443 protein-coding genes, 7 tRNA genes, 1 other RNA gene and 2 pseudogenes (2 of these 453 only partly in view) are annotated in these 461,373 nt (G+C 49.7%); 204 read left to right on the forward strand and 249 right to left on the reverse strand.

Translation table 11 applies throughout. The annotated features are described in order from the left end of the window. Both ACZ45B_RS00265 and ACZ45B_RS00270 read right to left on the reverse strand, forming a co-directional pair. On the reverse strand, positions 1-1,484 hold the 5' portion of the coding sequence (locus tag ACZ45B_RS00265; protein ID WP_024546888.1) for a putative bifunctional diguanylate cyclase/phosphodiesterase. It extends 700 nt beyond the left edge of the window; only the first 1,484 of its 2,184 coding nucleotides appear in the window; the start codon lies at positions 1,482-1,484; its stop codon lies off the left edge, out of view. A 138-nt stretch (positions 1,485-1,622) separates the two neighbouring features. Then, positions 1,623-2,060 (reverse strand): NfeD family protein, encoded by a 438-nt coding sequence (locus tag ACZ45B_RS00270; protein ID WP_024546887.1) that lies wholly within the window; start codon positions 2,058-2,060, stop codon positions 1,623-1,625. Positions 2,061-2,205: 145 nt separating this feature from the next. Here ACZ45B_RS00270 and ACZ45B_RS00275 point away from each other — a divergent pair, with 145 nt between their 5' ends. Further along, positions 2,206-4,038, forward strand: a complete 1,833-nt coding sequence (locus ACZ45B_RS00275; RefSeq protein WP_024546886.1) for a protein phosphatase 2C domain-containing protein — start codon at positions 2,206-2,208, stop codon at positions 4,036-4,038. On the opposite strand, the gene murG is transcribed toward ACZ45B_RS00275, so the two are convergent. Further along, positions 4,022-5,083, reverse strand: coding sequence for an undecaprenyldiphospho-muramoylpentapeptide beta-N-acetylglucosaminyltransferase (murG, locus tag ACZ45B_RS00280; protein ID WP_024546885.1), 1,062 nt, complete (start codon positions 5,081-5,083; stop codon positions 4,022-4,024). The two genes, ACZ45B_RS00275 and murG, sit on opposite strands and share 17 nt — an antisense overlap. Positions 5,084-5,188: 105 nt before the next feature. On the opposite strand from murG, the gene ACZ45B_RS00285 reads away from it, so the two are divergent. Next, positions 5,189-5,974 (forward strand): hypothetical protein, encoded by a 786-nt coding sequence (locus ACZ45B_RS00285; RefSeq protein WP_096415692.1) that lies wholly within the window; start codon positions 5,189-5,191, stop codon positions 5,972-5,974. 116 nt (positions 5,975-6,090) lie between these two features. Here ACZ45B_RS00285 and ACZ45B_RS00290 read toward each other — a convergent pair whose 3' ends face one another. The 3 genes from ACZ45B_RS00290 to ACZ45B_RS00300 form a co-directional block, all read right to left on the reverse strand. Continuing rightward, entirely contained in the window at positions 6,091-6,564 is a 474-nt protein-coding gene (locus tag ACZ45B_RS00290; protein ID WP_024546883.1) for a phosphate-starvation-inducible PsiE family protein, read from the reverse strand. A 63-nt stretch (positions 6,565-6,627) separates the two neighbouring features. Next, entirely contained in the window at positions 6,628-9,072 is a 2,445-nt protein-coding gene (locus ACZ45B_RS00295; RefSeq protein WP_051352970.1) for an endonuclease MutS2, read from the reverse strand. A gap of 21 nt (positions 9,073-9,093) precedes the next feature. Next, a complete protein-coding gene (locus tag ACZ45B_RS00300; protein WP_024546881.1) occupies positions 9,094-10,248 on the reverse strand; it encodes a TonB family protein in 1,155 nt (384 codons plus the stop codon). Positions 10,249-10,387: 139 nt separating this feature from the next. Between ACZ45B_RS00300 and ACZ45B_RS00305 the strand changes: the two genes are divergently transcribed. Continuing rightward, entirely contained in the window at positions 10,388-12,433 is a 2,046-nt protein-coding gene (locus ACZ45B_RS00305) for a thioredoxin domain-containing protein (RefSeq protein ID WP_024546880.1), read from the forward strand. Between the two features lie 55 nt (positions 12,434-12,488). After that, on the forward strand, positions 12,489-13,442 hold the full coding sequence (gene cdf31 / locus ACZ45B_RS00310) for a CDF family zinc efflux transporter Cdf31 (RefSeq protein ID WP_029681987.1): 954 nt from the start codon (positions 12,489-12,491) through the stop codon (positions 13,440-13,442). An 84-nt stretch (positions 13,443-13,526) separates the two neighbouring features. Here the strand turns inward: cdf31 and mscL are convergent, their stop codons facing one another. Then, positions 13,527-13,964 (reverse strand): large conductance mechanosensitive channel protein MscL, encoded by a 438-nt coding sequence (mscL, locus tag ACZ45B_RS00315; protein WP_024546878.1) that lies wholly within the window; start codon positions 13,962-13,964, stop codon positions 13,527-13,529. Positions 13,965-14,154: 190 nt separating this feature from the next. Here mscL and ACZ45B_RS00320 point away from each other — a divergent pair. The 3 genes from ACZ45B_RS00320 to ACZ45B_RS00330 all read left to right on the forward strand — a co-directional run bounded on the left by ACZ45B_RS00320 (position 14,155) and on the right by ACZ45B_RS00330 (position 19,596). Beyond that, positions 14,155-15,112 (forward strand): IS630 family transposase gene (locus ACZ45B_RS00320; protein WP_236612557.1). Its coding sequence is split into 2 segments (ribosomal slippage): positions 14,155-14,501 and positions 14,500-15,112, totalling 960 coding nucleotides; the frame shifts between segments, so codons are not numbered across the junction. Positions 15,113-15,411: 299 nt separating this feature from the next. After that, positions 15,412-18,003: an EAL domain-containing protein gene (locus ACZ45B_RS00325; protein ID WP_029681745.1), complete on the forward strand. Its 2,592-nt coding sequence runs from the start codon at positions 15,412-15,414 to the stop codon at positions 18,001-18,003. Between the two features lie 117 nt (positions 18,004-18,120). Next, positions 18,121-19,596 (forward strand): leucyl aminopeptidase, encoded by a 1,476-nt coding sequence (locus ACZ45B_RS00330; protein WP_024545494.1) that lies wholly within the window; start codon positions 18,121-18,123, stop codon positions 19,594-19,596. A gap of 58 nt (positions 19,597-19,654) precedes the next feature. On the opposite strand, the gene ACZ45B_RS00335 is transcribed toward ACZ45B_RS00330, so the two are convergent. After that, positions 19,655-20,119, reverse strand: a complete 465-nt coding sequence (locus tag ACZ45B_RS00335) for a DUF4870 domain-containing protein (RefSeq protein ID WP_029681744.1) — start codon at positions 20,117-20,119, stop codon at positions 19,655-19,657. Positions 20,120-20,331: 212 nt separating this feature from the next. Between ACZ45B_RS00335 and ACZ45B_RS00340 the strand changes: the two genes are divergently transcribed. Genes ACZ45B_RS00340 through argS form a run of 3 tightly spaced genes read left to right on the forward strand, consistent with a single transcriptional unit; the run spans position 20,332 to position 23,246 of the window. Then, positions 20,332-20,715, forward strand: a complete 384-nt coding sequence (locus ACZ45B_RS00340; protein WP_024545492.1) for a DUF4346 domain-containing protein — start codon at positions 20,332-20,334, stop codon at positions 20,713-20,715. Positions 20,716-20,724: 9 nt separating this feature from the next. Continuing rightward, positions 20,725-21,438, forward strand: a complete 714-nt coding sequence (locus ACZ45B_RS00345; protein WP_024545491.1) for a phospholipase D family protein — start codon at positions 20,725-20,727, stop codon at positions 21,436-21,438. Positions 21,439-21,488: 50 nt separating this feature from the next. Beyond that, complete coding sequence (gene argS / locus ACZ45B_RS00350; RefSeq protein WP_024545490.1) at positions 21,489-23,246, forward strand: arginine--tRNA ligase; 1,758 nt, start codon at positions 21,489-21,491, stop codon at positions 23,244-23,246. Positions 23,247-23,663: 417 nt separating this feature from the next. Here argS and ACZ45B_RS00355 read toward each other — a convergent pair whose 3' ends face one another. From ACZ45B_RS00355 to ACZ45B_RS00365, 3 genes are all read right to left on the reverse strand, one after another. Next, positions 23,664-24,467: a M48 family metallopeptidase gene (locus ACZ45B_RS00355; protein WP_024545489.1), complete on the reverse strand. Its 804-nt coding sequence runs from the start codon at positions 24,465-24,467 to the stop codon at positions 23,664-23,666. A gap of 2 nt (positions 24,468-24,469) precedes the next feature. Continuing rightward, a complete protein-coding gene (gene rdgB, locus ACZ45B_RS00360) occupies positions 24,470-25,045 on the reverse strand; it encodes an RdgB/HAM1 family non-canonical purine NTP pyrophosphatase (protein WP_024545488.1) in 576 nt (191 codons plus the stop codon). Positions 25,046-25,196: 151 nt separating this feature from the next. After that, entirely contained in the window at positions 25,197-25,409 is a 213-nt protein-coding gene (locus ACZ45B_RS00365; RefSeq protein ID WP_024545487.1) for a high light inducible protein, read from the reverse strand. Between the two features lie 251 nt (positions 25,410-25,660). Here ACZ45B_RS00365 and ACZ45B_RS00370 point away from each other — a divergent pair, with 251 nt between their 5' ends. After that, positions 25,661-26,650 (forward strand): phosphotransferase, encoded by a 990-nt coding sequence (locus ACZ45B_RS00370; RefSeq protein WP_024545486.1) that lies wholly within the window; start codon positions 25,661-25,663, stop codon positions 26,648-26,650. A gap of 408 nt (positions 26,651-27,058) precedes the next feature. Here ACZ45B_RS00370 and ACZ45B_RS00375 read toward each other — a convergent pair. The 6 genes from ACZ45B_RS00375 to ACZ45B_RS00400 form a co-directional block, all read right to left on the reverse strand. Next, positions 27,059-27,130, reverse strand: a tRNA-Thr gene (locus tag ACZ45B_RS00375). 6 nt (positions 27,131-27,136) lie between these two features. Further along, a tRNA-Tyr gene (locus ACZ45B_RS00380) sits at positions 27,137-27,221 on the reverse strand. A 95-nt stretch (positions 27,222-27,316) separates the two neighbouring features. Continuing rightward, the gene (locus tag ACZ45B_RS00385; protein WP_315862128.1) at positions 27,317-28,342 is read right to left on the reverse strand and encodes a hemolysin family protein; all 1,026 of its coding nucleotides are present in this window, start codon (positions 28,340-28,342) and stop codon (positions 27,317-27,319) included. A 131-nt stretch (positions 28,343-28,473) separates the two neighbouring features. Continuing rightward, entirely contained in the window at positions 28,474-28,611 is a 138-nt protein-coding gene (locus ACZ45B_RS00390) for a hypothetical protein (RefSeq protein WP_024545484.1), read from the reverse strand. Between the two features lie 102 nt (positions 28,612-28,713). Continuing rightward, a complete protein-coding gene (locus ACZ45B_RS00395; RefSeq protein ID WP_024545483.1) occupies positions 28,714-29,787 on the reverse strand; it encodes a Gfo/Idh/MocA family protein in 1,074 nt (357 codons plus the stop codon). A gap of 197 nt (positions 29,788-29,984) precedes the next feature. Continuing rightward, positions 29,985-32,576: a M1 family metallopeptidase gene (locus tag ACZ45B_RS00400; RefSeq protein WP_029681742.1), complete on the reverse strand. Its 2,592-nt coding sequence runs from the start codon at positions 32,574-32,576 to the stop codon at positions 29,985-29,987. Positions 32,577-32,741: 165 nt separating this feature from the next. On the opposite strand from ACZ45B_RS00400, the gene ACZ45B_RS00405 reads away from it, so the two are divergent. Further along, positions 32,742-34,811, forward strand: a complete 2,070-nt coding sequence (locus ACZ45B_RS00405) for a M3 family metallopeptidase (RefSeq protein ID WP_024545481.1) — start codon at positions 32,742-32,744, stop codon at positions 34,809-34,811. A 65-nt stretch (positions 34,812-34,876) separates the two neighbouring features. Here the strand turns inward: ACZ45B_RS00405 and ACZ45B_RS00410 are convergent, their stop codons facing one another. From ACZ45B_RS00410 to clpB (ACZ45B_RS00425), 4 genes are all read right to left on the reverse strand, one after another. Beyond that, a complete protein-coding gene (locus ACZ45B_RS00410; RefSeq protein WP_024545480.1) occupies positions 34,877-35,341 on the reverse strand; it encodes an HNH endonuclease signature motif containing protein in 465 nt (154 codons plus the stop codon). A 3-nt stretch (positions 35,342-35,344) separates the two neighbouring features. Beyond that, a complete protein-coding gene (locus ACZ45B_RS00415) occupies positions 35,345-35,740 on the reverse strand; it encodes a hypothetical protein (protein WP_148293414.1) in 396 nt (131 codons plus the stop codon). Further along, complete coding sequence (locus tag ACZ45B_RS00420) at positions 35,733-36,344, reverse strand: hypothetical protein (RefSeq protein ID WP_024545478.1); 612 nt, start codon at positions 36,342-36,344, stop codon at positions 35,733-35,735. The genes ACZ45B_RS00415 and ACZ45B_RS00420 overlap by 8 nt, the downstream gene beginning before the upstream one ends. A gap of 216 nt (positions 36,345-36,560) precedes the next feature. Further along, positions 36,561-39,569 carry an ATP-dependent chaperone ClpB gene (gene clpB / locus ACZ45B_RS00425; protein WP_024545477.1) on the reverse strand — a complete coding sequence of 1,003 codons (3,009 nt, stop codon included), beginning with the start codon at positions 39,567-39,569 and terminating at the stop codon, positions 36,561-36,563. 263 nt (positions 39,570-39,832) lie between these two features. Here clpB (ACZ45B_RS00425) and speD point away from each other — a divergent pair, with 263 nt between their 5' ends. The 11 genes from speD to ACZ45B_RS00480 all read left to right on the forward strand — a co-directional run bounded on the left by speD (position 39,833) and on the right by ACZ45B_RS00480 (position 50,982). Beyond that, complete coding sequence (gene speD / locus ACZ45B_RS00430) at positions 39,833-40,213, forward strand: adenosylmethionine decarboxylase (protein WP_024545476.1); 381 nt, start codon at positions 39,833-39,835, stop codon at positions 40,211-40,213. A gap of 306 nt (positions 40,214-40,519) precedes the next feature. Further along, positions 40,520-40,750 (forward strand): hypothetical protein, encoded by a 231-nt coding sequence (locus tag ACZ45B_RS00435; RefSeq protein ID WP_024545475.1) that lies wholly within the window; start codon positions 40,520-40,522, stop codon positions 40,748-40,750. A 366-nt stretch (positions 40,751-41,116) separates the two neighbouring features. Next, entirely contained in the window at positions 41,117-42,379 is a 1,263-nt protein-coding gene (locus tag ACZ45B_RS00440; protein WP_024545474.1) for a bifunctional folylpolyglutamate synthase/dihydrofolate synthase, read from the forward strand. Continuing rightward, on the forward strand, positions 42,369-42,746 hold the full coding sequence (locus ACZ45B_RS00445; protein WP_024545473.1) for a hypothetical protein: 378 nt from the start codon (positions 42,369-42,371) through the stop codon (positions 42,744-42,746). Before ACZ45B_RS00440 ends, ACZ45B_RS00445 begins: the two co-directional genes overlap by 11 nt. A gap of 102 nt (positions 42,747-42,848) precedes the next feature. After that, positions 42,849-43,463, forward strand: coding sequence for a hypothetical protein (locus ACZ45B_RS00450; RefSeq protein ID WP_051352912.1), 615 nt, complete (start codon positions 42,849-42,851; stop codon positions 43,461-43,463). 243 nt (positions 43,464-43,706) lie between these two features. Continuing rightward, positions 43,707-45,023 carry an urea ABC transporter substrate-binding protein gene (gene urtA, locus ACZ45B_RS00455; protein ID WP_024545471.1) on the forward strand — a complete coding sequence of 439 codons (1,317 nt, stop codon included), beginning with the start codon at positions 43,707-43,709 and terminating at the stop codon, positions 45,021-45,023. Between the two features lie 102 nt (positions 45,024-45,125). Next, entirely contained in the window at positions 45,126-46,304 is a 1,179-nt protein-coding gene (locus tag ACZ45B_RS00460) for an ABC transporter permease (RefSeq protein ID WP_024545470.1), read from the forward strand. 90 nt (positions 46,305-46,394) lie between these two features. After that, the gene (gene urtC, locus ACZ45B_RS00465) at positions 46,395-47,570 is read left to right on the forward strand and encodes an urea ABC transporter permease subunit UrtC (protein ID WP_096415742.1); all 1,176 of its coding nucleotides are present in this window, start codon (positions 46,395-46,397) and stop codon (positions 47,568-47,570) included. Between the two features lie 17 nt (positions 47,571-47,587). Next, complete coding sequence (gene urtD / locus ACZ45B_RS00470) at positions 47,588-48,346, forward strand: urea ABC transporter ATP-binding protein UrtD (protein WP_024545469.1); 759 nt, start codon at positions 47,588-47,590, stop codon at positions 48,344-48,346. 101 nt (positions 48,347-48,447) lie between these two features. Continuing rightward, positions 48,448-49,314, forward strand: a complete 867-nt coding sequence (larE, locus tag ACZ45B_RS00475; RefSeq protein ID WP_024545468.1) for an ATP-dependent sacrificial sulfur transferase LarE — start codon at positions 48,448-48,450, stop codon at positions 49,312-49,314. A gap of 30 nt (positions 49,315-49,344) precedes the next feature. Next, positions 49,345-50,982, forward strand: a complete 1,638-nt coding sequence (locus ACZ45B_RS00480) for an ABC transporter substrate-binding protein (RefSeq protein ID WP_024545467.1) — start codon at positions 49,345-49,347, stop codon at positions 50,980-50,982. A gap of 25 nt (positions 50,983-51,007) precedes the next feature. Here the strand turns inward: ACZ45B_RS00480 and ACZ45B_RS00485 are convergent, their stop codons facing one another. Together ACZ45B_RS00485 and rpsN are read right to left on the reverse strand one after the other, a co-directional pair. Then, on the reverse strand, positions 51,008-51,256 hold the full coding sequence (locus ACZ45B_RS00485; RefSeq protein WP_029681738.1) for a DUF7219 family protein: 249 nt from the start codon (positions 51,254-51,256) through the stop codon (positions 51,008-51,010). Positions 51,257-51,486: 230 nt separating this feature from the next. Continuing rightward, positions 51,487-51,789 (reverse strand): 30S ribosomal protein S14, encoded by a 303-nt coding sequence (gene rpsN / locus ACZ45B_RS00490; protein ID WP_024545465.1) that lies wholly within the window; start codon positions 51,787-51,789, stop codon positions 51,487-51,489. A gap of 141 nt (positions 51,790-51,930) precedes the next feature. Between rpsN and tsaB the strand changes: the two genes are divergently transcribed. Together tsaB and ACZ45B_RS00500 are read left to right on the forward strand one after the other, a co-directional pair. After that, positions 51,931-52,566 (forward strand): tRNA (adenosine(37)-N6)-threonylcarbamoyltransferase complex dimerization subunit type 1 TsaB, encoded by a 636-nt coding sequence (gene tsaB, locus ACZ45B_RS00495; RefSeq protein WP_024545464.1) that lies wholly within the window; start codon positions 51,931-51,933, stop codon positions 52,564-52,566. Next, positions 52,566-53,177: a TIGR04282 family arsenosugar biosynthesis glycosyltransferase gene (locus ACZ45B_RS00500; protein WP_024545463.1), complete on the forward strand. Its 612-nt coding sequence runs from the start codon at positions 52,566-52,568 to the stop codon at positions 53,175-53,177. Before tsaB ends, ACZ45B_RS00500 begins: the two co-directional genes overlap by 1 nt. Here the strand turns inward: ACZ45B_RS00500 and ACZ45B_RS00505 are convergent. The 21 genes and pseudogenes from ACZ45B_RS00505 to dnaJ all read right to left on the reverse strand — a co-directional run bounded on the left by ACZ45B_RS00505 (position 53,158) and on the right by dnaJ (position 71,945). Then, on the reverse strand, positions 53,158-54,027 hold the full coding sequence (locus ACZ45B_RS00505; protein ID WP_024545462.1) for a fructosamine kinase family protein: 870 nt from the start codon (positions 54,025-54,027) through the stop codon (positions 53,158-53,160). The two genes, ACZ45B_RS00500 and ACZ45B_RS00505, sit on opposite strands and share 20 nt — an antisense overlap. 45 nt (positions 54,028-54,072) lie before the next feature. Continuing rightward, positions 54,073-54,954 carry a glycine--tRNA ligase subunit alpha gene (glyQ, locus tag ACZ45B_RS00510; protein ID WP_024545461.1) on the reverse strand — a complete coding sequence of 294 codons (882 nt, stop codon included), beginning with the start codon at positions 54,952-54,954 and terminating at the stop codon, positions 54,073-54,075. A gap of 159 nt (positions 54,955-55,113) precedes the next feature. Then, positions 55,114-55,392: a DUF1816 domain-containing protein gene (locus tag ACZ45B_RS00515; protein WP_024545460.1), complete on the reverse strand. Its 279-nt coding sequence runs from the start codon at positions 55,390-55,392 to the stop codon at positions 55,114-55,116. Positions 55,393-55,521: 129 nt separating this feature from the next. Continuing rightward, positions 55,522-56,298, reverse strand: a pseudogene (gene rlmB, locus ACZ45B_RS00520) (23S rRNA (guanosine(2251)-2'-O)-methyltransferase RlmB); the annotation flags it as partial. Positions 56,299-57,048: 750 nt separating this feature from the next. Further along, positions 57,049-57,444 (reverse strand): Mini-ribonuclease 3, encoded by a 396-nt coding sequence (locus ACZ45B_RS00525; protein ID WP_024545458.1) that lies wholly within the window; start codon positions 57,442-57,444, stop codon positions 57,049-57,051. A 15-nt stretch (positions 57,445-57,459) separates the two neighbouring features. Then, entirely contained in the window at positions 57,460-57,816 is a 357-nt protein-coding gene (locus ACZ45B_RS00530) for an STAS domain-containing protein (protein ID WP_315862127.1), read from the reverse strand. A gap of 142 nt (positions 57,817-57,958) precedes the next feature. Beyond that, a complete protein-coding gene (locus tag ACZ45B_RS00535; protein WP_038027826.1) occupies positions 57,959-58,993 on the reverse strand; it encodes a ribonucleotide-diphosphate reductase subunit beta in 1,035 nt (344 codons plus the stop codon). Between the two features lie 295 nt (positions 58,994-59,288). Continuing rightward, a complete protein-coding gene (locus ACZ45B_RS00540; protein ID WP_024545455.1) occupies positions 59,289-60,101 on the reverse strand; it encodes a TPM domain-containing protein in 813 nt (270 codons plus the stop codon). Positions 60,102-60,234: 133 nt separating this feature from the next. Beyond that, entirely contained in the window at positions 60,235-61,041 is an 807-nt protein-coding gene (locus ACZ45B_RS00545; RefSeq protein ID WP_024545454.1) for an aminotransferase class IV, read from the reverse strand. A gap of 32 nt (positions 61,042-61,073) precedes the next feature. Further along, positions 61,074-61,637, reverse strand: coding sequence for a cyclic nucleotide-binding domain-containing protein (locus ACZ45B_RS00550; RefSeq protein ID WP_024545453.1), 564 nt, complete (start codon positions 61,635-61,637; stop codon positions 61,074-61,076). 138 nt (positions 61,638-61,775) lie between these two features. After that, positions 61,776-62,027 carry a DUF3146 family protein gene (locus ACZ45B_RS00555; protein ID WP_038027825.1) on the reverse strand — a complete coding sequence of 84 codons (252 nt, stop codon included), beginning with the start codon at positions 62,025-62,027 and terminating at the stop codon, positions 61,776-61,778. Positions 62,028-62,320: 293 nt separating this feature from the next. Continuing rightward, positions 62,321-63,226 (reverse strand): 30S ribosomal protein S6--L-glutamate ligase, encoded by a 906-nt coding sequence (gene rimK, locus ACZ45B_RS00560; protein ID WP_024545451.1) that lies wholly within the window; start codon positions 63,224-63,226, stop codon positions 62,321-62,323. Next, positions 63,223-63,681, reverse strand: a complete 459-nt coding sequence (locus tag ACZ45B_RS00565; protein WP_024545450.1) for an ATP-dependent zinc protease family protein — start codon at positions 63,679-63,681, stop codon at positions 63,223-63,225. Before ACZ45B_RS00565 ends, rimK begins: the two co-directional genes overlap by 4 nt. 44 nt (positions 63,682-63,725) lie before the next feature. Further along, complete coding sequence (locus ACZ45B_RS00570) at positions 63,726-64,508, reverse strand: ABC transporter permease (protein WP_024545449.1); 783 nt, start codon at positions 64,506-64,508, stop codon at positions 63,726-63,728. Between the two features lie 10 nt (positions 64,509-64,518). Next, entirely contained in the window at positions 64,519-65,052 is a 534-nt protein-coding gene (locus ACZ45B_RS00575) for a DUF4330 domain-containing protein (protein ID WP_024545448.1), read from the reverse strand. An 80-nt stretch (positions 65,053-65,132) separates the two neighbouring features. Further along, a complete protein-coding gene (locus tag ACZ45B_RS00580) occupies positions 65,133-65,636 on the reverse strand; it encodes a hypothetical protein (RefSeq protein ID WP_024545447.1) in 504 nt (167 codons plus the stop codon). Between the two features lie 92 nt (positions 65,637-65,728). Further along, positions 65,729-67,930 (reverse strand): ATP-binding protein, encoded by a 2,202-nt coding sequence (locus ACZ45B_RS00585; protein WP_024545446.1) that lies wholly within the window; start codon positions 67,928-67,930, stop codon positions 65,729-65,731. A 140-nt stretch (positions 67,931-68,070) separates the two neighbouring features. Next, complete coding sequence (locus ACZ45B_RS00590) at positions 68,071-69,438, reverse strand: IctB family putative bicarbonate transporter (RefSeq protein ID WP_024545445.1); 1,368 nt, start codon at positions 69,436-69,438, stop codon at positions 68,071-68,073. 46 nt (positions 69,439-69,484) lie between these two features. Then, positions 69,485-70,558 (reverse strand): small ribosomal subunit biogenesis GTPase RsgA, encoded by a 1,074-nt coding sequence (gene rsgA, locus ACZ45B_RS00595; RefSeq protein WP_029681734.1) that lies wholly within the window; start codon positions 70,556-70,558, stop codon positions 69,485-69,487. Next, positions 70,555-70,809: a sulfurtransferase TusA family protein gene (locus ACZ45B_RS00600; protein WP_024545443.1), complete on the reverse strand. Its 255-nt coding sequence runs from the start codon at positions 70,807-70,809 to the stop codon at positions 70,555-70,557. Before ACZ45B_RS00600 ends, rsgA begins: the two co-directional genes overlap by 4 nt. Next, positions 70,806-71,945 (reverse strand): molecular chaperone DnaJ, encoded by a 1,140-nt coding sequence (dnaJ, locus tag ACZ45B_RS00605; protein WP_096415771.1) that lies wholly within the window; start codon positions 71,943-71,945, stop codon positions 70,806-70,808. Before dnaJ ends, ACZ45B_RS00600 begins: the two co-directional genes overlap by 4 nt. Before the next feature lie 149 nt (positions 71,946-72,094). Between dnaJ and ACZ45B_RS00610 the strand changes: the two genes are divergently transcribed. Next, positions 72,095-73,438: a 16S rRNA (cytosine(967)-C(5))-methyltransferase gene (locus ACZ45B_RS00610; RefSeq protein ID WP_024545442.1), complete on the forward strand. Its 1,344-nt coding sequence runs from the start codon at positions 72,095-72,097 to the stop codon at positions 73,436-73,438. A 117-nt stretch (positions 73,439-73,555) separates the two neighbouring features. Here ACZ45B_RS00610 and ACZ45B_RS00615 read toward each other — a convergent pair whose 3' ends face one another. Beyond that, positions 73,556-74,035, reverse strand: coding sequence for a DUF4079 domain-containing protein (locus ACZ45B_RS00615; protein WP_024545441.1), 480 nt, complete (start codon positions 74,033-74,035; stop codon positions 73,556-73,558). A 106-nt stretch (positions 74,036-74,141) separates the two neighbouring features. Then, complete coding sequence (locus ACZ45B_RS00620) at positions 74,142-74,771, reverse strand: DUF3120 domain-containing protein (protein ID WP_315862126.1); 630 nt, start codon at positions 74,769-74,771, stop codon at positions 74,142-74,144. A 338-nt stretch (positions 74,772-75,109) separates the two neighbouring features. Here ACZ45B_RS00620 and ACZ45B_RS00625 point away from each other — a divergent pair, with 338 nt between their 5' ends. The 4 genes from ACZ45B_RS00625 (at position 75,110) to ACZ45B_RS00640 (ending at position 80,529) form a co-directional block, all read left to right on the forward strand. Continuing rightward, positions 75,110-76,075 carry an undecaprenyl-diphosphate phosphatase gene (locus ACZ45B_RS00625; RefSeq protein WP_024545439.1) on the forward strand — a complete coding sequence of 322 codons (966 nt, stop codon included), beginning with the start codon at positions 75,110-75,112 and terminating at the stop codon, positions 76,073-76,075. Positions 76,076-76,078: 3 nt separating this feature from the next. Then, positions 76,079-77,440, forward strand: a complete 1,362-nt coding sequence (locus tag ACZ45B_RS00630; RefSeq protein ID WP_024545438.1) for a TIGR03279 family radical SAM protein — start codon at positions 76,079-76,081, stop codon at positions 77,438-77,440. Between the two features lie 122 nt (positions 77,441-77,562). Next, positions 77,563-78,549: a pentapeptide repeat-containing protein gene (locus tag ACZ45B_RS00635; protein ID WP_051352911.1), complete on the forward strand. Its 987-nt coding sequence runs from the start codon at positions 77,563-77,565 to the stop codon at positions 78,547-78,549. A 210-nt stretch (positions 78,550-78,759) separates the two neighbouring features. Beyond that, the gene (locus ACZ45B_RS00640; protein WP_024545436.1) at positions 78,760-80,529 is read left to right on the forward strand and encodes a TolC family protein; all 1,770 of its coding nucleotides are present in this window, start codon (positions 78,760-78,762) and stop codon (positions 80,527-80,529) included. A 23-nt stretch (positions 80,530-80,552) separates the two neighbouring features. Here ACZ45B_RS00640 and ACZ45B_RS00645 read toward each other — a convergent pair whose 3' ends face one another. Beyond that, the gene (locus tag ACZ45B_RS00645) at positions 80,553-82,319 is read right to left on the reverse strand and encodes an N-acetylmuramoyl-L-alanine amidase (RefSeq protein ID WP_024545435.1); all 1,767 of its coding nucleotides are present in this window, start codon (positions 82,317-82,319) and stop codon (positions 80,553-80,555) included. Positions 82,320-82,369: 50 nt separating this feature from the next. Then, positions 82,370-83,641, reverse strand: coding sequence for a glutamate-5-semialdehyde dehydrogenase (locus ACZ45B_RS00650; RefSeq protein WP_024545434.1), 1,272 nt, complete (start codon positions 83,639-83,641; stop codon positions 82,370-82,372). A gap of 256 nt (positions 83,642-83,897) precedes the next feature. Between ACZ45B_RS00650 and gifA the strand changes: the two genes are divergently transcribed. Continuing rightward, a complete protein-coding gene (gene gifA, locus ACZ45B_RS00655) occupies positions 83,898-84,095 on the forward strand; it encodes a glutamine synthetase inactivation factor IF7A (protein ID WP_024545433.1) in 198 nt (65 codons plus the stop codon). A gap of 48 nt (positions 84,096-84,143) precedes the next feature. Here the strand turns inward: gifA and ACZ45B_RS00660 are convergent, their stop codons facing one another. The 6 genes from ACZ45B_RS00660 to ACZ45B_RS00685 form a co-directional block, all read right to left on the reverse strand. Beyond that, the gene (locus tag ACZ45B_RS00660; RefSeq protein WP_024545432.1) at positions 84,144-85,337 is read right to left on the reverse strand and encodes a homocysteine biosynthesis protein; all 1,194 of its coding nucleotides are present in this window, start codon (positions 85,335-85,337) and stop codon (positions 84,144-84,146) included. A 41-nt stretch (positions 85,338-85,378) separates the two neighbouring features. After that, positions 85,379-85,528: a DUF2256 domain-containing protein gene (locus tag ACZ45B_RS00665; protein WP_071990929.1), complete on the reverse strand. Its 150-nt coding sequence runs from the start codon at positions 85,526-85,528 to the stop codon at positions 85,379-85,381. Positions 85,529-85,543: 15 nt separating this feature from the next. Next, positions 85,544-86,515 carry a solanesyl diphosphate synthase gene (sds, locus tag ACZ45B_RS00670; RefSeq protein WP_024545431.1) on the reverse strand — a complete coding sequence of 324 codons (972 nt, stop codon included), beginning with the start codon at positions 86,513-86,515 and terminating at the stop codon, positions 85,544-85,546. 150 nt (positions 86,516-86,665) lie between these two features. Then, a complete protein-coding gene (gene murI / locus ACZ45B_RS00675) occupies positions 86,666-87,505 on the reverse strand; it encodes a glutamate racemase (protein ID WP_024545430.1) in 840 nt (279 codons plus the stop codon). A 104-nt stretch (positions 87,506-87,609) separates the two neighbouring features. After that, on the reverse strand, positions 87,610-89,448 hold the full coding sequence (locus ACZ45B_RS00680; protein WP_024545429.1) for an N-acetylmuramoyl-L-alanine amidase: 1,839 nt from the start codon (positions 89,446-89,448) through the stop codon (positions 87,610-87,612). 143 nt (positions 89,449-89,591) lie between these two features. Continuing rightward, positions 89,592-90,962 carry a cation:proton antiporter gene (locus ACZ45B_RS00685; protein ID WP_024545428.1) on the reverse strand — a complete coding sequence of 457 codons (1,371 nt, stop codon included), beginning with the start codon at positions 90,960-90,962 and terminating at the stop codon, positions 89,592-89,594. Positions 90,963-91,193: 231 nt separating this feature from the next. On the opposite strand from ACZ45B_RS00685, the gene ACZ45B_RS00690 reads away from it, so the two are divergent. Continuing rightward, on the forward strand, positions 91,194-92,069 hold the full coding sequence (locus ACZ45B_RS00690; protein ID WP_051352910.1) for a GDSL-type esterase/lipase family protein: 876 nt from the start codon (positions 91,194-91,196) through the stop codon (positions 92,067-92,069). A gap of 67 nt (positions 92,070-92,136) precedes the next feature. On the opposite strand, the gene ACZ45B_RS00695 is transcribed toward ACZ45B_RS00690, so the two are convergent. The 6 genes from ACZ45B_RS00695 to ACZ45B_RS00720 all read right to left on the reverse strand — a co-directional run bounded on the left by ACZ45B_RS00695 (position 92,137) and on the right by ACZ45B_RS00720 (position 96,275). Then, entirely contained in the window at positions 92,137-92,334 is a 198-nt protein-coding gene (locus tag ACZ45B_RS00695) for a hypothetical protein (RefSeq protein WP_051352909.1), read from the reverse strand. Positions 92,335-92,499: 165 nt separating this feature from the next. Then, positions 92,500-94,512 carry a ribonuclease catalytic domain-containing protein gene (locus ACZ45B_RS00700; protein ID WP_024545425.1) on the reverse strand — a complete coding sequence of 671 codons (2,013 nt, stop codon included), beginning with the start codon at positions 94,510-94,512 and terminating at the stop codon, positions 92,500-92,502. Between the two features lie 71 nt (positions 94,513-94,583). Continuing rightward, positions 94,584-94,799, reverse strand: a complete 216-nt coding sequence (gene rpsR / locus ACZ45B_RS00705; protein ID WP_024545424.1) for a 30S ribosomal protein S18 — start codon at positions 94,797-94,799, stop codon at positions 94,584-94,586. Between the two features lie 102 nt (positions 94,800-94,901). Next, positions 94,902-95,096, reverse strand: a complete 195-nt coding sequence (gene rpmG, locus ACZ45B_RS00710; RefSeq protein WP_071990928.1) for a 50S ribosomal protein L33 — start codon at positions 95,094-95,096, stop codon at positions 94,902-94,904. 51 nt (positions 95,097-95,147) lie between these two features. Next, on the reverse strand, positions 95,148-95,690 hold the full coding sequence (locus ACZ45B_RS00715) for an RDD family protein (RefSeq protein ID WP_024545422.1): 543 nt from the start codon (positions 95,688-95,690) through the stop codon (positions 95,148-95,150). Positions 95,691-95,771: 81 nt separating this feature from the next. Then, positions 95,772-96,275: a hypothetical protein gene (locus ACZ45B_RS00720; protein WP_024545421.1), complete on the reverse strand. Its 504-nt coding sequence runs from the start codon at positions 96,273-96,275 to the stop codon at positions 95,772-95,774. Between the two features lie 46 nt (positions 96,276-96,321). On the opposite strand from ACZ45B_RS00720, the gene ndhM reads away from it, so the two are divergent. Continuing rightward, positions 96,322-96,684, forward strand: a complete 363-nt coding sequence (ndhM, locus tag ACZ45B_RS00725; RefSeq protein WP_024545420.1) for an NAD(P)H-quinone oxidoreductase subunit M — start codon at positions 96,322-96,324, stop codon at positions 96,682-96,684. 124 nt (positions 96,685-96,808) lie between these two features. Here the strand turns inward: ndhM and ACZ45B_RS00730 are convergent, their stop codons facing one another. Continuing rightward, complete coding sequence (locus ACZ45B_RS00730) at positions 96,809-97,402, reverse strand: CHRD domain-containing protein (protein WP_051352908.1); 594 nt, start codon at positions 97,400-97,402, stop codon at positions 96,809-96,811. A 262-nt stretch (positions 97,403-97,664) separates the two neighbouring features. Between ACZ45B_RS00730 and ACZ45B_RS00735 the strand changes: the two genes are divergently transcribed. The 6 genes from ACZ45B_RS00735 (at position 97,665) to ACZ45B_RS00760 (ending at position 102,607) form a co-directional block, all read left to right on the forward strand. Further along, positions 97,665-98,033: a hypothetical protein gene (locus ACZ45B_RS00735; RefSeq protein ID WP_024545417.1), complete on the forward strand. Its 369-nt coding sequence runs from the start codon at positions 97,665-97,667 to the stop codon at positions 98,031-98,033. Positions 98,034-98,096: 63 nt separating this feature from the next. Then, a complete protein-coding gene (locus ACZ45B_RS00740) occupies positions 98,097-98,339 on the forward strand; it encodes a ribosomal L7/L12 family protein (RefSeq protein WP_038027823.1) in 243 nt (80 codons plus the stop codon). Positions 98,340-98,574: 235 nt separating this feature from the next. After that, positions 98,575-99,654 (forward strand): magnesium-protoporphyrin IX monomethyl ester (oxidative) cyclase, encoded by a 1,080-nt coding sequence (gene acsF / locus ACZ45B_RS00745; protein WP_024545415.1) that lies wholly within the window; start codon positions 98,575-98,577, stop codon positions 99,652-99,654. A gap of 181 nt (positions 99,655-99,835) precedes the next feature. Beyond that, positions 99,836-100,678: an inositol monophosphatase family protein gene (locus tag ACZ45B_RS00750; protein ID WP_024545414.1), complete on the forward strand. Its 843-nt coding sequence runs from the start codon at positions 99,836-99,838 to the stop codon at positions 100,676-100,678. Positions 100,679-100,740: 62 nt separating this feature from the next. Then, positions 100,741-101,763 carry a daunorubicin resistance protein DrrA family ABC transporter ATP-binding protein gene (locus ACZ45B_RS00755; protein ID WP_024545413.1) on the forward strand — a complete coding sequence of 341 codons (1,023 nt, stop codon included), beginning with the start codon at positions 100,741-100,743 and terminating at the stop codon, positions 101,761-101,763. Between the two features lie 67 nt (positions 101,764-101,830). Continuing rightward, on the forward strand, positions 101,831-102,607 hold the full coding sequence (locus ACZ45B_RS00760) for an alpha/beta fold hydrolase (protein ID WP_024545412.1): 777 nt from the start codon (positions 101,831-101,833) through the stop codon (positions 102,605-102,607). Here ACZ45B_RS00760 and ACZ45B_RS00765 read toward each other — a convergent pair. Then, entirely contained in the window at positions 102,604-103,530 is a 927-nt protein-coding gene (locus ACZ45B_RS00765; protein ID WP_024545411.1) for a homogentisate phytyltransferase, read from the reverse strand. The genes ACZ45B_RS00760 and ACZ45B_RS00765 overlap by 4 nt on opposite strands. A gap of 68 nt (positions 103,531-103,598) precedes the next feature. Between ACZ45B_RS00765 and ACZ45B_RS00770 the strand changes: the two genes are divergently transcribed. Together ACZ45B_RS00770 and ACZ45B_RS00775 are read left to right on the forward strand one after the other, a co-directional pair. Continuing rightward, positions 103,599-104,762 carry a class I SAM-dependent methyltransferase gene (locus ACZ45B_RS00770; RefSeq protein ID WP_024545410.1) on the forward strand — a complete coding sequence of 388 codons (1,164 nt, stop codon included), beginning with the start codon at positions 103,599-103,601 and terminating at the stop codon, positions 104,760-104,762. Positions 104,763-104,789: 27 nt separating this feature from the next. Further along, complete coding sequence (locus ACZ45B_RS00775; protein WP_024545409.1) at positions 104,790-105,866, forward strand: hypothetical protein; 1,077 nt, start codon at positions 104,790-104,792, stop codon at positions 105,864-105,866. A gap of 12 nt (positions 105,867-105,878) precedes the next feature. On the opposite strand, the gene ACZ45B_RS00780 is transcribed toward ACZ45B_RS00775, so the two are convergent. The 4 genes from ACZ45B_RS00780 to ACZ45B_RS00795 all read right to left on the reverse strand — a co-directional run bounded on the left by ACZ45B_RS00780 (position 105,879) and on the right by ACZ45B_RS00795 (position 110,990). After that, on the reverse strand, positions 105,879-106,424 hold the full coding sequence (locus ACZ45B_RS00780; RefSeq protein ID WP_024545408.1) for a hypothetical protein: 546 nt from the start codon (positions 106,422-106,424) through the stop codon (positions 105,879-105,881). A gap of 9 nt (positions 106,425-106,433) precedes the next feature. Further along, entirely contained in the window at positions 106,434-107,672 is a 1,239-nt protein-coding gene (locus ACZ45B_RS00785; protein WP_024545407.1) for a type II secretion system F family protein, read from the reverse strand. Positions 107,673-107,732: 60 nt separating this feature from the next. Then, on the reverse strand, positions 107,733-108,839 hold the full coding sequence (locus ACZ45B_RS00790; RefSeq protein WP_024545406.1) for a type IV pilus twitching motility protein PilT: 1,107 nt from the start codon (positions 108,837-108,839) through the stop codon (positions 107,733-107,735). A 129-nt stretch (positions 108,840-108,968) separates the two neighbouring features. Then, positions 108,969-110,990, reverse strand: coding sequence for a GspE/PulE family protein (locus ACZ45B_RS00795; RefSeq protein ID WP_024545405.1), 2,022 nt, complete (start codon positions 110,988-110,990; stop codon positions 108,969-108,971). 390 nt (positions 110,991-111,380) lie between these two features. Here ACZ45B_RS00795 and grpE point away from each other — a divergent pair, with 390 nt between their 5' ends. The 3 genes from grpE to ACZ45B_RS00810 all read left to right on the forward strand — a co-directional run bounded on the left by grpE (position 111,381) and on the right by ACZ45B_RS00810 (position 114,991). Next, positions 111,381-112,121: a nucleotide exchange factor GrpE gene (grpE, locus tag ACZ45B_RS00800; RefSeq protein WP_024545403.1), complete on the forward strand. Its 741-nt coding sequence runs from the start codon at positions 111,381-111,383 to the stop codon at positions 112,119-112,121. A gap of 129 nt (positions 112,122-112,250) precedes the next feature. After that, positions 112,251-114,203, forward strand: coding sequence for a molecular chaperone DnaK (gene dnaK / locus ACZ45B_RS00805; RefSeq protein WP_024545402.1), 1,953 nt, complete (start codon positions 112,251-112,253; stop codon positions 114,201-114,203). 95 nt (positions 114,204-114,298) lie between these two features. Further along, positions 114,299-114,991 (forward strand): HAD family hydrolase, encoded by a 693-nt coding sequence (locus tag ACZ45B_RS00810; protein ID WP_024545401.1) that lies wholly within the window; start codon positions 114,299-114,301, stop codon positions 114,989-114,991. A 602-nt stretch (positions 114,992-115,593) separates the two neighbouring features. On the opposite strand, the gene ACZ45B_RS00815 is transcribed toward ACZ45B_RS00810, so the two are convergent. Further along, a complete protein-coding gene (locus ACZ45B_RS00815; RefSeq protein ID WP_024545399.1) occupies positions 115,594-116,883 on the reverse strand; it encodes a glucose-1-phosphate adenylyltransferase in 1,290 nt (429 codons plus the stop codon). Positions 116,884-117,185: 302 nt separating this feature from the next. Here ACZ45B_RS00815 and ACZ45B_RS00820 point away from each other — a divergent pair, with 302 nt between their 5' ends. The 4 genes from ACZ45B_RS00820 to thrB are packed head-to-tail and all read left to right on the forward strand — an operon-like array spanning position 117,186 to position 120,005. Next, entirely contained in the window at positions 117,186-117,926 is a 741-nt protein-coding gene (locus ACZ45B_RS00820) for a pyridoxine 5'-phosphate synthase (RefSeq protein WP_024545397.1), read from the forward strand. A gap of 58 nt (positions 117,927-117,984) precedes the next feature. Further along, entirely contained in the window at positions 117,985-118,308 is a 324-nt protein-coding gene (locus ACZ45B_RS00825; RefSeq protein ID WP_024545396.1) for an MgPME-cyclase complex family protein, read from the forward strand. Positions 118,309-118,340: 32 nt separating this feature from the next. Continuing rightward, the gene (locus ACZ45B_RS00830) at positions 118,341-119,060 is read left to right on the forward strand and encodes a hypothetical protein (protein WP_024545395.1); all 720 of its coding nucleotides are present in this window, start codon (positions 118,341-118,343) and stop codon (positions 119,058-119,060) included. Positions 119,061-119,087: 27 nt separating this feature from the next. Further along, complete coding sequence (gene thrB / locus ACZ45B_RS00835) at positions 119,088-120,005, forward strand: homoserine kinase (RefSeq protein WP_024545394.1); 918 nt, start codon at positions 119,088-119,090, stop codon at positions 120,003-120,005. Positions 120,006-120,047: 42 nt separating this feature from the next. Here thrB and ACZ45B_RS00840 read toward each other — a convergent pair whose 3' ends face one another. From ACZ45B_RS00840 to ACZ45B_RS00855, 4 genes are read right to left on the reverse strand one after another with little or no spacing between them, the layout of a single operon-like run. Beyond that, a complete protein-coding gene (locus ACZ45B_RS00840; RefSeq protein WP_024545393.1) occupies positions 120,048-120,587 on the reverse strand; it encodes a Uma2 family endonuclease in 540 nt (179 codons plus the stop codon). Positions 120,588-120,628: 41 nt separating this feature from the next. Beyond that, complete coding sequence (locus ACZ45B_RS00845; protein ID WP_024545392.1) at positions 120,629-121,126, reverse strand: 2TM domain-containing protein; 498 nt, start codon at positions 121,124-121,126, stop codon at positions 120,629-120,631. A gap of 31 nt (positions 121,127-121,157) precedes the next feature. After that, the gene (locus ACZ45B_RS00850) at positions 121,158-121,460 is read right to left on the reverse strand and encodes a hypothetical protein (RefSeq protein WP_024545391.1); all 303 of its coding nucleotides are present in this window, start codon (positions 121,458-121,460) and stop codon (positions 121,158-121,160) included. 27 nt (positions 121,461-121,487) lie between these two features. After that, complete coding sequence (locus ACZ45B_RS00855) at positions 121,488-122,741, reverse strand: MFS transporter (protein WP_024545390.1); 1,254 nt, start codon at positions 122,739-122,741, stop codon at positions 121,488-121,490. A 128-nt stretch (positions 122,742-122,869) separates the two neighbouring features. Here ACZ45B_RS00855 and msrP point away from each other — a divergent pair, with 128 nt between their 5' ends. Then, positions 122,870-123,847 carry a protein-methionine-sulfoxide reductase catalytic subunit MsrP gene (msrP, locus tag ACZ45B_RS00860; protein ID WP_024545389.1) on the forward strand — a complete coding sequence of 326 codons (978 nt, stop codon included), beginning with the start codon at positions 122,870-122,872 and terminating at the stop codon, positions 123,845-123,847. Positions 123,848-123,859: 12 nt separating this feature from the next. Here msrP and ACZ45B_RS00865 read toward each other — a convergent pair whose 3' ends face one another. Both ACZ45B_RS00865 and ACZ45B_RS00870 read right to left on the reverse strand, forming a co-directional pair. Further along, the gene (locus ACZ45B_RS00865; RefSeq protein ID WP_024545388.1) at positions 123,860-124,525 is read right to left on the reverse strand and encodes an SDR family oxidoreductase; all 666 of its coding nucleotides are present in this window, start codon (positions 124,523-124,525) and stop codon (positions 123,860-123,862) included. A gap of 76 nt (positions 124,526-124,601) precedes the next feature. Further along, on the reverse strand, positions 124,602-125,375 hold the full coding sequence (locus ACZ45B_RS00870) for a biotin--[acetyl-CoA-carboxylase] ligase (protein ID WP_051352907.1): 774 nt from the start codon (positions 125,373-125,375) through the stop codon (positions 124,602-124,604). A 117-nt stretch (positions 125,376-125,492) separates the two neighbouring features. Between ACZ45B_RS00870 and ACZ45B_RS00875 the strand changes: the two genes are divergently transcribed. From ACZ45B_RS00875 to ACZ45B_RS00900, 6 genes are all read left to right on the forward strand, one after another. Further along, the gene (locus tag ACZ45B_RS00875; protein WP_024545386.1) at positions 125,493-126,782 is read left to right on the forward strand and encodes a M16 family metallopeptidase; all 1,290 of its coding nucleotides are present in this window, start codon (positions 125,493-125,495) and stop codon (positions 126,780-126,782) included. A 48-nt stretch (positions 126,783-126,830) separates the two neighbouring features. Then, positions 126,831-127,520: a peptidoglycan-binding domain-containing protein gene (locus ACZ45B_RS00880; RefSeq protein WP_024545385.1), complete on the forward strand. Its 690-nt coding sequence runs from the start codon at positions 126,831-126,833 to the stop codon at positions 127,518-127,520. Between the two features lie 212 nt (positions 127,521-127,732). Further along, positions 127,733-127,927 (forward strand): heavy-metal-associated domain-containing protein, encoded by a 195-nt coding sequence (locus ACZ45B_RS00885; protein WP_024545384.1) that lies wholly within the window; start codon positions 127,733-127,735, stop codon positions 127,925-127,927. A 12-nt stretch (positions 127,928-127,939) separates the two neighbouring features. Then, the gene (locus ACZ45B_RS00890) at positions 127,940-128,740 is read left to right on the forward strand and encodes an ion transporter (RefSeq protein ID WP_024545383.1); all 801 of its coding nucleotides are present in this window, start codon (positions 127,940-127,942) and stop codon (positions 128,738-128,740) included. A 95-nt stretch (positions 128,741-128,835) separates the two neighbouring features. Beyond that, positions 128,836-129,192 (forward strand): hypothetical protein, encoded by a 357-nt coding sequence (locus tag ACZ45B_RS00895; protein WP_024545382.1) that lies wholly within the window; start codon positions 128,836-128,838, stop codon positions 129,190-129,192. Between the two features lie 89 nt (positions 129,193-129,281). Further along, the gene (locus ACZ45B_RS00900; RefSeq protein ID WP_024545381.1) at positions 129,282-129,665 is read left to right on the forward strand and encodes a hypothetical protein; all 384 of its coding nucleotides are present in this window, start codon (positions 129,282-129,284) and stop codon (positions 129,663-129,665) included. A gap of 142 nt (positions 129,666-129,807) precedes the next feature. Here ACZ45B_RS00900 and ACZ45B_RS00905 read toward each other — a convergent pair whose 3' ends face one another. The 4 genes from ACZ45B_RS00905 to rbfA form a co-directional block, all read right to left on the reverse strand. After that, complete coding sequence (locus ACZ45B_RS00905) at positions 129,808-130,050, reverse strand: DUF4327 family protein (RefSeq protein ID WP_024545380.1); 243 nt, start codon at positions 130,048-130,050, stop codon at positions 129,808-129,810. Between the two features lie 88 nt (positions 130,051-130,138). Beyond that, the gene (locus ACZ45B_RS00910; protein ID WP_024545379.1) at positions 130,139-130,387 is read right to left on the reverse strand and encodes a DUF4327 family protein; all 249 of its coding nucleotides are present in this window, start codon (positions 130,385-130,387) and stop codon (positions 130,139-130,141) included. A gap of 185 nt (positions 130,388-130,572) precedes the next feature. Further along, on the reverse strand, positions 130,573-132,171 hold the full coding sequence (locus tag ACZ45B_RS00915; RefSeq protein WP_024545378.1) for a glycoside hydrolase family 3 N-terminal domain-containing protein: 1,599 nt from the start codon (positions 132,169-132,171) through the stop codon (positions 130,573-130,575). Positions 132,172-132,176: 5 nt separating this feature from the next. After that, positions 132,177-132,638 carry a 30S ribosome-binding factor RbfA gene (gene rbfA, locus ACZ45B_RS00920; protein ID WP_024545377.1) on the reverse strand — a complete coding sequence of 154 codons (462 nt, stop codon included), beginning with the start codon at positions 132,636-132,638 and terminating at the stop codon, positions 132,177-132,179. A gap of 374 nt (positions 132,639-133,012) precedes the next feature. Between rbfA and eno the strand changes: the two genes are divergently transcribed. The 5 genes from eno (at position 133,013) to ACZ45B_RS00945 (ending at position 139,113) form a co-directional block, all read left to right on the forward strand. Beyond that, positions 133,013-134,305, forward strand: a complete 1,293-nt coding sequence (eno, locus tag ACZ45B_RS00925) for a phosphopyruvate hydratase (RefSeq protein WP_024545376.1) — start codon at positions 133,013-133,015, stop codon at positions 134,303-134,305. A gap of 158 nt (positions 134,306-134,463) precedes the next feature. Beyond that, entirely contained in the window at positions 134,464-135,300 is an 837-nt protein-coding gene (ylqF, locus tag ACZ45B_RS00930; RefSeq protein ID WP_024545375.1) for a ribosome biogenesis GTPase YlqF, read from the forward strand. Between the two features lie 338 nt (positions 135,301-135,638). Beyond that, positions 135,639-136,700, forward strand: a complete 1,062-nt coding sequence (recA, locus tag ACZ45B_RS00935) for a recombinase RecA (RefSeq protein WP_024545374.1) — start codon at positions 135,639-135,641, stop codon at positions 136,698-136,700. Between the two features lie 191 nt (positions 136,701-136,891). Then, positions 136,892-137,962 (forward strand): tetratricopeptide repeat protein, encoded by a 1,071-nt coding sequence (locus ACZ45B_RS00940; RefSeq protein ID WP_081699630.1) that lies wholly within the window; start codon positions 136,892-136,894, stop codon positions 137,960-137,962. A 26-nt stretch (positions 137,963-137,988) separates the two neighbouring features. Then, complete coding sequence (locus tag ACZ45B_RS00945; protein ID WP_024545373.1) at positions 137,989-139,113, forward strand: aldo/keto reductase; 1,125 nt, start codon at positions 137,989-137,991, stop codon at positions 139,111-139,113. A 23-nt stretch (positions 139,114-139,136) separates the two neighbouring features. Here the strand turns inward: ACZ45B_RS00945 and ACZ45B_RS00950 are convergent, their stop codons facing one another. The 7 genes from ACZ45B_RS00950 to ACZ45B_RS00980 all read right to left on the reverse strand — a co-directional run bounded on the left by ACZ45B_RS00950 (position 139,137) and on the right by ACZ45B_RS00980 (position 144,147). Further along, complete coding sequence (locus ACZ45B_RS00950) at positions 139,137-139,457, reverse strand: putative toxin-antitoxin system toxin component, PIN family (RefSeq protein WP_051352906.1); 321 nt, start codon at positions 139,455-139,457, stop codon at positions 139,137-139,139. A 497-nt stretch (positions 139,458-139,954) separates the two neighbouring features. Continuing rightward, positions 139,955-140,587, reverse strand: a complete 633-nt coding sequence (locus ACZ45B_RS00955) for a class I SAM-dependent methyltransferase (protein ID WP_024545372.1) — start codon at positions 140,585-140,587, stop codon at positions 139,955-139,957. A 104-nt stretch (positions 140,588-140,691) separates the two neighbouring features. Further along, positions 140,692-140,979: an addiction module antidote protein gene (locus tag ACZ45B_RS00960; RefSeq protein ID WP_024545371.1), complete on the reverse strand. Its 288-nt coding sequence runs from the start codon at positions 140,977-140,979 to the stop codon at positions 140,692-140,694. 8 nt (positions 140,980-140,987) lie between these two features. Continuing rightward, complete coding sequence (locus ACZ45B_RS00965) at positions 140,988-141,278, reverse strand: type II toxin-antitoxin system RelE/ParE family toxin (protein WP_024545370.1); 291 nt, start codon at positions 141,276-141,278, stop codon at positions 140,988-140,990. 179 nt (positions 141,279-141,457) lie between these two features. Next, on the reverse strand, positions 141,458-143,248 hold the full coding sequence (gene aspS, locus ACZ45B_RS00970) for an aspartate--tRNA ligase (protein WP_024545369.1): 1,791 nt from the start codon (positions 143,246-143,248) through the stop codon (positions 141,458-141,460). A 53-nt stretch (positions 143,249-143,301) separates the two neighbouring features. Beyond that, positions 143,302-143,481 carry a hypothetical protein gene (locus ACZ45B_RS00975; RefSeq protein WP_024545368.1) on the reverse strand — a complete coding sequence of 60 codons (180 nt, stop codon included), beginning with the start codon at positions 143,479-143,481 and terminating at the stop codon, positions 143,302-143,304. A 30-nt stretch (positions 143,482-143,511) separates the two neighbouring features. Further along, the gene (locus ACZ45B_RS00980; RefSeq protein ID WP_024545367.1) at positions 143,512-144,147 is read right to left on the reverse strand and encodes a peroxiredoxin; all 636 of its coding nucleotides are present in this window, start codon (positions 144,145-144,147) and stop codon (positions 143,512-143,514) included. 301 nt (positions 144,148-144,448) lie between these two features. On the opposite strand from ACZ45B_RS00980, the gene psbU reads away from it, so the two are divergent. After that, a complete protein-coding gene (gene psbU / locus ACZ45B_RS00985; protein WP_024545366.1) occupies positions 144,449-144,865 on the forward strand; it encodes a photosystem II complex extrinsic protein PsbU in 417 nt (138 codons plus the stop codon). Between the two features lie 93 nt (positions 144,866-144,958). On the opposite strand, the gene ACZ45B_RS00990 is transcribed toward psbU, so the two are convergent. The 3 genes from ACZ45B_RS00990 to ACZ45B_RS01000 all read right to left on the reverse strand — a co-directional run bounded on the left by ACZ45B_RS00990 (position 144,959) and on the right by ACZ45B_RS01000 (position 148,401). Continuing rightward, positions 144,959-146,362, reverse strand: coding sequence for a hypothetical protein (locus tag ACZ45B_RS00990; protein ID WP_024545365.1), 1,404 nt, complete (start codon positions 146,360-146,362; stop codon positions 144,959-144,961). A 175-nt stretch (positions 146,363-146,537) separates the two neighbouring features. After that, the gene (rpe, locus tag ACZ45B_RS00995; protein WP_024545364.1) at positions 146,538-147,227 is read right to left on the reverse strand and encodes a ribulose-phosphate 3-epimerase; all 690 of its coding nucleotides are present in this window, start codon (positions 147,225-147,227) and stop codon (positions 146,538-146,540) included. A gap of 112 nt (positions 147,228-147,339) precedes the next feature. Continuing rightward, entirely contained in the window at positions 147,340-148,401 is a 1,062-nt protein-coding gene (locus tag ACZ45B_RS01000) for a potassium channel family protein (protein WP_024545363.1), read from the reverse strand. A 187-nt stretch (positions 148,402-148,588) separates the two neighbouring features. On the opposite strand from ACZ45B_RS01000, the gene ACZ45B_RS01005 reads away from it, so the two are divergent. After that, positions 148,589-149,845, forward strand: coding sequence for an aspartate aminotransferase family protein (locus ACZ45B_RS01005; protein ID WP_024545362.1), 1,257 nt, complete (start codon positions 148,589-148,591; stop codon positions 149,843-149,845). A 104-nt stretch (positions 149,846-149,949) separates the two neighbouring features. Here the strand turns inward: ACZ45B_RS01005 and ACZ45B_RS01010 are convergent, their stop codons facing one another. Beyond that, entirely contained in the window at positions 149,950-151,584 is a 1,635-nt protein-coding gene (locus ACZ45B_RS01010) for a B12-binding domain-containing radical SAM protein (RefSeq protein ID WP_024545361.1), read from the reverse strand. A gap of 208 nt (positions 151,585-151,792) precedes the next feature. Continuing rightward, positions 151,793-152,830 carry a class 1 fructose-bisphosphatase gene (gene fbp / locus ACZ45B_RS01015; protein ID WP_024545360.1) on the reverse strand — a complete coding sequence of 346 codons (1,038 nt, stop codon included), beginning with the start codon at positions 152,828-152,830 and terminating at the stop codon, positions 151,793-151,795. Between the two features lie 236 nt (positions 152,831-153,066). Between fbp and malQ the strand changes: the two genes are divergently transcribed. The 5 genes from malQ to ACZ45B_RS01040 all read left to right on the forward strand — a co-directional run bounded on the left by malQ (position 153,067) and on the right by ACZ45B_RS01040 (position 157,842). Further along, positions 153,067-154,584: a 4-alpha-glucanotransferase gene (gene malQ / locus ACZ45B_RS01020; RefSeq protein ID WP_024545359.1), complete on the forward strand. Its 1,518-nt coding sequence runs from the start codon at positions 153,067-153,069 to the stop codon at positions 154,582-154,584. Beyond that, positions 154,585-154,968, forward strand: a complete 384-nt coding sequence (locus tag ACZ45B_RS01025) for a DUF1818 family protein (RefSeq protein WP_024545358.1) — start codon at positions 154,585-154,587, stop codon at positions 154,966-154,968. A gap of 91 nt (positions 154,969-155,059) precedes the next feature. Then, complete coding sequence (locus tag ACZ45B_RS01030; protein WP_464674887.1) at positions 155,060-156,421, forward strand: ParA family protein; 1,362 nt, start codon at positions 155,060-155,062, stop codon at positions 156,419-156,421. Then, positions 156,421-157,119, forward strand: a complete 699-nt coding sequence (locus ACZ45B_RS01035) for a ParB N-terminal domain-containing protein (protein WP_024545354.1) — start codon at positions 156,421-156,423, stop codon at positions 157,117-157,119. Before ACZ45B_RS01030 ends, ACZ45B_RS01035 begins: the two co-directional genes overlap by 1 nt. A 60-nt stretch (positions 157,120-157,179) precedes the next feature. Next, positions 157,180-157,842, forward strand: coding sequence for an HAD-IB family phosphatase (locus ACZ45B_RS01040; protein WP_024545353.1), 663 nt, complete (start codon positions 157,180-157,182; stop codon positions 157,840-157,842). Here ACZ45B_RS01040 and ACZ45B_RS01045 read toward each other — a convergent pair. Together ACZ45B_RS01045 and ACZ45B_RS01050 are read right to left on the reverse strand one after the other, a co-directional pair. Then, positions 157,839-159,275, reverse strand: coding sequence for a sugar transferase (locus ACZ45B_RS01045; RefSeq protein WP_024545352.1), 1,437 nt, complete (start codon positions 159,273-159,275; stop codon positions 157,839-157,841). The two genes, ACZ45B_RS01040 and ACZ45B_RS01045, sit on opposite strands and share 4 nt — an antisense overlap. A 72-nt stretch (positions 159,276-159,347) precedes the next feature. Then, on the reverse strand, positions 159,348-160,127 hold the full coding sequence (locus ACZ45B_RS01050; RefSeq protein ID WP_024545351.1) for a WecB/TagA/CpsF family glycosyltransferase: 780 nt from the start codon (positions 160,125-160,127) through the stop codon (positions 159,348-159,350). A 105-nt stretch (positions 160,128-160,232) separates the two neighbouring features. On the opposite strand from ACZ45B_RS01050, the gene ACZ45B_RS01055 reads away from it, so the two are divergent. The 5 genes from ACZ45B_RS01055 to ppsA all read left to right on the forward strand — a co-directional run bounded on the left by ACZ45B_RS01055 (position 160,233) and on the right by ppsA (position 164,889). Continuing rightward, the gene (locus ACZ45B_RS01055; RefSeq protein ID WP_024545350.1) at positions 160,233-160,952 is read left to right on the forward strand and encodes an HAD family hydrolase; all 720 of its coding nucleotides are present in this window, start codon (positions 160,233-160,235) and stop codon (positions 160,950-160,952) included. Between the two features lie 11 nt (positions 160,953-160,963). Next, positions 160,964-161,036 (forward strand) — tRNA-Ala (locus tag ACZ45B_RS01060). Between the two features lie 53 nt (positions 161,037-161,089). Further along, complete coding sequence (locus ACZ45B_RS01065) at positions 161,090-161,674, forward strand: Uma2 family endonuclease (RefSeq protein WP_024545349.1); 585 nt, start codon at positions 161,090-161,092, stop codon at positions 161,672-161,674. 97 nt (positions 161,675-161,771) lie between these two features. Further along, positions 161,772-162,101, forward strand: coding sequence for a 2Fe-2S iron-sulfur cluster-binding protein (locus ACZ45B_RS01070; RefSeq protein WP_024545348.1), 330 nt, complete (start codon positions 161,772-161,774; stop codon positions 162,099-162,101). A gap of 286 nt (positions 162,102-162,387) precedes the next feature. Next, the gene (gene ppsA, locus ACZ45B_RS01075; protein WP_024545347.1) at positions 162,388-164,889 is read left to right on the forward strand and encodes a phosphoenolpyruvate synthase; all 2,502 of its coding nucleotides are present in this window, start codon (positions 162,388-162,390) and stop codon (positions 164,887-164,889) included. Positions 164,890-165,284: 395 nt separating this feature from the next. Here ppsA and ACZ45B_RS01080 read toward each other — a convergent pair whose 3' ends face one another. The 6 genes from ACZ45B_RS01080 to glyS form a co-directional block, all read right to left on the reverse strand. Beyond that, entirely contained in the window at positions 165,285-165,596 is a 312-nt protein-coding gene (locus ACZ45B_RS01080; protein WP_201766576.1) for a DUF5615 family PIN-like protein, read from the reverse strand. 47 nt (positions 165,597-165,643) lie between these two features. After that, positions 165,644-165,889, reverse strand: a complete 246-nt coding sequence (locus ACZ45B_RS01085; RefSeq protein WP_024545346.1) for a DUF433 domain-containing protein — start codon at positions 165,887-165,889, stop codon at positions 165,644-165,646. Positions 165,890-165,938: 49 nt separating this feature from the next. Continuing rightward, complete coding sequence (locus ACZ45B_RS01090) at positions 165,939-166,727, reverse strand: HEPN domain-containing protein (protein WP_024545345.1); 789 nt, start codon at positions 166,725-166,727, stop codon at positions 165,939-165,941. Between the two features lie 175 nt (positions 166,728-166,902). Beyond that, positions 166,903-168,528 (reverse strand): chaperonin GroEL, encoded by a 1,626-nt coding sequence (gene groL / locus ACZ45B_RS01095; RefSeq protein WP_024545344.1) that lies wholly within the window; start codon positions 168,526-168,528, stop codon positions 166,903-166,905. Positions 168,529-168,613: 85 nt separating this feature from the next. Further along, positions 168,614-168,925 (reverse strand): co-chaperone GroES, encoded by a 312-nt coding sequence (groES, locus tag ACZ45B_RS01100; RefSeq protein ID WP_024545343.1) that lies wholly within the window; start codon positions 168,923-168,925, stop codon positions 168,614-168,616. 228 nt (positions 168,926-169,153) lie between these two features. Further along, on the reverse strand, positions 169,154-171,295 hold the full coding sequence (gene glyS, locus ACZ45B_RS01105) for a glycine--tRNA ligase subunit beta (RefSeq protein ID WP_024545342.1): 2,142 nt from the start codon (positions 171,293-171,295) through the stop codon (positions 169,154-169,156). A 69-nt stretch (positions 171,296-171,364) separates the two neighbouring features. On the opposite strand from glyS, the gene nth reads away from it, so the two are divergent. Continuing rightward, complete coding sequence (gene nth / locus ACZ45B_RS01110) at positions 171,365-172,018, forward strand: endonuclease III (protein ID WP_024545341.1); 654 nt, start codon at positions 171,365-171,367, stop codon at positions 172,016-172,018. 13 nt (positions 172,019-172,031) lie between these two features. On the opposite strand, the gene ACZ45B_RS01115 is transcribed toward nth, so the two are convergent. Then, complete coding sequence (locus tag ACZ45B_RS01115) at positions 172,032-172,235, reverse strand: hypothetical protein (RefSeq protein WP_024545340.1); 204 nt, start codon at positions 172,233-172,235, stop codon at positions 172,032-172,034. 451 nt (positions 172,236-172,686) lie between these two features. On the opposite strand from ACZ45B_RS01115, the gene ACZ45B_RS01120 reads away from it, so the two are divergent. Then, positions 172,687-173,031 carry an STAS domain-containing protein gene (locus ACZ45B_RS01120; RefSeq protein WP_024545339.1) on the forward strand — a complete coding sequence of 115 codons (345 nt, stop codon included), beginning with the start codon at positions 172,687-172,689 and terminating at the stop codon, positions 173,029-173,031. Between the two features lie 77 nt (positions 173,032-173,108). Beyond that, a complete protein-coding gene (locus ACZ45B_RS01125; protein ID WP_029681724.1) occupies positions 173,109-175,727 on the forward strand; it encodes a TIGR03960 family B12-binding radical SAM protein in 2,619 nt (872 codons plus the stop codon). 9 nt (positions 175,728-175,736) lie between these two features. Here ACZ45B_RS01125 and sbcD read toward each other — a convergent pair whose 3' ends face one another. Continuing rightward, the gene (gene sbcD / locus ACZ45B_RS01130; RefSeq protein WP_024545337.1) at positions 175,737-176,969 is read right to left on the reverse strand and encodes an exonuclease subunit SbcD; all 1,233 of its coding nucleotides are present in this window, start codon (positions 176,967-176,969) and stop codon (positions 175,737-175,739) included. A gap of 62 nt (positions 176,970-177,031) precedes the next feature. Here sbcD and ACZ45B_RS01135 point away from each other — a divergent pair, with 62 nt between their 5' ends. From ACZ45B_RS01135 to ACZ45B_RS01145, 3 genes are read left to right on the forward strand one after another with little or no spacing between them, the layout of a single operon-like run. Next, a complete protein-coding gene (locus ACZ45B_RS01135; RefSeq protein ID WP_158505978.1) occupies positions 177,032-178,546 on the forward strand; it encodes a peptidoglycan-binding protein in 1,515 nt (504 codons plus the stop codon). Beyond that, positions 178,543-179,385, forward strand: a complete 843-nt coding sequence (gene map / locus ACZ45B_RS01140; RefSeq protein ID WP_024545335.1) for a type I methionyl aminopeptidase — start codon at positions 178,543-178,545, stop codon at positions 179,383-179,385. Before ACZ45B_RS01135 ends, map begins: the two co-directional genes overlap by 4 nt. Before the next feature lie 60 nt (positions 179,386-179,445). Beyond that, positions 179,446-180,777, forward strand: a complete 1,332-nt coding sequence (locus ACZ45B_RS01145) for a DUF3370 domain-containing protein (RefSeq protein WP_024545334.1) — start codon at positions 179,446-179,448, stop codon at positions 180,775-180,777. 1 nt (position 180,778) lies between these two features. On the opposite strand, the gene ACZ45B_RS01150 is transcribed toward ACZ45B_RS01145, so the two are convergent. The 6 genes from ACZ45B_RS01150 to ACZ45B_RS01175 form a co-directional block, all read right to left on the reverse strand. After that, the gene (locus ACZ45B_RS01150) at positions 180,779-181,273 is read right to left on the reverse strand and encodes an SLOG cluster 4 domain-containing protein (protein ID WP_024545333.1); all 495 of its coding nucleotides are present in this window, start codon (positions 181,271-181,273) and stop codon (positions 180,779-180,781) included. Beyond that, on the reverse strand, positions 181,273-181,866 hold the full coding sequence (gene recR, locus ACZ45B_RS01155; protein WP_051352905.1) for a recombination mediator RecR: 594 nt from the start codon (positions 181,864-181,866) through the stop codon (positions 181,273-181,275). The genes ACZ45B_RS01150 and recR overlap by 1 nt, the downstream gene beginning before the upstream one ends. 66 nt (positions 181,867-181,932) lie before the next feature. Further along, complete coding sequence (locus tag ACZ45B_RS01160) at positions 181,933-183,663, reverse strand: diflavin flavoprotein (RefSeq protein WP_024545331.1); 1,731 nt, start codon at positions 183,661-183,663, stop codon at positions 181,933-181,935. 107 nt (positions 183,664-183,770) lie between these two features. Then, complete coding sequence (cobT, locus tag ACZ45B_RS01165; protein WP_024545330.1) at positions 183,771-184,892, reverse strand: nicotinate mononucleotide-dependent phosphoribosyltransferase CobT; 1,122 nt, start codon at positions 184,890-184,892, stop codon at positions 183,771-183,773. 144 nt (positions 184,893-185,036) lie between these two features. Further along, a complete protein-coding gene (rpsU, locus tag ACZ45B_RS01170; protein WP_012307353.1) occupies positions 185,037-185,213 on the reverse strand; it encodes a 30S ribosomal protein S21 in 177 nt (58 codons plus the stop codon). Positions 185,214-185,557: 344 nt separating this feature from the next. Then, a complete protein-coding gene (locus ACZ45B_RS01175; RefSeq protein ID WP_024545329.1) occupies positions 185,558-186,814 on the reverse strand; it encodes an MgtC/SapB family protein in 1,257 nt (418 codons plus the stop codon). 72 nt (positions 186,815-186,886) lie between these two features. Between ACZ45B_RS01175 and ACZ45B_RS01180 the strand changes: the two genes are divergently transcribed. The 4 genes from ACZ45B_RS01180 (at position 186,887) to ACZ45B_RS01195 (ending at position 191,925) form a co-directional block, all read left to right on the forward strand. Next, positions 186,887-187,603, forward strand: coding sequence for a J domain-containing protein (locus ACZ45B_RS01180; protein ID WP_236612421.1), 717 nt, complete (start codon positions 186,887-186,889; stop codon positions 187,601-187,603). 33 nt (positions 187,604-187,636) lie between these two features. Continuing rightward, positions 187,637-189,940 (forward strand): single-stranded-DNA-specific exonuclease RecJ, encoded by a 2,304-nt coding sequence (gene recJ, locus ACZ45B_RS01185; RefSeq protein ID WP_024545327.1) that lies wholly within the window; start codon positions 187,637-187,639, stop codon positions 189,938-189,940. A gap of 100 nt (positions 189,941-190,040) precedes the next feature. Then, a complete protein-coding gene (locus ACZ45B_RS01190) occupies positions 190,041-190,679 on the forward strand; it encodes a cofactor assembly of complex C subunit B (RefSeq protein ID WP_024545326.1) in 639 nt (212 codons plus the stop codon). 586 nt (positions 190,680-191,265) lie between these two features. Then, positions 191,266-191,925, forward strand: coding sequence for an ABC transporter ATP-binding protein (locus ACZ45B_RS01195; protein WP_024545325.1), 660 nt, complete (start codon positions 191,266-191,268; stop codon positions 191,923-191,925). Here the strand turns inward: ACZ45B_RS01195 and bioD are convergent. Then, the gene (bioD, locus tag ACZ45B_RS01200) at positions 191,879-192,592 is read right to left on the reverse strand and encodes a dethiobiotin synthase (protein WP_029681722.1); all 714 of its coding nucleotides are present in this window, start codon (positions 192,590-192,592) and stop codon (positions 191,879-191,881) included. The two genes, ACZ45B_RS01195 and bioD, sit on opposite strands and share 47 nt — an antisense overlap. Positions 192,593-192,874: 282 nt before the next feature. On the opposite strand from bioD, the gene ACZ45B_RS01205 reads away from it, so the two are divergent. The 10 genes from ACZ45B_RS01205 (at position 192,875) to ACZ45B_RS01250 (ending at position 202,066) form a co-directional block, all read left to right on the forward strand. Further along, positions 192,875-193,867 (forward strand): ribose-phosphate pyrophosphokinase, encoded by a 993-nt coding sequence (locus tag ACZ45B_RS01205; protein WP_024545323.1) that lies wholly within the window; start codon positions 192,875-192,877, stop codon positions 193,865-193,867. 95 nt (positions 193,868-193,962) lie between these two features. Next, complete coding sequence (locus ACZ45B_RS01210) at positions 193,963-195,351, forward strand: TldD/PmbA family protein (RefSeq protein WP_464674891.1); 1,389 nt, start codon at positions 193,963-193,965, stop codon at positions 195,349-195,351. 31 nt (positions 195,352-195,382) lie between these two features. After that, positions 195,383-196,120 carry a DUF3153 domain-containing protein gene (locus tag ACZ45B_RS01215; RefSeq protein WP_024545322.1) on the forward strand — a complete coding sequence of 246 codons (738 nt, stop codon included), beginning with the start codon at positions 195,383-195,385 and terminating at the stop codon, positions 196,118-196,120. A gap of 51 nt (positions 196,121-196,171) precedes the next feature. Continuing rightward, on the forward strand, positions 196,172-196,966 hold the full coding sequence (locus tag ACZ45B_RS01220) for an ABC transporter ATP-binding protein (RefSeq protein ID WP_024545321.1): 795 nt from the start codon (positions 196,172-196,174) through the stop codon (positions 196,964-196,966). Positions 196,967-197,023: 57 nt separating this feature from the next. Then, the gene (locus ACZ45B_RS01225; protein ID WP_024545320.1) at positions 197,024-198,259 is read left to right on the forward strand and encodes an MlaD family protein; all 1,236 of its coding nucleotides are present in this window, start codon (positions 197,024-197,026) and stop codon (positions 198,257-198,259) included. A gap of 96 nt (positions 198,260-198,355) precedes the next feature. Then, positions 198,356-198,437: transfer RNA gene (locus ACZ45B_RS01230), tRNA-Leu, on the forward strand. 157 nt (positions 198,438-198,594) lie between these two features. After that, positions 198,595-199,587 (forward strand): metal ABC transporter substrate-binding protein, encoded by a 993-nt coding sequence (locus tag ACZ45B_RS01235; protein WP_024545319.1) that lies wholly within the window; start codon positions 198,595-198,597, stop codon positions 199,585-199,587. Positions 199,588-199,607: 20 nt separating this feature from the next. After that, on the forward strand, positions 199,608-200,426 hold the full coding sequence (locus tag ACZ45B_RS01240; RefSeq protein WP_024545318.1) for a metal ABC transporter ATP-binding protein: 819 nt from the start codon (positions 199,608-199,610) through the stop codon (positions 200,424-200,426). Next, positions 200,423-201,286, forward strand: a complete 864-nt coding sequence (locus ACZ45B_RS01245; protein ID WP_024545317.1) for a metal ABC transporter permease — start codon at positions 200,423-200,425, stop codon at positions 201,284-201,286. The genes ACZ45B_RS01240 and ACZ45B_RS01245 overlap by 4 nt, the downstream gene beginning before the upstream one ends. A 144-nt stretch (positions 201,287-201,430) precedes the next feature. After that, positions 201,431-202,066 carry an L-threonylcarbamoyladenylate synthase gene (locus ACZ45B_RS01250; RefSeq protein WP_024545316.1) on the forward strand — a complete coding sequence of 212 codons (636 nt, stop codon included), beginning with the start codon at positions 201,431-201,433 and terminating at the stop codon, positions 202,064-202,066. Between the two features lie 18 nt (positions 202,067-202,084). Here ACZ45B_RS01250 and ACZ45B_RS01255 read toward each other — a convergent pair whose 3' ends face one another. From ACZ45B_RS01255 to ACZ45B_RS01285, 7 genes are all read right to left on the reverse strand, one after another. Further along, positions 202,085-202,681 (reverse strand): hypothetical protein, encoded by a 597-nt coding sequence (locus ACZ45B_RS01255; protein WP_148293411.1) that lies wholly within the window; start codon positions 202,679-202,681, stop codon positions 202,085-202,087. A gap of 149 nt (positions 202,682-202,830) precedes the next feature. Further along, a complete protein-coding gene (locus ACZ45B_RS01260; protein ID WP_024545314.1) occupies positions 202,831-203,709 on the reverse strand; it encodes a shikimate dehydrogenase in 879 nt (292 codons plus the stop codon). A 45-nt stretch (positions 203,710-203,754) separates the two neighbouring features. Next, positions 203,755-204,549, reverse strand: a complete 795-nt coding sequence (locus ACZ45B_RS01265) for a DUF6816 family protein (RefSeq protein WP_029681719.1) — start codon at positions 204,547-204,549, stop codon at positions 203,755-203,757. A gap of 4 nt (positions 204,550-204,553) precedes the next feature. Then, entirely contained in the window at positions 204,554-205,648 is a 1,095-nt protein-coding gene (gene ychF, locus ACZ45B_RS01270) for a redox-regulated ATPase YchF (protein ID WP_024545312.1), read from the reverse strand. Positions 205,649-205,684: 36 nt separating this feature from the next. Further along, complete coding sequence (locus tag ACZ45B_RS01275) at positions 205,685-207,532, reverse strand: WD40 repeat domain-containing serine/threonine-protein kinase (protein ID WP_024545311.1); 1,848 nt, start codon at positions 207,530-207,532, stop codon at positions 205,685-205,687. Between the two features lie 51 nt (positions 207,533-207,583). Next, positions 207,584-208,432: an alpha/beta fold hydrolase gene (locus tag ACZ45B_RS01280; RefSeq protein ID WP_024545310.1), complete on the reverse strand. Its 849-nt coding sequence runs from the start codon at positions 208,430-208,432 to the stop codon at positions 207,584-207,586. A gap of 16 nt (positions 208,433-208,448) precedes the next feature. Next, positions 208,449-208,688 carry a hypothetical protein gene (locus ACZ45B_RS01285; protein WP_024545309.1) on the reverse strand — a complete coding sequence of 80 codons (240 nt, stop codon included), beginning with the start codon at positions 208,686-208,688 and terminating at the stop codon, positions 208,449-208,451. Positions 208,689-208,848: 160 nt separating this feature from the next. Here ACZ45B_RS01285 and ACZ45B_RS01290 point away from each other — a divergent pair, with 160 nt between their 5' ends. From ACZ45B_RS01290 to ACZ45B_RS01335, 10 genes are all read left to right on the forward strand, one after another. Next, the gene (locus ACZ45B_RS01290; protein ID WP_024545308.1) at positions 208,849-209,448 is read left to right on the forward strand and encodes a MiaE family protein; all 600 of its coding nucleotides are present in this window, start codon (positions 208,849-208,851) and stop codon (positions 209,446-209,448) included. A 41-nt stretch (positions 209,449-209,489) separates the two neighbouring features. After that, on the forward strand, positions 209,490-209,696 hold the full coding sequence (locus ACZ45B_RS01295) for a hypothetical protein (RefSeq protein WP_024545307.1): 207 nt from the start codon (positions 209,490-209,492) through the stop codon (positions 209,694-209,696). Between the two features lie 8 nt (positions 209,697-209,704). Beyond that, positions 209,705-210,739 (forward strand): mannose-1-phosphate guanylyltransferase, encoded by a 1,035-nt coding sequence (locus ACZ45B_RS01300; protein ID WP_315862125.1) that lies wholly within the window; start codon positions 209,705-209,707, stop codon positions 210,737-210,739. Further along, positions 210,739-211,431 carry a lipoate--protein ligase family protein gene (locus ACZ45B_RS01305; RefSeq protein WP_024545305.1) on the forward strand — a complete coding sequence of 231 codons (693 nt, stop codon included), beginning with the start codon at positions 210,739-210,741 and terminating at the stop codon, positions 211,429-211,431. Before ACZ45B_RS01300 ends, ACZ45B_RS01305 begins: the two co-directional genes overlap by 1 nt. A 453-nt stretch (positions 211,432-211,884) precedes the next feature. Continuing rightward, on the forward strand, positions 211,885-213,075 hold the full coding sequence (locus tag ACZ45B_RS01310; RefSeq protein WP_024545304.1) for a glycosyltransferase family 4 protein: 1,191 nt from the start codon (positions 211,885-211,887) through the stop codon (positions 213,073-213,075). A gap of 54 nt (positions 213,076-213,129) precedes the next feature. Continuing rightward, a complete protein-coding gene (locus ACZ45B_RS01315) occupies positions 213,130-215,004 on the forward strand; it encodes an ABC transporter ATP-binding protein (protein ID WP_024545303.1) in 1,875 nt (624 codons plus the stop codon). Then, on the forward strand, positions 214,988-216,310 hold the full coding sequence (locus ACZ45B_RS01320) for a phosphotransferase family protein (RefSeq protein ID WP_024545302.1): 1,323 nt from the start codon (positions 214,988-214,990) through the stop codon (positions 216,308-216,310). Before ACZ45B_RS01315 ends, ACZ45B_RS01320 begins: the two co-directional genes overlap by 17 nt. 94 nt (positions 216,311-216,404) lie before the next feature. Then, on the forward strand, positions 216,405-217,109 hold the full coding sequence (locus ACZ45B_RS01325) for a class I SAM-dependent methyltransferase (protein WP_464674894.1): 705 nt from the start codon (positions 216,405-216,407) through the stop codon (positions 217,107-217,109). A 55-nt stretch (positions 217,110-217,164) separates the two neighbouring features. Continuing rightward, the gene (locus ACZ45B_RS01330) at positions 217,165-218,586 is read left to right on the forward strand and encodes a hypothetical protein (RefSeq protein WP_024545301.1); all 1,422 of its coding nucleotides are present in this window, start codon (positions 217,165-217,167) and stop codon (positions 218,584-218,586) included. Between the two features lie 27 nt (positions 218,587-218,613). Continuing rightward, positions 218,614-219,510, forward strand: coding sequence for an NAD(P)-dependent oxidoreductase (locus ACZ45B_RS01335; RefSeq protein WP_024545300.1), 897 nt, complete (start codon positions 218,614-218,616; stop codon positions 219,508-219,510). A 29-nt stretch (positions 219,511-219,539) separates the two neighbouring features. On the opposite strand, the gene ACZ45B_RS01340 is transcribed toward ACZ45B_RS01335, so the two are convergent. The 8 genes from ACZ45B_RS01340 to ACZ45B_RS01375 form a co-directional block, all read right to left on the reverse strand. Then, on the reverse strand, positions 219,540-220,460 hold the full coding sequence (locus ACZ45B_RS01340; protein WP_024545299.1) for a bestrophin family protein: 921 nt from the start codon (positions 220,458-220,460) through the stop codon (positions 219,540-219,542). A gap of 136 nt (positions 220,461-220,596) precedes the next feature. Beyond that, positions 220,597-221,979: a photosystem II reaction center protein CP43 gene (psbC, locus tag ACZ45B_RS01345; protein WP_024545298.1), complete on the reverse strand. Its 1,383-nt coding sequence runs from the start codon at positions 221,977-221,979 to the stop codon at positions 220,597-220,599. Continuing rightward, entirely contained in the window at positions 221,963-223,021 is a 1,059-nt protein-coding gene (psbD, locus tag ACZ45B_RS01350) for a photosystem II D2 protein (photosystem q(a) protein) (protein WP_096416042.1), read from the reverse strand. Before psbD ends, psbC begins: the two co-directional genes overlap by 17 nt. A gap of 313 nt (positions 223,022-223,334) precedes the next feature. After that, the gene (gene cobU, locus ACZ45B_RS01355; protein ID WP_024546739.1) at positions 223,335-223,892 is read right to left on the reverse strand and encodes a bifunctional adenosylcobinamide kinase/adenosylcobinamide-phosphate guanylyltransferase; all 558 of its coding nucleotides are present in this window, start codon (positions 223,890-223,892) and stop codon (positions 223,335-223,337) included. Positions 223,893-223,926: 34 nt separating this feature from the next. Next, complete coding sequence (lgt, locus tag ACZ45B_RS01360) at positions 223,927-224,799, reverse strand: prolipoprotein diacylglyceryl transferase (protein ID WP_024546740.1); 873 nt, start codon at positions 224,797-224,799, stop codon at positions 223,927-223,929. Next, positions 224,799-225,200 (reverse strand): preQ(1) synthase, encoded by a 402-nt coding sequence (gene queF / locus ACZ45B_RS01365; RefSeq protein WP_024546741.1) that lies wholly within the window; start codon positions 225,198-225,200, stop codon positions 224,799-224,801. The genes lgt and queF overlap by 1 nt, the downstream gene beginning before the upstream one ends. 149 nt (positions 225,201-225,349) lie before the next feature. Then, on the reverse strand, positions 225,350-225,643 hold the full coding sequence (gene gatC, locus ACZ45B_RS01370) for an Asp-tRNA(Asn)/Glu-tRNA(Gln) amidotransferase subunit GatC (protein WP_024546742.1): 294 nt from the start codon (positions 225,641-225,643) through the stop codon (positions 225,350-225,352). 94 nt (positions 225,644-225,737) lie between these two features. Beyond that, complete coding sequence (locus tag ACZ45B_RS01375; RefSeq protein ID WP_024546743.1) at positions 225,738-226,259, reverse strand: photosystem I assembly protein Ycf3; 522 nt, start codon at positions 226,257-226,259, stop codon at positions 225,738-225,740. A gap of 68 nt (positions 226,260-226,327) precedes the next feature. Here ACZ45B_RS01375 and holA point away from each other — a divergent pair, with 68 nt between their 5' ends. Together holA and ACZ45B_RS01385 are read left to right on the forward strand one after the other, a co-directional pair. Continuing rightward, on the forward strand, positions 226,328-227,308 hold the full coding sequence (holA, locus tag ACZ45B_RS01380) for a DNA polymerase III subunit delta (protein WP_024546744.1): 981 nt from the start codon (positions 226,328-226,330) through the stop codon (positions 227,306-227,308). Positions 227,309-227,426: 118 nt separating this feature from the next. Next, the gene (locus tag ACZ45B_RS01385) at positions 227,427-227,909 is read left to right on the forward strand and encodes a DUF4168 domain-containing protein (RefSeq protein WP_038027981.1); all 483 of its coding nucleotides are present in this window, start codon (positions 227,427-227,429) and stop codon (positions 227,907-227,909) included. Between the two features lie 133 nt (positions 227,910-228,042). Here ACZ45B_RS01385 and ACZ45B_RS01390 read toward each other — a convergent pair whose 3' ends face one another. The 5 genes from ACZ45B_RS01390 to glyA form a co-directional block, all read right to left on the reverse strand. Further along, the gene (locus ACZ45B_RS01390; RefSeq protein ID WP_148293446.1) at positions 228,043-228,177 is read right to left on the reverse strand and encodes a zinc ribbon domain-containing protein; all 135 of its coding nucleotides are present in this window, start codon (positions 228,175-228,177) and stop codon (positions 228,043-228,045) included. A gap of 242 nt (positions 228,178-228,419) precedes the next feature. Continuing rightward, positions 228,420-229,286, reverse strand: a complete 867-nt coding sequence (locus tag ACZ45B_RS01395) for a M48 family metallopeptidase (RefSeq protein ID WP_236612507.1) — start codon at positions 229,284-229,286, stop codon at positions 228,420-228,422. A 134-nt stretch (positions 229,287-229,420) separates the two neighbouring features. Continuing rightward, positions 229,421-229,702: a hypothetical protein gene (locus ACZ45B_RS01400; RefSeq protein ID WP_024546747.1), complete on the reverse strand. Its 282-nt coding sequence runs from the start codon at positions 229,700-229,702 to the stop codon at positions 229,421-229,423. Positions 229,703-229,923: 221 nt separating this feature from the next. Continuing rightward, the gene (locus ACZ45B_RS01405; protein ID WP_024546748.1) at positions 229,924-230,970 is read right to left on the reverse strand and encodes an MraY family glycosyltransferase; all 1,047 of its coding nucleotides are present in this window, start codon (positions 230,968-230,970) and stop codon (positions 229,924-229,926) included. 112 nt (positions 230,971-231,082) lie between these two features. After that, positions 231,083-232,366 carry a serine hydroxymethyltransferase gene (gene glyA / locus ACZ45B_RS01410; RefSeq protein WP_024546749.1) on the reverse strand — a complete coding sequence of 428 codons (1,284 nt, stop codon included), beginning with the start codon at positions 232,364-232,366 and terminating at the stop codon, positions 231,083-231,085. Positions 232,367-232,603: 237 nt separating this feature from the next. Between glyA and ACZ45B_RS01415 the strand changes: the two genes are divergently transcribed. Further along, positions 232,604-232,804, forward strand: a complete 201-nt coding sequence (locus tag ACZ45B_RS01415; RefSeq protein WP_024546750.1) for a hypothetical protein — start codon at positions 232,604-232,606, stop codon at positions 232,802-232,804. Between the two features lie 38 nt (positions 232,805-232,842). Here ACZ45B_RS01415 and ACZ45B_RS01420 read toward each other — a convergent pair whose 3' ends face one another. Further along, positions 232,843-233,964, reverse strand: a complete 1,122-nt coding sequence (locus ACZ45B_RS01420) for an LptF/LptG family permease (protein WP_024546751.1) — start codon at positions 233,962-233,964, stop codon at positions 232,843-232,845. Continuing rightward, positions 233,961-235,091, reverse strand: a complete 1,131-nt coding sequence (locus ACZ45B_RS01425) for a tetratricopeptide repeat protein (RefSeq protein WP_148293447.1) — start codon at positions 235,089-235,091, stop codon at positions 233,961-233,963. The genes ACZ45B_RS01420 and ACZ45B_RS01425 overlap by 4 nt, the downstream gene beginning before the upstream one ends. Positions 235,092-235,160: 69 nt before the next feature. Here ACZ45B_RS01425 and ppk1 point away from each other — a divergent pair, with 69 nt between their 5' ends. Next, positions 235,161-237,314 (forward strand): polyphosphate kinase 1, encoded by a 2,154-nt coding sequence (ppk1, locus tag ACZ45B_RS01430; protein WP_024546753.1) that lies wholly within the window; start codon positions 235,161-235,163, stop codon positions 237,312-237,314. Positions 237,315-237,513: 199 nt separating this feature from the next. Then, entirely contained in the window at positions 237,514-240,108 is a 2,595-nt protein-coding gene (clpB, locus tag ACZ45B_RS01435; RefSeq protein ID WP_024546754.1) for an ATP-dependent chaperone ClpB, read from the forward strand. Positions 240,109-240,227: 119 nt separating this feature from the next. On the opposite strand, the gene ACZ45B_RS01440 is transcribed toward clpB (ACZ45B_RS01435), so the two are convergent. After that, positions 240,228-241,664, reverse strand: a complete 1,437-nt coding sequence (locus ACZ45B_RS01440; RefSeq protein WP_024546755.1) for a hypothetical protein — start codon at positions 241,662-241,664, stop codon at positions 240,228-240,230. Between the two features lie 362 nt (positions 241,665-242,026). Here ACZ45B_RS01440 and ACZ45B_RS01445 point away from each other — a divergent pair, with 362 nt between their 5' ends. Continuing rightward, entirely contained in the window at positions 242,027-242,860 is an 834-nt protein-coding gene (locus ACZ45B_RS01445) for a DUF3598 family protein (protein ID WP_024546756.1), read from the forward strand. On the opposite strand, the gene ACZ45B_RS01450 is transcribed toward ACZ45B_RS01445, so the two are convergent. Together ACZ45B_RS01450 and ACZ45B_RS01455 are read right to left on the reverse strand one after the other, a co-directional pair. Next, complete coding sequence (locus ACZ45B_RS01450; protein WP_024546757.1) at positions 242,823-243,800, reverse strand: CHAD domain-containing protein; 978 nt, start codon at positions 243,798-243,800, stop codon at positions 242,823-242,825. The two genes, ACZ45B_RS01445 and ACZ45B_RS01450, sit on opposite strands and share 38 nt — an antisense overlap. A gap of 105 nt (positions 243,801-243,905) precedes the next feature. Further along, complete coding sequence (locus ACZ45B_RS01455) at positions 243,906-244,310, reverse strand: DUF4332 domain-containing protein (RefSeq protein ID WP_024546758.1); 405 nt, start codon at positions 244,308-244,310, stop codon at positions 243,906-243,908. Positions 244,311-244,382: 72 nt separating this feature from the next. Here ACZ45B_RS01455 and def point away from each other — a divergent pair, with 72 nt between their 5' ends. Further along, a complete protein-coding gene (gene def / locus ACZ45B_RS01460; protein ID WP_024546759.1) occupies positions 244,383-244,946 on the forward strand; it encodes a peptide deformylase in 564 nt (187 codons plus the stop codon). Positions 244,947-245,527: 581 nt separating this feature from the next. Beyond that, entirely contained in the window at positions 245,528-246,394 is an 867-nt protein-coding gene (gene bchL, locus ACZ45B_RS01465) for a ferredoxin:protochlorophyllide reductase (ATP-dependent) iron-sulfur ATP-binding protein (RefSeq protein ID WP_397427698.1), read from the forward strand. 3 nt (positions 246,395-246,397) lie between these two features. Here the strand turns inward: bchL and ACZ45B_RS01470 are convergent, their stop codons facing one another. After that, on the reverse strand, positions 246,398-246,571 hold the full coding sequence (locus tag ACZ45B_RS01470; protein ID WP_158505996.1) for a hypothetical protein: 174 nt from the start codon (positions 246,569-246,571) through the stop codon (positions 246,398-246,400). On the opposite strand from ACZ45B_RS01470, the gene ACZ45B_RS01475 reads away from it, so the two are divergent. The 3 genes from ACZ45B_RS01475 (at position 246,570) to corA (ending at position 249,708) form a co-directional block, all read left to right on the forward strand. Then, the gene (locus ACZ45B_RS01475) at positions 246,570-246,923 is read left to right on the forward strand and encodes a DUF5331 domain-containing protein (protein WP_024546762.1); all 354 of its coding nucleotides are present in this window, start codon (positions 246,570-246,572) and stop codon (positions 246,921-246,923) included. The two genes, ACZ45B_RS01470 and ACZ45B_RS01475, sit on opposite strands and share 2 nt — an antisense overlap. Before the next feature lie 124 nt (positions 246,924-247,047). After that, positions 247,048-248,460, forward strand: coding sequence for a ferredoxin:protochlorophyllide reductase (ATP-dependent) subunit N (locus ACZ45B_RS01480; RefSeq protein WP_024546763.1), 1,413 nt, complete (start codon positions 247,048-247,050; stop codon positions 248,458-248,460). Between the two features lie 96 nt (positions 248,461-248,556). Then, positions 248,557-249,708 (forward strand): magnesium/cobalt transporter CorA, encoded by a 1,152-nt coding sequence (corA, locus tag ACZ45B_RS01485; protein WP_464674900.1) that lies wholly within the window; start codon positions 248,557-248,559, stop codon positions 249,706-249,708. Positions 249,709-249,839: 131 nt separating this feature from the next. On the opposite strand, the gene ACZ45B_RS01490 is transcribed toward corA, so the two are convergent. From ACZ45B_RS01490 to ACZ45B_RS01510, 5 genes are all read right to left on the reverse strand, one after another. Beyond that, positions 249,840-250,502, reverse strand: a complete 663-nt coding sequence (locus ACZ45B_RS01490; protein WP_029681967.1) for a DUF305 domain-containing protein — start codon at positions 250,500-250,502, stop codon at positions 249,840-249,842. A 161-nt stretch (positions 250,503-250,663) separates the two neighbouring features. Beyond that, positions 250,664-251,647, reverse strand: coding sequence for a porphobilinogen synthase (hemB, locus tag ACZ45B_RS01495; RefSeq protein ID WP_024546766.1), 984 nt, complete (start codon positions 251,645-251,647; stop codon positions 250,664-250,666). Between the two features lie 361 nt (positions 251,648-252,008). Then, on the reverse strand, positions 252,009-253,676 hold the full coding sequence (locus tag ACZ45B_RS01500; RefSeq protein ID WP_024546767.1) for a DUF262 domain-containing protein: 1,668 nt from the start codon (positions 253,674-253,676) through the stop codon (positions 252,009-252,011). 409 nt (positions 253,677-254,085) lie between these two features. Beyond that, positions 254,086-254,337, reverse strand: a complete 252-nt coding sequence (locus tag ACZ45B_RS01505; RefSeq protein ID WP_307680466.1) for a PDDEXK family nuclease — start codon at positions 254,335-254,337, stop codon at positions 254,086-254,088. 8 nt (positions 254,338-254,345) lie between these two features. Beyond that, entirely contained in the window at positions 254,346-254,705 is a 360-nt protein-coding gene (locus ACZ45B_RS01510) for a Uma2 family endonuclease (protein WP_255326088.1), read from the reverse strand. 154 nt (positions 254,706-254,859) lie between these two features. Here ACZ45B_RS01510 and ileS point away from each other — a divergent pair, with 154 nt between their 5' ends. Both ileS and ACZ45B_RS01520 read left to right on the forward strand, forming a co-directional pair. Next, entirely contained in the window at positions 254,860-257,751 is a 2,892-nt protein-coding gene (gene ileS, locus ACZ45B_RS01515) for an isoleucine--tRNA ligase (RefSeq protein WP_024546768.1), read from the forward strand. A gap of 42 nt (positions 257,752-257,793) precedes the next feature. Further along, entirely contained in the window at positions 257,794-258,498 is a 705-nt protein-coding gene (locus tag ACZ45B_RS01520) for a diacylglycerol/polyprenol kinase family protein (RefSeq protein ID WP_024546769.1), read from the forward strand. Here ACZ45B_RS01520 and ACZ45B_RS01525 read toward each other — a convergent pair. Continuing rightward, the gene (locus ACZ45B_RS01525) at positions 258,495-258,803 is read right to left on the reverse strand and encodes a YkvA family protein (protein WP_024546770.1); all 309 of its coding nucleotides are present in this window, start codon (positions 258,801-258,803) and stop codon (positions 258,495-258,497) included. The genes ACZ45B_RS01520 and ACZ45B_RS01525 overlap by 4 nt on opposite strands. A gap of 219 nt (positions 258,804-259,022) precedes the next feature. Further along, positions 259,023-260,552 carry a photosystem II chlorophyll-binding protein CP47 gene (psbB, locus tag ACZ45B_RS01530; RefSeq protein WP_024546771.1) on the reverse strand — a complete coding sequence of 510 codons (1,530 nt, stop codon included), beginning with the start codon at positions 260,550-260,552 and terminating at the stop codon, positions 259,023-259,025. A 24-nt stretch (positions 260,553-260,576) separates the two neighbouring features. Here psbB and ACZ45B_RS01535 point away from each other — a divergent pair, with 24 nt between their 5' ends. After that, entirely contained in the window at positions 260,577-260,822 is a 246-nt protein-coding gene (locus ACZ45B_RS01535) for a hypothetical protein (RefSeq protein WP_464674902.1), read from the forward strand. 105 nt (positions 260,823-260,927) lie between these two features. On the opposite strand, the gene ACZ45B_RS01540 is transcribed toward ACZ45B_RS01535, so the two are convergent. From ACZ45B_RS01540 to ACZ45B_RS01565, 6 genes are all read right to left on the reverse strand, one after another. Continuing rightward, entirely contained in the window at positions 260,928-261,251 is a 324-nt protein-coding gene (locus ACZ45B_RS01540) for a hypothetical protein (RefSeq protein WP_236612510.1), read from the reverse strand. 172 nt (positions 261,252-261,423) lie between these two features. Further along, positions 261,424-262,248, reverse strand: a complete 825-nt coding sequence (locus tag ACZ45B_RS01545) for an MBL fold metallo-hydrolase (protein WP_024546774.1) — start codon at positions 262,246-262,248, stop codon at positions 261,424-261,426. Between the two features lie 19 nt (positions 262,249-262,267). After that, entirely contained in the window at positions 262,268-262,885 is a 618-nt protein-coding gene (locus tag ACZ45B_RS01550) for an anthranilate synthase component II (protein ID WP_024546775.1), read from the reverse strand. Positions 262,886-262,964: 79 nt separating this feature from the next. After that, positions 262,965-263,411, reverse strand: a complete 447-nt coding sequence (locus ACZ45B_RS01555) for a diacylglycerol kinase family protein (RefSeq protein WP_024546776.1) — start codon at positions 263,409-263,411, stop codon at positions 262,965-262,967. A gap of 24 nt (positions 263,412-263,435) precedes the next feature. After that, entirely contained in the window at positions 263,436-263,915 is a 480-nt protein-coding gene (ybeY, locus tag ACZ45B_RS01560; protein WP_024546777.1) for an rRNA maturation RNase YbeY, read from the reverse strand. 11 nt (positions 263,916-263,926) lie between these two features. Beyond that, a complete protein-coding gene (locus ACZ45B_RS01565; RefSeq protein ID WP_024546778.1) occupies positions 263,927-264,106 on the reverse strand; it encodes a DUF3285 domain-containing protein in 180 nt (59 codons plus the stop codon). Between the two features lie 394 nt (positions 264,107-264,500). On the opposite strand from ACZ45B_RS01565, the gene ACZ45B_RS01570 reads away from it, so the two are divergent. The 4 genes from ACZ45B_RS01570 (at position 264,501) to ACZ45B_RS01585 (ending at position 268,640) form a co-directional block, all read left to right on the forward strand. Next, on the forward strand, positions 264,501-265,580 hold the full coding sequence (locus tag ACZ45B_RS01570) for a fatty acid desaturase (protein WP_024546779.1): 1,080 nt from the start codon (positions 264,501-264,503) through the stop codon (positions 265,578-265,580). Between the two features lie 87 nt (positions 265,581-265,667). Beyond that, on the forward strand, positions 265,668-266,600 hold the full coding sequence (locus tag ACZ45B_RS01575; protein ID WP_024546780.1) for an NAD-dependent epimerase/dehydratase family protein: 933 nt from the start codon (positions 265,668-265,670) through the stop codon (positions 266,598-266,600). A gap of 8 nt (positions 266,601-266,608) precedes the next feature. Continuing rightward, entirely contained in the window at positions 266,609-267,052 is a 444-nt protein-coding gene (locus tag ACZ45B_RS01580; RefSeq protein ID WP_024546781.1) for a DUF1493 family protein, read from the forward strand. A gap of 46 nt (positions 267,053-267,098) precedes the next feature. Next, complete coding sequence (locus tag ACZ45B_RS01585) at positions 267,099-268,640, forward strand: phytoene desaturase family protein (RefSeq protein ID WP_024546782.1); 1,542 nt, start codon at positions 267,099-267,101, stop codon at positions 268,638-268,640. A gap of 10 nt (positions 268,641-268,650) precedes the next feature. On the opposite strand, the gene ACZ45B_RS01590 is transcribed toward ACZ45B_RS01585, so the two are convergent. The 6 genes and pseudogenes from ACZ45B_RS01590 to carB all read right to left on the reverse strand — a co-directional run bounded on the left by ACZ45B_RS01590 (position 268,651) and on the right by carB (position 273,930). Next, positions 268,651-269,529 (reverse strand): alpha/beta hydrolase, encoded by an 879-nt coding sequence (locus ACZ45B_RS01590; RefSeq protein WP_024546783.1) that lies wholly within the window; start codon positions 269,527-269,529, stop codon positions 268,651-268,653. A 94-nt stretch (positions 269,530-269,623) separates the two neighbouring features. Next, on the reverse strand, positions 269,624-269,848 hold the full coding sequence (locus ACZ45B_RS01595) for a type II toxin-antitoxin system HicB family antitoxin (protein ID WP_236612511.1): 225 nt from the start codon (positions 269,846-269,848) through the stop codon (positions 269,624-269,626). A gap of 2 nt (positions 269,849-269,850) precedes the next feature. Further along, positions 269,851-270,066: a type II toxin-antitoxin system HicA family toxin gene (locus tag ACZ45B_RS01600; RefSeq protein WP_029681968.1), complete on the reverse strand. Its 216-nt coding sequence runs from the start codon at positions 270,064-270,066 to the stop codon at positions 269,851-269,853. A gap of 81 nt (positions 270,067-270,147) precedes the next feature. Continuing rightward, positions 270,148-270,354: pseudogene (locus ACZ45B_RS01605) on the reverse strand (type II toxin-antitoxin system HicA family toxin). After that, positions 270,351-270,551, reverse strand: coding sequence for a type II toxin-antitoxin system HicB family antitoxin (locus ACZ45B_RS01610; protein ID WP_024546785.1), 201 nt, complete (start codon positions 270,549-270,551; stop codon positions 270,351-270,353). The pseudogene ACZ45B_RS01605 and the gene ACZ45B_RS01610 overlap by 4 nt, the downstream one beginning before the upstream one ends. 130 nt (positions 270,552-270,681) lie before the next feature. Next, entirely contained in the window at positions 270,682-273,930 is a 3,249-nt protein-coding gene (gene carB, locus ACZ45B_RS01615; RefSeq protein ID WP_024546786.1) for a carbamoyl-phosphate synthase large subunit, read from the reverse strand. A 112-nt stretch (positions 273,931-274,042) separates the two neighbouring features. Between carB and ACZ45B_RS01620 the strand changes: the two genes are divergently transcribed. Together ACZ45B_RS01620 and argH are read left to right on the forward strand one after the other, a co-directional pair. Then, a complete protein-coding gene (locus ACZ45B_RS01620; RefSeq protein WP_236612513.1) occupies positions 274,043-274,657 on the forward strand; it encodes a GNAT family N-acetyltransferase in 615 nt (204 codons plus the stop codon). Positions 274,658-274,776: 119 nt separating this feature from the next. Beyond that, positions 274,777-276,162 carry an argininosuccinate lyase gene (argH, locus tag ACZ45B_RS01625; protein WP_024546788.1) on the forward strand — a complete coding sequence of 462 codons (1,386 nt, stop codon included), beginning with the start codon at positions 274,777-274,779 and terminating at the stop codon, positions 276,160-276,162. 72 nt (positions 276,163-276,234) lie between these two features. Here the strand turns inward: argH and ACZ45B_RS01630 are convergent, their stop codons facing one another. Both ACZ45B_RS01630 and ACZ45B_RS01635 read right to left on the reverse strand, forming a co-directional pair. Then, the gene (locus ACZ45B_RS01630) at positions 276,235-276,906 is read right to left on the reverse strand and encodes a GNAT family N-acetyltransferase (RefSeq protein ID WP_236612514.1); all 672 of its coding nucleotides are present in this window, start codon (positions 276,904-276,906) and stop codon (positions 276,235-276,237) included. Between the two features lie 124 nt (positions 276,907-277,030). Next, positions 277,031-278,239, reverse strand: coding sequence for a tachylectin-related carbohydrate-binding protein (locus ACZ45B_RS01635; protein WP_464674906.1), 1,209 nt, complete (start codon positions 278,237-278,239; stop codon positions 277,031-277,033). Between the two features lie 239 nt (positions 278,240-278,478). On the opposite strand from ACZ45B_RS01635, the gene ACZ45B_RS01640 reads away from it, so the two are divergent. Beyond that, the gene (locus ACZ45B_RS01640; RefSeq protein ID WP_024544721.1) at positions 278,479-279,447 is read left to right on the forward strand and encodes an integron integrase; all 969 of its coding nucleotides are present in this window, start codon (positions 278,479-278,481) and stop codon (positions 279,445-279,447) included. Positions 279,448-279,636: 189 nt separating this feature from the next. Here the strand turns inward: ACZ45B_RS01640 and ACZ45B_RS01645 are convergent, their stop codons facing one another. From ACZ45B_RS01645 to ACZ45B_RS01665, 5 genes are all read right to left on the reverse strand, one after another. Beyond that, positions 279,637-280,020 carry a type II toxin-antitoxin system death-on-curing family toxin gene (locus ACZ45B_RS01645; protein ID WP_071990914.1) on the reverse strand — a complete coding sequence of 128 codons (384 nt, stop codon included), beginning with the start codon at positions 280,018-280,020 and terminating at the stop codon, positions 279,637-279,639. After that, positions 280,020-280,217, reverse strand: a complete 198-nt coding sequence (locus tag ACZ45B_RS01650; RefSeq protein WP_024544723.1) for a hypothetical protein — start codon at positions 280,215-280,217, stop codon at positions 280,020-280,022. The genes ACZ45B_RS01645 and ACZ45B_RS01650 overlap by 1 nt, the downstream gene beginning before the upstream one ends. Before the next feature lie 264 nt (positions 280,218-280,481). After that, positions 280,482-280,970, reverse strand: coding sequence for a GNAT family N-acetyltransferase (locus ACZ45B_RS01655; protein WP_024544724.1), 489 nt, complete (start codon positions 280,968-280,970; stop codon positions 280,482-280,484). Positions 280,971-281,082: 112 nt separating this feature from the next. Continuing rightward, the gene (locus tag ACZ45B_RS01660) at positions 281,083-281,787 is read right to left on the reverse strand and encodes a hypothetical protein (protein WP_236612373.1); all 705 of its coding nucleotides are present in this window, start codon (positions 281,785-281,787) and stop codon (positions 281,083-281,085) included. A 610-nt stretch (positions 281,788-282,397) separates the two neighbouring features. Beyond that, on the reverse strand, positions 282,398-283,150 hold the full coding sequence (locus ACZ45B_RS01665; RefSeq protein ID WP_024544726.1) for a class I SAM-dependent methyltransferase: 753 nt from the start codon (positions 283,148-283,150) through the stop codon (positions 282,398-282,400). Between the two features lie 229 nt (positions 283,151-283,379). Here ACZ45B_RS01665 and ACZ45B_RS01670 point away from each other — a divergent pair, with 229 nt between their 5' ends. Continuing rightward, the gene (locus ACZ45B_RS01670; protein ID WP_148293401.1) at positions 283,380-283,490 is read left to right on the forward strand and encodes a phage integrase N-terminal SAM-like domain-containing protein; all 111 of its coding nucleotides are present in this window, start codon (positions 283,380-283,382) and stop codon (positions 283,488-283,490) included. Between the two features lie 91 nt (positions 283,491-283,581). Here the strand turns inward: ACZ45B_RS01670 and ACZ45B_RS01675 are convergent, their stop codons facing one another. The 5 genes from ACZ45B_RS01675 to leuB form a co-directional block, all read right to left on the reverse strand. Next, the gene (locus ACZ45B_RS01675) at positions 283,582-284,196 is read right to left on the reverse strand and encodes a cupin domain-containing protein (protein ID WP_236612374.1); all 615 of its coding nucleotides are present in this window, start codon (positions 284,194-284,196) and stop codon (positions 283,582-283,584) included. After that, entirely contained in the window at positions 284,189-285,583 is a 1,395-nt protein-coding gene (locus ACZ45B_RS01680) for a hypothetical protein (RefSeq protein ID WP_024544728.1), read from the reverse strand. Before ACZ45B_RS01680 ends, ACZ45B_RS01675 begins: the two co-directional genes overlap by 8 nt. Before the next feature lie 14 nt (positions 285,584-285,597). Next, positions 285,598-286,476 carry a hypothetical protein gene (locus tag ACZ45B_RS01685; protein WP_024544729.1) on the reverse strand — a complete coding sequence of 293 codons (879 nt, stop codon included), beginning with the start codon at positions 286,474-286,476 and terminating at the stop codon, positions 285,598-285,600. A gap of 170 nt (positions 286,477-286,646) precedes the next feature. Beyond that, positions 286,647-287,276 carry a CatB-related O-acetyltransferase gene (locus tag ACZ45B_RS01690; protein WP_024544730.1) on the reverse strand — a complete coding sequence of 210 codons (630 nt, stop codon included), beginning with the start codon at positions 287,274-287,276 and terminating at the stop codon, positions 286,647-286,649. A 178-nt stretch (positions 287,277-287,454) separates the two neighbouring features. Next, positions 287,455-288,552 (reverse strand): 3-isopropylmalate dehydrogenase, encoded by a 1,098-nt coding sequence (gene leuB / locus ACZ45B_RS01695; RefSeq protein ID WP_024544731.1) that lies wholly within the window; start codon positions 288,550-288,552, stop codon positions 287,455-287,457. A gap of 112 nt (positions 288,553-288,664) precedes the next feature. Here leuB and ACZ45B_RS01700 point away from each other — a divergent pair, with 112 nt between their 5' ends. The 5 genes from ACZ45B_RS01700 (at position 288,665) to ACZ45B_RS01720 (ending at position 293,414) form a co-directional block, all read left to right on the forward strand. After that, positions 288,665-288,859: a hypothetical protein gene (locus ACZ45B_RS01700; protein WP_071990915.1), complete on the forward strand. Its 195-nt coding sequence runs from the start codon at positions 288,665-288,667 to the stop codon at positions 288,857-288,859. 14 nt (positions 288,860-288,873) lie between these two features. Further along, the gene (locus ACZ45B_RS01705; protein ID WP_024544733.1) at positions 288,874-290,106 is read left to right on the forward strand and encodes a BaiN/RdsA family NAD(P)/FAD-dependent oxidoreductase; all 1,233 of its coding nucleotides are present in this window, start codon (positions 288,874-288,876) and stop codon (positions 290,104-290,106) included. 29 nt (positions 290,107-290,135) lie between these two features. Then, complete coding sequence (locus ACZ45B_RS01710) at positions 290,136-291,620, forward strand: TldD/PmbA family protein (protein ID WP_024544734.1); 1,485 nt, start codon at positions 290,136-290,138, stop codon at positions 291,618-291,620. Positions 291,621-291,798: 178 nt separating this feature from the next. Continuing rightward, positions 291,799-292,584, forward strand: a complete 786-nt coding sequence (locus ACZ45B_RS01715; RefSeq protein ID WP_024544735.1) for a pseudouridine synthase — start codon at positions 291,799-291,801, stop codon at positions 292,582-292,584. Next, on the forward strand, positions 292,581-293,414 hold the full coding sequence (locus ACZ45B_RS01720; protein ID WP_024544736.1) for a helix-turn-helix domain-containing protein: 834 nt from the start codon (positions 292,581-292,583) through the stop codon (positions 293,412-293,414). Before ACZ45B_RS01715 ends, ACZ45B_RS01720 begins: the two co-directional genes overlap by 4 nt. On the opposite strand, the gene rsmI is transcribed toward ACZ45B_RS01720, so the two are convergent. Continuing rightward, entirely contained in the window at positions 293,411-294,256 is an 846-nt protein-coding gene (rsmI, locus tag ACZ45B_RS01725; protein WP_024544737.1) for a 16S rRNA (cytidine(1402)-2'-O)-methyltransferase, read from the reverse strand. The two genes, ACZ45B_RS01720 and rsmI, sit on opposite strands and share 4 nt — an antisense overlap. 29 nt (positions 294,257-294,285) lie before the next feature. Here rsmI and ACZ45B_RS01730 point away from each other — a divergent pair, with 29 nt between their 5' ends. Beyond that, positions 294,286-295,176: a PfkB family carbohydrate kinase gene (locus ACZ45B_RS01730; protein WP_024544738.1), complete on the forward strand. Its 891-nt coding sequence runs from the start codon at positions 294,286-294,288 to the stop codon at positions 295,174-295,176. Here the strand turns inward: ACZ45B_RS01730 and ACZ45B_RS01735 are convergent. Next, the gene (locus ACZ45B_RS01735; RefSeq protein ID WP_024544739.1) at positions 295,129-296,232 is read right to left on the reverse strand and encodes an NAD(P)/FAD-dependent oxidoreductase; all 1,104 of its coding nucleotides are present in this window, start codon (positions 296,230-296,232) and stop codon (positions 295,129-295,131) included. The two genes, ACZ45B_RS01730 and ACZ45B_RS01735, sit on opposite strands and share 48 nt — an antisense overlap. A gap of 3 nt (positions 296,233-296,235) precedes the next feature. Further along, positions 296,236-297,159 (reverse strand): class I SAM-dependent methyltransferase, encoded by a 924-nt coding sequence (locus ACZ45B_RS01740; RefSeq protein WP_024544740.1) that lies wholly within the window; start codon positions 297,157-297,159, stop codon positions 296,236-296,238. Positions 297,160-297,298: 139 nt separating this feature from the next. On the opposite strand from ACZ45B_RS01740, the gene ACZ45B_RS01745 reads away from it, so the two are divergent. Next, positions 297,299-297,643 carry a DUF760 domain-containing protein gene (locus ACZ45B_RS01745; RefSeq protein ID WP_024544741.1) on the forward strand — a complete coding sequence of 115 codons (345 nt, stop codon included), beginning with the start codon at positions 297,299-297,301 and terminating at the stop codon, positions 297,641-297,643. Positions 297,644-297,738: 95 nt separating this feature from the next. Here the strand turns inward: ACZ45B_RS01745 and ACZ45B_RS01750 are convergent, their stop codons facing one another. From ACZ45B_RS01750 to ACZ45B_RS01760, 3 genes are all read right to left on the reverse strand, one after another. Next, positions 297,739-298,632, reverse strand: coding sequence for a S1 RNA-binding domain-containing protein (locus ACZ45B_RS01750; RefSeq protein ID WP_024544742.1), 894 nt, complete (start codon positions 298,630-298,632; stop codon positions 297,739-297,741). 80 nt (positions 298,633-298,712) lie between these two features. Then, entirely contained in the window at positions 298,713-300,512 is a 1,800-nt protein-coding gene (locus tag ACZ45B_RS01755) for a putative bifunctional diguanylate cyclase/phosphodiesterase (protein ID WP_024544743.1), read from the reverse strand. Between the two features lie 15 nt (positions 300,513-300,527). Continuing rightward, positions 300,528-301,643: a PAS domain-containing sensor histidine kinase gene (locus tag ACZ45B_RS01760; protein WP_024544744.1), complete on the reverse strand. Its 1,116-nt coding sequence runs from the start codon at positions 301,641-301,643 to the stop codon at positions 300,528-300,530. A 159-nt stretch (positions 301,644-301,802) separates the two neighbouring features. Between ACZ45B_RS01760 and ACZ45B_RS01765 the strand changes: the two genes are divergently transcribed. Further along, on the forward strand, positions 301,803-302,396 hold the full coding sequence (locus ACZ45B_RS01765; protein ID WP_096416155.1) for a methyltransferase domain-containing protein: 594 nt from the start codon (positions 301,803-301,805) through the stop codon (positions 302,394-302,396). A gap of 21 nt (positions 302,397-302,417) precedes the next feature. Here the strand turns inward: ACZ45B_RS01765 and fabG are convergent, their stop codons facing one another. Next, positions 302,418-303,182, reverse strand: coding sequence for a 3-oxoacyl-[acyl-carrier-protein] reductase (gene fabG, locus ACZ45B_RS01770; protein WP_024544746.1), 765 nt, complete (start codon positions 303,180-303,182; stop codon positions 302,418-302,420). Between the two features lie 111 nt (positions 303,183-303,293). Between fabG and trxA the strand changes: the two genes are divergently transcribed. Both trxA and ACZ45B_RS01780 read left to right on the forward strand, forming a co-directional pair. Beyond that, positions 303,294-303,617 (forward strand): thioredoxin, encoded by a 324-nt coding sequence (gene trxA / locus ACZ45B_RS01775; RefSeq protein WP_024544747.1) that lies wholly within the window; start codon positions 303,294-303,296, stop codon positions 303,615-303,617. A 307-nt stretch (positions 303,618-303,924) separates the two neighbouring features. Beyond that, positions 303,925-304,488, forward strand: coding sequence for a hypothetical protein (locus ACZ45B_RS01780; protein ID WP_024544748.1), 564 nt, complete (start codon positions 303,925-303,927; stop codon positions 304,486-304,488). 268 nt (positions 304,489-304,756) lie between these two features. Here the strand turns inward: ACZ45B_RS01780 and ACZ45B_RS01785 are convergent, their stop codons facing one another. Next, positions 304,757-305,215, reverse strand: coding sequence for an ABA4-like family protein (locus tag ACZ45B_RS01785; RefSeq protein ID WP_096416162.1), 459 nt, complete (start codon positions 305,213-305,215; stop codon positions 304,757-304,759). Positions 305,216-305,367: 152 nt separating this feature from the next. On the opposite strand from ACZ45B_RS01785, the gene ACZ45B_RS01790 reads away from it, so the two are divergent. Continuing rightward, positions 305,368-305,730 carry a DUF1815 family protein gene (locus tag ACZ45B_RS01790; RefSeq protein WP_024544749.1) on the forward strand — a complete coding sequence of 121 codons (363 nt, stop codon included), beginning with the start codon at positions 305,368-305,370 and terminating at the stop codon, positions 305,728-305,730. 108 nt (positions 305,731-305,838) lie between these two features. Here ACZ45B_RS01790 and ACZ45B_RS01795 read toward each other — a convergent pair whose 3' ends face one another. The 9 genes from ACZ45B_RS01795 to ACZ45B_RS01835 form a co-directional block, all read right to left on the reverse strand. Then, a complete protein-coding gene (locus tag ACZ45B_RS01795; RefSeq protein WP_024544750.1) occupies positions 305,839-306,717 on the reverse strand; it encodes a phosphatidate cytidylyltransferase in 879 nt (292 codons plus the stop codon). A gap of 224 nt (positions 306,718-306,941) precedes the next feature. Further along, positions 306,942-307,265: a divalent-cation tolerance protein CutA gene (gene cutA, locus ACZ45B_RS01800; protein ID WP_024544751.1), complete on the reverse strand. Its 324-nt coding sequence runs from the start codon at positions 307,263-307,265 to the stop codon at positions 306,942-306,944. Continuing rightward, positions 307,262-308,893, reverse strand: coding sequence for a sensor domain-containing diguanylate cyclase (locus ACZ45B_RS01805; RefSeq protein WP_024544752.1), 1,632 nt, complete (start codon positions 308,891-308,893; stop codon positions 307,262-307,264). Before ACZ45B_RS01805 ends, cutA begins: the two co-directional genes overlap by 4 nt. Positions 308,894-309,238: 345 nt before the next feature. Further along, positions 309,239-310,462, reverse strand: a complete 1,224-nt coding sequence (gene chlP / locus ACZ45B_RS01810; protein ID WP_024544753.1) for a geranylgeranyl reductase — start codon at positions 310,460-310,462, stop codon at positions 309,239-309,241. A gap of 245 nt (positions 310,463-310,707) precedes the next feature. Beyond that, complete coding sequence (locus ACZ45B_RS01815) at positions 310,708-311,439, reverse strand: hypothetical protein (protein WP_024544754.1); 732 nt, start codon at positions 311,437-311,439, stop codon at positions 310,708-310,710. 109 nt (positions 311,440-311,548) lie between these two features. After that, positions 311,549-312,688 (reverse strand): glycosyltransferase, encoded by a 1,140-nt coding sequence (locus ACZ45B_RS01820; protein WP_024544755.1) that lies wholly within the window; start codon positions 312,686-312,688, stop codon positions 311,549-311,551. Between the two features lie 88 nt (positions 312,689-312,776). Beyond that, a complete protein-coding gene (gene scpB / locus ACZ45B_RS01825; protein ID WP_024544756.1) occupies positions 312,777-313,268 on the reverse strand; it encodes an SMC-Scp complex subunit ScpB in 492 nt (163 codons plus the stop codon). Between the two features lie 43 nt (positions 313,269-313,311). Beyond that, positions 313,312-313,914 (reverse strand): ribonuclease HII, encoded by a 603-nt coding sequence (locus ACZ45B_RS01830; protein ID WP_024544757.1) that lies wholly within the window; start codon positions 313,912-313,914, stop codon positions 313,312-313,314. Positions 313,915-313,917: 3 nt separating this feature from the next. Next, positions 313,918-314,796 (reverse strand): tetratricopeptide repeat protein, encoded by an 879-nt coding sequence (locus tag ACZ45B_RS01835; protein WP_024544758.1) that lies wholly within the window; start codon positions 314,794-314,796, stop codon positions 313,918-313,920. Positions 314,797-314,977: 181 nt separating this feature from the next. On the opposite strand from ACZ45B_RS01835, the gene ACZ45B_RS01840 reads away from it, so the two are divergent. After that, positions 314,978-316,195 (forward strand): DUF790 family protein, encoded by a 1,218-nt coding sequence (locus tag ACZ45B_RS01840; protein ID WP_024544759.1) that lies wholly within the window; start codon positions 314,978-314,980, stop codon positions 316,193-316,195. Between the two features lie 144 nt (positions 316,196-316,339). Beyond that, a complete protein-coding gene (locus tag ACZ45B_RS01845; RefSeq protein ID WP_024544760.1) occupies positions 316,340-316,684 on the forward strand; it encodes a hypothetical protein in 345 nt (114 codons plus the stop codon). A 135-nt stretch (positions 316,685-316,819) separates the two neighbouring features. Here ACZ45B_RS01845 and asnS read toward each other — a convergent pair whose 3' ends face one another. Beyond that, on the reverse strand, positions 316,820-318,202 hold the full coding sequence (asnS, locus tag ACZ45B_RS01850) for an asparagine--tRNA ligase (protein WP_024544761.1): 1,383 nt from the start codon (positions 318,200-318,202) through the stop codon (positions 316,820-316,822). 71 nt (positions 318,203-318,273) lie between these two features. Further along, the gene (locus ACZ45B_RS01855) at positions 318,274-318,678 is read right to left on the reverse strand and encodes a thiol-disulfide oxidoreductase DCC family protein (protein ID WP_024544762.1); all 405 of its coding nucleotides are present in this window, start codon (positions 318,676-318,678) and stop codon (positions 318,274-318,276) included. A gap of 55 nt (positions 318,679-318,733) precedes the next feature. On the opposite strand from ACZ45B_RS01855, the gene ACZ45B_RS01860 reads away from it, so the two are divergent. Further along, positions 318,734-319,312, forward strand: a complete 579-nt coding sequence (locus ACZ45B_RS01860) for a pyridoxamine 5'-phosphate oxidase family protein (RefSeq protein ID WP_236612375.1) — start codon at positions 318,734-318,736, stop codon at positions 319,310-319,312. Here ACZ45B_RS01860 and ACZ45B_RS01865 read toward each other — a convergent pair. Further along, complete coding sequence (locus ACZ45B_RS01865; protein ID WP_024544764.1) at positions 319,297-319,719, reverse strand: secondary thiamine-phosphate synthase enzyme YjbQ; 423 nt, start codon at positions 319,717-319,719, stop codon at positions 319,297-319,299. The two genes, ACZ45B_RS01860 and ACZ45B_RS01865, sit on opposite strands and share 16 nt — an antisense overlap. A 76-nt stretch (positions 319,720-319,795) precedes the next feature. On the opposite strand from ACZ45B_RS01865, the gene ACZ45B_RS01870 reads away from it, so the two are divergent. Then, on the forward strand, positions 319,796-320,308 hold the full coding sequence (locus ACZ45B_RS01870) for a gamma carbonic anhydrase family protein (RefSeq protein WP_038027738.1): 513 nt from the start codon (positions 319,796-319,798) through the stop codon (positions 320,306-320,308). Here the strand turns inward: ACZ45B_RS01870 and ACZ45B_RS01875 are convergent. From ACZ45B_RS01875 to ACZ45B_RS01895, 5 genes are all read right to left on the reverse strand, one after another. Further along, entirely contained in the window at positions 320,272-320,694 is a 423-nt protein-coding gene (locus ACZ45B_RS01875) for a Fur family transcriptional regulator (RefSeq protein WP_024544766.1), read from the reverse strand. The two genes, ACZ45B_RS01870 and ACZ45B_RS01875, sit on opposite strands and share 37 nt — an antisense overlap. Continuing rightward, on the reverse strand, positions 320,694-321,521 hold the full coding sequence (locus ACZ45B_RS01880; RefSeq protein WP_096416199.1) for a metal ABC transporter permease: 828 nt from the start codon (positions 321,519-321,521) through the stop codon (positions 320,694-320,696). The genes ACZ45B_RS01875 and ACZ45B_RS01880 overlap by 1 nt, the downstream gene beginning before the upstream one ends. Continuing rightward, complete coding sequence (locus ACZ45B_RS01885) at positions 321,514-322,317, reverse strand: metal ABC transporter ATP-binding protein (protein WP_024544767.1); 804 nt, start codon at positions 322,315-322,317, stop codon at positions 321,514-321,516. The genes ACZ45B_RS01880 and ACZ45B_RS01885 overlap by 8 nt, the downstream gene beginning before the upstream one ends. Before the next feature lie 6 nt (positions 322,318-322,323). Further along, complete coding sequence (locus ACZ45B_RS01890; RefSeq protein ID WP_071990916.1) at positions 322,324-323,280, reverse strand: metal ABC transporter solute-binding protein, Zn/Mn family; 957 nt, start codon at positions 323,278-323,280, stop codon at positions 322,324-322,326. Positions 323,281-323,372: 92 nt separating this feature from the next. Continuing rightward, a complete protein-coding gene (locus tag ACZ45B_RS01895) occupies positions 323,373-323,987 on the reverse strand; it encodes a class I SAM-dependent methyltransferase (RefSeq protein WP_024544769.1) in 615 nt (204 codons plus the stop codon). A 450-nt stretch (positions 323,988-324,437) separates the two neighbouring features. On the opposite strand from ACZ45B_RS01895, the gene ACZ45B_RS01900 reads away from it, so the two are divergent. After that, complete coding sequence (locus ACZ45B_RS01900; RefSeq protein WP_024544770.1) at positions 324,438-325,112, forward strand: hypothetical protein; 675 nt, start codon at positions 324,438-324,440, stop codon at positions 325,110-325,112. A 9-nt stretch (positions 325,113-325,121) separates the two neighbouring features. Here ACZ45B_RS01900 and ACZ45B_RS01905 read toward each other — a convergent pair whose 3' ends face one another. Continuing rightward, the gene (locus tag ACZ45B_RS01905) at positions 325,122-325,883 is read right to left on the reverse strand and encodes a pentapeptide repeat-containing protein (protein WP_024544771.1); all 762 of its coding nucleotides are present in this window, start codon (positions 325,881-325,883) and stop codon (positions 325,122-325,124) included. A 201-nt stretch (positions 325,884-326,084) separates the two neighbouring features. On the opposite strand from ACZ45B_RS01905, the gene sbcC reads away from it, so the two are divergent. The 5 genes from sbcC (at position 326,085) to ssrS (ending at position 335,628) form a co-directional block, all read left to right on the forward strand. After that, positions 326,085-329,108, forward strand: a complete 3,024-nt coding sequence (sbcC, locus tag ACZ45B_RS01910) for an exonuclease subunit SbcC (RefSeq protein ID WP_024544772.1) — start codon at positions 326,085-326,087, stop codon at positions 329,106-329,108. 67 nt (positions 329,109-329,175) lie between these two features. Further along, the gene (locus tag ACZ45B_RS01915) at positions 329,176-332,214 is read left to right on the forward strand and encodes an efflux RND transporter permease subunit (protein WP_464675027.1); all 3,039 of its coding nucleotides are present in this window, start codon (positions 329,176-329,178) and stop codon (positions 332,212-332,214) included. Positions 332,215-332,401: 187 nt separating this feature from the next. After that, a complete protein-coding gene (locus ACZ45B_RS01920) occupies positions 332,402-334,726 on the forward strand; it encodes a nitrite/sulfite reductase (protein WP_024544773.1) in 2,325 nt (774 codons plus the stop codon). A 112-nt stretch (positions 334,727-334,838) separates the two neighbouring features. Then, a complete protein-coding gene (locus tag ACZ45B_RS01925; RefSeq protein WP_024544774.1) occupies positions 334,839-335,405 on the forward strand; it encodes a hypothetical protein in 567 nt (188 codons plus the stop codon). Positions 335,406-335,442: 37 nt separating this feature from the next. Further along, positions 335,443-335,628, forward strand: a non-coding RNA gene (gene ssrS, locus ACZ45B_RS01930) — 6S RNA. A gap of 38 nt (positions 335,629-335,666) precedes the next feature. Here ssrS and ACZ45B_RS01935 read toward each other — a convergent pair. After that, complete coding sequence (locus ACZ45B_RS01935; protein WP_024544775.1) at positions 335,667-336,248, reverse strand: CPBP family intramembrane glutamic endopeptidase; 582 nt, start codon at positions 336,246-336,248, stop codon at positions 335,667-335,669. A gap of 13 nt (positions 336,249-336,261) precedes the next feature. Further along, positions 336,262-337,335 (reverse strand): DUF3326 domain-containing protein, encoded by a 1,074-nt coding sequence (locus ACZ45B_RS01940; protein ID WP_024544776.1) that lies wholly within the window; start codon positions 337,333-337,335, stop codon positions 336,262-336,264. 177 nt (positions 337,336-337,512) lie between these two features. Between ACZ45B_RS01940 and glmU the strand changes: the two genes are divergently transcribed. After that, entirely contained in the window at positions 337,513-338,862 is a 1,350-nt protein-coding gene (gene glmU, locus ACZ45B_RS01945; RefSeq protein WP_464674917.1) for a bifunctional UDP-N-acetylglucosamine diphosphorylase/glucosamine-1-phosphate N-acetyltransferase GlmU, read from the forward strand. 353 nt (positions 338,863-339,215) lie between these two features. Further along, entirely contained in the window at positions 339,216-339,467 is a 252-nt protein-coding gene (locus ACZ45B_RS01950) for a DUF4926 domain-containing protein (protein ID WP_464674919.1), read from the forward strand. A 17-nt stretch (positions 339,468-339,484) separates the two neighbouring features. Here ACZ45B_RS01950 and ACZ45B_RS01955 read toward each other — a convergent pair whose 3' ends face one another. Continuing rightward, positions 339,485-342,358, reverse strand: a complete 2,874-nt coding sequence (locus ACZ45B_RS01955; protein WP_464674920.1) for a DEAD/DEAH box helicase — start codon at positions 342,356-342,358, stop codon at positions 339,485-339,487. Between the two features lie 117 nt (positions 342,359-342,475). After that, positions 342,476-342,613: a hypothetical protein gene (locus tag ACZ45B_RS01960; protein ID WP_158505969.1), complete on the reverse strand. Its 138-nt coding sequence runs from the start codon at positions 342,611-342,613 to the stop codon at positions 342,476-342,478. A gap of 49 nt (positions 342,614-342,662) precedes the next feature. On the opposite strand from ACZ45B_RS01960, the gene ACZ45B_RS01965 reads away from it, so the two are divergent. Then, the gene (locus ACZ45B_RS01965) at positions 342,663-344,150 is read left to right on the forward strand and encodes a diguanylate cyclase domain-containing protein (protein ID WP_024544778.1); all 1,488 of its coding nucleotides are present in this window, start codon (positions 342,663-342,665) and stop codon (positions 344,148-344,150) included. Here the strand turns inward: ACZ45B_RS01965 and ACZ45B_RS01970 are convergent. Genes ACZ45B_RS01970 through ACZ45B_RS01985 form a run of 4 tightly spaced genes read right to left on the reverse strand, consistent with a single transcriptional unit; the run spans position 344,128 to position 346,254 of the window. Beyond that, the gene (locus ACZ45B_RS01970) at positions 344,128-344,361 is read right to left on the reverse strand and encodes a DUF5340 domain-containing protein (protein WP_024544779.1); all 234 of its coding nucleotides are present in this window, start codon (positions 344,359-344,361) and stop codon (positions 344,128-344,130) included. The genes ACZ45B_RS01965 and ACZ45B_RS01970 overlap by 23 nt on opposite strands. A gap of 38 nt (positions 344,362-344,399) precedes the next feature. Next, entirely contained in the window at positions 344,400-345,359 is a 960-nt protein-coding gene (locus tag ACZ45B_RS01975; RefSeq protein ID WP_464674921.1) for a hypothetical protein, read from the reverse strand. A 22-nt stretch (positions 345,360-345,381) separates the two neighbouring features. Further along, positions 345,382-346,005: an aminoacyl-tRNA hydrolase gene (pth, locus tag ACZ45B_RS01980; protein ID WP_024544780.1), complete on the reverse strand. Its 624-nt coding sequence runs from the start codon at positions 346,003-346,005 to the stop codon at positions 345,382-345,384. Between the two features lie 15 nt (positions 346,006-346,020). Continuing rightward, positions 346,021-346,254, reverse strand: a complete 234-nt coding sequence (locus ACZ45B_RS01985) for a DUF2811 domain-containing protein (protein ID WP_024544781.1) — start codon at positions 346,252-346,254, stop codon at positions 346,021-346,023. Between the two features lie 531 nt (positions 346,255-346,785). On the opposite strand from ACZ45B_RS01985, the gene ACZ45B_RS01990 reads away from it, so the two are divergent. Beyond that, positions 346,786-347,886, forward strand: a complete 1,101-nt coding sequence (locus ACZ45B_RS01990; protein ID WP_029681634.1) for an aromatic ring-hydroxylating dioxygenase subunit alpha — start codon at positions 346,786-346,788, stop codon at positions 347,884-347,886. On the opposite strand, the gene ACZ45B_RS01995 is transcribed toward ACZ45B_RS01990, so the two are convergent. Continuing rightward, positions 347,883-348,275, reverse strand: coding sequence for an SHOCT domain-containing protein (locus ACZ45B_RS01995; protein ID WP_024544783.1), 393 nt, complete (start codon positions 348,273-348,275; stop codon positions 347,883-347,885). The two genes, ACZ45B_RS01990 and ACZ45B_RS01995, sit on opposite strands and share 4 nt — an antisense overlap. Positions 348,276-348,399: 124 nt before the next feature. Between ACZ45B_RS01995 and ACZ45B_RS02000 the strand changes: the two genes are divergently transcribed. Both ACZ45B_RS02000 and ACZ45B_RS02005 read left to right on the forward strand, forming a co-directional pair. Then, a complete protein-coding gene (locus ACZ45B_RS02000; protein WP_024544784.1) occupies positions 348,400-348,720 on the forward strand; it encodes a DUF1825 family protein in 321 nt (106 codons plus the stop codon). After that, positions 348,720-349,490: an HAD family hydrolase gene (locus tag ACZ45B_RS02005; RefSeq protein WP_464674924.1), complete on the forward strand. Its 771-nt coding sequence runs from the start codon at positions 348,720-348,722 to the stop codon at positions 349,488-349,490. Before ACZ45B_RS02000 ends, ACZ45B_RS02005 begins: the two co-directional genes overlap by 1 nt. Before the next feature lie 3 nt (positions 349,491-349,493). Here ACZ45B_RS02005 and ACZ45B_RS02010 read toward each other — a convergent pair whose 3' ends face one another. The 3 genes from ACZ45B_RS02010 to ACZ45B_RS02020 all read right to left on the reverse strand — a co-directional run bounded on the left by ACZ45B_RS02010 (position 349,494) and on the right by ACZ45B_RS02020 (position 351,479). Continuing rightward, the gene (locus ACZ45B_RS02010; protein WP_464674925.1) at positions 349,494-350,267 is read right to left on the reverse strand and encodes an ABC transporter permease; all 774 of its coding nucleotides are present in this window, start codon (positions 350,265-350,267) and stop codon (positions 349,494-349,496) included. 11 nt (positions 350,268-350,278) lie between these two features. Continuing rightward, positions 350,279-350,446, reverse strand: a complete 168-nt coding sequence (locus ACZ45B_RS02015; RefSeq protein WP_158505970.1) for a hypothetical protein — start codon at positions 350,444-350,446, stop codon at positions 350,279-350,281. Positions 350,447-350,522: 76 nt separating this feature from the next. After that, on the reverse strand, positions 350,523-351,479 hold the full coding sequence (locus ACZ45B_RS02020; RefSeq protein ID WP_024544786.1) for a ParA family protein: 957 nt from the start codon (positions 351,477-351,479) through the stop codon (positions 350,523-350,525). A 171-nt stretch (positions 351,480-351,650) separates the two neighbouring features. Here ACZ45B_RS02020 and ACZ45B_RS02025 point away from each other — a divergent pair, with 171 nt between their 5' ends. Then, positions 351,651-352,127, forward strand: coding sequence for a GNAT family N-acetyltransferase (locus tag ACZ45B_RS02025; protein ID WP_464674927.1), 477 nt, complete (start codon positions 351,651-351,653; stop codon positions 352,125-352,127). 67 nt (positions 352,128-352,194) lie between these two features. Here ACZ45B_RS02025 and ACZ45B_RS02030 read toward each other — a convergent pair whose 3' ends face one another. Next, positions 352,195-352,572 (reverse strand): hypothetical protein, encoded by a 378-nt coding sequence (locus ACZ45B_RS02030; protein WP_024544787.1) that lies wholly within the window; start codon positions 352,570-352,572, stop codon positions 352,195-352,197. Positions 352,573-352,760: 188 nt separating this feature from the next. On the opposite strand from ACZ45B_RS02030, the gene uvrB reads away from it, so the two are divergent. Next, complete coding sequence (gene uvrB / locus ACZ45B_RS02035; protein WP_024544788.1) at positions 352,761-354,782, forward strand: excinuclease ABC subunit UvrB; 2,022 nt, start codon at positions 352,761-352,763, stop codon at positions 354,780-354,782. Between the two features lie 182 nt (positions 354,783-354,964). Here the strand turns inward: uvrB and bchI are convergent, their stop codons facing one another. The 7 genes from bchI to ACZ45B_RS02070 form a co-directional block, all read right to left on the reverse strand. After that, entirely contained in the window at positions 354,965-356,047 is a 1,083-nt protein-coding gene (bchI, locus tag ACZ45B_RS02040) for a magnesium chelatase ATPase subunit I (RefSeq protein WP_024544789.1), read from the reverse strand. Between the two features lie 54 nt (positions 356,048-356,101). Further along, positions 356,102-356,860 (reverse strand): DUF429 domain-containing protein, encoded by a 759-nt coding sequence (locus tag ACZ45B_RS02045; RefSeq protein ID WP_024544790.1) that lies wholly within the window; start codon positions 356,858-356,860, stop codon positions 356,102-356,104. Beyond that, positions 356,861-357,700, reverse strand: coding sequence for a pentapeptide repeat-containing protein (locus ACZ45B_RS02050; protein WP_024544791.1), 840 nt, complete (start codon positions 357,698-357,700; stop codon positions 356,861-356,863). A 162-nt stretch (positions 357,701-357,862) separates the two neighbouring features. After that, positions 357,863-358,246: a (2Fe-2S) ferredoxin domain-containing protein gene (locus ACZ45B_RS02055; protein ID WP_024544792.1), complete on the reverse strand. Its 384-nt coding sequence runs from the start codon at positions 358,244-358,246 to the stop codon at positions 357,863-357,865. A 23-nt stretch (positions 358,247-358,269) separates the two neighbouring features. Then, positions 358,270-359,007, reverse strand: a complete 738-nt coding sequence (locus ACZ45B_RS02060; protein ID WP_024544793.1) for a LemA family protein — start codon at positions 359,005-359,007, stop codon at positions 358,270-358,272. 56 nt (positions 359,008-359,063) lie between these two features. Beyond that, entirely contained in the window at positions 359,064-360,158 is a 1,095-nt protein-coding gene (locus ACZ45B_RS02065) for a TPM domain-containing protein (RefSeq protein WP_464674929.1), read from the reverse strand. Between the two features lie 170 nt (positions 360,159-360,328). Continuing rightward, positions 360,329-361,906, reverse strand: coding sequence for an NAD(P)H-quinone oxidoreductase subunit N (locus tag ACZ45B_RS02070; protein WP_024544795.1), 1,578 nt, complete (start codon positions 361,904-361,906; stop codon positions 360,329-360,331). Positions 361,907-362,104: 198 nt separating this feature from the next. Between ACZ45B_RS02070 and topA the strand changes: the two genes are divergently transcribed. After that, positions 362,105-364,729 carry a type I DNA topoisomerase gene (gene topA, locus ACZ45B_RS02075; RefSeq protein WP_464674931.1) on the forward strand — a complete coding sequence of 875 codons (2,625 nt, stop codon included), beginning with the start codon at positions 362,105-362,107 and terminating at the stop codon, positions 364,727-364,729. 177 nt (positions 364,730-364,906) lie between these two features. Here the strand turns inward: topA and ACZ45B_RS02080 are convergent, their stop codons facing one another. The 3 genes from ACZ45B_RS02080 to rnc form a co-directional block, all read right to left on the reverse strand. Further along, positions 364,907-365,293 carry a hypothetical protein gene (locus tag ACZ45B_RS02080; protein ID WP_024544796.1) on the reverse strand — a complete coding sequence of 129 codons (387 nt, stop codon included), beginning with the start codon at positions 365,291-365,293 and terminating at the stop codon, positions 364,907-364,909. Positions 365,294-365,327: 34 nt separating this feature from the next. Next, on the reverse strand, positions 365,328-367,049 hold the full coding sequence (locus ACZ45B_RS02085; protein WP_024544797.1) for an ABC1 kinase family protein: 1,722 nt from the start codon (positions 367,047-367,049) through the stop codon (positions 365,328-365,330). 128 nt (positions 367,050-367,177) lie between these two features. Beyond that, positions 367,178-367,942: a ribonuclease III gene (gene rnc, locus ACZ45B_RS02090; protein ID WP_024544798.1), complete on the reverse strand. Its 765-nt coding sequence runs from the start codon at positions 367,940-367,942 to the stop codon at positions 367,178-367,180. A 179-nt stretch (positions 367,943-368,121) separates the two neighbouring features. On the opposite strand from rnc, the gene ACZ45B_RS02095 reads away from it, so the two are divergent. Both ACZ45B_RS02095 and ACZ45B_RS02100 read left to right on the forward strand, forming a co-directional pair. Further along, positions 368,122-369,306, forward strand: a complete 1,185-nt coding sequence (locus ACZ45B_RS02095) for an NAD(P)H-quinone oxidoreductase subunit H (protein ID WP_024544799.1) — start codon at positions 368,122-368,124, stop codon at positions 369,304-369,306. An 82-nt stretch (positions 369,307-369,388) separates the two neighbouring features. Next, positions 369,389-370,027 (forward strand): alpha/beta hydrolase, encoded by a 639-nt coding sequence (locus ACZ45B_RS02100; RefSeq protein WP_071990917.1) that lies wholly within the window; start codon positions 369,389-369,391, stop codon positions 370,025-370,027. On the opposite strand, the gene ACZ45B_RS02105 is transcribed toward ACZ45B_RS02100, so the two are convergent. Beyond that, positions 370,024-371,043 carry a DMT family transporter gene (locus ACZ45B_RS02105; protein ID WP_024544801.1) on the reverse strand — a complete coding sequence of 340 codons (1,020 nt, stop codon included), beginning with the start codon at positions 371,041-371,043 and terminating at the stop codon, positions 370,024-370,026. The genes ACZ45B_RS02100 and ACZ45B_RS02105 overlap by 4 nt on opposite strands. Positions 371,044-371,294: 251 nt before the next feature. Here ACZ45B_RS02105 and sppA point away from each other — a divergent pair, with 251 nt between their 5' ends. The 4 genes from sppA to ACZ45B_RS02125 all read left to right on the forward strand — a co-directional run bounded on the left by sppA (position 371,295) and on the right by ACZ45B_RS02125 (position 374,003). Beyond that, positions 371,295-372,113, forward strand: a complete 819-nt coding sequence (gene sppA / locus ACZ45B_RS02110) for a signal peptide peptidase SppA (protein WP_024544802.1) — start codon at positions 371,295-371,297, stop codon at positions 372,111-372,113. 20 nt (positions 372,114-372,133) lie between these two features. Further along, the gene (aroH, locus tag ACZ45B_RS02115; RefSeq protein WP_029681637.1) at positions 372,134-372,547 is read left to right on the forward strand and encodes a chorismate mutase; all 414 of its coding nucleotides are present in this window, start codon (positions 372,134-372,136) and stop codon (positions 372,545-372,547) included. A 332-nt stretch (positions 372,548-372,879) separates the two neighbouring features. Next, complete coding sequence (locus tag ACZ45B_RS02120) at positions 372,880-373,668, forward strand: CsgG/HfaB family protein (RefSeq protein ID WP_024544804.1); 789 nt, start codon at positions 372,880-372,882, stop codon at positions 373,666-373,668. Positions 373,669-373,856: 188 nt separating this feature from the next. Beyond that, positions 373,857-374,003, forward strand: a complete 147-nt coding sequence (locus ACZ45B_RS02125; RefSeq protein ID WP_158505971.1) for a hypothetical protein — start codon at positions 373,857-373,859, stop codon at positions 374,001-374,003. 60 nt (positions 374,004-374,063) lie between these two features. Here the strand turns inward: ACZ45B_RS02125 and ACZ45B_RS02130 are convergent, their stop codons facing one another. Next, positions 374,064-374,912, reverse strand: coding sequence for a GNAT family N-acetyltransferase (locus ACZ45B_RS02130; RefSeq protein WP_024544805.1), 849 nt, complete (start codon positions 374,910-374,912; stop codon positions 374,064-374,066). Positions 374,913-375,028: 116 nt separating this feature from the next. On the opposite strand from ACZ45B_RS02130, the gene ACZ45B_RS02135 reads away from it, so the two are divergent. The 3 genes from ACZ45B_RS02135 (at position 375,029) to ACZ45B_RS02145 (ending at position 376,939) form a co-directional block, all read left to right on the forward strand. Beyond that, positions 375,029-375,337: an urease subunit beta gene (locus ACZ45B_RS02135; RefSeq protein ID WP_024544806.1), complete on the forward strand. Its 309-nt coding sequence runs from the start codon at positions 375,029-375,031 to the stop codon at positions 375,335-375,337. Next, entirely contained in the window at positions 375,338-376,228 is an 891-nt protein-coding gene (locus ACZ45B_RS02140) for an ROK family protein (RefSeq protein ID WP_096416320.1), read from the forward strand. 123 nt (positions 376,229-376,351) lie between these two features. Further along, the gene (locus tag ACZ45B_RS02145) at positions 376,352-376,939 is read left to right on the forward strand and encodes a TetR/AcrR family transcriptional regulator (RefSeq protein WP_024544807.1); all 588 of its coding nucleotides are present in this window, start codon (positions 376,352-376,354) and stop codon (positions 376,937-376,939) included. Positions 376,940-377,055: 116 nt separating this feature from the next. Here ACZ45B_RS02145 and ACZ45B_RS02150 read toward each other — a convergent pair whose 3' ends face one another. Beyond that, on the reverse strand, positions 377,056-377,784 hold the full coding sequence (locus tag ACZ45B_RS02150; protein WP_024544808.1) for a Bax inhibitor-1/YccA family protein: 729 nt from the start codon (positions 377,782-377,784) through the stop codon (positions 377,056-377,058). Positions 377,785-377,940: 156 nt separating this feature from the next. On the opposite strand from ACZ45B_RS02150, the gene accA reads away from it, so the two are divergent. Next, a complete protein-coding gene (accA, locus tag ACZ45B_RS02155) occupies positions 377,941-378,924 on the forward strand; it encodes an acetyl-CoA carboxylase carboxyl transferase subunit alpha (protein ID WP_024544809.1) in 984 nt (327 codons plus the stop codon). Positions 378,925-379,471: 547 nt separating this feature from the next. Beyond that, positions 379,472-380,191, forward strand: coding sequence for a GTP cyclohydrolase I FolE (folE, locus tag ACZ45B_RS02160; RefSeq protein WP_024544810.1), 720 nt, complete (start codon positions 379,472-379,474; stop codon positions 380,189-380,191). A gap of 128 nt (positions 380,192-380,319) precedes the next feature. Here folE and ACZ45B_RS02165 read toward each other — a convergent pair whose 3' ends face one another. The 3 genes from ACZ45B_RS02165 to ACZ45B_RS02175 form a co-directional block, all read right to left on the reverse strand. Continuing rightward, positions 380,320-381,417 carry an alkene reductase gene (locus ACZ45B_RS02165; protein WP_024544811.1) on the reverse strand — a complete coding sequence of 366 codons (1,098 nt, stop codon included), beginning with the start codon at positions 381,415-381,417 and terminating at the stop codon, positions 380,320-380,322. A gap of 82 nt (positions 381,418-381,499) precedes the next feature. Further along, complete coding sequence (locus ACZ45B_RS02170) at positions 381,500-383,161, reverse strand: helicase HerA domain-containing protein (RefSeq protein WP_024544812.1); 1,662 nt, start codon at positions 383,159-383,161, stop codon at positions 381,500-381,502. A gap of 32 nt (positions 383,162-383,193) precedes the next feature. After that, positions 383,194-385,209: a hypothetical protein gene (locus tag ACZ45B_RS02175; protein ID WP_096416343.1), complete on the reverse strand. Its 2,016-nt coding sequence runs from the start codon at positions 385,207-385,209 to the stop codon at positions 383,194-383,196. A 379-nt stretch (positions 385,210-385,588) separates the two neighbouring features. On the opposite strand from ACZ45B_RS02175, the gene ACZ45B_RS02180 reads away from it, so the two are divergent. Continuing rightward, positions 385,589-385,996 (forward strand): CAAD domain-containing protein, encoded by a 408-nt coding sequence (locus ACZ45B_RS02180; protein WP_024544813.1) that lies wholly within the window; start codon positions 385,589-385,591, stop codon positions 385,994-385,996. Between the two features lie 78 nt (positions 385,997-386,074). Here ACZ45B_RS02180 and ACZ45B_RS02185 read toward each other — a convergent pair whose 3' ends face one another. The 4 genes from ACZ45B_RS02185 to ACZ45B_RS02200 all read right to left on the reverse strand — a co-directional run bounded on the left by ACZ45B_RS02185 (position 386,075) and on the right by ACZ45B_RS02200 (position 389,260). Then, entirely contained in the window at positions 386,075-386,977 is a 903-nt protein-coding gene (locus tag ACZ45B_RS02185; protein WP_024544814.1) for an amino acid ABC transporter substrate-binding protein, read from the reverse strand. 306 nt (positions 386,978-387,283) lie between these two features. Continuing rightward, positions 387,284-387,355 (reverse strand) — tRNA-Gly (locus ACZ45B_RS02190). Further along, positions 387,335-388,435 carry an acyl-CoA dehydrogenase family protein gene (locus ACZ45B_RS02195; protein ID WP_024544815.1) on the reverse strand — a complete coding sequence of 367 codons (1,101 nt, stop codon included), beginning with the start codon at positions 388,433-388,435 and terminating at the stop codon, positions 387,335-387,337. Before ACZ45B_RS02195 ends, ACZ45B_RS02190 begins: the two co-directional genes overlap by 21 nt. Positions 388,436-388,459: 24 nt before the next feature. Beyond that, on the reverse strand, positions 388,460-389,260 hold the full coding sequence (locus ACZ45B_RS02200; RefSeq protein ID WP_024544816.1) for an ABC transporter permease: 801 nt from the start codon (positions 389,258-389,260) through the stop codon (positions 388,460-388,462). Positions 389,261-389,452: 192 nt separating this feature from the next. Between ACZ45B_RS02200 and ACZ45B_RS02205 the strand changes: the two genes are divergently transcribed. Continuing rightward, the gene (locus ACZ45B_RS02205) at positions 389,453-390,328 is read left to right on the forward strand and encodes a nucleotide exchange factor GrpE (RefSeq protein ID WP_024544817.1); all 876 of its coding nucleotides are present in this window, start codon (positions 389,453-389,455) and stop codon (positions 390,326-390,328) included. 10 nt (positions 390,329-390,338) lie between these two features. On the opposite strand, the gene ACZ45B_RS02210 is transcribed toward ACZ45B_RS02205, so the two are convergent. From ACZ45B_RS02210 to ACZ45B_RS02225, 4 genes are all read right to left on the reverse strand, one after another. Then, positions 390,339-390,797, reverse strand: a complete 459-nt coding sequence (locus ACZ45B_RS02210; RefSeq protein WP_024544818.1) for an SRPBCC family protein — start codon at positions 390,795-390,797, stop codon at positions 390,339-390,341. 84 nt (positions 390,798-390,881) lie between these two features. After that, a complete protein-coding gene (locus tag ACZ45B_RS02215; protein WP_024544819.1) occupies positions 390,882-392,081 on the reverse strand; it encodes a Coenzyme F420 hydrogenase/dehydrogenase, beta subunit C-terminal domain in 1,200 nt (399 codons plus the stop codon). Positions 392,082-392,210: 129 nt separating this feature from the next. Next, the gene (locus tag ACZ45B_RS02220) at positions 392,211-393,140 is read right to left on the reverse strand and encodes an o-succinylbenzoate synthase (RefSeq protein WP_024544820.1); all 930 of its coding nucleotides are present in this window, start codon (positions 393,138-393,140) and stop codon (positions 392,211-392,213) included. 3 nt (positions 393,141-393,143) lie between these two features. Beyond that, positions 393,144-393,926: a peroxiredoxin-like family protein gene (locus ACZ45B_RS02225; protein WP_024544821.1), complete on the reverse strand. Its 783-nt coding sequence runs from the start codon at positions 393,924-393,926 to the stop codon at positions 393,144-393,146. A 111-nt stretch (positions 393,927-394,037) separates the two neighbouring features. Here ACZ45B_RS02225 and ACZ45B_RS02230 point away from each other — a divergent pair, with 111 nt between their 5' ends. After that, positions 394,038-398,714, forward strand: coding sequence for a PAS domain-containing protein (locus ACZ45B_RS02230; protein ID WP_024544822.1), 4,677 nt, complete (start codon positions 394,038-394,040; stop codon positions 398,712-398,714). Positions 398,715-398,734: 20 nt separating this feature from the next. Here the strand turns inward: ACZ45B_RS02230 and ACZ45B_RS02235 are convergent, their stop codons facing one another. After that, a complete protein-coding gene (locus ACZ45B_RS02235; protein ID WP_236612379.1) occupies positions 398,735-399,541 on the reverse strand; it encodes a hypothetical protein in 807 nt (268 codons plus the stop codon). Positions 399,542-399,827: 286 nt separating this feature from the next. Here ACZ45B_RS02235 and ACZ45B_RS02240 point away from each other — a divergent pair, with 286 nt between their 5' ends. Then, positions 399,828-400,733, forward strand: a complete 906-nt coding sequence (locus ACZ45B_RS02240) for a tetratricopeptide repeat protein (protein WP_071990918.1) — start codon at positions 399,828-399,830, stop codon at positions 400,731-400,733. A 61-nt stretch (positions 400,734-400,794) separates the two neighbouring features. Then, positions 400,795-402,816 (forward strand): NAD-dependent DNA ligase LigA, encoded by a 2,022-nt coding sequence (ligA, locus tag ACZ45B_RS02245; RefSeq protein ID WP_024544825.1) that lies wholly within the window; start codon positions 400,795-400,797, stop codon positions 402,814-402,816. A gap of 81 nt (positions 402,817-402,897) precedes the next feature. Here ligA and msrA read toward each other — a convergent pair whose 3' ends face one another. Then, positions 402,898-403,557 (reverse strand): peptide-methionine (S)-S-oxide reductase MsrA, encoded by a 660-nt coding sequence (gene msrA, locus ACZ45B_RS02250; protein ID WP_024544826.1) that lies wholly within the window; start codon positions 403,555-403,557, stop codon positions 402,898-402,900. A gap of 155 nt (positions 403,558-403,712) precedes the next feature. On the opposite strand from msrA, the gene ACZ45B_RS02255 reads away from it, so the two are divergent. The 7 genes from ACZ45B_RS02255 (at position 403,713) to ACZ45B_RS02285 (ending at position 411,371) form a co-directional block, all read left to right on the forward strand. Beyond that, positions 403,713-404,702, forward strand: coding sequence for an SDR family oxidoreductase (locus tag ACZ45B_RS02255; protein ID WP_024544827.1), 990 nt, complete (start codon positions 403,713-403,715; stop codon positions 404,700-404,702). Positions 404,703-404,871: 169 nt separating this feature from the next. Continuing rightward, the gene (locus ACZ45B_RS02260; protein ID WP_024544828.1) at positions 404,872-405,813 is read left to right on the forward strand and encodes an NAD(+) kinase; all 942 of its coding nucleotides are present in this window, start codon (positions 404,872-404,874) and stop codon (positions 405,811-405,813) included. Positions 405,814-405,955: 142 nt separating this feature from the next. Beyond that, positions 405,956-406,681: a response regulator transcription factor NblR gene (nblR, locus tag ACZ45B_RS02265; protein WP_024544829.1), complete on the forward strand. Its 726-nt coding sequence runs from the start codon at positions 405,956-405,958 to the stop codon at positions 406,679-406,681. A 67-nt stretch (positions 406,682-406,748) separates the two neighbouring features. Then, positions 406,749-407,303 (forward strand): DUF192 domain-containing protein, encoded by a 555-nt coding sequence (locus ACZ45B_RS02270; protein ID WP_024544830.1) that lies wholly within the window; start codon positions 406,749-406,751, stop codon positions 407,301-407,303. Positions 407,304-407,373: 70 nt separating this feature from the next. Further along, positions 407,374-408,105: a RadC family protein gene (gene radC, locus ACZ45B_RS02275; RefSeq protein ID WP_024544831.1), complete on the forward strand. Its 732-nt coding sequence runs from the start codon at positions 407,374-407,376 to the stop codon at positions 408,103-408,105. A 398-nt stretch (positions 408,106-408,503) separates the two neighbouring features. Beyond that, positions 408,504-409,922 carry a decarboxylating NADP(+)-dependent phosphogluconate dehydrogenase gene (gene gnd, locus ACZ45B_RS02280; protein ID WP_024544832.1) on the forward strand — a complete coding sequence of 473 codons (1,419 nt, stop codon included), beginning with the start codon at positions 408,504-408,506 and terminating at the stop codon, positions 409,920-409,922. A 132-nt stretch (positions 409,923-410,054) separates the two neighbouring features. Continuing rightward, positions 410,055-411,371 carry a TldD/PmbA family protein gene (locus ACZ45B_RS02285; protein WP_024544833.1) on the forward strand — a complete coding sequence of 439 codons (1,317 nt, stop codon included), beginning with the start codon at positions 410,055-410,057 and terminating at the stop codon, positions 411,369-411,371. A gap of 26 nt (positions 411,372-411,397) precedes the next feature. On the opposite strand, the gene ACZ45B_RS02290 is transcribed toward ACZ45B_RS02285, so the two are convergent. From ACZ45B_RS02290 to ACZ45B_RS02310, 5 genes are all read right to left on the reverse strand, one after another. Then, positions 411,398-411,479 (reverse strand) — tRNA-Leu (locus ACZ45B_RS02290). After that, a complete protein-coding gene (locus ACZ45B_RS02295; RefSeq protein WP_029681643.1) occupies positions 411,458-412,330 on the reverse strand; it encodes a M48 family metallopeptidase in 873 nt (290 codons plus the stop codon). The genes ACZ45B_RS02290 and ACZ45B_RS02295 overlap by 22 nt, the downstream gene beginning before the upstream one ends. Before the next feature lie 29 nt (positions 412,331-412,359). Next, complete coding sequence (locus ACZ45B_RS02300) at positions 412,360-412,782, reverse strand: tetratricopeptide repeat protein (RefSeq protein ID WP_024544835.1); 423 nt, start codon at positions 412,780-412,782, stop codon at positions 412,360-412,362. Between the two features lie 71 nt (positions 412,783-412,853). Continuing rightward, positions 412,854-413,207 carry a HesB/IscA family protein gene (locus ACZ45B_RS02305; protein WP_024544836.1) on the reverse strand — a complete coding sequence of 118 codons (354 nt, stop codon included), beginning with the start codon at positions 413,205-413,207 and terminating at the stop codon, positions 412,854-412,856. A gap of 68 nt (positions 413,208-413,275) precedes the next feature. Continuing rightward, entirely contained in the window at positions 413,276-415,186 is a 1,911-nt protein-coding gene (locus tag ACZ45B_RS02310) for a cation:proton antiporter (RefSeq protein WP_464674939.1), read from the reverse strand. Between the two features lie 255 nt (positions 415,187-415,441). Here ACZ45B_RS02310 and ACZ45B_RS02315 point away from each other — a divergent pair, with 255 nt between their 5' ends. From ACZ45B_RS02315 to ACZ45B_RS02350, 8 genes are all read left to right on the forward strand, one after another. Continuing rightward, positions 415,442-415,789, forward strand: coding sequence for a rubredoxin (locus ACZ45B_RS02315; protein WP_024544837.1), 348 nt, complete (start codon positions 415,442-415,444; stop codon positions 415,787-415,789). Positions 415,790-415,848: 59 nt separating this feature from the next. Beyond that, positions 415,849-416,871: a photosynthesis system II assembly factor Ycf48 gene (locus tag ACZ45B_RS02320; protein ID WP_024544838.1), complete on the forward strand. Its 1,023-nt coding sequence runs from the start codon at positions 415,849-415,851 to the stop codon at positions 416,869-416,871. 101 nt (positions 416,872-416,972) lie between these two features. Further along, positions 416,973-417,218, forward strand: a complete 246-nt coding sequence (psbE, locus tag ACZ45B_RS02325) for a cytochrome b559 subunit alpha (RefSeq protein ID WP_024544839.1) — start codon at positions 416,973-416,975, stop codon at positions 417,216-417,218. Positions 417,219-417,261: 43 nt separating this feature from the next. After that, positions 417,262-417,396, forward strand: coding sequence for a cytochrome b559 subunit beta (psbF, locus tag ACZ45B_RS02330; RefSeq protein WP_071990919.1), 135 nt, complete (start codon positions 417,262-417,264; stop codon positions 417,394-417,396). A 9-nt stretch (positions 417,397-417,405) separates the two neighbouring features. Next, positions 417,406-417,525, forward strand: coding sequence for a photosystem II reaction center protein L (locus tag ACZ45B_RS02335; protein ID WP_071990920.1), 120 nt, complete (start codon positions 417,406-417,408; stop codon positions 417,523-417,525). A 42-nt stretch (positions 417,526-417,567) separates the two neighbouring features. Beyond that, positions 417,568-417,687, forward strand: a complete 120-nt coding sequence (locus tag ACZ45B_RS02340; RefSeq protein WP_012305869.1) for a photosystem II reaction center protein J — start codon at positions 417,568-417,570, stop codon at positions 417,685-417,687. Positions 417,688-417,868: 181 nt separating this feature from the next. Then, on the forward strand, positions 417,869-419,677 hold the full coding sequence (locus ACZ45B_RS02345) for an alpha/beta hydrolase (protein WP_024544840.1): 1,809 nt from the start codon (positions 417,869-417,871) through the stop codon (positions 419,675-419,677). Between the two features lie 96 nt (positions 419,678-419,773). Next, positions 419,774-421,021 carry a valine--pyruvate transaminase gene (locus ACZ45B_RS02350; protein WP_315862112.1) on the forward strand — a complete coding sequence of 416 codons (1,248 nt, stop codon included), beginning with the start codon at positions 419,774-419,776 and terminating at the stop codon, positions 421,019-421,021. Here ACZ45B_RS02350 and uvrC read toward each other — a convergent pair. Continuing rightward, positions 420,997-422,874, reverse strand: coding sequence for an excinuclease ABC subunit UvrC (gene uvrC / locus ACZ45B_RS02355; protein WP_024544842.1), 1,878 nt, complete (start codon positions 422,872-422,874; stop codon positions 420,997-420,999). The two genes, ACZ45B_RS02350 and uvrC, sit on opposite strands and share 25 nt — an antisense overlap. 110 nt (positions 422,875-422,984) lie before the next feature. Beyond that, positions 422,985-424,067 carry a hypothetical protein gene (locus ACZ45B_RS02360; protein ID WP_024544843.1) on the reverse strand — a complete coding sequence of 361 codons (1,083 nt, stop codon included), beginning with the start codon at positions 424,065-424,067 and terminating at the stop codon, positions 422,985-422,987. Between the two features lie 136 nt (positions 424,068-424,203). Here ACZ45B_RS02360 and ACZ45B_RS02365 point away from each other — a divergent pair, with 136 nt between their 5' ends. The 4 genes from ACZ45B_RS02365 (at position 424,204) to ACZ45B_RS02380 (ending at position 427,716) form a co-directional block, all read left to right on the forward strand. Continuing rightward, positions 424,204-425,721 (forward strand): SagB/ThcOx family dehydrogenase, encoded by a 1,518-nt coding sequence (locus tag ACZ45B_RS02365; protein WP_024544844.1) that lies wholly within the window; start codon positions 424,204-424,206, stop codon positions 425,719-425,721. Between the two features lie 35 nt (positions 425,722-425,756). Continuing rightward, complete coding sequence (locus ACZ45B_RS02370; RefSeq protein WP_024544845.1) at positions 425,757-426,680, forward strand: ABC transporter ATP-binding protein; 924 nt, start codon at positions 425,757-425,759, stop codon at positions 426,678-426,680. Between the two features lie 72 nt (positions 426,681-426,752). Continuing rightward, positions 426,753-426,825, forward strand: a tRNA-Ala gene (locus ACZ45B_RS02375). A gap of 291 nt (positions 426,826-427,116) precedes the next feature. Next, the gene (locus ACZ45B_RS02380; protein ID WP_024544846.1) at positions 427,117-427,716 is read left to right on the forward strand and encodes a superoxide dismutase; all 600 of its coding nucleotides are present in this window, start codon (positions 427,117-427,119) and stop codon (positions 427,714-427,716) included. Positions 427,717-427,825: 109 nt separating this feature from the next. On the opposite strand, the gene ACZ45B_RS02385 is transcribed toward ACZ45B_RS02380, so the two are convergent. Then, complete coding sequence (locus tag ACZ45B_RS02385) at positions 427,826-429,550, reverse strand: glycosyltransferase family 39 protein (protein ID WP_158505972.1); 1,725 nt, start codon at positions 429,548-429,550, stop codon at positions 427,826-427,828. Between the two features lie 40 nt (positions 429,551-429,590). After that, complete coding sequence (locus ACZ45B_RS02390) at positions 429,591-430,049, reverse strand: pentapeptide repeat-containing protein (protein WP_024544848.1); 459 nt, start codon at positions 430,047-430,049, stop codon at positions 429,591-429,593. Between the two features lie 372 nt (positions 430,050-430,421). Here ACZ45B_RS02390 and ACZ45B_RS02395 point away from each other — a divergent pair, with 372 nt between their 5' ends. Then, positions 430,422-433,244 (forward strand): cation-translocating P-type ATPase, encoded by a 2,823-nt coding sequence (locus ACZ45B_RS02395; protein WP_024544849.1) that lies wholly within the window; start codon positions 430,422-430,424, stop codon positions 433,242-433,244. A gap of 97 nt (positions 433,245-433,341) precedes the next feature. Then, a complete protein-coding gene (locus ACZ45B_RS02400) occupies positions 433,342-435,516 on the forward strand; it encodes a glutamine synthetase III family protein (RefSeq protein ID WP_024544850.1) in 2,175 nt (724 codons plus the stop codon). Positions 435,517-435,720: 204 nt separating this feature from the next. Here the strand turns inward: ACZ45B_RS02400 and cysK are convergent, their stop codons facing one another. The 8 genes from cysK to rseP all read right to left on the reverse strand — a co-directional run bounded on the left by cysK (position 435,721) and on the right by rseP (position 444,243). Then, positions 435,721-436,680, reverse strand: a complete 960-nt coding sequence (gene cysK, locus ACZ45B_RS02405; RefSeq protein ID WP_024544851.1) for a cysteine synthase A — start codon at positions 436,678-436,680, stop codon at positions 435,721-435,723. 126 nt (positions 436,681-436,806) lie between these two features. After that, positions 436,807-437,178, reverse strand: a complete 372-nt coding sequence (locus ACZ45B_RS02410) for a DUF2237 family protein (RefSeq protein ID WP_024544852.1) — start codon at positions 437,176-437,178, stop codon at positions 436,807-436,809. Between the two features lie 47 nt (positions 437,179-437,225). Next, entirely contained in the window at positions 437,226-438,695 is a 1,470-nt protein-coding gene (locus tag ACZ45B_RS02415) for a glycosyltransferase family 2 protein (RefSeq protein WP_096416426.1), read from the reverse strand. Between the two features lie 208 nt (positions 438,696-438,903). Then, positions 438,904-440,952, reverse strand: a complete 2,049-nt coding sequence (gene bchD, locus ACZ45B_RS02420) for a magnesium chelatase ATPase subunit D (RefSeq protein ID WP_464674946.1) — start codon at positions 440,950-440,952, stop codon at positions 438,904-438,906. Between the two features lie 143 nt (positions 440,953-441,095). Then, the gene (gene tpiA / locus ACZ45B_RS02425) at positions 441,096-441,821 is read right to left on the reverse strand and encodes a triose-phosphate isomerase (protein WP_024544855.1); all 726 of its coding nucleotides are present in this window, start codon (positions 441,819-441,821) and stop codon (positions 441,096-441,098) included. 83 nt (positions 441,822-441,904) lie between these two features. Further along, complete coding sequence (locus ACZ45B_RS02430; RefSeq protein WP_038027769.1) at positions 441,905-442,792, reverse strand: S66 peptidase family protein; 888 nt, start codon at positions 442,790-442,792, stop codon at positions 441,905-441,907. 44 nt (positions 442,793-442,836) lie between these two features. Further along, positions 442,837-443,103 (reverse strand): DUF3493 domain-containing protein, encoded by a 267-nt coding sequence (locus ACZ45B_RS02435; protein WP_096416432.1) that lies wholly within the window; start codon positions 443,101-443,103, stop codon positions 442,837-442,839. A 48-nt stretch (positions 443,104-443,151) separates the two neighbouring features. After that, entirely contained in the window at positions 443,152-444,243 is a 1,092-nt protein-coding gene (gene rseP / locus ACZ45B_RS02440; RefSeq protein ID WP_024544858.1) for an RIP metalloprotease RseP, read from the reverse strand. A 165-nt stretch (positions 444,244-444,408) separates the two neighbouring features. On the opposite strand from rseP, the gene ACZ45B_RS02445 reads away from it, so the two are divergent. The 10 genes from ACZ45B_RS02445 to ACZ45B_RS02490 all read left to right on the forward strand — a co-directional run bounded on the left by ACZ45B_RS02445 (position 444,409) and on the right by ACZ45B_RS02490 (position 452,989). Beyond that, positions 444,409-445,671, forward strand: a complete 1,263-nt coding sequence (locus tag ACZ45B_RS02445; RefSeq protein ID WP_029681646.1) for an efflux RND transporter periplasmic adaptor subunit — start codon at positions 444,409-444,411, stop codon at positions 445,669-445,671. Positions 445,672-445,721: 50 nt separating this feature from the next. After that, positions 445,722-446,048, forward strand: a complete 327-nt coding sequence (locus ACZ45B_RS02450; protein WP_024544859.1) for an ArsR/SmtB family transcription factor — start codon at positions 445,722-445,724, stop codon at positions 446,046-446,048. A 74-nt stretch (positions 446,049-446,122) separates the two neighbouring features. Continuing rightward, on the forward strand, positions 446,123-447,259 hold the full coding sequence (gene arsB / locus ACZ45B_RS02455) for an ACR3 family arsenite efflux transporter (RefSeq protein ID WP_024544860.1): 1,137 nt from the start codon (positions 446,123-446,125) through the stop codon (positions 447,257-447,259). Between the two features lie 26 nt (positions 447,260-447,285). Further along, positions 447,286-447,906, forward strand: coding sequence for an arsenical resistance protein ArsH (gene arsH, locus ACZ45B_RS02460; RefSeq protein WP_024544861.1), 621 nt, complete (start codon positions 447,286-447,288; stop codon positions 447,904-447,906). 47 nt (positions 447,907-447,953) lie between these two features. Beyond that, positions 447,954-448,352, forward strand: a complete 399-nt coding sequence (gene arsC / locus ACZ45B_RS02465; RefSeq protein WP_024544862.1) for an arsenate reductase, glutathione/glutaredoxin type — start codon at positions 447,954-447,956, stop codon at positions 448,350-448,352. A gap of 139 nt (positions 448,353-448,491) precedes the next feature. Continuing rightward, a complete protein-coding gene (locus tag ACZ45B_RS02470) occupies positions 448,492-451,689 on the forward strand; it encodes an efflux RND transporter permease subunit (protein ID WP_024544863.1) in 3,198 nt (1,065 codons plus the stop codon). A 78-nt stretch (positions 451,690-451,767) separates the two neighbouring features. Next, positions 451,768-452,211, forward strand: coding sequence for a VOC family protein (locus ACZ45B_RS02475; protein ID WP_024544864.1), 444 nt, complete (start codon positions 451,768-451,770; stop codon positions 452,209-452,211). 56 nt (positions 452,212-452,267) lie between these two features. Then, positions 452,268-452,486 carry a hypothetical protein gene (locus ACZ45B_RS02480; RefSeq protein ID WP_024544865.1) on the forward strand — a complete coding sequence of 73 codons (219 nt, stop codon included), beginning with the start codon at positions 452,268-452,270 and terminating at the stop codon, positions 452,484-452,486. Positions 452,487-452,539: 53 nt separating this feature from the next. Further along, entirely contained in the window at positions 452,540-452,752 is a 213-nt protein-coding gene (locus ACZ45B_RS02485; RefSeq protein ID WP_464675022.1) for a ParE family toxin-like protein, read from the forward strand. A 30-nt stretch (positions 452,753-452,782) separates the two neighbouring features. Further along, complete coding sequence (locus tag ACZ45B_RS02490; RefSeq protein ID WP_038027743.1) at positions 452,783-452,989, forward strand: hypothetical protein; 207 nt, start codon at positions 452,783-452,785, stop codon at positions 452,987-452,989. A gap of 53 nt (positions 452,990-453,042) precedes the next feature. On the opposite strand, the gene ACZ45B_RS02495 is transcribed toward ACZ45B_RS02490, so the two are convergent. Next, the gene (locus tag ACZ45B_RS02495) at positions 453,043-454,677 is read right to left on the reverse strand and encodes a rhomboid family protein (protein ID WP_024544866.1); all 1,635 of its coding nucleotides are present in this window, start codon (positions 454,675-454,677) and stop codon (positions 453,043-453,045) included. Between the two features lie 77 nt (positions 454,678-454,754). Between ACZ45B_RS02495 and ACZ45B_RS02500 the strand changes: the two genes are divergently transcribed. Then, positions 454,755-455,684, forward strand: a complete 930-nt coding sequence (locus ACZ45B_RS02500) for a putative selenate ABC transporter substrate-binding protein (RefSeq protein ID WP_024544867.1) — start codon at positions 454,755-454,757, stop codon at positions 455,682-455,684. Between the two features lie 107 nt (positions 455,685-455,791). Here the strand turns inward: ACZ45B_RS02500 and gloA are convergent, their stop codons facing one another. Further along, positions 455,792-456,187: a lactoylglutathione lyase gene (gloA, locus tag ACZ45B_RS02505; RefSeq protein ID WP_024544868.1), complete on the reverse strand. Its 396-nt coding sequence runs from the start codon at positions 456,185-456,187 to the stop codon at positions 455,792-455,794. A gap of 162 nt (positions 456,188-456,349) precedes the next feature. On the opposite strand from gloA, the gene ACZ45B_RS02510 reads away from it, so the two are divergent. Further along, positions 456,350-456,958 carry a HupE/UreJ family protein gene (locus ACZ45B_RS02510; protein ID WP_024544869.1) on the forward strand — a complete coding sequence of 203 codons (609 nt, stop codon included), beginning with the start codon at positions 456,350-456,352 and terminating at the stop codon, positions 456,956-456,958. Between the two features lie 205 nt (positions 456,959-457,163). Here ACZ45B_RS02510 and fusA read toward each other — a convergent pair whose 3' ends face one another. Continuing rightward, on the reverse strand, positions 457,164-459,248 hold the full coding sequence (gene fusA / locus ACZ45B_RS02515) for an elongation factor G (RefSeq protein WP_024544870.1): 2,085 nt from the start codon (positions 459,246-459,248) through the stop codon (positions 457,164-457,166). Positions 459,249-459,732: 484 nt separating this feature from the next. Between fusA and ACZ45B_RS02520 the strand changes: the two genes are divergently transcribed. Beyond that, the gene (locus ACZ45B_RS02520; RefSeq protein WP_029681647.1) at positions 459,733-460,503 is read left to right on the forward strand and encodes an RNA methyltransferase; all 771 of its coding nucleotides are present in this window, start codon (positions 459,733-459,735) and stop codon (positions 460,501-460,503) included. On the opposite strand, the gene ACZ45B_RS02525 is transcribed toward ACZ45B_RS02520, so the two are convergent. Beyond that, positions 460,500-461,373, reverse strand: the 3' portion of a protein-coding gene (locus ACZ45B_RS02525; RefSeq protein ID WP_024544872.1) for a bifunctional pantoate--beta-alanine ligase/(d)CMP kinase. It continues 653 nt past the right edge of the window; the window shows 874 of its 1,527 coding nt (coding positions 654-1,527); its start codon lies off the right edge, out of view — the gene reads right to left on this strand; it ends in the stop codon at positions 460,500-460,502. The two genes, ACZ45B_RS02520 and ACZ45B_RS02525, sit on opposite strands and share 4 nt — an antisense overlap.

The raw sequence follows: 461,373 nt of genomic DNA on the forward strand, positions 1-461,373 counted from the left end.
TCACACTTGGGTTGGTAGCACAAGAAGAACTGTTTCCGGGCGCTGGGTTTGCCCAAGCTTGAGAGAATAGCCAAGCGCCGGGGGGTGTAATGGTCGATATCTTCGTGATAAATCTCATAGGTGGTGCGCTTTTGTTTTGCGGCATACATGGCAACTTCAGCACTCCGGAGAGCAGCATGGCTATCAGTACCATGCTCGGGAAACATTGCAATCCCGAGACTTGCTGTGATGTGAATGACATTCCCCCCAGTGACGAAGGGTTGCTGAATCGCTGCCTGGAGTACACCCGCTAATTCTATGGCGTGTTTACAGGCTTGTTCTCGCTCACTCTGAACCATCGGGCAAGCTACGGCAAATTCGTCTCCCCCTAAACGACAGACAATGCCTTGGTAGGGGCTGAGGGCTGAAAGTAGCCGTAGGGCGATCTGTTGTAAAAATGTATTTCCGAGTTTGTGACCTAGGGTATCGTTCAGATCTTTGAAGCGATCAAGGTCAATGAGCATGATGATAATTAATTCATACCCGAGGGCCGGGGTATGCAGCCATTCTTGGATTGTGTCATGGAAAAGGTTGCGGTTGCCGATGGTGGTGAGGCTGTCGTAGCGGGCCTGGTAGCGGAGTTCTTTAAAATGATGGGCGTTGGCGATCGCCACCGAAATCGATTGTCCCAAAGCCCGGAGGGTATCGATTTCGTAGGATTCCAAAAACCGATCCTCCTGGAAGAGCATCAAAACTAAACCAAAGGTTTGTCGATGAAAAACCAAAGGCATTGCCAAAACCTTAAACCCTTCCCGGAGAAAAGCCGTTTGAGGATTTTCTTCTCCCCAACAATGTGCCCATTGTTCGGTGTCTAGAATCTGGAGTACGCCTTCCTTAAGAATGTGACGAAAGAGCCGATTTTCTACGGTAACTTGCCTAAGGACAGCACAATGTTCTGGGGAAAAACCATAGTGATCTTGAAGCTTAAGGGGGCCATCGTGAAAGCTTTCCCCTTCCAATAGATAAAAACCAATGCAGATTTCTGGATAATGTTGTCCTAGGGTTGCAACGGTCTCCCGCACGATATCCCGAACTTCTAGGGAACCATGTAATCGCTGGGTCAGGGCATGGGCCAGGGCCAAAAAACGATTGTGTAACTGCAGGGAATTTTGAGAATAGCGCAGTTCTCCTTCTACCTGTTTGAGGGTCACAAGCATTGGTAGCCATCGCAAAATTCCAAGACTCACCAAAAATGTACCTAGACCTTGGCCGACCCATAATTCGCCCAGACGCCAGACTTCTGCCAGGGGCTGCCACCGGAGGTCGAGATACTGTGGAATCTGCAAAAAAGCAGACCAGCGCCCTAGGGCTAATAAAATGCAGCCCACCGTGATCCAACGGTAATCCCAATCTCGTAGGGGCACTTGCTTGTCATAGCGGATTAGGACATAGATAATGCCCGTTAAAGCGAGAGCAGTATACAACGCGACAAGCGACTGAAACATAGGGGAGGAGGGAGGAGGAGAAAAATATGCCGAAAACTGCTAGCAACTTCCTAGAGAACAATCATTGAAATATTTATTCAAGGATTGTCTTGAATTATAGTGCTGGTTTCAAAGGGAAGAATGGGATTTCTTGTCCACTTAGGGTTCGAGGCAGTGACGGGGCATCACAATGAGGGTCGTACCTTCTCGGCGTACGACATAAACAGTTTCTTGGGCGTCGATCGCCATAGTTTCATCGGCGCAGCGGGCGCGCCAGGAGCTGCCTTCATAGAGAATACGACCTGGTTGGCCGGGGGCGATCGCCGTGATTGTTTCAGCTTCGGCGGCATCACTCAGGGTACGGACGGTTGTTTTTGGCGTAAAAAAGCGACGGGAGACGAGAATGGCGACACTCGAAAAAATCAGCCACAGTAGAATTTGGAAGTTCGGATCGAGGCTCGGGATGAAATAGATAATCACAGCCACAGCCATCGCACCCATCCCGAGCATAAATTCCATGAAGGCCGTGGGAAAAATAAACTCGAGGGAGCAAAGTAACGCCCCAATGATCAGCCAAATAAGTAGAGGATTGACCATGTACCGAAACTCAAATGGGGGGATTTTTCACAATATAATTCAAGCGAGGATAGCCGCCTTTGGGTTGTGATGGTAACCGCTGCCCTCATCATAACTTGACGACTGGGTCTGGGTTGTCTGCATGCTGTAGTGTTTTGTTAAGCTTATGACTATTTCTCTTCCTTATCTCCGAGCATCAGGTTCCCTCGCGCTCACGTTTCAGGGGGCAGACCTCGTGGGCGATCGCTATTGGGTCGTCGCCCCGCAAATTTGGCAAGATACTAAGCCTGAAGCGCCGCCTGCCTGCACTGAGCTCACCAATATCCTGGCCCAAAAATATGGCAAACTCTATCCGCGTCAACTCCATTTACCCCGGGTGTATGATGTGCTTTCCTTGCCAGAGGGGGATATTTTATTACTAGATAATCTGCCAATCAATGACCACGGGGAGCTACTCCCGGCCCTCGGGGCGCTGTGGGAAAAGGCTTCTCCCTTACAACAGTTGAGCTGGCTGTGGCAAATGACTGAGCTGTGGGAAGATTTGGCAGCGGTGGCCCTGGGGACGAGCCTTTTACCATTGGAGAATATCCGGGTAGATGGTTGGCGAATCCGGCTCATGGAACTTGTGGAAGATCCTGCAGATAAGCCTGCGACTTTGGCAGCGGTGGTAACCCAGTGGCGATCGCTTTTACCCCAGAGCCATCCCAGTATCCAGGAGCCTTTAGGGGCTATTTTTGAAGATCTTGGGCAGCCCGATGGAGACCGGGAAACGATTTTAGGGCGCCTTAATGAGCTACTTTTGGCGCAGTCGAGCCAACATCAACTCCAAATGGCGATCGCCTCTGCCACAGACCGGGGAAAAAATCCTCCCCTCAATCAGGATTCCCACTACCCAACAACCCAAGATCTTGCGGCGCCACCCAGTGCTCTGCTCGATTTGAGCGATCATTTACTCATTGTCTGTGATGGGGTTGAAGGCCATGCCCAGGGGGAAGTGGCGAGTCAATTGGCGGTTCAATCGCTGAAATTACAACTGACAGGGTTTTTCCAAGGAATATTTGATGCAGATACGATCCTTGAGCCAGCAGTGATTGCGCAGCAGTTAGCCGCCTATATCCGCATCACTAACAACATGATCGCCGATCGTAATGATCGCGAAGGACGCACCGGGGGCGATCGCCTCGCCACAACCCTCACTTTGGCTCTGCAACTTCCCCAAAGGCTCAGTCAGGGAGAAAGGCAAGACCGCCATAGCCATGAACTTTATATTGCCCAGGTGGGGGATAGTCGCGCCTATTGGCTAACTCAAAGTCAATGTATCTGTTTAACGGTGGATGATGATGTGGTGGCCCGGGAAGTCCAGGCTGGCCGCGCGGTATATCGCCAAGCCCGCCTACGCCCAGACCACATGGCCCTCACCGAAGCTCTGGGAACAAAGACAGGCGATCGCCTCCACCCGGTCATTCGTCGTTTTGTCTTCGCCGAAGATGGGGTTCTGGTGGTTTGCTCTGATGGTCTCAGTGACCAGCGTTTTTTAGAGCGTCACTGGCAAACCTTTGCGCCGGTGATTATCCAGGGTCACTTGCCCCCTGGCACCATGCTCCAGACTTTGATGAACCAGGCGATCGCCCAGCAGCAAGATGACAATATTACGGCAGTGGTTGCCTTTTATCGCTTTACGATGGATGCCCTAGATGAGGTCCCAGAAATAGCAGATCTCCCTGCCCTCAGTGAGTTCGCCCCGGAGTTATTGCCCCCTGATTTTGCGCCAGAAGAGCCAGAAACAAATCCAGACATAGATCCAGTGGATCAAGAAGTAGAGCTCAGCCCAACATCTAGTGAAAAGCAAAACGGCCCCTCCCAACTCACCTTGGTTATTGGGGGTTTGGTGATCGCGCTCGTCTTCTTCGTTTTAGTGGCCCTTGGCTTGAGCTGGCTGTTAAATCGCGAGACCCCGCCGCCAGAAACAACCCCGGGACAACCTACAAGCTCAACGTAGTGCGCAGAAAATCAGCAATTTGTTTGGCACTTTGGGGGATCCCCAAGGTCGCGGCATTGGCGGCGATCGCCTCCCGTTTTGCTGGATGGCGCAGCAGGTCTAAAACCATCTCTGACAGTCGTTCTGGTGTTAGGTCTTTTTGGGGGGCTAAGAGCCCTGCCTGGTGTTTGACAAAAACCTGGGCATTGATCGTTTGGTGATCTTCCGCTGCGTAGGGGTAGGGAATCAAAATAGCAGCGGTTTTTGTAATCGTTAATTCTGTTAAGGCACTGGCACCGGAGCGACTAACGACCACACTTGCCCGCTGGAGTAGGGCCGCAATTTTGTCGGTAAAGGGCAAAGGGAAGTAATGGGGATCTTGGAACTGCGCTACATCAGGGTCATTTTTCCCCGTGATATGCACAATGACCGCCCCTGCCGCAATCCAATCAACGGCACATTGGCGCACCAACTGATTGATGCCTACGGCCCCCTGGGAGCCCCCCATCACCAAAATTAAAGGGCGATCGCCAGGTAAATTTAGGTCAAGGGCTTGGGGGGTCAGAAATTCTGGTCGGACAGGGGTCCCGAGGTGAAGGGTTCTAGCTTTGGGGAGGTACTGGGCCGATTCTTGGAAGCCAATCACCACCGCCGTTGCGTATTTCCCCAGAAAACGGGTTACTTTACCGGGGAGGACGTTGGACTCGTGAAGAATGACCGGAATCCGGCGCCAACGGGCCGCCAGGATTGCTGGTGCCGCAATGTAGCCCCCAGTGGTAAAAACAAGATCAATGCGGCGATCGCCCAAAATTTTGTGGGTCTGGAACACGGAGGCTAGCAGTTGCAGGCCATTTTTTAGTTTTTGTAAAGGTTTACCTTGGAGCCCCTTCGCCGTCACTGTATGGCGATGATATTCCCCTGGGACAAGATCAGTTTCGAGGCGATCGGGGGTTCCCAGCCACTCGATGTCACAGTCAGTTAATTGTTTAGCCACCGCCAGGGCCGGAAAGAGATGCCCTCCAGTGCCACTGGCGGCCATGAGAATTCGGGTTACTGCCTTTGCCACAATTTCAGTTGTTTTTCGTCTCAGGTTCTAGAATAGATTACATGGTCTGCTTAACGGAAGGAAACGGGGCCGATTCTGCCGATTCTTAAGGAGTAAAGAGAATTTATGGGTTATGGGCACTTTTTAAAACGGTTTTTTAGTTTGGCGATCGCCACAGGAATGTTCACCCTCGGTTATGGTCTACGCACCGAAGCCCGTCCGCCAACAACAGCTCCGGCAGATCTGACGACTCTCCTGGCCGAGATTGACCAGGCGGCCAACGGCCAGCAACTCGATCAGCTCATGACCTTCTACAGTGAAAACTTTAGCCATAGTGATGGTTTGGCGAAGGGCGAATTTCAGACCCTGGTGACACAGCTTTGGGAAGATTATCCACGGCTCACCTACAACACAAGACTCCTCAGTTGGGATCAAACGGACGATCGCCTCACCGCTGAAACTGAAACCCAAATCCAAGGGGTCAAGCGCGAAGCAGGTCGCTGGATCGATTACAACAGCACCATCCGTGCCCAACAAACCTTCCAAGGGGGCCAAATGATCAGCCAAGAGATCCTCTCAGAAGCTTCAACCCTGACCAGTGGTGATAATCCCCCAGTTGTGCAGGTCGTGATCCCAGAAACCGTGGCCCCAGAAGCAGACTTTGGCTTCGATGTGATTGTTCAAGATCCTCTAGGCGATGAAATTTTACTTGGTGGTGCCCTTGAAGAAACGATTACTGGCACAACCTACAGCGATCCGGGCGCCTTTGAATTAGATCTTCTCCCTGCTGGGGGAATCTTTAAACGGGTGGTCGCCCCCGCAGACCCTGGTGATATGTGGTACTCCGCCATTGTTGTGCGCAGTGATGGCATGGTCTTGACGACTAACCGGGTCAAGGTTCAGGGCAACTAATTTGAGCCAGCTATGATTATTTGCCTCGCTGCAATCTCCCTTATTGGGAGATTTTTTACTTTTAGGGCTTATGGAGGTCTTCGGCCAGTTATTCACAACCCATGGCAAATGATCTGTCATCGGTGTTTTTGTTGTCTAGGGGGTAAAGGGGCCACATCGCGGTCTGGTTCGGATGGGGGGGCGTCGTCGGGATGACTTTGCTTCATGAAGTAATAGCCCACTGTCAGGGATAAAATAATGGCTGCAATGCCAAATAAACTCAAACTATCGGTGGTTTTGATATCCAGAATAATTACCTTGCGGGCGATCGCAATAATCGCCACCGAGAGTACCACTTCAAAATGGGGGCGCCCCTTGGTGAGGTAGGTATTAATAATGCTTTCTAGTAGCTCGATGCCGATGATGATCAGCATAAAGAGGCTAAAGATTTCTAGCAGCTGTTCTCCCTCGATAAGTAATCGTGGTGGTGCCAAAATACTTTGAAAAAGCACCCAACCGAAGTCCAGGGTTGCCAACCCAATGGCGATCGCCATCATCGTCAGGAGCACCTGAATCATCAACCTTTCGTAGCGCTTAAATAGATTGTGCATGGGTTCCCTGGGGCCGGAATGATTGGGCGGTCTGTTCCCCAGCAAACATTCTAGTACGAGGGGTTAATGGGAAAAATAGGCGAGGGTAACGCCAGCTCCGCCTTCCTTCTGATCAGCAAGGGTGAATTTTTGGATTTGGGGATGGTATTTCAGAAATTCATGGACTCCTTCCCGAAGCTTTCCGGTCCCTTTGCCATGGATAATCCAAAGCACATGGGCGCCGGCGGCGGTGGCTGTGGCGATCGCCTGTTCGAGTTGACTTTCGGCCTGGTGAATCCGTTGACCCCGAATATCAACGGTATTGTTGGCGGTGCGCACAGTAACTGTTTCTGGGGTTTTTGCTGGGGGTGGCGCTTGTTTTTTAGGTACTTTGGCCTTGGGTTCTACTTCTACTTTTTGCCCCTGGAGCGATTCGATTTCCGTCCAGTCCAAGGACATTTTCATAATGCCAAAGCGGGCGACGAGGGTTTTGCTGTCTGCATCGAGTTCGATCACTTCGGCAGTTTGTCCCAGGCGCGAGATGCGAATTTTTTCCCCTAATTGTGGTTGGTAGCCTGGTTTTTTTGGGGTGGTTTTGGCGAGTTTGGTTTCGGCAATATCCCCCAGGGCTTGGGTGGCGGCTTGGGCTTTTTGAGCGGTGGGCTTGCCTTTTTGGAGGGTGCGGATCACCTGGGCGATTTCAGATTTTGCCTCGGCGATCGCCGCCTGCACCTGTTGATCCTGGGCGAGTTTCAATTCTGCTTCCCGGCGTTGGAGATCGGCGGCTTTCGCAGAAACTTCTGTGTAAAAACGTTCGGTCTGCTTGAGGAGGGCTTCTGCTTCCTTGGCTTTTTGCTCTTGGTCTCGCCGTTGGGCTTCTAGGGCGGCAATTACATCGTTGACATTGGTATTTGCATTCCCCAGCAGATTTTGGGCACTCTCGACAATTGCAGGATCTAGCCCCAACCGTTGGGCGATCGCCAGGGCATTAGAGCGGCCCGGAATACCCCAGAGGAGCTTATAGGTGGGCCGCAGGGAATATTCATCAAATTCGACGGAGGCATTTTCAAAGCGCTCATCCTCATATTTGAGGGCTTTGAGTTCCCCATAGTGGGTGGTGGCGATCGTCAGCTGGGTATGATCGGCGAGGTATTTCAACAGGGCGATCGCCAGGGCACTGCCTTCGGTAGGGTCGGTACCGGCCCCCACTTCATCGAGGAGAACGAGATTGGTTTGATCTTCTGGTTGCAAAGCCTCGATAATGCGTCCAACCCGGCGAATATGTCCAGAAAAAGTCGATAAACTTTGCTGCAGAGATTGTTCGTCACCGATATCGGCTAAAACTTGGTCAAACCAGGGGATTTCTACCGGGGCGATCGCCGGAATAAATAGGCCCACTTTTGCCATCAAAGCGGCCATGCCGAGGGTTTTGAGGGTGACAGTTTTTCCCCCTGTATTCGGCCCGGTGATCGCCACCACCCGGATATCAGGACGAATTTGTACATTGATCGGCACCACCTCTAAGCTTTCTTCTTGTTTTTCCTGCCAAATCAGCAGGGGATGGCGCAAGTTACGCAGAATGGTTGGTTGCTCGGGGCTGACAAACTTTGGGGGATGGCCGTTAAGCCAGACACCATAGCGCATCCGGGCCAAGGCTAGGTCAAGGGTGGTGGCGATCGCCAAAAGTTTTTCTAAATCTTCCCCCACAGCCGCCACTTTCTCTGTTAACTGGCGCAGGACAATTTCAACCTCTCGTCCTTCCTGTTTGAGCGCTTGACGGAGGCGATTACCTACTTCGACGATCGCCTTGGGTTCAATGTAGAGGGTCGAGCCAGTACTAGAGATATCGTGAACAACGCCAGGAATTTGTTCCTTTTGGCCCGCTTTAACGGGCAAAACAAAGCGATCGCCCCGTTGGGTAATCACTGCCTCCTGGATCGAACTGCTGTGGCGCTGCATAATCCGCTGGAGGGTTTGATAGATTTGCTCCCTGGCCCCTTTGATCTTGACGCGAATCCCTTCCAGTTTCGGACTGGCCCGGTCAGTCACATCACCCCGATCATCGATGCAGTGGTGGATTTCTTGCTCCAGTTCTGGGTAGGTGCGCAGCTGTTCCACCAGATGAGTCAATTGGGGTAGATCTAATTCTGTATTTTCCACCAGGCGACGCAGGCGTCTTACCCCGGCCAGAGTGGTTGCAATAAGCAATAAATCTTTCCCCGCGATCAGCCCACCCACCGCTGCTCGTTCTAAAGATTCGCTAATATCGCCAATGCCCTCAAAGGAAACCCCATTGTCCACCGCCCCATCCAAGGCTTGCATCTCCACCGTTTGGGCCAAAAGCACTTCACTTTCTGCTTGGCTCTGGGGAAATACAAGTTGCTGGGCGGCGATCGCCCCTAATTTTGTGGCAGCAAAGGTCGATAGATGCTGACAAAGGCGCGACCATTCGAGGAGCTTGAGGGTTTCGGCTTGGATCTGGGTCAAGGGCAATTCGTGGGAAATACTGCGAGAGTTACATTTTGACATTCCCTTTACACAAATTAAAGATCAATCCTCCGATGCATCAGGATTGGCAGGCTCGATGGCGGGTGGTGCTGGCGGTGCGGGCGGATTAGCAGGGGAAGCTGGGGGAGGGCTAAAAGCCGCACAAAAAGCAGGCTCATAGCGATAATTAACGCTGACTCGATAGTTAATGTTGTTCCCATCGAAGCGGGCGTTACGGATATCCTGGGCCGCTTGGCCGTCGAGGACATTACTGCCAGAACTCTGGGCTAAATTCACCTGGGAGGGAGCACCGTTACTGTTCACTACAACGGTGTAGGTGGCGGTGCCACTGGCTTGACTACTACAGGCATTCCGGGGATAGTTCCCCGATAAGGTGCGGCTTACCGTTGCACTATTGCGCGCCATCTGGGGTGGGGTCGGAGCCGTGTCACTGTCTCCACGGAGTTCTTGGGAGCGGAGTAACTCGGCATCAAAACGCACGTCATTGCCATTTTCTGGGGCATTATTACGGGGGCGGGTGGCGATCGCCGCTTCTGCTTCTAGCTGTCGTTGCCGTTGGATCAAGTCAGCGTTATTTGACCGGGGCGTAATGGTTAACTGCTGCTGACTACCATTGCTTTCTGTCGAAGCTGGTGGTGCACCATTTACCTCGCCTGGAATCGAGAGGCTGGGCAAAGACTCACTGGGACGCACCGCTTCTAAAGGGGGGGGCGGCGGTAAAAAGCTCATATTCCGGGGGGGCGGTGGGGGCGTAAACCCGGAATAGCTGCTGGCAATGGGGGGAGGACTAATCGGCACAAAAGAAAAATTACTTTGGCCGAAATTAGGACTCATGGGGGTGGGCAGCAGACTGAGGCTATTGGGGTCAGGGGCGATCGCCTGGCCATTGAGAGCCGACATATTCAAATCAAACCCCGGATTTGTCTCAAAAATTGACAAATCCAGAGGGGGAGCCATGGTCGGTAGGCGATTTTGTACCTCCGGGGAAAGTTCCATCACAGGGACAACCGCTTGGACCTCGGTGCTTTCTTCGGTGGGGTCAGAGGTAGCCCAAAAGGGAATCGTCAGGGCCGCTAATCCATGCAAGGCGATCGACCCCAACACCGCGATTCCCTGGGGACGACGTCCATAGTTGCCCAATTTCTGAAATGTCTGGAGAAACTGCTCTGTGGGATTGTAGAGGCTTTTGTCTAGCATGGATCTGGGGTTAACCTAGAAAAAAGGCTAAATATTAAAAAACATTGCTGTTCGATTCTAGCGGATCCCCCCATAAAATTTGGGTCGGGATGCGTCCGCTAGAATGCCCTTAACGACCTTTTCCCTGGTAGAAAGTTTCATGGCAAATCGTTTGGCCCAAACCAAAAGTCTCTATCTCCGTAAGCATGCAGAGAACCCGATCAATTGGTGGTATTGGTGTGATGAGGCCCTAGCCCAGGCCAAAGCTGAAAATAAGCCGATTTTTTTGTCCATTGGTTATTCCTCTTGTCACTGGTGCACGGTGATGGAAGGGGAAGCTTTTTCGAATCCGGAAATTGCTGCCTATCTCAATCAATATTTTTTACCGATTAAAGTAGACCGGGAAGAAAGACCAGACATTGACAGTATCTATATGCAGGCTTTGCAGTTGATGACTGGCCAGGGAGGATGGCCGCTGAATATTTTCCTGACGCCGGATGATTTACAGCCTTTCTATGGGGGCACTTATTTTCCGCTGCAACCCCGGTATAATCGTCCGGGTTTTCTTGATGTGCTAACGTCAATTCGGCGCTTTTTTGATGAGGAACCAGAGAAACTTCAGGAGATCAAATCAGAAATTTTTACGGTACTCAGTCGTTCTGCTCAGTTGCCTCCAGGAGCAGTGACACTCGATGGCGGTCTACTACAACAAGGGTTGGAGCGTTGTACAGCGGTGGTGGCACGGCAGGATGCTGGCCCTAGTTTTCCGATGATTCCCTACGGGGCGATCGCCTTACAGGGTAGTCGCCTCACTGCCCAAGATAAGCACCATGGTTTAGACGTAAGCACCAAGCGGGGCCTAGATTTAGCCCTGGGGGGCATCTATGACCATGTAGGCGGTGGCTTCCATCGCTACACCGTTGATCCCCATTGGACAGTGCCCCACTTTGAAAAAATGCTCTATGACAATGGGCAAATCACAGAATTTCTCGCCAACCTCTGGGCCCAGGGGGTCACAGAACCCGCTTTCAAGACAGCTTTAGAAGGAACTGTAGCTTGGTTAGCCAGGGAAATGACAGCTCCCGCAGGCTATTTTTACGCCGCCCAGGATGCAGACAGCTTTTTAGAGTTGACCCATCCAGAGCCGGAAGAGGGGGCTTTTTATGTTTGGGACTATGATGAGTTGCAAGCCCAGCTGACCGCCGATCAATTCACAGAGCTCAGTGAGACTTTTTTTATTGCCCCAGACGGCAATTTTGAAGGAAAGATTGTTCTAAAACGCCGACATTCCGAAGAACTCTCAGAAAATATCCGAGCCATTCTCGATCGCCTATTTTTAGCACGCTATGGCAGTCCCAGAGATCAACTGACAAATTTTCCCCCGGCCCAGAACAACCAAGAGGTCAAGTCGGTTCCCTGGCCGGGACGTATTCCTGCGGTGACCGATACAAAAATGATCGTTGCTTGGAACAGTCTGATGATTTCAGGTCTGGCGCGAATCTATGGGGTGCTGAAGATGGAAAAAGCCTGGGATTTGGCGGTTAATGGCGCTAATTTCATCTTAGAAAATCAATGGCAAAATAACCAACTCTATCGACTTAACTTCGGTGATGCTCCAGATGGTGCAGCCCAGGCGGAAGATTATGCTTTTTTGATTAAAGCACTCCTAGATCTGCAAACGAATCGCTCCTCAGAAATGATTTGGGTAGAAAAGGCGATCGCCCTCCAGACAGCCTTTGATGAAAACTTTTGGGCAACGGAGACGAAAGGCTATTTCAATAATCCCCATAGCCCAGAATTACTCATCCAAGAGCGGAGCTACCAAGACAACGCTACCCCTGCCGCCAATGGGGCCGCTGCCTGTAATTTAATGCGTCTTTTTTTGCTGACTGAAAATACAATTTACTTAGAAAAAGCAACGCAAATCCTAAAGGCCTTTGGTGCGATTTTGGAGACCTCTCCCCAACAAGTGCCGACCCTGGTATCCGCCCTCGATTGGTATCTCCATGGCACCGTGGTAAAAGCTCCCCATGAAAGACTCTTACCCCTGACCCAAATGTCGTTAAATACAGTTGTCCTGAAACCCACATTGGCATTACCAGCCGGGAGTATTGCCCTAGTTTGTCAAGGATTGAATTGTCTAGAACCCTGCCAAACTGAAGCTCAATTAATGACTCAAATACAGACGAGTCTCAATCGATTGTAAGCATCATGTAAATTCCCTGAGTCATTTTAAACAATCTCCCATTTCGGATTCTGCTATGCACGACCCCCATCATCATTTGCCCCAAGATAATCGCCAGGAAGTGCGGCGTGTACTGTGGTTGACTCTCTGGCTAAATCTGCTGGTGATGGGCCTCAAGGCGACCATTGGTTTTTTGACGGGTTCCCTAAGTCTCCAAGCCGATGCGCTCCATAGCTTCACGGACAGTGCGAATAATATTCTGGGGCTGTTTGCCAATCGATTTTCTTCGCCTACCCCAGACCGAGATCATCCCTACGGCCACCAGAAGTTTGAGGCGATCGGCGCCTTGGGGATTGGGATGTTCCTGGGGATTGCTTGTTTTGAGATTCTTAAAGGGGCGATCGCCAAATTGATCGAAGGCCAAGGGGAGATCACCATTGGCTTAGGGGAATTAAGTTGGCTTGTAGTTGTGCTGGGGATCAATATTTTCGTCACCTTCTATGAGCGTAACGTTGGTCAGCGGGTGGGGAGCGCGATTCTCCTGGCCGATGCGAAACACACCATGAGTGACGTATGGGTAACGATTTTGGTGCTATTTGGGCTTTTGGGTATCTGGCAAGCAAGGGTCTGGGATATCCCGCAGCTCCAATGGCTCGATGTGTTTTTGGCGTTTCCAGTGGCGGCCTTGGTTTTTCGGAGTGCGTGGGAAGTTTTGACTGATAATTTGCCCTGGCTGGTAGATGAGATGGCGATCGCCCCCGAAGCGATCCATAAACAGGTAATGACCGTGCCTGGTGTCTTAAATTGCCATGACATCGCCTCCCGGGGGCTGTTGGGGAGACAAGTTTTTATTGAAATGCACCTCGTGGCGATCGCCGAAGATGTGGCCACCGCCCATGCCATCAGCGAACAAGTAGAAAAGCATCTCGAAGCTGTTTTTGCCCCGGCTCGGGTGACTGTCCATATCGAACCCAAAGCTTACGAATCAGCCCACATTGGCTTTGATGGCACCTCATCATCCCACCCATAAAAAAACCCCAAGGCGATCGGGGGTTGCAGAAAAAATAAATTGCTTTTGCGTTATGGTCTTTGCCAACGAATGTGAAGCAGAAAGCTATTGGGGTCGATTCTCCATGAGATCGGCAAGACGTTCCAGGGCAGCCGTGAGTTTTTCTTGGGCAACAACTGCGGCATCTGGCTCAGGGGCAGGTGTGTCTAATTCTTCCATGGCTTTCGCTCGGCTCAGCCGACGTTGTACTTTTTCGAGGGCGCGAATTAAGAGAAAAATAGCAAAGGCAATCACCAAAAAATTGATGACAGCTGCTAGGAAGACGCCATATTTAATCCCATTGAAGGAGAGCTCACTCAAAGCATCTAAGTTTGCTGCATTAAGGGCTGGTTGCAACAGCACAGGAGTAATGATATCTGCTACCAAAGAATTAATGATTTGGCCAAAGGCACCACCAATAATGACGGCCACCGCCAAATCAATCACATTCCCCCTCATGATAAAGGCTTGGAAGTCACTCCAAAAGCTACTTTTTTTAGCCATGTATTAAATACCTCAATCCTATTTTAAAAAACCGTAAAGTCGCAGAATATTCAAAAATATTCATTGCTTCTCTAGGATAAATAATAGCCCGAATTGAATCAAGCTCTCAAATCAAACCTTACAGCATTTTTGTGATGGTCGAGGTACAATGTCGTGTGTGTGAGTAAATCAGATTAAACAAGAACAACCATTGCCTAAAGCCTACTCCATAGACCTCAGACAGAAAATTGTTGATGCCTATGACCGGGGGGATATCTCCCAACGTGGTCTCGCCAAGCAGTTCGGTGTCGCTACTAGTTTTGTCCAAAAACTCCTCAAACAACGACGTGATACTGGGTCTATCCGTCCACAATTTCGTCGGGGGCAGATTCCCCCTAAACTCAATGAAGAACACCGAAAGGTTCTGGCCGCTTTGGTGAAAGCCAACAATGATGCGACTCTGGCCCAACTATGTGCACAACTAGAAGCCGAGATTGGCATCCGGGTAAGCATCACCACCATGCATAAGACATTGAAGCAGATGAATTTTAGCCTTAAAAAAAACCTTTTATCCTGACGTCAAGGCGACAGACAGAGTGCAACAGGCCAGAGTCGAGTTTTGGGAGAAAGTAAGGCAGATTTTGGCCCAAGACCTGATATTCATCGATGAATCAGGCATTAATCTCGCAATGAGAACAACAAGAGCAAGGGCAGAGAAGGGGAAGCGGGCCTACAGTAGTAAGCCAAGCAAAAAAGGAAAAAATGTCTCACTGGTAGGAGCATTGGGCTTGCAGGGGATAATCGCCCACAGCAGCTTAATCGGAGCGACAGATAGGGTAACTTTTGAGGCGTTCATTTACCAGAAATTGGTGCCGCAGTTATGGGCAGGGGCCTGTGTGATGATGGATAACTGTTCGATTCATCTGGGAGAGATGGTGAGAGAGTCCATTGAGGCAGTGGGAGCAAAACTTATCTACTTACCGCCCTACTCACCAGATTTTTCTCCCATTGAGAACTGTTGGTCAAAGGTCAAAAACATCATGAAGCGCAGAACAGTGGGCAGCTATGAGGAGCTATCAGAGGCGATTGATGAAGGATTTGCAAGGGTGACACCTGAAGATATCAGAGGGTGGTTCACCCATTGCTGTTACTGTACCTCAGAAGAATAGAAAACGCTGTAAAAGAAAATTAAGTGAGCTTTATGTTTTTTTGGCCAAAGAAACTATCATGATTTACCGGTGGCTGATAAATTTCAACATATAAACTGAACAGAGTAATCATTTTTTATAGCTATTGATTGTTTGACGACTAAAGGGTCGGATTTTATCGATGTATCTTTTGTGACTAAAAAGCCAATCTTCTTGTTTCTTTGGGCAATGTATCAAAAGTAGCCATTGACATTGCCGTTAATTTTTTATTGCGACTATACTTAAACAATTCTTCCCCGTAGCCAACGCCGACAATTTTAATGAACAAATATACTATGTCTTTGGCTTTAGGTCTTGCCGTAGTGGTCTCTGGCAGCGGGGCGATCGCCCAAAATCAACCCGCCCAGACCGTCACAGTGGGCGTCTATCAGAATGATCCGAAGGTTTTTCTGGATGCAGGCGATCGCCCCCGGGGTTTTTGGGTTGATATTACCAATGAGATTGGTCGGGCAGAGAACTGGGGGATCACCTATGTGCCCTGTGAATGGGAGCAGTGCCTTCAGCAGGTAGAGCAGGGAGAGCTAGATCTGATGGTGGATGTGGCCTATTCAGATAACCGTAACGAGCAGTTTGATTTTAATACGGTCATTGTTTTAGCCAGTTGGTCTCAGGTCTATAGCCGTCGTGGTGTCCGATTAGAAAATATTTTAGACTTAGATCAAAAAAAGGTCGGCTTACTTGCCGCCGGCATTCAACAGGAAGTGCTGCAAGAAAGAATTAAATCCTATGGTATTCAACCGGAGTTGGTGGGGATTAATAGCTATCCCGAAATGTTTGGGCAACTAGAAGCAGGTGCAGTGGATGCGGTGGTCGTCAATAATTTTTTTGGGAATAAATTTAGCCCCGATTATCAAGTCATTAAAACAGATATTCTTTTTAATCCAGCTCGATTACACTTCGTTGTCCCTAAGGGAGACCCCAAACAGCTTATTCCGGCCATAGACCAACAGATGAGTCGCCTTCTCCAGGAGCCTGACTCTGTCTACTATCAGGCGATCACCCAGTGGCTCGAGCCCCCTGCAAAATTTAACTGGATCACTTTTCAAAACCTATTATTTAGTCTTTTGATTTATTTGCCTTTTGTGGTTTTGGGTTGGCTTATTCTGCGCAATTATAGCTTAAGAAAAGAAATTATCCGCCGCAATCAGATCGAAGCAAAGTTAGTAGATAGCCAGCATCGATATGCCAGTTTAGCGAATACAGCACCGGTGGGAATTTTGCGTACAAACCTCAACCATGAGTGTGTTTATGTTAATGATTACTATTGCAAATTACTGGGAGTGGAAACAGAACAAGTCCTCAATAAAGGATGGCTACAACAGGTTCACCCAGACGATATTTATCAAGTGCGCCAACAATGGCTGAAATGCATTGAACACAAAGAATTATTCGCCTTGGAATACCGATTTCAGCGCCTAGATGGGTCAATTCTTTGGGTCTATGGTCAGGGGATGGCCGAGCTGGATAGTAAAGGTGAAGTACAGGGTCATGTGGCAACAATTACCGATATTTCAGCGCGGATCAAAATGGAACAACAACTCAAGCATGATTCGCTCCATGACCGCCTGACAAGTCTCGCTAACCGTAATTTGCTGACAGAACGGCTGAGTTTAGCGCTCAAACGCCACAAGCGCTATGACGCCCATCAGTTTGCAGTCCTCTTTTTTGACCTGGATAATTTCAAGGTGGTCAACGATAGCCTCGGGCACTTGGTCGGTGATGAACTATTGATGGCGATCGCCCATTTACTCAAAGATTTTATTCGAGAAACCGATCTAGCAGCGCGCCTCGGAGGAGACGAATTTGTGATTCTCCTAGAGGAAATCAGTGGTGTAGAAGACGCTGTGCATATTGCCAATCGAATCCTCGCCGCCCTTAAAGCGCCCCTCGAAATTGCCAACTATGAAGTATTTATGAGTACAAGTATTGGCATTATCCTTGGGGATTCTCGCCATGATTCGGCCCAGGATCTCCTACGGGATGCCGACATTGCCATGTACCGTGCTAAGCAAAATGGTAAAGGGCAATATGCCATTTTTGATCCTCAGATGCATCTCCAGGCCATGAAACGCCTGCAATTAGAACGAGAAATCAGAGTGGCGATTGAGCAAAAACAATTTGTCTTGTTTTATCAGCCGATTATTAACCTCCACCAACAAACCATTGCTGGCTTTGAAGCCTTGATTCGGTGGCAGCATCCCCAGCGAGGCTTACTCTCTCCCTACGAATTTATTGAAATTGCCGAAGAAACCGGTCTCATTGTTCCTTTAGGAGAATGGATTTTAGATACTGCCTGTCAACAGTTATCAGCTTGGCAAGCAAAGTTTAATTGCCCCGTTAAGGTGCATGTTAATTTATCTGTCAAACAGCTCCAAGAATCTTTATTGTTGACGCTTGATGAATTATTAGAGCGTTATCCTCTCCGGGGGAATACCTTGGGCTTAGAAATTACAGAAAGTATGCTAATTCGCAATGTGGACATGACCTGTCATCTTTTAAGTCAAGTGCGAACGAAGGGCGTATTTATCAGTGTTGATGATTTTGGGACGGGGTATTCTTGTTTGAGCTATCTGCACCAACTCCCCATTGATTCTCTAAAAATCGACCGTAGTTTTGTCAATATTTCAGAATTGAGCGATCGCAACAAAGCCATTGCCGAATCGATTTTAGCGCTCTCGCGTTCCATTGGCATTCAAACAGTGGCTGAAGGCATCGAAACGGAACAGCAATACCATTGGCTCAAGAATCAAGATTGTCAATTTGGGCAGGGGTATCTATTTTCTCGGCCCGTTTCTTTAGAACAGGCCACTTCACTTTTACAAGAAAGCTTTATTAAGCTATCAAAAATATAGCGCTATCTTAATATTTGAAATATTGATAGCACCGGTGATTTTAGGGACGCACCTTTTGGACAGGGTCTGCCGAAAGTGGCACACTAAAGGACAGTCTCTAATCAAAAGGTTTTGTGTATGGAAATTCGTGGTAGTGCTCAAGCGGCGGCAGCCTGGTCTGGTGAGGCGATCGCCCTCGGTTTTTTTGAGCAAGAAGCGGTAATCACAGTGCCAGAATCCCTAGCAGCACTAGATGAGCGGCTTTCTGGGGTGATTACTGAGGTGATCACAGAGACAGACTTCAAAGGAAAATCTGGGGAACTGTCGGTAACCCGTGTTGGTTCTGGCGCGCCGATCAAAAAAGTGATTTTGGTGGGTCTCGGTAACGGTGAAAAGTGGAACAGTGCAACCCTACGCAGTACAGCCGCAGCGATCGCCAGGGCAGTCAAAGGGGATAAAACCATTGTGAATTTGGCGCTCCAATTGCCCATTGCCGAAAGCGAAGCAACCACAGCCCAGATGGTCACAGAAGGGATGTATTTGGCGTTCCATGAGGATAACCGCTTTAAATCGGAACAGAAAGATCCTCCCACTTTAGAAGCCATTGAAATCCTTGGGATCGGTGAACAACCAGAGGCGATCGCCTTGGGGACAAGCCTCTGTGAAGGGGTGATTTATGCCCGGGAGTTGGTAAATGCACCAGCCAACATTATCAATCCTGTAACCCTCGCCGCCTCCGTCGAAAATCTCTCCAGCACCTACGGTCTCGAATTAAATATCCTCGGAGAAGCTGAATGTGAAGCCGCTGGGATGGGTTCCTTCCTTGGGGTTGCGGCCGCTTCAGATCTGCCACCAAAATTTATCCACTTGGTTTACAAACCCCCAGGCACACCCCGCAAAAAAGTGGCGATCGTTGGTAAGGGTTTAACCTTTGACTCCGGCGGTTATAACATCAAGCCCTCTGGCCCTAGTATCGCGATGATGAAAATGGACATGGGGGGGGCCGCAGCAACCTTTGGGGCAGCAAAGGCGATCGCCGAACTTAAGCCCGATGTGGAAGTGCATTTTATTAGTGCCGTCACCGAAAATATGATCAGTGGCCGGGGGATGCGCCCTGGGGACATTCTCACCGCCTCCAACGGTAAAACCATTGAAGTGAACAATACCGATGCCGAAGGCCGTCTCACCCTCGCCGATGCTCTTGTTTATGCCGAAAAATTAGATGTTGAGGCAATCGTCGATATTGCCACCCTGACCGGCGCTTGTGTCATTGCCCTTGGGGATGATATCTGCGGCCTCTGGAGCGACGATGAGGATCTTGCCCAGGCGATCACAGCCGCTTCCGAAAAAGCTGGGGAAAAATTCTGGCGGATGCCCCTCGAAGAAAAATACTTTGAAGGCTTAAAATCCCCCATTGCTGATATGAAAAATACAGGCCCCCGGGAAGGGGGTTCGATCACAGCGGCCCTGTTCCTAAAACAATTTATCGAAAAAACCCCTTGGGCACACCTCGACATCGCTGGCCCCGCCTGGTCAGAAAAAGAAGCCGATATCTATGGTAAAGGCGGCACAGGCTTCCCGGTCAGAACCCTTGTTCACTGGGTTCTCAGCTAAGAAAAAAAAATCCCCCTAGTCAAATCCCTAGGGGGTTTCTTCTTTAGAGCTTGGGAATTTACTTCAGAAGCCTCAGATTAAAGGGATAGCGATACATTTGCCCTTCCTGTACTTTGGTTGCGGCGAGGATAACCACAGCAATCTGGAAAATGGCGATCGCCACAATCAACGCAATAAAAGCAAAAAAACCAATACCAGTCAAAATAGCAATCAGGGCCGCAAATGGATTATTGCCGCCACCAATGCCCAACAAAACCATTAAAACAACCCCGACGATCATCAAAATACCGAGAACAATCCCCGCCACCAGGCCATAGATCGTCATCGAAATCTGAAAGTTAAGGGATTCCTTCCCATGGGCGTCGATTAGCTCTGATTCCTCTTTCTTGAGATACCAGATGATCCCTGGTGCAATGACATTCACAAACGGAATGGCACCAATCCCAACGAAGGCCAAGAGAATCCAGGCCAAGCTCGACAGATGGCAGGCGATCGCCCAATTTTTTTCCTGTTCTGCGTCCATAACTGAAATTTCGATAGGGTTCACCCCAACTATATAGCAGCCTTGGGAAGACCGGAAAAAACCCGACATTATTATTAGAGAAAGGAAAAATTGTCCCAAATTTCCATGAGCAGGCCAAACACCCTAGGCAGATGTGAATTTTGGGGAGTAAACCCCATAAGCTATACTTAAAAACTGTGCCAAACGCCATTCCCTAACCATCCCTATCTCCCATGACTGTTAACACTGAAGAACGGGCTAAACTCGATCATGAATTATCCAGTCGCTTCATCGAACTAGATCCCAAGGGTTATTTCATTATCTATCTTGACCGAGACCAGGGTTTGATTTGCGCGAAGCATTACACCAATACAATTAACGATCAAGGACTCGCCACAGACCCAGAAACTGGTGAAGTTTTAGCCTGTAAAGGCAGCCTAGAACGTACCCATACCACACTTTACACCGGTCAAACTGCCAAAGAATTAGGCATTAAAATTACCGAAGAAGCCAATCCCTGTCCTCTAAGTAAATTTGACCACGCTTTATATTTAGGTCGTGAATTTATGAAAGCAGAAATAGCCCTTTTGTCTGGAGAAGAATATATTCAAGACTAACTAAAAATCATGGCTAAATTTCTAACGACCTCTGGAACATCTCACCACATTGAACAAATCATTATTGGCGCAAAAAAGACAGTTGTCTTTCTTACTCCCTATTTATTCCTTTCCAGAACGCTACTAGAAAGACTCCAGGACGCAGATCGTCAAGGAATAAAAATCATTATTGTTTATCGCCAAAACAAACTACGGCCGGTGGAAGTTGAAGTTTTAAATAATTTCAAAAGCCTTGACATTTTCTATTCTCCCAATCTCCATGCCAAGTGCTATTTCAATGCAAAAGAGATGATTATTACATCAATGAATATGTATGAATTTTCAGAGAAAAATAATCGGGAGATGGGCATACTAATCAACAGACAAGAGGATAAAGAACTATATATTAATGCCTATCAAGAAGCCAAGTCGATTATTGCAGCATCACAACGCTGTGACTCAACGGGTCAGCCTCTAGCAACGACAATCCCCCCTAGAGAAGTCGAAGTAAAGCCAGATTTTAATAGCGGTAGTATTTTAGAAGCAAAAGCTTTTTGCATCCGTTGTCATGGTGATATTTCCTTGAACGTACATCGCCCTTTATGCTCTAAATGTTATGTCGAATGGGCGAAATTCAAAAATCGAAAACATCCAGAAAAATATTGCCACCAGTGTGGCTTAGAAAAACAAACATCTCTCGCCAAGCCCATTTGCAAGAAGTGTTTTATTGAAAACAAAAAATAAGACTTTGTAAGCTACTTATTCATCCATTTAGAATTTATTTTTTATTCCCTATGAAGCCTATTCTTTTTCAATTACGGTCTGCTGTTTCCCAAGCGCTGGTAAAAGCTTTCGGAGAAACTTTAAAAGAAACAGATCCCCTGGTTGTTCTCGCGAGCAACCCAAAATTTGGTGATTACCAGTCTAATGTGGCTTTATCTCTCACAAAAATTCTGCAAAAAAATCCCCGGGAGATTGCCCAAAATATTATCGATGTCCTTGAAATTTCTGACCTGTGCGAAACACCTTCTACTGCGGGGCCAGGGTTTATTAATTTCACCCTCAAACCTAGTTATCTGGCCGGACTTCTTAAGGAAGTACAAACAAGCGATCGCCTCGGTATCGATCCTGTTGTGAATCCCCAAAAAGTCATTGTTGACTTTTCTAGTCCGAACATTGCGAAAGAAATGCACGTAGGTCACCTGCGCTCAACTATTATTGGCGATTCTATTGCTCGCATTTTAGAATTTTGTGGCCAGGACGTTTTGCGTCTCAACCATGTGGGTGATTGGGGGACACAATTTGGGATGTTAATTACCTATTTAAAAGAAGTCTATCCCGATGCGTTGACGAAAGCAGATGCCCTCGATATTGGTGATTTGGTTGCTTTCTACAAAAAAGCAAAAATACGTTTTGATGAAGATGAAACCTTTAAAGAAGCATCCCGGCAACAGGTCGTCAAATTGCAATCGGGAGATGCAGAAAGTCATCAGGCCTGGCAATTACTCTGTGAACAGTCCCGCCGAGAATTTCAGAAAATTTATGACACATTAAACATTCGACTCACAGAACGGGGCGAATCTTTTTACAATCCCTACCTGGGGGATGTTATCACTGCCCTAGATGAAGTCGGTTTATTAGAAAAAGACGCTGGGGCTCAATGTGTTTTCCTCGAAGGCTTTAAAAATAAAGATGGCGATCGCCTCCCCCTAATTGTCCAAAAATCTGATGGCGGGTTTAACTATGCCACAACTGATTTAGCCGCCATTCGCTACCGAATTAAGGAAGATCGCGCCCAACGGCTCATCTATGTGACCGATTCCGGCCAGGCAGGACATTTTGCCCAGGTATTCCAGGTAGCAGAGCGGGCTGGCTTTATCCCCGATGATGTGGAAGTCATCCATGTGCCCTTCGGTTTGGTGCAGGGCGAAGATGGCAAAAAGCTTAAAACCCGTGCGGGCGATACGATTAAACTCAAAGATCTCCTCGATGAAGCAGTCAGTCGCTCCCGTGCCGACTTAGAAAAACGTCTCGCTGAAGATGAACGCCAAGAATCCCCGGAGTTCATCGAAAAAGTCTCCCAAGTGGTAGGCATCGGTGCCGTGAAATATGCCGACCTCAGCCAAAATCGCACGAGCAATTACATTTTTAGCTTTGATAAAATGCTCGCCCTCCAGGGGAACACGGCGCCTTACATGCTCTACGCCTATGTCAGGGTCCAGGGGGTTAGTCGTCAGGGGGGTATTGATTTGAGTCGTCTGCCGACCGACACCAGCATTATTCTTGAAGACGCCCCAGAACTGACCCTCGTGAAGCATCTCCTGCAACTGAGTGAAGTGTTAATCAGTGTGGAACAGGATTTGATGCCGAACCGCCTCTGTGAATATCTCTATGATCTCAGCCGAAAATTCAACCAGTTTTATGAAGCTTGCCCCATCCTCAAGGCCGAGGGCGATCGCCGTATTTCTCGCCTAATCCTGGCCGACACTACAGCCCGGACCCTCAAGCTTGGCCTCTCCCTCTTGGGCATCGAAGTCCTTGATCGGATGTAATGCCTAGGCAATTAGTTAGGGGAATAAGTAAACATTAAGAGATATAAAGGACTGATTATCTCAACCTATATCTCTGATAACTTATAGGCAGGGTACAAAATAAAAGTTCTAAGAAAGCTTTTATTCGGACGGAGAGATTGAGCCCCTGTACCTATCTCAGTTCAGTCTCACCCAAAAGTCCTTCTCGACTTTTCAAGTTGACGATAGACTCGATTATTCCCCCTAACGGCATCGGGTAATTGGGCTATAATCACCGCCTGTTAGGTACTGTTTGTGAGAAGCGCTTGTTGGGCTCGTTGTTAACCTTATTTTGTCGTTTGGTAACTTTTTATTGTTAATTAAATCTGAATTGTCGGCCTACTCACCTGAGTAGGCTTTCGCATTTTAAGGACTAAACAAACTTGCTTTTTAATCCCATTAAGGGAGAGTCAAAGTCTCAGACAAGGGCGTATATTCTCCAACTTCGTATCCCTTTTCTTGAATTAAGACTTTAAGGTGTTCTACCCGTTTGGCGGGGGCAGGGTGACTGGTGAGAAAGTCCCAATTTGCCCCAAGATTCTGACTCATCCTGGCAAAAAAATCGGTGGCCCCTGCCGCTTGGCCATAGGTTTTATACAGTAAATTTAGACCATATTCATCGGCTTGTTTTTCTTGGGATTGAGAAAAACGTGCGGCACTGGCGATTTGAGCGAGGTCGCCTAACCAACTGGCGTCACCAAAAATTGTCGAAATAACGGTGCGAATTACCAGGGTACGACCAATATTGCGGAGATGATCGCGGTTTGCGAAATGGCCAATTTCGTGGCTGAGCACCATCATCAATTCATTTTCTGATTCCATTTGCTCCAGAAGGCCCTGATAGACAATCACGGTATCACCAGGCAGTGCAGCGGCGTTGACGGTTGCTTCTGGGATATAGAGGAGCCGATAATCGCGTTTTTCCTTAGTGCCTGCGGTGATGTTTGCTTCTAGGCGATCAAGGAGGGCATTTAATTCGTCCTGCTGGGGTGACGGGGGAGCTTGGGGTTCGTAGATTTTGACGAGGGCTTGCCCCAGCTGTTGTTCCCAGCGAACGGGCATCTGCACAATTAGCCAGGTCACACTGAAGTTGAGCAGCCAAAGAAGTAAGGCGATCGCACAAAAAAACATCCCGGTAAGGGTGAGGAGCTCCCAAGGGGAAGCTTCGGCATTGCGATCGCCTGTGGCGTTGGGATCAACCATGGCTAATTAAAAAGGGCATTGAGGTAGGGTTGCAATTGGGCAAAGGCGCGCCCGCGGTGACTGGCGATATGTTTAACAGCCGCCGACATTTCGGCGAAGGTCTGTTGATATTCTGGCACATAGAAAATGGGGTCATAACCGAAACCGCCACTGCCCTGCAGTGTGGTGATGATTTCTCCGGGGCATTCTCCTTGGACTTGGGCAGCAATACTGCCATCGGGTTTGGCGATCGTCACGGCGCAGATAAATGTCGCCTGGCGATTGGGGTTGTCACCGAGTTCAGTCAACAGTCGTTCAATGCGCTCTTGGTCTGTAGTACCATAGCGGGCAGAATAAAGCCCCGGCGCCCCATGCAGCGCGTCCACCGCCAGACCAGAATCATCGGCGATCGCCCATTCATTCAGTGCCTTGGCCACCTGGGATGCTTTGAGAGCGGCATTTTCCAAAAAAGTTGTCCCCGTTTCTTCGATATCTAATTCCGGGGGCTTGAGCCGCAACTCCCAGGGCAGATCCTGGAGATAGCTTTGCATTTCTTGGAGTTTCCCAGGGTTCCCAGTGGCGACAACAAGCACAGACATAATAGAAAAATTTTTGAAAAGGATGAATTGCTGCAACGGTGCAACGGCTTCTATTTTATGAAAATTTCCACAAAAAAAGACGACCCTTGGTCGCCTTCATCAAACTTATGCTGTTGAGGTGTTGTTTGCAAAAATTGGAAAAATTTGGATTCTATTGGAAGATCCCAACGACACCATGGCCGGTGAAGAGTTCGAGGAGGAGGAGAGAAGCAAAGCCGATCATTGCAGCACGGCCGTTGAACTTCTCTGCATATTCGGTGAAGCCGACTCGGGGATTTTCTTGGATATAGACGGTGGGCTCAACGGCGAAGGTGTTGAGTTTCCCTTGGTCGTCAACGATGTTGCCTTGGTATTTCTTAGCCATAGTTCTTGTGTCGGAGGGGAATGAGATGTTGCTTTTCGTCATGAATGTATATTAACAACTTTTGTAACAATTTGCAACAATTTATTTTTCGAGGTTGACAAAAAATACGGGGATAGTTTGTTTTGCCTTTGTGATTATCATGATTGATTTTTTGGCGCGATCGCCGCAGATGGTGTGGTGGGCTACAGATTTTTGCCCCATATCTTTTTAGGTTGGATCTTGGTTTTCTTGCACCTCAGGGGCTGCGGTCTATGGTCTGCTCAAATTTCCCTGTCATCTATTCCACCCTGTCAGCCTTTGCCCTTGCCAAGCAGGTACTTCCGAAATACGGCCTGCGGGGCAATGTCGAGTGTGAACTCTGGAATCGCGGTCTCAGTGACATCTACCTTGTCCAAGCGGGCCAAGACTCGTTTGTATTGCGGGTATCCCACCACCACTGGCGATCAGCAACGGATATTTTCTTTGAGCTGGAATTTCTGAGTTTCCTCAAGGCGAAGGGTCTACCAGTCGCCGCCCCTCTGAGTACGGAGGCGGGAAAGTTAGCTGTTAAAATCAATGCCCCTGAAGGCGATCGCTATGCGGCCCTCTTTCCCTTTGCGCCAGGAGAAATCGCCCTGGGGGGTTGGAATGAAACCCAAAGCCGCCGCTTGGGGGAAGTGGTGGCCCAGATTCACCAGGTTGGCCAAGAATTTGCCTGCGATCATCCCCGCAAACCCCTCGATTTGAATTATCTTCTTGACGAATCCTTAGCCGTGATTTTTCCGTTTTTTGGCGATCGCCCCCATGACTGGGGATTTATGAAAGACACTGCCCAAAAAATTCGCGAAACCTTAGCACAGTTGCCCAGGGAAAAACCCCTCTGGTCAGTCTGTTGGGGAGATGCCCACTGCGGCAATGTCCACTTTACCGAAGATTATGAACTGACTTTATTTGACTTCGATCAATGCGGCTATGGCTGGCGTGCCTTTGAAATTGGGAAATTTTTCCAAGGCGCCCTCACCACGGGTATGCGGCGAAAAGTCCGGGAAGCATTTGTCGCGGGTTATGAGTCCCAAACCGCCTTTCTGCCCCAAGAGCAAACTGCCCTCCAAGCCCTCACCCAACTGGCTTATATCTGGTCATGGCGCATTAGTCTGACGAGCATCCAAATTTTTAGCAACAGCCAACTCGATCGCCACTACCTCACCAAACGCATTGAACGGCTCAAGGCGCTATCTTCCCGAGATTGGCAGTTGTTTTAGGCGTTACTTGCCCCATTTGTTTGTTGCAAAAATAAAAGGCGATCGCCCCCATCAAATACCTTTAGTAATCGCTATCCGCAACGCAAATCCCTTTGCACTTAATGCCGTTTGTTGCGGTTCGTTTGCAATGGGGACAGAGGATTTTTTCTGGCGAGGTTGTTGAATCCTGGGATGATACGACTTGGTTTTTTTTTATCTCAGTCATAGATAGTTAGAAAACGGTCACAGAGGAGTCACAAAATGGCGATCTGAGCTGAACTAAGGCTAACTTTGACAGTTGCACTGGTTACTTCAGACATGGATTAGACTATTAGATTAGAGGAACAAATGTATATACTGTAAACTAACTGCCCTGCTTCTGCTTTTGTGGCAGGCAATTAAATCAGTTTGCTTTAATTCTTTTCTAGAAGCCCATAACGAGATTTGAACTCGTGACCTCTCCCTTACCAAGGGAGTGCTCTACCCCTGAGCCATATGGGCAGTGAGTGGTGGGCCGAGCTGGATTCGAACCAGCGTAGACGTAGTCAGCGGATTTACAGTCCGCCCCCATTAACCACTCGGGCATCGACCCACGTTTTTCTTTTCACAGTTACCAATCCTAGCACAAAAAAAAGATATTGCAAGCCCCTAGACATTTTTTGCGAGGGAGGCGACTATATTTCGTCTTTAGCTGGGAAATAAACGGCCAGGCAGGTGCGATTCCCGGGGGGCAGAATCACTTTCGTCATAGATTTCACCGACTAGTTCTTCGAGCAGATCTTCTAGGGTAACGAGGCCAACAGTACCGCCATATTCATCGACAACGATCGCAATATGAAGACGTTGCTGCAACATTTCCTTGAGGAGGTCAGCCACCCGTTTGGTTTCAGGAATGTAGACGGGGGTATCCATCACAGACCGAACAATGGGGGGAGAGGCAGCTTGGGCCATATCCGGGTCATGGAGGCCTTTTAGGGCTTGTTTGAGATTAACGATACCAATGATGTGGTCTTTCGATTGTTCCTGGACAGGGATGCGGGTATAGCCTGTCTCAAGGCAGAGGTTGACCAGCTCTTGTAGGGCAGCATCATGGGCGATCGTCTGCATGTCGATGCGCGGTTTTACCACGTCTTTGACCATTAATTCATCTAGGAGGAGGGCATTACCAAGGATGCGACGACGCTGGAGGTCGAGTTTACCTTTCCCACCCAGGATTTCGATCATCAGTTGTAGTTCTGTCAGGGTTTCACTAGTGGGTGCGTTCTTGTCTTGACGGCCCCCAAAAATGCGGATTGTCTTTTCAGTAATGGTCTCAAAAATGTAAATAACGCCCAGGGAAGAGAAAAGACGAGATAGCCAGTAGATGGGCGGAACCACAAAGGTAAATACTGGGCGTAAATTTAAAATAGCCAAGGATTTTGGCGTGATTTCACCAAAAATCAGCACGACAATAGTGACGACCGCCGTCGCAATACCAATGCCTGAGTTACCGAGCCAAATGGCGAATAGGTTACTCGTTAAGATGGCGGAGAAATTGTTAACAAGGTTATTGCCAAGGAGTAGGGTCGTGATAAAGCGTGACCGATTTTTCAGGACTAGCCGAAAAATGCCTTTTGGATCTCCTTGGCGCTTGATCAGTCCTTCGAGTTTGAGGTTATCAAAGGCGGTGATTGCGGTTTCGGATCCGGAAAAGAAGGCCGATAGGCCAATCATGACCACTAGAATCATGAGGTCAAGCCAGATTTCTCCCAGCAGGGGACCCGGTTTACTCGTTTCAGCGGCGGCGATCGCAGACAGAAAATTCAAAGTGTGTTTTTGAGAAAAATAGAGGTGACCGAATTAGTTTAGAACGAATAGGCGGTACTCAGACCCCAGATCACGAGGCCGGCGATCGCCCCTAGGACTAAAATGGCAGAGACGGCCACAACAATGGGTTTATCTGCACCATCAAACTTCATGATGCCACGGTTAAGGTCAGACATAGTCAATACAGCGGCTCCTGATCCGCTAGAAGTCAAGGATGTATCTATTAGGTTAGCGAAAACCGCCCTCATCGACGCGCTAAATTTCTCAAAAAATCCAGATCAAGCCATTGGGAATGGCGCGACCGGAGTTTTAGGCTTGTTGAGATATTGGTAATGGCGATCGGCGTCCTTCCAAACCTTACCGTCGAGGGCACTCTGTTCGATTAAACTGGCCAGACGTAGGGCCTTGAGAGCCTGCTCACCGCCGACGGAGGGTTGTTCGCCGCCCCGGACACATTGAACGAAATGCTCTAGTTCCGCATGGAGTGGCTCAATATTGCTCGTGTAGACCTGTTCAATCAGGCCATCCTGACGGTAGAGAACTTGGCCGTAATCAGTGGTGTAGTTAGCAGTAGTTTGGCGGTGGATCTCGATTTCGTTATTGAGAAAGTCCGCTTCAGTGAGGGAATTTTGGCAGTGGGCGGCGATGGTACGGATTTTGCGGTGGGTGACTTTGCTCGCGGTCAGGGTAGCAACAATGCCATTGGCAAAGTTGAGAGTGGCAGTGACGTAATCGAGGTGGCTGGAGTCATCTTTTTTCGAGCCCGTCGCGGTCAACTGCACCACAGGGGAGCCGGCCATTTCTAGGAGTAAATCAATATCGTGGATCATCAAATCCAGCACCACTGAAACATCATTGGCCCGGTCAGAATAGGGACTCATTCGGTGGGCTTCGATCGCCAAAAGTTTTTCGGTTTTCAGAACCTTACTCAGTTCTTGGAAAGCGGGATTAAACCTTTCGATGTGACCCACTTGGAGGATGACATTGTGTTCAGCGGCGGCGTTAACAAGGGCTTCGGCCTCGGTGATACTGGCGGCGATCGGTTTTTCGATCATCACATGTTTGCCAGCGGCCATACACTCTAAGCCAACTTGGTAGTGGAGCTTTGTAGGAACAGCGACACAAACGGCATCAACACGGGGGAGTAAATCCCGGTAGTCTTCGAAATAACGAATGCGATACTTGCTGGCCAGGTCGAGACCCCGCTCAACATTGAGATCTGCCACGCCAATCAGTTCAATGTCTTTGAGGAGGCTGAGGACACGGGTGTGGTGCTGTCCCATGTTCCCAACACCAATCACACCGATTTTGAGAGGCGTATTTGAGGATAGACTGGACTGTAATTGGGCCATAAGATTTAGGAAACTCCTTGAACTCCTCCACCATAGATGTTGAGGAATACTTTTTAACCTCGCCACCTTTTTGACTACCGATGGTAGCACGGATGTCTAGAGTCTAAAGAATTAATAAGAAGATCGACGGCTAAGGAAAGAGGCGATCGCCTCTTTCCTTAGACATTTCCTTATGGACGAGATTTGTGGGCGAAAGTTCACCCCTGCCCTTGGGCTTCAAGTTTAGCCAGGCGGCTCTGGAGTTGTTTATTTTCTTCTTTGAGCTTGTCGAGGTCTTCCCGCAATCCCTGAATTGCCTTATCGGTGCTGAGTTTTTTCTGGAGACTGGTCACCGTTTCTTCGGCCCGTTGGCGGACCCGCTTGTCGGGGGCTTGGCTGGCAAGGTTTTGGAGTAAACTAACGGCCTTGGGATTCTCGATCTGGCCGAGGGCAGCGACGATCGCCACCTGGGTGAGGAAAAATGTTTCTCGGGCGATCGCCTCTAAACGGTTGAGGATTACTTCTAATTTGTCGTTGGTTTGGCCACTGGCGACTGTGCCTAGGGCACGAATAGCGGCGAGGCGCAGCGGTTGGGGTACCCCCAATTCTGTATAGGGCAAGATCAGATCCACCGCTTCAGCAGAGGTTTTCATCGCCGCTAAACCCCCAATGGCACCAGCGCGGACGACCTCATTCCAGCCGGCACGGGTTTCGAGAATCTGTTTCAGCACATCACGGCTTTCCTCGGCTTTTTCCGTTAAACCAACGGTGACCATCGCCCCTAAAGTCCGGGCGGCGGCGGCCTCAGTGTAGTAGCTGGCATCACCCTTAAGCAAACAAGTTTTTACGGCTTCATAGCTGGTTGCGGTTTTAAATTTGCCGAGGCTGTTGATGGTGGCGCGGCGCACGCGGGGATGGGCATCCTGCAAGCCGACCAGCAGGGCCGTTTCTGCTTGGTTGAGCTGAATGGTGCCAAGGGCTTTGGCGATTTCTACCCGCACCCCCCAAAAAGATTCTGCGGTGAAAGCGGCCTGCAACGTCTTGACCGCTTCGAGGTTGCCTTCTTTGGCGATCGCCTCAGCCGCTTGAATTCGGGAAATGGGGTCAGGATCATGGGTGAGTTGATTTTTCAGTTCCGCCATCGGGTAGGACAATTTCACCGTTTTTGTCCAATGGTTGCCGACATCGAAGCTGACAAAATCTGGCTTGCGGTCGAGGGGCAGATAAAAAGTATGTTCTGGGTCGTTCAGGCGGAAGGTAAAGGTTTTTTGGCTAACGGCATCACCATCGATGTAACTGAAGGCAACGGGAATTTTTAGATCAAAAAGGGTTTTTTCGTCTTTTTTCCCTTGGGTTTGTTTGACCGTCAGTTTGGCTAAACCACTTTCTCCGTCCCAACTGTAGGCGACTTCAAAATCAGGATGACCACCCCGGAAGACATATTGATCAAACAAGGGCGCCAGGTTAAACCCAGTGGACGCTTCGATCGCCCGCAGTAGATCAATGGTTTCGACGGTCTGGTGGGCGTGCTTTTGGACAAAATTTTGAATCGCTTTATAAAACAGTTCGTCCCCTAGTATTGTGCGGATCATGTGATAGACACAGGCTCCCTTTTCATACAGGTGGCGATCGTACAGTTCGATGGGGGCGCGGTAGACATGGGTGACGATTGGACGACGGTAACGGCTGCTATCTTCGTCGAGATAGTTACGCATCTGTTCAAGGAGGTAATAGGCCGCTTCTTCCTTGCCATACTCATGTTCCGTCCAGAGTACCTCCGCATAGGTGGCCATCCCTTCTTTGATCCAAGCGTGGCTCCAATGCTTAATCACCACCAGATCCCCAAACCATTGGTGGGCTAGCTCATGTAAGACCAAGGTTTCGGTGCGCTGATCATCGAGGCTGGCCCGCTCATCCAACAGACAGCGATCCGTTAAGAGCGTGGTGGAGGTGTTTTCCATGCCGCCGAAGATAAAGTCATCGACACAAACCTGGGCATACTTTGGAAAGGGATATTTGTAGCCATAGGTTTGACTGAGAAAATCGATCATTTGGGGCGTTTTACCCATGCTGCGATCGCCATCGGCTTCGCGCCCTTTTTCCACGTAGTAGAGGACGGGGATGCCTTGCCATTCAGTTTTTGTTTCGGCGAAATCACCCACCGCCAAGGTAATTAAATAGGAAGGATGAATTTCCTTTTGAGACCAGTGATATTCAGTTTTGTCCCCCTGGGCGGTGGTGGCGATCAGTTCCCCGTTGGAGATGGCGCGATAGGGATTAGCCACGCGAATTTTGAGTTCAGAAGTCGCAAGCTGGCCGGGATAGTCGAAACAGGGAAACCAAAAGCGGGAATCTTCATCTTCCCCCTGGGTCCACACCTGGACAGGCTTTTCCGGGTAATGGTCATCCGGTTGGATAAAATAAATGCCCCGCTGCGGTTCCGTTAAATGGTAGGCGATCGCCAAATCAATTTTTTCTGTGGTGGTGGGCTGGAGTAAGCGGATATTAAGGGTTTCGCCGTTGTAATCAAAGGGCTGACTCACGCTGCCGATGCACACCGATTCGATGGTCATATCCACCGCATCAAGGGTTAGGGAAGTCACCCCAGAACGCACTGGCGCTAGGGTAATTGTGCAGATGCCGGAGAGCGATCGCCCCGTCAGATCGAGGTCTAAATCCAGAAAAATATGTTCCACCTGCCCCGGCCGGTCTGGGTTGTAGTGGGGTTTCGCGCCGGGTAACTCAAAGGAGCGGGTCGCTTCGGTATCGACAAAATATTCAAAATTAATTCCAGACAGTTTACTCGGCATATTTCTATAATCTTGGGCGATCGCCACCCCAAAAATTCCCTCGCTTCAAATCATAACAATCCGACCCTACTCCAAGCGAACCGCCCCCAGATATCCCCACTGCTTCCTGCAAAAACTTACTGCCATAATGGGAAATAGCGTAAATATTTAGAAAACTCAATCCCTATGACCCAAAATCCCCTCCTCATCGGCCAAGGTTTACCCCCTTTTGCAGATATTAGGCCGGAACAAATCGAACCCGCCGTCACCACTCTCCTTGACACCCTCGAACAGCAAGTCAGCAGTCTCGAAGCTAACCTCCAGCCCACTTGGGAAGCCTTTGTTGAACCCCTCACTCGCCTCGAAGAAAAACTGATGTGGACTTGGGGGGCGATCGGGCATTTAATGAGTGTGAAAAATAGCCCCGAACTCCGTGCCGCCTACGAAAAAATGCAGCCCGCCGTAGTCCAATTCATTAACCGGTGGAGCCAGAGTCGCCCCATCTACGAAGGTTACAAAGCGATTCGCGAAAGTGATCAATGGCAAACCCTTGAGCCAGCCCAGCAGCGCATCGTTGAAGCCGCTCTCCAGGAAGCGGAGCTGGCCGGGGTGAGCCTTGACGGAGAAATCAAAGAAAAATTCAATGCCATCCAATTAGAACTCGCAGATCTCTCAACAAAATTTTCTAATAATGTCCTTGATGCAACCAAGGCTTTCAAGCTCAAACTGACGGATAAAGCCGATGTTGCTGGCTTACCTGATAGCGCCCTGAGCCTTGCGGCCCAAACCGCCCGCAGTGAAGGGGAAGATGAGGCCACCCCCGAAAGCGGCCCCTGGGTGATTACCCTCGATTACCCAAGCTATCTGCCCTTTTTGCAATATGCTGACAATCGAGACCTGCGGGAAAAGGTTTACAAAGCCGCAATTTCTAAGGCCTCCTCTGGGGAATTTGATAACCATAGCAATATCGATCGTATTCTCACCTTGCGCAAGCAAAAAGCAGAGATTTTAGGGTTTGCGAATTATGCTGAACTGAGCCTCGCCCGGAAGATGGCCCCCGATGTGGCGGCGGTAGAAAATTTGATGGAAGAGTTGCGCCAGGTCAGCTTCGATGCGGCCCAACAGGAATTGGCTGAACTGAAAACCTTTTCGGGACAAGCAGAACTCAAACATTGGGATATCGCCTACTGGTCAGAGAAACAAAAAGAAGCCAAATTTGGCTTCAAAGCGGAAGAATTACGCCCTTATTTCTCCCTGGAGCGAGTGCTAGACGGTTTATTTGGTCTAGCCCAGCGTCTTTTCTCGGTGCAAATTGTTGCGGCGGACGGACGAGCACCTGTATGGCAAGAGGATGTGCGCTATTTCCAGATTAATGACGAATCTGGGACGCAAATCGCGAGTTTCTACCTCGATCCCTACAGTCGTCCGGCAGAAAAACGTGGTGGCGCTTGGATGAATGATTGTGTCGGTCGGGCGAAATTAGTGGCCGATGGCCATACGGTGACCCGATTGCCTGTGGCTTATCTCATCTGCAATCAGACACCGCCCGTTGATGGCAAGCCTAGTCTGATGACCTTTGGGGAAGTAGAAACGCTCTTCCATGAATTTGGTCACGGGCTGCAACATATGCTGACCCATGTGGATTACCCTGGGGCCGCTGGGATCAATAATGTGGAGTGGGATGCGGTGGAGCTGCCTAGCCAGTTTATGGAAAATTGGTGCTATCACCGAGAAACGTTGTTCGGTATGGCCAAGCATTACGAAACAGGCGAAACACTCCCAGAGCACTATTACCAAAAACTCCTAGCGGCACGCACTTACATGAGTGGCTCGGCAATGCTGCGGCAGTTGCACTTTAGTTTGCTAGATATTGAACTGCACGCGAAATATGATCCGGCTAGTGATGAAACCCCTGAACAGGTGCGCGATCGCCTGGCAGAAACCACCACAGTCATGAAGCCGTTACCCGAAGATTCTTTCCTCTGTGCCTTTGGTCATATCTTCGCTGGGGGCTATGCGGCGGGCTATTACAGCTACAAGTGGGCGGAAGTGCTCAGTGCCGATGCATTTGCAGCTTTTGAGGAAGTGGGTCTAGAAGATCCGGTGGCGATCGCCTCTGTCGGTAAAAAATTCCGCGAAACAGTTCTTGGTTTAGGCGGCAGTTTGCACCCAATGGAAGTGTTTAAAAAGTTCCGTGGACGCGAACCCCAAACCGAACCTTTACTCCGCCATAGCGGTTTACTTCAGACCGCTTAATTTCAACTGTTAAGAGTTTAATTATGGGCCTTTGTATTATTAATTGCAAGGCCCATTCTTTATTTTTAAGCTTTGCATTTCAATTCTTCCAATAAAACTCTAGGACGATAAAAAGCGATATTTGAATATAAGCTGGAACGATTTTTGAGGATATATAATTCATATTCAAACCAATCCATATCGAGCTTTTCTCGATTGCACCTAGAACAAATCACCCAAAGATTTCGAAAATCCATAGAAAGCCAAGGATATTTAGAACGTGGCAATTTATGATCGATATTTCGGCCATTATAATAATGATATTTTTCTTCGCAAATTGGACAACCAAAGGTCGAATTTTCTTGTACCCATTTTTTACTTTCTTGTGTGACTCCTAACTCTCCATCACCACCAATATATCGCCAATGATTATATTTACAGTATTCTTCAAAATCTTCGCTCGTTAAACGATGATAATGTTTACTACCAATCTTTTTGGCTAAATTCAAAATTTCTTCGAGGCTTTGGTCAAGAAAATTATTTTTGTCCATAAATTACTTTGATAAATCACCAAAATCAACAAACTCTACTTCATCATCGGGAAAGATTTTTTCTGCAACAATACTAATGCTTTCTATAATATGTTGAAATCTTTCTTGAAAATCTTTTTTTTCCTGGGAAGTCTGATATTTTTCTCCTATTCGATCAGACTCTAAAAATAATTCTTCTAACGACATATTGTGGATTTCAGTTTCTCTTTTAAGGTCAAGGATCTTTTCATGGAGTTTAATAACCCTATCCCAACCAATGTTTTGATAGCTATTTTGTTTTAACCAAATTTGATATTTTTTTTCTAAAAGCGAACGATGCTCTTTATTCCATCGTTGAAGCTTTCGATAGGACATTCCTTTATATAATTTTTTTGATGTTGTTTTTGGCATATTATCCACTTATTAAATTCACTATCTTTAATAAACCTTTTCGGATTTCACTATTCTCAAGGTTCATTAACCTTGCCATTTCTTGTGCAAATTTTAATCTCAAAGCATCATTGATATTTTTTAGATCTCTATTTTCTCGCTTCAAAACACCATTTACATCAATCAATTGCTTATTTTTTGATGATATTTCTTGCTTTTCTTTTTGTGCTGTATGTAAACGTTTTTGTAGTTCTTGCTTTTGAGCTTTTAATTCATCTATTTCTTGCTCGATTTTTCGATTATCTTCTGATAAATTAGTTTCGATACTTTTCAGTTTATTTTTTCGTGTCTCTAGGTCACTGATTTTTCCCTGTAGTTCTTGGCATTCCTGCTCTATTTTTTTGTATTTCTTTTCAAGTCTACTGCGTTGCTGTCCTAAAATGCGGTTATTCTTACCTAATGTAGAATTTGTTTCTGCAAAAGACTGTATTAATTTCTGAAGGAAGACAGATTTTCCTTCTTCTAGGGTATCTAGAAGTTCTTGGCACTCTGTTCGTTGCAGGGCATTGGTAATTGCCTTATTGATCTTATATTTGTCTTTCAAAACTGTTTGTATTTCACTTTTGCTTAACATGTCAAATGTCTTTTACTTTTGCACTTAAGTATTGCTTTCCTGGAAAAATCATAACAAAAATTGGTCGCGACAATAATAGTTTTAAAATTGTTGAATATTTATAATTTTTTTTTGAATTTCGTTTATTTTTTGAAGATTGTTGAAATCAACTGACATTAAAAAGACTCCTAGATTTTCTAGAAGTCCTTAGTTGTATTTTACTTAAAGCCACGTAATTTAAATTGAATCTAACCAATTTTCTTCTGAATCAGAATCCGCGCCAACATAGGCTGGAGGATTTGTTGCTCTGGTCGGGGATTCTAAGCCATTAGCTGTTTGCTCCGGCTCATCTATACCTAACCATTGATCATCGGGTTGTTCAGCATCAAAAGAAATAGCCATCGTCGCCTCATCTTCGCCCCAATCATCATCAGGTTCATCGAGTTCAACTTCTGCGACCAAAACTTCATCCGGTGCGACGACAGGAAGAATTTCTGCTTCTGTTGTTATGGATGGCTCTTCGGGTTCTGTGGGTTGCTCTTCCGGTTCTGGTAAGATCGCCACCTCTGCAATCGTCAGGGGTTCTTCCCGTTCGGGGCGTTGTCGATCGAAGATCAATTGCCCATCGGCACAATCAACCACAATGCGATCGCCTTCTATGAAGTCCGTTTCTAGAATGCGGTTGGCGATCGGGTTTTCTAGCTCCCGCTGAATCGCCCGCTTGAGCGGTCTGGCCCCAAAGGTTGGGTCATAACCCGCTTCTACCACATGATCTAAAGCCTGATCCGTAAGTTGAAGCACAATTTTCTGATCTGCGAGTAACTTCTCAATGCGCTTAATTTGCAACTTCACAATTTCCTTTAACTCGTCCCGTTTGAGGGTATGGAAAATAATCAGCTCGTCAATGCGGTTCAAAAATTCTGGCCGGAAATTTTTCCGTAGAGATCCTGTCACCTGATCGCGCATTTGGTCATAGTTCGCATCATCCCCTGACAAACTCAGGATAAACTCACTGCCAATGTTGCTCGTCATTACGATGATCGTATTGCGAAAATCCACGACCCGTCCTTGAGAATCAGTGATCCGGCCATCATCTAGCACCTGTAACAGGATGTTAAACACATCCTTATGGGCTTTTTCCACTTCATCTAGAAGCACCACCGAATAAGGGCGCCGCCGCACCGCCTCCGACAGTTGACCTCCTTCTTCGTAACCCACATAGCCTGGAGGCGCACCAATGAGTCGCGACACGGCATGTTTTTCCATGTACTCAGACATATCAATACGCACCATCGCTTCTTCACTGTCAAAGAGTAGTGCCGCTAAAGCCCGTGCTAATTCTGTTTTGCCGACCCCCGTTGGCCCCATAAACATAAATGAACCAATCGGACGACTGGGATCCTTCATCCCAGCCCGGGCGCGACGGATTGCCGCAGAAACCGCTTCCACCGCTTCCTGTTGGCCAATAACTCGCTGGTGGAGATGCCCTTCAAGTTGCAACAGCTTTTGGCGCTCCGATTCCATCAGACGGTTCACGGGAATGCCAGTCCAACGGGCAACAATTTCCGCAATGTCTGCCTCGGTGACCTGTTCCCGGAGCATCGCATCCCCAGCCGCTTGAATTTCCAAAAGCTTGGCTTCTTTTTGGCTCAGTTCTGCTTGTAATCCTTCGAGGCGGCCATATTTTAATTGGGCCGCTTTGTTGAGGTCATAGGCTCGCTCTGCCTGTTCTACCTGGAGGCGCAATTGTTCTTCTTCTTCCTTAAGACCATTAATCTCATCAATCAGATTCTTCTCCGCAAGCCACTGGGAAGAGAGGTCTTTTTGTTGGACTTCGAGATTTTTGATTTCCTCATCAATGCGATCAAGGCGTTCTTTGGATGCGAGGTAAGCTGGGGAATTGGCCCCCAGTTGTTCTTCTCCCTTCAGGGAAAGTTGTTCCATTTGTAGTTGCATCAAACGGCGATCGATCGCCTCTAGTTCCACAGGCTTAGAGGTAATCTCCATCTTGAGCTTGGCAGCGGCTTCATCCACCAAGTCGATCGCCTTATCCGGGAGAAAGCGGTCGGTAATGTAGCGGTTCGAGAGGGTGGCCGCCGCAACCAGAGCCGAATCGGTAATATTGACGCCGTGGTGCAGTTCATAGCGCTCTTTTAGACCCCGCAGGATTGAAACAGTATCCTCAACGGTGGGTTGTTTCACCAAAACCTGTTGGAAACGTCGCTCCAGGGCCGGATCTTTTTCAATATGTTTGCGAAACTCATCAAGGGTGGTCGCCCCAATGCAGCGCAGTTCGCCCCGGGCCAGCATCGGCTTGAGCAGATTCCCCGCATCCATGGAGCCATTGGTGGAACCGGCCCCCACGACGGTGTGGACTTCATCAATGAACAGAATAATTTGGCCGTCGGATTGGGTCACTTCTTTAAGCACCGACCGTAGCCGCGCTTCAAATTCGCCCCGATATTTTGCCCCGGCGATCAGGGAGCCCATATCCAAAGACATGAGTTGGCGGTTTTTTAACGATTCAGGTACATCTCCATTAACAATTCGCTGGGCCAAGCCCTCGGCGATCGCCGTTTTACCGACCCCCGGCTCCCCAATGAGGACTGGATTATTTTTCGAACGGCGAGACAGCACCTGGATCACTCGGCGAATTTCATCATCCCGCCCGATGACTGGATCGAGTTTGCCGTCTTTTGCTTGCTCCGTCAGGTCCCGGCCATATCTACCCAGGGCACTGCCATAGGCACTGCTACTGCTGCCATCTTCCCCTTCCTCTTGATTTTGCGTGGTGACCCTCTGGCTCCCCTTGACCGCTTTGATTTTTAGTTCAAAATCTTGGGGATCGAGGTTAAAACTTTTGAGCGATCGCCGCCCGATACGGTCATCTTCTGCAAAGCCCACCAGCAGATGTTCCACAGAGATAAAATCATCCTGCCAACTGACCCGGCAGGCTTCCGCCCGGTCAAGCATTACATCCAGTTGGGGGCCGAGATAGAGTTGGTCACCCCGCATCAACTTCGGTTGCTGTTGCGTAAAGCGTTCAAGCTGTTGCTGAAGCCGCAGTGAGTCGATACCCGCCTGGGTCAAAATAATTTGGGCCAGCCCCTGATCCTGTTCCAACAAAGACAACAGTAAGTGCTCTACCTCAAGATTTTGGTGTCTGTAACGACGGGCGATCTCCTGTGACTTGACGATCGCATCCCAAGCTTGCTCGGTAAATTTGCTGGAATCAGTGGGCTGCATCAGTAATTTTCGGGGTTGGCATGAACAGTTTTCTTCAGCTCAGTTTAACACCCCCACCGCCGTCCCAAGGGGCTGCCCACAGGAGATCTTGGGGTCATTCCTCACCCGAAGCCCCCTTGGGAAAATTAGCAAAATCCTAAATTCAGGTAAAAATTAGGTAAAAATACGGATTTATTTTCCAAGAAAAATCATTGAAACTGTTATCTTCCTTGTGGTATCAATAGGAAGTTTACCCCTTTACTTGGAGTGTAAGGATAACAAGAATGAAAAAATTGGGTACTCACCTTGTGGTGGATGGTTGGGGTTCCCCTGCGAACCTGCTTGATGATCCCGAAGGTATCCGTCAGGCTATGATCGAAGCGATCGCTGCCGGAGAAGCTACTCTAATTGACCTCTGTGTCCACCAGTTTAGTCCCCACGGTGTAACTGCCACCGCAACCCTTGCCGAGTCTCACATTGCGATTCACACTTGGCCCGAATATGGGTATTTTGCAGCTGATTTATTTTTCTGTGGTCGCGGTAAACCCGTCGAAGCCATGAAATTCCTTCAGAAAGCGTTACAGGCGACGGAATGTAAAATGACCGAGTTTGACCGCGGCTTCCCTAAGGAAATGCTTGTTCCTCCCATGGCGGCGATCGCCTAAATCTATCAGTTTCTCAACCCTTGAAGTTAGCAATATATTTAAGACTTCCTCAGTAACTGAATAACTCGAACGCTTCCCTTCCTCTGATGATTCGCAGGAAGGGATTCTTGTTTGGGCCGTTGCTGGTACTCGAAATTGACTTTTGGGTAACAGGGTTTATCTGAGGCGATCGCCCCAGGACACAGCCCCGAGAAGATTAAAAGTATTCTCCCTGGCCCAACGTTGGTTAAATTCCCCTAGGATTTTAGTACGGCGATATATGGCGCCCTTTGATAGAATGTAGCTCACCCATTGACTGCCATTTCTATGGAAAATAATCCGACCGATATCCCGCAACGCAGCGAAAAAACCCAAATTTCCATCCACATTGATCCAGATGTCCTTGAGCAGATCAAACATCTCACCAATGATCCGAGTAAAGTGATTGAAACGGCGGTCAAACAATGGCTCCGGGGCGAGCGGGTGCGGGATGATGAGTTGACGCGACGTCTCCGCCGCAATCCACCAGTCCCCCCCAAAGGAGAATGGAACGATTAGGCTGAGCATGGCCGCGCATTTTATTTGATCTCCTCGATGTTCCTCTGGGGAAAGTGTGAAGATCTCCAATGCTAGATTTAAGTGGCAAGTCGCATGGGCGCTAGTAAAGGACATGGACAATACCTGGGAAAAAAGTTGGCTAGAGCTGTCGCATCTATAGAATTCTTGGGGATATTGCTTTGTCGATAAACGGGCGATCGCCCACAATAAAAGCTTTTTTCAAGCAATATCCTAAGAGCCAAATCCGAAAGTGCATCGATAGTTTGAATGCCGGAAAATCAGCCCAAAAAAATTAATAATCTCAGTATTTTTTACCTGCAAATCGACTATAGTCTGGAAAGATTGTCTTAAATTCTCACATTCACCATGAGCCAGACGGCCATTACTGATCGCCTCGCCATCTTTGAACATTTTGGCATTAACCTCGGCTTAGACCGCATTCACAATCTCCTTGCCCATCTCCATCATCCAGAACGGCAAGTCCCGATCATCCACGTTGCCGGGACCAATGGCAAAGGTTCAGTCTGCGCTTATTTATCGAGCATTCTCACCGCAGCGGGCTATCGAGTCGGCCGGTTTACCTCTCCCCATCTGGTGGATTGGACAGAGCGGATTTGTCTCAATAACCAACCCATCGCCGCCGATCGCCTCTTCAAAATTCTGCAGCAAGTTGAGGCTGCCATCGATCCGGCACAGGAAACACCCACCCAGTTTGAAGTCATTACAGCAGTTGGGTTTTTGTATTTCGCCCAGGAAAATGTTGATATCGCAGTGATTGAAGTGGGCTTGGGGGGCAGACTGGATTCAACCAATGTTTACGATCGCCCCTTGGTTTCGGTCATCACTTCCATTGGGATGGATCATTGGCAGCGGCTGGGGAATAGCCTCGATAAAATTGCGGCAGAAAAAGCGGGAATTCTCAAACAAGATTGTCCGGCAGTGATTGGGGTCGTGCCAGAACTCGCCGCGCAGGTGATTCAGGAAAAAATTGCGGCGCTAAATTGTCCCAGCACTTGGATCCAACCAGCCCAGGCAGTTCACTCCCCTTCAGGGGGAGGGCAGAGGGGGAGGTTAGCGAAATATGGTGATTTTGAGTATCATTTGCCGCTTCTAGGGGATATTCAGCTCCACAATTCGGCGATCGCCATCGAAACCATCTACACGCTACGAAAACAAGGCTGGCAGATTACCGATGCAGCATTGCGCGATGGAATCGCTCAAACCCAATGGGCGGGACGGATTGAGTGGCGACGCTGGAAAACTCACGACATTCTCATCGATGGGGCCCATAACGGTGTGGCAGCGGTAGCGCTCCGGGAATATGTCGATACCCTGCCACAACCTGTGACTTGGGTGATGGGGATGCTCACCACCAAGGATCATCAAAATGTCTTTAAAGCGTTGTTGCGGAAAGGCGATCGCCTCCATTTAGTTCCCGTGGGCGGCCATAGCAGCGCCGATCCAGGCGAACTTGCCATGTTAGCCCAGTTGAGTTGTCCCACATTGGAAAACTGTCAAACCCACGCTACTTTGTCCGCAGCCCTTGATCAGGCCATTGTCAACAAGGAAACTGTGGTGCTATGCGGCTCTCTATATCTTTTGGGAGAATTTCTTAGCTATGCAGCCTAAATTCAAAACCAGACGAGCCTGGAACCAAGCCGAAGCCTTGTTACAACCAGCCTTTATTCGGGTGGTGGACAACTTTCGCGCCCAACTAGAAGATTCTGCCTGGAGTGGCGAGTACGAAGATATCCAGACGCCCTATCCAGGTTATCTGTTACACCTCAAAAAAGAGGGACTGGAAACCAGCATCAATATCTGGGATCTGTGCTACCAAATTTGTTTCTGTGAATATCCCACCACAGCCATTGTGGGCAATAGTTGTGAAGTGGAAATCGATCAAAGCCTCTTTGAAGACGCCGGTGCTGTGGATTGGCAACGGCTTGAAACTAAGACCCAGCGGTTAATCAAAGCAATTTTTGACCAGTTGCCATAATTCGGCCCAGTTGCCGTGATGCGAGATTATGCTGAGTTGAAAAGACAAAACCCGGGGGCGATCGCCGACGTCTTAATTTGACAAGAGCTGATGGAAACAGTAATGACCTACGCAGACTGGAAGCTTGATCTCCTCACCTATAACACCGACACAAGCAGTGACAACTCTCTCATTTGGGCGATCGACGCCCCACAAACCTATCGCTATACAGCCCAATTTTTCGCCGAGGCCAATGGTCTTCTCAACGAAATAAGCCCTGAAGAACTGAACAAAATTTTTTGGTTTTTGAGCCATGATGTACTCAATGTTCAGCCAGAACATTATCCAGATCTATCGATCTGGCAAGACTATTTAGGCGCAATCAAAATTCTCTTTCGCGATCTTTTCAACATCCACTGTGCCCCGGTCCTCGGGCATCGCGATGAGCAACCGACAACCCCCCTCAATAGTGCCTGCTACATGTGGTGGGACATCCTCCCCGTTTGGCATTCTGACGAAAATTGTCGCTTTGCCATCCAGTCCCTTTGTTTGGAGGTGATGACATTTTGTCTGTCCCTGGGGAATCTCGCCTGCAAAGAGTCGGCCCTGCATGGCCTCGGACATTGGTATCATTTCGCACCGCGAGAGGTTGAAAGGATTATTCAAGAGGGCGATCGCCACATTCCTCCCCCACTCAAAAACTACGCGAAATCCGCCCAATGTGGCTGTGTACTTTAATCCCCAGAAAATCAGCACAATGACCCTGGCGGAAAGACCACAAGCCATAATTTTGCATGAAGTTATGTTAATTTTCCCCGGCGGAAGAACTTTTGGGCTCAGACCCTCAGCACTTTGTATCGGGTGTCACTTTTTTTCGGGGGCTGGACTTTTACACTGCAAGGCTTAAACATCACTTAAACTCTCCGGCTTTTCTCTTCTCACACACTACCCTAAAGCCCCTTGAGAAAATTACATTTAACCATGAGTAATCTCGGAAGACGTAAATTTATCCTCTACAGCTCTGCTGCCCTCGGTTCCAGTATTCTCCTCAAAGCCTGCGGCCAAGCTACAGATACAACGAATCCTGATAGTAGCAGTGGGACAACTTCTACCCCTAGCGGTGACACCATCAAAGTGGGTATTCTCCACTCCCTCAGTGGCACAATGGCGATCAGTGAAACCACCGTTGTCGAAGCAGAACAGCTCGCCATCAAAGAAATTAACGCGGCTGGTGGCATCAATGGCAAACTAATCGAGGCGATCGTTGAAGATGGCGCCTCTGACTGGGATGTGTTTAAAGAAAAAGCGGAAAAACTCATCGATCAAGATGGTGTTGCCGTTGTCTTCGGTTGTTGGACATCTGCCAGCCGCAAAGCTGTCAAGGATGTTTTTGAAGCAAAAGACCACATTCTGTTCTATCCACTCCAATATGAAGGCCAGGAATGTTCTAAGAATATTTTCTACACAGGGGCAGCCCCAAACCAACAGATTGAACCGGCTGTTGATTGGCTCCTAGAAAATAAAGGGACTGAGTTTTTCCTCGTCGGCTCTGATTATGTGTTCCCCAGGACTGCAAACACGATTATCAAGGCACAGTTGGAAGCAAAGGGTGGCACTACTGTCGGAGAAGACTATCTCCCCCTTGGTAATACCGAAGTGACACCGATTATTTCTAAAATCCAAGCTGCACTCCCCGATGGTGGCGTGATTTTCAATAGTCTCAATGGTGATAGTAATGTTGCTTTCTTCAAGCAAATTAGGGATGCGGGCCTGACTCCTGATAAATATCCGGTAATGTCTGTGTCGATCGCCGAAGAAGAAGTACGGCAAATCGGGGCTGAGTATCTCGTCGGCCACTATGCGTCTTGGAATTATTTCCAAACAGTGGAAACCCCAGAAAATGAAAAGTGGGTGACAGACTTTAAGGCAGAGTATGGTGATGACCGGGTGACCAATGACCCCATGGAGGCGGCCTACATCATGGTCTATCTGTGGAAGCAGGCCGTGGAAGCGGCGATCGCTGGCGGTGCGGCTGATGCCTATGACCTTGAAGCAGTACGTAATGCAGCCATCGGTCAAGAGTTTGCGGCCCCCGAAGGCCCCGTTACCATGAATGTCAATCACCACCTATCGAAGACGGTGCGTATTGGTCAGGTGCGGGAAGATGGCCTGTTTGATATTGTTTGGGCCACCGACGGCCCCATTGATCCCCAGCCTTGGAACCAGTTTGTTGAGTCCACTAAGGGTTTGGGTTGTGACTGGAGTGATCCCACCAAGGGTGAACAATACCAAATCTAAAGGTTTTTAGGGGAAACTTCGGGATAGTTGCCAAATTTTTTTTTGCAATTGCTCGATGTTTCCCTGGAATTTTTTTATGCGTATTGCGGGGAATGTGGGTCAGTGACAGAACTTTTAATTGGTATTTTTAATGGCCTGAGTATTGGCTCGGTGCTACTTCTTTCAGCGCTGGGGTTGGCGATCGCCTTTGGGTTAATGGGGGTGATCAACCTCGCCCATGGGGAACTGATGATGTTGGGTGCTTACACAACATTTGTCGTACAGAATGTCTTCCGGAGTTTTGGAGAACCTTGGTTTAATCTCTATATTCTTTTTGCCCTCCCCATTGCTTTCTTGGTGACGGCAGCGGTGGGCTTTGGCCTGGAGCGGGGGGTGATTCGTTACCTCTATGGCCGTCCCCTAGAAACTCTGCTGGCGACCTGGGGGGTGAGCCTGATTCTGCAACAGTTTGTCCGCAGTGTAAATTGGGCGATCGCCGCTGGGTTAACGGCCTTCTTGCTCAAAGATGTGATCCGCTGGCTTGTCTTAAAGGTGCTGAGTTGGAAATCGTTTGATCACGAAAAAATCCGCCATGGCTTCCAGCAATGGGCAATTCCTGCCGGGTTATTCCTCGGCTTTGGGGTGCTTTTTGGGATCAACCAGACAGCAAATACCACTTTGACCCGGCCTTGGTTCAGTGCTCGAAATGTGGATGTGACTGCCCCCAAATGGCTCCAGGGTGGTATTTCCTTTGGGACAGCCCAACTGCCTTACAGTCGAATTTTTATCATCGTCCTTACCCTGATTTGTTTGGCGGGGATGTATTGGTTTTTAAATAAATCTAATTGGGGTTTACGCATCCGTGCCGTGACCCAGAACCGTCAAATGAGTGCCTGTCTTGGTATTCCCACCGCGAAAGTCGATGCCCTTACCTTTGCCCTCGGGTCTGGTTTGGCGGGGATCGCAGGGGTGGCGATCGCCCTGCTGGGTTCCGTGGGGCCGAATACCGGCCAAAACTACATTGTCGATGCCTTCATGGTGGTGGTGGTCGGTGGTGTTGGGAATCTGTTGGGGACAATTCTCGCCGCCATGGGCTTAGGGATCATCAACTATCTGATCGGTTCAGGCACTTTTGTGACCCTATTTACAAAAATGCAAGCCCCTGACTTTTTCACCGAGATCGCCAGTTTTTTTGCAACCACCAGTATGGCGAAAGTAATGGCCTTTGCGTTGATTATTACCTTTCTTCAATTCCGTCCGGCGGGACTTTTTCCGCCCAAAGGAAGAACGGCAGAGCTGTGATTTCGATCGGTCATTGAGAGAGCCACCACCTAGTAAGTGCACTTTTTCTTGCCCCATAACTGACCCTAGACCCTTAAATCCAAACGAACCATGATGAATGTTGGCTTAAGCCCACGGGATAAAAAACAACAGGCGAAAACAAGATTTTTCATTGAAGGGGGGATTATTTTGGCCCTCCTCATCCTGTCGATGCTGGTCTTGCCCCTCGCGATTCCGGCATTTCGATTGAAGTTAGTGGGACGGTTTTTAGCAATGGCGATCGTTGCCTTAGGCATTGACCTTATCTGGGGTTATACCGGGCTCCTTAGTTTGGGCCACGGTATTTTCTTTGCCTTAGGAGGTTATGCCTTTGCGATGCATCTCAGTTTGCAATTGCCCAATAATGCGATCCCCGACTTTTTCATGCTCTATGGCGTGAATGATCTGCCGCTATTTTGGCAGCCATTTTACTCCTTGCCGTTTACCTTGATGGCGATGGTACTCATTCCTGGGGCTGTGGCGGCAATCTTAGGGTATCTGGTTTTTCGTAATCGGATTAAAGGGGTTTATTTTTCGATTATTACCCAGGCAGCTTTACTGGTCTTTTTTAATTTTTTTAATGGTCAACAAAAACTAATTAATGGTACGAATGGCTTAAAAACAGACACCGCACTTTTTTTTGGGCAACGGGTTGGAGATACGCCGATGCAAATTGCCTTCTATGAAATTACGATTGTGGCTTTGCTCTTGGTTTATCTGCTGTGCCGCTGGTTAACTAGTGGGCGTTTTGGTCGGTTGCTCATTGCGATTCGGGACGATGAAACCCGCGTCCGATTCACAGGCTATGACCCCACCTGGTTTAAGGTGGTAGTTTTTGCCATATCTGGGGCGATCGCCGGCGTCTCGGGAGCACTGTATACGGTACAAACCGGAATTATTACGCCAAATTTCATGGATGTGGGTTTCTCGATTGAAATGGTAATTGCCGTGGCGGTGGGGGGCAGAGCGACCCTAAGCGGTGCAATTCTCGGCACAATTTTAGTGAACTTTGCCCGCATTTATTTGAGTGAAAATTATGAGGAGACTTGGCTCTTTTTCCAGGGGGCATTATTCCTCTTAGTCGTCACCGTTCTACCCGATGGTATTATCGGCTGGGGACGGGACGTATTGTGGTTTCAAGTGCGTAAATGGTTGGGGATGGATAGCACGATTACCTATCCGGCGATCGCTGATGCCGATGACCCAGATCTAAACAAAATCCAAGACCAACTCGTGACGAAAGAATAGGGGGCAACACTCATACCATGGAGAATATCCTAGAAATCGAAAATATCACCGTCAGCTTTGATGGCTTTAAGGCTCTCAATAACCTCAATTTCACTGTTAAAAAAGGGGAACTGCGGGTGATTATTGGCCCGAACGGAGCGGGGAAAACAACTTTTTTAGATGTCATCACCGGGAAAGTGAAACCCACTATCGGCCGAGTAAAATTTAAGGGTAAAGTCATTAGTGGTCTCCCGGAACATAGGGTGGCCGGTCTTGGGATTGGGCGAAAATTCCAGACGCCCCGGATTTACCAAAATCTGACAGTGCGGGAAAATCTAGACCTGGCCTGTAGCCGCCATAAGAATGTTTTGAGCACGTTGTTTGGCAAAGTCCAAACGACGGAAAAAAATCAGATCCTCAGCCTTTTAGAAACCATTGGCCTCACCGATAAAGCCGATCTCCAAGCCGCCTGGCTCGCCCATGGGGAAAAACAGCGCCTCGAAATTGGGATGTTGGTGGCACAGTCACCAGAGCTTTTGTTGGTCGATGAACCGGTGGCAGGTTTAACTGACGAAGAAACGGAAAATGTCGGCAATTTACTACTGGCTCTCGCGGAAAGTCATTCTTTAATTGTGATTGAGCATGATATGGAATTTGTGCGACAAATCGCCCGCCAAGTTACGGTGCTACACCAGGGCTCCGTGCTCTGTGAAGGGAATATGAATGAGGTCCAAAATGATCCCCGGGTGATTGAGGTGTATTTGGGCGAAGATCCGAATGGCACTGCCCATGGGTAATGGGTGTGAATGGAGGGGGATGGCGATCGCCCCTAGCCAGAAAATCCATAAAACAATCTGTTAAGATTGCAGGCTAAACCTTTGGGATGGGCACAGAAGTTATGGTTTGGCAAGAAAAACTCGACGCTCTACGGGCTTTTTTTCGGGAAACAGAGCGGGCCTTGATTGCCTATTCTGGGGGAATTGATAGTACCCTCGTGGCGACAGTAGCCCATGATGTTCTGGGCGATCGCGCGATCGCCATTACCGCTGTTTCTCCCTCCCTATTACCAGAGGAGTTAGAAGAAGCCATTGACCAAGCCAGAGCCATTGGCATTGTCCATGAACAGGTGGAAACCCACGAGATGGATAATCCCAACTACGCTAGTAATCCCGCCAACCGCTGCTATTTTTGTAAAAGTGAACTCCATGACACCCTCAAGCCCATCGCCCTAGAACGGGGTTATCCCTACGTGATCGATGGAGTCAACGCCGATGATCTCCAGGATTATCGCCCCGGCATCCAAGCCGCTAAAGAACGGGGGGCGCGATCGCCTTTGGCAGAACTGGGCATTACCAAACTAGAGGTGCGCGAAATTTCTAAGGGATTAGGGCTTTCCTGGTGGGACAAACCGGCGCAACCCTGTCTAAGCTCTCGGTTTCCCTATGGAGAACTGATCACCACCGAAAAGCTCCAGCGGGTTGGTCGATGTGAAGTGTATTTGCGTAAATTGGGTTGGCGATCGCTCCGGGTGCGCTCCCAAGGAGACACCGCCCGCATCGAATTACCCCCCGAACAAATTAAAGATTTTGTCGTCCAGGTAGATTTGGAGATCTTGGTGGCAACTTTTCAGCGCTACGGTTTTCTCTATGTCACCCTCGACCTTGAAGGCTATCGCAGCGGTAAGCTCAATCAAGTTCTCGACCTAAACGCTCCCCATCATCGGCAGGATCTGGGGACAAACCCCGCTATGATCAAATCCATTTAATTCCACAGTTTTTTTAATTTCACAAAAATAATGATTTATTCCCGGCAATTTTATTCCGCAGCGGCGATCGCCCTTTGTTTTGGCTCTTTACTGATTGGCTGTAATCCGAATCCTAGCAGTACAAACCCAGGTAGCGAAACCAGTACGGTCGCCACCGACCCGAATAATCGTCTGACCCTAGGGACAACCGCCAGACCAAGAACGATTGATCCCGCTGACAGCTACGAAATTGCTGGCCTAAACATTATCTATAACGTTACTGAGAGCCTCTATACCTACGAAATTGGCACTACCGAGATTCAGCCCCTTTTGGCCACTGCCCTGCCAACAATTAGTGATGATGGCCTCACCTATACCATTCCTCTGCGAGAGGGGGTGACCTTCCACGATGGGGAACCTTTTAATGCGGCAGCGATGAAATTTTCCCTGGATCGCTTTATTCAAAACCAGGGCAAACCCTCTTTTCTGCTGGGCGATATCATCGATACCATCGAAGCCACCGGAGACTATGAACTCACCATCACTCTGAAACAACCCTTTGCTGCTTTTCCGGCTCTCCTCGCCTTTGCCGGAGCCAGTGCCGTTTCTCCTGCTGCCTATGAAATTGGGGAAGGCGCCTTTAACCCGAACCAATTGGTCGGCACCGGTCCCTATCGCTTGGTCACCTTTGGCAGTGATAGCATCACCCTCGATCGCCATGAAGAATATTGGGGAGAAGCGCCGAAAAATGCTGGGGTAGACATTCAAATCTTTAGCAGTAATGCGGCGAACCTTTTTAACTCCCTCCAAACTGGGGCCGTTGATATTGCTTACCAATCCCTCGAACCAGAACAGATTACCAACCTCCTTCGGGAGGCAGAAGCAGGACGGATTCAGGCGATTGAAGCGGAAGGAACAGCGGTGAATTTTATGGTGCTCAATCGCAACCAAGCCCCCCTCGATCAGCTGGAGGTGCGTCAGGCGATCGCCGCCCTTCTAGACCGAAATTTAATTAACGAACGGGTGCTCAATGGCCAAGCTGACCCCCTATATAGTTTAATTCCCACCTCGTTTCCTGCCTCTGAGCCCCTATTCCAGACCGCCTATGGTGATGCAAATATTGAACGTGCCCGGGAACTCCTCACAGAAGCGGGCTTTACCCCCGAAAACCCCGCAGTAATCCCCCTGTGGTATCCCTCCGGCTCCACCGTGCGGGGAATTATCGCCACCACTCTCCGGGAATATGCGAACCGGGAGTTGGGTGGCCTACTGCAGTTTGAGCCTAGCAGTGTCGAAGGGGCGACCTATTTTCAAAATATTGCCCAAGGCATTTATCCCGCAGCCTTGGGGAACTGGTATCCCGACTTTTTAGACGCTGATAACTATCTTCACCCCCTCTTGAGTTGTGAGGTGGGAGCGGCAGAAACTGGGTGTGAATCGGGGGCATCCCAAAACCAAGGCTCTTTTTATTGGAATGAGGCGATGAATCAATTAATTAGCGCCCAACGGACGGAAACAGACCCCACAAGACGCCTTGAAATTTTCACTCAGATTCAACAGCAAATGGTTGAAGATGTGCCTTACATTCCAATGTGGCAAGGGAAAGAGTATGTCTTTGCCCAAACTGGGTTAGCCGGTTTGACAGTAAATCCGAGCCAAAGTTTACCCCTTTGGCTTGTGGAAAAATAACCAATTATGTCGACGAAAAACTAGCCTAGGACTTGGTCTCCTCTTCAGGGAGATCAAGGCTCTTGCGGGTATGTTTTAGGGTTTTCCAAAGATTTTTAATTTCTTTATACGCTTGCTGGGAAGATAACTTGCCATTGGTTTCGAGGTTGCAGATAAAATTGACCCGCTGGGCAAACTCCTGGAGATTGGCATTAAAGAGGACATTTTCTACTTTAAAGTCGCCCCGATAACTTTCGAGGGGATATAAAAACTGATCTTTTTCGGATTGAGACATGGCGATCGCCTGGTGTGAATTTTACAAAATTTCAACAATAAAAAAAGGCCAAAGACGACTCCAGTGTAACGAAAGAGTTTTCCTAAAGATGGTGTGAAGGACTGCTTTTTCCAGAATTTGTTCTCACCTTAACCTCGCCATAAAAAAAGGTAGAGCAGCGCTCTACCTTTGGAAATATATTTAAAAAATTTAGGGTCAGTCGTTTTGATCCCTGGTCATCGGCGCTCGGCTTACCAACTGGACTTAACCACACCGGGGAGGAGTCCTTGGTGGGCCCATTCCCGTAGAACGTTACGACACAGGCCGAAATCACGGTAGTAGCTGCGGGGTCTGCCAGTGACTTGGCAACGGTTCCGCATCCGAGTGGGGGAGCTATTACGGGGGAGGTTTTGGATTTTGCGGTGAATTTCGAGCTTCTCAAGGGGATCTGCTGTATTTGCAAAAGCTTCCTTAAGGGCAGCTCTTTTTGCGGCGTATTTTGCCACCGTGAGAGCGCGTTTCTTGTCACGCTCAATCATTGATTTCTTTGCCATGAAATTTAGTCTAAGAGTTCGATATAAAGACAGCATTCTCTATCATAGCCTAAGTGACCGAGATTCCTATCCCTCCTAGGGGAATTCCTGGCGATCGCCTAGAATGAAAGCTTTGATCTTTGCGCCAATTTATAGGTGGTTATGGCAACTCCGGGAACTCCTTTTTTGGGTTTAGCGCTCCACACAACAACGCCCCAGTTGGGATTAAGCATAAAAAACATCACGACGAAGGAACAACACACTGCGGTCTGGGATTTGGGCCGGGGGCTCTCGGCAGAACTCCACTGCTATCTACAAGATTTTATCCAGCCCTACCATTGGCAAGATGTGGCTTTTTTAGGCGTTGCGAAAGGGCCCGGGGGCTTCACAGGAACTCGTTTAGGGGTGGTGACAGCCCGTACCCTCGCCCAACAATTGGAGATTCCTCTCTATGGCATTTCTACCCTAGCGGCGATCGCCTTTCGAGTTGCCCAAGATAATCTCGATCAAGCGATCGCGGTTTATTTGCCAGCACGACGGGGGGCCGTGTTTGGGGCCATCTATCAAATCACCACCACAGGGGTAAAATCGCTGGTGCCAGATCAGCTGTTTACCCCGGAAGCTTGGGCCGATTGTCAGCAGAACTTCGCTGATTTACAGGTGATTGAGCCGCCGGAAACCCTTGGTGATACTGCTGCAGAAATTTTGAGTCTGGCCCAACAGCAATGGCAGCTTGACCCCCAGGGGCCTTGGGGGGCAGTGGTGCCTTTCTATGGTCAGCACCCTGTTCATCGGTGATGGCAGACCACTTAATTATTTTCACGCGCTATCCAGTACCAGGCCAGACCAAAACTCGCTTAATTCCAGCTTTGGGGGCGGCTGGTGCTGCCGATTTACAGCGACAACTCACAGAACATACCCTCAATACTGTCCAAACCCTGGGGAATCTTGATATTTCAATCTATTTTTCCGGCGGTAATGTTGAGCAGATGCAAACTTGGCTGGGGGATCAATGGCATTACCAAAGGCAACGGGGGCAGGATTTAGGCGATCGCCTGATTCATGCTTTCCAAGCCAGTGAAGACCAAGGCTATACCAAAACCGTGGTGATTGGTATCGACTGCCCAGGAATTACCGGGGAAATTCTTACCGCCGCATTTTGTCAACTGGATTCTGCAGCTGTTGTCCTCGGCCCTGCTGTGGATGGGGGTTATTATCTAATCGGCCTACATCAGAATATTGCTGCACTGTTTACGGATATGCCCTGGGGCACAGCGACGGTTTTCCAGGAAACCCAAACCCGTTGTCAGCGGCTAAATTTAAGCCTTGCCCTACTGCCCGCACTGCAAGATATTGACTACCCAGAAGATCTAGCTGTTTGGGAACAGATCACAAGAGCTGCTGAATAATTCTCTTGGCCTGACTGCCGTAGCCCCCCCCAAACAAATTGAAGTGGTTCAGCACATGGTAGAGGTTGTATAAGTCCCGGCGATCGCCATAGCGAGAATCCAGCGGCCAAACCTCGTTATAACCCTGATAGAAGCTGCCAGGAAACCCCCCAAATAATTCCGTCATCGCGATATCTACCTCGCGATCGCCATAGTAGGCCGCCGGGTCAAAAATGATTGGTTCCCCTGCCGCTGTCACCGCCGCATTCCCTGACCAGAGATCTCCATGGACTAGGGACGGTTGAGGCTGGTGATCCCGGAGGAGATGGCGCACCCGGTTAATCACCTGCTGAGTTTCCGGAAAATCGCCCCCTTTGCGCTGGGCTAAACGCAGTTGGTAGCCAATTCGGGTTTCTGCCCAAAAAGTTGCCCAATGGTCTTGCCAATCGTTAATCTGGGGCGTCGAGCCGATGGTGTTCTGGCGATCCCAGCCGAATTGATCTGCGGTACCCAAACGATGGAGTTGGGCCAATTGCTGACCCATTTTACGCCAAGCATCGTTACTACCGCCCCCGAGGTCGATCCACTCCAATGCAATGTAACTGTGATTTTGGGTTTCGCCCCAACAGATCGGCGTAGGTACGCGAATTGTTGCGGTTGCCCCCATCTGCTGGAGGGCCAGGGCTTCGGCCGCAAACATCGCCGTTTGATTGGGCTGGTTCAACTTGACGAAATACTGTTGCCCGTCCCCCTGGAGACAGTAGCCCTGGTTGATGCAGCCGCCCCCCACAGAACGCTGTTGCTCGATCGCAAAAGGGTGTCCGGTGGTGGTGGCAATCTGGGCGGCGATCGCCTCAAAGGAATTCCGCATGACAGGGTTAGAAGCTTGGCGTTGATTTTTTGAAACAGGTAATGTTTAGGCGATCGCCTTTTGGAGTGGAAAACCCAACTCTTCCCGCTGGGCAAGATAAAGATGGGCCACTCGGCGGGCCATATTGCGAATCCGGCCAATATAGCGGGTCCGCTCGGCCACGGCGATTACGCCCCGTGCATCGAGCAGATTAAACGTGTGGGAACATTTCAACACATAATCTAAGCTCGGCATCACCAAACCCTTTTCGATTAGTTGTTGCGCCTCGGCCTCGTATAGCGAAAACAACTGAAAGAGCATCTCCGGGTTGGACGCTTCAAAATTATAGGTACATTGCTCGATCTCACTCTGGAGGAAGATATCCCCATAGCTGGTGGTTTCATTCCAACGAATCTTGGTGATCGCATCCACCTCCTGGAGATACATTGCCAGCCGCTCTAGGCCGTAGGTAATTTCGATGCACACCGGACGACAGTCGATCCCGCCGCACTGTTGAAAATAAGTAAACTGGGTGATTTCCATGCCATCGAGCCACACTTCCCAGCCCACGCCCCAAGCACCCAGGGTCGGCGATTCCCAGTTGTCTTCCACAAAGCGGATATCATGATCTTCCGGGTGAATCCCCAGAGCTTTGAGGGACTCTAAATAAACCTCTTGGATATTGTCCGGTGACGGCTTGATAATCACCTGATACTGAAAATAATGCTGTACCCGGTTAGGATTTTCCCCATAGCGGCCATCGGTGGGACGACGACAAGGTTCCACATAGGCAACAGACCAGGGCTCAGGGCCGATCGCCCGCAAAAATGTATGGTGATTCATCGTGCCCGCTCCCTTTTCGGTGTCGTAGGATTGGGCAATTAAACAACCGCGCTCCTGCCAAAATTGATTCAGGGTGGCGATGATTTCTTGAAAGTTTAACGACACGCTACTTTGCCTCGAACGCTTGCTAGGAGATAAACAGAAATACTGCGATGTTTCCCTACTGAAGATATCACAAGAGCTCTCCCCCTGGGCCGCCAACAAAAATACCCCCCTGAAATGTATCTTTGTACATCCAAGAGGGTACCCAAAAATAGAGAAAACCTAGTGACTAAAGCTCAGGATCGGCATCAGTGTTTTTTTTGGATCAGGATCATCAAAGATAGTCAATTCTTTCGGTGTGGCGCACCGCTTTAGGTCGACCCGAATACCCTGGGCCCCTTCTTTACTCAGGTCTTCAAGGAAGCCAACTTTAGCGGTCTCTGCTTCCTTGCGGCTGAGATAAGGGCCAAAATAATAGGTACATTCGGGCTGCTCGGTTTTGATTTCGAGCCAATGGGCACGACCAAATGTCTCGAAGAGCTTGAGCAAAAGTTCTTTCATATCTGTCCCTTTGGTGATGGAGTTTAAGGTCTGGAGCTACTAGAAAAATACTTGTTGTTACTGATAGTCTCTGGAGTATCGCGCAACAACCTTTGTTGTATCTCGAAAAGGCTCGTTTTGCATACTGCCCTAGGGGGTATCTGGTAGGGTGATTTCCACCTGACGCACAAGTTTTTGTCGATAAACCTCATATAAGGCGATCGCCGCCGCTACGGAAGCGTTCAAACTAGGGGTTTTGCCGGCCATAGGAATGGCAACCAGTTCATCGCAGTGTTTTTGGGTCAATAAACTGAGCCCTTGTCCCTCGGAACCGATAACTAATCCTATCGCCCCTTCAAACTTGATACTGTGTAAGGCTTTACTAGTTCCGGCGGCAGTGCCATAGATCCAGAACCCAGCTTCTTTGAGCTCTTCGAGGGCTCGACTGAGGTTAATCACCCGCGCCACAGGAAAATGTTCGAGGGCTCCCGCCGCAACTTTCATCACGGTGGAGGTGACGCCCACAGCCCTTCTTTGGGGAATGATCATTCCTTGGGCACCCATGGCTTCGGCTGTGCGGATAATTGCCCCGAGGTTATGGGGATCAGTAATTCCATCGGCGATGACCACGAGGGGAGAATCTGTTTTTGCCTTGGCCTGTTCCAGGAGGTCTGGTAAGTCTAGATATTCGTAAGGGGCTGTTTGGGCCGCGATTCCCTGATGGACGCCACGATTAGTCAGGTGATCGAGGCGGGTCATACTCACTTCATCGATAACTGTGCCCTGATTTTTCGCCGCTTGGAGGAGGGAATGGAAACGGTTAGCGTGACGTAAGCGGGCGGTAATCCAAATACGATTGAGGGGACGCTCACTTTCGAGAACGGACAGGACAGCGTGTTTTCCGTAGATTAGATCATTTTCTTCTTCTAGGAGTTCCTCATTGGCCTCTCCCGAAAAGACTTGGGGAGTTAAGTCTGTGGCGTCCTGGGGGGGAAACTCAGCGGGGGCGCGGCGGGGGCGGTCTTCGAAGCGTTGTCTTTTTTCTGGGAATGCCCCCCTGGAAACAGAGCGATCGCCTCGTTGGTCAAATCGCTTGGAGGGTCGATCACCCCGATCATCTCGGCGAGAAAACTGTCCATCGCGGCGCTGGGGCTTGCGATCATCGCGCTCGAAGCGACGCCCTTCTTCCCGACGCTCGGGGCGGTGGTCACGGTCAAATCTTGAGCCTTCTTCGCGCCGATCAGGGCGGCGTTCATCACGGTTGAATTTGCGACTGTCCGGACGGCGATCACGGTCAAATTTTGCGCCTTCTTCGCGGCGATCGCGATCAAAAGAAGAGGATGGTTGACCATATTTTTTGCTGGGTTTACGGTCTCTATTACCAGTAGGTTTGCCGTATTTTTTACCAGAGTCGGATCGATGGGGCTTATTCATAAAAAAATCGATACTTGGGTCGTTGAAACCTATTAACTTGTCAAGAAAAATCTATAAAGGGGGTTCCGGAAGGGCGATCGCCCGCCAACGGGAAAACGATGAAATCACATCACTCCGGAAATATTAGAATTTGTGTCAGAGAAAGGCTGCAAAAGAAACATTACGACTTTACAGATCTCGTAACTGGCCAATTTATTTGATCAAATCACTCAACAGAACACGAATAGAGAGTGAATCATCATATCAGACCCCAGGCGTTTCTCGGGGCAAATGGGCGAATAATTCTTCGAGGCGTGACTGGTTTGTTAGGTAGAGATAGCCAATGAGGGCTTCGAAACCCGTCGCCTGACGATAAAGGGTGACACTCAGACGCCTCGGTTTTCCCGTTGCCGCATTGCGGCCGCGACGAACAATATCTCGCTCTAGATCAGTTAACAAGGGCTCTAAAACCGTTAGATATTGTGCTTGGGTTTCAGCACGCACCTCTGCCACCACTCTGTCATGGTAATCAGCGCTGCGGCGGGGGGGCAGCAAAAAATAACAACGGCAATAAAGTTCATAAACAGCATCCCCCACATAGGCTAAAGACGCGGGGGAAAACTGTCGCAGTCGATCTGCAGAAATCTTAGGGACAAACAACCTGGTATCTCGTCCCTATTTCTTTTCTTTGAGATGGGCGATCGCCTCATCGACGGAGTTCCGCAGAGACAAGAACTTCTCAAGACGGACTAACTTAACTGTCTGGGTGACCCGGGGGTTGGTGACCACCTGCATTGTCCCCCCAGCATTCTGGGTATGCTTGACCAGCTGCACTAAGGCTCCAATCCCAGAACTATCCACAAAGTCAATTTGGGCCAAGGAGAGGATAATGTGCTGTGGGCCAGCATCAATGCGGTTTTTGATCGCCGTGCTAAACACAGGCTCGGAGAAAGCGTCCAATAGCCCAGTTAAGCGAAAAACTTGGTACTCATTATCAATGACCTCGTAAGTTCCTCTCAAACTCACAGTCAGATTTAGCGGTTCAGGAATTGTTCTTTCCTCCTCAAACTGAACGAAGATCCACAGCCAATTCTAGCTTATTGTGCCTTGAGGCAGAATAAAGGGTAAAAAACAGTTACTAAGACTGCAAATTTATCCTAATTTACGCCGAATTTTAGAATTCATCCCAGCCGGTAATCCCCGAAGACATTACATAGCTTGTCACACCCGCCTCAAAGAAGTTGGCTTTGGTATTCCCTGCCTTTTTCGTGTCCGAAAATCGCTCTAAATGACGGTAGGGACTCTTTTTATACTGTTCCCCTTGGTACAGTGGTTCAAGGCCGATCGCCTGGAGGCGGATATTCGCCAGGTACTTGGTATAGGTCTCGGTGCTTTGTTCTGTGATTCCGAGGATATCATTGCCGACGATGTGATTCGTCCATTGACATTCATACTGCACCGCCCGCTCAACCATCTCGTAAATGTGCTCGACAGAGTGGTCAAAGGTCGCCATCGCTTCGGGGATCAATTTTTGGAACAGGCGCACGTGGCTAAGTTCATCCCGGTTGATCATTTTAAAAATGTCCGCCGAGCCCGGCATCAGCATCCGCGAAGCAAGGTTATAGAAAAAGACAAAACCATTATAGAAATAGAGCCCTTCCAGGAGATAATCTGCCATCAGGGTTGTGAAATAATTCTCGGGGGTAGGGTTATCGATGTAGCGCTGGTAATGGCTGGCGATGTATTCACAGCGATCGCGTAAGACCTTATCTGTCCGCCAAAAATCATAGACCGCACTGCGGCGCTCACTGGGGATAATCGTCTCGATCATGTATTGGTAAGACTGGTTATGCATTCCCTCCTGGGAAATCTGCTCAGCGATGCAAAGGCTGATTTCTGGGGCAGTGATCGAACTCTTGATGTGAGGCAGATTACAGGTCTGGACAGAATCTAAAAACGTTAGATAACTCAAGATGCCATCGAAGGCGCGGCGTTCCGCATCGGTCAAGTTATGGTAATCGGTCACATCCTGAGTGATGTCGAGTTTTTGGGGGATCCAAAAATTTTCCCGCATCTGCTGATATAACCCCACCGCCCAGGAATAGCGCACGTCGTTGAGCTGCATCAAGTTTGTGGTTTCACCGAACCAGACGGAACGGTGGGCGATGTCGTCGTTTCCCCCAGGGTTGAAAATGGGGTTGATGGGCATCCGGTTAAGTAGTGTTGTCTGTGGCATGGGGATATGAACTCTATGTCTGTTATTAAAATTCGCTGTGTTGTCCAAAAAAGATTTTAATAAAATCCTTTATCGCCTCACAGAATATTTCTCTATGCAATCAGCTTTTAGTAAAAAGCCTGATTCGAAGAATCTCCGATTCAAAGAAAAATCCCGGATTAGGAGAATGATTAGACAGAAAGATTTTACGTCTGTCTTTTAAGCCCGCTTATGCTCAAGGACTTTGAGCCTATTCTCTTAACTATATCTCTCAGTTGTGAATGGGGTCTTAAGATTCAGATTCGGATGGACTGGGTTGGTTAAACATCGGTGCAATAAAAGCGACGATCGCCCCCATCATGAAGCCCAGCACGTTCCGGAACAGAGGGAGCCACTCGGAGGTGCGGGTGACCACCGGGCCGACACCAAACGCCAGAAAGAGAATGCCCCAGAGGGGAGACATAATCAGCGCCCATTGCCAGGCAAAGACTTGCCCTTCTTTGCGGGGGATCCCTGCAAAACCACAAACGATACCACCTACGACAGAACTAATCAGGGTCAACAGCCACTGCTCCCTGGGTAAGCCAGGCACAACGATACAGCCCCCTTCCCTTGTGACACAGGTTTTGACGGTTTCAAGGGCGTCGGCGATCGCCTGATTTTCACCGTGGTCCCGCACATAATACATATTGCCAAAACGGGTCTGGAGTTCAATCCAGAAGGTACGGGGCATCAGTTCATACACATCGTCACCAATGCTAAAAGCAAGGAGGTTCCCTCCCCGACCATCGGCAACGAGCAAAATACTTTTGTCATCTAGGCCCCAATATTCCTTAACCGCGCGACCAGGACTACGGTCATATTGGGTCAGTACCCGCATTTTCCAGCCAGTTTCTGCTTCAAAATTGTTGAGATCAGCGACAAGATTTTCTTCCTGGAGCTGGGGGAGAAAGTTGGCTAGATCTACTACTGGGGTTTCGTAATCGGGGAGGAGTTCGGGGTTGTTTACGGCATGGGCAGCGGGGGCGATCGCCCAAGTCATGGCTGCCAAACAGACCACCAAAAGACCACGGAGCAGAGGACGGGGGAGAAAATGATTCATAGGGGTTTCTGAAAATAATGCGGGCGGCAGGGGCCAGAGATTATGAAAAATGGCCGCAGTTTTATTACAGCTTGTTACTTTATTTTAAGTATTTTAAGATTTTTCTCAATGGTTGCCCAGGAAATCCCTGGGACTATGGCATTAGTTGGCCGCTCAAATGCTGCAATTGACGGACAGCTGGGTGGTTTATGGACAAAGGCCAAGGCTCTATGGCGCCTCCCAAAATTTCCTGGAAGGGAATCACCCCTACGACGCTGTTGCTATAGGCGATCGCCTCAAATGTTTGTACCAGCTCCAGATCCCAGGGGATTTCTTGGAATGGTATCTGGCATTGGGTCAACTGCCGCTGGAGATAAAGCCGCATTACCCCAGGAAGAATCTCACCGAGGGGCGGTGTGTACCAAGTCCCCTGCCGAAAACCCCACAGATTTCCTGTCGCTGTTTCCAGCCATTGCCCATGCATATTTAACAAAATTGCTTCCCCAGCCCCTTGGTTTAACGCCCGCTGGCGCGCCTGCCAAGCACTAAGATAATTCCCCGTTTTAAAACTGGCCTGGGGTCTTTGGTAGTCCAGCGCCGGGGCAATCCATCCCTTGATACCCTGCTGTTGTTTTTCCTTTAACTGCTCAGGTAGGGAGCGGCCTAAAATCAATTCCCGGCCATCGTGGAGGAGGGTAATTCGGATGACTGGAGCGACTGAGGCCATTTTTTCTGCCCCTCGTCTAATATCGTCCCAGTTGGGAGCGGCCCACCGTAAGGTTTGGATACTGTGGCGGAGGCGATCGCCATGGTCAGACCACAAACCCAAGGGGTGATCTAGGGAGCTGTGGTGAATCCGAGCGGTGGTGAAGAGAGTCGCCCCAAACAAAAAACTTGGATCGTCAGTTTTTAGGCATAAATTGTCGCCATCATACCAAGTCCCTTTGTACCAATAGCCCATGAAGATTATTTCCTAAGATTCACGCTTTGGGTTTACACAGGGCTTTCGGTTGCAGTTTGGGACTGGACTCGCCGCAGAAGCCAATCAAATCGTGTTGTTGCCACATTAAAGCTTTCTCGGGCGACAACAGGGATCTCTTCGCTGATAAAACTCTGGTTAAATACAAAATCTTTATCTTCCCCCAGGTGACGCACAGTATTGCGTAAGCGACTGGCGAGGAAAGTGGCGATCGCCCGATTGAACCGAGCCGAAAACCCGATATCTTGATTAAGGCGATTTAAAATCTTGTCCTGGGCTACCGCCAACAACAGGCATTCCTCACAGGTTTTGACACTGGCACTGGGTAACTGCTGATCAATGAATGACAATTCCCCAAAAATCTCCCCACTTTTTAAAACAGCAATATCCCGGGCTGTACCAGCAAAATCAATAGATACAGCCACCGCACCCTCCAGTAAGATATAAAAATTTTCCAGGGGTTGATTTTCTCGAATGAGCACAGTTTCCGGCGGAATTTTGGCAATTTCTCCCGTAGTGATTAACCAATCGATATCATCATCATTCAATTCCCCAAACAGAAATAGCACTTTCTGCATCACCAATACCTTTGAGCAAAAATTATGCGGTCTGCCGTTATTTTACCCCGGATCCCTAGGGGACCTAACGGTGAAAGAATGCACACCATCGGGATACCTGCACGGCAGGGCCCCTGGATTCAGAGCCAGGGGAACTTCCTAGAGCCGTGCTCTCAGCATAAATTGGTAATCACCACCGGGTTCTAAGTGATAGTCACTTTGTTCTAAAAATCGTCCTAGAGGCTCATAAATGAGGGCTCGTCCCAGGGTTGGGTGTACCCGCAGTTTACCTTGACGAAAATGCCACTGAAACTCCCACTGGTAGGAACCGGCTTGGACTTCACCGCTAATTTTGCCCTGCTGCCAGGACTGTTGCAAAATTCGGACGTGGGCTGGGGTCTCAGGCACAATGCAAACCTTAGAAGTAACGGGAGATCACGTTTTCCATTGTGGAAGTTTTTGGAGAAAAACGCACGAACACTTCAAGATTTCATGATGCAATGATCGTCCGCAAAATTACTGAGGCGGTCAGTGTTGTGGCTTAGGCGGCGATCGATGCATCGCGCAAACCAGAGGTTCAATCTCGATCATCACGACTTTTGAAATATCGCTTTGCAAGAATATTGTGGGGTCATATCTGGGGCGATCGCCACCAAAGGGTTTACCCATGGCCCGTGGCGCTCCGAACTGCGCTCAGGCAAACATCAGTATTGAATGCGGTCCGTTGTTTTACCGGGGATTGCGTTTTTTTCGAGATATTGAATAATTTTGCTGGCAACATCTACCCCAGTGGTTTTTTCAATGCCTTCTAGTCCTGGGGATGAGTTGATTTCCATGACTAAAGGGCCATGGTTCGACCGCAGGAGGTCAACCCCAGCCACCCGGAGACCCATGGCTTTAGCTGCTCGCACTGCGGTACTACGCTCCTCTGGGGTGAGGCGCACCTTTTCTGCTTTGCCGCCCCGGTGTAGATTCGAGCGAAATTCTCCCTCGGCTCCTTGGCGCTTCATGGCAGCTACGACCTTATCCCCGACCACGAAGCAACGAATATCCATGCCCCCAGCCTCAGCAATATATTCTTGGACCAAAATATTTGCATCAAGACCACGGAAGGCCTCAATTACAGATTTGGCAGCCTGGTGGGTTTCTGCGAGCACAACGCCAATGCCCTGGGTTCCCTCAAGGAGCTTAATTACTACAGGGGCGCCCCCAACGGTTTCAATGAGACCATCGATATCTTGGGTGGCATGGGCAAAGCCAGTGACCGGTAAGCCGATTCCCTTTCGGGCAAGAATTTGCAGCGATCGCAATTTGTCCCGAGAGCGAGAAATAGCCTGGGAGGTATTGGCACTAAAGCCCCCCATTACTTCAAACTGACGTACCACTGCTGTGCCATAAAAGGTGGCTGAAGCACCGATGCGGGGAATAATCGCGTCGAAATTTTCGAGTCGCTCTTCCTGATAGATCACAAAAGGTTTATGGGAGGTGATATTCATATAGCAGCGCATGAAGTTAATCACCTGCACCTCATGATGGCGATTTTCGGCAGCTTCCCGGAGACGACGGGTGGAATAGAGCTTGGGATCTTGGGAAAGAATGGCAATTTTCATGGGCGAGGGTGATGATCCGGTTGGCTTTGAAGGAAAGATTGACTGACATCTACAAGAAACCGTTTGCGGAGGGCTTGGCGGCCGAGGAGCATGCGGTAGCCCATGAGAGAACGGTTGGTGAGATTAAGTTCGATGAGCCAGCGATGTTCGCCGAGCTGGATGTGGGTTTCGATTACGGGACGTAGCTGCTTTTGCCCATTGGAACTTTTGATGTGGCGATGTTCAATGAGGGGGGCTTCTAGGGTGACGGTGTCATGGATGTTGTATTGGTGGGGATGGACTTGGAAACGCACCATTTCGCGATCGCCTTGGTGAAAATAATGAATGCGAGTGGCGTGGATCGAAGAGGAACCAGCTCCCGTATCAATTTTGGCGCGGATTTCAGGAAGATCAAAGTCCGGCAGGGCCACACATTCTCGCCAACCAATGGTCGATAGGATGGGTGTTTTTTTCATACAACAGCAGTCTAGGGAGCAAAGTTTAAATTTTTGCTAAGGCTTTAGCTGGAGGCGCTGGTATAAAACCGTAGGGCAAAGCGCCAAATCAAATTAGAAAGGAAAAGTAACAGTATTCCCAGGGCACCCGCTCCGATAATCCAGCTCCCGGGCGATCGCCCCAACATGGTTTCTGCCGGGATCGTGGTCAAAAAAACAACGGGCACAATAAAGGTAAAAAAGAAACGAAAAATACCTGGGTAGGCGACAATCGGGTAACGTCCAGCCTCTAGGAACCCCCGCAGAACCTCAGTGACATTATAAATTTTTACAAACCAGATGCTCGTTGCCCCCAACATAAACCAAAGACTATAGAGAATCAGCATTCCAAAGGCGATCGGAATTAAACTCAGGAGATAATTCCAGGGCGATAAATCCAACTGCCAGCCCACATAGCCAAAAATAGCGATCCCCAGAAGCAGATCAGGAATGCCCCAGGGGGAGACCATCCGGGTCGAGAGCCAGAACTGACTGCTAATCGGTTTTAGCAAGACAAAATCTAAGGTGCCTTCCTGTACCTGTTGGACGATGCGGTTGAGGTTAGGGGAAAAAAACGTATTGGCGATCCCCTGTAATAGGGTGAACATGCCGACTACTAATAGAGCTTCTTGCCAGCTCCAGCCCGAAAACTGGTAGCCCGTACGATAAAACAAGAAAAGGCTAAATAAACTGCCGCCTAAATTGCCGATGCTACTTAAAGTGGCGATCGCAAAATTTAACCGATATTCCAACTCGGCGGCGATCGCCGTTCCCCAAAATAGCCTCAAGATTCGCCAATATTTCCCCATGGCACTGTGCCTAACTCTCGGCGGCCCGAATTTCAATCACACTGCCGTTGAAATCATAATCAAAGCCTTCAATGCGGAGGGTGTGACCGACTTTAACCTTGTTATTGCCAAACACATAACCATTGTCAGTTCTTTGGGCATCGCTGGTGAGAACAATGCGAAAATCCCCTAGGTTTTGCACCTCAGGTCGAGGATCAGTGAGGGGGAGGACTGAACCGTCCGGTTGGGGCACTGGGGTTGTACGGGGCAACAGCTCAATGGATTTAATGCCCACATTGGCAAAGGGTTGGTTCCGAATCACGATGGAGGTGGTTTCTGAGGCGAGAAAGCTCTGTACAAAAGCTTCGGGAGATTTGACACTCAGACCCCGTACCAATAGTTCCACCTCAACTGTCTCAACGGCCGTACCGATTTGCGCAACAGACCCTGATTTACCAGGTAGAAAAAAGATCCCGAAAATGACGCCCAGAATAATCAGTAGCGCTCCGATATCGAGGATACTTACTTTACCGAAGAGACGTCCTTTTGAATCCAGCAGAGCCATAGGTTTTGTGAAAATGCACTAAAGGGTTTGACCCCCCACATTATAGGGGGAGGTGGAAGCAGACCGCAGGAAAATTTCCATTAGCTATCTTGGGGCCGCGAAACGGGGATCGGCGATCGCCGCCTGAGACCTGGGGCGGCGGATTTTGGCTTTTTAGAGCGTCGGGGCGCGCCTTGATAAAGTCGATAGAGGGCATAGGTCAAAAGGGAAGACCCCAACAAACAGCTCGAAATAATAAGCCCATATACCCACAAGGGGACTGGCCGTGAGACGGGAGCCACTGCCGGTTCTAGGGTGGGAGGTGCGGCGGTCGTTGGTTCTGTCGGTGCGGTGGGGGAAGTGGGGGATGTCACTTCCGGTTCCTGTGCCATTAATTCTGCCGTCTGACGGGGCAATGAACCCAACAGACTATCGACGACCGGAATTGGCACCCGGGGGTTTAGCAGTGCGGCCATCGCAACACTTGAGGCGATCGCCATTGCAACGCCACTCCCCCCCAAAAAATATGTACGGCCATGGTGGGTTTTGATCAAATGCTTAAAGGTAATTAAGCGGGGAGGCTGTTTGGGGGAAGAAAAAGACATAGCTGTGGGGAAGAGGAAGCGACGGTAAAGCAAATGATGGATATTGTTTTGTGCCCAATGGTGAGACTCGACCTTGGTAAACGGCCAATTGCTCACCCCAAGGCGGCGGTGGGACTGGGGGGAGGAGAAATAGTTAACGCTAAATGATGGGAAAGCTTATGGAGAAGTTCCTCTAGGGCGATCGGTTGATAGATAATGTCATCACAGACCGCCCGGAACTGCTCACGGTGCTGGTTTTGAAAAATTTCGGCCGTCATCACGATCAGTTGTGGTTTTGGGGTGATCGCCGCCATTTGCAGTTGGTGTTGAATATCGGCCAAAATCCCAGGGCCATCGACAAACGTTAGTTTCAAATCTAAGAGGATCAGATCAGGGGTCCAGTCTGGCCCCAGGTTGAAAGCAAGCTCGCCGAGGAGGATCGTCCGGGTTGCAAATCCAGCTCGGCTCAGGCGTTGACAAAGCAGTTCTTGCCGCTCCACTTGATCTTTGAGGATTAAAATTCTTGGTTGGCGTCCCAATTGATCTGTGAGTGAGGCAATCGAAAGACGATCGCCCCCCACCGCATCCTGGGGAGGGATGACGCAGGGGAGCTCAAACCAGAAACAGCTGCCTTGATTTGCTGCCGTTTCCACTTGGATGCGGCCCCCCATCAGTTGTATGAGTTGCTGACTAATGGCAAGTCCCAGGCCAGTACCTTGGCGAGAGCGAATGCCAGTGCTAGTTTGTTGAAAAACTTGAAAGAGGCGATCCAGCTCTGAAGTGTGAATCCCTGGGCCAGTATCGGATACGGCAAAATGTAATAGTGCTTGATCCGGCTTGTAACTGACTTTTAGGATGACTTTGCCGCGCTCAGTAAATTTCACAGCATTACTCACCAGATTCAGCAAAACTTGCTTGAGTTTTTTCTCATCGAGGTAGATCGATTGGGGCAGGTGGGGGTCGAGCTCAATAATTAAATCTAGGTTTTTTTGTTGGGCCGAAAGAATCACAAAATCTTGGATGACCTTGAGCGTTTCTCGGAGATTAAATTCTTCGTCTATGACTGTCATCTCGCCGGCTTCAATCTTAGAAAGAGAAAGAATGTCATTGATCAAATCCAGGAGGTGCTGGGCACTTTGGGTGATGATCTCTAGGGATTCATGTTGGTCGACGGTGAGATTTGTATCGCCTGCTAGTAATTCTGTAAACCCTAAAATAGCGCTTAGGGGTGTGCGCAATTCATGGCTCATGTTCGCCAAAAATTGACTTTTTGCTTCGTTGGCGGCTTCGGCTTCTTCTTTGGCGGCCTGGAGATTTTCGAGGAGCTGGGCCTGTTGGAGGGCAACGCCGAGCTGGGTAGCGATTTGTCTGGCCATTTCAATTTCTTCTGGGAGCCAAATCCGAGGGGCATTGTTTTGGTAAATCCCTAAAAGTCCCCAGAGGCGATCGCCCAAAAAAATCGGCAACATGATGTAGGCTTTGGCCTGAAAGTTTTCGAGTAGCTCAATGTAACAGGGGGGAAATCCTGCTTTGTAGATATCACTGACCGCCCGATAGGTATTGCTTTTACGATAAATGCCCCCCTTATTTTCCTGGAGATAAGTATCTTCTACCCAACCAGGTAGATCGCTCTCAAAGACTTTGACAATGCAACGATCTTCTCGAAGCGCAGAATATTCGAGCAGTTCCCGCTGTTTACTGTCGGCACCATACATCAGCGATCGCCATTGAGGCGACATTGCTTCAGCGACAAAAACCCCACTCCAGTCGGGGTTGAATTTGTAGATGACAGCCCGGTCACAACTGAGGGCATCATGGATTTCTTTGGCCGTACTTTGGAAAATTTCGCTGAGATTCAGGGTGCGACGGATGCGGTTGATCACAACGCTGAGAATTTTTTGTCTGGTGATCGTCCGCTGGAGTTGATCTGTTTGACTGAGCCAGAGGGTCTGGAGTTTTTTGTGGTCGAGCTGCTGTTGAATGCGCTTTTGCAACTCCGTATTGGTACAAGGGAGCAATAAAACATCGTCGGCACCTAATGAAAAGGCCTCAGCCCGAGCTTCGGCCTTGGGCTCGGTCGTGGTCAGGATTAGGGGAATATCCCGGGTGCGCAGATCTGTTTTGAACTGGGAAAAAAGCCGACGTTCTGGGCGAGGAATAAAATCGAGGTTGACAATAATCAGTTGGGGAGACTGGGTGATCGCCAGGTCAAATAGACGCGTCGCTGTCGGGGCGATTTGCACAGCGCTTATATCTTGGAGGGCTTCCAAGAAAAACGTGAGGATATTCTCTTTGTGTTCACCGATTAAAATCATGACAAAATCGCAAACCTCAGCATAGAGACGGTAGAGACAGGCAAATTTTCGATCCTCTCCAGCGAGGAGATGGCTTTTTTTGAGGGGAGGACACCAGCTTGACCAGGGCTAATAGTCCAGTGCATTTTAGCCCTCAAACTTTATTCTGCTTGGGTTTCAGGAAGCTGAGCCGCGACAATTCCCACCATTAACCACCACAGGGTACTAATTTGGGGACGATACCAGACAGTATCAAACAAACCCTGAACCAGAAGTCCAGCCATCGCGGCGATCGCCCCCACTAACCACAGTCCTTCTATTTTACGCTCTAGACGAAATTGTTGAAGGCTTTGTAAAGCTTGGCTAAAGGTATTCAGCAGTAACCAACAAAAAGCGGTTAAGCCCACGAGACCGACCTCCACGGCTGTCTCTAGGAAAATTGAATAGGCGCTGAGGGCGGAGAAGCGACTTTCCATGTATTGGGGGTAGATCGCGTTAAAGGCATTGTTACCGGGGCCAATACCAAGAACGGGGCGATCGCCAATCATCCGCAGCACTGCGAACCAAACATTAATCCGGAAATTATTACTGCTGTCGCCGCGCCAAGAAAAAATACTCAACAAACGTAGACGAATGCTATCGACCCCAAGGATCGCAATGAGGATCAGGGCACCCCCAACCCCAAAACATATGGGGAGGAGCCATTTGCGCCAAAAGGGACTGAGGCGATCGCCATACCAGGCATACAGCATCAGGCCGCCCACAATGAGGAGGGCCAACATCGCCAACCAGCCGCCGCGACTGCCGGTCCAAAATAGACAAGCGCTATTGGCAGTGAGCGTCACCCCAGCAAGGAGCTTCTGCATTTTGGTCTGCCAAATCAAGATCGCGACCCCACTAAAGGCGATCGCCCCCACGAGATAGCCCGCCAACAAATTCGGATTACCCAGGTAGCTATACACTCTGGTGTCATTAGCAAACTCCGAGAGGGGGTCATTCCAAGTGGCGAGGGGTTCGACACCAAAGAAATATTGCCGAATGCCGTAGCCGCTGACTACTAGGGAAACCATCAAATACACCCAGATCACTGCCCCGAGAATTTTTGGCGATCGCAGTACCCGGGCACAAAAAGCAAAAAAGATCAGGTAGAGAAAAAGTTGAATTAACCCAGATAGGGCTGCCCCCTTCACCGGGGATAAGGCGGTGGCGATCGTGGCAATCCCCCCATAGAGAGCAACGAGGAGGTGGATTCCGGTTAACCGTCCGGCGGGCAGATCAGAAATACTCACTAAAGCCCAATAGCCGCCACAGGCCACCAATAAAAAGCCAATGAAGACCGTGGAAACAAAAGGAGCCGCCACCAACAAAATGCATAGGAGGATGCCCCCCAGGGGTTCTGCCCACTGCAAAAGCCAACTGCCACCGCGCCAGCCCTGCAATAGCCCAAAAATGCGGTAACTGTAGCTGGCCCGCAACCAAGATTCAAAGGGAAAACGCAGAAAGAGAATCTGCCGCCACACTGCCGCCATAAACACCTCACCTCAGTATTTTGTAATGGTTCATTGTAGAGGAGATCTAATCTTCGTCCCCACACAACTCGTCGACGGATTGTTTTTCGTAGAGATCCTTTAAGTTCTGCTGCTGTTCCCGCCGGGAGGTACGGCGATATTTTTTTGTAGCGAGTTTGGGTTCATGGGTCTTTTTGCCCGCTGCGGTGATTTTAATCTTCAATTGTGTTTCACTGTCTCCCTGTTGTTGTTGGGCTTCTTTGTAGGCGATCGCCTCTTCTAGACATTTTTTGTAGATTTCATAGCGCTCCCAATCCCGGCCCACGGCGCAATGGGGCTCCTGGAGATGGAGGCAGTCCTTAAACTGACAGTGGTTGTCCCGCAAGAAAGCACGGATTTCGGGAAAACAGCGGGGTAAATCCTGGGGAAAAATTGACCAATCCGGCTGGTTAAACCCAGGGCTATCGGCCAGCAGTCCCCCCTGGGGCAAGGGGAACAGCTCCACATGGCGCGTGGTGTGGCGTCCCCGCTGCAACTTGCCGGACACCTCCCCTACCCGCAAGCTCGCTTCAGGAATCAGGCGGTTAATCAGACTCGATTTGCCCACCCCGGACGGCCCCGCCACCACGGTGATTTTGTCTTTTAACTGGGCTTCGAGGTGATCGATGCCTTGGTCCTGCTGAACGCTAAAAAACACGGCGGCATAGCCCCACTGCCGTAGGCGATCGCCCCAGGCTTGTCGGGCTGCAGTCGAGAGTAAATCCTGTTTATTCAAGCCCAACAGGAGCGGTAAGCCGGTGGATTCGGCTTTAATCAAAAAGCGGCTCAGTTGCCAGGGGTCAAGGGCGGGTTCAGCCAGGGCAAACACTAAAAGCAACTGATCGGCGTTCGCCACCGGGGGGCGGTCTAGTTCTGTTTGCCTGGGTAGGACCTGGGCGATCGCCCCGCGCCGGTCTTGAAAGTCAGGCTCTTCAACAATGACCCTATCTCCCACCATCACCCGCTGGCCAATTTTCTTGAGGCGGGTGCGGCGGGTACAGAGCAACTGTCCCAGTTCAGCCTGGAGTTGTACCTGATAAAAATTTGCTTGGACTGCAGTCACAGTCCCCTCTAAAGGATGGGGGAGGGGTTGCCCATTCATGATGCCGGACGACGCACCCACAGCGCATAATGGCCTTCCGGTTGGGCGATCGCCTGTTCAATGCAATAACCTTCCATCGTTAAGCTGTCGGGTACCTGCTCCATCGGTTCCCCCGCATCGAGCCACACTTCCAGGAGGGCATTGGGGGCCATTTTTTTGAGCTGCAATTTTGTCCGCACGAAATTGATCGGACAGGGTGTTCCCCGCAGATCCAACTGTGCATCTGCCTGTAATGGTTGTGAATCGCTCATTTGTTATGGAATAAATTCCCCAATAAACCTTCAAAGCCGCCCTTACTGTGCTCTGTGCCTTTCAACTTAGCCAACTGGTGCAGTAGGTCTTTCTCTTCGCGGCTGACCTTCGTGGGAATGACAACTTTGACCGTGATCAAATGATCACCACGGCTGACGGGGTTCCCCAACTTCGGCACACCCTTCCCTTCTAGGGTCAGCACCTTATTGGGCTGTAGACCAGCTGGAATGGTCAGCTCTTCTGTGCCATCGACGGTCTTTACTTTCACCGTATCCCCAAGGATCGCCTGGAGGTAACTGATTTCAATTTCCGAGAGAATGTTAATTCCTTCGCGGCGAAATTCTTTGTCGCTGCTCACCGCAAGATACACATAGAGATCACCAGGAGGGCCACCTTTAACCCCTGCATCCCCTTCCCGGGAAACCCTAAGCCTGGTACCACTATCTACCCCAGCAGGAATAGTGATTTTTAGTTTTTTCGTTTCTTGCTTGCGGCCTGCACCGCCACAGGATTCACACTTATCGGCAATAACTTGCCCTTCACCGTTACAGGTGGGGCAGACAGAAACCTGGGCAAAGCTCCCAAAAGGCGTCCGGGTTGCCCGGCGCACCTGGCCTGTGCCGCCGCAGGTGCCACAGGTATTGGCAGAAGTTCCAGCTTTAGCGCCAGATCCAGAGCAGACCTTACAGGTTTCTAGATGGGGAATACGAATTTCTTTTTCGCCCCCAAAAATCGCTTCTTTAAAATCAAGCTTGAGGTCGAGGCGCAGATCATCTCCCCGCGCCGGCCCACTGCGACGGCGGCCACCGCCACCAGGGGCTCCGGTTCCCATGCCCCCAAAGCCGCTAAAAATCGTTTCAAAAATATCGGCAAAACCGCCCATGTCACCATATTCAGCACCGGCGGCACCGGCCCCAGAAACGCCAGCTTCGCCAAAGCGGTCATACCGGGCCCTGGTTTCTGGTTCGGATAGGACTTCGTAGGCGCGGTTAATTTCTTTGAATTTTTCTTCAGCCCCCGGATCCTTATTAACATCGGGGTGATACTGACGCGCTAGACGACGATAAGCCCGCTTGAGTTCATCCTTCCCGCAATCACGGGAGACACCAAGAATTTCGTAATAGTCGCCTGCCATAAGTTCTTTTTACTAACGAGCACAATCCAGCCTTCACTAATCTTAACTTGAACTGGGAAAAGCTGAAAAGTGTGATCTGGAATCGATCGCCTGGGTGGGGAAGATCACAACTGGGGGATAATCTACCTACTACCTTTTCATTGGATGCAATGTCTTCAGCCCGTCAACTCGCTTTTCTCGCCCTCCGGCAAATCATGTACCACAATGCCTATACTGATGTGGCCCTCGACCGAGTGCTCCACAAAAGTAACTTGGCGGGGAGCGATCGCGCGCTGGTGGCGGAGCTGGTTTACGGGACGGTGCGCCGCCAAAAGACTCTCGATGCCTTGATCAATCAACTAGGGAAAAAGCCCATCGAGCAACAACCGCCTGATTTGCGGGTATTGCTGCAATTGGGCCTATACCAACTGCGCTATCTGGATCAAATTCCCCCCTCGGCGGCGGTCAATACCAGCGTTGAAATTGCGAAGACTAATAAACTGGGCCAATTGGCAGGGGTGGTCAATGGTTGTTTGCGCGCCTATCTGCGGCAACAGGAACAGCAGGGCGATCCCTTGCAGTTCCCCGAAAATGAAATCGATCGCCTGGCCCTGACCTACAGTTTTCCGGAATGGCTCATCGCCCAGTGGTTGGAACAATTTGGGGCGGCGGAAACGGCCCAGCTCTGCCAATGGTTTAACCAACCGGCCCAACTAGATCTGCGGGTAAATCCCCTACGGGCCAATGTAGGGACAGTACAAAAGGTGCTCACGGATGCCGGGATAAAAGTGGAGGCGATTGCCCAGATTCCCAATGCCCTGCGCCTAGTGGAAAAACGGGGTTTGATTCAGGAGTTACCTGGCTACCGAGAAGGCTGGTGGACGATCCAAGATGCCAGTGCCCAGTTGGTGACCCATCTGCTGGATCCGCAACCGGGGGAAGTAATTATCGATGCCTGCGCTGCCCCCGGTGGTAAGACCACCCACATCGCCGAGAAAATGCAAGACCAAGGGACCATTTGGGCCTGTGATAAATACCAGGCCCGGATTAACAAAGTCGAGCAAAATGCCCGCCGCCTAAAGCTGTCGATGATCCGTACCCTCATGGGGGACAGTCGCAGCTATTCGCAGTTCCGCAATATGGCAGACCGGGTTTTGTTAGATGTGCCCTGCTCCGGCCTGGGAACCCTCCACAAGCGCCCCGATATCCGTTGGCAACAGAGTCCTGCAAAAATTGCGGAACTGACGACGCTCCAAGGGGAACTGCTGGCCACGGGGTCCACCTGGGTGAAACCGGGGGGCTATCTGGTCTATGCCACGTGCACTCTGAATCCAGCAGAAAATGAGGCGATCGCCCAGCAGTTTCTTGGGACCCACCCAGATTGGCACATTGTCCCCCCGGCAGAAGATTCCCCGGTCTTTCCCTACAGTCAACCAGAGGGCTGGCTCCAGGTTGTGCCCCACCGCCACCAGATGGATGGCTTTTTTATGGTGAAGCTCCAGCGGCAGGCTTAGAACCATGTGCGCCTCTAAAAAAAGTTAAGGGGGCATCGGTTCATTCGTCAGAACCAACACCCCCTAAATCTCCCTTCGCAAGTGAAGAATGAGAACTTTTTATGGCGATAAAAAAACTTAGAAAGAAAGACCGAGATTAACCCCCAGGGCCGCATGGACCAACAGTAGCGCGATCGCCGTCGACCCCACATAGGCATGAACTGTGCGGAGAGACTCTTTGCCCAGGAACTTGGTGATTGACAATGCACCATTGGCCATTAAAAGGACGATCGCAATCGTCCCAGTCCAGAAATGGGGACTCTCAAAAATCGGCTGCCCTTGCATCACCAGCGATAGCACACCCCCTGTCCAGCCGAGGCTGATAAAGGTGGTCAACCAGAGGGCCGCTTTCCGGTGCCAGTAAGCATTTTCGTTCTTGGCCTCAACATCGTCGGTGCGGCGAATTTGCCAGCCTTTAATCGCTGCCGAGCTGCCCACCGCGATAATCACAATGCTCATAAAGAAGGGGTGTCCCCAGTGGGTGACAACGGCCGGGATCGGCAGGGTGTTGAACCAATCGGCGATCGGCTCTAGGTAAGGACGAATGAATTCACCCATGGTTTTATCTAAAAAATTTTCTAAAATGTTTGCGTTCTCTATCTTAGGGGATTAACCCCTAGACCTCTCGCACTGATTGTCACTTTGCGATCGCCCCTGGTTGAAATCAAGCAAAACAGGCCGCGACCCAAAATAAACCATCCACAAGGAGCGTGCTGACCACCGCTCCGGCAAAGCTCCAAGCGGGAATGGTTCGCTGATGAAAAGCCCACCAACTGATCGCAATCAACAAATTCACCAAAACCACCGCCCAACTTAAGCCCCAAAAGGTCTGCATTTGGGCCAATGCTGCCTGGAAGATCGGCATCACAAAATCCGGCTCGGCATACATCAACTGCCGCCAGTAGGGAATCAAATCCGTCAGGTAGAAATAAATATCGGTGATCGCCGTCCCCAGGAGGGAACCGAGATAAAACAGATGACCGACTAAACCGCGCCTTTGCCACAGACCCCAGAGGGCAAAGGGCAGGCCGATCGCCTCCACGGGCAGATGCAAGAAAGGTTCATAGCGCAGCCAGCCCCAGTAAATGGCCCCCGCCAACCAACTCCAACTAAACCCCCAAAGCAGATCACCCCAAATTTCTGTACTCTCTTGTTGGCGCAGACGGTAGGCGATCGCCACCCAAACCAGTGTGAAAGCCAAACTAACCCAGGGGGCTGTTCTCACTAGGGGCGCTTGGAAAAAAACAGGCACCGAAACAAGGAAGCCGGAGGCCAGACAAATTAAAAGGGGCAGATTACGGCGGAGGTCCTGCTGTCGCTTGAGAACATACACTGCACCGACGGAGAAAAGGGGATGGTTCAGCAAAACAAAGGGGGTTTAAATAATAAGTTGTAAATATTTATGAATGAATTTTAACTGATGACCCCCAGTTTTCTCAGAAATCCGCTCAAAATTTTGCCATTTATCCCTAGCATCGCCCCTGTTTAGGTTTCTGAGAAAGCAGTCGAGGTGGTGGTAGTTCCGTCAGCCTGGGCCAAGGAAATTAAAGGGATGAGGCAAAAAGGTAGTCAAGGTGAACTGGATTGATTAGAGTGGTTTAGGCAAATCTCACCCAAGCATCAACAACATCAATGCTCAAGAAAAAGCAACAGCAGCAATGGTTTGAGTTCGGCATCCTCGTACTCCTCGGTCTCTCTGTTTCTCTCGTGGTCGGTCTTTGGAATTTCCGACTCCATGCCGCTGTGCCCAGTGAGCCCGAGGCGATCGCCTCCCCAGCTTTTAATTGGTTCCAGGGAATTATCTTGGGCCTCATCCAAGGTTTGACCGAATTTATCCCGATCAGCAGCAGTGCTCACCTCAAGGTGATTCCCGTTGCCTTGGGCTGGCCAGATCCAGGGATTACCCTCACGGCCGTGATCCAACTAGGTAGTATGGTTGCCGTGTTCAGTTACTTCTGGCAAGACTTGCAACAGGTCTGCGGCGGGGCTTGGCAAGCCTGGCAAACAAAAGACTGGCAGAAGCAAGAATGGCGAATGTTTGGTGGCATTTTTTTAGGAACCTTGCCGATTATTATTGTCGGCCTTGGTCTCAAGCTATTTATGCCCGGTTATGACGAATCGAATTTTCGGGGGCTCACGATGATTGCGATCGCCTCCATCGGCATGTCTGTTCTGCTGGCCCTGGCAGAACGGCTAACCCAGCACCAACGCTCCCTGGCACAACTGAAATTAAAAGATGGCATTTTGATGGGACTGGCCCAAGCTCTGGCAGTGATTCCTGGGGTATCCCGGTCTGGTTCGACGATTACGGCGGGGCTTTTTCTCGGTTTAGATCGCCCAACGGCAGCCCGTTTTTCCTTTCTACTAGGGATCCCCGCCATTACCATTGCGGGTTTAGTAGAGCTTGTCGAACTGTTTCAAACCGGTTTAGCGACAGTTCCCCCCCTGACCTTAGTCACCAGCCTGGTTTCCTCTACTGTTTTTTCTTACCTGTCGATCGCCTGGCTGATTCAATATCTGCAAAAGCACCAAACTTGGATTTTCGTCTGGTACCGATTGGGGTTTGGTATGATCATCTTGGCATTTACCCTGCTTTAACCCATGAGTGCCTCCACCATCAAGCCCGCCCAGATTTATCGCGTTGTCCCCGACTCCATTGCCGCTGAAATTGGGTTTGAGGCCGGAGATGCGATCGTCTCGATCAATGGCATGCAACCCCGGGATCTGATCGATTATCAGTTTCTCTGCGCCGATGAATATTTAGAGTTGGAAGTCCTCGATGCCAAGGGGCGATCGCACCAGATTGAAATCGAAAAAGACTATGACGAAGACCTGGGCCTCGAATTTGAAAATGCCCTGTTTGATGGTCTGATCCAATGCAATAATCGCTGCCCTTTTTGCTTTATTGACCAGCAGCCCCCCGGCAAACGCCAAAGCCTCTACCTCAAAGATGACGACTATCGCCTCAGTTTTCTCTATGGCAGCTATCTCACCCTGACGAATCTGCCCGAGCGGGAATGGCAGCGCATCAACCAAATGCGCCTCTCCCCTCTGTTTGTTTCCGTCCATGCCACAGAACCGGATATTCGCCGTCAATTGCTCAAAAATGAGCGCGCTGGGGAAATTCTTAAGCAATTGCAATGGTTTGCAGATCATCGTTTACAAATCCATGCCCAGGTGGTGGTTTGCCCAGGCATTAACGACGGTATTCATTTAGAACGGACCCTGCGGGACTTAGCCCAGTTCCACGAGGGGGATTTGCCAGCGGTGATTTCGGCGGCGGTGGTGCCGGTGGGCTTGACCCGGTTTCGCCCAAATTTGGCAGAACTGAGCCCCGTGAGTCAACCAAAAGCCCAGGAAGTAATTGCCCAGGTCACGGCCCTCCAACAGGAATTTCGTGAAAAATTTCAGACGAATTTTGCTTGGTTGGCCGATGAATGGTTTTTGATCGCCCGGGAAGAGTTGCCGCCGGAGTCTCATTATGAAGATTATCCCCAGTTGGGTAATGGGGTGGGTTCGATTCGCCAATTTATCCGTGATTTTCTCCAGACCGCCGATGAAGTTTTGCCCGGGGCGATCGCCCAACCCCAGCACTTCACTTGGGTAGTAGGGAACGCCGTCGAAAAAGCCTTTGAACCCCTGGTGGCACGGTTAAACCAGGTGGAAAACCTCACCGTTACCCTCGCCGCTCTGAACAGTGACTACTGGGGCCAAGCAATTACAGTGACCGGCTTACTCACAGGCCAAGATTTGATTGATAAATTAGCCGGGCGAGATTTCAGGGATGGGATTCTACTGCCCCGGGTCATGCTCAAACATGATGAGGCCAAATTTCTCGATGACAAAACCGTAGCCGAGGTGGCGATCACCCTAGGCACTCCGATTTATCCCGTAGAAGATGTCCGTCACCTTATGGCCCGCTGCACACAAACAGTGTCCCAAGAAATGTTATCAAAAGGTTAAGATTTGAAGACTTTTTGCTGATTTGGGCTAGTTTACTTCTCTAATAGAGAAAGAAGCCGATATCAGTCCGTCCAAGACAGTGCCTTCATGGACAGTTTTTCGATGTCCGGTTGAGATCAACGATGCTGTCTACCATCAATAGTCAACAATTACTCCAGCACTATGCCGCAGGCCAACGGCTGTTCCATAGACTTGATTGCGTGGCGGCGAGTCTGAGTGGCTCAGATTTGTCCCATGCCAGCTTTTCTGAGGGAAATTTTGCAATGGCCTCCCTAGCGCGGACAAACCTATCCCATTGCCATTTCCGGCGGGCGAATCTAGAGCAGGCTTTTTTGTACGGAGCCGACCTAAGCTACGCCAAACTCGACCACGCCGATTTAACTCGGGCCGATCTAACAAAGGTCAATCTCCAAGGGGCAACCTTAATTCGCGCTATTCTCACCGAAGCCCAATTGAGTGGCGCAATTATGCGGTGGGTTACTTTCTTTATGGCGGACCTGCAACAGGTGAATCTCTGTGGGGCCAACTTGACCGGGGTGAATTTTCGGGGGGCAAATTTAACTGGTGCTGATCTGAGTTGGACAAATCTCAGCCAAGCTAAGCTCAGTGGCGCTATTTTAAAAGACGCCAATTTACATGGGGCGCGGTTACAAGAGGCCTATCTCAATGGGGTTGACTTTCGGGAACGGGATTTCAGTGGTTTAAATTGCGCTGGGGTGCTGTTCAGTGGTGGCAAAGGCAATGAAATGAATTTAGTAGGCACAAATTTAACGGGGTCAACTTTGCGCTTTACCAATTTTCAGGGGGCGAATTTTCAACAGGCTTGCCTCAATGAAGCGGATTTACAGCATGCCAATTTAACCAATGCCAATTGCCAAGGGCTTGAGGCGATCGCCAGCAATTTTCAGAGGGCAGAATTAGTAAATGTTGATTTTCGCGATGCCAACCTCCAGGAGGCCGATTTTCGGGGGGCGAATTTGACCGGGGCTAACTTGGCCGGTGCTCAACTTCAGGGGGCTGATTTGCGGGGGGCAAAGCTAGACAGAAGACAAATACAGCCTGCGATTGTTGGTTTTAGTTCTCCCTTAGAAACCCCCCTGGCCTGTTAAATCATGGGCTGATATTGCCGGAAAATATGTCCCGCTGCGACAAAAATTGTCGTAGCCAATGGAATTTTGTAAATTTTTTTGACGGTAGTAGTTTCAAGTATTTTGACTTACACTAGGTCATTAGTTCCCAGCCATACGATTGGTTTAAATGCTGATTTTGGCGAGGAACGCTCTTTATAAACTATCTTCAGCTGGACCCTCAGAAGCTCAATGTTTGCCTTGCGAGATCTCATTACCCTTAGCACCAGTAGCCTTGTTGTTCTCTGTAGCGGCGGCGGGGCGATCGCCCAGATAGAAACTCCCCAATCTCTCCCCCCAGATGCTTCCCTAGAAGATCAGTCTCCGGCCGGTGACCCAGTACTGTCTCCCACAGTCGTTCCCGCCGACCTAGATACTTCTTTTTTACCCAATCTTGGCGGTTTGAGCGAGCCAACTACCCTCGCCGCTTCCGCCCAGACTTCTGAAATACAACTGTCTCCCTCACCCCACCTTGGTAACCTCCAAGCTCCAGCCCTCGTGGCCCAAGCAGAAATGCCTGAGAGTGATTCGACGGTGCCAGAGGCGGCCAACGAAGTCGAAATCCCAACAAGCAACGACAATCGACCGACCCCCACGGCACAGCCCCTGCCCTCTGACCAGGTCGAAAATGTCGAATTGCGAGAGCTATTAGTGCCGATCGAAAACCCTGCGGTCACAGTACCTCAAACTGCGGAAGCCCTGACTGTGAACGATGGCATCGATTTAACCTTAGAAGACACGGTTCGTTTGGCCCTAGAACGTAACGAATCGCTCCAAGAGGCCCGTTTGAACTATGAGCGCGCTGAGGCCCAAATTCGTGAGGCGATCGCCGCCGAACTACCGACCATCAGTAACCAAGTAGACTTGACCTACAGCGATAGTGCCAGTGGTGCCCTCCAGGGCAGAGCCCTCGGCCGCGATTCCAATTCCAGCACCTCCCTCAATGGCCGCCTGGAAGTAAACTATGACATCTATACCGGGGGGCGTCGTTCGGCTCAGGTAGAAGCAGCGCGCACCCAACGACAGATCGCCGAATTAGACATTGAACGGTTGACAGAAGAAATCCGCGCTGCCGCCGCGATCAGTTACTACGATCTGCAGAGCGCCGATGCCCAGGTGGTGATTGAGCAAAGTGCAGTATTCGACGCCACCCAAAGTTTGCGGGATGCAACCCTCCTTGAGCAGGCGGGGCTCGGGACGCAATTTGATGTACTCCGGGCGGAGGTAGAACTGGCAAATGTGCAGCAACGCTTAAACCTCGCTGAAGCCAATCAGAAAACCAGTCGCCGTCAATTAGCCCAGCTTCTGAGTCTAGAGCCGACTATTGACCCGCGTACTGCTGACGAAATTGATCTAGCTGGCCGCTGGGAAATTTCTCTACCAGAAACTATTGTTCTGGCACTGCAAAATCGCCAAGAACTCCGCCAACAGCTCCTCCAACGTGAAATTGATGGTCAACAGGAGCGCATTGCCCTAGCTGCGGTGCGACCGACGGTGAGTGTTTTTGCCAATTATGATTTGCTTGAAGTTTTCGATGATGGCCTTGGCCTGGCTGATGGGTTGTCAATCGGGGCGAGGATGCGTTGGAACTTTTTTGATGGCGGGGCGGCGGTAGCCCGGGCTGATCAGGAAGAAGTAGACCAGGCGATCGCCGAAAATCGTTTTGTTGACCAGCGTAACCGCATCCGGTTAGCTGTAGAAACGGCTTACTATAACCTCGAAGCGAGCGAACAAAATATCACCACGGCAGCTTCGGCAGTGACCCTGGCAGAAGAAAGTTTACGGCTGGCCCGAATGCGCTTTAATGCGGGGGTTGGGACCCAAACCGATGTCATCTCCGCCCAGACGGGCCTGAATACTGCCCGGGGCAATTATCTCCAAGCGGTGACTGATTACAACCGCGCCTTTGCCCAGCTCAAACGGGAAGTTGGCTTGGGTGACCGAATCCTCGCTAACGAGTAGTCAGCTTGCTTAACACCCCAACCCTAGGGGCTGGTTTTTGTGCGGAGCCAACGTTCGATACTTTGGGCGATCGCCCCGGCCAATTGATCTTGAGCTTGGGGCTCAGTAATCCATTCAAATTCTGTGGGATTAATCATAAAGCCCAGTTCCATCAATACCGATGGAGCTTCGTGGGGGCGAGTCAGGGCGAGGTTATTCCAGAAAACGCCATAGCTGGGACGATCTAAGCGGCTCGTCAGTTCATCATGGAGAAATTGGGCTAGATCATGGGCCTGGGGATGGTACCAAAACATGCCAATTCCCGCTGTGTTTTCGGCGTCCCCGGCATCGGGGAGAGCATTGTAATGGACAGACAGGGCTAAGGTTGGTTGGCCATTGGCAATGGCCGCCTGGCGATCGCCTAAAGAAACGTCCCGGTCATCGGTGCGAGTGAGGATCACATTCGCCCCCTTTGCTGTGAGTTGCTGTTGAATTTTTTGGGAGATCAAAAGATTAATCGCCTTTTCGGGATAGCCCGTGGGGCCGAGGGCGCCGGACTCACTGCCCCCATGGCCAGGATCTAGCAAAATAGTTGCCCCTTGGAGAGAATTCGTCCCCAGTTGTGGGGGATGACGGAGGGAAAGGATGAGATTATTTCCTTCGTAGCGCAGATCATAGCCCCATTGCTGGTCGGTTTTCAGGCGAAAATTGTAGCGGATCGTTTCTGGATCTACCTGGGCCCAGTCAAGACGACGAATTACGGGGCTTTCTGCTAGGTAAATCGTATCTGTTTGGGCGATCGCCTGGTGGAGGGTCAAGCTAAAGGTGTCGTCGTTCTGGGCAACGGTTACAGGCACGGGCCTTTGGAGAGGAAAAATCACCTCGGTGCTGGTCGCTTGGGTCTGCGATCGCACACTGCGAATGGTGCTGGTGGGGAGCACCGCGCCTTGGATGGGTTGGGTTTCATTGGCCCGAATCCAGGCCCCATAGTCAAGGCGTAGCCAATCTCCTTCTTTTCCAGTCACTAGGGCTTGGGTCCCCTGGGGGAGGGGGGTGAGGCGAGAAAAATCCGTTCCCGGCCCTGTCCGTGCCACCCCAGCGGCACTGGTGACGGCGATCGCCCCCAATGCTTGGGAATTTAGAATTTCAATATTACCGAGACTAGCAGCTGTACTCGTGCGTCCCTGGAAATTCATTTGGTAGCGGGCTTGCCCCAAATTACCCGGCTCACTAAAACGCTGACACCCTCCATAGGTTCCAGTAAAGCTGCCAGTCGGTGCTTCATTGTCTAGGGTCAAAACAGCCGCATTACTCGGGAGAACTGCCCCCATCTGGGGCTGCAACGGGAAAGACTCACGACCGAGGGTAACACTGACTTGGGCTTGGGCCGGGGCTTGGACTTGAAAACAAACCAATTCCTGGGGTTGACGGGCGATCACCACCGCAGGGAACGGCTCGGCTAATTCCCTAGGGGGGGTTATTGCACTAGCGAGGCGTTCAACCGTGACCACTTTTGTTTCTGTGGCTCCAGAGGGTTGGCGATAGGTCAGAGTAAAACGATTTTGTCCCACCGTTAGGGGAAAACTTGGGGCGAAATGACCCAGTTCACTGCGGGAGAGCCTCTGACCATTAACCTCTACCGTACCGGCCAGGGGCGCAGAACCAATCAAAAAAATCTGCTCTGCATTCGTTTGGTGGCTGTTGGGTGGATAGACGACCTGGAGGCGATCGCTCTGGCGGGGCAACTGGGAGAAGGCCGGCAACGTCAACATCGTGGCCGAACCCAAGCCGAAAAATATTGCCTTCAACATTGAGATTTTTCTCCTAATGAAATCTTTTCCGGTATTTTTACAGGGTAGTTTTAGGGAGTACTATCTCCCTGGACTACCTGTTTGATCGTTGTAAAGCTTTCTAGACCAATTAAGCCCCGTCGATTTCCCTTTTGGTTCGAGACCCCAAGAAAAACCGAATCACTCCCCTGGGGATGGCGAGAAAAACAAGGGGAAGCATTGACATAAACCAAGGCACTATCGATGCCCGCCGCAAATTGTCGACTTTCTTGGTAAGACTCCGTGATAATGCAGTCTGCATGGCCACCAGAGTTGCAGTTAATCTCAGTGATGGCAGCGGCGAGGTCGGGAACCCGTTTAAAGGCGACCACCTTAGCGAGATAGGCCTGTTGCCATTCCGTTGGCGCTGCGGGAACCAAATGTTCTGGAAATTCTGCGACTAAGTCAGGGCCACCCCGCAGTTCAAACCCTTGTTCTTTCAGCACTTTGAATAAGCCAATAAGATGGGATGTTTTTTGTTCTGGGCTAACTAGTACCTTTTCGATCGCATTGACCGCATCTGGTTCGTAGTTGTGGCTATCTTGGATAACACGACTAGCCAGGTCGAATTCGCCACTAGGGGAGAGGTAAAGGTAGCAGTTACCCACCGTTGTACGGAGAACAGGGGCAGTGGCATGTTGGACTACTTGTTGGATCATTTTGGGCCGACCATAGGGAATGATCAGATTGAGATATTGATCTTGGCCCACAAGTTCTTGTATGGTACAGCCTTCTTCGGAAGAGAGCGCTTCGACGCAACCCTGGGGCAAACCTTGGTCTGCCAGGGCTGTTTGCATGATGTTGGCAAATAAATGATTCGTATGACTGGCTTCACCACAGCCGCGAATCACCAGGCTATTGGCCGTTTTGAGACTGAGACCAGCGGCGATCGCCCCCAATTCTGGTAGAGCTTCGTGGATCAAGCAAATGACCCCGAGAGGCATCCGCTGGGAATAGGTTTGGTAGCCACTGATTTGATAGGTGGCATTCTTAATGCGCTGGAGGGGATCAGGGAGTTTTGGTAGCCGCCGCAGGAAATCAATCGTTTTGTCTAAACGTTCTGGGGTCAGCTTGAGCCATTCCAAAATTAACTTTGGCACGGCCATTTCTCGGCTGGCTTCAAGATCTTTGGTGTTGGCCTCCAAGATTGCAGCGATGTTTTCTTCGATGGCATCGGCGATCGCCTCAATGCCGAGGTGACGTTCACTCCCTTTTAATAATTCCAGCTCAAGGGAAGCCCGGTGAGCCCGCCGGAGCGCCGCCACGATTGGCCCATCACCATCTCTTGGGGGAGTAGAAGCCATTTGATTACCTATGCAAACCTCAAATTGCGTCTAAACAGGGACGCCAAACCTCACCAAATCATACTGATTGCCCTGGGGGATCGCAAGAATATTTGCGGGAAAGTACCGAAAAAACAGTCCTCCGGCAGAAAACGCCACAACATTAATTTTTGTATTTTGTATCAAAATTTACAGAAATTAAAATAAAATAGATCATTGAAGAGAAAAAAATACACGCCAATCTTCTGGGGTTTGCGAATCAATTTGGAGTCAATCAATGGGTACCCAACAACAGGCCCGCGCCCTTATGATGCGCCAACATCACGCTATCAAAAATCGACAAATGTCTCTCCTAAACCGTTCTGCTAGCGCCATTGGGATGGAAGCGGATGGGGAGTATCAAGGCAGAGTTCAAGGAAAATTACCCCGTCAAGTCCTCGCTGACTATCGTCGCAGCAGCGCCACTATGAGTTGAAGATCAAAGGCTATTGTCTGTTGTCGGACGAAAAACATTCCAGGAAAATTAGAGCCGCTGGCTCCACTGGTCTTGGGAGAGAAAAGGGCGATCGCCACTGATAGGGGCCACAGGCTCTGTGAGGGTAAAATCACCAATGGTGATCCATTTTTTTAACGTTTCTGCCACCTGATCGGCGAGATACAAGCTGGTAACTGGAGCCACCTTGACCGTCTTTCCTTCGATGGTTAATTTGCCTGTTTTAAGCTGACCATAGCTGACGAGGCCAAAGGTGGGCCGTACCCGCCGGGGAATCGAAAAATCCATTACTGGGGCGACAATTTCCTTATCTTGGACGGCGCAGTGGGCGATGACTTCTTCATGGAGCACAGGCAGGGGGACCCCGACCCCCAACATCAAAGAAGGACCATATTTGGTGAAATAACAACCCCGTACCCATCGGGGATCCATCTGTTTGGCATCACCGATGAGGGCGAGGGTAGAGGCTGGCCCCAGGGGGGTGCGGTTACCGAGGCGTTTTTGTAGGGGGAAATGTTGCGTACCTTCCCAGGCCACATAACCGATGCCCCCACCGAGAAAAATTTTTGTCCCGACCCCAATCAGTTCCAGATCCGGATCGTTTAACAGGGGGGAAATGGCCCCTGCACAGGCGTAGACGGCATTGCCTAGATGGGGTTGGAGCGGCCCGAGGTAAGTATATAAAGGGCGATCGCCGCCGTTGACCCCGACGATGAAATTTTGATAGAGGTTACGCGGGTTAAACAGATAAAACTGATTGATTTGATCTTTCGTGATTGTATTGTCCCAGGTGGCCCGGGGGTAGCAGTCTGTCACATGGCCTAAGGCATGGAGGTGAACTGCTTTCCCGGCGATGAGATCGGCGATTACATGGCCACCCCCTTTCTGGGAGAGGGGGCGATCGCCCATTTCCTGGGTTTCATTTTCGAGGGGATCTTCCATCATCGTCGCCCCGAGACAGAGATCGACAGCCCCAAAGCCAGGATAGGCAGGAACCCCATTGAGCCAACATTTGCGAATTTTTATCGGCGGGTCGGTGTGGCCTAGGTTTAAAATTGCCCCCGAAGATTCCATCGGCTCGAATGTGCCCGTCGTAACCACATCCACCGTTGCTGCAATTTTTTTAATGCCCCATTCAGCCACCCTCGCCTTGACCTCAGCCACCGTCCACACCACAGCTTGGCGGGCTAAAATTTTTTCGTTGATGCTGGCGATCGTTCTCATGGAAATACGCAGGGAAACTTATTTTCCATCCTAGGGGAAAATTAAGCTTGGTTGCGCCGCCGTCGACAACGTTCAGAGCAATATTTCACCTCATCCCAACATTTTTCCCATTTTTTACGCCAGGTAAAGGGGAGACCGCAGACCATACAGGTTTTTGTGGGTAAATCGGCTTTTTTCCGTTGTCGTGCCATTTTTGCTGAAATTCTTTAATACATCCGACTAAGGACATAATCAATCAAGTCGGTGAGGGCCACTTTCGAGGGGGACGGATCGAGGCACTCCAAGCTCTGGAGGGCTAAACGACCATGCTGGGCGGCTAATTCCTTGGCACGACTAATTCCATTGCTGTTGCGCACCATCGCCAGGGCTTTTTCAGAATCGCCATTTTCTGAAAATTCCCGTTCAATCAGCTGGGTTAAAGTGGGGTGCTCTTCCATGGCAAAAAGCGCTGGGGCAGTGATGTGGCCGCCGATGAGATCGGAACCTGCGGGTTTACCCAGCACATCGGTGGAGGCGGTAAAGTCTAAAATGTCATCGACAATCTGGAAGGCAAGGCCCAAATTACGGCCGTAGTCATAGAGGCGATCGCCAATTTCCGGCGCCATTTCACTGAGCACAGCAGCGGCCTTGGCACTATTGGCAATCAGAGAGGCGGTCTTGTAATAGGACTTTTCGAGATAGATCTCTAGGGTCATCCCTGTGTCGAAGCGATTTAACCCCTGCTGAATTTCGCCCTCGGCAAAATCTTTAATCACTTCAGAGAGCAGCTTCACTACGGTGAGGTTGTCCAAATTGGCCAGATACCAAGAGGACTGGGCGAAGAGAAAATCCCCGGCCAGCACAGCAATGCGATTATCAAACAAGCTATTGACCGTGGGGACATTCCGGCGGAGAGCGGCTTCATCTACCACGTCGTCATGAACGAGGCTCGCGGTGTGGATCATTTCTGTAATTTCGGCCAAGCGTCGATGGCGTTGGGTCAACGGGCGATCGCCTAGGGTAGCTCGCGATGCCAACAGGACAATCGCCGGTCGAATTCGTTTCCCCCCTGCAGAGAACAGGTGCTCAGCTGCTGCCCCCAGGATCGGGTGTCGGGCACTAATGAGCCGCGTCAGATTTTCACTGAGCTCCTTAAGGTCGGCTTCGACGGGAGAAAAAAGGGTAGTCGCTGAAATCATTATTAAGCCGAGGGAAACGAAATTTACGAAAATTTACATATCCTATATTGTATGGCAATGGATTCGTTTCAGCAGAAAACCGCGATTTTTTGCTACGCCACACCGAGACTCCAGGGGGAGTCTGAGACTATTTTATGTAATTGACCCAATTTAACCGTTACTCACAGGCAAGGGAGAAGCCATTCTTACTAAGGTTTCTAGATCCACCTGTTCTACCAAGGGGCTATATCCTAGCCAGGCCCGGGAAGATTGGGCAAATTGTTCTGGGCAGCCGCTCACTGCAAATCGAGTGGGTCGGGGCGGTTCTGTATTTTTCCAACCCATCAGTTCCAGCTCCTGTTCTGTGGCTCGAACGACGTATTCTGCTGGGTCAACACAGGTCACATGGCTCGGTAAAATCGATTGAATAACTCCAGCCAGGTGACGGTAGTGGGTGCAGCCATAAATGAGTGTGTCAATACCTTGCTCTAATAGTGGTTGGAGACGTTTTTGAACAATACGTTTTGTGTGGGGGTCGTTAATGCGGTTGGCTTCAATTAAGGGGACAAATTCTGGACAGGGCATTTGCCACACCGCCGCTTCTGGATTCACTTCAAGGATCGCATTTTCGTAGGCGCAACTGTTGACTGTAGCTTGGGTGGCAATAACACCAATACGCTTGCCTTGGCTGACGGCACCCCGTGCCCCCGGAAGAATTAAACCGAGTACCGGGGTTTTAAATTCAGACCGAATCACATCTAGGGCGATCGCCGAACTGGTATTGCAGGCCATCACCACCATCTTCACCCCCTGGGCTTCCATCCAGGTCAAGATTTCCCGCACATATTGAACCAATTCTTCGGGGGAACGATCACCATAGGGGAGCCGGGCCGTATCTGCAAAATAGATAATTGACTCCTGGGGAAGCTGTCGGTATAGGGCTCGAAGAACGGTAATTCCCCCTAAGCCACTGTCAAATATACCGATGGGGTGTTGCTGTTGGTTGCCCATAGATTCTCGTTCACACCAAATAAATTAAACAAAGATTAGCGTAGTTTTAAGGGATTCGCGCCAATTTTTGTGGTGAGTTACTAATTTTTTATGGCAACCGGCAGTTAACGCACACTATTTTGAATATATTCCAAAATACCCGCGGCGATCGACTGGGCCATCTGACTGCGGAAGGCCGGATCATTGAGACGCGGAGCATCTTCTCGGCCCGTGACAAAACCCACTTCCACCAAGGCTGAGGGCATAGAAGTCGCCCGGAGCACGTAGAATCTGGCGGTCTTGACCCCCCGATCGCGGATCGTGATGCGACGCATGACATTGCGGTGGATACTGTCCGCCAAACCTCTCCCGCTTTGGTGATAGAACACCTCAAAACCATTCACATCAGGACGACTCATGCTGAGGGCGTTGGCGTGGATACTCACAAACAGATCTGCGCCGGCAGCATTGGCCTGGCGGGCTCTTTCCTCCAGGGAAATAAAAGTGTCGGTGTTTCTAGTCATGCGCACGCCGATACCGTGCTGTTGGAGGATGCGAGTTACCTCCTGGGAAATGGGCAGGATCACATTTTTTTCTTGGAGGCCACCAATGCCCACTGCACCGGGGTCTGTGCCCCCATGGCCAGGGTCGATAGTCACAACAATGTTACTGCGGGGGGGCCGAAAATTGGGGAGCAACCGACCAGATTGACTGGGGGGGACATTTGCAGGCGGAGGCACGGCTAGGGGACGATTGAGATCGAGGGCTAAAAACTGGGCGCTGGGTTGAGTGAGGTTGCCAATTTGTACCCCTGGGGCCGGAGCAATCTGCACCAGTACGGTATTGGCGTTTTCTTGGCGGATGGCAATGCGAGAGATGGGGCTATTCCCTCCCCACTGGGGGCCACGTACGGGTTCGGCGAGACGAGCATTATTAATGCGAATTTGGTAAAGACCTTCACTCTGGTTCCAGCTGCCATTGGCCTGGAGGCGATCATTTCCTCGAATGACCAATTGACTGTTATTGCGGGCCAATTCAAGGGCTTCAACGGTGCTTTGTCGGGCCTGGGCTGAGTTTTGATTTTGGGCTGGAGCTTGGGTTTGTGGCTGGGGGTTTGCGGCCTGGGTCAGCACGTTAATAGAACCTGTTCCCTGGCTGCTGAGGCTGTTGGTTCCGCCATCGGGGAGGAACACAAGACCACCATTGCCGAATGTCGTGTAGAGCGCGCGCCACCGGGGACTGCCAGGTTCGAGGGTGAGGCTAATCCGCGCTTCGGTGCGACTGGGCTGCTCAAAGTGAATTTGTTTAACTTGGTAGCGATTGACGGTGAGGGTTTGGTTTTCGAGTTCCCGGGGCAGTTGCAAATCCCGCAGGGTGAATTCTAGGCGATCGCCCCTTTGGTTAGTGGTGATGCGACTCCCAGGACGGGGCTCCAGGTTAACCAAAAAGCCCTGCTGGGTGACCTGGACCAGGTTTCCTAAAAAAGCTTCTGTGGGAGCAGGAGCACCACTGCCATTATTGTTACCCGAGTTGCTAAACAGAGCTGGCGTTCCCTGGGGGGGAGTTTGGCCTGAAATTCTTTGGGGTTCTGGAATATCAACAATCCAGTCCGTGGGCGATCGCCCTTCAAAGCGGATCGCGTTGGGATCAAGAGTATACCCAGGGGCAAGTTCCACCACCAAGCGGGCCGTATCCGGCGTAAACTGGCCAGTCCGAACGCTGGTAATCGCTCCCCCATAGCTACGATTGACCGCTGAACTGCCCAGTACTGTACCCGGTAAATCAATCACCAAACGACTGGGATTGGTGATGAGCTGGGCCTGGGGTTGAACTCGATCATTAGTCCGAAACTGGAGTTGGCGCCGTTGGGCATTAAATTCCCAAAAAACCAGTTGCCCAGCCCAAGCTGGTAGCTGCCAGGTGGATAGGGCGATTAGCGTCAGAAAAAACCAGAAAAATCTCACAATTAAAAATCCTCGATTAACAAGGGAAAGTACCACGCCCTCAGGATATAGAACAGTTCCGGTGTCTTAAAAAGTCTCTGTTGTCATCTCCCCAAGGGACGCGGATCACTTTAGATAAGTTTCAATAATTGCTCAGGGCTGCATTATTGTAGCTTCTCTGGTGTCTCCCCTGAGGCGATCGCCCCCTGGGGTTCCTTAAAGACCAAACGAAGAAAAGGTGGAGCCACAAAAGTTGTGATGATGACCATCATAATAATTGCCGCTTCCGTAGATTCCGAAAGGGCTCCGCTCGCAGAACCAACCCCCGCAAATACCAGGCCCACTTCTCCCCGGGGAATCATCCCGACCCCAATTGCCAGCTTATTGAGCTTCTCTTGGCCAAACACCGTAAAGCCTGTAATCACCTTGCCAAAGATGGCCACAACGATCAAAAAAGCAGCAATGACTAATCCCTCACGGTTAGCAGGAACAGCCGGATTCAGGACGCTCAAATCCGTTTTTGCCCCGACACAGACAAAGAAAATCGGTACGAACAGGTCAGCAATTGGCAGGATTTGTTTTTCTAGGTCACTTCGTTTGTCTGTTTCCGCCAGGATTAAACCCGCTGCGAAGGCCCCCAGAATTGCCTCTAGCTGAATAACCGTGGCGATGTAAGAAAGAACAAAGGCAAAAATAATCGAAACAATCAGTAGTTGACCGCGGGTTTTCATCCCATCTACTAAGCCGACAAATAGAGGACTCAGGAAACGGCCTACAATAATTGCTCCAATAAGAAAAGCAGCAGCACTGACAATGAGCCAAATGGTGCTGACAATTTGTACTTCTCCTGTTTTGGCGAGGCTCGCCACCACCGCCAGGACAATGATGCCGAGTACATCATCCAAGACCGCAGCCCCAATAATAATTTGCCCTTCTTTGGTTGTCAGTTGGCCCAATTCCGCAAGGACTTTCGCCGTAATCCCGATACTGGTGGCGGTGAGGGCAGCCCCAGCAAAGATAGCGGGTACAGTGCCAATGTGAAAAAGAAAAATTAACCCCGCCGTCCCCGCAGCGAAGGGGACAGTAACCCCAACAATGGCTACGATCGCCGCCTGGGGGCCAACTTTGATCAGCTCCTGGAGGTCTGATTCAAGGCCAATTTCAAATAAAAGAATAATGACCCCTAGTTCAGCCAGCACAGAAATCACTTCACTTTGGGTGGCAAATACCGCCGGTGCTGCTTCGGGGGAGAGGCCAGCCGTGCTCTGGAGAAACTGAATCAGCAGAGACTGGGAGGCCTCAATCCCCCCTTCGGGAAAAACGAGTAGACCAAAGGCAGAAACCCCCACCAGTACCCCACCGACCAACTCACCTAACACTGGCGGGAGATTAATACGGGCGCAAAGTTCGCCGCCCGCTTTACTGGCAAAGTAGATCACCACGAGACTCAACAGCACTGCGGCCAGCACCATAGAAGGCTCTGGGGCTTCACCAGCAGGTGGTGCATTGAGAAGGAACGATTGAAGGTATGGCATGAATTTGTAACAAGGTAACGACAAGCGCAGGAGCCAAAGTCACTGAGAATTCTCGTGCTTTGGTCAATGACAACGGCTTGGAAAAAATAAACGCATTGATCAAGATTCCCAAGCGCATTTCACCAAATCAATGTAACAAACCCCTGGGCCAATAAAGGGTTTATGGTTAACGGATTTATCGATGATGCTTTAATTGGGGACACAATAGGTGTAATGGTTTTGTTCGGCGCTATGTCAGATTCGTTGTTATTTGTTGCTAACCTGCTCTGTCGGGCTCCAACTGAGGTGAGTCGGGTTGAAGCTGCCCCCCAAGCCTGCTTTCAGAGGGCTACCAATCCCCTCTCTGCTCCATGGCCTGCGGCAGACAATCATGGTCGGTTCCCCCAACGCTTTCTTCTTTCTGGCCCCCAACTCTATACCCAACGGCTTTATGCCCTATTGCAGGGACAAGTCTATACTAGCCTCAAGGAAGGGGCGATCCCCCGCCTTTGGGGGAATGCTGCATCCCAACCAACCTACCAACAATGGCAGCAGCTTCTCCGTCAAGAAGCATATCTCGCCGTAAAACAAAGGGGCGATCGCCCCCTGGGAGTTTTATTAGGAGATTCCCTCAGCCTATGGTTTCCCAGTGATCTTTTGCCCCCCAACAAAATATGGCTCAATCAAGGCATTTCCGGGGAAAATACGCAGCAAATCCTCGCCCGCCTAGATAGCCTCCAGGGTCTCCCGGTGGATACGATTTATTTAATGGCAGGGGTTAATGATTTTAAACAGGGTATTGCCGAAACGGTATTTCTGGATAACATGCGTGCCCTGATCCGTGGTCTGCGCTGTCAGCACCCAAACGCAACCATCGTTCTGCAGTCTCTATTGCCTACGAACCACGACTATCTCCAAGGGGAACGGGTGATCCGCCTCAACCAGCAAATCCAGGCGATCGCCCGTCAAGAAGGGGCTAACTATCTCAACCTCTATCCTTTATTTGCGGCCGCCAACGGCACCCTACGACCTGAACTCAGCACCGATGGCCTGCACCTAAGCCGCACGGGTTATGACATTTGGCAGGGAGCTATGCAAAACCTTGAGAATTGCCTAAACCAAAACTGAAGACAAACCCCAACAATCCCGAGCAATTCCCTGCTGTAGAAGGGTTCTAGATCTTAACGCGTTGAATCTAGGCTACCTGGCGTGATGCCAATTTCTCGAGATGAAGCTGAGATTCGTGGATCAACTGACGGCGAACATCTTGGGGGTTGTCGAGGGAGGGGACTAAATTTTTCGCCTGGAGCGCCATATGCAGTTGCAGTTGAGCGACATATTCGCCCATATCTTCGGCCCAGGGGTTTGTTACTTGGTTGTTTGTGGAGTACATAGCAGTCATTGCTGTCAGGTTGCTGAGAAACCAGTTAAATGCGCTGGCTATGAGGTTACCATGCCCCCCAGGGGATAACGGACCCGGTGGAGAGAACTGCAATATTTCTCAATGGGCGATGGGAAAATTTTGTTATAAATCTTGATAGTCTACCCTGGTAGCGGCCTAAGATGCTGCGGCAACATCCCTTTCTAGCAGTTCCCGGAAGCGAATTTCATCCTTGTGGGGATCGGCTTGGCTGACTTTCACTTCGAGGCGATCGCCTAGGGCCACAGGCCGTTCAAAACGATGGGGGAGCTCCAAACCCAACTCTTCTAGAAGGATGACCCCAAGCCTTTCGTCCTCCCGGAGCCAACGCAAGACTAGACCTTGCCACACTTGGTCAGCATTGCGGCGGAGGTATTCTAAGCTCCAGTAACGGTTGGTCTGTCGTTCCACATGAACTGCTTCTTGGCTTGAAGTGACGACACTATACAGGATTTCCTTGAGTTCATCGGCAGAAAACGGTAAGGGATCACCCCGCAGATGGGCCTTGATTTGAAAGTGGGCCAGTAGATCTGTATAACGACGAATTGGGGATGTCACCTGAATATAAGAGTCTAGGCCCAGGCTGGCATGGCGCACTGGATTAGTGCCCATTTCACTGCGGGGCATACAGCGACGGACAGCACAGGCCCGGACAGGCCCGGCGGGTAAGAGCAGCAGTTCTTCTTCGGAGGGGAGTTCTGGCTGGGGCTGACCTCGAAAGGGGAGGGGCAGACCATGGGTCCGGCCATAATGCCCAGCCACTTCCCCTGCCAAAATCATCATTTCGGCGACCAGTTCCCGGGACATGGAACCATGGAGGACATCGATGAAAATGTCTTCATCCTGAACTTTAATCGAGGCTTCTGGCATTTTGATGCTGATTGACCCTTGGCTGTCGCGCCATTGCTTCCGTTTATGGGCAAATTCGGCGAGGAAGGCGATTTCTGATTCGGCCTGGATCCGCAGATGCAGCATTTCAGCCACATCATCATAGGTGAGGCGATAGGTGGGTTTAACGAAACTGGGGGTGATTTCATAGTCGGCGATCGCCCCATCGTCAGTGAGCAGTACCCCGAAGCTCAGGGCTGCACACACCTGGCCTTGGCGTAGACTCATCGGCCCAATAGCCAGGTCTTCGGGGAACATAGAGATCATCCCTGTAGGCAGATAGAGACTGGTACTGCGACGACGCGCTTCAAGGTCGAGTTCGTCCCCTGGAGTCAGCAGACAGGTCGGGTCGGCAATGTGAATCCAAACCTTGCGCCGTCCATCGGCAAGGGTCTCAATACTGAGACCGTCATCAATTTCTAAGGTACTCTCATCGTCGATAGTGTAGGTCTTGAGATACGTGAGATCGACACGATTGTCGGCATCGGCATCACCGGGCAAAGCGGAAAGACGGGCATGGGACACGTCGAGTACCTTCTGAGAAAATTTTCTGGGATAGCCACTGCGGAGGAGGGCCAGGTTTTCGTGGGCAGTCCACCAACCGAGGGAAACCAAAAGTTGAAAGGCTTGTTCTGTGGTAGGCGATCGCCCAATCATTTCGAGGAGATCCTGGGCCGCCTTTGTCGCCTGCTCTGGGTAGAGCACAAATCTTTCTAAGCTCTCAAAGCGTTGCCGATCACTATCTTCCCATTGCACAATTTCGCCGGCGATCGCCTGATTTACCCGTTGTAGAAACTCCGTCTTTTCTCGTTCTTTGTGAGCTTCTACTTCCAATTGATGCTGAATCTCTCGCACCTGAGCTTCCGAACGCGGTTCGTAATGCTCCCCCTTGCGCTTAAAAAAAATCTTGTCTTCTACCAACATCAAGTGGCAGGCATAACACTGCTGGGGTGTCTGTTCCGAAAAAAGAAGTTGAGCCAGGGATGCGGGGGTGGCATTTTCTGCAGCTTCAACCAGAAATTCCCAAGCTACAGCAAGGTTTTCGGGGTCAACAAGGCTCTGGCTTTGGGTCAAAAAGCTGGGGATATCAGCTGGATCAAAGGGGGCAGCCGCTACTTGATATTCAACCCGTTGGGGACGTAGCTTGTGGGATTGCCCCCGTCCATCAATGACGATCCAGTCTTTTTTTCCTTCAGGACGTTCAGCTACAGCAAGTACTCGCTCTCCCTGCAGCCTGAACTCGATCAATTGTCCTTTTTCCACCAGCTTTGTTGCCTAACGCGACTATACAAAAGCAACTCCAAAGTTAGCCCTTAGAATCGCTTGGCATCACTTTAGCCTTCTTTGTTGATGAAGGGCAACAGGGCTACCATGCGCGCCCGTTTGATGGCGGTATTAACATCACGTTGTTGACGAGCAGTGAGTCCGGTGATCCGTCGGGGCAAAATTTTGCCGCGCTCGGTGACAAACTTCCGAAGAAGTTCGACATCTTTGTAATCGATGGGCTGGCTGGGGGGAATGGGAGATAAACGTTTACGGTAGTAAGCCATGGCTAATGAATAGTTTCAAAAATAATGAGTTCGTGGATAAAGTAAAAATCTAGAATTTTTCAGCTAAGTATCCCAAGCGGTTGGGAGAACTCTAGCGGGCTTCTACTTGATTTCTTTATGGATTGTGTGGGCGTTGCAATGGGGACAGAACTTTTTGATTTCAAGTCGTCCGGTGGTATTGCGACGGTTTTTGCTAGTGGTATAGCGGGAAACGCCATTGGAGCGCTTGTTTGTATTAGTGCGACATTCAGTGCATTCCAGGGTAATGGTAATGCGGACGCCTTTTTTGCTTGCCATAATTTTTACGAGGTTAGCGGTTTTGGCCCGCTAAGGTTTACACACAAATTTCTATTTTTGCATATTTTGTCTTAGGTCGGCAAGGATCTGCTTGAGACGTAAATCAAGGGAAAACCCCCTCTGGGTCTGAATCATATAGGTTTCAGCAACCCGGTCATGGAACGCTTGGTTGAATTCTTCATCGGCGATCGCAATGCCACAGGAGGCCAATAGGGGCGAAACCAGCAAGATCAAAGAAATGCCATTGCCCATGAGGAAAAAGCTTTGGATGCCGTACATAGCCAGCATTGCTGCAACCCCTAAGATGCCTTCTCGCTTGCTGAGGTTGATAATTTCCGGCACTCGGTAGCGCACATCAATCACTTGCATATCGAAGGCCCAACTGCCGGGGCTCTGGCCCCGATTACGACTCACCAGAAAAACCCTCAAGCCAAACCAGGTGACGAGAAAAACGAACCATTGCAGAGAAACTCCCCCCAAACCGCTAACAAGCCAGGTGGTGACAAAATCTACAAAGAATGCCCAAAAGCGTCGATCAAGGGGGACTTTTGGGAAGCGACGGACGGGGCGGTAGTCTTCTTCTTCGTCGTACATCGGCAAGAGTGTTTGTGAGGCTATTGGGCAGAGACAGAGATTGCTTCTATTGTAGAGGTTTGGGGAAACGGGGCCATGGATTTATTCTGGCAGTTGTTGCGATCGCCAACCTTGGGCATTTTTTTCGAGCGATCGCCAAGTTTTCCCCTCTGGTTGTCGCTGGAGATAGAGATCAAAGGCATTGTGTCGTCGGTTTTCGCTCCGTTGGGAGAGAAAAGTGAGGGTCAGATCATAAGTCCCCTGGAGGTGATAGACGGGTAGCCCTTGAAGAAAAAATGAATCTAGGGTTTGCACTTGAATATTTTGGGGCGCTGGGATCGGAGCTGTTGCAGCAATGGTACGGCTCAGTTGTTGGTAGTGGGTTTCTAGCTTGTAGGCGATCGCCCGCTGAATCACCGCACCGTCAGGAGCAAATTCCCTCGGCGCTGCTGCCGTGGCACATCCCCCCAGTCCAAAAACAAGACAACAATAGCCCAGGCTGATCAAAGTTGAGGCCAACCGCCGTAGTATCGTCTTTCGGCGGCGACCAATCTCAACCAAGCCCATTGCCAGGAAAACTTTATCTATACGCTGGGGAAATGTCACAATGGCAATTGTTGCTGAACAGTCTTTATCTTATCTGTTGATCCCTATGCTGCTAAAATCCACCACCCGCCATGTGCGAATCTACACCGCAGAAATTCAGAAAAATGAATTGATCCCCAGTGAAAAAGTCCTGACCCTCGACATCGATCCAGACAATGAATTTGTCTGGTCTGAGGAAGCGCTCCAAAAGGTTTATCGGCAGTTTGATGCCCTGGTGGAGAGCAACAGTGGTGAAGATTTGACCGAATATAACTTGCGGCGCATCGGCTCAGATTTGGAAGTTTTTATCCGTGATCTACTCCAGAAAGGGGAGCTCCGCTACAACCTCGATAGTCGGGTGCAAAACTTCAGCATGGGCTTACCTCAGCTGGATCATCCCGACAGCCAGGGCGCCTACCTCCAACCGTAAATTTTTTGTGATCCACTTGGTTGTTAAAGCAAAGCCCACAATCTCAGATAAAGCTCCCATCGGATGAACTGAAATTGTGGGCGATCGCCTGGGCGAAATTTATGCCGTTTGTGGATATTAGGGTTTACATACCCATTTCGTCGTCCATATCCATCATGTCCATTTCATCCATATCCATTTCATGGGAATGGCTTTCGATAGGGCCGAGTTGTCCTCGGATTGCGCCGCCTGGAAACTCTGGGTTATGGACATTGATATAAAAATCTTCGGGGTTGTTCAAAATCCGTTGGACAATGCCCTCTTCACCATCAGGGAATTTACCTTCTTCCCCTTCCGTTAAGCAATCTGCGGCATCGCCATCCTCAGGGCCAGCCAGAGCTGCCACAACAGGGCCATTTTCATCAGCTGCCCCTTCATGGATGTGGGCTGCCATGCCTTCTCCCACTGGTACGAGTTGAATCTTGTCAACGGTAATCACATAGCAGAGCGTTGTCGGATCGCCATCAATCCCAAAAACATAGCCATGGCCCGTCCCGTTGGGATCACCAACTATTCCTCTTGACATGGAGCCTTCGGCTGGAACCTCTGATGCTCCATCCATCACCGTATGTAAAACAACATTAGAGTGACCGGCAAAAGCAGCCGTGGGGACCATGGTTCCGAGGGTTAAAGCAAGGAGACCACAGATATTTTTCACACTTTTAATTGGACTATTCATAGAAATTTCTGAATTTTGGGTTTGGGTCTGGGTTTAGGTTTGGTGAGTTGACGAGGCAATGAGGATTAAGGTTCATTTGTTGCCTCAAGATCCCACGATAGGAGTAGAAACTGGATTTGGGAGGAATTGGGGATTTTTTCCGTACTTTGGCGCAGAGGTACTATGGCCTTCAGTTCTGGATTTCTCCATTGCGCGTCAAGATAGTCAATAGTTTGAGAGAAATCTACTATGCTCACCGTACATTTGAGAATCAGTAGCAACCATGACTCCTGAAAATATGGGTACAGAACGTCTTTTGCCTCAGCAAATTGTCTGTTTGGCAGCTGGCGATCGCCGTTTATATAGTGCCGTGATTCAGTACATTGAACCCCAAGGAAACTACTGGATCCGTCCCCTCTGTCTAGTGAATGGCTCTCCCTCACCGATCCCCCTCCACCGCACCGCTGACATCATTGTTCCGGCCGATCAAGTCCGGGCAGTCTTTGATACAGAGATCCTGAACTATTGGACGGCCCTTTATGACGATTCTGGGAAATATGACGACAACTTCTTGGGGCGGCAATTACTCCAGGATTTTTTGCGTAGCCTCGATTGGTCTGGAGAAAAATCTGCTTTTGATGACTCTCTGTAAAGCTTTGGGCCACGCATACCGCTTTGCTTGCACAATGAAGAGCAGTGTACAAAAGGTCACCCAATGGTCATTGTCTACGTTGTGTTGGGGTTTTTCTTGGTGGTGATGCTGGTCTCAATTTTGGGTGACCAGGGCAAGCGCCCAGGCCCATTGAGCGGTCCTAAGCAGCCTGGTTCGGATGGGGCTATTCAACAGGCGATCGCCTCCGGTCGAAAAATTGAAGCCATCAAACTTTATCGGCAAAAATACAATGTTGGTTTAAAGGAAGCGAAAGAAGCTATCGAACAGATGGCAAGGGATGCTTAGGTTTCCAGAGACCTAGATTGACATGTCGGGTTCTTGGAAAGAGCTAGGCGATCGCCATTATGTTTGCAATATTTTGTAACAATGTGTATCAACTATTCACAAAAAAGGGTTTAAACCCCGGTATTGAGCTTGTTAGACTGTAACCTAACAAAAAAACGCAAGTCTCACGCGGTTATTTTTTACGGAATCGAGACTGATCCCCACATAAAAACGGAAGCAATAAAAAACTACAGCTATGGTAAGCACTGTTAACACAACTTCTGGAGTAGAGGAACTGCGCCCCGGCGTGAAGGTTCCGGCGAAGGAAACCATCCTCACCCCCCGCTTTTACACCACCGACTTCGATGAAATGGCGAAGATGGACCTCTCCGTCAACGAAGAAGAAATGGAAGCGATCATCGAAGAATTCCGCGTGGACTACAACCGTCACCACTTCGTCCGGGATGAATCCTTTGACATCTCCTTTGACCACATCCAAGGGGAAACCCGGCAACTGTTCATCGAATTCTTGGAGCGTTCCTGCACCGCTGAATTTTCTGGCTTCCTGCTCTACAAAGAATTAGGCCGTCGCCTCAAGGATAAAAACCCCCTCCTCGCTGAAGGATTTAACCTGATGTCTCGGGATGAAGCCCGCCACGCTGGTTTCCTCAACAAGGCGATGACGGACTTTAACCTCTCCCTTGATCTTGGCTTCCTCACCAAGAGCCGTAGCTATACATTTTTCAAGCCGAAGTTTATCTTCTACGCCACCTATCTCTCTGAAAAAATCGGTTATTGGCGTTACATCAAGATTTACCGTCACCTCGAAAAGAACCCCCAAGATCAGATCTATCCGATCTTCAAGTTCTTTGAAAACTGGTGCCAAGATGAAAATCGTCACGGCGATTTCTTTGATGCGCTAATGAAGACCCAGCCCAGCATCCTCAACGACTGGAAAGCGCGCCTGTGGTGCCGTTTCTTCCTGTTGTCTGTGTTCGCGACCATGTACCTCAACGATACCCAACGTCATGGGTTCTACGAGTCGATCGGCTTGAATGCGCGGGAATTTGACAAAGAAGTGATTTGGGAAACCAACAACACCGCTGGCCGGGTATTCCCGATTGTCCTCGATGTAGAAAAGCCTGAATTCTACGATCGCCTGGAAACTTGTGTGAAAAATGGTGAGAAACTGCGGGAAATTGACGCAAGCGATGCCCCTGCACCTGTGAAGTTGTTGAAGAAGTTGCCCGCTTACCTCTCCAATGCGGTCCAATTTATCAGCCTCTACCTGATGAAACCGATCCGTGTCGATCAGCTGGCTGGCACAGTCCGCTAACCTCCATAAGGTTAACCCTGCAATTTTTAACCACCTCCCTCCGGGGAGGATTTTTTTTGGAGATAGCAGGATAGAAGGATTTTGGGCTATGGTTGTTTAGCCGACCAGGGAAATAAATTGACCCTGGGCGATCGCCTAATTTATTTTGGGTGGGCATAAAGTTTCTGGATGTAGGGCACCGATGGTTGATGGATTATTTTGGACAGACATTTTGACCTTTGCGGCGGACACAAGTCACCGGATTGGGGCAGAATTGACGGAAAAATTTGGGAAACTCACGGCGGTGCGCAAAGCAGATGGCAGCCTAGTCACCGAAGCGGATCAGTGGTCTGACCGAGAAATTAGTCGGGCGATCGCCCAAGCCTTTCCTGACCATGGCATCCTCAGCGAAGAAACGAGCCATATTTTTCCTGGGAATGATTGGTGTTGGATTATCGACCCCATCGACGGCACTACGAATTTCACCAGGGGTATTCCCATTTGGGGCATTTCTCTCGGCTTGCTCTATAAAGGGACACCGGTGTTTGGCTATGTCCATTTCCCCTGGTTACGCCAATCTTTTCATGGTTACTGGTACGGAGATTCTGGCTTGACTGGGCCAACCGGAGCGTTTTGCAATGGCGAAGCGATCCGCACCAGTGATGATGAACCGAGCCTCAATCATATTTTTAATCTCTGTGCTCGCAGTACTGCTGTGGCGGCCCAACCGGATTTTCCCTGCAAAATTCGCCTGATGGGGGTTGCCAGCTATAACGTGCTGATCGTCGCAGCGGGAGCGGCTCTAGGGGGTGTGGAAGCCACCTCGAAAATTTGGGATTTGGCAGCGGTTTGGGCAATTATCCAAGCAGCGGGGGGCACCATTGAAACCTTAGAGCCGAACCCGATGTTCCCCCTAACGGTCGGGAAAGACTATGGCGATCGCCCTTTTCCCTGTCTAACCGCCAGCCGCCCTGAGTTGATTGAGGTGTTTAGACCCTGGGTGCAGTTTATCGGCGATCAGGTGTGCGAAAAATACGGATTGTAAAGAACTCCGATACAATACACAACTGAGCATTTTGATGAACCCTCGCGAGGAAGTTCCAGACCATGACTGTTGCGGTTGCCATTGACCACCTCCAGAAAAGCTACGGCACCATCCAAGCGGTAAAGGATGTTTCCTTCACGGTAGAACAGGGGACAATTTTCGGCCTTTTGGGGCCCAATGGTGCGGGTAAAACCACGACCATTCGCTGTCTCTGTACCCTTGCTCAACCGGATGGCGGCACCATCGAAGTCTGCGGTGTTTCGGCCCTAAAGCAACCCAAACAAGTGCGACAGCGGCTTGGCTATGTGGCCCAAGAAGTGGCGATCGACAAAATCCTCACCGGGCGAGAACTCCTTAATTTGCAAGCGGCCCTCTATCATTTGCCTAAAAGTTTTATCCCCCAACGGGTCGATCAACTGCTCAACGCCCTGGGTCTAACAGATTATGCCGATCAAAAAACAGGGACTTATTCTGGCGGTTTGCGCAAGCGCCTAGATCTGGCAGCGGGTCTACTCCATCAGCCGGATGTCTTAGTGCTCGATGAACCAACCGTGGGCCTCGATATCGAAAGTCGGGTGGTGGTTTGGGATTTTCTTCGACAATTGCGGGCGGCAGGAACAACTGTCATTATTACAAGCCATTATCTCGAAGAAATCGATGCCCTTGCCGATCGCCTCGCCATCATTGACCAAGGGAAGGTGATCGCGAACGGCACCCCCAATGAGCTCAAAGATAAAGTCGGGGGTGATCGCATTACCTTACGTATCGAAGAATTTGCCTCAGCTCAAACCGCCGAACAAGCAAAACAGGTGGTTGCGGCCCTCGATTTTGTCGAAAGTGTGATTATCAATGTTTCCCAGGGTAATTCTTTAAATCTCGTGGTCAATGCCCAAGGAAACTACCTAAGTACCATTGAACAAACGATTCAAAGTGCGGGTTTACCCATTTTTAGTCTGAGTCAATCGCGGCCTAGTTTAGATGATGTTTATCTAGCGGCCACGGGTAAAACATTGATGGATGCGGAGATTGAAGCGGCCAGTAAACGGGATCTCAAAAAAGAAAAAAAGCAACAAATGAAAGGCTAAAAACTTTTTACATTAAGACCCTTCTATCATCGATTTGATATTCACTTAAAAATTCACTAATTTATCTATGGGATCTGTTGTTCGAAACTCTCGCCTACGTTTAAATCAAGGTCAAATCTTTTGGCGAGAAACAGGACAAGGGGAGGCGATCGCCTTTATTCACCGAGAGTATGGTGACGGCAGTCAATGGTTAGATTTTTTTGAAAGCTTTGGGAAAGATTACCATTGCTTTGCACCAGATCTCATGGGCTTTGGGGATTCTGACCCAGCGGCATCCCCCCAATCAATTCAATGGCAGAGCGAAATTTTAGCAGCCTTTTGTAATCACTTAAACCTGAAAAAGATTTACCTCATTGGGGATTCTCTCGGGGCTTGGGTTGCGGCCCGTCATACGCTAGATTATCCAGATCAAATTCAAGGGCTGATTCTACTTGCCCCCATTGGGTTTGAGACACAGTCTAAAGCCGACTATTTATTTGCTAAACTCCTGTTATTGCCGGTTCCCATCCTGCCTTGGTTACTCAAAATATTATTCCCCCTAGGGAAATTAATCGGCCTGGGCCAACAGATTCAAAAAATTTTAAACTACCGACAACAACTATTAGCATCCCCAGCCAGCCGGCGGCTTTTGTTCCAACGTCATGCCAGTAAAATTCAGGCGGAATATGTAGGCCATGACTTATCTCAAATTACAGCGCCCACATTGATTCTGAGTGACAACCCAAAAACTGACCAGGCGAGGCTTTATGCCCAGAGAGTTCGCCAAGCACAGGTGATTACCATTGAACATCAATCGGAGGCGATCGTCTTAATTCGAGATTGGCTACAGCAGCAGCGCTCCTAGAGCCAATGGGCCAGGGGAAAGAGGAGATATTCTAAGAAAAAAAGCTTCCAAATGAATTGATAAAAGTCGGTAATGTCTTCTTTTTGTTCTAGGTTAACTCCGCGACTGCGCCACCATAATAGTCCCCCCAGAAAAACATGGGCACCGATAAAGAGTGGTGGATTTAAATCTGTCTCCAGGAATATGCCGCCCAAGATCATGGCCATATAGCAAGCCAAAATAATGCCGAAAGAAACTTGGAAGATGCGTTTTTTGCCTAACAGAAGCGTGAAGGTGGTGATCTGATATTGGCGATCGCCTTCTAGATCAGGCACGTCCTTAAAAATGGCGATCGCCACCGTGAACACCACAATAAACCCCGTTAGGAGCCAAACCGTCGGTGTGATCACCACAGGATTTTGTAACATCGCCTGAAAATGGGCAAATAAGCCGAGGTTGACCACCACCCCCCGCACCGTAAAAATGCACATTGCGGCCAATAGAGGAAAGCGCTTTAACCGCACTGGCGGCAGGGAATACATGGTCCCAATTGCTAAACTCACCCATACAGTCACCCCGAGCCAGAGGCCACTCGCCGCACTCAACACCAGCGCCAGCCCACCACAAAACCACACAATCCACCAGCCCGTTTTCCGGGAAAAATGCCCCGCCGCTACGGGTAAATGGGGTTTATTGATTTTGTCGATGTCAATGTCCGTGAGCTGATTTAAACCGACAATATAGACATTTCCGGCCAAGCAAGCGACCCAAGCCCCCAACACCGCCCAGCTATAGCTCCCAGTGAAAGTTTCTGGCGTGACCGCCAATAGAGTCAAGGCCCAAACGCTGAGACTTGTGCCGATAATCGTGTGGGGTCGGGAAAATTCCCATAGGGAGGCCAGAAAGTTTGGACGAGAAACAGGTGGAGAGACGGAAGATTTCACAGGTAAAAGGTTGCCCCAAAAAAGGCCCCAGCATACACTAATCGCACATCATTCTAACGAACTTGTCCATGGCTTCTCCTCTTTTGGCAATTCTCCAGGAAAAACTCCGGACGGCCCCCCGACAGCAGCTCACTTTTGCTGAGTTCATGGAGGCGGTGCTATATCACCCGATGGCCGGTTATTACAGCGGTGGGAAGGTGGCGATCGGTGCCCAGGGAGATTTTTTTACGGCTACGTCCCTCGGCCCCGACTTTGGAGAATTGTTAGCCGAGCAGCTCCTGCAAATGAAACAAATTTTAGGATCATCGACGTTTCAAATGGTCGAAATGGGTGCAGGCACAGGAGATCTAGCACAGGATATTTTGGGGTATTTCCAGGCGCATTATCCGGAGATATTGCCAGAACTTGAATACATCATCATTGAAAAATCCCCAGCGCTCCGCCAACAACAACAGGAAAAATTAGCGGCCTTTTCCCAGATGAAAATTCGCTGGTGCGATTGGCCAGAGTTATCAGAAAACAGTATTCAAGGTTGTTTTTTCTCTAACGAATTGCTCGATGCTTTTCCGGTTCATTTGGTCACGGTAGAATCAGGTCAACTCAAGGAAATTTATCTCGAATATGATCCGGCAAGAGAAACATTTCAGGAAACTTCTGGCCCCCTGTCGACGCCGAAAATCCAAGCTTATTTTGAACGCCTTAATATTGATTTTTCCCATTATCCCGATGGCTATCGCACAGAAATTAATTTAGGGATGTGGAGCTGGCTCGAGCAGTTACAAACTAAATTAAAAACCGGTTATATTCTCACGATTGATTATGGCTATCCCGCCGCAAAATATTACCATCCCCAACGCTCTGGGGGTACATTACAGTGCTATTTTCAGCACCGTCGTCATGACAATCCTTACGTTAATTTAGGAGAACAGGATTTGACGGCCCATGTGGATTTTACGAGCTTGCAAGATCATGGGGAATCTCTCGGCTTGCACACCCTGGGTTTAACCCAACAGGGACTGTTTCTCATGGCCTTGGGGTTAGGCGATCGCCTGAATGCCTTATCCCAAAATCCCACCGATGTAATGACCCTCTTTCGGCGACGGGATGCTCTGCATCAGCTCATGGATCCCATGGGATTAGGGGGATTTTATGTGCTGCTCCAGGGCAAAAATCTGAGCGATCGCCAACTCCAGATTCCCCTCAAGGGTTTAACACAGCCGCCCATGTTCTAATAGTTGCAAACAGTTGCGGAAAATTCTATGCGTCCGGTTCTCTATTTAGCGATTACGAGCCACGGCTTTGGTCACGCGGTGCGGGTGTCAGCAGTGGCGGCCCAGGTGCAAAAATTATTGCCCGATGTGCTCTTGGTTTTTGTGACAACGGCTCCCCATTGGCTGATTCGGAGCTATGTGCAGGGAGATTTTATCCAGCGGGAAAAACACTTGGATGTGGGGGTGATTCAAGCCGATAGTTTCTCAATGGACTACGGCGCAACCTTAGAAAAATTACAGGAAATCCGTAGGCGATCGCCCCAAATTATTGCCGATGAGGTGAACTTTTTACGGTTAAATCGTGCCCAGCTTGTCCTCGCTGATGTGCCGCCCCTGGCAATTCCCATTGCCCATGGTGCCGATATCCCCTGTTGGTGCATGAGTAATTTTGGCTGGGATTTCATTTACCGGGCTTGGGGCGGAGAATTCATGCCTGAAGCCGATTGGATTACGGATCTTTACCGCCAGGGCGATCGCCTATTTCGTTTACCGTTATACGAGCCCATGGCCGATTTTCCGAACCACACTGATGTGGGTCTCACGGGCGGAGATCCGCGCCATGACTTAGGGACATTGCGCAGTCAGTTCGACTTAACCCATCCCAAAGAAAAAACAATTCTCCTGAGTTTTGGCGGCCTCGGTTTTGCTGGGATGCCCTATGAGGCTCTGGCTCAATTTCCCGATTACCAATTCATTAGTTTCGACCGTAATGCCCCGGATTTAGCAAATCTCCGCAAAATTGCCGACAACCATTATCGGCCAGTGGACTTTATGCCCCTGTGCGATCGCATTATCTCGAAACCAGGCTTTAGCACTTATGCCGAGGCGCTGCGTTTAGACTTGCCCATCGTGACCCTCCCCCGGGATGATTTTGCCGAAGGGCCAGTGCTCATCGACAACCTGAAACAATATGGCGCCCACCAAATTTTAGATCCAGTACAGTTTGCCCAGGGGAATTGGGATTTTCTGCGGGAAGCGCCCCAACCCCCCCAGGGCGATCAACCCATCAATAAAACAGGCACTGAGGCGATCGCCCAGGCGATCGTTGAATTCCTCAGCACCTAAAGATCAAGCAACCTAAGGTTCTGTTGCTAAAACTTCCGGTACTATTTCTGCCCCCAAACCCATGGCTTCTGGATGGACAAAGGGCAAGCGCGCTCCCGTTAAACCTTTGGTAATGTGCTGGGGGGTGGTGGGCAGCACCACAAACAGTGGATGCACCTGGGCCGGGACGCTGCTCACCATGTGGGATTCAGATTCTGGCATCAACCATTCATAGTCTTGATCTAGGTAAACCTGGGTATGCCGCCAACGCAATAGCAGCTCCGAAAAGGTCTCCCCAGGGCGGTGAATAAACACCATAATTTCCGTATCCAGCTTTATTTGCCACTCCGGATCACAGGTCAAAATGGCCAGATCCGTCGGCAAAATCAAAGTTTTTGGAGCCTCAGGATCTAATAAGCGCACCACTGGCAACGGGATCACGAGCAAACTCTCATCTGGGCGGCGGATGCTGGGCACCAAGGAAAGATAAGGGCGATGGTGGGTCAAGAGGGCGATCGCCCGCTGTCGGTCACTATAGGCCGCTAGAAGGGTCTCATAATGATCCTGTTGTCCACTCATGGTTTCGTCCTACCCTAAAGTTTCAAATACTTTGAACATCGGTAGATACATCGAGAGCAAAATCACCCCGACCATCGCCGCAATAATCACCATCATTGCGGGCTCCAAGATACTGGTGAGGGCTTTCACCGTTTGCTCAACTTCATCTTCATAAAAGTCAGCTACCTTCATCATCATCGTATCGAGTTCCCCCGTTTCCTCCCCAATGGTCATCATCTGAATGGCCAATATTGGAAATACATGGTTGCGATCGAGAGCTACACTCAACATGCCCCCCTCTTGAATTTCCCCTTTTGCATCGTTGATGGCCTTGGCGATCACCACGTTCCCTGCCGTGGCTCCCACAATATCAAAGGAGTTGAGAATCGGTACCCCAGACCGGGTTAAAGTCCCGAAAATGCGACAAAAACGAGCGACTGCATTTTTTTGGAGCAGATCCCCAAACAAGGGTAGCTTCAACAACAGCGAATCAATTTGCCAACGCCCCGCTTCGGTATTGTAATAACGGCGCAGGAGGAAGAAAAGAATATTCACAGCAATAACCATTAGTAAGACATTGCCAAAGGGCATCGGCAATAGCCCCTCATTCGTGCGTAAGAAGTTACTAATAGCCATCATGACCAAGGTCAGCGCGGGGAGATCTGTCCCAATGCTTGCAAAAATATCAGCAAAGACCGGAATTAAAAAAATTGTCATCCCAAAGAATACTGACACGGCGAGGATCCCCACAGCCATGGGGTAGGTCATGGCTGACTTGATTTGGTTTTCCAGTTTGGCCATATCCTCTAATACCTTCGCCAAACGGTTCAGGACTTCGTCAAGAACCCCACCCAGCTCCCCAGCTTCCACCATGCTCACATAGAGGGTATCGAAGCATTCTTCGTGGGGACGCATCGCATCAGAAAGGTTCACCCCCTGTTGTACTTCGGTTTTGATGGCACTGAGGGCTTTGCGCATTTTGATGTTGGAGTGATTTTCTCCCAAAATAGTGAGGCAGCGGACGATCGCCACCCCAGCATTGATCATCACGGCGAACTGACGCGAAAAAACAGCTTTGTCTTTGATGGAAACCTTGGCCATGGCTTCCTCAAGGAAAGACAGGTCAATTTCCCCGGGCTTCATAATTTTGCCCACTTCTGGGTAGCGGGCTGAGAGCATGGTGCGGGCCTGCTCGGGGGAATTGGCTTCGATTTTTTCTTTGAGCTTTTGACCGTTACGGTCAACGACCTGTGCGACGTACTGTGCCATGGTTTCTAGTTACTTGAGAGAGATGAAATAATTCAGAGTTCAGTCAACGGTAAGCTTGATTTAACGGCGTTTTGCGGCAGCACCTGCCCCTAGAGCTCCCCCAACGAGGCGTTGGAGCTCATCGGGTTTACCGCTCTTGGAGAGCGCTTCTTCGAAGGTGACAGACCCTGTGGCCACTAATGCAGCGAGGGCCTGTTCCATGGTTTGCATTCCCAGTTTCATCCCCGTTTGAATCGCAGAATAAATTTGGGCGGTTTTTCCTTCCCGAATCAGGTTGGCGATCGCCGGCGTGACCACCATCATTTCCTGGGCCATGGCCCGACCAAATTCCCCGGGTTTCGGGTTCGCTTTTTTCACCAAACATTGACTAAATACCGCCAGGAGCGAATTAGAAAGCATCGCTCGAATCTGTGGCTGTTGAATCGGTGGGAACACATCCAACATCCGGTCAATGGTGCTAGCAGCGGAATTAGTATGGAGCGTCCCAAAGACTAAGTGGCCTGTTTCTGCCGCAGAAATTGCCAAAGAGATGGTTTCCAAGTCCCGCATTTCTCCCACGAGGATAATGTCTGGATCTTCCCGGAGAGCCGCCCGGAGCGCATTGGCAAAGCTTTTTGTATCCTCTCCCTTTTGCCGTTGGTGAAACAGACTTTTGTGGTTCGGGAAAACATATTCAATGGGATCTTCGACGGTGAGAATATGCTCGGCGCGGGTGCGGTTAATCAGATCTAACATTGCCGCCATGGTGGTGGTTTTTCCGGAGCCGGTTTGGCCAGTCACGAGCACCAGACCCCGGGGACGTTCAGCCATTTCTCGGACAATATCAGGCAAACCCAGTTGATCGAAGTTGGGGATTTTCGAAGACAGAGCCCTGAGACAAGCGGCATAACAGCCCCGTTCTTTATAAACATTGACCCGGAAGCGCGCTAAACCCTTGACACCGTAGGAACAGTCTAATTCCCAGTTTTGTTCGAGGTCTTTACGCTGGGTATTGTTGAGCATGCTGAAGATCAGCTTTTGGGCTTCCTGGGCCGAAAGGGGCTCATCGTTGATGGGGCCGAGTTTTCCACTAACGCGGAAGTAGACGGGGGCACCGGCTTGGATATGCATATCAGAGCCGCCCATTTCGACGAGTTGCTCCATTAGGTCTTCGATCATGTATTCCATTGCGCTGTTACTCCTGGGGGTGAAATGGGAGAAAGAAAATGTGGGTTGGAATTTTGAGGGAGGGTTTTAACTCTGTTGTAGGTTATTTTGCCCAAAGGGCGATCGCCAATAAACAGTTATTATCAGGTCTTAACCAAAGCGGGGGGTCATGCAATAAGGGCAATCAATCCATTCTGGTTTGAGTTCGGCGCTGCAAGTCTGACAAACAAGACCTGTTTTGCGTTTGGCTTTTAGTTCCGCTTCTAGGCCCGAGTCCGTAAAGGTCACCCGGTCGACCTCTTCAAAGGTGGTGTGGCCTTCCCTGACCAGCTCCAAGCTATAAGCCAAAATACTGAGCATCCCTGCTTGGACTGCGGCTTCTTTAATCATGTCTGTGGTAGCGCCGCTGTTGATCAATCGTTCGATCTCCTCGCTATTTTGCATAAACTCATAGACCCCAACCCGGCCTTTGTAGCCGCCGCCACTGCACTTAGGACAGAGGGTGCCTGTGTCCTTGGCAATTTGGATTTGTTCTGGCGTAAGGCTATTGGCGCGGTAGACGGTTAATTGTCCGCTCTCACTGCTGGAGATGCCGTAACGGGCTAATTCTTCTACCGTTGGTTCGTAGGGGATGCGACATTCGCTACAAACTCGCCGCATGAGTCGTTGGGCTAAAACCCCCAAAAGTGCCCCAGACACCATAAAGGGTTCTACCCCCATTTCATCAAGGCGGGCGATCGCCCCCGGCGCATCGTTAGTATGGAGGGTTGTTAAAACCAAGTGCCCTGTTAGAGCGGCTTCGATCGCTGTTTTGGCTGTTTCTTTGTCTCGGGTTTCTCCCACAAGAATCACGTCTGGATCCTGTCGCAAAAAAGCTCGCAGAATCGAGGCAAAGTCCATCCCTTTTTCCCGAATCACCTGCACCTGGGTAATCCCCGGCAATGAATATTCAATTGGGTCTTCGGCGGTACTGATGTTCACCCCAGGATTATTGCGTTCCGCGAGGATCGAATAGAGCGTTGTGGACTTCCCCGAGCCCGTCGGCCCTGTCACCAAGATCAACCCAAAAGGCCGCTGGGCTAGCTCCCTGACCTGACTCAAGATATTTTGATTGGTAATCAAGAGATCGAGCCCCAGTTGGGTCGAAGAATTATCCAAAATCCGGAGGACAATTTTTTCTCCGTAGCGACTGGGTAAGCTATTGACCCGAAAATCGACTTTTCTACCCTTAAACACCCGCCGGATTCGACCGTCCTGGGGCGATCGCCGCTCTGCAATATCTAGATCCGCCATGATTTTAAAACGCGCCGAAACAGCGGGAATAATTCGTTTTGGCAAGGGATCAAAAGCATATTGCAACACACCATCCCGACGGAAGCGGATGCGGAGGTCATTTTCCTGGGGCTCAATATGAATGTCAGAAGCCCCTTCCTGGAGTGCCTTCAGCAAAACTTTATTCACAAGCTTAATCACAGGAGCAGAACTGGCCTGATTTTCGTTCATCAGGTCGGCGCTATCATCCCCCTGTTCTTCGAGCTCACCACTGACACCCAAATCCAGGTCTTCAATGTCTACTGCCTTCTTGAGGGCCGCCGCTTCTGCCGCTTTAGCCGCTTGTTCTTGCTGTTGAATCTGGACCTGAACCTGTTGCTCTAGGTAGCCATCAAGGACTTGGCGGTAGTCATCTTCGGTAATGACGATGCGCCGCAGGGTGAGATTTTGGAGACGAAAAAGGCGGTTGAGGTCATCCTGGGCAGCGAGGTTATCGGGCTCCACCATCGCCACAATCACTTCGTCTTGAATGCGACGAATCGGTAAAAGGCGGTGACGACGGCATAACTCTACGGGTACAAGGGAATTAACCAGCTCTCCCATCTGGTCAATGTCGATTTTTTGCACCTCTGGGTCAATGGAGTTGAGCCCGTAGAGGATTTTGAGCTCAAAAAGATGGTGCTTTTTGTATTGTTGGACTAATTCAGGAGAAAGCGCCTTTCCGGTTAATTCTTCGACAATGGCGGTGAGGGGACGACCACTACGGCGGGTTTCAACGAGTGCTTTTTCCATCTGTTGATGGTCAATAACTCCCTGCTGAATTAACTTGTTACCAAAGGGGGAGAAGTCATTGCGGAGGGCAAGGGCTCTTGTCCGTTTTGGAAGGGGGGATTGGGTCATAGGAGGCACCAGACAGCATTGGGAAAGGTTGAAGACTGGAAATGGGCAGTCACAGCATTTTGAGTCGGGAGATTTCAATGCCGAATGTAGCAGAAAGTACCCTGTTTCGTGATGGGTTTGGGCGGCGCATCCCACCGTTACCGATTGGTTTTTGGGCGGATAATACTGCTTGCATTCTTTTCCAATATAGCTGTTGCCTGAAGTTTTATTCTTTTTCTGGGAAGGGGGCAGGATCCATGGGTGACAATGTTACATTTAGTAATGTTGAAATACATCTAATGTCTCTTAAGGTTAGGCGATCGCCATCCATCCCCACTAAGATGAAGGCGATTCAAAACATCGACAATAGACCTATCGCTAACCCCTAACAAACAAATAGTTCAGATAACCATGGTAGAAGACACGAAAAATCTTGATAGCCCCATTGAGCCAGGCTCCACCCCCGAGTCCACTGCTGACGCGGCCCCAGGAAACACCATCGAGTCTAACCTTGGAGATGACGCCGCTACCACTGAAGTTCAAGTCAACGAAGTCTTTGACACCGATGAAGATAGCCAAGAAGATGATACTCCCTTAGACAGTGCTGAGCTAGAACTCGTCGTCGCCGCCTTACAACAGGAAATTACCACCCTCCGCCAGCAACTCAATACCCAAAGCCAACAGACAGAAGACTTTAAAGGGCAGTACTTGCGCATCGTTGCCGACTTTGAAAATTTCCGGAAGCGCACCAGCAAAGAAAAAGAAGAAATGGAATTGCGGATCAAATGCAATACCGTCAACGAAATCTTGAGTGCTGTCGATAACTTTGAACGGGCAAGATTGCAGCTCAAGCCAACGTCCGAAGATGGCATCAGTATCCACAAAAGCTACCAAGGCGTGTACAAGCAACTCGTCGAAGGCCTCAAAAAAATTGGTGTTTCTGCCATGCGCCCAGAAGGTCAAGAATTTGACCCCAACTTCCACGAAGCCATTTTTCAAGAACCCACCACTGAATACCCCGAAGGTACAGTCATCGAACAGGTTGTGCGGGGTTATCTCTTAGGGGATATGGTGTTGCGCCATGCCATGGTCAAAGTTGCGGCGGCCCCGGAGGTATCTAGTGATGATGCAGCCAGTGACGGTGAGAGCTAGCTAGGGACCACTCAAAAATATCTCGGTAGGGCCACTCGTTTGCCGCCGCCAAGCAAATTCCCTGGCCCTGGCCGAATTTATCAGTAACATTTCAGAGTAAACTTCCGGTAATTTTTCCGCCAGCGAACCATGGGCAAAGTAATTGGCATTGATCTCGGCACCACCAATAGCTGCGTTTCTGTCCTTGAGGGCGGAAAACCCATGGTTATTACCAATGCAGAAGGGGCGCGGACAACTCCCAGCATTGTGGGCTTTGGGAAAAGTGATATTCGTCTTGTTGGGCAATTGGCAAAACGTCAAAGCGTGACTAATGCAGAGAATACGGTTTACAGTATCAAGCGCTTCATTGGTCGGCGCTGGGATGATACGGAACAGGAACGGCAGCGTGTGCCGTATAAATGTGTCCGAGGCAAAGATGACACCGTAGATGTGGCTATCCGCAAGCAGGTTTTTACGCCCCAGGAAATCTCGGCGATGGTGCTCCAAAAGCTCAAAGCTGATGCTGAAGCTTTTTTAGGGGAAGAGGTATCCCAAGCGGTGATCACGGTGCCTGCTTATTTTACTGATGCCCAGCGCCAAGCCACCAAAGATGCTGGGACGATCGCCGGCCTAGAAGTGCTCCGCATCATTAACGAGCCGACCGCCGCCGCCCTTGCCTATGGACTGGATAAGCAAGACCATGAAGAGTTTATCTTGGTGTTTGATCTAGGGGGGGGCACCTTTGATGTCTCCATTCTCCAGTTGGGGGATGGTGTTTTTGAAGTTAAATCAACCTCTGGCAATAATAAGCTTGGGGGCGATGATTTTGACAGTGCTATTGTGTCCTGGATGGTAGAAACCTTCCAGCAAAATGAAGGCATTGATCTCAGTGGCGATAAGATGGCGATCCAGCGGCTCCGGGAAGCGGCAGAGAAAGCCAAAATCGAACTTTCAAGCACCATCACTACTTCTATTAATCTGCCTTTCATTACCGCCGATGACAGCGGCCCTAAGCATTTTGAGATTGAACTTGCCCGTTCTCAATTTGAAGAGCTTGTCCGGGGCTATATTGATGCCACCCTCCGTCCGGTGGAACAAGCTCTCAAGGATGCAGAATTAACCATCGATAACATTGACCGTATTATTTTGGTCGGTGGTTCCACCCGTATCCCTGCTGTCCAACAAGCGATCCAAGGCTTTTTTCATGGAAAACAAATTGATCGCTCGGTAAACCCCGATGAGGCGATCGCCGTTGGCGCCGCCATCCAAGCTGGTGTTCTCAGTGGAGAAGTAAAAGATGTCCTGCTGCTTGATGTCACCCCCATTTCTTTGGGAATTGAAACCCTTGGGGAAGTTTTCACAAAAATTATCGACCGGAATACGACGCTCCCCACGAGCAATTCCCAGGTTTTCTCCACCGCCACCGATGGTCAAACTTCCGTAGAAGTCCATGTGCTCCAGGGGGAACGGGCCCTGGCAAAGGACAATAAAAGTCTGGGGAAATTTTTACTGACGGGAATTCCCCCAGCCCCCAGGGGTTTACCACAAATTGAAGTCAGTTTTGAAATTGATGTGAACGGAATTTTGCGTGTTTCGGCTCAGGATCGAGGCACCGGTAAAGAACAGGGCATCAAAATCAGCAATACAGGGGGCTTAGACCCGGCAGAAATTGAAGCAATGCGGGCTGAGGCGGCCAAATATGCCGAGCAAGATCGTCAGCGGCTTCAGGTGGTGGATCTACAAAATCAGGCGGATAGCCTTTTTTATAGCCTTGATTCTACCCTGCGAGAAAATAGCGACCTGATCACCCCAGAAACTAGAACCCAGTTAATCGAAAAACGAGCTCTCCTGGAGCAATCATTTACCGACCAATCTTTTTCGATCGCCGAAATTCGTCGCCTCCTCGAAGACTTTAAAGATGCTCTTTTGGCGATCGGCTCAAAACTTTATGACAGTGAAGGGACGCCGACCTATCGACCCCCCACGGCCTATCCTGTCCAGACCGCAGAAGATGATGGGGTCCTCGACTTCCCTGTAGAACCGGGTATTGTCATTGAAGGTGGCGAAGGGAGCATCACTGGGGACTACGAAAGTATTGACTAAACGTAGGTTTTGGTGGCAATGCTCCTCTGGTTAGGTTGTTGCTGGAGTCCTTCAGCTATACTGGCGATTTTTGGCCTGTCGTGAAAGGATGAATTATGGTCAGATTGATTTCGGATTTTGATGGAGTCGTGGTCGATCTCTCAGAACGTTACTATCACGTTTATCGCTGGCGGTTAACTCAACTCGCCCAACCAGGTCAGGCGATCGCCCCCCTGACTAAGACAGAATTTTGGGCCCTCAAGCGCCAAAAAGTTTCCCAACGAGAATTGGGCCTTCGTTCCGGTTTAACAGAAGAGCAACTGCCTGAATTTAAGCAGCTCCGGGACGACCACGCCCATCGCTTGGAGAATATGGTGCACGATCGCCTCATTGAAGGGTCCCTAGAAGCATTGACCGCAGCTAAAACCTGGGGCTGGGAGGTGATGACCGTGACCATGCGCCGCCACAGCGAACTAAACCAAGCCCTAGCATTACAACCAGAATTACGGGCCGTGTTTCCAGGCGATCGCCGCTTTTGTATTCCCGATGCCGCCGAGCGCACCCAAGATATCGACCAAAAGCCCCTTCTCTTAGGGGAAACCCTCGCCCAGTTGCCCCCCAGGGAAGCCACTTGGATGGTGGGAGACACTGAAGCTGATATCCGCGCTGCCCAACGTCACCGAATTCCTGTGGTGGCCGTGTTATCCGGGATACGCGATCGCCCCCGGCTCGAAGCGCACCAGCCAGATTTTATCGTGGCCAATCTGTGGGAAGCAGTGCAGCTAATCCGTGAAACAGTCGCCCGCTAGACCGAAAAAAAGCTGTGTTATAATTTTTTCGCCTTATTGGGGCTGTGGCTCAGTAGGATAGAGCAAGCGCCTCCTGAATCGTTCGGGCAGCATGGAGCGGAAACGCCATGACTGAATGTGGTCAAATTCAAGGAAGCCTAAGTGACCAGTAAGCTTTTTTAGCAAAAAGTTTGTTGCCATAGGGTAACCCTGAGCCAAGCCCTGCGGTGCCTCGCCGGGGGAAGGTGCAGAGACTAGCGTGTTGGTTTTGGGGCAATTTTTCAGAAGATCCATCGTTAAATTTAATTTAGCGAAACATCTTCGCCAACAACGCATAACGGCCACCACCTACGGAAAATTTTTAAATTTCTAAGGTGAAGAGATAGTCCAGAGAGTCGGGGAAACCCACACCAATCTGAAGCGCTAGGTCGCCGGTTCGAATCCGGCCAGTCCCGTTTTTAAACCATCCTTATCAAGGGGAGAGAGTCCCTACAAATCTGGGGGCGATCGCTCCGCGCCAAAACAAAAAAACTCCCACCTCTACTTGAGGTGGGAGTCGGCTATTCAAGCAAAAAATTGTTTTAAAAAAGTTTACTAAAGCAACCATCAAGAGGGGTGAACTTTTAAATCACCGTACCATCGGGAATAATCGCATTTTTGAGCACCACTGTAATGCCACTGCGGATGTAGTAGCCTTGCTCCTCGCGGCTGGCTTCCTCGATATTCTCCTTATTGACGATCATCACATTTTTGCCGATGCGAGCATTTTTATCGACGATCGCCCGCCGGATAGTGCTGCCAGAGCCGATACCAATCGCTGGTTTGCCATTGCGGAGCGCCTCTTGACGTTTCTCATAGGGTTCGTACATGTCAGCCCCCATGAGCATGCTGTCTTCGATGGTGCAATCCGCCTCAACGCGGGTGCGAATCCCCAAAACCGAATGGTGGATGCGGCAATTTTTCAGAATACACCCTTCACTAATCATCGATTCAGTGACGTCGGCATTCAAGATTTTCGTGGGCGGTAGATAGCGGGCCCGGGTATAGATCGGTGCCTTTTCGTCATAGAAACTAAAGGGCGGAATGGGCTGCTGGGTGAGGCCCAAGTTAGCATCATAGAACGCTTCGATAGTCCCAATATCTGCCCAATAATCATCAAATAGATAAGCCTGGACGTTGTAGTCTTTCGCTGCATCAGGGATGATTTCTTTGCCGAAGTCAGTTTTGTCTTTGCCTTCCCGGAGCAAATCGAGGAGCACTTGCTTCTTAAAGACATAGATCCCCATGGAGGCAATGTAGGGTTTTTCCTTCGCTTGCTCTGCATTGAGGCCCAGGGATTGGGTGTCAACCTGCATTGCTTTGAGGGCATCACCAGTAGGCTTTTCGCTGAAATCAACGACCCGGCCACTGGGGTCAATTTTCATCAACCCGAAAGCAGAGGCGACTTTTTCGCCGACGGGCACCACAGAAAGGGTGATATCGGCGTTGGTTTCCCGGTGCCGCTGGATGAATTCGCGATAGTCCATCCGGTAGAGGTGATCACCAGAGAGGATGATGTATTCATCCACATCCCAGTCTTCCAGGAGCCAACTGTATTGACGCACAGCATCGGCGGTGCCCTGGAACCAATCGGGATTTTCTTTGGTTTGCTGGGCTGCAAGCACTTCCGTAAAGCCTTCGGTAAACCCAGTGAAGTTGTAAGTCTGGCTGATGTGACGGTTTAAAGATGCTGAATTAAATTGGGTTAAAACGTAAATTTTATGGATTTCAGAATTAATGCAATTGCTAACAGGAATATCGATGAGACGATATTTCCCTGCTAGAGGTACTGCGGGCTTAGCTCTGAGCTTTGTTAGCGGATATAGGCGAGTACCTGCGCCGCCGCCAAGTATGATTCCTAGGACTCGTTTCACAAAAAAGACCTCACGTCTGCCTTTGACCTCTCCGTCAAGTGTATGACTGGAGGGGGGCTCTCGAAAAGTAACGATACGAACTTTTTCGAGATTTTTTCCCCAAAATCCATCATAGGTCTGATTTTTGCGCTTGTGGTTTTAAGGTTTGGGAATCTTTTCCTTAAGGGCGATCGCCTAAAGGAAAATTCCCCTGGGATCAGGGTAATCTGGTCAGAATTTCAAGGACGCTCCCCTTCCATCTCCTTGGGCCAGACTGATAAAATAATCCTTTGGCTTTTCCTTCGCACAGATTATTTTCCCTAATGACTTCCCCTAATCCTCGCCTCACCCTCGGTGTCAATATTGACCATGTCGCCACAATTCGCCAAGCCCGCCGCACGGTGGAGCCGGATCCGGTGACAGCTGCTGCCCTGGCGGAATTGGGCGGTGCTGACGGGATTACGGTACACCTGCGGGAAGACCGCCGCCATATCCAGGACCGGGATGTGCAAATTTTGCGCCAGACGGTACAGTCTCACCTGAATTTGGAGATGGCCCCCACTAACGAAATGGTGGCGATCGCCCTCGATATTAAACCCGACTATGTGACTTTGGTGCCGGAAAAACGCGAGGAAATCACCACGGAAGGGGGCATTGATATCGTCGGTAATTTTGCCCGCTTTCAAGCTGTGACGGCGCAACTCCAGGGGGCGGGCATTCCGGTAAGTTGGTTTATCGATGCGGAACTAGACCAAATCGAAGCGGCCCAGAAAACTGGGGCAAAATTCATTGAACTCCACACGGGCAAATATGCTGAAGCGACCAATGCTGACCAGGCACAGCGGGAATTAGAGGCGCTCAAAACAGGTGCAAAACAGGCGATCGCCCTGGGACTGCGGGTGAATGCAGGCCATGGCTTAACCTATCGTAATGTTTATCCCGTCGCCTGCATTGAGGGGATGGAAGAGCTGAATATTGGGCATACCATCATCAGCCGCGCCGTCTTCGTCGGTTTAGAGCGGGCCGTCCGGGAGATGAAGCTTGCCATGTGGGGACAGTTGTAGGGTATCTTTACTGGGGCAAAACCTTTATAAATTCTGACTATTTAAATATTCAAACGCAATGACAACCTACCATTTCGCCCTCGCCAGTCAAAAATTTCTCTTTGAGGAAGAACCCTTCGAAGAAGTGATCAAAGAGCGCATCCGTCACTATGAAGAACAAGGCAAAGAACGGGATTTCTGGGTGATCAAAGAGCCCGCTTTTATCAATGCCCCCAGCCTCAAGGAAGCCTGCGAAAAAACGCCCAAACCCTGTGTGGCGATCGTCTCGACGAAGAAACAATTTATTACTTGGTTAAAATTACGGTTGGAATACATCTACGTTGGCGAATTTGAAGCGCCTTCTGAGGAAATTCCCGATGCGCTCCAGTCCCTAGCGGCTTAGGCATCACCATTATTCTTTATCCCCTCAATGCCATGGGCAATTTCTGGAAACCCTTTGTTCAGCTCTGCCATGCGGTTTTTATGGGTAGTGCCGTGGCGATCGCCTCTGGCACTCCGGTGGTTGCCCAGCGGGGCCTCTCTCTCTGCCAGCCCCCCCAGACTGGGGAGTTTTTGGTGCTGGTCTTTACCCCTTCCCAACCCCTCCAGACAGAGGTACGGAATCAGGTCACCCAAACTCTCCCCGACCAACAGGCGATCGCCTGCGAATACAACGGCAATGTCCTCAGCCGTGTGGGGGGATTTACAACCCTAGAGGCGGCGACCCAATGGAGTGAATACTTTGGGGAGGCGGTGGGTTTGCCGTTAATGGTGATCACCCCGACAGATAGTGATTTATCGGCGGCGGCGGTCTTACCACCGAATGGGATGCCAGCGGCTGCCCAAGCAAATCCCGTACCCCCCAGTGTGGTCGCTGCTACTCCGGCCAGTTTCCAACCGCGACCGCTCCAGGGGGGCTTTGGCCTGTTGGTCGACTATGGTTCTGATTGGGCGATCGCCACCCGCCTCAAAGCTTTAACCAATCAAGCAGTGGGCCTTGTGGTCTATGGCGGGCGGGGTTATTTACTTGCCGCCCAGACAGAGGATGCCACCCAGTTAACCGAGCTGCTCAATCGCCTCAATCAAAATGGCTTGGGGGCGATCGCCGTGCCTGCCGATCAGCTGATTCTCCTCAAAGCCGACATCAATCCCTAAGGTTTCACTTTTTTTAGCAATTCTCCTATGACCACTATCCGCGTCCAAGTTCCTGCGACCACTGCCAACATTGGTGCTGGGTTCGATTGTTTAGGGGCCGCCCTCAGCCTCCATAATCAATTTCAATTCAGCCCTGTGACGCAAGATGAGCCTTTTTTTAGCCTGGAGCTGATGGGTGCGGCTGTGGAAACCCAAAAACTAGAAGCCACGGCGGACAATCTGCTTTATCGGGCCTTTGCGAAAGTTTTCGAAACCATTGGTCAAGCCGTACCCCACATCAAAATTGCCATTGATTTAAAGGTGCCTTTATCCCGTGGTCTGGGTAGTTCTGCAACGGCGATTGTGGGGGGGCTCGTGGGTGCTAATGCCCTGGCCGGTTCCCCCTTGAGTCAACGGGAAATTATGAATCTGGCTATTGAAATGGAAGGCCATCCCGATAATGTCGTCCCGGCGCTGTTGGGCGGCTGCCAGCTATCGGTGAATCACCAGCAGGATTGGGTAATTTGTCCTTGGGCCTGGCATGAAGGTGTCGTGCCTGTGGTGGCGATTCCTGATTTTGAGCTATCTACCGAAGCAGCCCGCGCTGTTTTGCCCCAACAGTATGCCCGGGCCCAGGCGATTTTTAATGCCTCACGCTTGGGTCTATTGCCCCACGGTTTAGCCCAGAACAATCCTGAATATTTAACGGCGGCCCTGGATGACCAAATCCATCAGCCCTACCGCAAGAATCTGATCAAGGGGTATGACCAGGTACAACAGGCGGCGATCGCCGCTGGGGCTTACGGCATGGTAATTAGTGGTGCTGGCCCGACGTTATTGGCCCTTACTGCGTCAGAAAATGCCCCCCAGGTGGCAGCGGCGATGCAAACGGCTTGGGAAATGATCGGCGTGCAGGCGATCGCCCATGTTTTAGAAATCGACCAACAGGGCACTGTTATTCTCTAGAAAATGGACCATTCCCTCGGCGCTTGATGGGAAACCGCCGGATTAACGCTGTCGGGCCATGGCAATTACAGTTTCTACTGTCAGATGTTTGATATCCCCTAAAGTGGGCAGAGCATTATCTCCGGCATAGATAATTGGCAGTTGGTCATTTTCCCAAACCCAGATCCGTTCTCGCTGAATATCGATCAACCAAGCTAATGCTGTTCCTTGGCCCAAACAGTGCAAGATTTTATGCTGAAGATCGAGGGTGCTCTGGTCAAGGGAGCGAATTTCGATTAGCCAGTCTGGTGCTCCCTGTAGTGGGCCATCTTCTGTCAAGCGCTCTGTTTTGACGACAACAATATCTGGGACAGGCGATGAGGGCGGTACGATACAACGCAGTTCTTGAATCGCTTCGTACTGGGTGGCTTGCTCATTGATGGCATTAACCAAATTGCGCTGGAGACGGGAGTGAAACAGAGATGGCATCGGCTTTTGTTTTGCGGCACCAAAAAGAAATTCCCAGGCGGGAGAAGCTTCGATGTTTTTTTGGCGTAAAAAATCGTCTAGTTCAGTTGCCGTGGGTTGAGAGGTCGGGGCCATGGGATTTAGGTAGGCGATCGCCTTTTATCTATTTTAAAAATTTAGGAAATGCCCTTAAGAAATTCCTGGGTTTTCTGCCAGAGGGTTTGGACAGATTCCTTGAGTTGCATTTTACGGTCCCATTTCTGAAATTCCGTTTCGTAATCGGTGCCACTGGTTTGCCACAGTCGCCAACTGCGCAGGCTAAAGAACATTCCCCAGCACAACAGCACATACAAAGACCAGGAAGGATGTCCAGTATCTAGGGCATCCAGGCCAACCAAAAAGCTATTGATAATGCTGAAGCGGATGACGCGGGTTTTGAGCAGTTGACGGCGATAGAGATTAAACGTTTGCTTTTTGGTGGTTTCTACCTTGAGATCTAGCCAAGCCTGTTCCGCTGCGACCAGATCCGTTTGGGGAATGCCCAGATCGGCGGCAATTTCTTCGAGCTGGGTGCGGGTCAGTTCGCTCTCGGTGTCCCGGCGGGCGATCGCCAACTGGAGAATAGCTTGGATATCTTCAACTTGGTAAGTCTCTGGCCCTTGGGGTGCGCTCATCTGTGCATTGCAACGGAATGGTTTCTTTCCATTATGCCGAATGATTTTCCTCTGCGACCGGGGCGATCGCCCCATATTCTGCCAAAAGACCTTGGGCCTGCTCCGGCTGGGTATAAATCAATTCCAGCAGGTCATCGACGTCCATATTGAGTAACTTGGCATAGAAGCCCACTTCCCCCATCACCCGGCTTTCCCCTTGGCGCAGGTACATCGACAGGCAATGGTGGGCTTGGGTTTCTACAGCGCGGCCCGTCCGAAAAAAAGCGAGGGCATGGAGCAAACGATCTTCGTAGGGAGCCAGGGGAGGCAAAGAGAAAGGTTCAGGGCGTTTCATCTTAAACTGTGAGCAATATTGCTGATTTTAGAATTTTTGGGCGTAGCGATCGCCCGTGCGACCCAGGGCAAATTTGAGAGAAGTCTCGATCTGAGCATTGCCAAGGGTCAGGAAAATAAAGAACGAAAAGAAGGCCAAACCAGAGGCGATCGCAAAAATCCCCTGATAGCCGACCAACTGGGTGACTGTACCGAGAAATAAACCCGCCAGGGCAATGCCCACATCAAAACCACCGATGCAAATCGAATACACTTTACCCCGTTCTGCACTAGAGGAGCGATCCGACATCAAGGCAATCATCATCGGGACGAGCGTGCCTGCCCCCAAACCTTCCATCACCCCCGCCATCATGAACCACGAAGTACTAAGGGCATTATTGAGAATTAACATCGTCACCGTATAGCAGAGGAGACTACCGCTGATAAATAGCCCCCTGCCGATCGTATCGGAAGCTCTCCCCACCAACAGACGGCTGGTAAAGCTAGAAATGGCCGCCGCCCCATAGAACAGCCCGACATTAAAATCTAAACCCAGATCGCGGATATACAGTGGCAAAAAAGTCACTAAAACACCAAACACTAAGCCGATACAGAGCATAATGAGCGACGGAATATAAAGCCCTTTATGGCGAAATAGCTCCCAATAATCTCGATTTGTCTCCGTCTGGAGGGCTGTCAATGGCTGTTTTGCGGACGCAGGGTCTGTGGGCATCGCTTCTTTGGTTTGAATGGCTAACAGCAGGGCCACAACCCCACAAACCCCAGACACCATGAAAATCACTGGATAGGGGACATTGCCCAGAAGGTAACCACCCACCACTGGCCCGATGGACATCCCCAGGGGAATCGCCAAACTCATGTAACTAATCACTTCTCCTCGGTTCCGCTCTGGGGCTAAATCGACGACTAACGCGCTATAGCCCGTCGTAAAAGCGGCAATACTAATGCCATGGAATGCCCGCCAAAGCATCATCTGGGGAATGGAGTTCAAGAAAATATATCCCCAAGGGGCGATCGCCACCACCGCAGCACCGATTAAGATCACCCGTTTGCGACCCTGCTCATCCACCATCCGACCGAGGCGAGTCCGGGCCAAAATCAGACCAATGGCAAAGCAGCCCATCACAAAACCCACCTGCTGGTCTGTTGCTCCCAAATCCTGGATATAGGCAGGAAGCACAGGCAGAAGACTGGTCATACTCAACCAAAAGCCTAGGCCTGCAATAAAGAGAAAAATAAAATTACGCCGGGTATCCGCTTCTAACTGCCCAAAAACTTTCACCGAAATTTACCCTTTCTAATGAGCCCATCTTAATTGTAAAGGAATGTAAATAAAGCCGCCTAAAAGCCCACCCAGCGAAATGCGCTAGAGTTTTAGACGGTATTTATCGTTGTTGATCCTGAGCCGCTATGGTGCTGTTTAAAGTTCCCCCTGCCTACGCCCTTGCCGAAAATTTGGTCACCACAGAAAGTGTGTATTGGAACCGCCGCAAATTTATCAAGACCCTCCTCGGGGCCGGCGTCGGCATTGGTCTCGCCAGTTGCCAGTCCCAGGATCAGCAGTACAATGCCCTGCGCCAAACCCTCGATTTACCAAAACTGAAGGTCACCACAAACCCCGCCTTTCAGACCATCGGCGATCGCCCAATCACCAAAGAACTTTTTGCAGGTCAATACAATAATTTCTATGAATTTGGTGGCACTAAAGGCATCTGGCAAAACGCCCAGAGTCTCCCCACGAAGCCCTGGCAAGTGGAAGTGGGCGGCCTCGTGAACAACCCGAAAACCTACGATATCGACGACCTGAAAACGCAATTTCCCCTCGAAGAACGCATTTATCGCTTCCGTTGCGTGGAGGCTTGGTCGATGGTGTTGCCCTGGATTGGCTTTCCGATGCGCGAATTGATTAAAGCCGTTGAACCCACCGCCCAGGCAAAATTTGTTCGCTTTACCAGCTATTACGACGAAGCGATTACCACCGGTCCCACCTTTCATTTGGGCGGCCTGCCCTGGCCCTACACCGAAGGACTGCGGATCGAAGAAATGAATAATGAACTGGCCTTTTTCGCCCTGGGGATTTACGGCCATGATCTGCCGAAACAGCATGGAGCGCCCCTGCGGATGGTGCTGCCCTGGAAATATGGCTTTAAAGGGGCAAAGTCCATCGTCAAAATTGAATTTCTCGCCGAGCAACCGGCCACCTATTGGAATACGATTGATGGCCATGAGTACAAATTTGAAGCCAATGTGGAGCCGGACGTGCCCCATCCCCGCTGGTCCCAAGCCACCGAAAAATTTATCGGCAATACCCCTGATTTCAGCTGGGAACTGAAGGAAACATTGCCCTACAACGGTTATGGGGAATATGTCGCCAGCCTCTACAGTTAAGTCAAAACGCACCTACCAGGGCAAAATCTCCCCATTGGCATGCCAAAAAGTGCCTGTATTTTCGAGATTGAGTGCCTGAATGCGGTCTAACAGCCCTTGCACAGCGATCGCCGGGCTAATGGCATCTTCGCGAAAATTGATCATCCGCGTTTTTACAAGACCAGGATGGAGAATGCCCACGGCAATGCCCCGGGGCCTCAGGTCGATCGCCAGGGATTTTCCGGCCATGGACAGGGCGACTTTCGACATTCGGTAGCCGTAGGAACCGCCGGAGGTGTTGTCCTCAATGGAACCCATGCGACTGGTCATCAAGATCACCTTAGAGCCGGCTTGCAGATTTGGTAAAAGGGATTGGGTAAAACGCAATGGGGCGATCGCATTCACTTCAAATTGACGACGGATACTATCGCAATCTAAGTTTTCTAAATCAACTCGCTCTAAAATGCCGGCATTGTTAATCAGCACATCAATCATTTCCCCCTGAAGCGATTGAGTAAGGCGTTGTACTGCATCAGGATTTGTCAGATCCACATCGCTTTTAACCGTGATGCCCAGTTGCAACAGTTCCTCGGAAGGGGTGCGACAAACGGCAATGACCCGATCGCCTTGGGCTTGAAGTTGGCGGCAATATTCCAAGCCGATCCCTCGATTGGCCCCAGTGATCAGATAGGTTTTCATCTTGCTTTATGCTTGTTTTGAGACAACGATTTGCAGTGTGGCAAGCTTCACCAAGAAAGTCAAATTTAGAGCTGCATTATTCATAGCCGAGGGAAATCTGCCCAGGGGGAATTTTGATAATGCTGCTGGCCCCGGGCGCAACAAGTTTCAGTAAAAGTTCTCCTTTCTCGTTCACCCCAGTAATCACCCCTTGATGGTTTTCGTAGGTTATGGTTTCGCCCAAATTTTTGAAATGTTTGAGATAGTCTGGCAAGATTTCTGCCATGGAACCTTGGGCTAATGTTTGGCTACCGTGCAAAATCCCAGCAATCACCAAAGCCGCCAGGTGATCGCCTGAAATTTTCATATCTCCTTGCCAAAATTGTGCGAGGTTAATTCCCGGAGGTGGTACAGGATTTTGATAGTTAATCCCGATCCCAACCACCGCCGCACTCATTTTTCCCTGGGAAATTTTTGTTTCGGTTTTAATGCCGCCGAGTTTTTTGCCACACAACAAAAGATCGTTAGGCCATTTGATTTGTACGGGAATTCCTGATTGTTGCAACCTTGCCACAATCCCCCAAACGCTGGCGAGGGTGAGGCTATAGGCTACCTGGGGGTGCAGCTCTATGGGTAACAATATCGACAAATAGAGCCCACCTGGTTCCGAAGTCCAGGTGCGTCCCCATTGGCCCCGGCCTGCCGTCTGGGATAAGGCGATCGCCACCCGAGGCATTGGTTGTTGTGCCCCATAGCGCCGCCAAAGCAGCGCATTGGTAGAATCAACGTCTTGAAAAATTTCGATGGGAATCGTTTCTTTAGTAGGAAACAAAGTCCCTAGGGCAACTTCAATCGCGTCAGGCTGAAACACAGTTGGTAAATATTTCTATCGCTTTTTTCACAATAGCTTGCTTTGCACCGCCCCCCACGCCGGGAATTTGTTAAAGTAAAGCGCCAACTTCCACCTCTGCAAACATCCTATCTGCCCATGGTTGCCAGCTCTGCTTCTACCCAAATGACTCACCGCACCGTCCTTAGCAATGGCATTACCCTAATTGTGACCGAAAATCCCATAGCGGATTTGGTCGCAGGCCGTTTGTTCTTTCCCCAGGCGGGAGGATGCTGGGAAACCCTAGCCCAAGCAGGACTGTTTCATCTGATGGCAGCGGTGATCACCAAGGGGACCCGCCGTTACAGTGCGGTGGAGATTGCTGAGCAGGTAGAATCGATCGGAGCCAGTCTCGGGGCCAGCGCTTCCAGTGACTATGTAGCCCTTAGTCTAAAAACGGTGACGAAAGATTTTCAGACGATTTTTAAGCTGATGGCCGAAATTCTCCGGGAACCTACTTTTCCGCCAGAGGAAGTAGAGCTAGAGCGCAAAATCACCCTACAGAGTATTCGTTCCCAACAGGAGCAGCCTTTTAATGTGGCCTACGACCTGCTCCGGGGCCAGATGTATCCCCAACATCCTTATGGTCAGTCGATCCTCGGCACAGAAACAACGGTACAAAGTTTAACGCCAGAAGATCTACGTCAGGCCCATCAACGACATTTTCGCCCGGATAATTTAGTCATTAGTCTTTCGGGTCGCATCACCTTAGAGCAGGCGGAGGCGATCGCCGAACAGACCCTAGGGGATTGGCAAAATCCTCCAGAGCCCTTACCACCTTTAGAAATTCCGGCTTTGGTTCCCCAGGGAGGCTTCTGGCGACAGGAAAAAGACAGTCAACAGGCAATTATTATTCTGGGTTATCTCACAGGGACGGTAGCCGATGATGATTTTTTTGCTCTGAAACTGTTGAGCACCTATCTGGGGAATGGTCTTTCGAGTCGCTTATTTGTGGAACTGCGAGAAAAGCAGGGTTTAGCCTACGATGTGTCCGCTTTTTTCCCGACTCGGCTGGCTCAATCACAATTCATCACCTACATCGGCACAGCGCCCAAAAATACGGCGATCGCCCTCCAAGGTCTTTATGACGAAATGCAACGGCTGGTAGCGGCACCCCTGGCTGAAGTAGATTTGCAGGTGGCAAAAAATAAACTCCTGGGTCAATACGCCCTCGGCAAGCAAACGAATGCCGAGTTAGCCCAGATTTTCGGCTGGTATGAGAGTATCGGCCTTGGCATTGACTTTGACCAAGCCTTTAGGTCCCATGTAGAAAAAATCACTACCGCTGAAACTCACCAAGCGGCCCAGCGTCATTTCCAACAGCCTTACATCGTCGTTGTTGGCCCCCAGGAAGCTCTTTCCCTCGTCCAAGACATTCAACTATCGTAGAAAACGATATAAGGCGATCGCCCTAATCTATCGAAATCAAAAATAGCTATGTTTATTCGTCAAATCCTTTTAAGTCTTAGTTTATCCACACTCTTCTTCGGTGGTGGTCTAGTGTTGGCCCAAACGCCCCGACCCGAACTCCGCATTGGCAGCACGGGTGCAGCCGTTGGCGAATTACAGACAACCCTACGCCTGTTGGGTTATTACAGTGGTGAAGCGACAGGAACCTACGACGAAGCCACCGTAATTGCCGTTTATCAGTTCCAACGGGCTGCGGATATCCCCCAAACAGGTGTAATGGATCGCGCCACCTGGGAGGCCCTACTGCCTGCGACCAATGCCAATCCCCCTAGTGCTGCGGCAAACCCAGCTACAGCACCTGAACCTGAGGAGGCCACCCCTGAAACCCAAAGCAGGCCGACCACCACCACGAGTACTGCTGACACAACAGCGCCTGCCACCGCCACAACGCCTGCGAATCAAACACCCGTCGCCGCCGCAACCACGACGGATAATCCAGATCCCAGTAGCTTACCCCTCCTCAAAGAGGGCATGGATGGAGACGCAGTCAAACTATTGCAGACCCGCCTGCAAGCTTTAGGGCACTATCGGGGGGCGATCGATGGTATTTTTGGCCCCAATACCCGTATTGCGGTGATTGCTGCCCAAACAGCTTTGAAGATTGATGGGGATGGCATTGTTGGGGCTCAAACTTGGGCTAAACTTTTAGCCCAATAACAGTCGAGCCTAGACTGACCTGGGTTATCAGTATTACCCACCCCAACTCCCTAGGGGGAAAAATAAACAAGAATGCTGTTTTACATTTTTAGAAGTATCAACTTTTTTATAATGTAAAACAGCAATGACCTTATCATCAGCAGAAAATAATAAATGCAGACTTTTAAGATGCTGCTAACATGTACAAAAATAAGCTTTAAGTAAAATAATCTATGAGTTTTAAGATTGCTGTATCGAGTATCGCCTGTGAAGTCTGTGGCCAGACCATCACTAAAGCGATTCAAAATCAAGATGCTCAAGCCCAAGTTACGGTCGATGTTGCAGCGAAAACCGTCGCAGTAGAAACGGTACTTTCCGAGGCAGAAGTCAAAGAGCTTATCGTCCAAGCTGGTCATAACCCTAACTAAATTCTAATATTCATGGAACAGGAATTTCCCTGGTGGTTGAGACTGGGTCATGCCCTTGATGATTTTGACAGCGGCTTAGGGCGGTTTCTGAATATCAGTCTTTGCAGTCTTATTTTCATTTCATCGGGGATTTTTGTGGCCCAAACCTATCCACTGCCCCAGCCTTACTCCCAGTATCTAGATTATTTAGACAAGCTGATCTTAATTATTTTTGTTCTAGAATATCTTTGCCGTTGTTTAGGATCGGCAGACCTGCGCAAGTTCGTTTTTAGTCTTTTTTCATTGATCGATCTTCTGGCGATCGCCCCGCTATTTTTAGGGTTTCTAGATATTCGCTTTATTCGATTATTCCGTTGGTTTCGACTGCTCCGGCTAATTCGTTTTTTTCGTCTAGAGATTTCTATTCTCAACATCCAAGCAGAAGATAGTATTATTCTCAGCCGAATTCTTCTCACTTTATTTACGATTGTTTTTGTTTACTCTGGTCTTATTTACCAAGTAGAACATGATGTAAATTCGGCAGTGTTTGGCAATTTTTTAGATGCTTTGTATTTTGCAGTGGTGACTATGACTACTGTGGGCTTTGGAGACAAAACGCCCATTTCCGATCTCGGGAAGATTGTGACTTTAGTGATGATCTTAACTGGGATTATCGTGATTCCTTGGCAACTGGGAGATCTGGTTCGACAATTTATCAAAAGTACTGGTCAGCAAGAGGTTAGCTGTCAGAAATGTGGCCTTGCTTTCCATGACCGAGATGCACAATTTTGTAAGCGATGTGGTACGGCGCTTAAAGGAGAAACTTTAAGTTAGCATTTAGGAACATTACTCAATAAAAAAACACTAAAAAGTTGGCGGAGTAAAAAGAAATTCCTATGATGAAAATATCATTCAAATCCAAACATTAAATCATGCTTTTTGTGCTCAATTTATTACAAGGTTCTGTTAGTTTTCAATTTCCTTCTACTGCTGCCCAAGAACTCAAAGGAGAGATCTCACAACTTATGGATAGCATGAAGGCGATCGCCAATGGTGGAGATCTAAAAAAGCGCCCCCAGCCCCAAAAACCGATGGAATATCAATATACAGGGGATCTTTTCTTAGAGATTTTTTGTAACCCAAATATTTACCCTAGTCCCTTCGCCGCCAAAGTGTTGATTACCCTACGCGATGAAAAAATTCGCTTGACCAGCGAAGCTGAACTTCCTCGTCTTGTCGAAGACTTAGATAATTACCTGGCCCAGGCAGAATCGTTCTCAAGGTAACAGCCGTTTTGGTGTCAGTGCGCTAGTCTAGGTCTAAACCATGCAATCTCTAATTTCTAATTTATCCTTCCCTAGAGAGGACTGTTGCCATGAGTACATCCACAAACTTTCTTGAACTGATCCAAAAAGGGTTCCACGTCACTGTGGGAGCAGCCGCAACCCTCGTTGAAACCATCCAGGATCCAATGAAGCGGGAAGTCACGATCACCGGATTTCGGACAGAGCTACAAAGTCGTGCCGAGGAGTGGTCTGAAAAGGGTGAAATGACAGAGCAAGAAGCCCGGAAATTTCTTGAAAAGATCTTCCAACAGGGTAAAACGGCGGGGGCACCTGGTGATCAAGAAATCGTAACCACTGCCACCGAAGTAAAAGATGGCGAACTGCAAACGGAATTAAAAAATCTGACAGAGCAAATCATCACTTTGAAAAGTGAGCTTGCGGCTCTACGCCAAGATAACCAAGGGGAGAATTAATTCTTTTTTAGCTTAAGTCTTTTTATCGCTCAAAAACAAACCGCGATGACGATAATGCTCTGGGCAGGTCTGTTCTGCCCTATTTTTATGCTTTTCAGTGGAGAAAATTTTTTAAGTGAGATATGGACGAAATAAACCAACGCTAATCATTGTCCCAGCGTTCGCCCCCAAGGAGATCTCCCACACAATCTCGTAGGAGAAAACCACAACGTTCTAATTCTACTTCGACACAGCTCCACTCCCGGGGGGGAATGTATTCACAAAGACTGTAGAGGGGCTGCCGCCGACTAACGCGATTTTGGTCAACGAGTTGTCGTGCTTCATCACGGATCTGCCCTAGGGAAAAGAAGAAGGGCGATGGCAACATGAAAGTTGATTGGGTCATGGGGCTTCATCCAAAGATTACGGTAAGGCCAGAAATCATGGTCTGAAATGATGTCGTTAAATGCTGAGCGACATTTGGTTGGGGTTGCTTAGTCATCGGACCAGCATTGGGCTGGATTGAGATCGGCGATTTGATCCCGGAGCAGGAAACCATTGCGTTCTAGTTCGCACTCGACCCAAACCCATTCTCGGGCCGGAATAAATTGACAAAGAACGTAAATGGGCTGGCTGCAATCGATTGTGCCCAATTCAACAAGCTGGCGAGCTTCGTCTCTAAGCATGTCAATGGAAAAGTGTTTCGGGGTAGGAAACGCCGGAGGCATCGCTGTGGTGGACATAAGAGTTACCTCTTGGTGGCTAATGGTTGTTCCATGCTTATTTTATTGGATTCTGCAAGGCATTGCTATACAAAAAACACTGTATATTTCAATACTTATCAATAATACTTTTAGCGAAACTTTAAGTAATGTAAGAAGGAATTATTAGGGTTTGATTATAGTTTGCTTTTAATGATCGGGGCATTTTAAATGAATTCTGTGGCGTTGGTGATTGGCTGGAGGGGGCTTTCCCAAAGGGACTGACAGATCTGCGCTTGGGCGATCGCCATTTGGCCATAGCTAAACCACCAGGGAATGTCTCCCAGGGCTTTTTGTAAAGCAGGGAGAAAGTATGGACTGCCATAGAAGACGACGCCTTGTAACGGAATTTGGGCCGCGATTTGGGCGATCGCCTGGACGGGATCGATTAATTTTCCGGTAAAAGGATTGCCCCGGAGAAAGCATTGCACCAGCGTCGGTTCTGACGTGAGCTGTAGTTTAGGTAAGGTTTTTAATTCAATAATTTCTGGTTCATAACCATGGTGTTGGGGGATGGTGATCGCCGGACAGTTGGGCCGTAGGAAAGAGCTTTTTAATGTCGAATCAACAATGATTAAGTTGCGGGCTGATTTGTCAGGAAAAGCCGACAATTTTGTGGGTGTTGTTGACTGTTTCTGGGCATTTTGAAGGATGTCACCCAGGGTTTTCTGGATCTTTTTTTGATCTCGATTGATCCCCAGGGGAAATATCAGTTTATTTTGGCGAAGAATTTTTTGTTTGGCTTGCCAAATGCGGCCCACAGATTCGTAAATACGATGTTGGGGGAGGTGACCGCCCCTGATGGCTTTTTCAATGGCAGTGATCGCCTCATCCACATCAGATGGCATCAAAAGAATGTCGGCTCCGGCGGCGATCGCCTGCACCGCCACTGTATCAGGATCTGCAAATTGAGCCACGCCTCCCATAATCAGGGCATCGGTGACAATCAAGCCAGAAAATTTGAGGTTGTGGCGCAGTTGACCCGTGAGAATGGATTTCGACAGGGTTGCTGGATAGGTGTCATCCCAGGCTGGAATCTGTAAATGGGCGGTCATCACCGCATCAACCCCGGCTTGAATCGCCGCGGCGAAGGGGGGCAATTCTACGGTTTTTAAACGCTCTGCTGGGTGGGGAATGGTAGGGAGGGTGAGATGGGAGTCGGTGGCAGTGTCACCATGGCCAGGGAAATGTTTGGCGGTGGTTAGTACGGCATGGCGATGGGCGCCTCGGATAAAGGCGGTTCCCAGGTCGCTCACTTGATCCGGCGTTTCTCCGAAGGCGCGGATATTGATAACGGGATTATCGGGGTTGTTATTCACGTCTAGCACTGGCGCTAAAACCCAATTAATCCCAATGCTTAAAGCTTCTTGGGCGGTGATTTCTCCCATAGCTTCGGCGAAGGCGATCGCCCATTGGGGATTTTTGACCCAAATTTCGCCTAGGGCCATGGGGGGCGGCAATTCTGTGGCCCCAGAAAACCGTTGACCAACCCCTTCTTCAATATCGGCAGCGATCAGCAACGGAACCGCCGCCCAACTTTGTAGTTGTTGGGTTTTGTAAGCCACCTCTGCGGCACTCCCGCCCAACAAAATAACACCACCAACCCCTGCCTGGAGCCAGCGCTGGAGGGTAGCTTGATCCGCTTCCCACTGGGGATAGGGCCGCTCGTCATCAAACCAATGGCCGGACGCACGCACGACGATCATCTGGGCGATCGCCTGGCGTAGAGACAGAGAGTCAACTGGAGGTAATTGTGGGGTGACCAAGGACCTTACACCATCTCCTCAGAAGCGAAGGCCTCCCCATCGTCGTCCCCATCAAAGCCATCGTTCAAATCAGCGGTTTCTGCGTAGCCCTCCAAATTTTCGAAAGCTTCTGGCGGCTTAATCTCCAACTGGTTGATAAATTGAATCATGCGATCGCCCTTTTCCAGTGCCCGGTCTTCCACAAAAGAGATTTCAGGCGATCGTCTGAGGCGAACCCGTTGCCCTAGAGTGCGTCGCACAAAACTCCGACTCGCTTGGAGACCTTCCATGGTTTCTGCCCGTGCCGCCTCAGAGCCATAAATGCTCACAAAAATTTTGACATGTTGCAAGTCCCCAGACACTTCCACATCGGTGATGCTGACCATCCCCGCACCCACCCGGTCATCTTTGATATCTTGCAAAAGCATCAAGCTCACTTCCCGCTTAATCAGAGAAGACACCTTAGACACCCGTCGATCATTTGCCATAACTCAACTCTCCTAAAACCCTGCGCCCTACTGTGTCTATCATGCCACCAACGGTTTCAACTTTGCCTTAGATAATCTACCAACGAAGGAAAATTTCAAAAAGTCAAGCAGCTATTTCTCAAGTTCTAGAGCCTGCTTGGGATTGGTGGGGCAGCCTAACAACGCCCTCAGTTTATCTTGAAAAAAGCCTACCCTTCAACTGCTTCGGACAAACCCCCCAATCTGTCCCCTAAACCTAAAGAAAATATCAAGATATATCCCTGAACCTTGACAACGGCCCATTGTCCCCAAAGATTAGCCCTAAAAAAGCAACAAATCCTCCAGAACAGGGTATGTTTAATACCTGAATATCAATGGTCAGTGAGTAATCCCAAATGCTGGATAAATCCGAAGCAATTATCGAAGCAATCGATGCTAGAGAAATTTTAGATTCCAGAGGTCGTCCCACCGTCGAAGCAGAAGTGCGCCTAGAAAGTGGTGCTGTGGGCCTCGCCCAGGTTCCTAGTGGTGCTTCGACAGGTAGTTTTGAAGCCCATGAACTACGGGATGATGACAAAGCCCGCTATGGCGGAAAAGGAGTACTAAAAGCAGTCCGGAATGCGAAGGAAAAAATTGCGCCGGAACTAACAGGGGAAGATGCCTTAGATCAAGCGGCGATCGACTATGCCATGATTGCCCGGGATGGCTCTGACAACAAGTCTAATCTGGGGGCTAACGCGATTTTGGCGGTTTCTTTGGCCACCGCCAAAGCAGCAGCGGCTGAACTTGCCTTACCTCTATATCGTTACCTTGGTGGCCCCTTAGCAAATGTTCTCCCCGTCCCGCTGATGAACGTGATCAACGGTGGGGCTCACGCGGCAAACAATGTTGATTTCCAAGAATTTATGATTGTACCCGTGGGAGCAGATTCTTTTAAGGAAGCGCTCCGCTGGGGGGCAGAGGTTTTTGCTGCCCTCAGCCAAGTCCTCGACAGTAAGGGTCTATTGACAGGGGTCGGTGATGAAGGGGGGTTTGCCCCGAACCTCGGCTCTAATGAAGAGGCCCTGGAAATTCTTGTAGACTCCATCAAAGCAGCTGGTTATGAACCCGGCAAGCAGGTGGCCCTCGCCCTCGATATTGCGGCCAGTGAGTTCTACAAAGATGGTCAATATACTTATGACGGTGCGGCCCACTCCCCCGCTGAGTTTATTGATTACCTAGCGAATCTTGTGGAAAAATATCCCATTGTTTCCATTGAAGATGGCCTCCATGAGGATGATTGGGCTAGCTGGACTGCTTTGACCGAAAAAATTGGGAACAAGGTGCAGCTGGTCGGGGATGATTTGTTTGTTACGAATAAAGTGCGTCTCCAAAAGGGTATTGAGCAGAAAGCTGGCAATGCAGTCTTGATCAAACTCAATCAAATTGGCACGCTCACTGAAACTCTCGAAACTATCGATTTGGCAACTCGCAATGGCTACCAATCGGTAATTAGTCACCGCTCTGGGGAAACAGAGGACACCACGATCGCCGATCTCGCCGTTGCCACTCGTGCGGGTCAAATTAAGACGGGTTCTCTCTGCCGTAGTGAGCGAGTCGCAAAATATAATCGCCTCCTCCGCATTGAGGATGAACTAGGCGATCGCGCGGTTTATGCCCCGAAAGTGGGTCTTGGCCCCCAGTTCTAGGGCTTCGCCCCTGCGTAAAAAAAAGTTTTGTTTTTTTAAGATCACAGTGCAAAGTTCTGTGGTCTTTTTTTATGAAAAATTGCTGGGGCGATCGCCTAGGAAGATTTTTGGTTGAACCCAAGGCGTTATGATAAGAAGCGCTCTATCGACCCCTGCCCATGCCCCAACCGATCCAATGGTATCCCGGCCATATTGCCAAAGCCGAACGCCAACTCAAAGAACAACTGAACCGCGTCGATGTGGTGCTGGAAGTATTGGATGCCCGTATCCCCTTTGCTTCCCATCACCCCCAAGTTGATGAATGGATCGGCGAAAAACCAAGGGTTGTGGTAATTAACCGGCGAGATATGATCCCCAGCGAAGTCCTCAGTCAATGGCGGGACTGGTATCAAGCCCAAAAAATTCAGCCTGTTTTCACCGACGCCAAAAAGGGCACAGGCATCAAAGGTGTGATCAAAGCAGCCCAAATTGCAGGGAAAGCGATGAATGATCGCCGGATTTCTCGGGGGATGCGGCCCCGGCCCGTGCGTGCTGTGGTGATGGGCTTACCAAATGTGGGTAAATCGGCTCTCATTAATCGTTTAGTCGGGAAAAAAGTCGTCGAAAGTGCCCGAAAAGCTGGTGTAACCAAACAACTACGCTGGGTAAGAATTTCGGATCAAATCGAAATGCTTGATGCCCCTGGGGTTATTCCTTGGAAGTTAGATGACCAAGAAAATGCCGTAAAACTAGCCATTTGTGAAGATATTGGCGCTGCTTCCTATGATAATCAATTGGTAGCCGCAGCGATGGTGGATTTGCTGGTCGAACTAAACCTTGAACACCACCTCACTCAGCGCTATGACTTGGATCCGTTGGATATGTCTGGAGAAGATTATGTCATTGCCCTGGGCCAGCACCGCTTCCAGGGTGATATCGAACGCAGTGCGGTGACCCTGCTTAATGAATTTCGCAGGGGGATGCTTGGTCAAATTCCCCTAGAGTTACCCACCTAGGAAGGCGATCGCCTCTCTTGGGTAAACAATAGATCGATCACCATGACAGAGAAAAAACTTGTGTTCTAGAGGCTCCTTGCTGGAGGCTTCCCCGCTAGTCGCAAGCGTAAATTTTTCAACTCTACGCCGGCAAATTTTGTCCCATTAAAACAATTTTGGTCCTAGATATGGTTGCCCATCAGGATTTCTCGGCTCCTGGGTGAGCTTAATTCCAATGCAGCTTCTTTATTTTTGCAGTTTGCCAAACTCAGGTTTTAAAAATTGCGATATCATAAGTACGGTTGCACTTAGAATCAAAAAAATTCTTTGCCCATTATGCCCTGTCCATCGAGGTAGTCATGTCAGCCATCACCAATAATCCCGACAAAGAAAAAGCCCTAAATCTCGTCCTGAGTCAAATCGAACGCAACTTCGGTAAAGGGGCGATTATGCGGTTGGGAGATGCCGCCCAGATGCGGGTAGAAACCATTCCCAGTGGTGCTCTCACCCTAGATCAAGCGATGGGAGGTGGGTTTCCCCGGGGGAGAATTATTGAAATCTATGGCCCCGAAAGTTCTGGTAAAACCACCGTCGCCCTCCATGCGATCGCCGAAATCCAAAAAGCCGGGGGTGTCGCTGCTTTTATCGATGCAGAACATGCCCTCGATCCCACCTATTCAGCCGCTTTGGGGGTCGATATCGAAAACCTTTTAGTCGCCCAACCCGATAACGGTGAATCTGCCCTTGAAATTGCCGACCAACTGGTGCGCTCCTCGGCAGTGGATCTCATTGTTATTGACTCCGTAGCCGCCCTCGTGCCCCGGGCAGAAATCGAAGGGGAAATGGGCGATGTCCAGGTGGGCCTCCAAGCGCGCCTAATGAGTAAAGCTCTACGGAAAATTGCTGGGAATATGGGCCGTTCTGGTTGTACGGTGATTTTCCTGAACCAGTTGCGGCAAAAAATCGGCATCAGCTACGGTAATCCTGAGGTGACCACCGGGGGAACCGCCCTCAAATTCTATGCTTCGGTACGCCTTGATATCCGGCGGGTCCAGACGCTGAAAAAAGGTAGTGAAGGGGAATTTGGCATCCGCTCTAAAGTCAAAGTGGCCAAAAATAAAGTAGCGCCTCCGTTCCGGATTGCAGAATTTGACATCATCTTTGGCAAGGGAATTTCTAGCGTTGGCTGTATGCTCGATCTGGCAGAACAGACGGGTATTGTGAACCGTAAGGGGGCTTGGTATAGCTACGAAGGTGAAAATATTGCCCAGGGCCGAGATAATGCGGTGAAATATTTCGAAGATAATCCGGATTTGGCCGCAATTGTCACCCAAAAAGTGCGGGAAAATCTCGATATCAGTGCCATGAGCTTTGGAGATGATCAAAACAACGCGACCGAAGAAGAATTGGGCGAAGAATAATTTTTCTAGTTGTGGTCATTGTGGGTGAATGTGACGATTGATAGTAACTCATGAGATTCAAGGATGCTTTCAGGGCATCCTTATTTTGTTGTGTTTTTCTGTCTGCTCTAGGTTTTGGCAAGAAAGACAGCATATTTTTGTGACGTGCTAGAATCGGATGCGTCATTTTGAAAAAAAACGTTACGTTTACTATGGGTATTCCTTTCTCTCGTTGGTTAGTCGGCTGTGGTATGGCGATCGCCCTCGGTGTTTTCACCCCCCAAGTCACCTGGGCCAATGCGCAGCAGCTCAATGCTTTCCTCGAACAGGGAAATGAACAGCTCAAAAATCAGAATTTTGCCCAAGCCGTCCAAAGCTATCGCCAAGCTTTGAACCTCAAGCAGGATGATGCACGGATTTATGGGGCCCTCGGCTATGCCCTTGCTCAACTGGAAAACTATCAAGAAGCGGCGATCGCCTACCAACGGGCAACGGAACTCGAGGGTAACAACGCAGAATTTTTTAATGCCCTTGGGTTTAGCCTCGGTCAAAGTGGTGACTACCGCCGTGCCATCTCTGCTTACCAACAGGCGAACCAACTGGAGCCGAACAATCTTTCCCACAGCCTCGGTTTAGCGACGGTGCAGTTTCGCTTAGGAGATTTTGCAGAAGCGCTCGTGGCCTACCGGAAAGTGCTCGAAAAAGATGCAAGCAATGCGATCGCCCTCCAAAATAGTCTTCATAGTCTCTTGCAATTGGGGCGCAACCAAGAAGCGGCGGCCCTCTTCCCGGATCTTTTGCGCCAACGGCCCAACGATGCTGAACTACGGATTCAAGCGGCAGTGACCTGGTTTGGTCTAAATGATTCTAGCCAGGCGATCGCCCTCCTCGAAGAAGCACGGCAACTGCGGATGCGGGATGCAGAATTCCAGATCCGGATTGGCAAAATGTATGAATTGCAAAATTTGCTGCCCCAGGCGATCACCGCCTATGAGCAAGCCAGCTTTGTCGATACCCAATCCATTGAAGCCCTAAAGCTGCTCGGTTCAGCGGCCATGAAAGCCCAGGACTACATCAATGCGATCATGGCCTACCGTGCCCTGACGGAATTAGTCCCCACGGATCCCGGTGCATTTTATAATTTCGCCGTTGCTCTCCAGCGTCGTAACCGTTCCCGCGAAGCCCTCACTGCTCTCGAAACCGCCCTTAACCTCTACCAAACCCGGGGCGATCGCCAAGGTGTCAGCAGTGCTGAAGCCCTAATCGCCGAAATTAATAGTTAGGTTTTAGACCGGAGATTAACTAGGGTATGCGCTATCGACGGTTCGGGAAAACAGGGCGGCAACTCTCCATTTTTTCCCTAGGGACAATGCGCGCCCTCGACAGTCTTGAAACGATGGCAGCAACCTTGGAGCGGGCTGTTTCCTTAGGGATTAACCACATTGAAACAGCCCCCAGCTATGGCGCGAGCGAGCAATTTTTGGGCCAGAGTTTACAGGTTTTGAACCGGCCCAGGTCTGAATTATTTCTTACCAGCAAGCTCCTCCCCAAGGGAAATGCCGCCGATATTCAACGCACCCTAGAGGCATCTCTAACCCAACTCAAAACCAACTATTTAGATGGCTTGGCGATCCATGGCATTAATACCCCAGCTCATCTCCAGTGGTTTTTAGACATTGGCTTCCCTGCCCTGAAACCATTACAAGAGCAGGGCTATTTCCATCATCTGGGCTTTTCTACCCATGGCCCCCTCGATCTCATTTTACAAACGATCAATACGGGTCATTTTGAATTTATCAACCTCCATTACTACTATTTTTTTCAACGTAATGCTGAGGCGATCGCCCAAGCCTTTGTCCAGGATCTGGGGATTTTTATCATTTCACCGGGGGACAAAGGGGGTCAGCTGTTTACCCCCCCTGAAACCTTAAAAAAACTGTGCGCTCCCTTTAGCCCTCTGGAACTGACCTATCGTTTTCTCTTAGGCGATCGCCGGATCACGACCCTCAGCTTTGGGGCGGCGAATCCTACGGAATTAGATCCTCTGCTGGCCATAGCTGATCAAGACTATCCTCTGACGCCGGCAGAACAGGAAAAATTCACTGCTTTGACCCAACACCAAAGCCAACAACTCCAGACCACAGAATGCCACCAATGTTATGACTGTTTGCCCTGCCCGGAGGCGATCGCAATCCCTGAAATTCTGCGTCTGAGAAATTTGGCGATCGCCTACGACATGAAGAGTTATGGGGAATATCGCTACCAAATGCTCGAAAATGCCGGTCATTGGTTCCCCGGTAAAAAAGGGAATGCCTGCACGGAATGCGGCGATTGTCTGCCCCGTTGTCCCAATCAACTCAACATCCCTCAACTGCTCCAAGACACCCATCAGCGCTTAAACGGCAAGCCCCGCCGCCGCCTCTGGGAAAATTAATCTGTTAGGCGATCGTCCTCTTGTTATGGTGAATCATAGTCTATATTTTGTAAAAACTGCTCAACAGATTGTATTTGTATTGACCAAAATGGGTTAAGTATCAATAGATATTTATCTCCACTAACAATAAAATTCGCTCTGCCACTGATGGCTAGTTCTAAAATTTTGTCATCTTTGGGATCGCGGCACTCTTGGATAATATCGACTATTTTAATTAGTATTCCTTGGCCTATAAAATTATCTGAAAATTTTTCTCTTTCTTTTCTAAAGATATATTTTGTGAATTTTTGATGACTGAGAACTTCATTGATTTCTTCGATTAGTTCTAATAATAATATTATCATTCTGGAGAGAATGTCTCGTTATTAGGTCTGATCTACTGCTTCCAAATAGCTAAATAACGAACAACTACTATTTGTATCGAAAATATATTGCACTTTACTCATTTAATGAATTATTCAAAGTTTCTGATATTAAAACTCTAGTTTTAGCATCTAATATCACTCATGAAGGCTTCTAGGGGACAACGTTTTCGAACAAATTCTTTGAGTCTCAAACTCAGAATCATACTGAGTTTTCAACGATCAGCAAGTATCGCAGATTCGTACATTTTTATCTACCAAGGAAGGTTTATATATTGTCTAAAATCCATTGTGAGAGGCTAAGTAGATCTAGAATTATTTGGCAGTTCGTGATAGCTAAAGCTTATTATAATAAGCTTTAGCTACATTAATTAACGGCATATGAAAAGAGTGCGTTACATCATATTAAGATGTTGTACAAGGTTGATGATCGTTTATTTGATGATTGAATAAGTAATTTTCTGATGATTTTAATTATATCAGGCTACTTTTTTCCCGATAAGTATCATACTTTTCCACAAGTACGGTAACCGTCCAACCCCTGAAAATCCTACCACTGTAAAACCATTTTTAATTAAAAGCTGGGAGAGTGTATATTTGCTCCAAAACTTAATATGTCCGCCATGCCAGAGAGGTGTGTGATGCTTGTCCCATGCATTTAAGAGCGAAAGAGCAAAATTTTTCAAGTAGCCATGATAAGGAGTTGAAAGAATGATATGACCTCCCTCCTTTAATACGTCAGCAGCAAACCTTGGTAGAAGATGAGGAGAAAATAGATGCTCAATCACTTCCGTAGATACAACTACGTCGAATGGTTCTTCATATTTTAATAAATCTGCTGGATTGTCTTGTACCCCAAATTTATAAAATGGAATTGATGGATATGTCTTCTTTGCTATTTCAACGCCTTGCATATCATACTCAACACCTACTACATCATAACCTGAAGAAGCAAGCAGGGAGCACAATGCACCATTACCAGCACCAAGGTCTAGTATCCGTTTTCCTTTAAGATTTTCTAGAATTTTTAATACTTCTGGAGCAATGTAATCACATGAGTGTGGCCCTTGAGCTGTAGACCATCCATATTCTTGAACAACATTTTCAGTCATATAAGCGACTCCAAATTCTTTTAATTACATATTATATGAGTTTTATCCATACATCTTTTTCTTTTTAAATATAGTGATTGCCAAACCCCAAATCTCTTAAACCGTTAAATGGGAGTTGCTCGCAGACGAAGACCGAGAGCTTGAACAACTTTTAAAACAGTCATAAATTCTGGGTTTCCGTCAAAAGATAACGCTTTATAGAGACTTTCACGCCCTAAGCCTGTTTCCCGCGCAATACTAGTCATCCCTTTGGATCTTGCAATGTCTCCTAATGCTGCGATGATAAGATTTGGATCCCCATCTTCAAGGGCTGCCTCCAGATATGCCGCCATATCTTCCTTAGTTTCTAAATGGTCTGCCGCGTCCCAGAGAGACGTTGAAACTTTGTCCATGATATTTCCTATAGGTTTTGTGATAACTCTAAGGCTGTTTTGATATCCTGAGCTTGAGTTCGTTTATCTCCACCCGCAAGCAGTACGACCAACATATCTCCTCGTTGCACAAAATACACTCGATATCCTGGGCCGTAATCAATGCGAAGTTCTGACACTCCTTTGCCCACTGGCTTTACATCACCAGGATTCCCCATGGACAATCGCCGAATACGAATATTTATGCGGGCTTTAGCCTGCCGATCACGCAGTGATTTAAACCATCGAGAATAATTTGCGGTCTCGCGAATTTCGATCATGCCTCAACTGTATCCCATGGGATACTAAAAGAACAAACAAGCCAAAAATTGAACTACTTTTCTTGAGGCGATCGCCTGGAATAATGATGAGCTTTGGCTTATGGAAAGGTGCATTAACCCAAAAAAGAACCCCACCAAATCACTGGTAGGGTTCAAGACTTTATTTATGCGATCGCCCTCTAATCTTTTTCTGGGGCAGTGGAAGCAACATAAAGTTCTTTCAGTTGTTTCGCATCAACCGAAGACGGCGCATCAGTCAGCACACAACTGGCTTGTTGAGTTTTGGGGAAGGCAATCACATCACGGATCGATTCTTCTTTGGCCATCAGCATCACCAGACGATCTAAACCGTAGGCAATCCCACCGTGGGGCGGCGTGCCATATTCAAAGGCTTCGAGTAGGAACCCGAATTTTTCCTTGGCTTCTTCGTCGGACAGACCAATAGTGCTAAATACTTTTTCTTGCACGTCGCGCTGGTAAATCCGTAGACTACCGCCACCGATCTCGATGCCATTTAAGATAATGTCGTAGGCGAGGGCGCGGGCGGTGGCGAGATCCTCAATGTCTTCGGGGTTGGGGGCAGTGAAAGGGTGATGCAGGGCTTCGAGACGTTTTTCGTCGGCATTGTACTCGAACATCGGGAAGTCGGTTACCCAGACGAAATTCAGTTGATTGTCATCGATTAAGCCCATCTCTGCGCCGACCATCTGCCGCACGCGATCAAGGGATTTGTTCACAATATCTGTGGCCCCTGCGCCAAAGAGGAGCAGCGTACCGGATTCTGCGCCTGTGCGTTGGAGGAGTTCCGCTTTTTGGGCTTCGCTGAGGTTGTCTTTGATCGCGCCGATGGTATCGATTTCGCCATTGTCCCGCACGCGGATAAAAGCCAGACCTTTTGCGCCCATTTCCACCGCGGCATTGAAGAGATCGCCACCGGGTTTGATGCGCACATTGGAGATGGCATCGTTACCGTTGGGGATGGGCAGCACTTTCACCTGTCCGCCGCTCTGGACTGCACCGGAGAAGACTTTGAAGCCCATATCCTTGACGATATCGGAGACATTCACGAGTTCTAGGCCGAAACGGGTATCGGGGCGATCGCAGCCGTATTTTTCCATGGAGTCGGCGTAGGTGATGCGGGGGAAGGGCCGGGGCAGGTCAATGCCTTGGGCATCCTTGAAAATGCGACAGATCAGCCGTTCGTTGAGGTCGATAATTTCATCAAAGGACATGAAGCTCATCTCCATATCCAATTGGGTAAATTCTGGTTGGCGATCGGCGCGGAGATCTTCATCGCGGAAACAACGGGCGATCTGGTAGTAGCGATCGCACCCCGCCACCATCAGCAATTGCTTAAAGAGCTGGGGTGATTGGGGCAGAGCATACCAGTCCCCAGCATTGACCCGGGAGGGAACGAGATAATCCCGCGCTCCTTCGGGGGTGGAACGGGTGAGGATCGGGGTTTCCACTTCCATGAAATTTTCGTCATCTTCCAGGAAGCGACGCATGGCTTTGACGACGTTGTGGCGTAGTTTCAGGTTGTTCGCCATCGCTTCCCGCCGCAAATCGAGGTAACGGTATTTCAGGCGCAGATCTTCTTTGACCTGATCACCATCGGCGCTGCTGGAGACGAGGATCGGCAATTGTTTATGAACGCTGTTGAGAATTTCGATAGAATCAGCGTAAATTTCGACTTCGCCTGTACCTAAACGGGGATTTTTGGCCCCTTCCTGGCGGGCGCTGACCTTGCCGACAATTTTTACGACATACTCACTGCGGCTGGCATCGGCATCTTTGTAGGAGTCGGGCGTCCGCTGGGGGTCACTGACGATCTGGATAATGCCAGTGCGATCGCGTAGATCGATGAAGATAACGCCCCCATGATCCCGACGGCGATCGACCCAACCATACAGGGTCACGGTCTGGTCAATGTGCTCGGAGCGCAAATCCCCGCAGTAATGAGTACGCATAGTTAGAAAAAATATATAAATTTAAGGCATAGAGTTTTAGAGCGATACTAAGCCTACCAAAAATCAAGGGTCTTGCCCATAGAAGAAAATCGACAGGCATAGGTCTGCCCAAAGCCGATCAGAACGGGCCTTTTCTGCCACTGATACCGTTGCTTCCCCAGGAAATTTTTGGCTATGAGGTGCGCTAATTTCAAAATCAGACAAAATGGCGATCGCCCAGGGGCGATCGCCATCAGCTTAAAAGCAAGATTCTTCCCTAGAACCTACTTATTGGGCTGGGGCGTCATGCGTAGATAGGGCTTGATTTCCTTAACACCTTTGGGAAACTTCACCTGTGCATCCTCAGTGGAAATCGCCGGCGAAACGACCACATCCTCGCCATCTTGCCAATTCACAGGAGTGGCCACACTGTAGTTATCGGTCAGTTGCAACGAATCTAACACCCGGATGATTTCCTGGAAGTTGCGACCTGTGCTGGGGGGATAGGTAATGGTTAAACGCACTTTCCGCGCCGGGTCGATCACGAATACCGTCCGCACCGTCACCTTGGGGTTGGCATTGGGATGGATCATGTCATAGAGCTGGGCCACCTTTTGGTCCGCATCGGACAAAATGGGGTAATTCACCGCGCAACCTTGGGTTTCGTCGATATCCCCTACCCAGCTATTGTGGGATTCAGTATCGTCCACACTGAGGGCAATTACTTTTGCGTTGCGCTTTTCAAATTCTCCCTTGAGCCGGGCGACTTCCCCGAGTTCTGTGGTGCAAACGGGGGTAAAGTCAGCGGGGTGAGAAAACAACACTACCCAGCTATCTCCCGCCCAATCATAGAAATCAATTTCGCCGATGGTGGAATCTTGGGTAAAGTTGGGGGCCACATCACCTAATCTAAGAGACATTCAAGATACTCCTTTGTTATTTTGGCTACCGAGTATCTATTATCCTTCATCTTCCCAGGGAGATGCCAAGGCGGGCGATCGCCGCCAAAGGGAAAATAATTCCCTGCCAGAGGTCGCAACATTTATTAACTTTTGTTGCCATTCCTCAGGATCAAAAAAAGCAAGGGTGACAATAAAGCGGGAAAAATGAAATAATAAGCCAGAATTTTGACGTCTAGAGTTTCAGGCCGCCTGAAGCTTGGTATTTTATATCAATTAAGATTATAAGAAGCTGGGAAAAGCCTAGGAGGAATCAATCATAATGAGTAGAGTTGTGCGTGCATTAATGGGGCTCGTCCTCATAATCAGTTGTGCGTTCTTCAGCGTCCAACCCCAAGCCCAAGCCCTCGATCTAAGTCGTGGCTTCGTTTCTGCAGCCGTACTCGGCGAGCGGGTCAACCCGGCAGACCAGGTACTGGAAACGGAATACGGGAAAAAAATCGACCTCAACAATGCCAACGTTCGCCTCTTCCGTGAGGTGCGCGGTTTTTACCCCACTTTGGCAAAGCTGATCGTTAATAACGGTCCCTACGAATCTGTGGAAGATGTGCTGAACATCCCCGATTTGTCTGAAAGCCAAGTGGCGAAGTTGCAGGCAAACCTAGACCGATTCACCGTAACACCTCCCTCTGATGTGTTCTTGGATGGGGACGAGCGTCTTAACAACGGTAATTATTAGAAGGTTATTTTTGACGATCTTTAAAGTTAAAAGCAATATTCGAAGTAGTGAAGCCTACCCCTCTGGGTAGGCTTTTTTTTGCTAGTTTTCAGCCTAGGGCAATGGCTGGCAGAGGCGATAAAAAGCCTGAATCCAGCGCGATTCCCAACGGAAAGTCAGAAAGGCTAACACGGGGGCGAAGAGGCTCAATAGGAAAAAACAACCGGCGAGGGTAGGGAGACTGAGAGGGAGAAGGTTTTGGCTCAATTGGACAAGGTCATGGTCGATGAGGCCCCCTTTGCCAACACGATAAGCGATACGGAAAGTTTCACTGGTGACAAGCTGCCCGAAAAAGGCGGAATTTTGTAAGAAGCTGAAGCTAGCCAACATGCTGTACAGGGTTTGTTCCCCGGGGCCACGGCAAAAGTACCGGCCCAAGGCGAAATAGAGGCAAATGAAAACTGCGCCAATTTCAAAGAGGTGACCCATGGCGATAATGAGCGCTTGATCCCAACCGATCAGCAACAACAGGATTTGGCTGCTGGTTAACCCCCCCAAAAAGATCAGGGTGCTCTGGTTATGGCGGTAGTACCAAGCGAGGTAGGCGAGGCCGCCATAGAGAAGTAAAAGGATAATGGTGGCGCGACCAAGGGCAAGGGTGATGCCGCCCCCGAAGATAAAGTCAAAACTGGGCACGGCGGGATAGCCAAAACTCCAGTAGGCGATCGCATGGCCGATTTCATGGAGAAACGTCAGAAAAGTATCGAGAATAAAGCGACTGGGGGGTAACAAAAACAAGACTAAGCCCAGCAGGCCACCAATGGCGAGAGCTCTAGCTGTGCCCGGTTGGAGAGAGCGAGATTTGGCAGATTTTTCGATGGCAGGGGGTTCTTTGCTGTGGAGGGGGAAGCAGGTTTTCAGCAGGTAGCACCGTTGGGCGCGGTGGTAGACGTTGAGATAAATCTTATCGACAGCTTCTAAGGGCAGATTTTGGAGGGCTTGCCAAACAATTTGTGCATATTCTTGGCGATCGCGCTCATCGATCACCGTCAGCTTGATCACCAGGGCCCGGTCAGAGGGGGTAACCTTAATGCTCCACAGATAGGGAGAAAGGATTCGCCGCAGTTTGAGGGTCAGATCGTCATCCCTGAGGGCCGCTTTTTGGGGTGGCGCCTGAACCACAAAGGCGTCTGAGGATGGTTCCCGTTCAGCGGGAGAAAGCAAGCCTTTGATCATCGTCCATTCCCAATCGGGGGCGACTTCCCCAAAGCGAATGCCTTCGACGGTAAAGGTTTCGGTGATTGTCTTTTCCCAAAGCTGTTGCCAGGGGGAAAGAAGCTGCTTGGCGATCGCCTCATCGGGGGTCGAAAAACCTTCTAGTTGAATTTTTAGATGTTTATCCGCCACCCGTTTGACGATGACGCGGATCTGGTACGGCGCAAATAATGACTTTAAAATTTGGGCGATCGCCTGGGGATTTCCTTGTTCTGCCAACCGACGCAAATCCGACTCTTTCACAACAGCATTTCCCGGAAGATAATTTGATTATGGCACCGGATCTTCCCGAGCCGAAAGTTGCCCACAAAATCCCCATAAAAATTGAGGAGAAGCAACACCGCCTCTCCTCAACAATTCACTTATTTACTTTTCCCAAGTCTCCCTTCGTAATCGGAGATTTCGGAAAATATGCTCCCTAAGCCGCTACCGCTGCCGGCTTTTTGCTGTTACGAATCCCTTCGATCGCTTCAGCATAATCAGGCGCACCGAAGACCGCAGAACCGGCCACGATCGCATTCGCACCTGCATCGATGACCTGCCAAGCATTAGAAGGCTTGATGCCGCCGTCAACTTCGATCCAAGGATCCAAGCCGCGCTCATCACACATGGCCCGGAGCTTTTCGATTTTTTGCACCATGGAAGGAATAAAGCTTTGACCCCCGAAGCCGGGGTTCACACTCATGATCAGAATCAGGTCACACACATCCAGCACGTGCTCAATGATGTCGAGGGGGGTAGAAGGATTGAGTACAACCCCAGACTTTTTGCCCAGCTCACGAATTTGGCAGAGGGTGCGGTGGAGGTGAGGAGAAGCATTGTGCTCGGCATGGACAGAGATGATATCAGCGCCAGCTTTCGCAAAATTTGCGACATATTTCTCAGGCTCAACAATCATCAAGTGCACATCCAAAGGCTTTTTGGTGTAGGGACGAATCGCTTCAACAATTAACGGCCCGATGGTGATGTTTGGCACAAAACGACCATCCATGACATCGACATGAATCCAGTCCGCCCCAGCTTCATCAACGGCTTTAATATCTTCACCAAGGCGGCTAAAATCCGCTGAAAGGATAGACGGAGAAACAACAATTTTTTTGTCAGTCATGGTGGGGAAATGCCTCTTATCTCAAGAATTTGAAGTTGGTATCAATATTAACAAAAGTTTGTATCAAGATCGTTTGACCCTGGGCTGAATCAAGAACTTGTTTCAAGAAACGCTAACGATTGGGGGGCCGCAGGGAGCCATCGGTTTGAACGGGCAGCAGAATGCTGTTGAGTTTGCGCAGCTGCTCAGCCGTGCCCATACAAATCAAGACATCCCCCAATAAAAGTAATGTATCCCCCGTGGGGCCAGGGATTAGTTCCCCATCTTGCCGACGAATTGCAAGCACCAAAGCTCCGGATTTGACCCGGAGGCGAGCTTGACTCAGGCTACGGCCAACATAACCGCTGTAATTACTATCGACACGGACTTCTTCGAGGTAATAGGAATGCTCTGTGCCAGTGAGAATGCCATCAACAAAGTCCATGACCTGGGGTCTAAGGGCGGCAGCAGCTAAGCGACGCCCCCCGGTAATGTATGGTGAAACAACGGCATCGGCCCCGGCCCGACGTAATTTTTCGATGGCTTCTTCAGTGCTGGCCCTGGCGATCGCCCGGATCTTTGGATTCAATGTTTTGGCCGAGAGCACGGTGTAGAGATTTTCTGCATCGGAGGTGAGGGCGGCCACCAAGCCAATGGCTTGCTCAATTCTTGCCGCCTGGAGATATTGATCTAAGGTCGCATCTCCCTGAATGCAGATATAATTTTCGGCCTCGGCGATCTCGATCCGTTCGGGGTCAAGATCAATAACCACAAACGCAATTTTTTCTGCGACGAATTCTTTGGCCACCTGCTGCCCAGTACGCCCCAGACCACAGACAATGTAATGGTTATTGAGTTCATTAATTTGCTGTTGATATTCTTTCAACCGTCTGATCTCCTGAAAATAACCGCTGGCCATCGCTTCCACAAAGCGATTTACTATGTATCCCCCGGCAATGAGGCCCAGCAGGATTAGAATACTGGTAAAGATCCGGGAGCGATCGCCGAGGGGATGAATTTCCCCAAAGCCCACCGTTGCCAGGGTGATAATGGTCATATAGGCAGCATCGACCCAAGACCAATGCTCAACGGCAACAAACCACCCCATGCCGAGGAGAAATAGCCCCATAAGCATGAGCAAACCCAGCAGAAGTTGCTCCTTGAGACGTCCATATTTTTGTTCGATACTCTGCACCGATGAACCTCAACGAAGCCTCATATTTGTAAGCAAAATGGCAGACAGTTTTTCCTCCCCCGTAGGAACCTTAAAAAAATTGCAGAATTTCTTTAGCCTGTGGCCACTCTGTCTTTAGCAAAAAAGATGACCCATTGGCTAAACTGAAATTTACATTTGATTCTCGCCACCCCAGAGGAGTAACTTTGTGAGTCCCCAAACGCTACTTGATCATTCTCCAGTCGAAACCTTTGATCCGGCCCAGTTCAATCAGTATGTCATGAATACCTATGGGCGCTTCCCGGTGGCGATCGCCAAAGGAAAAGGTTGTCGTCTGTGGGATACCAATGGCAAAAGTTATTTAGATTTTGTGGCGGGGATTGCCACCTGTACCCTGGGCCATGGCCATCCGGCGCTGATCGAAGCGGTCACCGCACAAATCCAAAAACTCCACCATATTTCTAACCTCTACTACATCCCAGAGCAAGGGGAGCTGGCCCAGTGGATTGTAGAACACTCCTGCGCCGATAAGGTATTTTTCTGCAACTCTGGGGCTGAAGCTAACGAAGCGGCGATTAAATTAGTCCGCAAATATGCCCACACCGTTTCTGACTTCCTCGAAGAACCCGTCATTTTGTCGGCAATCTCCAGCTTCCATGGCCGCACCCTCGCGACCATTACCGCCACCGGGCAGCCAAAATATCAAAAGCATTTCCATCCCCTCCCCGATGGCTTTGCCTATGTGCCCTACAACGATATCCGCGCCCTAGAAGAGGCGATCGTCGACATTGACGAAGGCAACCGCCGCGTAGCCGCCGTGATGCTCGAAGCCCTCCAGGGGGAAGGGGGAGTGCGCCCGGGGGATGTGGAATATTTCAAGGCAGTGCGGCGGATTTGTGACGAGAATAATATTTTGCTCGTCCTCGATGAAGTCCAGGTGGGCGTAGGCCGCACGGGTAAATATTGGGGCTATGAAAACCTGGGCATTGAACCCGATATTTTCACCAGTGCGAAAGGTTTAGCCGGAGGCATTCCCATCGGCGCAATGATGTGTAAGGATGCTTGCGCGGTATTTAACCCAGGGGAACATGCCAGCACCTTTGGCGGTAATCCTTTTTCCTGTACTGCTGGTTTAGCCGTCGTCAAAACCCTGGAAACAGAAAATCTTTTAGAGAACGCCACCGCCAGAGGAGCACAGTTACGAGCTGGCCTAAAAACCCTCGCGCAAAAATATCCCTACTTTAGCGATGTGCGGGGTTGGGGCTTGATTTGTGGTATGGAAATCAAAGCTGATTTAGAACTTACATCGATTGAAGTGGTCAAGGCTGCCATGGAAAATGGTCTCCTCCTCGCCCCCGCTGGCCCGAAGGTGATCCGTTTTGTGCCGCCGCTGATTGTCTCAGAAGCAGAGATTAATGAGGCGATCGCCCTATTGGATCAAACCCTCTCCGCCTTCACGGTCTAAATAGCTCCAAACTGTCATCGACGATCAACAGCAAAAATGGGTAAGGTTTATTCTCTGAGAGAACAGACTTTACCCATTTTTTTAGACTTGCAAAGGGGTTAGGTTTAGCTGGCGATCGCCTCTGCTTCCGACTGAGCGCGGGCCCCATCGCTCGCTTCAGCCTTCACCGCATCAAGCTTTTTCATCTGGGCTTGGTAATTAACCAGTTGGGTTTCAATTTGCTCTTTGACGATTTGACGATATTCAAGGAAATGCTCAATCTGGGCACAAACTGTTAAATAACTGGGTACGCCCCGACGATTATGGATAAACATTTGGGCGAGATAATACCAGAAACTAAAGCGGGTTTTCCGCACAATTCCCTGGCGCCAACAAATGACAGCGAGGGCATATAATGCCCGCCATTCCAGATGTTTTTTCACTGGATTTTTGCGGGGTTTCGGATTTTTGTGACAGGGCGCTTCCCCGAGGATGCGGTAATGCTGATAGGTGCGGTCTAAATATTTTTGAGGATCATAAAGCTCCCAGAAACCTTGTACAAATTCCTCTGCAATTTCTTCTACCGGTCGGGTCGGAATGAAATTCATCAAGGTGCTTTGGTTAATGCCCACTGAATCATTATGTTCTAATAGGCGGCCTTCCTTTTTCAAGCGATGGTACAGTCCTGTATCAGGTAGAACCTGTAACATGCTAAAGATCGCCGTAGGAATAGTACTTTTCTGGACAAAATCCACCACCCGCTGGGCTGCCCCTGTGGTTTCGCCATCAAACCCGACAATGAACCCAGCCATCACCCGTAGGCCAGAACTGATAATTTTATGGACAGATTCGCTGAGAGGATCACGGGTATTTTGGAATTTTTTCGTTACTGCCAAACTGTTTTCGTCTGGGGTCTCAATGCCGAGGAAGACTGTGCCAAAGTTGCAGGCAGTCATCATATCCATCAGCTCTTGATCCTGGGCCAAATCCACTGAAGCTTCGGTGGCAAAACTGAAGGGGTAACCCTTCTCTTCCATCCAGGGTTCAAGGGCTTTGAGTAATAATTTCACGTTGCGCTTGTTCCCAATGAAATTATCATCCACCATAAAAATGGTGCGTCGCCAGCCGAGGTTGTAGAGGGTTTCAAGTTCAGCGATCAGTTGCTCTGGGGTTTTGGTTCTAGGCTTGCGTCCATAGAGGACGATGATGTCACAAAACTCACATTGGAATGGGCAACCCCGGGAGAATTGCACCGACATTTCTGAGTAGGCATCTAGCTCTAACAGGTCATAGCGGGGAATGGGAGTCATCGATACATCGGGCTTTTCGGGGGAGCGATAGATCCCGGATGCTTCACCTTTTTCTAGGGCTTCAATAAACATGGGGATTGTTAATTCCCCCTCATCGAGCACGAGATAGTCTGCTTTACCTTCTAGGTCTTGGATAAAGGAAGTGGCATAGGGACCGCCGATCGCCACTTTTAGGCCCCGTCGTTTTGCTTCTTCAATTTGATCTAAGATGTCGTATTTCTGGACGATCATCCCCGACATAATCACGATCTCTGCCCATTCCCATTCTGCTTCGGTGACATCGCGGATGTTGCGGTCTACGAGTTTAAATTCCCACTCCTGGGGCAAAATCGCGGCAACGGTAATCAAGCCAAGGGGCGGCAATAATGCCTTGCGACCAATGAGCTCGATCGCCTTCTCAAAGGACCAGAAGCTCTTGGGGAAAACAGGGTAAATCAGTAATGCACGCATGGTTTTATGATTGGGAATTTTATCGAGATCGGTGAATCTTACAAATTGAAAGATCTTCCGGTGGCGATCGCCTATCACTTCCCATGGGGACGATCAAGCGAATAATTGCCTTCAAGTGTAGCGCTAAAGTTTTCGAGCGGTATCCCCCCGAAGAATTGTTCCCAGCGAGATTAGATGGTAACCGGGCGATCGCTCCCATCTAAAGAATCTAAACACCAACCGTTTGTCGTTCTGCCTCCCGAATAAACGATTCCACCAATTCCACATTTTCCACACTCCCAAGAATGGTCGGTGTACGCTGGTGGAGATAGGTCGGCACAAAATCTAAGAGGGGCATTGTGCCAGTGCTCGCTTTGCCACCGGCCTGTTCAATGAGCCAAGCCAAAGGCGCCGTTTCGTAGAGTAAGCGTAATTTACCTTCCGGCTGTTTCGTTGTCCCCGGATAGAGAAATACCCCCCCCTGCATCAAAATGCGGTGGACATCCCCCACCAAGGCGCCACTATAACGGGCGGTATACCCCTCATGGCGGTGCATATAGCGGATGTAGTCCCGAATGGATTCATCCCATTGCCAGAAGTTTCCTTCATTGACACTGTAAATTTTGCCGTGCTTCGGCATTTGAATATTTTCTTCTGCGAGAATAAATTCCCCTAGGCTGGGGTCGAGAATAAAAGAATGAACCCCTGTGCCAATGGAGTAGACCAACATCGTCGAAGGGCCAAAAAGAATATAACCAGCGGCAATTTGGTTCCGACCATTTTGCAGTAAATCTTTTGCTTCGCCGTCGAGATCCTCCCCTTCCTGCTGCCGAATCGCGAAGATGGCCCCCACATTGAGATTGATATCCACATTAGAAGAGCCATCAATGGGGTCATAGAGCAGGGTATAACGGCCAATGGGGCAGTTTTCAGGGATGTAATAGGGCTTTTCCATCTCCTCGGAGGCGAGGCGACACACTAAACCGCTCTGTTTAAACACCGAGATAAAAACATCATTGGCGTAGACATCCATGCGCTTGACGGATTCCCCTTGGACATTTTCTTCCCCAGTGAAACCCAGCACCCCTTCCATCAGTCCGGCCCGGCTGAGACGGCGGGAGATGAGTTTTCCGGCGAGGGCAATGCGATTCATGATCGCGCTGATGTCCTGAGCATCGGCCGCAAAGCTCTGGAGCTGCTGGAGGACATGGCGGGAAAGGGTGGTGCAATCGCGGTCGAGGCTGGGGCTTTGGCTAAGGTCTGGCATAGGCTTACCATTGAATGGGTCTGCCCCCATGGTAACGAGTGGCTTTTAGGATCCGTTGGGAATAAAGGATTACTTAACGCTGGAGCGTTGAAATTTGGCGGATTTTGGGGACGATGGGGGGAGGATATGGGCAAACCTTGACCTGGGTCTGTCAAAAATCGTCACAATCGTCGGTGGGCTGGGTAACGGTTGCTAGGATGACCTGTAGCAAAAACTTGTGAGCTTGTGAGCGATATATGTTTCAACGTCGTGCGAGTGGGGTTCTGTTACATCCTACGTCTTTGCCGGGTCGCTTCGGAATCGGTGATTTAGGGGCAGAAGCCTATCGATTTATTGATTTTCTAGCCGATAGTGGCCAGCAGGTCTGGCAGGTGCTTCCCCTAGGGCCAACGGGCTTTGGCAATTCGCCTTACCTCTGCTATTCGGCCTTTGCGGGAAATCCGATGCTCCTCAATTTAGAGTGGCTCGCGGCGGAAGGGTTATTGGATGAGGCAGATTTGGCGGATTGCCCGGATTTTCCAGCGGATCAGGTGGACTATGACCAGGCGATCGCCTTCAAGATGCCCCTATTGCGGAAAGCGTGCAAACGTTTCCAAGAAGTGGCGACCCCAGAACGTCTAGCCGAATTTCAGACATTTTGTGAGGAGCAGATCTATTGGCTCAAGGACTACACTCTGTTTATGGCGATTAAGGAAGCCCATGGCGGCAAGAGCTGGTATGACTGGGCGCCGGAGTTGGCCTGGCGTGACCCGGAGGCGATCGCCAAACAAACAGAATTGCTGGCTGACCAGATTTTCTTCCATCAATATGTACAGTCGGAGTTTTTCCGGCAGTGGTCTACCCTAAAAAGCTATGCCAACGAAAAGGGCATCCAGATTTTTGGGGATCTGCCCATCTATGTGGCCCATGACAGCGCCGATGTGTGGGGCCACCCGAAAATTTTCCGCCTCGACCGGGAAACGGGGGCGGCGAAGTGGATGGCGGGCGTGCCACCGGATTATTTCAGCGAAACGGGGCAACTCTGGGGAAATCCCGTCTATAACTGGCGTAACTTATCCCGTAGCCGTTATGCCTGGTGGATTGAGCGGGTAAAAACGATGCTCGCCTATGTGGACATTGTGCGGATCGACCACTTCCGGGGTTTTGAAGCCTTTTGGGCGGTACCTCAGGGGGAAGAAACGGCGATGTATGGCCGCTGGGTGAAAGGGCGGGGGGATGAATTTTTTGCCCTACTTAAGGAACAACTGGGGGTGCTGCCCATCGTCGCAGAAGATTTGGGTGTAATTACCCCAGAGGTAGAAGCGCTGCGGGATAAATACGCGTTACCGGGGATGAAAATTTTGCACTTTGCCTTCGATAGCGATCGCGCCAACCCATTTCTGCCGTTCAACTACACCAATCGCAATTGCATTGTTTACACCGGCACCCATGATAATGACACCACCCTCGGCTGGTTTGACAAGCGCAGTGACGAGGAAAAAGCTCGGGTTGTGGACTATCTCGGCTGCCTCTGTGAGGAGGGGGTCCACTGGGGTTTAATGCGTTTAGCTCTGGGTTCTGTGGCAAATCTAGCGGTTTTCCCGCTGCAAGATCTGCTGGGTCTGGGGAGTGAAGCAAAAATGAATACTCCTGGGGTGGCGGCGGGTAATTGGACCTGGCGCTATCAACCGGAGCTGTTAACAGAAGATCTAATTGGCAAGCTGCGCTACCTCGTTTATCTTTACGGACGGGAACCGGAATATCGAGGCGAATAAATGGGGCGATCGCTTAAAAAAGGAGCGGGTTGGCGGTTGGGCTGGGATCCTGACCCGACCCGTGCTTTCCAGGGACTGGTGGGGACTGATGATTGGGCAGTGGAGCTGACGGCGGCAGAATTTATCGATTTTTGTCGCCTGTTGGTGCAACTCGCTGAGACTGTTACAAGTATTGCCCCAGAATTGATGGCAGAAGAGCGCATCAGTATTGAAGCAGAAAGTGATTTAGTTTGGCTGGAAATTGAAGGATTTGCAGATTGTTATAGCCTACGAATGCTCCTTTTAACTCAGCGCAATATCGAAGGCAATTGGCCAGCAGAAGTTGTGAGCAAATTAGTGATGATCGCACGAATTTTTCACCAAACCAAAGAATTACCGATATGATTTTTATGACTTTTAACTTTAAATTTATTTATATTGATATTCATTTTTGTCGCTTATACTGACCAAGAGCGATAAGTTTTTTGTATCAATTATGATCGATTCGGATCTCAAAAAAGCATGGCTGTCTCTTTCTCCTGATGCCAATGAACCTGAGATAGCATTTAAGTTAGTTATCCCGGAAATTCTAAAAATATTTGGATTTAATCAGCAAGAGGTTTGTCAGCAGTATTTAACAGGACGGGGAGCTAAGGCTGTTGATATTGCAGCGCGGAAAAATACTGGAGAAGAGGACTTTTCTCATACTAAACAAGATGCCACCTTGATTGTCGAATTAAAAAAAAGACAATTAGACCTTTCTTCTTCTAGTAATCCCTATAAAAATGCAGTCAAACAACTCAAGGGATACCTGCATCCGACTTCAGTAAATTGCCGACAAGTAAACTGGGGAATTCTCACTAACGCAAATCGAATTCAACTTTTTCGTCGTCATGGTCGAGTTGTATATCCTTACACCACAAACATTGAGTTGACTGCTGAAAATATTGATGAAAAGATTTCAATCATCAAAACAATTATTGATAATCAACAACAAGCTTTAACAGTTGCTCTCTACAACAATAAAGGAGGTGTAGGAAAAACAACGACAGCAATTAATCTTGCAGGAATTTTATCCTTGCCTAAACCACTGGGGTTTGGGAAAAAAGTTTTAGTCGTAGATTTTGATCCTAATCAAAAGGATCTTTCAGATTTACTCAATATTCAGACTGAAAAACTTAGCTTATTTGATTTCTATAAAGATAGGAAAAGTCTGAATATTAATGACGTTATTGCACAATACCGTTTTAAAGAAAAATTTGGCTTTGATATTATCCCAGCAGATGAAAAATTTTTAAATGCAACAGGGACAGACTTGGCATCAATTCCCAAAGGAACTTTAAAAAAAGCTTTATCTCCCCTTGCTGATTTTTATGATTACATTTTAATTGATTCACCTCCGGGAGATAGTTATTTCACCCATGAAGCTCTAACTGCTGCTGACGTAATTTTAATGCCATCTAAGCACAATGGTGTAGCCTCCTTTAAAAATGCAGCAATGGCAATGAAGAGTATTTTTCCAGCTCTTGGAAAAGATCGACGTGCTTATTTTCCAGAACTCGCAGACCCCACTCCATTACCGATATTTTTTAATGGTGAATCGATCACTCCTACTGCTAAAGCACAAGCACAAAACGCAATCAAGGCAATTGTTCGACAAGCTAAGCAAGAAGATCAAATTGATTTAATGCATTTTTTCTTTCCCAAATGGACTCCCGCTCAAAAGAATCTTGAAATTTTCGAGATGCCTAGCTATGCTCATATTGCCTCCGCTGCATTTGCCAATCGCCCGGCTGTCTTTACCAGTAAAGTAGCCTGTGAATATTACCGCAATCTAGTTCAGGAGTATTTCATCTAATGAAACAAGAAATTGGCGCATTACTACATCTCTATCTTGAAGAGATCCAAGCAGGTGAACCGACGGAAGTTCATGAATTCTTAATCCAAAGTGCAGCAAAAGCAATCAATGAAGCAAATGATAGAAACTGGATTCCACTCATTGTTAAACAAACAGGGGCAGAAGAATATCAAGTGATTGCAAATAACTTTATTTTTGCTGCCGCGCAGGAAGCTGGACTGAATAAAGTTTGGTGTATTGTGGCGGACGATTCTACTGTTGTTCAATCATCATCACAAATTCTTGCTCAGGAAAAAATCTCAAAAGTCAATTTAGCGAAAGCATCCAGGGATGAAATTAAAGTGGCCCTTGATTATTTAATCAAGCGACCTGTTAAGCCTCTAAGTGGTGTAAAAATTGCAACAGCTACGGAAAGAATTGATGCCGCACCTCGTAAATATTGGAAAGAGAGCTTAACAGACGTCACTAACTTGAAATGTGGTATTACAAGGGGTAATAAACTCAATATTTTTAAAGAAGTCTTTTATACAACGCCTGAACCATTGCCAGACGTAATCACTGATCCGCAACTTTTGGCGACTTTCAACCAAACAGAACTGAAAAAAATGGCTAAAAAGCGGGGACTTACAGGGTATAGCAGCCTAAAAAAGGCTGCTTTAATAAAGCTGTTGTCTGAAGATGGCATGCCTCAAGGGTAATTACAACTGAGGTCGGAGAAGACTATAATCCTGGGGAAAATTGTCACGTTACAAAAATTCATGAAAGCCCAGACTATTGTCTTTTGCGACTTTGACGGCACGATCACGACCGTCGATACCTTTGGTGATGCCCTCGGCAAATATGCCCCAGAGGTGGCTGCCGATATTCTCCCAGGACTTTACGATCGCCAAATTACGCTGCGGGAAGGAGTGCGAAAAATCCTAGAGGCAATTCCTTCTGAGCAGTTTGGGGCTTTCGTCGGTGAGGTAGATGATAAACCCGTGTGCCAGGGCTTTAGTGAATTTTTACAATTTTTAGGCGATCGCCAAGTGCCGATCGTGGTGGTTTCCGGTGGCCTCGTGCCGATGGTGGAGCGAGTGCTGGCCCGCTTGGGCAGTGACGGCAAACCCCTGCGCACCCATATTGAAACCGTGGCCGCGATGGATATTGACACCCTAGACCCCTACTTCAAGATCATTGCGCCCTTTGAAGGGGGGACAGAAATGGTCGAGAAAGTGCAGGTGATGGGGAAATACCAATACCAGAAGGCGATCGCTATTGGTGACTCTCTCACAGATATCAACATGGCCCTAAAAGCGGATTTGGTTTTTGCGCGCGATCGCCTCCAGGAATATCTCGGCGAAGAAGGGAAAACCTACGTCCCCTGGGAAACCTTTGATGATATCCGCCACTATCTGGAAACCAACGGCTTTCCGGCCTAATAAGCCCCTTTACCGAAAACGACAATTCGCACAGTTTCCAGCAAAATATCAAGGTCGAGGTTCAAAGACCAATTATCGATGTAGTACAGATCCAGCCGCGCCGCATCATTAAAATCATCCAGATCCGAGCGGCCCGAAATTTGCCAGAGCCCCGTGATCCCCGGTAATACTTGGTGACGGATATGATGCCAGTCATCAAACCGTTCCACATCCCGCAGCGGTAATGGACGCGGCCCCACCAAGCTCATTTGGCCCAACATGACATTAATCAATTGGGGCAGTTCATCGATACTCGTCCGGCGGAGAAATCGGCCCAATTTTGTGATGCGCGGATCCTCTTTTATTTTAAATAAAACCCCATCTTTCATCTGGTTTTGGGCTTCCAGTTGCGCTTGCAGTTGGGGCGCATTGACAATCATCGTCCGAAATTTCCACATCCTGAAGGGCTGACCATTTAAACCGGCCCTTGGTTGCCGGAAAAAAATTGGCCCAGGAGAATCGAGACGGATGGCGATCGCCACCCCCAGCAACAGCGGCGAAATTAGCAGCAAACCAAATCCCGCCCCCAGAAAATCAAACCACCGTTTCAAGCGATAATCCCAGCACAATAGCAAGGGCGTTTCGATGCGGAGGGTGGGAATCCCTGCGAACATCTCTGGTAAACCCCGCCGATAGAGCATCTCCCGACTCGACGGCAGCAGACGAATGGCGATCCCTGCACTGCGCAAATGCCAAAACAAATGGGAAGCCAAATCCGTTTCTGGTAGATCTTTAACCAGTACCTCCTGGGCGCCCGACTGGCGAATCTGGGCCAGGGTTGCCTGGGTGCCGGCCATGGAAGCGAGGGCCGCACCAACGACTCTGTAATGGGGCCGCTTTTTGATCATGTGGGTCAAGCGATCTAACTGCCTTGCTGGGGCAACAAGAAAAACATTAATCGGGGGCGCTTGGCGGTCAAATTGGCGCAGAATCAGGGTCAAGACAAAACGGAAACCCACAACAAAGACAATACTGAGAAACCACGCCGTAATAAACAGAGAACGGGGTGGGTCCACCATCGGGTCATAGAAATAACTGCCGACCAAAAACAGGCCATAGACCAGGGTGATGATCCAGGCAGCACGGGTATAGTTTTGGGGTGCGGGGGGCAGGCGGTAGAGGTGATTACCAAAGAAAAAACAGAGGGTAACAAAGGCGAAAATCCAGAACAAACTGGGAATATCAAGCCATACCCACCAAATTAAATCGGCTGGAATAGGGGAAAAAAAGTTGTTGACATAGTCCGCCAGTTGCCAGGCGATCGCCAACCCTAGTAAATCGCTCCCCACCAGTAGTAAACCCCGTTGCCAGCGCCCCTGGGCGGTTTTGAGCCAATGGAGAGGATTGATGGCGCGGATATCTTGGCCGGGCAATGGGATGGGAGATTTTCGCATTGGGAGCACGCAAACATTAGGTGAAATAACAGTCAAAACAAAGAGGCTAAACGAGCAATAGATTTTCAGGGGCTAATGGGGCGGTCGGAGGAATTTTTGCCGGAACAGTTGCCAGCCAAACAGCACAATAAACGCCCCATTGTGAATGAGGTAACGCTTCCAGAGGCGGTGGGGTTCTTGGATCAACCGATAAAGCCATTCCAACCCCAGAGGCATCAACCAGCGGGGGGCTTGGGAGACAGTTCCGGCATGGAAATCAAAGGCAGCCCCGACACCCAATAACACCGCTGTTAAATGGGGAGAATTTTCAGCCATCCATTTTTCCTGCTTCGGGCAGCCCAAACCAACAAACACTAATTTTGCGCCAGACTGTTGGATCCGTTCTTGGGTGGCGATCGCCTCGGCGACAGTGGGTGATCGAAAGGGGGGGGCTTCAGCGCCGACAATGGGCAGATCAGGGAATTTTTTTAGAAGGTTTTGCTGTAATTTTTCGAGGGTTTCCGGGCGGCTACCATAGAGATAGATAGGGAAATTCACTTGAGCCGCCATGGCGCAACAGTGGAGCATCAGATCCGGCCCATAGACCCTAGTCGCCTGAGGACAGCCCAACCAACGTAGCCCCCAGACCAAGGGCATCCCGTCAGGGGTCGTAAACAGAGCCTGGTTGATAATGCCCTGGAACCGGAGATCCCAGTACCCCGTCATCACCATATGCACATTAGCGATCGCCCCATAGCCAAAGGTTTTTTCTTGGATGGCCGCCGCAATTCTCGCCCAGACCTGCTCATAATCGAGGCAATGCACCCTTGTTTTCAGAATTTGTCGCTGGGGAATCTCTGTCGTCAAAACCATGGCGATCGCCCGAAAATGCTACCGATTATTCTAAGATGAGGATCGAGGCCTAGAAACCTAACGTCCGGTCAAAAAACGTAAACTTTTACCGCCCCTTGCCCTACCATGCCCAGTCTCAAAGCCGTTTTATTTGAAATAAACGGAGTATTTATCAATGATGCTGATCTGCAATTTGCGCTCATTGATGAAATTCTACTGGCAGAAAATCTCCAACCCACCGACCGTTTTTATCGTGATAGCAGCCTCGGTAAAAGCGATCGCTGCTGCCTCAAGGAAAACTTGGCCACCAGGGGACGCATTCTTTCAGAAGAACAACTGGATAAGTTGATCCAACGCAAATCCCAGATTTATCAACAAAAAATGGCAGAGATTAGCCCCTTTCCCCTGTGGGAAGATGTTTTGCCCTGCATTTCTGCCATGAAGCTCAAAAATATTCCCCTCGGCATTGTCACGGGCTACTGCCGCAGTGATGCCGAATTTATCCTCCGCCAAGCCCAACTCGATCAAACTTTCGATGTGATCGTCACCGCCGATGAGGTGAAAGCTTTTAAGCCCAGTGGGGACAGCTACCGTTTGGCGATCGCCCAACTGAATCAAAAATTTCCTGGGCAAAATATTCAGTCAGAAAATTGTCTCGCCATTGAAGATAACTTCCACGGGATCCAGGCGGCGAAATCCGCCGGCATCCCCGTCGTCGGCGTCGCCCATACCTATCCTTTCCATATGCTGCAACGCTGTAGCAACTGGTGCGTTGACTACCTCACAGATTTAGAACTCGAACGCATCGATCCGAGTCTTGCACCCCCCGCAGAGGTGCTAAAATAATTTTCCGTTCTGGGGAATTAGCTCAGTTGGTAGAGTGCTGCGATCGCACCGCAGAGGTCAGGGGTTCGAATCCCCTATTCTCCATCCCCCCAAAAACTTGCCTACAATGGGATCATTCTTCCGTGGGAGTCGCGCTAATGGCTACCGTTACCCTTGATTTCCAGCCTGTTTTGGCCCTGACCCAAGACCAATTTGCCCAGCTCTGCCAGGCAAATCCTGATGCCAAACTTGAACGCACCGCCAAAGGAGAATTAGAGATTATGGCCCCCACCGGTGGCGAAACTGGCAGAGTAAATTTTAAACTAAATGTCCAGCTCGGAATTTGGAATAGCCGATACCAATTGGGTGAATGTTTTGACTCTTCGACGGGCTTTATTTTGCCCAATGGTGCCACGCGATCGCCTGATATGTGTTGGGTCGAAAAATCCCGCTGGGACAGTTTAACCCCAGACCAAAAGCAAAAATTTGTCCCCCTCTGTCCTGATTTTGTTGCTGAGCTCCTCTCACCCAGTGATGTGGTGCAACAAACTCGTCAAAAAATGCAGGAATATCTAGACAATGGTTGTCGCTTGGGCTGGTTGATCAATAGAGGCGATCGCCAAGTGGAAATTTATCGCCCCGGCCAAGTCGTTGAAATCGTAAACGCCCCCATACAGCTTTTAGGGGAAGATATTTTGAGTGATTTTATCTTAGATTTGAGTGAGCTTTGGTCATTACTTTAACCAAATAAACTTGATTTTTGTGTGAATCTTAACCAGCATCCCCCGAAAAGTATGCCACTATGAGGGAACTCACTAGAAATCACAAAAAATTCTAACCATGCCCACTATTACCTACGGCAATCAAACGATTACTTGTAATCAGGGGGATAATCTTCGTAAAGTTCTCCTTGCCAATAAAGTCGCTCTCTACAATGGCAATGCAAAGACCATCAATTGTCATGGATTTGGTTCCTGCGGTACCTGTGCCGTGGAAATCGACGGTTCTATTTCTAGCCAGAGCTGGAAAGAAAAAACACGCCTCTCATTACCGCCTCACAATCCAGATAAAAAAAGGCGCTTAGCTTGTCAAGTAAGCGTTGAAGGGGATATTACTGTGAAAAAATATGACGGTTTTTGGGGCCAAGGTGACACCATTGTCAATGGTTGAATTGCCAAAAATCAACAATAAATAAAATTATCTTGACTTATTTTAAAGGACTAGAAATTTCTAGTCCTTTTTTTGTTTAAAAATCAATAAAAAAATCTTGAATGGCAAGAACTGATTAGATGTTAAATGATGAAATCATTTGCTGATTAGACAACATTGACCTTGTTTTTCTTGATAATCATTTACTGAAAGGTAAGGATATATTTCATTCCTGTAAAAAGACTATTTCATTTCTCCTAGGATCTAAAGTGTATGAGATCAGAACTACCTAAGGAGCTTCTCAATTATGGTCAGCACTTTTGATGACGCGGCCACCACCGATTTGCGCACCAAGGCGTTAGTTTTGTGGTTTGAGGAAGTCGGTTCTAAGGATGTTGGTTTAGTGGGGGGGAAAAACTCTTCCCTCGGTGAAATGATCCAACAGCTCCAGCCACAGGGGGTTAATGTGCCGGGGGGCTTTGCGACTACGGCCTATGCCTATCGTTACTTTATTAAGTCGGCAGGTTTGGAGGATCAATTAAGGGCTTTATTTGCGGATTTGGATACAGATGACGTGGCGAATCTTCAGGCCCGGGGTCGGCAGGCGCGGGCTTTAATTTTAAATACGCCTTTTCCTGAGGATCTGAATGCGGCGATCGCCACGGCTTATACAAAAATGTGTGAACGGTATAGCGTGGGTGGAGATCTGTGCAATCGTTTTGAAGGGAAGGAACGGGAACTCTGTGAAGCGGGGGAAAAGAATGTCGATGTAGCGGTGCGCTCGAGTGCGACGGCGGAGGATTTACCGGAAGCGAGTTTTGCGGGTCAACAGGAAACTTACCTCAATGTCCACGGGGTTAAGGGCGTTTTAGAGGCTTGTCATAAATGTTTTGCGTCCCTCTTCACGGATCGGGCGATCGCCTACCGTCAACACAACGGCTTTGATCACTTTGAAGTAGCACTGTCCGTCGGTGTCCAAAAAATGGTGCGCTCTGACCTTGCGACCTCTGGGGTGATGTTCTCCATCGACACCGAAAGCGGCTTTAAGGATGCAGCGTTCATTACCGGAGCCTATGGCTTGGGTGAAAATGTCGTCCAAGGGGCGGTGAACCCCGATGAATTTGTGGTGTTTAAACCCACTTTAAAAGATGGTTACAAACCCATTCTCGAACGTCGTTTGGGCAGTAAAAAGATCAAAATGATCTACGCTGGCGGCGCGAAATTAACCGAAAACGTCCCTGTGCCTGAAGAATTACAAAACAAATTCTGCATGAGCGATGAGGATGTGCTGACCCTTGCGCGCTGGGCGACCACCATTGAGGAACACTATTCCGCCGTCCGTGGGCAATACACACCGATGGATATTGAATGGGCGAAGGATGGTCAAACGGGTCAACTCTTCATTGTTCAAGCCCGTCCCGAAACGGTGCAATCGCAAAAATCCGGCAACGTGATCCGCAGCTACAAACTCCAAGAAACAGGGAAGGCGATCGCCCACGGTCGGAGCGTTGGGGAAATGGTCGGTCAAGGGGAAGCTAATGTGATCCTTGATGTCAACGAAATCAAACTCTTTAAACCCGGTCAAGTGCTGGTTACTCGCCGTACCGATCCTGATTGGGAACCGATTATGAAAAAAGCGTCGGCGATCGTCACTGACCAAGGAGGACGCACCTGTCACGCCGCGATTATTGCCCGTGAGATGGGGATTCCCGCAGTGGTCGGTTGTGGAGATGCCACCACCCTAATCAAATCGGGTCAAGAGGTGACGGTCTCCTGTTGCGAAGGGGAAGACGGCAAGATCTACGAAGGTCTACTCAAATTCGAGGTTGAAGAAACTTCATTAGATGATATCCCAACGACGAAGACGAAAATCTTAATGAACGTCGGTGATCCAGAACAGGCTTTTTCGTTGTCTCAATTTCCGTCCGATGGTGTGGGTTTAGCTCGCCTTGAATTCATCATTGCCAACCACATTAAAGCCCACCCGAAAGCCCTCATTCACTACAACGAACTTGAAGATTTATTGGTGAAAAAAGAGATCGGTGAATTGACCCATCTCTATGAAAACAAAGCCGATTTCTTCGTGGGTAAATTAGCGAGTGGGATCGCCATGATTGCCGCTGCTTTCTATCCGAATCCTGTTGTGGTCAGAATGTCTGATTTCAAATCAAACGAGTATGCCAACTTGCTCGGTGGTCGTCAATTTGAGCCGACAGAAGAAAACCCGATGATTGGCTGGCGTGGTGCTTCTCGCTACTACGATCCCAATTATTCGGATGCGTTTGGTTTGGAATGTAAAGCCTTCAAGATTGCGAGAAATGACATGGGCTTGACGAATATTATTCCGATGGTTCCATTCTGTCGTACTCCGGAAGAAGGTCGTCGTGTATTAGCTGAAATGGCAAAACATGACCTCCGCCGTGGAGAAAATGGTCTGCAAGTTTACGTGATGTGTGAATTACCTTCCAACGTCATTCTTGTAGATGAATACAGCGAAGTATTTGATGGTTTCTCGATTGGTTCTAATGATTTAACACAATTAACATTAGGTTTGGATCGGGATTCTGCCCTCGTTGCCCATATTTTCGATGAACGGAATGAAGGGGTAAAACGCATGGTACAGATGGCGATCGAAGGGGCGAAAAAATATAATCGCAAGATCGGTATTTGTGGTCAGGCTCCCTCTGATTATCCTGAATTTGCTGAATTCCTCGTTGAATTGGGCATTGATTCGATCAGTTTGAACCCTGATTCTTTACTGAAAACGAAGTTGGCGATCGCCGCCCTTGAGCAAAAACTCGGTCGTTAATTTTAAACGTTAACTAAATCTCATTTCCTCTCTCCAGAAATTGCTTGGAGAGGGGATTTTTTTTCGCCTATTTTCGGAATGTTATAATTTGGCTAAATCTTGCGAATTGTCGTACAGGACTTTAGAAGTAGTTATGTCCTCCTTAACAAAAGCTCAGTGAATTATTTCTATTTCTAATAGATAATCACTCAATTTCTTTCCTGTTCCACATCCATAGCTCACAATCCCTGCATGATTTACCCTAACTATAGCAACGGTTACTAATATCAAAAAAAATCCTCTGAATTTACCTTCTGGATTGCAGAACGAGTTACTGGGGCAGCGCAATACCTGCTGTGAGCTTATCGACGAATTCATTAGTGGCACGTAGAAATAAAATGGTATCGCCTCAAATTTTATTCTCGAAGGAGACGCTGTCGTAGTTGTTCACGCTCAAGCACTGTAAAACGCCCCGCAAACATAAAGCTTGGATTTTGTAATAATTGCAGAAGGTGTTGGCCGGGCTCTAAAGGTGACTGGGGAGTGTAGCGAAAATAAATCACACCAGCAGGTGGATGTAAACCTAAACGATAAATAAGCTCTCCATAATCTCGATCAAAAGTCAGGATAATTCGCTGCTCACCCACTGCATTAGACAAAACTTCCGCGTCAGAAATTCCTGATGAGTCTTCTACAATTGCAACAATATCAATATTTCGTTTTCGCAGTAACTACACACTCGCTAAAGGAAAATTTTCGTTGGCTAAAAACTTCATCAACTTGCTTCTGATAAAGGAATAGCCATATAGAGGAATTCGTCTCTCATGCACTCAGCAGTAAAAGAAAAGACTGCGCGAATTGATTCTGATGTTAGAGACGGATAGTTTTCTAATATCTCAGCTTCAGACCATCCATTCGCAAAAAGATTCAAAAGGAATTCAATAGAAATTCTAGTTTCTTTAATTACAAGTTTGCCGACTAAAATATTAGGGTTTGAATGAATATAATTTTGCCAATTCATAATTATATAAATTAGTCAAACATAAAAAATACTTAATGGCAAATAAAACTCATAGCATTATATCTTTGTCCGTATATATTTTTCCTCCTTTTATAAAACCTAGTTTGCCAAGCTCATCCATAAATAAATGATCAATAATACTTAAAGATGTGTCTATCCATTCATCAACTGTTTCAATTGAGATTTTTGTTGGTTTTTGAGATGATTCACTTGCCAGATCGGCCCGATGTACAATTTTATGTCGTCTTTCCATCATTTCAGAGAGTATAGGGAAACATTGTTTCGGTAAGCTATCAACTGGTATGTCAACCTTGCTTAATATTGTTATTAAATTTTTTACCGAATTAATACTTTGCCCAGCCAAATATTTTTTTATGGACTGATTGATTAATGATTGACAATCTAAACTCTCTAAATCTTCTTTTATTCCTAAATTTTCACAAATTATTTTTCTACAAAAAAAATCTATTTTCTCATTGCGATAATTCATTAAATCAGATAATGAGATCTTACTTGGATAAATAATATTTAGAGCCTTGACGGGATCTTGAGAAAGCTTGAAACTTACAAATTCACGTATTACATCTTCAAAAATCGCGTGAAAAAAAACAATTGAAACACGAGTGATTTCATCAATTTGTGATTGGGTAATATCTTGGACTTTCCTATTTACAAGCTCTTGATTAATAATATTTGAACTCCGCTGATCTTTTGCTTGAAAGTTTTCCAGTCGATTAACAATATTCATTAAAACAAATAAGCGTTTTTTGTTGTTGACAAAACGAGTGAATATAGTTCGAATACTGATGATGTGTTTTTGCCGCAAAATTTGATCCATGAATAATATCTGACTCGTTGCTCATTAATGTTTAAAAAAATCAAACTTATTTGAGCAAAGTCACCTGCTTTTATGAATTTTATAATAAGCAATATCTTACAAAAAATCCCTCTGAAATATATTCAAAGGGATAAAACTTAAATTAATTTAGTTTTGTAGATTTTGAAGTTAAGCTTTAGTAGTCGAAGTCACCGCCACCGGGAGCCGCTGCCGCTTTGTCTTTTTCGGGCTTGTCAACGACGATGCACTCAGTGGTGAGTACCATGCCAGCGATAGAAGCCGCATTCTGAGTTGCAGAACGAGTCACTTTTGCGGGGTCAACAATCCCAGCTTCGAGCATGTCAACGAATTCGTTAGTTGCAGCGTTGAAGCCGATGTTGAAGTCTTTTTCCTTTACGCGCTCAGCAATCACGGCGCCGTTTTGACCAGCGTTCTCAGCAATGCGCTTCAGGGGCGCAGTTAAGGCGCGGGCAACGATCAATGCACCAGTGAGTTGTTCCGCAGAAAGGGTGTTGTTCGCCCAAGTTTCGAGTTCAGGAGCGAGGTGTGCGAGGGTTGTGCCACCACCAGGAACGATCCCTTCTTCCACAGCTGCCTTAGTGGCGTTGATGGCATCTTCAAGACGGAGCTTGCGATCCTTCATCTCAGTTTCGGTTGCAGCACCGACTTTGATTACAGCAACACCACCAGAGAGCTTGGCTAAACGCTCTTGGAGCTTTTCCTTGTCATAGGAAGAATCAGATTCTTCGATTTGACGGCGGATTTGCTCACAGCGGGATTTCACAGCAACTTCATTGCCATCGGCGACGATGGTGGTGTTGTCCTTGGTGATAGTGATGCGGCGAGCTTTACCGAGCATGTCAACGCTGGTGTTTTCGAGCTTAAGGCCTGCGTCTTCGGTGATCAATTGACCGCCAGTGAGGACGGCAATGTCTTCGAGCATTTGCTTACGGCGATCGCCAAAACCGGGTGCTTTTACCGCAGCAACGTTGAGAACGCCACGGAGACGGTTAACCACGAGGGTAGCAAGGGCTTCTTTCTCGATGTCTTCGGCGATGATGACGAGGGGCTTACCTTGGCGAGCAACCTGTTCGAGGACGGGAACGAGGTCTTGAACGAGGGTGATTTTCTTGTCGGTGATGAGGATGAAGGGATCTTCCAGAACCGCTTCCATGCGCTCAGTGTCGGTGACGAAGTAGGGGGAGGTGTAACCTTTGTCGAAACGCATCCCTTCGGTGATTTCGAGTTCGGTTTCCATGGACTTGCCTTCTTCGAGGGAGATGACGCCCTCTTTGCCGACTTTATCCATGGCTTGGGCAATCATGTCACCCACTTCTTTGTCATTCCCGGCAGAGATGGCACCCACTTGGGCGATCGCCGTGGAAGATTCAACGGGACGAGACACTTCTTTGATGCGACCCACAAGGAATTCAGTCGCTTTGTCGATCCCACGTTTGATGGCGATCGGGTTAGCGCCAGCAGCAACGTTACGCAGGCCTTCTTTGACCATCGCATGGGCCAAAACAGTTGCGGTGGTTGTGCCATCACCAGCTACATCATTGGTTTTAGACGCCGCTTGACGAATCAAAGCAACACCAGTGTTTTCGATGTGATCTTCGAGTTCGATTTCCTTGGCGATCGTGACACCATCGTTCACGATTTGGGGCGCGCCGAATTTCTTTTCGAGGACAACGTTACGACCTTTGGGGCCGAGGGTGACTGCAACGGCTTCAGCGAGGAGGTCAATGCCTTTTTCGAGGGCGCGGCGGGCATCTTCGTTGTAAATAATAGATTTAGCCATAATGATTGAATTTCTAGGTTGAACGTTTTATGAGGAAAAAATAGAAAAGATCTGAAACGACGGTTTAGGTCGAACCTAAAAATACTTACGCAACGGTTGCGAGGATATCTTTCTCAGAGAGGAGCACATAGTCATCGCCACTGAGTTTGATATCAGTACCAGCGTACTTGGAGTAGAGAACTTTATCACCAACTTTGACATCAATGGCAGAGCGGCTACCATCATCGTTGCGCTTGCCTTCACCAACGGCAACAACTTCACCGATTTGGGGCTTTTCTTTCGCGCTATCGGGCAGGAGGATGCCACCAGCAGTTTTTTCTTCAGATTCGCTGACCTTTACGAAAACGCGATCGCCAAGGGGCTTGAGGGTAGAAACATTGATGCTAATTGCGGCCATGGATAATTTCTCCAGATCAATAAACGACTAAAGTTAGTTGGATTGAAGTTTAGCACTCTCAATCTCTGAGTGCTAATTTAACGGAGAGATTTAAAAACAGACAACTACTGCTAATGTACGGGTTCCCGAACTGTGGCTTATGGGAGAGTAGAGCCCAACTTTTGGCGACAATATCCCTGGGAAGGATGCACCCTCCCTGTTTTAGATTCAGTCCCATGGCTAAGGAATTTATTGCTTCACGATCGCCCCAAAATCTGCGAGGACCCGGGCGTGGTTCCGTAGGAGGCCCAAAAGATTGAGGCGATTTTCCTGCACGGCTGGGTCTTCTGCCATGACGAGGACGCTATCTTCTCCATCGAAAAACCGTTCCACCGTGGGCGCTAGGGCTGCTAAGCCATCAATAAGCTTTTGGTAATCTCGTTCTGTGCGGGCCACTTCGGTGGTGGGGACAAGGTCGACTAAACCCGCATAGAGATCCCGCTCAGAATTTTGTTCGAATTTATCGGCGTTAATTACCCCAGTCGGATCGAGAATGGCTGTGCTAAGGGCGCCTTTCATCGCCAATTTTGCAGAACGATTGACGGTGGGATAGATTTTTTCCAGTTGTCCATCGTCACGGATGCTCTGTAAAAAGGCCGCGCGATCGCCCACATCGAGGAGATCCGTTAAGGCCCGTTCGGTGTATTCTGCATCGTCGCTTCCTAGGACTGCATTTACCAGGTCATAGTCAATGCCTTTTTCCTGGAGCAGGGTTTGGATCCGCTGAATAAAGAAGCTTTGCAACGCTGCCAGGGGAGAGGGTTTATCGGGGTGGGCCGTGACAAAATCCTTCGCGCCCTGGGCCAGCAGTTCCGCGAGGTTAATCTCGAGGCCCGCCTCCCAAGCCACGGTGACGATCGCATTGGCCGCCCGTCTGAGGGCAAAGGGATCCGAAGACCCCGTCGGGATCATCCCCAGGCCAAAAATACTCACCAATGTATCCAGGCGATCGCCCATGCCCACCACTTGGCCAGCGAGGGTTTGGGGCAGCATGTCATCGGCGTTGCGGGGCAGATAATGTTCAAAAATCCCCTCAGCAACGGCGGGCGCTTCCCCACTGACCAGGGCATATTTTTGACCCATGATCCCCTGTAATTCCGGGAATTCATAGACCATCTGCGTCACCAAATCCGCCTTACAGAGCATCGCTGTGCTGGCAATAATTTCTTTATCTTCGTCAGAAACCCCAAGCTGTTCGGCGATCTGCTGGGACATTTCCATAATCCGATCCACCTTGTGGCGCATCGTCCCTAATTCCTCCTGGAAGGTGACGGCTTCCAGTTGGGGCAGATAGGTTTCTAAATGATCATCACAATCGGCCCGGTAGAAAAACTGACCATCTGCTAGCCGCGCTCGGATCACCCGGCCATTCCCAGCGGCGATAATCGCTGACTTCTGGGGGTCACCATTGGAGATGGTGATAAATTTCGGCAATAGTTTGGTTTTATCTTGGCGATCGCGCACCGCAAAGTAGCGTTGATGGGTGACCATCACCGTTGTAATTACTTCTGGAGGGAGCTCTAAAAATTCCGTTTCAATGTCCCCGACCACTGCCGTAGGATATTCCACCAAATTCACCACCTCAGCAAGGAGATCAGTCGGCATCTCGGCTTCGCCACCAATCTCTGCCGCCGCCGCTTTTACTCCAGCAACAATTTTTTCTTCCCTCACCTGGGGATCTACTTCCACAAAGGCTTGTTGCAAGGTAGCTACATAATCAGTGGCACTATTTAAGGTCACATCCCCTTGAGATAAAATCCGGTGTCCACGAGAAATACGACCCGCTTCTAACCTACCGGAGCCATTCACCAGTTCCAGGGGCAAAACAGTTTCATTCCAGAGGGAAACTAACCAACGGATCGGCCGGGGAAAGCGCAGATCACCATCAGCCCAGCGCATAAAGCGTCTGCCTTCGAGGGCCGTAAACCAGCCCAAAGCCAACTCTTGTAAAATTTCTGGCGTCGGCCGACCGAGGGTTTTCTTCTGCACAAACACAAAATCACCCTTTTCTGTGGGGCGCACTTCCAAAGCCGACAGCTCAACCCCTTGTTTTCTAGCAAAACCTTCGGCGGCCTTGGTGGGCTGACCATCTTTAAATGCTGCAGAGGCGGGGGGGCCTTTAATTTCTTCTTCGCGATCGCCTTGCTGGTCTGGCAACCCTGCAATTAAAACCGCCAGACGACGAGGGGTACCATAGACTTTGATTTCGTCCGGGGCGAGAAAATGCTCCGCCAAGCTTTCTGTGACGCGGGTCTGCAATTGGGCGATCGCCGCCGCGACAAAATCAGCAGGGAGTTCTTCTGTACCAACTTCAATGAGGTAGGTTGCCATGGGAAACGAAATCAGGTCAATAATGAATCTTGATTAGTTTACCGTGAAGCCACAGGAAAAATAGTCTCCATGGCAATTCAATATCCCCGCAGCAAGAAAAAGCGAGCCTTAGCCGTTCTTGAAAAACTCTATGAACTCTATCCCGATGCCACCTGTAGCTTGGACTATGAAACGCCAGTGCAACTGATGGTGGCGACGATCCTTTCAGCCCAATGTACTGACGAGCGCGTCAATAAAGTGACACCTGCACTGTTTGCCCGATTCCCTGATGCGGCGGCCTTCGCGGGGGGAGACCTCGAAGAAATTGAACAACTGGTGCGGTCAACGGGGTTCTATCGCAACAAAGCGAAAAATATCCAGGGAGCTTGCCAACGCATTATGGCGGTTTTCCAAGGGGAAGTGCCCCAAACCATGGAGGAGCTGCTCACGTTACCTGGGGTAGCCCGGAAAACCGCTAATGTTGTTCTCGCCCATGCCTTTGGAATTTGTGCGGGGGTGACGGTGGATACCCATGTGAAACGCTTGAGTAACCGACTGCGCCTGACAAAATCTGACAATCCAGTGCAAATCGAACGGGATTTGATGAAGCTAATCCCCCAACCGGAATGGGAAAACTGGTCCATTCGTCTGATTTACCATGGGCGCGCGGTTTGTAACGCCCGGAAGCCCCGCTGTGGTGATTGTGCGATCGCCCATCTTTGCCCTTCTGCACCAAAGGCTTAAATTTAGACAAAATCTATGACAGGCAACGGCTAGGCACTAGCTGGATTCGTCCAGCATCCATCTCTGCCATCAGCAGTTCTAGGGCTTCATAGTCCTCGGCAGAAACATGGCCTAGTCGGGTTAATTCAGAGTTGATGCCCTGTTCAATTTCGGGGGTCATTTGTTTAATGAAAAGGGCTTTTTCTACTAAACGACGGATCACAAATGGCGTATTCATAATGGCAATCAACTTCCCTCAAAAGAAATGAATTTCACCACAATATAAGTGTGCTTTTATTGTCGCTTATTTCAGCCCAAGAATAAACGATGAAATGGCTTAGATATAGAATATCTACTTGAAAACTTTTGCATTTCTAAGAAAATTTACGTAACTCTTCCCTGTTCTTAAATATTTTTTAAACTTTGGGGCTCTCTTTTAAGGAGAAATGTAAAAAATCATACATTTTCAAAGGAATAAAAAATCTTTTAAGTAAAACACAAACCAGTTCAGGATAAGTTATCATCTCTACCTATTCTCAATCATTACCCTTATTATCATTTTTATTGATTACTCTGATGAAACCTTTGTGGATTTTCCTGGGTCTATGGGGTGATTCAATCGTCTATTCGATAAAAGCTTTGATTGAGACAATCAAGTCACTGGGGAAGTTCCCCTAGGGAGAATCTACATGATGGAAATGAGTCGACGGACTGTAGTTTTGCGCCCAAGTCATGCCCTAACCGCCGAAAACTTCGAGGATTTTTGGCGATCGCTCCATGGGGCTATTCATGATGGAGAAACCACAGAAATCCTGGTTGATTTGCATCAAGTCGAGTTCATTGACAGTGCGGTAGCAGTGGTATTGGGCCAAGGGGCCAAGTTAGCAGAGGCCCATGGAAAGCGCTTGGGATGCTTCGGCGGCAATTATCAGGTGCGCATGGTGCTAGAGGTCACAGGTATGGAGCAATTCGTCACAATTTTTGGGGATGAAAGTGAATTTTTCGGAGACATTGCCCCTTTGATGGCAGCCTAAGATCCCACGAACTCTCCGGTATAATGGGGGACTGAATTGCTTTCCTTAACTCCCTTGGAGGTTCATCACCTGTGGCAATGGCTCCCTGTCTTCCCCAACCTGCTGATTATGAAGCGCTAATTACGACGGATATTTTCAAGCCAGCCCGCTATCTCGGTAATGAATTAGGGGCAGTTCATAAGCCTTGGGACGAAGCGCTCATCCGCTGGGTACTGACTTATCCAGAGGTCTATGAAGTGGGGTCCTCTAATCTGGGTCATATCTTGCTCTACAACGTGATCAATGCCCAACCCCGCCAATTGTGCGATCGCACCTATCTGCCTGCCGCTGACCTGAGCGAAAAATTAAAAGAAAAAAATCTGCCCTTGTTTGCCCTCGAATCCAGGCGATCGCTCCAAGAGTTTGACATCCTCGGCTTTAGTTTGAGCTATGAACTGGGAGCAACCAATATTCTCGAAATGCTCTCCCTGGCCCAAATTCCCCTCACCTGGCAGGAACGGGAAGCGGGAGATTATCCCTTCATTTTTGCTGGGGGACAAACGGCGACTTCCAACCCCGAACCCTACACCGATTTTTTTGATTTCATCGTTCTGGGTGATGGGGAAGAACTCCTACCGGAAGTGGGTTTTGTTTTAGAAGAAGCCAAGATTAATGGTTTAACGAAGGAAGCAACCCTATTAGATCTGGCCCAAGTGCCTGGGGTTTATGTGCCCCGCTTTTATGAAATGGTGGCGGATGGTTCTGTGCATCCAACCCGCCCGGAAGTGCCCAAACGAATTTTGCGCCGCGTTGCCACACCGATTCCGGCCTACTCCATCGGCCTCGTCCCCTACATCGAAACAATCCACGATCGCCTGACGGTGGAAATTCGCCGCGGTTGTACCCGGGGTTGTCGGTTTTGCCAACCGGGAATGCTCACGCGGCCCGCGACAGATGTGGAACCAGAAAAGGTGGTCGATGCCATTGAGCAAGGCATGCGGGCGACGGGTTACAACGAATTTTCTCTCCTTTCTCTCAGTTGCTCCGATTACTTGTCCTTACCTGCGGTGGGGGTCGAGATCAAAAATCGCCTCAAGGACGAAAATATTTCCCTGTCGCTACCCAGCCAGCGGGTCGATCGCTTCGATGAAAATATCGCCAACATTATCGGTGGCACGCGTAAATCAGGTTTAACCTTTGCGCCCGAGGCTGGCACCCAACGGATGCGGGATGTGATTAATAAAGGTTTGACCAACGAAGAACTGCTCAGGGGCATCCAAACGGCGGTGAAAGAGGGCTGGGATAAGGTCAAGCTTTATTTCATGATTGGTCTGCCTGGGGAAACGGATCTTGATGTGCTGGGCATTGCGGAAACGGTGCAGTGGCTACGCCGGGAATGTGCCAATCTCAGTAACCGTCGCCTGAATTTCAACATCACCATTTCTAATTTCACGCCTAAACCCCATACACCTTTCCAGTGGCATTCCGTTTCTACGGCGGAATTTAAACGCAAACAGGAGCTGTTACGGGAAGCTTTCCGACCGATCCGGGGTGTGAAGGTGAACTACACTGATGTGCGCATTTCGGCCATGGAGGACTTTGTCGGTCGGGGCGATCGCCGACTGGGTAAAGTCGTCCGCCGCGCCTGGGAGCTGGGGGCGGGGATGGATTCCTGGTGGGAAAATTTAGCCAAAGCCTATGGCGCTTGGGAGCAGGCGATCGCCGAATCAGACCTTACTTGGAAATATCGCAAAGTCGAAAGCGGTGAGTGGAATGTCTTTGAAACCACCGACAGTGATCCCCTCGATGCGCCTTTGCCCTGGGATCATCTGAATACAGGCATTGATAAGCAATGGTTGAAAGATGATCTCCAGCGGGCCCTCGAAGCAGCGATCGTCCCTGACTGTGCCTTTGATGGCTGTTCCCATTGCGGCGTTTGTAGCACTGATTTTGGTCACAATATCGTTTACCAACCGCCCGAAATCCCTGAATTTGTGGGTCAATTTCAAAAGGATCAAGAGCGTCTGCAACGGCTCCGGGTCCGGTTTGGCAAACAGGGGGACATGCGCTTGGTGAGCCACCTGGATTTAGTCCGCCTCTTTGACCGGGCCGTGCGCCGTGCTTCGATTCCTGTGGCTTTTACCAACGGTTTTCACCCCAGTCCCCGCATTTCCATCGCCAATGCTCTTACTTTAGGGGCGACCAGTACTGGGGAAATTATCGATTTTGAGCTGCGCCAGATTCTGGGTTTAGAAGATTTCCGGCAACGCTTGGCGGAACAGCTGCCCGTGGATATGCCCATCTACCACATCGAAGAAGTGCCCGTCCACTCCAAGGCAGCAACGGCGCTGCTCACGGAAGCAGAATACCTCATCGATCTAGCTACCGATGAACCGGTGACCGCTGAACAGTGGGAAACCTGGCTGGAAACCATCCGCCAGACCCCGGAAATTTTTCTAGAAAAGAAAACTAAATCTGGCAAGACAAAGCAGCTCAATCTCCGGGAAATGCTGACGGCGATCGCCCTTGAGCAAGTGATTAGTCCCACCCAAGTGAAACTCCGTTATCGCGGCAGTTGTCGCAATGATGGCACTTTATTACAAGCAGATCACATTGTTCACATGTTGACCCAACTGACCGGGGTAACCTATGAACTCCACCAGACCCACCGCGCCCAAATGTTCCTCCAGGAGGAGAGCGCCGCCTCTGCCAACTAATAATCCCATTCACTGTGATGTCTCGGTTAAGGCAAGAAACTGTTCTGCGGCTTCACGCATGGCCGGGGCGATCGCCTGGAGATCTTCCCGGTTGGCGAGGTAGGTATCAAGGGCATTCATCGGGTCAAGGGATTCACCGAGGCCCAACTCTGGTAGGCGAGGGCGGGACAATTGGCTGACTAGTTCTGCCTGGAGGAAAACTTGGTGGGCAGAATTTAAACTTTTTCTTAGAACACGTAGGTTAATCTGATCACTTTGCTCCGGGCGGATTCTATAAATTAAGCGCACGACCCGATCTACCACAGGGAATTGCTGAATTTCTGCGAGAATATCCGCCTCTGGTTGCTCTGATTCACTGACATCAATTTTGATGGTGAGAAACTCGCGGACAGGCAAAGGGAAAAATTTCCAGTCGGTTTGACCTTTACTGAGTTTGATTAATACATAGCCTTTATCTTCTTTTTCTTCGCTGAAATCCACCCGTTCGATGCTGCCGGGATAAATAATCGGCGGATTGTTGTTGGGGTTAAGATTTTGGTGGCGGTGCACATGGCCAAGGGCCACATAGTCTAGTTCGGGGCGGTTGAGAAAAGCAACGGGAATATTAAAACCTTTGCCCACAGCCAGCAACCTTTCTGCCCCCAAGTTGGCCCGGTCTGCCATCAGGTGGCCGACGAGGATGGCAGGAATGTTGGGATCAAGACGCCGAATTTCGGCTTCGAGGATGGGTTCAAGTTTACTGAGGAGAATTTGGTGGATTTCGTTGAGGGGTTTGCCTTCGGTTTCCTGTTTCGTTAGCAGGGTGGCTTGGTTTAGCCAGGGCAGGGTGATAATTTGTAGCGGCCCTTTCGCCAGTTCTAAGGTGTGGGTCTCTAGGCGATCGCCCACGATAAAACCTGGCACAGCAAGGGTGCGATAGATATTTAAACTGGCGCCTCCACTCCCCTGGGAATATTGATCGTGATTGCCGACGACAAGGACAGCCGGAATATTGTGAGCCACAAGGCGGCGAAATTGCCCCGCAAAAGCCTCATGGATATAGGGGGCTGGGGTGGCATCGGGAAAGGCATCCCCGGCGAAAATCACCAGATCAACAGGTTCGGCGATCGCCCGGTCAATACAAAGACCAAGGGTCCGCTCAAAATCTTCGAGGCGCGAATTCAAGCCTGTTTCTGGATTCACTTGACCATGGGAGAAACCGCTTCCCATGTGGATATCTGCAAAGTGAAGAATTTTGAACATCGCGGCGGTGGTTTAATTTTTTATTTCCTACAATGGAAGGCGATCGCCCCCCCCATCATAGTATGTCTAACCGCTGTGAGTCTGAAGTTCCGGTCTGTGAGCGCCCTCGTCTGAAGCGGGCCCGTCTCCCCCAGCCCGAAGGCCCAGAACAAGAGGCGGTGTCTTATCTCCAAGCCTTCTTAAAAACAGCGGGATTTTTGCCCCGTTCAGCAGCGATTAACGGTATTTTCAATCGTCCGACAGAGGCGGCCTTACGGTCTTTCCAGCAGGCGAACAAGCTGGCAAAAACCGGTATCGTAGACCATCACACTTGGCAAAGCATTGAGCGCTATCGGCAGCTTTTTTTGACCCCAGTGGGAACAGCCGAGCACCCACCGCAACATCCAGCATCCAAGGCGATCGCCCCGGCAGCTATTTCCCCCAAAGAGTCTTTTCCTTCAGTGGTTCAGCGCCATCAAGAGAAAGTCCTCCTGCGTCGGGGGGCTGGGTTTGAAATTTCGCCCCAACAGCAAGCGGTATATTACTTACAAAAATTGCTCCAACGGGGTTTATTTTTGCCAGAAAATGCCAAGCTAGACGGAAAATTCGGGCGTCAAACAGAAAATGGCGTGAAGTTTTTTCAGGTGCGCCAAAAGCTCGTTGCCGACGGTATTGTCGGGCCATCCACCTGGGAAGCTTTAGAAAATTTTGTCCATTACCAGGAGGCGATCACCCATCGATATATAACCCTCCAGGACCCCCAGGACGGGGCATTTCAGCCCCAGCAGCACCGCTATCCGAGGTTGAGACGGGGAGACGGTATAACAACACCCCAGCTCCAAGGACCCGTCCGCCAGCTTCAAACCCATCTCCAAAAAATTGATCCCCCCTCTCCCCTCACCGTGGATGGTCAATTCGGATTATTGACGGAACAGATGGTCAAACGCTTCCAGACTTTGCGGGGGCTCACCGTAGATGGGATTGTCGGGAGTCAGACTTGGATGACGCTACTAGACCATTGGGTGGAAGTCTATCCCCCCCTACGGCCCCTAGTGGCCCATGGCGATCGCCTAGTGCAATATCTCGCCCAAGACTCCCTCCAGGATGCTGCCCGCCAAACCGTTCCTATCCTTCTGGAAACCTGTCAGCACTGTGGCATTGATGAGCCGGCCCAGGTGGCCTATATACTCGCCACCGCCTACTATGAAGGGGCATTTGGCAAAGCTCTCTTTGAGCTGCATCCCAGTAGCCACCGGGAAGGGCGTCATGATCTGGGCAATATTCAACCAGGGGACGGCCTGCGTTACCAAGGCCGGGGCTTTGTAAAAATTGTTGGGCGGTTAAATTACACCCGTTGGGGCGATCGCCTGGGGGTGAATCTCTTAGATCATCCAGGCTTCGCGGCCGAACCGAAACTCGCTGCTATAATCTTGATTCTGGGGATGCGAGATGGCTCCTTTACGGGGCATAAATTAGACGATTATCTCAAAGGCGATCGCCAAGATTTTTACCAAGCCCGCCGCATTGTCGCTGATCTTGATTCCCAAGCCGAGGCGATCACCCAATCTGCCGTTGATTTCCTAAAGGTGTTCCATTGAGACGAATTTTTAACCTCCTTACCCCCCCAGCGCCCAAAGAACAGATCGGCCTACCCAACCGTCGAAAAAAAAGCAAAATTAAGATCAAAACCGCCGCTGAAATTGAGATCATGCGCCAATCGTCGCGGATTGTGGCTACGGTCCTCAAAGAAATTAGTGAGCTGCTCAAGCCCGGCATGACCACCCTCGAAGTAGACACCTACGCCGAACAGCGAATCAGAGAGATGGGGGCAACACCGAGTTTTAAGGGCTATTACGGCTTTACCGGCTCTATTTGTATTTCGATCAATGATGAAGTGGTCCATGGCATTCCCCGGGCAGACAAGCGCATTCACCAAGGGGACATCGTCAAAGTCGACACGGGTGCTTTTTTCAAGGGTTACCACGGCGATTCTTGCATTACGGTGGGGGTCGGTAAAAAAATCAAACCTGCGGCCCTACGTCTGATGCAAGCGGCCGAGGAAGCCCTCTACAAAGGCATTGACCAGGTAAAAGCAGGTAATAGTCTCCTTGATATTGCTGGGGCCGTCGAAGATCACGTGCAGAGCTATGGCTACCATGTGGTGGAAGATTTTACGGGCCATGGGGTGGGCGCCGAACTTCATGAAGAACCATCGGTGTTTAACTTCCGCACCCGCGATCTGCCCAATGTGGTCTTGGAAGCGGGCATGGTCTTGGCGATCGAGCCGATTGTCAATGCAAAAACCAAGGAAACAATCACCCTCGATGATAAATGGACGGTGATCACCCCCGATAAGTCTCTGTCAGCTCAGTTTGAACATACGGTGCTGGTCACGGAAACGGGCTATGAGATCTTGACGGACCGCAATTTGGTGTAGGGAATCCCAAAAACCCAAAAAACTCAATACAATGGGCTGCATCGTGTGTGGAATGTCGCTATGTTTTTCCTTCCTTTCTTTGTGGCCCAGGCCCAAGCGCCGGAACCTGTTGAAATCGTCCGTCCCCAGGAAGTGCGGGTATTACCAGGACAACTAGACTCAACCCCAGTCTTTAATAGCAACAGCCCAGAAAAGGTGCTAGGAGAAGGTATTCTGCTGTCGACTTTTCCACCTGCGGGGAAAACTAATCCTGAGGCCCATCTGGATTTCGCTTTTTCGGGCCGCTTTGATCTGTTTGCCCACCATGTGGCTGAAGGCTCCCCGGAAGATCTGCGGGATTTGCACATCGGGGCGATCGCCTACAATCCGGGGGATGAGCCAGTTACTTTGTATTTCCACCACGGCGCGAGCTACTTGAGCCAACCGGATGCCCCTTTTGTCACCCTTGAGGCCCAAGTCCCGAATCCGAGGGGAACAGTCTATGCGGGGCCTGGTAGCCGGGTGATGGATGACTTACTGCGTCGTCGTCTCCAGGATATTTTCCCCAAGCAACTGACGATCGCCCCCCAGAGCTATGAAATGATTTTTGATCTGCCGATTCCGGTGAAAGAGTTGACACCGCCCCTCAACGGCCGCTCCACATATCTGGAACTCACGAGCACTGGGCCACTCCACATCGCGAGTTTGGCGCTATTTGAAAAGGATGATGCCGAAGGCAACCTGCGTCCCCCCACCTTCGAAGAATGGCAAGCCCTCGTGGAAACAGGTGACTTGTCTACCCCACGCGATCGCGTTCCTAGTGTGCCTGGAGAGCCCGGGGCCCTGATCTATGGTCGGGTAGCCGGGGTTTCTGAAGGTGGCACCTGGCGTACCCAGATTTACGATACTCCCACCTGGGATCTGACCATTCCCGCGTCAGGGGAAACGTTTTCCTATGGTATTAGTACCCTCGTTGGCGGTAGCCATGGTACGGGGCAAATCCAAACAGCAGAAATGCTGCGACGCTACCCAGACACCGCCTATGCCGCCCATGGAAACTATGGGGTGTTTTATGATTTAACGTTGCCCCTCCATAATCCGACGGAGCAGAACCAGACCGTCACCATTGCCCTCGAAACCCCCATTAAGCAGGAAGCCACCAACGAAGCCCTCAGATTTTTTGATCCTTTGCCGACGGCGACCTTTTTCCGGGGGCCGGTGCGGGTCAACTACCGTGATGATCAAGGCCGTCTGCGCACTGACTATTTTCACCTGGTCCAGCGACGGGGTCAGATGGGAGATTCCCTCGTTACCCTAGAAATGCCCCCAGGCGATCGCCGCTTGATTAATGTCCAACTGCGCTATCCCCCCGATGCGACGCCGCCCCAGGTGCTGACGGTAAAAACTCAGTAATTTATCTAGAAATAATCTCTGCCTGAATTTGAGCGATCGCCTCCGTAACTGTCTGGACGCTATGCCACTGACCAGGGGCAATTACTCCGAAAAAAGCGGCAGTTACTGGGGTAGGCTGCCAAAAAATCACGGGCTTGTGCTGCTTGAGGGCGAGAGCAATCTCTGAGGCTGTCCCCAACCCCATACCCACTGCGATGACAACAGTCGCACTGAGGATATTTACATTGTTTCGACCTTGGCCTAGATCCGTACAAATCGAAATATCGACCCCTGGAGCAATTTCCTTATTATCTGGCCCCGGCAAAATTCCCACCGTTAGCCCCCCTGCTCTCTGGGCACCTGCCGTGGCCGCGGCCATCACGCCGCTATTTCGGCCCCCCGTCAGCAGAACCCAGCCCTGCTGGGCGATCGCCTGACCAAGATCGTAGGCGGCGCCCAAATCTTCTGAAGTGGCCCCAGCCCCCGGTCCCATCACGCCGATCATAATTCTGGGCATCAATCCAATTCCCGCCGCCCTTCCAGAGCCCGCGCTAGGGTGACTTCATCGGCATATTCCAAATCGCCACCCATGGGCAGACCAAAGGCAATGCGGGTCACTTTTGTAAACGGTCGTAGCAATTGCGCCAGGTAGAGGGTTGTGGTTTCTCCTTCGACGCTGGGATTAATCGCCAAAATTACTTCCTTGGTTTTTTCGGCACTCACCCGCTGCACTAGGGCTTGAATGGTTAACTGTTCTGGGCCAATGCCATCCATCGGCGAAATCACGCCCCCCAGAACATGGTACCTACCATGATATTCCCGAGTTTTCTCTAGGGCGATCACGTCCTTAGAATCTGCCACCACACAAATCACGTCCTGCTCCCGTTGGGGATTACGGCAGATATCACAGATAGAAGTGGCCGACAGGTGAAAGCATTTTTGACAAACCCCCACCTGCTTTTTGGCGTTCAAGAGGGCTTGGGCAAAAGCTTCCACTTCTTTTTCGGGTCGTTTGAGAATGTGTAACGCAAGGCGCTGGGCACTTTTGGGGCCGATACCCGGCAGACGCTGGAATTGTTCGATCAGGCGGGCGAGGGGGGGCGTATAAATGGCGAGTTCCTCCGGCAGTCAAGACGATTTTTCGAACCTTTATCTTAAAGGGCGATCGCCTCTGGGTTAATAGTGAGTCCCCGATTTCCGGTGATGGATCGCCGTCATGCCGTTGTTTTGTAACACTTTGCCCTTATCGGTAGTGGCATAGATCACCCAGTGGTCGCCGCATTCCAGCCGATTCGCGACGGTGCATTCGAGATAGGCCAAGGCATCGGTCAAAATTTGGCAGCCATTGTCTGCGGTTTCGGTGGCCACCCCCACAAAGCGGTCTTCTCCAGGGGCAAAGGGCTTGAGAAAATGCTTCATCAGCCCCAGGTGATTCCCTTCCTGGAGGACATTGATCACAAAATTTGTCCCTTTATGGAGCAATGATTCGATCGCCCGTTCTTTTGCCACCGCAACCGTAAACCCAGGGGGGGTAAAGGTGGCCTGGGAAACCCAAGATGCCAGCATCGCCCCAGCGAGATTATCCTGTTGGGTCGTGACGATACAGAGGGAGCCCACCAGACGACCCAGGGCCTGTTCGAGGTTGTCTGACTGGGAAGTAGAAGCAACATTTTGTTTGGGCTGGCGCCGTTTGGCGGCTTTTTTGATCGCCTGGGCAAAGTCTGTGCCCGTTTCTTCGCAGGTTTTGAGGGTTACTTCGGTGGGTTTAAATTTAACGCGGATCGGCTCGAAGCCCATCTGGTAGCCGGCATCGCGGAATTTTCCTTCCAGCAGATCGATCGCCTCGCCGCTCCAGCCAAAGGAACCAAACACCCCAGCCAATTTATTTTTATCGGCATTGTTGAGGACAATCCCAAGGGCCGTCTGGATCTGGGTTGGGGCATGGCCCCCAAGAGTGGGAGACCCCATAATAAAGCCACTACAGCGGCCGATCGCCTCTTTGATTTCTGTGGGTTCGGCATGTTCGGCATTAAAGGTTTCTACCATCACCCCAGCTTTGGAAATGCCGTGGGCGATCGCCTGGGCCACCGTTGCGGTGTTGCCATAGGCGGAGGCGTAGATCAGGGCCACGGAGAGGTCATTTTTCTGCTTTTCCACCCAAGCGCGGTAATTATTAAAGAGTTCCTGACGGCTGTAGCGAATCAAGGGGCCGTGGCCAGGGGCATAGATTTTTGCCGGAATTTCTTCAATTTTGCTGAGGCCCGCGAGGGTTTGGCGGATGGAACTGGCCATCACACAGTCGAAATAGTAGCGGCGGTCTTCGTCATAAAACTGCCAGCCTTCGTCAAAAACTTGGTTGCCGCACACATGGGCTCCAAAAAATTTATCCGTGAAAAGAACCCCTTCCTTGGGATCATAGGTGCAGAGGTGCCCGGGGAAACGGGGGGTCGGCGTCGGGATAAATTCCAGCACGTGACCTTTCCCCAAGTCGAGGCGATCGCCACTTTTGACGATTTCGATGTTGGGGGTTTCATCCTTAAGGAGATCCTTGAGGGCGATCGCCGCCGGATTTGAACAGACAAAAGTGACTTGGGGGGCAAGTTTCAGCAGCTCCTTGAGGGTAAAACAACGGTTTGGGTTAGTGTGCCCGAGGATAATGTAATCCAGTTGTTTCAGGTCCGTACGCGTCTGAATTTCTGTTAAGAAGAGTTCGCAGAAGGATTCTCCTGGGGGATCTAGGAGAGCTGTTTTTTCCCCAATGATCAGATAGCTATTTGCCGTGGTTCCCTTTTGTAGGCCGTATTCAATTTCGAATTTGAGGCGGTCCCAGGTGCGCGATCGCAGCAGCAGCAGATCGGGACTAATGAGATAGGGTTGGATATCTCTGGGGAGGGTTGCAGCGGCCATAGACTTCCGGGGATCAAAGTTTGCTTCAGATTTTCAGTATCGCAAACTTCGGCAGGCGATCGCCATTTGGAGACAATGCGTAAAATTTATCATCGCAATTGGTGAAATCAATTCCCCATCTCTCTAACAGCCGCAAGATAGGGAGCAATGGTGTGTTCGATCATCGTTAATAATTCCACCTGGGTCGCACCGTAGGCTACATGGGCAGCGATCGCCAACCCCCCGGCCCCGACTCCCTCTTTAACATAGCCCTGTTCATAGGACTGTAATTGCGAATATTGAGAATCTCGAAAACTCAGTTGCGTGGCCAATAGGGGCACTTCCCCAATTGAATTAGCCAAACCCAGCGTATCACCCGTCGGATCTTCGGCGACCCAACGCGTCGTTCCTACTGCAATATTTGCAGGATTGAAATCAAGCTGATGAAACCCACAAATCCTTTGAATCAAAGCATAAACCGCTAACATTTGAGTTCCCCCCCCAAGCAAAACTCCCTGGGTATGACTTAAGGCGATCGCCATCCCAGCGATAAAAATTTGCATCGGGTCTCCCACTGCCGACACCACGGCAAAAGGATCAGGATTATCGGGCAAATTCGCTTTTCTCAAACCTTGTTGGACGATTTGCCACTTTAAATCATGGTTACATTCGATATGGCTACTATTTACTTTTTGGTGCGCGTCATAACCCAATCCAGTTAAAATTCCCAAGGCCGTCGTTGTCCCTGCCACGACACATTCTCCCAGGACAAATAGATGATTTGTGTATTGCGTCGCTAATTTTTTACCCCAGGCCAAACCCTGTTGAAAAAGATGCTGCACCCTGGAAAATTCGAGGGCCTTACCAGTAGAAACACAATTCGCTTTTTTGCCCCCTAGGTCAATACAATTCACCGCTTTTGGCTCGGGTGGAATCAACAATCCCGTGTCGAATAAATAGTAAGGAATCTGGTATTTCTGCAAAATTGCCCGGGAGAGAATTGCCGGAGAAGCACCGACAATCAACGGTGGCAATGGGTACAGAGCATCTTCCTGAAAGCCATGGCAAACACATTCCCCGTCGGCGATCGCCGTATATTTTCGCGCTTTCGGGGTAGCCCCCGCTGCAGAAATATCAGGAATTAAAGCTGTATCCGTAAAGCCCAGGCCACAGGCGAATACCACTGACTTTCCTTGGTATTTTTCTAGCCAAGCCTGTCCCCGTGCTAACTGCGTATAAACTCGAATCACGTCACCCTTATCCCCGTCATACAATTCATTTGACCTACCTTAACCCATAAAAAAATCAGGAGAACCATATTGATTCTCCCGATTTTGTCTATTTATTTGTGCTGGTTTTGAGCATCAAGATTCCATAACCAAGCCAAAAATGCTTTAACGGAAACGCTTCTTCCGACGGGCAACAGCCTTACGCTTGCGCTTCTCGATGGGGGTTTCAAAGTGACGACGACGCTTGATATCAGCAAAAATACCAGCTTTAGAAACTTGGCGCTTAAACCGACGTAATGCGGATTCAATATTTTCGTTTTGTCCAACAACCACTTGGGTCATAGGGGATCCTCCTTTGGTGATGATGAATATAGGTGAAGTTGAAATGGCTGAGGTGAATGACACAAAATCATTCAATCGAAAAACTTTTGGCAGCTTGCCAGACGTACGATCATAGGATCTTTTGGGCGGGGGATGCAAGGCTTATGGGTCTGAACCTTGACGGTGTTTGCCAAAATTAGCCCTGGAATTTTCACCAAAGCATGCCTGCTTAAAGTGCTGATCGTCATTTAGTTTTTCGCGATAAATCGGCAGTTTCCGCCAATTATTTACTTGGGTCCCTCACACCACCTCCAAAGGGGGTATTCAAATGCTTGTAAATCTTGATGAAAGCGCAAGCTTTTTGCTCAGACTGCTAACAATACCAAAAAACCGGCCACTAAACCACTCAACATTACGCTCCCGCACCAGTAAGCCAGCTTGAGATTGCCGATCGCCCGGGTAAAACCAACTTTGACCAAGGTATTAACGGTAATAGCCAGCCAAACGCCATACATGGCCACGGTGATCGAAAAATCATCCTGGACAGCATTGGCGAGGGATAGACTCACGGCATCCACATCGGCGAGGCCGGAAAGGGCTGAAAGGAGATAAATGCCCTGTTCGCCAAATTCTTCTTTGGCCCAGCGCACGAGCAATGACAGGATCACAAGGAGAGCCGTGTATTGGAGAGCAGAGCCAATTTCGACGGGGTTACTCACGGTGATGGTGGTCAGGTTTTTTGTCTGGGGATCAATTTTCCAGCGGGCGATCGCCACGGCGGCAATGATCGGAATGGCGCCCAAAATAAGGAGGGGAGCGGCGAGTTTGTACGCTAGGGTTTGACTCACAACGGCGATCACCAACAGCAGACGGGGGGCCATAATGCCGTTCGCCAGCACGATGCCAGCGGCGAAGGACAGGGTTTCACTGGGCTGCTGTTTGGCCATGCGGGAAAAAGATACCGTAAGGGCCGTAGAGGAAGCAATTCCGCCAAAAAAGCCAGTCAAAAGGAGGCCCACTTTACTCCCGAGGAGACGGATCGCGAAGTAGCCAATGTAAGAAATCCCGGCAATCAGTAATACCAACCAACCGATCGCCTGGGGATTGAGAGCATTCCAGGGGCCTATGGCTTGGTTCGGCAACAAAGGTAATACCACCACTGCGATCAGCAGCAGTTGTAGGGTCGCAAGTAATTCTTGCCGTTGGAGCCAATTGAGGGTTTTGGTGAGTTCTGGTTTTGCACCGAGGATCCAGGCCACCACCACCGCCACGGCGATCGCCTCCTGGGTAAATCCACTCAGGGCCAACGCACCGAGGCAGAAGGTGGTCAGGAGGGCTAATTCGGTGGTCGTGCCGTAATCTCCAGATTTTTGCGCCGTGAGAACATAAGCCGTAGCAGCCAGTCCCGCAAGGCCCAGGAAGATTCCGACTAAAACACCAAAACCCCAATTTTGCGCCAAGAGTGCAGAAATGCCTCCCAGAAGACCGCTGATAGCAAAATTTCGGAGGCCACTGTCCCCAAAGCCTTCGTCGTCGGCCCGGTTACGCCAGCCCCGTTCGAGACCAATGATTACCCCCAGGGCCAAGGCGATCGCCAGCTGTACGAGGACATTTAAATTCATTGCCAAATTTTTTTCTATTTTTCTCACTATACCGGGAGCTCTGCCCAGAAAAGTAAGGTCAATTCCGTTAGCATGGCTAATGATGCCCCTTTGTTATGCGGCAGTCTTTCGGCCATGGCCACCATTGATCATTACCAAACCCTCGGTATTTCATCTAGGGCGACCCAACAAGAAATCAAACAGGCCTACCGCCGTTTAGCGAAGGAATTTCACCCAGATACCTGCGATAAAGGTCAGGTAGAAAATGGCGATCGCATCGTGGCCCTCAACCACGCCTATGAAGTATTGGGAGATGTCCAACAGCGGCAACAATATGACCGCAGCCGCGATGTGGCAAATTATCGGGGGATCCGATCAGCCCAGGGAACAACGGTTAAACCTCAAAGCACCATCGAAACAGATCTAGAAGTCTGGCTCCAGAAAATTTATCAGCCCCTACACCAGGCTATTACAAACATTATCAATCCCCTTGAAGCCCAAATTGATGAACTGGCCGCAGATCCTTTTGATGATGAATTGATGGCGGCCTTTCAAGGCTATTTAGAGGAATGCCAAATTGCCCTAGATTACGCCCAAAATTTGTTCCGCTCAGTGCCTAATCCTGCTACCGTCGCTCGCTCGGCCCGGGATCTGTACTACTGTCTCAATCATTTAGGAGACGGTTTGGAGCAGTTTGAATGGTTTACCCTCAACTACAGCGAGGATTATCTCCACACAGGTCAGGAAATGTTCCGCCGCGCTGACCAGTTTTCTGGGCAGGCCCACGAGGCGATCGCCCAACTGCGTTAGATAAACAAAACCTCTCAATCCTTAATACGCGCCATGGTTGAAGTGAATTGGCAAATTGTAGCAACATCTAAAGTCCCAGAATCTTTTAGCCGACTGGTGAAAAGTCTGACCCATGGTAAAGGCGATCGCCATCTGGCCCAACTGCTCTGGCAAAGAGGGTTTCGCGACGAAGCACAATTGCCCGGTTTCCTCGATCCAGCTGCCTATGAACCTACCTCCCCCTTTGCCTTTGGCCAAGAAATGAAATGGGCGATCCAACGGCTCATGCAAGCTCGGAACCAGGGAGAAAGGGTCGCTATTTGGGGAGATTTTGATGCCGATGGGGTGACGGCAACCAGTGTTCTCTGGGAAGGTCTAGGACAATTTTTTGAGCGCGAACAGCAGCTCTGCTACCACATTCCCAATCGCTTAACGGAATCCCATGGGTTAAACCAGGCTGGCATCGATCGCCTGAAAGATTGGGGCGCAACCCTAATCGTGACCTGCGACACCGGTAGCTCTGATGTTGCGGAAATTGCCTATGCCAAGACTCTCGGCATCGAATTCATTGTCACCGACCACCATACCCTGCCCGAAACAAGGCCCGATGTGGTGGCGATTATTAACCCCCGTTATTTTGCGGAAACTCACCCGCTCTATCATCTTTCTGGTGTTGCAGTCGCCTATAAGCTTGTGGAAGCGCTCTATGAAACGCTGCCAGAGATTCCCCAACAGCCTCTACATCACTTACTTGACCTGGTCGCTATTGGTCTTATTGCCGATTTGGTGGCCCTGAAAGGCGATTGTCGCTACCTAGCCCAGCGGGGTATCCAAGAACTCCATAAACAGAGCGACTTGGCCACCGTGGTTCACCCGGGGATTAAAGCGCTCCTTGATGCTTGTCGCAAAACAGGCGATCGCCCTACGGATATTTCCTTTGGCATTGGCCCCCGCATCAATGCTGTGAGTCGCATTTATGGGGATGCGAGCTTTTGCGTAGAACTGCTCACCAGTCGTCATACTGGCCGGTGTGGCTATCTCGCCCAACAAACAGAACTCGCCAATGCCCGCCGCAAAGAATTACAACGCAAAGTGCAGCACCAAGCCCAAACCGAAGCTGACAAACTAGACTTGTCCACCACTGGCGTTTTGGTTTTGGCCCATCCCCAGTGGCAGGGGGGTGTTTTGGGTTTAGTTGCCAGTCACATTGCCCAGATGTTTGGCCGTCCAGCCATTCTTTTAACCTATGACCGCGACCAAGACCTCTGGAAAGGTTCGGCCCGGTCAGTCCAGGGGATTGATTTGTATGAACTGGTCCAGGACCAAAGCCACTTGCTCCATCGCTTCGGGGGGCATCCCTTTGCGGCGGGCTTGAGTTTACGGCCCGAAAACTTAGAGCTTTTTAAAATGGCGATCAATCAACAGGCGCGACAAAAATTGGGCTCCAGGCTCACCCAACGGCAGGGCAATATTTCCGTTGATCTTGTGGTGACTGTTGAGGTGCTTGGGGAAGCCCTTTTTCAATCCCTAGATTGCCTCGAACCCTTTGGTATGGGCAATCCTAAACCCCGGCTTTTGGTTAAAAATTGTGGTTTAGAGGTGCGTAATTGCCGTAAGCTTTTTGATAAATTGAATCGCCCACTTAATGCTTGGAAAACGGAATTTATTTTGTGGGACGACACGGGGGAAATTCCAGGGCTTTTTTGGGGCCGACCCGATGATCTTCTGCAGGGCCCAGGGCTAGATGTCGTGCTCGAATTAGAACAGCGGCTGGGCTCAGAGCAATGCTACGTGGTTAATCCTGTGGCGATCGCCTCAACCACTGAAATTGCACTTGCGCAACAGTCAGAACATTTAATTGACCTCCGGCAACAATCTGATCCCCCCGCCGACAATTTAGATTATCTCTCTCAGACTGCTTGTCCGGTCACCTGGCAGGATCTTTATCAGCCCTATCAGCGGGCGATCGCCCTCCAAAAACCCTTAGCTCTCTGCTACTCCCTGGGTGACTTCCGCCGCCCAGAAGCATTGTTTAAACATTTAATTGGCCTTGCCAAATATCACACAGAACATCATCAAAAGGTGGCATTTTCTCGCCTCCAGGAAAAATTAGCGTGCGGCGATCGTCCCCTAAAACTAGGATTAATCGCCCTTGAAACTGTCGGCTTTAGGGCGACAATTGAAGCCGGATTAGTGCATTTTGAAGTCAGCAAAGCCACGAATTCTCCCGCTGCCTTTGAACAGTTCGTCCAGGCGATTCTTGAAGAGCAGTTTCAGCAGCAATATTTTATGACGGCGCCCCTCAGCATCATCCAAGCAACCCTCCAGAAGGCGCCAGAGCTCCCCAGCCTTTCTTAAAATAAGTCCTACATTGATGGACTTTGGGCTAGCCGAATAGCTTACATTGACTTTCCTTCAGAAATTCAGGAAGCTGAAAGGGCGCTCTTTTAGATTTACCATGGCAGACTCAAAGCAAAATTCACTCCGCTATCTCCCCCTTACCGTTGGTGTAATTGGGGGGACAATGTTAATGGCCAATCGCCTTTTGACCCCCATCTTGAGTGAATCCCAGGCGCGGTCTGACGTAGTAGGGGTAATTCTCAGTGCTGTTTTGATTTTAGTAACTTTACTATGGGAACAAATTCAACCGCGAACCCCCGAGGCGGTGATACTTGAGGGCACAGAACAATTTGAACTAACAGCCGACTTGCCAGAGACGATTCGCACAGAATTAGCCTGGGCTTCCCATCTATTGCTCACCAACACCGTCACTAAATCTTTGGTGCTGTATTACAACGACCAAATCATCCTACGGCGGGGGGTCTTTGGGGAGAAAAAAGCATTTAATCTCGGGGCGATCGCCAAACGAGTGCTCGAAACCCAAAAGGCAGTCTATTTGGTGACCTTAAAGGTATACCCAGGCCGTGTAGAATTCGATTACTTACCAGAAAATACCCAGGGCATTATTTGTCAGCCCGTTGGCAGCAAAGGTCTCCTTGTTTTAGGGACAAATATTCCCCGTAGCTACACCAAACAGGATGAAAATTGGGTGGCGGCCTTAGCTGAAAAGTTAGCGATTACGTTAGAAAATACCTGAAAAAATCTATTTTAAGCTAACAGTAATTGAACAATCATTAGCTTGGTTTTATAAAAAATCAAAGCGCAGATTAAGGGTGTACAAAACAAAACCACCCAGAACCTAATTTCCTAAAACTTTCCATCCTCATCATTTAGACTATCCGGAGACCTTGGCTGAGTACCTTTTCTTCTGCCTGACGTGACAGATCCATTCAGCTAAGTTGCTCCCTGCTCTACAGGTGGTTGGAAGTGCGGATTTCGTGCTTGAGTGGTTTCGTTTTGTTCAACGAGACAGATATGCAAAGAAACAGCTGGTTTACTCTCCTTAACTAACTTTACTTGACTCAGACAGTGGCTGTTTTATCTGCCAGGGAAGTTAAGTTCCACCTAACTTCAATTTCTAATTTAACAGGATTTCCTGACCTAAACAATTGACTTCAATGAAAGTTTATTTGGAAATTAGCATGAGCTTTCTTCTTTATGAAGAAAAGTAAAAATCCTCCTTTGTTACTAAGGTTGATGAGCCATAAGCTCTGCCAAGGAATACTAAACGGCAGTGGTGGCCTGTGGTACGTTTAGGGCAGTGATTTTCCTAGATTGGCAGCATGCTCTACATCCATAATTTGGACTACCATCCCACGGCCACCCCGGAACCAATTTTGCAGCGAGTAAATCTCCAGCTTGCTCCCCAAGAAATGGGGATGATCGTCGGACCGAGCGGTTCAGGAAAAACGACTTTATTAGAGATTCTGGCAGGTCTTGCCCAACAGACTCAAGGAGAAATCCGTTGGCGAGACCAGGTTTTGAGCAATCTTCATCTGCAAGAATTAGCAGGCCTTGTGTTCCAATTTCCGGAACGTCACTTTTGCGCTTCGACGGTCATTGATGAAGTGCGTTTTGGCCACCCGGAGCTGCGCCTCGAACAAATTCGTGATGCCCTGGCGGAGGTGGGTCTGGAAAATATCGATCTCAAGGCTTCTCCCCACGCCCTCAGTGGTGGCCAGCAGCGGCGGTTGTCCTTGGCGGTGCAATTAATCCGTCAGCCGAACCTGTTGATGTTGGATGAACCGACAGCGGGCCTAGATTGGTCGATGCGATCGCAACTGGCAAAATTGCTCGCCAAGCTGAAGCAACATTGGACACTACTCATCGTCACCCATGATCCCCACGAATTGGAGGCGATCGCCGACCGCTGTTGGCGCATTGACCAAGGGCGAATTACGGTAACGAAAGCGCCTGGGGTTGCAAATACTGGGGTGGAATAAGCTTCTCTAGATGCCAATTGGCGGCGATTTTCGCTAGGGCTGACCCATCCAATAGATTCTCCACATGGGGCATGATTCCCACCACCGGCACTTGGGTAAATTGTTGCAGCATTGTCGGTGGTGTCAAATCAGCAATTGCATCAAAGGCATCAGGAGTACCGCAGCTTAAAATAATCCCCTGCAAATTTACCTTACGCTCCCGGGCCAAACTCACCTGGGCGATCGCCTGACCAATGGAACCCAATTTTACGGGGACGACCAATACCGTCGGCAGTTTCCATTGCCCCACCAAGTCCGCCACCGTTAACTCATCGGTGATTGGCGATCCCAAACTACCGAGGGATTCGGCAATCACGAAATCTTGAGCATCACTCAACTCCAGCAAAGCCCGCCAAACAACTCCCAAATCAATGGCTTTCCCTTCTAGGGCAGCGGCAATCGGAGGCGCCACCGGGGTCTCATACTCTAAGGGCACCTTTAAAACTGTTCTCTCGTCACAGAATTTTTCGTACCATTGGCGATCGCCGACGCCCGTTTGCAGAAGTTTAATGACTCCCAGGCGAGAAAACGGGAGAAAATAACGCCAATAGGCAATCAGTGCTGAGCTAACCACTGTTTTTCCGACTTCTGTATCCGTTCCCGCGATTAACAAGCAATTTTGCAGCATAGAAAAATTTCAAATTGAATTTAGAGGTTTATTGAGTACAATAGACCCTGAAGATCAGCATCTTCTTTAATAATTTTTTTATCTTCTATTAACCCTATATCCTCTGCGGCGGCGATGATGGCCCCCTGTTCCCACAACCCCTATCCAGCTTACTTCCTGGGACATTTTAAGTAATTGTACTCTGACAACTCCCATCATCGAAACGACCAAAAGGAGGATTATGGCCCCTGCACTGATCCCTTGGATGTCCTTTATCAAACCGAAAGAGAGGTTTATTCTGCCGTGAGCCACTCCGCCACCCTCGCCTTGCAATCTGTTCTCCAAACCCCCACCGATAGCAACCGCCTCCGGATTTTTTCTGGATCCGCAAATCTTCCCCTTGCCAACGAAGTTGCCCGGTATCTTGGAATGGATTTGGGCCCCATGATCCGGAAACAATTTGCCGATGGCGAAATGTACATCCAGGTTCAGGAATCAATTCGTGGTTGCGATGTCTACTTGATCCAACCCTCCTGTCGCCCAGTCAACGATCACCTGATGGAGTTGTTGATTATGGTCGATGCCTGCCGTCGCGCCTCGGCCCGGCAAATTACCGCCGTGATCCCCTACTATGGCTACGCCCGTGCCGACCGTAAAACTGCAGGCCGTGAATCGATTACGGCAAAACTGGCAGCAAACCTAGTGACCAAAGCCGGGGCAAACCGTGTTTTGGCAATGGATCTCCATTCGGCGCAAATCCAGGGCTACTTTGACATTCCCTGCGACCATGTGTACGGCTCCCCGGTCATTATCGATTATCTCCTGAGCAAAAACCTAGAAGATATTGTGGTCGTTTCCCCAGATGTGGGAGGTGTTGCCCGGGCTAGAGCGTTTGCGAAAAAGCTCGACGATGCCCCCCTTGCCATCATTGACAAGCGTCGCCAGGCCCATAATGTGGCAGAGGTGATGAATGTAATCGGGGAAGTACATGGGAAAACAGCAATTCTCGTGGACGATATGATCGATACGGCGGGAACCCTCCAGGAAGGGGCAAGACTCCTGAAGAAAGAAGGGGCGAAGGCAGTTTATGCCTGTGCAACCCACCCAGTTTTTTCTGGGCCAGCGGTGGAAAGACTTTCCAGCGGCCTCTTTGAAGAAGTGATTGTCACCAATACCATCCCTGTACCCCATGATCGCCAGTTTAAAGAGCTCACGGTTTTGACTGTGGCCAATCTTTTGGGTGAGACTATTTGGCGCATCCATGAGGAAAGCTCGGTGAGCAGTATGTTCCGCTAAAGGGAATATTGCCAAAAACTAAATTACAAAACTCAAGGACTAAATTGATCTTTTTGGGAGGGTGCGAGACTGCCCCTCCTTTTTTGTTGTCGGTCTTGCCCAAGACCGAGGCGATCGCCCACCGGTTGCCCGGGAGAATCTTCTACAATGGGGACGGTCTTTATTCTCAAAATTCTCAGAAATTTATGGTAGTTGAGCAAATCCTAGATCTCGCCAAGCAAAAAGGTATCGAAGCGGAGGTGTACTACCGCAACAGCCGCGATACTCCCATCGATTTTGAGAATAATCGCCTCAAATCCTTAGAAACAAAGGCGAGCCAAGGGGTTGCCCTACGGGTGGTAGTAGAGGGCAAGCTAGGCTTTGCCAGTGCCACAGATTTAACGCGCCTGGAGGATGTGGTAGATGCGGCGATCGCCACGGCGGAAATCGGTGATCCCGTAGATTTTGAATTTGCCAAGGATTTCCAAGGGGTTGTGCCTGAAAGTGAATATGTACTGCCAGAAACCGCGAAATTAGTCGAAATTGGCGAAACCCTAATCGAAAAAGTACGGGCCTATAACGATGAAATTCTCGTCAGTGCAGGCTTTCATATCCGCTCTGGGCAAACCAAACTGGCGACCACCGGTGGCGTCTACGGCGAGCGCAACAGCAAAATAGTCAGCGCTAGCCTCGGGGGTAACCTCGTCCAGGGGGAAGATTTTCTGAATGCTTATGGTTACGACGTGGCCAAAGATGGGGAGCCCGATTACGACCAAATTCTCGCCACCGTCATCGAAAAATATACCAACGCCGAAAAAGCGGCCCAAATTTCTAGCGGTCAATATCCCGTGCTTTTTACCCCCAGGGCGGCTCTGAGTGCCATTGGTGGCCTGTTTGATACGATCCTCTCTGGCCAAGTGGTCGTGCAAAAAGCCTCGCCCCTCGCCGGGAAAATCGGGGAACAGCTGTTTGGCGATCGCCTGACCATTTACGAAGACCCGACCATTGGGGTTTCGGCCTGTCCCTTTGACGATGAAGGTACACCCACCCAAAAAAAAACCTTTATCCAAAACGGGATCGTCCAACAATTTTACTGGGATCGTCAGTGGGCGGCCCGGGGTAATGCCGAGGCCCAAGGCAATGGTTTTCGGGGTGGCCTTTCTCGCCCCAGTCCCGACATGGTGAATTTCTGCATGAATCCCGGCCACACCCCTTTAGCAGAACTCATTAAGAATATGAAAGAAGGAGTGATCGTCGATCAGGTCTTAGGCGCAGGTCAATCCAACCAATTGGCCGGGGAATTTTCTGTGAACCTCGACCTGGGTTATAAAGTGGAAAATGGCGAGATTGTCGGCCGCCTGAAAAATACGATGGTGGCAGGGAGTATCTTTGAAGCCTTTGCTGATTTGATAGATTTTAGTGACACCTGTGAATGGGTGGGCGGTAGCGCCTATCTCCCCGCAATCCTGTTTGGCAAGTTGGGCGTTGCGTCCCGGTCGGTTTAAAATCTCCTTACTGCCCCCTGACTGCGAAGCCATGATGCCTGTGAAATCTTTGATCCGCTTGCTGAGTCTCTGTTGTGTTTGTGCCCTCTGCCTGGTTGGTTGTGTGGACTATGATGTGGAGATCGCCTTCGACCACCAGCACCATGGGGAAATTCATCAGCATCTACGGTTGGGGGATGAATTTACCAACTTCAACCAACAGGAAGCCAAACACTGGCTTCGTAGTCTCGAAAAGCGAGCGAAGGATCTCCATGGGGCAACCCAACGCGTTTCTTCACAGGAACTCGATGTGCGGATTCCGTTTAACAATGGGGCGGATCTCGTCAGCAAGTTCAATGATTTTTTTAATCCAGAGGGGCAAAATCTCCAGGCTACGGATCTCGATTTAGTACAACTCAAATCGGCGATCGCCCTTGAGCAAAAAAATTGGCTCTTGTTTGAACGGAACCGGGCCACCCTAGATGTGGATTTACGTGCGCTGGGGGTGCTTTCCCAACGGGGCAGCCTGATGCTCAGCCCGGGTTCCCTCTTGGATTTGGACATCGGTTTGAAAACGCCCCTAGGGGCGAGGGTGGTCAATCGTGATGCAGCCCCATCCCCCGTCACGCGCAACGAGGGTGATCGCCTGATTTGGACTTTACAACCGGGGCAGTTAAATCATTTAGAGGTGGCTTTTTGGGTTCCCAGTTGGGTTGGCCTCGGCACTGCAGGGATTATCGGTTTATTATTTCTGGGCTATTACCTAAAATATCGCCGTTTGCCGGTGTAATTACTGATTTGGCGCTATCGTTAAACCAGTTGTCTCTATCTCCTGTCGCCTATGGTTGCCGCCCAAGCCGAACCTTTGATCGAACTCCGAGGAATCTCTAAAGCCTTTGGGTCGAATGTGATCCTCGATAACATTGACCTCAGCATCTATCGGGGGGAAGCCCTGGTGATCATTGGCCCTTCTGGTACCGGGAAATCGACAATCCTACGAATTATTGCAGGGCTCCTGGCCGCCGATGAGGGGGAAATCTATGTCAATAGCGTCCAACGCCGGGGCCTTATTGAAGATGGCAATGACCCCATTGGCATCAGCATGGTTTTCCAGCAGGCGGCCCTGTTTGATTCTTTGACAGTGGCGGAAAATGTTGGCTTTTTGCTCTATCAGCATTCCCGACTTTCCCACAAAAAAATTCGCGAACTGGTGGAAGAACGTTTGGATATGGTGGGCCTTTCTGGGGTAGGCGATCGCTATCCGGCGCAGTTGTCGGGGGGGATGCGCAAACGGGTGAGCTTTGCCCGGGCGATCATGGCCAATCCCGACAATCCCAAGGACAATCCCGAAATTATTTTGTACGATGAACCCACCGCTGGCCTTGACCCGATCGCCTCAACGGTGATCGAAGATTTGGTGCGTCACCTCCAACATATGCAGGGGGTTTGCGGCACCTATGTGATGGTCAGCCACCAGGACAGTACTATCCGTCGCACCGCTGACCGGGTCATTTTCTTATATGACGGTAAAATTCAATGGACCGGCACAGTACCAGAAATTGATCAAACCGATAATCCCCTGGTGCGCCAATTTTTTGATGCTGCGGTGGAAGGCCCGATCAAAGTCATCGGCTAAAATTGGCCCGTCCCCATACAATAAAACGTAACTTCACCCCATCTACTGACGAATCCTATGCGATCGCGTACCCTCAAAGAAGGCTCCCTTGGCTTATTCATTTTTGCTGGTCTGTCCCTGCTCGGTGTTGTTCTCATCTGGCTAACGGGGGCAACCCTCGGGCGGCGCACCTATTCTGTCACTGTCCGCTTCGAAAATGCCAACGCGATGCAAGAAGGAGCGACAGTCCGCTATCGGGGCCTAGAAGTCGGACGCATCACCGCGGTTGAACCTTCTAGCAATGGTGTGAATATCACTATCGAAATCCAAACGCCTGACTTGGTGATGCCTCGGGATGTGGTGATTGAAGCAAACCAAGGGGGCTTAATTGGCGAGACTTCCATTGAAATTATTCCCCAAAGCCAACTTACGCAAACCCAGATGGCGTTGAGTCCTTTTGCGTCAGACTGTAATGACCAGGGGACGATTCTCTGTGATGGAACAACCCTAGACGGGGTGATTGGGGTCAGCTTTGACCAAGTATTGCGGAACACAGCCCAGTTTAGTGAACTTTATGGGGACCCAGAATTTGTTGAAATTGTGCGTACCTTAGCGACAAACTCCAGTGCGGCAGCGGAACAAATTACCCTCTTAACAGAGGAACTGACACTTCTATCTCGGGAAGTCCGGGGCGAGGTTGATAGCTTTGCGGAAAACACCCAGAAAATTACCGATGCGACAGTCACGACCTCTGGCCAACTCAATCGCACCCTCACCGAGGTCAATGCCTTGACGGGGAATTTTAACAGCCTGGTGGTAGAAAATCGCCAAGCCCTGGTAGGAACCCTCAATAGCATCGGCCGCACCAGTGACCAGATGCAACAGACCTTAGTTGCGGTGAATACAACCCTAAATTCAGTCAACCAGGGCCTTACGGCCACCGACACCCAAGAACTATTGGATAACTTGGCTGTACTAACAACGAATGCCGCGATCGCCTCTGAAAATCTCAAAGATGTGTCCACGGCGTTAAACGACCCAACCAATATCCTGACGCTCCAAAAAACCTTGGATGCGGCACGCGTCACCTTTGAAAATACTCAGAAAATTACCGCCGACTTGGATGAGCTAACCGGAGACCCCCAGTTCCGGAAAAATTTAATCGATCTCATTAATGGATTGAGTCAATTGGTTTCGTCGACGGAACAACTCCAACAGCAAGTGCAGGTGGCCAGCCGTGTTGAACAAGGTCAACCGCTTGCCGATTCTCCGCGACAGATATCATTGCGCACCAATCCTCGAGATGCACTTTAAGGCCCGAACCTGGGGACAATACGCTTGGAAATTTTTTTCCCAAAAGATCTTGGCGATCGCCTAATGAGTATGTTATATTCGTTCAAGTCAAAACGAGCGGATGTGGTGGAATTGGTAGACACGCACGCTTGAGGGGCGTGTGGAGCGATCCTTGCGAGTTCGAGTCTCGCCATCCGCATAATAAGCAAAAGAAAAAACCTTCCCAAACCTCAGGGGGAGGTTTTTTTGTGTCAAAAATTGATTATTACTGGAAATCAGCGCGGAGGATTTCTCAGATCCTGAAAAATATGAAAAGAAAATGATAGGATAAGGCCAGTGCTTTTCATAATTGTTTCATGATTCGAGCAATGTTCCAGCGCGATCGCCTGATTCTTTTCAGCCTGTGTGGTGGGCTATGGCTTGCGACAGGCTGTACCCAAGAAGCAACGCTGACCCCTATACCAACCGCCGAATCAGGGACTGAGACCGCCCGCCAAACTCAAGAAAGAAAGCGTGTGCTGACAACCTTTAGCGTGTTGGCAGATATGGCCCAAAATGTGGCAGGCGATCGCCTGGTAGTGGAATCCATTACGCGCATTGGCGCAGAAATTCATGGTTATGAGCCAACCCCAAGTGATCTGGTGCGTGCCCAGGATGCTGATTTATTGCTCTACAACGGCATGAACTTAGAGCGCTGGTTTGAACCTTTCTTGGGCAATTTGCGTGATGTCCCAGCTGTGACATTAACTGAGGGCATTACCCCGATTCCGATCGCCGCTGGCCCCTATGCCAATCTGCCGAATCCCCATGCTTGGATGTCGCCACGGAATGCCTTGGTCTATGTGGAAAATATCCGCCAGGCCTTTATTGAACTCGACCCAGAAAATGCCGCTGTCTACACGGCCAATGCCCAGGCCTATAGTGAAAAAATTCAGGCGATCGCCGACCAACTAGAACAAGAGCTTGCCCCCCTGCCCGAAGCCCAGCGGTACCTGGTGACCTGTGAGGGCGCCTTTTCTTATTTAGCCCGGGATTACAACCTGCAAGAAGTCTATCTATGGCCCATCAACGCCGAACAACAATCCACCCCTAGACAAATTCAACAGGTCATTGAAGCAGTGAGAAATAACAATATTCCCGCTGTGTTTTGTGAAAGTACGGTCAACGATACCAGTCAACGGGAAGTGGCCCGCACCACTGGGGCTTTTTTTGGCGGTAATCTCTATGTGGATTCCCTCTCTACCCCCGATGGGCCAGTCCCCACGTTTCTCGACCTCCTCAAATACGATGCCCAGGCGATCGCCAAGGGTTTACTAACCCAAACTAGTGCCCCAGACCCAAACCCTTAATCTCTCCCACTGCAAACCCCATGATGACCACCACACCATCCTGCGACATCACCGTTGACAATCTCAACATCACCTACAATGCCTCCCGGTTGGCCCTTTACAACGCCAGTTGCCGGGTCGAGCCGGGGACGATCACAGCCCTTGTGGGCCCCAATGGTGGGGGGAAATCGACTCTCTTTAAAGCCATTATGGGATTTCTCACCCCCACCAGCGGCAGGATAAGGGTCGCGGGGACGGCGATCGCCAAAGCGCAAAAACGACAACTGATGGCCTACGTCCCCCAGGCCGATGAAGTGGATTGGGATTTTCCGGTGAGTGTCTTTGATGTGGTGATGATGGGTCGCTATGGTTATATGAACCTACTGCGGATCCCCCGTCCTAGGGACCGCCGCATTGTCATGGAAAGCCTCGAACGGGTCGGTATGGTGCACCTGCGCGATCGCCAGATTGGGGAACTCTCTGGGGGCCAAAAAAAACGCGCCTTTCTCGCCCGGGCCCTGGCCCAGGAAGGGAAAATTCTCTTACTGGATGAACCCTTTACGGGGGTCGATGTCAAAACGGAAAAACAAATTATTGATCTCCTCCTACAGCTCCGGCACGAAGGCCACACAATCCTTGTTTCAACCCATGACCTCGGTTCCATTTCAACATTTTGCGATCGCACTATTTTGTTAAACCGTACAATTCTGGCAACGGGGACCACCGCTGAAACCTTTACCGAAGAAAATTTAGTCATGACCTTTGGGGGCTTACCACTCACTGGCCTCAGGGCATACCAGGTGGAAAACTGCCCCGAATCAGCCTGCCAAAGTAGCCATAACCCAGAGGTAGAAGGATGACGCTTTTGGGAGATTGGTTGATCGCGCCTTTGCAGTATGGCTTTTTAGTAAAAGCGATTTGGGTGAGTGCCTTTGTGGGTCTAGTCTGTGCAGTGTTGTCTTGCTATATCACTCTCAAAGGTTGGTCATTGATGGGGGATGCCGTGTCCCACGCCGTTGTACCAGGGGTGGTGGTGGCCTATGCCCTAAATATTCCCTTTGCGATTGGTGCTTTTTTGTTTGGGTTTGGGGCAACGGTGGCGATCGGCTATGTCACTGCAAAAACACGCCTTAAGGAAGATGCCGTTATTGGGGTCATTTTTACGGGGTTTTTTGCCTTTGGTTTGGTCTTGATCACAAAAATCCCCAGCAATATCGATCTATTTCATATTCTCTTTGGTAACGTGTTGGGCATTTCCCAGGGGGATATTATCCAAACCCTGATCGCTGGCATGTTGACCCTTGTGATTATTCTGCTGCGCCGCAAAGATCTATTGCTCTTTTGTTTTGACCCAAACCACGCTAAGGCGATCGGTTTGAATACTCAGCTCATGTACTACACACTCCTGTCGGTGCTGGCCTTGACCATTGTGACTGCCTTGCAAACGGCGGGAATTATTTTGGTGATCGCGATGTTGGTGACCCCGGGATCGATCGCCTATTTACTGACAGACCGCTTTGATAAAATGCTCTGGATTGCCGTAGCCAGTAGTGTGCTCTCCTGTGTTTTTGGCACATATCTCAGTTATCACCTCGATATTTCTACCGGTGGGGCGATCGTTGTGCTGCTAACGGCCTTATTTGTGTTGGCAATGTTTTTGGGGCCGAAGCATGGTGTGCTTGCCCAGGGGAAACCCAATACTCTTGAGGCAAATCATTAGGCTTACCGGAAAAAACAAGAAATACCCTCGATTTTGGCGCTGATTGCCATGCATGATGTATTAAATCAATTATTTTAATGCAAAAAATACATCATGCAATGATTGCATCATATACGATGGAAAAAACAGCGAGGTGTAATTATTATGGCAACCATTCTGCCCAAATCGACCCAGGCGATCGCCCAAATCATCGCACAGTTAGAGCGAGGCGAAGTTGTCATTATCCATACCGATATGGTTTATTTGTTGCTGGCCAATGCTCTCAACGCCGAAGCAACAAATCAAATCCACGAATTAAAAGGCTGGAATCCCCGTAAACCTTTGACCTTACTGTTGACCCCGGCCCAAGTAGCGAAATATAGCGATCTGAGCAATGATGCTCAAACACTAGTCAATCAATTTCCTTACCCGATTAGTCTGATTCTATCTCATCGCAATAACCTGCCCGATGCAGTAACAGCTGGACATCGTGAAGTATTTATTTCTTGTCCCGACCAATTCATTTATGATCTCGCCGCCCAAGCCCCCTTTCCCATCGCGGCGGGGACTGCCAGCTTAGGCAGCGAGATGCGGGCCAACGACGCGAAGACAGCCGCGACCTTTTTTGGCAATCAAGTGTCCTTAATCGTAGATGGCGGCAAATCAAAAGAGCAAATTCGCACGACCCTCATTGATTGTCATTTACCCTTACCGACGATCTTAAATTTTGGTCTGATTTCCTTTGATGAATTGCGAGAAATTATTCCCCACATTGAATTGCCATCTCATCTGCGTAAATAGAAGCAAATAACAGTCGCGCTAATCATCGTTGAGAAAATCTGAATCATCATTCCCCGTGGCAAACATTATGTTTGCCTCCTTTAATTTGCGGCGGAGATAAGCATAGGGATTACTGTAGTTACCTTCCCAAGGGTTGACGAGAATACTTGCATTTAACAGGGGAGACATTCTAACCACTGTCCGGGTTAATTCATAGATGTTATTAAATTTGAAATCTGGAAAAATTTGCTTTTCACCAGAACCAAGAAAACGAATGGTATCGTATTGAGTGACTTGGAGTATTTTGAATTTAGGAATAGCGAGGATATAAACTTTGGGCTGGGGTAAAAATTGAAACCAGGGATAACCTGGTTTTAAAAAATGAACTAAATAGGCTTCAAAATAGATCACTTGGTTGGCATCGGCATCTACTTTTAGATAGCGAGCATAGGGCATTAAATAAAAAGGAAAAAAGAGAAAAGTATAAATGAATAAACCGATGAGATAAATAGCATAACGATAGCCTAAAAAATCCGAGAGGGGCCATAGCACAATGGCAAGGGAGGGAATAAAAGCCAAAATAATTGCTGTTATTTTGTCGATCCCTTGCTTGAGGACGAGCTCAGAGGGACTCACGCTTTGGATTTTATATACTTTTTTGTATAGGCCCATAGGAATTTTGCTATTTTTGAGGCGTCACGGTTGCTTAAAAATCTTGATTTAGGTTTGTGGTCCAAGAATACGCTTTTCATCATACGCAGTTTTTCTCTGGATGCTCAGTGATCTTAGGCGTTTTTCACCTGGGCTAGATGGTTTAGAAGGGCTTGGCGCATGGTATCGACGGGAACCGCTTGGCCGAGCCATTTTTCTAGGGCGATCGCCCCCTGTTGCACCAACATTTCGCTACCGTCGATAATTTGTGCTCCTTGGGCCTGGGCCTGTTGGAGAAAGCGAGTCGGGGAGGGGGTATAGATCAAATCGTAGGCGATCGCCCCGCTGGGTAAAGTCGCCATCAGCTCCTCTGTAACCGGGGAGGCATCGACCCGAGGTGCCATACCGATGGGGGTAGAATTGATCAAGAGTTGGGCCTGGGGAATCAGCCGTTGGCGATCGCCCCAAAGATGGGTTTGTACCTTGCCGGCGAGGGGCGTATTTTGCCAACTGGCGCTAAATTGGGCCAATTTTTCAGGATCGCGGCCTAACACATGGATTTGTGGGCAACCCAGTTGATGGCAGCCGACCACCACCGCCCGGGCTGCACCGCCATTGCCGAGGATCACCGGGGTGACATTCGACCAGTCCCGGTCCATGGCTTTCAAGGGCGCGACAAAGCCGGCCACATCGGTATTGGTTCCCTGCCAACCGGTGTCTGTGCGCCAAACAGTATTCACGGCCCCCACCAATTGCGCTTCCGGGGCGATCGCCTCCAGGTGGGCCATGATCGCCTGTTTGTGGGGAATCGTAATGCTAAAGCCCTGTAAATCAATCGCCCAAAAGCCGTCTAGGGCGGTTTTTAGATCTGCCGCCACCACCGGAAAGGCGAGATAAACATAGTCCACCCCCAGTTGGGCGATCGCCGCGTTGTGCATCAGGGGCGAAAAAGAATGTTTCACAGGATCGCCAATTACGCCGAGGAGTTTAGTGGTGCCAAGAATTTTCATCATGTACTTCAAGTGTGTAGGCTTCGATGGGGGTCTAAAAAATATTTCTCAACCCTGCATGGATTCAGCAAGTTTAACCAGATCCAAGGAGTAGTGATAGAGCGCAACCGGTTTATTTTGGGCCTTGAAAAAATCTGGATCATTGGGGGACAGATAGATTGCTGTTACTTGATTGGCGGTAATTTTGTCGGGGGCAATGCGTTGATAATCTGTCGTCGTTTCCACCCGGTTGAGATAAACTTGCTCGGCGTTTTGAAACTGCTGTTGGGTTAACTCGCTGCTGAGAAATTGATCGGGCTTCGGTGCAGTTTGGGCACGGCCAGTGACGGTGGAAATCAAGCGGCGATCGCCCTTTAAAATCGTTAACTGGCGGTTGGGATTTTGGGGATCTACTTCCACCCGTTGGACAATTTCTGTCCCTAAATAAGCCTGGGCAATTTCGCGGCCATTAAAAGCGCGGTCTGCGACGATGGGTAACTGGGGGGCGATCGCCTGGGGCAAAGTTAGGGGCTGCACCATGAAACTAGCCTGGGGTTGGAATTTCACCCGAAAGGAAAAGGGCTGGCCGATCAGTTTTTCATTGGCCGCAAACCCAGGGGTGACCACCTCCGGGGCGAGGGGAGCCACCTGGTCTAGTAAAATGCTCGTCGCCTGCCAAGTGCCCGTAAACCACTCTGGATAAATCAAGTCTGTTCCCGGCTGCACCGCGTTTAAAACAGGTAAATCTTGCCATTGGGGATAGCGGCCTAGGCGATCGCCTAAAGATTCCGCCCAGCTAGGAGCCAAGCCCCAAAGCCAGAACAATAATCCTAAAACCAGAATTTTTCCCCAGGCGATCGCCATTGCCCTACACGTTAAAGCGGAACAACATCACATCCCCTTCCTGGACGACATATTCTTTCCCCTCTGAACGGACCAAGCCTTTTTCCTTGGCGGCACCCATGGAGCCACAGTCTACCAAATCCTGGTAGGCCACCGTTTCAGCACGGATAAAACCCCGTTCAAAGTCCGTATGGATCACCCCGGCAGCCTGGGGCGCTTTCATGCCCACTTGGATCGTCCAGGCGCGGGTTTCTTCGGGGCCAGTGGTCAGGTAAGTGCGGAGGCCCAACAGTTCATAGGTGGCCCGAATCAGAGATTGCAAACCCCCTTCCTCCACGCCGAGGGATTCGAGGAAATCTTTCTTTTCCGCCGCATCAAGTTCGACTAATTCTGCTTCCACCTGGGCGGAAACAACGACGACTTGGGCTTTTTCTGGGGCCGCAACAGCCCGCACTTGCTCGACCCATTCGTTCCCTGTGGCCAAGTCTTCTTCAGAAACATTGGTGGCATAGATCACCGGCTTACGGGTCAAGAGGCCCAGGGCTTTGATCGCCAATTCTTCTTCTTCATCTAGGTCCACTTCCCGGGCGGGGCGGGCATCTTCGAGCACTGGAAGGATTTTTTCTAAGGCAGCGACCTCTAAAAGCGCTTCTTTGGCACGGCTTTTGGCTTGTTTACGGGCACGGTCGAGGCGTTTTTCTACCTGGGCTAGATCGGCGAGGATCAGCTCTAGGTTAATCACCTCAATGTCGCGGGTGGGATCGACGGAGCCGGACACATGGATAATGTCATCGTCATCGAAGCAGCGCACCACATGGACGATCGCATCGACTTCGCGGATATTAGCGAGGAACTGGTTTCCTAATCCTTCCCCTTGGCTGGCCCCTTTGACGAGACCAGCGATATCGACAAATTCCATGCGGGTGGGCACAACTTTGACGGATTTAGAAATGCCAGCGAGGACTTCCAGACGGGGATCAGGAACGGCCACTACCCCCACATTGGGCTCGATGGTACAGAAGGGGAAGTTGGCGGCATCTGCTTTGGCGTTTTCGCAGAGGGCGTTAAAAAGGGTGGATTTACCAACGTTGGGCAGTCCGACGATTCCGGCTCGTAGCATGGGGCTTTTTTAGAAATTCTTATTTTCGCTAGGTGGTCATTGTATCCCGAATCGCCAGAGTTTAATGGTTTTGTCGGCGGCGGCGGTGGCGATGATCTGGCTGTTTGGGCTGATGGCGATCGCCTGAATTTCGCTGTCGTTGTGGGCGGGAAGTTGCACCATGGGTTGTTCTTGGCCCAGTTGCCAGATGGCAAGGATTCCTTGGCGATCGCCCCCGACAAAAAAACGCAAATTTGGGGCGATCGCGACTTTGGTGATCGGGATGAGTAAACGGAGGGTTTTGGGTTGTTTGCCAGGGGTGAGGGGCCAAATTTTCAGGGTTTGGTCAGCGCTGCTACTGAGCAAAAATTGCCCGTTGGGGCTAATTTGGAAATCGAGAATTTGTCCCTGATGGCCGGTGAACGTTTGGAGGCGATCGCCTGCCCCATAACGGCTTAATTCATTGCCCTGGGCCGCCCATAATTGCCCTGGAATTTGGGCGGCGCGAATAATTTGGGTATTTTGAAGGGCAAAGGTTTGCACAACTTTTTCTTGGGCCAAGTCCCAGTAGGTCAGATTTTGATCCGCACCAAGGGCCGCCAATTGCTTGGTTTTTTCCCAGAAGGCTAGCCCTTGGATCCAGGTGGATTTTCCTTCTAGGTAAGTGAGCTGCTCCCCCTGCTGCCAATCCCAGAGGCGAATAGTGTAGTCCCAACTGCCGGAGATGAGGCGATCGCCCCAAAAAATTAGACTAGAAACAATGCCCCGATGACCCCGTAAACAGCTCGCTTCCTGACGATGGTCCAGATCCCAGAGGCGAATCGTTTGGTCGGCGGCGGCACTGGCGAGATGGTAACTATCGGGCGCAAACTGGAGATCGCTAATGTAGGCGTGATGGCCCCTCAAGGTGCGAAAGCAATGCCACTGGGGCTCTGGGTCTGGGACCGCTGGGGAAATCGTCTTGGGTTTGGGCGGTTTAGCTTTGGGAGGAGTAGCAATTTTTGCCTGTTTAGGCATTGTATGTGGGAATAAAGCCGCCAAAATCGCTTGGGCGGATTTGGGGCGATCGCCTGGAATTTCAGCAACCATTTGTTCGAGTAAATTCCCCAAGGAAGAACTAATGGGTGTTGTTAAATAGTCCCGCCATACCCAGCGATTTTCTCGCACGCTGTAGAGATCAAAGGGATGAATCGAGGTGAGCAGTTCTAAGCAAATCACCCCGAGACTATAAAGATCGCTGGCGGGATAACTCTGGCCCCGCAGTTGTTCTGGCGCGGTGTAAATGCCCGACCCAATTAAAGTTCCCGGTTCCGCGCTGGCCATTTTTGAAGTGACCTTCGCCGCTGTAAAATCGACGATCGCCCAATGGTGTTCTGGCGTGAGTAATACATTTTCAGGATGTAGATCCCGGTGGATCAGGCCATGGTCATGGATGAGCTGCACGAGGGGCAAAATTTCCCGCAAAAACTGGCGCAGTCGGTCTTCAGAAAATGGCCCTGCCGCCGTTAGCTGTTGCCGTAGACTGTCCCCCACAATTTTTTCAAAAACCAGGGTCGGCGGAATAGTGATCTGATGTAAATATTTCGGCAAAAAAATGTCCAACACCGTCGGAAATTCTGGGCGATCGCCCAAAGTTTTTAAGCGGTCTGCATTGTCTTGAAAGGTGCTGATGAACTGCTGGGCGTTGACACTCTGGGTAATAAAAGACTGCTTGATGATGCAATAGCTCTCCGGAAAAGTGCCCCGATCAATGCCTAAAAAAGTGCGCCCCTTACTACCTTGATTGAGTACCTGCCGCGCCCCATAGCGATCGCCCAACAGCAGCGGTTGACCGCAGGTGCTGCAAAATTTTCCCTGGTCAGGATTGCGGGGCTGTCCGCAGGCCGGATTGAAACAATAGATCATCGGTGGCGATCGCACAGAAACCTTTCCATTGTGGCAAGAAAAGGATTTTCCTTAGGGTAAAGCATCAAGAAATTGGGCGATCGCCTGATTAAACGCTTCTGGCTTCACCATGTGGGCCCAATGGTTGCCGGGGACCTGCTGCCATTGGAGGTTCGTTAAATATTGGCGGTAGGGCTTGAGCTGAAATTCGAGGCGATTTAAGCCCCCCGCTGGCTGCACAAACAGGCTCGGCATTGTCAAAGGTTTCGTGAGGCCATTGACCCGAAGAATATCGAGGAGAATTTCATCACAGGCGCGCTTTACGAATTTACTCGTCCAAGTGCCGTCAGCATTTTCGATAAAGCTTTCTCGGAAAATTGCCTGTTGCCAGTCGCTCCAGCCGCGATATTGTTTGAGATTTTTGGCGATCGCCTCGGCCTGTTCGTAGGTTTCAAACTGGCCTAAGAGCTTGAGGAAAGGCAAGACACGGTAGCCGATCGGGAAGGTGTAGCGCCACCAGAGGGGCAGTTTTCCCATAAAAAATGGATCGGCGAGGATCAAGCTTTTTACTTTGTCCGGATTTTCGGTCGCCCAAACAGTTGCAATCTTGGCGCCCCAGCTATGGCCGAGAAGGTTAACTTTTGACCAGCTGAAATGTTGGCAAATTCCCTCTAGGTCGGTGCTGTAGTCGGCAAAAGTATAGCCCGTTTCCGGTTTGCCACTGTCCCCATGGCCCCGGAGATCCAGAGCAATCACGTGATATTTTTCCCCGAGACTTTCCCCCAGGCTCGCCCACACCAAACCGTGATCGGCGAGGCCATGGAGCAGCAAAACCGGCTCGCCGCCCGGATGCCATTCGTAATAGCTCAAGGGCAAGCCATTAATCTCAGCGGTGTGTTGGGTCGGGGGAATAAACGTCATCGGTTAAAAAATAAATCTAGGATTCTGTTTTGTCGTCGCCGTTGTTGCGGGGAAAACCACCAATCAAGCCACTTTCGATCATCAACCCTAGGCCCGCATTGACCACGATCAGGCTCACCGTGCCCCACCAGAACCAAGGTTCACCGTTGATGCGCCTGGTGATCGATTCTCCCAGGAGACAGAGGCCAAAGGGAAACATCAAAACGCCTATCTGGGCGGTAATGTACCAGGTGAGTTTGTTTTTTCTAAGATTCATGGGCGATCGCCTTTTTGAAACGTTTCAAATAAAAATTTGTTTTCAAGATTATAGGCAGTTGGCGTCCTCGACGCAGGGAAATTTTGCGGGATCTTATGGGCGCTGCACTGGGCTTTGGGAAACTATATACTGTTGGTTTGTTTGCCATCTCCCCAAATCTATGACCCCTGCGACTCTACCCCGGATCAAGTTTCTCCAGGAGCCGACCCGCCCGGAATGGATCGAGCTGGCCCTCGCTAATCTGGACACCATTTTGCTGGATCACTCCCACTGTGAACGGAAGGCGGCAGGAGTGGCCTTGAATATGATGTTTCGCTACCCCTCGGCGGTGGCACTGGTCAAAACCCTGACGGCGATCGCCAAGGAAGAATTAGAGCATTTTGAGCTGGTGAACCAGTGGCTAGAACGAAAAAATATTCCCCTTGCCCCCTTGAACGCGCCCCCCTATGGCGGTCAGTTGCGCAAATTGATCCGGCCCCAGGAACCCGATCGCCTGTTGGATTCTCTGTTAATTTCAGCCCTGATCGAAGCCCGTTCCCACGAACGGCTGGGATTACTGGGGGAACATTGCCCGGAGCCGGATTTGGCGAAATTTTATCGGGGGCTCATGGCCTCGGAAGCACGGCATTATGGGGCTTATTGGGTGCTGGCGACCACCTATTACGACCAAGATTTGGTAAATCAGCGCCTGGAAGAATTGGCGATCGCCGAAAGCGAGATTCTTGCGACTCTCCACCCAGAACCCCGCATCCATAGTTAGAATCAACGGCAACACCTTTTAACAAAAAGAATTAGCCCGTCATGGATCAGGATACAAAATTTATTTTCCTCGTTTTGGGGCTACCCGTTGCAGGATTACTATATTGCGGTTTGATCATTGCGCTCATGGTGAGCCAGCCCTTTGTGCGGGCCAATTCCCTCTGGTTTGGCTTTTTATTTTTCCTGATCCCCTTTACCATTGCTGCTGTAACCTGGCTCCGCGCCTCGGCGAAGGCCTACCGTAACTAAACCCCTGAATATTTATGACTTTTATCCCTGTGATTTTGGCTGGTGGTAAAGGCGAACGCTTTTGGCCCCTCAGCCGTCAAGACCGCCCGAAACAGTTCCTCAGTCTGGATGGTTCCGGGGTGAGTTTACTCCAGGCCACAGCCCACCGCTTGATCCCCCAAGGCAATTGGGAAGATTTGTGGATTATTACGGCGGCCCAAATTGCGGATCTGGTGCGAGAACAGCTCCCCCAACTGCCCCAGCGCAATATTTTGATGGAACCAGAGCGACGGGATACGGCAGCGGCGATCGCCTGGACTTGTCTAGAGTTGGCGAAATATTACCCAGCGGATACGGTAGTCGCTTTTTTCCCGGCAGATCATTGGATTGGCGAACCGGAACAATTCCGCATGACCCTCAACCGGGCGGCCAATTTTGTGAAAGACAAATTGGCGATCGCGACCATCGGCATTAAACCGGACTACCCCGCCACGGGCTACGGCTATATCGAGCAGGGAGAAACGGTCGCAGCGGGCATTTTTAAAGTGAGTCAGTTCTACGAAAAACCCGGCACGGCGGTGGCAAAATCTTTTTTGGAAACGGGGAATTTTAGCTGGAACAGCGGTATTTTTCTTTTTTCGATCCGCACAGTGCTACAAGAACTGGCCAGTTACGCCCCCGAAATCCTGGAACCACTGCAAGATCGAGGAATCGAGGCTTACGATACCCTACCAAAAATCAGCATTGACTACGCCCTAATGGAAAAAACGGAACACGCTTATGTGCTACCTGCCGAATTTGGCTGGGATGATCTGGGGGATTGGCGATCGCTCGAAAGATTACTCCCCCCCGATGCGGTGACGAATGTTTGTGTGGGCACGCACCATGCCTTTGAGACGGAACGGGCGATCGTCTACAGTGACAATCCTGATGAAACGGTAGTAACTTTGGGCGTCTCTGATGTGGTGGTGGTGCGTCAAGGGGATGTGACCTTGATTGTCGATAAGCACCGCACCCAGGACATTAAAAAAATCCTCGGCTACCTACCCAAAAATCTCCTGTAATGGCTGGGGTTTGGCACTATATTCCGCCCATGGCTGCCCCTGGGGAAACCCAAATGGCGATCGACCGTTGGCTCTTAGATCAGCATCTCCAGGGCAATATTCCCTCGGTGCTGCGGTTTTATACCTGGCAGCCGGCGGCCATTTCCCTCGGCTACCACCAGCGCAACTATCCTGAGTTTTGGGAAAATCTCACCTATCAGGGTGAAAAAATCGATCTGGTACGGCGGCCCAGTGGTGGGCGGGCGGTGCTCCACCAGGGCGATCTCACCTATGCCATTGTCACTTCTGGATTAACGGGCGATCGCCAAAAAAACTATGAAACCCTCTGCCAATTCCTAATCGCAGGGTTTGAAAAACTGGGGATTTCCTTAAGTTATGGTCAACAGCAGCGTAATTACGAGCATTTTGACAGTTGTTTTCGCACCCATACCAAGGCGGATCTAGTGACGGAATCGGGCTATAAGCTCATTGGTTCAGCGCAGTTACGGCGTCAGGGGGCAATTTTGCAGCATGGTTCGATTCGCCTCAACCCTGATCCTGCCCTTTATGAATTAGTTTTTGGTGAAAAATTAATGCTCTCATCTCCCCCAGCTCCATTGTCAACGACAGAATTAATCGCCGTTTTGCGGGAGAACTTGCAGACCTGCTTTGGGGTGACACTCCAAGGGTCTCTTTTGCCACTTGAACGCTAATCATGACTGTTTTGGATTCGTTTAGTAATACTGGGTTTAGCCGATAGAGCGTTGGGCTGGTAGATGTCACACAGAACCCCATTCCCTGCGTGAAACCGTAGTTTGGGCTCTTGTTAACGGCTTTTGTGATGGGTTATCTCCCGCCAAATCTATCCTTTTAACGGGGGCGATCGCCTATTTTTAGGTGATTTTTTTTAATATCACCGAGATTATTCAAGAAAACTTCTAGAGCCCAAAAAAGAACCCCGTATTTTCCCTCTGGTTTTTAATGAAATCACCCTTAATGTTGACGATTCTGGGTAAAAAAATGACAATAAAAAATTGACGATTATCGATTTTTATTGGAGTTTGATTAGAATTTTCTTAGAGTTGCTGGATAAAGATTCAAAGGGATTTACACTGAGTTGCAATGACATCTAATTTGTGACTGTCTCCAGTAGCAGTACAAAAAATATGCGAGTCGCCTACATTCTCAAACGCTACCCTCGTTTTTCAGAAACTTTTGTTGTTTCTGAAATTCTTGCCCACGAAGCAGCGGGGTTAGATGTCGTGATTTATGCCCTGCGGCCCCCGCTCGATAGCCACTTTCAAGACATCATCGCGCGGGTTAGGGCCCCGGTAACTTATCTCACAACAAAAGATTTAAGGGGTAGCCAATTCTGGGAACTGCTGCAAGAAGCCGCCGCCGTATTACCGGATTTTTGGGCCAAATTACCCCTAGCCCAAGGAGAAGAGGTGAAAGATGTTCACCAGGCGATCGCCCTAGGGATGGCTGCCGTCACCCAGAATATTACTCACTTTCACGCCCACTTCGGTACATCTGCCACCTCAGTGGCGCGGCTAGCTAGTCTGTTTACTGGCATTCCCTACACTTTTACCGCCCATGCTAAAGATATTTACCATGAGACTGTGCGACCAGAAGACATGGCCCGTAAGCTCGCCGATGCCAAAAGCGTCATTACTGTCAGCGACTACAATCTCCAGTTTCTCAAGGAACAATATGGCCCCGCAGCGGCGGCGGTACGGCGCGTTTACAATGGTCTCGACCTCAGTCAGTTTCCTTACCAATCCCCCCAAAATCGACCTGCCAAAATCGTCGCAGTAGGCCGGCTGGTAGAAAAAAAAGGTTTTCCTGATCTGATTTCCGCCTGCGGCTTACTGGCCAAAAAAAACATAGATTTTCACTGCCAAATTATTGGCCATGGGGAACTTGCAGAGTCTCTGCAACAACAAATTAATGGGGCAGGCTTGCAGCCCTGGGTAGAGCTACTTGGGCCACGGCCCCAGGCAGAACTACGGGCGATCGTCCAGGGGGCAGCGGTGTTGGCGGCTCCCTGCGTGGTAGGCGGTGATGGTAATCAAGATGGCCTACCGACTGTACTCCTCGAAGCAATGGCCCTGGGGACTCCCTGCGTTTCTACTGACGTGACGGGTATTCCTGAAGCGCTGCACCATCAAAAAACAGGTCTACAGGTTCCCCAACATCACCCAACTGCTTTGGCAACGGCCCTAGATTGCCTATTGCAAGACAGCAATCTGCGGGTCCACCTAGCGGCTGCGGCCCGCCAGTTGATCGAAGTTAATTTCGACATTCATCACAATGCTGCCCGGATACGCCAGTTGTTTGAGCCCCAACTTCCGTAGGCTTGATGCTTTTAACCATCTATTTGCTCTTATTTCTTTCTCTCCACTACTCCCATGGCACGACGACCTCAAAAACTAACCGAAATCGCCCCTGGCCTCTGGCAAATTGTGCAACGGTTTCAGCCCTATATTCGCCAGCAGTGGACCCTGGTTTTGGGTGGGTTGGCGGCGCTGCTGGCCCAGGTTGGGTTAAGGCTCCTAGAGCCTTGGCCCCTGAAGTTTGTTTTTGATGAAGTGATTACTTCGACCTCTGAACGCAGCTCATCGGGAATGTTTTGGTGGGATAACCTATCCCCAACAACGTTGCTGTGGGGGAGTGCGATCGCCCTAGTGGTTTTTACGGGCCTACGCGCCCTAGCCGACTATGGCAGCACCATGGGCTTTGCGTTGGTGGGAAACCGAGTCCTGACCCAGGTACGAAATGATCTTTATCAGCACCTACAAAACTTGTCCCTGAGCTTCCATAACCAAGCCCGCAGCGGCGAACTCACCATTCGAGTGATCAGTGATGTGGGCCTATTGAAAGAAGTAGTGGTGACTGCTCTTTTACCCATGACAGGCAATACGCTAGTCTTAGTCGGCATGGTAGGACTGATGCTGTGGCTGCACCTAGAACTTACCCTCCTGGCCCTGGTTACGGTGCCATTGCTGTCCTTGATTACGGTACGCCTCAACCGTCGCATTAAGGAAGTTTCACGGAAACAACGAAAGCAAGAAGGGGCGATGGCTTCTACCGCTGCTGAGGCGATGGGAGCGATCAAAGTTGTGAAAACCTTATCCCTAGAAAAGACCTTCGCCCAGACTTTTTCTGGCCAGAGCAAAAAAACCCTCAAAGACAGTGTCAAGGGCAAACGACTAGCAGCGCAATTGGAACGCTCAGTAGATTTGATTATTGCCCTAGCAACTGCCCTGGTGCTGGGGCGTGGAGGTCACTTAGTCGCCAATGGCAGCTTAACGCCAGGCGATCTGTTGGTGTTTATGGCTTATCTCAAAAATGCGTTTAAACCTGTCCGTGATTTTGCTAAATATACAGGCCGATTGGCCAAGGCAACGGCTGCCGGGGAACGCATCCTTGACCTGCTCGACCAAGTGCCGGATATTGTCGATCGCCCCGATGCCTGTCCTGCCCCTCGATTTGCTGGTCAGGTGACATTTCAGCAGGTGCAGTTTGCCTACGAGCCGGGTCACCCAATTTTAAAAAATATTAGTTTTGATGCGACTCTGGGTCAGTCCTTGGCGATCGTTGGGCCATCGGGCAGCGGTAAATCTACCTTAGCCAGTTTGTTATTGCGCCTCTACGAACCCAGTCAAGGCCAAATTTTGATCGATGGGGTAGATATCCAGGCATACCAAGCAGAGTCTTTGCGATCGCAGATTAGCGTCGTGCTACAAGACAGCCTTTTGTTTGCCGCCAGCGTGCGGGACAACATTGCCTATGGTAATCCCCATGCCAGTGAGGAGGACATTCTCGCCGCCGCCCAGCTCGCGAATGCCCATGATTTTATTCTGCGGCTCCCTGAGGGCTATGACACAGTCTTGGGAGAACGGGGGGTTACCCTTTCGGGGGGGCAACGCCAACGCATCGCCATTGCCCGTGCGGCCATACGTCAATCACCGATCTTAGTTTTAGATGAGCCAACAACGGGCCTTGATCAAGAAAATGAGCGCACAGTTATTGATGCCCTACAGCGGGTCGCACAGCAACGCACCACCTTGATCATTACCCATGATCTCACCCTCGCTGCCACCGCCGATCGCCTCATTTACATGGAGTATGGTGAGATTTTAGAGAGTGGCACCCATGCTGAATTGTTGACTAATGGCGGCCCCTACGCAGCCCTCTATCAGTTGCAGATGGCTCGTCGCCAACTGGCTGAACAGGAGTCACCGCGATCGCCCCAGGGAGGTTCCTATGCTACACGCCCCTGATTTGGCTTTGGTCGAACGCGATCGCCGACTATCTAGTTTGACGACCCTGCTCGATGACCAAGCGATGCTGGCCCTCTTGCAAAAACAAGGCTATCCTGTGCAGCGGGTGACTAGTACCTATCTCCGCTACAAGCCCCACACTAACTGCCTGGTGGCCTACACCCTACAATCTCAAGCATCAGAGCAAGCCTCCTATTGTTATGCCAAGGCGCATCTGCCAGGCAGTAAAAAGTTAACTAAATATCGACACCTGGGCCAACGTTACGCGAACAGTGGATTGTTACCAGTCGTTTTAGATGAGTTGGGGTTGGCGATCGCCCCCCTGCCTTTTGATCGCCAACTAAAATCACTGACTCGATTATTTAATCCTGCAACCCAACTCCAGCTCTGCTGCCAGCTCCTGGCCCTGGATGAGAGGACGCTGGAAGGAGCGGCGATCGCCTTGACAACCCTCAATTACAAGCCCGAACGTCGCTATGTCTGCCGGGTGCAGCTTGGTGATCAAAATTGGGTGTTTAAAGTATATGCCGGAGACCACTACGACACCGCCCAGCGCAATAGCAAGCACCTGCAGTTCGGGACTGTGTTGCAGATGTCACCACAGGTAGGCTGCAGTGACCGTGACCAAATCTTGGCCTTTCCTTGGGTAGATGATCAGCCATTAGAACCGATGCTTCAAGCAGACCCTTGCACCGTTCAGCGCACTCTCCGACAGGTTGGGGTCGCTCTGGCTGAGCTCCATCGGCAGCACCTCCACCATTGGCAATCTGTGAGCTGTGTTATGGAGGCCTCAGGAATAAAAGCACTAATGAGCGACCTAGCCTATTTGCAACCGAGTCTCACCGATAATATCGAGATCCTTGGTCAGGCCATTGTCGATGGCTTGATGCAGTTGCCTCAGCAGTGGCGCTCCACCCATGGAGACTTTAAGCCAGATCAAGTACTTTTTAAAGGCGATCGCCTTACTTTGCTAGATTTTGACCGTGCCGCCCAAGGTCACCCCGCCCGGGACTTGGGTTCATTTTTGGCTCAACTCGACTACCAGCATCTCCGGGGGAGTCTCGACGATCACCGCCGTCATGCCGCTGCCACTGGTTTTCTTGAAGGTTATGTTGCCCATGGTGAGGTCGTGGACCCTAAGGCATTGCGCGTTTACAGAGCCCTATCGTTGTTCAAACTCTTACCAGAACCTTTTCGTTACCGCGCCCCTGATTGGCCGAAAAAAATGCAAAAGTTACTAGACCAAATTGATGCCGTTTTACAGCGGAGCGATTCAGATGATGGGCTTGATTTAAGAGAGGCTTGATTTTCCTCAAAGGTACATTTCTTGATTCGGCAACTTAACCCCAAGGACTGACCGATACAATAGAGATTATTTCTACTGCGGCCAACCCTTGTCTATGTTCTCCCAGTTGCCTACTGACAATCGTGAATTGAATTGGTTTACTCTCACGGAGGCGATCGCCCAACGGTTTGAGGCAGAATACCAGAACAAAAGGCCCGATTTACCCGACGAAGTGCAAGCCCTACCGATTTTTTTGGATTGGCAATCTGGAAAATTGCAGAACCGCGTCACGTCTAAATTTTGGGAACTGGCCCAACCGAAAAAAAACCAGCATTGCCTTGATCTCGGCTGTGGCCTGAGTTTTTTGATTTATCCTTGGCGCGACTGGAACGCCTATTTTTACGGCCAAGACATTAGCCAAACGGCAACGGAAATTCTCCAATCCCGTGCCCCCCAGCTCAATTCCAAACTATTCAAAAGCATTGTGCAGAAACCCGCCCACCACCTGGAAAGCTATCAAACAGGGTTTTTTGATTTGGCGATCGCCACTGGCTTTAGCTGTTACTACCCCCTCCCCTACTGGGAAAGCGTCCTCGAACAGGTGCAGCGCGTGCTCAAGCCAGGCGGCTTTTTCGTCTTCGATGTGGTAGACCCGACCCAGGACATTGCCGAAGATTGGTCAATTCTCGAAACCTACCAGGGGGCCGAAGTTTTTCTCGAAGGCCTCGATGATTGGCAAGCTCTGATCAAAAAGTCCGGCGCAAAAATTGTCAAAGAACAACCAGGGGAACTGTTTCACCTATACAAAATCCGCTGGTAACCCAGTATCCTGTTGAATGTTGGCGCTTTGCCAGTGCAGTGAGAAGATTAAAAACGTGGCTTATCAAGGATTATGGGAAATGTTTAAGCGGATTATCCTCTTGGTTGTTTTAGCGTTCGGCCTCTGGAGTTGTGGCGATCGCCTCGATGCCCGTCTCGTCAGTAACCTCAACCCCGAATCCCAGCCCGTCGTTACCCAGGCCTTAACCGAGGTGGCGACCCCCAGCTTGATCAACGAACTGCGCAAAGAACTCGATCAATACCAACCCCAGGTCAAAATCCTCAGCCCCCGTCCCGACGAAACCTTCAACAGCAGCACCGTTAACGTCCAGCTTCAAGTCAACGACCTCCCCATTTTTAAAGACGCAGAATTAGGGATGGGGCCCCATGTTCACCTGTTTGTTGATGACCAGCCCTACGTCGCCGTTTACGACACCAGCCAACCAGTAACCCTCGAAAACCTGGCCCCTGGGAGCCATATCGTGCGCGCCTTTGCTTCCCGTCCCTGGCACGAAAGCTTTAAAAATGAGGGGGCCTATGCTGAAACCACTTTTAATGTTTTTACCAAGAGCAACAATAATATCCCTGACTTTAGCCAGCCGCTCCTCACTTATAGTCGCCCCCAGGGAACCTATGGTGCCGAGCCGATTATGCTGGATTTTTATCTGACCAATGCGCCGCTCCATTTCGTGGCCCAAGCTGATGATACGGACAATATCAACGACTGGCGGATCCGCGTCACCATTAACGGCGAAAGTTTCATTCTCGATAACTGGCAACCGATTTATCTTTCTGGGTTTAAAAAAGGGGAAAACTGGCTCAAGCTCGAATTTATCGATGACCAAGGAGAATTGCTCGAAAACGTTTACAACAGTCCTGTCCGTGTGATCAATTACGATCCGAAACTCAACGATACCCTCGCCAAACTGGTTCAAAATAAGCTGCCCCTCAGAATGGCGAAAAAACTGGTGACTTTGAAAGAGTTGCCGCCAGAACCGGCCCCAGAAATCATTGCGCCCCTTGAAGAAGCTACGCCAGAAGTCCCAGCAGAACCAGAAGCTACCATTCCCGAACCGGCAGTAAGCCCCGATTTAAACAATGAGGAATCGGCCCTAGAAACGGAAGAGATTCCGACGCTAACAACAGAAGAGACGATTGCGCCTGAAGATAACGGTGATGTTCTAGAAAAACCAACGGATACCCCAGAACTCCCCGAAAAAACAGTCCCAGTGGTGACACCAGAAGCGGAACAAACTGAGCCGCTAGCAACGGAAGAAGCAGAGTCAGAAGTAGAAACACCAGTCACGCCGACCGAAGTTGAGGGATTACCCACTGAAGAACCTGCGGCGATCGCCCCCGAAAGCCCTAAAACGCCAGAGGTTACCCAAGAAGAGCCAGCAGCTTCAACTGAAGCCCAAACCCCAGAGCCAGCAACCCCAGAGACGCCTGCTTCAGAATCAGAAACCTTAGAAGAGTAGCGGCATTTTAAGACCGTTTGAAAAACTATGCCAAAAACCATTGCTTTTCTCGGGATAGGGGTAATGGGGGCGCCTATGGCCCTCAATCTTCAGCAAAATGGCTATCCGGTTATTGTTTGGAATCGTTCCGCTGCTAGCTCTTACTTAGCAAAGGTGGCAGCGGCTGGTGTCCCCATTGCAGCGACGATCGCCGAAGCGGTTCAAGGGGCTGATTATATTTTTTCCTGTGTGAGTGATGTGCCTGACGTGAAAGCGGTTTTACTGGGCGACACAGGAGTAGTTCACTTTGCGAAACCCCATGCTTTAGTGATTGATTTCAGCACCATTGGCCCTACAGCCGCGCAGGACGTTGCTAAAACTTTGGAAACTAAGCAATTGCGTTTTCTCGATGCCCCCGTCAGTGGCGGTGACATTGGCGCAAAAAATGGCACACTGACAATTATGGTCGGGGGCGATCGCTCAGATTTTGACGAAGCAAAACCCTACCTCGAAGCGATGGGCAAAAATATTTACCATTGTGGCCCCGTGGGGAGCGGCCAGGCCGTGAAACTGTGTAACCAAGTCCTCTGCGCGATCCATATGGTGGCCCTCTGTGAGGCGATCGCCCTTGCCCAAACCCAGGGGATTGACCCGAATTTGATGATTGATGTGTGCCAAACGGGGGCCGCTGGCTCCTGGGCGATCGCCAACCTAGGTCGCAAAATTACCGCCGCTGATTTTCGCCCAGGCTTTATGGTCAAACATATTCTCAAAGATTTGCGTTTGGTAAATGAAAATCTCGCCGATCTCCCCTTACCTGGTTTGGCGATCGCCCAACAAAAATTTCAAGACACCGCCCAACTTGCTGATGCCCTCGAACAAGGGACCCAAGCAATGTTTCGCACCTATGACTCTTTGATAAAGATAGACTCTCAAAGCACATAAATCCTTTAAAACTGATGGTCAAAATAGCCTTAAAGTACGCCAGAAAAGTCTTCCAAATCACTCCCCGAAACTTCAGAGAATTTGGCCAATCTGTGGTGATAGAGCTCATCAATCTCTTGTTGTAAGTTATTACACATGCGATCCAGGGGGAGATCGTTAGGATCCTGGCCAAAAGGATTTTCAATTTCTTGACCAATGGCTTCAATGCCAATCAGGGTAAAGCTAATCACCCCCGCTGCCACCGGTGTCCACCAATTAAGCGTTGCCACCAATTGAAAAGGAACCACCAGGCAATACAGTAAGAGCAAATGATTTAGATGGGTCGAATAAGCCTTTGGAATGGGCGTATGCCGTATTCTTTCGCAACCGGCCATTTTTTCGACTAGCTGATCGAGAATAATATTATAGGTAGTCAAAATATGACTATCGATATATTTCAAATGATACCAACGCACCACATAAGCGTTAATCCATTGAATAATTTTTAGCGGCATTTTGTTCGTCTGACTGAGCTCTAAAGCTTGTTCTGGGGTGACTAATGCAGTGAGCTGCGCATCAATCGGCTCTTGTCTGAGATGTAACTTTGTCGCGACAAAAAAAGCAATAATTAAACGGTTGACCGTCATTTTTTCTTCATAGTCTTGGCGCGTCTTTTCTGGAATCGTGACAGAAAATTGCCGTGAAAGTTGGCGCGCACCAATAATAATTCCCCCGACAAGTTTTCTGCCTTCCCAAAATCTTTCGTAGGCCGTATTTGTTCTAAAAACCAATAGAAGACCAAGCACAACCCCTGGAATTAAACTAGCCAGGATCGGCTGATTGAGGGTCTGAGCCCCGCGCATATAGAGCGCCGTCACAGCAAGCGAAAACAGCATCATGAAGAGAACAATTTTCCAAATGCTTGGAATAATTGAACCATGAAGCTGCCGAGCCACTTTTTGCAATACCATACAAACTCCAAATACGCCCAATTTAAGAACGCTAAGATTTTTTGATCAAAAAAACTCCTGTCATAAAGACAGGAGCTAAAAGACATAATTCTAGGTTGGTTACTGACTACTCAGGACAGTTTAAATTCCCTTGTAATTAGTCCAGATCACCCATGTTCAGTACGGGCTCAGTTTCACGGTCAATCCCTTTCTCGAAACCAGCTTCAGCCGCACGAGCACGACCAGCATGCCACAGGTGACCGATGAGGAAGAAGAAGGAAAGAATGAAGTGAGAACCAGCCAACCACTGACGGAGGTTCACAAAGTTAAAGGAGTTGGGCTCAGTAATAATCCCACCAACGGAGTTAATGGAAGCATTAGGAGCGTGGGTCATGTATTCAGCGGCACGACGGAGCTGCCAAGGCTGAATGTCATTCCGGATTTTGTCGAGGTCAAGACCGTTGGGACCACGAAGGGGCTCCAGCCAAGGACCACGGAAATCCCAGAAACGCATGGTTTCACCACCAAGGATGATTTCACCAGTAGGCGATCGCATCAGATATTTACCCAGACCAGTAGGACCTTGGGCAGAACCAACGTTTGCACCCATAGATTGGTCACGGGCCAAGAAGATCAGAGCCTGGGACTGGGACGCCTCAGCGTTAGTCGGGCCGTAGAATTCACTGGGGTAAGCAGTGTTGTTGAACCAAACAAAACAAGTTGCGATGAACGCCATCAAAGACAGCGCACCAAGGCTGTAAGAAAGGTAAGCTTCACCAGACCACACGAGCGCCCGACGGGCCCAACCGAAAGGTTTGGTGAGGATGTGCCAAATACCACCGAAGATACAGATCAGACCCACATAGATGTGGCCACCGATGATGTCTTCCATGTTGTTGACACCAATAATCCAGCCTTCGCCACCGAAGGGAGCTTTGAACAGATAGCCAAAGATCACCGCCGGATTTAGGGTTGGGTTGCTGATGATGCGGACATCACCGCCACCCGGCGCCCAAGTGTCATAGACACCGCCAAAGAACATTGCTTTGAAGACAAGTAGCAACGCACCACAACCGAGAAGAATCAAGTGATAACCAATGATATTGGTCATTTGGTTCTTGTCTTTCCAGTCATAGCCGAAAAAGCTGGAGTATTCTTCGAGAGTTTCGGGGCCACGGACAGCATGGTAAATACCACCAAGGCCGAGAACCGCAGAAGAAATTAAGTGAAGTACACCCACAACAAAGTAGGGGAAGGTGTCGATTACTTCACCACCAGGGCCTACACCCCAACCGAGGGTTGCCAGGTGAGGCATCAGGATAAAACCTTGTTCGTGCATCGGTTTCTCTGCCACGAAGTGAGCCACTTCGAACAGAGTCATTGCACCAGTCCAGAAAACGATAAGACCTGCGTGGGCAACGTGCGCACCCAGGAGCTTACCAGAAAGATTGATTAGGCGAGCGTTACCAGACCACCAGGCAAAGCCAGTGGACTCGATATCGCGACCGCCAGACATGGGCGCATTAGAGAGCGTTACCACGGGGTAATACCTCCTCAGGGAATACAAATTGTTCGTGAATTTGGTCTTGGGGGGCCATCCAAGCACGCATACCTTCGTTCAACAGAATGTTCTTCGTGTAGAACGTCTCAAACTCGGGGTCTTCCGCTGCACGGATTTCTTGGGATACGAAATCATAAGCACGCAGGTTCAACGCTAAACCGACGATACCCACAGAGCTCATCCACAGACCCGTTACAGGTACAAACAGCATGAAGAAGTGCAACCAACGCTTGTTGGAGAACGCAATCCCGAAAATCTGAGACCAGAAACGGTTCGCGGTCACCATGGAGTAGGTTTCTTCTGCTTGGGTCGGCTCGAATGCCCGGAAGGTGTTCGCTTGGTCACCATCTTCAAACAAGGTGTTCTCTACGGTCGCCCCGTGGATTGCACAGAGCAGTGCACCGCCAAGAATCCCAGCAACACCCATCATGTGGAAGGGGTTCAGGGTCCAGTTGTGGAAACCTTGTAAGAACAGAATGAAACGGAAGATACCAGCAACGCCAAAGCTAGGAGCAAAGAACCAGCTAGACTGACCCAAGGGGTACATCAGAAACACACTGACAAATACCGCGATGGGGCCAGAGAAGGCGATCGCATTGTAGGGACGAATGCCAACCAGACGAGCGATTTCGAACTGACGGAGCATGAAGCCGATCAGACCGAAGGCACCGTGGAGGGCAACGAAACTCCAGAGACCACCGAGTTGGCACCAACGGGCAAAGTTCCAGTTAGCTTCGGGGCCCCAGAGGAAAAGGAGGGAGTGGCCGAGGCTGTCAGCGGGGCTAGAAACAGCAACGGTCAGGAAGTTACAACCTTCGAGGTAAGAAGAGGCAAGGCCGTGGGTGTACCAAGAAGTGACGAAGGTAGTACCAGTCAACCAGCCGCCCAGTGCCATGAAAGCACAGGGGAACAGGAGGATACCGGACCAACCGACGAAGACAAATCGATCTCGCTTGAGCCAGTCATCGAGGACATCAAACCAGCCTCGTTCCTGGGACGCGCGTCCGACTGCAATAGTCATAGTTTTTAATTCCTCTTGTCTATATAGATGAACAAGGGTTGGATATTAAAGGGCTTACGTTAGTTTCCTTGGTATGGATTCTCCCTGTCAAATGAGCAAAAGCCAATAGGTATAAATCCTATGGTCAGGGGAGTTTCCGGGACTAAGATAAGCGCGTTAACCCTATGAAATATAGGCTATTCCAGATGGTTAATGTTTCTTAAAATAACACATACTCCATGGGCATATAGCCACTTGAAGGATTTCATAATCTGAGTGTAAACACTTTTCTTAATATCTAGCGGGGTTTTTGTTACAAAAAGATACATTCCTTTCAGGTAAGGGGATCTTTCACCGGAGGCAAGGGTTGCCCGAGATGTTTGAGGTCTAGAGCATGACCGCCAACAAGAAGATATGCTTCATCAACGACTAACCCGACTTCGCGGATGAGACGCCCCAGGCGATCGCGAAACATTCTACCCATGGGATAGGCGGGAACCACTCCCCAGCCCGTTTCCTCTGCCACAAGAATCATCATTTGAGGAGTAGTCCGGAGTAAATCCAAAAATTCGCTTGTTAGATGGTGCCATTGGCTGGGCTCTGTTTCTAAGTGACTCGCCACCCAAAGCCCTAGGGAATCTAGCAAGATGCAGTGATTTTGAGGAACGCTTTGGATGGCGGAGGTTAGCTGGGTTGATTCGGCAATGAAACCCCAACTTGCGGGACGGCGATCGCGGTGGTGTTGGATGCGGGCAACCCATTCGGGATCGTTGGGATCTTCGGTGGCAGTGGCGATGTAGGTGACAGGGCGCTGGGACTGAAAAGCAAGGTATTCGGCCCATTCACTTTTGCCTGAGCGGACAGCACCGGTCACAAGAATAGTTCGACCCATGGGTTTAGTAACAACAGAGATGTTAGGTTCGCGATCAAATTTCAGAATTTTCGGACTGGGCTTCGGCCTCTCGTAGTTCCCGAGGCGATCGCACATCAGGTAACCGCCGTTTTAAGACATATAACCAGACCAACCCTAAGATCCCCAAAGCCATTCCTGTCAAGCTCACCAACTGGGCGACGCGAATGCCCCCCAGCATCAAGCTGTCAGTGCGCAAGCCTTCGATCCAGACTCGACCGGCACTGTAGGTAATCCAATAAGTAAAGAAAATCGTGCCTGTTTTCAGGCGATCGCCATGGCGCAGACCCCAAAAAAACAGATAGAGCAACAGAGCAAAAACACCGAGATTCCAAAGGGATTCATACAGGAAAGTCGGGTGAAAATACTCATACTCAATCAAGCTTAAGGGACGATTGGCCGGGGGAATATAGAGCTTCCAGGGTAAATCGGTGGGGGCACCAAAAGCTTCGGAGTTAAAAAAGTTTCCCCAACGGCCGATCGCCTGGCCCAAGATTAGGGAAGGGGCAATCAAATCAGCCAACTGCCAAAAAGAAAGGCGGTTTAAGCGACAAAAAATCAGTGCAGCGATCGCCCCCCCAAGGATTGCCCCATGGATGGCAATCCCCCCCTGCCAAATCGCCAAAATATCCTGGGGTCGATCTGCATAGTTACCCCATTGAAACAACACATAATAGAGCCGGGCGCAAGGAATCGCGCCAATAATGCCCCAAATGACATAATCGGCTAACAGCTCCGGCTTAACCCCACGCCGTTGGGCGAGAAATTGCGACAGACTAACGCCGATCAAAACCGCCGAAGCAATCAAAAGGCCATACCAACGGAGTGCGAAATTACCCACTTCAAACAAAATGGGACCAGGGGATTGAAATTGCCAAGCGAGAATCATCATGCTTGTTCTTTTTTGTGGGTGACTTCAACGACAGTATGCACATTACCACGGGGTTGATAATCCCCTTTAATCGTCATTTCGAGGGGATCGCAGGCAGCCACCAAATCATCGAGGATTTGATTGACCCCTTCTTCATGGGAAATATAGCGATCGCGGTAGCTATTGATATAGAGCTTAATTGCTTTTAATTCCACAACTTTTTGATCCGGTATATAGGAAACATAGATAGTCGCAAAGTCAGGGTAGCCAGAAAAAGGACATTTACAGGTGTATTCCGGCAGGGTGATATTAATGGTGTAATGCCTTCCAGGGCGGGGGTTCGGGAAGGTAATTAGCTCACCATTTTCGATTTCCCGCTCACCGTACTTCATTGCTTGTGCTTCTGTGGTCTGGCCCATGGTTAAAACCTTAATATTTTTTAAAGAAACCGTATTGTATTGTACAAATTTTCGGAAAGTCCTGGAGAGTTATGGGATCCATCCCATAGGAGCACAAAAAAATCCCCTTGCGAGGATTCATAACAGCAAATTCAATTGAATAATTCTGCTCACTCACTTTCGCCAAGAATCTTTGGCACTCGAAAATAGTCATCTTCGCGGTCAGGGGCGTTATCAAGTAAAAGTTGGCGATCGCCATAGGTCTTTTGCGTGTCGGGCCGGGTGATATTACTCACATCGATCGCCCGGGTAGTTGGCAGCACATCATCCGTGTTAAGTTCGCTCAACTGCTCTACATAGTCCAGGATCGCGCTGAGCTGTTCCGGTAATTTTGCTTCATCTTCCGGGGTCAGTTCTAAGCGAGCTAAGTGGGCAACTTTACGGACTTGTTCCAAATCAATCATTTCAGTTATCGGTTAAATAGTTATCGAAACATGGGGTGGATGAAACTAAAGTAAAACTCTCTGGATTCATCCTGGAATTATGATCAAATGGTTTTTAAAAGAACACATCCATTTCTGAGCGGCCAGTAGTTTTCAGCCAGTTTTGGGCTTCGATGTAGTTGTTTGGAGCGATGCGGATCGCCTGCTTCCAATATTCTGCTGCTTTATCAAAGAGATCTTCTGACGTGTCTTCATCCCCTGCCTGTTTTGCTTTTTCCCCTTGGTAGTGGTACACCACCGCAATGTTATTTAAAGCTTGGGGCATCCGGGGATTGAGCTCGATCGCCTCGTGGTATAGCTCTAGGGCCCTGCTGTGATCGCCGTTACTAGCGTAGATTAGACCCATGTTGTAGAGGATATAGCTGCGGTCATTGGGATCATCTTCGAGTTTGAGGGCTTCTTCGTAATTCTCTAGGGCTTCGGAATATTCCCCATCGGCTTGGGCCGACATCCCATCGCGGTAGTAGGCAAAGGCTTCTTTAGAGCGGTTATTGGTGGGCAGGATCTTGAGGATGATATCTGCCATCACCGTAAAGCTCTTATCGATGAAGTTATCGTTACGCTGTGTTCTGGGCATAATGGTTAAGTCGGGAGGGATGCTCTATTCACTTTACCTCGATTTGTTCGTGATTTTAATGGGTGGCCATGGCGGTGTATTTTTTCTGGGGTGAGGATGATTTTGCGATCGCCCAAGCAATCGATCAACTCAAGCAATCTATTCTCGACCCGGCTTGGCTCTCGTTTAATTTTCAAACCTACGATGGCAGCAAAGAGGAGAGTATTATCGCCGCCCTCAACGAAGTGATGACGCCACCTTTTGGCATGGGGGGCCGGCTGGTCTGGCTCAATGAAGCAAGCCTATGTCAGTCCTGTTCCGAAAGTCTTTTGCAAGAATTACAGCGCACTTTACCTGTTATTGCCGACAATGCTCACCTGTTGATTACCAGTCGCAAAAAACCCGATAAGCGCTTGAAATCGACAAAACTGATCCATGAACAGGCCAAGGTGCGGGAATTTTCGCCGATTCCCCCTTGGCAGACAGAAGCCCTCGCCGACCGAGTCAAGGCAACTGCGCGGGAATTGGGGGTAAACCTCGATCGCCAAGCGACAGAATTGTTGGGAGAAGCGGTGGGTAACGATACGCGGCGGCTCTGGAATGAATTGGAAAAACTAAAAATCTACCAAGGCGATCGCCCCCAGCCCTTAACCCAGTCAGAAATTCAAACCCTGGTGGTGGCCACCAATCAAAATAGCCTGCAACTTTGTGAAGCGATTCGGAAAGGTCAAGGGGGGGTTGCTCTGCAATTAGTTGGGGAATTGCTCGCCCAAAATGAACCCGCCCTCAAGATTACGGCCACGCTCATCGGTCAATTTCGCCTCTGGACGGTCATTACAGTCATGGAGGAAGCGGGAGAACGGGATGAAGGGGCGATCGCCAAACTCGCAGATCTCAAAAACCCGAAGCGTTTATTTTTTTTGAGAAAAGAAATTGCACGGCTACCGAGTCAAAAATTACTGAAAGCCTTGCCAATTTTACTGGAGCTCGAAGCGGGTTTAAAGCAGGGGGCGATCGCCGCCGAATTTCTCCCCACAAAAATTCTCCAACTCTGTGAACAATTTCATTAAATCTACAAATAAAAGACAAGAAAATTTCTTTTTTGGAACTTCCCCCCCTGAAATCAATTCTCTAATATTAAGTACATTCAAAAATTACTACCGCCGCTTTTATACCCTATCGGTCACTATGTTTTCACGCCGCCGTGTCCAAGATTATCTCCTCAGTAGCTGCTTTGCCTTTGGTTCCCTTGGGTTAGGATTAGTGCCTGAAGTTACTCTGAAACCTAGCCTCGTGAGTTGGGAGAATCAGGCGATCGCCCAATCACAGCCCAGTGCTGCAGATATTAACCGTTATGCCGAAGCTTACCTTGCCATTTACGGTAATAACAACATGGATAATCTGTTACTTGAAGTCGAAAGAATGATTGGCCGCAAGCCGGACTGGGAAATTCGCTGCGATCAGCCCCAAAGTATCAATCGCCTGAACCACCGGGCTGCCATTGGCAAAGTGCGTCGATATTGCAATGAAGTTTTGCCAAACCTTGTCGATGACATCATGCCCCGCCGGACTTTCAACAGCATTACAAACCAACTGTCAAATAATCCTGCCCTCCAAGAACGAGTGGAAGATGCAATGCTAAATATCCTTAGACAAAGACAGAGACGGTAAACTTTCCCGACGCCCATGGCCGAGGCACAGAGAGTGGGCTGCCGGCTCCCAAGGAAATGGCCATCAACAGACGGGTATCTTACCAGTGTCTTACGTTCTCTATCTAAACGATTCCTAACAGCCATACTTGTACTCAGTGAGGATAGTCAAAGTGTCCACAGGCCTCTGATTTTTTTATAAAATTGATTGCTGCATTGATGTCCCTGGTGTGGTGGGTATTACACCTTTGACAAATCCACAGCCACTTCATTCTTTCAATTAGTTCCATTAAGAAAACATAATCAACGCACGGATTCCTCAGTTATTCTCATGGGTGCCAGTGCCAGGCAGAATTTACCGCGCTCACTGTTAGTTAATTGTCTTTAAAAAATATCGGTGGCTTTTCCTGAGTTATCCCAAAGCTTTTTGATTGGCAGTTAGATATTCCCAATAAAAAAGGGGCGATCGCCCCTTTTTTATTTTCTTTAACTTTTGAACAATTACATTCAATTAATAGGATTAATAGATACCCTAGAGGGGCGTGACTCGACTCCGATAGCGCTGTTGATTTAATCCCTCTGTATAGAGAGTTCCCTGGGCATTACCTTGGTAGCCATTAACCCTGGTCTGCAAGCGGGCGATCCGGTCACTGGTAGCAGGGTGGGTACTCAAGAAACCCGGTGGACGTCTTCCACCACTGGCATCCATAAGTTTGCGCATAAATGAAACCATTGCCTCTGGGGCATATCCGGCCCGGGTCAACATATTAAAGCCGAGGTCATCTGCTTCCATCTCATCGCTACGACTGTTGGGATAATCGACAGCGATCGCCATTCCCAGTTGCACAATTTGACTACTGTCTAAACCTGCTGCAGTCAGGAGACCCTGGTTCCGCGCCTGGACTCTCATCTGGGCCAGAGAGTGTTTGGCGGCAATATGAGCAATTTCATGGCCAATCACACTAGCTAACTCTGCTTCGTTAGTTGCTGTTTTGATCAGACCTGTGTTGATGTAGTTATAGCCGCCCATGGTGGCAAAGGCATTAATGCTGTCATCTTCCACCACAAAAAAGCGATAGTTTAAGCTGGGTCGAGTGCTTTCGCGCGCGAGACGCTGGCCAATTTCATTAACATAACTGACGACCCGTTGGTTGTTGTAGAGTTTCACCCGGCCGGAGCGTATTAAATTATTGTGAATTTCTTGACCAAAACCTTGCTCCTGGGCGTCAGAGAGGTTCGAAAGTTGATAGCTTTGCACTCCCCAATTGATCACACCACGCAATAGATTTTCCAAAAATCCGGCGTGACTGACGGTTGGCGTCGCGAGATTGACGCTGATTGCAAGAATGCAGGCCATCAGGCCGTACACCCAGCGTTTTTTCTGACGAGACAACATCATGTTTGTATTCCTGTGGCTGTGGTTGACAAGGGAGGAGAGATTGGCTCGCAAACCCCAAGTTTACTGCTTGCGCACATCACCAATCTTATTTTTCCGTTGTTGCCTAAGACGACCATCCCCAGGACTTTTGTTCCTTAATGGGTGTTCTGATAATAGTAAAAATTAAAGGTTTCAAAAATTCCCCCCACAAAACCACAGGTGATCGCGATCACTAAGATTCCTTCCCAAATACGGCCATTGCCAAAGACTTTCAGGATATTGGCCAGACTTTCGGTAAGTAGTTCAATGGCAACACCAGAACAGAGGCTCACTGCCGTAGACAAGGTCAAAAGCAGTCCTAAAATAGCCATTGGTGCTAAGAAACTTAGGGCAATCGTAATCAGCAGTGAAGGGAAAAATCGAGGTGTTATTTTCATAAAAATTGTCATATCCTTGGTCGCAAGTGCTGGTTGTCCTGAGGATATAACCCATGGAACTGACTCTAGAGTAGCCAATTAAACTGAATGCAGAAAATAAAGGACATGATTCTTAAATCTTTATAAAATTTTGAGATGTGTGCTACTTTTCCCCGTGATTCTCAGGCCAGAAGGCGTTAAGCATAGTGGCTAATGTTGTCTTATGGCCATTGGTGGCATATCTAAATATCCCGCTGTCGCCACAGTTGCCAGCCCCACAAACCGACAACCACTGAAATAATCGCGGCATAGAGTGTCCCACTGGGTAGTCCAGAAATAGCGATCGCCAAGCTTCCCGCCCAGAGGGTAAGCCCATAAATAAATAAAACTGTTGCCCGGTGTGAAAATCCTGCTGCTAACAGACGATGGTGGAGATGGCGTTTATCGGGTTTAAAGGGCGAAGCACCACTACTAATGCGAGAAAAAACCACTGTCGTCATATCAATCAGGGGTACTGCCAAAATCACATAGGGTAAGAGTACGGCGGCAGCCGCCGTTGTTTTTACCAAACCAACAACCCCCATCGCTGCCAGGGTAAAGCCCATAAAATAGGAGCCGCCATCTCCCATGAAAATTTGGGCAGGGTTGAAGTTGTAGCGCAAAAAGCCCAGGGCTGACCCGGCCAAAGCTGCCGCAATAAAAGCCACCATTGGTTTATCGAGGTGGAGGGTCGTCACCAGCAAGACGGCCGAGGCAATGCCGGATACCCCCGCAGCTAAGCCATCAAGACCGTCAATCCAGTTGATGGCGTTGGCCATTCCGACTAGCCAAATAAGCGTAAAAGGTAGACTGAGCCAGCCGACGGAAAAGACTTCGCCAGTGAAGGGAATGGTGAGGAAGTCGATACGGACCCCCATCTGCCACACAAGCCCCGCTGCGGTAAATTGCATCAACAGCCGTGACAGAGCGCTAAGTTCGAATAAATCATCCCCAAAACCAATTGCAAAAAAGGCGATCGCCCCGACAATCACCCCTAAAATCGGTCCTTGCTCCCCTGGGTTAAAGGCTGGAAACCAGCCCATTTGCCAAGCTGTCCCCAGGGAGATCATCGTACCAGTGAAAATGGCCACTCCTCCCAATCGCACCATCGGTCGGTCATGGACTTTCCGTTCGTTGGGCTGGTCTACCCGGCCACTGCGTAGACCAATTGCTTTCACAATGGGGGTGCTAATCAGCACTACAGTGAGAGCGATTAGACTCGTAACTAGATACAGTAATTCTTTCGGCATATGGGAGTTGGCGACAGGCCGTCAAGATTGAAACAAAACCAGAATAAAAAAACTCAGGTTACCGTTTCCATTAAACCTGAGCTTTCTATACTTTTAACCAATCTTAGAAAATTTAGGCGATCGCCGCTACTGGAATACCTAAATGGGAATACAACGGGAACTGCTCGCACAGATCAGCCACACGACCGAGACAATCTTGTTTCACCGCTTCATCATCAGGGTTGAGCAGGCGATCTGCAATGATATTGGCGATTTCTGTGAAGTCTACTTCTTTAAGGCCACGGGTAGTCATCGCTGGGGAGCCGAGACGTATACCACTACCAATCCAAGGTTTTTCAGGGTCAAAAGGCACCGTATTTTTGTTCGCAGTGATGTTGATGCCGCTGATCAACTCATCTGCCCGCTTCCCGTTCATGCCGATGGAACGCATATCCACCAACATCAAGTGATTATCGGTGCCGTTAGAAACTAACTTAAAACCACGACTGACCAAAGTATTTGCCATCGCTTGGGCATTGGCAATCACCTGGGCAGAATAAGCCTTAAATTCCGGCTTAAGCGCTTCCCCAAAGGCGACAGCTTTCCCGGCAATCACATGTTCGAGGGGCCCGCCTTGGCTACCAGGAAAAACAGACTTGTCAAATTTTTTGCCCAGCTCTGCGTCCCGGGTCATGATCAGACCACCCCGGGGGCCCCGGAGAGTCTTGTGGGTGGTGGTGGTGACTACGTCGCAGTAGGGGATTGGGTTGGGATGATGGCCAGTGGCTACCAAACCTGCAATGTGGGCAATGTCTGCCATCAGATAAGCACCCACTTCATCGGCGATCGCCCGGAACTTGTCAAATTCGATAATCCGTGGGTAAGCGGAGTAACCACAGATGATGAGTTTCGGTTTCTCCCGCAGGGCAATTTCCCGGATTTCGTCGTAATCAAGGCGCTCTGTTTCTTTATTGACGCCATACTGAACCACCTCAAACCATTTTCCCGAGACATTTACCGGTGAACCATGGGTCAGATGCCCCCCATGGGACAGATCCATACCCATGATTTTGTCTCCCGGCTCTAAAAGGGTAAGGAAAACAGCGAAGTTTGCTTGGGCGCCAGAGTGGGGTTGAACGTTAGCATGGGCAGCCCCAAATAATTCTTTTACCCGGTCGATGGCCAATTGTTCAACTTGGTCAACAAATTCACAGCCACCGTAATAACGTTTGCTCGGAAGACCCTCTGCATATTTGTTCGTGAGCACAGAACCCTGGGCAGCCATTACTGCTGGAGACGTAAAATTCTCACTGGCAATTAGTTCGAGGTGTACCCGCTGGCGATTGAGCTCACTGGCAATCATGCCAGCGACAATACTATCGGTTTGGACTAAAAAATCAAGGTTAGTTTGGGTCACGGTGAGGTCTTCCTTTCGCAATCGCAAATAGTGGTAGATAAAAACTGAAAAATATCTCGCGCGAATGGGGCATTATACCATCGGCGCCGCTAAAATTTTAGCAAATATTCCATCAGGGACTGGGGCCAGCCTTCTCTGAGGGTTAAGCAGTGTAGCAGGTTTGACGAATTTAGGAGGCGATCGCCCTACAATATAAAGTTAAGCGGATGTGGGAAAACGCACTGGAGGAAAGATCAAATGTTGATGATCCTTACGGATGGACAAATTCTACCCACTGATCAGATTTGTCAAGGTTGTCTGATGGCCGATCAAAGGGGCACTCCCCGTGTGCGCCAGGGTAAGTTGTGTTGTGCTCACCTCATCCAAGGCAGCCCAGTGAAGGCGGCGACCACCTATGAGTGTCAAATGGGTTTTCGCCTTGCGGATATTGGCAACTAGACAATTGCGCTTGTTCTTTAGGCGCAACATCAGATCTTTTATTTCGCTGTTTGATAAACCAAACCCATGGCGATCGCCATTACGATGAGATTTGGCAACCAGGCCGCCAAAATTGGGTGAAGATAGCCCGCTACCCCCACAGAACTAATCATAAAAGCCATAAAGTAATAACCAAAGACCAAGCCAACACAAAGACCAAACCCTGTTGCTTTACTGGCGCTCTGGGGTCGCAAGCCAATGGCTGCACCGATCAAACCGATCGCCAAGCAGATAAACGGAAAGGAAATCTTCTCCTGAAAGCGCACTTTGAGTTTACGGAAGTTAGTTTCATCACGGTCAGGCTGCGCCGCCAATGTCGCGATGTAGCGTTGCAGTTCAGCAAGGCTCATATCTTCGTGCTTGGGTTCTTCCTGATTTAGATCTAATTCATTACTCAGTTGAATTTGGTGTTGATCGAAACGCAGAACATTGCGAGAAGAACCATCAGCATTGATGAGATAGATAATGCCATTTTGAAAATTCCACTGATTACGGGCCAGATCCCAGCCCGCCGCTTCAGCAGTGACAATCTGGTTTAGGCTGCCGTTGGAGCGATCAATGATGGTGAGATCTCTCATTTGTTTACCATCAAATTCGGCCGCATAGAATAGACGTTTTAAGACCTCATCTTCACCGTATTCGGGGTAAATGATTTTCTCGTCTCGAAATTCTCCCTGTTGTTGTTGGAGGGCTTGGTCGAGGATGAGGGTAGCTTGGGCATTGGCTCGGGGAATGACTTGATCTTTAAAAATAAAAGTCAGCGTCGTCACCAGAATACTAAAAAGGAGGGCTGGCAGAATCAGGCGATAAACGCTGATGCCCAGGCTGCGCAGGGCAACAATTTCACTGTCCCCCGACAGGCGACTATAGACAATTAAAGTGGCCAATAATACTGCCATCGGCAGGGCAAAACCGATAAATTCAGGCATTTTTAGGGCCATGACCTTAAGGGCCACATCGAACAAAAGTCGTGATTCTCGGACTTGGGCTAGGAGATCAAATAGGCTGCCAACGGCGACTCCCAAGGCCGAAAAAAGACCCAAACCGAAGATGAAAGCGAGGTTGAGTTCACCGACAATGTAGCGGTCTAGGATCGAAAATTTATTCAAAGACAATTTCATTGCAGCGATAGGGTGTCGATGGCTTCGGTAAAGTCGTTAATATTGTGGTTCAATTCTTCGGCGATCGCCAAACCATTTTGGAGAGCGATGAGGGCATCAGAGTTGCGGTCGGTCTGTTGGTAGAGGTCTGCGAGGGTACGGTAGGTTTCCATCATCCCAAAGCGGTTATAACTTGCATTTTGGACCGTCAGGAGTTGTTCATAGACTTGAGTTCCAGCGGTGTCTCTTCCCTGGGCTAAATATAGGTCTGCCAATTGTTTGAGGGCATTTTCGGCGGCTTCAAAATAGCGCATTTCCCAGGCGAGGGTAAAGGCATTTCGGCTAAAACTAATCGCTTGGGAATAGTCTTGGCGTGCTTGGTAATTGTGAGCCAACCGCTGGGAGGTACGAATCAACGGTAAAAAAGCTTGATCTTGGAGGTAAAAAGCAGCTAACTCCTGTTGGTGGGCGATCGCCTTTTCAAGTTGATCGCTCTGTTCGTACAGTGTGGCTAATTGTTCTTGGTCGGCGATCGTCAGGGCGTTAAGCGCGGCAATATCTTCTAATGCGGCGAGGGCATCGTCCGTTCTAAACCAATCCGTAGCCAGTTGGGCAATCAGTCGTAAAATTTCTGGTTTATAGGGATCCTCTAGGGTATCTAGGTGTTGACGGTAGAGGGCAATCGCCGGCTGGATTTCACGAATTTGCTCATAGGCAGTAGCGAGGGGAAGGAGGAGACGATAGTTTCCCGGAAAGTCCTGCCGTTCAATGGTGACAAGACGCTCGGTAATACTTTTGACCACGGTGGTTTCGTTGTCTTCCCAGGCGATCGCCCCAACCTTACCCAAGCTCTCGATCTCTGCCCGTCGATCGGGTAGAACCTGGCGCAGTCGCAGTTGACGAACTAAAAGGGTGATCGCCCGTTCTTTTTCCCCGGCGGCCCATAACGCAAAACCCTGTTCTTCTAAGGCGATCACTGCCTGTTCAAGTTGGGCGATTTGAGTTTCATTGAGAGGGCGATCGCCCTGCTGAATCGGCAGGAGTGGATCCCAAATTGGCCCCATCAAAGATGCCGCCGAAACCTTTCCCATGCCCAGCATTAAGCCGAGACTAAGAAAAAGCAAAAGTTTGCGATAACGATTAGTCATGGGGTTTACTCTTTTACAATGACAAGGAAAGCGCCCTGTCACTGTTTCGATTTTTTGCATAAAAAGTATATGTCCTCAGCGAAAACCGCTAGCAAGCTCAAAACCGACCTCGACAATCCACAATACTATTTTAATCGGGAACTCAGTTGGCTTGAGTTTAACCGTCGGGTTTTGAGCGAAGGCCTAGACGAACGCAATTTATTGCTGGAGCGTCTCAAATTTCTCGCTATTTTTAGTAGTAATCTCGACGAATTTTTTATGGTGCGGGTTGCGGGTCTGAAGCAGCAGGTTGAAGCCGGGGTCAGTAAATTATCCTTCGATGGATGCAATCCGGCCGAACAACTCCAAGCTATTTATGAAGGCCTGAAACCCCTCGTACAGTTGCAGGACCAGCATTTTCAACACCAACTCAAGCCCCTCCTTGCCCAGGAAGGTATTTACATCGTTGATTATCTCGATCTCAACCGCGAACAACGCAACTATCTCCATGACTTTTACCAAGAGCATATTTTTCCTGTTTTAACGCCCTTGGCAGTTGATCCGAGTCACCCATTTCCCCACATTTCCAATCTCAGCCTCAATCTCGCCGTCGTGATTAAAGAACCCGAAGATGACCGGCAGGAGCGGTTTGCCCGGGTCAAAGTCCCCGGAAATTTTGCTCGTTTTGTGACTTTGCCTGAGGAGCTCTGTTATTACCCAGATCAAGAAAAAGCAGTGTGGGTGGGTGTTCCCATTGAGCAGGTGATCGCCCACAATCTCGATACTCTTTTCCCGCAGATGAATATCCAGGAGTGCTATGCCTTCCGGGTGACGCGTAATGCTTCTTTGTCAGTGGAAGAAGATGAAGCGGATGATCTGATGTTGGCCATTGAAGAGCAGCTCCACAAACGGCGTTTTAGCGGTTCTGTGGTGCGTTTGGAAATTCATCACTCCATGCCAGCAGATGTGCGACAAATGCTCATCAAAGAACTAGAACTCCAAGAAATTGATGTGTACGAAGTAGAGGGGTTGATGGGTCTTGATTCGCTCTTCACCTTTCTGGGCCTGCCCCTCAAGCATCTCAAGGATAAACCCTGGTCACCGACCGTACCCGCTTGGCTCGATGGGACAAAAAGTAACCGCTCGACCGAAGACTTTGAGCCGGATTTTTTTGAGCTTATCCGCCAAGGCGATCGCCTCCTGCACCACCCTTACCATTCCTTTGCTTCAACGGTGCAGGCATTCATCACCCAAGCGGCCCACGATCCCGACGTGTTAGCGATCAAAATGACCCTCTATCGCACCTCCGGGGATTCCCCGATCATCCAAGCCCTAATCGCCGCTGCCCAAAATGGCAAGCAGGTGGCCGTGCTGGTAGAACTTAAGGCTCGCTTTGACGAAGAAAATAACATTAATTGGGCCCGTACCCTCGAGCAAAAAGGTGTCCATGTGGTCTATGGTTTAGCCGGCCTCAAAACCCACACCAAAATTGTCTTGGTAGTGCGCCAAGAGCAGAAGAAAATTCGTCGCTATATCCATGTTGGTACGGGTAATTACAATCCCAAAACAGCCAGGCTCTACACAGATCTTGGCCTGTTGAGCTGTCGTGAAGATTTAGCCGCTGACTTGACAGAACTGTTTAACTTTTTGACGGGATATTCCAGGCAAAATACCTATCGGAAGTTACTGGTCGCCCCCGTTACGCTCCGGCCCCGGATGGTGGCGATGATTGAGCGGGAAATTGCCCATGTAAAAAAAGGCGGCAGTGGCCGGATTGTCGCTAAGATGAATTCCCTAGTAGACCTTGAGATGATCCAAACGCTCTATCGAGCGTCCCAGGCCGGGGTAGAAATAGATCTCATTATTCGCGGAATTTGCTGTCTTCGTCCTGGCGTTGAGGGTCTCAGCGAGAATATTCGTGTCACTAGCATCATTGGCCGCTTCCTAGAGCATTCTCGCATCTATTATTTCCAAAATGGAGGGAGCGAAGAAATGTACATTGGTAGTGCTGACTGGATGACCCGTAACCTCAGTCGCCGGGTAGAAGCGGTAACCCCCGTTGAAGACCCAAAGCTTATTGGGGATCTCAATGAAATTTTGGGAATTATGCTGTCGGACAACCGTCTTGCTTGGCAACTACAGCCCGATGGTCGTTATCTCCAAAAGGAAAGTCATGCCGATGGACACAGTGATAACACCCATGACATTTTAATGCAGATGGCACTCCAGGAAAGTCTGGATTAGGTCTGGCGTTATGTCTTGACCGATGGAGGCGAAAATCAAAGCGATCGCCTTACTGAGCTAATGCTGGGGAACCGCAACCTTTTGAGACGGATTCCCCTACTGTCAAATAATGCAGACAAAAATACAATACGAAGTAAGTTCTAGGGTTTCTTTTTGGAGAAGCAATGGGGCTTTATTTTAATGATTATTGTTTTGTCCTATGCAACCCACTAACCCGAATCAATTTACCGAAAAGGCTTGGCAGGCGATCGCCCAAACCCCCGATGTCGCCAAGCAGAATCAACAGCAGCAAATCGAGTCTGAACACCTGATGCAGGCGCTATTAGAACAGGATGGTTTAGCAAAAAGTATTTTTACAAAAGCAGAAATTCCCCTAGGGAAACTCCGAGAAAATACGCTTGCTTTTATCACCCAGCAACCGAAGATCGCTCAACCCAGTGAATCAGTCTATCTCGGGCGTAGCTTAGATACCCTTTTAGACCGGGCTGAACAGCATCGAAAATCCTTTGGAGATGACTTTATTTCTGTTGAACATTTAATTCTTAGCTATGCCAAAGATGACCGTTTTGGCAAAAATCTCTACAAAGAATTTGACCTAACAGAAAATAAGCTCAAAACGATCATTACGCAAATTCGAGGCAACCAAAAGGTGAACGATCAAAATCCGGAAGGAAAATATGAATCCTTAGAAAAATATGGCCGCGATTTAACAGATTTAGCCCGCCATGGGAAACTTGATCCGGTAATTGGCCGGGATGATGAAATTCGCCGCACCATTCAAATTCTCTCCCGCCGGACAAAAAATAATCCAGTCTTGATCGGGGAACCAGGGGTCGGCAAAACCGCGATCGCCGAAGGATTGGCCCAAAGAATTATTAATCGGGATGTGCCCGAATCCCTAAAGGACCGGACCCTAATTGCCTTAGACATGGGGGCTTTGATTGCCGGGGCAAAATACCGGGGCGAATTTGAAGAACGTCTGAAAGCAGTACTCAAGGAAGTCACCGATTCTGAAGGGCAAATCATTCTCTTTATCGATGAAATCCACACTGTTGTTGGCGCTGGGGCAACCCAGGGGGCGATGGATGCCGGGAACTTACTCAAGCCAATGTTGGCCCGGGGCGAGCTGCGTTGTATTGGGGCGACCACCCTCGATGAATACCGTAAGTATATTGAAAAAGATGCGGCCCTCGAACGGCGTTTCCAGTCGGTGCTGGTGAATGAACCCAATGTGGTTGATACCATTTCAATCCTGCGTGGCCTCAAGGAACGCTATGAACTACACCACGGCGTGAAAATTGCCGATACAGCCCTGGTTGCCGCCGCAATGCTCTCAAACCGCTACATCACCGACCGTTTTTTGCCCGATAAGGCGATCGACCTGGTCGATGAAGCCGCCGCTAAGCTGAAGATGGAGATCACTTCCAAGCCGGAAGAACTCGATGAAATTGACCGAAAAATTCTCCAATTGGAAATGGAAAAACTCTCCATTCAAAAAGAAAAAGATGAAGCCTCTTTGGAACGGCTTGCCAAGCTAGAAAAAGAATTAGCTAACCTCAAAGAAGAACAATCTCAGCTCAATGCCCAATGGCAGTCTGAAAAAGAATTCATCGATAAAATTCGCTTCATCAAAGAGGAAATTGAGAAAACAAACCTAGAAATTCAGCAAGCAGAACGGGATTATGATCTCAATAAAGCAGCTGAATTACGTTATGGCAGACTAACAGAGCTCCAACAAAAAATCAAAGAAATTGAAGCTAACTTGGCGACCCAACAAATCACAGGAGAATCACTCCTACGGGAAGAAGTGATTGAATCAGATATCGCTGAAATTATCTCTAAATGGACGGGAATTCCGATCAGTAAGCTGATCGAGTCAGAAAAAGAAAAACTTCTTCACCTGGAAGCCGAACTCCACCGCCGGGTCGTTGGTCAAGACGAAGCCGTTACCGCTGTCGCCGAAGCAGTCCAGCGATCGCGCGCCGGACTGGCTGATCCCAACCGTCCCACCGCCAGTTTTATTTTCTTGGGGCCGACGGGGGTCGGAAAAACAGAACTTGCTAAAGCCCTGGCCCAATTTCTCTTTGATACCGAGGAAGCAATCGTTCGCATTGACATGTCAGAATACATGGAAAAACATGCAGTATCTCGGCTTTTAGGCGCACCGCCTGGATATGTGGGCTACGAAGAGGGAGGCCAGCTGACGGAAGCGATTCGTCGTCGCCCCTACTCAGTGATTCTTTTTGATGAGATCGAAAAAGCCCATGGCGACGTTTTTAATGTGATGCTGCAAATCTTGGATGATGGTCGCCTCACGGATTCCCAGGGACGAACGGTGGACTTTAAAAATACGGTAATCATCATGACCAGTAACATCGGTTCCCAATTTATCCTCGATCTTGCTGGGGACGACAGCCGCTATGAGGAAATGCGGGGTCGGGTGATGGAGGCGATGAATGTCAATTTCCGGCCAGAATTCCTAAACCGCATCGATGAACTCATTATTTTCCACGGCCTGCAAAAAGAGCAGCTGCGCTCTATTGTCCAACTCCAGATTAGACGCTTGGCAGAACGGCTTGCAGAACAAAAAATTAACATCCAATTCACCCCAGAAGCCTATGATTTCATTGCAGAGGTGGGTTACAACCCTGTTTATGGGGCTAGACCGCTAAAGCGGGCTGTTCAAAAATATGTGGAAACGGCGATCGCCAAAGGTATTCTGAAAGGCGAATTCAAAGGAGGGGAAACAATCAATGTCCAAGTTAAAGATGAACGACTGACATTTACCAAGTAAAGCCCTCTCCACCGAGCCATGAAAGAACGCGGCTTTTTACCCCCGAATTAAACGCCCAGAACCCTGTGTTAGTCACTCAGTGATCAGCACAGGGTTCTAGACATCACTAGGTCATAAACTTAAGGGGCCATCACATTGAGATTAATCAAACTCATGGCATTGCCTTCAGGATTAGACACAACAACTTGATTAGTCATCGGGATAAATTCAATCCCTTCTGGCTCGAATCCCGCTTCTTGATCTGCCCGAATTACTGCAGGATTAAGGATTACTGTGTCAAGTAGTTGAATATTGGCCGGGTCAGAAATGTCATGGATGGTCATGGCATCGGAACGCTCGATCGCCACAAATGCGAGGGTACGACCATCTACGACCCCAAGAGAAACAACCTCCGGCTCTGGCCCTTTGCTGTTGCAGCGCTGTGGCAATCCTAAGGCCGTGATGCTTTCTTCGATGGAGTCACCACTGTCTCCTAAAAATTCTCCTGTGACCGCATCAAAAACACTAATACTCCGAGTGCCGTGGGGGCTAATGGGGATGCCTTCGTAGGACTGATTGTTGACATGGGTCAAATTGTCTTCGTCAGCGGTAACAAAGTAACGTCCGTCCATCGTCAAAGCCAAGCCATCAGGCTCACGGGCAGAGGTGAATTCTTGTCTGAGGGACAGATCATAGCTGCCAGAACGACAGCTTCCTTCCCCAGCTTTATCCTTGACCAGACCGAAACCTGTGCGGATGCCAACATCAAAGTTTTTCACTGAAAATGCATCGGCGGTTAGGCGACTGGGCAAGGGAGAAGGAATCTCAAGACGTGCGACGGCATTGTTTTCTTGCAGTGTGGCAAGGACAAAAGTGCTGTCTGCTGCAATACGAACCGTTTCGGGTTGTGGGTCGTGGGGAAAAAAGGGAAGATTGTCAGGGGGAATGGGCACTTCGACTTGGGTCATGCGAGTCGGCCCATTCCGTAAGTCAATGATCGAAATAGTGCCGGGACGATTATCAAGGTTGGTCAAATCTTCTTCGTTTTCTTCGTCTTCATTGGCGACTGCTGCAAATTGACCATTGGGGGCGATCGCCACCGAGTCTGGCCCACGGCCCACGGTCACTTGGCCAATTGGTTCAAGGCTCGGGAGGGCAATGGCGACGACCTTGCCGGGAACCTCGTCAAATGTAGCGACATTGGCCTCATCTGAATCTTTAACGCCTAAAAGTGCAAAAGTACCATCTGGGCTGATTGCTACCCCAGTCAATTCGGCCTCTGTTGAACCTGCGGGAAAAAACTCATCGGTCAAAGTCCAGGTTCCTTGGACGCTTAGGGTATCGTCTTCAATGGCGACTAGAGTGGCCGTATCGCTACCAACTACGAGGGCATGGCGACCATCTTTAGCAACAGCCAACATTTCTGCTCCGGCCAGATCTGTGAGTGTGAAGACGACTTCCCCTTTGATAGTCGCATTTTGGGCGATCGCCTGGGGCACTACTGCGCTAAACGGCAGATAGGCAAGGGCAGATAACAAAGCCAGCTTAAGGCCAGCTTGGAGCTTGGGCTTCACCATTGATGCCGATGCGCTTTTTACACCACGATTCAGATTCATTACTTAATATCTATTTGAGCTAAAACCACAGCCCCAACCATACAATGTAGCTAGAGTTTCTCGAGTTAAAAAAAGGCTAAGCAAAGTTTAATTTCAGATTTTTTAAGGGTTATTTTTTGATGATTTCATCACTACTTTGCAGCGAAATCAATTTTTTCCTGGAATAAAACCAAAGCAATTGACACAATAAAATTAAAGCGATGTCATATAATGGATACTCTATCTAACGGCAACTTTATTGAAAGATTGGCGATGTAGTTGCTTTCTCTTTTCTTTCTCCGGCACAATAGGAGACCGTGTAGTTTCGTCAGGATAGAGAAACAATGGCCAGCCAGTGGGAAAATTTTCTGAAAAATCTAGGGAACTGGCGCGGTTCCTTTGCGGGGGTGACCCTAGAGGGGGAGATCATGACCGAAGTCCCCTCTATCTTGACCCTCTCGTTGGTCAATGGCGATCGCGATAAAGTGCTGTTTACCCTGCGACGTTTTGAAAACGGCGGCTACGATAGTGAGCCGACCAGCAATATGTCCCAAGAATTTACGGGACTGGGACGGCACACAATGTTTTTTGATACGGGCTCTTTTTCCAAGGGCTCCATGTGCCTCTCGTCCATTTCGTCGTTTATTGCGGAATATGGATTCATCAAAGGCGATCGCCGCATGCGCATGGTGCAAATGTACGGTGATGCTTTTACTTTTAATAAATTGGTTTTTATTCGCGAATTTCGTGAAGGGAGCAATGCCCAAGAGCGTCCTTCATTAACGGTTGAGCAACTTTTGGGCACTTGGGAGGCAGAATATTACGTTTACACCCCCGACCTCGATCCCCCCAAGGTTCACCAGAGCCGCCTGACCTTGAACAAAGATGGAGATTATCTCCAGCAAACCCTAGAACTAGAACATCAAACCATTACCTCTAAGGGGCAAATCCAAGGCAAGACGATTCACTTTACAGAAGGCAGTGCGCCCCGTAATTTGGTGCTCCTACCCGATGGCGCTTCGATCAATGTGCCGCCCCAACTGGCCCAACGACAGGCTTTTTTTGTGGAAGCGGGCTGGTTGGTGAACGACAATGAACGGCAACGAATCATGCGCAATTACAACGACCGGGGCGAGTGGATTAGTTCGACATTGATTTTTGAGCGGCGAGTGGCATAGATTTCGGTTGACAAAGGGTCTGGTGGAGCTGGTAGCGATATTGAGGCTGTAAAAATTGGTGCTGGAGTTTTGTCCAATGATGCCAAGTTTCGTGGCGATTATCATGGAAAATTTGACAGAGGGTCGGCAGTTCCTGGTGGAACATTTTTCCGAGGGCTTTTTCGAGGAATGCTTGGAGTACGGCATCGTCTTGGAGCAGGCCGATTAGAGTCTGGGCTTTTTTGATTTTTTGGAGTGCCTCGCCATACTCAGAGCCATAAAAAGGGGTAAAAATTTCCATGGTGTAGCGCGATCGCTTGGCTGCTTTACGGAGATCGTGGATGACCGGGCTTTGGGTTGCAAACAGTTCATCTAGGTGCTTTCTGGGGAGTTTCTTCGAGCTGTAGCCGATCCACCAGCCGGGATGGAGCAGTAGTGCACTCAGTTGGGGCAAAAGTAAGTCTGGCAAAATAAGGTGAATCTCAACCGAGGCGATCGCCTGATATTGAGGTTGCTCAAGCCAGTGACGACAGGTATTTTTAAATTGGCCATAGATTTCAGACGCAAGGAATTGTCGGACTTTTTCGAGTTGCTTTTCCCGTTGCTTCGTCAATTTTTTCAGGGCTAGCCCTAGGTAATCCACTTCAATAGCCGGTAGTTGGGGTAAATATCGCGCCGCCAGGGTCATCCCCATCACGTCTAAATCCCGCAATTGCCCTAAAATGCGGCCATAGCGACCGACCTGTTGCGGGGCGATCGCCCTGGGTACCATGAGAGCTGGCGCTAACCCCAACAACACACTGCGTAACCGCCGCATTCCCACCCGCATTTGGTGTAGTTCTTCCGGGTCACGGTCCGCCAAAACGCCCGCTTCATGGCTGAGGATCGCCTGATAATGTTTGGCGATCGCCTGGTGTGCCCAATCGCCAAATGTGTGTACCTGGGGCAGAGGAACAACCATAATTTATCGACTCATCAACATCACTCTTTCGATCTTAAAAGCCACTATTTTAAATACTGATTAAGGACACACAGAGCTTAACGATTGTTTGTGATTCAAAATCCGTTAAAGAAACTGACGTGCCTCAGCCACCCATTGCTTGACCAAGCCCAAAGAAGGCGCCAAGTCTTTCTGCTGTAAATGGGCCACCTGTAACTTCACAATATTGCGGTGGAGCCGCGAAAAAGGCGTTTGTGCGAGTTGATTTACCGAAGCCACGCCGCTGTGCAAGACTAAGCCACAATAGTCAGTCCCCACGCTGGGTAATCGCGCCAAATCTGCCAGGGCAACCCATTTTTTGAGATAATTGGGGTGCAACTTGAGACGGCTTTCAAGGTTATATCTGTCTTGGGGCGATCGCGTCGCGAGCAGCAGTTGGTGGGTAGTTTGAATCCCTTGATCCTTTAATAGAGCCTGTTGTTCTGCACTAATGCCAGGCAAGGCTGCAATCTGCCAATTACAGGAAGCCATAGGAATCCTTGATACAATGGATGCACATGGTATCAAGAAAAATTGTCGTTCTTCCAAAACGTTAAAAAATTTATGACTGCTGGCCTATCTGTCCCAAAAGAAAAACTCGATAATCCCCCCCTCGATCTCCACTACCTCGGGGATAAAGTCCTCCGTCAAAAAGCCAAACGTATCACTAGGGTAGATGACGAGACCCGCGCCCTGGCCAAAGAAATGCTACAAACCATGTACAGCGCCCATGGTATTGGTCTCGCTGCCCCCCAGGTGGGCGTCAATAAACGTTTGATCGTCGTGGATACAGATCCTGATAACCCTGAAAATGAACCGATTGTTTTGGTTAACCCTGAAATCAGAAAATTCGGGAAACAGTTCTGTGCTTTTGAAGAAGGTTGTCTAAGTATTCCTGGTGTCCACTTAGACGTTATGCGTCCTGACGAAATTGAAGTTCACTATCGTGATGAACAGGGTAAACCCAAGCGAATGAAAGCTTCGGGTCTGTTGTCTCGGGTAATCCAACATGAGATTGACCACCTCGACGGGGTGATGTTTGTTGACCGGGTAGAAAACGAAATTGCCCTCAGTAGCCAGCTCAAAGAGCAAGGTTTTGCACTAAAGTCAGTGCAACGCATCGCCTAGGTCTTTTTGCGCTGGTAGGTTTTTGGGAAATGATCGCCCCAGTCGACCCACAATTTTTAAATTTCCCCCATAGACGATCCCTCAACGTGGTGATCGTCTTTTTTTGTTCTGGGGCTAGAAGTATTGCATTTTGTATCGTTTGCCAAAAAATTTACGTTTCGTTAGCAAATCTTCGGTTGACTCCTCAAATAGGGTTCGGGCCCGGCTTGGTCAGAAGGTTTTTGGCTGATGTGGAGGAGATCGCTTTTCGTCTTTAGGCCGTTCCAGCAGAACCTTTAGGGGAATTGCACCATTGAAAGTAAGGCGATCGCCTTTTGATTTATTAGGCCGTATTTATACTCAGCAACACTGTGGGCCGTCTTTTTGCTTATTGTTTTTATTTTTATAAATAAACAACCTAAATTTAGATTTAAAAGTTTTTTAAAAGATTTTCAGATAAATTTTAGTTTTATCAGCTCTTTAAGTAATTTTCATCAGTATCAAAGGATTTTAGAGCCCAAAACCCAAGACCCACACCTTTCAATTCCCCCAGAGATTACCAATAATGCAGCTAACGGCATTTTTTAGGAGCCCTTGATCCCATGACGATGACCCTCGCGGTATATGGCAAAGGTGGCATTGGTAAATCCACCACCAGCTGCAACATTTCCGTCGCCCTCGCCAAACGGGGCAAAAAAGTTCTTCAAATTGGCTGCGACCCGAAGCATGACAGCACCTTCACCCTGACTGGGTTTCTCATCCCTACAATCATCGATACCCTCCAGGAAAAAGATTTTCACTACGAAGATATTTGGCCCGAAGACGTAATCTATAAAGGCTATGGCGGTGTTGATTGCGTTGAAGCAGGTGGCCCCCCAGCCGGGGCGGGCTGTGGCGGCTATGTAGTCGGTGAAACGGTCAAACTCCTCAAAGAATTAAATGCCTTCGATGAATATGATGTGATTTTGTTCGATGTGCTGGGGGATGTGGTCTGTGGCGGTTTTGCGGCGCCATTAAACTACGCTGACTATTGCTTAATCGTGACGGACAACGGCTTTGATGCGCTGTTTGCAGCCAATCGGATTGCTGCTTCCGTGAGAGAAAAAGCGCGGACACACCCCCTCCGTCTGGCGGGTTTAATTGGTAATCGCACCTCAAAGCGGGATCTCATTGAAAAATATGTGAGCCATGTGGCGATGCCGATCTTGGAGGTATTGCCCCTGATCGAAGATATTCGCGTGTCTCGGGTGAAGGGAAAAACCCTGTTTGAGATGGCAGAAAAAGACCCGATGCTAGATTACGTCTGTGATTTTTATCTCAATATCGCCGATCAAGTCCTGGCTGCACCGGAGGGAGTTGTACCCAGTGAAGCCTCAGACCGGGAACTGTTTAGCTTGCTCTCGGATTATTACCTCAATCCTCCCGCCGAAAAAGTAGCGGCGGATGAGCTGGATTTGATGATGGTCTGAGCCCTAGGGTGTTGAGCTCGGAAAAGCTGTTTTAAAAATCACTGCTTTTTCTGGGGGGCTTGGGTTAAATTTTGATTCAGAATCGGGGCGATCGCCAAAATCGGCACAATGATCAAAAAGGCGATCGCCCAATCCCAACAAACCTTTGCAGTTGATTTTACGAGGAGTAAATCCCATGAGCTTTTTCGAGCAGATTAAACCCAGTGTCAAAACCAAATGGTTAGACTACTTTGAAAATAACCAAGACTGGCTAAAAATCCTGATGGACCGCGGTGAATATGTCGCCACACCCGATGGTGGCCGTCGCCCCCAAGGATCAGTCATCCTCGGTGCCGTTAGTGCCAAAGAACCCCGCCTTGCCGAAAGCCTTTATCTGTTCTCACTAGTAGAAGCAAATTTTGACACGATTATCGATGTGCTCGGGCTGAATTTCGATCCGCTGATGGAACTCAAAAACCTGGAGGGTAAAGACGGGAATACAAAACCCCTCATCACTCCTCCGAGCAAAATGGCGTTACCAACGGAATAACTTTCTAGAGCCCCTTGCCCTTCATGCATGTGGGGGGCAACCCAGAGTAACAATCGTGCTTCTCCATGACGACTACTAGACATTCACAAAATTTTTCTAAAAATATTCTGTAGGAAGCTTGATTATGACGGTTACTCAAGAAACCCCAAACTTAACTTTTGATTGCGAAACTGGCAATTACCATACCTTCTGTCCCATTAGCTGTGTTGCTTGGCTTTACCAAAAAATTGAAGACAGTTTCTTCCTAGTTATCGGCACAAAAACCTGCGGCTACTTTCTCCAAAATGCCATGGGAGTGATGATCTTCGCCGAACCCCGCTACGCCATGGCGGAACTAGAAGAAGGAGATATCGCCGCCCAACTCAATGATTACGACGAACTCAAGCGCCTCTGTCTGCAAATTAAACGCGATCGCAACCCCAGCGTGATTGTATTTATCGGCACCTGCACCACCGAGATTATTAAAATGGATCTCGAAGGTTTTTCCCCCAGACTCGAAGCCGAAATCGGCATCCCCATCGTCGTCGCCCGGGCCAATGGTCTTGACTATGCCTTTACCCAAGGAGAAGACACTGTCCTCGCAGCCATGGCCAATCGCTGCCCCAGTAAAGCATCTGCCCCCGAAAAAGTCGAAGATCCGGCAACAGCGACCCGCTTCCAAAAACTATTTAACCTCGGCCCGAAGAAAAAAGACGAAGAAGCGCTGACCCAAACTGAATTTAAGGACCACCATCCCTTAATCCTCTTTGGTTCCTTGCCCGATCCTGTGGCCGCAAACCTGGAATATGAATTGAAAAAACAAGGGGTCAAGGTTTCCGGGTGGCTCCCCACAAAGCTCTACACTGAATTACCTGTCATTGAAGAAGGCTACTACGTCGCTGGCGTCAATCCTTTCCTTAGTCGTACTGCCACCACCCTCATGCGTCGCCGTAAGTGTAAGCTCATCGGTGCTCCCTTTCCTATCGGCCCCGATGGAACAAGGGCTTGGGTTGAGAAAATTTGCTCAGTTCTAGGCATCGAGCCCCAGGGATTAGCAGAACGAGAAGCCCAAATTTGGGAGAGCTTAGAAGATTATTTACAGTTAATTCGCGGTAAATCAGTCTTTTTCATGGGTGATAATTTACTTGAAGTTTCCCTTGCTCGTTTCCTTATCCGTTGTGGTATGACCGTAGATGAAATTGGCATTCCCTACATGGACAAACGCTACCAAAAAGCAGAGCTAGATTTCCTTGCCCGTACCTGCCAAGAGATGGGCGCCCCCCTACCGAGAATTGTTGAAAAGCCAGACAATTACAACCAAATTCAGCGGATTAACGATCTCAAACCGGATTTAGTGATTACAGGCATGGCCCACGCGAACCCCTTAGAAGCGCGGGGGATTAACACCAAATGGTCAGTAGAATTTACCTTTGCGCAAATCCATGGCTTTACCAATGCCCGAGATATTCTGGAGCTGGTAACCCGCCCCCTCCGCCGTAACGATAGCTTGAAAGATTTGGGCTGGGATAAATTGATTAAAGAAAAAGCGTTAGTCTAAGTCAATTTTCACAATAGGATAAAAGCGGAATCATGTAAATTATGGTTCCGTTTTTTGTATTTTAGTTTAAAACAAAATCACCTATTTTTTAAACATATGTCTAATAATCCTTTTTCAAAATATCGTTTTTCAAACAAAAAAAATATCAACTCTGATGAATTATTTAATTATGCTTACCATTCTCCAGGGAGCATGCCAGGGACTTTGCGCATCGAGCCAAATGCAGCTCAACCTCGTATTTCTCTGATTGATTATAATGAAAAAAACTGGTTTAGAGTTGATAATCTCTCCCCAGAAGAATGTTCTACTTATTTGAATACAGAGTCTGTTTCTTGGATTGACGTGGGCGGTATTGGAGATTCTAAGGTTTATCAGAAACTCGGTGATCTTTTTCAGTTACATCCATTGATTTTAGAAGATATCGTCAATGTCCCCCAGCGCCCGAAAATAGAGGAACATGATAATCAATTATTGATTATTTCTCAAATGGTGGTTTCAAAACCAAATAATGCTGGGTTTTGGTTAGAGCAAGTTAGCTTTATTCTATCCCGTTATTATCTTTTGACAGTACAGGAAGAGCCGGAAGAGGATTGTTTTGAAAGAATTCGCGATCGCCTGAAATTAAACAAAGGTTCGATTCGAAAACAGGGGGCTGATTTTTTAGCTTATGCCCTTTGGGATGCAATTATTGATGGCTTCTTTCCGGTACTAGAAATTCTCGGTGATCGCATTGAAGCATTAGAAGATGAAGTGGTGATTAATCCGACCCCCCAGACCCTTTCTGAAATCCATCAAATTAAGCGAGAATTATTAGCGTTACGGCGCGCCATTTGGCCCCAGAGAGATGCCCTAAATACTTTAATTCGGGATGGCAGCCCTTTAATCAATAACGAAGTTTCCCGTTATTTCCGAGATTGCTATGACCATACAATCACAATTATTGATGTGATTGAAACCTACCGAGAATTAGCATCGGGTTTAATGGATGTTTATCTATCAGCGGTGAGCAATAAAATGAATGAAGTGATGCAGTTACTAACGGTTATTTCTACTATTTTTATTCCCTTGACATTTATCGCGGGGATCTATGGCATGAATTTCAATACCGAAAAATCTCGGTGGAATATGCCAGAGCTCAATTGGTCTTTTGGCTATGCTTTCTGTTTGGGCATTATGGGGGCGATCGCCATCGTCCTATTGTTTTTCTTTTGGCGCAAAGGTTGGTTGAAAATTAGACAATTAGATTAACCTTTGAGTCTTAGTCATTAACATTTGGGTTATTGCAGAAGCCAATCAATAGGAAACGTATTTTTTTTCACAAAATGGCGATCGCCACCGGGCCTTATGGGAACCACCAACAGTGATCCCGATCAGCTTTTTTAGCTGTTACCACCGTACCAATTGGCTTGCCATTGGCGCATCAGGTCGATCTCCTCCTGTTGGGTCGCGATAATTTCTTCAGCGAGGGCCAACAATTCTGGGCGATCGCCCCGCTCTAGCACTTGCTGGGCCATATCCACCGCGCCTTCATGGTGAAGAATCATCGCTTCTATAAACCGGAGATCAAACTCCGCATCAGCAGCCCCGAGATCGAGATCCATCCTCATGGCGGCGGCCATTTCTGGGGTCATGGGCATCATATGGTTAGCTTCGGCATGGTACATCATCGGTGTTTCGGCCACCGCCGGATACCAAGCTTGGCGCCATTCCTGCATTTGGGCAATTTCTGTTTCTTGGGCCGCGATGATCTCCTGGGCGAGATTCTGTACTTCTGGTCGACTGGAATTATTTAGGGCCGATTCCGCCATGGCGATCGCCCCTTGATGGTGCAGAATCATCCCATCGATAAAGCGCAAATCGAAGAATTCATCCCCTGGTCCTAAATCCATTGCCGCCATATCATGGTGCTGTATCGCGTCCTGCTCCATGGAGACTTCTCCAGGTTCTACTCCATTGCCGACGGGATTACGATTACAGGCAACGAAGCCAAACGAGACAATCCCCAACAGGAGCATTGAAAAAACTTGAGTTTGATAACGCATAGATTTTAGATTCTGTTCAAGGTTTTTGGCCCTTGGCTAAGATAGCAAATCAAAACTGTAACCTGCCGGAAAATACCCCTGGGAAGACGCCAATTCTCTCCGGATCTTCCCAGATTCCCCACATTTGAACAGGTCAATCGTAACTGCGTTTTTGTGTTTTTTTATTCTGCCAACCAACGGACAGCGTCTTTGGCATGGTAAGTAAGGATCAGATCTGCCCCAGCTCGTTTAAAGCTCGTGAGGGTTTCGAGGACGACTTTTTTCTCGTCAATCCAATCATTTAAGGCTGCGGCTTTAACCATGGAATATTCCCCAGACACGTTGTAGGCGGCGACGGGTAGATTGGTCATTTCCTTGACCCGCCAAATGATATCCATGTAGGCGAGGGCCGGTTTGACCATGACAAAATCTACCCCTTCGAGAATATCTAACTCTACTTCCTTGAGGGCTTCGCGACCATTACCCGGATCCATTTGGTAGGTGCGGCGATCGCCAAATTGGGGGGCAGATTCGGCCACATCTCGGAAGGGGCCATAGTAAGCCGAGGCATATTTTGCGGAATAGCCCATGATCGGAATATTCGTAAAACCAGCTTCATCTAAACCTTCACGAATCGCGGCGACAAAACCATCCATCATCCCCGAAGGCGCAATAATATCCGCGCCAGCTTTGGCCTGGGACACAGCGGTTTTTTTAAGCAGTTCGAGGGTGGGATCGTTTAATACTCGTCCGGTTAAATCCCCCGTTTGCAGGTAACCGCAGTGACCGTGGGGCGTATATTCGCACAGACAAGTATCGTTAATGACGGTCATTTCGGGGATCGCTTCTTTGATCGCCGTGGTTGCCTTTTGGACAATGCCGCAGTCATGCCAGGCCCCGGTTGCATCGTTATCTTTTTCGGGGGGAATGCCAAACAGGATCACCGCCGGAATGCCCAGTTCCCAAACTTCCTTGGCCTCGGTGACGATCTTATCGATGGAGAGTTGATACACGCCGGGCATCGACTTTACTTCGTTGGCGATCGCCTCTCCGGGCACTGCAAAGAGGGGATAGATCAAATCATTGGCAGTAAAGGTATTTTCCCGCACCATGCGGCGAAGCGACTCACTTTGGCGAAGGCGACGGGGGCGGCTAGAAGGGAACATAGTTGGCAAAAATAAAATCCAGATGAGAAATTGCTTCTGAATAGTTTAGGCGATCGCCCCCATCCCTTTACTGAAACGTAACAGTCCTCAATGATTAAGCAAGTTTTGGCCAATTCTAGGAAGTGTTTGCCCACTCCTGCATGGCCTGATCTCCCAAAGGGCGATTTTCTTCAATTAATTAAGGCCATCATTTTTGTCACTGAAATTTGCAGCAGGGCTAAACTTATTTCAGAAACACGATATTTGCCTTAGTCGAGAGATAACGGTCTGCGGTTTGTGCTGCCGAGCGATCAACCTTGAAGTAGGGCAAGAAGCCTCAACCAGTCAGCACAAACCGTTGTTATTGCACGAAGCTTTGAGTTCAATTATCAACTTCCTCTAATTGGTCAACGTCTTCGTAAACTTCTAATTGATCTATTTCTGACGTTTGTTCAATGATTTTCTTACTTAATTGTTTACTAATATTTAAGATTCGATTTTCATAAAATTTGCCGTAGTCATTTTCCCAAATTCCAAATTCTTCAATGCCGTCAATGAGATGTGATTTCATCGTATTCTCGATATGCGGATTTTCCTTTTGAAAAGTCTCCATGTACTCAGAAGGTGGTTTGGCACGGATTTTATGTTTGTTTAAAAATCCATCAACAATTGTAATGTTAGCTATGTGATTAACCTGCCATGGTTCCCATTGTGGTTGATTTTTTCTCATGTAGGATTTAGGAAAGAAATGGTGATAATTTTTTGAGGTGGCAATCTTCAGCCAACTATTATCAATATTGACATCTAAGTGGTTATCAAATGATTTTGGCTTGTTCATTGCAAAGAGACTTAAAATCGCCTTGATAAAAGAACGACCGGTTCCAAAGTAGCCGTTTTCATGAATAAATTTGGGAGTTGTATCAACACTCCATTCATATCTTGGTTGTTCGTGTTCGAGGATTTTGTCAATTTTGTCTATGTCTTGGGATAATTTACTTTCAACCGATGATGAATAACGAAAACCTAAAGAGACTCGCCAAAAGAAGTCTTCAAGCAATCTCAGTTTTTCACCGGCAGGATTAGATGGATGGTGATAAAAGAAGTAACCAAATGGAACAATTAACGCATTATAAGGCAAAAGGCGTGATACTGGAATTCCATAACTTCTGAAAAAATCAATAGCACTTTTTATACAGTTTGTAGCATCATCCCACATATCTATAAAGTCATTCTTATCTAATTTAAGAATCGTTTTTCGTTTACATTCCCGTGTTAGCAATAATGATATGAGCTGTAATACATTTGCAGAAGATATGGTGTCATATTTTGATGGTTCAAGATCACTTTTTAGCTCTTCAAATTTTTCATATAAGTCGAATTCTCTTTCGGGATCGTAAGTTTTGGCCACCATGATCTCAAAAAGAGTAAGATCCTTTCCACCAACATTTAATCTTGTGAAAACTTCAGTTGCAACATCAATTTCTGCTTCCTTTAGATTGATGCCTTTGAATTGATAGGAGTGTAGTATCTCTTTGTATTTGTCAAATTGATCATCATACTTTTCTGGGAAGTCATTAAAAAATCTCCTTCCCTGAGTCATTAGATCAGTTAGTTTTACGTATGTAAATGGCTCTTTGTTTGTTACATCTACTATGACTAAGCCATTCTCGTCGCCAGATTCCAAATCAATAAAAATCTTCGAAAAATCTTCATTTTTCCCATTATCTCTTTCAATTGTTTCACCACGTAATGCTGCAAATAGTGAAGTAATTCTCTGCTGTCCATCCAAGACATAGTTTACAAATTCACCATCTTTTGGTTCAGGAAGGTTGATGTTTCCAATATTCCGAATAGAACGTAGCCTTTCATTTGTTCGCCAATATATAAATGTACCAATTGGATACCCCTTGAGAATACTATCAATCAACTTTGCAGAAGCTTTGATGTCCCAAACAAATTGTCTTTGAAACTGTGGGATTTTTATTTGTCCTGTCTCTATTTCAGTAAGCAAGGTTGAGTACTTCTTGTCTCCGTTTTCAAGTACAGCCATCGTAAGATTTTATTTATTGGATATTGATTATTTAGAGTTCAATGACTAAGAGTTGTACCACAAGGTGCGGTATAATTACTTCACAATAAAGAAAATAATACCGCAAGTCTTTGTGGCATTAACGAAAGAGGATATAAACCTTAACGGTCTAATGTCGAACATGTTTGTGGTTTTTAACAATGTATAAACCCTTAGAATCACCTCTGCTCAATGAGGTGCATTGTGCGCTTCGATTTATGAGTCGTGCCACGGAAAAAAGCGATTTACATTAAATTCTGGACTTTATCTATTTTCATCAGAAAAAACATCCTCAGAAAATGGGAGTTGATGAAATTCATGCTTATGATTAGCCATTGAGCAATACATGAACATGTGGCGGCTTCTATCCAGAATATTACTCCCCATCCCCCTAAAGCGTCCTGGCCCACTCCCGAATAGCACGGCGGATCGCCCGGCGGCCTAGGTGCCGATTTTCTTCAATTAAGGCCATCATTTTCGTCACGGAAACTTGCGGTAGCGCTAAACTCGTTTCCGAAACGCGATATTTTCTTTGGTCGAGGAGATAGATGGTGATTTTTCCATCCTCATAGCTCCAAATTTCCGGTACCCCCAACCGCCCATAGACGGGAAATCGCTCAAGGGATCGGCTTGTCAGTTCAATTTCTAAGGCTAAATCGGGGGGCGGACTTTACTCAAGTCATAATCCAACTGGCCCCGGATGAGCGGCTCATGCTGGAAGTAAAAACAATTGTCCGGCTCTAGGCCCGCTTTTGCCGCTGGTTTACGCCAAGTCGTTGAGCCGAGACTTTCATAATCAATTTCCAGTTCATCGGCGAAATCTTTGATCGAGATACTAATCGCTTCTTTGTAAAACTCATGCCCTGACAGGGGCGTCATAATTTCCAAAGTTCCATCGCAGTAGGCCACACGACTAGAACGAGTTTCCCCTAGGTCGCGCAGGATATTCTCGAATTGTTCCCAGCTAATGTTACTCAGAAGGACTCGATCCGCCCGTTGTTTCGTCAGCATCACTTGATCTCCCCTTGCCGATCACCCTCCATTCTATTTAATGAATCCCAGGACGTTGGCGATCGCCTTTTTTCACCGAGATTCACGGGACAAGCCACAGCAAGTTAAAATCAGCCATAGCAAACATTTGTAAACATCAGCCACCACAGCCACCGTGACAGACGCAAAGAGCTACAAAGAAACCGTTAATCTGCCGCAGACTAAATTTGATATGCGGGCTAATGCCCCGAAAAAAGAACCAGAAATCCAGAAATTTTGGCAAGAAAATCGTATTTACGAAGATTTAGCGCAGAATAACCCCAAAGAGTCCTTTACCCTGCACGATGGCCCCCCCTATGCCAATGGCGACCTCCACATGGGCCATGCCCTCAACAAAGTTCTGAAGGACATCATCAACAAATACAAACTTCTCCAGGGCCACAAAACCCACTATGTCCCTGGTTGGGATTGTCATGGCTTACCGATTGAGTTAAAGGTGCTCCAGAGCCTTGATGCGGAAGTCCGACAGAATTTAACGCCCTTAAAACTCCGCTACAAAGCTCGCGATTTTGCCCTCAAGACCCAAAAAGCCCAAGCCGCCGGCTTTCAACGGTATGGTGTTTGGGGCGATTGGGAAAATCCTTACCTTACTCTCACCCCAGAATACGAAGCGGCCCAGATCGAAGTATTTGGGGAAATGGCCCTCAAAGGCTACATCTACCGCGGCTTGAAACCAGTTCATTGGAGTCCGAGTTCCCAAACAGCCCTCGCAGAGGCAGAACTCGAATACCCCGAAGGCCACACCTCCCAAAGTATCTACGTCTCTTTTCCGATTACGGATCTAAGCCCTGAAGCGAAAGCTATTTTAGGTGAATTTGCCGATAGTTTGGGCGTGGCGATCTGGACAACGACTCCTTGGACATTGCCCGGTAACTTAGCTGTGGCGATCAATCCTGCGTTGGAATATGCTGTCGTGGAAACCGATGGTAGCCTGTGTGCTCAGAAATATTTGGTAGTGGCCAAGGATCTGGCGGAAACCCTAACGGCAAAATTTGCGACGACTCTAACCCTCAAAATCGTCTTTAAGGGAGAAATTTTAGAGCATTGCACTTATCAACATCCCCTCTACGATCGCCAAAGTCCAGTGGTAGCTGGTGGTGACTACATCACGACGGAATCCGGGACAGGCCTAGTTCACACCGCCCCGGGCCATGGTCAAGAAGACTATATCACCGGCCAAAAATATGGCTTGCCAATTCTTTCGCCAGTGGATGCGGAAGGGACATTAACGGAGGAAGCGGGTGAATTTGCGGGTTTAAATGTTCTGAATGGGGCAAATGATGCCATTATCGCGGCTTTAGTAGAAAAACGAGCTCTTTTAAAACAGGAAGCCTACCAACATAAATATCCCTACGATTGGCGCACGAAAAAGCCGACTATTTTCCGGGCGACGGAGCAGTGGTTTGCCTCGGTGGAAGGGTTCCGCGATCAGGCCTTAAGTGCGATTAAAGATGTCCGCTGGATTCCCGCCCAAGGGGAAAATCGGATTACGGCGATGGTCGGCGATCGCAGTGACTGGTGTATTTCCCGGCAGCGCAACTGGGGGGTGCCGATTCCTGTTTTTTATGATGAAGAAACGGGCGAGGCCTTGTTAAACGAAACCACCATTAACCATGTGAAGGAAATCATTGCCCAGGAAGGCTCTGATGCTTGGTGGCAGCGTTCCGTAGAAGAACTTTTGCCGGAAGAATATCGCAATAATGGCCGCAGCTACCGCAAGGGCACCGATACCATGGATGTGTGGTTTGACTCTGGTTCCTCTTGGGCGGCGGTGGCGAAGCAGCGAGCTGGGATGAACTACCCCGTGGACATGTATTTAGAAGGATCTGACCAGCACCGGGGTTGGTTCCAGTCCAGTCTCTTGACCAGTGTGGCGGTAAATGGAGTGGCCCCCTATAAAACGGTACTGACCCATGGGTTTGTGCTGGATGAAAAAGGGTACAAAATGAGTAAGTCCCTGGGGAATGTGGTCGATCCAAACATCATTATCAACGGCGGCAAGAATCAGAAGGCAGAACCGCCCTACGGTGCCGACGTGCTGAGGTTATGGGTTTCTTCGGTGGATTATTCCTCGGATGTGCCCATTGGCCAAACCATCTTGAAGCAGTTGGCGGATGTCTACCGCAAAATTCGGAATACGGCCCGCTTCTTGCTGGGGAATATCCATGATTTTGACCCAGCAAAGGATGCAGTCGCCTATGCTGACCTGCCGGAACTAGACAAATATATTCTGCACCAGACCCACAACGTTTTCTCAGAAATTACCGAAGCGTTTGAGGAATTTCAATTCTTCAAATTTTTCCAAAAGGTGCAGAATTTCTGTGTGGTGGATCTCTCGAACTTCTACCTGGATATTGCCAAGGATCGTCTCTATATTTCCGATGTGAATGCGCCCCGGCGACGCAGCTGCCAAACAGTGATGGCAATTATTTTAGAAACCCTTGCCCAGGCGATCGCCCCGGTGCTCTGTCACATGGCAGAAGATATCTGGCAGAATCTGCCCTACCAAACTGCACACAAATCGGTGTTTAACGCGGGTTGGTATCAACTCGATCCCCAGTGGGCCGCTGATGCCGCCCTATTTCAACGCTGGGAAGAGCTACGTAAAATCCGCAATGGCGTCAACCTTGTGTTAGAAAAAGCCCGTACAGAAAAGCTCATTGGGGCATCTCTCGAAGCAAAAATTCTCATGCATGATGTGGACGGGATGTTGGGCACTTGGCTGACAGATTTAAATCCCACTGACAGTTTGAGTGATTCCCTCCGGGTCGATGAACTGCGTTATCTGCTCCTCGTGTCCCAGGTGGAATTTGTGACGGCGCCCCTCGACAGCCAGCAGTATCAAGATACGCTCGAATTGGCTGAGGGCAAGCTCCAAATCGCGGTCGTCAAAGCAGATGGTCATAAATGCGATCGCTGCTGGAATTATTCAACACAAGTGGGCACATTTACGGATGATCCCACCATTTGTGAACGGTGTAATGATGCCTTAGCGGGTAGATTCTAAGTTGTGCTTTAGGGGCGGGAGCAATCTCGCCCTTCGCTTTTTATGGACGTCAATCATCTCGTCGCCGAAATTTTTTCCCCGGCTCTCCGGATGCCCCTGGGGGCCGTGATTATTTATCTGGGAATCCTGTTGGCGATCGCCGAAGGCTTGAGCCGCAAAAATCACCTTAGTCCAGAACTGACCCGCAAAATCGTCCACATCGGCAGCGGGAATGTGCTGCTGCTGGCCTGGTGGTTCGCCATTCCCATGGAAATTGGCATCGCGGCCGCCTTTATCGCTGGGCTAATTGCCCTGAGTTCCTACTTTCTCCCCATCCTTCCCAGTGTTAATAGTGTGGGTCGCCAAAGTTTGGGTACGTTTTTCTATGCCCTTAGTATTGGTCTATTGATTTGGTGGTTTTGGTCGATCCAGCAGCCCGTGTTTGCGGTGCTAGGGATTCTAGTGATGGCCTGGGGTGATGGCCTCGCTGCGGTAATCGGGAGTCAGTTTGGCAAACATCCCTACGAAATTTTCGGCAATAAAAAAAGTCTTGAAGGGACCGCCACCATGTTTGGCGTTGCTTTTTTGATTTGCTGTTTATTATTTTTGAATTTTGATCTGTTGCTCTGGCAAAAATTGACGATCGCCCTCATCGTTGCCCTCTGTGCCACATCTTTTGAAAGCATTGCCCAGTTTGGCATCGATAACTTTCTTGTACCCGTCGGCAGCGGGGCGATCGCCTTTTTACTCATACAAACGTTGCACTAACGCTCATCGACAGAAACAGAGGGAATGTCCACCGTCGTTTTTGCTTTCCCCGGTGTCGATTCATCGGTGGATCTCTTTTGCGGCCGCTTTTGATAAAAATCCAGGGCCAGCTGGGACAGTTCCGCAATCAATAAACTCACAAGCATTAGATCATCGATCTGTCCGGCGATCGGCAAAAAATCCGGTATCACATCGATAGGGCTCACTAAATAAGCCAAGGTCGCCAGAATAATCCACCAACGATATTTCGGATTGCGCAGAGTATTACGATACCAATCGTAGAGAGCTTTTGGGGAAAGAGCCATAGCGATGTTGAGTTCCAAGTCTCGAACGGGATAGTACCCCCATTGTGCAAAATCTCAACCCGCAGCAACCAGTGTAGAAAACCGCCACTTGTCCCTCCCCCAGCTACAAAAAAAGAGGGGGACCTAATTGAGTCTTCCCTCTCCGGAATTATTTTGTTGAAGCGTTGAGAAAGCAGCTTTACAGCTGAACTAGCATCAACTATTTAGACAAACTGTAAATTAAGCCTTGTTGGTGCGAGTCGTTTTGTCACCAAGCTTCTGGAAATAGCCCCACTCAACCTGAGTTTCAGCCAATTCAGGGTCAACCCCAGCAAATACATCTCGGTACAGAGTCCGAGAGCCATGCCAGATGTGGCCAAAGAAGAACAAGAGCGCAAAAACAGCGTGACCAAAAGTGAACCAACCACGGGGGCTAGTGCGGAATACACCATCAGAACCCAAGGTTTCAGTGTCGAATTCAAACGACTCACCCAATTGAGCCCGACGAGCATACTTTCTTACCGTTGCAGCATCGCTGAAGGATTGACCATTCAACTCACCACCATAGAAAGAAACCGTGACACCAGTTTGCTCAATAGAGAACTTAGACTCAGAACGACGGAAAGGAATATCGGCCCGGATCACACCATCGGCATCAGTCATGACGACAGGGAAAGTCTCGAAGAAGTTAGGCATCCGACGAACGAAAAGCTCACGGCCCTCAGCATCTGTAAAGACTGGGTGACCAACCCAAGCTTGGGCGATACCATCCCCTTGCACCATCGGCCCTGTACGGAACAAACCACCTTTAGCGGGGCTGTTACCGACATAGTCGTAGAAAGCAAGTTTTTCAGGAATAGTGTTCCAGGCTTCTTCAGGGGTCGCACCCGCCGCAATTTCTGCATCCACACGGCGCTGAATTTCATTTTGGAAATACCCCTGATCCCACTGATAGCGGGTCGGGCCAAAAAGTTCGATGGGGGTGGTAGCGTTGCCATACCACATGGTACCGGCAACGATAAATGCAGCAAAGAAAACCGCAGCAATACTGCTGGAGAGAACCGTTTCAATGTTCCCCATCCGGAGCGCCTTGTATAAACGCTCAGGCGGACGAACACTGAGGTGGAATAGGCCAGCAATGATGCCAACAATCCCAGCTGCAATGTGGTGGGCAACGACGCCACCAGGGCTGAAGGGGTTAAACCCGCTGGGGCCCCAATCGGGTGCAACAGCTTGGACATGGCCTGTGATGCCGTAGGGATCAGAGACCCACATTCCTGGTCCCCAGACGCCACTCAGGTGGAAAGCGCCAAAGCCGAAACAAAGAAGACCAGAAAGGAATAGGTGAATCCCAAACATTTTGGGTAAGTCCAACGCGGGCTTACCAGTGCGGGAATCGACGAAAAGATCGAGGTCCCAATAAACCCAGTGCCAAACGGCAGCGAGGAATAATAGACCGGATAAAACAATATGTGCAGCGGCAACGCCTTCAAAAGACCAGAAACCAGGGTTGCTTCCGGCAGCGCCAGTGATGTCCCAGCCGTTCCAGGAACCTGTTACGCCCAACCGTGCCATGAACGGTAGTACGAACATGCCCTGCCGCCACATGGGGTTGAGGACGGGATCACTGGGATCAAATGTTGCTAGCTCATAGAGGGCCATTGAGCCAGCCCAACCTGCGACAAGCGCAGTGTGCATGAGGTGTACAGAAATCAGACGACCTGGGTCGTTAAGGACGACTGTATGTACGCGGTACCAAGGTAGTCCCATTGACTACTCTCCTCCTAAACAATCGTGTCTACTATGACCAAATATTTTCTCATTATTAACGAGGATTGGTCTGAACCGAGGAAAACAACCTTTAATCTTACTTTTGGGAAAGATTTTGGGTTGAAACGGCTTTTTGACGGCAATGTCTTTGTAGACTTTGATAAAAGTTTTCGTGGAAAAAATTCACAAAAGTTTACAAAGCATCCTCAAGAAAGTTGTTTTGTTATTGCTAGTTGTCCAAGGGACTTAAGCTTTTTTTCTTCTCTCTAAACTGCGATACAAGGGGCTTGTGCGGGGTTTAGGGGGAAGATTGTTTAAAGAAGTGTAACTATTGTTAGAGGGCTTGGCAAGCGTATTGCAGGAAATGTAATGGTTCTAAGGACTTGGGTCTGGATCTTTGTAGATGCTACTGGCTTGGTTGAGCTGGGCGATCGCCTCTTCGGGGCCCATAAGTCGTTTGATCATGACCTGGCCAATATTTTCGGTTTTGACAACTGCCGGGTCGGGGCTGACTTCTAGCATCAAGATGGGGTCTTCTACTTGGTAGAGCCAAAGGCGCTCTCCCTGGTTTTCCATGGCGATATTTGTGCGTTGAATTTGGGGAGGGCGACGCCAGGATAGGATATCCCAGAGGCCACCGGGCTCCCAAACTCGGCCAATATGCCAACCTTCGGTGAGAAAAAAATACTGCATAGACATGGGGAAAAGACAACGGGAGATTTTAATTTTTCCAGATAATAAACGGAATTGACTGTTTTCCTGGGCACTGAGGAGATCAAAGCTCAAAATCTATTTTTGGGAATGGATCAGTGCACAAAAAAATCCCCAAAAGCCTGGGGATCTACTGATAACGGGACATAGAGTACTCCCCCTAGGTACGCAAAACAGGGCGATCGCTTAGCACTTTAATTTCAGGCAGCGTCTGGGAGAGGGCGGCTCGGTTCACCTGAAAGCGATTAGAAGCAACATTGGTCACCCGCATCCCATCGCGATCAATGAGATCCAGGAATGTATTTAGGGGCTGGAGACCGCAGGTTTCATCCCCTGCACTGGTTTTATAGTGGGTGGGGATGATGATTTTTGGCTTTAGGACAGCCAACGCTTGGACGGCTTGGGCTGGGGTATAGCCTTTCGGGGGGATATTGTTAGGATCCGCATCGGTGCCACCGACAGGAATCATCAGGACATCTGGACTGCCACCAATCAAGATGAAATCGTCGATGTCTAGTTCTTGCCCAGCGCCTCCAAGGTGAAGGATGCTAATGCCCCCCTGCCGCCAACTCCAAGCGACATTGGGAGGAAAACGCCAGCTCCGATAGCGGTCGATGTTCGCATGGGCTAGGCGAATACCGTTGAAGGTAATGTTGTTGACGGGATACTGGCCTGGTTGAAATAAAGTCCGGCGATCGCGCGGGATATTTCCGGTGTAGCCCTCATCGAGCAATTGACTACTCAAAAGCACCAGGTCTGTGCTGGGGAACGTTGCCCGATAGCCAGCGGTGCAACTAATGGCCTGGAAAGGATTGATCAAGACTTTTGTCCCCGCACCACTAACGGTGAAGCAGGTGTGACCGAACCATTCGATATCCAGGCTCCCGGTTTGGGCCTGGGCGGTTCCCTTAGTGAGGAAAGAAAAGCCAGCGATCGCCCCGGCGGCACTGATCCCTGCGGTCTGAATAAACTGTCTACGTTTCATGGTGTGTTGTCAAAAGTCCTCACGAATTCTGGGTAAGCATTGGCACAGGTGCCAGGGAAACAAGAAAATTGCGCAAAAGTTGCTTCCCGGCGGTGGTCAAGATACTTTCAGGGTGGAACTGGACCCCTTGGATATGGGGGTAATCCCGGTGTTGTACGCCCATAATCGTACCGTCATCGACCCAAGCCGTAACCTCTAAACAATCAGGGCAACTGGTTTTATCAATGACGAGGCTATGGTATCGGGTCGCCGGGAAAGGATTTTCGAGCCCCGCAAAGACGCCTTGATTGGCGTGGTAAATGTCTGAAATTTTGCCATGCATCAATGTTTCTGCGCCGACGATCGCCCCCCCAAATACCTGACCAATACTTTGGTGTCCCAGACAAACGCCTAGGATTGGAAGTTCCTGACCCAACTGCTTAATCACATCGAGGGAAATGCCTGCATCTTCTGGCCGACCGGGGCCAGGGGAGATCACAATGCCATCGGGCTGTTTGGCACGGATTTCTGCCAGGCTGATTTTATCGTTGCGATACACTTCAATCTGTTTGGCAACGGGCAGCTCTTGGCCGAGTTCGCCGAGGTATTGGACGAGGTTATAGGTGAAGCTGTCATAGTTGTCGATGACAATAATCAAAGGGGTCACACTCCTTCCGGTAGTTGGGGAATTTCGCTCACGGGCTAGGGAAGCGGTCGGGTTTTCTGGGGAAAAATTTTTATAGGGGTAAGATAGCAGGCTCGAGGAACGCACGGAAGTGGGGAAAGGCAATCAAGCTGGCAATGGCCACGGAGGCGATCGCCCCAATAAGGACAGCAGCGGCGGCGCAGTCCTTCGCGATCTTCGCTAACTCGTGGTAAGTCTGCTGTACTGTCAGATCGACCACCGACTCTAGGGCTGTGTTGAGTAACTCTAAAACGAGTACCAAGGCCACCATCGCCGTCAGCAGTGCGGTTTCTAGATAAGTTAAAGACAGGAGCCAGCACATTGTCCAAACGAACAAGGCGATCGCCAGGTGAATCCGAAAATTTCGTTGGGTACGGGTGGCATAGGCAAGCCCCTGCCAAGCATACCGGAAACTGGCGAATAGATCGGGAGCGACTTTCCAAGCGAGCGATCGCCGGTCCCGCTCTGGGGGCGAGAGGAGTTTTTTTTGTTGTGTCATCTTGTCCCTCGTCAGATCACCCCATTATGGAATAAGTTGTACGTTTCGCAAGAGGACGCCCTGACGATTGAGCATTTGTAGCAGTTGATCTTCATCAGGATGGTCCCAGCCCAAAAGGTGCAATAGGCCATGGCTTACCAACCAACCCAGTTCTGTTTGTAAACTATGATTCTGCTCCTGGGCCTGTCGTTGGGCAGTATCTACCGAAACGATGATATCTCCTAAATAGAGCGCCTCTCCTGGGGGTAATGGACTCCCAAAATTATCCTCTAAAGCCGCAAAGGACAAAACATCCGTAGGCTGATCTTTTTGGCGATACTGATGGTTAAGGGCCTGAATTTCCCCATCATGGGTGAAGCGGAGGGTTAATTCATAGCCATCGGCAGGGGGTAACTCACCGGCTAATTCCCCTAACCACCGATTGAGGTGATTTTCCCAGGGGGCGATCGCCAACTCTGGTAAGTCTAAACCAGAGTTATTCTCAACAAAAATTTCGCAATCCATAGAATCAGCCCTTACCGGGTGAAATAGGCCAAGGTCACAAGCACCGTCAAGAGGCCCATGGTGGTCAAGAAGAAGTGCCAAAGGGACTTGCCCCCTTTGCGCACCATATTTCGCATGGCGAGCTTGACATAGGTCGGCTTAGGCTCGGTGGCTTCTGGGGTCTTTTCAGTAATTGTGCTAGGTTCGCTCATGGTTCTTGGGACGGGAGAATAAAAAAGCAGACAAATTCTCTCCTCAATGTAACAGTTTGTTGCAAAAAATGATTAAAGCCCTGAGAGGACCCAGGCGATCGCCACCAAATGTACGATCATCAAACCTGAGTAGCAACAAACAGGATCATGTCTTTGAGCTGACATATTTAGTTTTTTATTTATCACTGAATTTGCCATTCATAAATCAATCTGATGAAAGAGTTCTGTATTTTTTTTTGAGGTGGCGACAATCTACAAGGCAGTGACTACCCAAGTTTGTTAGGGTAAAAGCATCTGGCTGAAATATACATTAGAATCAGATCTTGCTTTTTTGGGATTAAAAAATCCCCAGGCTCCCGCAGCCTTGATGTTTCACCTAAAGCCCCATCTCTACATGGAAACTGTCATTAAAAAATCTGATTTCATCCTCCAGCCTTACATGAGAAGCAATAATCTAAAAGCGGCCTATCAAGTTTTAAATACCTTGATTCCCTACTTTTTGCTCTGGTATCTGGCCTTTTATACATCAAAAATTTCTCTGTTATTTTTGCCGCCGATTATTATTCTGATCGTTCTATTTTCGCTGCGGTGTTTCTCATTAATGCATGACTGTGGGCATAATTCTTTATTCACCTCTAAGCTTGCCAATCGAATTGTTGGCTTTGTTTTTGGGGCAATCAATGCAATGCCTCAATATTGGTGGGCTAGAGACCATGCCTATCATCACAAAACAAATGGAGATTGGGAAAGATATCGAGGAATTGGTGATTTTTTATCGACCCAAGAATACGAGCAGCTCAGTGAATCTGGTCAGAAATTATATCGCTACACCCGACATCCTTTCATGACTTTGGTAGGGGGATTTTTCTACCTGGCCTTTAAGCCAAGACTAATTTTATTGCTGGGAATTTTTGATTTTATGCGCCACTCGTTTAATTGTCTTCGACGAGATCCGAAGGTGACATTTGCGGACATAAAATCATCTCACAAGCCCAAATATTGGGGGACAGAAGCTGAGTTTTGGGATGTTTTTTTGAATAATATTGTTGTCATATCTAGCTGGGTTTTCTTTTCTAATCTCATGGGGGCTGGGTTCTTTCTTACTGTCTATGCTCTCGTGCTCATGCTTGCGGCGGCGGTCTTTATTGCTGTCTTTTTTGTACAGCATAATTTTGAAGATGCTTATGCCCATAAAACAGAGGGTTGGGATTATTTATTGGGGGCCGTTGAAGGCAGTAGCTATCTCAAGTTACCTGCGGTTTTGAACTGGTTTACGGCAGATATTGGCTACCATAGCATCCACCATTTGTCAGAAAAAATCCCTAATTATAATCTCCGTGCTTGTCATAAACAGAATTTGCATCTTCTCGGCAAGGTAAAAACCCTAGGGATTAAGGATATGCTCCATTGTTCTGGATTTATTCTCTGGGATGCTGCGGGCGATCGCCTCGTCTCCATCAAGGAGTATTCCTGATTGTTTAGGGTTGCACCTGGCTTGGGTGACCCTATCCGATAAACTAAAATGTTGATGCGATCGCCCTCTGGGAAACAGGAAACAACTATGCGAATTTTAATCATTGGTGGCACTCGCTTTATTGGGGTTTACTTAACCCAGGTTCTCCAAAAAGCGGGCCATGAAGTGGTACTTTTTAATCGCGGTAATCACCCGGCCCCTGCTGGGGTGGGACAGATTGTGGGCGATCGCCAAGACCCAGAGCAGCTAAAAACGAAGCTCGCCGGAGAAAGCTTCGATGTGGTTTTTGATAACAATGGGCGCGAACTTGCCCATACCAAACCCCTCGCTGAAATTTTTGCCGGGCAAATCAAGCATTTTGTGTATGTCAGTTCTGCGGGGGTCTATCTCCCCACTGACCAACCGCCCCACAAAGAAGCAGATCCGGTCGATCCCAACAGTCGCCACAGGGGTAAACACGAAACGGAAGCTTATTTAGCGACCAGCGGTTTGCCCTGGACTGCGATCCGCCCCACCTACATCTATGGCCCGAAAAATTACAATGATTTGGAAGCTTGGTTTTTTGATCGCATCGTGCGAGATCGCCCAATCCCGATTCCTGGTGATGGCAAGCTAATTACCCAATTTGGTCACGTCTACGATTTAGCCACAGCAATGGCCGCCGTGCTGGGTAACCCGAAAGCCGTCGGGCAAATTTACAATATTTCCGGCGATCGCTTTGTCACCTTTACGGGGTTGGCCAAAGCTTGTGCGATTGCTGCTGGCAAAAATCCTGATGATCTGGATTTGGTTTATTACAATCCGAAAAATTTTGACCTTGGTAAACGCAAAGCCTTCCCGATCCGAGGCCAGCATTTCATGGCCGACATCAACAAAGCCCTTAATGACCTCAATTGGCGGCCGAAATATGATTTGGTGAACGGTCTTCGGGATTCTTTCCAGAACGATTACCTTGCCACCGGACGGGATCAGGCAACGGTTGATTTCAGCCTAGATGACCAGATTTTAGAGAGTAATTAGAAATTGCCATGGCCACCAAAACCATCACTGATATCTACCGCTTTATCCAGCAGGAAATTCCTGACGCAACAGGCGATCGCCTCACCGAAGACACCGATATTTTTAGCACCTTCGATATTCAGGGGGACGATTGCGCGACCTTCATCGAAAAATTTGCCCAAGCCTTCAAAGTCGATCTCGATGGCTATCTTTGGTATTTCCACCATGGAGAATCGGGCCTCAACATTGGCGGTTTTTTCGTCAAACCTCCCTACAAACGTGTTGATTCCCTGCCGATCACCCCAGCAATTTTGTTGAAAGCTGCCAGCAAACGTCGTTGGAAATTGACCTATCCCGACCATACCCTCCCGAAAAAACGGTGGGATATGATCATCAACAAAATCATTCTATTTCTGGTCTTTTTCTATCTCCTGAATCGTTTTGCCCCCCTCCTCTTCGAAAAATTCTTCTAAAAACCGTTTACCATACCTCAGCAGTAGTATTCAGGAAAACGAGGGTATGGCACGGGATCCAGAAATTATTGTGATTGGCAGCGGTATTGGCGGCCTATGTTGTGCAGGGCTCCTAGCGCGATCTGGCTATGATGTTCTCGTTTTAGAAAGCCATGCGATCGCCGGCGGTGCCGCCCACAGTTTCACCAGACAAGGCTACCATTTCGACTCTGGCCCCTCTCTCTATTCCGGCCTTTCCTACAGTCCTTCCCCAAATCCGTTGCGCCAAGTGCTCGATCTACTCGAAGAAGATTGCCCATGGCTCACTTACGACGCCTGGGGCGTTCATTTACCGGAAGGTTACTTTCGTGCTGCCGTTGGTGGTGATGGCTTCTGTGAAATGTTGACCCAGATGGGCAAAGCCGAAGCGATTCCCCAATGGCGCAAACTCCAAGAAGTCATGCGTCCCCTTGGGGAAGCGGCCACAAAGCTCCCTTTAGCTGCCTTTCGAGAAGACTTGGGCGCCATTCGTACTGTCGGGAAATACGCCAAAACACTCCTGCCCTATCTCCCCTATGCACCACAACTCAATGCCCCCTTCAGCCGGGTGATGAATCGCATTATTCATGATCCTTTCATTCGCAACTGGTTGGATTTACTGTGCTTCATGCTGTCTGGTTTGCCTGCCAATGGGACGGTCTGCGCAGAAATGGCCTTTATGTTTGCCGACTGGTATCGCCCCCAAGTGCTCCTGGATTATCCCCAGGGGGGCAGTGGGGCGATCGCCGCAGCTCTCGTGCGGGGCCTCGAAAAATTTGGCGGTGAACTACGACTCAATAGCCATGTCGCTAAAATCCTGACCAAAAATGGCCGCGCTACGGGGGTGCAACTGCGCAATGGAGAAACTATCCAAGCAACCCGTGCGGTTGTTTCTAATGCTTCGATTTGGGATACCCTCAAGTTAATTGAGCCGCAACAGATTCCTCAGAAATGGCAGCAGCGGGCGGAGCGAATGCAACCCTGCCGCAGTTTTATGCACCTCCATTTGGGTATCGATGGCAGCAATTTGCCCGACGACTTAGAGTGCCATTACTTAGTTGTAAATGATTGGGAAAAAGGCGTTGCTGCAGCCCAGAATGTCGTCGCCGTTTCGATTCCGTCTGTGCTTGATCCAAGCTTAGCTCCCTCAGGAAAGCACAGTATCCATGTTTATCTGCCCGCCACAGAAGCGTATGCACCCTGGGCAAAATTAGACCAAAAATCTCCGGAATATCAAGTGTTAAAAGAAGAACGTTCCCAAGTGCTTTGGCAAGCTTTAGAAAAAATCATTCCCGATATTCGCCAACGCACAGAATTAACCCTCGTGGGGACACCCTTGACCCATGCTCGTTTTCTGCGACGCGATCGCGGCACCTACGGCCCGGAGTTACAAGCAGGAAAAGAACGTTTTCCGGGCTGCACCACACCGCTCAAACAGCTATTTTGTTGTGGAGATTCCACATTTCCAGGAATCGGCATTCCGGCGGTGGCAGGTTCTGGGATGATCGCCGCTAATACTCTTAATTCTGTGGATAAACATCTGCAAATTCTACAGGCGATTTCCCACTGATAGCGTTAGATCAAAAATTTTGGGCTTGGGCGATCGCCCTCCGAAGAGCCTTGTCATGTACCCAACCTGTAAAGGCAGAAAATCGGCAATTCCCCCCAGGATCGGCGATAAAAATATGTCTAACACCCATAGGATTCACCCATTCGCGTAGGGTAATTCCGTCCGTAAAAGTATGGCAAATTGCTGCCTTAGGAAAATCGCGTTCATCGGCGGGGGTGATCCCCTCAACATGCTGAAAATGTTCAATCAGACCGGTGAGTCGAGAATGTTCGGGCGTGGGAAAAACTGGATTTGCCAAAAAGGCTTTAATTTTTTTACTGACGAGTATGTCGATTGCCAAATCTTGATGACGAACACCATCCCGTTGGAAAAAGTGGGTGTACTGTAATCGGGTCGATTCAACAGGAATTACGCCATCGCTTCCTTGGTTAAGACTTCCAGCGATGACAAGGGTGGGAATTCGTTGAGTGATTTTTTCAGCAAGATATTGGCGATTTCGTCCCAATTCCTGGGCTATTCCCAGTCCCCAACCGAAGGGATCGACGGTTCTCGCCAAAGAAGCACCTCGAAGCGGTGAACCCAACAGAACAAAACCGGTCAAACGCTCTAGCCAGCTTGGATTTCTTGCTAGCACCTCAACCCACAATACACCCCCCAGGGAAAAACCAATCACTTGGAATGGAAGCTCAGGCGATCGCCTGAGAGCCGCCGCGGCAGATCTTTCTACGGCTTTAATAAGCGGATCAAGCTTCAAAAAAGTTGTTACAAAATTCAATTCCGGCACAATGATATGTGTTTCTTGCGTAGCAACACGCTGGGCTAAAACCTGCATTTTTTGATTACCTTCGCCCATGCCATGCTGCGAAAATAAAATGGTGGGTTGGCTCATGGTGCAATCGGATGATGAGTTGTACTTTGGTCGGAATTCCATTTCCAATATATTAGACAGGCGATCGCCTCCTAAATTTCTCTAGAAGGCGAGATTATGCAGCAGGCTGGAGGGTCATGGGCTGGGGGATAGGCTGTCCTTCTAGTACCCAACTTTCGAGATACATCTCAATCACTTCCTCTCCATTCCGAATCGCTTCTTCACGACTTTTACCATGGGTACAAGGCATCACCACGAGATCAATAAATTCAGGAATAGTCACTAAAAATAATTGATCTTCTTCTGACCATTGAATCATCATGCTGTATTGATACATCATTCTCAGTCATCTCCTAATTGTTCTAATTCTGCCAAAAGTTGCTTCAGCTGCTTTTCTAAATAAAATGGGACATCACTACCATCTTTGCCCGAAATTGTTAGGGTTTTCCGCAATTTGGGATGTTTCCAACGTTCATGACTCCCTTTTCTTCGTTTTGGCAAACAGACAAAGCCGATACGAGCAATTTCTGCTTTTAATTCCCTGATTTTTCTTGGCATATTGACTCTAGATTCCCTTCTTCCCAGTCTATCTCAGGTCTTAATATGGCGATCGCCCCCCAGATTTCTCCAGAAGGCGAGCTAAAGATCGTTTTCAGTTAGTCCTGCATCCTTGAGAATGCCTCGAAGTGTACCTGTAGGTAAATCTCGATTTCCATGAATAGGAATCACAATAATTTTTGGGCTATTGGTTTTTGTGTAAACGTAGTGACTTCCCCTAACTCTGGCCAATTGCTACCCTAATTTTTCAAGAACTTTACAGAGCTTTTTTCCTGAGATTTGTTTCATACAGAAATCTCAACTAATTGCTGGGTTTCGGTGGGAAATTCTTGTTCATTAGCAACTTCTAACCAGCATTCAATTGCCTCTTTTACCATTTCCATCACATGATCATAGCTTTCACCCCATGTATGGCAACCCTCTAATGCAGGCACGCTGGCACACCAAACATCTTCTTCCTGCCAAACAATGACTTTTAATTTCATCGGAATTTTTAAGAGATTCTATATCGCTATTGTATTCGATCAATAATGGCGATCGCCCCCCAGATTTCTCCAGAAGGCGATCGCCTAGCGTCTCCTTAAGAGATCGCCATAAATTTATTTGAAGCAAAGATTAAACATTGAGATATTCCTGCAATGGCTTCACATCAAGGGGGTGATCCTGTAAGGAACGAATTGCCGCCACTGTGGCCCTTGCCCCAGCCAAGGTAGTAATAATTGGCAGCTTATAGTCAAGGGCAGTACGACGAATCATCCGCCCATCAGTTTGGGACTCTTCACCAGAAGGCGTATTAATGATGAACTGGATCCAGCCATTTTTCATCCAATCGACCACATGGGGACGGCCTTCATGGAGTTTTAAAACGAGTTCCACATCCTCAATACCGTTGTCTAACAAAACCTTGCGAGTGCCGGATGTTGCCACAACCCGGAAACCTAACTCAATGAGATCTTTCACCACCGGGACAGCCGCTTCCTTATTGCGATCATCCATGGAAACGAAGATTGTACCTTCGGTGGCGAGCTGCACCCCTGCCCCAAGTTCTGCTTTGGCAAAGGCTTTCCCAAAGTCCACATCGATGCCCATTACTTCCCCAGTCGATCGCATTTCAGGCCCGAGTAATGTATCTGTGCCCTCAAATTTGTTGAAAGGGAGGACTGCTTCTTTCACGGCAATATGTTTGGTGATAATCTCACCGTCCACACCCAATTCATCGAGGGTTTTACCAGACATTACCAAAGAGGCAATTTTCGCGAGGGGGCGGCCCGTTGCCTTCGAGACAAACGGTACAGTACGAGAAGCCCGGGGGTTTGCTTCGAGGATATAGACTTGGTTATCTTTGACGGCATATTGAATGTTCATCAAACCGACGACTTTTAAGGTACGGGCAAGTTTGACAGTCCATTCGCGGATCGTGGTCAACACTTCGTCGGCAAGGGAGGTATGGGGCAGGGAACAGGCGGAATCGCCGGAGTGAATCCCTGCTTCTTCGATGTGTTCCATGATGCCGCCAATGACTACTTTGCCAGTGCGATCGCAGAGGGCATCCACATCGACTTCAATGGCATTTTCAAGGAATTTATCCACCAAAATCGGGTGATCAGGTTCCACCTGCACCGCATAGACCATGTAATGTTCTAATTCTTCGTCGGAATAGACGATTTCCATCGCCCGACCCCCGAGCACATAGGAGGGACGCACTACAACGGGATAACCCACCCGGTTCGCCACCCGTTGGGCTTCGTGGTAGTCGCGGGCAATACCATTGGCAGGTTGAATAATATCGAGGGCATGGAGAATTTTCTCGAAGCGTTCGCGGTCCTCGGCGGTGTCGATCGCATCGGGTTGGGTTCCCCAGATTTTCGTTTGCACGGGGCAGTCGGAGGCGTTGAGATATTTTTCCAACGGCACAGCCAGTTTCAGGGGGGTTTGGCCACCGAACTGGATGATCACGCCGACGGGGTTTTCGGCTTCGATAATATTGAGGACATCTTCCTTAGTCAGGGGTTCAAAATAGAGGCGATCGCTGGTGTCGTAGTCCGTGGAAACCGTTTCAGGGTTGGAGTTGACCATGATCGTTTCGTAGCCCGCATCACTCAAGGAAAAAGCGGCATGGCAACAGCAATAGTCAAATTCGATCCCTTGTCCAATGCGGTTGGGCCCGCCACCGAGGATCATCACCTTTTGTTTGTCGGAGGGGATCACCTCGGTTTCCGTTCCGTCATAAGTGGAGTAGTAGTAGGGCGTAAAGGCTTCAAATTCGGCGGCGCAGGTATCCACTACTTTATACACAGGCACAATGCCAAGGGATTTGCGGTAGGCGCGCACCGCATCTTCATTGGTTTTGGTGGCGTAGGCAATTTGGCGATCGCTAAATCCCTGTTGTTTGATCACCCGCATATTTTCGGCAGAGATTTCCGTGAGGGAAGTCTGTTTCATGAAGCGTTCGGTGACCAGCAAATCTGCCAGTTTGTCGAGGAACCAAATGTCGATCGCCGTCAGTTCATGAATTTCTTCGACGGTCATGCCCAATTTCAGCGCGTGGTAAATGCTGTAAATCCGGTCGGGGTTAGGCGTGCGTAAACTGCTAGACACATGGCTCAAACTGGGGAGGGTTTCTTGGCGATCGCACCCAAAACCAAACCGCCCGGTTTCCAGCGAACGTAACGCCTTTTGGAAGGATTCTTGGAAGGTGCGCCCGATCGCCATCGCCTCGCCCACAGATTTCATTTGGGTGGTGAGAACAGGCGAAGACCCAGGGAATTTCTCAAAGGCAAAGCGCGGAATTTTCGTAACAACGTAATCAATGGTTGGCTCGAAAGAAGCAGGGGTTTTCTTTGTAATGTCGTTGGAAATCTCGTCCAGCGTGTAACCCACCGCCAACTTCGCCGCAAATTTGGCGATCGGGAAGCCCGTTGCCTTGGAGGCCAAGGCCGAGGAACGGGAAACCCGGGGGTTCATTTCAATGACGATCACATCCCCATTCAACGGATTCACCGAGAACTGAATGTTGGAGCCGCCCGTTTCGACACCAATTTCTCGAATAATTTTCAGCGAATAATCCCGCAGCCGTTGATATTCTTTATCTGTCAAGGTTTGGGCTGGGGCAACGGTGATCGAATCCCCTGTGTGTACCCCCATCGGGTCAAGGTTTTCGATGGAGCAAATAATCACCACGTTATCGGCCAGATCCCGCATCACCTCTAGCTCATATTCCTTCCAGCCGAGGAGGGATTTTTCCACGAGAATTTGGGACATCGGGGAGCACTCAATCCCGAATTTCGCCATCTTTTCGTATTCTTCTTGATTGTAGGCAATGCCGCCTCCAGTGCCGCCCATGGTGAAGGCAGGACGAATAATCAACGGATAGCTGCCAATTTCTTCGGCGACCGCTTTGGCTTCATCGAGGTTGCTGGCGATGCCCGATGGACAAACAGGTACACCGATCCGCGCCATCGCTTGTTTGAAGAGGTCGCGGTCTTCTGCCATTTCGATCGCCTCTAATTTCGCGCCGATTAGCTCCACATTGTATTTGTCGAGGGTGCCATTTTTTGCGAGGGAAACGGCGGTATTGAGGGCAGTTTGGCCGCCCATGGTGGGGAGTAGGGCATCGGGACGCTCTTTTTCGATCACTTTGGCGACAATTTCTGGGGTGATCGGTTCGATGTAGGTACGGTCGGCGGTTTCAGGATCCGTCATAATAGTGGCGGGGTTGGAGTTCACCAAAACCACTTCATAGCCTTCCTCCCGCAGCGCCTTACAGGATTGGGTGCCAGAGTAGTCAAACTCACAGGCTTGTCCAATCACAATCGGGCCAGAACCAAGGATTAGAATTTTTTTGATGTCGTCGCGGCGAGGCATAGGGCTACTGCGTTCACTTTCGAAATTGTCTCAATTATTCTATCTGCTCTGATGCCGATCCTTAACGCGATCTGGCGTGGATAGGCAGTCAAGTGAAATTTAGCTGACATCTATGGTCTTGGCGGGAAAAATTGATGACATCGCCCTCGCAACTTGTGATTCACTGGGGAAAATGATGGTGCATTTTGAAATTCGGCAAGCGACTGCATTAGACGAGGATGCCATTTCCACCGTAATCAAAAAAGCTTTTGGCGCAGAGGAGGGGGCAGCGATCGCCTCGCTGGTGCAAAATCTCCTCGCAGATCCGACGGCCCAACCCAGTTTGTCTCTGGTGGCGATCGCCGAAACGATGATCGTCGGCCATATTCTCTTCTCAGCGGTCAAGATTAAAGATCAACCAGACTGTCCGGCAGCAATTTTAGCCCCCCTGGCGGTCCACCCAGGTGCGCAAAACCAAGGTATTGGTGGGCAGTTGATCCAGGCAGGTTTAACCCAGTTAAAAACAGCAGGCTTTCATTTAGTGTTCGTCCTGGGCTACCCAGAATATTACAGCAAATATGGATTTACCCCGGCTAGTGCTCTTGGCTTAACGGCGCCCTACCCAATTTCCCCAGAGCATACCGATGCCTGGATAGTGCAAGAATTACAACCAGGGATTTTCGGCACTGTCCAAGGAGAAATGATATGTGCCGATGCTCTAAATGAATCGCAATATTGGCAAGAATAGCGCAGTTGCAACGCCAGGGATTTTTGTGCAGATTTTCTGGCATGGGCCATTACGGGGCGGACTAGATGAACTAAGATTTACCGAGAGTAATTCGACTTTTTTCGAGGGCAACATACGTTATGGCAGAAGCAAAAAAAACCTGGAGCGATCGCTTTGATACATCTCTCCATCCGGCGATCGCCGTGTTTAATGCCAGCATCGGTTTTGACATTGAACTGATCGAGTACGACATTACTGGCTCCATTGCCCATGCCCAAATGCTTGCCCACACCGGGATTATTTCCCCTGAAGAAGGTGAAACCCTGATCAAGGGCCTAGAACAAGTGCGCCAGGAATACCGCGACGGCAACTTTCACCCCGGCGTCGAAGATGAGGATGTGCATTTTGCGGTGGAAAAACGCCTAACGGCGATCGTCGGTGATGTGGGGAAAAAGCTCCACACAGCCCGCTCCCGCAATGACCAAGTGGGTACAGATATTCGCCTCTATCTACGAGACAAAATTCGCGGTATTCAGCAGCAATTGCGCGAATTTCAGCAGGTTTTGCTGAACCATGCCGAAAACCATGTGGAAACGCTCATTCCGGGCTACACCCACCTGCAACGGGCCCAACCGATTAGTCTTGCCCACCACCTGATGGCCTATTTTCAGATGGCCCAGCGGGATTACGAACGGCTCGATGATGTTTATAAGCGCACCAACACTTCCCCCCTCGGCTGTGGCGCTCTGGCAGGGACAACATTTCCCATCGATCGCCATTTCAGCGCGAATCTTTTGGGCTTTGACCGCATTTATCAAAACAGCCTCGATGGGGTGAGCGATCGCGATTTTGCGATCGAATTTTCCGCCGCCGCCAGCTTGATCATGGTGCACCTGAGCCGCCTGTCGGAAGAGATGATTTTTTGGGCCTCGAAGGAATTTAGTTTTATTACCCTAAAGGATAGTTGTGCCACGGGGTCGAGCATTATGCCCCAGAAGAAAAACCCGGATATCCCTGAGTTGGTGCGCGGTAAAACGGGCCGCGTTTTCGGTCATCTGCAAGGCTTGTTGGTGCTGATAAAAGGTTTACCCCTCGCCTATAACAAGGATCTCCAGGACGATAAGGAAGGGATTTTCGACACGGTTAAAACGGTGCAGGGTTGCCTCGAAGCGATGACAATCTTGCTCGGTGAAGGGATCGAATTTCGGACCCAACGCCTGGAGGAAGCAGTGAACGAAGACTTTTCCAACGCGACCGATGTCGCCGACTATCTCGCCAGTAAAGGGGTTCCGTTCCGGGAAGCTTACAATCTCGTAGGGAAGGTGGTGAAAACCAGTCTCGCAGCGGATAAATTACTGAAGGATTTAACGATGGCTGAATGGAAAGCTCTCCATCCTGCCTTTGAGGAAGATATCTATCAGGCGATCGCCCCGAAACAGGTGGTTGCAGCCCGCAATAGTTATGGTGGCACAGGTTTTGAGCAGGTGAAACAGGCGATCGCTGATGCTAAACATTTAATGGATTAATTTTTAGATTAAGGGGGTATCGAGATGATGCTCCCTTTGTGATGAATGATGGCGATCGTTCTTTATTTAACGTTATACGGCTGTAAAATCACCTCTCATCAACCGAAACTCCTCCAAATCATGATGTTTCCCTTTCCAAAAACCGCGCTCTCGAAATATCCCTTGGCTCTGAAACCCCAATTTCTCCAATAACCCTCTAGAAGCTACGTTGTCTAACATGATTTCTGCAGTAACAAATTGCACTCCCTTTACCTCAAATCCATATTTCAAAATGGCACTCAAAGCCTCACTCATGATGCCTTGTCTCCAACATCGGCTAGCCAGCTCGTAACCAACCTCAGCAGCATTGGCTTCCTTGTTCCACGTGAATCCGCAAGAACCAATCAAATAGTTGCTTGGCTTACGAGCAATTCCCCAGCGTATCCCACGCCCAGTTTCAAATCCTTTTGCACGTCGCTCAACTACCCCTACTGCCTCGTCAAGGTGTGTAAAGGTGTAAAGGTCATGAAACTGAGTCACGTTTGAGTCAGAAAAAACGCTAAATATCGCTTCAGCATCTTCCTGAGTCGCCTGCCGAAGCCAAAGATGCTCTGTTTCAAGATTTGGGAAAGAAATGGATGAGCAATTTTGATTCATCAAATTTCGTCGTCTATTTCTACTTTTCGAGTTATTAACAAAAACTTTACTTATATTTTTATGGCGATCGCCAAATGGAGCTTGATCTGTAACACCTACAGATAGCATTTCGATATGCTATCACCGGGAATGGAATCCGTATAAACGTTCCGGTTGAGCGGCTGCAAATAACCTCTGCAACGCCGCCGAGATCTCTCAGCAGTCCGCTCCAACCGGGTTTTAGCCTGCCTGCTCAAGCAGCTATTGCGATGATGGCTACAATAGCACCGACAGTTTCTTTGCCTTCATCTGATCTTAACCAGTCCAAGAATTTTTCCCCTTTATCAAATATTCTCCAGTGCGGATCGTGTTGATGAAGAATTGCATACCCACGAACTTGATCGATGATAGTGGAAGGTACTGTTGCACTCCAGTTTTCGTGCCTATCATCGTTACCCACCCATTCACCATCAACACCATGAGTTTGAGGATTTGCAGCCCAAAGTGCTATTCCATTTTCGTCGGTTAGCACCATAGTAACTGAACCAGTGAATCCTGTTAATTTCACATTTGTCCACCATCTTGTTACGGCACTCAGATTTCCTCCTGCATCAAGAGTAAAATCTGTTTGCATATGCCCACCTGCTACATCGTCATGTCGAGATCCCTTAATAGGAAAAGCAGGTTTAGCTGATGCAAGATGGGCACCAATTCCATAGACAATACCACCACTGCTAGCGAAAACATTCTTATAAGCTTGCCAACCCCCGTTCCCGACTTTGTTGCGCCCTTTCCAATCAGCAGTACCAGATGACCAGCCATCGTGCTGATACCAGTACAAATCACCAACATCATCAATTGCATAGATGATCCCTTCACTGCTAGCAAATACGTTTTTGTAAGCTTGCCAACCCCCATTCCCGACTTTGTTACGTCCTGTCCAACCTGTTTTTTCGGCAACACCAGTTTTCCAGTTATTGTGTCTATACCAATACAGATCACCAGCGTCATCAATTGCATAAATGATTCCACCACTGCTAGCGAAAACATTCTTATAAGCTTGCCAACCCCCGTTCCCGACTTTGTTGCGCCCTTTCCAATCAGCAGTACCAGATAACCAGCCATCGTGCTGATACCAGTACAAATCACCAACATCATCAATTGCATAGATGATCCCTTCGCTGCTGGCGAAAACATTCTTATAAGCTTGCCAACCCCCATTCCCGACTTTGTTACGACCTTGCCAAGAGGGAGTACCAGATAACCACCCATCATGCTTATACCAGTACAAATCGCCAGCGTCATCAATCCCATAAACAATACCATCACTGCTAGCAAAAACATTTTTGTAAGTTTGCCAGCCACCATCTCCAACTTTATTACGTCCTTTCCAACCCCCCTTGTCAGCAACACCAGTTTTCCAATTATTGTGCTGATACCAAAACAAATCTTCGTTAGCCATTTGTGTTACTCCTAATTACATTAGCCCAAAGGATGACACGCCCATAGCAAAACTTGAAGCACTGCCTCGACCGCGATTTAGCAGGCTAACTATGTATTATGCGGATGATTTCCGTATAAAGTCCTCTCTGTTACTTTTATATGGAAAGTTTCTGCATAAACAGCCGAAAATGGGGTGTTATACAGAAAAAATCCGTATAATATTCCTTTAAGGGCAATATACAGATTTCAAAGCTTCATATGACACCATCCCCACCGCGTAAGTTGTTGGATGTGGTGCGTGAGGTCATTCGTCTCAAGCATTACTCCTACCGCACTGAGCAGAGTTATCTGGACTGGATTAGGCGGTATTTGCGTTATCACAATGGTAAGCATCCCCGTGACATGGGCAAACCGGAAATTCAAGCTTTTTTGACTCATTTGGCTGTGGAGGGTCATGTTGCCGCTTCGACCCAAAATCAAGCATTGAGTGCGTTGTTGTTTCTGTACCGTAATGTGTTGGAAATTAAGATCGAAGGCATTTCTGAATTTGCTAGAGCCAAACGCCCAAAACGCTTGCCAACTGTCCTCACAAAGTCTGAAGTACAGGCAGTAATGCAGCATTTAACAGGGGTTGAGCGGTTGGTGATTCAGTTGTTGTATGGCAGTGGGTTGAGATTGTCTGAAGCTTTGAACTTACGGGTCAAGGATGTGGATTTTGCCCAAAATCAATTGATTATCCGTGATACGAAGGGGAATGAGGATCGAGTTACGCCGCTACCGAATACGATACAAGTTACGCTCAAAGGTCATTTGGAAGCTGTGAGAAGGGTACATCAACAGGATTTGGGTCGGGGTTATGGTTCGGTTTATTTGCCCTATGCTTTGGCGAAAAAATATCCCAATGCCGATCGCAGTTGGATTTGGCAATATATTTTTCCGTCCTATGCCCTATCTCAAGATCCTCGATCTGGGGTGACGAGGCGGCATCATCTTAGTGAAAGTTCAATTCAAAAGGCGTTAAAAAAGGCTGTTCAGCGTTCAGAGGTGTCAAAACGAGTGAGTTGTCACACCTTTCGCCATAGTTTTGCGACTCACCTCCTCCAAAATGGCTACGATATTCGCACCGTGCAGGAACTTTTGGGTCATAAGGATGTGAAGACAACGATGATTTATACCCATGTCCTTAACCGTGGTGGCTATGCTGTACGTAGTCCTTTGGATGATTGAAGCTCAGGCGATCACCCCGAAATAAGTGGTTGCTGCGCGGAATAGTTATGGTGGTACAGGGTTCGAGCAGGTGAAACAGGTGATCGCCGATGCCAAACATTTAATGGATTAATTTTTAGCGTAAGGGGGTATCGAGAGGATACTTCCTTTGTGATCGATGGTGGCGATCGTTATTGCACTAATGATTTGTTAGCGAGCTATAGTGTTTCCTTTTAACCATTCCACTAATGCTTCTCGTCCTAACTCGCCCGATGCGATCGCCAACACCACACACTCTTGTTCATCCACAGAGGCTTCAATTTCCATGCCATTCAAGACAAGAAAAGTGTCCATCACAGCATGACCTGTACGTTTGTTTCCATCGACGAATGGATGATTCACGATGATCGAAAATCCTAATGCTGCGGCTTTTGCTAGCAGGCTTGGGTATAGCTCTTCTACACTAAATGTCATACGAGGTTGGGCGATCGCCGACTCCAACAAGCCTAAATCTCGAATGCCAAATGCTCCACCGGATTGTTCAATGACTCTGTGGTGTAATGTTAGTACCTCGATTAACGTCAGCAGACGCACTATGCTAACCGCTGATACAATTCAGCATTTTTTGTAAGAACATAATCAGCTGTATCAGCAAACCCTGTTTTTTGAGAATTAAGCCAATCCTCTAGACTTGCCTTCAATAAAACTTCTATCGCAATCCCATGCATGGCTGCTAAATCTTGCAGTCTTTGGAATTGAGTATCTGAAAAATCAAGGGTAATAGAAGCCACGGCGATCGTCCTCCTGATATTTCTGTGCTAAGTCTAGCATCGACTCCCAACATTTAAGGATCTACTCCCTTGGCGATCGCCCCGAAACAAGTGGTTGCTGCTGCGCGGAATAGTTATGGTGGTACAGGTTTCAAGCAGGTGAAACAGGCGATCGCTGATACTAAACATTTGATGAATTAATCCCCAAATTGAGGGAGTATCGAGATGGTACTCCCTTATTTGTTTTGTAATGGATGGCCGGCGCTAGATATATCCAAAATCATTCTAAAGTTCCTTAAAATACCGAACCACAGGCCACTGCACATACCCGAGGGCTTCATATGTACTCCGAGCTGGCTTGTGACCAGAGTCTCCTACAGTCTCGACCATCACCATGTTCATCCCGCTATCGCGTATATACTGCTCCGCAAAATGTACAAGCTCTTTCCCAACCCCCTTTCGTTGATGGCCAGGAGACACAGCAACTATCGAGATCTCGCCCATTCGATCCTCTGGATGAATTGCAACAGCGATAAATCCGGCCAGCGAGTCTCCTTCAAACGCCAGCCATACATTCTCAGAATTGCTATCAAGCAGCGAGGACACTTCTGAAATCTGACGAACCTGCCAGCCTTTCGGCCAAAAGTTATCGTAGACAAAACGTGGAACTTCGTTGATGGTCTTCTCAAACACTGGTTTCCAAGCACTTATGACCAAATCGAGAACCTGTTCTTTGAACTCTTCACGATAAGGGATAATTTCAGTCTCAATCATGCCTTTCCTCTGATGCCTAACGGTAAAGGTTAGCGGTTGCCGATCGCCCTCGACCACCCAAACGATTCCCCCCACAAATCCGCTTCACGACGTGTTAGGTGGCGACTTTACGCTACCAACTCATCACAAGCGGCAACTGAGGTTGGAAATCTACCTGTTTTCCCTGCACTTCTCCATCAAACCCAAGCTCCACACAGTACTCTGCTCCTACCCGTAGCTTTATCTGCTTTGTATCAACCACTGCTTGAAGTTCGGGTGACAAATGATTTGCAGCAGGACTGACCAACTCTACACGAGTAATTTCGCGTAAACCAATACCATGATCGAGAGGTTGTGACTTCTCAACAGGATATTGATCTGGACGTTGACCAAATGGAGTCTGGAACAGCCACGGCTCAGTCAACACATCACTATTCTTTCCCACCTCAATACTCATTGTTTTGGACAGATAAGGTGGGTGATATGCCCAACTGGAAAATGCAATTGTTTCAACAGAACCTATAACCGGACGCAAACAGATCCCAAATGGACATGCGCCATCGCTCCGGTGAGTCCATCGCTCCCAAAGACGAGTGGGACGAATTAGCTCAGACCTTGTCTCTTCTGGCTCGTGAACCCACAACAACTCCAACATTGCGTTATGAAAAAAGAAACGGCGATTGGTTGTGCCCTGCCCAGGATGAGTATTAGAGGTTCCCTCCACCAAGCCGAATGATACTAGGCGATCAGCTTCATAAGCACCAATGTCAGTCCAGATAAAGAGATGATCTAATTCAAATGCCATAGCTTCAAAGCCATCTGAGGTGGACTTACTCAACTTCTTAAGTTTAATAAATCCAACCGATAAGTTCCAAGTACCGCCAACACTGATAACTCAAGCCACCTAACTAGCGATTATACGAAAAGTGTCCATCTAAAATACCTCACGATACTTTTATGCAGAATTATTCTGTCTAAAACTCCAAATGAGGATGTTATCCAGACAGTATTCGTATAATGTGATTAATCAGGCATTATATAGATTGTATTTTGTCATGAAAATATCTCCCCCGTGCAAGCTTTTGAATGTTGTTCGTGAAGTGATTTGCCATTAAGCACTATTCCTATCGGACGAAACAGAGTTATATCGACTGGGTTAAACGCTATTTGTGCTATCACAATGGCGATCGCCCCGAAACAGGTTGTCGCAGCCCGCAATAGTTACGGCGGTACAGGTTTTGAACAGGTGAAGTTGGCGATCGCTGATGCTAAACATTTAATGGATTAATCCCCAAATTGAGGGAGTATCGAGATGGTACTCCATTGTTTACTGATGCATGGTGGCGATCGTTCTTTATCTAACGGTGTGGTGTTTCTGCTGCCGGGCGATCAACTTAAAACTAAGGCGACAAATTGCAACCGGTCAGCAGGAAACACATTGTTAGGCCTCATTTTTTAAGAACCCAGATCATCACAGGACTAGTTTCATTTTCAAATTTACTTGCTTGATAGTCTCCGAAAACATCTTCAACTTCAAAACCTGCTTCAATAGCAAGTTCCCGAAATGTCTCTTTTTCAATCATCTCAAATTGCATGGGTTGAAATATCCTTTTCTCAAGATGGCCTTCGGAATTGTATAGATCTATAAATTGACTACGTTGAACTATAGGGTTGCCACCAGTTTCAAACCCTGATAAAACAACATATCCATTGTCGGAAGTAAAAGTACCAACGCCTCTCATTACGCCATCAACTGTTTTACGTCGAACGATAGGGTTATTCATCGTGCAATAAAACCGCCCATTAGGTATTAGTGCTCGGTAAGCTGCCTTTAATGTATTCAGCTGTTTCTCTTTGCCTACCAATTCCACAAACGATTGAAAAGGAAGTATTACATCCTGAAATTCCTCTTTAAATTCAAGATATTGGACATCAGCACAAATTGTATTTGCCTGCAGTCCTTCATTCTTGATTTTTCGCTCAAGGACATTGATCATTCCTTTTGATATATCTACGCATGTTAATTTCACCCCCGATTTTATAAGAGGGATTGATAAGCGCCCGGTACCCGAAGTTAGCTCCAGCACGTGCGTTTCAGGCGATAAACGGCTCAGAAAAAAATCGTAATCATAGATTGTTGCTGCATAAGTATCATAAACCTCAGCAACAGAATCGTAATCAATGTAATCTAAGAATTCCATATTGTCTCTGATGATATAGGGCCTAACTAGCGATTATACGAAAAGTGTCCATCTAGAACGCCTGACGATACTTTTATGTGGAATTATTCTGTCTAAAACTCCAAATGGGGATGTTATCCAGACAGCATCCGTATAATGTGAACATTCAGGCATTATATAGATTTTATTTTTGTCATGACACTATCTCCTCCGCGTAGGCTTTTGGATATTGTTCGTGAAGTAATTTGCCATTAAGCACTATTCTTATCGGACGGAACAGAGTTATATTGACTGGATTGAACGCTATTTGCGCTATCACAATGGCGATCGCCCCCAAACAAATTGTTGCAGCTCGCAATAGGTGACACAGAGTTTGAGCGGGTGAAAAAGGCGATCGCTAAAGCCTAAAATCTTCTAACCAATCTCTAATTGGGGCACACATGTGAGAACGGCTATTTTTCAGCCACCGCAAAACCTGCGTTGCCAGATGCAGATGCAACCACTGAGACAAATACAAATGGCACCGAACTAGAATTTAAAGCACCATGCACTTGCCCAGGTTTTGCGATCGCAATATCGCCAGCCTTCAGATGGGCGACCATGCCATCTCCTTGGTAATATTCAGCTTCTCCAGAGATAACTGTCCAAGTATCTTGGCCGTGGGGGTGAATGTGAGCGGCTATTTCTTGCCCGGGATGGGCGTGCCAAACAACAACTGTTGAGTCTTTAGTTGCTAGAACCACTGAACGAATTGGTTCACCGTCAGATGGACGGATATGTTTTTCTACCGAAAATATTCTTGGTTCCATTTCCTTTGTGAAAATATAATTGGTTTGAAAAGTTTCTACAGAACAACTGTATCTGAGAGTTCTAACTCTATAATTATGCAAATGCTTTCCGAATAAAGTCCCTTCTGTTACTTTATCGCCGCCATGCAAGTTATTAGATGTGGTGCGTTTACTCTTAACTGTACTGAGCAAAGTTATCTGGACTGGATTAGGCGGTATCTGCATTATCACAATGGCGATCGCCCCTAGACAGAGATAGATGGCTAAAAACTTACCCAACTGTTTTCCAAAGCCAAAAGCCGACGCCAAGCAATAGAGCAATTCCAACAAACCACGCAAATTTCGTCCAATTTGAAGCAGGCTTCACCGGGGGAGTCGGTTCGACTTGAAATTTTGGCGTATTGAGATGTGAAAGTAGATTTTCTGGCGTGGCAACATTCATGAAAATCTTCGTGAGCCCAGGCCAAACATAATCAGTATTGTAGGCATTGGGGCCATCTTTAACACCGCCAAAATTCTCGAATAAAGCATCATCATAATATTGGGTCGAAGTGACCGCTTGATTATGAAAGGCGACCAGGGGCGGATTGTTTTCTGGGTTGGAATAGGAAAAATAAATCGCCTTATTTTCGCTGGCGATCGCCTCATAATTAGAAGCCGTTTGTCCCCGCATAGGATCAACCCATTGACTGGGCGGCACCAAGGTATCAGAACCACCATGTAAGATCGCCACAGGCTGTTTTAGATCTTGCCCCGTATCCTGAATCAAAATCGGGTCTGCCGTAAAAGGAGACCGAAACAATTTCAAAATCCAAATGGCAAATTTAGGAATGCCCATCTCCGTGCTAGCGGCGGGATCGGCTGTGACGATTTGCTTCGGAAAAAAGCGATTGTTGGGCGAATCTTTCAGACCGAAAGGCAGACTCAAGGCAATTAACCCCCCCAAAGAATGACCAAAGGCAAAGGTATCCAAGCTTTCCTGATTCCAGTGGCCATAAGGCTCCTGAGTGCTCAAATAGTCCCAAGCATCTTCCGTGAGGGCGATCGCATTGGTCAGCCATTCCGTCGGCGCATGCATCAGGCTCAAGCCCACCGTAGACAAAAGATGAATTAAATTTTTCCCATACTCCCGTCGAAACCAACTGCATACAGTCAGCAGCAAAATAATCACGACCAAGGCCCAGGCCACCCGGCGCAGCTCCCCAGTTCTAAATGCAGATAAGCCACGGCTTAAACCCGTGTCATTTCGTTCGTAAACCTCTGAAAATAGGGGTTGAAGCTCCTCTGTGGATAAAGTCTTCTGGGCTGGCCTCTGGGTTTGCATTGCGGCCGCTAACCATCGCTGCCTGTGGGGCTGAGATAGTCGAGGTGGGGTCGGCGCTTGGGGCGGCGTATTCGGATAAAAACTCCGTTGAAAATCAGGAAAAAAGACAATGTATCCCTGCTTGACCAACTCAACCAGATGAGCCTCATAAAAAGACGGCATACAGAGAGCAAACCCATGTAGATACAGAATGGCATTCAGCTTTTTGCCAGGCTGCGAAGCTGATTCCGGGACATAAACTCGCATAAAAGTCCCATCAGCATGGCTACCCCCTTGATACACAGAATATTGAGCCTCAGGCACATGGACACAAATCCAAGATTGAGAAGCAGCAAGTGACATAACGGTAGATTTCCTTAATTAGATGACACAAAAGCAGATTCATTCAGTGCCTTGGCACTAGCGGCACGTCCTTTGAGATAGACCAGCCAGGTAAAGATCGCGACCCCAGTTTCGGTACCCGCTAAATCATGCAAAATATGAAATAAAGCGTTCAAGCCCACATTTGGGCTGGTATAAGGATCGCCACCATATTTTTGTAATAAAAATACGAAGAACAAGTTCACGCCCACAGAAAAAATCGGAAAGAAAATAATTCGCCAGTCGTCCAGCAGCTTATAGCCACGATATGTGAGGACACTAAAAATTAATGTAAGTGCGATATAAATGGGGATTTTATAATTGCTGTTGTCCGATATATTTCCGATAGAATACAATATTGAAATAGCCAATAAACTCAGGGCAAAAATAAGATTTAATAGCTGGGTAATCCATGTATTATTCTCGGCAAGGCCATCGCCCCAGAGGGCGAAAGCAGATAGTAAAAAGAAATAAAACATAAAATTCAACATCGTGAATTCGTCTTGATAATACCAACACTGGGTCACGTGCCAGCCAATTTCTGACGCAATCGAAACCATGATAAATGACAAGCCTATTTGAGAAGCAAAAATGCTGCTTTGGGGAAGTTTCAAGGCTGTCAATGTGTGATAAAAAATTTTCATTGATACAGGAATCAAGACAAAAGCCATGATATGGGTCAAGATCAAAGCTATTTTCCAAGTTCCTGTAATACAGGTGCGACCAGAAAGGGGGGCAGATATTCCTGGAAGTGTACTGAGAATATACCCCAAACCAATAAAGCTAATGGCAAAAAAGATCAAGATCCGTTGAAATTTAGAATCTAATATTTTTGCGCTGGATGATTGTTCAGAAGTATTAACCAATTTAGCCATGGGAGATCACCTAAATAGTTGTACAGGGAATAAAATTAACCCAAATACAAAGAATTCTCTATTATTGTAGTGTTCAATATTTTTGGATTCATATTTACTGAATCTAATTACATATTTTATGCTCTGAAAATTGAAGTAAAAAATCTCTGGATTTCCGCAACATAAATTGACTACTGAGCTTGACGCAATTGTTCTAGATCAGCACCACAGATTGCTTGGAGATTGCGGGTGATTTTTTCAATATCCCACTGCCACCACTGAATTTCAAGTAAGGTTTGAATCGTGGCATCATCAAAGCGCTGGCGAATTTCGCGGGCCGGATTGCCCCCGACTACGGTGTAAGGAGCGACAGATTTGGTTACCACTGACTGAGAGGCCACGATCGCCCCATCACCAATGTTCACCCCTGGCATTAAAGTAGCGCCATAACCTAGCCAAACATCATTGCCAACGATGAGATCGCCCTTATCCGGCCATTCATCTGGCATCGCTGACTCCCAGCCCTGGCCAAATACCGGAAAGGGATAATTGGTAAACCAGTCTGTGCGATGGTTACCGCCGTTCATGATGAATTTTACATCCGAGGCGATCGAACAGAACTTACCGATGATGAGGCGATCGCCAATGAAATCGAAATGATAGAGTACATTCCGCTCAAAGTTTTCAGGGTTTTCAAAGTCATCGTAGTAGGTGTAATCTCCAACGATGATGTTGGGGTTGGTGACGATGGTTTTTAGGTAAACCAGGCGGGTCTGGCCACGAATAGGATGTCGAGTATCGGGGGAAGGGCCGTAAGTCATAGGGTATTTTTGGGAAAAAGAAAGGCCGCAATCGTTGACACCACCGTTCTTCAGCAAGCCTTCTCAGTGGCATCAGAGCAGCGCAGCAGTCAGAAGGCTCACCCTCAGAAAACTGCTAACTTTCCCAATCATAGCGAGTCCCTATTCGCCGATACCCTATATTTTCTGAAGCTATTTGTTACGACTGCATGGCAGGGCCTAAAGCCGCCAAGAGCTTCTCGCCCATTGCCTGGCAACCTACAGCGATCATCCCTGGGGACATGATATCCCCAGTGCGATAACCCTGGTCGAGTACTGTTTGTACCGCCTGCTCAATTTTTGCCGCTGCTGCTGGTTGGTCAAAGGAATAGCGCAACATCATCGCCGCACTAAGCACCATGGCCAGGGGATTTGCTTTATCCTGGCCGGCGATATCTGGTGCCGAACCATGGACGGGCTCATAGACCCCAGGGCCATCGGCACCTAAACTGGCCGAGGGTAACATGCCAATACTGCCTGTAAGCATCGCTGCCGCATCGGAGAGGATATCCCCAAATAGGTTCCCAGTGACGATGGTATCAAACTGTTTCGGGGCACGGATCAATTGCATTGCGGCATTGTCCACATACAAATGGGACAGTTCCACATCGGGATAATTTTCGGCCATTAGATTCAGGCGATCGCGCCACAGTTGTGACACATCCAATACATTTGCCTTATCTACAGAACAGAGGCGTTTATTGCGCTTTTGGGCAATTTCAAAGGCCACTTTCGCAATGCGATCCACTTCCGACTCGTCGTAGACCATGGTATTGAAGCCACGTTTTTCGCCTGTTTCCGTCTCGACAATGCCCTTGGGTTTACCGAAGTAAATGCCACCAGTGAGCTCCCGCACCACCACGATGTCTACCCCTTCGACCACTTCCCGCTTGAGGCTGGAAGCATCGATCAACTGGGGCAAAATTGTAGCAGGGCGCAAATTAGCAAAAAGACCTAGACCTGCCCGTAGGCCCAACAAACCGGTTTCGGGCCGTTGTTCCCGGGGGAGGTTGTCCCACTTATAGCCGCCGATCGCCGCAAAAAGAACTGCGTCACTGGCTTTACAGGCAGCGAGGGTGGCTTGGGGTAGGGGTTCCCCAGTGGCATCGATCGCCGCTCCCCCAATCAGTGCTTCAGTAAAAGAAAACTCTAGATCAAATTGTTGCCCGATGGTTTTGAGCACAGCTACGGCCACGGCGGTAATTTCGGGGCCAATGCCATCGCCAGGGAGCAGGGTAATCCGGTATTGCTGGGTCATAGGAATTTTTGATCTAGATGTTTTTTGCAACTGTTTATCATAGCGGGTTTTGGGCGACCCCAAAGGGCGAATGTTAGACTAGGACAATCATTTCAGCCCAGTGTGTTGTCCTGTGAACCGATTCAATACTTCCGGTTTTTTATCAATCTTTATCACCTGTCTTGTGTGCTTTCTCTTGCTGTGGATTTTGCGGGGTTTTGGCGTGCCGCCCTTTACGCTACTGCCGGGGGGCGTGATCAATATCATGTTGCTGCTGACGCTGCTCTCTGGAATTCTCTATGGTCTGGAATGGACTAAGAATTACTAAAAAAACCCTAGACTATGGCAAAACTAATCGTCGTTGGGGGCGGCGCGGCTGGTTTTTTTGGGGCGATCGCCGCTGCCCGGGCCAACCCAAAGTTAGAGGTGATCATTCTCGAAGCGGGGAAAGCATTTCTCAGTAAAGTCAAAATTTCTGGGGGCGGCCGCTGCAATGTCACCCACCACTGTTTTGATCCCCTCGAATTGGTCAAGGCCTATCCCCGGGGCCAACGGGAGTTACGGGGGGCCTTTAGTCAGTTTCAACCCCAGGATATGATCGCCTGGCTGAGGGCTGAAGGGGTCAAGCTCAAAACCGAAGCTGACGGGCGGATGTTCCCAGTGACGGACGATGCCGAAACAATTATCCAGGCTTTTTTACGGGCTGCTACCCAAGCCAAGATTCAATGTCGCACCGGGGCTGCCGTCCAGAGCATTCTTAAGGAAGAAACAGGGCAATTTCAGGTCAATCTGAAGGGGGGCGATCGCCTAGAGGCTGATTTTGTCCTCATTGCCACGGGGAGTCATCCTTCTGGTCACCGCCTCGCTGCGACTTTGGGTCACAAAATTATCCCGCCAAAACCATCCCTCTTTACCTTCCAGATTAAAGATCCCCGACTCCAGGGGTTAGCAGGGGTAAGCGTTCCCGAGGTGATCGTCAGTATCAAATTGGATCAAAAAAAGAAACTCGAACAAATGGGGCCGCTCCTGATCACCCATTGGGGCCTCAGTGGGCCGGCAGTACTCAAACTCTCCGCTTGGGGGGCGCGCACGTTAGCGGAAAATCAGTACAAAATGTCCCTCACGGTAAATTGGCTTCCTGATGTAAATCCAGAAACCCTCCGTCAGCAAATTCAGACTTTTAAAACCGAGCATCCAAGGAAAAAAATTATCAATCTTGCCCCAGTAGAAATCCCCAAGCGCCTGTGGCAAAGCTTGGCGCAGTTTGCCGCGATTCAATCGGAACAAAATTGGGCAGATCTGTCGAAAAAACAACTAAATGTCTTCTGCCAAGAACTCACCCAGGGTCAATACAACATCCAAGGGAAAGGGGTTTTCAAGGAAGAATTTGTCACCTGTGGTGGCGTTTCTCTGAAGGAAGTTAATTTTAAAACCCTTGCTAGTCGCCGTTGTCCGGGCCTCTATTTCGCGGGGGAAGTGCTCGATATTGACGGGGTGACGGGGGGCTTTAATTTCCAGAGTGCTTGGACCACCAGCTGGCTCGCGGGCCAGGCGATCGCCAACAATATTGATTAGAATCACAGCAACCCATCTCCCCTAAAACCATGGTTCAAGGCGTATCCTCTCTCCAACAACAAACCTTTACAGACCTTGCCCAGGCTGCGATCCAATTGATCCGAAATCAGGGTTGCGAGTATGGCGAAATTCGCCTCTGTACCTATCGGCAGCAACGGCTCTGGGCCCAGGATCGTTCCCTCAAACGCCTCAGTGATAATGTCAGCGCTGGTTTTGGGGTACGAGTCCTCTGGCAGGGTTCCTGGGGGTTTGCCGCCAGCCACCGCCGGACCGAGGCCGAGGTTGTACGCATTGTGCAACTGGCAGTAGATATTGCCAAAGGAAGCTACCTCAGCCAACGGGAGCCTGTGCGTCTTGTACCTGTGCCCACCTACTGCGATCGCTACACAACGCCAATTCAAATTGATCCTTTCTCTATACCGCTGATAGAAAAGACAGATTTACTTTTAGATCTAAACGAACAATTCCTGAATTATGATCCCCAGATTAAAAAAGCCTATGCCTATTTGAGTTTTACCCAAGAGGACAAGATTTTTGCTTCCACTGAGGGGTCTGTCATTGAGCAACGGCTTTATCGCAGTGGGGCAGGGATGGGCTGTACCGCTGTTGCCGATGGGGATGCTCAAAGTCGAAAATACGAGCGATCGCCCTTAAACCTCGGCTATGAACATATCGAACCTGAGACGTTAAAGGCAAATGTTGAACGGGTCGCCCGGGAAGCCCTTGAAAAAGTCCATGCTCCCGAAGCCCCCAGCGGCGAGGCGACCTTAATCCTCAAACCCAGTCACCTGTGGCTACCGATTCACGAATCTGTCGGCCATCCCACCGAGCTAGACCGGGTCTATGGCTATGAGGCAAATTTTGCAGGGACGAGCTTCGCGACCACCAATCATCTAAATCAGTTGCAATATGCTGCCCCCTGGGTGAATTTTAAAGCTGATCACACCCAGCCCGGTGGCCGCAGCACCACTGGCTATGACGATGAGGGGGTGAAAGCTCAGGAATGGTACGTGGTAAAGGATGGCGTCTTGGTAGATTATCTCACCGACCGGGAAACAGCCCACCGCCTCGGCCGCCCGGCAAGCAATGGCTGCGCCTTCGCCGATAGTTGGGCCAGTGTCCCCATGGTACGGATCCCGAATTTGGGCCTTGAACCTGGTAGACCAGGAGGCGATCGCACAGCCACCCTCGCAGAGATGATCGCCGATACCAAGGATGGTTACCTCATCGATGGAGACGATACCTTTTCCATTGACCAACAGCGGCGCAATTTTCAATTTGGGGGTAATGGGGTCTGGCACATCAAAAATGGCAATCTGAACGGCATGGTCAAAAATCTCACTTATCAGGGCTTGACCACAGACTTCTGGAATAAAGTAGAAGCGATCGCCCCGGCCTCAGAATTAGAACAACGGGGCACTGACATGTGCGGCAAAGGGGAACCGATGCAAATTGCTCAGATGACCCATGCCTGCGTACCGATCCGCGTTGGCCCAATCACGATTGGTCGGTAAAAACGCCCTCATAACAATGGGCCAGTAAGGCGACCCTGGCGATCGCCCAAGCTGATTTTCCCTATTTTTTCGGCGTGAAATTTTGCCTCAGCATTCATGTCAAGAAACAACACCTGCTAAGATTTGTAAAATATGACTTGCAATTTTCCTGGCTTTCTTAAAACCAGCCCTCAACAACATGGCCGAAAGGGTGCAAAAAATTCTAGCCCGTTGGGGTATTGCGTCACGGCGGGGCGCTGAAAAGCTAATTCTTGCCGGGCGAGTGACCCTCAACGGCAAACCCGTCCATTTAGGTGACCAAGCAGACCCCGCAGGCGATCGCCTCTATGTCGATGGGAAGCTCCTTAAAGTCACCGAACGGCCCCGTTACCATTATTACCTCATCCACAAACCCAAAGGCGTAGTGTCCACCTGTGCCGACCCAAAAGGCCGGCCGACCGTGCTAGACTGCTTGCCAAAAGCCCTCCAGCAAGGACAGGGCATGCACCCCATTGGTCGCCTCGATTCCCAATCCACAGGCGCTTTATTGTTGACTAATGACGGCGATTTGACCCTTGCTTTGACCCATCCCCGGTATCATATCCCCAAAGCCTACCGCGTGTGGTTAAAAGGAAAAATGCCAAAGCATATCCTTGAGCAGTGGCAGCGAGGAATCGTTCTCGACGGTCGCCCGACAATGCCCGCCCAAATCACCGTAAAAACCGTTACCCAAGATAAAACATGTCTTGATATCATGCTTACCGAAGGACGCAATCGCCAAATTCGTCGGGTCGCTGATCAGCTCGGTTTTCCGGTCCTAAAGCTCCACCGCTTTGCCATTGGCGACCTAGAACTGGGCGACCTTCAGCGGGGTCAAGCCCGTCCCCTCACAAAAACTGAGATCAAACAGCTGCGATCCAAACATAAGTATCGTTCTAATTCCCCATTTCATCCATCCGCCCCAGCCCGGGAGTACCAAGCATGAAGGAGACAGCGATTAATTCCCTTTCCCCCCAGCAAACCTACCTCGATCAGATCGGGAGCCAATTGCAGCAACATCGCCTTGCAAAAAATTGGTCACTGACCCTTGTGGCCCGCAAAACTAAAATTCGCCAAACATTGTTAGAAAACATCGAAGCAGGCCGCCTCGAACAACTGCCGGAATTGGTTTATCTCCAAGGCTTGATCCGACGTTATGGAGAATGCCTTGGCCTAAATGTCGAAACTTTGCTCCAAGATTTTCCGAAACTAGATGCCCAACATCACTGGCAACTACCCCGCTGGAGCCAAGTTATCTCTCAGTTTCAACTGCGCCCTCGTCATTTGTATGCCGTTTATTTGCTAATGATTGTGGCGACAGTACAATCCCTTGGGAGTGTGCTGCGCAACCAAAACCCGGCCCTCATTCCCCAACTAGATCCAGCACTTCAGGAAAATGTCCCCGCCGTTAGTCCACAAACAACGGCCCAGGAGACAGCGCTTTCGCCGCAACTTTCTTCTACTATGACCATCGAAAATGAAGATGTCATGAAGGAAGGTGAATCAGTGGTCGTGGATATCCGTACCCAAGAGATGGCCTGGATGCGGGTAGAAATTGATGGGGAAACTGCCTTTGAAGGCACCTTAGAAAAAGGGACCCAAAAGCAATGGATTGCCGATGAGAGTGTGCGAGTCCGCTCAGGTAATGCCGGTGCTGTTTATATCACCATTAACAACCAGCCCCCTCACCGCTTAGGGGAGCCGGGTGCCGTTGAGGAATTCACCTATCAGGCTAAAGCTGCTGAAAGTAGACCAAAAACCCAAGCGTCTTCTTAGTCTTTTAAGTCTGTGCTGAGTTGATAAATATGGCGACGGGGAAGATTCAGAGTCTGGGCGAGGGTGCGACTGGCTGCAGAGCGACTGAGACCCTCCTGCACCATTAGAGTTTGTAATTGGGCCAGGATTTCAGTATCCGTGGGAACTTCTACGCCCATTGCCCGGGGAGCACCCCCAAGGATGAGGGTAAATTCTCCTTTGGGGGGTTGCTGTCGGTAATGTTCTAGGGCTTTTTGGAGGGTGCCACGCCAAAATTCTTCATGGAGTTTAGTGAGTTCTCGGGCACAGACAACTGGGCGATCGCCCCCAAAATGATCCGCCAAATCCTCTAGGGTTTTTAGCAGGCGGTGGGGGGCTTCGTAAAAAATAATCGTCCGGGGCTCCTGGCATAGTTGCTCTAAAAGGGCTGTCCGGTCTTTTTTCTTCTGGGGCAAAAAGCCTTCAAAAACAAATTTTTCAGGAGAAAGTCCCGAGGCAATCAACCCCGTTAAACTAGCACTTACGCCAGGGATCGGTACGATAACAATCCCCGCCTCTACGGCACTGGCCACCAATTCAAAGCCGGGATCGCTAATCCCTGGTAACCCTGCATCGCTGACGAGGGCGATATTTTTCCCGTCTTGGAGCTGTGCAATTAACTGATGTTGCCGTTGCTGGCGGTTATGGTCGTGGTAGCTGATCTGGGGGGTGCTAATCTGGAAGTGCTTGAGGAGTTTGCCAGTGTGTCTGGTGTCTTCTGCGGCGATGAGATCAACCGTTTTTAGGGTGGCGATCGCCCGGAAGGTCATATCATCGAGGTTGCCGATGGGAGTGCCCACCAGGTAAAGGGTGCCGTAGGTCATAGTGTTTTTGATTATAGGGTTAAGGGTGGATGTCCGCACGGGGATTATTTGTTGGGCTGATCACGGGAGATCTCATCTATCGCGTTACCCGCGTGCCCCAGACTAATGAAAAAATTGTTGCCACCACAGATTGTTTTGCCGCAGGCGGCCCAGCGACCAATGGGGCGATCGCCTTCCAGGGTTTAGGCTCCCAGGGTAAACTTTGGGGGGCTCTGGGCAGGGATGCCTTAAGTCACCTCCTCCGGGAAGAAATCCAGGCCTGGGGGGTCGAAATTGTGGCCGGGGATCAAGATCAGTTGAGACCACCACTATCGTCTATTTTGGTGACGGCGGCGACGGGGGAACGGGCGGTGATTTCCCGCAATGCCCAGGGGGCAGTGTTGCCGATTCCAGACAATTTAGTCGACTTTTTGATGGGGATCGATATCGTGTTAATTGATGGTCACCAAATGTCTCTGTCGGCGGCGATCGCCCGACTCGTCCAGGCCCAAAAGATTTCGGTGGTGGTGGATGGCGGCAGTTGGAAATCTGGGTTTGAAACGGTGCTGTGCCATGCAGATTATGTGATTTGTTCAGCGAATTTTTATCCTCCCGGCTGTGTAAATTCAACTCAGGTCGTCCAATATTTACAGGCATTTAAGCCCCAGGCGATCGCCATTACCCGAGGTGAAAAACCCATTCTCTGGTGGCAGGGGGAGCGCACAGGCCAGATTGAAGTTCCCACAACAAATGTGGTGGATACCCTCGGGGCTGGGGATATTTTCCATGGGGCTTTTTGCCATTACATTCTGCAACAGGACTTTCCCCAGGCACTCCGCTCAGCGGCAGCGGTGGCTAGCTATAGTTGCGGCTTCTTTGGCACAAGGGCTTGGTTAAAAGGCGATCGCTTCCGGGGCCAGGAGCCAATCGCAGATCGTTAATGCCGTTGCAGGGGCCAACAAAACACCATTGCGGTAATGGCCCGTGGCCAAGAGAATATTTTCGTAACCGGCTAAACCCTTGAGAACTGGTGCCCCTTGACCGTTGGGGCGGGGCCGTTTACCAGACCAGTGACGGACAATTTCGGCTTTTTTCAATACTGGGTAGAAGGCGATCGCCTTCCGTAATACCGCCTGAGCGAGATCTTCATCGGAGGAAATTTCACCGGTATCATCGGGAAATTCCACCGTTGCCCCGACCCAATATTCCCCCTGGCCGAGGGGAACGACATGGACATCTTCAAAGCTAACCACGGGCTGAAAAGTCTGGGGTATTTCTAAGTCAAGGGAGACGCGCAACTGAAAGGCCTGTCCTAGCACTGGCCCCAAGGAAAGGGTTTCCGTCAGCGATTTTGTAATTTCTAGAGAACCCAACCCTGCTGAGACAATGAGCCAATCACATGGGTAGGCCGCTTGCTCTGTCACGACCTGCTGGCAACGCTGCCCCTGGCATTGGAGCATCGGTTGGGCAACGCCAAACTGACAGCGCACTCCATTTTGTTGGGCCACAGCAAGGAGGGCTTTGGTCAACGGCACAGGCTGCACCTGGAAATCCTGGGGAGAAAAAATGCCACCAGCGATATTCTCTGCTTGCACCTGGGGGCACTGTTGCTGAATTGTGCCTTGATCCCAGACGGCCAATTCCCAGCCGGATGCCTGACGAATTTCCCGGAGGCGATCGCCTTTTTCCAGCTCCTCAGGTTCTCGGATCAGCTTTAAAATGCCGTGGGGATTGTGGGGCACAGGCTGACCCGCAGCAGCTAATTCCGCCAGGAGCTCTGGGAAACGTTCCATACTACGGCGGCGCAAGGTCCAGGCCCGGCCCTTGGTTTTGCGACTAATGATCCCCATCAGCACCCCCAGGGCGGCCCCCGTCGAGCCCTCTGCCGGTGATCCCGTATCGAGAATCGTAATTTCAAACTTTTTTAAGCGGCTCAGTTCGTAGGCGATCGCCGCCCCCACAACCCCGGCCCCCAGGATCACGACTCGCTCTGTCATGGTTTAGGCCTGCACCTTGGCGATCACTGTGCGGTGACGGGGGGTATTTTCCTGGATAAAGGGCGCTTCAAACCCGGCCCATTGCAATTCTGTGGCCACATCCAGGCTGAAATATTGATCTAAATAGGGCTCCGTACTCTTCAGCAGCGTCAAGATATAGGGGGGCATCTTTTTATAAACTTCCGCCTGGGGGTTCATGTCCATCATCGCAAAATAACCACCGGGCTTGAGTAAGCGTTTTGCTTCCTGAAAAAGGGCGATCGCCGCCGTCTGGGGCAGCTCATGGAAAATTAACGAACAGGACACCAAATCAAAGGACTGAGCAGGCAGTTGGGTATCTTCCCCAGGGGCGTGGCACCAGGTGAAATTTTCGCCTTGAGCCGCCGTGCGATATTTCGCCACCGCCAAGAAATAGGGTGATAAATCAACCCCCGTCAACTCAGCTTCTGGGAACGTTTTTTTGAGCGCCTCTGTACTCATGCCTACGCTACAGCCAATATCCAAGATTTTCTGGGGGCTGAGGTCAATATTAAATTTCAAAATTTGGTGATAACTTTCCCGCAGGAGTGCATCCCCTTCGATATTCGGTTCTCCGAACAAAGTCGAATGGACAGAATAGGCGGCTGATTCAACTTCTAAGGCAGGCTCCCAACCTAAATTACCCTCGTCATAGGCATGGAAGGACGTGAGGTAATAGGACGGATAGCTCAGGGCCGGATTTTCGACGGCAGCCAGCTCCCCTCGCCAATCTCGCCGTTGTAGGGTTTCCACATTTTGTCGCCAGGGAACCCCCAACTTCTCAGCCCGTTGGATCATCATCGCCCGGGCACGGTTTTTCGCAAAGGTGGCGATCGGTCGAATTGCTAAAATGCCATTGACCAGCTTAGAGCGGAAATCAACCGGTGGAATAGAAGGACTCGCAGTCATCATCAAAAAATCAAAGCAAGGCTTTACGAAACGCTATTGTCGCCTATTTTACAGTCGATACCCCTGAAAACCGACATGTACAGTCTGATAAATAAAAGCTAAAGTGGGAAACGAGAAGTAAACATTTTCGGGCTAGCGAATGATTTTCAACTCTGACTTTTTTCCCACCGATGTTAACGAACAGACCGCCAACAATTTGATGGAATACTTGCAACAGCAAAATCCAGATGTCTTGGCGCGGGTTGCTCAGTCTGCAAGCTCGGAGATAAAAGATCTGATTGCTCATAATGTCAGAGGTCTGATTGGAGTTTTACCCCCAGATGATTTTCAGGTGAGTATCACCACAGACCGCGAAAATTTAGCAAATCTCCTCGCTTCTGCCATGATGACAGGCTACTTTCTCGGACAGATGGAACAGCGCATGAACCTCGAAGATAGCTTGATTGCATCTGGCTCCCTCCAGCGGGAATTAGATTTTGAGTAAAGTTTTTGGCACAAAAAAAGGTGGTGCTTAGGCCACCTTTTATCGCTCAGCATCATTGGTCACGCAATCAATTCAACTCACATTCTATTGATTGTCTAGACAGTGATATTGAGCTTTTTCCGGGCAGCTTCAACCCGCTCATCAGCATTAGCTTGGAGTTCTTCAAACTTTTCAATGACTTCACCGGGGAACTTTTCAAGAGCTTGCAAAGAAAGGGAAATGCGGTTGCTGCTTTCTTCGATGTCTGCAATCAAAACCCGGATCTCTTGGCCGATTGTAAAAAAGTCTTCTAATTGTCCGAGAGATTTTTCGCTGATTTGACTACGGTGGAGCAGGCCAGTCGTGCCATCGAGGTCGACAAATACACCGTAGGGTTTAATGTTAGCGATTTTCCCACTGACCAGAGAGCCAATGGAGAGGCGGCGCATAATTTCTGCTTGGGCAGCGTAGCGCTGGGAAAGCACGAGTTTGCGTCTTTCTTGGTCAAATTCGAGAAAGTTGACTGTCAGGAGTTGGCCCATGAGGTTGTCGATATTTTTGTCCACAAGGTGGGAGTTGGGGATAAAGCCCCGGAGCCCTCGGACATCTCCGGTGATGCCACCACGGTTACTGCCGGTAATGCGTATCTGCACGGAAGCACCTGCCTCGGCTGCTTGGGCCAGTTCTGCCCAAACTCGCTGTTCGGCTAATTTCCGCCGGGAAAGGGTGACTTGTCCTTCGGCATTTTGACCACGGATAATCAGAAATTCGACGCTTTCACCGACGGGGAGAGCGGTGTGGGTATCGGTTTCGCCGGAGAGGAGCGCTTCCTGGGTGGGGGCAAACCCGGGAGACTTTCCGCCAATATCCACCAGGACGCCATCGGATAGATGATCAAAAATTTTGCCTGTCACCACTTGCCCCTGTTCAAAGTGATAGTCGTGTTCGGTTAGGGCATGCTCAAAGTCATCCATGGAAAAGGCGATCGCGGGATTGGGCTCTGCAGTCATTGCTAAATCGTTAGTCTGAATATGAAAAAGGTTGGAATAGGCTTAATCCTATCGTACTCCGGGGTCGCCGTCGTCACTGCTTAGTGGGGCTTCAGTTGCTGAAAAAAATTCTGGTCTGTCTGGAGCATGGCGGTGAAGGTGTTGACAGGGATGGGAGGGCTAAATAAAAACCCTTGAATTTCGTCGCAATGTTGGGCCTTGAGAAATTCGAGCTCAGCGATAGTTTCAACTCCTTCGGCAACGGTAGTGAGCTTGAGTTGCTTAGCCATCATAATGATGTGCTTGACGATGGTGGAGTTGGTGATATTGCGGTCAACATTTTGGACGAAACAGCGGTCTATTTTGAGGATGTCGAAGGGGAAATTTTGGAGATAGCTCAGGGAAGAGTAGCCGGTGCCAAAGTCGTCGATCGCAATGGAAAAGCCACGATTTTTTAGGACTTGCAGGTGGGCGATCGCCAGATCCACATCTGAGATCAATGTGCTTTCGGTCACCTCCAACTCTAACTGTACAGGGTCAATACCATAGGTTTTGGTAATATCCAGAAGATTGTCAACGAGATTCGTTTGATAAAATTGCCGTCCAGAAAGATTAACGGCAATTTTAGGGCAGGGAATCCCTTGGGTATTCCAGATCTGGGCTTGGTGACAGGCGGCCCGAAAAACCCATTCACCGATACTCCCAATTAAGCCGTTTTGTTCCGCGAGGGGGATGAATTGAGCAGGGGAAATCATCCCTAATTCTGGATGGAACCAGCGAATCAACGCTTCTGCTCCGGCGATCTTACCTGTTTTGACGCAAATCTTAGGCTGATAGTACAGGGTCAACTGATGCTGCTGGATGGCCTCATAGAGGGCGGCATCGAGGAGCAAACTTTGGTGATTGGCCTTGACCTGGGCTTCTTGGAAACAGGAATAATAGTTGGTGTTACCCCGTTGACGCGCCACTTCCATCGCCTGTTTTGCTTGGTTGAGATATTTGTCAAAGTTATATTCTTGGTAGGGCATGGTACACATGCCAATGTGCCAACTGATCAAAACCTTTTGGTTATTAATCGCTAAAGGACTCCCAAAAGCAGTGAGAATCTGTTCTGCCATTCGGTTCAGGTCAATTTCGGCGATCTCACAACCGGGGGGATAGACCAACACAAAATCCGTGTAATTCAGACAAGCAAGATAAGCTTCTTCTGGTACGGTGATGACCAGTTGGCGCACGATGTGTTTGAGAACAATATTGCCAAATTGATAGCCAAATAACTCGTTGATTTTTTCAAAGCGGTCAATGCTGAGATAAAAAATTGGCAATTGCCATTGAGCGTGCGGATCCCCATTCTGTTGGATGAGCGGATCCCATTGCCTCAGGAGGCGGTTGAGGTCATCGCGGAGGGCCAGTTGATTGGGGAGCTGGGTGACGGGATCATGGGTGACGGTGTAGTTAATTCCTTGGCGATCGCCTTCCTGCTGCTGAAAATGTCCCTGCCAAGACCGTTGTTTTCGCAAACGGGTTTTAATGGCATCTAGGAGCTCATGGGTCGTAAAAGGCTTCGTGAGATAATCATCGGCACCGAGGTTCATCCCCTGGCGAATATTTTCCTTTGTGCCTTTTGCGGTCAAAAAAATGAAGGGAATTGTCTCTGTTTCTGGATCAGCCTGGAGAATTTCTAAGACACCATAGCCATCTAGCCCCGGCATCATAATGTCACAGATGATTAAATCCGGGCGGTTTTCAATGGCGATCCCCACACCGACCTGGCCATTTTCGGCTTCGAGGACTTGGTAATCTTCGGCAATGAGGAGGGTGACAATTAGTTCCCGAATGGAATCTTCGTCTTCAACCACCAAAATTGTAGGGGAGGGGGCGACCATAATAGGGGCTTCCATAGAAATGCAGTGGGATTAGGCGTTGCCGACGAAGGCGCAGGGAATGTTCACACGAAAAGTGCTCCCCGAATTGACTACACTTGCAACCATGATCGTACCATTGTGTAAGTCGATGTAGCGTTTCACAATATGTAGGCCAAGCCCAGTCCCAGGAATTTTACCGACATTTTGGGCCCGATGAAAAGGCTCGAAAAGGTGTTGTAGATCGGCTGGGGGGATGCCGATACCCCGGTCGGTGATCATCATCGTAATTTGTTCGTCTTGACAACTAATCATGAGACCGATCGCCTCTCCGGGAAACGAGTATTTAAGGGCATTGGATAACAGATTAGAGAGAATATGACGGATGATCTTGCTATCGAGGATCGGGAGGAGGGGGCGATCGCCTTTGAGCTGCGGATCAAAGTCCAGCACAATGGGATGGGTGTGGTCAAAAACAACCTGCAACTCCTCAATGATTGCGTGACAGAGGGGCTCTAAGTGAACGGGGGCCGGATCAAAGATCAACTGACCTGCATCTACACGACTGACCGAAAGCACATCATCTACCAGGGCTTGGAGACGCTGGGCTGCATCTTTAATGCGTTGGAGGTGGCGACGTTGGGCCTCCGGGTCGAATTTGTGCGAATACTGCTCTAAAAGTTCGGTAAAGCCCAAAATCGAAGTGAGTGGTGTACGAAATTCATGGGAGGCGATGTCAATAAATCGGGTTTTCAGCTGGTTGAGCTCTTTTTCTCGCATCAGGGCATTATGCATATCCAGTTCCACCTGTTTGCGATCGCTGATATCCCGCATCACCCCCACGACCCAAAAATTTTCTTGGTCCAGGAATGGTTCCTTGGGGACACCCCGGTCTTGGATCCAGAGGTAAGAGCCATCACGGTGTTGGAAGCGGTATTCCAAGTCGTAGGCTTCTCCTTGGGTGTAGGCTCGTTCAAGGCTGACGAGGGCTTTCGGCTGATCTTCAGGGTAGAGTCGCTTGAGCCAATCCTGGCCATGGTTGCCAATTTCTGCATCAGAATAGCCCAAAACTTTAGTGAAATCTCCGTGCCAAATGATCGCCCCTGTCTTTAAACAACGTTCATAGACAATATCGCCAAGGGCTTTGATGAGGGCGGGATTGTATTGCATATCTATCGGGGAGCTGCAGTGAAGAGAAGACAAAGTTGAGACATTGGCGATCGCTGCGGGAAATGGCAGAAAATCAGTGTAATACTAAAAATAAATGCGTCACACATTCAGTGACTTCGCATTAGTCAGGGACCTGGCATCAGAACAATGGAAGAGGGGATGGTCAAGGAAGTAGATTTTTGGGAAGAAAAATACCAAACAGCTCAACATCGTTGGGATTTAGGCCAAGCCGCGCCCCCTCTACAGGACTATTGGGTCAGAGAACAAGCTCCTTCCCAAGGTGATCTTGTGGTTTTAGGGTGTGGCCAGGGCCATGACGCGATTTTTTTAGCCCGCCAGGGATTGACTGTGACGGGGGTTGATTTTGCGCCCACAGCGATCGCCGCCGCTAGGGATCTCGCCCAAAAGAACGAGGTTACCCTTACTTTACTCGAAGAAAATATTTTCGATCTGCCAAAAAGTCATAAAAGTCATTTTGATTATCTGTTTGAACATACGTGTTTTTGTGCGATCGCCCCGGAGCAGCGACCAGATTACGTGACCCTTGCGGCGAGTATCCTCAAGCCCGGCGGTAAACTCTACGGCATTTTTTATACTCACAATAGAGAAGGGGGGCCACCTTTTGGTAGTACCCCCCAGGAATTAGTCGACCTATTTTCACCGGCTTTTGAAATATTGAGCCTCGATCCGATCCACAATTCAATTCCCAGTCGCCAGGGCGATGAACATTGGGCGGTCTTTGAGAAAAAATAGACTGATTTTTAGGGCGATCGCCTAGTGCATCACCATGCCCCCATCGACATTGAACGTTTGGCCTGTGATGTAAGCGGCGGCGGGATCAGCGGCGAGGAAGCGCACCATCCCTGCAATTTCTTCCGGCTGACCATAGCGGCTCAGGGGAATGTATTTGAGAATTTCATCAGCAGCGAGGCCCTCGGTCATATCCGTGGCGATAAACCCGGGGGCAACGGCATTGGCAACAATATTGCGGCTAGCCAGCTCTTTGGCGATCGTCTTTGTAAACCCGATCACCCCAGCTTTGGCGGCGCTGTAGTTGGCTTGGCCTGGGTTCCCCATCAAACCCGCGACGGAGGTGATGTTGATGATCCGGCCCCGGCGCTTTTTCATCATCGGCTTAGTGACCGCCTTGGTACAGAGAAAAACCCCCGTGAGGTTGAGGTCGATCACCGCTTGCCAATCGTCCAGCTTCATCCGCATCAAAAGGGTATCTTTCGTAATCCCGGCGTTATTTACAAGCACATCGATCTGTCCCCACTGGGCCAAGGTTTTTTCAACGAGATCGGCCACTTGATCTTCTTGGGAAACATCGGCTTGGAGGGCGATCGCCTCTCCCCCCGCCGCTTGAATTTCGGCCACTAGAGCCTCGGCAGCACCACTAGAGCGGGCATAGTTAATCACCACCTTAGCCCCTTCACTGGCCAGGGCGATCGCCGTGGCTTTCCCAATCCCCCGGGAAGCCCCCGTTACAATGGCCACTTGATCTTTCAAACGTTGCTGCGCTACGGGTAAAAGCTCCATTCCCTAATCTCTCCAAAAGTCTTTGCATGTTGATGACTGGGTTATCATAGAAGTTAGGGTTGTACGAGCGCAACAATTCCTATAACCACCACAGTTTAGAGGTGTTTTCTAATGGCCATTAAAAAACAATTTTCCAGCTTTGAAGCAATGTTAGAGCAGGCCGAAAAGCCCGTACTTGTCGATTTTTATGCCACCTGGTGCGGCCCTTGCCAAATTATGGGAAAAACCCTCGAAGAAATTAGTGCTCAAATGGCCAATGAAATTCAAATCGTCAAGGTTGACGGCGATCGTTACCATAACCTTGCATCCCACCATGGCGTCCATGCCTACCCGACCCTTGTCCTCTACAACAAAGGCCAATTGGTTTCTCGCATTGAAGGGGCAGTCCCGGCTCAGCAACTGATGCAACAAATACGCCGCGCCCTCCAAAATTAATCTTTTTATTGCCGCGCTTTCTGCCTCTCCCTAGGCCATAATTTCAGCAAAAGTTCGTCATAAAAACCCAACATAAATTTACATTCTTTGACTTCTCCCTGACTTTTTTGGAGATCAAGAATTACTTTATGAATTTATGAAAAGAAAGACCGAGATATCCTTCCATCAACGGTTGGCCTCACGTTACAGTGAAGTGTAAGAAAATCAAATATCAAGCCACGAAAAAAGTTGTCGACCTGTAATCAAAATTTTTTCGGGGTGGCGTAGGGGTTTTTAGCAGTTGATAATTGATATCAGGGAGCGCAAGATGATGTGGCAAACTTTAAGCAAATTCGCAAAAAATCTCTTCATTCGGCCTGCTGCCCTTTTGTTAGGACTAGGTCTGACGGCGATCGCCCCAACCCCTAATTTCGCTGCTCCCCTCGAGCATCCCCACATAAGCTCCCGCGAAAGTTCTGCCGATTCGCTCAATATCAGACTTATCGCCCAACAGCAGAGCGCCATATTCGTCTATGGAACTTCTCCCATTGCCCAACAGTGGGGCCAGGATTACATGGTGCTCCAGGTAGATTTTGATAACCACGTCCAAGGCGCTTTCTACCAGGTGGATTCAGAGTATGCTTGTTTTTCGGGTGAAATCCACAACGGTAAGCTAGACCTGGCAGTGATTGATCCCTATGAGCAAGTCGCTTACGCCTATCAACTGGATTACACCGCCCAAGGTTATCTGGCGAATGGTGGCGATCGCCCAGTTTTACAATTTATTCCCGAGGGCTTTCAACCCATCAATGTTCCTAGTGAATTAGACTATGCCCTCCTCCAAGAATGTGGCGGCACAATACCCCAAACAAAGGCTATGGTTGAGACCTAGGAAATAAAAGCAATTTCCCCATCGACAAAAAACTCAGAGACTTATTCCATTTCTGAACACTGTTGACTATTCCCTAAACAGGGAGAATTAGTTGGCGTCGTAATTGCCAAGAAAGTTGACAATTCCCCACCTTAGAGATGGAGAGATTTTTTGTTCAACGATTCAACTTGCCCTAACAGAAAAAATTCAGCCAAGGCAATAGCAGTGAGCAACGAGCGATCGCCAATTGTTGCTCTTTCTGGTTAGCCATCAAAAATCGACCACTGGCTTAACTTCCTTCCCCTTGGGTTTGTTGTTGTCGTTGCCAAGCTACCGTTCCCCAAGTCGTCATTAGGTGACAGAGAAGTCCTGCTGGCCCAGCAAAGAGACAGAGGGCCAAAGAATGGCGTGTGAAAATATTTCTTTCTAACCCCTGTTGATAAATCCAACGGCCTACAAACAGATCCATCACCAGGAAGTGAGTCCACCCCGTCGCCATCACTGGAGGCAAAGAAAATAAGGCGGCTAGGTCACCAAGGGTTGGATTTGACCAAATGGCAGCTTGATCTGGGTCGAGGGAGAGCGCAAATAAGGCGATATAAACCACCGCCAAAACCGCAAAGGGAACTAAGGAATCCATTACTTTTTGGGTGACCTGCCACCGGGGGGCCAGAACCATCAATCCCCAAAAGGGCAAAACAAAAATATTGGTAAAGTTAAATACAATTTCTAAGTTTTCTAACGTCATATTGCTTACAGATAACGGTGTAGATAGGCTTTGGGGTGCACTTGGGTATGATAACCGTAGCGTATCAATCTGGCGTATTGCCCCTGGCAAATTTAAATCTTAAAAAAGTATTAAAAGGTTTAAAATAGTCGTGTCACTATGGAGACAATAAGGTGTTTATTCGACTGGCTCAACAGCATCGTGATTTCGTCAAAGACCTCGTCATGAGTCTACAGGCCCTGGCGATCGCCCTCGAAAACCGTGGTTATCTCGCTTCTTGCTATACCTGTGGCGCTGAACTCAACAGTGCGTCCTTCATGGTAAGCCTAGGCGAAAATCATCTGATCCGTTTTCTTGTTTCCGACTATGGCATCACCTGGACCGAGATGCGTGACGAGCGGGAGCTCATGAAGCTGGAAGGGGCCGAAGCGATTAGTCAGCTCCAAGAGCTTGCCAACATGATCAAGTATCAACGGGAACTGCCCAAAGAATTTTCTTACCAGCGCCCCGAAACAGAATCGCTAATAACCCTCTAAGGAACAGTAAATTTCTCTCAATTGTTTACGACGCTGCAAAAAGGATCTCTGGTATGAAAATTCAGAGATCCTTTTTAAAGGATTCAATTTCGATGCGTGGAATTGCCCCTAGGGACTGAATATCGGCAGGCAGATCGTGACGAATAAATAGACCACAGGGGCAGTAAACACATAACTATCTGTGCGGTCGAGAATGCCGCCATGACCAGGAATCAACTGTCCGGAGTCTTTAAAGCCTGCATCTCGCTTCATGATCGACTCAGTCAAGTCTCCCAATAGGGTTGTGACGCTGATTAAAAAGCCGAGTAATGTGCCGGTGAGTGGCCACCAAGCCCAGTCCAGATACCAAGCGCCGGCGATCGCCACGGCAATGGTCCCTAGGGCACCGAAAATCGCTCCTTCTACTGTTTTTTTAGGGCTAATGGCAGAGAGTTTGGTTTTGCCGAGCCATTTTCCCATAAAGTATGCGCCGATGTCTGCTGCCCAAATACAGACCATCACCACAAAAGTAAGCTTGAGGGCGTGGGGCAGATCAAACCATTCTGTCCAGGAGGCAGGCAGATAACCATAAAATGGGAGGTTACTAACGGCCTGGGTTTCCGCAAGGCTACCCATCCGCAAACGCACCCAGTAACTCGGCATATAACCACCATAGAAAAGGCCCAAAATCGACGTGGACATATCGGCGATCGTTGCCATTTTTGGCTGGAACAACAGATAGAAACAAATGAAGGTTCCGGCGAGGGGGAAGAGGGCGTCGGCTAAGCCGGGGTTGAGGGTGGCAATAACTAAGAGCAGTTGAGAGACAATCAAGGTGCTTTTGACTGCTGGTGCTAATCCTTTTGCCCGAACCATCCGGAAATATTCCTGCTGGCCAAGGAACACCAAAATGCCCATTCCGCAGGTAAAGTACCAGCCCCCTAAAACAATGAGGGTTAAGGCGAGGGCGATCGCCACTACACCACTAATGATTCGCGACAAAGACATAGGCTTGCAAGCTCATGGCTGGGGGCATTCGATAAAAGAATTAAAGCAATTCCCCCATGGTTGTTAAAGAAAATTTTATCAAACGTTAACAGGATCCATTGCCTGACTGGGAGGAATTCTTACGGGTAGGACTGTTTTCCCCAAGGGTCTTGACCCAGTACAGTACTTGGAGATGCTAACACAGCTATTTTCCTCGCTGCCAAAAGCTTAACCTTACACAAGATTTAGGGCGGTTCTGGGAAAAGATTTGTGCTAATCCATGCCCCGTAAGTTGCTTCTACATGTTCCAGGGCGATCGCATAGATTGCCGGCAGCTCGTAGGGATGATTTGCTTTAATCAAAGCTTCCAAGGCCGCATATTGCTCGTTCGTGATTTTACAGGAGAGGCGAAATTCTGGTTCCTGTTGCAGGGCTCCTTCCCAATAATAAAAGCTTTCGATGCTATCAATGTGAATACAAGCCGCTAAACGCTGCGCCATAATTTCCTGCGCCAATTTTTGGGCCGCTTGGTGATCATTAACAGTGGTGATAACGATGAGATATTTCATGGTGATTGCCAGCGGACTAAACGTCGTTTTCCTGTGTTTTTCGCTTTGTAGAGAGCTTGATCGGCTAAATCTAAAACCATCTCAAGCTTTTCATCATCCGTTGGCCAAAAGGCCAGTCCGATGCTCGTCCCAATGTTCGCGGTGCAATTTCCTAAATGGAAGGGCTGGGCGATCGCCTCAAGGATTCTGTGGGCAACGATTTCAGCAATATGTTCTCCCTCATCAACCGGTAGGGGCAGCAAGAGCAAAAATTCATCGCCCCCAAGCCGAATTCCAGCTTGATTTGGTCGCAGTTCTGCCTGTAAGCGGTAAGCCACGGCTTTGAGCAGCTCATCTCCGGCGCTATGGCCATAGTGGTCATTGACCTGTTTAAAACCGTCAAGATCGAGGGCTAAAACAGCCAGTACTTGCTTCCGAGGCAATACCCTTTGATATTCTGCCAGTAGTAGACGTAATCCTTCTCGATTTGCCAAGCCGGTGAGGGGGTCTGCTCGGGAAACTTTTTCGGCTAATTGACGGGCTGCATATTCTTGTTTGCCTTCCTCATGGAGGCGGTAAATGGCCTGCTTAACAGTCTCAATTTCGTCTTTGACGTGCGCTGAAGCAGGGGTGGTTGATTCTGAATTGAGACGCAACTGTAATGCTTGGCTGATGGAACTCAAGCGCCGTAGGGGCCGGCTAATCCACCCGGACAGATACCAAATGCCGACCATGGAGATTCCCCCTATGGTCAGGGAATAAATCCAGATATTATGGATGAGCTGTTGGGCTGGGGCCAAGGCGATCGCCTCCGGTTGTCGAGCCACAGTGAACCAGCCCAAACCGGAATAATCCTGGTAGCCATCAGTGCGGCGAATATCTGTTAGGTAATAGATGCCATCGGGCCACTGGAGGGTCACTTCACGGGATTCACCCGACTCAATGTCAGCAAGGGGTAAAAAGGCCATTGACGAGCCATCCACAATTTCTTCTGGCCCTAACAATTTATTGCCATCGGCCGACACGACAAATAGCTCTTTTTGATTATCCCCAGCTAAAGGTGCCATGAGAGAGACTCGGGTATCCTGGGCCCATTCCCAACTGAGGTGGGCCGCTAAAACCCCCTGAAACTCGCCATTATCGGTGACGACGGGAATCGCAATATCGACAAATTGAATCGGTTCTCCATTGGGTAGGCGGGGAAACTGACTGGCCAATAACACCGCGTCGTGGACATCGCCGATAAATTCTCCCTGGCGACCTTCTTGAAACACAGGACGCTGGGCGATAGATTCTCCTTCAAGGATTTGGCCAGTGGCGATATCCACCGTACCTTCTGGATCAAGAAAGCCCATCCAGGTAAACATCGGTAAAAAATCCTGGGTCTGCTCTAATAGTCGTCTGGCTTCATTTTCCCGCTGGCGATCGCCAAACACTGGCGTCACCGCTAACGTTCTCATCTCATTGCGCCTTGCCCACATGCGTAAATCCAGTAGGGTCGCAAACTGGAGATTAATATCCCTGAGGTAGCCCGTCGCTGCTGCTTTGCTATTTTCCGTGGCTTGGAGGCCCACTAAAAAGCTTACCAATGCCCCCACCAACAATAAAGTTAGTCCATAGGTGATTGTTAGGCGCTGTCGGTAATTCATCCCAGAAAAAAGTCAAAGGCAATGCGATGGTAACAAAGAAAATCTTTGCCATCTAGAGTAAAAATTTCCAATGAGGAACGCAAGAAAAAATGCATTTTATTTACATTTTCAATAATTCAATCAAAAGGTCAATTAGGTAGTTTTAGAAGTGTTTAAAATTGTTGCCTTACTTAATGAATCTTGCAATTGAGAGAACTTTTATCTGGAATTGATAAAAAATCAGCTTAGCTTAAGAAAGGTAAACAAGCTTTTTAACCAACTTTTGCTAAGACAATAAAAAAAGGATCACGAACGTGATCCCCGATACTCTTATTATTGAGTCTAAATGAATATTTACGCTGAGAGCTAGGGCGCAAGGGCATTGCCTCGGAGCAGACTACCGATGGTTTTCGCGGTAATTTTCATCTGCTTGAGGGGATTAGCGGGAACAACGGTTTTGTACAGGTAGCTGTCAAAAGTGAGCTTCTGGACGTCGATGTCAGCGCACATTTCCACAAAGGCTTCCCGAGTAGCGTCGGAGCGGTAGAACACCCGCTGAAGAATGTCGAGGACGAGGTAAGTCGCACCGTACTTCTTATCCCAACGCTTGAGGTATTGCTTGAGGTCTGCTTCGGTGGGAACCCGTTGGCCGTTGTTAGAGGCTTCGACGATGACTTCAGCACACATCCGCGCGGATTTCGCCGCGAAGTAAATCCCTTCCCCGGAGGACTTGGTGACAGTACCAGCCGCATCACCGACGAGGGCGACCCGACCGACAACCCGGCGGGGTCTGGGATGTTCGGGAATGGGGTGGGCTTCTACCTTAATGATTTCGCCCCCTTCAAGGCGCTTGGCGGCCCGGGTGCGGATGCCGGCTTGGAGTTCTTTGATACGGGCTTGGTTTACCTTCATGGTGCCAGTACCGACGGCCACGTGGTCATATTTGGGGAAGACCCAGGCATAGAAGTCGGGGGAAACGTCGTCACCCACATACATTTCTGCCAGCTCTTCGTAGTAGGCCATTTTGTCTTGGGGCAGACGAATGCGCTCTTGGAAGGCGATCGCATAGTTATAATCACCGGCGTCAATGGCCTTGGCGATACGAGAATTAGCCCCGTCAGCACCGATCACGAGGTCTACTTTGAGGATTTTCATTTCCCCTTTTACTTCGCCATTGGAGTGGTCGGAGTAATGGAGAACATAGGGATCCGTATTGTTGCTAGGAATGTCGAGCTTGAAAACGGTGCCATTGATCAAGTTTGCCCCAAGGTCAGCGGCGCGGTTACGCATGAAGCTGTCCATCACTTCCCGGCGACACATGCCGATGTATTCGCCATCTTTGAGGGTTTGACCGATATCCACTTCAATGTTGGAAGGGGAGATCATTTTCATCTTCCGTACCCGGCGATCGATGATCTCTGGGGGTAAGTCAAATTCGTCAACCATACAGAGGGGAATCGCCCCACCGCAGGGTTTGGCATTATCTAGTTTGCGCTCGAAAATGTAGGTTTCGATGCCGGCTTTGGCTAAGATTTCGGCGGCGGAAGAACCAGCTGGCCCTCCTCCCACAACAGCGACCCGTAGTACCAAGGCTTTGCTCCTCGTCTCGTGAACTATACGTTGGGCATGGTATCACGGAGTCTTTGGGACTTGCAGGCGATCGCCAAGGTTTCAGAAAATCTCGCAATAGACCTTAACAAGTTTGTTAAAAAAGTTAATGTTTAGTCCACAAGAGGCAAGTTTGATCCAAGAGGATCTTCTATCAAAACTCTTCAGCATACTCTGGTTATCCCCCTAGAGTTGGGGAGATAAGCGTCAACCCTAGGGGAAGGAATTTACAAGTTGGAGGTTGCCTTGGAGTCTTGAGGCATTTCACGGCCCGTCACTCGGAAAGCCATGACTAGCGTTGAAAGGGCGATCGCCCCCAGAGCAAAGGCATTAAGACCGACCAGCAGTCTCGGCCCCCAAAGTCGCCGCTCTAGATCCTGTAAAAAAGCCGGGTGGGAACCAGCAAAAATAATTTCGCTCTGAACACCATGGTTTCCGGCTGGCGGCTGTGGCCCCACGGGAGCGTCGATAACTTCTTTTTGGCCGATGATGACTACCTGTTGCCGGGGATTGAGAAAGCGTAAATTTCTGTCTAGGGGCCAGTTGCGGGGCTCGTAGCTCTCATCATCGATGGCGATCTGGGTATCATCTAGATCAAAGAAAATCGTTTGGGGCGTCCAGAGGCCATTGTCATCTACATAGGCGAGATACTCGTTGTTGCGGCCCCGTACTGGATTATCTGGACTAGCTACCGCCACCACCGCCACAGGTTGTCCGGCATCAATGGCCTGGAGCGCCTGGAAAGTGGTGACCGGTTCTAGGCTAGCCTGGCGTTGGAGCTGTTGTTGGGCATGGTAGGCGATCGCCAAATTGATCCCCAGCATCAGCATCAGCGCCCCCACAACCGGAACAAAACGTTGGGTAAACTGCTTAAAGCCCTTAAGGCGAGGGATCCCAACGCGAAACAGCAATAAGGCGATCGCCACCCCCAGAAGAAGAATCAATAAATTTATGACCATCACGATCCAGGCAATGCATGTTTATGGCTAACTGCCTTTAGGGTAGCGGTAAATCTCGCCTAAGACAGCCGCCATCTGCCGAAAATTCCGTTTAAATCACTTTAATTAATCAAGCCGCAGTGGAGAGGGTGCTGGTTTTAGCCAAAACCTGGCGATAATATCCCCGTAGTTGTTCCGTCGCCGCTGCCCAGCCCCATTTTTCTGCTTCCTGACGGGCCTGAATCCGTAACCTTTCCCGTTGGGTTGCATCCATGGCGAGGAGCTTTTGGGTCGCTTTTACGGCCCCGTCGGGATCTTGGGGGTCGAACATAAAACCATTTTCCCCATCGGTGACAATATCCGGGATGCCACCAGAATTAGCGGCCACCACCGGACAACCGGCGGCCATCGCTTCTAGGAGAACCAAGCCAAGGGTTTCGGTGCGGGAGGGGAAGACAAAGGCATCGGCGGAGGCAAAGGCGGAAGCCAGCTCTAAGCCTTGGAGATAGCCAACGAAGTGGGTATTCGTGCTAGCAAAATGCTCTTCTAGTTCGGCGCGATAGGGACCATCGCCGACGATCGCCAAGCGGGATCCGGGGATCGCTTCAAGAACAGGTTTAATCTGGTCGATTTGTTTCTCGGCTGAAACCCGGCCTACATAGAGCAACAAAGGCGCTTCCGGGTGACCCTGGGATAGGCGATCGCGCATTTTGTCAGACTTTAGACTGGGCTGGAACATCTCCGTATCGACGCCCCGTTGCCAGAGATCGAGGTGCTTAATACCGTGGGCCCGCAGCTCTTCCACCATCGCTGTAGAGGTGCAGAGGTTTAATTCTGCCTGGTTATGGGCAGCCTTAAGGAGTTCCCAGAGGAGCCCTTCTAGAGCGCCCAGGCCGTAGTGTTGGAGATATTGGGGCAGATGGGTATGGTAGGAGGCCATCAAGGGAATATGCAGTTTTTTCGCGAAGAAAATGCCCCCCAAGCCAAGGATCGCTGGGTTCACTACGTGGACCAGATCCGGTTGAAATCTTTCGAGTGCTTTGCCCACCGACGGCCCCGGAAAGGCCATTTTTAGCTCAGGGTACCAGGGGAGGGGATTGCCTTTAACGCCATAGACCGCAGCGCCTTTATGTTCCCGTAGGCCACCGTCGGGGCAGAATACCATCACTTGATCGCCGCTGCGTTGGAGGTGATCGACGGTGTGACGCAGCCTGGTGACAATCCCATCGACTTTCGGCAAGAAGGTTTCGGTAAACAGAGCTATACGCATGGCGATCGCAAACGAAGAAACGGGTTTGTCTGTAGGGTATCAGACAAGGTGACATTTCTTCACAGTGAATCGGGCTTTTCGAGAGAGGCTAAGGGGTTTCAGGCACAGAAGAGGAATCTAGGTCAGCGGCGTCAAACTCAAAATATTGGTGGAATTTATCGCTCACCTCTAACCAATAGGAGCGGCCTTCCTGTTGCCGCCGCCGTTTAATAAAGCCCTGGGCTAGTAGATCCTGGATGTGTTGGTAAGCACCGCTGCCCCGCAGTTCAATCAGTTCTGTTTGCAGAATGGGCGATTTGAGGGCGATCGCCGCAAGGGTTCTCTGGGCGCCGACGCTGAGTTCTGTGGGGATGAGGTTGGTAACCAGAGCTTGGCAACTTTCCCGTAGTTGGAGGCTATAACCCGCTGGGGTTTCCACTACTTCGAGGGCACTGTCCCGGTGGGCATAATCATCCATCAGCTCCAGTAGGGCATCGGCTACCAGATGCAGCGGTTGTCCGGCAGTTTCGGCCAAATCTTCAAGGCTGAGGGGCTGGGCTTTGATGTAAAGAATCGCCTCTAGGGTGGTGGCAAGCTTCATGGGGCAGACCAAAGGAATGGTTTAGCCTTCCACTGTATCGGCTTTATTCCTGGGGGAGCAAGAGTGATAATTGCTGGGGCGGCGGCTGGATCTTAAAACTTTGGCGATGGTGGGGGGTCAGTCCATGTTGCCAAATGGCCTGGCGGTGTTTTTGGGTGCCGTAACCTTTATTTTGAGCGAGGTCGTAGGCCGGGTAAATTTCAGCCAGGGCAATCATTTCTCGATCTCGGTGTACCTTAGCAAGGATGCTCGCCGCCGCGATCGCCTTTATTTTGCTGTCCCCTTGGATAATAGCCTGCTGGGGATAATCGAGCTTGGGAATGGTTTGGCGACCATCGACGAAAATTTCCGCAGGTTTCAGCTGCAACTGCCCAACGGCCCTGGTCATGGCCAGGAAGGTTGCTTGCAAAATATTGAACTGATCGATTTCGGCCACCGACGCCGAGGCGATCGCCCAATCACTCACAAGCTGCTTAATCTGAGGCACTAAACTTTCCCGCCGTTTGGCAGAGAGCTTTTTGCTGTCGGTGACCCCCAGGTCAGCCAAGGCTTTTTCCTGGGACTTATCCACGACCACCACCGCCGCCACCACCGGCCCAAACAGACAGCCCCGGCCCACTTCATCAACCCCTGCAATCAGTGCCATGACCTAGGCCTGATATTTGTCGTACAGCCGCGCCAATCTATCCCACACCTTCAAGGAGCGCAGGGGTTCAAAACAGACGGCGGTTTCGGCCTCGGGGTAATAAATTTCTGGATCGAGGAGAATTGCTTCTTCCAGACTGTTAAACGCTTCTTGGTAATCGCCCACCTGGGCAAAACAATAGGCCTGTGCGTACCAAGTTTCGGCATCCTCTGGCAGATCCACGAGGGCTTGCTCAAAGGATTCGATCGCCTCTGGATAATTCCTCAGACTTTCGAGAACGCGGCCCCGTTGGTACCAAGCCCAAAAATCACTGGGTTTCGCTTCGAGGGCACGGTCATAGCTGGTGAGGGCAGCCTCTGGCTTTCCCCAAGTGCGGAGGGCATCTCCCCGGCGGGACCAGCTCCAATAATCACCGGGACGTAAATCTAAGGCACGGTCATAGCAGGCGATCGCCCGGGCGTAATTCTCCAGGAGCCGCCAACATTCCCCCTGGCGATAGGTGGCCCAATAATCGTCGGGTTGGACAGCGAGGGCTTTTTCAAAACAGGAAATTGCCTGGGCATAGAGCTTTAACGCTTCCATGTATAAGCAACCCTGGTCATACCAAGACCAATAGTTTTGGGGTGACACCAAACAGGCCCGTTGGTAGGCGGCGATCGCCTCGTCAATATCTCCTAACTTTTCGGAAGCGAGGGCTAGGTGATACCAAGACCAATAATCACGGGGATGATATTCCAAAGCCTTTTCATAGCAGAGGCGGGCTTCGTTAATGTTTCCCTCTCGCCAGCGGAGTTGTCCCTGTTGGTACCAGCCTTGGTAGTTGTCGGGACGGCATTCGAGGGGACGATAGGTTGTGCAAGCCACGGTCGATAAATTTTCCATCCCAAGAAAGATTGCGCGTTTTGCGTTATTGAGGTGCTACTTCTACGATAACGGATTGCTTAAGGTAATCTAAAGGGCTGTTTTGGTAGACTTTTGGCTATTTTTTCTAGCCAAGCTAATCAAGCTAGGTTTGGGGACGAATTGCACATCCTCATGTTCTGTAACAAATTTTACGATTCTTATGCTGCCTTCAGATTTGTTAATACATCGTCGCCAGGGGGAAAGTCTAATTCCCAAATATTTGAAGCCCGATAAACAGGCGATCGCCTTGGCAGAATTGTTGATTGATTGTTTTCAACGTTGCCAGGGAGAGCCCCAAAAGGTTTTGCAGAGCGAACTCCAGGAAATCGAAGGTGAAAGCACAGATTTTAAGGTGCAACGGGGTTTGGCCCACCTCCTCAAAAATCACTTCAGCACCTTTGAAATCATCAGTCCCCTAGAGCCCCAAATGTTGCGGGAAAAGGTCTTCGCCCAGGCCGCTGTCAATGTGCCAATTCCCGAGCAACGGTTAGAAATTCTGGAGGCGATCGCCACGGAGCTGAGCACCGCCTTAGACCAGAACGTTACACCAGAAGCGATCGCCGCCGGTCTCTATGCCGATTTGCCCGAAAATCACATCCTCACCGAATTCACAGCCCCCACCCCAACCGCCCTCATCGATCGCTACAATCTCTCCCAAGTGCAGGGGATTTTTTACAAAGCCAGTCACCTGATCATCCATGCCCATCGCAATGACCCAGGGGAATATAAGCTGCTATTTCGTTATCTAAAGCTCTTTCAACTGATGACCTACATCGAAGGAGATGCAGACACGGGCTTTACGATCACCATCGACGGCCCAAGCAGTTTGTTTAAAGCTAGTACTCGCTATGGCTTGGCGATCGCCAAAATGCTGCCGGCCCTGCTCCACGTGAGCAGGTGGCAACTAGAGGCTCACCTGCAATACAAAGACACCTACAGCAACACCATCCGCCAGGGACAATTTTGCCTCGATGACAGTTGTAATCTCGTTAGCCACTATCCCCCCGGCAAGCCCTATGACAGTATGCTCGAAGAATCTTTTGTGAAAGGCTGGCAAAAGCTGAAAACTGACTGGCAGTTAGAGCGGGAGGTAGAGCTAATTCCTTTACCAGGGAGTGTGATGATTCCCGACTTTCGTCTCGTGCATCCCGATGGCCGAGAATATCTGTTGGAAATTGTCGGTTACTGGCGGCCGGAATATCTTCAGAAAAAATTTGCCCAGATTCGCCGCGCCGCACAGCCCAATTTCATTATTGCCATTTCAGAACGCCTCAATCTCCAAAAAGCTGGCGTGAAATTTGATGATTTACCGAATCCGATTATTTGGTTTAAAAACAAACTACTTGCAAAAGATATCTTGAAAGTGATTGAGAATTGAACACTGCCATTTGAGGAAAAACATAACTTTCGTGATGCTTATCGTTCCAAAAGAGCAAGTAACCTGATGTTGATCATATTTCTTTTTAATCCAGAAGAAGAAAATGATTTACGATTAGCTCAAAATCTTCATTTGTTTTAGATCATGGACAAAATCGTCGATACAATCGCTGCCTTGGGCGTCCCCGGTCTAATTTTGTTGGTGGCAATGGCGATTTCTGGCTGGGCTGGGGCGGCGGCGATTACCAGTGCTTTGGCAATGTTGGGCGGCCCATTTGGGATGCTGGGAGGAATCGCCATGCTGGGTGTACTCAGTCTAATCGCCAAAGGGATCGCCCAATACGGATTTGAAAGACTTTTTGAAAATGTCGTAATTGAATTAAGAAAACAAGGAAAAACCAAGTCAGATATTGAAAGAGAAGTTTTGCGATATCCTATTTCGCGAGAATTAAAGCTCAAAATCAAAGAATACTTAAACAATTTAGCCTAGAACCAGACAATCAATCAAAGCAAGCCAATGTCATCGATGTCCAGCTTTAACTGAATTATATTTCTGGCTGAGACTGCATATTTGAGTAAAAGATGAGCCCCTAGGGATGTCTATTTCTAGGGGCTCATCAGCACGTTAGAATTCAGCGTTTAGAGGGGTGCGGGGGAAAGGAATCACATCGCGGATATTGCCCATCCCCGTCATAAACTGCACCAACCGTTCAAAGCCGAGGCCAAAGCCAGCATGGGGCACAGTGCCGAAACGCCGGAGATCGAGATACCACCATAGATCATCGGCGATAATGCCCATCTCTTGGATGCGCCGTTCCAACACATCGAGCCGTTCTTCCCGCTGGGAACCGCCAATAATCTCACCAATTTTTGGGGCCAACACATCCATCGCCGCCACGGTTTGGTTGTCATCGTTGAGGCGCATGTAGAAGGCTTTAATATCCTTCGGGTAGTTGGTGACAATCAGAGGCTTTTTAAACAACTCTTCTGCCAAATAGCGCTCGTGTTCTGACTGGAGATCGATGCCCCATTCCACCGGAAATTCAAAGGTTTTACTGCTTTTTTCTAACAGGGCGATCGCCTCGGTGTAGGTAATGCGGGCGAACTCATTATCGATGATGTTTTGGGCGGTAGCGAGGACGGAGTTGTCGATGCGCTGGTTAAAAAATTCCATATCCTCTGGGCAAGTTTCCAACACATATTTAAAGATATAGCGCAAAAATTCTTCGGCTAAATCTTGGTCGCCGATAATGTCGCAGAAGGCCATCTCCGGCTCCACCATCCAAAATTCTGCCAGGTGGCGCGAGGTGTTAGAATTTTCTGCCCGGAAGGTGGGACCAAAGGTATAGACATTTTTAAAGGCCATGGCCATCACTTCCGCTTCGAGCTGACCACTGACCGTGAGATAGGCAGGCCGGCCAAAGAAGTCTTCGGCGTAATCAATCGCCCCCTCTTTTGTGCGTTTTGGGTTAGCCAGGTCGAAATTAGTGACCGCAAACATTTCCCCTGCCCCTTCGCAATCGCTGGCGGTAATAACCGGCGTGTGGGCCCAGATGAAGCCCCGTTCTTGGAAAAATTGATGGATGGCTGTGGCACAGGCATTACGGACCCGCATCACCGCGCCCATGGTGTTGGTCTTGCCTCGCAGGTGGCCGATGGTGCGCAAAAATTCAAAGCTGTGGCGTTTTTTCTGGAGGGGATAGGTTTCGGGATCGGCTTCTCCGTGCACAGTGACTGCTTGGGCCTGGAGTTCGATCCGTTGCCCTTTGCCAGGAGATTCCACCACTAGCCCCGTCGCGGTGACGGATGCGCCCGTATTGAGCTTTTTGATTATGGCTTCATAGTCGGCCAGGTTGCCATCGATAATCACCTGGAGCCCATTCATGGTGGAGCCATCGCTCAGTTCAATAAAAGAAAATCCCTTCAGCTCCCGTTTCGTTTTGACCCACCCCTCGGCGGTGATGGTGCTGTTGATGACGGCGGTGGTGAGGATTTCCTTAATGCGCATGGTTGTTGGCTTGATCTGGGGTTTGGAAAATGGAAAATGAATCGCCCTCTATCTTATCGATTTTGGGAGCCTCAGGGCAGAAATGGGGAAGGCTTGGTTAAATCCGGAGTGCGGCAGGTGCGTTGGCCAAACCAGCGGTAACGGTTTGTCGCCACCAGTCGGTAGAGCCAATCCCGAAAATTTTGCGGTAAAGGCCGGGCCAAGGTGAACAGTTGCCAGGGGCCGCCAAGCCTTTGGCAAATGGCTAAACAAGCATCGGAGCCGTAGGAAATATTCGCGCCATCAAAATAGGCGATCGCCCAATCTTCGCGCCTTTTGGGGAGGGGTGGTAAATATCGCTGGGCGGTTTCTCCCTGGAGGGGGGCAAGATGAAAGATTTGCGCTGTGTCAATCTTGAGCATCAAGTCCACAAAGCCATTGCAGAGATTACACTCTCCATCAAAAAAAATAATCGGTTTGTCAATTTCAATAGACATAATGGGTTGTGTTTGGGGCGATCGCTGCGCCATCAATTTTCCTTAAAATGGCTCCATGGCAAATTCTAGCGAAGGTACAATTTCAATGCGTTCTTCCCAGATGCCCACTGCCGAAAACGGTTGGGTCAATACCATTAAAGCCACTGATCCTGAGGCGATCGCCCTTGTCCAAGATTTATTAGAAAGTCAAATTTATTGCCACCTCAGCACCTGTTCCCCAGATGGCTTTCCCTGGAGTAGTCCTTTGCTATTTGTTTGGGATCAAGATTTAAACCTCTACTGGTCATCGGCGATCGCTGCCCACCATTCCCAAAATTTATCTCAGAATCAAGGGCGGGCCATGGTGACGGTATATGATGCCGCACGCATTAAGGCCACCTTTTTTGCCGGAAATGCCACAGAACTGACCGAATTAGAACCCCTAAGGCAAGTTTTAAGACAATTTGACGAACGCGCTCAACGACCCACACCCCGTCAAGCAGAAGATTATCTTGGCATTTCGCCCCGTAGAATGTACCAATTTACTGTGCAACAAGCCTGGGTCAGTGGCGATCGCCTTTTGTCAGGGGGGCAACTCATCGATACAAAAATCCACCTGGATTTAGCCACCCTCAAGGCTTATTTTTCGCCGTAAATATGCACCACAATTTCCCGAGTATGGCGACAACTGCGGTGTTCCCAGAGATAAATGCCTTGCCAGGTGCCCAACACCAGATGACCGTTGGCGATCGGAATTTGTTCAGCGGTTTTCGTGAGTACCGAACGGATATGGGCCGGCATATCGTCGGCCCCCTCAGCGCTATGAATATAAGCATGGCCATCTTCCGGCACTAATTTTGCCATAAAGTTTTCTAGGTCCAGCAACACATCGGGGTCAGCATTTTCTTGAATAATCAACGAGGCAGAGGTATGGCGCACAAAAATGACGCAAAGGCCCGTTTTAATGCCCGATTCCGCGACGTAAGACTCGATTTTGGCCGTAATTTTGTGGAAGGATTTTCCTTGGGTTTGAATTTGGAGAGCTTGTTGGTATTGGTGCAGCATCGGTACAGTATGGGTCAAAATGGCAAGGACTCGCTCCATCCTAAAATGAAAGAAAACCGAGCCCAAATTGATTATGTCTGATTGGTCAAATATTTCCCTCGCGATCCCCGATTTTAGTGCTGCTGCTTTTGTTGCGCCCAATGCAACGGTGCTGGGTGCTGTGAGTCTTGCGGAGGGATCTAGTGTTTGGTATGGGGCTGTGGTGCGCGGTGATCTCGAAGGGATTCATGTCGGCCCCTTTAGTAATGTGCAAGATGGGGCGGTGCTCCACGGCGATCCGGGCAAACTCACAGTGGTTGAAGACTATGTCACCATTGGTCACAAGGCAGTGGTTCACAGCGCCCACATTGAAACAGGCTGCTTGATCGGTATTGGTGCGATTATTTTGGATGGTGTGCGGGTCGGTGCCGGTAGCATTATCGGCGCGGGCTGTGTCGTCACAAAAGATGTGCCAAGGCGATCGCTCATGGTGGGAATTCCGGCGAAACGATTAAAAGAAGTAACCGATGACCAAGCCGCCGGGCTAATCAACCATGCCAAGGCTTATCATCAGTTGGCATTAAAACATTCGACACTTTCCCCTTGAGCTTGACAGTCAGCACAGAGGCCAAAAAATTCGAGGGTATGGTAGTAGACCTTGAATTTTTGGGTCTGGCACCAATCGGTAATTTTTTGTCCGATGGGACAGCTATCGAGGGGATAAGATTGGCCACAATTGACGCAATTTAAATGGTGGTGGTGGTGTTCAGGGGCGTCAATTTTGCTATAAAAAGATTCTCCCTCTGGGGTGACGCGCTCTTGAATTTTTCCTTCCACTTTGAAGAGTTTGAGGGCACGGTAAACCGTGGCCAAGCCAATGGTAATACCGGCCTGTTTCATTTCTAAATGCAGACTCTGGGCACTGATTTCTCCCTCTTTGGTTTGTATCAGTTGGAGGATCTGCTGCTGGTTTTTGGTCAGTTTTTTAGACATTAGGCTCCGGTTTGAATGGTGCGGCGATCGCAATAGAATTTGCAACTGAGGCTCATGAGGTAGGCAACTCCCGAAACGAGAATAATCGTTGCCCCTGAGGTGAGGTCAAATTTGTAAGACAACCATAGTCCTAGGGTGGTGAAGATCATCCCTAAAATGCTGGCAAACAGCATCATCCCTGTAATTTTTTTTTGCCACTGGCCGGCGATCGCCGCCGGGACAGTCAACAGAGCGATTACCATAATGAGCCCAACAATCTGCATCACCATCACTACCGTCAGGGCCACTAGGCCCACTAAAACAAGATATAAACTCCGCACTGGCAGATTACGGGTAGTGGCAAAAATAGGGTCAAAGGAAATTGCTAGCCATTCTTTATAAAGTAGGGTGACCAGGGCAATGATCAAACAGTCAATGCCAAGCATCACCCAAAGGTCGGGCCTGGGAACTGCCAAAATGCTGCCGAACAGATAGCTCTCCAAGCCAGCTTTGTAACCCTGAGTCAAGTCAATGAGAATAATCCCGATCGCCATGCCGATCGCCCACATCACACCGATGAGAGTATCGCCCCGTTGTTTGGTTTGTTGTTCGACCCAGCCCATCCCCAGGGCGGAGATGAGACCAAAGGCGATCGCCCCCCAGATCGGGTTAAACCGAAAGAAATACCCAAGGCCAATCCCCCCATAGGCGGCGTGGGCGATGCCACCACTAATAAAAACAATGCGATTAACCACGACAAAGGTACCAATGATGCCGCAGGCAATACTGACGAGTACCCCCGCAATGAGGGCGTTTTGCATAAAGTCAAACTGGAGAGCATCAAGCATGGTCACAGGGGGAAGAATGATTGTGGACTGGCGCTAACGTGGTTTCACCATGGTCAGGAAACACCCGGTGGGGAATGCCATGGGCGATCAAATCAACAGGACATTGGTAGGTTTCTTCGATCATCCTTGGGGTGATCAGGCGATCGTAATGATAATGCAAGCGGCGATTGAGGCAGCCCACGGTTTTTACATAGGTGGAAATAGCACCCAAATCATGGGAAATCATCACAATGGTAATTTCTTGATTGAGCTCCTGGAGGAGTTCGTAGATGCTGTTTTGGATATGGGAATCGACGTTGGCAGTGGGTTCATCTAGAAGCAATATTTTGGGTTCCGACGCCAGAGCCCGGGCCACATAAATCCGTTGTCTTTCTCCCCCAGACAGTTCTCCAATGGGGCGATCGCCTTTATGGGCCATCCCCACCTGTTCGAGGCAGCGTTGGACAATTTCTCGATCTTTGTGGTTATAGCGTTGAAATAATTTCCGTTTCCCGAGACGTCCCATACTAACCACATCCCTCGCTTGGATCGGAAAATCCCGGTCAAGCTCTAGCAATTGGGGCACATAGCCGATATAACGGCGTCCCTGGGTCACAGGCCGGTCTAAAATTTTGACCGTGCCCCGTTGGGGTTGCACGAGGCCCAGCAGTACCTTCAAGAGGGTCGTTTTCCCGCCACCATTGGGGCCAATCAAACCCACAAAGTCTAGGGCTTGGACGGTGAGATTAATGTCTTCAAGCACCGGAGTCTGGGGGTAACCGGCCCAGACTTGTTCAAGGGAAATAATGGTTTCCATAGGGTGTTATTCCGTAGGGCTCTGACGACTAGCATTCACTAATTCGTCAGCGATGGTCAACATATTTTCTGACCAATTGGGAGCCAAATCATCGAGAAGAACAGTGGTGGCATTGATTTGTTGGGCGATCGTTTGGGCGGCCTGGGCATTGATTTGGGGCTGCACAAAAATAGTGCGAATTTGCTTTTCTTCAGCGGTGCGGATCAGTTGGGCTAACTCGGCGGCACTGGGCTCCTGGCCCCCTGCTTCAATGGAAATTTGCTCTAGGTTATAGTCTTCGGCAAAATAACCCCAGGCGGGATGAAAAACAAGAAAAGCACGATTTTCTAGGGGGTCAAGTCGTTGACGAATGGCGGCATCGATTTGATCGATTTCTATTAGAAACTGGCTTAGATTTTCGGCATAGAACACTTCGTTGGCGGGGTCGAGTTGGGCCAGAAGCTGATAGATACTTTCAGCCTGTTGCTTGACCCGTGCAGGAGACAGCCAAATATGGGGATCTAAGAGTTCGCCTTCGTCGCTGCTGTGGTAGTCATCGCCATCGTGGTGATGGTGGTCGAGGAGAGGAATTTTCTCGATGTTTTCTGAGGTGTCTAACCAAATCATTTTGCGGTTAGCGGCCCGGAGGCGATCGCCCCACACATCTTCAAAGAAGATCCCAATCCCCACATAGGCATCTGCCTCGCTGAGCTCCCGTAGTTGTTGGGGTCTGGGTTCATAGTTTTCTGCCTCAATGCCTGGGCCAACGAGGGATGAAACCTGGACGCGATCGCCACCAATTTTTTCGACAAAATATTTCTGGGGTAGCACACTAACGGTAATCCTCAGGGGCTCTGCCTGGGGGGCAGTGGCTGCTGGCAGCTCTTGAGCCCCAGTCCCATTCGTTGGGGCTTGGGGAGAAGTGCCGTCTCTACAGCCCAATAACAGCCCAAAACAGCCCAGTGCCACGAGGGATAAGGTCATTGGCGATCGCACGTTACAGCCCTCTCTTTTTTAAAAATGATAATCGTTCTTGATTCTAAAGGAGTCAGCCCGAAACGTAAACCCACGGAGCCTTAAGGTTGCAGGGTTGCGATCGTCAGATAGCCGCCAATGCGGGGCAGGGTAGGGAGATAAAATTCATTAATGGCTTGGGTCCGAAAACCTGCTGCCTTGAGGAGTAAGCCCATCGGACGGTTGAGGTTGCAGCCCCCGGCACAACAGTTCATCACACCGTTCAGACGATGCTGCCATTGGGCGATCGCCGGGTCAGGGCTCAAGCCATGTTCGAGGGTCAGAAAATAACCATCCTTCCTTAAGACACGGCGAATTTCGTGCAAAACCTGGGCCGGATTCTGTACCGAACAAAGGGTAAACGTGCTTACCACCGTATCAAAGACCTCTGATTCAAAGGGAAGAGCTTCCCCACGCAGGTGATGCCAATTGACCTGGAGACCACTCTGGCGAATTCGGCGATCGACCCGCTGCCGCAACATCCGTTCTGGTTCTACCACTTGTAATGTCCGTACTTTCGGGGTGTAGTGGGGAAGATTTGCCCCCGTACCAAAACCAATTTCAAGCACGTTGCCCTGGGCCACTTCAAGGAGTATTTGTCGCTGTTGGGCGATCGCCTGGCGGTGCATTACGTAGTCTAAAAGGTGAGGCAAGATGAAATGGTTATAGAGTTTCATCGTTATATATATAAATAGTTTTATATCTTAGTAATTTAAACTTCCTGTGATCTTACGCGGCCCTTAAAGCAAGAAACGCAACGGGGATTTCATATTACCAAGCCTCCAAACCCCAGTATTTTCACGGATCAATACCTGTTTTTTCAATCAGAAATCACGAGGAAAATCATGAATAATATGACTTTTTAAATGGAGTATTATCTAAATGCTCAAAAATACCTAACCGTCCCTAAAGCACCGGGGATTTCCCCTGGAATTTCTCCGCTTCACCTTTGCTTTATCCGTAGAATGGGGCATCACAAATCTTAATTTGTACCTTATAATCCTAGGACTCATTGCTTAAAATGAAGGCATAATTTCCTAACGAAAAAGTCCCTCCCCTAGGCTAACCCCATCTTTTGATATCAATCATTTTAGTCAATTCTGTTGTTACTCCGAGGCCCAAAACCAATGGATGCTCTCATTAAAACTCTCATTCAAGCTGGGCTACTCAGTGAAACCCAGGCCCAAGTGGTGCGATATGATGCGGAGTCACATCCAGATATGTCCCTCGGTGAAATTTTAGCGCTCCGGGGTTGGGCCACCGAAGAAACCATCGACTTTTTTGAGCTCCTCTGGGAAATGCGCTATCAGCAGCCAGACCGCAAAAATATCGGACAATATTTACTAGAAGCCCACCTCATCACCCAAGAACAGCTAGATGATATTTTGGTTTCCCAACAGCAAGATACTTGGGGAAAAAGCCTCCGATTTGGAGAAATTGCCGTTTTAAAGGGCTATGTGAAGCAGCCGACAATTCGCTTTTTTGTGGAACATCTTTTTCCTGATCAGCTCCATAAAACCAATAAAAATCCTTTTGCCCGTATTTCTTTGAGCGATCGCCCAAGCCAATCCCGGAAGACAACCCTATCCCAGGGGCCCACCGAAACAGAAACCCCAACACCAGCGCCCCATGGCCAAGCCCCGCAGCGATCGCCCCATCCACTGGTCGCCAAATTCACCGCCCCACGGCAGGCCAAATCTGTCTCCACGCCTAAAAAACCAGACTATGAGCCCGAAGAAGCCTTTGCCACAAACTTTGATCTGCTCAATGCTGAAGATTTTGACCCAGGCCAGCTCCGTTAAACATCAGACCTAAAAGAAAAAGCGCAAAAGCAACGAACTGATTGCACTAAAGATATTGCCAACGGTGTTGCCGGAATTTTGGCGGGGATTGAGGGCCAAGTCAATTTCATCAAGGAGCTTTTGACTGGCGTCGATGCCGACGGCGGAGCCTTGGCGAGTAAAGAGGTTTTGGGCAAAAGTTGCATCCTGTTGCGCTGCCCCAAAATCCCGTAGCTGGTAATGGGAAATCGCCCGGGATAGATAAATCGCACCGTTTTCGGGTTCGCGGTTCGCGGCGGCATCGTAGTAGGCGATCGCCATACGGTGATTTTTGCTTTCCCCTTCCACATAGCCCCATTGGTAAAATTGCTCGGCGGAAACGGGCGCTTCCAGTAAACCGATCGCCCGGGCAATATAAAAGGTGCGGAGGGATGTATTGGTAAAGTTTGCCCCAGCCAGGTAAGCTTCCCGGAGGTCGGCCCCATCCAAGGTTGCCCCTTCAAGGTTCGCCCCGGCTAGATTGGCTCCCACCAAAGAAGCCCCAGATAAATTTGCCCCCCGCAGGTCCGCGAGACTGAGGTCAGCCCGACTGAGGTTAGCTTGGCGCAGGTCCGCCCCCCGCAGATCCGCTCCATCTAAGCGGGCATTGGCTAGGCCACTGCGGTTCAATTGACAATTTTGGCACTGACGACTTGAAAGCAGTTGGCTCAGGTGGGTTAAATTTTCGGCACGGACGGGGGCGGCGATCGCCAAGGTAGATAAACAACCGGCGGCAAGGAGCAGCTTTTTCATCGGAAACCTGGGGGGAAATGACTGGAGCTGTAGACCGTGGATCTGGGCAAAACGTTTCCGGCTAGCAGCGATTTTCTGCGTCCATCGTAGCAGTCCCTTTCTCATGGGAAGCAAAATGCAACAAATTCTTTGCGGTGCGGGGATTTTAAGAGCAGCGATATGATGAAGCATCAGTGTTTTTGTTCGTCTGTTCGTTGCCCCATGACCCCCCTCAAACTCAAGCTCCAAAATTTTCTCAGCTACCGTGATGCGGTCTTAGACTTTACTGGGTTCCACACAGCCTGTATCTGCGGCCCAAATGGGGCGGGCAAATCTTCTCTCCTGGAGGCGATCACCTGGGCGCTCTGGGGTAAAAGCCGCACGAGCAGCGCCGATGATGTCATCCATGGTGGCGAGACTGAGGTCCGGGTTGATTTTGAATTGATGAGTCGCGGTCAAGTCTACAAAATTATCCGCCTGCGATCGCGGGGACGGGCCGCCTCTTTGCAATTCCAAGTGCGATCGCCCAAGGGGGATTTCACCACGATCACCGGGAAAGGAATGCGAGATACCCAAGATCTCATTGACCAGGAACTGAAGCTTGATTACGACACATTTATTAATTCGGCCTATCTACGCCAGGGCCACGCCGACGAATTCATGGTGGCCAAACCCGCCGACCGGAAAAAAATTCTGGGGGACCTGCTCAAACTCGACCAGTATGAAACCCTTGCCCAACTAGCCAAAGAAAAAGCGAAGGAATTAAAACTGAAGGCCGATCTCCGCGAAGAAAGTCTTGCGCCCCAGGCGGAAAAGCTCCAGGAAAAACCAGTCCTCGCCGCAGAATTAGCCGATTTAGAACAGGCCATTGGGGAGCGAAAACAACGGCAAAGTCAACTCCAGGAGCAGTTGCAACGGTGCCAGGCGATCGCCCAACAACGCCAACTCCTCACAACCCAATTAGAAACTCTCCAGCAGCAGGTAGACCGCCGCCGCCAGGAACAACAACGCCAACACAACCAAATCCAGCAACTCCAGGGGAATTTGGACCAGGCGATCGCCTGCCTCGCTCAAGGGGAAACCATCGAGGCGGAATATACCCGCTGGCAAGCCCTCCAACAGCAGGAGGAGCAACTGAACCAAACCTCCCAACAGTACCAAGACCTGCAACAGGAAATTCAAGCCCTGCAACAGGAGATTCAAGCCGAAGAAAAGGCCCAAAGCCGCGAAATTCAACAGCTTGAACTCCAGCTCCAGGATTTAACCCGCCAGGAACAGGCTCTTCAGCAGGCGATCGCCGCTACCCCAGATGTGAGCCAAGCTCTACAAGATTTACAGAGGGCCCGAGACACCATCAGCCACCTGGAAGCCTTACAACAGCAGGCCCAACCCCTCCTCCAACAACAACAGCAGCTCGAAAATCAGATTGCCCAGGCGACCACCGCCATTCACCTTAAACTCGAAGCCCAGCAACGGGAACGGGATAACCTTGCGGCTAAAATTAGCCAAATTCCCCAGCAACGGGCACAACTACGGCAGGTTAACCAAACCATGGTGGAACTCCATCGCCAGAAAAGCCATTTAGAGCAGCTCCAGCAACAGCAGATCGCCCAGTCCACCCAGCAACTGCGCCTCCAGGACGCCCAGCGCAATTGCCACAAACAACTCCAGGAATTGCAGCAAAAACTGGCGCTGTTGCAGCAACCGGGGGCCAGTTGTCCCCTCTGTGAACAGGCCCTCGACCACGACCACCACCACAATGTCGTCACCAAAACTGAAGCCCAGTACAACGAGACGGAGCGAGACATCCAGCAGCTACAGCAGCAACTGCAAACCTGCGCCCAGCGCCTTGCTGACTATGATCAAGAATTAGCTACCCTAGATGGCATTCGCACCGCCTATGAAGAGCAAGATCAGCAATTAATTCGCATCGAACAGGCCATCGAAACCAATCAAGCTTTAGAAAAACAGTTTAAACAGCTTGAACAGGATTTAGAAAATCTGCGGCGATCGCTCCACCTCGAAGCCTATGCCGAGGATCTACGCCAAGAATTAACGGAGGTACAGCAAGCCCTAAGCGCCCTGAACTACGACGAAACCCAATTGGCGATCGCCCGAGAAACCGAAAAACAATGCCGCGCCGCTGAACTAACCCAGGCGAAACTCGCCCAAACCGAGCAGCAGCTCGCCGCCGTGCAGGGGGAAATACCCCGCATCAAGCGTCAACTGGCACAACAGCGCCAAAACTTCGCTGACTACCAGCAGCGATCGCCCCACCAAAAACAGCTCGAACAATGTCACAATCAGCTCCAGGCCCTCAATTATGACCGCAATGCCCACCAGCGACTCCGGCAAGATTTAAACGAGGCCCACGTCTGGCAGCGACGTAAACTCGAACTGGATCAGGCCCAGCACCAACGCATCACCCTCGAAACCCAGCTCCAGGAATTGACCCAAAGTCAGGCGATCGCCCAAATGGAGATCGAGCAGCTCACCCAGCAAATGGCCGCTATCCAAGAAAGCCTGACCCAAACCAGCCCTGACCGAGGGGAGATACAGCAGCTCGAAAGCCAACTCCAAACCTGGCGCCAAGCCCTCGAAATTGACATTGCCCGGCGCGGCCAACTGCAACAGTCTTTAGCAAATCTAGAGGCCCTGGCGATCACCCAAGAGCACAGTAAAGCTGAGCTAAAGGAACTCCGTCACCAGCACCGGATCCACCATGAACTGAGCCAAGCCTTTGGGAAAAATGGTATCCAGGCCTTGATGATTGAAAATGCCCTGCCCCAACTGGAAGCAGAAACCAATCAAATCCTCGGCCGCCTTACAGATCACCAATTTCACGTGCAGTTTTTCACCCAAAAGGCAAAGAAAGGCTCGAAAAAAGGAACTGCCCAGATGATTGATACCCTAGATATCCTCATTGCCGACGCCCGGGGAACGCGGGCCTACGAAACTTATTCTGGTGGGGAAGCCTTTCGGATTAATTTTTCGATCCGCCTAGCCCTCGCCAAACTCTTGGCTTACCGATCCGGAGCTACCCTCCAGATGTTGGTGATCGACGAGGGCTTTGGTACCCAGGATGCCGAGGGCTGCAGCCGTCTGATCGGAGCAATCAATGCGATCGCCGATGATTTTGCCTGCATTTTGGCCGTGACCCACATTCCCCAGTTCAAAGAAGCCTTCCAGAGCCGCATCGAAGTTTATAAAGATCAACAAGGTTCCCAGCTCCAAGTGAACAACTAGATTCCCCGATTCGGCGAAACTGTGCCTAGAATGGAAGTCGTAACAAATCGCAATGTTTGCCCCTGGTATGTCTTTCCATCTTTCCGCCTGGTCCATCAAGAATCCAGTGCCAACCCTCATGGCCTTTTTGATCATGACCGTTGTGGGGGTCTATTCTTTCCTGACCCTTGGCATTGATGATACGCCGAACATCGACATTGGGGCCGTTTCGATCAATATCACTCAGCCGGGGGCAGCCCCTGAGGAAATTGAGACGGAAATCACCAAAAAAGTGGAAGATGCCGTTGCCAGTCTCGCTGATCTCGACCAAATTACGTCCACGGTCACCGATGGAAACTCGCAAACGGTCGTGACCTTTGAAATTGGGGCAGACACGGACCAGGCGGCCAATGACGTGCGCAATGCGATTTCCCAGATTCGCTCTTCTCTCCCCCAAGACATCACCGAACCCATTGTTCAGAAGCTCGATTTTGCGGGCGGAGCGGTGATGATCTATGCCGTTTCTTCAGACCAGCGCACCGTTGAGGAACTCAGCGATCTCATTGACCGAAATATTGGCCGCGAACTAACTAATGTTGACGGCGTGGCAGAAATTCAACGGCTGGGGGGGGTTGACCGAGAAATTCGCGTGGATCTAGATCCGAATTTATTACAGAGTTTGGGCATTACCGCCACTGAGGTCAATGATCAAATTGCCCAGTTCAATATTAATCGCCCTGGGGGTCGCCTTGAATTTGGGGGCAGTGAGCAGAATGTACGTACCCTCGGTAGTGCAGCTTCGATCCAAGAACTCCAGCAATATCCGATCTTGCTCCCCAATGGCGATCGCGTAGCCCTCGAAAACCTGGGCCGTGTAGAAGATAGTTTTCGGGAACCGAGGGTTTCCGCGGCACTGGATAATCAACCGGTGGTTGCTTTTTCGGTGCTCCGCAGTCCGGGGAGTACCGTGGTGGGGGTAGACCGAGGGATCCGGCAGGCGATCGCCGACCTACGGAGGACCCTACCGGAAGATTTACGTTTTGATTTGATTTTGACGCGTGCCACCGAAATTCAGGCCTCCTATGACGGAACCATTTCGGCTCTCTGGGCTGGTTGTATCCTGACGGTGATCACCGTTGGTTTTTTCCTTAAGGATTGGCGGGCCACGGTGATTACTGCCGCAGCGCTCCCCTTGTCTATTGTGCCCACGTTCTTTGTGATGCGAGCCCTAGACTATACCCTCAACGGCATGACTCTCTTAGCACTGGCCTTGGCGATCGGAAATTTGGTTGATGACGCCATTTGTGTGATTGAAAACATTGATCAGCACTTGCAAATGGGAAAGAAGCCGTTCCAGGCAGCGGTAGATGGGGCCATGGAAATTGGCCTAGCGGTGGTAGCAACGACGGCAACCATTGTGGCAGTTTTTCTGCCTGTTGCGTTTATGGGGGGCGTACCGGGGCAATTCTTCCAGCCCTTTGGGGTGACGGTAGCCGTTTCAACAATGTTTTCGACCCTGGTCGCCACCACAATGACCCCGATGCTCAGTGCATATCTATTGAAGTCAAAATTAGGGGCTTTTGAAGGCCAGTCACAACCGGGCCTTTACCGCAAGGCTTTGGGTTGGGCCCTTAAGCATCGTCTGACGACCCTCTTGGTGGCCCTGGCTTTCTTCATCGGCAGTTTACAGTTGCTCCCCTTCATCCCAACAGGATTATTTGCAGCGGCTGATTCAGGCATTAGTACCTTGGTCTTTGATCTCCCCCCTGGGGCGACCCTTGCTGATAGTGAACAAATCATGGCCCAAGTTAGCGATCGCCTCCGTGCTAACCCTGCGGTCTCTAGCGTTCTGGCCACTGCCGATACGGTAAATAGCGGCACGATCTACGTTAACCTTGTGCCCATGGAAGATCGAATTTCCCAGGCGGAGTTCGAACAAACGATGCGTAGCGAATTGCAGCAAATTCCAGGGGCGCGCATTTCTTTCCAGAGTGCGGGGGGCACTGGCAGCTCAAAAGACCTCTCCATTGTTCTGAAGGGTGAGGATGCGCCACTTTTGTTAGAAACGGCAAACATTCTCGAACAACAGATGGCCAGCATTGGTGGTCTAGTGGATATTGCTTCTAGTGCGAGCCTAGTTAAACCAGAGCTTATCATTCAACCAGACCCCCAACGGGCAGCTGATTTGGGGGTTTCCGTTGCCGCAATTTCCCGCACCGCTTCCCTGGCGCTCATTGGAGACAACGACCTGAATTTGCCGAAGTTTAATTTAAGCGATCGCCAAATTCCGATCCGCGTCCAGCTAGATCCAAATCAGCGCGGTAATATCGAAACCCTCAAAAATCTTCAGGTGCCGAGTAATACTGGGGCCCTCGTTCCCCTCGCCGCCGTTGCCGAACTAAAGCTGGGGAGCGGTTCCGCCCAAATTGACCGCTTTAATCGGTTCCGCCAAGTAGAGGTGGGGGCCAACCTAGAGGGAGTGTCCCTAGGGGATGCCTTTGCCCAGGTGAATGCACTGCCAGTAATGAATCCTTTACCAGCGGGCATCACCATCGAGCCCTCGGGGGATGCAGAAATTATGCGCGATATTTTTAGCCGCTTCCTGACCGCTTTAGGGGCAGCAGTACTCTGCATCTACGCAATTCTCGTCCTGCTCTACAACAATTTCCTCTATCCCTTCGGTATTCTCACCGCCTTGCCCCTGTCTATCGGTGGCGCCCTGCTGGGTTTAATGATCACCCAAAAGGAATTGGGACTGTTTGCCCTGATCGGCATTGTCCTGCTGATGGGTCTGGTGACGAAAAATGCAATTCTGCTGGTGGACTTTACCCTGTCAGGGATGCAAGAAGGAAAAGCCCTCAAGCAATCGCTGATCGATGCTGGGATTTCCCGCCTACGGCCCATCTTTATGACGTCCCTTTCCACCATCGCTGGGATGCTCCCCATTGCCCTGGAACTCGGCGCCGATGGAGCAACGCGAAGCCCGATGGCGATCGCCGTCATTGGTGGCTTTAGTACCTCAACAATTTTGACGTTGATCGTGGTACCCGTGATTTTCACCTATATCTATCGTTTGGGACGATGGCTCGTAAAACCCTTTCAAAATGCCCAATCCGTAACCCCCTAAAACCCAGACCCAATTCCCAGGTCAGAAATTGCGAGGAAAATTACAGATTTTGTCGTAGTTGCTCGGATGACTGAATTTTTATGTCAACATAGTACATCTGAGTAGCTTTTATAGATATTGTGAGCCTGACGCTTACTCTGTTCCAGGCCCAGACGATTAGCTCCCATTAAAGAAGAACATCCCAACTATGACCACGACACCCCCCAAAACTTGGAAAGAAGTCCTTGGCGATCGCATTGCGCCCCAGATGGCCGAAGAAATTGATACCTTTGAAAATCAAATGGCCCTGCGTTGCCAAGACAAACTCGAAGAAAAAGTCTTTGCCGAACTGCGTCTCCGCCGGGGAGCCTATGGTCAGCGTTATGATAACGGCTTCCGCAATGATGGAGTTAAATCCAAGGCGATTTCTTTCCCGAAAGCAGAGTTGACCAAAGGGCCAGATACTAAATGGCAGGCTCCGGGCATGCAACGGATCAAAATTCCCTATGGGGGGATGACCGCCGAACAAATGGATCTCCTCGCCGATATCTGCGAAGAATATTCCGATAACATCCTCCACATCACTACCCGTCAGGATATCCAGCTCCACTTCATTTCCCTGGATAACGTCCCTGATATGCACCGCCGTCTTGCTGCTGTGGGGATCACTGTCCGGGAAGCCTGTGGCAATTCAGTACGGAATGTCACCGCCTGTCCCCTCGCTGGGGTTTGCCATGACGAAGTCTTTGACGTCACCGGCCACGCCCAGGAGCTGACAGACTTTTTCCTCGGTCACCGGGATATCCAAGATTTTGGCCGCAAATTAAAAATTGCCTTTTCTGGCTGTGAAGACCATCCCTGCGGTCTCACCTCCATGCATGACCTGGGCTTCATTGCCGCTACCAAAGAAATTAATGGTGAAATCGTCAAGGGCTTTAAGGTCTATGTCGGCGGTGGCCTAGGTTCCGTCCCTTTCCTGGCCAAACTTTTTGATGATTTTGTGCCCCTAGAGGAAATTTTTCCCCTTTCCCAGGCGATCTTCCGGGTATTTGCCCGCCTTGGGGAAAAGAAAAACCGCAACAAAGCCCGGATTAAATTTCTGGTACAAAAGCTGGGCCTCGAAGAATTTAAGCGTCTCGTCACCGAAGAACGGGCCATCCTAGAGCCGGATGCTGGCTGGACCGCTTGGGTCGATCGCCTCACCACCTACGAAGAAAAAGGGAAGGCAGCTCCCGTTGCGGCGGACCAAACCTTTGATCACGGCGTAGAATTTTCCCAGTGGAAAACCACAAACCTCTATCCCCAACGGCAAAAGGGCTTCTACACTGTCGCTGTTTCCTTGCCGCTGGGAGATGCCACTTCGCCCCAGTTCCGGGGTTTGGCCGACATCGTCCGCAAATATACCAATGACACGGTGCGGACAACCGTTGAACAAAATATTCTGATTCGTTGGGTCCACGAAGCAGACTTGCCTGCCCTCTATGCAGATCTCAAGGCGATCAACCTCCACAGTGGCGGCGCCCACTCGATCATTGATATCACTGCTTGCCCAGGCACCGACACCTGCAAATTGGGGATCGGTAGCTCTCGTGGTCTGGCGGGTGAGTTACAGCGACGGATGGCCGTTAAAGGTTGGCAGTATGACCAAACTGTCAAAGATATACGGATTAAAATTAGTGGCTGTTTCAACTCCTGCTCGCAGCACATGGTGGCAGAAATTGGCTTCTATGGCTCCAGCCGTCAGGTACAGCGGCGCCGGGTGCCCCACTTTAACCTTGTGCTCGGTGGGGAATGGGCCAACAATGCTTCTACCTACGGAAAATCTATGGGGGTACTGCCCTCGAAGCGAATTCCTGATGTGGTGGAATTTTTGATTGATACCTTCATGCAAGAACGGCTAGAGCATGAAAAGTTCACAGACTTTTTCAACCGCATTGGCCGCAAGGAAATGAAAGACCGCCTCCAGCCCTTTACAGAAGTGCCCAGCTACGAAGAGGATCCATCTTTCTATTCTGATTGGGCCGATACCCGAGAGTTTACCCTCGGCGATATTGGCATCGGGGAATGTGCTGGGGAAGTAGTCAGCCTGACCGATTTCAGTATGGCCGATGCAGAAAGTCTCCACTTTGATGCCACGGTGCTACTGGACAACCCCCAAAATGGAGATGTTCAGGTGGCTGCAGATAAGGCGATCGCCGCCATGGTCAGCGCAGCCCAAGCCCTGCTGAAGTTCCAAAACATCGACATCAGTGACGACCCTGATGTGGTGAGTGCTGAATTCCGGAAATATTTTTACGACACGGAGCTGTTCTTTGATCCCTTTGCAAAGGGGAAATTTGCCCAGTTCTTTTTCTCTGCCCTCAAACATAAGGAAAAAGCAGCAAGTTTGGAGCAGGCCCAACGGCTTGTGGAGGAATCTCGCCTCTTTATTGAAGCGGCCCACGAGTGCAACAGCCGGATGATCGAAGCGGGGATCACCAGTCCGATCAGCTTTAAGCAATGGCTGCTGACCAAAGGATTTGCCAATAACTAGGGGGAATCCTCAATTTGCCATCGACAAACAATAGGGTGGGCTTCGCTCACCTTATTGATGTATTGCTCTCCAGAATTTAATCTTTCAAGTCGTTTAGATCTCAATCAAGCCTGTGTATATTGAACGTTTTTGTGTAAAATTCCCGGCCCAAACTCCTACTGATTTTGATGAAGCATCTCTCATTGGGGTATTTCAGGGCTGGATCCGGGATGAAAAAATTGGCGGTACTCTCATCGACGTGGTGGACTATCGTCATGTGCCCGATGGCCCGGGGATTATGCTTGTCACCTACGAAATTAACTACATGATGGAGCACCAGGGGGGTTATGGACTGTATGCCCAACGCCGCTGGAGTAGCGTGGAAAATCAACCCCACACCGAGGCGATCGCCGACCTGATCCAGGCCGCCGCAAAATTTGGCACTCTTCTCGAAAAGGAAACGGGCATCACCCTCAACGGCAATGAATTTTTCTATATCAGCAATGATCGTCTCAATGGCCCAAACACCGATGAAGGTTTTGAAGCGGTAAAAGCAGATCTCACCATGGCCCTAGGACAAATCTATGGGGGAAAATCTTTCGCCATTGAGCGGGTGCAAAATGATCCGAGGGAACGTTTGACCCTTTCTGTCAAGGTGGATAGCCCGGTGGCGATCGCCGAACTTTGTGCGGTTGCATAAAAACAAAATCATCCCTTAAGATAATCTCTAACAGGATCAAAGCCTACTGCGTTGGTGACTACCAATATTGTTTGTTGATCTATGCTTGAGCTAATTGGGAAGACTATTTAAGTTCTCGCGGCAGTAAACCGAGCTTGTACTCGGAAACCGAAGCTGAGTTCTGTCCTTCCCCCCTGGATTTTCCAGGTCATAAGCTGAGGTAAGACGGCGCGGCGGGTGTAAATCCTGTATTTTTTTGCCTTTGTTCCAGGGGCTGGATTTTTATGGTTTGGCGTGGCGGAGCTTCCAAATCAGGCTCGAAGTGAAGTTTGTGACAATATGGGCAATCACAGGCACAAGTAAATTTCCCGTGGCGATCGCACTATAGCCAAGAATAAAACCAATAATCGTTGCCCAAACAGCATAAGACCATTGCTGCACACCGCTGATGTGGAGCACACCGAAAATAAAGCTAGAAATAAATAATGCTCCCCAGCCCAAACCTAAACCCGGCAGCATAATTCCGCGAAACAAAAATTCTTCACTCAGACCTGGTAATAAACCCAACCAAATCGCATCGGGCACTGCTAAGGGTTTGAGCACAAATTCTAAATAGGTATCGACACTTTTGCGATATTCCGCCCAAACTGCATAAAGCACGCTGCTTGCACCAATGATCCCCAGGGCGATCGCCACCCCCTGGATTAAGGCGAGCCCCGAAAATTCCCAGGCCAAGAGCTCCACATTTCCGATCAGTCGCCAGAGGTTTCCCACGATAAACAGGAGGAGTGCCGTGATCCCCATCAGGAGCAGCACCTGCTGACGTGATAGTGGTTCCATGGGTGGTTGATTGGATTGATTCACAGTAGTTAAAAACCTAAATTGCATTGAGCGATGGCACAGAGGGGGTCAAGCTGGCAAAGTCTAAACCAGCGCGGTGGGCGACCAGGGTCCCAATGGCTTCTAAGTATGAGTCTACCCGACGGGCTTTTATCCCAACGGATTCTGGAAAAATGCTTAATGCAGTGTCATTTTCGTTTACAGCAATAACTAATGTTTCAGTTTGGGCCAAACTTAACACCGCACTCCCCCCACAGGCGCTAGCGGGGATCACGAGGCTATCTATCTGATCGGCCCAGATCGTTCCGGTTTGGCGATCGCCTGCCATGACAAATTGGGGCGCATAGCTCAATCCCGCCAAAACACAGGGCAAAAAAGTGTAACCCAATTCCTCGGCCGCAGCCTTGGGGGAAAGCGCCGGCTCGATGGGTAACGGCGACAATGCCGGGGCATGGGCGCAGGGGATTTGAAATTGTTTGACCAGTAGATGGGAAATGACCGCTTCGGCTCCGGCCAGGGCATCGACCCCAGACCCCTGACGGTACTGAGCCAGCAGCTCGCTATCTTCGTCGTCTGGGAAGCGAGCAATAACGGCGATCGCCTGGACTTTGGCCTGGGTAATCAGTTTTTCTGCTGCCCGTAGCAAACTACCTACATTTTCAATGGTGCCCCAACTGACCCCTGTTTCAGAAACATTGAGGGTGACATTGAGGGGAGCATCTGTCACAACATAATCTGTGACGGGTAGGCCCAGGGTTGCCCGACAAGCCTCTGCCCCTTGGATATGGCGCGTTTGCAGCTCTATCTCAATGCCCTGGTCGAGGATTAGACCGACTTTATTTTGGCGCACGGGTCGTAGGCCCCAGTTTCCCGCTGCGAATTGATCGAGGCCGTACCCCTCCACATAAAAGGTATTCGCCATCGGCCAAAATAACTGCGCCCCATTCAATACGTTGGGGTGAGTAATGAGGCGATCGCAAACCTGGGCCATGAGCCGCGCGATGGGGATGCCATCCCCTGCATAGCCGCCTATTTTTGCACCGATCCCCGTCGGAATGATCAACACCGAAGTGTAAGGATTAGGGCCAGAATGCAGGGAAGCAGTAACCATAAAAATTTTTATGAACGGGATTCCTTGAGAAATTTAACACTAATTTTGTCCATCCTCCGGGAAGGGCATTTCTCTTTCTCCCCAAAATATCTCCTGGTGATCTTGTCCCTGAAGGCCCAGACAATACGATATACTCCACACTGAAAAGATTTCAGTCAAGCAAACACAGCAAAGGCAATGGTAGCGGTAGCAATTTTGGCAGCGGGTAAAGGCACAAGAATGAAGTCGGATCTCCCGAAGGTGCTTCATTCCCTGGGGGGGCGATCGCTCGTCGAACGGGTCATTGAAAGTTGTGCCCTAATTGAACCAGAGCGAATTTGTACCATCGTCGGTTATCGCGCCGCTGAAGTAAAAACAGCCCTTGCCCATCTGCCCCAGCTAGAATTTGTCGAACAAACAGAACAACTCGGCACGGGTCACGCTGTCCAACAACTCCTCGAACCCCTCAAAGGTTTTGCTGGGGATATCGTGCTGCTCAACGGTGATGTACCTCTCCTGCGCCCTGAAACCATTGCTAATCTTGTAAAAACGCACCAAAAAAACAACAACGACGCGACATTATTAACCGCTCAACTGCCTAATCCCACAGGCTATGGTCGCGTTTTCTGTGACGGCGATAATCTGGTGACCCAAATTGTGGAACACCGTGACTGCAACGATGCCCAGCGCAAAAATAACCGTATCAATGCTGGCGTATATTGCTTTAAGTGGGAAGTATTGGCCGAAGCACTGCCGAAATTAACCACCAACAATGACCAGCAGGAATATTACCTTACCGATGTGATTCTCCATTGCAACCAGGTGATGGCGATGGATGTGGCAGATTTCCAGGAAATTAGCGGCATCAATGATCGTTTCCAGCTTTCAGCCGCCTACGAAATTTTGCAAGATCGCATCAAAGAAAAGTGGATGAAGGCCGGCGTCATGATCCACCAACCCGATACGGTAACCATTGATGATACGGTGCAGCTCGAACCCGACGTGATTATCGAACCCCAGACCCATCTGCGAGGGAATAGCGTCGTTAAAGCAGGCTGCCGTTTAGGGCCAGGCAGTTTAATTGAAAATAGCGTTATTGAAGCCAATACAAAAATTCTCTATAGCGTTGTGAATGATAGTCATGTGGGGAGCAATACCCAGGTCGGCCCCTATGCCCATATCCGGGGTCAAGCCCAAGTTGGGGAGCAATGCCGCATTGGTAATTTCGTTGAGATTAAAAAATCCACCATCGGCAACCAGACTAATATGGCCCACCTTGCCTATATTGGGGATGCAATCCTCGGCGAGAAGGTAAATATTGGCGCGGGAACGATTACTGCCAACTATGACGGCGTGAATAAGCATCAAACAGTGATTGGCGATCGCAGCAAAACAGGCGCAAATAGCGTTTTGGTCGCACCGATCACCCTGGGTGAGGACGTGACCGTTGCCGCTGGTTCAACGATCACCAAAGACGTAGAAGACGATTGCCTTGTGGTCGCCCGGGCCCGCCAGAAAGAAATTAAAGGCTGGCGCCTCCAATCCTAGACAGGAAAGTATCATTTTCTCGGGTTACAGACCCTTATGAAACTGGCTAATGTCGCAATTGCGAACGAGAAACTCACAAACGACCTACTAAAATTTCAATTAAAAAATGACAAATCGAAATTTTTAGCCCAGGCTGGATTTAGTCAAAAAAACCTGAACAACTCAAACCAGCTATTTTTGACTTAGTTCGGGATAATGAAGCCATCCAGGATCGAGTGGATGAGTATGACACTTTCTATAGAGTTGAAGGCCAGTTGAAAGGACTTTCACAGCTCTCTTGCCGTTGTTAGCATCTGGCAAAAGCAAGCAATTGACCAACAAATCCGATTCATCACCTTAAAGCCAAAATGGTAATGATTATGATTGAACTCTACCAACAGGTTTTCTTCGTACGGGACTTTCCAGAGTATCAGCTCCAAAAAAGAGACACCGCAACAGTTGTTGATACAGTCTCCCATCCTACGGGCGGAGAAGATGGCTACGTCCTTGAAATTTTTAGTGTTTTCGGGGACTCAGTGGATGTCATTACCGTCCCCCAATCTACAGTCCAAGAACTACAACATAATCAGGTCTTTTCTGTACGTTCCCTCTCTGGTGTGATTTAGGTTTTACTGGATAGACCTTAAACAGGGAAGCGTTTCATTTTGGCGATCGCCTCCTTTGCAGTGCGCATTAAGCCCGGTTTAATCTCCGGGATTTGAGGAATCTGCCAGAGCACATCCACCGTGCGCCGTAGCATCCGCACAATATCCCCCTCGTCGAGGCTGGTGTTATCGCAGAGCTCTGTCCATTCTGCTCCCAAGGCCCACTGTTCGATCAGGCCGATAAACTTACTTTCTAGCCAAACGGGCATGGTCACACCACAGTGTTTTTGCACCTGGTAGAGTTGGCGGCGCAGTTCCCAGAGACTCACCGGGTTGTGGCCTTGGTCTTTTTTACGAATGCCCAATACCTCTAATACGGCCTGGGGTTGCGGATAGTCGGTCCAACTATCGCCCCGGGGCGGTTCACTGATAATCGCACAGATGGCCGCTGCTAAATGTTCAGGGGAGAGGTGATCTAATTGGCCAGACATCAGGCAGAGGGCCAGCCACAGTTCATTTTCTCCGCGAATGGTGGCCGCAGCACGACCCAATACCGTCGGCGTATATTTATCGAGGGCATGGAATTCTTGTAATACCTCAATGAGATTGAGAAAGTCTTGCCAATAGTAGGAGCGCTTGTTTGCATGTTGCCGATAGAGGGTCTGGCGACGGTTTAATTCTTTGTGCAATTCTTTGCGCCGTTGGTATCGCTTGAGGAGTTTACCGGGCTTGTCATGTTGGCTCAGGGGCGAGGCGGCAAACTGGGCTTGGACAGCGACCACCCGTTGCTTTTGGGCCTCTACTTCAGGAGCTTCGACCAAAGGCAGCAGATAATCAGCGATCGCCTTCACGAGGGGAAACGCTTCTGCATCGACTTTGCCATTTTTGCCTAGGGTGAGCTTTTGGTCGATGGGCAGGGGAATCTGGGCCAGTTTATCGGCCGGATAAAGACCTTCATTAAGGGCGACCACATCCATATTCGTCACCAGATACCATTGTTTGTCTGTCCCCAAACAGAGAAACTGCTGCCCAGCGGTCTGCTCGACGAGGACAGCGGCGATCGCCTCCTTGACCCGCAAATTTTTTCCCTTGAGGTGCAGAATCGAGCCCAGGGGCAACTGATCTACCAGGGGGGCAAGCAATTTACGGTTTTCTAATTCTGCCTGCTCCCGCAAAATCCCCAATAGCCGCTCTTCTTCCTTGAGCCGCTCTTTCAGCTTGCCATAGCGTTCAAAGTGCCGCTCATCGATTGCCGCTAGGTCAATATCTAAGTGGGCAATTTCGGTGGTCAGTTCGGCGATCGCCTCCTGTTCGGGGCTGAGCTGCTGTTGCACCTGATATTCCGCAAAACTCCGAGACAGCAGCTCCTTTGACTCCTCTAAACTATGTTTTTGCAAGAGGTTAAGCACCATACCATAGGAGGGTGTAAACCAACTACGCAGCGGCTCCGCCTCCGAGAGAGCTAAACGGGCTGCTTCCTTCGCCCCTTCAAAAGGTGTTTCTACAGTAACCACATAGCCCACCGTATCCATTCCCCGCCGTCCGGCTCGGCCCGCCATCTGCAAAAATTCTGAGGGGGTGAGCATTCGGTGTCCCTCATCGGTACGCTTCGAGAGGGCGGTGATCACGGTGGTGCGAGCAGGCATATTAATCCCGGCTGCCAGGGTAGCCGTCGCAAAAACCAATTTCACCAGGCCCATTTCAAAGAGTTTTTCCACCAGTTCTTTCCAGGCGGGCAAAATCCCGGCGTGGTGAGCGGCGATCCCCCGCAGGAGAGGTTCTACCTGTTCGGGCCGGGCAAATTTCGACTCCTGGGCGAGGTATTGCCAAAGCTGTTCCCGGAGGGTGGGATTTGCTTCGAGATAAGCGACTAATTTCTCTGTGGAGAAGGGATTTTTTGCGATGAAATCTAACACCAGAGCACTAAAGTCTGGGGTGTCATCGCATTGCTTGAGGAGTTTTTCTTGGAGTTTTGGCTGATTATCAAGGAAAAAGTGGAGTAAGGTCGCCTCGAGGAGTTTGGCTTCTTCGGGGGAAACCAGGGTCATCTCCTTGAGCTGGGTGACGGATTGGTCACAACCCCGCCGACTAAAAATGATGTAGATCGCTGGAAGCAGGTCTTTTTGACGCAGTTGCCGGACGATGGTGAACAGGCTGGGGCAATCTTCCCGTTGACGTTTTTTGCGTTTTCCTTGGGGGGCATGGTCACGCGATCGCAACCGAGGATTCATCTTCGCGCCGCTGTCATCGAGGAGCGGGTAAAGACCTTTTTTGTTGCTGTAGAGGAATTGGAGTGGGACAGGGCGATGGTCGGAATCGACAAGCTCACAACGGTGTTCTTTACGATTAGGGTGATCGGCATGGGCAGCTTGGCGGGTTTTGTTGATCCAGGCGGTGAAAATTTCGGGTTCACCAATGGTGGCCGATAGCCCGACAATTTGTACTTCTGAAGGGCAATAGATAATCGATTCTTCCCAGACGGTGCCCCGGCCGCGATCGCTAATGTAGTGACATTCATCGAGGACGACGGTGGAGACATTTTCCAGGGAAGTGCCCACCTGACCAATGGGGGTTTCATAGAGCATATTCCGAAAAATTTCGGTGGTCATGACGACGATGGTGGCCTGACCATTGATAATCACATCACCGGTGATTAAGCCGACTTGTTTTTCGCCAAAAGTATCGCCAAAATCACGAAATTTTTGGTTGGAAAGGGCCTTGAGGGGGGTGGTATAAAAAACCCGTTGACCCATGGCTAGGGCACGGTGGATGGCATATTCACCAATGACGGTTTTCCCAGAACCTGTGGGTGCGCAAACTACCACGGATCTGTCGGCATTGAGGGCAGCGATCGCCTTTTGTTGAAACTCATCTAACGGGAACGGAAAAACTTGATTTAAATCTACTTGCAACCTAACCCACCTTTTCTCCTGATATCGGTATGTCTAGCTTAAAGAATTGATTTACCGAAATCAAAAAATATCTATGCGACTAATCTGGTCTTCAAAGTCCATTATAGGGGGGAGTCCCTAAGCCCATGTGGATTTTCTGGGAAAATCAGAGGCGTTGATCATGGGAGGCGATCGCCCCAACGCCGATTCACTGTAACGGATGTTTACCCGGGCTCTAACGGAGACAAATTCTTCATCACAATAGAGATAGACCACTGGTATCTCGAAAATTTATCTCCTCTGCCCCAGCACCTTACCTAGTTCTATGGAATTGCAAGCACATACGCTCATTAAACCGATCCTCAACTCCTTTGATTGGGGAGTCATGGTGGTTTTAGACGATCAAACCCAAGTGTTCATGAACGACACCTGTGCCCAACTGTTTCAATTGAGTGATGAAACCAGGGAATTTGCCCCCTACGACGAGCAAATCGCCCACATTGGCCGTCAGTTCCGCGACCAAGCTGCTTTTTTTGGAGAAATTCACGACACTGAAAATCAGCCCCTCCTAGAAACCCAAGAGCTGTTTCACACCATCGATGGCCGCAGCCTAGAGATTGCTAGCCAACCGATCACTGCTGACTACGTTTTAGTGGGTCGCATTTGGCATTTCCGTGAATTTACCAACCACCCAAATCAGGGCAGCACAGCATTTGTCCGGGGGAAACGACAGGCCTTGATTGCCACTGTTGTTGCTCAAACCTATCACCAGCGCCACCCCAAAGAGATTTTGTCCAATGTGGTCAACGCCCTAGGAGAAGTTTTTGCGATCGAGCGAGCATTAATTTATCAGCTAGACAGCGAAATCCACGATGGATTGCGACTGGAGTGGCTCCACAAAAGTTTTCCGCAAAAATGCGGCGATTACTATCGTTATCTGCAAAATAATCCTTGGATTTGGAATTTTTATAGCCAAGTGCAATGCGTGCACCTCGGGCGCGATGATACGGACGCCAGCCGCAAAATTCATCAAATCTTAGAGCAGCTCCAAGTGCAAACTTGCTTGAGTTTTCCGATCATTATTCACGATCGCCTCTGGGGGGTGTTGCTACTCCACTGCTGCCATGGCCACCGGGAATGGCTCCCCGACGAAATTGAATTCCTCGAAACTCTCAGTAACCAAATGGCGATCGCCATCCACCAAGATGAGCTCAACGCCCGACTGACCACGACCCAAAATCAAATCAGAGCCACTAATACCACCGATGAACTGACTTTGATCCCCAATGCCCGTCGCTTTGAGCAGGTGCTTGAAAAAGAATGGCAGCGCCTCGCCCGGGAAGAATTGCCCCTGGCCATTTTGTACTGCCGCATTGACTACTTTGATCTCTACCAAGAAACCTATGGGGAGGAGCTGGCTGACGGCTGCTTACAACAAGTTTCTTGGGCGATCGCCTTGGTTTGTCAACGACCTGCTGATCTAGTAGCCCGCTGCGGTCGGGAGGAATTTGGCGTGATTTTACCGAATACAGACCTCGACGGGGCTCTCTACATCGCGGATCAAATTCTCACCAGTGTCCAAAAGCTGCGCATTAGCCACCTCCAATCTCCCCGAGAACAATATGTTTCTTTGAGTGTTGGCATGAATGCTTTTATTCCAAACTTGACGATTTTGCCATCGGAGTTGATTCAGTCAGCACAACAGGCCCTCGACGCAGCCGCCCAGGCGGGCGGCAACCAGATTAAAGTGGGGGAAATGCTCACCCTGGAGGATATCGCTCTGTCCGCGGTTAATCCGGCCCTTGATTGGTGAGAGACCAATGGTGCTCATAGGGGAGCCTTAGCTGTTCACAACTGCGCTCGAGTTGTTTTTGCTGGGACAGGGCTTTACGAACAGTTAAAATCAGTTGCTGAATCTGGGTGCGTGCCAGGGGATCTTGATCCGCAATTTGTTGGCTTTTGCGCTCCAAAATTTGCAAAATCGTCTCGTAGTGAATGTGGGAAGGTAGGGGCAATGGTTCCATAAAAATCTGCTAATCAGTTTCTGTCTGTTTGTAGTCTTCTAGACTACATCACGGTCTGGGGGGAGTTCTGCCAAGGGCGATCGCCTCAAGCCCCAAATTCCCAGGGGTAAAATTTCGGCCAAAATACTCACCCCCCGCATCAGGGCAACGATGGTTAGTAAGCTGCCCACTGACACATTCGTATGGCCCACCGTTTCTAATAAGCCAAGGGCCACCACCTCAAATACACCCATGCCCCCCGGTGCGCCAGGGATGATAAATCCGGCTAGCCAAGCACCACTAAAGACCCCAATTAGTTGAGGAACTTGCGGCCAGGCCAGCGGGGCGATCGCCCCCCAAGTCAACAAAAAGCCAATGCCCCGCAGCCCCATAAAAAATACCGAGCCTAGGAGTGGTTGCCAAGGATAAATCTCTAAACGCACCGGATCGTGATTTTGGGTTTTGCCCCGGGAAACTTTTTGAATCACCGGATTAAAAAAATAGGGATGAAGCCCCCCTAAAACCCCCATTAACCCCAGGGGGACTAGCAATCTCAACAGGGGGAATTGATTCATGTCAACAAGACTCCAGCCCAAACCCAAAACCACCATGATCGCCGCCGCCGCTGCCAACAGGAGGGGTTCTAGCAGCACCGATAAACTGGCCACGCCCCAAGGGCTACCCAGCTCAACAATTCGGGTCATACGTCCATAAAAATGCCAAATATTTCCTGGCAAATATTTCGCCATATTGGTACGCAAATATAAGGCGATCGCCCCGTTGTGACCAATCGGAACCCGAAAAATCTTTAGAATACGACCCCAGACCAAGGCTGACCACACATGGGAAATTGTTGTGGTCAATAGGCTCGCAGCGACCAACAGCCAACCCCGTTGATCGAGGCGGATCGTCGATACCTCTTCCCAGTGGTTGCGGAGGGTCGCCAGCAAAAAAAAGAGCGTCAGCCCGACGATAAACCAACGCCCATAGGATTTGAAAAACTGGAATGTTGCTTTCAAGATTTCTTTCAACAGCCTGACATTAGGGGGCCTGGACTGATTCAACACTACGGGCATTGTAGATGCTCATCGCCTTTTCGACCCCTTCTCGGAGACTGAGGGCCAAGGCATCCTCCGCAAGGCCAAGGACTTCTTTTAAGACGGGTTTCTCTGCTGGCGAAAACTTCCCCAGAACATGGGAAATCGTCGGTTTATCGCCCTTGATTTGGGTTTTACCAATGCCAATGCGCAGGCGGGGAAACTGCTGGGTGCCTAGGTGGGTAATGATGGACTTGATCCCATTGTGCCCTCCTGCTGAACCCTGGAGACGTAGGCGCAATCGTCCTAGGGGGAGATCCATATCGTCATAGACCACAAGCACTGATTCTGGCGGGATTTTGTACCAGTCGATCACCGCTCGCAGGGATTGGCCAGAACGGTTCATGTAGGTAGTGGGTTTCAATAGACCGAGCTTTTGGCCATTGCGACGTACTTCCGCCCAGGAGCCATGAAATTTTCGGTTTTCCTGGAGAGTTGCCCCCCAATCTGCCGCCAGGCGATCGACAAATTCAAAGCCGATATTGTGGCGGGTATGGTCATATTTGGGTTCTGGATTGCCCAAACCGACGATCAATTGGGGGATAACGAGCGATTTATCTTGACCCATAACCTCGATCAATAGCTAGTAAGACTTTGACTGCTCAAAGAGCGTTTCTAAGTATACTCTGGCGCAGGCCCGGTAGTTTTCGGCTTCGCGGGGGGTCTGCCCTTCTCCGGTTTGGAGGAGAAATTGGGACAAGGCAGCAGCAAAAACTCGGTCTTGGTCCCAGTTGGGATGGGTTTCGAGGTAGTCGGTCAGGGACTGATGCAAGGCCTCGGGAATTTCTGCCAAAATGCTCACGGTAGTAGGATTCATCATTAACCTTAATTTTGTCGAAAAGCTGCGGAATTAGGAGAAAAATTTGGACGAACAGGAAACGAAGGAACAGGTTTCAAAAACGACTAGGATAACTAGGATAATGACGTCGGCATTTTGTTCGATTTCGCCTGTCGTGGCCCTATTGTTGTCTATGGGGGGGTAGGTTTGTCAATATTGCGAAATGTTTCGTCGAGGCGATCGCCAACCACTCTCTCACGCAAGAATAAGGGTTGTAGGCATATTTTGTTTACATTCCTTTACAGAAAAACTCTTCCCCAAGGCAAATTCACCATCCAGTAAAAGAATTCCCCAAACCCCTGCCAAGCTCTCAAAAAAAGTAGCTTTTAGCTGTGGAAAACCTGGGGAAAGCTGTGGAAAAAATTGCAATGACTGGGGAAACCATGGGGAATCACTGGGGGAATTTTGATCAAGAAAATAAGAATTGCAAATTTATTGAGAAAGATGAATTTTGTCAGGACTTTTGTTTAAATCATTAGAATCAAACTACTCCTACTCAGCCAGCAGTCCATGGAAAATCGCCAACCCCAAGTTATCTCCAGTTCTGGATCCCAGAATCCTCAAAAACTGGATGTGCGCACCTGTGGTATCAATAAAAACCATTGGTATGTGGCAGCGCGCAGTGCAGAACTGACGGATCAACCCTTTGGCTTTACGCTCTGGGAAGAAGACTTTGTCTTATATCGGGATACGGATGGAAAGGCCCATGCCATGGAAGACCGCTGCCCTCACCGCCAAGTCAAGCTGAGTTCTGGCCAAGTTGTGGGAGATAATCTCGAGTGTGCTTACCATGGCTGGCAGTTTGACGCGTCTGGTACCTGTGCCCACGTGCCTTATCTGGCAGAAAATCAGAAGCGCCCAGGCTGTAAAATTCGTTCCTTACCAGTACGAGAGCAAGATGGTTTCGTCTGGGTTTTTCCTGGGGATCCGCAGATTTTAGAAAAAGAAGCAATTCAACCCCTGCCGATTCCAGAATGGGACCACCTCAATTACATCGTCAGTGTGACAACGATTGACTGTGAGGGGCATTTTTCTTATCTCATCGAAAATTTGATGGATATGTACCATGGCCACCTCCATGATGATTATCAGGCTTGGGCTTCGGCGAAATTAGAAAATATAGAAGTCGATGGGCAGCGGGTCGATGCCCACTATGAAGCCCAGAGCTATTACAAGATTGATAAGATTTGGTCAGTGTCCCAGCTCTTCATTCCTTCTCTGCGCAAGCTGCACCCGGAGCCGCTGGATGTGAGCTATGTTTACCCCAACTGGAGCGCCACCCTGGGCAATGATTTTAAAATTATGTGTCTGTTTTGCCCGACCCATGGCACCCGCACCCGGGCTTATTTGTTGCACTTCACGTCTCTGAATGCCTTTTGGCGACTCCATAAACTGCCCGTTCCTTTCCGTCGCTGGGTCAAAGACCTCTGCTTTAACGCCGCCAAAGGTTTACTGGATGGTCTGGTGGAACAGGATGTGCTGATGATCGAGCAGGAACAAAAGGCTTATCTGGAAAATCCCCAGCGCCAGAATGTGGAACTCAACCGGGCGCTGATGGCGGTGCAGCGACTGATCAAACAGCAGGCGATCGCCCAAGCAGAATCTGTCTAGCTGACCAGTTGACGGCGTTTTTGCTCAAATTCATATTCGGTGATCAGACCCTCCGTGCGGAGCTTCTCTAGTTCCCGCAGGGCCTCGGCAATGGCAGCGGTTTGCTGGGCAGCGGCGATCGCCTGATCAGACGTTGCACTTTGACCCAACCCAAAACGCCCTTGGAAAGATTCGAGATCTTGGAACAGATACCACACTGCCTCAAAAGCGCAGGCGATCTGGGGTACTGGCGTTGACCACAGGAGAATGTACATTACCCCCCACACCGGTTGCCCCACATAGAATTTGTGGATTCCAGCCAGGGGGGTGACGGCACCGAGGAGGGCCAAACCAACGGCAATTTTTCGATCTTTGGGTTGGGTCAAAAATTGGGCGATCGCCTGTTTCATGGCAGCTTAGATGTGGAAAACCATACTTTGCGACAAAAAACGTCTCCACTAAAATTTAGAAGAAGACACTCACCCCCTATGGTAGAGCAACTTACCCAAGCCGCAGCAGCGCATAGGAGTCACGATGGGATTTTTTGATTCAGAAATTGTCCAGCAGGAAGCAAAAAGCTTATTTGAAGATTACCAAAACCTCGTCCAGCTCGGCGGTGATTTCGGCAAGTTCGACCGCGAAGGCAAAAAAATGTACATCGACCAGATGGAAAGCGTCATGGACCGCTACAAAATTTTCATGAAACGCTTTGAACTCTCCGATGACTTTATGGCGCAAATGGCCGTTGAGCAGCTCAAAACCCAACTGGGTCAGTTTGGCATGACCCCCCAACAAATGTTTGACCAGATGAATCTAACCCTAGAGCGGATGAAAGCCCAAATCCCCGAATTCTAATGGCAAAAAAGATCATTGCCTTTGATTTTGATGGGGTGATTTGCGATGGGTTGCCCGAATATTTTCACTCCAGTTGCCTCGCCTACCAGACCCTCTGGCCGGATCACAATCCAGATGCTCTAGCCAATTTGCAAGCGGACTTTAACCACCTGCGACCTTTGATCGAAACGGGTTGGGAGATGATTATTCTCCTGCGGGCTTTACAGCAACAGATTCCCACAACGCAACTTTGGCACAGCTGGTCTGCCACGGTGCAACAGTTGCTCCAGATAGAAAATGTGCATTCTCACGAGTTAATGCAGGCTCTGGATCAAGTGCGCGATCGCCAAATTCAAACCCAGTTAAACCAATGGCTGGGGCGACACCACTTTTATCCGGGAATAGTGCCCTTGCTGCAACATTTATTAGCCCAGGATGGCGTAACCCCCTACATCATCACAACGAAAGAAGCCCGTTTTACCCAACAGCTGCTCCAGCATCAAAATATTGATTTTCCAGCGGCACAGATTTTTGGCAAAGAACAAAAACAACCCAAAGCAATCACCCTCGAAAAATTGCTTTCGCCTGATACCGAAACGTTTCTCTTTATTGAAGATCGCCTGAAGACATTAGAAAAAGTGCGACAGCAACCCGCGTTAAATAGCCTTGAACTTTTTCTGGCGGACTGGGGCTACAATACCGCTGCGGAAAGGGCCGCCGCGAAAAGTCTGAGGGTTCCTGTGGTGAATATTTCCCAATGGGAGCAAATCATCACAGCAAAGCTTACTTGAAAACTATAGCTGCCGTTCCATCTGGATCATCCGCCGATAGGAGAGCCAACCCCCCGCAATCATCGCCAGGGCAAAGATACCGAGAAATAATAAATGATTGGCGATCGCCCCGACCGTTTCCCCCTCCGCCCACAGTTTCACCAGGGCTTCGTTCATGTGAAAAATGGGATTGTATTGGGCCGCATTGAGGAGCGCTTCCGGGAAGAGGGAAGTCGGCAAAAAGGCTCCCCCAAGGATGAGCAGCGGTACGCCGAAGGTGGCCACCAACGCATTTACATCCTCTGTGCGTTTCGCCAGTTGGGTACCGAGGATAAAACCCACCCCCACATAGGCGATGATGCTCAGGAAAATAATCCCAATGCCCACCAGCAAAGATCCTGTAAACGTCGCGCCCATAAAAATGGCGATCGCAAACACCAGTAACGCCTGACCCACGCCGATAAAACAATGGGCGAGGAAAATCCCCAGAAAATAGGCTGTCCCGCTCAGGGGGGAAATAAACAGCCGCTTGAGAGTGTGCTGCTCCCGCTCGGAAACCACCGTGGCGATGCTTCCCCCCAGGCAACTGAAAAATAAAGCCGCACCCACCAACGTTGATGGGGCCGCAAATTCCATCGCCTCCGCCAAGCTCAGATTGGCCCGTTCTGCCAAGATAAACCCGTTCAAAAATAGTAAAGAGACGGGGAAAACCAGCCAAAAAATCAAACTACGCCGCCGTCGCCACAATTCCAACAAAATTCTCTGGGTGACGGCGATCGTCTCATACCAATATTTCATGGGGAAAATGCTTAAAAGGATTGGTCTAATTCCGCAACCAACTCATCCAATTCCTCAAGGGCTTGATTTACATCTAGTCGTAAAGTGCCAAGATTAGGATTTTCGAGGAGCTTTAAAAGAATCGCGCGTTTGCCTTTAATCGTCTCAATCTTTGCTTTTAGTGTCACCAAATCCACCATGGTTATTCAAAGTCCTTATGAATTGAAAGATCATCCGCTAAAGACCATACCGCAAAAAATGTGAGCCTGCCTAACCCTACTCAATATTTGCGAGGTTGATGCGAGAGGGGCGTTGCTCCACAAAGCCGCCAGCTTCTTTTAATTTCACCAAAAATTCTTCAGTTAATTTGACAAATGCCTTGGCCCCAGCACTATTGGGCATAGAAATTACCGCTGGCTGGAATGTGTCGAGCGCCTTAGCGACATTGACGTCCATTGGGATTTTGTGTTGGAAAATTTGCTTACTTGTAAAATCATCGCTAACCCGTTTCATCACCTGATTGTAGTAGCGATTGAGGAGGCTACCGCCGGAGAGAATAAACACAATGCCCAGTAAGTTGAGTTTAATCGGGTCAACATTTTGCGGATCTGTATTCTGATGACTTTCCCGGAGGGCGCGAATCCGCCGTTGGAGTAATTGAATGCCCACCACCGACAAGGGTTCTGGGCGAGCGGGCAGAATATAAAAATCACTGGCGGCGAGACCGCTCCGGGTGACGAGGTTATAACCGGGGGCACAGTCCATGATGATGAAATCATATTTATCCATCACAGGCATGAGGATTCGTCGAATAAGGCTGAGTTCAAAATCATTCCAAACGGCCTGAAAATTCAGGTCGGTATGCCGATTAGATTTTTGATGGAGCATTTCGGAAACGAGATATTCGTCATAGAGCTCAATATCACCGGGCAGAAGATCTAAGCCCTGGACATTGGCAATGAATGGGCAGATAACATCGTTGATATCGAGGGTATGCGTGAGGGTCGGTTTGATGGCTGTTTCGATCAGGTAGCTGATGGTTCGGCGCCCTTTGCGGATGCGGGCAAAGTCTTGGGGGGGCATCAAACTGAGGGTGGCACTGATTTGAGAGTCTAGGTCAACGACCAGCACACGTTTTTTGTAGTGACGGGCAAGACAGGCGGCAAGGTTAACGGTGAGGGTTGTTTTGCCGACGCCCCCTTTCATGTTAACGGTACTGATGATGAGTGCCATAAAAACCTGGGGAATAGGTGTTTGGGTTAAGATTTTTAGCTATTGTACCGCCAACGTTTGTTTCCTTTTGGTATTGCTGTAACGGAAAATTTTTGTACTGCTGGGGCATCACTCTAGAGCCGTCTAGATGTCGCGGCGTTTCGGTTGCAAGGATTATTTTTAATTACTGTTATGTTCACGATTCGACCTTTTCAACCTCAGGATATTCCGGCGATCGCCCAACTATTCCATGACACAGTGCGGACGGTCAATGCCCAGGATTATTCCTCTGCCCAATTGCAGGCCTGGGCCCCTGATGATCTATATTTTCGTGACTGGCACGCCCGCTGCAGCGCTGGCTTCACCTATGTCGCTGAGGCCGCCGGACAAATCCTTGGCTTTGCTGAACTTTCTCTAGGGGGTCACATCGGTTGTTTTTATTGCCACAAAGATTACCAGCGCCAGGGTATTGGGAGGCAACTTTATCAGGCCCTCCTCGTTCAGGCTGAAAGTTTACACCTGAATGCTTTAACTGTTGAAGCGAGTATTACGGCGAAGCCTTTTTTTGAAGCCCTTGGGTTTCAAGTTAGCAAAAAACAATCAGTGCGGTGTCGCCAGGAAATCTTCACCAATTACGTCATGAGAAAATCCCTAGGCGATCGCCGCTAATCAATCACAAAAAAACCCCTAATCTCTAGGGGTCGCTACCGATAAAGCGCAAAATCAACTGATCGGCCTAGTCGAGATAACCGATTAATGTATCCATGTCATCGGTTTCATTCGGGGCAACGGGGCGATTTCCCATAATGACAATGCTTTCACTGATGTGGAGATGACTAGCCATGATCGGCCGGTTGCCGGAAACAGTCATTGTGCTCGAAATTTCCATGAGGCCTGCGGTCACGGGGCGATCGGCCCCAACAGCACGGTAGGTATGCATTACCTTGAGGTGGCTGGGTTCGATGGGGCGATTATTAGGGAGACCTAATTTTGCCGGCCCTTTGACAGAGAGGGCAACTACTTCTTCTTTTTTCGCGGTGCTGCGGGAACGGGTAGTCGTGGTTTTGGGCGTACTATCTTCTGCGGGGGTGGGCGTCGGGTTGTCGGTGGTCATGGGATTTCTCCTTGGGGTATCTGAACTGACACCTACTGAATCAAAATTTTAAGTAGGATATATGTTTTAAGAATTTTGTCGTGATCTTAATTATCCCAAATGATGGGACAAAGATTCTTTGCTGATCTTAGACAGACTTTGTCATAAATTCCCAACATTGTTTCTAAAGTGTCTCATTAATTCAAATTATGTTTGACGGGAGTAGCGCTTTGTTTCATCTCCATGCCCCCTTTGTGCCCACGGGAGATCAACCCCAGGCGATCGCCAAATTAGTTCAATCTTTAGAATCTCAAGCAAAATATCAGACCCTCCTGGGGGCAACGGGCACTGGTAAAACCTTTACAATGGCGGCGGTGATCGCCCAGATACAGCGGCCCACCCTGGTACTGGCCCATAACAAAACCCTAGCGGCGCAACTCTGCAACGAACTGCGGCAGTTTTTCCCCCACAATGCCGTGGAGTATTTCATCAGCTATTACGACTACTACCAACCGGAAGCTTATATTCCCGTCACCGACACTTATATTGAAAAAACCGCCTCCATTAACGATGAGATTGATATGCTGCGTCACTCGGCGACGCGATCGCTCTTTGAACGCAAGGATGTGATTGTGGTGGCCTCCATCAGCTGCATCTATGGCCTGGGGATTCCGAGTGAATATCTCAAGGCGGCGATCGCCCTAAAAGTAGGCGAAGAACTAGACCAGCGGGCGGTGCTCAGACAACTGGTGACGGTGCAATATCAGCGCAACGACACAGACCTCAGTCGAGGTAACTTCCGGGTGAAAGGGGATATCCTCGAAATTGTCCCCGCCTACGAAGACCGGGTGATCCGCGTCGAATTTTTTGGTGACGAAATTGAGGCCATTCGCCTCCTTGACCCCACCACCGGGGAAATTCTCCAGAGCCTCGACCAGATTAATATTTATCCGGCACGGCACTTTGTCACGCCCCAAGAACAGTTGGCGATCGCCTGCGAACAGATCAAGTCAGAATTAGAGCAACAGCTGAACGTTTTAGAAGCCGAAAATAAACTCCTCGAAGCCCAGCGACTACGGCAACGCACCAACTACGACCTGGAACTGTTGCAGGAGGTGGGCTATTGCAATGGCGTGGAAAATTATTCCCGTTTTCTCGCAGGACGGGAGGCCGGCTCACCTCCAGAATGTCTGATTGACTATTTTCCCGACGATTGGCTGCTGGTAATTGATGAATCCCACGTGACCGTCCCCCAGATCCGCGCCATGTACAACGGCGACCAGGCCCGCAAAAAAGTCCTTATTGACCATGGTTTCCGTCTGCCCAGCGCCGCCGATAATCGGCCCCTAAAGTCCGAGGAATTTTGGCAAAAGGTGAATCAATGCGTCTTTGTTTCCGCCACTCCCGGTAATTGGGAGCTGGAGCAATCCGACGCAAGGGTAATCGAGCAAGTGATCCGACCTACTGGGGTGGTGGATCCAGAAATCGATGTGCGTCCCACCGAGGGCCAAGTGGATGATCTGCTGGGAGAAATTCGCCAGCGGGAAAAACTCAAGGAGCGGGTTCTGATCACCACCCTCACGAAACGGATGGCCGAAGATTTGACCGACTATTTCAGCGAGCAGGGGGTGGCGGTGCAATATCTCCATTCTGAAATTAAATCCATTGAGCGGATCGAAATTTTGCAAGCTCTCCGGAAAGGGGAATTTGATGTTCTGATCGGCGTCAATTTGCTGCGGGAAGGCTTGGATCTGCCAGAAGTTTCCTTGGTGGCGATCATGGATGCAGACAAAGAAGGATTTCTCCGGGCCGAGCGATCGCTAATCCAAACCATTGGCCGGGCGGCGCGCCATGTGCGGGGGAGAGCGATTCTCTATGCGGATAATCTCACCGACAGTATGGCCAAGGCGATCGCCGAAACAGAACGCCGCCGCGCCATTCAAATCGCCCATAACAAAAAACACAACATCACTCCCCAGCCGATTAAAAAACGGGAAGAAAACGCGATTCTATCTTTCCTCGATATTTCCCGTCGTTTAAATTCCCAGCAACTCCAACAGGTGGTGGAACATATTAAAGACGTTCCCCTCGAAAAAATTCCTGATGTCATCGAACAACTGGAAGAACAGATGAAGGAATCTGCCAAAAACCTTGAATTCGAGCAGGCCGCTCTCCTGCGGGATCAAATCAAAAAATTGCGCCAGCAACTGCTTGGCCACTATGACGACTAAAAACTGTCAAAAGTAATGGGTAGGCGTAGAAACCAGAGTAGAGCTGTTGCAAGGTTAATGTCTCCCCGAAATTTCCCTTTGCCAGATGTTATGATTTAGTGTCCTGGTTCCCCTTACGCAAAAAAAGAGCTGAAGATTATTGCTTCAGCTCTTTCAGACATGATCATTTGAGTCGGAAAAATTTATTCTGCGTCTTCGATGCCAAAAACTCGAGCGACAATTTTTTGGACTTTGTAACCAGAATCGATAGATTCGAGAGGATCTTTCCGTAGGCGGTGCCGTAGGCAGAGGGTGACCACCCGACGGATGTCATCGACAGTCACTTCGGTGCGACCTTCATAGGCAGCTAAGGCTTTTGCAGCCCGGTTGGTGACGATGTCACCCCGTAGACCATCCACATCCGCTTCGGAACAGACTTCAGAAATTTTTACCTTCAAGTCCCGGTCAATAGTGACCTGGGGGAGCAGCTGCTGGGCACGGACAAGGCGTTCTTGTTCGGCTTTCTGTTCGGCGTCGTATTGCTGGAGGAAATCTGTGGGGTTCTGGTCAAAGGCAGAGCGGCGTTCGACAATTTCAACCCGTTGCTCAGGGTTGCGCTCGGTACGGATCTCAGCGTGCATCCCAAAACGGTCGAGGAGCTGGGGTCGTAGTTCCCCTTCTTCAGGGTTCCCAGACCCAACGAGGACAAAGTTTGCCGGGTGACGGATGGAAATCCCTTCCCGTTCAACGGTATTCCAGCCCCCAGCGGCGGAGTCGAGAAGCACGTCTACTAGGTGGTCATCGAGGAGGTTAACTTCATCTACATAGAGAACGCCCCGATTTGCTTTAGCCAGCAGACCGGGTTCAAAAGCTTTGACCCCTTCGGAAAGGGCTTTTTCGATGTCGATGGTGCCGCAAACTCGGTCTTCGGTCGCGCCGAGGGGCAGATCGATCATCGGCACTTTTTTGCGGGTAATCTCGATATGTTCGTTGTTTTCGAGTTTCTGCCGGACTTCATCGCCCATCAGTTCGGGATTACTGGGATCGCTGTTAAAGGGATCGTTGGCGACGACTTCGATTTCGGGCAGGAGATCGGCTAAAGCGCGGATGGTGGTGGATTTTCCGGTGCCGCGATCGCCCATGATCATCACGCCGCCGATTTTGGGGTCGATAATATTGAGTTTGAGGGCCAGTTTCATTTCATCTTGGCCGATTACTGCCGTAAAGGGGAACACCACACGACGTTTTACTTTTGCTTGGGAAGGAGCTTCAGCCGTTACTGTCATATCAATAGAAACTTTTGTAAGGGAACGTAATTTTTTATTTTAAAAATTCACAATTTATGATTGCTGATCACCCATCGTAACAGGTGCTGGGACGATAATGTAACCGGAGAGGCGATCGCCTAGGGTTTGGTTTTTTGCCTGGCCCCAGTACCACCAGTAAGCCCCCACATAGGCACAAACCAGGGCATCAATGCGGTCTTCGATTTCTTTGAGCTCACTGCCTTTAGCCGCCATGATCGGTTTAATCAAATCATCCCAAAGATGATTTAAGGTCAACTGCGGTTCGAGGGTCGTCAGAACCGTTTCAATGAGGCCCACCAAACGCAGCAATTCTTGGCGGCGATCGCCCAACTTACCTTTTTTGTATTTGATAATGCGATCGAGGTTAAACAGACGCACCATTGCTGGATGGGGAAACACCTCAATTTGATAGCGGCCCGGTTTTTGAGCGTCAATCTCTGGAGCATGGGCAAACCCTAATGTTTCAAGATCAAAGCCCAGTTGGGTAGTACGGGGGGCAAAGGGACGATTCAAATTAGCCGGATAGCAGCCCGCGTGGTACTTGCCAAAATATTTGTGGGTGAGGCGATCGGGCAGACGCGTCCCTGTTTTATTGGGGATAATTGTCGGCGCATCTACCGCCACCAGGCCGATGGATTCTTCCGGCAGCAGTTGGCCCACCCAGGTGACAATTTCTCCGGGGTCAAGGAGTAGATTGAAACTGTCAATCGTTAAATGTTGTTGCACCGAACTGAGACAACACAAACCACTCGCACCGGATGTCCAGCCGAAATCAACGCCCAGAAATTTCACTTAGGTTGCCCCATTAAAGCCTTCGGGGAGAATTGTCCCATCAAAAATCGCATTATGAAAATTAACCTGATCGACGGTTGCATCCAACAAAACAGCCTGGGTGAGATTGACATTGGTAAAATTTGACCAATACAACTTACTGCGAAAGAGCTGGGCTTCGCTGAGATCAGCGCCGCGCATTGTTGTCCAAGCCATTTGTACTTTCCGGAGGATGGCACGGCGTAGTTTGACATTGGTGAAATTGGCACTATTTAACTTGGCCTGACTAAAATCGGCATGGTCGGCGATCGCCCCAGTCGCATTCACCCCATGCATAATCGCATGGGAAAAATTCGCCCCCTTCAAATTTGCCCCAATTAAAATTGTGCTGGTGAGGTTGGCATTGCTTAAGTTGGCCCCCTCTAGGTTCGCTTGGGTGAGATTTGCCCGCCCGATAAAAGCATCGGTCAATATTGCATGGGCTAAGTCCGCTTCTCGTAGTACCGCTTCGTTGAGGGTCGCAGAACTGAGGTCTGCAGAGACCAGTTGTGCCTTGGAGAGGTTGGCCGCCCGTAACCCACCATAGGTCAGTTGGGCATTGGTTAAATTTGCCTCTGTGAGATCACAGGAAATGAGATTGGCCTCACTCAGATCGGCCTGGAGATTGGCATAGCTAAGATCGGCTTCCCGGAAATTAGCTTGTTTGAGGGAAGCACCAGTCAGGGTAACTCGAGATAATTGGCTCTCCCGGAGGTTGATGCCGTCAAAACTACTCCCCCCCAAAAAAGCACCTTCAAGGTCGACTTCCCGAAAGTCCCGTTCGCCAGCATTGTAGCGCTCTAATAGTTCTCCAGCATCCATTCGTTTCAAAATGCTAATCCTCCTGGGACGATGTTCGGTTGGGTCGGGATGGCCTGTGTGGGTCATGAATTCTTCTCTCTAGCATTTTAGAGGGATACATCTAGCCCCAAGCGATCGCCGCAACTATAGTTAAACAAGACCACAAAAAATCTATTTTGCAGCTCAAAGCATCCTTGTTTGGTTGGCCAAGCACCACCAAAGCCCCCCAATGAATCCAAGGAAGGTCAACAATAGCAGCCATGGAATCGAGATGGCGATCGCCTCTGGATGATCTGGGTGAAATTTACGATGGAGCTTATGTTTGACAGGCCGGTTGTGGATCAAATGCTGGTCAACGATCGCCGCAATATCCACTGGTTGCACGTGGCTATACCAAATATTATCTGGCAGAACTTTCACCATGGGGCCATTGCCACATTCTCCCAAACAGCTAGAGCGAATAACTTTTATATCCGTTGACACTTGTTTTTGAAAGGTTTCTAAAATCAAAAATGCCCCTTGTTTTGAGCAGGTTTTTTGACAACAAACCAAGACGACTTTATCCATTCAATATTTTTGTGATATCGATTTTAGTCTGTAAATTCTGCAGCATTAAACCCTGCAATCTTCGCAATAATCACATTGGGAAAACTTTCGATTGACTGTTCATATTGACTCGCTGCTTCATTGTATCTTTTTCGCTCAACAGCCAAACGGTTAGCGGTTCCAGCCAATTCATATTGTAAATTAATAAAAAGTTGATTACTACTTAACTGTGGATTGCTCACAGAGTATTCTGTGAAGTCATTAATCGCTTCATTGACTGTGGCGATCGCTGCGTTTTTTTCTACAGATGTTTGAGCCGTAAGATAACTTTCTTGGGCATTAACCAACTGAGTGACAATGCGCTCCTCTTGGTTGGCATAGGTTTTTGTGATATTGACTAAATCAGGAATTAAATCTGCTCGCCGCTGTTGTTGATTTTCGACCTGGGCCCAAGCCGCTTTAACTGCTGACTTTTGCGCGCTTAATTGATTAAAGGTAAAAACGCCCCAAATACCCATTAAAACCAATGAACCAAAGCCAATTTTTTTGAATAAAGCCTGTTTTTCCTGTTGTTGTTGTTGCGCTAGATTTTTTTGCTTTTGTTTAAGTTGAATATCGGCGATCGCCTTTTCGATCAGCTCTGCGGGGATTTCTACTTCGCTCCCAATTTGAATTAGATCTGCGTCTGTATAGCTATCCTGATATTCCGAATAATACTGCGAAGCTAAATCAAGAACTTCTTGGGCAATTTCATCGGGAATTCGTATGTTGTCTTGACTCATAATTGGGCCTGTATTATTTAAATTTTGTGACGGATCAATGCTTATACTGGAGTCATTTACCAGCTCCCTCCAGCACCACCCCCACCAGAACTGCCGCCCCCAAAGCTCCCTCCTGAACTGCTGCCCCTAGAGGAGGACGATGATCTGACCCGTTTAGGAATAATCTCGATTTTTTCTTCATGATAATCACAGTAAGCACAGGTTTTAGAGACTAATCTACTTCCCGTACTAACATAGGTTGGAGCAAGGATTACTTTGCTGTTTCTTTGCACCGTCCAACCATCACATTGGGGGCATTGGAGAATGCCAAAATTGGTTGAAAATAAAATATGAAAATTCAAAGTTCCTGGCGGTTTACAATGGGAACATTGCCAAGCAGTTAAATTGAGATATTTTTTGTTTTTTGAAAATTTTTCAACCTCTGTCAACTGAGCCTCCAGTAAGCTTTCTTTGACCTGGGTCATGGGTTGTCGACATTGTTTGCAATATACAGGGCGAGAAAAAAGTGAGCAACGCGATCGCCCTTTAGGTTCCACATAGCGGCGACGGTTTAAAAATTTATATAGTCCGCCACTAAAGAGCCCAGCTCCCCCCAAACCCAGCAGCCAATCCCAATGGCGGGTGGCAAATTTTTGGAGTGGAAAATCAGCAGGGGATAATTCAAATACAAGGGTTTTTGTTCCGTCTAAAACACCTTGTTCAAAATTCCCTACTCTGAATTGGGGAATAATTTTTTGGTCAATAATATTACCGACTTTAGCATCCGGCAAAATACCTTCGATACCGTAGCCTGTTTCTATTTCTACGCGGCGATCTCCCGTTGAGATCATAAATAAAATGCCGTTGTCAACCCCTTGTTTGCCAATGCCCCAGTGGTTAAATAATGCGGTCGTAAATTCTTTGGGAGAACCATAGTCAGCGGTATTTGGCACAGTCACAACGGCGATTTCTGTGCCATTTTTTGCCTCTAGCTCGGTGATGAGTCGATTGATCTGGGCTTCTGTTTCGACATTCAGGATATTTTCCATATCGGTCACCCAACGCCCGGATGTTCTGGGATTTGGCACACTGTTGATGTCGATTGCCTGGGCCGGAGCAGAGAAGTAGGCGATCGCTACCATAAGACCTAGGCTAGCTGAAAAAGTTTTCATAGTTTAAGTATCAGGGCAACAATAGCTCGGTGATCTGGTGGGGGCGTTGTTTCATTCACCATCGAACAGGTCAGCAGTTCAGGGCAGGCAAGCTATTTTTTAAAATCATGACAAAAGAAAACCTCAACTTCCTGAGGACGTTGAGGTTATTTACAGAATTTAATTTTTTATTACTCAGCGATCGCCACTTCCAGCAATTCTTCCGTCTCCTGGGCAACCACCTGCTCGATCGGGTGATTCGCCGCCTGGAGCATCGGCGTACTGGTGACAGAGCTGTCGGCAATCACAAATAAAGGATTTGACAGAATTCCGGCTAAAGATGTGATGATCACTGACAAGACCAGGCCAATTTGCAGCGGTTTCATGCCCACCGCCGTGAAGCTGACAACTGGATAGTTACGGACAGAATCAGACATTTCCTGGGGCTCTTTGACTACCATCATCTTAATCACGCGGATGTAGTAGTAGATGGAAATAACGCTCGTGATCAGACCCAGCAGGACCAAGCCATAGAGTCCGGCTTGCCAACCGGCCCAGAATAAATAAATTTTTCCGAAGAAACCAGCCAAGGGCGGAATCCCCCCCAGAGACAGCAGGCACACACTAAGACCAAGGGTGAGCAGGGGATCTTTTTGGTAAAGCCCTGCATATTCAGCAATTTGATCCGTACCTGTGCGTAGGGAGAACAAGATCACACAGGTGAAGGCGCCGAGGTTCATGAACAGATAGACCAGCAGGTAAAAAATAACGCTGGAATAACCTGCATCAGTGCCCGCCACAAGACCAATCATCACGAAACCCGCCTGGGCAATGGAAGAATAGGCGAGCATCCGTTTCATGCTGGTTTGGGCCAAGGCCACCACGTTCCCGAGCACCATACTGAGAATTGCCAGGGCTGTGAAGATAAAGTGCCATTCTTCACTAACGGGATTAAATACTGTGACCAACAGACGAATCGCCAGGGCAAAACCCGCTGCCTTAGACCCAACCGACAGAAAAGCGACAACTGGGGTCGGTGAACCTTCATAAACATCAGGCGTCCATTGGTGAAAGGGCACTGCCGAAATTTTGAAGGCGATCCCGGCGATCGCAAAAACCAAGGCGATCGCTAAAGCCAGGGATTGACCACCCTGGGGATCCGTAAAGCCAGCGGCAATTTCACTGAGAATTGTTTTTCCGCCCGATAGCCCGTAGAGCAAAGACACACCGTAGAGGAAAATCGCGGAACTTGCTGCCCCAATCAAGAGGTATTTCAACGCAGCTTCGTTAGAACGGGGATCCCGCTTCATGTAGCCCGTGAGCAGATAGGACGAAATACTGAGCATCTCCAGCGAGATGAAAATCATCACCAATTCATTTGCCCCAGAGAGGAACATCGCCCCTAAGGTTGCAGTGAGGAGGATACAAATAAATTCTGATAGTGCCGTGCCAGATCGTTCCACATAACGCACCGACATCATGACCGTAAAGGCCGTCGAGAGCGCAATGATTCCCCGGAAGAGAATGCTGAGATTGTCGCTATTAAAGGCGCCGAGGAAGGCGATCGGGTGTGGGTTGTCCCAGCCAAAATAGAGGGCAATGACAGACCCCAGCAATCCGGCGATCGCCGCATAGGGAATCCAGCCAGAACGCGATCGCCCGACAATTAAATCCCCCACTAGAACGACAATGAGGGTCAAAATCACAATACTTTCCGGCAGAATGGCTCCAGTGTAGAGCTGACTTGCTACGGTACTTGAAAAATCCATCTTTGCTCTTTGGCCTAGTGAACAAACATACATTACACAATACCGTAAAGCCGGAGTAAACGACTGAATTCCCAGTCCCGCCCCGAAAACTTACAAAAAATAAAATCTTGACGAAACATGGCCTCATGAGCCATTGATTAGATATATAAGGTATCCAAGCACCTCATTAATTCTTAACCCCTCACTTTTTGACAGCCCATGTCTACCCTTGTCATCGTTGAATCCCCGACCAAAGCCCGCACCATTCGCAACTATTTGCCGAAGGGATATCATGTGACGGCCTCCATGGGACATATCCGCGATCTCCCCTCTTCCGCCGAAGAAATCCCCAAAGAACAGAAAGGACTACCTTGGTCGCAACTAGGGGTCAACGTTGAGGAAAACTTCGCGCCCCTCTACATCGTGCCCAAGAAAAAAAAGAAGGTGGTCACGGAACTCAAACAAGCCCTCAAGGAGGCGGATGAATTAATCCTGGCCACAGACGAAGACCGCGAGGGGGAAAGCATTAGCTGGCATTTGCTCGAAGTGTTGAAACCGAAAGTGCCGATCAAACGGATGGTTTTCCACGAAATTACCCAAGAAGCTATTCAAAAAGCGTTGACCAATTGCCGCGAAATTGACTTTAACCTGGTTCATGCGCAGGAAACTCGCCGGATTTTAGATCGTTTAGTCGGTTATACCCTATCGCCCTTGCTCTGGCGCAAAATTGCGAAGGGACTCTCGGCGGGACGGGTGCAATCGGTTTCCGTGCGGTTGATTGTGCAACGGGAACGGGAAAGACAGGCGTTTCAGTCGGCCAATTTCTGGGATTTGAAAGCGGAACTGCTGCAAAAAAAAGCGAAATTTGAAGCGAAATTAATCACCCTCGGTGGCAAAAGATTAGCGACAGGGAGTGATTTTGATGCCACCACAGGTCAACTGACTAAGGGCAAAAGGGTTGTTGTTTTGTCCCAAGCGGAGGCGATCGCCCTCAAAGAACGCCTAACAGGGAAAGACTGGACCGTTACCCAAACGGAGGAAAAACCAACCACCCGTAAGCCTTCCCCGCCCTTCACCACTTCCACCCTGCAGCAGGAGGCCAACCGCAAACTGGGCATTTCCGCGCGGGATACGATGCGGACGGCCCAAAAGCTTTATGAAGAAGGCTATATCACCTACATGCGGACGGATTCGGTGCATCTGTCGGATCAGGCGATTACAGCGGCGCGGGATTGTGTCGAAACCAAATATGGCAAGGATTATCTCAGCCCCCAAGTGCGTCAGTACAAAACTAAAAGTAAAGGCGCCCAGGAAGCCCACGAAGCGATTCGTCCCGCAGGCAGCACCTTCCGCACCCCCCAGGAAACGGGTTTGAAGGATCGCGAACTCGCCCTCTACGACATGATTTGGAAGCGGACCGTCGCTTGTCAGATGGCAGACGCGCGCTTAACACAACTGTCGGTCATTCTGAAGGTGGAAGATGCGGAGTTTCGCTCGGCGGGGAAACGCATTGATTTTCCTGGGTTCTTCCGCGCCTATGTGGAGGGTTCCGATGACCCTGATGCAGCGCTGGAAAACCAAGAAGTGGTGTTGCCGGACCTCAAGGAAGGCGATCGCCCTACTTGCAAAAAACTAGAGGAAGTGGAACACAACACCCAACCCCCCGCCCGCTATACCGAAGCAAGTTTAGTGAAAGCCCTTGAAAGCAAAGGCATTGGTCGCCCCAGTACCTACGCCACCATCATCGGCACAATCGTCGATCGCGGTTATGTACAAATTCGCGATAAAGCTCTCACCCCAACCTTTACCGCTTTTGCGGTCACAGCACTCCTAGAGGAGCATTTTCCCAGCTTAGTAGATACTGATTTCACCTCTCGCATGGAGCAAACCCTCGATGAAATTGCCACGGGAGAAGTGCAGTGGTTGCCCTATTTAAAGGATTTTTACCTCGGTGAAAAGGGCCTAGAAACCCAAGTGAAGGTGCGCGAAAGTGATATTGATCCTGCTGTCGCTAAGGCGATCGCCATCGAGAGTTTACCCGTCAAAGTGAAGATTGGTCGTTTTGGCCCCTACATCGAAGCAGAAAACGGCGAAGAAAAAATTACTGCCTCTCTCCCTGCCGATCTCACCCCAGCTGATCTAAATCCAGCCCAGGTGGAAACAATCCTCAAACAGAAAACCGAAGGCCCTGAACAGGTGGGCAGTCATCCTGAAACAGGAGAACCGATCTTTTTGTTGGTGGGTAGCTATGGTCCCTATGTGCAGTTGGGCGCAGTGACTGAGGAAAACAAAAAACCGAAGCGTGCCTCTTTACCGAAAACCATCCAGCCAGAGGCGCTTACCTTACAGATGGCGGTGGATCTTTTGGCCCTGCCCCGACTATTGGGGGAACACCCCGAAACTGGTAAACCGATTAAAGTTGGCCTGGGACGCTTTGGCCCCTACGTTGTCCATGACCAAGGAAAAGATGGCAAAGACTACCGTTCCCTGAAAAAAGAGGACAACCTTTTTACCATTGATTTTGAGCGGGCGATGGAGCTATTGGCCCAACCAAAACGCACCCGTGGCAAGAGCAGTAGTAAAACCCCTTTGAAAGCATTGGGTAATCATCCCACTGACAATGAACCGATCAATGTCTACGAGGGCCCCTACGGAATCTATGTCAATCACCTCAAGGTCAACGCAGGATTACCAGAGGGGGAAACCGTCGAAACCATCACCCTAGAAAAAGCCCTTGAACTACTTGCGGAGAAAGCAGGCAGTAAAGCAACGAAAAAGAAAACGACCACGAAAAAAACCACAACTAAGAAAACAACTACCCGCAAAACCAAGTCGTCTTCATAAGCAGTTGTCAATAGTAGTGCCCAAGATCAGGCCCATGATTGAGCAATTAGGCGATCGCCCAGTCCGTCCCTCAAACATCTTGGGGCATAAAAAACCCTCATAAAAAAATTGCCTCTCTTCATAATTGGTAGAGAGGCATCAAACCAGCTATTGGGGTTTAAGGGAGAAGTTTAGAATTTAAAAAATATTAAAAGAATCAACTTCTAAAGCCTTAGAGCCACCTTCGCGAAGAATGGCAAAAACCCGTTCTAATTGTTTCCATAACAGACCAATGGTGGCAATGGTGAGGGGCAAAGAGAGGCTATAGGCAAACCAAGTGGGAATAAAAAAAACTTCAAGACCGCTGGCAAGAAAAATACTCATGCCCATACCTGTGCCAAACAGGGGCAACTGCAGATCGATAATTGCCAGTTGCTTACGAATATCATCTTGATTGGCAACAATACCCCGCGCTTTTAACTTGAGGGTGCTTTGGAAAGCCAAACCACTTGTTAGGGCAATAAATAATCCTAAACCCACCAAAATAAATGGAGGCTGAGGAATGTAGTAATAGTAATATTCCATTGATTTTTTACAAAACTTAATTAACTAGCCTTTATTATGACTGAGATTGGGCGAAACTCGGCAGGACTGCTGTTAAACGCTCCCCCGAAAAAGTTCTGAGGCTTGACCAAGCGGCTCCCAGGAGTTTTTGGGGTTGAAATTCATCCTTGAGGAGCGCCCAAATCCGCTGTACTTCTTCGGTATGCAGGCGATCGTCTTCGGTGAGAGCCAGTAAAATCAGGCGACGGATTTCTGCCCCTTCTTCAGACATTAGATACTGAAAGCCCAGTTGGGCGGTGGGAAAGATGTCAAATTGATTATCCGCTTGGGCGATCGCCAACATATTTTCCAGACGATGCCACTGGAATTTTCCATCCTTAAACAAAACCTCTAACAGCTTTCGGCGTAATTCTGGTGTTTCGGCAGTGAGTAGGCGACGGGAAACATAAGGATAGGATATTTCGACAATTTTAAAATCCGGGTTTAGGCTCAGGGCCAATCCTTCTTGGGTCACAAGGGAGCGGATAATCAGGGCAAACTTAGCAGGCACTCGAAAGGGGTATTCATACATCAGTGCCGAAAATTCATCGGTGATCGTCTTAAAGTTAAAATCGCCGACACTTTCTCCCACTGCCTTACCTAACACTTTTTCGAGGGCGGGAATAATTGGCCGAATATCGGTTTTTGGGGCCAGAAAGCCCAGTTCCACAAAATCCTTCGCTAGGGTTTGATAGTCTTGGTTAATTAACTGGACAACGGAGCTGGCGATCGTTTCCTTGGTGAGGTTATCAAGCTGATCCATCATGCCAAAGTCAATGTAAGCCATCCGCCCATCATAGGTGGCGAAAAGGTTACCGGGATGGGGGTCAGCATGAAAAAATCCATGCTCTAAAAGCTGTCTGAGTCCAGTGGTAACACCGATTTCAATGATTCTATTCGGGTCTAAACCCGCAGCACGGATGCGATCGAGCTCATTGAGTTTGTAACCATGAATCCATTCAAGGGTCAGTAAGCGGTGACTGGTATATTCCCAGTAGATAGCAGGCACTTTAACGGTGGGATCATCCCGAAAATTAGCAGCGAACTTCTCGGCATTTTTTCCTTCATTAATATAATCAATTTCTTCAAAAAGCTTGATGCCAAATTCATCGACAATCAAGGTCAAATCATGGCCCAGATTGAGGGGCAAATAGGGGGCAAATAGTTTGGCCCCGAGGCGCATTAAGTAGAGGTCGAGGGTCAATACTGGCAGGAGGTTTGGCCGCTGCACCTTGACGGCTACTTCTTCGCCACTGTAAAGGCGGGCTTGGTAAACCTGGGCCAAGCTAGCGGCGGCAATGGGATGGGGAGAAATTTCTTGGTAAATGCTGTCAACGGAGCGGCCAATGTCTTTTTCGATGATTGCAAAGGCAATTTCGTTATCAAAGGAGGGGAGTTGATCCTGAAGCTTAATTAATTCTTCGAGGAAATCAGGGCGAATAAGATCTGGGCGAGTAGAGAGGGCTTGGCCGACTTTGATAAAAGTGGGCCCAAGGTAGGTAAGAATTTCCCGGAGTTTATTGGCACGGCGGGCCCGGATTGCTGCTTTTTCTTCGCTTTTGCTGTCTAACCAGAGTTGCAGTGCAAACCACCCAAATAGCCAAATAATCGTACAGGCTCGCCAGATAGATTGCCAGGGACGCCAGCGATAATGGCGGGCGATCGCCTCAGCATCGTAACGGGTTAAGGTGGTGGAACCGAGCTTATGGTCAGGGGCAACGGAAGGATACTGGGTCACAGTGGTTTCGCCGTCAGTAAATTATGTGGTTTTGTAAAGTAAATCACATTGTATTGTATCGAAATTTTTTGCAGGGATACTTTTTCCAATGGGAAGAATGAAGCTAACACCCGCTTTTTTGTAATTGCTCACAGGGATTTGGGCAGATTAATTTGGGTAGCAAGGGCTTGCAACAGGGCAAAGCGATCGCCCAGCGTAGGGTTGTTGTTGGGAGTGGGGGATGGCATTAATTTTTGTAACGCAGCCTGGGCCGCAATTTTTTGGGCTTGTTTTTTGGATGCGGCAGAACCGCGACCCCACTCCTTACCCGCGATATAGACAGCGACGGTAAAAGTTTTAGCATGGTCGGCCCCCGATTCTGCCAGGGTTTTGTATTTAGGCACTTCGCCCTGGTGCGCCAAGGCCCATTCCTGTAACTGCCCCTTAAAATTTTGGGCGAGGGAATCTGAGGGTTCATTCACTAGGCGATCGGCCACAGGAATCACCAGATCTTCTACGAAGGCGATCGTCGCTTCAATGCCGGCATCGAGAAAATACGCCCCAACTATTGCCTCAAAGGTATTACTCAGAATTTCAGGATTTTGCCTAGCCCCTTCTTTTTCAGCTCCTTTCCCTAAGCGCAGCACCTGATCTAAGCCAAGCCCCTGGGCAAACTCCGCCAATTGATGGCGATTGTTTTCTAAGCTGGCCCGTAAACGACTCAACTCCCCTTCTTGGAAATCAGGATAACGCTCATAAAGTAACTTGCCCATGATAAATTTCAGAACCGCATCCCCCAAAAATTCTAGGCGTTCATTGTCTGCCGTCTCCTCCGATTGCTCATTGGCGAAGGAGCGGTGAGTGAGAGCCTGTAACAATAGAGGCGATCGCCGAAAAGGGGGCAAACTTGTCATGGTTAACCGAAACTTTATAATGTTCAGATAGGAAAATAAACCTAGCGTAAATCAATCCCGGAGCCAATGGCTGGCAAAGCCTCCAACAGCTTCGTTCACCAAAAACTTACGCACTGGCCAGCACTAGCCAAGTCTCACCCAACCAGATTCAACAAGCATAAGGGAAAACCTGCGGATCCATGTCAAGAATTGAAACTCGAACCGAACCCATGGTGATCAACATGGGGCCCCACCACCCCTCCATGCACGGCGTTTTACGCCTGATCGTCACCCTCGATGGGGAAGATGTCGTCGATTGTGAGCCCGTGATTGGTTATCTCCATCGGGGCATGGAAAAGATTGCCGAAAATCGCACCAATGTCATGTATGTGCCCTATGTGAGTCGTTGGGACTATGCCGCAGGGATGTTCAACGAGGCGATCACCGTCAACGCCCCCGAAAAACTCGCTGATATCGAAGTGCCAAAGCGGGCCCAATACATCCGGGTCGTGATGCTAGAGCTGAATCGCATTGCCAACCATCTCCTCTGGTTGGGGCCATTTCTCGCCGATGTTGGCGCCCAGACTCCCTTTTTCTACATTTTCCGGGAGCGAGAAATGATCTATGACCTCTGGGAAGCTGCTACGGGGATGCGCTTGATCAACAACAACTATTTCCGCATCGGTGGAGTTGCGGTGGATCTGCCCTATGGCTGGAACGACAAATGTCTTGATTTTTGTGACTATTTTGATCCGAAAATCGATGAATACGAGAAGTTGATCACCAACAACCCCATTTTCCGCCGCCGTGTCCAAGGGGTCGGTACAATCACCCGTGAAGAAGCAATCAACTGGAGTTTGTCGGGGCCGATGCTGCGTGCCTCTGGGGTAAAGTGGGATCTGCGTAAAGTCGACCACTACGAATGCTACGACGATTTTGATTGGGATGTGCAGTGGGAAACCGCCGGGGATTGTTTTGCCCGTTACCTGGTGCGAATTCGCGAAATGCGCGAATCGGTAAAAATTATCCGCCAAGCCCTCAAGGGGATGCCCGGCGGTGCTTACGAAAACCTCGAAGCCAAGCGGATGTTGGAAGGGAAGAAATCGGAATGGAATGGTTTTGATTATCAGTACATTGCCAAGAAAGTAGCGCCCACCTTCAAAATTCCCGCCGGGGAGCATTATGTACGCCTAGAGAGCGGTAAAGGGGAAGTGGGCATCTTTATCCAGGGCAATGACAACGTATTCCCCTGGCGTTGGAAAATCCGTTCGGCAGATTTTAACAATTTGCAGATTCTCCCCCACCTCCTCAAAGGGGTTAAGGTGGCGGATATTATGGCGATCCTCGGGAGTATCGATGTGATTATGGGTTCTGTGGATCGTTAACTATTACCTTTGAAAAAGTTGAAGGAGGGCGATCGCCCTCCCTTTTTTTGTTTGTATTGTCTGTAAAAATTGGGAAAAAAAAATGACGATCGCCCCGTTAGAAAGTTTAGAGTTTGCCAACTGCCCGCCAGAGACAGCGCAATATTTGGTGGTGATGCTCCATGGTTGGGGAGCCAACTACCATGACCTCAAACCCTTGGCGCGGATGCTGGAGCTGCCTCACTGCCGCTTTTTATTTCCCAACGCCCCTTTTCTCCATTTCCAGAGTCCCCTGGGCCGGGCCTGGTACGCCCTGGAACGGGAAGATTTTCAAGGGTTACCGGAATCTCGCGATCGCCTATTCACTTGGCTAGGTAATCTTGCGGCAATGACGGGGATTCCACCAGAACGGACGGCGATGATTGGCTTTTCCCAGGGGGGCGCGATGACCCTAGATGTGGGTTTGCAGTTTAATTTTGCGGCTCTCTGTAGCTGTAGCGGCTATCTCCATTACGATCCAAGCGCTCAACCAGAAAAAGAATATCCGCCAACTTTGCTGATCCATGGCAGCCAAGATCCGGTGGTCCCCATCCAGGCGGCGCACCAAGCAAAAACTCAATTACATCAAGTGGGGGTGCCGCTGGAGTATTTTGAATTTTCCGGGGGCCATGAAATTCCGGCGATCGCCCTGACGCAGATGACCCAGTTTTTGCAACAACATCTCCTCGAAAAGAAAATCTAGGGTTGCTTGCCAGTCTCGACGGGAATTTTCGAAGCTTTGGACGGAGCAACCGTTTTTTCTACCATTGGATCGGTAAACCAAGTCGCGATTTTTTCCCGCTGGTTAATCAAATAAATGCTCACCAGAGTGAGGCCAACCCCAAACCACTGGAGAGTACTCAATTCTTCTCCCAGGAGTAAATTGCCAAAAATCAGGGCAAAAACAGGTGTGAGAAAAGTGAGGGCGCTGAGGCTCGTTAAATTACCCTCGGAAGCCAGGTAGAAAAATAAACCATAGGCGATCGCACTCCCAAAAACTGCCGCATAGGCCAGCTCCCACCAGCCTGCCACGCCGATAAATTGCCATTGCAGGATTTCTAGTTGATCCGAAGCAATGAAAAGCGGGATCCCTCCCAGCACCATATGCCAGCCCGTCGCCATCACTGGATCAGCGTGGCGGCTCACATAGCGGATGAGAATTGTCCCCACCGCCATCGATAGGGAGGCCCCCAACATCAGCACTTCGCCGCTCACCTCTAGGCTATCCCACTGGAAAAAGGAAAAATCTCCATGCGCCACCGCAAAAATCCACGCATCGGGAATACCAATTAAACTGATTCCGGCAATCCCAAAACCCAAGCCGAGCCAACCCCACAGGCCAATCACTTCCCCAAATAGCCAACTGGATAACAAAGCCACCGCTAACGGTTGGGAGTCAATCATCACCGACCCTAAACCTGCCCCTGTTTTCACCAAGCCCTCGGCGAGAAAACCTTGGAACATGAGGCCATCAACCAACGCAAACAGAGCGATCCAGAGCCAACCCTTGGGAGAAATGTGGCGATCGCGTCCCGACAGTAGCCCAAACAAGAGAACCAGTAATCCAGCTGGCACTAAACGCAATCCCGCGAGGAACAGAGGCGTCGTTTGGGGCATCACCCCTTTCATGGCGACCATGGCTGTCCCCCAGAGAAAAAAGGGAGCGATGAGCACGAGCGGCAGTTGGCTAAAGCTTGACTTCGAGAGATTAGGGGCCATAAATTCGCGGCGGCGGTGAAGACTCAGTTCGATGTGTCGTAATGTTAAGCATAGGGGAAATTTATCCAGTTTGCTGTCTTTTCTCCGACAGTTCTGTGGTTAGTTCCAGCGCTTTCTGAGAAAAAATCAGCTTAATTCTCTCCAAAAAGCACAGTGAGGCCGGAAGAATCAGTTAGCATAGAAAATTAGTGCCCTAAACCCTGAACCGAGTGGGCCTCTGTTTACCTCTTCTCTATTGAACAAAAATCCCTATGGTGTGGCCTTTTCCTCCAAAAACCCGTAAACAAATTGCCCGCATTGAAATCACCGGGGCGATCGCCGCTGATACCCGGAAGCGAGTCCTCAAGGCCCTCGAAGAAGTTGAAGAAAAAAAATATCCTGCCCTCTTGTTACGTATCGACTCCCCTGGGGGGACGGTGGGTGATTCCCAAGAAATTTATTACGCTCTGAAAAAACTCCAGAAAAAGACAAAAATTATCGCCAGTTTCGGTAATATTTCCGCCTCTGGTGGGGTCTATATTGGCATGGGCGCCCAGCACATCGTCGCGAACCCCGGCACCATTACAGGGAGTATCGGTGTCATTTTACGGGGTAACAATTTAGAGCGTCTCCTCGAAAAAGTCGGTGTTTCTTTTAAAGTGATCAAATCCGGCCCCTACAAAGATATTTTGTCCTTTGACCGGGAGCTGACCGAAGCCGAAGAGAAAATTCTCCAGGACATGATCGATATTAGCTATGGCCAGTTTGTGAAAACTGTTGCTGAGGCCCGTAATCTAGAAGTCGAGACAGTCAAAACCTTTGCTGATGGCCGCATTTTTACAGGCGAACAAGCAAAAGAACTGGGGGTTGTCGATCGCCTCGGTACCGAAGAAGACGCCCGTATCTGGGCTGCAGAGCTTGCAGGTTTAGACCCAGAAAAGGCAGAATGTCGCACCATCGAAGAACCCAGACCCCTTGTCAGCCGCCTCCTTAGTCGTAGTCAATTGAGTTCTCCCATGGGAAGAACCCTGAATTGGGTAGAATTTGAACTGGCAACGGCGGGACAACCCCTGTGGCTCTATCGACCCTGATTGATTGATAAAATTTTGTGATGCTTGAGGCGGAGGAAAACAACGTGGACTGGAAGGTGCGGGCCATTCGAGGCGCAATTACGGCAACGGCCAACACAAAAGAGGCGATCGCCGATGCGGTGCGAGAACTCCTCGATGACATTGAGGCCCGTAATCAACTAGACCCCGAAGAAATCATCAGCGTTGTGTTTACGACTACAGCAGATTTAGACGCGATTTTCCCGGCGGCGATCGCCCGGCAACGGCCCAATTGGGATAATGTCCCTCTTCTAGATGTGCAACAAATGGCGGTCCAGGGCAGCCTCCCCCGGTGTGTACGGGTTCTCATCCATCTCAACACCCCTAAACCCCAAGCTGAAATGTATCACTCCTATCTCCGCCATGCCCAAAATCTGCGCCCCGATTGGCATCTGGCTCAGGTGGCGGGTCGGTAAATCGCCAATCAGCGGAAAAAATTTTTACTAATTTTTAATGTTAAATTCTGTTCTTGAAGAAGAAGGGCCTCACAGATTATTGACAATTCCCATTCCAGGGCAATTAGTAGATAGCAATTAATTAAATAAAAATAAGCAACACGCCAATACTGGATTTTTCAATATATTTCATCCCACAAAATCAAGGAACAAAGGAACTTAGGGACGAGATAAAATCGTCAGTATATATTTAGGTGCAATGGTAAGTGCATAAGTCCATATGTGCCGTAAGTATAAATTACGAGCATATATTGCAATTTCATCCCAATTTTTTTCTACAACCTGTGAAGACAATGAAAGCCAATCAATTTTTGACATCCATGGGCCGTTCGACAACCCTGGCAGTGTTGGCCCTGACCTTGGGGCTCGGTAGTAACGAAGCATTAGCCCAAGTACAACCGACTATTTCTGTACCGGAATTTAAAAATGAAACCAGTGGTAGTAATTGGTGGTGGTGGAATAACAGTGTTTCCCAAGAGTTAGCAGATGCTCTCAGTAATGAATTGACCGCCACGGGCAACTTTCGTGTTGTAGAGCGCCAAAATCTCGGCGCCGTTCTCTCAGAACAGGAACTTGCAGAACTGGGTATTGTTCGCCCAGAAACTGGTGCCCAACGGGGTCAAGTCACCGGCGCTCAGTATATCGTCCTCGGCCAGGTGACCTCCTATGAAGAAGGGGTACAGGAAGAGTCCACAGGTCTTGGGATTAGCGGGATTCGTATCGGTGGTTTTCGCATTGGTGGCGGTGGTCGTGGCTCAAGCGAAGAGGCCTATGTCGCCGTTGATCTCCGAGTTGTAGATTCGACGACTGGGGAGGTTGTTCATGCTCGCACCGTGGAAGGTCGCGCCACTTCTACCGAAAATTCTGGGGGCGCAACGGCTAGCTTTGCTGGCATTAACCTCGGTGGCGATCGCACGGCCACAAATCGCGCCCCCGTGGGCCAGGCACTCCGTGCTGCCCTTATTGAAGCAACCGATTATCTCAGTTGTGTGATGGTAGAACAGGATGGTTGTCTTGCGACCTACCAGGCCCGGGATGATCGCCGTCGCGAAAATACCCGGAGCATCCTGGACCTAGACTAGGGTTAAACACCAAACATCCAAAGCAAAAGTATCTGTAATCAGCTGAAATAGCTGATTTTTTTTGGAAAACAAAAGTACTATTTGCTAGCATTCTTGAATCTGTTGAAATTAACGCCTATAATGAGAATCAAATAGTTTCTGTATCAAAAGTAACTAAATCAAATTTTTCTTAAAGGGAGTTTAAGGTTATGCGGATGCGCAAAGAGAAAAATGAGACCCTCCGGGCGATGGAACGGGTTTGGGCAAGACATGTCCTCAAGCAGCAGACAACCCAAGGCCAACCGACGGAAGCCATTAGAGAAGCAAAAGAAATCCTCAATGAATACGGCGAATAAAGCTTTAAAGGAATGTTTCCTCAGCAGGGCATGTCGTTGCACATGCCCTTTTTTTATTGATTAACCCAGTTCAAAGCTAGTCACACCGAAGATATCTGCCAGGAGAATCGTTGGGGGCGTTTGGGTATACATTCGCGCTGTTTCAAAAACAGGTTGCATGTGATGACGTTGAGCCAAGGCGATCGCCTCAGGGTTAATCATGGGCACATCAAGGAATAATTCACCACTAGCAGGAATGCTGCCTTTGAGGGCGAGAAAAAGACTTTCTGCAATTTTAGGATTGTTGGCAAACAGAGGGCCGATCTTATAACCCCGACGGCAGGGACGGACCATGCCATAACCCGTAATTTCAGAACCATTGACCATGGCCCAGGTAGTGCTATGCGGTTGCTGGAGCCAAGATTTTAAAAAAGTGTGACGATCGCCCGGAAAGAACCGCTGATCATAGGCACAGATTTTTTCGATTTCTATGGCAGCAAGGGGTTTTAAAGGGAGATTTTCGGGCATCTCACCACCGCCAACCCCGCTGTAGCGCACATTGTTATAGGCTAGGGTGAAACCAGACTTTTTGTAATTTTCCTGCTGGGCTACCACCCCATCGAGGCCCACATTGCGACCTGCGACGGAGGCCATGGCTGCCTGCCAAATTTTCCAGCCATAACCTTGGCCGCGATATGCTGGTTTGACGAGATAAAAGCCCACAAATGCAAAATTCGGGGCATATTTCACCGCTGAGATGGTGGCGATCGCCTCCCCATTGAGCAGACCGACGAAAAATCCTGTCGGATCCGCTGCATAGAAACTAGTTGCGTCCTGTAGACCAGGATTCCAGCCTTCCTGAGCTGCCCACTCCACTGCCAAATCCAACTCTGCCCGGGTCATTATTCTAATGTCGTAGGTTCCGGCCATGGCGATCGCTCTCTTGAAATTTTTTCAGTCTAGCCCGAATATTTTGACAACTTTTCGCTCTGTTGCATTTCCTGATAATTGCGTAGGATGGAGGCAGTTTTTGGAGGGAGATAGTAATGATTCCAGGCGAACTGCGTCCCCAGACTGGGGACATCGAACTCAATGCGGGCCGCGAAACCAAGGTGATTACAGTGGCAAACACAGGCGATCGCCCGATCCAGATTGGCTCCCACTTTCATTTTTTTGAAGTCAACCCAGCCCTTGCCTTTGACCGGGATACAGCGCGGGGTATGCGTCTGAATATTCCGGCAGGGACAGCGATTCGATTTGAACCGGGCGATGAAAAAGAAGTAGAATTGGTCGCCTTGGCGGGTCGCCGCCATGTGTATGGTTTGAACAATTTGGTAAATGGAGCGTTGGATTAGATGGGTGCAGTGATTGGGATTGACCTGGGGGGAACCGCCATTAAAGGGGGAAAATTTAGCCTTGATGGAGTTTGCTTAGCGGAAAAAATGGTGCCCACTCCGCAACCCAGTACCCCAACTGCTGTCGCTGAGGCGATCGCCCACCTTGTCAATGGACTCAACGCCGACGGAAGCTGTCGAGCGGTTGGCATTGGCATTCCTGGCCCCGTCGATGGCAGCGCTCGTATCGCCAAGGTCGCGATTAATCTCAGCGGCTGGCAAGATGTGCCCCTCGCCGCTTGGGTGGAGGAAAAAACAGGTCTGTCGACAACACTGAATAACGATGCCAACTGTGCCGGTCTTGGAGAAGCCTGGTTAGGGGCAGGGCGCGATCGCCAAAATTTAATCCTGATTACCCTGGGGACTGGGGTCGGTGGGGCGATTATTCTTAATGGCCAACTATTTACGGGGCACTACGGTGCAGCAGGAGAACTAGGACTCATCACGCTCAATCCTGACGGTCCCCCCTGTAATAGTGGCAACAATGGCTCCTTTGAACAATATTGTTCGATCAATGGCGTTAAACGTATCTCTGGTAAAGATCCTGGAGAATTAGGTCAACTGGCCCAGGCGGGAGATGCGGCGGCGATCGCCCATTGGCAAACCTATGGCAAATTGCTCGGGGCTGGGCTCACCAGCTTGATTTATATTTTTACCCCCGAAATTGTGATCATTGGCGGCGGCATTAGTGCCAGCAGTGAATTTTTCTTGCCAGCGGCGATCGCCGAAATTGAGCGACGGGTCTTGCCCTCGTCGCGGGTGGACCTAGAAATCACCAAAGCCACCCTAGATAATAATGCGGGGATGGTCGGGGCCGCGAAACTGGCACTCCAACAGTTCAGTCTAGTTTAAAAAATATCTACGATCAGTCTCTTTAGGGAAATAAAACGACCTGGTTATCAGGTGTTTTTTGACGGCGCCAAGAAATTTCCTTTAGGATAAAACGAGTTTCTTTGCACCGTATGGGGTTTTGCTATGGTGGGTCGAAAGCTCGCATTTAACCGTAATGCCGCCCTGGAAAAGGCGATGGAACTGTTCTGGGAAAAGGGTTACAGCGCCACAAGCCTTACGGAACTTCTAGACTACATGGGTATCCAGCGCCAAAGTTTGTACAACACCTTTGGCAATAAACACGATTTATTCCTAGAGGCGATCGCCTATTACGGCAAAGTCGCGGTGCGCCAACTGGAAGAACGCCTCAACTATTCCGCCTCGCCCCTCGATAATGTCCGTAATCTGTTCTACCAGACCGCTGAAAACGCGAAAATCCTTGGTTGTCGGGGCTGCTTTGTGGTAAACGCCATGATTGAGCTGGCCCCCCATGACCCCCAGGTGGCGGCCCTCGTCGAACAAATTGCCCAAAAAGTCGAACGGATTTTTGCCCAAACCCTCGATCAGGCGATCGCCAACGGTGAGCTTCCCGAAAATTTCGATAGCCCAAAAACCGCCCGCTATCTTTACCACGTGCTGTTGGGTCTGAATACCCGTATTAAAGGCATTCCCAACCCTGAACATCTCAGAGAAACCCTCGATCTTGCCTTGCTAGTGTTGCAACCTCACTAAAAATCTCCCTGGCTTAATTACTTAGAACATCAACCAGAGAGCCTATTCTTCCTTAGGGGGAGCTGGAGGGGAACCCAAAAAAATCTCCTCTCTCAGAGGAGATTTAAAAAAGGGAGTTAGTCGCGACTATTGAGGGCAATCAGTAACCGGAGAATAAATACAAACAAGTTGATATAGGTCAAGTACATCGACAAGGCCGCCGAAAGGTATTGATCATTACGGTAGGCCCGGGGCAACACATAAAAATCTACCACTGCACAACCCGCAAACAGCAGTGTCCCTAAACCAGAAATTCCCACCTCTAGCCAACTCGGTGTATAAACCCCGAAAAAGGAGAAACCCAGCTGGGCCAACAGCACCACAAACAGAGCGATAATGCCGAGGCGGACTGTTTGGGCGAGGGCTAAACCATCTTGGTCCGAAAGGTTAGAGCCAATGTTTCGACCCAGAATGAAGGTGATACCACACCCTAGCGCAGCGATACCGACCCCTTGCATGCCGACGCCAGTCGTACCGAGGGCGAGGGCCACAAGACCCGTGAGGGTATAGCCAGAGAGTAAGCTGTAGCCGGCCAAGAGGGGGAGAGCAACACTATTATTTGCCTTTTCTGCGACGCCTCGGGCGACAAAAAAGAGCACCAATTCTACAATCAAAGCCCCCCAAAAAGTGGGCATAAACAAAGCCGGGTTAGTTTGTAAAACCCCTAGACCGCCATAGGTTCCTAGGGCAGTCAACAACAGACCACCCCCGAGGTAGGGGAGGGCGTTTTTGATCACCTCTGGGCCGACGAGGGCTTGGCCCTGGGCCTGCCGGATCGCATCACGAAAATTACTGGTATTGCTCATAGCTGATGATTGAATGCTTGCAAACGTAAAATTGCTTACCTTTTATTGTGGCAAAACTTTCGGGGTGGTGCAGTACGGATTCCTTTACTGTTGGGGAGGCTTCCGGGGATAATAATGGTTGATTGATGAGTTGTTGTCAGTAAAATTAAAACCGCCATGCCGAAAACGGAGCGCCGTACATTTCTGCTTGATTTCGAGAAACCCCTCTCGGAGTTAGAATCGCGCATCCACCAGATCCGCGACCTCGCCGAGGAAAATAATGTGGATGTCTCGGAACAAATTCAACAGCTAGAGGCACGGGCAGATCAACTCCGGGAAGAAATTTTTAGCACGTTAACCCCCGCCCAGCGGCTCCAGTTAGCCCGCCATCCCCGGCGACCCAGTACCCTCGACTACATCCAGATGATGACGGATGAGTGGTTTGAGCTCCATGGCGATCGTGGTGGGTCTGATGACCCGGCCTTGATCGGTGGCGTCGCGCGTTTCGAGGGGCAGCCAGTGGTGATGTTGGGTCACCAGAAAGGCCGTGATACTAAGGATAATGTCGCCCGTAATTTTGGGATGCCGGCCCCTGGGGGCTACCGCAAGGCGATGAGGCTGATGGAGCATGCCAATCGCTTCGGGATGCCAATTTTGACATTTATCGATACCCCTGGGGCTTGGGCTGGTCTGGAAGCTGAAAAACTCGGCCAGGGAGAAGCGATCGCCTATAATCTTCGGGAAATGTTTAGCCTTGATGTGCCGATTATCTGCACCGTGATTGGGGAAGGCGGCTCCGGTGGCGCCCTAGGGATTGGCGTGGGCGATCGCGTCTTGATGCTGAAAAATTCTGTTTACACCGTGGCGACCCCCGAAGCTTGTGCGGCAATTCTCTGGAAGGATGCCGGAAAAGCAGAACAGGCTGCCGCCGCCCTTAAAATTACCGCCGAGGATCTCAAGAAACTCGATATTATCGATGATATTGTGCCTGAACCTGTTTCCTGTGCCCACACTGACCCCATTGGCGCCGCCCAACTGCTCAAAGCAGCGATCCAAGAAAATCTCCAATCTCTGTTAAAACTCAGCCCAGATCGACGTCGAGAACTGCGCTACCAACGGTTCCGCAAGATCGGTGTCTTCCTAGAGAATGCCCAAGAATAGGTAGGGATTGAGGCGATCGCCCCATGCTTCTCATTCAGCAATATTTTGTAACATTTCCGAAATTTTGGTAGGATAAGAAGCCGCTGGGCCTTTGGGTTAATTGTGGAATCACCATCCACCTGACTCGCCGTCAAGCACCGTGATCGATGCCGATTTAGCCAAAGACTTCATCCAGGCGATCGCCCTAGCCCCCATCAACAATTTTTCTTTGCGATGGCAACCCCCTCTGACAACTCCGTTCCACCCCCTCAACACCTTCAGAGTTGGGATAACCTTTTCTCCCGTCGCAACCCGAGCATCCAGAACAACCCCACTCCCCTGCCCACAAGCACGGCACCATCGTGTCTGGATAAAACCCTGGCCGCTTCAGAAATAACCTATTTCAGGAGTGTCCCCCAGTATTCTTCGAGGGATTTCGACGATCCGTTGAGCCCAGCACTGAAGAATTGACCCTGATCTCCCCTGCAGGCAATCCCGCAATTGATTTTGCTCCCGGATCTATTTTCCCTGCACTTTTTCCTTCTATTTCTCCATTCAATACCGAATTATGACAACATCTTCTTCAAGCGGCTTCAATGGTTCCACGAAAACCATAGCGACTGATGCCCTAGGTCGTGACCTTAGTGACCTGGTAACGCGCCCAGATCGCAATAGCCACGATGGTAAAACAGCAAGCATTCGCCCCACAACAGAAGAAAGCCAGCAAAAAATGGCAGAAGCTGTTTACACCATGCTCGAAGCCGTCGGCGAAGATCCTGAGCGGGAAGGTTTGCTAAAAACACCGCTGCGGGTTGCGAAGTCGATGCAATTTTTGACCCAAGGTTACAGCCAGTCCTTGGAAGAACTCGTCAACGGTGCCATCTTTGATGAAGGACATAATGAAATGGTGCTGGTGCGGGACATTGACTTCTTTAGTCTTTGTGAGCACCACATGCTGCCTTTTATGGGTCGTGCCCATGTTGCCTATATCCCGAATCAAAAGGTAGTAGGCCTCAGTAAATTGGCGCGGATCGTTGAGATGTATTCCCGCCGCCTCCAGGTGCAAGAGCGTTTAACTCGCCAAATCGCCGAAGCAGTGCAGGAGATCCTCGATCCCCAAGGGGTAGCGGTTGTTATGGAAGGGATCCACATGTGTATGTCGATGCGGGGAGTTCAGAAACCCGGCTCTTGGACGGTAACCAGCGCGATGATTGGCTGTTTTCAGAAGGAACAAAAGACCCGCGAGGAGTTCCTAAACCTCATTCGTCACCAGCCGAGCTTTATCTAAGCGGTCTTAGGCGATCGCCTCTTTGCCAATCGCTGAGACACACCCAAAAAAGGACAACCCTAGGGTTGTCCTTTTTTGTTGCTTGATTAGAATTTAGGCGGGGTCAAATCTCGGCTCTGTGCCCTAGTCTAGGCAGCATAGCGGGGAAAGTCGGTATAGCCCCGAGGGCCGGCGCCGCCATACCAAGTGCTCATATCAGAGTCCTCATTGAGGGGCCAGTTGTTGGCGTAGCGTTCAACCAAATCAGGATTACTGATAAAGGAGCGACCAATGGCAATGAGGTCGGCCTGGCCGGAGGCGATCGCCTGTTCTGCACTCCCTTGATCATAGCCGCAGTTCCCCATCAGGACGCCATCATAGACCGCACGGAATTCATCGAGGGTCATCGCTTCCCCGAGGCCATGGAACCCAAAAGCAAGACCATCAACCACATGAAGATAAGCCAAATTACATCGGTTAAGTTGGCTCGCCACATGGGTAAACTGCTCCCGGAAATCAGGAGAACCCATATCATTAAAAGAACCATTCGGCGCAATCCGCACGCCAACCCGCTGGGAATCCCAAACTGTAGAAACAGCTTCTACAACTTCTAAGAGCAAACGGCTACGATTTTCAACACTGCCCCCATAGGCATCGGTGCGGTGGTTGGTTTTTGACTGCAAAAACTGATCTAAGAGATAACCATTGGCCGCATGAAGTTCAATCCCATCAAAGCCGGCTGCTTTAGCGCCAATAGCCGCCTGACGATAGTCTTCAATTAAGCCCGGGATTTCTGCGGTCTCTAGGGCACGGGGCACTTCATAGGGCTGCTTACTGAGGGGAGTATAAATTTCGTCGCCATTATCAATCTTGACTGGTGAAGGGGCGACTGGCAATTTGCCCCCATGGAAACTGCTGTGGGACGCCCGGCCCATGTGCCACAGTTGCAAGAAAATTTTGCCACCTTTTTCATGGACGGCACTGGTTGTTAATTTCCAACCTTCCACCATGGCATCGGTGTAAATGCCAGGAGATTCATTCCAGCCATTGGCCTGCTCAGAAATCGTCGTTGCTTCGGCAACAATCAAACCCGCCGAGGCTCGCTGGGCATAATATTCTGCCATGAGTTCATTGGGAATGCGATCTTTTCCTGCCCGAGCCCTAGTGAGGGGGGCCATCACAACGCGGTTACGCAGGGACAATCCTTGGAGGTCAAAGGATTCTAAAAGTTTGGGAGAAGCAGTCATGGGGCTATTTACACTCCTTTTTGACTAGTTGGTCAATAACACTGCTTCCTATTGTAAACTTTTTTATCAAAAACCTCTGGTCTTAAAAACCCAGGTCTGCTTTTGCGAGGTCAGCCTCAGCAAATAATTTGTCGTCAGCCATGGCTTGCCAGTCTTGAATGCCGATCTCTTGGTAGAAGGTCTGGTCATAGGCCCGGGTGCGCATCACCACCGGCATCGGTAGAGCATGGCCCAGTACAAGGGCTTGCTGCTTCGAGTCAAGTTTCGCCAGGACAGAACGTAGGTTGCCGCCCCCAGAAACCCCGGTAAAAATGGCGTCGATATCTTTTTCATCATTGAGCAGACAGGTAACCCTCGTACCGATCTGGGACATAACTTCGTTATCGATGCCCGATGGCCGCTGATCCACGACCAACAGCGTCACAAAATATTTACGCATTTCCCGGGCGATCGTCCCAAAGATGGTTTGGTGGACGATTTTAGAATCAAGGAAGCGGTGGGCTTCTTCGATGGTGATCACCAGGGGTTTTGGCTTATTTTGAGAGTTTTTGGTTTGCAGATACAGATCCGCCTTTTTGACATAGGCTGAGTGGATCCGTCTGGTAATCATGTTGGTGGCCAGCATGTAAGAGAGCATATTGGACTGGGAGCCAAATTCGATGATGATATGTTTCCCGGCATCAAGGCTCTGGAGCAGCTGATCGATGTAGTTAATGGGGCAAGTTTGACGGATATATTTGAGACTTTCGAGGCGCTTTAATTTCCGCTGGAGGGCCATGATTGAACCGGCATGACCCTGCCGCTCTTCACAAAAGGTGCGAATTTCTTCGTTACTCATGGTCAACAGTTTGACAATCCAGGAGCGGCCAAATTCGGAATAAAGAACATTGGCATTGTCCAAACTTGCTTCGGAAAGTCCTAGTTCAAACCCCACGAGGCGGATGTCTTCGATTTCAATTTGGTCAAAGCTGAGATAGAGTTCCTGGGCATCCCGCACTCCCCGCCGCTGGGTCGATTCGGGATCAAGGGTGTAGATCTCCACCAAGCCCGGAAACAGTTGTCGTAGCCCTTTGACCGTACTGACACCCTTGCCTTCTTCGAGGGCTTCCCAGCCATATTCAGAATGCATATCAAACATTAGATTGACGGCGGCATCCCGTCTGATAATCCCGGAGAGGAGCAGTCGGGTGAGAAAGGATTTCCCAGTACCCGATTTGCCAAAGATGCCGTTACTGCGTTCTACAAAGCGGTCAAGGTCGAGACAAATGGGCACTTCCATGTCGAGGGGGCGACCGATCGCAAATTTTTTGTGGTGGGGGTCATCTTCCCAGCCAAAAACCCGCCGAAAGTCTTGCTCGTTGGCTTCATAGACCTGACTGAAGTGGCTAGGAATGGTTTTAACGGGCAGTAGTTCGAGGGTTTTGCTGTGATCGGTTTCATCGTCTTGGCTGGGGGTGAACATCAGCATTGGGGCCAGTTCAACGGTGCCATAGGTACTCGTACCAGCAAGGACAGCCTGGAGAAAATCATCATGGGGGCTGGGCGGATCGGCAAGGATGCGGGGACTAGCGGTGCCGAGGGAAACATCGGTCAGGAGGCAGAAAAATTGGGAATGATTGCCTTTGACAACGAGAAATTTACCAACACGCATCTCTTCAACGGAGACGTCGCCATGGAGACGGACTTCGAGGCCCTGGCTCAGGGAACCTTGGATAACGGAACCGAGGGGCTGTTCTGTGGTCATGGGGATTTTGGAAGAAGGGGTTGATGGCGTGACTAGGGTTCAGCGATCGCCTCGGTGGTGGTGGGGGCAAGGAGGCGTTGCCAGGTTTGGATTTGGCTTTGGGCGGGTTCGTAGGCGGCGGTATTGCGGGGAATTTGTTGGGCGGTGGCGATCGCCTGGGGAATCGAGCTATTCGCTTGACCCTGGGCGACGGCGAGGATGTTGAAACTCCACTGATCAGCGGCCTGCCGACCTTCACTACGTTGGGCACTGGCGCTGCTGGGGATCTGCTGGGTGAGGCTGATCGCTTCTACCCAAGCGGCGACAGTTCCACGGTTGGCCACTTGGTAGGCAGTACTGAGGTTGGTGCTAGCAATTTGGGTCTGACGCCAACCGTTGACTCGGGCCTGCATTTCGTTATACAGGGCACGATTTGGGGCGATTTGGTTGGCGGTGGCGATCGCTTCGTTAAGACGCCCCTGTTCCCCCAGGGCCACAGCCCGGTCAAAAATAGGTTGGTCTTCGGCCCGCTCGACAGTACTGCGCCAGCGGCGGATATTCTCCTGGGCTTCAGCATGGAGGGCACGGCCTGGTTGAATTTTGCGAGCTTCGGCGATCGCCTCCGTAAGTCGGTTACTAGATGCCAGACTTTTTGCGTAGTTGAGGGTAGGGGAATCTTCACTGACTTCAATTTCCCGCCGCCACTGACTGATTTTCTGCCGCGCTTCACTGTAGCGGGGATTTCCCTGGGGCACGAGATTGAGTTGGGCGATCGCCCGTTCATAGTCAGCCACATTCCCCCCCCGGGCGATTTCCTCGGCTTGTTCGATGCGGGCAACATCAACGATTTCCTGTTGCCAACGACTAATTAAATTCTGGGCCTGGTCATAGACAGGGCTGTCAGGTTGAATACTTTGAACCTGTGTTAGGGCCATTTCGATATTGCGGACACTGCCTTGGTCTGCGGTCAAACCCGCCTGGGCCAGGAGCCGCCAGTCCACAAGCAGAGGTTCAAAATTCGCCTCTCGCGGTAAGCGATCACCCAGGGCCAGCAGATCATCCCAGCGCTGCTCATCAATGAGCGTCGCCACGTAGTCCATGATTTCTTTGCGAGCTTCATTAATCAGACGCTGGGCTTGGGTATAGGCATAGCTATCCCGACCAATGGTGCTCGCCTGGGCGATCGCCTGGAGCCAATTCTCCAATCCTCCCTCGCGGAGAGCCGCCTGGGCCCCAGCCAACTGTTCAATTTCTCTACGGGCCAGCTGAATTTGCGCCATGGCCTCATCATATTTCACCGTTGCCCAATAACGATTTTCTAGGGAGTTAAGGCGCAGCACGGTGCGCATGGCCTCACCCAGATCCCCGGCTTCTAGTTCCCGTTGAAGCTGGGCCATAATTGTTTCCCCTTCCTGCCAAATTTCTCGCCAGGCAGCGATCTGCGCCTCAACTTCTCCCTGGAAGCCCGCCCGCTCTGGAATATCGTTCACCATGGCGATCGCCTCGTCCAACTTACCCTCCTGGAATTCCACTTCCGCCAGGGCAATAATTTGCGAGACCCACACCTCAATATTGCGGCGAATATCCGGCCAGAGGGGATGATTTTCCGAAAAACCACTCACCATGCGGATTGCCCTAACATAGCTGGCGAGGGTTTGCTTTTCTGCCTCCAGTTGCGCGCAGTACAAACGACTGGTTGCCGAAGCCAAAGGTAAAAAGAGAGCGCTGCAATTATTACTGCCGTTGAAACTTAATAGCACCGACGTCGCCAAAAAGCCCACACCCCCCGAAAGAAAGATCAATAACAACCCCAACCATTGCCAGTTGGGTAAGAGAAATTGCTTTTTTCTGGGCAACCCTGGAGTCTCTGGTCCGTTTTCTGCTTCACCTGATTCTGTTTCCGGGGCGATCGCCTCAGGATCTACACCATCAAAGGTCTCTGTCTCCCTATCAAGGACTTGCGCCCCAGGATCTTCCGGCAATGCCGCTTCCGTCGGTGACGATGACGGCGGCTGCGTGCCAACGGGCTGACTAGCTTGCACTTGGGAAGGATTAGATTTTTGGTGCATATAAACCGGAGGCTAGAGGTCTGCAGACATCAAGAAATAGCTGAAAAATTGATGATATGCTCTAAACAATTTTATAAAAATTGGCCTCATCATAGCACAGCCATTTAAGGCTTTCAGGGCCGATATCAAAGCAACAATCAACAGTCTCCCCCGTCACTTTTTTCGAAAAATTAAGGAGGAAATATCGCCAAGAGTCCTTTACATCAGCTATTCTTGATGCTCTTAGGAGGATGTAGACAGAGATTTCGAGATATGTCTGATAATATGGGCATCATTCGTCCCTTACTCAAAAATCTGAAAGGCAACTCCGCTGCATCCTAGTGCGACTGCCCCACTACCACTCTGTACTACATAGACTATATAAGGATAGGTTTGAAAGATGGAACAACAGCCTGAAACCCAAGTAGAAACTGGCGCAGCTCCGTTCAGTAACGAAGCACCCGGTCCCATGACCACTCCCCAAGCTGAGCAACCTTGGCAAGAAGCAGTTAAACCCATCACGGATTTTCTGTCTGAATTGCCAGAAATTCTCGGAGCATTTTTCGCTGATTATAAACAACCCCTGACCACTGTTGGTTTAATTGTCGCGGCTCTAATCACCGTAAAACTGACCTTTGCCCTAATCGGTGCCATTAACGATATCCCCTTGCTCGCGCCCTCCTTCGAACTGATTGGGATTTCCTACACAGCTTGGTTTGTTTATCGCTATCTGCTCAAAGCCTCCAACCGTGAGGAGCTCTTGGCCGAATTCGATTCTCTCAAGTCCCAAGTGCTGGGCAAAAAATAGACATAGATTTTTAGATTTCAACTAAAAACTCCTCGGTACTGGTCATCGAGGAGTTTTTAATGTCTTAAATTCAACCAATTATTCAAAAATTGCTTCCCGAAGATCAATGACCAATTCCATTTTTTCTAAAACAAGAGAACGTAAATCTTGGGTTAAGGGCGCAATAGATTCATCACCAAACCATTTTTCAAACGTTGTAACAGCTGGCTCTTGCCCTTCTAAATAATGTTGAATAAAGCGAAATAAAGTGTAGTTTGTAATATCGGCAAGACCAGAATTATTTTCTGGGAGCATACAGGCGATACCTTCCTTAGAAAAATATTCAGCTGCCTGAAACTCCAGGATACGATTATTTTCTTGTAACCAATTATCGATCAAAATACCATCGGCAGCAAAAGCATCAACAGCTCCCCTTTGTAAAAGGTCATATCCGTCATAATGGTGATCAACAACCACTAGTTTGGCTTCGGGATGAGCTTGACGAATGGCAAGTTCATTGGTCGTTCCGGCGAGCACTGCAATTTTTCGTCCTGCTAAGCTTTCTGCATTTTGTAGGGGACTATTTCTAGGGAGTAGGAGGCGAGTGCCTGTCTGGGCATAGGTCAGGGAAAAATCAATGACTTTTTCTCGCTCCCAGGTATAGCTACTCGCATCACAAATAATATCGACAGCACCCGTAAGAATTTTCGGAATTCGTTCATCGGTGCTCACAGAAACTAATTCTAATTGGATGGGACGTTCTAGTTCTTGTTCTAGTTGGGCTCGGATCAGATGGAGCATTTCAACAGAGTAGCCTTGGAACTGACCATTTCCGTCTAAAAAAGAAAAAGGGGCGGCATCTTGATTGGTTCCGGCTCGCAAGATTCCTGTTCGTTGAATTCTATCGATCGCTAATTCTGCGGCGACATTATTGGGGTAACTGAGTAGCCCCAAGAAACTGAAGGCGATCGCCCAAACAGATTTTATTAAAACATTTTTCATAAAGATATTTTTTTGACCAGCTTTAGAGGGTCTATGGCGCAGCAAGATGTGTGATTATTATGGCATCCTCTGTCTGAATATTTAAGGGAGCTAGTGCAAAGATAATTCCCTTTAGAAGACCCCAAATCGTCACCAATTCAGACCAGTAATAAGACACCACAGGGTGAATTTTTTCTCTGCAAGTTCAAAAATGATCTCCCCAGCATGACAACTCCTCTGCCCGAAAATAAGTAAATCGGGGTTCCCCATCTCAGACAACTGCTTTGGGTTATATTTCCTGGTGGGGTTTTATAGGGTTTTGCAATAAGCGGATGATCGGACTCGAACCGACGACATTCAGCTTGGGAAGCTGACGTTCTACCACTGAACTACACCCGCGTAGTTAGGAGTATCAGTATATCCTGAAGCTTTTCCTGGTAGCAAGCTTTTTACGGTGGCTTCTCGAATGGCTTGGGTTTGGCCGAAGATACTGAACATCATGGCTTCGCGGTAGAGTCTCTGGGCGGGACTGGTCAGCAGATTCCCACTACCCCCTGTCCAACTGAGAGCAATCTGAGCAAAGGTTTGGGCGGTTTGAATTGCCGCGATGCGGAGCTGTAATTTGTCTTGGTAGCGATCACTTCCGGTCTCCCCAAGGGCGGCAAACAATTGCCGCTGTAGGTTTTGCCAATGTTCTTTTAGAGGTACTAATTCAGGAAATTCCCTCGTCTGGAGGTAATTAAGGCACCCTTGGGCACAACCGAGGGCAAAAAAGCCGTGGTGGAGAATCTGTTGGCGATCACCTTGGTGAATTGTCTCGGGGGACTGAATCACGAGGACATCAGCGGGAGACATGAGCCAGTTTTCGAGGCGGACAGTGGTCGTTTGGCTGACTCCCATGGCCGCAAGGGGGAGGGAATCGCTACAGCTAATTGTGCCACCCGTTGGCCCCTGGCATGTTCGAAGGGGAATGATGCCATAGAGTGCCGCCCCGTCGGGTAAAGTCGCGCCGGCGATCGCCCGTTGAAAAAAACCATAGCCTGTCACCCAGGGAATTGTCCCTGTTAGGGAATAGCCCTCCCCCTTTGGTTCTGCCCGTAGCATTGGCTTTCCTCGCCGCCGCAGATGGGAAAATCCGACGCCGATGCGCACTTTTCCCGCGGCCATATCTGGTAATAAAGCTTGCTGTGCCGGGCTGCCAAAGCGAGCCAGTCGATTGGCTGCGCTCTGGTGCTGGGTCTGTAAAAAGGCCAAACTGCCCGACACCGCCGCTATCTCTACTGTAGCTTGGTAATATTCTGCGGTTGTCAAGCCGCCTCCCCCTAAATTCTGGGGAACTTGCAGGGCTAATAGATGGCGATCGCCTAACCCCTGAAACGCTTTTTCAAGGGCAGTTGAATCTTGATCGAGTATTTCTGCCTTGATCGCAACTTGCAACCGCAAATATTGTGTTAACCGCTCCCAAATCGCAGATGCCATCAATGCAATCCTGAACTTTACTTTTTAAAACTGCCGCCGACTGAAAATAAAGATGGCGATCGCCTGGAGCAAAACCACATAGGCCAGACCGTAGATCGCGCTAAGTAAGAGAGTTTGAGCATCGGGGACAACACCGTAAACCACCTCATTGCGAAAATTAAGTCGCGACAAATCCGGCAGAATTTTGTAGAGATTTTCGGTGATAAACTGCACCCCAGAATTATCACTGAGTTCCCCTAGCCGCACTAAGTCAGTGCTGAAATTTCCCATTAGATAAATCCCAAAGGAAAATAAAGTTGCCAATAGAGAGCTCGTAAAAACCCCAAAGGCGATCGCCACAGCGATAATCACCATCAACTCCAGGAATAAATAAACTAGGGAAACGAGAATTGGCCCCGTTGTCAGGGTGGTGTTTTGCCAGAGTAGCGGCATGATGCTTTGGGACCAGCTCAAGAGGGCGAAATAAATAATCCCCATCGCCACCAGCATCACTGCTACCACCGCCGAAAGACCCAGATGTTTACCGACGATCAACTCCGCCCGACTAATGGGCTTGGGGATCAGCACAAGAATCGTCCGCTTTTCAATTTCTTTGTTCACCAGGCCTGTGCCCACAAAAATCGCCACCAGCACGCTGAGAATGCCGATCATCCCTAAGCCAAAGTCGATGACCACCTTTGCCCCGGCCGTTGCCGCCACATCTGGCAAAATCCGCACCGCTAAGGCAAAGATGAGGCCATAGAATCCTAGAAAATACAAAATGCGATCGCGAATTACTTCCCGAAAACAATTACTGGCGATCGCCCAAATGCGCTTAAGGTTCATGGCGTTTTTTCTCAGGATCAAGCATCAAAAAACAGCATATCAAGATTTTTCCCTTTCCCAGTAAAAACCCCTCAATCAAGGGGCAAAGCTAGATTGTTAACGATTTGATAAAAAGACAGCATCTTCCCACTGTCATAGGTGAGAATGCCAAAATATTCCTGTTCCCTACCGCTAAAGACTGAGCCTCTCCCCATGAGTCATCCCCATGCTGCCCAACTCCAAGTCCTCATGGCCCAAGCCAATGTGAGCGACGTGATCCAACTGGCAGCCTATTCTCAAGTTTCAGCGCGACAAATTTACCGGCTCCAAGCAGGATTGATCCATAGTGTTCCCGTAGAATCAGTGGTGCAGTTGGCCCAATATTTTGACCGCTCAGTAGATGAATTTCTGGCCTTATTTCTCGCCACTGGCATTCACCCAATCCCCTTTACCGCGAAAACAACCAGTAGCGCGGCGGTTGATCCGGCAGAACTCGAAGCCCTCCAAACCGAAGGCGATCGCCTCCGACAACAGCTAGAAACCCAAGCCATCAACCACGCCGAAGAAATTGAGCAACTGCAAAGTCATCTCCAGCAGCAAGCCCAGCAATTTCAGGACAAAATCGACCATCTGCAACGGCAATTAGAAAACCAGGCCACCACCCATGCCGAAGAAATCAAGCTGCTCAAAACAGAATATGACCGCCTCGAAAATCAATTAGACGAACAGCTCACCCAGGCCGAACAACAGTGGCAACAGGAAGCCCTCGATACCCTCGAAGCTTGGCTCCTGCAGTGGTCTGCCGCGGCGAAAGCGGCCCAGGACAATCCCCAATTTCCGGCGCGAACAATCGTGGCTTTGACCCAACCCTTCGATCAACTGCTCGAAAGCTGGGATGTTTCCCCCATCGGGGAAGTGAGCGACATTGTCGAATATGATCCCCAACTGCATCAACTGGTCAAAGACCATGGGGATGTGGCCCCAGGAGATCTCGTAATGGTTCAAAATGTTGGTTACCGCCAGGGCGATCGCCTACTGCATCGCGCCAAGGTTATCCACCAGGAAGAACCCAAAGGGACAGAAAACTAGGGATCTAGATCTATACGGAAGTGGGCGCTTGCTTTTGCAAATTGTCCACATAGTCCCGGAAGCGGTGCAAATCTGCCTGGATAGTGGATTCGACCACCCGACCGAGGAACAGATTGTCCATCACCTGCCCGAGAATACCGGGGATATCATAGGCAATGCTCAGGCGGACAATGGTGCTGCTGTGGCGGTCATAAAAACGGATTGCACCCCGATTGGGGAGGCCATCGATCGATTCCCACTGGATGATCTGGTGGTTGACCACCTTGACGATACGCGACAGCCAAGTGAATTCAAACGTGCCACTGGCAAGCTTCCACTTGGATAGGTCTGGATCCTCCTTGAGAATTTCTACTGAATCGATCCACTTCATCCACTGGGGCATTTGCTCGAGATCAGACCAGAGTCCCCACACGAGGTCGATGGGGGCGTCAACTTCTACCTGTACGCTGTGCTCTAGCCAACCTGACATAAAACTTCATAAAACCAAACGTCCCCCTCACTGTAACAGAATTACCCAGGGAAGTGGTATGGCTGTTTGAGGGGGCGATCGCCTTTAATCTTCAGGTAATTTGTACTGGCTCACAATTTTTTTGGCAAATGCTGGCACATGGGCATCAAGTTTCTCAGGATAGTTGCGCCGGGTGTAGAGGTAGTTCCGCGTAAAGTGAGAATCAATGGAGAATTTTGCGTATTCTAAACCCTTCGGACCAATTTTTTCGATCACTACCCCCATCAGTTTTGCTGCCCACATGGGTAGGGTAACCCCCTTGTCGTAGGCAGGGATGCTATTTTGCACCGCCGCCCGGCGATCGCCTTTGGAGTCGACAGATTGCGTTTCAATCTGATCGGCGATCAGGTCAAACATTGCCTGGCCCGTTTCATTGCGCACCACCAGCCATTGCCAACCGAAGGGGGCGCCCATGTAACCCACCACGAGATCTGCCAAACCGTTTGTATAGTCAAAGCAGCTCATACAGGAGGGGGCAAATACATCTTTCAATTGGTTGGTTTTCAAGCCAAAAAACGGTACGGTTTCCGTCGAACCATCCTCATGTTTGAAGTGCACCTTAAAGTCCTGCATGAACTCGTAGTAAACAACTGTTTCAGGCGATCGACTGGTGGTATCTAGGAATTTCTGTAAGCCGGCGCGGGTGACATTGTCCACACAGGGCAAACCCAAAACATAGAGCTTTTCGAGGCCCAGCTTATCCTGTACGGCACGCAATGCCTGGATCTGGCACCCGACACCAATCACCAATAATTTCTTAAAACCGCCCTGTTCAATCTGCTCCAAGATTGTCAAATTTGGCGAGAGGGTCGGTTTGTTGACCCGAGCCGCGAGGATTTCTGCTGGGGTAGTGGCAATAATCGGCATCGGCTGGAAGCGATCTTCAGGGGAATTTTGCACACAAACCACCCCTTCCACGAGCTTTTCTTCAAGCATCTTGCAGGCCAGGGAACTGACAATCCCTGTCCACTGCGCCCCTTCGATGGGTTCTGTTTTGCGGGCGGCCACCATTTTTTGATGTACCCCAAAGTACATTTCCTGCTCTTGGTCTAGATCTCGCTGGCGGCCATGGACTCGGGTTTCGAGCTGATCAAACTGCTGATTGAGAAAGGCACAAGCCTCTTTGACATAGTGGATAAAGTGGGTGTCACAGAGACCGCAGTCACTACAGAGATCTTTCGCCGGGCGGACATTTCCCCGGGGTAGACCTTTTGCTTTTTTGTGGGCAGGAATTTGGGCAGTCATGGGCGGCAGCATTGATCAAAAAACAGTATTTGTCAGCGTAATGGAAACGATCGCCGCAAAGGGAACTTTTGTGACGAACTGTAACGCGATCACCGTCAGAAGCAGGGTATTTTCCAGGGGTGCCGATGGTTATGGCGACATTTGGTTGTTGAGCCAGAGAGAGCCGCCCATACCTAAGGCTCGCTGGGATGGGAAAACATCCTGGGAAAATTTCAGAAGTGCCCGTTGGCCTACTGCTGTTTCAAAAACAGTAGACATCACAATGTCCGGCCTATGGGTTTGGCAAAAATCATTAAGCTGGGATGGAAATCCGGCGATCGCCAGTTTGATCACAAAGACGCCGCGCCATCCTTGGGCATAGCAATTTTCTAGGGAAGCGAGCTGGGCGACCGACTCATCGAGGGCAATTTGGGTCTGAAATTCTGCATTGAGTCGCAACAAATCAGAAAAGTGCCCAGGGGCTAAGGGTTGCTCAATAAATTCTAGTTTTCCTTGGGTTTCTCCCCAATCTAGCCAATATTTAGCCTGTTCTAGGGTTAGACCACCATTGGCATCAAGACGGAGATAACCATCGGTGGGTAAGGTGTCCAGAATGTGCTGACAGAGGGCGATTTCCGTTGTGGGATCATCGAGGGCAATTTTGAGCTTAAAGGTGCGAAATCCTTTTTTCAGTAGGTGTTCTAGGTTGTGGTACAAGTTGGGCGATCGCCTAACCAACTGACAAAATTTTTTGGGGGGTAGGGGCGCTAAATTTTCGGGGTCAGCAAGATGCAGACTGGCACTCTCAAAGCCAAATTGACAGGCAGGCAAGGTATCGGGAATGGCCGCGATTTGCGTAGTAGTGATTTTTCCCCCAAGAGATGTACAAAAGGCGATCGCCTCCTTGAGGGTTTCAGTGCCAAACCAAGGCAGAGGCGCAATTTCTCCCTGGGTGATCCGTCCCGCCTCGTCCCGGAGCGATAGAATAATGCCCTCCCGTACCGCCCAAAGACCGTGGTGGGTGCGCAGGGGCGTTTTAAAAGGGCGACGGTAGGCAGCAAAGCGAAACCGATAATCCACCACCTAAGCTACCCGTTGCAGAGTCGCCAGATTCTCCAGGAACGCGAGGGGCCGACTCATATTCGCGGCGAACCCCAGAATATTGCGGTCGAGGTGCTGATATTGCAGCGTGCCATCAGGATTAAATAAAAAAGTAGCCCCCCGTTGGGTCATGTACTGGGCGTCGGGCACATAGGTAGACCAATTGCCGAGAACTTCCGCCATGTTCCGCAGGCGCAGAGTGGCTAATTCTAAAGGCCGCTGAAACCCCTTACCTCCAGCCGCCGCAAAAAATTCTCCTTTCAGGGCTGGTAGGGGAGCCGCCTTGATTACCTCATCATCGGCAAACAGTTGGGGGGCTTTTTTGTCGCCCGTATAACCCCGCAAAACTTCCCGCAGCGTACCCGGACTGCCGATGCCTGCACACATCAGCATCAAATTGACCCAGGCATTTTGGCCCGCCTTGAGGCCTGGAATTTTCCAGCTTAAGCCCCGATAGAGGCCCAGTTCTTGGTGGAGAGTCGCGCTCGGATCAACAAATAATTTTTCTGGAGGGAAGCCCGTATAGTCACAAAATTTTTGACCGGAGCGGCGATCGCCAATTGCAATGGCGACATAATCTATCCCACGACAGAGATCTGTTTCTTTTTGGAGCCACCAAGCATATTCGAGGCTATCAAAGTCACCGAGTTGAGATAGGATGAGCACCATTAGGGGACGCGTTAAGATTGATGGCACAAGGGAACTTTGCTGACCATCACTCACCCGCTGACGTTCTGTGTTTTGAAAAAATTGAAGGTAATCCACGGCGTTTTTGGGAAAGATAAAAACTGAAGAAGAATTGCGACGCTTCGCTTGGTTCTTTCTCTGCCAGGATAAACAGATTTGTCTTTAAAATGCCACAGTGCCCATTGCCCTATGGTTATTGCCCACTACAGTATCGCGGTTTTATCGACGGACGCCGGGGTTTCCCCTCGTCTGCAAAGTCTTTTGTCCGAAGCCCAGTGGGAGGAATGCCGCCTCACTTGGGTCGATTTGCGGGCTGCCCCTGATCTGCAACAACTGGGCGGCTATGATCTTTACATTAGCGACGGGCCTTTACTGTACCTCGTTGAAAATGTTGATTTTGTGGCGCGATCGCCTTGGCTCTGGCTCACCACCACCGAAGTCCTACGCCAAGAAATTCTTCCTTTGGGGGTTGTGGATTGCTTACTCTGGTCTGAGCTGACAGCAGGCCTCCTGGGTCATGTTCTCCGCATTGCCCTACGTACGAAACAAAAAGCTTGTCCGAGCCCCCTGGCGATCGCCAACTGGAATGACACCCGTGATAATCGCCTTGAAACGTTGATTCGCAACGTTCCGGGGACAGTATATCGCTGCCTGAAAACGCCCCAGTGGCACGGTACTTATTTTAGTGATGCCATCGAAACCTTGACGGGTTTCCCGGCAGCAAACTTTTTGCCCGGGGGCGATCGCCATTTTGTCAGCCTCATCCACCCCGCAGACCGGGAGTTTGTCTCCCAGGCCATTGACCACAAGCTCCAAGAAAAAAAGCCCTTTGCACTAGAATATCGCCTCAAACATCGGGATGGCAGCATTAAATGGGTTGATGAACGGGGTCAGGGTGTTTTCGACGATCAGGGCAATCTCCTCTGGTTGGATGGGGTCATTGTCGATATTTCTGAAAAAAAGGCGATCGCCCTCGAACTCAACCAACGGGCCATCCAATACTACGAAAAAACCCCGGCCATGCTCCATTCGATGGATCCAACGGGCCAGATCATTGCAGTGAGCGATCGCTGGTTGCAGGTTTTAGGCTATGAGCGCCAAGGGGTCATTGGGCGAAATTTTCTCGATTTTCTCACCCCCGATTCCCGCCATCTGGCTGAACAAACCCTACTGCCCACCCTGACAGAGCAAGGCTACGTAGAATCTGGAAACTATCAATTTGTCAAACAAAATGGGGAGCCGATTGAAGTGGAATTGTCGGCGACCCGCGAACCCACGGACCATACCCACCGCATTTTGATGGTACTGACGGATGTGACGGTTCAAAACCAACTGGCCCAACAGGTACAAAAATACCAAACGCACCTCGAAGACCTGATCGATCAGCGCACCCAAGCCCTCGCCGCCAGTGAAGCGCGCCTCGCCCAAGCCCAGGCGATCGCCCACATTGGCGTTTGGGAGTGGGATATCCAAGCAAACCAAACCTACTGGTCCCCAGAGGCTTTTCGAATCTATGGGTTCGAACCAGGAGAAATCCAGCCCAATGCGGAACACTTTTTCGCCTGTGTCCATCCCGATGATCGCCATCAAATCCAAGACAAGATCAGTCGCCTCTTGGCGGGCGAGACGATCCCCTATGCCGAGTACCGCATCATTACCCCAGCGGGGGAAGTGCGCTATCTCAAAGACTTTCACGAAGTCAAATACAACGCCCAAGGGGAAGCGATTAGTATTGGCGGAGCCGTCCAGGACATTACCGAAATCAAAACCACCCTCAATGCCCTAGCTGCCAGCCGCACCCGTTTAGCAAAGGCCCAGGCGATCGCCCATGTGGGGAATTGGGAATGGAATCTCATCGACAATGAACTAATTTGGTCCGATGAGTTTTATCGCATCTTTGACCTCGAACCCCAGAGCATCACGCCCAATTTTGAGCGCTTCATCGCCATGGTGCACCCCGATGACCATAACCGCATCGAAGCAGCCATCCATGAGCTCAAGGCAGGCGATCGCGTGTATGCATTTGAATACCGGATCATCACCGCCCAGGGCCGCGAAAAAATTGTTCTCGAACATGTGGATCCCCTAACCAACAGCGAAGGCATCGTTACCTGTTTTTCCGGTACGCTCCAGGACATCACCACCTTCAAAAAAACCATGAATGCCCTCCAGGAAAGTGAAACCCGCTTCCGGGAAATGGTCGAGCACATCGACGAAGCATTTTGGGTGAATTCCCCAGACCCAAGGGAAGTAATCTATGTCAGCCCGAACTACGCCAAGATTTGGGGGCGCAGTTGCCAGAGTCTCCTCGACGATGGCACATCTTGGCTTGAGGCCCTACACCCCGACCACCACGAACAGATCCAACGGGCGATGGTCAAAATGCAGCAACAGGGAGAGGATTTCCAAGAAGAGTACCGGGTAATCCGCCCAGACGGTGACATTCGTTGGGTTTACGCGCGATCTTTTAAAGTCTATGACGAAGCTACTGGCCAACTGCTGCGCCACGTGGGTGTGATGACCGATATCACTGAACGCAAAGAAGCAGAGCTCAAACTCCAGGCCCAGGAAGCACGTCTGCGAACAATCTTTGATCAAGCGGCCCTGGGGATTATGCAGATTGATCGCACGGAGCACTTCTCTTTGGTCAACCAGGCTTTTTGTCAGATCTGTGGCTACACCGAAGCGGAGTTGCAGCACCTCACCTGGCGCGAACTCACCCACCCTGAGGATATTTATATCTGTGACGAGGCCCTGGTTAAGCTCAACCGCCGCGAAGCTGCCAGTGTCATTTTAGAAAAACGCTACCGCCACCGCCAGGGCCATGATATTTGGGCCAAAGTGATCTGTTCTTATATCTATGATGACCAGGGGCAAGCAGAATATCTATTGACCATCGTTGAAGATATTTCGGAATACAAACAGGCGGCGATCGCCTTGGCCGAAAGCCAAACCCGCTACCAAGAAATGGTAGAAGGAATTCCGGCGATTATTTACCAATATTCTCTCCAGCAGGGGGGCATTTTTTACTCTTCCCAGTTGGAAAATATCCTGGGCTATGACGTAGATTTTCTGAAGGCCCACCCATCTCTCTGGAACCAGTCGATCCACCCAGAAGACCAAGAAAAAGTAAATGAGGTCTTCCGCCACCTCTGTCCCGGAAAAAACTTCAGCCTCGAATATCGAATCCTAGATGCCAAGGGAGACTGGCGTTGGCTCTATGATTGTTCTTTTAGTATTCGACAAATTGATAGCGATTGGCTTATTGACGGCTTTGTCCTCGATATTACAGAGCGCAAGCACTTCGATGAAACCCTCCGCCACCGTCTCAAACTAGAAACCCTGTTGGCAGATATTTCTCACTTGATGGTGGTAGAAGACAATTTAGATTTTGAGGCGGTATTGACCCTATTGGGAGATACCTTAGCGGCCGATCGCATGTCGGTGATGCTCAGTCAACCAAACACCCATACAGTTAAGCGCTTGGTTGCCTGGACTGCGGACCCGAGTTTGCGTTTAGATGACAGCTTTACAACCATTGATTTGGATCCCTATCCTTGGTGGTTAGACCATTGGCAACACCAAAGAATTATTTTACTCAACCGAGAAATTCCCCTACCAGAGGCGGCGAGCCTGGAGCAACAATTTTTAGATGCCCTCGGGGTGAAGGCGGTACTGTGGGTCCCGATCCAAGACCAGGCGGGCAAGCCCTGGGGCTATATTGAATGTTCTTCAACGGCTTTGGATCATCGGCTCTGGTCGAAGGAAGATGCAGATATTTTGGCGATCGCCGGCAATTTGATCTACAACTATCACCACCGACAACAGGCTAACCAACAATTAGAAATCGCCAAAGAACTAGCCGAGGCCGCCAACCACGCTAAAAATCAGTTCCTCACGAGCATGAGCCACGAATTGAGAACGCCCCTCAACGCGGTGTTAGGCTTTACCCAAATCATGGAGCGATCGCCTAATTTACGCCCAGAACACCGGGAATATCTCGGCATCATTCACCGTTCCGGGAAACACCTGCTCGCCCTCCTCAACGACATCCTCAACCTGGCCAAGTTTGAAAAAGGCACGCTTCAGCTCAACAAAAACCTATTCAACCTCCATGACCTCCTCGATGATTTGGCCCAGATGCACGCCCTAGAAGTGCAGCACAAGAGTATCCATATCGATGTCAGTTGGGATGAGCAAGTACCCCGCTACATCAACGCTGACCAGCCCAAGCTCCACTCGGTACTGCTCCATCTGTTTAATAATGCGCTGAAATTTACGGATACGGGTTGGGTGCGTCTCGTGGTACAGACCGTCAGTCAAATGCCACTGCGATTACGGTTTAGTGTGACAGATACGGGCATCGGCATCGCTGAGGCAGACTTCACGAAGCTTTTTGATAATTTTGTGAAACTAGAGGCTGGCGATCGCCTCGGGCAGGGCAGCGGCTTGGGGTTAGCCCTGAGTCAAAAGTTTGTCAATTTGATGGGGAGTGAAATCGTTGTCAGTAGTCAGCCAGGCATCGGGTCTTGTTTTTCTTTTGAGCTGACCTGTGATACCCCGACCAACCTACGGCAGTTTACCCTCTACCCGCCCCAGGCAGCCGATGAACCGACGATCAACCTCACCCCAGATGTCTTTAAAGATTTTTCGGCTGAGTGGTTAGCCGCGTTTCACCAGGCAGCGCTTGCGGCCCGGGCCCAACAGCTTAAAACGCTCATTGCCCAACTGCCCCCCGAAGCGGCGGCGATCGCCAAAGCCCTCACTGCCCTTGTGCAAAAATTTGCCTTCGATACCCTGGCGACCCTCAGCCAAGAAAGAACCCCCAGCGACCGATTGCAGCCGAAGGGGGATTCTGGTAATTAGCCTTGGATTTTTAAGGTGATTTAGCCTTCACTGTCCTTGGGTTTTGGCCGTGGCACTGGTTTAGCCCGGGCGGTGGCATCGTGGCTACCGCCAAGACTGGGGCGATCGCCACCGGGTCTAGTCGGTTTACCCTTGTCACGGTCAAAGGGTTTTTGACCAGGCTTACCCCCCTTACGGCGGCTGCCAACATAGCCGATGTCTTCGCAGGTTTGGATCATCAATACATTGTCCAGGAGCTTGGCCCGCAGGTCATAGAAATGATTGACGGGGCGTTCTGGCAATGCCCCAATTAGTTGAATTTTGAAAAACTTAGGTTTTTCGCCTTCCTTTTTCGGCGATTGGCGAATTTTGACCACTACTTTCTTCGATTCGGCCTCATAGAAAACCACCTGGCCCCGGATGGAAAAATAACCGTCTTCTACCTGTTCGCTGGTGGGAATTTCCTCCGTCAGCACCTCTGGATCATCGAGGGTCTCCGGTTCCCAAATCCCCAAGATCTGTAAATGGAGATGGTTGTCATCCTGTCGGGTACGAGGATAAACCACCCACACATGTTCCTGGTCCAGGTCGATATGATTTTTGATCAGGCTAATGACCCGGCCCAACAGGACTGCTTCAATGTCACCATCCGCTGTGGCGATCGCCCCTTTGCTAATTTGTTCCGGGTCTTCGGGGGTATATTTGCCACGCACAATGCCGATAGCCCGATACTGTCGGGGGTGACTAGCCGGGGGAATCGGGTGCTGCCGCAATTTTTGGGAGATCCTTTGCTCTTCTTTGGGATCTTCTTCTGGCGGGGATGGTAGATGATGGGTAGATTCAGACACGGGCTTATCCAATGCTTTCTAGGTGGGCTAAAAAAAGAGATACTTTTGCGATACCAGATAGTCTACTATCAGACGCTAAGATCATCGCGATTGCGATCGCCACCGCGATAAAAAGCGTTACACCGCCAATCATCAAGATGAAAGACGTTTAGCGCCTGCCCATTGTACTCAATGGCTGTCCCAGAGGTGATAAACCGTTGAAATTTAGCTAAAATTTTGCCAACCCCTGGCCCCAGTAGCCGCCCACCTTATTTTTTCCTGTTCACCTTCTCCCCCAATCTTAGCCATGGCGAGCAACATCACCGAAAAGTATTACCGACCCCGCCTTTGGATTTACGGCCTTTCGGGGCTGCTGTTTATCTTGGCAGGGGGATTATTGCTCATGCCCCGCGTTGACCGCTGGCTTGTGGCGCGGCAAACAGCGGCGGCAGCCCAGACCCAAGCCCAAGAAACCGTTGATCCGACGATCGCCCTATTGGAAAAAGACCAGCAGAGCTATGAAATTTGGCTAGAAAAAGAACCGACCAACGAGCGAGCGTTGAGAGGGCTACTGGACACGAGTCTCAAGTTAGATGATCTCACCGCTGCGGCAACGGCCCTTGAGGGATTGGCCCAAGTACATAGCGAAAACGCTGACTATCTGGTGCTACTGGGTCAAGTGAAACAGGAAGCAAAAGATTATGAAGGGGCAGCGGCCACCTACAGAAAAATTCTCCTCACAGATCCGACTCATATCAATGCGCTCCAGGGCATGGTGGATCTACTGCTGGTACAAAATCGTCCAGAGGGAGCAATTGAGTTACTGCAAACCACCCTCCGGGAGATGGGCCAACTGACCGAGGAAGAAACCATTGAAATTGATCCCCAAAAGGTGACTTCGATTCAACTGATGCTTGGCCAGATCTATGCTGCCCAGAAACGCTTCGGGGAGGCGATCGCCATCTATGACCAGGCGGCCTCGGTGAACAAAACAGACTTTCGGCCTATTTTGGCCAAGGCAATTGTCCTAAAAAATCAGGGTAACGAAGCGGCGGCCAAGCCATTTTTTCTCAATGCGATCGCCTTAGCTCCCGCCACTTATAAAGATCAAATCAAAGATATGGCTGTTCTGAGTGAAGCAGATCTTAAAACCCTAGAAACATTGTCCCCCGTGGAAACGGAAGCGACTCCCGAAACAGCACCTCCAGAATAACAACCAAATTTCCCGAGGGCGATCGCCTATAATTTCAATCTGAAATTCTCCGCCCCAAGCCATGTCTGACGCCATCGAAACCCGCCTGACCCAACTGCGATCGCAACTCCAAAAAGCGGCCTATGCTTACTATGTCCTCGATGCGCCGTTCATGGAAGATGCCGTCTATGACCAGCTTTACCGGGAACTAGCAGATCTAGAAGCGCAATACCCCCAACTGATCACCCCCGACAGCCCCACCCAGCGCGTCGGTGACAAACCGGCTAGCCAATTCACCAGTGTCAAGCACAATATTCCCCTCTACAGTCTGGAGAATGCCTTTGATTTTGGCGAACTAGGCCAATGGGAACAAAAATGGCAACGGGCCTTAGAGGGTGAGGTTCCCCATCATTCCAGTTATGTGTGTGAACTAAAAATTGACGGCTCGGCGATCGCCCTCACCTATGAAAATGGCCTGTTGGTGCGAGGGGTAACCCGGGGTGACGGGGTAACAGGGGAAGATATCACCGCCAATATCCGTACCATTCGCACCATTCCGTTACGGCTAAACCTGGAGAATCCACCGCCCATTGTGGAGGTGCGCGGGGAGGCATTCTTACCCTTAGATACTTTTGAAAAGATCAACCAAGAGCGGGAAAAAGCAGGCGAAAATTTATTTGCCAACCCCAGAAATGCCGCCGCCGGGACTCTCCGCCAACTGGATGCGCGCATTGTGGCAGACCGTAAACTCGACTTTTTTGCCTATACCCTACATCTGCCTGAAACAGAGGTGCAGGCACAGCCCATGACCCAGTGGGAAGCCCTAGAATTACTGCAAAAAATAGGCTTTCGGGTTAATCCTAACCGGGAACTGTGTTCAGATTTACAGGCGGTAAAAACTTACTTTGAGAAATGGGATGATGGGCGAAAAAAGCTCTCTTATCTCACCGATGGCGTAGTGGTGAAGCTGAATGATTTTGCCCTCCAGCAGGCATTAGGTTTTACCCAAAAGTTTCCCCGGTGGGCGATCGCCTTAAAATATGCTGCCGAAGAAGCCCCCACCGTGGTCAAAGACATTATTGTCAATGTGGGCAGAACTGGCGCGGTGACCCCCATGGCCGTGATGGAACCGGTGCAATTGGCCGGCACCATTGTGCAGCGAGCCACCCTCCACAACGCCGACCGAATCCAAGAACTAGATATCCGCGTCGGGGATACGGTGGTGATCCGGAAGGCGGGGGAAATTATTCCCGAGGTGCTTAGGGTGCTGCCCGATCTGCGCCCCGAAAAGGCGATCGCCTACGAATTTCCCCAGCATTGCCCCGAATGTGGCTCGGCACTAGTGCGCCCCCAGGGAGAAGTGGTTGCCCGCTGTGTGAATAGCTCCTGTCCGGCGATCTTACGCGGTTCCCTTGTTCATTGGGCTAGCCGCGATGCCCTCGATATTCAGGGTCTAGGCGAAAAAAATGTGATTCTTCTAATTGATCATGGCCTGGTTCATTCCATCGCCGATATTTATGACCTCACCGTGACCCAAATCGAAGCCCTCCCCCGTCTCGGCCAAAAATCGGCGGAAAAATTAGTCGAGGCGATCGCTTCGTCGAAAAATCAGGATTATGCCCGGGTTTTATATGGTTTGGGGATTCGCTTTGTGGGGAAAGTCAACGCCGAAATTTTGGCCCAAAACTTCTCGACTTTAGGGCAGCTCCAGAACGCAACCTTTGCCCAATTGCAAGGGGTCTACGGCATTGGTGAAGAAATTGCCCAATCTGTTGTCGATTGGTTTCGGGTAGATGGGAACCAGCAACTCATCGCTAAGTTGCAATTGGCAGGCTTAAATTTTGCCCAAACCCAAACTGTCAGCAGTCAAAGCAATAGTCATATTGCCGGAAAAACCTTTGTTATCACAGGCACACTCCCGACCCTCAAACGCACCGAGGCCGCCGACAAGATCAAAGCCGCTGGGGGTAAAGTGACGGGTTCGATTAGTAAAAATACTGATTACCTAGTGGCAGGGGAAAACGCCGGTTCGAAGCTAGAAAAAGCTCGGCAATTGGGAATTCAAGAACTTACAGAATCTGAATTACTTGATCTATTGGGCTAACCATCTCTAGGGCTGCTTTCTCAGCACAAAAAAGGCCGCTCAATTGCGGCCCATGGAAATCGTTTGAAGTCTCAGCAGAATTTAGAGGCTGGCCCCCAGACCCACTGGACAGCTCACCCCTGTACCACCAAGACCGCAGTAGCCGCCTGGGTTTTTCGCAAGGTATTGCTGATGGTATTCTTCGGCGTAATAAAATTCCGGTGCTGTCAAGATTTCTGTCGTAATCTCTCCGTGGCCTTGGGCTTTGAGAGCAGTTTGGTACGCTTGACGTGAATTTTCAGCGAGCTGTTTTTGGGCATCGGAATAGGTGTAAATTCCAGAACGATATTGTGTTCCCACATCGTTCCCCTGGCGCATCCCTTGGGTGGGATTATGGCTTTCCCAGAAGACTTTTAGTAGTGTTTCGTAGGACACTTGGCTCGGATCATAGGCGACTAAAACCACTTCGTTGTGCCCTGTCATCCCCGAACAGACTTCTTGGTAGGTGGGATTCGGCGTGTGGCCAGCAGCATAGCCCACTGCGGTGCTGTAAACTCCGGGTGTTTGCCAAAATTTGCGCTCTGCCCCCCAAAAACAGCCTAAACCAAACATTGCTAACTCGATACCTGCGGGAAAGGGAGCCGCGATGGGATTACCGTTCACAAAGTGTTGGCTAGGGATCGGCATTTTCTGGGTGCGACCAGGCAGTGCCTCTTGGGGGGTAGGTATTTGAGTCTTTTTACCGAGCAAACCAAAAAACATAAAATTCAACTTCTCAGGGTAGTGACTGCCTTGATTGTAGACAAAAAAGCCAGAGGACAGGGCGATCGCATTTTTGGGGAAGCACCGGAGGGGGCGATCGCTTTCTGATAAAATTCTATAGAATCTTAAAAAAACGTTACTTAACCGGAATTTAAATGAATTTACTGGTGGTCGGTGCTACTGGCACATTAGGCAGGCAAGTCGCGCGACGGGCATTAGATGAAGGGCATCAGGTACGCTGTCTGGTTCGAAATCCCCGTAAAGCTTCTTTTCTTAAAGAGTGGGGCGCAGAACTCATCGGCGGAAATTTATGCCAGCCCGAATCTTTAGTCCCCGCCCTCGAAGGCATTGACGCAATCATCGATGCGGCCACCGCCCGGCCAACGGATTCCATCGGTGTTAAGGAAGTCGACTGGGAAGGTCAGGTCAACTTGATCAAAGCTGCCAAGGAAGCCGGGGTTGATCGTTTTATTTTCTTTTCGATCATTAATGCTGAGCAGCACCGTGAAGTGCCCTTGATGGATGCAAAATATTGCGTCGAAGAGTACCTCAAGGAAGTGGGATTGAACTACACTATTCTGCGCTTAAGTGGCTTCATGCAAGGATTAATCGCTCAATATGCGATCCCCATTCTCGAAAATCAAGCGGTCTGGATCACGGGAGAAAGTTCGCCGATCGCCTATATGAATACCCAAGATATTGCGAAGTTTGCGGTACAGGCCCTAAAGGTACCAGCTGCAGAAAAGCAAACCTTCCCTGTGGTCGGAACCCGCGCCTGGAAAGGAGAAGAAGTGATCGCCATCTGTGAACGTTATTCTGGGCAAACCGCCAGCATCGCTCGACTGTCTTTGGGTTTTTTGCGCTTGATGCGTCGGGTGACTCGTTTCTTCCAGTGGGGGCAAAATGCCTCAGATCGTTTGGCCTTCGCTGAAGTGATGGCTACCGGAAAACCTTTGGACGCTCCCATGGAAGAAGTCTACAAAGCCCTTGAGCTCGACCCGGCTGAAACCACGACCCTAGAGAGCTATTTACAGGAATACTTCAGTCGCATTATGCAAAAACTCAAGGAAATCGACTACGAGAAGAACAAAAATAAGAAGAAAAAAGGGGGCAAGAAAAAACCCAATATCCGGACGCCTTTTTAATTGAATCCTGTTCTGCGGTATTCTCCCGATAGTTTGCGGGGCAGTATCGCAGGGCTTGATCCCACCAAACCCATTCATCAGGGCGATCGCCTGCCGTAGTTATTTCAGAAAACGGTTTGAGTGATACCCTATTGTTTAATATCCTTAAGTTTTCAGGACAATTCTGCTTGTGCCCAAAGCTGGCATTATCTACAACGACATCAAGCCCATTGCCTGCCAAGTCGCCCAGGAACTCACCAAAACCTTGAGGAATAATGGGTGGGATGTATTTACGGCCACTGGGTTTGGGGGACTATTAGGTTATGCAGAATGTCCTCCCCCCTGCGAAACAGGCCACCAGCGGCCGGTTTGTCATACCAAAATTGAACAATTAGTGCCCCCCAATTTCGACGAAAATATGATGTTTGCCGTCGTTCTGGGTGGTGATGGCACCGTATTATCAGCGGCGCGCCAGGTGGCCCCAAAGGGCATCCCTCTGCTCACTGTGAATACGGGCCATTTGGGGTTTTTGACAGAAATGTATCTCCAGCATCTCGATGAGGCGATCGCCCAACTCCTGGCCGGGGAATACGAAATTGAAGACCGTTCGATGATCACCGTGCAACTGTTCCGGGACGAAGAACTCCTGTGGGAAGCCCTCAGCCTCAATGAAATGGTGCTCCATCGGGAACCTTTAGCCGGGATGTGTCATTTTGAAATCCAAATTGGTCGCCATGTCCCTGTTGATATTGCCGCTGATGGAATCATCATCTCCACCCCCACAGGCTCCACAGCCTATTCCCTTAGTGCGGGCGGCCCCGTGGTGACCCCCGATGTACCCGTATTTCAATTAGCGCCCATTTGCCCCCATTCCCTTGCTTCCCGGGCCTTAGTTTTTTCAGACCGAGAACCCGTAAATATTTTTCCTGCCACTTCCCACCGTTTGGTACTCGTCGTGGATGGCAACGGCGGTGCCTATGTTCTGCCAGAAGACCGGGTTCACCTGGAGCGATCTCCTTATAATGCTCGCTTTGTCCGCCTCCAACGGCCCGAATTTTTCCGCATTCTACGAGAAAAACTCGGTTGGGGACTGCCCCATGTGGCCAAGCCTACCTCCCGCAAGCTTCCCTGAGACTAGGGACCTAGAAGCAAAGATTCATGAAAAAATTTTCTCCCCCCAAAGGAGTCTCCCTAAAATCAAGAGGGCTCACTCCCCCATCTTGATTTCCCCTTTATTCTTACTTATTTTGTTCAGACGATTTCGATAGCGTGATATGCCCCAAAGCCAATACACTGCCGATGGTTTAGCCTATGTTCTCCTTGTGGGGACAGAGCCAGGACTGACACAACGGGTCACCCTAGATCTGGCGGACCGTGGCTATCAAACCGTTGCCGTTGAAACCCTGGAACAAGCACACCAACGCTTTCAGCAGTTGACCCCGGCCATGGTCATTGTGGACTATCCAATGTTGGGACAGCGGGGTGTAGAGCTGTGCCGTGCCCTCCGAAAAACTCAGTTTGTCCAGCCTATTTTATTCTTAGTTACCCAAGATAGTGTAGAAGAACGGGTTGTCTGCCTAGAGGCAGGAGCTGATGATTATCTACTACAGCCTTACCAACAGGATAGTTTTTTACGACTCCTCGATATTTATCTCGAACCCCAGACGGGACAGCGAGAACAGCTCTTTTTTGGCGATTTAATCCTTGACCTCAATACTCGCCAGGTGTGGCGATCGCCCAACCAGGGCAGTGAAACCCCCAGGCCCATTGAGCTAACCGTCAAAGAATTTGAACTGTTGAAATATCTGATGTCTCATCCCCAACAGGTTTTGACCCGGGAGCAAATCCTCGAAAATGTGTGGGGAAATGAGTTTCAGGGGGAATCAAACGTCATTGAAGTCTATATTCGTTACCTACGCCTCAAAATTGAAGTAAAAGGGCAAAAGCGGCTGATTCAAACGGTGCGGGGCGTAGGTTATGTTCTAAAAAAAGACACCTAAGCAACTTCTTCCGCCTCAAATAGGTCTCGCCTTTTAAAATACCCTTAATCATTTCAGCGGTACGATTATGTCCTTGTCTGCACGTTTTTTGTTTGCCCTCGGCGGGGTTGTTCTAGTGGGCTGTGCACCCATCACCGCAGATAACCCTGAGGTAACAACGACTGATCCGACTGATACTCCGACTGCAATTGTCGCCAATGAGCCTTCAGATCCTGATTTTCAAGGGCAAATTTTACCGATTACGGCAACGGCCCAGGTGGTTGGCCGCGATCAAACATTTGCTCTAGAGGTGGCAAAAACACCTGAGCAACAAGCCCTCGGCCTAATGTTTCGGGAATTTTTGCCCGATGACCGGGGAATGTTATTTGAATTTAATCCGCCCCGGCCCGTGAGTTTCTGGATGAAAAATTGCCTCATCAATCTGGATATGATCTTTCTGCGGGATGGCGTGATTCAGGCGATCGCCCATGATGTGCCCCCCTGCGAAACTGAACCTTGCCCAAGCTATGGCCCGCCCCGAAACGTCAACATTGACCAAGTGATCGAAATTCGGGGAGGACTCGCCGCAGAAATTGGCCTCAGCGAAGGGGATCAAATTACTGTTACCCACCAGGAAAATTAGGGAAAGTGTGCGTGGGCTGAACATCAGCCCTAGAATGGCCTTGGAGCCTTAATGTCGCCCTTGGTAGTCCATGTCTTATAGCCCGCGCATCCAAGATATCCCCGCCAGCGAACGACCGCGTGAAAGACTCGTCACCATGGGGGCGAAATATTTATCCAATGCAGAATTGATCGCCATTTTGATCAGCACAGGCGATCGCCACCAAAATCTTTCTGCGGTCGGTCTTGCCCAAAAAATACTTCAAACCTTCAGTGAGGGGAAACGGGATCCCTTTGATGGGCTGCGTAATACCACTCCCCAGGAGCTTACCCATATTCCAGGCGTTGGCACGGCCAAAGCTGCGCAAATTTTAGCTGGCATCGAACTCGGTAAACGGATTTTTCAGGCCAAACCCAGCGAAAAAATCATTGTCGATACTCCCGAAGCCGCGGCGATCGCCCTCAGTAATGATCTTATGTGGCAAGAGCAAGAACGTTTTGCTGTTCTTTGCCTCGACGTGAAAAATAAACTGATTGCAACCCGGATCGTGACCATTGGCCTCGCCACCGAAACCCTCGCCCACCCAAGGGAAATTTTCCGCGAAGTGATCAAACATGGCGCTACCCGGCTGATCATCGCCCACAATCACCCCTCCGGGAACGTTGACCCCAGCCAAGAAGACCGCGATCTTACCGGACGCCTCCTCCAATCCGCCCAAATCCTGGGTATTCCTCTCCTTGATCACATTATTCTCGGTCGTGACAATTTCAGTAGCATGCGCCGCAGCACCGATCTTTGGGAAATTTACCCCCAACCTGACTAAATAATATTAATCAGGCGATCGCCTGATTAATCATCACAATCGATGTCAGAGAATCCAATTATTCTTAGCAGAGAAAATAATTTGTTGTGAATGATTTTTTTGCTTAAAATCAGTAAAAAATCTCCCGTTGATTTTGATTTATCCTTTCTGAATTCTCTGCAAATCAAGGATTAGAACCCCTTTAAAAACCCATAAAATCAAACATAAGCCCAGGACTATCAGTTCTTAAATAAAACTTAAATCGTCACGAATCCGCGATAATTTAAAGAACTTTTCATACATCTTCGATTGATGTTTAAGAAAAACGACAATTCCTCTAACCGGTCAGGCAAAACCTAAAGCACACGCTAACGTAAAGAAAACGCGCCTGCACTTTAGCAAGACATTCAACAACCAATATGACTAAACGAACCTTTGGCGTCATCGGCCTCGCCGTAATGGGAGAAAACCTGGCTCTCAACGTTGAACGCAACGGCTTTCCCATTGCAGTGTACAACCGCACCGCCAGCAAAACCGAAGAATTCATGGCGACCCGAGCTGTCGGCAAAGACATCAAAGCAGCCTATAGCCTCGAAGAATTTGTCCAGCTCCTAGAGCGACCCCGCAAAATTTTGGTGATGGTCAAAGCCGGCGCTCCTGTTGACTATGTTATTAATGACCTTAAACCCCTCCTCGAACCGGGAGACATGATCATCGATGGCGGTAACTCCCTCTATGAAGACACCGAGCGCCGCACACAAGATCTAGAAGCTACAGGTCTAGGCTTCGTCGGGATGGGAGTCAGCGGCGGTGAAGAAGGTGCTCTCAATGGCCCTAGCTTAATGCCTGGTGGCACAGAAGCTGCCTACCGCGAATTAGAGCCAATCCTTACAAAAATCGCTGCCCAGGTTGATGATGGCCCCTGCGTCACCTTTATCGGGCCTGGTGGTGCAGGCCACTACGTCAAGATGGTGCACAACGGCATCGAATACGGTGATATGCAACTCATCGCCGAAGCCTATGATCTTCTGGCCAATGCCGCCAAACTAAATCACACTGAGCTCCACGAAGTTTTTTCGGAGTGGAACGAAACGGACGAGTTAAATTCTTTTCTCATTGAAATTACCGCGGATATTTTCAAAAAAATTGACCCGGAAACAAAACAACCCCTCGTCGAATTGATCCTCGATAGTGCGGGACAAAAGGGGACAGGACGTTGGACTGTGGTCAGCTCCCTCGAGCTGGGTGTACCTATTCCAACGATTTACGCGGCTGTAAATGCTAGGGTGATGTCTGCCTATAAAGATGAACGCACCGCCGCCGCCCTAGAGCTTCCAGCACCGGAGCGGGTCTATCGGGGCGATATTAAAACCTTTGTGAACCAAGTGCGGGATGCCCTCTATTGCTCGAAGATGTGTTCCTATGCCCAAGGGATGGCTTTATTGGCCAAAGCTTCAGCTGAGTATAGCTATAGTTTGAACCTGGGTGAAACGGCCCGGATTTGGAAAGGGGGCTGCATCATTCAAGCGGGCTTTTTAGACAAAATCAAGACCGCTTATGTGGAGAATCCGAACTTGCCAAATTTACTGCTTGCACCGGAGTTTAAGCAGTCGATTATCGATCGCCAAGCGGCATGGCGGACAGTGATCCTGGCAGCCAATGAATTAGGGATCGCGGTTCCGGCATTTAGCGCGTCGCTGGATTATTTTGATAGCTACCGTCGGGCACGGCTACCCCAAAACCTCACCCAAGCGCAGCGGGATTACTTCGGGGCTCATACCTACGAGCGGACGGATAAAGCCCGGGGAGAATTTTTCCATACGGCCTGGGCGGAATAAATATTAAATCTCAGTGGGGAGATATCTGTTTTGCTGATTTAGATATTTTCTTTGGGATTTGCCCTTCTATCTTCTGCGGTGGAAGGGTTTTTGTTGTTTTAATGGGGAGAGTATTAATGGGCAAGGTTCACCATGGTTTCGACAGCAGCGCGATTGATTTCCCAGGCTCAGGCATTTGATTGGCTGGATAAAATCATTGAAGCAGCGGCATCAGATGGGGTGGCGGTGGCGATCGCCGAAACGGAGTCTGCTTTAGGACGGTTCGGAGAGAATCAAATTCGACAAAATCTCCAGAAAAACCAGTTCGAAATTTCAATTACGAGCTACTTTGGCTCACGCAGCGCCAGTGTGACGACGGTCGAACAGGATTGGGACGGCATCCTAGCAGCGTTGCGGCGTAGTGAAGCCTTGGCCAGGGTTGCCCCAGAAGATCCAGAATGGCTGCCGCTGTTGACAGAACAGGTTTACGAAGACCGTCCGGCCAAGTTTGATACAGTAACTTTGGACTATTCACCATTGCAACGGGGGGAATTAATTCAACAGGTGTGCCAGTGGAGCGACGCGGCAGGCGTGAATGGGTCGGGTATTTTAAGTACCAGTGCCAAGGTTTATGCCTTGGGAAATTCAGCGGGGTTGCGGGCAGGCGATCGCCAAACGAAAGCAGAGTTTAGCTACACCGCCAAGATTGGGAATGGTTCCAGTTGGAGCAGTCGCACGGCTTGGGGGATCAACGAATTACCCATCGAACAAATGGTATTGACGACGATGGGGCGAGCACAATTATCGCAAAATCCTCGGAAGGTTGAACCAGGCACTTATCCGGTCGTTCTGGGAGCCGGAGCCGTGGCTAATTTAGTCCCTCGTTTGGTGTGGTCGATGTCGGCGCGGGCAGCGGCAGAGGGACGCAGTTACTTTGCGAAACATTCCCTCGGCGAACAACTTTTTAGCCCATTGGTCAATTTGTCCCGCGACCCGGCCCATCCGTTGTTACAAACAGGGGCTTTTGGTAATGATGGCTTGCCCTGTAACAGATTGGCGATCGCCACCGCTGGCGTGCCTAAAACCCTGAGCTACGACCGTTACTGGGCGCAAAAAACAGGAAAAACCCCGACGGGCAGTTTCTTTCCCTTGGTGATGACTGGCAGCGACCAAACCCTGGCGGATTTGATTGCCCAAACAGAACGGGGCATCTTTATTAACCGCGCCTGGTACGTGCAGGTGGTTAATCCCCAAACCCTTGAGTTTACAGGGATGACCCGCGACGGCACTTTCTGGATCGAAAATGGGAAGCTCGCTTATCCCATCTACAATCTGCGCTTTAATCAGTCCTTGCCCGATTTGCTGCGCGATGTGGAGGCGATCGCCTTCCCAGAACGCCATGGCAGCACTGTTGTCCCGGCCCTGAAGGTGAAAAACTTCCACTTCAGCAGCATTACAGAAAGCATTTAGTTAAATTCGAAAAGTTTTCTACTAGATGGGCAGAGGGGGACTTGAACCCCCATGACCGAAGTCGCCACATTTTGAGTGTGGTGCGTCTACCAATTTCGCCATCCGCCCTTGGATAAGCCTTGTGAATTATAAACCGAATCTTGGTTTTGAAGCAAGAGGGAATATTCCTGGGAGCTGGCCCACCGCCAAATTTCTTGGGCGCGTACTACGGGCAGCGGATGGGTCAGTTGAGCCGTTTGACTTTCCTTTAATAGTTGTCCCAGTTGATTTTGGCTCAGATTTTCGTAAGTTTTTGCCTGCTCCATAAAGGCATCGAGGTTGAGGAGGGGCGCCAAACTAGGGGAGCCGCCCGCCAACTTCATCAGCACTGAGATCATGATTTTTGGGTCTTGACTCACCAAAAAGGCAGCGCGATCACAACTTAACTCAGCACAACGCAACCAGGATAGCATTTGATTTTGCATCGATTGGGAAAGCACTGTCCCCCAAATAGGTAGAGCATTGGTGGCCAGCATCAACAGATTTGCCAGGGTGAGATAAACCCCATGTTCACATTTGAGGTGACCTAACTCATGGGCCATCACTGCCTGAAGTTCCGCTTCTGTGAGAATTTCAATCAAAGAAGTATGGATCACCATAAAGGGCTTTTGGCCCCGCATCGCGAAGGTGTAGGCATTCGGGACTGGATTTTGTTGGATGTATAAATCTGGCGGATCGAGATCAAGAATTTTGGCGGCTTCCTGGAGGAGATTGTGCAGATGGGGCAGTTGGCGATCGCCCACTTGGATGCTGGCGGCGAGGTTATTAAACTGAAAAACCTGTTCTGCGGTAGAACCCAGCACAGAGCGCACCAAAAAGTCCAACCCAGGGAGGCGACCCAGGGCAGCGGTGGCTTCTCGATCTAAAGGGTGCCGGAATTGATCCGCCGTTAAGCCCGTGAAGTAATGCTTTTTGCCCATGATCACCTCGATTTATGCCGATTAATCTGCTATTCAGAAAGCCAATTTTTAACCTTCGTCAGTTCCTGCCAGTCTGGCTTACGCTGGAGGCCATCTTCGATATTTTCAAAAATATCTTGGCGGACTTCTTCACTAAAATCCATCACTTTTTGCACTAATTCAATATGCTTACGGACGCCTTTACCGCCAGTCCCCAACAGAGCAAGGGCCAAGTTCACATGGGCTTGGGGGTTGCGATGGTCAATTCTGACGCTCCGTTGAGCCGCTGGTAAAGCCAGATCCGCTTTTCCCCGCAGGAGATGCAACCAAGCGACACAGCTCCAGGCGGCGGCATTTTTGGGCTCGAGGGTGCAGATTTCTAAAAACTCTGGCAGGAGAGCATCGGGGCTTTCGCCGGCATCGTAACGTTTCAACGCAGCTTCAAAGCGCTGTTCAGTAGTTAATTCGGTCATGGTGGATTAGCGGAGATAAATAAAAAAGCAGAACCGTTGCCGACCTGAGGCGACAAAGATGCAGTTTTCTATTAAACCCCAAAAGATTTCCCGCAACCACAGGTCTGGTTGGCGTTGGGATTGGTGAACTGGAAGCCACCGCCAATCATCGCGTTGCTGTAGTCTAGGACGAGCCCGTAAAGGTAGAGTAAGCTTTTGCGATCGCAAATGATCTTAAAGCCATCGGCATAGTCAAAGACTTCATCATGTTCGCCGACATTTTCGGGGTGATCAAAGTCCATCATGTAAGACATCCCGGAACATCCTCCCTGGCGCACACCGACCCGTAACCAGAGGTCTTGGCCCTGTTGTTCCCGGAGCATCAGGACATGCTTGAGGGCGGCTTCGGTGAGTTGGATACTGGGGGCAGTGGTTGTTTGTGTCATGGCTGCTCGATAATTTCCACAAAATTTTTGGGCTGAACATGACCCTATTCTAGCGGCTCTCTGGAGATTCAAGCAGTGGGGGAAGTGCTTGGGGTTTGGGGCAGAGGGGCGAGATTTTCGACTTCGGCTAGGGTTTCTAGGGGGAAATTGATCGTTTGGGGATGCCCTGAAAAATTCGGCAGGGCAGCAGTTTGGGGGCTATGGAGGAGATAGATTAATTCGTCGTCTACTTTGAGATCTTCAAGCGATCGCATCACGACCAATGTGCCTTGACGACGGATAACCAGGGGTAGCAATTGGCCACTATCGATGAGGGCCTGGAAGGGCAACGGGGTTTGTTTTTCCTGGGCAGTGATCGTTGTTTTTCCTAATTTTACCTGGCGATCGAGGAGATACTGGTTCCATGTTTTCACGGAAAAGCCTCCCCCAAATGCTTGGCTAATTTTGCTTTTGTTGGCGATCGTATTTTCTTGATCTCCCTGCTCAAAAAAAGCCATCACCTTGGGGGGCTGAAACTCCTCAACAACCCGTTGGGCCAAAACCAAATTGACCTCTCCATTGGTGGTCAAGGCCACAAAAGCACCCATGGAACTAATGCCAATTTCCTCTAGTACATCCCCATCGAGAGCACTGCTTTGGTACACTTCCAGCTGCTCTGTCCGGGCCACCTCGCAGGCCTGGGGGTCAGTATCGATAATCACCACCGATTCCCCCTGCTGTTGAAACAGTCGCGCCAGAAGGCGGCTGAGGGGATTCGAACCAACAATAACTGCCCCCCGTGCCGTGCCAGCAGTGATCTTGAGCTGCTTCGCAATCCACTTGGCCGACAGCCCTTGGATAAAGACCGTCATCAAAATCGTCAGAAAAACCAGGGCTTTAATGGAGGCTCCCCCATTGAACCCTTTCTCAGTCAAAATAATGGCAAATAGGGACGCCACGGAAGCAGAAACGATTCCCCTGGGGGCAACCCAAGCGACAAAAAATTTTTGCTGCCAGTTTAAATCACTGTTGATCGTACAAAGGGCAACACTGATAGGGCGCACCACAAACATCAGGGCCGCCACGGCGAAAAAGCTCCCCCAACCCAAGGCAAAGATACTGGCGATGGATAAATCTGCGGCGAGTAAAATAAACAGCACCGAGACGCAGAGAACGGTTAATTGACTTTTAAATCGCCGTAACAAGCGCTCTTCAGGAATAGAAAACGCTCTGAGAACAAGCCCTGCCACGACGACTGTCATCAACCCTGATTCATCACGCACAGATTGGGCAAACCCAAATAACCCCCAAATTCCTGCCAACACCAACAAATTTTTGAGGTCTTCGGAAAGAAAGGTTGCAAGGCGCAAAAATTTCCCAATGAGCCAACCGCCGCCAGCGCCAATAATCGCCCCAATACCCAAACGCAGAACCAGACCCACAAACACTTGGGTAAAACCAGCGTCGACATTGAGCATGGTATCGAGCACCACAACGGCGAGAATTGCACCCACTGGATCAATCAATACACCTTCCCCCTCAAGGAGAGTGGCAACTTTGCGGTCAACATTTACTTGTTTGAGGAGTGGCCCCACCACTGTCGGCCCGGTCACGACGACTAAAGCGCCGTACAAAAAGGCGATCGCCCAGGGAAATTCCGCGAGGTAGTGGGCGGCGAGGCCTCCCCCCACGAGGGTGATCATCGTCCCGATGGTCACGAGATTGCGGAGACTACCTGACACTTCGCTTAATTCTTTAAGCTTGAGGTTTAGACCGCCCTCAAAGAGAATGATCGCCACCGCTAGGGCCACCAAGACCTCCAGACCAACACCAAATTCACTGGGATGGAGCACCCCGAAGCCATCACCCCCAAGGGCGATGCCGAAGACCAAGAGGAGCACAATGCTGGGAATTTTGAGAAACTCACCACACACCTGGGCACTAATGCCGGCAAAGACAGCGATGATGATTTGCAATGTCAGGGCGAAGGAATCTGCCATGGGGACGTTATCGGTGAAGAAAAGCTAGATCTGGAAGAAACTACAACAAGGCCATGGAGTTGATCAAAGTATAGCTTCTCCCTCCATCTGTCCTTCATCACCCTGGGCGATCGCCGCCCATCGCCCAGATTTTTCCGTCATCTTTTCCCAAGGCAAGCCCCCAAGCAACGTCCACAAATTAAAGAAAGTTTACGGATTATGTCATAATTTTTCATAATTACTTCCTTGATTTGCTAGTCAAACACCCCCTGAACGATGAGCGATCGCCCCGTAGAAAAAACCCTGGCTGAAAAAGCCGCCGCCAGTTACGAATGTCCCAGTTGCGGCTATATCTACAATCCTGCCAAAGGAGAAAGCCGCACCAATACCCCCGCAGGCACAGCCTTTGAAGACCTGCCCCTCATTTGGAACTGCCCTGTCTGTAGTGTAGACCGCGTTCAGTTTCGCAATATCGGTGCGGCCGATGCCCCCTCTGGATTTGAAGAAAATCTCAAATATGGTTTCGGCGTCAACAACCTCAGTTCTAACCAGAAAAACCTCCTCATTTTTGGGGCCATCGGCCTCGCAATTCTCTTTTTCCTGAGTCTTTATGGCCTAGATTAAAGAACTGTTTCCCGACAGTTGCCCACTTTTTAATTTATTACCGCATTCCCAATTGCCCTATGACTTCATCCTTAGGTCTATTTAAATCCTGCAAAAAGGCGATCGCGGCGATCGCCGTTTTGATTCTCTGTATCGGTTGCGTCCAAGCGCCGACCATCAGCGAAAATCCTTGGCAAGAAATCAACCTCAACACCGACTCTACCTTTGCCAATGTCGCCTTTACCGATGACCTCCAACGGGGGTGGCTTGTGGGAACCAAAGAAACTCTCTTTGAAACCACTGACGGTGGCAAAACTTGGACCGAGCGCATTATCGACCTCGGTGATGAGAAAGAGAGCTTTACTGGTGTAAGTTTCTCTGGCCAAGAAGGTTGGATTACTGGCCGGCCTTCGATCCTGCTTCACACGGACGATGGCGGTGACCATTGGAATCGCATCGCCCTTAGTAACCAGCTTCCTGGCGCTCCCTACGACATCGTTGCCCTTGGCCCAAAAACCGCAGAAATGGTGACTGACCTTGGGGCGATTTATAAGACCACCGATGGCGGCAAAAACTGGAAAGCCCTCGTTGAAGGAGCCGTTGGCGTAGCCAGAACCATTGAACGTTCCGTAGATGGCAAATATGTTGCTGTTTCTGCCCGAGGAAATTTTTATTCCACCTGGGCCCCTGGGGACAGTGAATGGACCCCCCATAACCGCAACTCTTCCCGTCGTCTCCAGAGCATGGGCTTTAATGGGGAAGATAAGCTCTGGCTGTTAGCACGGGGTGGGGTAGTACAGTTTAGTGACGATACAAATCCGGACAATGCCGATGCCTGGAGTGAACCCGTCACCCCCCAGTACCGCAACAGTGTTGGCCTATTACACATTGGGTATCGTACCCCCGAAGAACTCTGGGGTGTTGGCGGCAGTGGTAGTGTTGTTGTCAGCAAAGATGGTGGCGAAACTTGGTTCCGCGATGAAGCCCTAGAAAAAATTCCGACCAATTTTTATCGGGTGGTCTTTCTCAATGAAAACAAAGGGTTTATCTTGGGCCAACAGGGGGTGATTTTGCGGTACGATACATCCACGGAAGCGGCCTAAGGGCAACCCTTCTATTGTGAGAGTGCCTATGAATTCCGTATGATATAGGCTAGTTTGTTTAATAAGTTTTTTTCATTAACAGTTAAGAGGAGAATGTTCGTATGGCAGGTACTACCGGAGAACGCCCGTTTTCTGACATTGTCACCAGTATTCGCTACTGGGTGATCCACAGCATCACTATTCCGATGCTATTTATTGCTGGCTGGCTTTTTGTGAGCACCGGCTTGGCTTACGACACCTTTGGTACCCCCCGTCCTGACCAGTATTTTACTGAAACTCGCCAAGAGATTCCCATTGTGACGGATCGTTATAAGGCGATCGACCAAATTACTGACTTTAGTAAATAACTCATTTACTGTTTTCTGCTTTATTCAATAAAGGTTTTGCATTATGACAAGCGGTCCTTCTAATCAACCCGTTTCTTACCCAATTTTTACCGTCCGTTGGTTGGCGGTTCACACTCTGGCTGTTCCCTCGGTTTTCTTCCTTGGGGCGATCGCCGCTATGCAGTTTATTCAACGCTAGGAGCTTCCGATGGAGAGAAATCAAAACCCCAACCGTCAGCCCGTCGAGCTAAACCGGACTTCTTTGTATCTGGGTTTGCTCTTGGTCGCTGTCCTCGGTATTCTGTTTTCCAGCTACTTCTTTAACTAAGCTGGCAGCCCTTTTAATTTATTTTTTTCGGAGGTTGTTCCCATGTCTGAAGGCGGAAAAATCCCACTTTGGATCGTTGCAGTTGTCGCTGGTATGGGCGTAATTGCGGTTGTCGGTATCTTTTTCTATGGCGCTTATGCTGGGGTCGGTTCTGCGGTTTAGAGACGCAATCCCCCACTAGCTTTTATTTACGATTCATAGATTTGTTCTAAGTAACCACCTACTCTTGTTGAGAGGTGGTTTTTTGGTAGGGAACTTCTCAAAAAAGTTCTGGGTCAAGGCAATGTCTGGTGGTCGCTTTAGATCATGACCAGGTAAAGATATTTAGGGGGAAAATTTTGAGATGGGGAGCAAGCCGCAATGGGGCCGGGTGTGGAGCTTCGGCCTGGTCAGTCTTTTTACTTTAGGATTTGGTATTGGGGCAGATCGGGCGATCGCCGCTGAGACACTGCGACTCAAGTTGGGGCCAATCCAACAGCGGGTATCCCTGAGGGATCTAGAAAGTTTTGCAAATACAGGCCAAGTGTCAGGGAGTTTGCAGCCCTATGGCATGTTTTTGGACCGCAATCTCCAACAATTTTTGCAGCGCCGTTTGGAAGTTGAGCCGGAAATGGCAAGTCAATTTTTCGATCAATTGTGGCGATCGCCGACAGGGAAGCAACTATTAGCACAAATCCAAACTGCTCTCCCTGGCACTTCCGTGGCGGATCTAGAAGCAACGGTTAACCTTGTACTCAGCCAAAACCTAGACATTAGTGCCCTGACGCTTTTACGGGCTTACCCAAAACAAGAACTGACTATTGATCTGACAACGGTAGCCGGGGTTTTACTCCAGCTCAATTTACCCAACCTGCAAAATCAACTCCTTGGCCCCAGGGTAACCACCGCCCTGGAAACCCCAACGCCCCGTAATTTACCCCGTTTGGATATTGACCCCACTAGCTTAGGCCCCCAGACGGTGCGTAGACAAAGCTTGATTCTTCAGGATACCCAGCGCGATCGCACCATTCCCATTGATATTTTTGATAGCTCTCAACCCCAAGCCCAACTGGTGATTTTGTCCCATGGGTTTGCGGCGAATCGAAATTTTCTCGATTACCTCGCCGTACATCTGGCTTCCCATGGCTATACGGTAGTAACCCTTGACCATCCAGGGAGTAATATCCAATCTCTGTTTCGCGCCAATGTCAATTTAGATAACCTCCTCCCTGCGACGGAATTTGTTGATCGCCCTAAGGATATTCAATTTGTCTTGGATCAACTAGAACAAATTAATGAAAATCAAACGATTACCACTCGTTTCACCACAGACAATGTGACGGTGATTGGCCATTCTTTTGGGGGGTACACGGCCCTGGCGATCGCCGGTGGTATTGTCGATCCGGTAGCGGTACGGGCTCACTGCCAGCGGGCGACGCCCCTCACCCGTGCCCCTGGGGACTGGCTCCAATGTGCGGCGGCGCAGCTCCCCTACGACCGTTTAAATTTGCGAGATGAGCGGGTAAAGCAGGCGATCGCCCTCAATCCTCTCAGTGATCAAATTTTTGGAGAAAACGGTTTAGCCAATATCGCCATTCCCACCCTGATTGTCGCTGGCACAAAAGATACGATCACCCCGAGTCTTACCCACCAACTCAGGCCTTTTCAGCAGTTGGGGAGTGAAAAATATCTGGTGGTCGCCGATGGGGCCACCCATATGAGTGTCACCGACCTCAACAACGGCGACAGTCTTTTTGCCCAGAGCAGTCTTGTGCCAGAGGTAATGGGTAATGCCGCTGAACCGGTGCGTCAAATGTTGCGGGGGGTCAGTTTAAGCTTCCTGGCCCGGCACCAGAGCAATGGCCAAGATTTTCAGCAGTTTCTCACAGGGGGCTATGTGCAATCCTTATCGCGGGGCGGCATTCAGTTGCGCTTGACGGAGATCATCACCCCAGAGTTGGAACGGTTTTTGAGTCGACTGCCCCAAAACCCTGAGCCTAATCTCGGTCACGCCCAAGTGCGGCAGGCTGCTTTTTTGAATTTTGGGCGATCGCCTACCAGCCAAACTGCCCCAACCTATCCCCATGGCACCATTACCCAAAGTTTTGCTCCCTTGATGGCAAATGGGATAGGGCCGACGGATAATTTTGATGTCTTGTATCAAAAACCCTAAAGAATTTCGCAGAGGCGATAAGATGAAAAAGTTCAATTTTCTCGCCAATTACCAATAATGTCTCAGGCACCTCTGTTATCGAAATTTGGAACGCAGATGTCTCGTCTAACCGGCGTTCGGGCCATCATGAAAGACATCATCGATACCCTAAAGGCAGGGGCCGGCCAAGACTTTATTAACCTCAGTGCGGGTAATCCGGTGATTATCCCGGCAGTGGAACAGCTCTGGCGCGATTGCACCAACGACCTCCTCGATAGCCCGGAATATGGGGAAGTAGTTTGTCGCTATGGATCGTCCCAGGGCTACGAACCCCTAATTGAGGTGATCGCCCAAGATTTTAATCAACGCTACGGCCTGAACTTAACGAGCGAAAATATCCTCATCACCCCCGGCTCCCAATCTCTATATTTCCTGGCAGCAAATGTCTTTGGTGGTTACAACAATGCCGGTCAATTGAAATCCATTGTGCTCCCCCTCAGCCCTGACTACACTGGCTATGGGGGCGTTAGTTTATATCCAGAGGCGATTCGCACTTTTAAACCGAGCCTCGACATTGACCAGGCCAACCACCGTTTTAAGTATCGGCCTGATTTTAGTCAGCTCAATATCGATGAAAATACCGGCTGTGTAATTTTTTCACGCCCCTGCAATCCAACGGGGAATGTCCTCAGCGACGAGGAAACGAAAAAAATTGCCGATCTTGCCGCTGTCCATGATGTGCCAGTCTTTATTGATTCGGCCTATGCGCCCCCCTTCCCTGCTCTGAATTTCACAGAAATGCAGCCTTTATTTGGGGGCAATGTGATCCACTGTCTCAGCCTCTCCAAAGCAGGTCTACCTGGGGAACGGGTGGGCATTGCCATTGGGGAACCGCGTTTTATCGGTGTTTTGCAGGCTTTTTTAACTAATGCTTGCATTCATTCGTCGCGCTATGGTCAGGCGATCGCCGCCCGGGCGATTCAATCGGGAGCTCTAGCCAATATCGCCGAAACAGTGATCCGGCCCTACTACCAAAACAAGATTCAAATCCTTGAAGCGGCCTTGGATCGCACTATGCCTAAGGATGTACCCTGGTATTTACACCGAGGCGAAGGCGCTATTTTCGCCTGGCTTTGGTTTGATGAGCTGCCCATGACCGATTGGGAACTGTACCAAGAGTTAAAAACGGTGGGCGTGATCGCCGTGCCGGGGAGTCCCTTTTTCCCTGGCCTCCGGGAAGATTGGCCCCACAAGCAGCAATGTCTCCGCATTAGTTTAACGGCCACTGATCGCGAAATTGAAACCGCGATGCAACGACTCGCCGAGGTGGTAAAACGAATTTATTCTGCGGTTGCCGTCGGGTGAAAATAGCGATAAATGTCCTCGGCAAGACGCGGGCCAATCCCTTTAACCTCAGCAATTTGTTCGGGTTTGGCTTCCCGCAGATAGTCGAGGGAGTGGAAATGGGCGAGCAGGATTTTTTTGCGGTGATGCCCTAAACCAGGAATGTCATCCAGTTGCGATCGCCTGCTGGATTTAAGCCGCTGTTGGCGGTGAAAACTGACGGCAAAGCGGTGGGCTTCATCCCGTACCCGCCGCAAGAGTTGAATCCCAGGTTGCTCCTTGTCGCTTTTAATCGGATTGCTTTCATAGGGCAAGTAAACCTGTTCTTGTTTTTTGGCGAGGCTAATCACATTTAATTTATCAGCCAGGTTGAGTTCCTCTAAAACCCCCATCACTGCCGACAGTTGTCCCTTGCCGCCGTCAATCATAATCAAATCGGGGTAGTCTTTTTCTCGACCGTTTTTAAACCGTCGCCGCATAATTTCCGCCATGCTTGCAAAGTCATCGGAGCGGCCAATGTGGATATCCGGGTTTTGGATTTTGTAGTGGCGATAGTCCTGCTTCGCGGGCACACCATCGATAAAAACCACCTGGGAAGCGACGGCATTTGAACCCTGAATATGGGAAATATCATAGCCTTCGATACGCTTGGGTAGTTCTGGCAAATCCAGTAAACTGGCCAAATCTTCCAGGGCAGTTTGGTTTTTGGTGGCGGCCTGTTGGGTGCGATTGAGTTCGTATTGGGCATTGCGTTCGACCATCGCGATCAGATCTGCTTTCAGTTGCCGCTGGGGTTGAAGAATTTGCACTTTACTGCTCCGGCGATCGCCTAAAAACTTTTCGAGCCAATCTTGATCTCGGAGGGGATATTGCACCAAAATTTCCGCTGGAATTTCGACCCCATCCACATTCGCATAGTGGGCTTCTAAAACGTGCTGGAGAATTTTGCCATACTCCACCGTCAAATCTGGGCCTAAATTTTCTGGCAGGGGCGTAAAAAAGCCCAACCGTCCTACCAAGCGCCCCGCCCGCACTTGAAAAAGTTGAATCGCACAGTGGCGCTCATCGGCGGCCAAGGCGATCGCATCCCGGGACACGCGATCATCGGGCAAACTCACCTTTTGATCCGCATTCAGGGCGGCGATCGCCTTCATCTGGTCTCGAATTTGGGCCGCCCTTTCAAACTGGAGATTTTCGGCAGCTTGGGCCATTTGGAGATTAAGACTTTCGATTAATTCGCTGCTACGCCCCTGGAAAACCATTGCCACCTTTTGTACCGTTTGTCGATACTCCTGGGGGGAAATCAGCTGCTGACAGACCCCCGGACAGCGCCCGATATCGTAGTTTAAACAAGGCCGGTTTTTGAAGAGCGGTTGTCGCCGTTGCCGCAACGGAAAAATCCGTTTCATCAACCCCAAAGTATGCCGCAATAACCGCGTATCCACATAGGGGCCATAATAGCGATCGCCTTTATGCCCGACATGACGTTTGCGAGTGATAAAAAAGCGCGGATAATCCTCCGACCAAGTGATGCAAACATAGGGATATTTCTTGTCATCCTTGAGCAGCACATTGTAATAGGGCTGGTGCTGCTTAATTAGATTCGCTTCCAGGGCCAGGGCTTCCGCTTCCGTATCCGTGACAATGAATTCAATGTCCGCCACCTGCTGCACCATCATCTCAATGCGAGGCGAATGGAGGCGGGCATCCCGAAAATAAGACCGCACCCGATTGCGTAGGGTCTTCGATTTGCCGATGTAGAGAATATCCCCCTGACGGCTATGCATAAAATAAACACCCGATTCCGCTGGAATTTCCCTAAGGCGTTGTTGGAGACGATCTGGATCTTGCAACAGGGGAATCGGACTTACCATTTGTAATGACTGGGGGAACACCAAAGACCTTGGTAAAACACAAATTTTAGTCTACCAAGATCCGTCGCGGTGCTCCGTCCATATTACCTAGCGACTAGGTGGAGAGGATGTCAAAAATCAGATACTTGGATAGTAATCGGTGCACTCACACTGTCTGCCGCAACACCTACTACTGTATATGTTCCCGCCGGTACTTCAGACCAAACAATACTCTCTGTTCGTTGTTCATTGGGTTCAAGAGAACGTTCACGATAGTCCATCGTACACATCCGGACAGGCGCGTCTACAAATTGACCCGAATTTTGATCCTGAATTTGTAGATCCAACCAGCAGCTACCTGATCCGGGGCTAAAATTGACCGTTTGATTGGTGTTGTTCTCTGCAGTAACTGTTACGGTAGTCGTGCCTCCTGCAGTGAGGGTTTCCGAGTCTGCAACAATATCAACCGATAATTCTTGGTCAACATTAGATTCTTGGTCAATTGTTGGATCTGGATCTGTGGTGTCAACGGCTTCCGTCTCTGGACGAATCGCGCCATTGTAGAGGATCTCGGCCGTACCATCGGGGAAAACTTGTACTTCTGTTTCGAAACTCAAGTCGAGGGATTCTGGACGACGCCCCCGGAATGTGAACGTATAGCTATCATCGTCATTGCTAACGTAGGGAGAGTCTTCAGCGATGCCATGCATGGATTGTTCTGCCCGATAATTACTCAGACCCCCATTGGCTCGCTCTGCAACTTGACGAGCGATGTTTTTGGCCTGATTTAGCTCGAAGCGGGCCACTGGAGCCTCAATGCCAGCAAAACTGTCGGGACGGATCGGGCCATTGTATTCAACGGTTGCGAGGCCATCGACAGAGACGGTGACAACGCTTTCGAAGGTGAAGTCCATGGACTCTGGGCGTCGCCCCCGGAAAGTGAAGGTATAGCTACCGTCATCATTTTCCACATAGGGAGAAGCGAGGGCTGGGCCATGCATTGACTGTTCTGCCCGGTAATTCATCAGACCCCCATTGGCATCTTCAGCGGCTTGACGGGCTAAATTTTTGGCCTGGTTTAACCCAAGGATAAGGGTGAAGCCATCTTGGGCAAGTATGGTTTGGGCTTGGCTTGGGCTGTGGGGCAGGAGGAGAATGTTCGCACCACTGAGTAAGCCTAAAAAGAACATTGACTGTAAAGCTGTGACTTTCATGGTTATTCAGCAAAAAATCTACGGGGGCGATCGCCTTACCTCCCATGCTATCTAAAGAAACCATTGCCGCAAAAAAGTTTCCATTAGGGGGAAAACAGAGGGGATAATGGAAAAAATTTCTTGATTTCGGGAAAAAATGAGTCGATCTCTCCCCCTCTCAGCCCATTATCACCAACGCACTAAGTACGACCCAGAAACCCTTTCCCAACGGGGTAAAACCCTCGATTGGAACCAACAGCCGAGTCCTTTCAAAAGCTACAAAATCGGCACGAGCTACGACCTCAAACCCTATCTCGACAGTGATCAAAAGGCACCCCTCTGGGAGCATTTATCTTATTTTTTTCTCCTCAGCTATGGCCTAACGGCGAAAATACCGACCATGGGGGGAGATGCTGTCTACCTAAGGACAGCGCCTTCGGCGGGGGGACTCTATCCGGCAGAACTTTACCTTATTTCTAGGGGAACAGAACTCCTCCCGGCAGGTCTCTATCACTATCAACCCCAAACCCATACCCTGTTGCGCTTTTGGGATAACCACTGCTGGGTCGATCTCCAGGAGGCTTGTTTTCGTCATCCAGCCCTCGAAAAGACCCAGTTAGCCCTTGTAACAACGGCAATTTTTCAACGTTCTGCCTGGCGTTATGAAGACCGGGCCTATCGCCGTATTTTTCTCGATACAGGGCATCTATTGGGCAATATTAACCTAGCTGCTACTCCCCATGGTTTTCGGCCCCATTTGATTGGGGGGTTTTGCGATCGCCTGATGAATCAGTTGCTCTATTTAGATGAAGCAACGGAGGCTGTGACCAGTGTAATGGCCTTAAACACGCTCTTTTCTGCCCCCAGTCAAGGGAAAACGGCCCTCCCCTCCCCGGTGACGCTAGATTACCCCGAACTTGTCGAGGGTCAACTATTGGCCGCCTTGCACCAAGCTTCAGCGATTCAAGCGAAGGCAGCTCTCCCTCCCCAAGCCCCAGATCTACTGGAGGATAAATATAATTTCCCTTTTTGTCTGAAGGTTTCCTTAAAGGACGTTAATGCAGAGTACTTGGGAGGCGATCGCCTCGATTGGGGCGAAGATCTCGAAAACCTCGAAGACACAATCCTCACCCGCCGCTCCACCCGCACCTACACCGGCGAAGAACTGACCCTAGAAGAATTACGCTTGATTCTCCACTTTGCCTATCACCCTGAAGCCTACGAAGATCAAGGGCTTTTGGGGGACCCCGATTATTTTGATCTGGGGTTAATTGAAACCTTTGTGGCAGTTTCTGGGGTCGAGGGCCTAGAATCTGGCTGTTATTACTACGCGCCCAAGGCCCAGGAATTGCGGCAAATCCGCTTTAAAAATTTCCGAGAAGAGCTGCATTACCTCTGCCTCGGACAGGATTTGGGCCGGGATGCTGCCGCCGTGGTCTTTCATACCGCTGATCTCGAAACCGCTGTGAGTCGTTATGGCGATCGCGCCTACCGATACCTCCATATGGATGCGGGGCAACTGGGACAACGGTTAAATTTGGCGGCTATTCAACTGGAATTAGGGGTCAGTGGGATTGCGGGCTTTTTCGATGATCAAGTAAATGAAGTGCTGGGTATCCCCGCCGATGAAGCAGTTTTGTACCTGACCACCCTCGGCGTACCAGAACAGGGCTAAACTGAGCTAGAGATTGGGAAAAAAAGCGATCGCCAATGCTAAAAATTGAGAACCTCACCAAAGCCTACGGCCAGCGGGCTGTGCTCCAGGGCTTAAATTTGCACATTAAACCGGGGGAAATTTATGGCCTCCTGGGGCCCAATGGTGCGGGAAAAACCACGACGATTAATATTCTCTGTAATCTGCTCCAGGCCGATAGTGGTTCAATTCAAGTGGCTAAACAGCCAATTTCCGAAGCTACCAAGAAAATTTTAGGCGTCGCCCCCCAGGAAAATCTACTTTATAAAACCCTCTCCTGCGCTGAAAATCTGCGTTTTTATGGCCGGATCTATGGCCTGACGAAAAAAGATTGTGAAACAAGAATTCACTATTGCTTAGAAGCCGTGGGCTTAGGCGATCGCCTAAGCGCCCCCGTCGAAACCCTCAGTGGCGGGATGCAGCGGCGGATGAACATTGCGATCGCCTTGATGCACCGGCCCAAGTTACTGATCTTAGATGAACCCACCACGGGCCTGGATATCGAAACCCGCTACGAAATTTGGCAACTAATCCAACGGCTCCAGGACGAAGGAATCACAATTTTACTTACCACCCACCTCCTCGACGAAGCCCAGCGTCTCTGCCAGCGGATCGGCATCCTCAAGGGAGGCCAAATCATTGCCGAGGGGACCCTCGCAGAACTGCGTCACCGGATTCCTGCCCAGGAAATTGTCCTCTTGAAAACCCCCAACCCCGAAAAGGCGATCGCCCTCGGGACTGCCGCCGGCTTTACCCAACGCAACTACGGCGGAGATTTAGCCTTCTGGTTGCCTCAATCCCTCGAGCTCACGGAAATTTTAGATATTTTTCAAGGCATTCCCATCGACTCCATTGCCCGGCAAGTCGTGCAACTAGAACACATTTATATTGAAATTACCCAAAGCCACATCCTGACAGAAACCCAGGCCGAAACCATTTAGAGAGTGCCCAAACTTTTTCTCTGAAAGCTTGACAATCCTAGAATAGTTAGGCAATATATTATCCGTGCCTGAGGGGGTATAGCTCAGTTGGTAGAGCACTTGCATGGCATGCAAGGGGTCACCGGTTCGAGTCCGGTTATCTCCATACAACGACAGTTTGATTAAAAACTCAAAGCCAAAAAACTTCCTGGTTAAAGCAACTGGGGAGTTTTTTGGTGTGGTCAAGGGGGGCGATTTTGGGGAATTTTGAGTCAAGATGACCGCTTTGGCGATCGCCTCCGCCGAAGAAGAAGTGCGGATGTCTCTACCCTGGGGTGGGAAATGTTCATGCTAAGATCTCAATCAATACGTTCTACGAACAACTCTCACTTCAGAATCTTCCTGAGATAGGAAACCTCTGAAACACTCTGAAAACCCCAACGAGGAAAACACCACCATGGGATACGAACTTCCTGCATTACCCTACGATTACACCGCCCTCGAACCCCACATTTCTAAGGGAACCCTAGAATTTCACCACGATAAGCACCATGCTGCTTACGTGAACAACTTCAACAACGCGGTGGCAGGTACTGAGCTCGATAACCAGAGCATCGAAGACGTAATCAAAGCTATTGCCAATGACCCCGCTAAAGCGGGCTTGTTTAACAACGCAGCCCAAGCCTGGAACCATAGCTTTTACTGGAACTGCATGAAGCCCGGTGGTGGTGGTCAGCCCACTGGCGCCCTCGCTGATAAAATCAATGCTGACTTCGGTAGCTTTGAAAAATTTGTTGAAGCGTTTAAAGCTGCTGGTGCCACCCAATTCGGGAGCGGCTGGGCATGGCTCGTCCTCGACAACGGTACACTTAAAGTTACCAAGACTGGCAACGCTGGCAACCCCCTCACCGAAGGCCAAGTGCCCCTCCTCACCATGGACGTGTGGGAACATGCCTACTATCTCGACTACCAGAATCGTCGCCCTGACTATATCAGCACTTTCTTGACGAGCTTGGTGAACTGGGATTTCGTTGCGGCTAACCTAGCAGCGGCTTAATTAAGTTTTTTGAGATCATCTGAAATAAATTAAAAAAGAGGCTTAATGATTAGGCCTCTTTTTTGATGGCGAATTTAATGAATTGACCTTAGGGCGATCGCCCTCTGATTTATGGCGCTGCCTCCCCTTGGGGTAAACAGAGATAAAGACGGTAACTGTAGCCAATCACCTGTTGATCATCTGCCTCTGGCTGTAATGTGCAAAGGGGTTCGGGGGGGGCAAAGTGAGTGTTAAGCATGACCACTTGGGTGGGTTCAGAGAGGTCAGTGAGGGTTGTTGCTAACACTTGATCCGCGCTGTTTTGCTTAAAAAAATTGTCGAGGATTAAGAATTGGGGTCTTAGGTTCGCATCGCGTTGATGCAATGCCCAGGCCAGGCCCATTTGAGTGCGGACAACACCTAATTCGAAGTAATGGGTGACAAAAATTTGAGGATAGTTCCAGTTTAAGTTTTCCTGAAGAATTTGGGCGATCGCCTGATTATTTTGGGGTTTGTGATAGGCTAAATCGACATTTACAAACCAGCTACTAAGGGCCATTAGAAAAATTATCATCAAAGTACTGGGACGTTGACGTAAAAACCAAATTTTTCTAGGGTCGGGAACCTTTTGCCACAGATATTTAAATAGAATACCCAGTAAAATCATCAGGGCAGGAAAATAAATAAAATAATAACGAGGTGCTAGGGAAATATCTCGCTTTGAAATATAAATAATCCCTAAAATAGTGAGTAAATTAGCCAAGATAATATATGTAAAAATCTTGACTTCTAGTTGAGCCCAATTTTGCTTCAGTGCAATGATGATTTGGGGAACCAAGAAAATTAAAATGCCCAAGATCACAATCACTGAAACGACAACTAACCAAGTTTGCTCTACTTCAACAGGTAAGATGAAAATCATCCCTAGGGTGTAAGCAATGGAGCGCAGTGGTGGGACAAAATTTTTCACGCCCCAGCCATAGTCTCGATTCAGCCAGGTAGTGAGCTCCACATTGTTACTACTTTGCCAATGGTTCAAAAGAAACATCGTTAGCAAAATAGAGGCGATCGCCCAAACCAAAGTTCGTTGCCAATGGGGTAAAAAAAAAGATTTCAGGGATGCTTTTTCGCACCATTTTTGTATAACTTCATGGCCATAAAAAAAGCATAAAATCAGCCCCTCTGCAAAGAGAGTAATCACCATAAAATAATGGCTGGCAATGCCTAAACTATTGACGATGAACCAACAGCCATAAACCCATAGAGGTGCTTGGCGAGACTGCTGTTGTGCCTGGATAACTTTTGCGAGACAACCATAGGACAGAGTGATCCAGATCATCGCTAGGGTGTAGTGTCGTGCCTCTTGGGAAAGGTAAACGGCGTAGGGAGAAAGGGCCATGGCGATCGCCCCGCTGTGGGCGACCCATTTATCCTTGATGACCCAATAACTCACCCCAAAGGTAAGGGGAATGAGCAACACCCCAAAAAATGCTGCAGGCGATCGGCCAACTGCAATGCTAATAAACTCCCCCTCTTGGCTCCAGAGATTAAACCAAAGGTGCGTCAGCCAATAATAGAGGGGCGGATGGTTACTCTCTGCGAGGAGTAATTGGCTGACATCTGCTAGGTTTGTTGTTCCTTCGTAGCGCAACGGTTCCAACAGCTGTCCCAAACTCAGCAATTGATCTAGGGGAATTTCTCGGAAGCTGTGACCCAAGCTAAAAACAAGGGTTGCCCATTCATCACTCCACACAGATTTAAAGGTGAGATTAGAAAAACGCAGTAGTGCCCCGAGCCCTACCCAAATACCCAGTAGGGAATAATCTTGCCGCGAAAACCGGATAGACTTTGTCACAATACCTTTCAACGATTAAGTCTGAAAGGATGATTTTAAATTATTCTTCCCAGAGTTCAAAGTCGTCATAACTGCCCCCAACACTGATATTTGTGTTAAATAGTTCGGCATCGGTGAGGGTCAGATCTTCCATGGATGCCCCAAACACATGGGTATCGTACATCCGGGCCGCAGTGAAATTCACATGATTCATGCGAGCATAGTCCAGGACGGCATTGGTTAAAAAGGCATTGGTGAAATCAGCGCCCGAGAGATTTGCGCCTGTCAGGTCGGCCCCCTCTAGGTTGGCATCGTTGAAGTTGGCATAGCTGAGATTTGCATCCCGGAGATCAGCTCCAATCAAGTGGGTTTCCTGGAGATCGGCGCCAATGAGGTTACAGCCTTGGCAAGCCCCTGTTTCTAAGAGACGTTTGACATGGTCTGGGTTTTCACCTCGGGCTGGGGGGGCGATCGCCAAAATCGTCGTAAAGATTGCGAGGGTCAAGAATAAGCGTTTCATCTTTGTTTTCCTCCTGCCAATTTTGAGTGGAACCAAGTCAGCTTTCGATAGCGCAATTCCAAAAAAACTGAGGTTTGGACAGGGGCTTCTTCGTATCATTGGAGGTCGCGCTTTTATCAGTTATTCTCCAAAAAAATGAATTGAAGCGTTTTGATAATCGAGATTTTTCGTTCTTTAGTTTTTATTTTTTAACAGCTTTTTGACAAGATTAACCTGTCCTAAAGTTGTTGTATTTTATTTTCTCTTTAATTGAAAACAGACTTGTATCTATAGAATAACAAAAATTTATGAATTCCGCCAATTCTAGTTCGGTTGTCGACCATAACCTTTATGATTACAGATAAGATTTAATCAATATGTTTTGAGCTTTTGATGGTGAGCAATCTTCCCAGTACAACGTCTTTCCCCGATGTCACAATCCCTTGGTATCATCAAGCGATCGCCTCTGTTCTCCAAACCTTTCGCGGCGACGAAAAACAAGGTCTAGACCCACTCGAAGTTGCGGAGAGACAGCAATTCTATGGCCCCAATGAAATCCAAGGGGGACAGGGCCGAAATACCTGGGAAATTTTCCTCGATCAGTTTAAGAATATCATGCTGATCATGTTGATTGTGGTCGCCCTGATTTCTGGCCTCATTGATTTCGCGGAACTCCGTGCCCAGGCTCTGCCAGAGGGGACGATTCCGTTCAAAGATACGATCGCCATCCTCGCCATTGTGATTTTGAATGGGTTACTGGGCTTTTTTCAAGAAAGTCGTGCGGAGAAAGCCCTGGCTGCCCTTAAAAAAATGTCTTCTCCCCAGGTGCGGGTTTGCCGGGGTGGGCAAATTTTAGAAATTAAAGGAGCAGACCTTGTGCCCGGTGATGTGATGTTTATCGAAGCGGGCTCCCAGCTTAGCGCCGATGGTCTCGTCCTCGAAGCTGCCAATCTCCAGATCCGTGAATCTGCTTTAACTGGGGAAGCGAATCCTGTCACGAAACAATATCGGCCAGAGGGTCTGCCCTTGGAAACGCCCCTGGGCGATCGCCAAAATATGGTTTTTTCCGGCACCGAAGTGCTCCAGGGCCGCGGCAAAATTCTCGTCATTGCCACGGGCATGGCCACAGAACTCGGCAAAATTGCCCAAATGCTCGCAGCGGTCGAAACCAGCCAAACCCCCCTCCAAAAGCGGATGACCCACCTGGGTAAAATTCTTGTGACCAGCTCCCTCGTGTTGGTTTTCTTGGTGATCCTTTTGGGAACTCTCCAGGCAGGGAATTTTAGCAACCTCAAAAATCTCATTGAAGTTTCTTTGAGTATGGCCGTGGCCGTGGTTCCCGAAGGCCTCCCCGCCGTGATTACCGTCACCCTGGCCATCGGTACCCAACGGATGGTGAAACGCAATGCCCTCATCCGGAAGTTACCCGCTGTGGAAACCCTCGGTTCCGTCGATACCATCTGTTCTGATAAAACAGGAACTCTCACCCAAAACAAAATGGTGGTGCAGCGTCTGGAAACCCCAGCTAACTCCTTGACGGTGACTGGGGAGGGCTATGCCCCGATGGGGAATTTTTTGCTTCAGGATACGGCCCTAGATTTAGCGCAACACCCAGAATTACAAATATTATTGCGGGCCTGCGTCCTCTGTAATGATGCGGTGTTAAGACAGGAAGCCCAGGAGTTTGTAATTATTGGTGATCCTACTGAGGGAGCTTTGCTCAGCTTGGCGGGGAAAGGGGGCTTTTTTGCGGAAACGCTCCAAGCGACATGGCCCCGCTTAGGAGAATTTCCCTTTTCTTCGGAACGGAAACGCATGAGCGTGATCTGTGAGATGCCCCCAGGGGAGCAGGCCGTAGAGGATAAACCCTACCTACTCTGTTGTAAGGGGTCACCAGAATTGGTCTTAGAACGCTGCCAAAGCTATCAAACAGCCACGGGAATTTTCCCTCTGGAGGCCCGCGATCGAGCCGCAATCTTACAGCGCAACAACGAGATGGCCCAGGCGGGTTTGCGGGTTTTGGGATTTAGTCAACGTTATCTATCTGAAATTCCTGAAGCTCAAGCAGAGGCGATCGCCGAACAGGAAATGGTCTGGCTCGGTTTGGTGGGGATGCTCGATGCACCCCGCCCGGAGGTCAAAGAAGCGGTGGCTAAATGTCGAGCCGCAGGGATTCGCCCTGTGATGATCACCGGCGATCACCAGCTCACCGCTAAGGCGATCGCCCAAAAACTTGGCATTAGTGACCAAAAGGCCCAGGCCCTCACAGGGATCGAAATTAGCAAATTATCCCAGCCAGAACTTGAGGCGATCGTGGAAGAAGTCGATATCTACGCACGGGTTGCTCCAGAGCATAAACTGCGCATTGTCCAAGCCCTCCAACATCGCGGCAGATTTGTCGCCATGACCGGTGATGGCGTGAACGATGCCCCGGCCCTCAAGCAAGCAGACATTGGCATTGCCATGGGCATTACGGGTACAGATGTGAGCAAAGAAGCCAGTGATATGGTGCTCCTCGACGATAATTTCGCCACCATCGTCGCCGCTACCGAGGAAGGCCGGGTTGTATACACAAATATCCGCCACTTTATCCAATACATCCTCGGCAGCAATATTGGCGAGGTGATCACCATTGCCGCTTCCCCCCTACTGGGTTTATCTGTGCCCCTGATTCCGCTACAAATCCTCTGGATGAATCTGGTTACCGACGGGATCCCGGCCCTCGCCCTTGCCCTGGAGCCCGCCGAACCCAACGTCATGCAGCACCGCCCCTTTAATCCCCAAGAAAGTATATTTGCCCGGGGTTTAGGTGCGTATATTATCCGTATTGGCCTGATTTTTTCTGTGATTACCATTGCTCTCATGGCCTACAGCGCGGAGGCTTATCCTGAGACCTGGAAAACCATGGTCTTTACTACCCTCTGTCTGTCTCAGATGGGCCATGCGATCGCCGTGCGTTCTCGTACCCAATTTACCTTTACCAGTAATCCTTTCCGAAATCCCTACTTAATCATTGCTGTGGTTGCCACGAGCATTTTGCAACTGATGCTGATCTATGTAGAGCCCCTACGGCTTTTCTTCGATACCCAACGCCTATCCAGTTCCCAACTTCTCCTTTGTCTTGGCGTGAGTTGTCTACTGTTCGGGTGGGTGGAGCTAGAAAAACTCATCATTCATTGGCACTGGACCCGAAAAAATCCCTCAAAAAGTAGATGAAAAACAACAAAAGTGAATCCGATTTCTGTATAGATCTTATCTGTTTTTAGGATTAGCCTTGGGTACTATAGTGCGGTTAGACCTACAGAAAAAACCTATGACTGGAAACGCCGCCCGTGTCCAAGCGATTCAACAAATCACGAATCGTACGCCGATCAAGTGTGCACCGCCCATTAAACTCGACGAAGTATGGGCGACCAATGTCTTTGACCTGAGCAAAATGCAGGCCAGCCTGCCCAAGTCCGTTTTTAAGTCCATCAAAAACACCATTACTTCTGGTGAAAAACTTGATCCTTCCATTGCTGATGCCGTAGCAACCGCGATGCGTGATTGGGCAATGGCAAAAGGGGCCCTCTACTATGCCCACGTCTTCTACCCGATGACCAACTTGACTGCGGAAAAACATGACGGCTTCGTTTCCGTTCAAGGCGATGGCAAGGTCATTTCTGAATTTTCCGGTAAAGTGCTGGTCCAAGGGGAGCCTGATGGTTCCTCCTTCCCCAACGGTGGCATCCGTGACACCTTTGAGGCCCGGGGTTATACCGCTTGGGATGTGACCAGCCCGGCATACATCATGGAAACCGAAAACGGTTCCACCCTCTGCATTCCCACTGTTTTCGTTTCTTGGACTGGGGAAGCCCTTGATAAGAAAGTGCCCTTGCTTCGTTCCATTGACGCGATGAACAAGGCGGCCCAAAAAGTTTTACGTCTGCTGGGTCATACAGAGATCGCCCGGGTGAATTCTAGCTGTGGTGCTGAACAAGAATATTTCCTCGTTGACTCTAATTTTGCTCACCAACGCCCTGACCTCCTTTTGGCGGGTCGTACCCTCTTTGGAAAATCGCCAGCTAAGGGTCAAGAGTTTGATGACCACTACTTTGGCGCGATTCCAGAACGGGTGCAGATCTTTATGCAGGATGTGGAAGCTCAACTCTACAAGCTCGGCATCCCCGCTAAAACGCGCCACAACGAGGTTGCTCCCGGTCAGTTTGAAATTGCCCCTGTATTTGAAGCTGCCAACGTCGCCAGTGACCACCAACAGATGATCATGACGACCCTCAAAACCACAGCGAAAAAGCATGGTTTTATGTGTCTGCTTCACGAAAAACCTTTTGCTGGCATCAATGGTTCTGGTAAGCACGTGAACTGGTCTGTGGGCAATGCAACCCAAGGCAACCTCCTTGATCCTGGGGATTCTCCCCATGATAATGCCCAGTTCCTCGTCTTCTGTGGTGCGGTCATTCGGGGTGTCCATAAGTTTGGGCCTCTAATGCGGGCAGTGATCGCCAATGCCAGCAATGACCACCGCCTTGGGGCCAACGAAGCTCCCCCAGCGATTATGTCGGTTTACCTCGGCTCCCAGTTGGAGGAAGTTTTTGAACAAATCAAAAATGGCTCTGTATCTGAGTCGAAAAAGCGGGGTGTGATGGATCTCGGTGTAGCGGTATTGCCAGAGCTCACAAAAGATGCCGGCGATCGCAACCGTACTTCTCCCTTTGCTTTTACCGGAAACCGCTTTGAGTTCCGGGCTGTGGGTTCGAGCCAGTCTGTATCTGGGCCCCTAGTGGCACTAAATACCATCCTCGCTGATTCTCTAGAGTGGATCGGCGATCGCCTCGAGAGCGAATTGGCCAAAGGCCTAGAGGTAAGCGAAGCGATCCTCACCGTCCTCAAGGAAATCATGAATGACCATAGCGCCGTTATTTTTGGTGGTAATGGCTATTCTGAAGAGTGGCATAGAGAAGCCGTTGAAGAGCGGGGTCTGCGCAATTTGCCGACGACCGCTGATGCCTTGCCTGTGCTAAAAGAGCCGGAAGTCGAAGCCCTCTTTGAAAAACTGCAAGTGCTGACCCCCGTCGAACTCGAAAGCCGCTTCGAGGTCTATGCCGAGCAGTACATCAACTCCATCGAAGTCGAAGCCAAGCTCGTCATGAACATGGCGAAGACCATGGTTTACCCCGCTGCGGTGGAATATCTCTCCAAACTCTCGGGGACGATTTCCGCCCTGGTCGGCCTCGGCATTTCTCTGGATAAGAAGAATGCAGAAACCGTTGCAAATCTCACCAATGCCTTGATGGTCGCCACCGAAAATCTCAGCGCCGCTTTTGCCAAAGATGATTTTGCTTCCACAGAAGAGCATATGCATTATTGTGCCAATACCATTTGTCCTCTGATGAATGATGTCCGGAGCTATGCAGACCAATTGGAAAGCGAGCTACCCGATAGCTTCTGGCCCTTACCCACCTACCAAGAAATGCTGTTTATCAAATAGATAATCGTTTTTTTGCTGGAACATTAAGTCGTTTTGTTTAACCCCTCCAGATTGAGGGGTTTTTTCTTATTGTCCGCAAGTCAAATCCCCCCAGAGCAGTGAAAAATTTTCTCCCTCTGGCCACAGGAATGGCGCAAATCAGACCTGAAAAAATAGCCCACACTGACCGATAGGAGAGTTATTGCTTCCCAGAGCCACCTTTGGTTAGGTCGTATGGATAACGTTTGCGGGTAAGTCTTGGTAGAGGGGGGTGCTGAGATAGCGTTCACCATAGCTCGGTTGAATCACCACAATCAGCTTGCCGCTATTTTCGGGACGTTGGGCGACTTTAATGGCCGCGCAGAGGGCCGCCCCCGTAGAAATGCCTGATAAAATGCCCTCTTCCCGGGCTAGACGCCGCCCAAAGTTAATCGCGGCTTCGTCGGTCACAGTCACGACTTCGTCGATAATCTCTTGGTTCAAGACACTCGGCACAAATCCGGCACCAATGCCTTGGATTTTGTGGGGGCCGGGTTTTCCGCCGGATAGAACGGGGCTATTGGCTGGTTCTACGGCGATCGCCTGGCATTCGGGCTTATATTTTTTCAAAACCTCAGCAATACCTGTAATCGTGCCACCGGTACCAACTCCCGCAACAATGATGTCCACCTTACCGGCGGTATCTTCCCAAATTTCGAGGGCTGTGGTTTTACGGTGGGCATCGGGATTAGCCAGATTATTAAACTGCTGCAACATGTAGGCGTCGGGCAGGGTATCGACGATCTCTTGGGCTCTGGTAATGCAGGCGCTCATCCCGGCTTCCCCAGAGGTCAGCTCGAGCTGTGCTCCATAGGCCAAAAGCATCGCTCGACGCTCAACACTCATTGTTTCTGGCATGGTCAAAATGAGTTTATAACCCTTCGCTGCCGCTGCCATGGCAAGGGCAATGCCAGTGTTGCCCGAGGTGGGTTCTACAAGAATTGTTTTGCCTGGGGTAATTTCTCCAGCGGCTTCTGCTGCTTCGATCATGTTGACCCCGATCCGGTCTTTAACTGAGGCGGCTGGGTTCATCCCCTCTAGTTTGATCACCACCTGAGCGACGCAATTTTCCTGATCAGGAATGCGATTCAACTGCACAAGGGGGGTTTTGCCTACTAATTCGGTAATGTTATTGGCAATTTTCATAGTGGAGGAGGGGGGCTGGATCGGGGCAGAAAAAATAGGAACCGATAGCCTATTATAAAGGCCGATTCCCTGAAAATATGTGTACCGAATTGTTTCGGGTAAATTGGCGATCGCCAGGGACAAATTCTAGGCCGGATCGAGGCTGTGGCGCTGGAGATCTTCGCGGCGGACTATCTCCAGGGCTTTGGCATGGGTTGCTTCAAGGATCACAGGGGGCGCGACCCCGATTTCGAAGGCTTCTTGCCAACGGGCAGCACAGAGACACCAGCGATCGCCCGGTTTGAGGCCCGGAAAATTGTACTGGGGCATCGGTGTACTCAAATCGTTTCCCTGATTTTTGGTGAAATCTAAAAAAGCAGCCGTCATCTGGGCACAGACCACATGGCGACCAAAATCATTGGCCCCGGTGGTGCAACAGCCATCTCGATAAAAACCCGTCATCGGGTCTGTACTACAGGGCTGGAGGGTTGTGCCTAAAACATTTTTTGCCTCGGTCATGGTCGTGGGCTCCTCTAGAAACGAAGGGGGCTCTAAACTCGGGGGAATTAGCGAGATTTAGATAGGCTGGCGGTGGGGGGCTTGGCTTTGGCTTTAAGGGCATGGCGAGGGGTCACCACCCAGCGACGTTGACCCCGATAGGTGCTGTCGAGGGCGACAATGACGATCAAGATCTTCACCACAAAAAAGAAAGGTGAAATTAGGGTATAAAACCATCCTTCCCGGTGCCAGATGGAACGGCCATTGGCGATTGTTGCTTGCAAATGATTACAGAGCAAAGATAGACCCATCACCGCAAAATTGTAGATCAAAAACCACTGTGGTACATCCCTCGGCCAGATCCAATGGTGAACTGTTAAGGCAAAAATTTGAATGGCGATCGCATGGAAAAAGCTGGAATAGAGCAACATAATCACCCAACAGGCTTTTTGCCCAAGGTCTAAGCCTTGCCAAAATAACAGCTTAAATTGATATTTCAAGGCTACCTCTAGCCAACCTTGGGTCCAACGTTGCCGCTGTGACCAAAAAGCCTTCAAGTCAACTGGAGCTAATTCGTAGGAAATAATTTCTGGGTCATGGACAATGCGGACGCCATGGCTGAGGCCACGGAGAGTCGCATCAATATCTTCGGTGAGCATGCGATCGCAAAATTCTAGCCCCTGTAAAACCCCTGTCCGCCAATAGCCATTGGACCCACCAAATAAGGCCGTATCTACCAATAGCGATCGCGCCGGATGGCTCACCCCATAGAGACAATCAAACTCAACGGCGATCCAGCGGGTCAGCCAATTTTTGCGGTGATTCCGGATAATATTGCGACCTTGAACCACATCATAATTACCGCCGCGGAGCCAAGCCCAAGCCCTGGCTAAGGCATCCCCTGTTGGCCAATGGTCGGCATCAAAAATACAGGTCATCTCCCCTGTGACCACGGCAAGGGCTGCATTTAAGTTTTCGGCCTTGGAGTGACTCCCCTGGACGTGGAGCAGACGAAGTTCTGGGTATTGGGCCGCGAGATCCCACAGTTCTGCTTCTACTGGGAGAAAATGGGGCGTGTTATAGGCCAAAATTAGCTCTAATCCTCCCTCTGGGCGGATCAACCGCTGCAAAATTTGTGTGAGGGTCTCAAGAATAATCTCTTGTTCATTGGGCAGATAGGCCACAACGATCACACTGCACTTTGGTGTAGGTCCGTCAAGCAGCATTTGCCCGGCCATGCTCCCCCGAGGTCTAATGCTTTTTTTTTTGCTTAGTAGAGCTTGGAGCAAGCCCCGTTCAGGGCGTAGGCGTGGAAAACGCCACCAGAGGATCATGCAGACTGCTTCTAGGGTGAGGACTAATGCCGCCACCAAATACAGACTCGCAATAAAAGCGTACAACCAAGTTAACGACCACCCCTGCTCCCAGAGAAAGTGGTAAAAGCCGATGGGGATTAGTAGCCAAAAAAAGAGACTAAAACCCATCGGTAGCGAGAAGATCGAGATCAATCGACGCTTCGGAAATTGAGATATTTCCATAGATTGTGGGTGAATTTGCTCAGGGGCTGAGGGAGATTGGACTTGGAGATGAAAACGAAATTTGTGATGGATGATCGGCTAAATAAGGGTGCTTGGTTTAGTGTTAGCTAAATATTACCGCCACATTTATTCACTTGCTCCGAGTTGCTTGGGGAATTATCAGGCGATCGCCTTGCGGCAACCGCTCCATAAAGGTTTGCTGCCGCAATTAAATTTCGGCCATTGCACCCTTTGCCATGGCGGCGATCGCCTGATCCGTCGCTTTAGGGAGACGGTAATATTTACCGCCCGCTTTAGTGGCCAATTCTTTACCGAAACCAGAGGAGATAAATTTCTTCTCGGTGTCAATAATCAAGAGTTTCATGCCAGAAGCGCGGATTTTTCCGGCAATATTCAACAGTTCTTCCTTAATATCCGGCTTTTCTTCTCCTTCCTCTGGTTGTTCACCGAGGGAGCGAGATAAAGGAATGTTGCCTCGACCATCGGTGATGGCGACAATAACCACCTCACCCACATCCCCAGACATCTGAGCATTGACGCCGATATGGACGGCTTGGGTAAGACCATGGGAGAGGGGGGAACCACCACCACAGGGCAACGTTTCCAATCTGTTTCGCGCCAGGGTAATGGAACGGGTCGGTGGCAAAAGCACCTCTGCCATTTCTCCCCGGAAGGGAATCAGGGCAATTTGGTCACGGTTTTCGTAGGCTTCTGTCAAAAGACGCATTACCGCACCTTTTGCCGCCTGCATCCGGTTTAAGGCCATAGAACCCGACGCATCCACCAGGAAGATCATCAGGGCCCCTGCTTTGCGAGCCATCCGCTTCGAGCGCAAATCCCCCTGTTCCACAATAACTTTACGGTCTGGGTATTTTAAGCGGCGGGCTTTTTGGTAGGGAGCTGCCGCCCGGAGTGTCGCATCCACGGCAATGCGGCGCACTTTGCCACGGGGTAACATCGGTTTGATATAGCGGCCCCGGTCATCGGAAAAAATCAGCCCCCGTTTCCCAGAATTACCTTTATTTTGGGTCATCTGGGCAAAAGCTAAAATGCTCGGGTCAAGGATTACGCCCTCTGGGTCAAAGACAAATTCCTCGGGAATGGTCGGCTCCTGTTCAGCCTGTTCCTCCTGGTCTTCATCTTGGTCGTCGTCTTTGTCATCTTGGTCCTCGTCATCCTGGGACTGATCGTCCTCATCTTGTTGATCATCCTGGGACTGTGGTGGAGGCGGCGGCGGGGGCGGCTGCATGTCCTCATCTTCTGGGGTGGGAATTGTTGTCGCCCTGGGTAAAATTACCAATTCCACCGCCGTGCGTAGATCATCGGCAATCACCACATTACGACCATCCAGGGCCGCCGCTGCCATGGCGACACGCACCGCAAACAGTTCTGCCCGGTGACCTTCGACACTGCCCCGAACAGCTTCGTTCACAAGGTATGCGACTTGATCTGTGCTGATTTTGACTTCCTTGAGCCATTCCCGGGCGAGAATAATCTGGGTACGCAGGGCATCGAGGTCTTCTTCATAGCTCTGGAGGAAATCTTTGGGGGCGGTGGCATATTGCACCACTTGCTCTACGGCAGTAACACGCTCTTCGAGGCTGAGGGGGCGATCGGCGGATAGGGTCACAGCAATGCGATCGCGTAAATGCTCTCTTAAATTACCTTCCTCGGGGTTATAGGTGGCGATGAGCAGGGGACGACAGGGGTGAGAAAAACTAATGCCTTCCCGTTCAATGACGTTGCGTCCTTCGGTGAGTACCGTCAGCAGTTGGTTGGCGATTTGGTCATCAAGGAGGTTAATTTCATCGATATACAGCACACCCCGGTGGGCCTGGGCCAATAGCCCTGGTTGAAAAACAGGCTCCCCCTGGCGGACAGAAGCTTCCACATCCACCGAACCCAGGAGACGATCTTCGGTGACACCGAGGGGAATTTGCACAAAAGGTGCAGCGATGACTTCGGTGGGAATATTTTCTGTCGGCACATCACCGTAGGTGGCGTCGGTGAGGTCATCCCAGTCGCTGCGGTTATTAACGTCGCAGTGGTAGGGATTATCTTTGATAATTTCGATGGGGGGCAGAAGGGAGTGAATGCCCCGCGCCATCACGGATTTAGCTGTGCCCCGTTTACCGGCGATCGCCACCCCCCCAAGAACTGGATCGACAGCCCCCAGTAACAGAGCAGTTTTGATTACATCCTGACCGACCACCGCAGTCAACGGAAAACTTGTACGAGATGTCGTTAATGTAGGCATCTATCTAGGAAATTTTTATAAAAAATAGAATTTAAAAAGGTGCTTGTAAAAGTAAGGAAAAAAGTCCCAGTTTTGAGATTCTTCCCCTTCGACCTTGTGGGGATTTACCAAAGGTAAACCCCGACTAAAATCATGCTTAATCGTTACACATAGTTCACTAAACGGGCAAAGCTCTCGGCCTCTAAGCTGGCGCCCCCAACCAAGGCTCCATCAATTTCCGGTTGTGCCATGATTTCATCGACATTCTCGGGTTTCACGGAGCCGCCATATTGAATGGTCACATTCTGGTTAGTGAGCTTTTCGCGGATGAGGCCAATTACACGGTTTGCTTCGGTGGCATCGCAGGTATCGCCAGTCCCGATCGCCCAAATGGGTTCGTAGGCAATGACCAGATTGTTTTGATCGATATCGACTAAATCTTTTTCCAGCTGGGCAAAAATTACGGCTTCAGTTTCGCCCGCATCTCGCTGAGCTTTGCTTTCGCCCACGCAGAGAATGGGCGTCAAACCATGACGCTGGGCGGCTTGCAAACGCTGATTCACGGTTTCATCGGTTTCGCCGAAATATTGCCGCCGTTCGCTGTGGCCGACGATGACATAACGGACGCCCATTTCCGTAAGCATCGCCCCAGAAATTTCCCCAGTGAAAGCACCTTCATCGGCCCAATGAATATTCTGTGCTCCGAGGCGGATTCGAGTGCCGTGGAGACTTTTGGACATTAAACCAAGGTCGGTAAAGGGGGTACAGAGAACAACTTCTCGTTCCTCATGGTCGTCGGCAATTTTGGGCAGTAATGCTTTGAGAAATTCTAAAGACTCGCTTTGAGTCTTATACATCTTCCAATTACCCGCAATAATGATCTTTCGCACGGCTTTCCTACTAATGCTTTCCTTACAATGCACAGGGATCCAGTTTACCCCATTGCTGAGGCGGTGCTAGTGCGGGATAAGCCCTAAAGGAAGGATAGTAAACCGCGATCGCCATCGAGCATGACGGGCACGCCCACGGGTAAGGCGGCGTTTTCTCCATCATGGCCAAAGGGTAACTGGGCAACGATGGGAATATTCAACTCTTTCAGGCGATCGCCCAATACTTCCATGACGCTAAAACTGTCCGCTGAACCCAGCTCATCGCAGCGACTAAAGCGACCGAGGGCGATGCCTTTGACTTTCTCGAATGCTCCCATTAGTCGCCATTGGGTTAAGAGGCGATCGATGCGATAGGGCGCTTCGGTGACATCTTCGAGGGCCAAAATTACCTGGTCAAAATCGGGTTGTAATTTCGTTTTTAAAATGTGGGTGGCCACAGTTAAATTCGCTGGCAATAAGATTCCCTTTGCTTGACCCCAGCCCCAACCTTCCCCTTGGAGTGGTGCTAACGGTTTCCCGGCTAAAAAATCAAATAAACGCTGCTTTGACCAGTCGGGCTCCGCAGCAAAAGTGGTTAAAACGGGGCCATGGAGACTGGCGATTCCCACCGTCCCTAAACTCCAGAGCAGGCTGGTGATATCTGAAAAGCCAATCAGCCATTTGGGAGTCATTGAGTCGATTTTCCAGTCCCAATCTTCCAACAGACGCATGCCGCCATAGCCGCCCCGCGCACAGAGAATGCCTTTGCATGCTGGGTCAAACCAAGCTTCGGCCAAGGCATCGCGTCTTCCCTGATCCGTCCCAGCCAAATAGCCCCAGCACGCATCCCAACCCGTCGTCAGTTCTACACGATAGCCCTGCGATCGCCAAACGTCTACCCCCGCCCAAAATGCATCCTGTTCTAACAAACGACCACTGGGGGCGATCGCCTTCAATAAATCCCCCGGTTGTAACCAAGGGGGCAGCCTCAATTTATTCATTTACGAACCGACAGATGGATGTTGCCAAACTAAGGTTATTTTTTGTTCTGACTGGCGAGTTTCTTTTTATTTTCCCAACGCCAGAGAAAAACCATTAACCCCACGACGCCAGCCTGTACCGCTAGATTTGGAATGGCCTGTTGTAAGTCTCGACCAGCGGCAATTTGCAACAAAAAGATCATCCCACCTACAGCCCCCGAAAAACCAAAACTTAAATACACAAATTGCCGGAGGGTGCGGTAGGGATTTTGCGCTTCGGCCCGGAGCCGCGCCATTTTTTCGGGGGTGAATTTCTGTGCCATGCTTATACCAATTGCTGGAGGTTGACCATGGCCAACCCCTGGGTTGATTTAACGAATTAGATTCTGAAAAAAGGCCAAATTAACCGTATCGCGCACAATGAGGAAAACCCCAAGGCCCAACAAGAGCACAAGGCCCGTTTGCATAATGTTTTCCTGGAGACGCATCGGCAAGGGCTTACCGCGAATCCCTTCGACGAGCAAAAAGGCTAACTGACCTCCATCGAGGGCCGGCAGGGGGAGGATGTTGATAATCGCCAGGTTGATGCTGATCAAGGAGCCAAACTGAAATAAATTGCTCAGGTCATCTTTGGCTAAATCTGCGCCCACAGCGACGATCGCCACGGGGCCAGCCACCTGTTGGGCTGTTTCGCTGAAATTAAAAATCAGTTGCCCAAACCCTTGGACTGTTAAACTCGCAAGCCGTTGAAATTCTCGAGATCCTGCCTGGAGCGCCGCGACTGGATTCCCCGCACGATTTCGAACAATTTCACCATTGGGGGCCAACATCACCCCGATTCGCCCTTGACCATCACTATCAGCATCAGGGGTTACAGTCAGGGAAAGCTCATCTTCACCCCGTTTTATCTGGAGATCGAGGGCGGTATTGGCTGCATTTTGGATTTCTTCCCGCAGTTGTTCAAGGGCAGCCTGGCCACTGGGGAGGACCTGGCCATTGATCCCAAGGACAATGTCACCACTCTGCATGCCGGCTTGGGCCGCGGGGGAATCTACAACGGTGAGGACTTCAGGGATGCGGACACCAGGCTGGTAGTCAATATCCTGGAAACCGACAGTACCGGCCTGCACCACTAAGAGGAAGTAGGCAAAAATTAAGTTGGCAATAACGCCCGCACTGATCACAATTGCCCGGTCAAACACGGGACGGTTACGGAGAAGATCGGGGTCTTCTGGGGGAATATCGCTGTCTGGATCATCGTCAGGAAAGCCCACGTAGCCACCGAGGGGAAAGGCGCGCACGGCGTATTCTGTTTCTTTGCCCTGGTATTTCAGGAGGGTCGGCCCAAAACCGATAGAAAAACGGTTGACATGAATCTTTTGGAGTCGGGCTGCTGAGAAGTGACCAAGTTCATGGACCACGATGAGGAGTGCCAAAACTGCGATCGCCGCCAGTACGGACATAACGTTCTCTTGTATTTCGATAAATTTTGATGTTCTAGCTATTGTAGGCGATCGCCATCCGTGGCGGGCTACCGACCAAACTCGGCTCGAAGTGCTAGAATCAGCGGCGACAAGCCCCTTCAAAAAACTTTACTTTTCCTCTATCCCTCTCTGTGGTGATCTTCCATGGCTCAGCAAATCAAAGCCCCCATCGGTATCTGTGCCTCCTTACTCTTGGCCTTTGGTGCGACAGGATGCGCCCTAGAACGAAATACCAACGCCCAACCTGCCCGTAACGAAGACCAAGCTGAGCGGCCCCCCCTAGTGGACGTGGCGATCGCCGCCAGCACAGAAACAAACTCTGACACTGCCAGCTATACCGGGACTACCGGAGCCCTTAGAACCGTAGTTGTGCGATCGCGGGCCGAAGGACAACTCCTCGTCCTCAATGCCGATGTCGGGGATGTTGTGCGTCAAGGTCAATCATTGGCCACCATCGAACAAAATTTACCCCTCACTGAGGTGAACCAAGCCGAAGCAGAATTGGCCGCCCGCCAGTTTGAAGTCCGGGAAGCCGAAGCCGTCCTCGCAGAAACCAAAGCCCAGGTAGAACGTAACCGGGCTGAGTTAAAGCAAGCGGAAGCCGATGCCCAGCGGTTCCAAAGTCTGGCTGAATCTGGGGCGATCGCCGCGCAACAGGCCGAAGTGGCCCAGACCCAAAAGGCCACTGCCGCCCAGGTATTACGAGCCAGCCAGGAACAGGTGACCACCAGACAACAGGCGATTTCTGCCGCAAAACAGCGGGTCACAGCGCAACAGGCGATCCTGGCCCAGGCCCGGGAACGGCTTACCTATACGCAAATCTCTGCCCCCCAAAGCGGGGTTGTGCTCAGTAAACAAGCAGAAGCTGGGGATACGCTCCAAGGGGGCCAAACCCTTTTAGAAATCGGTGACCTCAGCACAATCAAAGTAGAAATTCAAGTTTCCGACCGGGATCTGAGTCAATTCAGCTTGGGGCAAGCGGTGAATGTGAATCTTGATGCTTTCCCTGGTGAAAACTTTGCGGGGGAAGTGACCCGCATTTCCCCCGTGGCTGATGCCGCTGCCCGCTTAATCCCGATTGAGGTGGCGATCGCCAACCCCGAAGGAAAAATCGCCACCGGATTATTGGCCCGGGTGAGTATTGGGAGCCCTTCCCTCACGGAGGCGGTAATGATTCCGGTGGAAGCGTTGAACATTGGTGAAGGAACCAATGAAAATACCCTCTTTGTGCCAGTTACCCAGGGAGAAGAAACCACCGTCCAAGCTCGTCCCGTCCAGGTTGGCCCCGAAGACAATGGCATGGTAGAAATCCTCAGCGGCCTCAGTGCCGGGGAGCGCTACATTGCCAAAAGCGATCGCCCACTAGCGACTGGTCAGACGGTACGCCTGAGCTTGCTTTCCAATTAATCGCTACGGGCTACACTAGAAACATCAAGTTTTTTTGATTATTTGTGCCCATGATTGTCACCCAAGACCGGATCGAAACCACCACTCTGTTACAAGGATTTAAGGCGATCGCCGACCCGATCCGTTTGGAGATCCTCGAACGGCTGCGCACCCAGGAACTCTGTGTGTGTGAACTCTGTGATGTCTTGGGTCTCAAGCAATCAAAGCTGTCTTTTCACCTGAAAATTCTTAAAGAAAGTGAATTAGTCCTCACCCGCCAGGATGGGCGCTGGATTTATTATCGGCTTAATTTAGCCCAATTCATCGCCCTAGAGACCTATTTAGCCACCTACCGCCGTTTTGGGGAGATTCTCCCCGCCCGGCCCTGCCCAGATTAAAATCAGGCAAAAAGCACAAATCAATTTTTTTTGATATATTGTTCCTGTCCAGTTCTCACAGGAAACATTTGGCCATGGTTCAACCCAAGGCGGTACAGGCTGGTGGACAGCTGAATATTTTCGAAAAATATCTCACCCTCTGGGTGGCACTCTGCATTATCGGTGGCATTGGTCTGGGTCGTCTCTTCCCGGCGATCGCCCAAACTTTGGATGCGATGAGCGTCTACAACGTCTCGTTACCGATCGCGGTGTGTCTATTTTTTATGATGTACCCGATCATGGTGAAAATTGATTTTTCCCAGGCAGTGAAAGCGGCCCAAACGCCGCAGCCCGTAGCCTTGACCCTGATGGTTAATTGGCTGATCAAACCCTTTACGATGCTCGCCCTCGCCCAATTTTTTTTGGGGTATTTGTTCCGGCCGCTCCTGTCGGCGACAGAATTGATTCGGGGCAGTGAGATTGCCTTGGCGGATTCTTACATTGCCGGCTGCATTTTGTTGGGGATTGCCCCTTGTACGGCGATGGTGTTGATGTGGGGTTACCTCTCCTATAGCAATCAGGGTCACACCCTCGTGATGGTGGCGGTGAACTCTTTGATGATGCTCTTTGTCTATGCGCCCCTGGGGAAATGGCTCCTGGCAACCAATAACTTGACCGTGCCCTGGCAAACCATCGTTTACTCGGTGCTGATCTATGTGGGGTTGCCCCTGGCGGCGGGGATGCTCAGTCGGCAGTGGATTTTGCGCCATCGCGGGCGGGAATGGTTTGAGACTGTGTTTCTCAGATATCTCAATCCCGTGGCGATTATTGCCCTGCTGACCACCCTGCTACTGTTGTTTGCTCTCAAAGGGGAATTGATTGTTAACAATCCTCTGCATATTCTTCTCATCGCCATCCCCCTATTTATTCAGACCAACGTAATTTTTCTGATCACCTATGTTGCGGCGCAAAAACTGAGCTTTTTTTATGAAGATGCGGCCCCGGCTGCACTCATTGGGGCCAGTAATCATTTCGAGGTGGCGATCGCCACGGCCATTGTCTTGTTCGGCCTTGATTCTGGGGCAGCCCTGGCTACAGTGGTGGGCGTCTTGATCGAAGTACCTGTGATGTTAATGCTGGTGAAATTTTGCCAAAAAACTGCCTTTTGGTTTCCCCGAGAGCCAGAAAAGGCCACCCTTTTCGATCCCCGCTGCCTCAATTACAAGCCCTAATTTCCCAATCTCAATAGCTGTTATCAATGTCTACTTTCGACCATCCCCCCCGGATTCTCTTTCTCTATGGTTCCCTCCGGGAGCGTTCCTATAGCCGCCTATTAGCGGAAGAAGCCGCCCGCATTATTACCGACCTTGGGGCTGAGGTGAAATTCTATGATCCCAGGGATTTACCCCTGCGGGGCCGCGTAGAAAATACCCATCCCAAAGTGCAGGAATTATTAGAACTGACCCAATGGTCAGAGGGGCAGGTGTGGTCTTCCCCAGAAATGCATGGCAACATCACCGGCATCTTGAAAAATCAGATCGACTGGATTCCTCTAGAAATCGGCTCTGTCCGGCCCACCCAAGGAAAAACCCTCGCCCTAATGCAAGTCAGCGGGGGCTCCCAGTCTTTTAATACGGTGAACACGATGCGGATTTTGGGGCGGTGGATGCGGATGTTTACGATCCCCAACCAATCCTCCGTCGCCAAAGCTTATCAGGAGTTCCATGAAGACGGCACGATGAAAGATTCTCCCTATCGAGACCGGGTAATCGATGTGATGGAAGAGCTCTATAAATTCACCCTCCTGCTGCGGGACAAAGTCGATTATTTGACCGATCGCCACAGCGAAAGAAAAGCCCGTGACTCGCAAGATTCCTAATTTCTAACCACTGCATCACTTATCCAATCCCATAACGGAGCAACCCCATGAAACGCATTATGTTTGTGTGTCGTAAAAATTCCTGCCGTTCCCAAATGGCGGAAGGCTGGACCAGGCACCTCGGCGGCGACAAAGTGATTGTCCATAGTTCTGGCCTCGAAGCCTCTCGCGTCCATCCGGGGGCGATCGCCGCCATGGCCGAAGCGGGCATCGATATCACTGCCCAAACGTCGAATCCCCTGGATGAATTTAGTGCCGAAGATTATGACGCAGTGGTTTCCCTCTGCGGCTGCGGTGTCAATTTACCGCCGGAATGGGTGACCCGCGACATTTTTGAAGATTGGCAACTCCAAGATCCCGATGGCCAACCCCCGGAAGTTTTCCAACGGGTACGAGATGAAATTAAGGAGCACGTCAAGGATTTGTTAAATAAGTTAAGCTCTTGAGGGAAATAACCTGGGTTTGCCTGGGCAAAAATGTCAAGAAACGCTTATAAATACTTTTTTTGCGGCATTTTGAACCGAAAGCAAACCCCTAACGTCCAAATAGCACCCATTGTTTTCTCTCTCCCACGGTGAATTCGCCATGAGCGCAAAATCGAACCTCAGCTTGACGACCATCGCCATCCGGCGTCATATCGGGACCTTAATGTTGACGATCGCCGTGGTGGTGATGGGTCTTTATTCCATCTTCCAGATGCCAGTAGATTTGCTGCCTTCGATCACCTACCCACGCATTGGGGTCCGGGCGGATGCCCCTGGGGTAGTACCCGAAGTCGCTGTTAACGAAATTACCCGTCCCCTCGAAGAAGCGTTGGCAGCCACCGAAGGCGTTACCCAAATTTTTTCCCAGACTAGGGAAGGTCGCATCAGCATTGATTTATTTTTCCAGCCCGGCGCTGATGTGGATCAAGCCCTCAACGACACAACCGCAGCTCTTAATCGTGCGCGCAACTCTCTCCCCGACAGCATCAGCCAACCCCAGGTTTTTAAGTTTGACCCATCCCAGTTGCCTGTTTATGAGATGGCTCTTACTTCTAGTTCGTTAGCGCCTGTCGATCTCCGTATTTTTGCCGAGAATGAACTAGCCAGAGAACTGATTCGTGTTCCAGGGGTAGCCAATGTGGATATTTCTGGTGGTGTCGAAGAAGAAATTCAAGTCAATCTCGATTTACGCCGCCTCCAGGCTCTCGGTTTAGATATTCCGACGGTCCTCAATGCAATCCGGGAACGAAACCAAGATACCTCCGGGGGTTTGCTGAGGGGCGGTAATCAGGAATCTCTCACGCGCCTTGTGGGTCAACTGCAGGATGTCAATGAAATTCGTAGTCTTCCCGTCCGCCTAGGTACACCAGAAAACCCCCAGACGATTACCCTCCAGGATGTGGCAGAAATTACCGACGGCACTGTGGAAGAACGCCTCGTAGTGACCCTCAATGGTCAACCAGCGGTGAAGGTGAGTGTTCAGAAACAGCCCGATGCGAATACGGTGCAGGTGGTCGATGGGGTCAAGGCAAAGTTAGCTGAGCTCCAGAATGCAGGGGCCATGCCAGCGGATATGGATATGACTGCGACCCTGGATGAATCTCGGTTTATCCGCAGCTCAATTCAAAACGTGGCGGTGTCGGGTTTAACTGGGGCAATTTTGGCGGCGATCGCCGTTCTGCTTTTTCTGGGTTCTGTGCGCCAGACTTTGATCATTGTGCTGTCAATTCCCCTGGCGACCCTGACAGCAATTATCTTGATGTCTAGTTTTAATCTGTCCCTCAATGTCTTTAGTTTGGGGGGGTTGGCCCTTGGGGTCGGGGTTGTGGTGGATAACGCCATTGTCATGCTCGAAAATATCACCACTGGTGTAGAAAAAGCGACCCAGGACAACCGCTCTCGCCGTTTATTGCAACGCACGGTGGAAGGAAGTAGCCAAGAATTAGAATCAGCTCTCTTTGCTTCGACCACCACCAACCTTGTTTCTGTGTTGCCATTTCTGCTCATCGGGGGCTTTCTGGCACTGATCTTCAGTGAGCTGATCCTCACTATTAGTTTTTCGGTGGCGGCATCATTAATTATTGCCCTCACAGTTGTACCGGCCCTGTCGTCGCGCTTACTGGCGATTCGTTGGTCGAGCCATCTACAATATGCTGCTCCGATTCGGTTATTTGGGGGATTTATTGACCGCCTAACTAAGTTTTATGGTCGTTTTCTAGGTGGGATTCTCCGCCACAGATTGTTTGTCATTGCTGGGGCGATCGCCATTTTCGGTGGCAGTAGTTTTTGGATGGTGGGCCAACTCCCCCAGGAAATTTTGCCCCGGATCAACACAGGTCAAGCAGAACTACGGGCGAGTTTTCCACCGGGAACCACAGTCGAAGAAAATCGGCAGGCTATGCAGGTTGTGGAAGAAATATTACTCGCCCAACCGGAAACAGAATATGTCTTTACCACTTCTGGCGGGGCACTGTTTGGGAATGCTACCGTAAACAACGCTCTCCAGGGCTCCAGTAGCATCACCCTAAAACCAAATACCAATGTCCAAGCCTACGTAGGTCGCGTCAACAATCTGATCGCAGAAGAAGTTCAAATGATTGGGACTTCAATTCGGATGCGCCCCGGTACGGTGCGGGGTTTAATTTTGAGTAATTCTCCCTCCCGGGCCGATGTGGATATTTCGCTTCAGGGGGCTAACACTGCTGCTCTAGAACAAGCTGGCGAACAGGTATTGGCAGCTCTTGAGGAACGAGCAAGCCTCGCTGCCTATGAACCCGATGCAACCCCACCCCAACCGGAAGTGCAAATTCTCCCCGATTGGCAACGGGTTGCTTCTCTAGGGCTTTCCGCCGAGGCGATTGGCAGCACGATCCAAACAGTTATCGATGGAGCAGTGCCCACCCAACTGCAGCGGGGCGATCGCCTGGTGGATATCCGCGTCCAACTGGAGCCCCAAACAATTCAACAGGCAGCTCAACTGCGGAGCATTCCCCTCTTTACCAGCACCCAACAGCCCGTTCAACTGGGAGATTTGGCGACGATCACCTCTGGTGATGCCCCTGGGGAAATTCAACGGATTAACCAGCGGCAGGTATTGATCCTCGAAGGGACCCTTGCAGAAGGCGTCAACCTCAGTGATGCGCTCACGGAAGCCAATGAAATTATTAGCAGCCTCGATTTACCCCAGGGGGTGAGCTTGTTACCCAGTTCCGCCGCGGAAACCAATCGCCAAATTCAACTGGCCCTGAAGGTACTGGGGGGCATGGCGGCCTTCCTGGTGTTCGTGGTGATGGCGGTGCAATACAACTCTTTGATCGACCCGCTGGTGATCATGCTCACGGTTCCCCTTGCCTTGGCCGGCGGGATTTTGGGCCTGTTTGTCACCCAAACGGCGATCGGGGCGACGGTGATTGTGGGGGCAGTACTCCTCGTGGGGATCGTGGTCAATAACGCGATCATCATGGTGGAATTGGCGAACCAGATTCGGGAACGCGATCGCCTCAGTTATCGCGCGGCTATCTTAGAAGCGGCCCCCCAACGACTCCGACCAATCCTGATGACGACGATCACCACGGTCTTGGGCCTCTTTCCCCTCGCCCTGGGGATTGGCGAAGGGTCAGAATTTCTGCAACCCCTAGGGATTGTCGTCTTCTCCGGCCTGTCCTTGGCCACGGTGCTCACCCTCTTTATCATTCCCTGCTTCTATACGCTGCTCCATGAGTTGGCTTCGCCCAAATCTCGCAAGCCCCGTCCGGTGGTGGTGAAAGAAGAGGAAACCCCCCCGAAGGTGCTGCAATAGTTGCCAGAGCGTTCCCAGGAAAAATCCGCCTAAAATGGTGCTACTGCTGAACTTCGATTGAATCTTGGATAAATTGCCATGGGCGATCGCCAACTGTTTCACCTTGCCATTCCGATCACGGACCCAGCCCTTGCTAAGCAGTTTTATGCCGATGCCTTGGGCTGTGCGGTGGGCCGGGAAAATAGTGGGGCGGTAATTTTTAACTTTTTTGACCATCAACTGGTGGCCCATGTCACCGATGAGCCTATTTCCCCCCAGAAAGGGATTTATCCGCGTCATTTTGGGATGACTTTTCTCGATGAACAGGATTGGCAGACGGTTCTAGACCGCGCTAAAAAACATCAACTCACGTTTCGCGATCGCCCCAGGCTACGTTTTCCAGGGAAACTGACAGAACACCGCACATTTTTCCTGGAAGATCCGTTTTTCAATTTGCTGGAATTTAAGTGGTATCGCCACCCGGAGGCGATTTTTGGTGGCCAGGAAATCACCGAAATAGGCGATCGCCCCGAAACCCACTGACTTTTTATGAACTCAATAATCTCGTTACAATCTAAGTGGAGAATAATGGCTTTCTTATGACTAAACTTCTAGAACAAGCAATCAAACATCTGCAATCCTTGGATGCTGAACGGCAAGACGAAATCGCCACTTTGATTATGGAAGAACTTGAAGATGAAGCGAAGTGGGATGCTGCTTTTGCTCAATCCCAAGAACTTTTAATGGACTTGGCATCTGAAGCAATGACTGAATATAGAACAGGAAAAACTCAAGTGCTAAAACCGGAAGAGCTGTGAAATCGAGAACAACAGCTAAATTTCGTAAAGCGTTTGTGAATTTACCTGATTCTGTGCAAAAACAAGCACGTCACGCATATCAACAGTTTCAGGAAGATTCTGCCCATCCTAGTCTGCGCTTTAAACAGGTTCATCCTAACTTACCGATCTACTCAGCTCGCATCAATAAGAATTATAGAGCCGTTGGCCAACGAAATGGGGACACCATGATTTGGTTTTGGATCGGTTCTCATGCAGAGTATGACAGACTTTTATCACAAGTCTAACTAATGAATCTAACTACTAGGACAAAAAAGATGATTGAGTCAGTTTCTAGTTACAGCACAAGCGGCCTTCTCATGATGCATGGTGGAATTCGGCAGTCTTTGGCGGTAGATGACAATCTGCCCAAAAACATGGAAAAACTTTATGGAGTTCGTCAATACTCCGGCTGGCGTAAATGGGCAGACAAAATTGAGGCAGAATTAGATGCTCGACAAATCAAGTACACAAAAATTGCCTGATAATGTTTCTTAGATGGCTAATTAATTTAACCGATGTCAATTTTTTAGCTCGATTAAATTCGTCTTGAAGAAAACAACCAGCGCGTCAGGAAAATTCCCCAACAAAGGCCGAGAAAGTGGCTGTAAAAACTGACATTCGGAGAACTGAGGTCTACTATAAATTGGATCACAATAATTAGAGAGATCAGACGAAATTGGCGGCCTGCAGCCTCGATGTGATGTCGTTGCCATCCTTGCCACAAAATCACAGCGATCGCCCCCATAATTCCCATAATCGAACCAGACGCCCCGACCCAGACTTGATAGCTGTGGCGAATTTCCCGAGTAAAGAAGAGCAGCACACCCGAAAACGTTGCATAGTCAAAGTTTTGGGCCAGCAATACTAAACCAAACAAAGTCACTGTTGCCCCAAGACCACTGCCAAGATAGACGAGAAGATAGCGCGATCGCCCCAAATGTTTTTCTGCGAATGGCCCTAGTAGAGAAAGCGTAACCATGTTCATCAGCAGATGCGCGATGCCCACATGGATAAAATTCGCGGTAAAAAATCGCCACCATTGCCCTTGCAACACTTGATCGGGGATAAAGCCACCCCCCTGGAGCACCGCTTCAGGATTGCTCGGGAAACCCCAGGCGATCGCCCCAAAAAAGACCAAACAATTCACTACCACCAAAAGATTGGTAATCGGGGAGGGCCCTCCTCCCACAAGGGATTGATAAAGACGTTCCTGATTTTCTTGCTGTACAAGACGGCTTAAACGCACCAATTGTGGATAGGCGGCCCTTGGTATCAGCTTTTGGGCAAGCCTGGGAGGATGCTGTAAACGAATGGTCACGGCATTGCGAAAACTGGGGTCAGTTTCCTGTTGGATCATTTGCAAAATGGCCTGGCCCTGGGTCCCATTCCCCGCCGCATACTGGGCGATCGCCCCCCAAAACGAACGAATCTGGGGCGGATAATGTTTGAGATTTTCAGCGAGAAGTTGCTCTAGGGTCTTCACTTCACCGCAAAAGGCCGCCGCAAAAAGCAAAACCTGGTGCCAGTAATGGCGATCGCCCCCCTGGGTGAGCTTGGCTTGGGTACTCGGCGCAGACAGCAAATCTAACAGGGATGCCAGTTGCCCCGTTTCTCCCAAGGCGCGGCAATAATAAACCAAGAGCAACGGTTCTAGGGTCTTCAATTCCCTAGCTCGGAGCCAACCCAGCAGACCTTCCCAGTCAAATTGCATCGCATAGTATTGGGCGATCGCCTGACGCGCTAAAAAGCTTTGGTGATTTTTGTATTGCCGCAGAATTTGTTTACCCTGACTGATCTGGCCCCGTTGTCCCAGCACCAGCGCTCGAATGATGTCCGGCTGCTCCCACCAGCCATCAAAGGGATGTAAAACACGCAGATAAATCGCCCATTGGTAGGCTTTTTGATACTGTTGGCGATCGATGAAACTTTGGATCTGTCGTGACCCCAGGGCCGGAAGCAAGATCAACAAAACCCAAGCACTACCGCCCCAAATTACGGCTCCCACCATGGAAACAAGGTTGATTCCCCAGGTGAGCAACAGCACAAATCCCCCGACCCAGAGCCAGCCCACCGGACGCGGCTGCGGCGATCGCCAGGTGCGAAGAATCAACGCTACGCAAGAAATTGAGATGCCATAAAACCAAAGCAGCGGCCAGAGCGCAGATGCCATACGGGAACCATCACCAAAAAAGGGGTCAATGCTATCTTAATGGGAATCAATTTTCGCTTGCTTTTTGGCGACTGTTCATGAAAAAACAACTTCTATCTGCATTTTGTCTCCTTGCCCTCAGCCTATCTGGTTGCAATACTGCATCCAATAATGAAACTTCTGGCACCACGAACAGTGACACTCCAGCCGCAGTCCAGCCCCTCATCACCGGGGCAATTCCCGACCAAGATCCCGAAAAATTGCAGCGTCTCTATGGCCTCCTAGCGGACTATCTCAGTGCTGAATTAGATATCCCCGTGGAATATCGACCTGTCACCGATTACCTCGCCGCAGTGACTGCTTTTAAAGTGGGCGATTTAGACCTCGTGTGGTTTGGCGGTTTAACCGGAGTCCAAGCCAGATTACAAGTGCCCGGAGCCGAGGCGATCGCCCAGCGGGATATTGACGCCGAATTCCACTCAGTGCTGATCGCTAATGTTAATAGCGGTTTGGGTGAATTAGCCACCGATGCTGATTTGGTGCAAGTCAAAGGCAAAACCCTCACCTTTGGCAGTGAATCTTCCACTTCCGGTCGCCTAATGCCCCAATATTTTCTCGAACAGGCGGGGGTATCCCTCGATGATTTCCAAGGAGAAGTGGGGTTCTCGGCTTCCCATGATGCCACGATCCAACTGGTAGAAGCTGGCACCTATGCCCTGGGGATGGTCAACGAACAGGTGTGGAATACTCGCGTTGCAGCGGGCGATGTGGACACCAATCGAGTAAAGGTCATTTGGCGATCGCCTGCTTATTTTGACTACCATTGGGTGATTTCCCCGGCGGTGGATGAGCGCTACGGAGAAGGTTTTAGCGAAAAAGTGCAGCAGGCCCTTTTGAATCTCGACCCCGCCAACCCAGAGCATCAAGAAATTTTAGAGCTGTTCGGAGCTGCACAATTTATTCCCACCGAAAACGATAACTATGCCGAAATTGAAGCCGTTGGCCGTCAGATCGGCAAAATCCAATAACCCCCTTAATTTCTCCACAGGAGAGTGATCGTAGTCCCCTGTTTATAAGGGAGTTTAGAAGAATCCTCTTAATGAACTGATAAAGCGAAATTTAGAGGATCTAAAAATTAAGCCGCCGCTTTTTTCATCTCAATCAGCTCAATTTTGTAACCATTGGGGTCTTCCACAAAAGCGATCACGGTAGTGCCATGTTTCATGGGTCCAGGTTCGCGGCTAATTTTGCCACCGAGGCTCCGGATTTTTTCACAGGTGCCATAAATATCTTCCACGCCCAAGGCAATATGGCCAAAGCCATCGCCCAGGTCGTAACTCTCAGTATCCCAGTTGTGGGTGAGTTCAATGACAGTGTTGTCTTTTTCGTCGCCGTAACCCACAAAGGCGAGGGTGAACTTACCACCGGGATAGTCTTTTTTGCGGAGGAGCTGCATGCCGAGGACATCGCAATAAAACCTGAGGGATTCTTCGAGGTTGCCGACTCGAAGCATGGTGTGGAGCATTTTCATGGGTGTGGGTTTCTCCTATCTAAACGTCTTGCTATTCAACACATATTGTAATGGACTGACTATCACTCCAAAACCAGGGCAATTATGCTCCCTTGCTCACAGTAATGGATGATCGGCGATCGCTTTTTCACTAGAATTGAGGTGTTTTATCAGAGTCAAGCTATGGGTCAACGTCAAATTCAACAAGCCTTATTATTCTTCGGTGCGATGCTCGCTGTTTCTCTCCCTTCGGCGGCGATCGCCCACGTTGGTGGCCATGAAACCGCAGGCTTTCTCCATGGCTTTCAGCATCCCCTAGGGGGTCTTGATCACGTTGTCGCCATGGTTGCTGTCGGCGTTTGGGCGGTACAACTAGAGAACGTCAAAGCGCCCATTGCTCTACCCCTGAGCTTTTTGGGGTTAATGTGCTTAGGCGGCCTGCTCGGCATGGTCGAGATGCCCCTGCCCGGCATTGAAGTTGGGATCATCATTTCGGACATATTGTTGGGCGCCTTTATTTTCTTTGGTACTCGTCTCCCCCTCGTCTGGAGTAGTTTAATCGTGGCAGCATTGGCCATCTTCCATGGCTATGCCCACGGCGCAGAAATGCCCGCCAATGCCCAAGGACTCCAATATGCCCTGGGCTTCTTGGGCAGCACTGCCATTCTTCACCTCATTGGCATGGGCGTTGCAACCTTGGCACTCCGTCGCCAACAAAGCCAATTTTTTCGCATGGCTGGTGTACTAATGGTTCTGGCTGGGGTGATGGTAGCAGCCCAAGGCATTGTTTAGACCCTGCCGATTCCCAAGCGAATAGAGATTAATGTTACTCCTCTGATCGGGGAGTTTTTTTGTGGCGATCGAGCTGGCGACAAAAAAACCGACTGGCAGAACGCCAATCGGTCTTTGTTAGTGATTTAAGGCATAGGTCTGAGACGAATTCGTCCCCTGAATCTCTTGTGGAAATAGAGATTGAAAAGGAGGCAAATTCTCAAATTTACTTCGCTTCAGCCCGTTCCTTAGCTTCTTTGATCACTTCATCAGCAACGTTTTTCGGACAAGGCTCATAGTGGGAGAATTCCATGGAGAATTGGCCACGGCCAGAGGTCATAGTCCGTAGGTCGCCGATGTAGCCAAACATCTCACTGAGAGGTACTTTGGCTTTAATGCGGATCCCGGTTGCGCCAGATTCTTGGCCTTCAATCATGCCCCGGCGACGGTTGAGGTCACCGATCACATCCCCAACATAATCATCGGGTGTGAATACATCCACTTTCATGATCGGCTCGAGGATTTGAGGGCCCGCCTTGGGTAGGGTCTGACGGTAACCGCTCTTTGCAGCAATTTCGAAGGCGATCGCCGAAGAGTCAACGGGGTGGAAACCACCATCATTAAGGGTTACTTTCAGGTCAACACAAGGGAAGCCAGCCAGGACGCCCTTGTCGATGGACTGCTCAAACCCTTTCTGAACTGCCGGCCAGAATTCCCGGGGGACGTTACCACCGGTAACTTTGGACTCGAATACAAAACCACTACCGGGTTCACCGGGCTCAATGGTGTAGTCGATCTTCCCGAACTGACCAGAACCACCGGACTGCTTCTTGTGAGTATAGCTGTCGTTAACGGCCTTGGTGATCGATTCGCGGTAGGCAACCTGGGGTTTACCGACTTCCACTTCGACGCCATAGGTCCGCTTCAGGATATCTACTTTGATGTCGAGGTGGAGTTCGCCCATCCCTTTAATGATGGTTTCGCCGCTTTCTTGGTCGGTTTCCACCTGGAAGGAGGGATCCTCTTGCACCATCTTGCTGAGGGCAACCCCCATTTTTTCGTTGCCGCCTTTGGTTTTGGGGGCGATCGCAATGGAGATTACCGGATCCGGGAAGACCATCGCTTCTAGGGTTGCCGGCTTGTTGGGGTCGCAGAGGGTATGACCTGTTTGGACATTCTTCATGCCGACGATCGCGATAATGTCACCGGCTTGGGCGGTGTCAATCTCTTCCCGAGAATTGGCGTGCATTTCAACCATCCGGCCGATCCGCTCAGTTTTACCCGTAGCCGTATTGAGGATCGTGTCACCTTTTTTCAACGTCCCAGAATAAATCCGCGTAAAGGTCAAGGCACCAAAACGATCATCCATGATCTTGAATGCGAGGGCGCGGAGGGGCTTCTCGGGATCAACGATCGCATAGTTGCCCGTTTCGTTACCTTCCTCATCGGTTTCTGGCTGGGGATTTACCTCTGTGGGGTTAGGCAGGTAGTCCACAACGCCATCGAGGACGAGTTGCACCCCTTTATTCTTAAAGGAAGAACCACAGTAGGTGGGGAAGAAGGCCAGATCACGGGTTCCCTTACGGATACAAGCCTTGATCTCGTCGATGGTCAGCTCTTCGCCTTCGAGGTATTTTTCCATCAGCGCATCATCTTGTTCAACCGCAGTCTCGATCAGCGCTTCGCGGTACTCTTCTACCTTGTCCACCATATCAGCGGGGACATCTTGGATTTCATAGTTATCAGGGTTACCAGAGTCATCCCAGATCCAAGCTTGGCGATTGAGAACATCAACCACACCGACAAAATCATTTTCTGTCCCGATGGGTAGAGTCATTACGAGGGGCTTCGCCGCCAGAATTTTCTCGACCTGTTCGACAACTTTGTAAAAATCTGCCCCAATTCGGTCAAGCTTATTGACGTAGATCAAACGAGCGACTTTAGAATCATTGGCATAACGCCAGTTGGTTTCAGACTGGGGTTCCACACCACCGGAACCACAGAAAACCCCGATGCCGCCATCAAGTACTTTCAGGGAACGATAAACTTCAATGGTGAAATCGACGTGACCAGGGGTATCGATGATATTGAATTGGTGCTCTTTCCAGAAACAGCTGGTGGCAGCGGATTGAATCGTGATTCCCCGTTCTTGCTCCTGTTCCATAAAGTCGGTGGTGGCGGCACCGTCATGGACTTCACCGAGTTTGTGGATTTTTCCGGTTAACTTCAGAATACGTTCGGTGGTGGTGGTTTTACCCGCATCGACGTGAGCGAAGATACCGATATTACGATATTTGGTCAGGTCTTTCATAGATTTATGTTCGCTCTATAGAATTTCAATTACTAGCTATTTGCTTGGGGGGTGATCACTGTGGACTAGATTCAATGTACAGCGACAGCCCTCCGGGTCTTTGAGGTTACCCTCAAAACCAAGGGGGTCATGTGTAACAGTCAAAAGTTAGTATGTATTAGTAAGTGTCACTCTTGGTTGCGCTTTAACTGGCCGCTGGGCTCCGGAGAGACGGTAACGGCGAGCACCACAGCAAGGTCTATTAAAATCCTTACGGGGCACGATCGCAACATCACAAATTGTAAATTATCTTGTGGTCTAGGTGAAAGGGGCAAAGACCGATCCGCTCCGGGTTTAAAGGCGTGGGAAACAGACAAGCTTTTTGAGGTTAAGGTGTTTTGAGCTGGCTGACGCTTCAGTTTCCTGCCTGTTCAAATTTCTGCTACATTTTGAGCCTGTCATTCGGCCTAAAGATCACATACCCTTAGATCTGTTTTATTTATCCATGAAGCCTTTGAACACCCTAAGTCATATTCGCATTGTCGTTGTTGAACCAGCGGGGGCTCTTAATGTGGGTTCGATCGCCAGGGTGATGAAAAATATGGGGCTATCACAGCTCTATTTGGTCAAGCCCCAGTGCAATCACCTCGGTCAAGAGGCTTGTTTAATGGCTGTCCATGGGCGGGATCTATTAGAAAAAGCAATTGTCGTGCCAGATTTGCCGACGGCCTTGGCTGGCTGTAAAAAGGCGATCGCCACGACGGGGCTCCAACGTAGTCTGCCGATGCCCGTAGAAACGCCGAAGCAAGCCCTGCCTTGGTTTCTCGAGGATGCTCAACCCAGTGCCCTGATTTTTGGCCGGGAAGACCATGGCCTGAGTAACGAAGAATTGAACCAGGCCCAGCGACTGGTGTGTATTCCGACGGGGGATGAATATATGTCCCTCAATTTGGCCCAGGCGGTCACTGTCTTGGCCTATGAACTGCGCAGTTTATCCATGGAACTCGGTACGCCAAGGGCAAACTTTTCGCCTGAGCCAGCCCCAGCCCTTGCGGATCTCCAAGAGTTGGAAGGCTATTATCAACACCTAGAGCGGGTTTTATTACGGGTGGGCTTTCTCTATCCCCACACTGCTATCTCTCGGATGGAAGCGTTTCGCCACCTGTACCGCCGGGCGAATCCGAGCAGCCGAGAAGTGGCGATGCTCCGGGGCATTTTGCGCCAGGTGGAATGGGCGATCGCCAACCCAGAATTACCTTCCAATGAGCAATCCTAAGCTTTTTTTATACCTCTATATATACGAATAATTTCAGCGACCACCTGATCAATGGTGAGACCATCGGTGATGAGCTCCACGGCATCCACGGCTTTTGTGAGGGGGGCGATCGCCCGGGTGCTGTCGAGGCGATCGCGTTCGCTGATCTCGGCCTCTAATTGCTCGAGGTTAATCGATGTTTCCCCTTGGGCTTGAAGATCCTTCGCGCGGCGCCGAGCTCGTTCTCCAGGGGTGGCCGTGAGAAAAATCTTAAGATCGGCGTCAGGGAATACATGGGTCCCAATATCTCGCCCCTCTGCCACGAGGCCGCCATTTTCACCGAGGCGCTGCTGTTGCTTGACCAAAGCTTGGCGCACCTCCCCCTGGGCGGCAATTACAGAGACCTGTTTTGTGACAGTGGGGGTGCGGATCATCTGGGTGACATCGAGGCCATTGGCGAGAACCGTGACTGGCTGGGTAGGATCCTGGGGGGGAATTAGCTCAATGGTGGCACTACTCATTAATTCGGCGACGGCAACTTCATCGCGAGGGTCGATATTTTTGTCTAGAACGAGGTAGGCGATCGCCCGGTACATCGCCCCCGTATCGAGGAAGAGGAGCTCTAGTTGTTCGGCTACTAGGCGGGTGACGGTGGATTTACCTGCCCCGGCGGGGCCATCGATGGCAATAATCGGCTGACGGGTTGTGAGCATGGTGTTATCAATCAAGCGGGTTTGACCGACATAGGCGGCGATCGCCAGTAAAGCAGATTTTTGCACCCTGGGTAGCGCTTCAAGGCTATCGGGATCGACTAATTCGAGATATTGCAACTCTACCCCTGGCCATTGTTCGACCACCTGGGTAGCCGCTGCAAGCAATGGCTTTGCCTGC

The organism is Picosynechococcus sp. NKBG15041c (assembly GCF_055380235.1).

Bases quoted from the DNA above. Each gene is read 5' to 3' on its own strand.
- ACZ45B_RS00270 (WP_024546887.1), bottom strand. From the start codon at position 2,060: ATGGTCAATCCTCTACTTATTTGGCTGATCATTGGGGCGTTACTTTGC.
- ACZ45B_RS00275 (WP_024546886.1), top strand. From the start codon at position 2,206: ATGACTATTTCTCTTCCTTATCTCCGAGCATCAGGTTCCCTCGCGCTC.
- ACZ45B_RS00285 (WP_096415692.1), top strand. From the start codon at position 5,189: ATGGGTTATGGGCACTTTTTAAAACGGTTTTTTAGTTTGGCGATCGCC.
- ACZ45B_RS00290 (WP_024546883.1), bottom strand. From the start codon at position 6,564: ATGCACAATCTATTTAAGCGCTACGAAAGGTTGATGATTCAGGTGCTC.
- ACZ45B_RS00295 (WP_051352970.1), bottom strand. From the start codon at position 9,072: ATGTCAAAATGTAACTCTCGCAGTATTTCCCACGAATTGCCCTTGACC.
- ACZ45B_RS00300 (WP_024546881.1), bottom strand. From the start codon at position 10,248: ATGCTAGACAAAAGCCTCTACAATCCCACAGAGCAGTTTCTCCAGACA.
- ACZ45B_RS00305 (WP_024546880.1), top strand. From the start codon at position 10,388: ATGGCAAATCGTTTGGCCCAAACCAAAAGTCTCTATCTCCGTAAGCAT.
- cdf31 (WP_029681987.1), top strand. From the start codon at position 12,489: ATGCACGACCCCCATCATCATTTGCCCCAAGATAATCGCCAGGAAGTG.
- mscL (WP_024546878.1), bottom strand. From the start codon at position 13,964: ATGGCTAAAAAAAGTAGCTTTTGGAGTGACTTCCAAGCCTTTATCATG.
- ACZ45B_RS00325 (WP_029681745.1), top strand. From the start codon at position 15,412: ATGAACAAATATACTATGTCTTTGGCTTTAGGTCTTGCCGTAGTGGTC.
- ACZ45B_RS00330 (WP_024545494.1), top strand. From the start codon at position 18,121: ATGGAAATTCGTGGTAGTGCTCAAGCGGCGGCAGCCTGGTCTGGTGAG.
- ACZ45B_RS00335 (WP_029681744.1), bottom strand. From the start codon at position 20,119: ATGGACGCAGAACAGGAAAAAAATTGGGCGATCGCCTGCCATCTGTCG.
- ACZ45B_RS00340 (WP_024545492.1), top strand. From the start codon at position 20,332: ATGACTGTTAACACTGAAGAACGGGCTAAACTCGATCATGAATTATCC.
- ACZ45B_RS00345 (WP_024545491.1), top strand. From the start codon at position 20,725: ATGGCTAAATTTCTAACGACCTCTGGAACATCTCACCACATTGAACAA.
- argS (WP_024545490.1), top strand. From the start codon at position 21,489: ATGAAGCCTATTCTTTTTCAATTACGGTCTGCTGTTTCCCAAGCGCTG.
- ACZ45B_RS00355 (WP_024545489.1), bottom strand. From the start codon at position 24,467: ATGGTTGATCCCAACGCCACAGGCGATCGCAATGCCGAAGCTTCCCCT.
- rdgB (WP_024545488.1), bottom strand. From the start codon at position 25,045: ATGTCTGTGCTTGTTGTCGCCACTGGGAACCCTGGGAAACTCCAAGAA.
- ACZ45B_RS00365 (WP_024545487.1), bottom strand. From the start codon at position 25,409: ATGGCTAAGAAATACCAAGGCAACATCGTTGACGACCAAGGGAAACTC.
- ACZ45B_RS00370 (WP_024545486.1), top strand. From the start codon at position 25,661: ATGGTCTGCTCAAATTTCCCTGTCATCTATTCCACCCTGTCAGCCTTT.
- ACZ45B_RS00385 (WP_315862128.1), bottom strand. From the start codon at position 28,342: ATGATTGGCCTATCGGCCTTCTTTTCCGGATCCGAAACCGCAATCACC.
- ACZ45B_RS00390 (WP_024545484.1), bottom strand. From the start codon at position 28,611: ATGTCTGACCTTAACCGTGGCATCATGAAGTTTGATGGTGCAGATAAA.
- ACZ45B_RS00395 (WP_024545483.1), bottom strand. From the start codon at position 29,787: ATGGCCCAATTACAGTCCAGTCTATCCTCAAATACGCCTCTCAAAATC.
- ACZ45B_RS00400 (WP_029681742.1), bottom strand. From the start codon at position 32,576: ATGCCGAGTAAACTGTCTGGAATTAATTTTGAATATTTTGTCGATACC.
- ACZ45B_RS00405 (WP_024545481.1), top strand. From the start codon at position 32,742: ATGACCCAAAATCCCCTCCTCATCGGCCAAGGTTTACCCCCTTTTGCA.
- ACZ45B_RS00410 (WP_024545480.1), bottom strand. From the start codon at position 35,341: ATGGACAAAAATAATTTTCTTGACCAAAGCCTCGAAGAAATTTTGAAT.
- ACZ45B_RS00420 (WP_024545478.1), bottom strand. From the start codon at position 36,344: ATGTTAAGCAAAAGTGAAATACAAACAGTTTTGAAAGACAAATATAAG.
- clpB (WP_024545477.1), bottom strand. From the start codon at position 39,569: ATGCAGCCCACTGATTCCAGCAAATTTACCGAGCAAGCTTGGGATGCG.
- speD (WP_024545476.1), top strand. From the start codon at position 39,833: ATGAAAAAATTGGGTACTCACCTTGTGGTGGATGGTTGGGGTTCCCCT.
- ACZ45B_RS00435 (WP_024545475.1), top strand. From the start codon at position 40,520: ATGGAAAATAATCCGACCGATATCCCGCAACGCAGCGAAAAAACCCAA.
- ACZ45B_RS00440 (WP_024545474.1), top strand. From the start codon at position 41,117: ATGAGCCAGACGGCCATTACTGATCGCCTCGCCATCTTTGAACATTTT.
- ACZ45B_RS00445 (WP_024545473.1), top strand. From the start codon at position 42,369: ATGCAGCCTAAATTCAAAACCAGACGAGCCTGGAACCAAGCCGAAGCC.
- ACZ45B_RS00450 (WP_051352912.1), top strand. From the start codon at position 42,849: ATGACCTACGCAGACTGGAAGCTTGATCTCCTCACCTATAACACCGAC.
- urtA (WP_024545471.1), top strand. From the start codon at position 43,707: ATGAGTAATCTCGGAAGACGTAAATTTATCCTCTACAGCTCTGCTGCC.
- urtC (WP_096415742.1), top strand. From the start codon at position 46,395: ATGATGAATGTTGGCTTAAGCCCACGGGATAAAAAACAACAGGCGAAA.
- urtD (WP_024545469.1), top strand. From the start codon at position 47,588: ATGGAGAATATCCTAGAAATCGAAAATATCACCGTCAGCTTTGATGGC.
- larE (WP_024545468.1), top strand. From the start codon at position 48,448: ATGGTTTGGCAAGAAAAACTCGACGCTCTACGGGCTTTTTTTCGGGAA.
- ACZ45B_RS00480 (WP_024545467.1), top strand. From the start codon at position 49,345: ATGATTTATTCCCGGCAATTTTATTCCGCAGCGGCGATCGCCCTTTGT.
- ACZ45B_RS00485 (WP_029681738.1), bottom strand. From the start codon at position 51,256: ATGTCTCAATCCGAAAAAGATCAGTTTTTATATCCCCTCGAAAGTTAT.
- rpsN (WP_024545465.1), bottom strand. From the start codon at position 51,789: ATGGCAAAGAAATCAATGATTGAGCGTGACAAGAAACGCGCTCTCACG.
- tsaB (WP_024545464.1), top strand. From the start codon at position 51,931: ATGGCAACTCCGGGAACTCCTTTTTTGGGTTTAGCGCTCCACACAACA.
- ACZ45B_RS00500 (WP_024545463.1), top strand. From the start codon at position 52,566: ATGGCAGACCACTTAATTATTTTCACGCGCTATCCAGTACCAGGCCAG.
- ACZ45B_RS00505 (WP_024545462.1), bottom strand. From the start codon at position 54,027: ATGCGGAATTCCTTTGAGGCGATCGCCGCCCAGATTGCCACCACCACC.
- ACZ45B_RS00515 (WP_024545460.1), bottom strand. From the start codon at position 55,392: ATGAAAGAACTTTTGCTCAAGCTCTTCGAGACATTTGGTCGTGCCCAT.
- ACZ45B_RS00535 (WP_038027826.1), bottom strand. From the start codon at position 58,993: ATGCCCATCAACCCCATTTTCAACCCTGGGGGAAACGACGACATCGCC.
- ACZ45B_RS00540 (WP_024545455.1), bottom strand. From the start codon at position 60,101: ATGAATCATTTTCTCCCCCGTCCTCTGCTCCGTGGTCTTTTGGTGGTC.
- ACZ45B_RS00545 (WP_024545454.1), bottom strand. From the start codon at position 61,041: ATGGGCTATTGGTACAAAGGGACTTGGTATGATGGCGACAATTTATGC.
- ACZ45B_RS00550 (WP_024545453.1), bottom strand. From the start codon at position 61,637: ATGCAGAAAGTGCTATTTCTGTTTGGGGAATTGAATGATGATGATATC.
- rimK (WP_024545451.1), bottom strand. From the start codon at position 63,226: ATGAAAATTGCCATTCTTTCCCAAGATCCCAAGCTCTATTCCACCCGT.
- ACZ45B_RS00565 (WP_024545450.1), bottom strand. From the start codon at position 63,681: ATGAAAAAAACACCCATCCTATCGACCATTGGTTGGCGAGAATGTGTG.
- ACZ45B_RS00570 (WP_024545449.1), bottom strand. From the start codon at position 64,508: ATGGGGAAATATTGGCGAATCTTGAGGCTATTTTGGGGAACGGCGATC.
- ACZ45B_RS00575 (WP_024545448.1), bottom strand. From the start codon at position 65,052: ATGGCTCTGCTGGATTCAAAAGGACGTCTCTTCGGTAAAGTAAGTATC.
- ACZ45B_RS00580 (WP_024545447.1), bottom strand. From the start codon at position 65,636: ATGTCTTTTTCTTCCCCCAAACAGCCTCCCCGCTTAATTACCTTTAAG.
- ACZ45B_RS00585 (WP_024545446.1), bottom strand. From the start codon at position 67,930: ATGATTTTAATCGGTGAACACAAAGAGAATATCCTCACGTTTTTCTTG.
- ACZ45B_RS00590 (WP_024545445.1), bottom strand. From the start codon at position 69,438: ATGGCGGCAGTGTGGCGGCAGATTCTCTTTCTGCGTTTTCCCTTTGAA.
- rsgA (WP_029681734.1), bottom strand. From the start codon at position 70,558: ATGAATGGGCAACCCCTCCCCCATCCTTTAGAGGGGACTGTGACTGCA.
- ACZ45B_RS00600 (WP_024545443.1), bottom strand. From the start codon at position 70,809: ATGAGCGATTCACAACCATTACAGGCAGATGCACAGTTGGATCTGCGG.
- dnaJ (WP_096415771.1), bottom strand. From the start codon at position 71,945: ATGGCAGGCGACTATTACGAAATTCTTGGTGTCTCCCGTGATTGCGGG.
- ACZ45B_RS00610 (WP_024545442.1), top strand. From the start codon at position 72,095: ATGTCTTCAGCCCGTCAACTCGCTTTTCTCGCCCTCCGGCAAATCATG.
- ACZ45B_RS00615 (WP_024545441.1), bottom strand. From the start codon at position 74,035: ATGGGTGAATTCATTCGTCCTTACCTAGAGCCGATCGCCGATTGGTTC.
- ACZ45B_RS00625 (WP_024545439.1), top strand. From the start codon at position 75,110: ATGCTCAAGAAAAAGCAACAGCAGCAATGGTTTGAGTTCGGCATCCTC.
- ACZ45B_RS00630 (WP_024545438.1), top strand. From the start codon at position 76,079: ATGAGTGCCTCCACCATCAAGCCCGCCCAGATTTATCGCGTTGTCCCC.
- ACZ45B_RS00635 (WP_051352911.1), top strand. From the start codon at position 77,563: ATGCTGTCTACCATCAATAGTCAACAATTACTCCAGCACTATGCCGCA.
- ACZ45B_RS00640 (WP_024545436.1), top strand. From the start codon at position 78,760: ATGTTTGCCTTGCGAGATCTCATTACCCTTAGCACCAGTAGCCTTGTT.
- ACZ45B_RS00645 (WP_024545435.1), bottom strand. From the start codon at position 82,319: ATGTTGAAGGCAATATTTTTCGGCTTGGGTTCGGCCACGATGTTGACG.
- ACZ45B_RS00650 (WP_024545434.1), bottom strand. From the start codon at position 83,641: ATGGCTTCTACTCCCCCAAGAGATGGTGATGGGCCAATCGTGGCGGCG.
- gifA (WP_024545433.1), top strand. From the start codon at position 83,898: ATGGGTACCCAACAACAGGCCCGCGCCCTTATGATGCGCCAACATCAC.
- ACZ45B_RS00660 (WP_024545432.1), bottom strand. From the start codon at position 85,337: ATGAGAACGATCGCCAGCATCAACGAAAAAATTTTAGCCCGCCAAGCT.
- ACZ45B_RS00665 (WP_071990929.1), bottom strand. From the start codon at position 85,528: ATGGCACGACAACGGAAAAAAGCCGATTTACCCACAAAAACCTGTATG.
- sds (WP_024545431.1), bottom strand. From the start codon at position 86,515: ATGATTTCAGCGACTACCCTTTTTTCTCCCGTCGAAGCCGACCTTAAG.
- murI (WP_024545430.1), bottom strand. From the start codon at position 87,505: ATGGGCAACCAACAGCAACACCCCATCGGTATATTTGACAGTGGCTTA.
- ACZ45B_RS00685 (WP_024545428.1), bottom strand. From the start codon at position 90,962: ATGCCATACCTTCAATCGTTCCTTCTCAATGCACCACCTGCTGGTGAA.
- ACZ45B_RS00690 (WP_051352910.1), top strand. From the start codon at position 91,194: ATGTCAGATTCGTTGTTATTTGTTGCTAACCTGCTCTGTCGGGCTCCA.
- ACZ45B_RS00695 (WP_051352909.1), bottom strand. From the start codon at position 92,334: ATGTACTCCACAAACAACCAAGTAACAAACCCCTGGGCCGAAGATATG.
- rpsR (WP_024545424.1), bottom strand. From the start codon at position 94,799: ATGGCTTACTACCGTAAACGTTTATCTCCCATTCCCCCCAGCCAGCCC.
- rpmG (WP_071990928.1), bottom strand. From the start codon at position 95,096: ATGGCAAGCAAAAAAGGCGTCCGCATTACCATTACCCTGGAATGCACT.
- ACZ45B_RS00715 (WP_024545422.1), bottom strand. From the start codon at position 95,690: ATGTACGACGAAGAAGAAGACTACCGCCCCGTCCGTCGCTTCCCAAAA.
- ndhM (WP_024545420.1), top strand. From the start codon at position 96,322: ATGCTGCTAAAATCCACCACCCGCCATGTGCGAATCTACACCGCAGAA.
- ACZ45B_RS00730 (WP_051352908.1), bottom strand. From the start codon at position 97,402: ATGAATAGTCCAATTAAAAGTGTGAAAAATATCTGTGGTCTCCTTGCT.
- ACZ45B_RS00735 (WP_024545417.1), top strand. From the start codon at position 97,665: ATGACTCCTGAAAATATGGGTACAGAACGTCTTTTGCCTCAGCAAATT.
- ACZ45B_RS00740 (WP_038027823.1), top strand. From the start codon at position 98,097: ATGGTCATTGTCTACGTTGTGTTGGGGTTTTTCTTGGTGGTGATGCTG.
- acsF (WP_024545415.1), top strand. From the start codon at position 98,575: ATGGTAAGCACTGTTAACACAACTTCTGGAGTAGAGGAACTGCGCCCC.
- ACZ45B_RS00750 (WP_024545414.1), top strand. From the start codon at position 99,836: ATGGTTGATGGATTATTTTGGACAGACATTTTGACCTTTGCGGCGGAC.
- ACZ45B_RS00755 (WP_024545413.1), top strand. From the start codon at position 100,741: ATGACTGTTGCGGTTGCCATTGACCACCTCCAGAAAAGCTACGGCACC.
- ACZ45B_RS00760 (WP_024545412.1), top strand. From the start codon at position 101,831: ATGGGATCTGTTGTTCGAAACTCTCGCCTACGTTTAAATCAAGGTCAA.
- ACZ45B_RS00770 (WP_024545410.1), top strand. From the start codon at position 103,599: ATGGCTTCTCCTCTTTTGGCAATTCTCCAGGAAAAACTCCGGACGGCC.
- ACZ45B_RS00775 (WP_024545409.1), top strand. From the start codon at position 104,790: ATGCGTCCGGTTCTCTATTTAGCGATTACGAGCCACGGCTTTGGTCAC.
- ACZ45B_RS00780 (WP_024545408.1), bottom strand. From the start codon at position 106,424: ATGAGTGGACAACAGGATCATTATGAGACCCTTCTAGCGGCCTATAGT.
- ACZ45B_RS00785 (WP_024545407.1), bottom strand. From the start codon at position 107,672: ATGGCACAGTACGTCGCACAGGTCGTTGACCGTAACGGTCAAAAGCTC.
- ACZ45B_RS00790 (WP_024545406.1), bottom strand. From the start codon at position 108,839: ATGGAATACATGATCGAAGACCTAATGGAGCAACTCGTCGAAATGGGC.
- ACZ45B_RS00795 (WP_024545405.1), bottom strand. From the start codon at position 110,990: ATGACCCAATCCCCCCTTCCAAAACGGACAAGAGCCCTTGCCCTCCGC.
- grpE (WP_024545403.1), top strand. From the start codon at position 111,381: ATGGTAGAAGACACGAAAAATCTTGATAGCCCCATTGAGCCAGGCTCC.
- dnaK (WP_024545402.1), top strand. From the start codon at position 112,251: ATGGGCAAAGTAATTGGCATTGATCTCGGCACCACCAATAGCTGCGTT.
- ACZ45B_RS00810 (WP_024545401.1), top strand. From the start codon at position 114,299: ATGGTCAGATTGATTTCGGATTTTGATGGAGTCGTGGTCGATCTCTCA.
- ACZ45B_RS00820 (WP_024545397.1), top strand. From the start codon at position 117,186: ATGACTTCCCCTAATCCTCGCCTCACCCTCGGTGTCAATATTGACCAT.
- ACZ45B_RS00825 (WP_024545396.1), top strand. From the start codon at position 117,985: ATGACAACCTACCATTTCGCCCTCGCCAGTCAAAAATTTCTCTTTGAG.
- ACZ45B_RS00830 (WP_024545395.1), top strand. From the start codon at position 118,341: ATGGGCAATTTCTGGAAACCCTTTGTTCAGCTCTGCCATGCGGTTTTT.
- thrB (WP_024545394.1), top strand. From the start codon at position 119,088: ATGACCACTATCCGCGTCCAAGTTCCTGCGACCACTGCCAACATTGGT.
- ACZ45B_RS00840 (WP_024545393.1), bottom strand. From the start codon at position 120,587: ATGGCCCCGACCTCTCAACCCACGGCAACTGAACTAGACGATTTTTTA.
- ACZ45B_RS00845 (WP_024545392.1), bottom strand. From the start codon at position 121,126: ATGAGCGCACCCCAAGGGCCAGAGACTTACCAAGTTGAAGATATCCAA.
- ACZ45B_RS00850 (WP_024545391.1), bottom strand. From the start codon at position 121,460: ATGAAACGCCCTGAACCTTTCTCTTTGCCTCCCCTGGCTCCCTACGAA.
- msrP (WP_024545389.1), top strand. From the start codon at position 122,870: ATGGTGCTGTTTAAAGTTCCCCCTGCCTACGCCCTTGCCGAAAATTTG.
- ACZ45B_RS00865 (WP_024545388.1), bottom strand. From the start codon at position 124,525: ATGAAAACCTATCTGATCACTGGGGCCAATCGAGGGATCGGCTTGGAA.
- ACZ45B_RS00875 (WP_024545386.1), top strand. From the start codon at position 125,493: ATGGTTGCCAGCTCTGCTTCTACCCAAATGACTCACCGCACCGTCCTT.
- ACZ45B_RS00880 (WP_024545385.1), top strand. From the start codon at position 126,831: ATGTTTATTCGTCAAATCCTTTTAAGTCTTAGTTTATCCACACTCTTC.
- ACZ45B_RS00885 (WP_024545384.1), top strand. From the start codon at position 127,733: ATGAGTTTTAAGATTGCTGTATCGAGTATCGCCTGTGAAGTCTGTGGC.
- ACZ45B_RS00890 (WP_024545383.1), top strand. From the start codon at position 127,940: ATGGAACAGGAATTTCCCTGGTGGTTGAGACTGGGTCATGCCCTTGAT.
- ACZ45B_RS00900 (WP_024545381.1), top strand. From the start codon at position 129,282: ATGAGTACATCCACAAACTTTCTTGAACTGATCCAAAAAGGGTTCCAC.
- ACZ45B_RS00905 (WP_024545380.1), bottom strand. From the start codon at position 130,050: ATGACCCAATCAACTTTCATGTTGCCATCGCCCTTCTTCTTTTCCCTA.
- ACZ45B_RS00910 (WP_024545379.1), bottom strand. From the start codon at position 130,387: ATGTCCACCACAGCGATGCCTCCGGCGTTTCCTACCCCGAAACACTTT.
- rbfA (WP_024545377.1), bottom strand. From the start codon at position 132,638: ATGGCAAATGATCGACGGGTGTCTAAGGTGTCTTCTCTGATTAAGCGG.
- eno (WP_024545376.1), top strand. From the start codon at position 133,013: ATGCTGGATAAATCCGAAGCAATTATCGAAGCAATCGATGCTAGAGAA.
- ylqF (WP_024545375.1), top strand. From the start codon at position 134,464: ATGCCCCAACCGATCCAATGGTATCCCGGCCATATTGCCAAAGCCGAA.
- recA (WP_024545374.1), top strand. From the start codon at position 135,639: ATGTCAGCCATCACCAATAATCCCGACAAAGAAAAAGCCCTAAATCTC.
- ACZ45B_RS00940 (WP_081699630.1), top strand. From the start codon at position 136,892: ATGGGTATTCCTTTCTCTCGTTGGTTAGTCGGCTGTGGTATGGCGATC.
- ACZ45B_RS00945 (WP_024545373.1), top strand. From the start codon at position 137,989: ATGCGCTATCGACGGTTCGGGAAAACAGGGCGGCAACTCTCCATTTTT.
- ACZ45B_RS00950 (WP_051352906.1), bottom strand. From the start codon at position 139,457: ATGATAATATTATTATTAGAACTAATCGAAGAAATCAATGAAGTTCTC.
- ACZ45B_RS00955 (WP_024545372.1), bottom strand. From the start codon at position 140,587: ATGACTGAAAATGTTGTTCAAGAATATGGATGGTCTACAGCTCAAGGG.
- ACZ45B_RS00960 (WP_024545371.1), bottom strand. From the start codon at position 140,979: ATGGACAAAGTTTCAACGTCTCTCTGGGACGCGGCAGACCATTTAGAA.
- ACZ45B_RS00965 (WP_024545370.1), bottom strand. From the start codon at position 141,278: ATGATCGAAATTCGCGAGACCGCAAATTATTCTCGATGGTTTAAATCA.
- aspS (WP_024545369.1), bottom strand. From the start codon at position 143,248: ATGCGTACTCATTACTGCGGGGATTTGCGCTCCGAGCACATTGACCAG.
- ACZ45B_RS00975 (WP_024545368.1), bottom strand. From the start codon at position 143,481: ATGGCGATCGCCCCTGGGCGATCGCCATTTTGTCTGATTTTGAAATTA.
- ACZ45B_RS00980 (WP_024545367.1), bottom strand. From the start codon at position 144,147: ATGTCTCTTAGATTAGGTGATGTGGCCCCCAACTTTACCCAAGATTCC.
- psbU (WP_024545366.1), top strand. From the start codon at position 144,449: ATGAGTAGAGTTGTGCGTGCATTAATGGGGCTCGTCCTCATAATCAGT.
- rpe (WP_024545364.1), bottom strand. From the start codon at position 147,227: ATGACTGACAAAAAAATTGTTGTTTCTCCGTCTATCCTTTCAGCGGAT.
- ACZ45B_RS01010 (WP_024545361.1), bottom strand. From the start codon at position 151,584: ATGCGTGCATTACTGATTTACCCTGTTTTCCCCAAGAGCTTCTGGTCC.
- fbp (WP_024545360.1), bottom strand. From the start codon at position 152,830: ATGCCAGACCTTAGCCAAAGCCCCAGCCTCGACCGCGATTGCACCACC.
- malQ (WP_024545359.1), top strand. From the start codon at position 153,067: ATGTTTCAACGTCGTGCGAGTGGGGTTCTGTTACATCCTACGTCTTTG.
- ACZ45B_RS01025 (WP_024545358.1), top strand. From the start codon at position 154,585: ATGGGGCGATCGCTTAAAAAAGGAGCGGGTTGGCGGTTGGGCTGGGAT.
- ACZ45B_RS01030 (WP_464674887.1), top strand. From the start codon at position 155,060: ATGATCGATTCGGATCTCAAAAAAGCATGGCTGTCTCTTTCTCCTGAT.
- ACZ45B_RS01035 (WP_024545354.1), top strand. From the start codon at position 156,421: ATGAAACAAGAAATTGGCGCATTACTACATCTCTATCTTGAAGAGATC.
- ACZ45B_RS01040 (WP_024545353.1), top strand. From the start codon at position 157,180: ATGAAAGCCCAGACTATTGTCTTTTGCGACTTTGACGGCACGATCACG.
- ACZ45B_RS01045 (WP_024545352.1), bottom strand. From the start codon at position 159,275: ATGCGAAAATCTCCCATCCCATTGCCCGGCCAAGATATCCGCGCCATC.
- ACZ45B_RS01050 (WP_024545351.1), bottom strand. From the start codon at position 160,127: ATGGTTTTGACGACAGAGATTCCCCAGCGACAAATTCTGAAAACAAGG.
- ACZ45B_RS01055 (WP_024545350.1), top strand. From the start codon at position 160,233: ATGCCCAGTCTCAAAGCCGTTTTATTTGAAATAAACGGAGTATTTATC.
- ACZ45B_RS01065 (WP_024545349.1), top strand. From the start codon at position 161,090: ATGGCTACCGTTACCCTTGATTTCCAGCCTGTTTTGGCCCTGACCCAA.
- ACZ45B_RS01070 (WP_024545348.1), top strand. From the start codon at position 161,772: ATGCCCACTATTACCTACGGCAATCAAACGATTACTTGTAATCAGGGG.
- ppsA (WP_024545347.1), top strand. From the start codon at position 162,388: ATGGTCAGCACTTTTGATGACGCGGCCACCACCGATTTGCGCACCAAG.
- ACZ45B_RS01085 (WP_024545346.1), bottom strand. From the start codon at position 165,889: ATGAATTGGCAAAATTATATTCATTCAAACCCTAATATTTTAGTCGGC.
- ACZ45B_RS01090 (WP_024545345.1), bottom strand. From the start codon at position 166,727: ATGGATCAAATTTTGCGGCAAAAACACATCATCAGTATTCGAACTATA.
- groL (WP_024545344.1), bottom strand. From the start codon at position 168,528: ATGGCTAAATCTATTATTTACAACGAAGATGCCCGCCGCGCCCTCGAA.
- groES (WP_024545343.1), bottom strand. From the start codon at position 168,925: ATGGCCGCAATTAGCATCAATGTTTCTACCCTCAAGCCCCTTGGCGAT.
- glyS (WP_024545342.1), bottom strand. From the start codon at position 171,295: ATGGCAACCTACCTCATTGAAGTTGGTACAGAAGAACTCCCTGCTGAT.
- nth (WP_024545341.1), top strand. From the start codon at position 171,365: ATGGCAATTCAATATCCCCGCAGCAAGAAAAAGCGAGCCTTAGCCGTT.
- ACZ45B_RS01115 (WP_024545340.1), bottom strand. From the start codon at position 172,235: ATGAATACGCCATTTGTGATCCGTCGTTTAGTAGAAAAAGCCCTTTTC.
- ACZ45B_RS01120 (WP_024545339.1), top strand. From the start codon at position 172,687: ATGATGGAAATGAGTCGACGGACTGTAGTTTTGCGCCCAAGTCATGCC.
- ACZ45B_RS01125 (WP_029681724.1), top strand. From the start codon at position 173,109: ATGGCTCCCTGTCTTCCCCAACCTGCTGATTATGAAGCGCTAATTACG.
- sbcD (WP_024545337.1), bottom strand. From the start codon at position 176,969: ATGTTCAAAATTCTTCACTTTGCAGATATCCACATGGGAAGCGGTTTC.
- ACZ45B_RS01135 (WP_158505978.1), top strand. From the start codon at position 177,032: ATGTCTAACCGCTGTGAGTCTGAAGTTCCGGTCTGTGAGCGCCCTCGT.
- ACZ45B_RS01145 (WP_024545334.1), top strand. From the start codon at position 179,446: ATGTTTTTCCTTCCTTTCTTTGTGGCCCAGGCCCAAGCGCCGGAACCT.
- ACZ45B_RS01150 (WP_024545333.1), bottom strand. From the start codon at position 181,273: ATGCCCAGAATTATGATCGGCGTGATGGGACCGGGGGCTGGGGCCACT.
- ACZ45B_RS01160 (WP_024545331.1), bottom strand. From the start codon at position 183,663: ATGGCCGCTGCAACCCTCCCCAGAGATATCCAACCCTATCTCATTAGT.
- rpsU (WP_012307353.1), bottom strand. From the start codon at position 185,213: ATGACCCAAGTGGTTGTTGGACAAAACGAAAATATTGAATCCGCATTA.
- ACZ45B_RS01175 (WP_024545329.1), bottom strand. From the start codon at position 186,814: ATGAATTTAAATGTCCTCGTACAGCTGGCGATCGCCTTGGCCCTGGGG.
- ACZ45B_RS01180 (WP_236612421.1), top strand. From the start codon at position 186,887: ATGGCTAATGATGCCCCTTTGTTATGCGGCAGTCTTTCGGCCATGGCC.
- recJ (WP_024545327.1), top strand. From the start codon at position 187,637: ATGGTTGAAGTGAATTGGCAAATTGTAGCAACATCTAAAGTCCCAGAA.
- ACZ45B_RS01190 (WP_024545326.1), top strand. From the start codon at position 190,041: ATGGCAGACTCAAAGCAAAATTCACTCCGCTATCTCCCCCTTACCGTT.
- ACZ45B_RS01195 (WP_024545325.1), top strand. From the start codon at position 191,266: ATGCTCTACATCCATAATTTGGACTACCATCCCACGGCCACCCCGGAA.
- bioD (WP_029681722.1), bottom strand. From the start codon at position 192,592: ATGCTGCAAAATTGCTTGTTAATCGCGGGAACGGATACAGAAGTCGGA.
- ACZ45B_RS01215 (WP_024545322.1), top strand. From the start codon at position 195,383: ATGATGCCTGTGAAATCTTTGATCCGCTTGCTGAGTCTCTGTTGTGTT.
- ACZ45B_RS01220 (WP_024545321.1), top strand. From the start codon at position 196,172: ATGGTTGCCGCCCAAGCCGAACCTTTGATCGAACTCCGAGGAATCTCT.
- ACZ45B_RS01225 (WP_024545320.1), top strand. From the start codon at position 197,024: ATGCGATCGCGTACCCTCAAAGAAGGCTCCCTTGGCTTATTCATTTTT.
- ACZ45B_RS01235 (WP_024545319.1), top strand. From the start codon at position 198,595: ATGATTCGAGCAATGTTCCAGCGCGATCGCCTGATTCTTTTCAGCCTG.
- ACZ45B_RS01240 (WP_024545318.1), top strand. From the start codon at position 199,608: ATGATGACCACCACACCATCCTGCGACATCACCGTTGACAATCTCAAC.
- ACZ45B_RS01245 (WP_024545317.1), top strand. From the start codon at position 200,423: ATGACGCTTTTGGGAGATTGGTTGATCGCGCCTTTGCAGTATGGCTTT.
- ACZ45B_RS01250 (WP_024545316.1), top strand. From the start codon at position 201,431: ATGGCAACCATTCTGCCCAAATCGACCCAGGCGATCGCCCAAATCATC.
- ACZ45B_RS01260 (WP_024545314.1), bottom strand. From the start codon at position 203,709: ATGATGAAAATTCTTGGCACCACTAAACTCCTCGGCGTAATTGGCGAT.
- ACZ45B_RS01265 (WP_029681719.1), bottom strand. From the start codon at position 204,549: ATGGCGATCGCCTGGGGAAAAATTCTGGTTTTAGGATTATTGTTCTGG.
- ychF (WP_024545312.1), bottom strand. From the start codon at position 205,648: ATGCTACGAGCCGGAATCGTCGGACTGCCCAACGTTGGTAAATCCACC.
- ACZ45B_RS01275 (WP_024545311.1), bottom strand. From the start codon at position 207,532: ATGATCTATTGTTTCAATCCGGCCTGCGGACAGCCCCGCAATCCTGAC.
- ACZ45B_RS01280 (WP_024545310.1), bottom strand. From the start codon at position 208,432: ATGACGTTTATTCCCCCGACCCAACACACCGCTGAGATTAATGGCTTG.
- ACZ45B_RS01285 (WP_024545309.1), bottom strand. From the start codon at position 208,688: ATGAATCTTAGAAAAAACAAACTCACCTGGTACATTACCGCCCAGATA.
- ACZ45B_RS01290 (WP_024545308.1), top strand. From the start codon at position 208,849: ATGACCCCTGCGACTCTACCCCGGATCAAGTTTCTCCAGGAGCCGACC.
- ACZ45B_RS01295 (WP_024545307.1), top strand. From the start codon at position 209,490: ATGGATCAGGATACAAAATTTATTTTCCTCGTTTTGGGGCTACCCGTT.
- ACZ45B_RS01305 (WP_024545305.1), top strand. From the start codon at position 210,739: ATGGCTGGGGTTTGGCACTATATTCCGCCCATGGCTGCCCCTGGGGAA.
- ACZ45B_RS01310 (WP_024545304.1), top strand. From the start codon at position 211,885: ATGCGAGTCGCCTACATTCTCAAACGCTACCCTCGTTTTTCAGAAACT.
- ACZ45B_RS01315 (WP_024545303.1), top strand. From the start codon at position 213,130: ATGGCACGACGACCTCAAAAACTAACCGAAATCGCCCCTGGCCTCTGG.
- ACZ45B_RS01320 (WP_024545302.1), top strand. From the start codon at position 214,988: ATGCTACACGCCCCTGATTTGGCTTTGGTCGAACGCGATCGCCGACTA.
- ACZ45B_RS01325 (WP_464674894.1), top strand. From the start codon at position 216,405: ATGTTCTCCCAGTTGCCTACTGACAATCGTGAATTGAATTGGTTTACT.
- ACZ45B_RS01335 (WP_024545300.1), top strand. From the start codon at position 218,614: ATGCCAAAAACCATTGCTTTTCTCGGGATAGGGGTAATGGGGGCGCCT.
- ACZ45B_RS01340 (WP_024545299.1), bottom strand. From the start codon at position 220,460: ATGGTATTGCAAAAAGTGGCTCGGCAGCTTCATGGTTCAATTATTCCA.
- psbD (WP_096416042.1), bottom strand. From the start codon at position 223,021: ATGACTATTGCAGTCGGACGCGCGTCCCAGGAACGAGGCTGGTTTGAT.
- cobU (WP_024546739.1), bottom strand. From the start codon at position 223,892: ATGGGTCGAACTATTCTTGTGACCGGTGCTGTCCGCTCAGGCAAAAGT.
- lgt (WP_024546740.1), bottom strand. From the start codon at position 224,799: ATGATTCTCGCTTGGCAATTTCAATCCCCTGGTCCCATTTTGTTTGAA.
- queF (WP_024546741.1), bottom strand. From the start codon at position 225,200: ATGGGCCAGACCACAGAAGCACAAGCAATGAAGTACGGTGAGCGGGAA.
- gatC (WP_024546742.1), bottom strand. From the start codon at position 225,643: ATGATTGATTTGGAACAAGTCCGTAAAGTTGCCCACTTAGCTCGCTTA.
- ACZ45B_RS01375 (WP_024546743.1), bottom strand. From the start codon at position 226,259: ATGCCCAGAACACAGCGTAACGATAACTTCATCGATAAGAGCTTTACG.
- holA (WP_024546744.1), top strand. From the start codon at position 226,328: ATGGCGGTGTATTTTTTCTGGGGTGAGGATGATTTTGCGATCGCCCAA.
- ACZ45B_RS01385 (WP_038027981.1), top strand. From the start codon at position 227,427: ATGTTTTCACGCCGCCGTGTCCAAGATTATCTCCTCAGTAGCTGCTTT.
- ACZ45B_RS01390 (WP_148293446.1), bottom strand. From the start codon at position 228,177: ATGGAACTAATTGAAAGAATGAAGTGGCTGTGGATTTGTCAAAGGTGT.
- ACZ45B_RS01395 (WP_236612507.1), bottom strand. From the start codon at position 229,286: ATGATGTTGTCTCGTCAGAAAAAACGCTGGGTGTACGGCCTGATGGCC.
- ACZ45B_RS01400 (WP_024546747.1), bottom strand. From the start codon at position 229,702: ATGAAAATAACACCTCGATTTTTCCCTTCACTGCTGATTACGATTGCC.
- ACZ45B_RS01405 (WP_024546748.1), bottom strand. From the start codon at position 230,970: ATGCCGAAAGAATTACTGTATCTAGTTACGAGTCTAATCGCTCTCACT.
- ACZ45B_RS01415 (WP_024546750.1), top strand. From the start codon at position 232,604: ATGTTGATGATCCTTACGGATGGACAAATTCTACCCACTGATCAGATT.
- ACZ45B_RS01420 (WP_024546751.1), bottom strand. From the start codon at position 233,964: ATGAAATTGTCTTTGAATAAATTTTCGATCCTAGACCGCTACATTGTC.
- ACZ45B_RS01425 (WP_148293447.1), bottom strand. From the start codon at position 235,091: ATGACTAATCGTTATCGCAAACTTTTGCTTTTTCTTAGTCTCGGCTTA.
- ppk1 (WP_024546753.1), top strand. From the start codon at position 235,161: ATGTCCTCAGCGAAAACCGCTAGCAAGCTCAAAACCGACCTCGACAAT.
- clpB (WP_024546754.1), top strand. From the start codon at position 237,514: ATGCAACCCACTAACCCGAATCAATTTACCGAAAAGGCTTGGCAGGCG.
- ACZ45B_RS01440 (WP_024546755.1), bottom strand. From the start codon at position 241,664: ATGGTGAAGCCCAAGCTCCAAGCTGGCCTTAAGCTGGCTTTGTTATCT.
- ACZ45B_RS01445 (WP_024546756.1), top strand. From the start codon at position 242,027: ATGGCCAGCCAGTGGGAAAATTTTCTGAAAAATCTAGGGAACTGGCGC.
- ACZ45B_RS01450 (WP_024546757.1), bottom strand. From the start codon at position 243,800: ATGGTTGTTCCTCTGCCCCAGGTACACACATTTGGCGATTGGGCACAC.
- ACZ45B_RS01455 (WP_024546758.1), bottom strand. From the start codon at position 244,310: ATGGCTTCCTGTAATTGGCAGATTGCAGCCTTGCCTGGCATTAGTGCA.
- def (WP_024546759.1), top strand. From the start codon at position 244,383: ATGACTGCTGGCCTATCTGTCCCAAAAGAAAAACTCGATAATCCCCCC.
- bchL (WP_397427698.1), top strand. From the start codon at position 245,528: ATGACGATGACCCTCGCGGTATATGGCAAAGGTGGCATTGGTAAATCC.
- ACZ45B_RS01475 (WP_024546762.1), top strand. From the start codon at position 246,570: ATGAGCTTTTTCGAGCAGATTAAACCCAGTGTCAAAACCAAATGGTTA.
- ACZ45B_RS01470 (WP_158505996.1), bottom strand. From the start codon at position 246,571: ATGGGATTTACTCCTCGTAAAATCAACTGCAAAGGTTTGTTGGGATTG.
- ACZ45B_RS01480 (WP_024546763.1), top strand. From the start codon at position 247,048: ATGACGGTTACTCAAGAAACCCCAAACTTAACTTTTGATTGCGAAACT.
- corA (WP_464674900.1), top strand. From the start codon at position 248,557: ATGTCTAATAATCCTTTTTCAAAATATCGTTTTTCAAACAAAAAAAAT.
- ACZ45B_RS01490 (WP_029681967.1), bottom strand. From the start codon at position 250,502: ATGCGTTATCAAACTCAAGTTTTTTCAATGCTCCTGTTGGGGATTGTC.
- hemB (WP_024546766.1), bottom strand. From the start codon at position 251,647: ATGTTCCCTTCTAGCCGCCCCCGTCGCCTTCGCCAAAGTGAGTCGCTT.
- ACZ45B_RS01500 (WP_024546767.1), bottom strand. From the start codon at position 253,676: ATGGCTGTACTTGAAAACGGAGACAAGAAGTACTCAACCTTGCTTACT.
- ACZ45B_RS01510 (WP_255326088.1), bottom strand. From the start codon at position 254,705: ATGCTGACGAAACAACGGGCGGATCGAGTCCTTCTGAGTAACATTAGC.
- ACZ45B_RS01520 (WP_024546769.1), top strand. From the start codon at position 257,794: ATGGACGTCAATCATCTCGTCGCCGAAATTTTTTCCCCGGCTCTCCGG.
- ACZ45B_RS01525 (WP_024546770.1), bottom strand. From the start codon at position 258,803: ATGGCTCTTTCCCCAAAAGCTCTCTACGATTGGTATCGTAATACTCTG.
- psbB (WP_024546771.1), bottom strand. From the start codon at position 260,552: ATGGGACTACCTTGGTACCGCGTACATACAGTCGTCCTTAACGACCCA.
- ACZ45B_RS01540 (WP_236612510.1), bottom strand. From the start codon at position 261,251: ATGTCTATGCAGTATTTTTTTCTCACCGAAGGTTGGCATATTGGCCGA.
- ACZ45B_RS01545 (WP_024546774.1), bottom strand. From the start codon at position 262,248: ATGAAACGTAGACAGTTTATTCAGACCGCAGGGATCAGTGCCGCCGGG.
- ACZ45B_RS01555 (WP_024546776.1), bottom strand. From the start codon at position 263,411: ATGACACAACAAAAAAAACTCCTCTCGCCCCCAGAGCGGGACCGGCGA.
- ybeY (WP_024546777.1), bottom strand. From the start codon at position 263,915: ATGGATTGCGAAATTTTTGTTGAGAATAACTCTGGTTTAGACTTACCA.
- ACZ45B_RS01565 (WP_024546778.1), bottom strand. From the start codon at position 264,106: ATGAGCGAACCTAGCACAATTACTGAAAAGACCCCAGAAGCCACCGAG.
- ACZ45B_RS01570 (WP_024546779.1), top strand. From the start codon at position 264,501: ATGGAAACTGTCATTAAAAAATCTGATTTCATCCTCCAGCCTTACATG.
- ACZ45B_RS01575 (WP_024546780.1), top strand. From the start codon at position 265,668: ATGCGAATTTTAATCATTGGTGGCACTCGCTTTATTGGGGTTTACTTA.
- ACZ45B_RS01580 (WP_024546781.1), top strand. From the start codon at position 266,609: ATGGCCACCAAAACCATCACTGATATCTACCGCTTTATCCAGCAGGAA.
- ACZ45B_RS01585 (WP_024546782.1), top strand. From the start codon at position 267,099: ATGGCACGGGATCCAGAAATTATTGTGATTGGCAGCGGTATTGGCGGC.
- ACZ45B_RS01590 (WP_024546783.1), bottom strand. From the start codon at position 269,529: ATGAGCCAACCCACCATTTTATTTTCGCAGCATGGCATGGGCGAAGGT.
- ACZ45B_RS01595 (WP_236612511.1), bottom strand. From the start codon at position 269,848: ATGATGTATCAATACAGCATGATGATTCAATGGTCAGAAGAAGATCAA.
- ACZ45B_RS01600 (WP_029681968.1), bottom strand. From the start codon at position 270,066: ATGCCAAGAAAAATCAGGGAATTAAAAGCAGAAATTGCTCGTATCGGC.
- ACZ45B_RS01610 (WP_024546785.1), bottom strand. From the start codon at position 270,551: ATGAAATTAAAAGTCATTGTTTGGCAGGAAGAAGATGTTTGGTGTGCC.
- carB (WP_024546786.1), bottom strand. From the start codon at position 273,930: ATGCCTCGCCGCGACGACATCAAAAAAATTCTAATCCTTGGTTCTGGC.
- ACZ45B_RS01620 (WP_236612513.1), top strand. From the start codon at position 274,043: ATGGTCTTGGCGGGAAAAATTGATGACATCGCCCTCGCAACTTGTGAT.
- argH (WP_024546788.1), top strand. From the start codon at position 274,777: ATGGCAGAAGCAAAAAAAACCTGGAGCGATCGCTTTGATACATCTCTC.
- ACZ45B_RS01630 (WP_236612514.1), bottom strand. From the start codon at position 276,906: ATGCTATCTGTAGGTGTTACAGATCAAGCTCCATTTGGCGATCGCCAT.
- ACZ45B_RS01635 (WP_464674906.1), bottom strand. From the start codon at position 278,239: ATGGCTAACGAAGATTTGTTTTGGTATCAGCACAATAATTGGAAAACT.
- ACZ45B_RS01640 (WP_024544721.1), top strand. From the start codon at position 278,479: ATGACACCATCCCCACCGCGTAAGTTGTTGGATGTGGTGCGTGAGGTC.
- ACZ45B_RS01655 (WP_024544724.1), bottom strand. From the start codon at position 280,970: ATGATTGAGACTGAAATTATCCCTTATCGTGAAGAGTTCAAAGAACAG.
- ACZ45B_RS01665 (WP_024544726.1), bottom strand. From the start codon at position 283,150: ATGGAATTCTTAGATTACATTGATTACGATTCTGTTGCTGAGGTTTAT.
- ACZ45B_RS01680 (WP_024544728.1), bottom strand. From the start codon at position 285,583: ATGTCACTTGCTGCTTCTCAATCTTGGATTTGTGTCCATGTGCCTGAG.
- ACZ45B_RS01685 (WP_024544729.1), bottom strand. From the start codon at position 286,476: ATGGCTAAATTGGTTAATACTTCTGAACAATCATCCAGCGCAAAAATA.
- ACZ45B_RS01690 (WP_024544730.1), bottom strand. From the start codon at position 287,276: ATGACTTACGGCCCTTCCCCCGATACTCGACATCCTATTCGTGGCCAG.
- leuB (WP_024544731.1), bottom strand. From the start codon at position 288,552: ATGACCCAGCAATACCGGATTACCCTGCTCCCTGGCGATGGCATTGGC.
- ACZ45B_RS01705 (WP_024544733.1), top strand. From the start codon at position 288,874: ATGGCAAAACTAATCGTCGTTGGGGGCGGCGCGGCTGGTTTTTTTGGG.
- ACZ45B_RS01710 (WP_024544734.1), top strand. From the start codon at position 290,136: ATGGTTCAAGGCGTATCCTCTCTCCAACAACAAACCTTTACAGACCTT.
- ACZ45B_RS01715 (WP_024544735.1), top strand. From the start codon at position 291,799: ATGGCCGAAAGGGTGCAAAAAATTCTAGCCCGTTGGGGTATTGCGTCA.
- ACZ45B_RS01720 (WP_024544736.1), top strand. From the start codon at position 292,581: ATGAAGGAGACAGCGATTAATTCCCTTTCCCCCCAGCAAACCTACCTC.
- rsmI (WP_024544737.1), bottom strand. From the start codon at position 294,256: ATGACCTACGGCACCCTTTACCTGGTGGGCACTCCCATCGGCAACCTC.
- ACZ45B_RS01730 (WP_024544738.1), top strand. From the start codon at position 294,286: ATGTCCGCACGGGGATTATTTGTTGGGCTGATCACGGGAGATCTCATC.
- ACZ45B_RS01735 (WP_024544739.1), bottom strand. From the start codon at position 296,232: ATGACAGAGCGAGTCGTGATCCTGGGGGCCGGGGTTGTGGGGGCGGCG.
- ACZ45B_RS01740 (WP_024544740.1), bottom strand. From the start codon at position 297,159: ATGACTGCGAGTCCTTCTATTCCACCGGTTGATTTCCGCTCTAAGCTG.
- ACZ45B_RS01745 (WP_024544741.1), top strand. From the start codon at position 297,299: ATGATTTTCAACTCTGACTTTTTTCCCACCGATGTTAACGAACAGACC.
- ACZ45B_RS01750 (WP_024544742.1), bottom strand. From the start codon at position 298,632: ATGACTGCAGAGCCCAATCCCGCGATCGCCTTTTCCATGGATGACTTT.
- ACZ45B_RS01755 (WP_024544743.1), bottom strand. From the start codon at position 300,512: ATGGAAGCCCCTATTATGGTCGCCCCCTCCCCTACAATTTTGGTGGTT.
- ACZ45B_RS01760 (WP_024544744.1), bottom strand. From the start codon at position 301,643: ATGCAATACAATCCCGCCCTCATCAAAGCCCTTGGCGATATTGTCTAT.
- ACZ45B_RS01765 (WP_096416155.1), top strand. From the start codon at position 301,803: ATGGTCAAGGAAGTAGATTTTTGGGAAGAAAAATACCAAACAGCTCAA.
- fabG (WP_024544746.1), bottom strand. From the start codon at position 303,182: ATGGAGCTTTTACCCGTAGCGCAGCAACGTTTGAAAGATCAAGTGGCC.
- trxA (WP_024544747.1), top strand. From the start codon at position 303,294: ATGGCCATTAAAAAACAATTTTCCAGCTTTGAAGCAATGTTAGAGCAG.
- ACZ45B_RS01780 (WP_024544748.1), top strand. From the start codon at position 303,925: ATGATGTGGCAAACTTTAAGCAAATTCGCAAAAAATCTCTTCATTCGG.
- ACZ45B_RS01785 (WP_096416162.1), bottom strand. From the start codon at position 305,215: ATGACGTTAGAAAACTTAGAAATTGTATTTAACTTTACCAATATTTTT.
- ACZ45B_RS01795 (WP_024544750.1), bottom strand. From the start codon at position 306,717: ATGTCTTTGTCGCGAATCATTAGTGGTGTAGTGGCGATCGCCCTCGCC.
- cutA (WP_024544751.1), bottom strand. From the start codon at position 307,265: ATGAAATATCTCATCGTTATCACCACTGTTAATGATCACCAAGCGGCC.
- ACZ45B_RS01805 (WP_024544752.1), bottom strand. From the start codon at position 308,893: ATGAATTACCGACAGCGCCTAACAATCACCTATGGACTAACTTTATTG.
- ACZ45B_RS01815 (WP_024544754.1), bottom strand. From the start codon at position 311,439: ATGGTCATAAATTTATTGATTCTTCTTCTGGGGGTGGCGATCGCCTTA.
- ACZ45B_RS01820 (WP_024544755.1), bottom strand. From the start codon at position 312,688: ATGCGTATAGCTCTGTTTACCGAAACCTTCTTGCCGAAAGTCGATGGG.
- scpB (WP_024544756.1), bottom strand. From the start codon at position 313,268: ATGAAGCTTGCCACCACCCTAGAGGCGATTCTTTACATCAAAGCCCAG.
- ACZ45B_RS01830 (WP_024544757.1), bottom strand. From the start codon at position 313,914: ATGGCACTGATTGCAGGGGTTGATGAAGTGGGCCGGGGCTGTCTGTTT.
- ACZ45B_RS01835 (WP_024544758.1), bottom strand. From the start codon at position 314,796: ATGGAAAATTTATCGACCGTGGCTTGCACAACCTATCGTCCCCTCGAA.
- ACZ45B_RS01840 (WP_024544759.1), top strand. From the start codon at position 314,978: ATGCTGCCTTCAGATTTGTTAATACATCGTCGCCAGGGGGAAAGTCTA.
- ACZ45B_RS01845 (WP_024544760.1), top strand. From the start codon at position 316,340: ATGGACAAAATCGTCGATACAATCGCTGCCTTGGGCGTCCCCGGTCTA.
- asnS (WP_024544761.1), bottom strand. From the start codon at position 318,202: ATGCGCATTAAGGAAATCCTCACCACCGCCGTCATCAACAGCACCATC.
- ACZ45B_RS01855 (WP_024544762.1), bottom strand. From the start codon at position 318,678: ATGTCTATTGAAATTGACAAACCGATTATTTTTTTTGATGGAGAGTGT.
- ACZ45B_RS01860 (WP_236612375.1), top strand. From the start codon at position 318,734: ATGGCAAATTCTAGCGAAGGTACAATTTCAATGCGTTCTTCCCAGATG.
- ACZ45B_RS01870 (WP_038027738.1), top strand. From the start codon at position 319,796: ATGTCTGATTGGTCAAATATTTCCCTCGCGATCCCCGATTTTAGTGCT.
- ACZ45B_RS01875 (WP_024544766.1), bottom strand. From the start codon at position 320,694: ATGTCTAAAAAACTGACCAAAAACCAGCAGCAGATCCTCCAACTGATA.
- ACZ45B_RS01880 (WP_096416199.1), bottom strand. From the start codon at position 321,521: ATGCTTGATGCTCTCCAGTTTGACTTTATGCAAAACGCCCTCATTGCG.
- ACZ45B_RS01885 (WP_024544767.1), bottom strand. From the start codon at position 322,317: ATGGAAACCATTATTTCCCTTGAACAAGTCTGGGCCGGTTACCCCCAG.
- ACZ45B_RS01890 (WP_071990916.1), bottom strand. From the start codon at position 323,280: ATGACCTTATCCCTCGTGGCACTGGGCTGTTTTGGGCTGTTATTGGGC.
- ACZ45B_RS01895 (WP_024544769.1), bottom strand. From the start codon at position 323,987: ATGAAACTCTATAACCATTTCATCTTGCCTCACCTTTTAGACTACGTA.
- ACZ45B_RS01900 (WP_024544770.1), top strand. From the start codon at position 324,438: ATGGATGCTCTCATTAAAACTCTCATTCAAGCTGGGCTACTCAGTGAA.
- ACZ45B_RS01905 (WP_024544771.1), bottom strand. From the start codon at position 325,883: ATGAAAAAGCTGCTCCTTGCCGCCGGTTGTTTATCTACCTTGGCGATC.
- sbcC (WP_024544772.1), top strand. From the start codon at position 326,085: ATGACCCCCCTCAAACTCAAGCTCCAAAATTTTCTCAGCTACCGTGAT.
- ACZ45B_RS01915 (WP_464675027.1), top strand. From the start codon at position 329,176: ATGTCTTTCCATCTTTCCGCCTGGTCCATCAAGAATCCAGTGCCAACC.
- ACZ45B_RS01920 (WP_024544773.1), top strand. From the start codon at position 332,402: ATGACCACGACACCCCCCAAAACTTGGAAAGAAGTCCTTGGCGATCGC.
- ACZ45B_RS01940 (WP_024544776.1), bottom strand. From the start codon at position 337,335: ATGGTTACTGCTTCCCTGCATTCTGGCCCTAATCCTTACACTTCGGTG.
- glmU (WP_464674917.1), top strand. From the start codon at position 337,513: ATGGTAGCGGTAGCAATTTTGGCAGCGGGTAAAGGCACAAGAATGAAG.
- ACZ45B_RS01950 (WP_464674919.1), top strand. From the start codon at position 339,216: ATGATTATGATTGAACTCTACCAACAGGTTTTCTTCGTACGGGACTTT.
- ACZ45B_RS01965 (WP_024544778.1), top strand. From the start codon at position 342,663: ATGGAATTGCAAGCACATACGCTCATTAAACCGATCCTCAACTCCTTT.
- ACZ45B_RS01970 (WP_024544779.1), bottom strand. From the start codon at position 344,361: ATGGAACCATTGCCCCTACCTTCCCACATTCACTACGAGACGATTTTG.
- pth (WP_024544780.1), bottom strand. From the start codon at position 346,005: ATGGGTCAAGATAAATCGCTCGTTATCCCCCAATTGATCGTCGGTTTG.
- ACZ45B_RS01985 (WP_024544781.1), bottom strand. From the start codon at position 346,254: ATGAATCCTACTACCGTGAGCATTTTGGCAGAAATTCCCGAGGCCTTG.
- ACZ45B_RS01990 (WP_029681634.1), top strand. From the start codon at position 346,786: ATGGAAAATCGCCAACCCCAAGTTATCTCCAGTTCTGGATCCCAGAAT.
- ACZ45B_RS01995 (WP_024544783.1), bottom strand. From the start codon at position 348,275: ATGAAACAGGCGATCGCCCAATTTTTGACCCAACCCAAAGATCGAAAA.
- ACZ45B_RS02000 (WP_024544784.1), top strand. From the start codon at position 348,400: ATGGGATTTTTTGATTCAGAAATTGTCCAGCAGGAAGCAAAAAGCTTA.
- ACZ45B_RS02005 (WP_464674924.1), top strand. From the start codon at position 348,720: ATGGCAAAAAAGATCATTGCCTTTGATTTTGATGGGGTGATTTGCGAT.
- ACZ45B_RS02010 (WP_464674925.1), bottom strand. From the start codon at position 350,267: ATGAAATATTGGTATGAGACGATCGCCGTCACCCAGAGAATTTTGTTG.
- ACZ45B_RS02015 (WP_158505970.1), bottom strand. From the start codon at position 350,446: ATGGTGGATTTGGTGACACTAAAAGCAAAGATTGAGACGATTAAAGGC.
- ACZ45B_RS02020 (WP_024544786.1), bottom strand. From the start codon at position 351,479: ATGGCACTCATCATCAGTACCGTTAACATGAAAGGGGGCGTCGGCAAA.
- ACZ45B_RS02025 (WP_464674927.1), top strand. From the start codon at position 351,651: ATGTTCACGATTCGACCTTTTCAACCTCAGGATATTCCGGCGATCGCC.
- ACZ45B_RS02030 (WP_024544787.1), bottom strand. From the start codon at position 352,572: ATGACCACCGACAACCCGACGCCCACCCCCGCAGAAGATAGTACGCCC.
- uvrB (WP_024544788.1), top strand. From the start codon at position 352,761: ATGTTTGACGGGAGTAGCGCTTTGTTTCATCTCCATGCCCCCTTTGTG.
- bchI (WP_024544789.1), bottom strand. From the start codon at position 356,047: ATGACAGTAACGGCTGAAGCTCCTTCCCAAGCAAAAGTAAAACGTCGT.
- ACZ45B_RS02050 (WP_024544791.1), bottom strand. From the start codon at position 357,700: ATGGATGCTGGAGAACTATTAGAGCGCTACAATGCTGGCGAACGGGAC.
- ACZ45B_RS02055 (WP_024544792.1), bottom strand. From the start codon at position 358,246: ATGGATAAAGTCGTCTTGGTTTGTTGTCAAAAAACCTGCTCAAAACAA.
- ACZ45B_RS02060 (WP_024544793.1), bottom strand. From the start codon at position 359,007: ATGAGTCAAGACAACATACGAATTCCCGATGAAATTGCCCAAGAAGTT.
- ACZ45B_RS02065 (WP_464674929.1), bottom strand. From the start codon at position 360,158: ATGAAAACTTTTTCAGCTAGCCTAGGTCTTATGGTAGCGATCGCCTAC.
- ACZ45B_RS02070 (WP_024544795.1), bottom strand. From the start codon at position 361,906: ATGGATTTTTCAAGTACCGTAGCAAGTCAGCTCTACACTGGAGCCATT.
- topA (WP_464674931.1), top strand. From the start codon at position 362,105: ATGTCTACCCTTGTCATCGTTGAATCCCCGACCAAAGCCCGCACCATT.
- ACZ45B_RS02080 (WP_024544796.1), bottom strand. From the start codon at position 365,293: ATGGAATATTACTATTACTACATTCCTCAGCCTCCATTTATTTTGGTG.
- rnc (WP_024544798.1), bottom strand. From the start codon at position 367,942: ATGACAAGTTTGCCCCCTTTTCGGCGATCGCCTCTATTGTTACAGGCT.
- ACZ45B_RS02095 (WP_024544799.1), top strand. From the start codon at position 368,122: ATGTCAAGAATTGAAACTCGAACCGAACCCATGGTGATCAACATGGGG.
- ACZ45B_RS02100 (WP_071990917.1), top strand. From the start codon at position 369,389: ATGACGATCGCCCCGTTAGAAAGTTTAGAGTTTGCCAACTGCCCGCCA.
- ACZ45B_RS02105 (WP_024544801.1), bottom strand. From the start codon at position 371,043: ATGGCCCCTAATCTCTCGAAGTCAAGCTTTAGCCAACTGCCGCTCGTG.
- sppA (WP_024544802.1), top strand. From the start codon at position 371,295: ATGGTGTGGCCTTTTCCTCCAAAAACCCGTAAACAAATTGCCCGCATT.
- aroH (WP_029681637.1), top strand. From the start codon at position 372,134: ATGCTTGAGGCGGAGGAAAACAACGTGGACTGGAAGGTGCGGGCCATT.
- ACZ45B_RS02120 (WP_024544804.1), top strand. From the start codon at position 372,880: ATGAAAGCCAATCAATTTTTGACATCCATGGGCCGTTCGACAACCCTG.
- ACZ45B_RS02125 (WP_158505971.1), top strand. From the start codon at position 373,857: ATGCGGATGCGCAAAGAGAAAAATGAGACCCTCCGGGCGATGGAACGG.
- ACZ45B_RS02130 (WP_024544805.1), bottom strand. From the start codon at position 374,912: ATGGCCGGAACCTACGACATTAGAATAATGACCCGGGCAGAGTTGGAT.
- ACZ45B_RS02135 (WP_024544806.1), top strand. From the start codon at position 375,029: ATGATTCCAGGCGAACTGCGTCCCCAGACTGGGGACATCGAACTCAAT.
- ACZ45B_RS02140 (WP_096416320.1), top strand. From the start codon at position 375,338: ATGGGTGCAGTGATTGGGATTGACCTGGGGGGAACCGCCATTAAAGGG.
- ACZ45B_RS02145 (WP_024544807.1), top strand. From the start codon at position 376,352: ATGGTGGGTCGAAAGCTCGCATTTAACCGTAATGCCGCCCTGGAAAAG.
- ACZ45B_RS02150 (WP_024544808.1), bottom strand. From the start codon at position 377,784: ATGAGCAATACCAGTAATTTTCGTGATGCGATCCGGCAGGCCCAGGGC.
- accA (WP_024544809.1), top strand. From the start codon at position 377,941: ATGCCGAAAACGGAGCGCCGTACATTTCTGCTTGATTTCGAGAAACCC.
- folE (WP_024544810.1), top strand. From the start codon at position 379,472: ATGACAACATCTTCTTCAAGCGGCTTCAATGGTTCCACGAAAACCATA.
- ACZ45B_RS02165 (WP_024544811.1), bottom strand. From the start codon at position 381,417: ATGACTGCTTCTCCCAAACTTTTAGAATCCTTTGACCTCCAAGGATTG.
- ACZ45B_RS02170 (WP_024544812.1), bottom strand. From the start codon at position 383,161: ATGACCACAGAACAGCCCCTCGGTTCCGTTATCCAAGGTTCCCTGAGC.
- ACZ45B_RS02175 (WP_096416343.1), bottom strand. From the start codon at position 385,209: ATGCACCAAAAATCTAATCCTTCCCAAGTGCAAGCTAGTCAGCCCGTT.
- ACZ45B_RS02180 (WP_024544813.1), top strand. From the start codon at position 385,589: ATGGAACAACAGCCTGAAACCCAAGTAGAAACTGGCGCAGCTCCGTTC.
- ACZ45B_RS02185 (WP_024544814.1), bottom strand. From the start codon at position 386,977: ATGAAAAATGTTTTAATAAAATCTGTTTGGGCGATCGCCTTCAGTTTC.
- ACZ45B_RS02195 (WP_024544815.1), bottom strand. From the start codon at position 388,435: ATGGCATCTGCGATTTGGGAGCGGTTAACACAATATTTGCGGTTGCAA.
- ACZ45B_RS02200 (WP_024544816.1), bottom strand. From the start codon at position 389,260: ATGAACCTTAAGCGCATTTGGGCGATCGCCAGTAATTGTTTTCGGGAA.
- ACZ45B_RS02205 (WP_024544817.1), top strand. From the start codon at position 389,453: ATGAGTCATCCCCATGCTGCCCAACTCCAAGTCCTCATGGCCCAAGCC.
- ACZ45B_RS02210 (WP_024544818.1), bottom strand. From the start codon at position 390,797: ATGTCAGGTTGGCTAGAGCACAGCGTACAGGTAGAAGTTGACGCCCCC.
- ACZ45B_RS02215 (WP_024544819.1), bottom strand. From the start codon at position 392,081: ATGACTGCCCAAATTCCTGCCCACAAAAAAGCAAAAGGTCTACCCCGG.
- ACZ45B_RS02230 (WP_024544822.1), top strand. From the start codon at position 394,038: ATGGTTATTGCCCACTACAGTATCGCGGTTTTATCGACGGACGCCGGG.
- ACZ45B_RS02240 (WP_071990918.1), top strand. From the start codon at position 399,828: ATGGCGAGCAACATCACCGAAAAGTATTACCGACCCCGCCTTTGGATT.
- ligA (WP_024544825.1), top strand. From the start codon at position 400,795: ATGTCTGACGCCATCGAAACCCGCCTGACCCAACTGCGATCGCAACTC.
- msrA (WP_024544826.1), bottom strand. From the start codon at position 403,557: ATGTTTTTTGGTTTGCTCGGTAAAAAGACTCAAATACCTACCCCCCAA.
- ACZ45B_RS02255 (WP_024544827.1), top strand. From the start codon at position 403,713: ATGAATTTACTGGTGGTCGGTGCTACTGGCACATTAGGCAGGCAAGTC.
- nblR (WP_024544829.1), top strand. From the start codon at position 405,956: ATGCCCCAAAGCCAATACACTGCCGATGGTTTAGCCTATGTTCTCCTT.
- ACZ45B_RS02270 (WP_024544830.1), top strand. From the start codon at position 406,749: ATGTCCTTGTCTGCACGTTTTTTGTTTGCCCTCGGCGGGGTTGTTCTA.
- radC (WP_024544831.1), top strand. From the start codon at position 407,374: ATGTCTTATAGCCCGCGCATCCAAGATATCCCCGCCAGCGAACGACCG.
- gnd (WP_024544832.1), top strand. From the start codon at position 408,504: ATGACTAAACGAACCTTTGGCGTCATCGGCCTCGCCGTAATGGGAGAA.
- ACZ45B_RS02285 (WP_024544833.1), top strand. From the start codon at position 410,055: ATGGTTTCGACAGCAGCGCGATTGATTTCCCAGGCTCAGGCATTTGAT.
- ACZ45B_RS02295 (WP_029681643.1), bottom strand. From the start codon at position 412,330: ATGGGCAAAAAGCATTACTTCACGGGCTTAACGGCGGATCAATTCCGG.
- ACZ45B_RS02300 (WP_024544835.1), bottom strand. From the start codon at position 412,782: ATGACCGAATTAACTACTGAACAGCGCTTTGAAGCTGCGTTGAAACGT.
- ACZ45B_RS02305 (WP_024544836.1), bottom strand. From the start codon at position 413,207: ATGACACAAACAACCACTGCCCCCAGTATCCAACTCACCGAAGCCGCC.
- ACZ45B_RS02310 (WP_464674939.1), bottom strand. From the start codon at position 415,186: ATGGCAGATTCCTTCGCCCTGACATTGCAAATCATCATCGCTGTCTTT.
- ACZ45B_RS02315 (WP_024544837.1), top strand. From the start codon at position 415,442: ATGAGCGATCGCCCCGTAGAAAAAACCCTGGCTGAAAAAGCCGCCGCC.
- ACZ45B_RS02320 (WP_024544838.1), top strand. From the start codon at position 415,849: ATGACTTCATCCTTAGGTCTATTTAAATCCTGCAAAAAGGCGATCGCG.
- psbE (WP_024544839.1), top strand. From the start codon at position 416,973: ATGGCAGGTACTACCGGAGAACGCCCGTTTTCTGACATTGTCACCAGT.
- psbF (WP_071990919.1), top strand. From the start codon at position 417,262: ATGACAAGCGGTCCTTCTAATCAACCCGTTTCTTACCCAATTTTTACC.
- ACZ45B_RS02335 (WP_071990920.1), top strand. From the start codon at position 417,406: ATGGAGAGAAATCAAAACCCCAACCGTCAGCCCGTCGAGCTAAACCGG.
- ACZ45B_RS02340 (WP_012305869.1), top strand. From the start codon at position 417,568: ATGTCTGAAGGCGGAAAAATCCCACTTTGGATCGTTGCAGTTGTCGCT.
- ACZ45B_RS02345 (WP_024544840.1), top strand. From the start codon at position 417,869: ATGGGGAGCAAGCCGCAATGGGGCCGGGTGTGGAGCTTCGGCCTGGTC.
- ACZ45B_RS02350 (WP_315862112.1), top strand. From the start codon at position 419,774: ATGTCTCGTCTAACCGGCGTTCGGGCCATCATGAAAGACATCATCGAT.
- uvrC (WP_024544842.1), bottom strand. From the start codon at position 422,874: ATGGTAAGTCCGATTCCCCTGTTGCAAGATCCAGATCGTCTCCAACAA.
- ACZ45B_RS02360 (WP_024544843.1), bottom strand. From the start codon at position 424,067: ATGAAAGTCACAGCTTTACAGTCAATGTTCTTTTTAGGCTTACTCAGT.
- ACZ45B_RS02365 (WP_024544844.1), top strand. From the start codon at position 424,204: ATGAGTCGATCTCTCCCCCTCTCAGCCCATTATCACCAACGCACTAAG.
- ACZ45B_RS02370 (WP_024544845.1), top strand. From the start codon at position 425,757: ATGCTAAAAATTGAGAACCTCACCAAAGCCTACGGCCAGCGGGCTGTG.
- ACZ45B_RS02380 (WP_024544846.1), top strand. From the start codon at position 427,117: ATGGGATACGAACTTCCTGCATTACCCTACGATTACACCGCCCTCGAA.
- ACZ45B_RS02390 (WP_024544848.1), bottom strand. From the start codon at position 430,049: ATGAAACGCTTATTCTTGACCCTCGCAATCTTTACGACGATTTTGGCG.
- ACZ45B_RS02395 (WP_024544849.1), top strand. From the start codon at position 430,422: ATGGTGAGCAATCTTCCCAGTACAACGTCTTTCCCCGATGTCACAATC.
- ACZ45B_RS02400 (WP_024544850.1), top strand. From the start codon at position 433,342: ATGACTGGAAACGCCGCCCGTGTCCAAGCGATTCAACAAATCACGAAT.
- cysK (WP_024544851.1), bottom strand. From the start codon at position 436,680: ATGAAAATTGCCAATAACATTACCGAATTAGTAGGCAAAACCCCCCTT.
- ACZ45B_RS02410 (WP_024544852.1), bottom strand. From the start codon at position 437,178: ATGACCGAGGCAAAAAATGTTTTAGGCACAACCCTCCAGCCCTGTAGT.
- ACZ45B_RS02415 (WP_096416426.1), bottom strand. From the start codon at position 438,695: ATGGAAATATCTCAATTTCCGAAGCGTCGATTGATCTCGATCTTCTCG.
- bchD (WP_464674946.1), bottom strand. From the start codon at position 440,952: ATGCCTACATTAACGACATCTCGTACAAGTTTTCCGTTGACTGCGGTG.
- ACZ45B_RS02435 (WP_096416432.1), bottom strand. From the start codon at position 443,103: ATGGCACAGAAATTCACCCCCGAAAAAATGGCGCGGCTCCGGGCCGAA.
- rseP (WP_024544858.1), bottom strand. From the start codon at position 444,243: ATGTCCGTACTGGCGGCGATCGCAGTTTTGGCACTCCTCATCGTGGTC.
- ACZ45B_RS02445 (WP_029681646.1), top strand. From the start codon at position 444,409: ATGGCTCAGCAAATCAAAGCCCCCATCGGTATCTGTGCCTCCTTACTC.
- ACZ45B_RS02450 (WP_024544859.1), top strand. From the start codon at position 445,722: ATGATTGTCACCCAAGACCGGATCGAAACCACCACTCTGTTACAAGGA.
- arsB (WP_024544860.1), top strand. From the start codon at position 446,123: ATGGTTCAACCCAAGGCGGTACAGGCTGGTGGACAGCTGAATATTTTC.
- arsH (WP_024544861.1), top strand. From the start codon at position 447,286: ATGTCTACTTTCGACCATCCCCCCCGGATTCTCTTTCTCTATGGTTCC.
- arsC (WP_024544862.1), top strand. From the start codon at position 447,954: ATGAAACGCATTATGTTTGTGTGTCGTAAAAATTCCTGCCGTTCCCAA.
- ACZ45B_RS02470 (WP_024544863.1), top strand. From the start codon at position 448,492: ATGAGCGCAAAATCGAACCTCAGCTTGACGACCATCGCCATCCGGCGT.
- ACZ45B_RS02475 (WP_024544864.1), top strand. From the start codon at position 451,768: ATGGGCGATCGCCAACTGTTTCACCTTGCCATTCCGATCACGGACCCA.
- ACZ45B_RS02480 (WP_024544865.1), top strand. From the start codon at position 452,268: ATGACTAAACTTCTAGAACAAGCAATCAAACATCTGCAATCCTTGGAT.
- ACZ45B_RS02490 (WP_038027743.1), top strand. From the start codon at position 452,783: ATGATTGAGTCAGTTTCTAGTTACAGCACAAGCGGCCTTCTCATGATG.
- ACZ45B_RS02495 (WP_024544866.1), bottom strand. From the start codon at position 454,677: ATGGCATCTGCGCTCTGGCCGCTGCTTTGGTTTTATGGCATCTCAATT.
- ACZ45B_RS02500 (WP_024544867.1), top strand. From the start codon at position 454,755: ATGAAAAAACAACTTCTATCTGCATTTTGTCTCCTTGCCCTCAGCCTA.
- gloA (WP_024544868.1), bottom strand. From the start codon at position 456,187: ATGAAAATGCTCCACACCATGCTTCGAGTCGGCAACCTCGAAGAATCC.
- ACZ45B_RS02510 (WP_024544869.1), top strand. From the start codon at position 456,350: ATGGGTCAACGTCAAATTCAACAAGCCTTATTATTCTTCGGTGCGATG.
- fusA (WP_024544870.1), bottom strand. From the start codon at position 459,248: ATGAAAGACCTGACCAAATATCGTAATATCGGTATCTTCGCTCACGTC.
- ACZ45B_RS02520 (WP_029681647.1), top strand. From the start codon at position 459,733: ATGAAGCCTTTGAACACCCTAAGTCATATTCGCATTGTCGTTGTTGAA.